This is a genomic window from Sanguibacter sp. Z1732, assembly GCF_051020515.1.
In the GTDB taxonomy this organism is placed as follows: Bacteria; Actinomycetota; Actinomycetes; order Actinomycetales; family Beutenbergiaceae; genus CALKWS01.
Map to the genome: position 1 here is coordinate 1,410,124 of NZ_CP194857.1, position 445,687 is coordinate 1,855,810.

424 protein-coding genes, 5 tRNA genes, 53 pseudogenes, 1 CRISPR repeat array and 1 riboswitch are annotated in these 445,687 nt (G+C 69.1%); of the genes and pseudogenes, 276 read left to right on the forward strand and 206 right to left on the reverse strand.

The genetic code is table 11. The features are described 5' to 3' along the window. Window positions 1–200: 200 nt before the first annotated feature. From rpmH to ACRRRO_RS07555, 9 genes and pseudogenes are all read left to right on the forward strand, one after another. The gene (rpmH, locus tag ACRRRO_RS07515; RefSeq protein ID WP_424787266.1) at window positions 201–338 is read left to right on the forward strand and encodes a 50S ribosomal protein L34; all 138 of its coding nucleotides are present in this window, start codon (window positions 201–203) and stop codon (window positions 336–338) included. A 27-nt stretch (window positions 339–365) separates the two neighbouring features. Continuing rightward, the gene (gene rnpA / locus ACRRRO_RS07520) at window positions 366–713 is read left to right on the forward strand and encodes a ribonuclease P protein component (protein ID WP_434081325.1); all 348 of its coding nucleotides are present in this window, start codon (window positions 366–368) and stop codon (window positions 711–713) included. Further along, window positions 710–1,033: a membrane protein insertion efficiency factor YidD gene (gene yidD, locus ACRRRO_RS07525; protein WP_424795587.1), complete on the forward strand. Its 324-nt coding sequence runs from the start codon at window positions 710–712 to the stop codon at window positions 1,031–1,033. The genes rnpA and yidD overlap by 4 nt, the downstream gene beginning before the upstream one ends. 17 nt (window positions 1,034–1,050) lie before the next feature. Beyond that, a complete protein-coding gene (gene yidC / locus ACRRRO_RS07530) occupies window positions 1,051–1,728 on the forward strand; it encodes a membrane protein insertase YidC (RefSeq protein WP_434081326.1) in 678 nt (225 codons plus the stop codon). Further along, on the forward strand, window positions 1,704–2,330 hold the full coding sequence (locus ACRRRO_RS07535) for a YidC/Oxa1 family membrane protein insertase (RefSeq protein WP_434081327.1): 627 nt from the start codon (window positions 1,704–1,706) through the stop codon (window positions 2,328–2,330). Before yidC ends, ACRRRO_RS07535 begins: the two co-directional genes overlap by 25 nt. A gap of 20 nt (window positions 2,331–2,350) precedes the next feature. Beyond that, on the forward strand, window positions 2,351–2,896 hold the full coding sequence (locus tag ACRRRO_RS07540; RefSeq protein WP_424795585.1) for a protein jag: 546 nt from the start codon (window positions 2,351–2,353) through the stop codon (window positions 2,894–2,896). Window positions 2,897–2,942: 46 nt separating this feature from the next. Next, window positions 2,943–3,578, forward strand: coding sequence for a 16S rRNA (guanine(527)-N(7))-methyltransferase RsmG (rsmG, locus tag ACRRRO_RS07545; RefSeq protein ID WP_424795584.1), 636 nt, complete (start codon window positions 2,943–2,945; stop codon window positions 3,576–3,578). A 1,789-nt stretch (window positions 3,579–5,367) separates the two neighbouring features. Continuing rightward, a complete protein-coding gene (locus ACRRRO_RS07550) occupies window positions 5,368–6,333 on the forward strand; it encodes a ParA family protein (RefSeq protein ID WP_424795788.1) in 966 nt (321 codons plus the stop codon). Continuing rightward, window positions 6,330–7,573: pseudogene (locus ACRRRO_RS07555) on the forward strand (ParB/RepB/Spo0J family partition protein). Before ACRRRO_RS07550 ends, ACRRRO_RS07555 begins: the two are co-directional and overlap by 4 nt. A gap of 70 nt (window positions 7,574–7,643) precedes the next feature. Here the strand turns inward: ACRRRO_RS07555 and ACRRRO_RS07560 are convergent. From ACRRRO_RS07560 to ACRRRO_RS07600, 9 genes and pseudogenes are all read right to left on the reverse strand, one after another. Continuing rightward, complete coding sequence (locus ACRRRO_RS07560) at window positions 7,644–8,612, reverse strand: D-alanine--D-alanine ligase family protein (RefSeq protein WP_424795582.1); 969 nt, start codon at window positions 8,610–8,612, stop codon at window positions 7,644–7,646. Between the two features lie 26 nt (window positions 8,613–8,638). Continuing rightward, a pseudogene (locus tag ACRRRO_RS07565) lies at window positions 8,639–9,996 on the reverse strand (PLP-dependent aminotransferase family protein). Between the two features lie 23 nt (window positions 9,997–10,019). After that, the gene (gene trxA / locus ACRRRO_RS07570; protein WP_424795580.1) at window positions 10,020–10,346 is read right to left on the reverse strand and encodes a thioredoxin; all 327 of its coding nucleotides are present in this window, start codon (window positions 10,344–10,346) and stop codon (window positions 10,020–10,022) included. A 162-nt stretch (window positions 10,347–10,508) separates the two neighbouring features. Continuing rightward, the gene (gene trxB, locus ACRRRO_RS07575; RefSeq protein ID WP_424795579.1) at window positions 10,509–11,510 is read right to left on the reverse strand and encodes a thioredoxin-disulfide reductase; all 1,002 of its coding nucleotides are present in this window, start codon (window positions 11,508–11,510) and stop codon (window positions 10,509–10,511) included. A 68-nt stretch (window positions 11,511–11,578) separates the two neighbouring features. Further along, window positions 11,579–12,136: a hypothetical protein gene (locus ACRRRO_RS07580; protein ID WP_434081328.1), complete on the reverse strand. Its 558-nt coding sequence runs from the start codon at window positions 12,134–12,136 to the stop codon at window positions 11,579–11,581. A 405-nt stretch (window positions 12,137–12,541) separates the two neighbouring features. Then, window positions 12,542–15,169: a lipid II flippase MurJ gene (locus tag ACRRRO_RS07585; protein WP_434081329.1), complete on the reverse strand. Its 2,628-nt coding sequence runs from the start codon at window positions 15,167–15,169 to the stop codon at window positions 12,542–12,544. Continuing rightward, window positions 15,166–15,831: a murein biosynthesis integral membrane protein MurJ gene (gene murJ / locus ACRRRO_RS07590; protein ID WP_434081330.1), complete on the reverse strand. Its 666-nt coding sequence runs from the start codon at window positions 15,829–15,831 to the stop codon at window positions 15,166–15,168. Before murJ ends, ACRRRO_RS07585 begins: the two co-directional genes overlap by 4 nt. Further along, window positions 15,828–18,224 (reverse strand): DUF6049 family protein, encoded by a 2,397-nt coding sequence (locus tag ACRRRO_RS07595; protein ID WP_434081563.1) that lies wholly within the window; start codon window positions 18,222–18,224, stop codon window positions 15,828–15,830. The genes murJ and ACRRRO_RS07595 overlap by 4 nt, the downstream gene beginning before the upstream one ends. 116 nt (window positions 18,225–18,340) lie before the next feature. After that, a complete protein-coding gene (locus tag ACRRRO_RS07600; protein ID WP_424787280.1) occupies window positions 18,341–18,865 on the reverse strand; it encodes an NUDIX hydrolase in 525 nt (174 codons plus the stop codon). Window positions 18,866–19,070: 205 nt separating this feature from the next. Between ACRRRO_RS07600 and ACRRRO_RS07605 the strand changes: the two are divergent. After that, window positions 19,071–20,533: pseudogene (locus tag ACRRRO_RS07605) on the forward strand (CCA tRNA nucleotidyltransferase). A 120-nt stretch (window positions 20,534–20,653) separates the two neighbouring features. Here the strand turns inward: ACRRRO_RS07605 and ACRRRO_RS07610 are convergent. Both ACRRRO_RS07610 and ACRRRO_RS07615 read right to left on the reverse strand, forming a co-directional pair. After that, window positions 20,654–21,148 (reverse strand): hypothetical protein, encoded by a 495-nt coding sequence (locus ACRRRO_RS07610; RefSeq protein WP_434081331.1) that lies wholly within the window; start codon window positions 21,146–21,148, stop codon window positions 20,654–20,656. Continuing rightward, a complete protein-coding gene (locus ACRRRO_RS07615) occupies window positions 21,145–22,110 on the reverse strand; it encodes an MFS transporter (RefSeq protein WP_434081564.1) in 966 nt (321 codons plus the stop codon). The genes ACRRRO_RS07610 and ACRRRO_RS07615 overlap by 4 nt, the downstream gene beginning before the upstream one ends. A 226-nt stretch (window positions 22,111–22,336) precedes the next feature. On the opposite strand from ACRRRO_RS07615, the gene ACRRRO_RS07620 reads away from it, so the two are divergent. Further along, window positions 22,337–22,909, forward strand: a complete 573-nt coding sequence (locus tag ACRRRO_RS07620; protein WP_424795574.1) for a TetR/AcrR family transcriptional regulator — start codon at window positions 22,337–22,339, stop codon at window positions 22,907–22,909. Here ACRRRO_RS07620 and ACRRRO_RS07625 read toward each other — a convergent pair. Continuing rightward, a complete protein-coding gene (locus ACRRRO_RS07625) occupies window positions 22,906–24,219 on the reverse strand; it encodes an MFS transporter (RefSeq protein ID WP_424795573.1) in 1,314 nt (437 codons plus the stop codon). The genes ACRRRO_RS07620 and ACRRRO_RS07625 overlap by 4 nt on opposite strands. Window positions 24,220–24,304: 85 nt before the next feature. Here ACRRRO_RS07625 and ACRRRO_RS07630 point away from each other — a divergent pair. Beyond that, window positions 24,305–25,168, forward strand: a pseudogene (locus ACRRRO_RS07630) (DUF885 family protein); the annotation flags it as partial. A gap of 40 nt (window positions 25,169–25,208) precedes the next feature. Then, window positions 25,209–25,973 (forward strand): DUF885 domain-containing protein, encoded by a 765-nt coding sequence (locus ACRRRO_RS07635; RefSeq protein ID WP_434081565.1) that lies wholly within the window; start codon window positions 25,209–25,211, stop codon window positions 25,971–25,973. Between the two features lie 48 nt (window positions 25,974–26,021). Here ACRRRO_RS07635 and ACRRRO_RS07640 read toward each other — a convergent pair whose 3' ends face one another. Further along, window positions 26,022–26,717, reverse strand: a complete 696-nt coding sequence (locus tag ACRRRO_RS07640) for a winged helix-turn-helix transcriptional regulator (RefSeq protein WP_424795571.1) — start codon at window positions 26,715–26,717, stop codon at window positions 26,022–26,024. 92 nt (window positions 26,718–26,809) lie between these two features. Here ACRRRO_RS07640 and ACRRRO_RS07645 point away from each other — a divergent pair, with 92 nt between their 5' ends. Further along, window positions 26,810–27,613, forward strand: coding sequence for an alpha/beta fold hydrolase (locus ACRRRO_RS07645; protein ID WP_424795570.1), 804 nt, complete (start codon window positions 26,810–26,812; stop codon window positions 27,611–27,613). A 102-nt stretch (window positions 27,614–27,715) separates the two neighbouring features. On the opposite strand, the gene ACRRRO_RS07650 is transcribed toward ACRRRO_RS07645, so the two are convergent. Both ACRRRO_RS07650 and ACRRRO_RS07655 read right to left on the reverse strand, forming a co-directional pair. Further along, window positions 27,716–28,267: an rRNA adenine N-6-methyltransferase family protein gene (locus ACRRRO_RS07650; RefSeq protein WP_424795569.1), complete on the reverse strand. Its 552-nt coding sequence runs from the start codon at window positions 28,265–28,267 to the stop codon at window positions 27,716–27,718. A 106-nt stretch (window positions 28,268–28,373) separates the two neighbouring features. Next, window positions 28,374–29,454: pseudogene (locus ACRRRO_RS07655) on the reverse strand (inositol-3-phosphate synthase). Window positions 29,455–29,685: 231 nt separating this feature from the next. Between ACRRRO_RS07655 and ACRRRO_RS07660 the strand changes: the two are divergent. The 7 genes from ACRRRO_RS07660 (at window position 29,686) to ACRRRO_RS07690 (ending at window position 34,763) form a co-directional block, all read left to right on the forward strand. Further along, a complete protein-coding gene (locus ACRRRO_RS07660; RefSeq protein WP_434081332.1) occupies window positions 29,686–30,207 on the forward strand; it encodes a hypothetical protein in 522 nt (173 codons plus the stop codon). 17 nt (window positions 30,208–30,224) lie between these two features. Further along, a complete protein-coding gene (locus ACRRRO_RS07665; protein ID WP_434081333.1) occupies window positions 30,225–32,348 on the forward strand; it encodes a transglycosylase domain-containing protein in 2,124 nt (707 codons plus the stop codon). Between the two features lie 251 nt (window positions 32,349–32,599). Beyond that, on the forward strand, window positions 32,600–32,908 hold the full coding sequence (gene rpsF / locus ACRRRO_RS07670) for a 30S ribosomal protein S6 (RefSeq protein WP_424795566.1): 309 nt from the start codon (window positions 32,600–32,602) through the stop codon (window positions 32,906–32,908). A gap of 10 nt (window positions 32,909–32,918) precedes the next feature. Continuing rightward, window positions 32,919–33,431, forward strand: coding sequence for a single-stranded DNA-binding protein (locus ACRRRO_RS07675; protein ID WP_424787292.1), 513 nt, complete (start codon window positions 32,919–32,921; stop codon window positions 33,429–33,431). Window positions 33,432–33,491: 60 nt separating this feature from the next. Continuing rightward, the gene (rpsR, locus tag ACRRRO_RS07680; protein WP_424787293.1) at window positions 33,492–33,740 is read left to right on the forward strand and encodes a 30S ribosomal protein S18; all 249 of its coding nucleotides are present in this window, start codon (window positions 33,492–33,494) and stop codon (window positions 33,738–33,740) included. Window positions 33,741–33,759: 19 nt separating this feature from the next. Then, window positions 33,760–34,215, forward strand: a complete 456-nt coding sequence (gene rplI / locus ACRRRO_RS07685; RefSeq protein WP_424795565.1) for a 50S ribosomal protein L9 — start codon at window positions 33,760–33,762, stop codon at window positions 34,213–34,215. Between the two features lie 248 nt (window positions 34,216–34,463). After that, entirely contained in the window at window positions 34,464–34,763 is a 300-nt protein-coding gene (locus ACRRRO_RS07690) for a DUF4333 domain-containing protein (protein ID WP_424795564.1), read from the forward strand. 54 nt (window positions 34,764–34,817) lie between these two features. On the opposite strand, the gene ACRRRO_RS07695 is transcribed toward ACRRRO_RS07690, so the two are convergent. The 4 genes and pseudogenes from ACRRRO_RS07695 to ACRRRO_RS07710 all read right to left on the reverse strand — a co-directional run bounded on the left by ACRRRO_RS07695 (window position 34,818) and on the right by ACRRRO_RS07710 (window position 39,472). Continuing rightward, on the reverse strand, window positions 34,818–35,843 hold the full coding sequence (locus ACRRRO_RS07695; protein ID WP_424795563.1) for a LacI family DNA-binding transcriptional regulator: 1,026 nt from the start codon (window positions 35,841–35,843) through the stop codon (window positions 34,818–34,820). Between the two features lie 4 nt (window positions 35,844–35,847). Further along, window positions 35,848–36,687 carry an aldo/keto reductase gene (locus ACRRRO_RS07700; RefSeq protein ID WP_434081566.1) on the reverse strand — a complete coding sequence of 280 codons (840 nt, stop codon included), beginning with the start codon at window positions 36,685–36,687 and terminating at the stop codon, window positions 35,848–35,850. 521 nt (window positions 36,688–37,208) lie between these two features. Next, window positions 37,209–37,925, reverse strand: a pseudogene (locus ACRRRO_RS07705) (Gfo/Idh/MocA family protein); the annotation flags it as partial. Window positions 37,926–38,122: 197 nt separating this feature from the next. Then, window positions 38,123–39,472 carry an MATE family efflux transporter gene (locus ACRRRO_RS07710; RefSeq protein ID WP_424795561.1) on the reverse strand — a complete coding sequence of 450 codons (1,350 nt, stop codon included), beginning with the start codon at window positions 39,470–39,472 and terminating at the stop codon, window positions 38,123–38,125. 426 nt (window positions 39,473–39,898) lie between these two features. Between ACRRRO_RS07710 and dnaB the strand changes: the two genes are divergently transcribed. The 6 genes and pseudogenes from dnaB (at window position 39,899) to ACRRRO_RS07740 (ending at window position 47,047) form a co-directional block, all read left to right on the forward strand. Next, window positions 39,899–41,251: a replicative DNA helicase gene (gene dnaB, locus ACRRRO_RS07715; protein WP_424795560.1), complete on the forward strand. Its 1,353-nt coding sequence runs from the start codon at window positions 39,899–39,901 to the stop codon at window positions 41,249–41,251. 280 nt (window positions 41,252–41,531) lie between these two features. After that, window positions 41,532–43,172: a LuxR C-terminal-related transcriptional regulator gene (locus ACRRRO_RS07720; protein WP_434081334.1), complete on the forward strand. Its 1,641-nt coding sequence runs from the start codon at window positions 41,532–41,534 to the stop codon at window positions 43,170–43,172. 302 nt (window positions 43,173–43,474) lie between these two features. After that, window positions 43,475–43,744 (forward strand): annotated as a pseudogene (locus ACRRRO_RS07725) (FAD-binding oxidoreductase); the annotation flags it as partial. Window positions 43,745–43,778: 34 nt separating this feature from the next. Beyond that, window positions 43,779–44,693 (forward strand): FAD-binding oxidoreductase, encoded by a 915-nt coding sequence (locus tag ACRRRO_RS07730; RefSeq protein WP_424795558.1) that lies wholly within the window; start codon window positions 43,779–43,781, stop codon window positions 44,691–44,693. A 5-nt stretch (window positions 44,694–44,698) separates the two neighbouring features. Further along, window positions 44,699–45,751, forward strand: coding sequence for a methyltransferase domain-containing protein (locus tag ACRRRO_RS07735; protein WP_434081335.1), 1,053 nt, complete (start codon window positions 44,699–44,701; stop codon window positions 45,749–45,751). Window positions 45,752–45,847: 96 nt separating this feature from the next. Beyond that, the gene (locus ACRRRO_RS07740) at window positions 45,848–47,047 is read left to right on the forward strand and encodes an MFS transporter (protein ID WP_424795556.1); all 1,200 of its coding nucleotides are present in this window, start codon (window positions 45,848–45,850) and stop codon (window positions 47,045–47,047) included. A 161-nt stretch (window positions 47,048–47,208) separates the two neighbouring features. On the opposite strand, the pseudogene ACRRRO_RS07745 reads toward ACRRRO_RS07740, so the two are convergent. Both ACRRRO_RS07745 and ACRRRO_RS07750 read right to left on the reverse strand, forming a co-directional pair. Then, window positions 47,209–47,682 (reverse strand): annotated as a pseudogene (locus ACRRRO_RS07745) (SRPBCC family protein); the annotation flags it as partial. Between the two features lie 116 nt (window positions 47,683–47,798). Then, entirely contained in the window at window positions 47,799–48,188 is a 390-nt protein-coding gene (locus ACRRRO_RS07750) for a VOC family protein (RefSeq protein WP_424795554.1), read from the reverse strand. Window positions 48,189–48,856: 668 nt separating this feature from the next. On the opposite strand from ACRRRO_RS07750, the gene ACRRRO_RS07755 reads away from it, so the two are divergent. Together ACRRRO_RS07755 and ACRRRO_RS07760 are read left to right on the forward strand one after the other, a co-directional pair. After that, window positions 48,857–49,300, forward strand: a complete 444-nt coding sequence (locus ACRRRO_RS07755) for an AAA family ATPase (protein WP_434081336.1) — start codon at window positions 48,857–48,859, stop codon at window positions 49,298–49,300. 152 nt (window positions 49,301–49,452) lie between these two features. Then, window positions 49,453–50,060: pseudogene (locus ACRRRO_RS07760) on the forward strand (DUF4143 domain-containing protein). Window positions 50,061–50,333: 273 nt separating this feature from the next. On the opposite strand, the gene ACRRRO_RS07765 reads toward ACRRRO_RS07760, so the two are convergent. Continuing rightward, a complete protein-coding gene (locus ACRRRO_RS07765; protein ID WP_424795552.1) occupies window positions 50,334–50,906 on the reverse strand; it encodes a flavodoxin/nitric oxide synthase in 573 nt (190 codons plus the stop codon). A gap of 304 nt (window positions 50,907–51,210) precedes the next feature. Between ACRRRO_RS07765 and ACRRRO_RS07770 the strand changes: the two are divergent. From ACRRRO_RS07770 to ACRRRO_RS07780, 3 genes and pseudogenes are all read left to right on the forward strand, one after another. Next, a pseudogene (locus ACRRRO_RS07770) lies at window positions 51,211–51,324 on the forward strand (zinc-dependent alcohol dehydrogenase); the annotation flags it as partial. 32 nt (window positions 51,325–51,356) lie between these two features. Beyond that, window positions 51,357–52,373, forward strand: a complete 1,017-nt coding sequence (locus ACRRRO_RS07775) for a magnesium and cobalt transport protein CorA (RefSeq protein WP_424795551.1) — start codon at window positions 51,357–51,359, stop codon at window positions 52,371–52,373. Window positions 52,374–52,529: 156 nt separating this feature from the next. Beyond that, window positions 52,530–53,144: a recombinase family protein gene (locus ACRRRO_RS07780; RefSeq protein ID WP_424795550.1), complete on the forward strand. Its 615-nt coding sequence runs from the start codon at window positions 52,530–52,532 to the stop codon at window positions 53,142–53,144. 167 nt (window positions 53,145–53,311) lie between these two features. Here the strand turns inward: ACRRRO_RS07780 and ACRRRO_RS07785 are convergent, their stop codons facing one another. Together ACRRRO_RS07785 and ACRRRO_RS07790 are read right to left on the reverse strand one after the other, a co-directional pair. Beyond that, window positions 53,312–53,902 (reverse strand): dihydrofolate reductase family protein, encoded by a 591-nt coding sequence (locus tag ACRRRO_RS07785; protein WP_424795549.1) that lies wholly within the window; start codon window positions 53,900–53,902, stop codon window positions 53,312–53,314. Window positions 53,903–53,972: 70 nt separating this feature from the next. Then, window positions 53,973–54,812: a helix-turn-helix domain-containing protein gene (locus ACRRRO_RS07790; RefSeq protein ID WP_424795548.1), complete on the reverse strand. Its 840-nt coding sequence runs from the start codon at window positions 54,810–54,812 to the stop codon at window positions 53,973–53,975. A 222-nt stretch (window positions 54,813–55,034) separates the two neighbouring features. On the opposite strand from ACRRRO_RS07790, the pseudogene ACRRRO_RS07795 reads away from it, so the two are divergent. From ACRRRO_RS07795 to ACRRRO_RS07840, 10 genes and pseudogenes are all read left to right on the forward strand, one after another. After that, window positions 55,035–55,944: pseudogene (locus tag ACRRRO_RS07795) on the forward strand (IS5 family transposase). Window positions 55,945–56,015: 71 nt separating this feature from the next. Continuing rightward, on the forward strand, window positions 56,016–56,588 hold the full coding sequence (locus ACRRRO_RS07800; RefSeq protein ID WP_424795547.1) for a hypothetical protein: 573 nt from the start codon (window positions 56,016–56,018) through the stop codon (window positions 56,586–56,588). Further along, window positions 56,581–56,907, forward strand: coding sequence for a transcriptional regulator (locus ACRRRO_RS07805; RefSeq protein WP_424795546.1), 327 nt, complete (start codon window positions 56,581–56,583; stop codon window positions 56,905–56,907). The genes ACRRRO_RS07800 and ACRRRO_RS07805 overlap by 8 nt, the downstream gene beginning before the upstream one ends. Before the next feature lie 234 nt (window positions 56,908–57,141). Beyond that, a complete protein-coding gene (locus tag ACRRRO_RS07810) occupies window positions 57,142–57,363 on the forward strand; it encodes a hypothetical protein (RefSeq protein WP_424795545.1) in 222 nt (73 codons plus the stop codon). Beyond that, a complete protein-coding gene (locus tag ACRRRO_RS07815; RefSeq protein WP_424789355.1) occupies window positions 57,360–57,761 on the forward strand; it encodes a type II toxin-antitoxin system VapC family toxin in 402 nt (133 codons plus the stop codon). Before ACRRRO_RS07810 ends, ACRRRO_RS07815 begins: the two co-directional genes overlap by 4 nt. A gap of 317 nt (window positions 57,762–58,078) precedes the next feature. Next, on the forward strand, window positions 58,079–58,552 hold the full coding sequence (locus ACRRRO_RS07820; RefSeq protein ID WP_424795544.1) for a prevent-host-death protein: 474 nt from the start codon (window positions 58,079–58,081) through the stop codon (window positions 58,550–58,552). Between the two features lie 2 nt (window positions 58,553–58,554). Further along, the gene (locus ACRRRO_RS07825) at window positions 58,555–58,896 is read left to right on the forward strand and encodes a hypothetical protein (RefSeq protein WP_424795543.1); all 342 of its coding nucleotides are present in this window, start codon (window positions 58,555–58,557) and stop codon (window positions 58,894–58,896) included. A gap of 27 nt (window positions 58,897–58,923) precedes the next feature. Continuing rightward, window positions 58,924–59,265 (forward strand): hypothetical protein, encoded by a 342-nt coding sequence (locus tag ACRRRO_RS07830; protein ID WP_434081337.1) that lies wholly within the window; start codon window positions 58,924–58,926, stop codon window positions 59,263–59,265. Continuing rightward, on the forward strand, window positions 59,262–59,633 hold the full coding sequence (locus ACRRRO_RS07835; RefSeq protein WP_424795541.1) for an abortive infection family protein: 372 nt from the start codon (window positions 59,262–59,264) through the stop codon (window positions 59,631–59,633). The genes ACRRRO_RS07830 and ACRRRO_RS07835 overlap by 4 nt, the downstream gene beginning before the upstream one ends. A gap of 1,092 nt (window positions 59,634–60,725) precedes the next feature. Then, complete coding sequence (locus ACRRRO_RS07840; protein WP_424790760.1) at window positions 60,726–61,085, forward strand: hypothetical protein; 360 nt, start codon at window positions 60,726–60,728, stop codon at window positions 61,083–61,085. Window positions 61,086–61,375: 290 nt separating this feature from the next. Here ACRRRO_RS07840 and ACRRRO_RS07845 read toward each other — a convergent pair whose 3' ends face one another. Genes ACRRRO_RS07845 through ACRRRO_RS07855 form a run of 3 tightly spaced genes read right to left on the reverse strand, consistent with a single transcriptional unit; the run spans window position 61,376 to window position 62,074 of the window. Beyond that, a complete protein-coding gene (locus tag ACRRRO_RS07845; RefSeq protein WP_424790761.1) occupies window positions 61,376–61,594 on the reverse strand; it encodes a helix-turn-helix domain-containing protein in 219 nt (72 codons plus the stop codon). Beyond that, window positions 61,594–61,689 (reverse strand): hypothetical protein, encoded by a 96-nt coding sequence (locus tag ACRRRO_RS07850; RefSeq protein ID WP_434081567.1) that lies wholly within the window; start codon window positions 61,687–61,689, stop codon window positions 61,594–61,596. Before ACRRRO_RS07850 ends, ACRRRO_RS07845 begins: the two co-directional genes overlap by 1 nt. Window positions 61,690–61,699: 10 nt before the next feature. After that, window positions 61,700–62,074, reverse strand: coding sequence for a DUF2975 domain-containing protein (locus ACRRRO_RS07855; RefSeq protein WP_434081338.1), 375 nt, complete (start codon window positions 62,072–62,074; stop codon window positions 61,700–61,702). A gap of 188 nt (window positions 62,075–62,262) precedes the next feature. Between ACRRRO_RS07855 and ACRRRO_RS07860 the strand changes: the two genes are divergently transcribed. The 6 genes from ACRRRO_RS07860 to ACRRRO_RS07885 all read left to right on the forward strand — a co-directional run bounded on the left by ACRRRO_RS07860 (window position 62,263) and on the right by ACRRRO_RS07885 (window position 68,383). Beyond that, the gene (locus ACRRRO_RS07860) at window positions 62,263–62,790 is read left to right on the forward strand and encodes an RNA polymerase sigma factor (protein ID WP_424790763.1); all 528 of its coding nucleotides are present in this window, start codon (window positions 62,263–62,265) and stop codon (window positions 62,788–62,790) included. Next, window positions 62,774–63,328 (forward strand): hypothetical protein, encoded by a 555-nt coding sequence (locus ACRRRO_RS07865; RefSeq protein WP_434081339.1) that lies wholly within the window; start codon window positions 62,774–62,776, stop codon window positions 63,326–63,328. The genes ACRRRO_RS07860 and ACRRRO_RS07865 overlap by 17 nt, the downstream gene beginning before the upstream one ends. 449 nt (window positions 63,329–63,777) lie before the next feature. Continuing rightward, window positions 63,778–65,697: a hypothetical protein gene (locus ACRRRO_RS07870; protein ID WP_434081340.1), complete on the forward strand. Its 1,920-nt coding sequence runs from the start codon at window positions 63,778–63,780 to the stop codon at window positions 65,695–65,697. Further along, window positions 65,661–66,788 carry a hypothetical protein gene (locus tag ACRRRO_RS07875; protein ID WP_434081341.1) on the forward strand — a complete coding sequence of 376 codons (1,128 nt, stop codon included), beginning with the start codon at window positions 65,661–65,663 and terminating at the stop codon, window positions 66,786–66,788. The genes ACRRRO_RS07870 and ACRRRO_RS07875 overlap by 37 nt, the downstream gene beginning before the upstream one ends. Beyond that, window positions 66,772–67,602, forward strand: a complete 831-nt coding sequence (locus ACRRRO_RS07880) for a hypothetical protein (protein WP_434081342.1) — start codon at window positions 66,772–66,774, stop codon at window positions 67,600–67,602. Before ACRRRO_RS07875 ends, ACRRRO_RS07880 begins: the two co-directional genes overlap by 17 nt. Before the next feature lie 304 nt (window positions 67,603–67,906). After that, window positions 67,907–68,383, forward strand: coding sequence for a hypothetical protein (locus ACRRRO_RS07885; protein ID WP_424792914.1), 477 nt, complete (start codon window positions 67,907–67,909; stop codon window positions 68,381–68,383). A gap of 134 nt (window positions 68,384–68,517) precedes the next feature. Here the strand turns inward: ACRRRO_RS07885 and ACRRRO_RS07890 are convergent, their stop codons facing one another. From ACRRRO_RS07890 to ACRRRO_RS07900, 3 genes are all read right to left on the reverse strand, one after another. After that, the gene (locus tag ACRRRO_RS07890; RefSeq protein ID WP_424792915.1) at window positions 68,518–69,066 is read right to left on the reverse strand and encodes a GrpB family protein; all 549 of its coding nucleotides are present in this window, start codon (window positions 69,064–69,066) and stop codon (window positions 68,518–68,520) included. A 464-nt stretch (window positions 69,067–69,530) separates the two neighbouring features. Beyond that, entirely contained in the window at window positions 69,531–70,199 is a 669-nt protein-coding gene (locus tag ACRRRO_RS07895) for a sodium:calcium antiporter (protein ID WP_434081343.1), read from the reverse strand. Then, a complete protein-coding gene (locus ACRRRO_RS07900) occupies window positions 70,186–70,674 on the reverse strand; it encodes a sodium:calcium antiporter (RefSeq protein WP_434081344.1) in 489 nt (162 codons plus the stop codon). Before ACRRRO_RS07900 ends, ACRRRO_RS07895 begins: the two co-directional genes overlap by 14 nt. Before the next feature lie 34 nt (window positions 70,675–70,708). Here ACRRRO_RS07900 and ACRRRO_RS07905 point away from each other — a divergent pair, with 34 nt between their 5' ends. Then, on the forward strand, window positions 70,709–70,957 hold the full coding sequence (locus tag ACRRRO_RS07905; protein ID WP_434081345.1) for a hypothetical protein: 249 nt from the start codon (window positions 70,709–70,711) through the stop codon (window positions 70,955–70,957). Here ACRRRO_RS07905 and ACRRRO_RS07910 read toward each other — a convergent pair. Next, window positions 70,943–72,835 (reverse strand): DUF4209 domain-containing protein, encoded by a 1,893-nt coding sequence (locus tag ACRRRO_RS07910; RefSeq protein WP_424795536.1) that lies wholly within the window; start codon window positions 72,833–72,835, stop codon window positions 70,943–70,945. The genes ACRRRO_RS07905 and ACRRRO_RS07910 overlap by 15 nt on opposite strands. Before the next feature lie 413 nt (window positions 72,836–73,248). Further along, entirely contained in the window at window positions 73,249–73,815 is a 567-nt protein-coding gene (locus ACRRRO_RS07915; RefSeq protein WP_424795535.1) for a hypothetical protein, read from the reverse strand. Window positions 73,816–74,328: 513 nt separating this feature from the next. Between ACRRRO_RS07915 and ACRRRO_RS07920 the strand changes: the two genes are divergently transcribed. The 4 genes and pseudogenes from ACRRRO_RS07920 (at window position 74,329) to ACRRRO_RS07935 (ending at window position 78,313) form a co-directional block, all read left to right on the forward strand. After that, window positions 74,329–75,762, forward strand: a complete 1,434-nt coding sequence (locus ACRRRO_RS07920) for an ABC transporter ATP-binding protein (RefSeq protein WP_434081346.1) — start codon at window positions 74,329–74,331, stop codon at window positions 75,760–75,762. Next, window positions 75,717–76,196 carry a hypothetical protein gene (locus ACRRRO_RS07925; RefSeq protein ID WP_434081347.1) on the forward strand — a complete coding sequence of 160 codons (480 nt, stop codon included), beginning with the start codon at window positions 75,717–75,719 and terminating at the stop codon, window positions 76,194–76,196. Before ACRRRO_RS07920 ends, ACRRRO_RS07925 begins: the two co-directional genes overlap by 46 nt. Before the next feature lie 45 nt (window positions 76,197–76,241). After that, on the forward strand, window positions 76,242–77,663 hold the full coding sequence (locus ACRRRO_RS07930; RefSeq protein ID WP_424795532.1) for a sensor histidine kinase: 1,422 nt from the start codon (window positions 76,242–76,244) through the stop codon (window positions 77,661–77,663). Next, window positions 77,638–78,313: pseudogene (locus tag ACRRRO_RS07935) on the forward strand (response regulator). Before ACRRRO_RS07930 ends, ACRRRO_RS07935 begins: the two are co-directional and overlap by 26 nt. Before the next feature lie 35 nt (window positions 78,314–78,348). Here ACRRRO_RS07935 and ACRRRO_RS07940 read toward each other — a convergent pair. From ACRRRO_RS07940 to ACRRRO_RS07950, 3 genes are read right to left on the reverse strand one after another with little or no spacing between them, the layout of a single operon-like run. After that, window positions 78,349–78,669, reverse strand: coding sequence for a DUF456 domain-containing protein (locus tag ACRRRO_RS07940; protein ID WP_434081348.1), 321 nt, complete (start codon window positions 78,667–78,669; stop codon window positions 78,349–78,351). Further along, on the reverse strand, window positions 78,648–78,848 hold the full coding sequence (locus ACRRRO_RS07945) for a hypothetical protein (protein WP_434081349.1): 201 nt from the start codon (window positions 78,846–78,848) through the stop codon (window positions 78,648–78,650). The genes ACRRRO_RS07940 and ACRRRO_RS07945 overlap by 22 nt, the downstream gene beginning before the upstream one ends. A 3-nt stretch (window positions 78,849–78,851) precedes the next feature. Next, complete coding sequence (locus ACRRRO_RS07950) at window positions 78,852–79,208, reverse strand: winged helix-turn-helix transcriptional regulator (protein WP_424795529.1); 357 nt, start codon at window positions 79,206–79,208, stop codon at window positions 78,852–78,854. Window positions 79,209–79,293: 85 nt separating this feature from the next. Between ACRRRO_RS07950 and ACRRRO_RS07955 the strand changes: the two genes are divergently transcribed. Next, a complete protein-coding gene (locus ACRRRO_RS07955) occupies window positions 79,294–80,142 on the forward strand; it encodes an NAD(P)H-dependent oxidoreductase (protein WP_424795528.1) in 849 nt (282 codons plus the stop codon). On the opposite strand, the gene ACRRRO_RS07960 is transcribed toward ACRRRO_RS07955, so the two are convergent. The 3 genes from ACRRRO_RS07960 to ACRRRO_RS07970 form a co-directional block, all read right to left on the reverse strand. After that, window positions 80,121–80,459: a hypothetical protein gene (locus ACRRRO_RS07960; RefSeq protein ID WP_434081350.1), complete on the reverse strand. Its 339-nt coding sequence runs from the start codon at window positions 80,457–80,459 to the stop codon at window positions 80,121–80,123. The two genes, ACRRRO_RS07955 and ACRRRO_RS07960, sit on opposite strands and share 22 nt — an antisense overlap. A gap of 35 nt (window positions 80,460–80,494) precedes the next feature. Then, the gene (locus ACRRRO_RS07965) at window positions 80,495–81,034 is read right to left on the reverse strand and encodes a hypothetical protein (protein WP_434081351.1); all 540 of its coding nucleotides are present in this window, start codon (window positions 81,032–81,034) and stop codon (window positions 80,495–80,497) included. A 120-nt stretch (window positions 81,035–81,154) separates the two neighbouring features. Next, window positions 81,155–81,601, reverse strand: a complete 447-nt coding sequence (locus ACRRRO_RS07970) for a DUF6653 family protein (protein WP_434081352.1) — start codon at window positions 81,599–81,601, stop codon at window positions 81,155–81,157. Window positions 81,602–82,124: 523 nt separating this feature from the next. Here ACRRRO_RS07970 and ACRRRO_RS07975 point away from each other — a divergent pair. The 9 genes and pseudogenes from ACRRRO_RS07975 to ACRRRO_RS08015 form a co-directional block, all read left to right on the forward strand. Next, window positions 82,125–82,652 (forward strand): annotated as a pseudogene (locus ACRRRO_RS07975) (ABC transporter substrate-binding protein); the annotation flags it as partial. Between the two features lie 149 nt (window positions 82,653–82,801). Further along, complete coding sequence (locus ACRRRO_RS07980) at window positions 82,802–83,605, forward strand: ABC transporter substrate-binding protein (protein WP_434081353.1); 804 nt, start codon at window positions 82,802–82,804, stop codon at window positions 83,603–83,605. Between the two features lie 151 nt (window positions 83,606–83,756). After that, window positions 83,757–84,317, forward strand: coding sequence for a hypothetical protein (locus tag ACRRRO_RS07985; RefSeq protein WP_434081354.1), 561 nt, complete (start codon window positions 83,757–83,759; stop codon window positions 84,315–84,317). Continuing rightward, a pseudogene (locus ACRRRO_RS07990) lies at window positions 84,230–84,646 on the forward strand (ABC transporter permease subunit); the annotation flags it as partial. The gene ACRRRO_RS07985 and the pseudogene ACRRRO_RS07990, both read left to right, overlap by 88 nt. 100 nt (window positions 84,647–84,746) lie before the next feature. Further along, complete coding sequence (locus tag ACRRRO_RS07995) at window positions 84,747–85,229, forward strand: hypothetical protein (protein ID WP_434081634.1); 483 nt, start codon at window positions 84,747–84,749, stop codon at window positions 85,227–85,229. Next, on the forward strand, window positions 85,205–86,671 hold the full coding sequence (locus ACRRRO_RS08000) for a dipeptide/oligopeptide/nickel ABC transporter permease/ATP-binding protein (protein ID WP_434081568.1): 1,467 nt from the start codon (window positions 85,205–85,207) through the stop codon (window positions 86,669–86,671). The genes ACRRRO_RS07995 and ACRRRO_RS08000 overlap by 25 nt, the downstream gene beginning before the upstream one ends. 8 nt (window positions 86,672–86,679) lie before the next feature. Then, window positions 86,680–87,654 carry an ABC transporter ATP-binding protein gene (locus tag ACRRRO_RS08005; protein WP_424795523.1) on the forward strand — a complete coding sequence of 325 codons (975 nt, stop codon included), beginning with the start codon at window positions 86,680–86,682 and terminating at the stop codon, window positions 87,652–87,654. Then, window positions 87,651–89,066, forward strand: coding sequence for a GH1 family beta-glucosidase (locus tag ACRRRO_RS08010; protein ID WP_424795522.1), 1,416 nt, complete (start codon window positions 87,651–87,653; stop codon window positions 89,064–89,066). Before ACRRRO_RS08005 ends, ACRRRO_RS08010 begins: the two co-directional genes overlap by 4 nt. A gap of 114 nt (window positions 89,067–89,180) precedes the next feature. Further along, window positions 89,181–91,757: a glycosyl hydrolase 2 galactose-binding domain-containing protein gene (locus ACRRRO_RS08015; protein WP_434081355.1), complete on the forward strand. Its 2,577-nt coding sequence runs from the start codon at window positions 89,181–89,183 to the stop codon at window positions 91,755–91,757. Between the two features lie 65 nt (window positions 91,758–91,822). Here the strand turns inward: ACRRRO_RS08015 and ACRRRO_RS08020 are convergent, their stop codons facing one another. From ACRRRO_RS08020 to ACRRRO_RS08040, 5 genes are all read right to left on the reverse strand, one after another. Further along, a complete protein-coding gene (locus ACRRRO_RS08020; protein WP_434081356.1) occupies window positions 91,823–92,191 on the reverse strand; it encodes a substrate-binding domain-containing protein in 369 nt (122 codons plus the stop codon). A 7-nt stretch (window positions 92,192–92,198) separates the two neighbouring features. Beyond that, window positions 92,199–92,876, reverse strand: coding sequence for a LacI family DNA-binding transcriptional regulator (locus ACRRRO_RS08025; protein WP_434081357.1), 678 nt, complete (start codon window positions 92,874–92,876; stop codon window positions 92,199–92,201). A gap of 865 nt (window positions 92,877–93,741) precedes the next feature. Next, complete coding sequence (locus ACRRRO_RS08030) at window positions 93,742–94,227, reverse strand: SufE family protein (protein ID WP_424788781.1); 486 nt, start codon at window positions 94,225–94,227, stop codon at window positions 93,742–93,744. Between the two features lie 51 nt (window positions 94,228–94,278). Next, entirely contained in the window at window positions 94,279–95,178 is a 900-nt protein-coding gene (locus tag ACRRRO_RS08035) for a sulfurtransferase (protein WP_424795518.1), read from the reverse strand. Window positions 95,179–95,258: 80 nt separating this feature from the next. Beyond that, window positions 95,259–95,831, reverse strand: a complete 573-nt coding sequence (locus ACRRRO_RS08040; RefSeq protein WP_424795517.1) for a GNAT family N-acetyltransferase — start codon at window positions 95,829–95,831, stop codon at window positions 95,259–95,261. An 86-nt stretch (window positions 95,832–95,917) separates the two neighbouring features. Between ACRRRO_RS08040 and ACRRRO_RS08045 the strand changes: the two genes are divergently transcribed. Both ACRRRO_RS08045 and ACRRRO_RS08050 read left to right on the forward strand, forming a co-directional pair. Next, window positions 95,918–96,223, forward strand: a complete 306-nt coding sequence (locus tag ACRRRO_RS08045) for an NADPH-dependent FMN reductase (protein WP_434081358.1) — start codon at window positions 95,918–95,920, stop codon at window positions 96,221–96,223. Further along, window positions 96,187–96,474, forward strand: coding sequence for an NADPH-dependent FMN reductase (locus ACRRRO_RS08050; protein WP_434081359.1), 288 nt, complete (start codon window positions 96,187–96,189; stop codon window positions 96,472–96,474). Before ACRRRO_RS08045 ends, ACRRRO_RS08050 begins: the two co-directional genes overlap by 37 nt. A gap of 28 nt (window positions 96,475–96,502) precedes the next feature. On the opposite strand, the gene ACRRRO_RS08055 is transcribed toward ACRRRO_RS08050, so the two are convergent. The 6 genes and pseudogenes from ACRRRO_RS08055 to lpdA all read right to left on the reverse strand — a co-directional run bounded on the left by ACRRRO_RS08055 (window position 96,503) and on the right by lpdA (window position 100,163). Next, entirely contained in the window at window positions 96,503–96,655 is a 153-nt protein-coding gene (locus ACRRRO_RS08055; protein ID WP_434081360.1) for a methylated-DNA--[protein]-cysteine S-methyltransferase, read from the reverse strand. Window positions 96,656–96,825: 170 nt separating this feature from the next. Continuing rightward, window positions 96,826–97,173, reverse strand: a pseudogene (locus ACRRRO_RS08060) (hypothetical protein); the annotation flags it as partial. Beyond that, window positions 97,088–97,651, reverse strand: a complete 564-nt coding sequence (locus tag ACRRRO_RS08065; RefSeq protein WP_434081361.1) for an RNA polymerase sigma factor — start codon at window positions 97,649–97,651, stop codon at window positions 97,088–97,090. The pseudogene ACRRRO_RS08060 and the gene ACRRRO_RS08065, both read right to left, overlap by 86 nt. A 54-nt stretch (window positions 97,652–97,705) precedes the next feature. Next, a complete protein-coding gene (locus ACRRRO_RS08070) occupies window positions 97,706–98,170 on the reverse strand; it encodes a hypothetical protein (protein WP_424795513.1) in 465 nt (154 codons plus the stop codon). Window positions 98,171–98,220: 50 nt separating this feature from the next. After that, window positions 98,221–98,721 carry a YqeB family protein gene (locus tag ACRRRO_RS08075; protein WP_424795512.1) on the reverse strand — a complete coding sequence of 167 codons (501 nt, stop codon included), beginning with the start codon at window positions 98,719–98,721 and terminating at the stop codon, window positions 98,221–98,223. Between the two features lie 44 nt (window positions 98,722–98,765). After that, complete coding sequence (gene lpdA / locus ACRRRO_RS08080; protein WP_424795511.1) at window positions 98,766–100,163, reverse strand: dihydrolipoyl dehydrogenase; 1,398 nt, start codon at window positions 100,161–100,163, stop codon at window positions 98,766–98,768. Window positions 100,164–100,219: 56 nt separating this feature from the next. Between lpdA and ACRRRO_RS08085 the strand changes: the two genes are divergently transcribed. The 4 genes from ACRRRO_RS08085 to ACRRRO_RS08100 all read left to right on the forward strand — a co-directional run bounded on the left by ACRRRO_RS08085 (window position 100,220) and on the right by ACRRRO_RS08100 (window position 104,459). After that, window positions 100,220–101,767 (forward strand): gluconokinase, encoded by a 1,548-nt coding sequence (locus tag ACRRRO_RS08085; protein WP_424795510.1) that lies wholly within the window; start codon window positions 100,220–100,222, stop codon window positions 101,765–101,767. Between the two features lie 67 nt (window positions 101,768–101,834). Then, window positions 101,835–102,986, forward strand: coding sequence for a Gfo/Idh/MocA family protein (locus ACRRRO_RS08090; RefSeq protein WP_424795509.1), 1,152 nt, complete (start codon window positions 101,835–101,837; stop codon window positions 102,984–102,986). Continuing rightward, window positions 102,986–103,720 carry a ThuA domain-containing protein gene (locus ACRRRO_RS08095; RefSeq protein WP_424795508.1) on the forward strand — a complete coding sequence of 245 codons (735 nt, stop codon included), beginning with the start codon at window positions 102,986–102,988 and terminating at the stop codon, window positions 103,718–103,720. Before ACRRRO_RS08090 ends, ACRRRO_RS08095 begins: the two co-directional genes overlap by 1 nt. A 130-nt stretch (window positions 103,721–103,850) precedes the next feature. Next, window positions 103,851–104,459: a hypothetical protein gene (locus tag ACRRRO_RS08100; protein WP_424788768.1), complete on the forward strand. Its 609-nt coding sequence runs from the start codon at window positions 103,851–103,853 to the stop codon at window positions 104,457–104,459. A gap of 46 nt (window positions 104,460–104,505) precedes the next feature. On the opposite strand, the gene ACRRRO_RS08105 is transcribed toward ACRRRO_RS08100, so the two are convergent. Beyond that, window positions 104,506–104,829: a hypothetical protein gene (locus tag ACRRRO_RS08105; protein ID WP_424795507.1), complete on the reverse strand. Its 324-nt coding sequence runs from the start codon at window positions 104,827–104,829 to the stop codon at window positions 104,506–104,508. Between the two features lie 42 nt (window positions 104,830–104,871). Continuing rightward, on the reverse strand, window positions 104,872–105,480 hold the full coding sequence (locus ACRRRO_RS08110; RefSeq protein WP_424795506.1) for a GNAT family N-acetyltransferase: 609 nt from the start codon (window positions 105,478–105,480) through the stop codon (window positions 104,872–104,874). Window positions 105,481–105,845: 365 nt separating this feature from the next. On the opposite strand from ACRRRO_RS08110, the gene ACRRRO_RS08115 reads away from it, so the two are divergent. From ACRRRO_RS08115 to ACRRRO_RS08125, 3 genes are read left to right on the forward strand one after another with little or no spacing between them, the layout of a single operon-like run. Continuing rightward, on the forward strand, window positions 105,846–106,259 hold the full coding sequence (locus ACRRRO_RS08115; protein ID WP_434081362.1) for an LssY C-terminal domain-containing protein: 414 nt from the start codon (window positions 105,846–105,848) through the stop codon (window positions 106,257–106,259). After that, complete coding sequence (locus tag ACRRRO_RS08120) at window positions 106,214–106,795, forward strand: LssY C-terminal domain-containing protein (RefSeq protein WP_434081363.1); 582 nt, start codon at window positions 106,214–106,216, stop codon at window positions 106,793–106,795. Before ACRRRO_RS08115 ends, ACRRRO_RS08120 begins: the two co-directional genes overlap by 46 nt. Continuing rightward, entirely contained in the window at window positions 106,795–106,980 is a 186-nt protein-coding gene (locus tag ACRRRO_RS08125) for a hypothetical protein (RefSeq protein WP_434081364.1), read from the forward strand. The genes ACRRRO_RS08120 and ACRRRO_RS08125 overlap by 1 nt, the downstream gene beginning before the upstream one ends. A gap of 9 nt (window positions 106,981–106,989) precedes the next feature. Here the strand turns inward: ACRRRO_RS08125 and ACRRRO_RS08130 are convergent, their stop codons facing one another. Continuing rightward, complete coding sequence (locus tag ACRRRO_RS08130) at window positions 106,990–107,559, reverse strand: dihydrofolate reductase family protein (protein ID WP_424795504.1); 570 nt, start codon at window positions 107,557–107,559, stop codon at window positions 106,990–106,992. Window positions 107,560–107,626: 67 nt separating this feature from the next. Between ACRRRO_RS08130 and ACRRRO_RS08135 the strand changes: the two genes are divergently transcribed. Further along, on the forward strand, window positions 107,627–108,178 hold the full coding sequence (locus ACRRRO_RS08135) for a winged helix-turn-helix transcriptional regulator (RefSeq protein ID WP_424795503.1): 552 nt from the start codon (window positions 107,627–107,629) through the stop codon (window positions 108,176–108,178). 52 nt (window positions 108,179–108,230) lie between these two features. On the opposite strand, the gene ACRRRO_RS08140 is transcribed toward ACRRRO_RS08135, so the two are convergent. From ACRRRO_RS08140 to ACRRRO_RS08155, 4 genes and pseudogenes are all read right to left on the reverse strand, one after another. Continuing rightward, window positions 108,231–109,526: a protein phosphatase 2C domain-containing protein gene (locus tag ACRRRO_RS08140; RefSeq protein WP_424795502.1), complete on the reverse strand. Its 1,296-nt coding sequence runs from the start codon at window positions 109,524–109,526 to the stop codon at window positions 108,231–108,233. Next, window positions 109,523–110,629 (reverse strand): lysylphosphatidylglycerol synthase transmembrane domain-containing protein, encoded by a 1,107-nt coding sequence (locus ACRRRO_RS08145; RefSeq protein WP_434081365.1) that lies wholly within the window; start codon window positions 110,627–110,629, stop codon window positions 109,523–109,525. Before ACRRRO_RS08145 ends, ACRRRO_RS08140 begins: the two co-directional genes overlap by 4 nt. Beyond that, complete coding sequence (locus ACRRRO_RS08150; RefSeq protein WP_434081366.1) at window positions 110,560–112,542, reverse strand: hypothetical protein; 1,983 nt, start codon at window positions 112,540–112,542, stop codon at window positions 110,560–110,562. Before ACRRRO_RS08150 ends, ACRRRO_RS08145 begins: the two co-directional genes overlap by 70 nt. Window positions 112,543–112,583: 41 nt before the next feature. Further along, window positions 112,584–113,349, reverse strand: a pseudogene (locus ACRRRO_RS08155) (CPBP family intramembrane glutamic endopeptidase). A gap of 169 nt (window positions 113,350–113,518) precedes the next feature. Here ACRRRO_RS08155 and glsA (ACRRRO_RS08160) point away from each other — a divergent pair. Then, complete coding sequence (gene glsA / locus ACRRRO_RS08160; protein ID WP_434081367.1) at window positions 113,519–114,787, forward strand: glutaminase A; 1,269 nt, start codon at window positions 113,519–113,521, stop codon at window positions 114,785–114,787. Between the two features lie 30 nt (window positions 114,788–114,817). Here the strand turns inward: glsA (ACRRRO_RS08160) and ACRRRO_RS08165 are convergent, their stop codons facing one another. Further along, a complete protein-coding gene (locus ACRRRO_RS08165) occupies window positions 114,818–115,153 on the reverse strand; it encodes a metal-sensitive transcriptional regulator (RefSeq protein WP_424788758.1) in 336 nt (111 codons plus the stop codon). A 200-nt stretch (window positions 115,154–115,353) separates the two neighbouring features. On the opposite strand from ACRRRO_RS08165, the gene ACRRRO_RS08170 reads away from it, so the two are divergent. Then, window positions 115,354–116,436 (forward strand): DUF2330 domain-containing protein, encoded by a 1,083-nt coding sequence (locus ACRRRO_RS08170; protein WP_424795499.1) that lies wholly within the window; start codon window positions 115,354–115,356, stop codon window positions 116,434–116,436. Between the two features lie 96 nt (window positions 116,437–116,532). On the opposite strand, the gene purB is transcribed toward ACRRRO_RS08170, so the two are convergent. The 3 genes from purB to ACRRRO_RS08185 form a co-directional block, all read right to left on the reverse strand. Beyond that, window positions 116,533–117,975, reverse strand: coding sequence for an adenylosuccinate lyase (gene purB, locus ACRRRO_RS08175; protein ID WP_424795498.1), 1,443 nt, complete (start codon window positions 117,973–117,975; stop codon window positions 116,533–116,535). A 160-nt stretch (window positions 117,976–118,135) separates the two neighbouring features. Beyond that, complete coding sequence (locus ACRRRO_RS08180; protein ID WP_434081368.1) at window positions 118,136–118,912, reverse strand: fructosamine kinase family protein; 777 nt, start codon at window positions 118,910–118,912, stop codon at window positions 118,136–118,138. Continuing rightward, on the reverse strand, window positions 118,909–119,403 hold the full coding sequence (locus ACRRRO_RS08185; protein WP_424788754.1) for a low molecular weight protein-tyrosine-phosphatase: 495 nt from the start codon (window positions 119,401–119,403) through the stop codon (window positions 118,909–118,911). Before ACRRRO_RS08185 ends, ACRRRO_RS08180 begins: the two co-directional genes overlap by 4 nt. 185 nt (window positions 119,404–119,588) lie before the next feature. Here ACRRRO_RS08185 and ACRRRO_RS08190 point away from each other — a divergent pair, with 185 nt between their 5' ends. After that, window positions 119,589–119,855, forward strand: a complete 267-nt coding sequence (locus ACRRRO_RS08190) for a hypothetical protein (RefSeq protein ID WP_434081369.1) — start codon at window positions 119,589–119,591, stop codon at window positions 119,853–119,855. A gap of 31 nt (window positions 119,856–119,886) precedes the next feature. Then, entirely contained in the window at window positions 119,887–121,356 is a 1,470-nt protein-coding gene (locus ACRRRO_RS08195) for a WXG100 family type VII secretion target (protein WP_424795495.1), read from the forward strand. Window positions 121,357–121,410: 54 nt separating this feature from the next. On the opposite strand, the gene ACRRRO_RS08200 is transcribed toward ACRRRO_RS08195, so the two are convergent. Beyond that, window positions 121,411–121,806, reverse strand: a complete 396-nt coding sequence (locus tag ACRRRO_RS08200; protein WP_424795494.1) for a phage holin family protein — start codon at window positions 121,804–121,806, stop codon at window positions 121,411–121,413. A gap of 122 nt (window positions 121,807–121,928) precedes the next feature. On the opposite strand from ACRRRO_RS08200, the gene hisC reads away from it, so the two are divergent. From hisC to ACRRRO_RS08220, 4 genes and pseudogenes are all read left to right on the forward strand, one after another. Beyond that, a complete protein-coding gene (gene hisC, locus ACRRRO_RS08205) occupies window positions 121,929–123,017 on the forward strand; it encodes a histidinol-phosphate transaminase (protein ID WP_424788750.1) in 1,089 nt (362 codons plus the stop codon). A 335-nt stretch (window positions 123,018–123,352) separates the two neighbouring features. Next, a pseudogene (gene pdhA, locus ACRRRO_RS08210) lies at window positions 123,353–124,437 on the forward strand (pyruvate dehydrogenase (acetyl-transferring) E1 component subunit alpha). Beyond that, window positions 124,434–125,576, forward strand: coding sequence for an alpha-ketoacid dehydrogenase subunit beta (locus ACRRRO_RS08215; RefSeq protein WP_424795492.1), 1,143 nt, complete (start codon window positions 124,434–124,436; stop codon window positions 125,574–125,576). The pseudogene pdhA and the gene ACRRRO_RS08215 overlap by 4 nt, the downstream one beginning before the upstream one ends. Window positions 125,577–125,615: 39 nt before the next feature. After that, window positions 125,616–127,226 carry a dihydrolipoamide acetyltransferase family protein gene (locus ACRRRO_RS08220; protein ID WP_424795491.1) on the forward strand — a complete coding sequence of 537 codons (1,611 nt, stop codon included), beginning with the start codon at window positions 125,616–125,618 and terminating at the stop codon, window positions 127,224–127,226. Between the two features lie 42 nt (window positions 127,227–127,268). On the opposite strand, the gene ACRRRO_RS08225 is transcribed toward ACRRRO_RS08220, so the two are convergent. From ACRRRO_RS08225 to ACRRRO_RS08235, 3 genes are read right to left on the reverse strand one after another with little or no spacing between them, the layout of a single operon-like run. Further along, entirely contained in the window at window positions 127,269–127,685 is a 417-nt protein-coding gene (locus ACRRRO_RS08225) for a LuxR C-terminal-related transcriptional regulator (RefSeq protein ID WP_434081370.1), read from the reverse strand. A gap of 11 nt (window positions 127,686–127,696) precedes the next feature. After that, complete coding sequence (locus ACRRRO_RS08230) at window positions 127,697–127,924, reverse strand: response regulator (protein ID WP_434081371.1); 228 nt, start codon at window positions 127,922–127,924, stop codon at window positions 127,697–127,699. Next, entirely contained in the window at window positions 127,921–129,132 is a 1,212-nt protein-coding gene (locus ACRRRO_RS08235; protein WP_434081372.1) for a histidine kinase, read from the reverse strand. The genes ACRRRO_RS08230 and ACRRRO_RS08235 overlap by 4 nt, the downstream gene beginning before the upstream one ends. Before the next feature lie 134 nt (window positions 129,133–129,266). Here ACRRRO_RS08235 and ACRRRO_RS08240 point away from each other — a divergent pair, with 134 nt between their 5' ends. Both ACRRRO_RS08240 and ACRRRO_RS08245 read left to right on the forward strand, forming a co-directional pair. Next, window positions 129,267–129,719, forward strand: coding sequence for a hypothetical protein (locus ACRRRO_RS08240; RefSeq protein ID WP_424795488.1), 453 nt, complete (start codon window positions 129,267–129,269; stop codon window positions 129,717–129,719). Next, window positions 129,716–130,222: a hypothetical protein gene (locus ACRRRO_RS08245; protein ID WP_434081373.1), complete on the forward strand. Its 507-nt coding sequence runs from the start codon at window positions 129,716–129,718 to the stop codon at window positions 130,220–130,222. The genes ACRRRO_RS08240 and ACRRRO_RS08245 overlap by 4 nt, the downstream gene beginning before the upstream one ends. A gap of 15 nt (window positions 130,223–130,237) precedes the next feature. Here the strand turns inward: ACRRRO_RS08245 and ACRRRO_RS08250 are convergent, their stop codons facing one another. From ACRRRO_RS08250 to ACRRRO_RS08275, 6 genes are read right to left on the reverse strand one after another with little or no spacing between them, the layout of a single operon-like run. Continuing rightward, window positions 130,238–131,134, reverse strand: a complete 897-nt coding sequence (locus ACRRRO_RS08250) for a hypothetical protein (RefSeq protein ID WP_424795486.1) — start codon at window positions 131,132–131,134, stop codon at window positions 130,238–130,240. After that, window positions 131,131–132,255 carry a vWA domain-containing protein gene (locus ACRRRO_RS08255; protein WP_424795485.1) on the reverse strand — a complete coding sequence of 375 codons (1,125 nt, stop codon included), beginning with the start codon at window positions 132,253–132,255 and terminating at the stop codon, window positions 131,131–131,133. Before ACRRRO_RS08255 ends, ACRRRO_RS08250 begins: the two co-directional genes overlap by 4 nt. Further along, on the reverse strand, window positions 132,252–133,280 hold the full coding sequence (locus ACRRRO_RS08260; RefSeq protein ID WP_434081374.1) for a vWA domain-containing protein: 1,029 nt from the start codon (window positions 133,278–133,280) through the stop codon (window positions 132,252–132,254). Before ACRRRO_RS08260 ends, ACRRRO_RS08255 begins: the two co-directional genes overlap by 4 nt. Beyond that, window positions 133,274–133,717: a hypothetical protein gene (locus tag ACRRRO_RS08265; protein WP_434081375.1), complete on the reverse strand. Its 444-nt coding sequence runs from the start codon at window positions 133,715–133,717 to the stop codon at window positions 133,274–133,276. The genes ACRRRO_RS08260 and ACRRRO_RS08265 overlap by 7 nt, the downstream gene beginning before the upstream one ends. A 42-nt stretch (window positions 133,718–133,759) precedes the next feature. After that, window positions 133,760–134,662, reverse strand: a complete 903-nt coding sequence (locus ACRRRO_RS08270; RefSeq protein WP_424788738.1) for a DUF58 domain-containing protein — start codon at window positions 134,660–134,662, stop codon at window positions 133,760–133,762. Continuing rightward, a complete protein-coding gene (locus tag ACRRRO_RS08275) occupies window positions 134,659–135,681 on the reverse strand; it encodes an AAA family ATPase (RefSeq protein ID WP_424788737.1) in 1,023 nt (340 codons plus the stop codon). Before ACRRRO_RS08275 ends, ACRRRO_RS08270 begins: the two co-directional genes overlap by 4 nt. A 332-nt stretch (window positions 135,682–136,013) precedes the next feature. Here ACRRRO_RS08275 and ACRRRO_RS08280 point away from each other — a divergent pair, with 332 nt between their 5' ends. The 4 genes and pseudogenes from ACRRRO_RS08280 to ACRRRO_RS08295 all read left to right on the forward strand — a co-directional run bounded on the left by ACRRRO_RS08280 (window position 136,014) and on the right by ACRRRO_RS08295 (window position 138,074). Beyond that, the gene (locus ACRRRO_RS08280; RefSeq protein WP_434081376.1) at window positions 136,014–136,280 is read left to right on the forward strand and encodes a hypothetical protein; all 267 of its coding nucleotides are present in this window, start codon (window positions 136,014–136,016) and stop codon (window positions 136,278–136,280) included. Further along, window positions 136,277–136,780 carry a hypothetical protein gene (locus ACRRRO_RS08285; RefSeq protein WP_434081377.1) on the forward strand — a complete coding sequence of 168 codons (504 nt, stop codon included), beginning with the start codon at window positions 136,277–136,279 and terminating at the stop codon, window positions 136,778–136,780. The genes ACRRRO_RS08280 and ACRRRO_RS08285 overlap by 4 nt, the downstream gene beginning before the upstream one ends. After that, window positions 136,741–137,703 (forward strand): annotated as a pseudogene (locus ACRRRO_RS08290) (cytochrome c oxidase assembly protein); the annotation flags it as partial. The gene ACRRRO_RS08285 and the pseudogene ACRRRO_RS08290, both read left to right, overlap by 40 nt. Before the next feature lie 38 nt (window positions 137,704–137,741). Further along, complete coding sequence (locus ACRRRO_RS08295; RefSeq protein WP_434081569.1) at window positions 137,742–138,074, forward strand: cytochrome c oxidase assembly protein; 333 nt, start codon at window positions 137,742–137,744, stop codon at window positions 138,072–138,074. Between the two features lie 47 nt (window positions 138,075–138,121). Here the strand turns inward: ACRRRO_RS08295 and ACRRRO_RS08300 are convergent, their stop codons facing one another. The 3 genes from ACRRRO_RS08300 to ACRRRO_RS08310 all read right to left on the reverse strand — a co-directional run bounded on the left by ACRRRO_RS08300 (window position 138,122) and on the right by ACRRRO_RS08310 (window position 140,650). After that, window positions 138,122–139,105 (reverse strand): acetylxylan esterase, encoded by a 984-nt coding sequence (locus ACRRRO_RS08300; protein WP_424795483.1) that lies wholly within the window; start codon window positions 139,103–139,105, stop codon window positions 138,122–138,124. Then, window positions 139,102–139,779, reverse strand: a complete 678-nt coding sequence (locus tag ACRRRO_RS08305; protein WP_434081378.1) for an LmeA family phospholipid-binding protein — start codon at window positions 139,777–139,779, stop codon at window positions 139,102–139,104. Before ACRRRO_RS08305 ends, ACRRRO_RS08300 begins: the two co-directional genes overlap by 4 nt. Before the next feature lie 160 nt (window positions 139,780–139,939). Then, entirely contained in the window at window positions 139,940–140,650 is a 711-nt protein-coding gene (locus ACRRRO_RS08310) for a dienelactone hydrolase family protein (RefSeq protein ID WP_424795481.1), read from the reverse strand. Window positions 140,651–140,783: 133 nt separating this feature from the next. On the opposite strand from ACRRRO_RS08310, the pseudogene ACRRRO_RS08315 reads away from it, so the two are divergent. From ACRRRO_RS08315 to map, 5 genes and pseudogenes are all read left to right on the forward strand, one after another. Beyond that, a pseudogene (locus ACRRRO_RS08315) lies at window positions 140,784–141,089 on the forward strand (glycosyl hydrolase); the annotation flags it as partial. Window positions 141,090–141,282: 193 nt separating this feature from the next. Beyond that, window positions 141,283–143,571, forward strand: a complete 2,289-nt coding sequence (locus tag ACRRRO_RS08320) for a glycosyl hydrolase (RefSeq protein ID WP_434081379.1) — start codon at window positions 141,283–141,285, stop codon at window positions 143,569–143,571. Between the two features lie 136 nt (window positions 143,572–143,707). After that, window positions 143,708–144,175: a (deoxy)nucleoside triphosphate pyrophosphohydrolase gene (locus ACRRRO_RS08325; RefSeq protein ID WP_434081380.1), complete on the forward strand. Its 468-nt coding sequence runs from the start codon at window positions 143,708–143,710 to the stop codon at window positions 144,173–144,175. A 32-nt stretch (window positions 144,176–144,207) separates the two neighbouring features. Next, window positions 144,208–144,834: a TetR/AcrR family transcriptional regulator gene (locus ACRRRO_RS08330; protein ID WP_424795479.1), complete on the forward strand. Its 627-nt coding sequence runs from the start codon at window positions 144,208–144,210 to the stop codon at window positions 144,832–144,834. 719 nt (window positions 144,835–145,553) lie between these two features. Then, entirely contained in the window at window positions 145,554–146,321 is a 768-nt protein-coding gene (gene map / locus ACRRRO_RS08335; RefSeq protein ID WP_424795478.1) for a type I methionyl aminopeptidase, read from the forward strand. A gap of 25 nt (window positions 146,322–146,346) precedes the next feature. Here map and ACRRRO_RS08340 read toward each other — a convergent pair. Continuing rightward, window positions 146,347–148,343, reverse strand: a pseudogene (locus ACRRRO_RS08340) (heavy metal translocating P-type ATPase). A gap of 30 nt (window positions 148,344–148,373) precedes the next feature. On the opposite strand from ACRRRO_RS08340, the gene ACRRRO_RS08345 reads away from it, so the two are divergent. The 5 genes and pseudogenes from ACRRRO_RS08345 to ACRRRO_RS08365 all read left to right on the forward strand — a co-directional run bounded on the left by ACRRRO_RS08345 (window position 148,374) and on the right by ACRRRO_RS08365 (window position 152,994). Beyond that, window positions 148,374–148,568 carry a hypothetical protein gene (locus ACRRRO_RS08345; protein WP_434081381.1) on the forward strand — a complete coding sequence of 65 codons (195 nt, stop codon included), beginning with the start codon at window positions 148,374–148,376 and terminating at the stop codon, window positions 148,566–148,568. 175 nt (window positions 148,569–148,743) lie between these two features. Then, on the forward strand, window positions 148,744–148,953 hold the full coding sequence (locus tag ACRRRO_RS08350) for a heavy-metal-associated domain-containing protein (RefSeq protein WP_424795476.1): 210 nt from the start codon (window positions 148,744–148,746) through the stop codon (window positions 148,951–148,953). Further along, entirely contained in the window at window positions 148,953–149,174 is a 222-nt protein-coding gene (locus ACRRRO_RS08355; protein WP_424795475.1) for a hypothetical protein, read from the forward strand. Before ACRRRO_RS08350 ends, ACRRRO_RS08355 begins: the two co-directional genes overlap by 1 nt. Window positions 149,175–149,276: 102 nt before the next feature. Next, window positions 149,277–151,509 (forward strand): annotated as a pseudogene (locus ACRRRO_RS08360) (heavy metal translocating P-type ATPase). 57 nt (window positions 151,510–151,566) lie between these two features. Continuing rightward, entirely contained in the window at window positions 151,567–152,994 is a 1,428-nt protein-coding gene (locus tag ACRRRO_RS08365) for a glucose-6-phosphate dehydrogenase (RefSeq protein WP_424795473.1), read from the forward strand. A gap of 12 nt (window positions 152,995–153,006) precedes the next feature. Here ACRRRO_RS08365 and ACRRRO_RS08370 read toward each other — a convergent pair whose 3' ends face one another. Continuing rightward, window positions 153,007–156,600, reverse strand: a complete 3,594-nt coding sequence (locus ACRRRO_RS08370; RefSeq protein WP_434081382.1) for a circularly permuted type 2 ATP-grasp protein — start codon at window positions 156,598–156,600, stop codon at window positions 153,007–153,009. 241 nt (window positions 156,601–156,841) lie between these two features. Between ACRRRO_RS08370 and ACRRRO_RS08375 the strand changes: the two genes are divergently transcribed. Further along, a complete protein-coding gene (locus ACRRRO_RS08375; RefSeq protein ID WP_424788721.1) occupies window positions 156,842–157,561 on the forward strand; it encodes a M50 family metallopeptidase in 720 nt (239 codons plus the stop codon). Here ACRRRO_RS08375 and ACRRRO_RS08380 read toward each other — a convergent pair. Continuing rightward, window positions 157,550–158,050: a phosphoribosyl-ATP diphosphatase gene (locus ACRRRO_RS08380; protein WP_424795470.1), complete on the reverse strand. Its 501-nt coding sequence runs from the start codon at window positions 158,048–158,050 to the stop codon at window positions 157,550–157,552. The two genes, ACRRRO_RS08375 and ACRRRO_RS08380, sit on opposite strands and share 12 nt — an antisense overlap. A gap of 147 nt (window positions 158,051–158,197) precedes the next feature. Between ACRRRO_RS08380 and pgi the strand changes: the two genes are divergently transcribed. Next, entirely contained in the window at window positions 158,198–159,877 is a 1,680-nt protein-coding gene (pgi, locus tag ACRRRO_RS08385) for a glucose-6-phosphate isomerase (RefSeq protein WP_424795469.1), read from the forward strand. 30 nt (window positions 159,878–159,907) lie between these two features. On the opposite strand, the gene ACRRRO_RS08390 is transcribed toward pgi, so the two are convergent. Further along, entirely contained in the window at window positions 159,908–161,590 is a 1,683-nt protein-coding gene (locus ACRRRO_RS08390) for an NAD-binding protein (protein ID WP_424795468.1), read from the reverse strand. A 206-nt stretch (window positions 161,591–161,796) separates the two neighbouring features. Between ACRRRO_RS08390 and ACRRRO_RS08395 the strand changes: the two genes are divergently transcribed. The 11 genes and pseudogenes from ACRRRO_RS08395 to mnhG all read left to right on the forward strand — a co-directional run bounded on the left by ACRRRO_RS08395 (window position 161,797) and on the right by mnhG (window position 170,260). Beyond that, window positions 161,797–161,870: transfer RNA gene (locus tag ACRRRO_RS08395), tRNA-Gly, on the forward strand. A gap of 71 nt (window positions 161,871–161,941) precedes the next feature. Beyond that, complete coding sequence (gene dcd / locus ACRRRO_RS08400; protein WP_424788717.1) at window positions 161,942–162,523, forward strand: dCTP deaminase; 582 nt, start codon at window positions 161,942–161,944, stop codon at window positions 162,521–162,523. 2 nt (window positions 162,524–162,525) lie between these two features. After that, on the forward strand, window positions 162,526–163,572 hold the full coding sequence (locus tag ACRRRO_RS08405; protein WP_424795467.1) for a hypothetical protein: 1,047 nt from the start codon (window positions 162,526–162,528) through the stop codon (window positions 163,570–163,572). 464 nt (window positions 163,573–164,036) lie between these two features. Then, a pseudogene (locus ACRRRO_RS08410) lies at window positions 164,037–164,993 on the forward strand (proton-conducting transporter transmembrane domain-containing protein); the annotation flags it as partial. 535 nt (window positions 164,994–165,528) lie between these two features. Beyond that, window positions 165,529–165,732: pseudogene (locus tag ACRRRO_RS08415) on the forward strand (hydrogenase subunit MbhD domain-containing protein); the annotation flags it as partial. A gap of 141 nt (window positions 165,733–165,873) precedes the next feature. Further along, on the forward strand, window positions 165,874–166,785 hold the full coding sequence (gene mbhE / locus ACRRRO_RS08420; RefSeq protein ID WP_434081570.1) for a hydrogen gas-evolving membrane-bound hydrogenase subunit E: 912 nt from the start codon (window positions 165,874–165,876) through the stop codon (window positions 166,783–166,785). Beyond that, window positions 166,782–167,351 (forward strand): Na(+)/H(+) antiporter subunit C, encoded by a 570-nt coding sequence (locus ACRRRO_RS08425; protein WP_424795466.1) that lies wholly within the window; start codon window positions 166,782–166,784, stop codon window positions 167,349–167,351. The genes mbhE and ACRRRO_RS08425 overlap by 4 nt, the downstream gene beginning before the upstream one ends. Next, complete coding sequence (locus ACRRRO_RS08430; protein WP_424788713.1) at window positions 167,348–168,880, forward strand: Na+/H+ antiporter subunit D; 1,533 nt, start codon at window positions 167,348–167,350, stop codon at window positions 168,878–168,880. Before ACRRRO_RS08425 ends, ACRRRO_RS08430 begins: the two co-directional genes overlap by 4 nt. Further along, a complete protein-coding gene (locus tag ACRRRO_RS08435) occupies window positions 168,877–169,542 on the forward strand; it encodes a Na+/H+ antiporter subunit E (RefSeq protein ID WP_424795465.1) in 666 nt (221 codons plus the stop codon). Before ACRRRO_RS08430 ends, ACRRRO_RS08435 begins: the two co-directional genes overlap by 4 nt. Continuing rightward, window positions 169,539–169,889, forward strand: coding sequence for a monovalent cation/H+ antiporter complex subunit F (locus tag ACRRRO_RS08440; protein ID WP_424788711.1), 351 nt, complete (start codon window positions 169,539–169,541; stop codon window positions 169,887–169,889). Before ACRRRO_RS08435 ends, ACRRRO_RS08440 begins: the two co-directional genes overlap by 4 nt. Next, entirely contained in the window at window positions 169,886–170,260 is a 375-nt protein-coding gene (gene mnhG, locus ACRRRO_RS08445) for a monovalent cation/H(+) antiporter subunit G (RefSeq protein WP_424788710.1), read from the forward strand. Before ACRRRO_RS08440 ends, mnhG begins: the two co-directional genes overlap by 4 nt. Before the next feature lie 26 nt (window positions 170,261–170,286). On the opposite strand, the gene ACRRRO_RS08450 is transcribed toward mnhG, so the two are convergent. Continuing rightward, window positions 170,287–170,529 (reverse strand): DUF4235 domain-containing protein, encoded by a 243-nt coding sequence (locus ACRRRO_RS08450; protein WP_424788709.1) that lies wholly within the window; start codon window positions 170,527–170,529, stop codon window positions 170,287–170,289. Window positions 170,530–170,621: 92 nt separating this feature from the next. Next, window positions 170,622–170,737, forward strand: a riboswitch (TPP riboswitch). A gap of 47 nt (window positions 170,738–170,784) precedes the next feature. Here ACRRRO_RS08450 and ACRRRO_RS08455 point away from each other — a divergent pair. The 5 genes and pseudogenes from ACRRRO_RS08455 to ACRRRO_RS08475 all read left to right on the forward strand — a co-directional run bounded on the left by ACRRRO_RS08455 (window position 170,785) and on the right by ACRRRO_RS08475 (window position 176,399). Beyond that, complete coding sequence (locus ACRRRO_RS08455; RefSeq protein WP_424788708.1) at window positions 170,785–171,939, forward strand: thiamine ABC transporter substrate-binding protein; 1,155 nt, start codon at window positions 170,785–170,787, stop codon at window positions 171,937–171,939. 178 nt (window positions 171,940–172,117) lie between these two features. Then, window positions 172,118–173,900: pseudogene (locus ACRRRO_RS08460) on the forward strand (ABC transporter permease). Next, window positions 173,901–174,946: pseudogene (locus ACRRRO_RS08465) on the forward strand (ABC transporter ATP-binding protein). A 189-nt stretch (window positions 174,947–175,135) separates the two neighbouring features. Beyond that, window positions 175,136–176,308: an ABC transporter substrate-binding protein gene (locus ACRRRO_RS08470; RefSeq protein ID WP_434081383.1), complete on the forward strand. Its 1,173-nt coding sequence runs from the start codon at window positions 175,136–175,138 to the stop codon at window positions 176,306–176,308. Further along, entirely contained in the window at window positions 176,226–176,399 is a 174-nt protein-coding gene (locus ACRRRO_RS08475) for a hypothetical protein (RefSeq protein ID WP_434081384.1), read from the forward strand. The genes ACRRRO_RS08470 and ACRRRO_RS08475 overlap by 83 nt, the downstream gene beginning before the upstream one ends. Before the next feature lie 125 nt (window positions 176,400–176,524). On the opposite strand, the gene ACRRRO_RS08480 is transcribed toward ACRRRO_RS08475, so the two are convergent. From ACRRRO_RS08480 to ACRRRO_RS08500, 5 genes are all read right to left on the reverse strand, one after another. Next, a complete protein-coding gene (locus ACRRRO_RS08480) occupies window positions 176,525–177,337 on the reverse strand; it encodes an ABC transporter ATP-binding protein (RefSeq protein ID WP_424795462.1) in 813 nt (270 codons plus the stop codon). Continuing rightward, complete coding sequence (locus ACRRRO_RS08485; RefSeq protein ID WP_434081385.1) at window positions 177,334–178,335, reverse strand: ABC transporter ATP-binding protein; 1,002 nt, start codon at window positions 178,333–178,335, stop codon at window positions 177,334–177,336. Before ACRRRO_RS08485 ends, ACRRRO_RS08480 begins: the two co-directional genes overlap by 4 nt. After that, window positions 178,325–179,203 carry a branched-chain amino acid ABC transporter permease gene (locus ACRRRO_RS08490; protein ID WP_434081386.1) on the reverse strand — a complete coding sequence of 293 codons (879 nt, stop codon included), beginning with the start codon at window positions 179,201–179,203 and terminating at the stop codon, window positions 178,325–178,327. The genes ACRRRO_RS08485 and ACRRRO_RS08490 overlap by 11 nt, the downstream gene beginning before the upstream one ends. 126 nt (window positions 179,204–179,329) lie before the next feature. Continuing rightward, window positions 179,330–180,760: a branched-chain amino acid ABC transporter permease gene (locus ACRRRO_RS08495; RefSeq protein ID WP_424795459.1), complete on the reverse strand. Its 1,431-nt coding sequence runs from the start codon at window positions 180,758–180,760 to the stop codon at window positions 179,330–179,332. A gap of 115 nt (window positions 180,761–180,875) precedes the next feature. After that, window positions 180,876–182,039: an N-acetyltransferase family protein gene (locus tag ACRRRO_RS08500; protein WP_424795458.1), complete on the reverse strand. Its 1,164-nt coding sequence runs from the start codon at window positions 182,037–182,039 to the stop codon at window positions 180,876–180,878. A gap of 166 nt (window positions 182,040–182,205) precedes the next feature. On the opposite strand from ACRRRO_RS08500, the gene ACRRRO_RS08505 reads away from it, so the two are divergent. Beyond that, complete coding sequence (locus tag ACRRRO_RS08505; RefSeq protein ID WP_434081387.1) at window positions 182,206–182,889, forward strand: hypothetical protein; 684 nt, start codon at window positions 182,206–182,208, stop codon at window positions 182,887–182,889. Window positions 182,890–182,898: 9 nt separating this feature from the next. On the opposite strand, the gene ACRRRO_RS08510 is transcribed toward ACRRRO_RS08505, so the two are convergent. Further along, window positions 182,899–184,761, reverse strand: a complete 1,863-nt coding sequence (locus tag ACRRRO_RS08510) for a glycoside hydrolase family 2 protein (RefSeq protein WP_434081388.1) — start codon at window positions 184,759–184,761, stop codon at window positions 182,899–182,901. A 117-nt stretch (window positions 184,762–184,878) separates the two neighbouring features. Beyond that, window positions 184,879–185,979: a LacI family DNA-binding transcriptional regulator gene (locus ACRRRO_RS08515; protein WP_424795455.1), complete on the reverse strand. Its 1,101-nt coding sequence runs from the start codon at window positions 185,977–185,979 to the stop codon at window positions 184,879–184,881. 610 nt (window positions 185,980–186,589) lie between these two features. On the opposite strand from ACRRRO_RS08515, the gene ACRRRO_RS08520 reads away from it, so the two are divergent. The 6 genes from ACRRRO_RS08520 to ACRRRO_RS08545 all read left to right on the forward strand — a co-directional run bounded on the left by ACRRRO_RS08520 (window position 186,590) and on the right by ACRRRO_RS08545 (window position 191,993). Beyond that, the gene (locus ACRRRO_RS08520; RefSeq protein ID WP_434081389.1) at window positions 186,590–187,492 is read left to right on the forward strand and encodes an extracellular solute-binding protein; all 903 of its coding nucleotides are present in this window, start codon (window positions 186,590–186,592) and stop codon (window positions 187,490–187,492) included. 40 nt (window positions 187,493–187,532) lie between these two features. After that, a complete protein-coding gene (locus ACRRRO_RS08525; protein WP_424788695.1) occupies window positions 187,533–188,450 on the forward strand; it encodes a carbohydrate ABC transporter permease in 918 nt (305 codons plus the stop codon). A 1-nt stretch (window position 188,451) separates the two neighbouring features. Next, entirely contained in the window at window positions 188,452–189,369 is a 918-nt protein-coding gene (locus ACRRRO_RS08530; protein WP_424788694.1) for a carbohydrate ABC transporter permease, read from the forward strand. A gap of 128 nt (window positions 189,370–189,497) precedes the next feature. Continuing rightward, a complete protein-coding gene (locus tag ACRRRO_RS08535; RefSeq protein ID WP_424795454.1) occupies window positions 189,498–190,046 on the forward strand; it encodes a type 1 glutamine amidotransferase domain-containing protein in 549 nt (182 codons plus the stop codon). A 222-nt stretch (window positions 190,047–190,268) separates the two neighbouring features. Then, window positions 190,269–191,273, forward strand: a complete 1,005-nt coding sequence (locus ACRRRO_RS08540) for an aldo/keto reductase family protein (RefSeq protein ID WP_424795453.1) — start codon at window positions 190,269–190,271, stop codon at window positions 191,271–191,273. Beyond that, window positions 191,274–191,993 carry an HAD-IA family hydrolase gene (locus ACRRRO_RS08545; protein WP_424795452.1) on the forward strand — a complete coding sequence of 240 codons (720 nt, stop codon included), beginning with the start codon at window positions 191,274–191,276 and terminating at the stop codon, window positions 191,991–191,993. It begins immediately after the preceding gene. Between the two features lie 94 nt (window positions 191,994–192,087). On the opposite strand, the gene ACRRRO_RS08550 is transcribed toward ACRRRO_RS08545, so the two are convergent. The 5 genes from ACRRRO_RS08550 to ACRRRO_RS08570 form a co-directional block, all read right to left on the reverse strand. Further along, window positions 192,088–192,549 carry an Hsp20/alpha crystallin family protein gene (locus tag ACRRRO_RS08550; RefSeq protein ID WP_424795451.1) on the reverse strand — a complete coding sequence of 154 codons (462 nt, stop codon included), beginning with the start codon at window positions 192,547–192,549 and terminating at the stop codon, window positions 192,088–192,090. Window positions 192,550–192,672: 123 nt separating this feature from the next. Beyond that, window positions 192,673–193,665: a DUF4349 domain-containing protein gene (locus tag ACRRRO_RS08555; protein ID WP_424795450.1), complete on the reverse strand. Its 993-nt coding sequence runs from the start codon at window positions 193,663–193,665 to the stop codon at window positions 192,673–192,675. A gap of 112 nt (window positions 193,666–193,777) precedes the next feature. After that, on the reverse strand, window positions 193,778–194,953 hold the full coding sequence (locus tag ACRRRO_RS08560; RefSeq protein WP_424795449.1) for a Gfo/Idh/MocA family protein: 1,176 nt from the start codon (window positions 194,951–194,953) through the stop codon (window positions 193,778–193,780). A gap of 25 nt (window positions 194,954–194,978) precedes the next feature. Further along, window positions 194,979–196,076, reverse strand: a complete 1,098-nt coding sequence (locus ACRRRO_RS08565; protein WP_424795448.1) for a Gfo/Idh/MocA family protein — start codon at window positions 196,074–196,076, stop codon at window positions 194,979–194,981. After that, entirely contained in the window at window positions 196,061–196,738 is a 678-nt protein-coding gene (locus ACRRRO_RS08570) for a ThuA domain-containing protein (RefSeq protein ID WP_434081571.1), read from the reverse strand. Before ACRRRO_RS08570 ends, ACRRRO_RS08565 begins: the two co-directional genes overlap by 16 nt. A 222-nt stretch (window positions 196,739–196,960) precedes the next feature. On the opposite strand from ACRRRO_RS08570, the gene ACRRRO_RS08575 reads away from it, so the two are divergent. Beyond that, entirely contained in the window at window positions 196,961–197,767 is an 807-nt protein-coding gene (locus tag ACRRRO_RS08575) for an aminoglycoside N(3)-acetyltransferase (protein ID WP_434081390.1), read from the forward strand. Window positions 197,768–197,790: 23 nt separating this feature from the next. On the opposite strand, the gene ACRRRO_RS08580 is transcribed toward ACRRRO_RS08575, so the two are convergent. Beyond that, window positions 197,791–199,566: a tachylectin-related carbohydrate-binding protein gene (locus tag ACRRRO_RS08580; protein ID WP_434081391.1), complete on the reverse strand. Its 1,776-nt coding sequence runs from the start codon at window positions 199,564–199,566 to the stop codon at window positions 197,791–197,793. Further along, window positions 199,567–200,274, reverse strand: a complete 708-nt coding sequence (locus ACRRRO_RS08585) for an NAD(P)-dependent oxidoreductase (protein WP_424795444.1) — start codon at window positions 200,272–200,274, stop codon at window positions 199,567–199,569. Between the two features lie 105 nt (window positions 200,275–200,379). Here ACRRRO_RS08585 and ACRRRO_RS08590 point away from each other — a divergent pair, with 105 nt between their 5' ends. After that, window positions 200,380–201,516: a LuxR C-terminal-related transcriptional regulator gene (locus tag ACRRRO_RS08590; protein ID WP_424795443.1), complete on the forward strand. Its 1,137-nt coding sequence runs from the start codon at window positions 200,380–200,382 to the stop codon at window positions 201,514–201,516. On the opposite strand, the gene ACRRRO_RS08595 is transcribed toward ACRRRO_RS08590, so the two are convergent. After that, window positions 201,517–201,744 carry an alpha/beta fold hydrolase gene (locus tag ACRRRO_RS08595; RefSeq protein WP_434081392.1) on the reverse strand — a complete coding sequence of 76 codons (228 nt, stop codon included), beginning with the start codon at window positions 201,742–201,744 and terminating at the stop codon, window positions 201,517–201,519. Continuing rightward, on the reverse strand, window positions 201,725–202,222 hold the full coding sequence (locus ACRRRO_RS08600) for an alpha/beta fold hydrolase (RefSeq protein ID WP_434081393.1): 498 nt from the start codon (window positions 202,220–202,222) through the stop codon (window positions 201,725–201,727). Before ACRRRO_RS08600 ends, ACRRRO_RS08595 begins: the two co-directional genes overlap by 20 nt. Window positions 202,223–202,499: 277 nt before the next feature. Between ACRRRO_RS08600 and dnaK the strand changes: the two genes are divergently transcribed. The 7 genes and pseudogenes from dnaK to ACRRRO_RS08635 all read left to right on the forward strand — a co-directional run bounded on the left by dnaK (window position 202,500) and on the right by ACRRRO_RS08635 (window position 207,966). Beyond that, the gene (dnaK, locus tag ACRRRO_RS08605) at window positions 202,500–204,389 is read left to right on the forward strand and encodes a molecular chaperone DnaK (protein ID WP_424795441.1); all 1,890 of its coding nucleotides are present in this window, start codon (window positions 202,500–202,502) and stop codon (window positions 204,387–204,389) included. Next, the gene (locus ACRRRO_RS08610; RefSeq protein WP_424795440.1) at window positions 204,386–205,021 is read left to right on the forward strand and encodes a nucleotide exchange factor GrpE; all 636 of its coding nucleotides are present in this window, start codon (window positions 204,386–204,388) and stop codon (window positions 205,019–205,021) included. The genes dnaK and ACRRRO_RS08610 overlap by 4 nt, the downstream gene beginning before the upstream one ends. 72 nt (window positions 205,022–205,093) lie before the next feature. Continuing rightward, on the forward strand, window positions 205,094–206,122 hold the full coding sequence (locus tag ACRRRO_RS08615) for a DnaJ C-terminal domain-containing protein (RefSeq protein ID WP_424795439.1): 1,029 nt from the start codon (window positions 205,094–205,096) through the stop codon (window positions 206,120–206,122). Between the two features lies 1 nt (window position 206,123). After that, a complete protein-coding gene (locus ACRRRO_RS08620) occupies window positions 206,124–206,546 on the forward strand; it encodes a heat shock protein transcriptional repressor HspR (RefSeq protein ID WP_424788680.1) in 423 nt (140 codons plus the stop codon). Between the two features lie 234 nt (window positions 206,547–206,780). Then, on the forward strand, window positions 206,781–207,323 hold the full coding sequence (locus tag ACRRRO_RS08625; protein WP_424788679.1) for a DUF4282 domain-containing protein: 543 nt from the start codon (window positions 206,781–206,783) through the stop codon (window positions 207,321–207,323). Beyond that, a pseudogene (locus ACRRRO_RS08630) lies at window positions 207,323–207,607 on the forward strand (pyridoxamine 5'-phosphate oxidase family protein); the annotation flags it as partial. The gene ACRRRO_RS08625 and the pseudogene ACRRRO_RS08630, both read left to right, overlap by 1 nt. 122 nt (window positions 207,608–207,729) lie before the next feature. Further along, on the forward strand, window positions 207,730–207,966 hold the full coding sequence (locus ACRRRO_RS08635; RefSeq protein ID WP_434081394.1) for a pyridoxine 5'-phosphate oxidase C-terminal domain-containing protein: 237 nt from the start codon (window positions 207,730–207,732) through the stop codon (window positions 207,964–207,966). A 4-nt stretch (window positions 207,967–207,970) separates the two neighbouring features. On the opposite strand, the gene ACRRRO_RS08640 is transcribed toward ACRRRO_RS08635, so the two are convergent. The 3 genes from ACRRRO_RS08640 to ACRRRO_RS08650 are packed head-to-tail and all read right to left on the reverse strand — an operon-like array spanning window position 207,971 to window position 210,898. Further along, entirely contained in the window at window positions 207,971–209,656 is a 1,686-nt protein-coding gene (locus ACRRRO_RS08640; protein ID WP_424795437.1) for a PH domain-containing protein, read from the reverse strand. Then, window positions 209,653–210,237 (reverse strand): PH domain-containing protein, encoded by a 585-nt coding sequence (locus ACRRRO_RS08645; RefSeq protein ID WP_424795436.1) that lies wholly within the window; start codon window positions 210,235–210,237, stop codon window positions 209,653–209,655. The genes ACRRRO_RS08640 and ACRRRO_RS08645 overlap by 4 nt, the downstream gene beginning before the upstream one ends. Window position 210,238: 1 nt before the next feature. Continuing rightward, window positions 210,239–210,898 carry a TetR/AcrR family transcriptional regulator gene (locus ACRRRO_RS08650; RefSeq protein WP_424795435.1) on the reverse strand — a complete coding sequence of 220 codons (660 nt, stop codon included), beginning with the start codon at window positions 210,896–210,898 and terminating at the stop codon, window positions 210,239–210,241. 44 nt (window positions 210,899–210,942) lie between these two features. Between ACRRRO_RS08650 and ACRRRO_RS08655 the strand changes: the two genes are divergently transcribed. Then, window positions 210,943–211,812: an LLM class F420-dependent oxidoreductase gene (locus tag ACRRRO_RS08655; RefSeq protein ID WP_424795434.1), complete on the forward strand. Its 870-nt coding sequence runs from the start codon at window positions 210,943–210,945 to the stop codon at window positions 211,810–211,812. A 138-nt stretch (window positions 211,813–211,950) separates the two neighbouring features. Here ACRRRO_RS08655 and ACRRRO_RS08660 read toward each other — a convergent pair whose 3' ends face one another. Then, a complete protein-coding gene (locus ACRRRO_RS08660; RefSeq protein ID WP_434081395.1) occupies window positions 211,951–213,990 on the reverse strand; it encodes a prolyl oligopeptidase family serine peptidase in 2,040 nt (679 codons plus the stop codon). A 381-nt stretch (window positions 213,991–214,371) separates the two neighbouring features. Between ACRRRO_RS08660 and ACRRRO_RS08665 the strand changes: the two are divergent. After that, window positions 214,372–214,533 (forward strand): annotated as a pseudogene (locus ACRRRO_RS08665) (BCCT family transporter); the annotation flags it as partial. 202 nt (window positions 214,534–214,735) lie between these two features. Next, window positions 214,736–215,773 (forward strand): BCCT family transporter, encoded by a 1,038-nt coding sequence (locus ACRRRO_RS08670; protein ID WP_434081396.1) that lies wholly within the window; start codon window positions 214,736–214,738, stop codon window positions 215,771–215,773. A gap of 13 nt (window positions 215,774–215,786) precedes the next feature. Here the strand turns inward: ACRRRO_RS08670 and ACRRRO_RS08675 are convergent, their stop codons facing one another. From ACRRRO_RS08675 to tdh, 3 genes and pseudogenes are all read right to left on the reverse strand, one after another. Next, window positions 215,787–216,527: a TSUP family transporter gene (locus ACRRRO_RS08675; RefSeq protein ID WP_424795431.1), complete on the reverse strand. Its 741-nt coding sequence runs from the start codon at window positions 216,525–216,527 to the stop codon at window positions 215,787–215,789. A 39-nt stretch (window positions 216,528–216,566) separates the two neighbouring features. Continuing rightward, window positions 216,567–217,765: pseudogene (locus tag ACRRRO_RS08680) on the reverse strand (glycine C-acetyltransferase). 192 nt (window positions 217,766–217,957) lie between these two features. Beyond that, window positions 217,958–219,019, reverse strand: a complete 1,062-nt coding sequence (gene tdh, locus ACRRRO_RS08685; RefSeq protein ID WP_424795429.1) for an L-threonine 3-dehydrogenase — start codon at window positions 219,017–219,019, stop codon at window positions 217,958–217,960. A 225-nt stretch (window positions 219,020–219,244) separates the two neighbouring features. Here tdh and ACRRRO_RS08690 point away from each other — a divergent pair, with 225 nt between their 5' ends. After that, window positions 219,245–220,684: an amidase gene (locus tag ACRRRO_RS08690; RefSeq protein WP_424795428.1), complete on the forward strand. Its 1,440-nt coding sequence runs from the start codon at window positions 219,245–219,247 to the stop codon at window positions 220,682–220,684. Between the two features lie 250 nt (window positions 220,685–220,934). Here the strand turns inward: ACRRRO_RS08690 and ACRRRO_RS08695 are convergent, their stop codons facing one another. The 5 genes and pseudogenes from ACRRRO_RS08695 to ACRRRO_RS08715 all read right to left on the reverse strand — a co-directional run bounded on the left by ACRRRO_RS08695 (window position 220,935) and on the right by ACRRRO_RS08715 (window position 227,648). Further along, window positions 220,935–222,275, reverse strand: coding sequence for a DUF222 domain-containing protein (locus ACRRRO_RS08695; RefSeq protein WP_424795427.1), 1,341 nt, complete (start codon window positions 222,273–222,275; stop codon window positions 220,935–220,937). Window positions 222,276–222,601: 326 nt separating this feature from the next. Continuing rightward, window positions 222,602–223,288, reverse strand: coding sequence for an LppM family (lipo)protein (locus tag ACRRRO_RS08700; RefSeq protein ID WP_434081397.1), 687 nt, complete (start codon window positions 223,286–223,288; stop codon window positions 222,602–222,604). Between the two features lie 30 nt (window positions 223,289–223,318). Further along, window positions 223,319–225,818 (reverse strand): annotated as a pseudogene (locus tag ACRRRO_RS08705) (phosphoketolase family protein). A 130-nt stretch (window positions 225,819–225,948) separates the two neighbouring features. Further along, window positions 225,949–226,326, reverse strand: coding sequence for a sensory rhodopsin transducer (locus ACRRRO_RS08710; RefSeq protein ID WP_424795424.1), 378 nt, complete (start codon window positions 226,324–226,326; stop codon window positions 225,949–225,951). After that, complete coding sequence (locus ACRRRO_RS08715; protein ID WP_424795423.1) at window positions 226,323–227,648, reverse strand: D-arabinono-1,4-lactone oxidase; 1,326 nt, start codon at window positions 227,646–227,648, stop codon at window positions 226,323–226,325. The genes ACRRRO_RS08710 and ACRRRO_RS08715 overlap by 4 nt, the downstream gene beginning before the upstream one ends. 149 nt (window positions 227,649–227,797) lie before the next feature. Between ACRRRO_RS08715 and clpB the strand changes: the two are divergent. Further along, window positions 227,798–230,394, forward strand: a pseudogene (gene clpB / locus ACRRRO_RS08720) (ATP-dependent chaperone ClpB). A gap of 24 nt (window positions 230,395–230,418) precedes the next feature. Here clpB and ACRRRO_RS08725 read toward each other — a convergent pair. Next, complete coding sequence (locus tag ACRRRO_RS08725; RefSeq protein WP_424795421.1) at window positions 230,419–230,970, reverse strand: septum formation family protein; 552 nt, start codon at window positions 230,968–230,970, stop codon at window positions 230,419–230,421. Window positions 230,971–231,103: 133 nt separating this feature from the next. On the opposite strand from ACRRRO_RS08725, the gene ACRRRO_RS08730 reads away from it, so the two are divergent. Beyond that, on the forward strand, window positions 231,104–232,066 hold the full coding sequence (locus ACRRRO_RS08730; RefSeq protein WP_424795420.1) for a J domain-containing protein: 963 nt from the start codon (window positions 231,104–231,106) through the stop codon (window positions 232,064–232,066). Window positions 232,067–232,076: 10 nt separating this feature from the next. Here ACRRRO_RS08730 and ACRRRO_RS08735 read toward each other — a convergent pair whose 3' ends face one another. Together ACRRRO_RS08735 and ACRRRO_RS08740 are read right to left on the reverse strand one after the other, a co-directional pair. Next, window positions 232,077–232,913 carry a hypothetical protein gene (locus ACRRRO_RS08735; RefSeq protein WP_424795419.1) on the reverse strand — a complete coding sequence of 279 codons (837 nt, stop codon included), beginning with the start codon at window positions 232,911–232,913 and terminating at the stop codon, window positions 232,077–232,079. 130 nt (window positions 232,914–233,043) lie between these two features. Continuing rightward, window positions 233,044–233,829 (reverse strand): exodeoxyribonuclease III, encoded by a 786-nt coding sequence (locus tag ACRRRO_RS08740; protein ID WP_424795418.1) that lies wholly within the window; start codon window positions 233,827–233,829, stop codon window positions 233,044–233,046. Window positions 233,830–233,868: 39 nt separating this feature from the next. On the opposite strand from ACRRRO_RS08740, the gene pyrE reads away from it, so the two are divergent. Continuing rightward, window positions 233,869–234,438: an orotate phosphoribosyltransferase gene (pyrE, locus tag ACRRRO_RS08745; protein WP_424795417.1), complete on the forward strand. Its 570-nt coding sequence runs from the start codon at window positions 233,869–233,871 to the stop codon at window positions 234,436–234,438. Between the two features lie 89 nt (window positions 234,439–234,527). After that, window positions 234,528–235,454: a LemA family protein gene (locus ACRRRO_RS08750; protein ID WP_424795416.1), complete on the forward strand. Its 927-nt coding sequence runs from the start codon at window positions 234,528–234,530 to the stop codon at window positions 235,452–235,454. A gap of 105 nt (window positions 235,455–235,559) precedes the next feature. On the opposite strand, the gene ACRRRO_RS08755 is transcribed toward ACRRRO_RS08750, so the two are convergent. After that, window positions 235,560–236,303, reverse strand: coding sequence for an HAD-IIA family hydrolase (locus tag ACRRRO_RS08755; protein WP_424795787.1), 744 nt, complete (start codon window positions 236,301–236,303; stop codon window positions 235,560–235,562). Window positions 236,304–236,984: 681 nt separating this feature from the next. Between ACRRRO_RS08755 and ACRRRO_RS08760 the strand changes: the two are divergent. Together ACRRRO_RS08760 and fbaA are read left to right on the forward strand one after the other, a co-directional pair. Then, window positions 236,985–237,619 (forward strand): annotated as a pseudogene (locus ACRRRO_RS08760) (TrmH family RNA methyltransferase). A gap of 315 nt (window positions 237,620–237,934) precedes the next feature. After that, window positions 237,935–238,957 (forward strand): annotated as a pseudogene (fbaA, locus tag ACRRRO_RS08765) (class II fructose-bisphosphate aldolase). A gap of 220 nt (window positions 238,958–239,177) precedes the next feature. Here the strand turns inward: fbaA and ACRRRO_RS08770 are convergent. Next, window positions 239,178–239,591 (reverse strand): STAS domain-containing protein, encoded by a 414-nt coding sequence (locus ACRRRO_RS08770; RefSeq protein WP_424795414.1) that lies wholly within the window; start codon window positions 239,589–239,591, stop codon window positions 239,178–239,180. Between the two features lie 108 nt (window positions 239,592–239,699). Here ACRRRO_RS08770 and ACRRRO_RS08775 point away from each other — a divergent pair, with 108 nt between their 5' ends. The 3 genes from ACRRRO_RS08775 to ACRRRO_RS08785 all read left to right on the forward strand — a co-directional run bounded on the left by ACRRRO_RS08775 (window position 239,700) and on the right by ACRRRO_RS08785 (window position 241,790). Beyond that, window positions 239,700–240,413 carry a PAS domain-containing protein gene (locus ACRRRO_RS08775; RefSeq protein WP_434081398.1) on the forward strand — a complete coding sequence of 238 codons (714 nt, stop codon included), beginning with the start codon at window positions 239,700–239,702 and terminating at the stop codon, window positions 240,411–240,413. A gap of 389 nt (window positions 240,414–240,802) precedes the next feature. Further along, entirely contained in the window at window positions 240,803–241,351 is a 549-nt protein-coding gene (locus tag ACRRRO_RS08780; RefSeq protein ID WP_434081572.1) for a PP2C family protein-serine/threonine phosphatase, read from the forward strand. Further along, window positions 241,302–241,790 (forward strand): ATP-binding protein, encoded by a 489-nt coding sequence (locus ACRRRO_RS08785; RefSeq protein ID WP_434081399.1) that lies wholly within the window; start codon window positions 241,302–241,304, stop codon window positions 241,788–241,790. The genes ACRRRO_RS08780 and ACRRRO_RS08785 overlap by 50 nt, the downstream gene beginning before the upstream one ends. Window positions 241,791–241,911: 121 nt before the next feature. Here the strand turns inward: ACRRRO_RS08785 and ACRRRO_RS08790 are convergent, their stop codons facing one another. Further along, complete coding sequence (locus tag ACRRRO_RS08790) at window positions 241,912–242,241, reverse strand: STAS domain-containing protein (RefSeq protein ID WP_424795412.1); 330 nt, start codon at window positions 242,239–242,241, stop codon at window positions 241,912–241,914. Window positions 242,242–242,308: 67 nt separating this feature from the next. Between ACRRRO_RS08790 and ACRRRO_RS08795 the strand changes: the two genes are divergently transcribed. Together ACRRRO_RS08795 and ACRRRO_RS08800 are read left to right on the forward strand one after the other, a co-directional pair. Further along, window positions 242,309–242,719, forward strand: a complete 411-nt coding sequence (locus ACRRRO_RS08795; RefSeq protein ID WP_424795411.1) for a DUF3151 domain-containing protein — start codon at window positions 242,309–242,311, stop codon at window positions 242,717–242,719. A gap of 85 nt (window positions 242,720–242,804) precedes the next feature. Beyond that, window positions 242,805–244,091 carry an adenylosuccinate synthase gene (locus ACRRRO_RS08800; protein ID WP_424795410.1) on the forward strand — a complete coding sequence of 429 codons (1,287 nt, stop codon included), beginning with the start codon at window positions 242,805–242,807 and terminating at the stop codon, window positions 244,089–244,091. 47 nt (window positions 244,092–244,138) lie between these two features. Here ACRRRO_RS08800 and ACRRRO_RS08805 read toward each other — a convergent pair whose 3' ends face one another. After that, on the reverse strand, window positions 244,139–244,885 hold the full coding sequence (locus ACRRRO_RS08805; protein WP_434081400.1) for a BCCT family transporter: 747 nt from the start codon (window positions 244,883–244,885) through the stop codon (window positions 244,139–244,141). Beyond that, window positions 244,810–245,946, reverse strand: a pseudogene (locus ACRRRO_RS08810) (BCCT family transporter); the annotation flags it as partial. The gene ACRRRO_RS08805 and the pseudogene ACRRRO_RS08810, both read right to left, overlap by 76 nt. 101 nt (window positions 245,947–246,047) lie before the next feature. On the opposite strand from ACRRRO_RS08810, the pseudogene purD reads away from it, so the two are divergent. Next, window positions 246,048–247,318 (forward strand): annotated as a pseudogene (gene purD, locus ACRRRO_RS08815) (phosphoribosylamine--glycine ligase). A 6-nt stretch (window positions 247,319–247,324) separates the two neighbouring features. Here purD and ACRRRO_RS08820 read toward each other — a convergent pair. Continuing rightward, a complete protein-coding gene (locus ACRRRO_RS08820; RefSeq protein ID WP_424795407.1) occupies window positions 247,325–248,494 on the reverse strand; it encodes a TNT domain-containing protein in 1,170 nt (389 codons plus the stop codon). A gap of 60 nt (window positions 248,495–248,554) precedes the next feature. On the opposite strand from ACRRRO_RS08820, the gene ACRRRO_RS08825 reads away from it, so the two are divergent. The 4 genes and pseudogenes from ACRRRO_RS08825 (at window position 248,555) to rnhA (ending at window position 250,931) form a co-directional block, all read left to right on the forward strand. Continuing rightward, window positions 248,555–249,448, forward strand: a complete 894-nt coding sequence (locus tag ACRRRO_RS08825) for a phosphoribosylaminoimidazolesuccinocarboxamide synthase (RefSeq protein ID WP_424795406.1) — start codon at window positions 248,555–248,557, stop codon at window positions 249,446–249,448. 37 nt (window positions 249,449–249,485) lie between these two features. After that, window positions 249,486–249,740: a phosphoribosylformylglycinamidine synthase subunit PurS gene (gene purS, locus ACRRRO_RS08830; RefSeq protein WP_424789409.1), complete on the forward strand. Its 255-nt coding sequence runs from the start codon at window positions 249,486–249,488 to the stop codon at window positions 249,738–249,740. After that, window positions 249,740–250,415, forward strand: a pseudogene (purQ, locus tag ACRRRO_RS08835) (phosphoribosylformylglycinamidine synthase subunit PurQ). The gene purS and the pseudogene purQ overlap by 1 nt, the downstream one beginning before the upstream one ends. A gap of 81 nt (window positions 250,416–250,496) precedes the next feature. Further along, the gene (rnhA, locus tag ACRRRO_RS08840) at window positions 250,497–250,931 is read left to right on the forward strand and encodes a ribonuclease HI (RefSeq protein ID WP_424795785.1); all 435 of its coding nucleotides are present in this window, start codon (window positions 250,497–250,499) and stop codon (window positions 250,929–250,931) included. 40 nt (window positions 250,932–250,971) lie between these two features. Here rnhA and ACRRRO_RS08845 read toward each other — a convergent pair whose 3' ends face one another. The 6 genes from ACRRRO_RS08845 to ACRRRO_RS08870 form a co-directional block, all read right to left on the reverse strand. Next, window positions 250,972–251,697: a metal-dependent transcriptional regulator gene (locus tag ACRRRO_RS08845; RefSeq protein WP_424795404.1), complete on the reverse strand. Its 726-nt coding sequence runs from the start codon at window positions 251,695–251,697 to the stop codon at window positions 250,972–250,974. A gap of 24 nt (window positions 251,698–251,721) precedes the next feature. Continuing rightward, complete coding sequence (glyS, locus tag ACRRRO_RS08850; RefSeq protein WP_434081401.1) at window positions 251,722–253,719, reverse strand: glycine--tRNA ligase subunit beta; 1,998 nt, start codon at window positions 253,717–253,719, stop codon at window positions 251,722–251,724. Between the two features lie 25 nt (window positions 253,720–253,744). Then, entirely contained in the window at window positions 253,745–254,722 is a 978-nt protein-coding gene (locus ACRRRO_RS08855; RefSeq protein WP_434081573.1) for a glycine--tRNA ligase subunit alpha, read from the reverse strand. Between the two features lie 46 nt (window positions 254,723–254,768). After that, a complete protein-coding gene (locus tag ACRRRO_RS08860; RefSeq protein WP_424795403.1) occupies window positions 254,769–255,467 on the reverse strand; it encodes a GAF and ANTAR domain-containing protein in 699 nt (232 codons plus the stop codon). A 139-nt stretch (window positions 255,468–255,606) separates the two neighbouring features. Then, window positions 255,607–255,918 (reverse strand): hypothetical protein, encoded by a 312-nt coding sequence (locus ACRRRO_RS08865; protein ID WP_424795402.1) that lies wholly within the window; start codon window positions 255,916–255,918, stop codon window positions 255,607–255,609. Further along, window positions 255,915–256,415, reverse strand: coding sequence for a hypothetical protein (locus ACRRRO_RS08870; protein WP_434081402.1), 501 nt, complete (start codon window positions 256,413–256,415; stop codon window positions 255,915–255,917). The genes ACRRRO_RS08865 and ACRRRO_RS08870 overlap by 4 nt, the downstream gene beginning before the upstream one ends. 134 nt (window positions 256,416–256,549) lie before the next feature. Between ACRRRO_RS08870 and ACRRRO_RS08875 the strand changes: the two are divergent. The 3 genes and pseudogenes from ACRRRO_RS08875 (at window position 256,550) to ACRRRO_RS08885 (ending at window position 260,723) form a co-directional block, all read left to right on the forward strand. Beyond that, window positions 256,550–258,423: pseudogene (locus ACRRRO_RS08875) on the forward strand (glycoside hydrolase family 15 protein). Continuing rightward, window positions 258,420–259,385, forward strand: a complete 966-nt coding sequence (locus ACRRRO_RS08880) for a TIGR03885 family FMN-dependent LLM class oxidoreductase (protein WP_424795399.1) — start codon at window positions 258,420–258,422, stop codon at window positions 259,383–259,385. The pseudogene ACRRRO_RS08875 and the gene ACRRRO_RS08880 overlap by 4 nt, the downstream one beginning before the upstream one ends. Before the next feature lie 72 nt (window positions 259,386–259,457). After that, a complete protein-coding gene (locus tag ACRRRO_RS08885; RefSeq protein WP_424795398.1) occupies window positions 259,458–260,723 on the forward strand; it encodes an MFS transporter in 1,266 nt (421 codons plus the stop codon). Between the two features lie 27 nt (window positions 260,724–260,750). On the opposite strand, the gene ACRRRO_RS08890 is transcribed toward ACRRRO_RS08885, so the two are convergent. The 5 genes and pseudogenes from ACRRRO_RS08890 to ACRRRO_RS08910 form a co-directional block, all read right to left on the reverse strand. Continuing rightward, complete coding sequence (locus ACRRRO_RS08890; RefSeq protein WP_424795397.1) at window positions 260,751–261,917, reverse strand: mandelate racemase/muconate lactonizing enzyme family protein; 1,167 nt, start codon at window positions 261,915–261,917, stop codon at window positions 260,751–260,753. A 187-nt stretch (window positions 261,918–262,104) separates the two neighbouring features. Further along, window positions 262,105–262,551, reverse strand: a complete 447-nt coding sequence (locus tag ACRRRO_RS08895; protein WP_424795396.1) for an META domain-containing protein — start codon at window positions 262,549–262,551, stop codon at window positions 262,105–262,107. 227 nt (window positions 262,552–262,778) lie between these two features. Next, the gene (locus tag ACRRRO_RS08900; RefSeq protein WP_434081403.1) at window positions 262,779–263,816 is read right to left on the reverse strand and encodes a MaoC/PaaZ C-terminal domain-containing protein; all 1,038 of its coding nucleotides are present in this window, start codon (window positions 263,814–263,816) and stop codon (window positions 262,779–262,781) included. Next, window positions 263,789–265,137: pseudogene (locus tag ACRRRO_RS08905) on the reverse strand (3-oxoacyl-ACP reductase). Before ACRRRO_RS08905 ends, ACRRRO_RS08900 begins: the two are co-directional and overlap by 28 nt. Then, window positions 265,134–266,524: pseudogene (locus ACRRRO_RS08910) on the reverse strand (acetyl-CoA C-acetyltransferase). Before ACRRRO_RS08910 ends, ACRRRO_RS08905 begins: the two co-directional pseudogenes overlap by 4 nt. Before the next feature lie 75 nt (window positions 266,525–266,599). On the opposite strand from ACRRRO_RS08910, the gene ACRRRO_RS08915 reads away from it, so the two are divergent. The 4 genes and pseudogenes from ACRRRO_RS08915 (at window position 266,600) to ACRRRO_RS08930 (ending at window position 271,191) form a co-directional block, all read left to right on the forward strand. Next, a complete protein-coding gene (locus ACRRRO_RS08915) occupies window positions 266,600–267,334 on the forward strand; it encodes a TetR/AcrR family transcriptional regulator (protein ID WP_434081404.1) in 735 nt (244 codons plus the stop codon). Window positions 267,335–267,402: 68 nt separating this feature from the next. Further along, window positions 267,403–269,505, forward strand: a pseudogene (locus ACRRRO_RS08920) (acyl-CoA dehydrogenase family protein). Between the two features lie 133 nt (window positions 269,506–269,638). After that, window positions 269,639–270,208, forward strand: coding sequence for a DUF4870 domain-containing protein (locus ACRRRO_RS08925; protein ID WP_424795390.1), 570 nt, complete (start codon window positions 269,639–269,641; stop codon window positions 270,206–270,208). 128 nt (window positions 270,209–270,336) lie between these two features. After that, entirely contained in the window at window positions 270,337–271,191 is an 855-nt protein-coding gene (locus ACRRRO_RS08930) for a siderophore-interacting protein (protein ID WP_434081405.1), read from the forward strand. Between the two features lie 29 nt (window positions 271,192–271,220). Here the strand turns inward: ACRRRO_RS08930 and ACRRRO_RS08935 are convergent, their stop codons facing one another. The 3 genes from ACRRRO_RS08935 to ACRRRO_RS08945 all read right to left on the reverse strand — a co-directional run bounded on the left by ACRRRO_RS08935 (window position 271,221) and on the right by ACRRRO_RS08945 (window position 273,162). After that, entirely contained in the window at window positions 271,221–272,225 is a 1,005-nt protein-coding gene (locus ACRRRO_RS08935; RefSeq protein WP_424795388.1) for a DUF2804 domain-containing protein, read from the reverse strand. A 191-nt stretch (window positions 272,226–272,416) separates the two neighbouring features. Further along, complete coding sequence (locus ACRRRO_RS08940; RefSeq protein WP_434081406.1) at window positions 272,417–272,740, reverse strand: hypothetical protein; 324 nt, start codon at window positions 272,738–272,740, stop codon at window positions 272,417–272,419. Then, the gene (locus ACRRRO_RS08945; protein WP_434081407.1) at window positions 272,737–273,162 is read right to left on the reverse strand and encodes a class I SAM-dependent methyltransferase; all 426 of its coding nucleotides are present in this window, start codon (window positions 273,160–273,162) and stop codon (window positions 272,737–272,739) included. The genes ACRRRO_RS08940 and ACRRRO_RS08945 overlap by 4 nt, the downstream gene beginning before the upstream one ends. Window positions 273,163–273,294: 132 nt before the next feature. On the opposite strand from ACRRRO_RS08945, the gene ACRRRO_RS08950 reads away from it, so the two are divergent. The 4 genes and pseudogenes from ACRRRO_RS08950 (at window position 273,295) to ACRRRO_RS08965 (ending at window position 277,723) form a co-directional block, all read left to right on the forward strand. Beyond that, window positions 273,295–274,026 (forward strand): CDP-alcohol phosphatidyltransferase family protein, encoded by a 732-nt coding sequence (locus tag ACRRRO_RS08950; protein WP_424795386.1) that lies wholly within the window; start codon window positions 273,295–273,297, stop codon window positions 274,024–274,026. Between the two features lie 89 nt (window positions 274,027–274,115). Continuing rightward, a complete protein-coding gene (locus ACRRRO_RS08955; RefSeq protein WP_424795385.1) occupies window positions 274,116–274,976 on the forward strand; it encodes a helix-turn-helix domain-containing protein in 861 nt (286 codons plus the stop codon). A 5-nt stretch (window positions 274,977–274,981) separates the two neighbouring features. Beyond that, window positions 274,982–275,443, forward strand: a complete 462-nt coding sequence (locus ACRRRO_RS08960; protein ID WP_424795384.1) for a VOC family protein — start codon at window positions 274,982–274,984, stop codon at window positions 275,441–275,443. A gap of 173 nt (window positions 275,444–275,616) precedes the next feature. Next, window positions 275,617–277,723 (forward strand): annotated as a pseudogene (locus tag ACRRRO_RS08965) (RecQ family ATP-dependent DNA helicase). A 123-nt stretch (window positions 277,724–277,846) separates the two neighbouring features. Here the strand turns inward: ACRRRO_RS08965 and ACRRRO_RS08970 are convergent. The 3 genes and pseudogenes from ACRRRO_RS08970 to ACRRRO_RS08980 all read right to left on the reverse strand — a co-directional run. Further along, window positions 277,847–278,428 carry an N-acetyltransferase family protein gene (locus ACRRRO_RS08970; protein WP_424795382.1) on the reverse strand — a complete coding sequence of 194 codons (582 nt, stop codon included), beginning with the start codon at window positions 278,426–278,428 and terminating at the stop codon, window positions 277,847–277,849. Next, a complete protein-coding gene (locus ACRRRO_RS08975) occupies window positions 278,425–279,204 on the reverse strand; it encodes an HAD family hydrolase (protein WP_434081408.1) in 780 nt (259 codons plus the stop codon). The genes ACRRRO_RS08970 and ACRRRO_RS08975 overlap by 4 nt, the downstream gene beginning before the upstream one ends. Window positions 279,205–279,307: 103 nt before the next feature. Beyond that, window positions 279,308–279,394 (reverse strand): annotated as a pseudogene (locus ACRRRO_RS08980) (HAD hydrolase family protein); the annotation flags it as partial. On the opposite strand from ACRRRO_RS08980, the gene ACRRRO_RS08985 reads away from it, so the two are divergent. Further along, window positions 279,387–279,632 (forward strand): WYL domain-containing protein, encoded by a 246-nt coding sequence (locus tag ACRRRO_RS08985; protein WP_424795380.1) that lies wholly within the window; start codon window positions 279,387–279,389, stop codon window positions 279,630–279,632. The pseudogene ACRRRO_RS08980 and the gene ACRRRO_RS08985 sit on opposite strands and share 8 nt — an antisense overlap. A gap of 52 nt (window positions 279,633–279,684) precedes the next feature. Here ACRRRO_RS08985 and ACRRRO_RS08990 read toward each other — a convergent pair whose 3' ends face one another. Further along, entirely contained in the window at window positions 279,685–280,077 is a 393-nt protein-coding gene (locus tag ACRRRO_RS08990; RefSeq protein WP_424795379.1) for a PPOX class F420-dependent oxidoreductase, read from the reverse strand. Next, window positions 280,074–280,475, reverse strand: a complete 402-nt coding sequence (locus ACRRRO_RS08995) for a hypothetical protein (protein ID WP_424795378.1) — start codon at window positions 280,473–280,475, stop codon at window positions 280,074–280,076. The genes ACRRRO_RS08990 and ACRRRO_RS08995 overlap by 4 nt, the downstream gene beginning before the upstream one ends. 125 nt (window positions 280,476–280,600) lie before the next feature. Here ACRRRO_RS08995 and ACRRRO_RS09000 point away from each other — a divergent pair, with 125 nt between their 5' ends. From ACRRRO_RS09000 to ACRRRO_RS09025, 6 genes are all read left to right on the forward strand, one after another. Further along, window positions 280,601–281,023 (forward strand): winged helix-turn-helix transcriptional regulator, encoded by a 423-nt coding sequence (locus tag ACRRRO_RS09000; RefSeq protein ID WP_424795377.1) that lies wholly within the window; start codon window positions 280,601–280,603, stop codon window positions 281,021–281,023. 44 nt (window positions 281,024–281,067) lie between these two features. Next, window positions 281,068–281,772 carry an LLM class flavin-dependent oxidoreductase gene (locus ACRRRO_RS09005; RefSeq protein ID WP_434081409.1) on the forward strand — a complete coding sequence of 235 codons (705 nt, stop codon included), beginning with the start codon at window positions 281,068–281,070 and terminating at the stop codon, window positions 281,770–281,772. Beyond that, a complete protein-coding gene (locus ACRRRO_RS09010; protein WP_434081410.1) occupies window positions 281,763–283,856 on the forward strand; it encodes an FAD-binding oxidoreductase in 2,094 nt (697 codons plus the stop codon). Before ACRRRO_RS09005 ends, ACRRRO_RS09010 begins: the two co-directional genes overlap by 10 nt. Further along, complete coding sequence (locus ACRRRO_RS09015) at window positions 283,849–284,742, forward strand: LLM class flavin-dependent oxidoreductase (RefSeq protein ID WP_424795375.1); 894 nt, start codon at window positions 283,849–283,851, stop codon at window positions 284,740–284,742. The genes ACRRRO_RS09010 and ACRRRO_RS09015 overlap by 8 nt, the downstream gene beginning before the upstream one ends. Window positions 284,743–284,962: 220 nt before the next feature. Then, window positions 284,963–285,322: a YciI family protein gene (locus ACRRRO_RS09020; RefSeq protein ID WP_434081411.1), complete on the forward strand. Its 360-nt coding sequence runs from the start codon at window positions 284,963–284,965 to the stop codon at window positions 285,320–285,322. 3 nt (window positions 285,323–285,325) lie between these two features. Continuing rightward, window positions 285,326–286,585: an RNA polymerase sigma factor gene (locus ACRRRO_RS09025; RefSeq protein WP_424795373.1), complete on the forward strand. Its 1,260-nt coding sequence runs from the start codon at window positions 285,326–285,328 to the stop codon at window positions 286,583–286,585. Between the two features lie 22 nt (window positions 286,586–286,607). On the opposite strand, the gene ACRRRO_RS09030 is transcribed toward ACRRRO_RS09025, so the two are convergent. Next, window positions 286,608–288,017, reverse strand: coding sequence for a DUF222 domain-containing protein (locus ACRRRO_RS09030; protein WP_434081412.1), 1,410 nt, complete (start codon window positions 288,015–288,017; stop codon window positions 286,608–286,610). A 360-nt stretch (window positions 288,018–288,377) separates the two neighbouring features. On the opposite strand from ACRRRO_RS09030, the gene ACRRRO_RS09035 reads away from it, so the two are divergent. Then, window positions 288,378–289,244, forward strand: coding sequence for an LLM class flavin-dependent oxidoreductase (locus ACRRRO_RS09035; protein WP_424795371.1), 867 nt, complete (start codon window positions 288,378–288,380; stop codon window positions 289,242–289,244). Window positions 289,245–289,331: 87 nt separating this feature from the next. Here the strand turns inward: ACRRRO_RS09035 and ACRRRO_RS09040 are convergent, their stop codons facing one another. Beyond that, window positions 289,332–290,555 (reverse strand): PQQ-dependent sugar dehydrogenase, encoded by a 1,224-nt coding sequence (locus ACRRRO_RS09040; RefSeq protein ID WP_424795370.1) that lies wholly within the window; start codon window positions 290,553–290,555, stop codon window positions 289,332–289,334. 237 nt (window positions 290,556–290,792) lie between these two features. On the opposite strand from ACRRRO_RS09040, the pseudogene ACRRRO_RS09045 reads away from it, so the two are divergent. After that, window positions 290,793–291,837: pseudogene (locus ACRRRO_RS09045) on the forward strand (winged helix DNA-binding domain-containing protein). 34 nt (window positions 291,838–291,871) lie between these two features. Here ACRRRO_RS09045 and ACRRRO_RS09050 read toward each other — a convergent pair. From ACRRRO_RS09050 to ACRRRO_RS09060, 3 genes and pseudogenes are all read right to left on the reverse strand, one after another. Further along, a complete protein-coding gene (locus tag ACRRRO_RS09050) occupies window positions 291,872–292,315 on the reverse strand; it encodes an SRPBCC family protein (RefSeq protein ID WP_424795783.1) in 444 nt (147 codons plus the stop codon). A gap of 79 nt (window positions 292,316–292,394) precedes the next feature. Then, window positions 292,395–294,427: pseudogene (locus ACRRRO_RS09055) on the reverse strand (M13 family metallopeptidase). Window positions 294,428–294,468: 41 nt separating this feature from the next. Further along, window positions 294,469–294,963: a MarR family winged helix-turn-helix transcriptional regulator gene (locus ACRRRO_RS09060; RefSeq protein WP_424795367.1), complete on the reverse strand. Its 495-nt coding sequence runs from the start codon at window positions 294,961–294,963 to the stop codon at window positions 294,469–294,471. Window positions 294,964–295,120: 157 nt separating this feature from the next. Between ACRRRO_RS09060 and ACRRRO_RS09065 the strand changes: the two genes are divergently transcribed. The 13 genes and pseudogenes from ACRRRO_RS09065 to ACRRRO_RS09125 all read left to right on the forward strand — a co-directional run bounded on the left by ACRRRO_RS09065 (window position 295,121) and on the right by ACRRRO_RS09125 (window position 305,510). After that, window positions 295,121–297,364: an MMPL family transporter gene (locus ACRRRO_RS09065; protein ID WP_434081413.1), complete on the forward strand. Its 2,244-nt coding sequence runs from the start codon at window positions 295,121–295,123 to the stop codon at window positions 297,362–297,364. Beyond that, window positions 297,361–297,615, forward strand: a complete 255-nt coding sequence (locus ACRRRO_RS09070) for a hypothetical protein (protein ID WP_424795365.1) — start codon at window positions 297,361–297,363, stop codon at window positions 297,613–297,615. The genes ACRRRO_RS09065 and ACRRRO_RS09070 overlap by 4 nt, the downstream gene beginning before the upstream one ends. Then, the gene (locus ACRRRO_RS09075; RefSeq protein WP_424795364.1) at window positions 297,563–298,147 is read left to right on the forward strand and encodes a tryptophan-rich sensory protein; all 585 of its coding nucleotides are present in this window, start codon (window positions 297,563–297,565) and stop codon (window positions 298,145–298,147) included. The genes ACRRRO_RS09070 and ACRRRO_RS09075 overlap by 53 nt, the downstream gene beginning before the upstream one ends. Further along, entirely contained in the window at window positions 298,144–298,281 is a 138-nt protein-coding gene (locus ACRRRO_RS09080) for a hypothetical protein (RefSeq protein ID WP_434081414.1), read from the forward strand. Before ACRRRO_RS09075 ends, ACRRRO_RS09080 begins: the two co-directional genes overlap by 4 nt. Further along, window positions 298,259–299,341 carry a polyprenyl synthetase family protein gene (locus tag ACRRRO_RS09085; RefSeq protein ID WP_434081415.1) on the forward strand — a complete coding sequence of 361 codons (1,083 nt, stop codon included), beginning with the start codon at window positions 298,259–298,261 and terminating at the stop codon, window positions 299,339–299,341. The genes ACRRRO_RS09080 and ACRRRO_RS09085 overlap by 23 nt, the downstream gene beginning before the upstream one ends. Then, the gene (locus ACRRRO_RS09090; RefSeq protein WP_424795362.1) at window positions 299,341–300,210 is read left to right on the forward strand and encodes a phytoene/squalene synthase family protein; all 870 of its coding nucleotides are present in this window, start codon (window positions 299,341–299,343) and stop codon (window positions 300,208–300,210) included. Before ACRRRO_RS09085 ends, ACRRRO_RS09090 begins: the two co-directional genes overlap by 1 nt. Next, window positions 300,207–301,814: a phytoene desaturase family protein gene (gene crtI / locus ACRRRO_RS09095; protein WP_434081416.1), complete on the forward strand. Its 1,608-nt coding sequence runs from the start codon at window positions 300,207–300,209 to the stop codon at window positions 301,812–301,814. Before ACRRRO_RS09090 ends, crtI begins: the two co-directional genes overlap by 4 nt. After that, window positions 301,811–302,137 carry a lycopene cyclase domain-containing protein gene (locus tag ACRRRO_RS09100; protein ID WP_424786914.1) on the forward strand — a complete coding sequence of 109 codons (327 nt, stop codon included), beginning with the start codon at window positions 301,811–301,813 and terminating at the stop codon, window positions 302,135–302,137. The genes crtI and ACRRRO_RS09100 overlap by 4 nt, the downstream gene beginning before the upstream one ends. Then, a complete protein-coding gene (locus ACRRRO_RS09105) occupies window positions 302,134–302,475 on the forward strand; it encodes a lycopene cyclase domain-containing protein (protein ID WP_424795360.1) in 342 nt (113 codons plus the stop codon). Before ACRRRO_RS09100 ends, ACRRRO_RS09105 begins: the two co-directional genes overlap by 4 nt. Further along, window positions 302,472–303,353, forward strand: coding sequence for a prenyltransferase (locus tag ACRRRO_RS09110; RefSeq protein WP_434081417.1), 882 nt, complete (start codon window positions 302,472–302,474; stop codon window positions 303,351–303,353). The genes ACRRRO_RS09105 and ACRRRO_RS09110 overlap by 4 nt, the downstream gene beginning before the upstream one ends. Window positions 303,354–303,432: 79 nt before the next feature. Then, complete coding sequence (locus tag ACRRRO_RS09115) at window positions 303,433–303,999, forward strand: hypothetical protein (protein ID WP_434081418.1); 567 nt, start codon at window positions 303,433–303,435, stop codon at window positions 303,997–303,999. After that, window positions 303,996–304,796, forward strand: coding sequence for a glycosyltransferase family 2 protein (locus ACRRRO_RS09120; RefSeq protein WP_424795357.1), 801 nt, complete (start codon window positions 303,996–303,998; stop codon window positions 304,794–304,796). Before ACRRRO_RS09115 ends, ACRRRO_RS09120 begins: the two co-directional genes overlap by 4 nt. Window positions 304,797–304,890: 94 nt before the next feature. Continuing rightward, window positions 304,891–305,510: pseudogene (locus tag ACRRRO_RS09125) on the forward strand (DNA alkylation repair protein). 38 nt (window positions 305,511–305,548) lie between these two features. Here the strand turns inward: ACRRRO_RS09125 and ACRRRO_RS09130 are convergent. Further along, window positions 305,549–306,172 carry a TetR/AcrR family transcriptional regulator gene (locus ACRRRO_RS09130; protein ID WP_424795355.1) on the reverse strand — a complete coding sequence of 208 codons (624 nt, stop codon included), beginning with the start codon at window positions 306,170–306,172 and terminating at the stop codon, window positions 305,549–305,551. A gap of 180 nt (window positions 306,173–306,352) precedes the next feature. On the opposite strand from ACRRRO_RS09130, the gene ACRRRO_RS09135 reads away from it, so the two are divergent. The 3 genes from ACRRRO_RS09135 (at window position 306,353) to ACRRRO_RS09145 (ending at window position 309,014) form a co-directional block, all read left to right on the forward strand. After that, complete coding sequence (locus ACRRRO_RS09135) at window positions 306,353–307,228, forward strand: zinc-binding dehydrogenase (protein ID WP_434081419.1); 876 nt, start codon at window positions 306,353–306,355, stop codon at window positions 307,226–307,228. Continuing rightward, window positions 307,225–308,475, forward strand: coding sequence for an NAD(P)H-binding protein (locus ACRRRO_RS09140; protein WP_434081420.1), 1,251 nt, complete (start codon window positions 307,225–307,227; stop codon window positions 308,473–308,475). The genes ACRRRO_RS09135 and ACRRRO_RS09140 overlap by 4 nt, the downstream gene beginning before the upstream one ends. A 116-nt stretch (window positions 308,476–308,591) precedes the next feature. Beyond that, window positions 308,592–309,014: a hypothetical protein gene (locus tag ACRRRO_RS09145; protein WP_424795352.1), complete on the forward strand. Its 423-nt coding sequence runs from the start codon at window positions 308,592–308,594 to the stop codon at window positions 309,012–309,014. 342 nt (window positions 309,015–309,356) lie between these two features. On the opposite strand, the pseudogene ACRRRO_RS09150 reads toward ACRRRO_RS09145, so the two are convergent. Next, window positions 309,357–310,378: pseudogene (locus tag ACRRRO_RS09150) on the reverse strand (LLM class flavin-dependent oxidoreductase). Between the two features lie 70 nt (window positions 310,379–310,448). After that, window positions 310,449–310,682: a hypothetical protein gene (locus ACRRRO_RS09155; protein WP_434081421.1), complete on the reverse strand. Its 234-nt coding sequence runs from the start codon at window positions 310,680–310,682 to the stop codon at window positions 310,449–310,451. Window positions 310,683–311,288: 606 nt separating this feature from the next. On the opposite strand from ACRRRO_RS09155, the gene ACRRRO_RS09160 reads away from it, so the two are divergent. Next, window positions 311,289–312,134, forward strand: a complete 846-nt coding sequence (locus ACRRRO_RS09160) for an aldo/keto reductase (RefSeq protein WP_424795349.1) — start codon at window positions 311,289–311,291, stop codon at window positions 312,132–312,134. A 55-nt stretch (window positions 312,135–312,189) separates the two neighbouring features. Continuing rightward, a complete protein-coding gene (locus ACRRRO_RS09165) occupies window positions 312,190–312,648 on the forward strand; it encodes a hypothetical protein (protein ID WP_424795348.1) in 459 nt (152 codons plus the stop codon). Here the strand turns inward: ACRRRO_RS09165 and ACRRRO_RS09170 are convergent. Next, window positions 312,599–313,531 (reverse strand): hypothetical protein, encoded by a 933-nt coding sequence (locus ACRRRO_RS09170; RefSeq protein ID WP_434081422.1) that lies wholly within the window; start codon window positions 313,529–313,531, stop codon window positions 312,599–312,601. The genes ACRRRO_RS09165 and ACRRRO_RS09170 overlap by 50 nt on opposite strands. 279 nt (window positions 313,532–313,810) lie before the next feature. On the opposite strand from ACRRRO_RS09170, the gene ACRRRO_RS09175 reads away from it, so the two are divergent. From ACRRRO_RS09175 to ACRRRO_RS09185, 3 genes are all read left to right on the forward strand, one after another. After that, window positions 313,811–314,863, forward strand: a complete 1,053-nt coding sequence (locus ACRRRO_RS09175; protein ID WP_434081423.1) for a pyridoxal phosphate-dependent aminotransferase — start codon at window positions 313,811–313,813, stop codon at window positions 314,861–314,863. A 78-nt stretch (window positions 314,864–314,941) separates the two neighbouring features. Continuing rightward, window positions 314,942–315,370, forward strand: a complete 429-nt coding sequence (locus ACRRRO_RS09180; RefSeq protein WP_424786902.1) for a VOC family protein — start codon at window positions 314,942–314,944, stop codon at window positions 315,368–315,370. Between the two features lie 63 nt (window positions 315,371–315,433). Then, entirely contained in the window at window positions 315,434–316,444 is a 1,011-nt protein-coding gene (locus ACRRRO_RS09185) for a GDSL-type esterase/lipase family protein (RefSeq protein WP_424795345.1), read from the forward strand. Between the two features lie 123 nt (window positions 316,445–316,567). Here the strand turns inward: ACRRRO_RS09185 and ACRRRO_RS09190 are convergent, their stop codons facing one another. Together ACRRRO_RS09190 and ACRRRO_RS09195 are read right to left on the reverse strand one after the other, a co-directional pair. Next, the gene (locus ACRRRO_RS09190) at window positions 316,568–317,020 is read right to left on the reverse strand and encodes a spore germination protein GerW family protein (protein ID WP_424795344.1); all 453 of its coding nucleotides are present in this window, start codon (window positions 317,018–317,020) and stop codon (window positions 316,568–316,570) included. Beyond that, window positions 317,017–317,415, reverse strand: coding sequence for a DUF3054 domain-containing protein (locus ACRRRO_RS09195; RefSeq protein ID WP_424795343.1), 399 nt, complete (start codon window positions 317,413–317,415; stop codon window positions 317,017–317,019). Before ACRRRO_RS09195 ends, ACRRRO_RS09190 begins: the two co-directional genes overlap by 4 nt. 194 nt (window positions 317,416–317,609) lie before the next feature. On the opposite strand from ACRRRO_RS09195, the pseudogene purL reads away from it, so the two are divergent. Next, window positions 317,610–319,909 (forward strand): annotated as a pseudogene (gene purL / locus ACRRRO_RS09200) (phosphoribosylformylglycinamidine synthase subunit PurL). A gap of 124 nt (window positions 319,910–320,033) precedes the next feature. Here the strand turns inward: purL and ACRRRO_RS09205 are convergent. Continuing rightward, the gene (locus ACRRRO_RS09205; RefSeq protein WP_424795341.1) at window positions 320,034–321,017 is read right to left on the reverse strand and encodes a hypothetical protein; all 984 of its coding nucleotides are present in this window, start codon (window positions 321,015–321,017) and stop codon (window positions 320,034–320,036) included. Window positions 321,018–321,355: 338 nt separating this feature from the next. Beyond that, window positions 321,356–322,129, reverse strand: a complete 774-nt coding sequence (locus ACRRRO_RS09210; protein WP_424795340.1) for a hypothetical protein — start codon at window positions 322,127–322,129, stop codon at window positions 321,356–321,358. Between the two features lie 168 nt (window positions 322,130–322,297). On the opposite strand from ACRRRO_RS09210, the gene ACRRRO_RS09215 reads away from it, so the two are divergent. Further along, complete coding sequence (locus tag ACRRRO_RS09215; protein ID WP_424795339.1) at window positions 322,298–322,714, forward strand: hypothetical protein; 417 nt, start codon at window positions 322,298–322,300, stop codon at window positions 322,712–322,714. Between the two features lie 78 nt (window positions 322,715–322,792). Here the strand turns inward: ACRRRO_RS09215 and ACRRRO_RS09220 are convergent, their stop codons facing one another. The 3 genes from ACRRRO_RS09220 to ACRRRO_RS09230 all read right to left on the reverse strand — a co-directional run bounded on the left by ACRRRO_RS09220 (window position 322,793) and on the right by ACRRRO_RS09230 (window position 325,497). Continuing rightward, entirely contained in the window at window positions 322,793–324,241 is a 1,449-nt protein-coding gene (locus ACRRRO_RS09220; RefSeq protein WP_424795338.1) for an NAD-dependent malic enzyme, read from the reverse strand. 223 nt (window positions 324,242–324,464) lie between these two features. After that, complete coding sequence (locus tag ACRRRO_RS09225) at window positions 324,465–324,779, reverse strand: LacI family DNA-binding transcriptional regulator (protein WP_434081424.1); 315 nt, start codon at window positions 324,777–324,779, stop codon at window positions 324,465–324,467. Between the two features lies 1 nt (window position 324,780). Further along, on the reverse strand, window positions 324,781–325,497 hold the full coding sequence (locus tag ACRRRO_RS09230) for a LacI family DNA-binding transcriptional regulator (protein WP_434081425.1): 717 nt from the start codon (window positions 325,495–325,497) through the stop codon (window positions 324,781–324,783). Window positions 325,498–325,676: 179 nt separating this feature from the next. Between ACRRRO_RS09230 and ACRRRO_RS09235 the strand changes: the two genes are divergently transcribed. The 7 genes from ACRRRO_RS09235 to ACRRRO_RS09265 all read left to right on the forward strand — a co-directional run bounded on the left by ACRRRO_RS09235 (window position 325,677) and on the right by ACRRRO_RS09265 (window position 332,602). Further along, window positions 325,677–328,043 (forward strand): glycoside hydrolase family 3 N-terminal domain-containing protein, encoded by a 2,367-nt coding sequence (locus ACRRRO_RS09235; protein ID WP_424795336.1) that lies wholly within the window; start codon window positions 325,677–325,679, stop codon window positions 328,041–328,043. A 14-nt stretch (window positions 328,044–328,057) separates the two neighbouring features. Further along, window positions 328,058–329,092 carry an ABC transporter permease gene (locus ACRRRO_RS09240; protein WP_424795782.1) on the forward strand — a complete coding sequence of 345 codons (1,035 nt, stop codon included), beginning with the start codon at window positions 328,058–328,060 and terminating at the stop codon, window positions 329,090–329,092. Beyond that, complete coding sequence (locus tag ACRRRO_RS09245) at window positions 329,089–329,217, forward strand: hypothetical protein (RefSeq protein ID WP_434081426.1); 129 nt, start codon at window positions 329,089–329,091, stop codon at window positions 329,215–329,217. The genes ACRRRO_RS09240 and ACRRRO_RS09245 overlap by 4 nt, the downstream gene beginning before the upstream one ends. Next, complete coding sequence (locus ACRRRO_RS09250) at window positions 329,196–330,029, forward strand: carbohydrate ABC transporter permease (RefSeq protein ID WP_434081427.1); 834 nt, start codon at window positions 329,196–329,198, stop codon at window positions 330,027–330,029. Before ACRRRO_RS09245 ends, ACRRRO_RS09250 begins: the two co-directional genes overlap by 22 nt. Window positions 330,030–330,096: 67 nt before the next feature. Further along, window positions 330,097–330,339 (forward strand): hypothetical protein, encoded by a 243-nt coding sequence (locus ACRRRO_RS09255; RefSeq protein WP_434081428.1) that lies wholly within the window; start codon window positions 330,097–330,099, stop codon window positions 330,337–330,339. Next, a complete protein-coding gene (locus ACRRRO_RS09260) occupies window positions 330,305–331,771 on the forward strand; it encodes an ABC transporter substrate-binding protein (RefSeq protein ID WP_434081574.1) in 1,467 nt (488 codons plus the stop codon). The genes ACRRRO_RS09255 and ACRRRO_RS09260 overlap by 35 nt, the downstream gene beginning before the upstream one ends. A 132-nt stretch (window positions 331,772–331,903) precedes the next feature. Beyond that, a complete protein-coding gene (locus ACRRRO_RS09265; RefSeq protein ID WP_424795334.1) occupies window positions 331,904–332,602 on the forward strand; it encodes a glycosyltransferase in 699 nt (232 codons plus the stop codon). Window positions 332,603–332,971: 369 nt separating this feature from the next. Here the strand turns inward: ACRRRO_RS09265 and ACRRRO_RS09270 are convergent, their stop codons facing one another. Beyond that, window positions 332,972–334,780 (reverse strand): endo-1,4-beta-xylanase, encoded by a 1,809-nt coding sequence (locus tag ACRRRO_RS09270; RefSeq protein ID WP_434081429.1) that lies wholly within the window; start codon window positions 334,778–334,780, stop codon window positions 332,972–332,974. Window positions 334,781–335,456: 676 nt separating this feature from the next. Here ACRRRO_RS09270 and rsgA point away from each other — a divergent pair. The 14 genes and pseudogenes from rsgA (at window position 335,457) to ACRRRO_RS09340 (ending at window position 351,138) form a co-directional block, all read left to right on the forward strand. Further along, window positions 335,457–336,551 (forward strand): ribosome small subunit-dependent GTPase A, encoded by a 1,095-nt coding sequence (gene rsgA / locus ACRRRO_RS09275; RefSeq protein ID WP_424795332.1) that lies wholly within the window; start codon window positions 335,457–335,459, stop codon window positions 336,549–336,551. 153 nt (window positions 336,552–336,704) lie between these two features. After that, a pseudogene (locus ACRRRO_RS09280) lies at window positions 336,705–337,617 on the forward strand (cation diffusion facilitator family transporter). 326 nt (window positions 337,618–337,943) lie between these two features. Next, window positions 337,944–340,451 (forward strand): CRISPR-associated helicase Cas3', encoded by a 2,508-nt coding sequence (cas3, locus tag ACRRRO_RS09285; RefSeq protein ID WP_434081430.1) that lies wholly within the window; start codon window positions 337,944–337,946, stop codon window positions 340,449–340,451. Further along, complete coding sequence (locus ACRRRO_RS09290; RefSeq protein ID WP_434081431.1) at window positions 340,432–340,851, forward strand: hypothetical protein; 420 nt, start codon at window positions 340,432–340,434, stop codon at window positions 340,849–340,851. Before cas3 ends, ACRRRO_RS09290 begins: the two co-directional genes overlap by 20 nt. Further along, on the forward strand, window positions 340,838–342,529 hold the full coding sequence (casA, locus tag ACRRRO_RS09295; RefSeq protein WP_424795329.1) for a type I-E CRISPR-associated protein Cse1/CasA: 1,692 nt from the start codon (window positions 340,838–340,840) through the stop codon (window positions 342,527–342,529). Before ACRRRO_RS09290 ends, casA begins: the two co-directional genes overlap by 14 nt. A gap of 177 nt (window positions 342,530–342,706) precedes the next feature. Continuing rightward, complete coding sequence (gene casB, locus ACRRRO_RS09300) at window positions 342,707–343,228, forward strand: type I-E CRISPR-associated protein Cse2/CasB (RefSeq protein WP_434081432.1); 522 nt, start codon at window positions 342,707–342,709, stop codon at window positions 343,226–343,228. Continuing rightward, a complete protein-coding gene (gene cas7e / locus ACRRRO_RS09305) occupies window positions 343,176–344,348 on the forward strand; it encodes a type I-E CRISPR-associated protein Cas7/Cse4/CasC (protein WP_434081433.1) in 1,173 nt (390 codons plus the stop codon). Before casB ends, cas7e begins: the two co-directional genes overlap by 53 nt. A gap of 34 nt (window positions 344,349–344,382) precedes the next feature. Next, window positions 344,383–345,114 (forward strand): type I-E CRISPR-associated protein Cas5/CasD, encoded by a 732-nt coding sequence (gene cas5e / locus ACRRRO_RS09310; protein WP_424795326.1) that lies wholly within the window; start codon window positions 344,383–344,385, stop codon window positions 345,112–345,114. Then, window positions 345,114–345,812, forward strand: a complete 699-nt coding sequence (gene cas6e, locus ACRRRO_RS09315) for a type I-E CRISPR-associated protein Cas6/Cse3/CasE (RefSeq protein WP_434081434.1) — start codon at window positions 345,114–345,116, stop codon at window positions 345,810–345,812. Before cas5e ends, cas6e begins: the two co-directional genes overlap by 1 nt. Next, on the forward strand, window positions 345,809–346,753 hold the full coding sequence (gene cas1e, locus ACRRRO_RS09320; protein ID WP_424795324.1) for a type I-E CRISPR-associated endonuclease Cas1e: 945 nt from the start codon (window positions 345,809–345,811) through the stop codon (window positions 346,751–346,753). The genes cas6e and cas1e overlap by 4 nt, the downstream gene beginning before the upstream one ends. After that, window positions 346,750–347,094, forward strand: coding sequence for a type I-E CRISPR-associated endoribonuclease Cas2e (gene cas2e / locus ACRRRO_RS09325; protein WP_424795323.1), 345 nt, complete (start codon window positions 346,750–346,752; stop codon window positions 347,092–347,094). The genes cas1e and cas2e overlap by 4 nt, the downstream gene beginning before the upstream one ends. A gap of 85 nt (window positions 347,095–347,179) precedes the next feature. After that, a CRISPR array of direct repeats spans window positions 347,180–349,320; the repeat unit is 29 nt; unit sequence GTGCTCCCCGCGCATGCGGGGGTGGTCCC. A 306-nt stretch (window positions 349,321–349,626) separates the two neighbouring features. After that, window positions 349,627–349,746, forward strand: a pseudogene (locus tag ACRRRO_RS09330) (hypothetical protein); the annotation flags it as partial. A 62-nt stretch (window positions 349,747–349,808) separates the two neighbouring features. Further along, on the forward strand, window positions 349,809–350,831 hold the full coding sequence (locus tag ACRRRO_RS09335; RefSeq protein ID WP_434081435.1) for an alpha-L-fucosidase: 1,023 nt from the start codon (window positions 349,809–349,811) through the stop codon (window positions 350,829–350,831). Window positions 350,832–350,907: 76 nt separating this feature from the next. After that, entirely contained in the window at window positions 350,908–351,138 is a 231-nt protein-coding gene (locus tag ACRRRO_RS09340; protein WP_424795780.1) for an FIMAH domain-containing protein, read from the forward strand. 110 nt (window positions 351,139–351,248) lie between these two features. On the opposite strand, the gene ACRRRO_RS09345 is transcribed toward ACRRRO_RS09340, so the two are convergent. The 4 genes from ACRRRO_RS09345 to ACRRRO_RS09360 are packed head-to-tail and all read right to left on the reverse strand — an operon-like array spanning window position 351,249 to window position 353,524. Further along, window positions 351,249–352,010 carry an ABC transporter permease gene (locus ACRRRO_RS09345; RefSeq protein WP_424795321.1) on the reverse strand — a complete coding sequence of 254 codons (762 nt, stop codon included), beginning with the start codon at window positions 352,008–352,010 and terminating at the stop codon, window positions 351,249–351,251. After that, on the reverse strand, window positions 352,007–352,846 hold the full coding sequence (locus ACRRRO_RS09350; protein WP_434081436.1) for an ABC transporter ATP-binding protein: 840 nt from the start codon (window positions 352,844–352,846) through the stop codon (window positions 352,007–352,009). Before ACRRRO_RS09350 ends, ACRRRO_RS09345 begins: the two co-directional genes overlap by 4 nt. Beyond that, on the reverse strand, window positions 352,806–353,192 hold the full coding sequence (locus ACRRRO_RS09355; protein ID WP_424795319.1) for a DUF1048 domain-containing protein: 387 nt from the start codon (window positions 353,190–353,192) through the stop codon (window positions 352,806–352,808). Before ACRRRO_RS09355 ends, ACRRRO_RS09350 begins: the two co-directional genes overlap by 41 nt. A 2-nt stretch (window positions 353,193–353,194) precedes the next feature. Further along, window positions 353,195–353,524 (reverse strand): PadR family transcriptional regulator, encoded by a 330-nt coding sequence (locus ACRRRO_RS09360; RefSeq protein ID WP_424786882.1) that lies wholly within the window; start codon window positions 353,522–353,524, stop codon window positions 353,195–353,197. A 162-nt stretch (window positions 353,525–353,686) separates the two neighbouring features. Between ACRRRO_RS09360 and ACRRRO_RS09365 the strand changes: the two genes are divergently transcribed. The 4 genes and pseudogenes from ACRRRO_RS09365 to purM all read left to right on the forward strand — a co-directional run bounded on the left by ACRRRO_RS09365 (window position 353,687) and on the right by purM (window position 357,191). After that, window positions 353,687–354,040 (forward strand): sterol carrier family protein, encoded by a 354-nt coding sequence (locus ACRRRO_RS09365; RefSeq protein ID WP_424795318.1) that lies wholly within the window; start codon window positions 353,687–353,689, stop codon window positions 354,038–354,040. 23 nt (window positions 354,041–354,063) lie between these two features. Continuing rightward, entirely contained in the window at window positions 354,064–354,405 is a 342-nt protein-coding gene (locus tag ACRRRO_RS09370) for a hypothetical protein (RefSeq protein WP_424795317.1), read from the forward strand. A gap of 41 nt (window positions 354,406–354,446) precedes the next feature. Continuing rightward, window positions 354,447–356,003 (forward strand): amidophosphoribosyltransferase, encoded by a 1,557-nt coding sequence (gene purF / locus ACRRRO_RS09375; protein ID WP_434081437.1) that lies wholly within the window; start codon window positions 354,447–354,449, stop codon window positions 356,001–356,003. A gap of 89 nt (window positions 356,004–356,092) precedes the next feature. After that, a pseudogene (gene purM, locus ACRRRO_RS09380) lies at window positions 356,093–357,191 on the forward strand (phosphoribosylformylglycinamidine cyclo-ligase). A gap of 89 nt (window positions 357,192–357,280) precedes the next feature. On the opposite strand, the gene ACRRRO_RS09385 reads toward purM, so the two are convergent. From ACRRRO_RS09385 to ACRRRO_RS09415, 7 genes and pseudogenes are all read right to left on the reverse strand, one after another. Next, entirely contained in the window at window positions 357,281–357,469 is a 189-nt protein-coding gene (locus ACRRRO_RS09385; RefSeq protein WP_424795778.1) for a DUF3073 domain-containing protein, read from the reverse strand. Between the two features lie 169 nt (window positions 357,470–357,638). Continuing rightward, on the reverse strand, window positions 357,639–357,914 hold the full coding sequence (locus ACRRRO_RS09390; protein ID WP_424786878.1) for a DUF3618 domain-containing protein: 276 nt from the start codon (window positions 357,912–357,914) through the stop codon (window positions 357,639–357,641). Further along, a complete protein-coding gene (locus tag ACRRRO_RS09395; RefSeq protein ID WP_424795315.1) occupies window positions 357,911–358,324 on the reverse strand; it encodes a phage holin family protein in 414 nt (137 codons plus the stop codon). Before ACRRRO_RS09395 ends, ACRRRO_RS09390 begins: the two co-directional genes overlap by 4 nt. A gap of 172 nt (window positions 358,325–358,496) precedes the next feature. Next, the gene (locus ACRRRO_RS09400) at window positions 358,497–358,937 is read right to left on the reverse strand and encodes an RpiB/LacA/LacB family sugar-phosphate isomerase (protein WP_434081438.1); all 441 of its coding nucleotides are present in this window, start codon (window positions 358,935–358,937) and stop codon (window positions 358,497–358,499) included. Window positions 358,938–359,019: 82 nt separating this feature from the next. Further along, the gene (locus tag ACRRRO_RS09405; protein ID WP_434081439.1) at window positions 359,020–360,009 is read right to left on the reverse strand and encodes a phosphotriesterase family protein; all 990 of its coding nucleotides are present in this window, start codon (window positions 360,007–360,009) and stop codon (window positions 359,020–359,022) included. A gap of 50 nt (window positions 360,010–360,059) precedes the next feature. Then, the gene (locus tag ACRRRO_RS09410; RefSeq protein ID WP_434081575.1) at window positions 360,060–360,365 is read right to left on the reverse strand and encodes an FAD-dependent oxidoreductase; all 306 of its coding nucleotides are present in this window, start codon (window positions 360,363–360,365) and stop codon (window positions 360,060–360,062) included. After that, window positions 360,317–361,429: pseudogene (locus ACRRRO_RS09415) on the reverse strand (FAD-dependent oxidoreductase); the annotation flags it as partial. The pseudogene ACRRRO_RS09415 and the gene ACRRRO_RS09410, both read right to left, overlap by 49 nt. A 75-nt stretch (window positions 361,430–361,504) precedes the next feature. Here ACRRRO_RS09415 and ACRRRO_RS09420 point away from each other — a divergent pair. Next, entirely contained in the window at window positions 361,505–362,266 is a 762-nt protein-coding gene (locus ACRRRO_RS09420; protein WP_424795311.1) for an SDR family NAD(P)-dependent oxidoreductase, read from the forward strand. On the opposite strand, the gene ACRRRO_RS09425 is transcribed toward ACRRRO_RS09420, so the two are convergent. Further along, entirely contained in the window at window positions 362,261–363,046 is a 786-nt protein-coding gene (locus ACRRRO_RS09425) for a GntR family transcriptional regulator (RefSeq protein WP_424795310.1), read from the reverse strand. The genes ACRRRO_RS09420 and ACRRRO_RS09425 overlap by 6 nt on opposite strands. Window positions 363,047–363,114: 68 nt before the next feature. Here ACRRRO_RS09425 and ACRRRO_RS09430 point away from each other — a divergent pair. The 9 genes and pseudogenes from ACRRRO_RS09430 to ACRRRO_RS09470 all read left to right on the forward strand — a co-directional run bounded on the left by ACRRRO_RS09430 (window position 363,115) and on the right by ACRRRO_RS09470 (window position 372,005). Further along, window positions 363,115–364,016, forward strand: a pseudogene (locus ACRRRO_RS09430) (sugar isomerase domain-containing protein). Between the two features lie 9 nt (window positions 364,017–364,025). After that, window positions 364,026–364,919 carry an ROK family protein gene (locus ACRRRO_RS09435; RefSeq protein WP_424795308.1) on the forward strand — a complete coding sequence of 298 codons (894 nt, stop codon included), beginning with the start codon at window positions 364,026–364,028 and terminating at the stop codon, window positions 364,917–364,919. Window positions 364,920–365,181: 262 nt separating this feature from the next. Beyond that, window positions 365,182–366,300: a substrate-binding domain-containing protein gene (locus ACRRRO_RS09440; RefSeq protein WP_424795307.1), complete on the forward strand. Its 1,119-nt coding sequence runs from the start codon at window positions 365,182–365,184 to the stop codon at window positions 366,298–366,300. Between the two features lie 101 nt (window positions 366,301–366,401). Continuing rightward, window positions 366,402–367,892 (forward strand): sugar ABC transporter ATP-binding protein, encoded by a 1,491-nt coding sequence (locus ACRRRO_RS09445; protein WP_424795306.1) that lies wholly within the window; start codon window positions 366,402–366,404, stop codon window positions 367,890–367,892. Then, entirely contained in the window at window positions 367,889–368,395 is a 507-nt protein-coding gene (locus ACRRRO_RS09450) for a hypothetical protein (protein ID WP_434081440.1), read from the forward strand. The genes ACRRRO_RS09445 and ACRRRO_RS09450 overlap by 4 nt, the downstream gene beginning before the upstream one ends. After that, on the forward strand, window positions 368,329–368,892 hold the full coding sequence (locus tag ACRRRO_RS09455; RefSeq protein WP_434081441.1) for an ABC transporter permease: 564 nt from the start codon (window positions 368,329–368,331) through the stop codon (window positions 368,890–368,892). The genes ACRRRO_RS09450 and ACRRRO_RS09455 overlap by 67 nt, the downstream gene beginning before the upstream one ends. Then, window positions 368,889–369,905, forward strand: coding sequence for an ABC transporter permease (locus ACRRRO_RS09460; RefSeq protein ID WP_424795305.1), 1,017 nt, complete (start codon window positions 368,889–368,891; stop codon window positions 369,903–369,905). The genes ACRRRO_RS09455 and ACRRRO_RS09460 overlap by 4 nt, the downstream gene beginning before the upstream one ends. A 19-nt stretch (window positions 369,906–369,924) precedes the next feature. Continuing rightward, entirely contained in the window at window positions 369,925–371,082 is a 1,158-nt protein-coding gene (locus tag ACRRRO_RS09465) for a Gfo/Idh/MocA family protein (RefSeq protein ID WP_424795304.1), read from the forward strand. Then, complete coding sequence (locus ACRRRO_RS09470; RefSeq protein ID WP_424795303.1) at window positions 371,082–372,005, forward strand: sugar phosphate isomerase/epimerase family protein; 924 nt, start codon at window positions 371,082–371,084, stop codon at window positions 372,003–372,005. Before ACRRRO_RS09465 ends, ACRRRO_RS09470 begins: the two co-directional genes overlap by 1 nt. 72 nt (window positions 372,006–372,077) lie before the next feature. On the opposite strand, the gene ACRRRO_RS09475 is transcribed toward ACRRRO_RS09470, so the two are convergent. Then, window positions 372,078–373,274 (reverse strand): Gfo/Idh/MocA family protein, encoded by a 1,197-nt coding sequence (locus ACRRRO_RS09475; RefSeq protein WP_424795302.1) that lies wholly within the window; start codon window positions 373,272–373,274, stop codon window positions 372,078–372,080. Window positions 373,275–373,367: 93 nt separating this feature from the next. Here ACRRRO_RS09475 and ACRRRO_RS09480 point away from each other — a divergent pair, with 93 nt between their 5' ends. Both ACRRRO_RS09480 and deoC read left to right on the forward strand, forming a co-directional pair. Continuing rightward, the gene (locus ACRRRO_RS09480; protein WP_434081442.1) at window positions 373,368–374,366 is read left to right on the forward strand and encodes an SIS domain-containing protein; all 999 of its coding nucleotides are present in this window, start codon (window positions 373,368–373,370) and stop codon (window positions 374,364–374,366) included. 264 nt (window positions 374,367–374,630) lie between these two features. Continuing rightward, window positions 374,631–375,215 (forward strand): annotated as a pseudogene (gene deoC / locus ACRRRO_RS09485) (deoxyribose-phosphate aldolase); the annotation flags it as partial. Window positions 375,216–375,430: 215 nt separating this feature from the next. Here deoC and ACRRRO_RS09490 read toward each other — a convergent pair. From ACRRRO_RS09490 to ACRRRO_RS09500, 3 genes are all read right to left on the reverse strand, one after another. Next, a tRNA-Phe gene (locus tag ACRRRO_RS09490) sits at window positions 375,431–375,503 on the reverse strand. Window positions 375,504–375,556: 53 nt separating this feature from the next. Further along, window positions 375,557–375,630, reverse strand: a tRNA-Asp gene (locus ACRRRO_RS09495). Window positions 375,631–375,673: 43 nt separating this feature from the next. Beyond that, a tRNA-Glu gene (locus tag ACRRRO_RS09500) sits at window positions 375,674–375,746 on the reverse strand. 247 nt (window positions 375,747–375,993) lie between these two features. Between ACRRRO_RS09500 and ACRRRO_RS09505 the strand changes: the two genes are divergently transcribed. Both ACRRRO_RS09505 and ACRRRO_RS09510 read left to right on the forward strand, forming a co-directional pair. After that, window positions 375,994–377,736, forward strand: coding sequence for an AAA family ATPase (locus ACRRRO_RS09505; protein ID WP_424795299.1), 1,743 nt, complete (start codon window positions 375,994–375,996; stop codon window positions 377,734–377,736). Window positions 377,737–377,821: 85 nt separating this feature from the next. Next, on the forward strand, window positions 377,822–378,172 hold the full coding sequence (locus tag ACRRRO_RS09510; protein WP_424786998.1) for a metallopeptidase family protein: 351 nt from the start codon (window positions 377,822–377,824) through the stop codon (window positions 378,170–378,172). 13 nt (window positions 378,173–378,185) lie between these two features. On the opposite strand, the gene galE is transcribed toward ACRRRO_RS09510, so the two are convergent. The 5 genes and pseudogenes from galE to ACRRRO_RS09535 all read right to left on the reverse strand — a co-directional run bounded on the left by galE (window position 378,186) and on the right by ACRRRO_RS09535 (window position 381,213). After that, entirely contained in the window at window positions 378,186–379,148 is a 963-nt protein-coding gene (galE, locus tag ACRRRO_RS09515; RefSeq protein ID WP_424786859.1) for a UDP-glucose 4-epimerase GalE, read from the reverse strand. Continuing rightward, complete coding sequence (gene surE / locus ACRRRO_RS09520) at window positions 379,145–379,786, reverse strand: 5'/3'-nucleotidase SurE (protein WP_434081443.1); 642 nt, start codon at window positions 379,784–379,786, stop codon at window positions 379,145–379,147. Before surE ends, galE begins: the two co-directional genes overlap by 4 nt. A gap of 113 nt (window positions 379,787–379,899) precedes the next feature. Continuing rightward, a pseudogene (locus tag ACRRRO_RS09525) lies at window positions 379,900–380,148 on the reverse strand (hypothetical protein); the annotation flags it as partial. After that, complete coding sequence (locus tag ACRRRO_RS09530; RefSeq protein WP_424786857.1) at window positions 380,078–380,509, reverse strand: pyrimidine dimer DNA glycosylase/endonuclease V; 432 nt, start codon at window positions 380,507–380,509, stop codon at window positions 380,078–380,080. The gene ACRRRO_RS09530 and the pseudogene ACRRRO_RS09525, both read right to left, overlap by 71 nt. A gap of 23 nt (window positions 380,510–380,532) precedes the next feature. Continuing rightward, window positions 380,533–381,213, reverse strand: coding sequence for an ArsR/SmtB family transcription factor (locus tag ACRRRO_RS09535; RefSeq protein WP_424786856.1), 681 nt, complete (start codon window positions 381,211–381,213; stop codon window positions 380,533–380,535). 98 nt (window positions 381,214–381,311) lie between these two features. On the opposite strand from ACRRRO_RS09535, the gene ACRRRO_RS09540 reads away from it, so the two are divergent. From ACRRRO_RS09540 to ACRRRO_RS09550, 3 genes are read left to right on the forward strand one after another with little or no spacing between them, the layout of a single operon-like run. Then, window positions 381,312–381,644, forward strand: coding sequence for an NIPSNAP family protein (locus tag ACRRRO_RS09540; protein ID WP_424795298.1), 333 nt, complete (start codon window positions 381,312–381,314; stop codon window positions 381,642–381,644). Further along, the gene (locus ACRRRO_RS09545) at window positions 381,641–382,036 is read left to right on the forward strand and encodes an antibiotic biosynthesis monooxygenase family protein (RefSeq protein ID WP_424786854.1); all 396 of its coding nucleotides are present in this window, start codon (window positions 381,641–381,643) and stop codon (window positions 382,034–382,036) included. Before ACRRRO_RS09540 ends, ACRRRO_RS09545 begins: the two co-directional genes overlap by 4 nt. A gap of 30 nt (window positions 382,037–382,066) precedes the next feature. Beyond that, a complete protein-coding gene (locus tag ACRRRO_RS09550) occupies window positions 382,067–382,225 on the forward strand; it encodes a hypothetical protein (RefSeq protein ID WP_424786853.1) in 159 nt (52 codons plus the stop codon). Between the two features lie 78 nt (window positions 382,226–382,303). On the opposite strand, the gene ACRRRO_RS09555 is transcribed toward ACRRRO_RS09550, so the two are convergent. The 3 genes from ACRRRO_RS09555 to ACRRRO_RS09565 form a co-directional block, all read right to left on the reverse strand. After that, complete coding sequence (locus ACRRRO_RS09555; protein WP_424786852.1) at window positions 382,304–383,131, reverse strand: ABC transporter permease; 828 nt, start codon at window positions 383,129–383,131, stop codon at window positions 382,304–382,306. 93 nt (window positions 383,132–383,224) lie between these two features. Further along, window positions 383,225–383,893 (reverse strand): ABC transporter permease, encoded by a 669-nt coding sequence (locus ACRRRO_RS09560; RefSeq protein ID WP_434081444.1) that lies wholly within the window; start codon window positions 383,891–383,893, stop codon window positions 383,225–383,227. Beyond that, the gene (locus ACRRRO_RS09565; protein WP_424795296.1) at window positions 383,890–384,897 is read right to left on the reverse strand and encodes an ABC transporter ATP-binding protein; all 1,008 of its coding nucleotides are present in this window, start codon (window positions 384,895–384,897) and stop codon (window positions 383,890–383,892) included. Before ACRRRO_RS09565 ends, ACRRRO_RS09560 begins: the two co-directional genes overlap by 4 nt. A gap of 52 nt (window positions 384,898–384,949) precedes the next feature. Here ACRRRO_RS09565 and ACRRRO_RS09570 point away from each other — a divergent pair, with 52 nt between their 5' ends. From ACRRRO_RS09570 to ACRRRO_RS09635, 14 genes are all read left to right on the forward strand, one after another. Then, window positions 384,950–386,488: a LuxR C-terminal-related transcriptional regulator gene (locus ACRRRO_RS09570; protein WP_424795295.1), complete on the forward strand. Its 1,539-nt coding sequence runs from the start codon at window positions 384,950–384,952 to the stop codon at window positions 386,486–386,488. A gap of 87 nt (window positions 386,489–386,575) precedes the next feature. Next, the gene (gene msrB, locus ACRRRO_RS09575) at window positions 386,576–386,998 is read left to right on the forward strand and encodes a peptide-methionine (R)-S-oxide reductase MsrB (RefSeq protein ID WP_424786848.1); all 423 of its coding nucleotides are present in this window, start codon (window positions 386,576–386,578) and stop codon (window positions 386,996–386,998) included. Window positions 386,999–387,011: 13 nt separating this feature from the next. Next, complete coding sequence (locus ACRRRO_RS09580) at window positions 387,012–387,776, forward strand: endonuclease/exonuclease/phosphatase family protein (protein ID WP_424786847.1); 765 nt, start codon at window positions 387,012–387,014, stop codon at window positions 387,774–387,776. After that, the gene (locus ACRRRO_RS09585) at window positions 387,773–388,750 is read left to right on the forward strand and encodes an EamA family transporter (protein ID WP_424795294.1); all 978 of its coding nucleotides are present in this window, start codon (window positions 387,773–387,775) and stop codon (window positions 388,748–388,750) included. The genes ACRRRO_RS09580 and ACRRRO_RS09585 overlap by 4 nt, the downstream gene beginning before the upstream one ends. Window positions 388,751–388,838: 88 nt before the next feature. After that, window positions 388,839–389,111 carry a hypothetical protein gene (locus tag ACRRRO_RS09590; RefSeq protein ID WP_424795293.1) on the forward strand — a complete coding sequence of 91 codons (273 nt, stop codon included), beginning with the start codon at window positions 388,839–388,841 and terminating at the stop codon, window positions 389,109–389,111. Then, the gene (locus tag ACRRRO_RS09595) at window positions 389,108–389,497 is read left to right on the forward strand and encodes a monovalent cation/H(+) antiporter subunit G (RefSeq protein WP_424795292.1); all 390 of its coding nucleotides are present in this window, start codon (window positions 389,108–389,110) and stop codon (window positions 389,495–389,497) included. The genes ACRRRO_RS09590 and ACRRRO_RS09595 overlap by 4 nt, the downstream gene beginning before the upstream one ends. Next, the gene (locus ACRRRO_RS09600; protein WP_434081445.1) at window positions 389,497–389,916 is read left to right on the forward strand and encodes a Na(+)/H(+) antiporter subunit B; all 420 of its coding nucleotides are present in this window, start codon (window positions 389,497–389,499) and stop codon (window positions 389,914–389,916) included. The genes ACRRRO_RS09595 and ACRRRO_RS09600 overlap by 1 nt, the downstream gene beginning before the upstream one ends. Continuing rightward, window positions 389,817–390,440: an MnhB domain-containing protein gene (locus ACRRRO_RS09605; protein ID WP_434081446.1), complete on the forward strand. Its 624-nt coding sequence runs from the start codon at window positions 389,817–389,819 to the stop codon at window positions 390,438–390,440. The genes ACRRRO_RS09600 and ACRRRO_RS09605 overlap by 100 nt, the downstream gene beginning before the upstream one ends. Continuing rightward, window positions 390,440–390,817, forward strand: coding sequence for an NADH-quinone oxidoreductase subunit K (locus ACRRRO_RS09610; protein ID WP_424795777.1), 378 nt, complete (start codon window positions 390,440–390,442; stop codon window positions 390,815–390,817). Before ACRRRO_RS09605 ends, ACRRRO_RS09610 begins: the two co-directional genes overlap by 1 nt. Continuing rightward, window positions 390,817–391,392 carry a hypothetical protein gene (locus ACRRRO_RS09615; protein ID WP_434081447.1) on the forward strand — a complete coding sequence of 192 codons (576 nt, stop codon included), beginning with the start codon at window positions 390,817–390,819 and terminating at the stop codon, window positions 391,390–391,392. Before ACRRRO_RS09610 ends, ACRRRO_RS09615 begins: the two co-directional genes overlap by 1 nt. Further along, window positions 391,332–392,300 (forward strand): proton-conducting transporter transmembrane domain-containing protein, encoded by a 969-nt coding sequence (locus ACRRRO_RS09620; RefSeq protein ID WP_434081448.1) that lies wholly within the window; start codon window positions 391,332–391,334, stop codon window positions 392,298–392,300. The genes ACRRRO_RS09615 and ACRRRO_RS09620 overlap by 61 nt, the downstream gene beginning before the upstream one ends. Next, the gene (locus ACRRRO_RS09625) at window positions 392,297–393,820 is read left to right on the forward strand and encodes a complex I subunit 5 family protein (RefSeq protein ID WP_424795289.1); all 1,524 of its coding nucleotides are present in this window, start codon (window positions 392,297–392,299) and stop codon (window positions 393,818–393,820) included. Before ACRRRO_RS09620 ends, ACRRRO_RS09625 begins: the two co-directional genes overlap by 4 nt. Then, on the forward strand, window positions 393,817–395,580 hold the full coding sequence (locus ACRRRO_RS09630) for a complex I subunit 5 family protein (protein ID WP_424795288.1): 1,764 nt from the start codon (window positions 393,817–393,819) through the stop codon (window positions 395,578–395,580). Before ACRRRO_RS09625 ends, ACRRRO_RS09630 begins: the two co-directional genes overlap by 4 nt. Continuing rightward, window positions 395,577–396,122: a Na+/H+ antiporter subunit E gene (locus tag ACRRRO_RS09635; protein WP_424795776.1), complete on the forward strand. Its 546-nt coding sequence runs from the start codon at window positions 395,577–395,579 to the stop codon at window positions 396,120–396,122. Before ACRRRO_RS09630 ends, ACRRRO_RS09635 begins: the two co-directional genes overlap by 4 nt. Here ACRRRO_RS09635 and ACRRRO_RS09640 read toward each other — a convergent pair. Genes ACRRRO_RS09640 through ACRRRO_RS09650 form a run of 3 tightly spaced genes read right to left on the reverse strand, consistent with a single transcriptional unit; the run spans window position 396,119 to window position 399,254 of the window. Continuing rightward, the gene (locus ACRRRO_RS09640; RefSeq protein ID WP_424795287.1) at window positions 396,119–397,411 is read right to left on the reverse strand and encodes a M20 family metallo-hydrolase; all 1,293 of its coding nucleotides are present in this window, start codon (window positions 397,409–397,411) and stop codon (window positions 396,119–396,121) included. The two genes, ACRRRO_RS09635 and ACRRRO_RS09640, sit on opposite strands and share 4 nt — an antisense overlap. Next, window positions 397,408–398,994, reverse strand: a complete 1,587-nt coding sequence (locus tag ACRRRO_RS09645) for a sodium:solute symporter family protein (protein WP_424786837.1) — start codon at window positions 398,992–398,994, stop codon at window positions 397,408–397,410. Before ACRRRO_RS09645 ends, ACRRRO_RS09640 begins: the two co-directional genes overlap by 4 nt. Further along, on the reverse strand, window positions 398,991–399,254 hold the full coding sequence (locus ACRRRO_RS09650) for a hypothetical protein (RefSeq protein WP_424786836.1): 264 nt from the start codon (window positions 399,252–399,254) through the stop codon (window positions 398,991–398,993). Before ACRRRO_RS09650 ends, ACRRRO_RS09645 begins: the two co-directional genes overlap by 4 nt. 246 nt (window positions 399,255–399,500) lie before the next feature. On the opposite strand from ACRRRO_RS09650, the gene nagB reads away from it, so the two are divergent. Then, window positions 399,501–400,283 (forward strand): glucosamine-6-phosphate deaminase, encoded by a 783-nt coding sequence (gene nagB, locus ACRRRO_RS09655; protein WP_424795286.1) that lies wholly within the window; start codon window positions 399,501–399,503, stop codon window positions 400,281–400,283. A gap of 99 nt (window positions 400,284–400,382) precedes the next feature. Here the strand turns inward: nagB and ACRRRO_RS09660 are convergent, their stop codons facing one another. Further along, window positions 400,383–401,597, reverse strand: a complete 1,215-nt coding sequence (locus ACRRRO_RS09660; RefSeq protein WP_434081449.1) for a CPBP family glutamic-type intramembrane protease — start codon at window positions 401,595–401,597, stop codon at window positions 400,383–400,385. A gap of 498 nt (window positions 401,598–402,095) precedes the next feature. On the opposite strand from ACRRRO_RS09660, the gene ACRRRO_RS09665 reads away from it, so the two are divergent. From ACRRRO_RS09665 to ACRRRO_RS09715, 11 genes are all read left to right on the forward strand, one after another. After that, a complete protein-coding gene (locus tag ACRRRO_RS09665) occupies window positions 402,096–402,224 on the forward strand; it encodes a hypothetical protein (protein WP_424786833.1) in 129 nt (42 codons plus the stop codon). 87 nt (window positions 402,225–402,311) lie between these two features. Next, window positions 402,312–403,361 (forward strand): hypothetical protein, encoded by a 1,050-nt coding sequence (locus ACRRRO_RS09670; protein ID WP_434081450.1) that lies wholly within the window; start codon window positions 402,312–402,314, stop codon window positions 403,359–403,361. A 5-nt stretch (window positions 403,362–403,366) separates the two neighbouring features. Continuing rightward, window positions 403,367–403,501: a hypothetical protein gene (locus tag ACRRRO_RS09675; protein ID WP_434081451.1), complete on the forward strand. Its 135-nt coding sequence runs from the start codon at window positions 403,367–403,369 to the stop codon at window positions 403,499–403,501. A gap of 261 nt (window positions 403,502–403,762) precedes the next feature. Beyond that, window positions 403,763–404,329 carry an ABC transporter substrate-binding protein gene (locus ACRRRO_RS09680; protein ID WP_434081452.1) on the forward strand — a complete coding sequence of 189 codons (567 nt, stop codon included), beginning with the start codon at window positions 403,763–403,765 and terminating at the stop codon, window positions 404,327–404,329. Between the two features lie 41 nt (window positions 404,330–404,370). Beyond that, complete coding sequence (locus ACRRRO_RS09685; protein WP_434081576.1) at window positions 404,371–405,315, forward strand: ABC transporter substrate-binding protein; 945 nt, start codon at window positions 404,371–404,373, stop codon at window positions 405,313–405,315. Then, window positions 405,308–406,267, forward strand: coding sequence for an ABC transporter permease (locus ACRRRO_RS09690; protein ID WP_424795282.1), 960 nt, complete (start codon window positions 405,308–405,310; stop codon window positions 406,265–406,267). Before ACRRRO_RS09685 ends, ACRRRO_RS09690 begins: the two co-directional genes overlap by 8 nt. Before the next feature lie 154 nt (window positions 406,268–406,421). Next, the gene (locus tag ACRRRO_RS09695) at window positions 406,422–407,177 is read left to right on the forward strand and encodes an ABC transporter permease (protein WP_434081453.1); all 756 of its coding nucleotides are present in this window, start codon (window positions 406,422–406,424) and stop codon (window positions 407,175–407,177) included. Next, window positions 407,174–408,805, forward strand: a complete 1,632-nt coding sequence (locus ACRRRO_RS09700; protein ID WP_424795280.1) for a dipeptide ABC transporter ATP-binding protein — start codon at window positions 407,174–407,176, stop codon at window positions 408,803–408,805. Before ACRRRO_RS09695 ends, ACRRRO_RS09700 begins: the two co-directional genes overlap by 4 nt. Then, window positions 408,802–410,181 carry an alkylhydroperoxidase domain protein gene (locus tag ACRRRO_RS09705; protein ID WP_434081454.1) on the forward strand — a complete coding sequence of 460 codons (1,380 nt, stop codon included), beginning with the start codon at window positions 408,802–408,804 and terminating at the stop codon, window positions 410,179–410,181. Before ACRRRO_RS09700 ends, ACRRRO_RS09705 begins: the two co-directional genes overlap by 4 nt. A gap of 77 nt (window positions 410,182–410,258) precedes the next feature. After that, window positions 410,259–410,344 (forward strand) — tRNA-Ser (locus ACRRRO_RS09710). A gap of 263 nt (window positions 410,345–410,607) precedes the next feature. Beyond that, on the forward strand, window positions 410,608–411,270 hold the full coding sequence (locus ACRRRO_RS09715) for a helix-turn-helix transcriptional regulator (RefSeq protein WP_424795278.1): 663 nt from the start codon (window positions 410,608–410,610) through the stop codon (window positions 411,268–411,270). A 94-nt stretch (window positions 411,271–411,364) separates the two neighbouring features. On the opposite strand, the gene ACRRRO_RS09720 is transcribed toward ACRRRO_RS09715, so the two are convergent. Further along, a complete protein-coding gene (locus ACRRRO_RS09720; protein WP_424795277.1) occupies window positions 411,365–412,102 on the reverse strand; it encodes a TetR/AcrR family transcriptional regulator in 738 nt (245 codons plus the stop codon). 375 nt (window positions 412,103–412,477) lie between these two features. On the opposite strand from ACRRRO_RS09720, the gene ACRRRO_RS09725 reads away from it, so the two are divergent. The 9 genes from ACRRRO_RS09725 (at window position 412,478) to ACRRRO_RS09765 (ending at window position 420,097) form a co-directional block, all read left to right on the forward strand. Next, the gene (locus ACRRRO_RS09725) at window positions 412,478–412,693 is read left to right on the forward strand and encodes a Flp family type IVb pilin (RefSeq protein WP_424795276.1); all 216 of its coding nucleotides are present in this window, start codon (window positions 412,478–412,480) and stop codon (window positions 412,691–412,693) included. Window positions 412,694–412,813: 120 nt separating this feature from the next. Further along, the gene (locus ACRRRO_RS09730) at window positions 412,814–413,212 is read left to right on the forward strand and encodes a TadE family protein (protein WP_424795275.1); all 399 of its coding nucleotides are present in this window, start codon (window positions 412,814–412,816) and stop codon (window positions 413,210–413,212) included. Further along, window positions 413,200–414,171, forward strand: a complete 972-nt coding sequence (locus ACRRRO_RS09735) for a TadE/TadG family type IV pilus assembly protein (RefSeq protein ID WP_424795274.1) — start codon at window positions 413,200–413,202, stop codon at window positions 414,169–414,171. The genes ACRRRO_RS09730 and ACRRRO_RS09735 overlap by 13 nt, the downstream gene beginning before the upstream one ends. A 9-nt stretch (window positions 414,172–414,180) precedes the next feature. Further along, a complete protein-coding gene (cpaB, locus tag ACRRRO_RS09740; protein ID WP_424795273.1) occupies window positions 414,181–414,885 on the forward strand; it encodes a Flp pilus assembly protein CpaB in 705 nt (234 codons plus the stop codon). Next, window positions 414,882–416,087: an AAA family ATPase gene (locus tag ACRRRO_RS09745; protein WP_424795272.1), complete on the forward strand. Its 1,206-nt coding sequence runs from the start codon at window positions 414,882–414,884 to the stop codon at window positions 416,085–416,087. The genes cpaB and ACRRRO_RS09745 overlap by 4 nt, the downstream gene beginning before the upstream one ends. Continuing rightward, complete coding sequence (locus ACRRRO_RS09750) at window positions 416,084–417,607, forward strand: ATPase, T2SS/T4P/T4SS family (RefSeq protein WP_424795271.1); 1,524 nt, start codon at window positions 416,084–416,086, stop codon at window positions 417,605–417,607. Before ACRRRO_RS09745 ends, ACRRRO_RS09750 begins: the two co-directional genes overlap by 4 nt. Further along, on the forward strand, window positions 417,604–418,560 hold the full coding sequence (locus tag ACRRRO_RS09755) for a type II secretion system F family protein (protein ID WP_424795270.1): 957 nt from the start codon (window positions 417,604–417,606) through the stop codon (window positions 418,558–418,560). The genes ACRRRO_RS09750 and ACRRRO_RS09755 overlap by 4 nt, the downstream gene beginning before the upstream one ends. A 13-nt stretch (window positions 418,561–418,573) precedes the next feature. Further along, on the forward strand, window positions 418,574–419,461 hold the full coding sequence (locus ACRRRO_RS09760) for a type II secretion system F family protein (RefSeq protein ID WP_434081455.1): 888 nt from the start codon (window positions 418,574–418,576) through the stop codon (window positions 419,459–419,461). A gap of 3 nt (window positions 419,462–419,464) precedes the next feature. Next, window positions 419,465–420,097: a prepilin peptidase gene (locus ACRRRO_RS09765; RefSeq protein ID WP_424795268.1), complete on the forward strand. Its 633-nt coding sequence runs from the start codon at window positions 419,465–419,467 to the stop codon at window positions 420,095–420,097. 52 nt (window positions 420,098–420,149) lie between these two features. On the opposite strand, the gene ACRRRO_RS09770 is transcribed toward ACRRRO_RS09765, so the two are convergent. From ACRRRO_RS09770 to ACRRRO_RS09785, 4 genes are all read right to left on the reverse strand, one after another. Further along, entirely contained in the window at window positions 420,150–420,458 is a 309-nt protein-coding gene (locus ACRRRO_RS09770; protein WP_424795267.1) for a hypothetical protein, read from the reverse strand. Between the two features lie 219 nt (window positions 420,459–420,677). Then, window positions 420,678–420,893, reverse strand: a complete 216-nt coding sequence (locus tag ACRRRO_RS09775; protein WP_424795266.1) for a hypothetical protein — start codon at window positions 420,891–420,893, stop codon at window positions 420,678–420,680. Between the two features lie 40 nt (window positions 420,894–420,933). After that, on the reverse strand, window positions 420,934–421,290 hold the full coding sequence (locus ACRRRO_RS09780) for a WhiB family transcriptional regulator (RefSeq protein WP_424795265.1): 357 nt from the start codon (window positions 421,288–421,290) through the stop codon (window positions 420,934–420,936). Between the two features lie 119 nt (window positions 421,291–421,409). Beyond that, complete coding sequence (locus tag ACRRRO_RS09785) at window positions 421,410–421,577, reverse strand: hypothetical protein (protein WP_424795264.1); 168 nt, start codon at window positions 421,575–421,577, stop codon at window positions 421,410–421,412. Window positions 421,578–421,935: 358 nt separating this feature from the next. Between ACRRRO_RS09785 and thpD the strand changes: the two genes are divergently transcribed. Beyond that, a complete protein-coding gene (gene thpD, locus ACRRRO_RS09790) occupies window positions 421,936–422,835 on the forward strand; it encodes an ectoine hydroxylase (RefSeq protein ID WP_424795263.1) in 900 nt (299 codons plus the stop codon). A 52-nt stretch (window positions 422,836–422,887) separates the two neighbouring features. Here the strand turns inward: thpD and ACRRRO_RS09795 are convergent, their stop codons facing one another. Both ACRRRO_RS09795 and ACRRRO_RS09800 read right to left on the reverse strand, forming a co-directional pair. Further along, window positions 422,888–423,349, reverse strand: a complete 462-nt coding sequence (locus ACRRRO_RS09795; RefSeq protein ID WP_424786807.1) for a VOC family protein — start codon at window positions 423,347–423,349, stop codon at window positions 422,888–422,890. Next, entirely contained in the window at window positions 423,346–423,924 is a 579-nt protein-coding gene (locus tag ACRRRO_RS09800; protein ID WP_424795262.1) for a DUF488 family protein, read from the reverse strand. Before ACRRRO_RS09800 ends, ACRRRO_RS09795 begins: the two co-directional genes overlap by 4 nt. A 163-nt stretch (window positions 423,925–424,087) precedes the next feature. Here ACRRRO_RS09800 and ACRRRO_RS09805 point away from each other — a divergent pair, with 163 nt between their 5' ends. Beyond that, window positions 424,088–425,608, forward strand: a complete 1,521-nt coding sequence (locus ACRRRO_RS09805) for an asparagine synthase-related protein (RefSeq protein WP_424795261.1) — start codon at window positions 424,088–424,090, stop codon at window positions 425,606–425,608. A gap of 92 nt (window positions 425,609–425,700) precedes the next feature. On the opposite strand, the gene ACRRRO_RS09810 is transcribed toward ACRRRO_RS09805, so the two are convergent. From ACRRRO_RS09810 to ACRRRO_RS09870, 13 genes are all read right to left on the reverse strand, one after another. Next, window positions 425,701–426,630, reverse strand: coding sequence for a glycine betaine ABC transporter substrate-binding protein (locus tag ACRRRO_RS09810; protein ID WP_424795260.1), 930 nt, complete (start codon window positions 426,628–426,630; stop codon window positions 425,701–425,703). A gap of 60 nt (window positions 426,631–426,690) precedes the next feature. Further along, on the reverse strand, window positions 426,691–427,242 hold the full coding sequence (locus ACRRRO_RS09815) for an ABC transporter permease (protein WP_434081456.1): 552 nt from the start codon (window positions 427,240–427,242) through the stop codon (window positions 426,691–426,693). A 59-nt stretch (window positions 427,243–427,301) separates the two neighbouring features. Further along, window positions 427,302–427,469, reverse strand: coding sequence for a hypothetical protein (locus ACRRRO_RS09820; RefSeq protein WP_434081457.1), 168 nt, complete (start codon window positions 427,467–427,469; stop codon window positions 427,302–427,304). Then, complete coding sequence (locus ACRRRO_RS09825) at window positions 427,466–428,662, reverse strand: ABC transporter ATP-binding protein (protein ID WP_424795259.1); 1,197 nt, start codon at window positions 428,660–428,662, stop codon at window positions 427,466–427,468. Before ACRRRO_RS09825 ends, ACRRRO_RS09820 begins: the two co-directional genes overlap by 4 nt. Next, complete coding sequence (locus ACRRRO_RS09830; protein ID WP_424795258.1) at window positions 428,659–429,303, reverse strand: ABC transporter permease; 645 nt, start codon at window positions 429,301–429,303, stop codon at window positions 428,659–428,661. Before ACRRRO_RS09830 ends, ACRRRO_RS09825 begins: the two co-directional genes overlap by 4 nt. A 126-nt stretch (window positions 429,304–429,429) precedes the next feature. Beyond that, window positions 429,430–431,253 (reverse strand): glutaminase A, encoded by a 1,824-nt coding sequence (gene glsA / locus ACRRRO_RS09835; protein ID WP_424795257.1) that lies wholly within the window; start codon window positions 431,251–431,253, stop codon window positions 429,430–429,432. Window positions 431,254–431,390: 137 nt separating this feature from the next. After that, window positions 431,391–432,710, reverse strand: coding sequence for an amidohydrolase family protein (locus ACRRRO_RS09840; RefSeq protein ID WP_434081458.1), 1,320 nt, complete (start codon window positions 432,708–432,710; stop codon window positions 431,391–431,393). A gap of 280 nt (window positions 432,711–432,990) precedes the next feature. Continuing rightward, window positions 432,991–433,278 (reverse strand): ArsA-related P-loop ATPase, encoded by a 288-nt coding sequence (locus ACRRRO_RS09845; RefSeq protein ID WP_434081459.1) that lies wholly within the window; start codon window positions 433,276–433,278, stop codon window positions 432,991–432,993. A 26-nt stretch (window positions 433,279–433,304) separates the two neighbouring features. Beyond that, window positions 433,305–433,994 (reverse strand): ArsA family ATPase, encoded by a 690-nt coding sequence (locus ACRRRO_RS09850; RefSeq protein ID WP_434081460.1) that lies wholly within the window; start codon window positions 433,992–433,994, stop codon window positions 433,305–433,307. Beyond that, the gene (locus tag ACRRRO_RS09855) at window positions 433,985–434,260 is read right to left on the reverse strand and encodes a cory-CC-star protein (protein WP_424795254.1); all 276 of its coding nucleotides are present in this window, start codon (window positions 434,258–434,260) and stop codon (window positions 433,985–433,987) included. The genes ACRRRO_RS09850 and ACRRRO_RS09855 overlap by 10 nt, the downstream gene beginning before the upstream one ends. Continuing rightward, window positions 434,257–435,972 (reverse strand): carbon starvation CstA family protein, encoded by a 1,716-nt coding sequence (locus ACRRRO_RS09860; protein WP_424786796.1) that lies wholly within the window; start codon window positions 435,970–435,972, stop codon window positions 434,257–434,259. The genes ACRRRO_RS09855 and ACRRRO_RS09860 overlap by 4 nt, the downstream gene beginning before the upstream one ends. Before the next feature lie 319 nt (window positions 435,973–436,291). After that, window positions 436,292–437,488, reverse strand: coding sequence for a fatty acid desaturase family protein (locus ACRRRO_RS09865; RefSeq protein ID WP_434081461.1), 1,197 nt, complete (start codon window positions 437,486–437,488; stop codon window positions 436,292–436,294). A 212-nt stretch (window positions 437,489–437,700) separates the two neighbouring features. Further along, window positions 437,701–437,862 (reverse strand): hypothetical protein, encoded by a 162-nt coding sequence (locus tag ACRRRO_RS09870; RefSeq protein ID WP_434081462.1) that lies wholly within the window; start codon window positions 437,860–437,862, stop codon window positions 437,701–437,703. Window positions 437,863–438,112: 250 nt separating this feature from the next. On the opposite strand from ACRRRO_RS09870, the gene ACRRRO_RS09875 reads away from it, so the two are divergent. From ACRRRO_RS09875 to ACRRRO_RS09885, 3 genes are all read left to right on the forward strand, one after another. Then, window positions 438,113–439,498, forward strand: coding sequence for a S10 family peptidase (locus ACRRRO_RS09875; RefSeq protein ID WP_434081463.1), 1,386 nt, complete (start codon window positions 438,113–438,115; stop codon window positions 439,496–439,498). Window positions 439,499–439,688: 190 nt separating this feature from the next. Continuing rightward, window positions 439,689–440,450, forward strand: a complete 762-nt coding sequence (locus ACRRRO_RS09880; protein WP_424795251.1) for an ABC transporter ATP-binding protein — start codon at window positions 439,689–439,691, stop codon at window positions 440,448–440,450. Beyond that, complete coding sequence (locus ACRRRO_RS09885) at window positions 440,447–441,229, forward strand: ABC transporter permease (RefSeq protein ID WP_424795250.1); 783 nt, start codon at window positions 440,447–440,449, stop codon at window positions 441,227–441,229. The genes ACRRRO_RS09880 and ACRRRO_RS09885 overlap by 4 nt, the downstream gene beginning before the upstream one ends. A gap of 1 nt (window position 441,230) precedes the next feature. On the opposite strand, the gene ACRRRO_RS09890 is transcribed toward ACRRRO_RS09885, so the two are convergent. The 7 genes from ACRRRO_RS09890 to ACRRRO_RS09920 all read right to left on the reverse strand — a co-directional run bounded on the left by ACRRRO_RS09890 (window position 441,231) and on the right by ACRRRO_RS09920 (window position 445,656). Continuing rightward, complete coding sequence (locus ACRRRO_RS09890; RefSeq protein ID WP_424795249.1) at window positions 441,231–442,319, reverse strand: phosphotransferase; 1,089 nt, start codon at window positions 442,317–442,319, stop codon at window positions 441,231–441,233. 43 nt (window positions 442,320–442,362) lie between these two features. After that, window positions 442,363–442,827 carry a VOC family protein gene (locus ACRRRO_RS09895; RefSeq protein ID WP_424795248.1) on the reverse strand — a complete coding sequence of 155 codons (465 nt, stop codon included), beginning with the start codon at window positions 442,825–442,827 and terminating at the stop codon, window positions 442,363–442,365. Window positions 442,828–442,837: 10 nt separating this feature from the next. After that, a complete protein-coding gene (locus ACRRRO_RS09900; RefSeq protein WP_424795247.1) occupies window positions 442,838–443,344 on the reverse strand; it encodes a helix-turn-helix domain-containing protein in 507 nt (168 codons plus the stop codon). Between the two features lie 91 nt (window positions 443,345–443,435). Continuing rightward, on the reverse strand, window positions 443,436–444,164 hold the full coding sequence (locus ACRRRO_RS09905; protein WP_424795246.1) for a glutamine amidotransferase: 729 nt from the start codon (window positions 444,162–444,164) through the stop codon (window positions 443,436–443,438). Further along, entirely contained in the window at window positions 444,161–444,631 is a 471-nt protein-coding gene (locus ACRRRO_RS09910; RefSeq protein WP_424795245.1) for a DUF4190 domain-containing protein, read from the reverse strand. The genes ACRRRO_RS09905 and ACRRRO_RS09910 overlap by 4 nt, the downstream gene beginning before the upstream one ends. Further along, a complete protein-coding gene (locus ACRRRO_RS09915) occupies window positions 444,624–445,286 on the reverse strand; it encodes a LytR C-terminal domain-containing protein (protein WP_424795244.1) in 663 nt (220 codons plus the stop codon). Before ACRRRO_RS09915 ends, ACRRRO_RS09910 begins: the two co-directional genes overlap by 8 nt. A 76-nt stretch (window positions 445,287–445,362) precedes the next feature. Then, window positions 445,363–445,656 (reverse strand): type II toxin-antitoxin system VapB family antitoxin, encoded by a 294-nt coding sequence (locus tag ACRRRO_RS09920; RefSeq protein WP_424795243.1) that lies wholly within the window; start codon window positions 445,654–445,656, stop codon window positions 445,363–445,365. Between the last annotated feature and the right edge of the window lie 31 nt (window positions 445,657–445,687).

Sequence of the window (445,687 nt, forward strand, 5' to 3'; positions counted from 1 at the left end):
TGATGCTGGTCACGAGGTTTGACCGCTGGTTCGGCACTCACGTATCGTGGGCCAGTCTGTGCGGCCCAGTGCCGTGTCCTTCAGGGGGTTCGCGTCCACAACGTCGATGCCACCGAGGACGCCGCCGAGTGCCGTGAGAATCTTGACGCACTCCCACTTCCCCCGGCGGTGCGAATCGTCGAACGTCTTGGAGTACACCCGTGAGCAAGCGCACCTTCCAGCCGAACAACCGGCGCCGAGCCCGCAAGCACGGCTTCCGGCACCGTATGCGCACCCGTGCCGGCCGCGCGATCCTGGCCTCCCGCCGTCGTAAGGGACGCCAGGAGATCTCCGCCTGAGTCGCGGTGTTGCCGGCATCGCACCGGATGCGGCGCAGCGCTGAGTTCGCCGACACCATCGGTGGTGGCGGCCGCAGCGCCGGTCGCTATCTGGTGGTGCACGCCCTGCTCGACGACGACCCCACCCCGGCCGGACCGGCCCGGGTGGGTTTCGTGGTTTCCAAGGCGGTAGGTGGGGCGGTGCAACGCAACAGGGTGCGCCGTCGGCTGCGAGCGATCATGGCTGAGATCCTGCGGGACGTGCCCGCGGGCGCCGGCCTGGTGATGCGCGCCCGGCCGCCGGCAGCGTCGGCCACGTTCGGGCAGTTGCGGGCCGATGCCAACGCCCAGGTGAGCCGGGGCGTGCGGCGAGGTTCCAGGACGGTGGCGGCATGACCGCCGGTAGGCCCGGTCTGGCCCCGCGAGTGCTGATCGGACTGGTGCGGGCCTACCAGGCGGTTGTCTCTCCCTGGTTCGCACCGCGGTGCCGGTACTACCCCTCGTGTTCCAACTATGCCGTCGACGCGTTGCGCAAGCAGGGCCTGATCCGGGGGTTCGGGCTGGCGGTGTGGCGGGTGCTGCGGTGCAACCCTTGGTCGCTGGGCGGGGTGGACCACGTACCGGAGCACCCTCGATCAGCACGTACCCTCATAGACAGCCTTCCGGGCCATTCGAAGCGGACGCACCATGACGGCGCGGACCGCGACCTGACGTAGCGAAAGAGCGCTTCTCCATGAGTTTCTTCGACAACCTGCTGTGGCCGATCAAATGGGTCGTGGCCTGGATCATGGTCGGCGCGCACGACTTCCTGACCTGGCTCGGGCTCGATTCAGCCGGCGGGTTGACGTGGGCGCTGTCGATCGTGGCGCTGGTGATCGCGATCCGGATCCTGCTGATCCCGCTCTTCGTGAAGCAGATCAAGGCCTCGCGAGGAATGCAGATCCTGCAGCCGGACATGCAGAAGATCCAGAAGAAGTACAAGGGTAAGACCGACCCGGCCTCACGCCAGGCGATGCAGCAGGAAATGATGGCGCTGTACCGCGAGCACGGCACCACCCCGTTCGCGTCGTGCCTGCCGATCCTGGCGCAGATGCCGATCTTCTTCGCCCTGTTCCGGGTGCTGTGGTCGATGCCGGTGCTGGCCGAGGGCAACTACCCCCGCGGCGATGGCACCAGCATCGGGGGACTCACCCAGGAACTGGCGGTCGAGTTCGAGGCGGCGGACTTCTTCGGCGCCACGCTTTCCTCGACCTTCCTGCACTCCGAAGGCCTCGAGCCGAAGATCGTCTCGGTCATCCTCATCATCATGATGTCGTTGACGATGCTGTTCACGCAGCGTCAGTTGACCATGAAGAACATGCGGCGTCGTCGGCACAGGACAATCCGATGGCGCGTCAGCAGCGGATGCTGATGTACATCCTGCCGGTGGTGTTCGCCGTGACCGGGGTCAATTTCCCGATCGGTGTGCTGATCTACTGGACCACCACCAACGTGTGGTCCCTGGGCCAGCAGTGGTACGTGATCCGGAACAACCCGACGCCGGGCTCGGAGGCCTACCGCAAGTGGGAGGAGCGCAAGGCCCGCAAGGCGGAGAAGAAGGGCCAGCCCCTGGAGGACAGCGAGGAGGAGCCGGAGCCCGAGAAGCCGCGCGGCCAACGACAGCAGCCAGTGGGTAAGGCTCGGGCGAAGAAGCTCGGGGTGCGCCCCGGGGAGGTGCTCGCGGGTGAGGAGGATCCCGACGACGCGGTCTCCCCTGCCGGGAAGGACGCTGCCGGGAAGGACGTGGCCGGGAAGGACGCTGCCGGGAAGGACGCCCAAGCCCCGGAGGCCGATGCCAAGGGTTCCGCGCCGTCCAATCAGGATGGTTCGTCAACCGGCCAGGATTCGGACCAGCCCGGCAGTGCCCACCATGCCTCTGCCGCCGCCGCGAGCGGCCGGAAGAATCACCCGGGTGGCAAGCCCGGAAATAGCAAGAAGCGCAAGAAGCGCAAGCAGAAGAAGTCCCGTCGCTGAGCCAAAGGACCCGTCACTCCATGACTGAACAGACCGCTGCGCGCCCTGAACCGGCTGACGCCGTCGGCGCCGACACCGCCGATCGCACCACCTCCCGCCTGGAGGAGGAGGGTGAGATCGCCGCGGACTATCTGGAGGAGTTCCTCGACATCGTCGACCTCGACGGTGACATCGAGTTGGATATCGACCACGGCCGAGCCGCCGTCGAGATCGTGGCGGAGTCCGACTCCCAGGCGCGGCTGTCCCGACTGGTGGGCTCCGATGGTGAGGTGCTGGACGCTCTGCAGGAACTGACGCGCCTGGCGGTGCAGACCCGCACCGGTGAGCGCAGCCGGCTGATGCTCGACATCGCCGGGCACCGGGCAGGTCGGCGCCGGGAGTTGACGGAGTTGGCCGAACAGGCGATCGCGCAGGTCAGGAGCACCGGTGAGGAGGTCTCGTTGCCGTCGATGAATCCGTTCGAGCGCAAGGTGGTCCACGACGCGGTCGCGGCGGCCGAGTTGGTGAGCGACTCCGAAGGTGTGGAACCCCACCGGCGAGTGGTGATCAGGGCCGAGTCCTCGTGAAGCCGCTGCGTCGTCCGGTCCGGCGACCGCTGGACCGGAGTTGGTGATGTCCTGGGAGGCCACCAACCCGGAGCGCAGCCGCGAGATCCTGGGACTGGGCTACGCCGGTGCGGTCCGGTTCGGTGAACTGCTCGCCGAGCACGGGGAGGAACGCGGCCTGATCGGACCCCGGGAACTCGAGCGACTGTGGCCTCGTCACGTTCTGAACAGCGCCGCCGTAGCCCCGTTCCTACCGCAGTCGGGCAGCGTGGCCGATGTTGGTTCCGGCGCGGGCCTGCCGGGGATGGTTCTCGCGTTGATCCGCCCGGATCTGGAGTTCCATCTGATCGAGCCGATGGAGCGGCGGGTCGCGTGGCTGACGGAAGTGGTCGACGAGTTGGACCTGGACAACGTGACGCTGCACCAGGTGCGCGCTGAAGAACTGCACGGCCGGGTCTCGTTCGAGGCTGTCACCGCGCGGGCGGTGGCGGTAATGAAGAAGTTGGTGCCGATCACGATGCCACTGGTGGCCCCCGGTGGGTCCCTGATCGCCCAGAAGGGCGGGCGTGCCGCGGCCGAGGTCGCCGATGCGCGCAAGGTCTTGCGGTCACACGGCGGCGGGCAGACGCAGGTGCACGAGGTGGACTTGCTCGGCGATGGTGAGGTCACCCGAATCGTGCAGGTGCGTGCGGAGAAGGCCTGAGGCTCACGGGCCCGATGTGCTCTGTGCGTGGAGCATCGCCACGAAGCGTCGGTTCATCAGCGTAGTACGTACGTATGAATCGCTTCCGGATGGCGCAGGTTGCGTGGGGAACCTGGCGTGGACTCGGCACCGCAGAGGAGCTTGCTCGTGATCTGGTACGCGCCGCACCCGCCGCAAACGGCCGAACTGGTTGGAACAGACGCAACGCAGAGCCGAAGCTCCTCCTGCTAGGTATGCCCGAAGTGCCTGCTGCGGCCGCGGTCGCGGCTCAAGAATCGGCTTGACCCGAGGAAAGTTCAGCCGTCCTTTGGCCGGACTGGCAGGAATCGACGGTGATGCCTGATCTGCACACGTGGATCGGGGCCCGGCATAGGAACTCGGAGCGAGAGGATCCGGTGTTACCGAAGTAGGCGGGAACGCCGTCAGCGATCACAGGAGGGCCACGTCGTCCGGGGGCAGAAGGATGCCCGGAACTCGATCAGGCTGTGCGCATGAACTGTCCCGGAGGGATCGTTGGACGAAGCACCTCCGCCGACCGCGCGAGTTCGGCCTCGTGGACATGGGCTGCTTCAGGATTGATCGCGCCGCGGCCAGTAGGTGTGCACTCAGCGGCTTTCGTAGGTAGCTTCCGGGTTCTTTGCCGCGCGCTGCTGACGGCGTGGTGCGTTCGAGTATCGGTGGCGTCCATGCGCCGGGAGACGCAGGAGGTCCGTGGACCGGTGTGTCGGAACGTGCGCGGTGGGCGAGCGACGAAGGGCCGCTCGCCGTCGATCCGGGGAGCCTCCATCCTGCGATGGAGCGTGGACACGTCGCGACGTTTGGCGTGTCGTTGGTGCCCGACTGGGCGCGCTTCGCTGCCGGGTGCCGGAGCCATGGGGACGCGGGTGTCACGGATGTTTCACGTGGAACCGGTTAGACCTGGGTGGGGCGTGATGTGCAACCGGAACCAGGTGTGCCTGACCTGACTCTGCTCGATCAGAGGATGCGGAGCGCCTCGCGGTGACGTTGACGTTTCACGTGGAACAGCAGCGCCGGATCGCCCCGCGCAGCGCTTCACGTGGGAACAGGCGCATCTGGAGTGCCGCGGTGCGGCGCGGTGCTTCACGCGGATCTGAGCGGGTCCGGCTGGGGCATGGTGGGGTCACGGAGAACCGCGTGGGTCCGGCCGTGACGCGATGTTTGACGTGGAACCCGGGTGGGTCCGCCTGTGATGCGACGTTTCCGGTGGAACCCGGGTGGGTCCGCCTGTGACGCAAGGTTTCACGTGAAACCTGCACACGGCGCCGCACACTGCGGTTACGCTGCAGCAGCCGCGATGCAGGCCTCTGCACCCGGGTTGCCGACCAGTTCGACGATCCACGTGAAACATCGGTGTTCCACACATGAAACAAGGTCGGTTCGAGGATGGCCGGTCATTATCTACGGGACGGACCGAAGGCTGGAAGGAATCTCGGAGCGTACCCAGACGAATCCAGACGCCTGGAGGGTTACGGACGCCGACCCGCGGGGCTGAGTGGAAACTCTGCAAGGCCGTCGCGTTGCCGGAGGCGGTTCCAGCGTGCGCTGTTTCACGTGAAACCAGTGCGCCGATGGCCAGGATCGTCGGTTGCTCCGTCTACCCTGGGAGAACCGCCCCGACCACGTGAGGAAGGCGATGTCGCAGGACCATGGCCACGCTCTTGACCGGCAGACCGAGACGCCGCAGCCCGCAGTTGCGCGCAACGGTGACAATGAGGTGATCGGCCGCGACGAGGCGCATCGCCGAGCGATCTTGGACGCAATCCCCCTGATGGACGAGTCGACACCGCTGGCCGCTGAACTCGCGAACAACGCTCGGCGGCGCGCGGCGTTGGCGGGGCAGACGTTCCCTGTTCCACGTGAAACCAGGATCTTCACCGTCGCCAACCAGAAGGGTGGGGTGGGCAAGACCACGACGACGGTCAACCTCGCCGCAGCGCTGGCCAAGGGGGGCCTGGAGGTCCTCGTGATCGACAACGACCCCCAGGGCAACGCCTCGACCGCCCTCGGCGTCGAGCATCACAGCGGCACCCCCTCGACGTATGACGTCTTGATCAACGATGTGCCGATGATCGACGTGGTCCAGGTCTCCCCTGATATTCCGGGCCTTCTCTGCGTCCCGGCCACGATCGACCTCTCCGGTGCCGAGATCGAACTGGTCTCGCTCGTGGCTCGAGAGAACCGGCTGCGTAACGCGCTCGACGCCTACCTCGCCGAGCGGCAGCGTCGCGGTGAGCGACGCCTCGACTACGTCCTCGTTGATTGCCCCCCTAGCCTCGGACTGCTCACGGTGAACGCCTTCGTCACCGCACGCGAAGTACTCATTCCGATTCAATGTGAGTACTACGCGTTGGAGGGCCTGAGCCAACTGCTCAACAATATCAACCTGATTCGGGGTCACCTCAACCCCGATCTGCACGTCTCGACCATCCTGCTCACCATGTTCGACGGGCGCACGAATCTGGCTCACCAGGTTGCCGAGGAGGTTCGGGAGCACTTCCCCGAGCAGACCCTGCGTACAGCGATTCCGCGGTCTGTGCGGATCTCGGAGGCGCCGAGTTACGGACAAACCGTCATCACCTACGATCAGAACTCCTCCGGCGCGCTGGCCTATCGAGAGGCCGCCCGTGAGCTAGCGCGACGGGGTGCCGCCGGAGCGGCGATCAGTAGTGCACCATCCCAGACTGCCGCGGCCGGCGAGGTCGCGCCCGTCTCGTCCGAAGGAGTCAAGTCATGAGTGAGCGTCGGCGAGCGCTGGGCCGCGGGCTCGGCGCCCTGATCCCGTCCGCCCCTTCCGCCGGGGGAGCCCAGCGGCCCGTGGATGTGTTCTTCCCGGAACAGCCCGGAACCGACCGGGACGCCGAGGGCCCCGAGCCGGCATCGACAGCGCTGCCAGATCGCGATGGCCGCAATGATGTACCGCACCAGGGTTCCGACGAGGCATCGCCGGCAGCCGGCAACGGGGGCCTGGGCCGGCCGGTTGCCACTGCTCTCAAAGCACCGAGCGCACAGGATGACGCGTCTGATCCCGCTGTGACCAGCAACGACACAAACGGTACAGATTATGGCAGTGCAAATGTACAAGATGAATCAGGGCTGCTCGAGGTTCCCGGTGCGCGGTTCGCCGAAGTCCCCGTGGAGTCCGTCGAGCCCAATGCACGGCAACCTCGCCAGGTTTTCGACGAGGACGATCTGGACGAGCTCGCTGCCTCGATCCGCGAGGTCGGTGTGCTCCAGCCGGTCGTGGTGCGCCCGAACGGAACAGGCGCGGACGGACAGGCTCGATATGAACTGATCATGGGTGAGCGGCGGTGGCGGGCCAGCCGGTTGGCCGGTGCGGCGACCGTGCCGGCGATCATCCGGGACACCGACTCCGAGGACATGCTTCGGGATGCGTTGCTGGAGAACCTGCACCGCGCCCAACTCAACCCGCTGGAGGAAGCTGCCGCTTACCAGCAACTCCTGGACGACTTCGACTGCACCCACGAGGAGTTGGCGAGCCGTATTGCCCGGTCCCGGCCGCAGATCTCCAACACCCTGAGGTTGCTCAAGCTCCCACCGCTGGTCCAGCGGCGGGTGGCGGCTGGGTGCTCTCGGCGGGACACGCCCGTGCGCTCCTTGGCCTCAGCGATGGTGCGGCCATGGAGCGGATGGCCCAGCGAATCGTGGCCGAGGGCTTGAGCGTGCGGGCCACCGAGGAACTCGTCACCCTTGGTGAGGAGCCGATGCGACCGGAGATGCGTCGTCGGCCACGGGCGGGCGCGCACAGCGCAGCCCTGGACGACCTCAGCACCCGTCTGTCCGATCAGTTCGACACCAAGGTCAAGGTCGCACTCGGACAACGTAAAGGTCGAATCAATATTGAGTTCGCGTCCGTCCAAGACTTGAACCGGATCCTGGAAATGCTGTCTCCGGCCGATCCGGGTCTGTTCCGGGTGGAGGAGCCGCAAACCGAGGGAACCGGCACCCAGGGCTGACCCGGGCCCCGCCTGGGCCGAGACCGTGCGGATGGCGGCGCAGCGACGGCGCCGCTCGCCCGGAACCGAATCAGGAACGCTGGGAGCGCGCGGCCTCGGTTGCGATCGAGGCATACAACTCCGCCGGGGGGTGGGCCGAGGCGTCGGCAGCCTGGGGAAGCAGGGAGGTCTCGGTCATCCCCGGAGCCACATTGACCTCCAGAAACCAGGGGGTGCCGGCCGAATCGACGATCATGTCGGTGCGGGAGATGTGGGCCAGGCCCAGTTGCTCGTGCGCCAGCAAGGCGAGACCGCCCGCCGCGCGCGTCGTCTCCGGGCCGAGCCGCGCCGGAACGAAGTACTCCGTGCGACCTGCGTTGTACCGGGCGTCATAGTCGTAGGCACCGTCGGTAGCGATCTCCACCACCGGCAGGACCTGCGGCCCCGCACCGAGATCCACCACCGAGACCGCCACCTCGGTGCCGCTGATCGCACGCTCGATCAGTGCAACATCCCCGTAGGAGAAGCAGGAGACCATAGCCTGCGGCAACTGATCGGCCTCGGTGACCAGGCTGACCCCGAGTGCAGACCCGCCCTGGGCCGGCTTGACCACCAACGGAAGGCCGAGGCGGTCCAGCACGGCGCCGAGCACCGTGTGCGCCCCGGCCTCGCGGAACAGGCTCTGGGGCAGGGTCGCGAACTCCGGGGTCGCCGCACCGGCCCGGGCCATCAGGGTCTTGGCCACCGGCTTGTTCCAGGCGATCCGGGATCCGGCCGGATCCGTCCCGACGTAACGCACCCCGACCAGTTCCAGCAGGTCCCGGATCGACCCGTCCTCTCCGGTGGAACCGTGCAGCAATGGCCAGACCACATCCGGTCGGGTGCTGCGCAGGGAGGCCAGCAGGCCCGGATCCACATCCGAGACGTTGGCCGTCAGGCCGGCGCTGCGCAGCGCCTCGGCCACCCGCCGCCCGGACCGGATGGAGATGTCACGCTCATGGGACAGCCCGCCGGCCAGGATGAGTACGTCCAGTGGTGTGGTCGTCGTTGACTGGGTCATAGTGCCTCTCTCTGCGGGGGTGCCGCTCAGGCCTGGTCCGGGGCCGGGAAGTGCTGGCCGGGGACATCACGGTGCTGCGGAACGCCGGTGCCGAACATGTCGACCAGTTCGGCCTCGGAACTGATCACACCGGCGAGCCGGCGAACGCCCTCGGTGATGCGTTCCGGCGTCGGGTAGCAGTAGGAAAGGCGCAGGTGTGCCCCGCCCTGCCCGTCGGCGTAGAAGGCGGTACCGGGCACGTAGGCCACCCGTGCGGTCACCGCGCGCGGGAGCATCGCCTGGGCGTCGAGCCCCGTGGGGAGGGTGACCCAGGTGTAGAAGCCCCCAGCGGGAACCGTCCACCGCGCCCCGGGCAGGTACTCGGCCAGGGCGGCCAGGGTGGCGTCGCGCCGTTCCCGGTAGATCTGCTGATAGGCCTTGATCTGGCCGCGCCAGTCGGACGTGGCAAGGTAGTTGGCGATGGACAACTGGCTCATCATCGACGGGCACAGGATCGCCGACTCGCTGGCCAGCACCAGCCGCTCCCGCACCGCGTGCGGCGCGAGTGCCCAGCCCACGCGGTACCCGGGGGCGAAGGTCTTGGAGAACGAACCCAGGTAGATCACACTCTCGGGGTCCAGGGTCTGCAGGGCGGGCTCGGGCTCGGCGTCGAACCCGAGCAGACCGTAGGGATTGTCCTCCAGCACCAGGACGTCGTAGCGGCGAGCGATCTGCAGGATCTGGGGGCGTCGGGCAGCCGACAGACTCACCCCAGCCGGATTGTGGAAGTTCGGGACGGTGTAGAGCATCTTGACCCGCCGGCCCGCCCGCCGCAGTCCGGCCAGGGTCTCCTCCAGAGCCTCGGGAATCAGCCCGTCGTCGTCCATCGGCACGTGTACCACGTCAGCCTGATAGGCCCGGAACACCCCCAGGGCACCGACGTAACTGGGAGCCTCGGCGACCACCACGTCACCAGGATCGATGAACACCCGCGTGACCAGATCGAGGGCGTGCTGGGAGCCGGTGGTGACCACCACGTCGTCCGGGTGGGCGCTGATGCCCTCAAGGGCCATCACGTCCAGAATCTGCCCCGCAGGCCCTCCTCGCCCTGACCCGAACCGTACTGCAGCGCCACCGCACCCCGTTCGGCGAGCAGCCGCTCGGTGCCGCGTGCGATCTCCTCCAAGGGAAGTGAGGCCAGGTTCGGCATCCCCCCGGCCAGCGAGACCACCTCGGGACGGTTGGCGACGGCGAACAGAGCCCGGATCTCCGAGGCACGCATACCGTGCGTACGCTGCGCGTAACTGGACAGCCACGGGTCGAGCCGGGTCCCCCCACCCGCGCCACCGGCCGGTCCGGCCGCCGGGGTGACGCCTGGAGGGTCGGCCTGTCCCGACTCGCTCATCTGCTCTCCGATCGGTGCGGACGTCAGTGCAGGAACTCCTGCAACTCCGAGAGGAAGGCCTGTTTGGGGCGCGAGCCCACGATCGACTTCTTCAACTCGCCATTCTCGTACACGTTGATGGTCGGGATCGACACTACGCCGTAGGCGGCAGCAACGGCCTGGTTCTCCTCGACATCCACCTTGGTCACCTTGAGCCGGCCCTCCAACTCCGTGGCAACCTCCTGCAGGATCGGTGCGAACTGGACGCACGGTCCGCACCACGCGGCCCAGAAGTCGACGACCACCGGCCCCTGGGCCTGCAGGACCTCGTCCTTGAACGTCTCGTCGGTGACGTGGGTGATAGTGCTCATCGATACTCCTGGTGAGGCGTGTGCGGTTGGCACCGGCGCTGGGCGCCAGTGGGGCGGGGTGGTGGACGCCTGGGGCGTTGCCGGGTAGGCGATCGCCGGCTTCCGGCGGGCAGCCCCTGGTTCGTTGCGGCGGACTGGGTGGCGCGTTCGCGGCGCCGAGGCTCAGGTCGCGGCGACGGCGACCGGGTCGGCCTCGGGAGTCTGCGTGGCGGTCCGGTCCGGGGTGCCGGCCGCCTCGAGGTCGGCCAGGTAGCGTTCGGCGTCCAGCGCGGCGGCGCATCCGGTTCCGGCTGCGGTGATGGCCTGGCGGTAGTGGTGGTCCACCACGTCGCCGCAGGCGAAGACTCCGGGCAGGTTGGTCCGGGTGGAGGGGTGCTCCACGTCGATATAGCCCTCGGAGTTCAGGTCCACCTGTCCACTGACCAGTTCGGTGCGAGGCAGATGTCCGATCGCCACGAAGATGCCGGTGGCTCCCACCTCACGGGTCTCACCGGTGACGGTGTCGCGCAGGGTTGCGCCGGTGACCTTGTCGGCGCCGTGGATGGCGGCGACCTCGCTGTTCCACGCGAAGGTGATCTTGTCCGAGGCCATTGCCCGGTCGGCCATGATCTTGGAGGCACGCAACTCGTCCCGGCGGTGCACAACGGTCACGGTCTTGCCGAACCGGGTCAGGAACAGCGCCTCCTCCATCGCCGAGTCCCCGCCGCCGATCACGAGGATGTCCTGGTCCCTGAAGAAGAAGCCGTCGCAGGTGGCGCACCAGGACACACCGCGGCCGGACAGTTCCTTCTCCGCCGGAAGGCCCAGCTCCTTGTAGGCCGAGCCGGTCGCCAGGATCACGGCGTGGGCCGAGATGGTCTCATCGTCGGTAGTGACGGTCTTGACGGGACCGGTCAGGTCCACGTCCGTGACGTCCTCCCAGCGGATGTCGGCGCCGAACCGCTCGGCCTGGGCCTGCATCTTCTCCATCAGCTCGGGACCGAGCACGCCGTCGGGGAATCCGGGGTAGTTCTCCACGTCGGTGGTGTTCATCAGCGCGCCACCGGCGGTCAGGGCCCCGGCGAACACGATGGGCGCCAGTCCCGCCCGCGCGGCATAGACCGCCGCGGTGTAGCCGGCGGGGCCGGATCCGATGATGACGACCTGGTGGATGTTCTGTGACATGTTCTTCCTTCACTGGCGATCTGGGTCTGCCTGCTGCAACGCCCGATATGCGCCGGATTGTTCCCGCCTCAGCGCACGCTGACTTCGGCCAACTCGATCCGGTTGCGCCCGTCGGAGTCCGCTACGGGCAGTTCGGGGAACCACAGCACCACAACGTCGGTCTCGGTGGGTTCGGATAGTTCATAGGTGACCTCGGGACCCATCGCGCCCTCCGCGAGCACCGGGCCCTCGTCAGGGTTGTCGGCGTCGCCGGCCCGGATCTGCACGATTCCACCCTCACCCTGGACGTCCAGGGTGACCCTGCTGACGACGGCGGTCTCCTCCAACTCGATGACGAATCCGAGCCCGGGCTTCATCCCGTAGTTGGGATCGTTGTAGCGCAACGACCGCCAGATCGTGTCGGGATTACCGTCCGCGGCCAGGTAGGCCAGGTCCGGGTTGTCATCCAGGGACCGGACGTCCGCCACCGCGGGGTCGGGGCCCTCGGGGGTCTCCTCCTCCGGTTCGGTTTCCTCCTCGGTTTCCTCCTCGACGGGCTCGGTGGTCTCCTCTTCCTCGGTGGGCGTGGCGACCGGCGCAGGGCGGGCGGCATCATCGGGATCGAAGGAGGTCCTGGCCTCACGCAAGGTGCCCAGCGCGAGGGTGCCCGCGACGACGACGGCGGCGATCTGGTCAGGATCACCACCGGGGTGGGGTTGAACCGCTCCGTCTCGTCCTGCGACTCCCAGAGATAGTCGTCGTCGAAGTCCGCGGGTGGTTCCATCCCGGTGGGGGCGGTGGGGTGCGCCACGGGGTAGATGGCGGCCTGATCCTGCGTCTGCACTCCACTGCTGCCCTGCCCGCTCAGTCGCGCGGTGGCACCAGCGGCGCCGGCGGAGTCGCCCCAGGATTCTTCGGAACGTGCGGCCCAGGGTCCTTCCCGGTCCGTCTCGGCGTCGGAACCGGAGGTCCAGGTGCCGGTGAGTTCCCGGGCCGAGTCGGCGAACCGACGGGACATCTCCGCGGTCTTGTCGGCGAAGGACCGTAGGGCCTTACCGGTGGCCGCCGAGGCCGCGCCGATCGCCGAACCCGCCGATGCCGCGCCGGCGCCGATTCCGGCCGCTGCTGCCGAGAGCGCCCCCTTGGCGCCGGAAGCGCCCGTGCCGGCACCACCGGCCGCGGCGCCGGCAAGCGCTCACACCGGTTCCGCCGGCGCTCGCCGCTGCGCCCCTGGTGACGGCCGCCGCTCCCGGTGTTCCGGCTGCCGGCGAGCCCGGTGGGTACACACCCGGGGGCAGATCAGCGGTGGGAGGAAGGTCGGTCAAGGGCTCATCGGGCCGTGGCAGCGCCGTTGCGCCGGTCCAGGTGCTCGTCGACGCTTCCCCAGAAGAGTCGAGGGCCTCGGGGTCGGCGGTGTCTCCCGCCGGTGAGCCGCCGGGGTGCGCGGCCTGCAGGTGCGGTTCGAACGCGGCCCGTTCGTGGCGCGCCACGTAGGTGTCGAGCACATGGGCCGGTGGCGCCTCCTCCGGGGCGATCAGGGCCTCGAACTCGGGCAGGTCGCCGACCGGGGGCGGCGGCTGCGGCGCCCATCGGGACGTGTCGAACGTCCTGGGTTCGGCAGGCCCGCCATCGCCCGCGGCCGAGGTGGGGTCGGGCCGATCGGCGCCGGGACCCGTGCCGCCGTCGTCGTCGTGCTGTCCCGCACCGGCGGCTGCGGCCGCCGATCCGGCCACGCCGGCCACACCGACGCCCGCGAGGACGGTCCCACCAGCCTCGTCAGCGGCACCTGCTGCCCCGGTGTCGTGCGGACCGGCCGCAGGGCCGGGTAGATGCACACGGCCCTCACCCGGCTCCGTCCAGGGCGCCAAGTCGCGCACGAGCTCCCCAGGTGTGAAGGGACCGTCCCGGTGCGGTCCGAAGGTCACCGCGCACAAGGTGTCCAGATCGTCCGGGATGCCCTGCAGCAATTCGGCCGGGGGCACGGGTTGGTCGTTGTACCGCTGGGCCAGCGGTACCGTGCCCGCCAGGTCCGCCGCGCCGGGCCAGTGTCCGGTCAGGGCGGTGTAGAGCAACGCCACCAGGTCCACGGTGTCGGTTCGGGCAGCCTCACGCGCGGACTCGGCCGAGACCCCCGCTGCGGCCGCATCGATCGCCAGGCCGGTGACGAGCACCTGCCCCGAGGGTGTCCGATACAGCGACTCTGGCCCGAGCCGCAGGTGTCGCACGCCGCGTCGGCGGGCCACCTCCAGGGCGGCGGCCGCCTCCCCGATCAGGGTGCGCGCCTGGTCCGGGTCCACCCGGCCGGCGCCGACCAGTTCGGCCAGGCTACGTCCCTGGAGTATCTCGGTGACGATGAAGCCGGTGCCCTCATGGGTCCCCACACGCAGGATCCGCAACAGCCGGTCGTCAGCAACCAGCGCCGCCCGGCGCGCTCCATCCAGGGCTGCCTCACGGTGCGTGCCCGCAACGGTGGAGATGTACACCTGCTTGTCCAGGATCGTGTCGGCGCCCAGCCAGCCCTCGGCGCCCTCCTGCGGTGAGATCAACCGGTACCGCCCGGCCAGGACATCACCAGCCTTCAGGGAGGCAGCCGCGGGCACAGTCATCTGCGTTGCCCTCCCGTTGTCGACTCCGGTGATCCTGCCCCATATCGTACGCATCCCCGAGGACCCCGGGATGCGCGCCATCAGCGGCGCCACCCGGGTGGTCAACGGCGCGGCCAGGGTCCCGATCCGGACCATGAGGTCATCCAGTTCGCTGACCCGCAACCGGCGCAGCGCGATGAAGTACAGCAGCGCCATCAGGGTCCCGAGGACGAGGACCCGTAGCAGCGCCCCGGCGAAGTTGGTCTGCACCCCCCACAGGTGCACCAGCCCCCAGCCCACCCCGGTGGGAATGATCAGCGCCAGGGTCAGCCGTACGTAGGTGCGCAGGATCCGCGCCCCGTCCAGGGTGCGCAGCTTGCGGCGCAACGCCAGGTAGGAGACCAGCGCACCGAACATCAGCGAGACGGAGTTGGCCACGGCCGATCCCACCACCCACCAGTGAACGGGCAGCAGCAGATAGGCGAGGACGCAGCCCACGATCTGGATCAGGGCCATCGGGATCTGGAAGAAGAACAGTGCCTTGGTGTCCTCGTAGGCGAAGTAGACCCGCTGGGTCATGGTCCAGATTGCGATCGCCGGCAACCCGATCACCATGGCCACCAGGACCGCCCCGACAGCCTGGTAGGCCTCGAAGGTTGCCACGTCGAACTGGACCACCTGGATCACCGGGATCGCCAGGACCGCCAGCGCGCCGGCGGCGAACACGGTGAACACTCCGAGCGTGCGCAGCCCCATCGACAGGTCCTCGCGCACCTGTGTGGCGTCCCCAGCGGCGGCGTTGGCGGACAGGCGCGTGAAGATCGCGGTGACCAGGGAAACCGTGATCAACGACTGCGGCAGCATGAAGACCAGGAACGCGGCGTCGTGGGCGGCGTTACCGGCGGCGTAGGTACCGGCTTGCTCCGCGGCGGTGGAGGCTGCGGCGGCCAGGTTGGAGATGGCCAGGAATCCGACCTGTCCGGCCAGCAGCGCCAGGAATGCCCACCAGGCCACCCGTCCGGCGCTGCCGAGACCGGAACCGCGGATGCCCCAGCGGAACCGGAACTTGAAGCCCGAACGCGTCAGTGGGATCACCAGGATCGCCCCTGGGCCACCACGCCCAGGGTGGCCGAACCGGCCAACAGGGCGATCCTTCCGGCGGTGAAGGCCGCCGCCGGGTCGGGGTCGGCCGGGTCGAAGGAGCCGAAGACCACCAGGTAGATGATCAGCCCGATGATGGCGAACAAGTTGTTCACCGCCGGTGCCCACATGTACGGGCCGAACACCGACCGGGCGTTCAGCACCTGCCCCAGCAGGGTGTACATGCCGTAGAAGAACAGTTGCGGTAGGCACCACATCGCGAACGCGACCGCTACCGAGGCCCACGGACCGGAGCGGAACTCCGCGGCGTACAGGGTCACCAGAACGGGTGCGGCCAGGGTGAGGAGCACCGTCACCACGGCCAGCACGGTGCCGGCCAGGGTGAGCAAGCGGTTGACGTAGTCCTGCCCACCATCGTGCTGGCGCATCGCCCGCACGATCTGAGGCACCAGGACTGCGTTCAGCACACCGCCTGCGATGAGCATGTAGATGATGTTCGGGATCTTGTTCGCCACCGCGAAGGAGTCCGCGGCGCCACCGAGGGTGTAGATCGCGGCGATCAGCAGCGCCGAACGCACCAGCCCCAGCACCCGGGAGGTCAGGGTGCCGGCGAACATCACCGCGGCTGATCCGGCCAGCCCGCCTCGTCTGCTCATCGCCTCTTCTCTTCGCTACTGGCCCCTCCGGGCACGGATGATGATGTGCTCCCGGCGCCGGAAACCCCGTGGGCACCGGGGTTCTCAGCACCCGAGTCCATCTTCCTGGGAGCAGATGCTGCCGGGCCGGCCGGAGATGTCCCGGACGCCGCAGACGCCCCGGCCGGTCCAGCCGGGTCGAACCGGCGCTTACCGGAGCGGATGGTGCGCACCAACCCGATCAGGAACGCCACGGCGAGCAGCACCGCCACCACGGCGGTGCCGATGTCCTCCCAGTCCGCGCGCACCCGGACCACGAAGGAGGCGCCCTGCCCCACGACCTCGCCCTCGGGTTCGGTGAGCAACTGCACATCCAGTTCCACGTTGCCGTTGGCCACCGCCTGGATCGGTACCCTGACGGTGGTGATCGTCTCCGGGTCCAGCACCGCCGTAATGGGTTCGGAGGCCCGCAGCCTAGGATCCTGGGGTTGCAGCGCCACCGTGACCTGTGCGGGCACCGGTAGGTCGTTGGCCACCGCGACCGGCAGTTCTCCGCTGTGGTTGATCAGCAGCACCGAACTGCCCGGTTCCACCCGGACCGCCCCGGTCAGTTCGGCACCGAGGTCCGCGACCCGTTCCAGCAACTCATCCCGCGCCCCGGCCTCGTTCGCCCATGACGCGCTCAGGGAGGTCAGCAGCCCCGGTTGCACCTGGTCGAGCAACCCCTGCCGATCGGGCAGGGTGGCGGCGAGGTTCGCCATGTCGTCGTGCATCTGCTCCAGGTCCAGCACCTCCTCCGGTGCCAGCCGGTGCGGGTCGGGCAAGGTGGCCGTGGCGGCCGTGCGCGGCTCGCTCCCGCTCCCGGGAGTGCGTCCGAGCAACTCGCGCAGGTTGGCCAGGTCCATCCAGGGCGCGTCGGCCAGTTCCCGGAGGTGACCGTCAAGGTCCGCTTCGGACACGTCCCGGGGGAGGGTGGCGAGGAAACCGGGCCCGTCCTCGCCGGACTCGCGCATCGCCGCAGCGGTGTCGGCCAGGAGCAGCTGGCGGGCGGTGAGGGAGTCCAGTTCGGCGCCGGAGGCGTCGTGGCCGGTCAGCAGGGCCGAGATGCGTTCATCAGGAACGACGGCGCGCACCTCCCCGGCGGTGGTGCTCACCTGCGTGGGACTGCCGGGCAGGCCTGCCGGGGCGTCGGGGGCCAGGGTGTCCTCGGGGGTCACCACGACCTGGGCGTCCTCCCCGGCCAGGGCGGCCAGGGTGGTGCCATCGATCCGGCCGCCCGGCCAGTGCACGTCCGTCAGTGGCGCGATCCGGGCTTGGTTCAGCAACGCTGCACCGCGCTGCTGCCCCAGGCGCCACAGGGTGAGGTCGCCGGCGTGGGCCAGTGCCGGCAGGTCGGTGTCGGCGTAGTCCAGCCCCACCACGTCGCGCCTGGCGGTGTGTTCGACCAAGTGGGTGGCCAACTCGTTCGGGTCGGCGCCGGGACCACCCGCGCCGGCGCCGGGGGTCACGTCGGTGGTGTCCTCGCCGGCGGCGCCGTCGTCGTTCTGGTCGCCACCGGCCGCATCGTCCTGACCTTCGCCGTCGGTGCCGCCCCCGCCCGGGGCGTCGTCGTCGGTGCCCTCGGAAGCCTCCGGCGCATCCTGGTCGGTGGGGTTCGATGGTGGGTCGTTGTCATCGGATCCGGGGCCGGTGTCGCTCTCGTCGGCCGGCGTGGCCTGGTCCGGATCGGGGACGCCGGCCTCCTCCGCGCCCAGTTCCAAGGGGGTGGCCGGCACCGGGGGTGCCGATTCCAGCAGTGCTGGATCCAGTGCCCAGGACATCTCCGCCCCCGAGGTCGCGCGGAGCACCGGCAGCAGCCGTGTCGCTGCCACGTCGTCGCCGACCGGGCGGCCCTCGCTGGCTGCCTGGTGCCACTCTGCGCCGGTGGGCGTCAGCGGGGTGAGCACGCTCAGTTCCGCCGGGGACCGCAACGGTGACTCACTCGGGAACCACAGCAGCAGGCTGCGGGCCGATCCGGTGGTGGGCGCCGCCTCCTGGATGCCGGTCACGTCCACCTCGATCCCGCGCGGGCCCCAGGCCGAGGTTTCTGCGAAGGTCGGTGACGAGGGCATCGTGATCGTGAACGCGGTGGTCGAGTGTGGCTCGAGGTCCTCCTCCAGTTCCGCGGTGAACGGGGTCGCCGTGGCGATCAGGGCGGAGGTGGTGCCGTCCTGCCAGGCGTCGACGGCTGCCCGGGTGGTGAGGACATGGCGCTGCATGATCAGTTTCACCGAGGGATCGGTCACCGTGTCGGAGGAGTCGTTGTGCACCGTGGCCCGGATCGTCAGTTCACCCTCTGGTCGCAGCACAGCGGGGGACATCGAGGTCAGTTTCCACCCGCAGGGGTTCGGTTCCCTCCTGCGGGTTCGCGGCAGCGGGTGGTGCGGTGAGTGCCAGGCCGAGCCACAACACCGTCACCAGCACACACCCGGCCATGGATCGGGCGCGGGACGGGACGTTCATCCGGCTCCGGCCGGTGCGCCGTGGGTGTTCACGACCGCCCGGCCAGCACGTCCCGGGCGGTGGCCACGATCCTGCGCTCGTTGGGGTAGGCAAGGCGTGAGCCTACTTCGTCCAGGAGCACCCAGGCGACGTCCTCGGCCTCCTGGTCCGGGTCGTTCTCGATCGTGAGTTCCCCGCTCACGGCGCACAGCAGGTAGTGGTGGACCACCTTGTGCACGCGCCGGTCGGTTCCGGCGAACCAGTAGTCGATGGTGTCCAGGTGCCGCAGGACCTGACCGTAGATCCCGGTCTCCTCAGCGATCTCCCGGACTGCGGCCTCGGCGGCGGTCTCCCGGCCTTCCAGGTGGCCCTTGGGCAGGCACCACTCCAGCCGTCCGGCCCGATTGCGGCGCGCGATGATCGCGGTGACCGCCAGCCCGTCGATCACGTCGACCACCACCCCACCGGCCGAGGTCTCGTCGACCACCGGCAACCGGTGCCGGACCGGCGCACGGCGCCGCACCGGGCCCGGTTTCGGGACCCGTCGCCCGGGAGTGGGAACGGCGGCTGACATATCAATACTCTAACGAGAGTGCCCGCGCCCGGGGCGCTGCCGGGGTCTGCGGCCACGTCGCGCTGCCTGGCGTGGCCCCGCTCTGCACCGTTCCCAGTGTCCGGAACGGCGCGGTGGTGAGCCAGAACATACCCCGGACCGAGCGCGAACGGGCCGCGGCGTGGCACCCTTGGTGCTCGTGTCACCGAACCCGCAGGATTCCTCCATGGCAACCCCCCAGGCTCCGGCACAGTTGTTGCACACGGCGTTGAGCACGATCACCGAGATGGCTCCGGAGGCGATCGAACTGGGCCGCGCCTTCGCCGACGCCGGGCACGAACTTGCTCTGGTCGGTGGGCCGGTCCGGGACGCCTTCCTGGGCAAGGCCTCCTCGGACCTGGACTTCGCCACCTCCGCCCGCCCGGAACAGACCGAGGAGATCCTGCGCGCCTGGGGCACCGGGCTGTGGGACATGGGACGGGACTTCGGTACCCTCGGCGCGCGTCGGGGGGACACCGTGGTGGAGGTGACCACCTATCGAACTGAGAGTTATGACCCCGGGTCGCGCAAGCCCGCGGTGGCCTACGGCGACTCCCTCGACGGGGATCTGTCCCGGCGTGACTTCACCGTCAACGCGATGGCGCTGCGGTTGCCGGATCTGGTGTTCGTCGACCCCTTCGACGGCCTGAGTGCCATGGCCGACCGCGAACTGCGCACCCCGGTGGGCCCGGAGCAGTCCTTCGACGACGACCCGCTGCGGATGATGCGCGCGGCCCGGTTCGCCGCCCAGCTCTCCTTCGACGTCGAGCCGGACGTGCTGGCAGCGATCTCGGCGATGGCGGACCGCCTCAGCATCGTCTCGATCGAGCGGATCCAGGCCGAACTCGTGAAGTTGCTGATGGCCCCGGCGCCCCGGCGCGGGCTGGAACTGATGGCCTACACCGGCATCGCCGACGTGGTGCTCCCGGAGCTGCCGGCCCTGCAGATGACCATCGATGAGCATCACCGGCACAAGGACGTCTACGAGCACTCCCTGACGGTGCTGGACCAGGCGATCGATCTGGAGACCGGGCCGGATGGGCCCGTACCCGGTCCGGACCTGGTGCTACGCCTGGCCGCGTTGCTGCACGACATCGGCAAACCCGCGACCCGCCGGATGGAACCGGGCGGCGGGGTGAGCTTCCACCATCACGAGATCGTCGGCGCGAAGATGACCACCAAGCGCCTGCGTTCGCTGCGCTTCGACAAGGCCACGATCTCGGCGGTGGCGAAGCTGGTAGCGCTGCACCTGCGTTTCCACGGGTACGGGGAGGCGAAGTGGTCCAACTCGGCGGTGCGGCGCGCTACGTCACGGACGCCGGCGACCAGCTCGAACGGTTGCACCGCCTGACCCGGGCCGACTGCACCACCCGGAACAAGCGCAAGGCCGCACGGCTGGCCGCGGCGTATGACGATCTGGAGGAACGGATCGCACAGTTGGCCGAGGAGGAGGAACTCAAGGCGATCCGCCCGGACCTGGACGGCCGGGAGATCATGGCACTCCTCGGGATCGCACCGGGCCCCGCGGTGGGCAGGGCCTACCAGTACCTGCTGGGGCTGCGGATGGAGCACGGTCCCCTCGGACCGGAGCGCGCCGAGTCCGAACTGCGTGCCTGGTGGGCCGAGCAGGGCGAGGCCGAGGGCGGCTAGCACCCGCGGCCTGTCCCGCTGGGAGCGCACCGGCGACCGTGTGCTCCATCGACGAGGTGGCCGCGCGCCGCCGCCCAGGGGCCCGCGAGAAACTTCGCGGGCTGTACCGGTCTACCCGGGTCAGTCAGCCTTGCCGGGGGCGCCGACCGGTGCCGACGGAGATGGGACGCCGCGCAGCCCCAGCCCGATGGCCAGGGCCGCCAGCGTGAGCACACCGGCGCTGATCGCAGCGATCGTCGTCAGGCCGGCCCCGAAAGCGTCGAAGGCCACCCGGACGAGGTGGTCGGCCTCGGCAGCCGGCAGGCGCTCGGCGACCGCGGCCGCCTCGCTGACCGTGTCCGCCGGGTGGGCCTGCCCGACGGCGGAGTCCCCCAGCCGGGAGCGGAAGATGACGGTGGCGATGGTTCCGAAGATCGCGATCCCGAATGCCTCACCCAGCACCATGCCGGTCTCGGAGACGCTCGCCGCGCCACCGGCCCGCTCGAGCGGCGCAGTCGCCAGGATCAGGCTGTTGGCTATCGTGCCCACGATCCCCACCCCGAAGGTGAGCACCGTGTAGCCGCTGATGAAGGCCACCACCGAATCGGTGTGGTCGATCGCGGCGATGGCACTCATCCCGGCGGCGGCGATCGACAGGCCACCCGGGACGAGCCAGGACAGGGGCGTAGATGCCGGGCCATCCCGTTGGCGAACGCGGCCCCGGCGAAGGAGCCGGCCAGCGTCGGCAGCACCGCGAGTGCGGCGCGGAAAGGGCTCAACCCCAGCACCGTCTGCAGGTAGGTGAAGGCCAGCAGTCCCAGGCCCACCATCACCAGGGCGGCCAGCGCGTTTGCCAGCACGGATGAGGTGAAGGCCGCGTTCCGGAACAGGGTGACATCCAGGAGCGGATCCTCGGAGCGCCGTTGCCGCCGCACGAAGAGCGTCAGCAGCACGAACCCCAGGACCAGCGTCACGCCGGTGGTGACGTCGGGACGCTCATCGGCGAAGCGTTTCGCAGCCAGGACCACCGCGACGATGCCGACCAGGGACAGGCCGGCGCCCGGAAGGTCGAACCCGGCAGCCTCCGGATTGCGTGACTCCGGCACCAGCAACGGTGCGAGCACCAGCAGCAGGGCCATGACGGGCAGGTTGACCAGGAAGACCGAGCCCCACCAGAAATGCTCCAACAGGAAGCCCCCCAGCACGGGCCCGGCAACCGCGCCACCCGTGAAGGCGACCGTCCAGACCGCTACCGCAGTGCTGCGCTGGGTGGGGTCGGTGAACATCGCTCGCACGAGAGCCAGCGTGGAGGGCGCCAGTGTCGCCGCACCTACACCCAGCAGGGCCCGTGCGGTGATGAACGTCTCCGGTGTGGGGGCGTAGGCGAGCCCGAGTGATGCGAGCCCGAAGGCGGCCGCACCGATCAGGAGCAGCCGGCGCCGTCCGATCCGGTCGGCCAGGCCGCCCATCGTCACCAGCAAGCCGGCCAGCACGAAACTGTAGATGTCCATCATCCACAGCCATTGCCCGGCCGTGGGCTCGAGGTGGGCTGTCACCGCTGGGCTTGCGACGAACAGGATCGAGATGTCCATCGACACCAGAAGCGCCGGAACGAGGAGGACGGCCAAGCCGAGCCAGGTGCGCCTCGTGGCGGGACCAGGGGAGACCGTGCGGGGGGGAGTAGCGTGTACGTACGTTCATATAGCCGAGTGTACGGACGTACAGATGCGTGTCAAGACGTACGTACAAGAACATTCGCGGTAGCCTCGTACCTGCCGGCCGGCCGATCCGACCAGCCCGAAGCGACGTGAAGACCGGAGGACGATGAGTCAACGCGAAGCGCTCCTTCAGGGCGCGAAGAAGTGTCTGGTGGACAAGGGCTACAGCCGAACCACTGCCCGGGACATCACGGCTGCTTCGGGCGCTCACCTGGCCTCGATCGGGTACCACTTCGGCTCCAAGGACCGGTTGATGAACCTGGCCGCGATGGAGATGTCCAGCGAGTGGGGCGACCGGATCGAGCGCGCGGTCCGTTCGATCGGCGGCGAGAGCGCCGGGGAGCGGCTGGCAATGCTGGTCTCCGAACTGGTCAGGGCCCTCCCGGGCTCCCGGGACCTGCACTCGGCCGCCCTGGCCGCGATTGCTCAGGCCCCCTTCGACCAGGAACTGCGGGATGAACTCACCTCAACCTATGGCCACACCCGCCGGACGCTCGCCTCGGTGGTACTGGGCACGCCACAGGTCGAGGAGGGATCGGCCGCCGAGCAGGGCTTGGGCACGCTGGTGTACGCGCTCGTGATCGGCCTGGGCGTGCAGGCCCTGACCGACCCCGACTCCCTGCCGGCTCCGGAGGTTGCCGCCGACGCGGTGCGGGCCCTGGCCGCCGCGGGTCGCTAACCCTCTCCCGCGGGCTGCGGCGCGGTAGGCACGCGCCGGTAGGCCAGCACCAGCAACAGATAGACCGCGCCCAGTGCGGCGAAGGTTGCCCGGGAGTACCCGGTGTCCGGCAGCACAGCGGCAGCGAGGGCCGCGGCCCCCACGAACGCGGCGTTGTAGAGGACGTCGTAGAGGGCGAACGCCCGCCCGCGCACATTGTCGTGGGTATCGCGGTGCACGATCGTATCGACCGCGATCTTGGCCCCCTGCACGCTGAATCCCAGGAGCAGCGCCGCTGCGGCGATCACCCACTGCACCGGGGCGGTGGCCAGCACCCCCTGACTGAGCGCCCCGATACCCAGGCACACCAGCACCCACCGGGCGGGACTGACCAATCTGCGCGCCGCCGGAGTGAGAATGATCGCCAGACCATTACCGGCGAAGGAGATCCCGACCAGCAGCCCGAACATCGCCAGCCCTGCCGAGGCGTTCGCCGGATCCACCAGCAGGTTCCGGGAGATCAGGATCAGGGCGATGAAGTTCAGCCCGTACAGGAAACGGTGCCCGGCCATCACGCCCAGCCCCGCACCCGTGGTGCCCCGGGCGATCAGGTACCGCGCGCCGTCGACCATCTCGGTGAGGGTGGCGCCCACATCCCGCCCGACCTGCGCCCACGTGGTGGACCTCATCCGGGACCGTTCCGGCCCCAACCGGTCCCGGCCCAGCCGAAGCGCGAGCAGGGCGGCGGCGACGAAGAACAGCGCCGCACCGGTCAGGGCAGCGGCGTCCAACGCTGGGCCCTGCCGCATCACCAGACCGAGAGCGAAGCCCACGGCGGCGCCGACGACGGCGGAGACCGCGCCCAGGGTGGGGGTCAGGGAGTTGGCGATCAGGAGTTGTTCCCGGGGAACCACCCGCGGCAGCCCGGCCGAGAGTGCAGCGAGCAGGAACCTGTTCACCCCCAGGGTCACCAGCGCGAGCACATAGACAGCCGGCCCCACCCCGAGGGTGGCCATCAGGATCGCGAGCGCTCCCGCGAGCAGCACCCGAACCGCGTTTCCCACCAACAGCACCTGACGGCGACGCCACCGGTCCAGCAACGGGCCCACGAACGGCCCGACCACCGTGAACGGCAGCAGCAGCACCGTGAACGCTGCCGCAACCGCTCCCGCCGTGGCCAGGTTCTCGGGGTTGAAGAAGAACAAGGTGGCGAGCCCGGCCTGGAACAACCCGTCGCCGCACTGGGAGACCAGCCGGACGGTGAAGAGTCTGCGGAAGTCGGCGTATCGCAGCAGCGTGCGCAGATCCTGCACCACCTGGAGGCCAGCCACGGGGCCCCACGATAGTGCCCACCCACGGCCCCGGCCGCCGACCCCGCAGCACGCGGAGGCGGCCCGGATACGCCACCATGGGCAGATGGACTCACTCACCCCGCGGCAACTGGCAGACCGCTACGTGCACCGCCTCGCTGAATTGAACCCGATCGTCAACACCGGCCTGGGCCTGTTCCCGCACGACGACGCTCTCCCGGACTTCTCCCCGGCCGGCCACGACGAGCGCACGACCCTGGCCAGTGAGACCCTCGCTGAACTGGACCGGATGGATTCCACCGGCTGGGACGACCTGGAACGGCGCTGCACCACGCTCCTGCGGGAGCGTCTGGGTGTGATCATCGAGTCCCACGACGCCGGGGAGCACCTGCGGGAGATCCGGAACATCTTCGGTCCGCCGCAAGCGGTACGGCAGGTATTCTCCCTGATGCCCACCGGCACCGATGAGGACTGGGCGGTGATCGCCCGCCGGATGGCCAGGGTTCCCCGGGCCTACACCTCCTGGCAGGCGAGCCTGGATGAGGGCCGATCCCGCGGTCTGCTGGCCGCACCCCGCCAGGCGCTGGCCCTGGCGGACCTGATCGACCAGTGGGTGCAGACCGGGTGGTTCGCGGACTTCGTCTCCGCCGGTCCCGAGCACCTGCGTGCGGATCTGGATGATGCCGCCCGGGCCGCCGGCGAGGCCGCCGCCCACCTGGCTCGGTACCTGCGCACCACGTACGCGCCGGAAGCCGAGGGCACGCCCGACGCCGTCGGCGAGGAGCGCTACCGGCTGAACGCGCGCCGTGTGATGGGCGCCGACGTCGACCCGGCCGAGGCCTACGCCTGGGGCTGGGCGGAGTACCAGCAGATCGACGCCCAGATGCGCGAGCTGGCCGAGAGGATCCTGCCCGGCTCCACCCCGGTGGAGTGCATGCGGCACCTCGATGAACACGGCACGGTGATCCACGGCGAGGACGAGGTCCGCCGGCGCTTGCTTGCAGCAGATGATGGACGAGGCGATCACCGAACTCGACGGCACGCACTTCGACATCGCCGAGCCGATCAGACGCGTGGAGGCGATGATCGCTCCGGCCGGTTCGGCCGCGGCTCCCTACTACACCCGCCCGTCCCAGGACTTCGCCCGCCCGGGCCGCACCTGGCTACCGACGCTCGGCCGGGAGTCCTTCCCGATGTATGACCTGGTCAGCACCTGGTACCACGAGGGCGTACCGGGCCACCATCTGCAGTTGGCGCAGTGGGCCTATATGGCGCCGCAGTTGTCCACATTCCAGACCTCGGTGGGCTCCTCATCCGGCGTCACCGAGGGATGGGCGTTGTACTCCGAACGGTTGATGGACGAGTTGGGCTATCTCGATGACGAGGCGCGGATGGGGTATCTGGATGGCCAGATGATGCGAGCGATCCGGGTGGTCATCGACCTGGGGATGCACCTGGAACTGACGATCCCGGCCGACTCCCCGATCGCCCCCGGACAGACCTGGACGCCCGAACTCGCCGAGCGATTCTTCGCCGCGCACTCCGGACGCTCTAGGGACTTCATCTCCTCGGAGGTCGTGCGGTACCTGGGCTGGCCCGGTCAGGCGATCAGTTACAAACTTGGCGAACGGGCCTGGCTGGCCGGGCGGGAGGCCGCTCGGACCGCCCACGCCGAGCGCGGCGAGGAGTTCGATCTGAAGTCCTGGCACATGAAGGCGCTGTCCCTGGGCGCCCTCGGCCTGGACGATCTGGAGGCCGAGCTCGCCCGGCTATGAGCCTCAGGCGGGGCGGACGCAGGACCCTGCCTCCAGCCGGAGTGCGGGTCAGGACGCTGCCACCGGAGCGGTGGCGGCGTCCAGGACACCCTCGAAGGCCGCCACCAGCCGCTCGACGGCCGCGGTGTCACCGGCGACCGCCACGGATTCGAGAGCGACGCTCTGATAGAGCACACCGGTCCAGGTTGAGGAATCCCCGGTCACAGTGGCCTGCGGGTTCGGGGCCGGGCCGCGTTCGATGGACAGTTCCTGCGCCCATCGGAGTCGATAGGCGTACGGCTCGGCGTTGCCGTCGACGCGGGTGTCGTTGAGGTGCAGGGCCAGGTCCAGGGGCGGATCCATGCGCATCCGGGGCGCCATCGTCAGCATCGACTGGACGGTGGCATCGGGTGTCAGCCCGCACCCGGCGACATCCCGTACCGGTGATTTCAGCGCCCACCACGCCAGGGACTCGAAGACGGGGCGTAGTTCGGCCGCCCAGTCGGTGATGGCGTAGGCGGTGACGCCCGCGGGGGCCGGAAGGGTGACCCGCTGCACCAGGCCGGAGCGTTCGAGTTCACGCAGCCTGGCGGTCAGGACTGCGGGTGTAATGCCCCGAAGGGTGGCTTGTAGTTCGGAGAAGCGCTTGGGGCCGAGCATGAGTTCGCGCAGTGCCGGGTAAGTCCACCGGTCGCCGATCAACTCCATGGCATGGGAGGTGGCACAGGCGTCGCCGTGGGCGGCATAGGTGCGCTTGATCGGCATGTCGTTCCTTCCGGGCTATCGACAACGACGTGTGACCTATGTTAAACATAGCGCGACGTACGGACGAACAGCCCCGCAGCAGGGAGACTTCCATGACCAGTGCCATCGAGCAGTCCGGTCCAAGCAGCCACGGCGTGGTGGACTCCGCCGACGGAACTCCGATCGCATGGAGCCGTACCGGCGCCGGTCCCGATCTGGTCATGGTCCACTGCGTGGGCGTGTCACGGATGACGACGCCGCAACCGACCTTGCCGGACGCCCTGGCCGCACACTTCACCGTGTGGACCTATGACCGGCGCGGCACGGGTGAGAGCGGCAACAGCCTGCGGTACGACGTCCAGCGCGAGGTGGAGGACCTGACCGCCGTGATCGACCTGGCCGGCGGTCCGGCCACCGTCTACGGATTCTCCTCCGGCGCCACGCTCGCCCTCATTGCCGCCGAAGCCGGTGCGCCGATCGAGCGGCTCGCCCTGCTGGAGCCACCGCTGCTCGACGAACCTGATCCCGACCATGACTTCAGGTCCGAGGGCGAGCGCCGTCTCGCTCAGGGACCCGAGGTGCTGCACCAGTGGTTCCAGACCGAGGTCGTCGGCGTTCCCGAGGAGGTCCTGGCCGAACTGGGGCCGCCGTCGGAGGCGAACCTGAAGGACGCGCCGTCGCTGCTGCACGAGCTGACCTTCCTCCCCGGGACGCCGGCACGGCGGTTCGCGTCCGTGGCCCAGCCCACGTTGATCGTGGCCTCGAGCGCCACCGCACCCGAGATGTATGAGTACGCCAACGGGTTGGAGGAGGCGATGCCGCACGCGCAGGTGGAGATACTGCCGGGTGAGTGGCATGGCGTGGACGACACGACCCTGACCCGCTCGATCAGCCGGTTCGCCGGCGCTGCGAGGTAGATTCGCGCCCGCCCCCCGGCGCCGCAAAGAGCACCCGGCGGTACCGCAGGGCACGCGACGGCACCACACCCCAGCGGACCGCACGCTCGACGACGGCCGCTGTCAACGGCGGATCTGCAACACTGCTGCGTCCACCGACGCCGGCACCACGAACGCCGCCCCGGGAAGATGTCGACCCACCCCGACCTTCCACTGCCGACCGCGTCCTTGCCTGGCGTGACACCTCGAGCGCGCCGGCACCGGCGGTCGCCGGCTCAGCCCGCGGGCCGCACCGCGCTGCAGGACCAGGTCCGCCGAACGCAGACCGCGAGCGGCGAGCAGGGTGCGCACAAGGTGGGTTGTCAGGGCGAACGGGGGATTCGCCACGACCCGGAAGGGACGGCCGGGCACGTAGAACTCGCGCAGGTCGGCTTGGACCACCCGAGCTCGGCCCGCGACCCGGGCACGCAGGTCCTCCACCCGCTCCGGGTGCAGTTCGATCGCGACAACCTCGGCGCCGGAGGCGATCAGCGGTAGCGTCAGCGCACCGTTGCCGGCGCCCAGGTCGAACACCAGGTCCCCGGCGCCGACCCCGGACTCGGCCACGATCCGCCGGGCCCAGTCAGGACGTAGCGGATGCCATCCCCACGCGCCGCGGCGCCCGTTCCCGGACACGACGCACCATCAAGAACATATTCATGGGCATCACGGTAGGAACGAAGCGTGCCGCAGCGCCACGTATTTTTCCGCCCGGGGCCGTGTGCGCCGCGTCGACCGCGGCTCAGCGCTCGGCGTCGCCGGCGATGAACGCCTCCACCATCGCCCGGCCGGTCTCGTCGTCGTACTGCTGCGGCGGGGACTTCATGAAGTACGCCGACGCCGAGGTGATCGGCCCCCCGATACCCCGGTCCAGGGCGATCTTGGCCGCCCGGATCGCATCGATGATGATGCCCGCCGAGTTCGGGGAGTCCCACACCTCGAGTTTGTATTCCAAGTTCACCGGCACCTCACCGAAGGCGCGACCCTCCAGGCGCACATAGGCCCACTTGCGGTCATCGAGCCACTGCACGTAGTCCGATGGGCCGATGTGCACGTTCCGCTCACCCAGATCGTGACCCACGTTGGAGGTCACTGCCTGCGTCTTGGAGGTCTTCTTCGACTCCAGCCGGTCCCGCTCCAGCATGTTCTTGAAGTCCATGTTGCCGCCGATGTTGAGCTGGTAGGTGCGGTCCAGCACCACCCCGCGGTCCTCGAGCAGTTTGGCCAGCACCCGGTGCGTGATCGTGGCGCCGACCTGGGACTTGATGTCATCACCGACGATCGGCAGGCCGGCGTCGGCGAACTTGCTCGCCCAGTGCGGGTCGGAGGCGATGAACACCGGCAACGCGTTCACGAACGCCACTCCGGCCGCCAGCGCCGCCCGGGCGTAGTAGCGGGCCGCGTCCTCCGACCCAACCGGCAGGTAGCACACCAGCACATCGGCGCGTGCCTGCCGTAAGGCGGCCACCACGTCCACCGGTTCGGCGTCGGACTCCACGATCGTCTCGCGGTAGTACCGGCCAAGCCCGTCCAGGGTATCCCCGCGTTGCACCGGCACGTCTCAGCGGCGGCACATCGCAGAGCGAGATGGTGTTGTTCTCACTGGTGCCGATCGCCTCGGCCAGATCCATCCCGACCTTCTTGGCGTCGACGTCGAAGGCGGCCACGAACTCCACGTCCCGCACGTGGTAGTCGCCGAACTGGACGTGCATCAGGCCCGGCACCGTCTGGTCCGGATCGGCATCGGCGTAGAAGTGCACGCCCTGGACCAGTGAGGCGGCACAGTTGCCCACACCGGCGATCGCTACCCGAACTGAACTCACTGTTGCTCCCTATGGTCGTGCCGGGCCCGAGGGCCGGCGGTCGGCTCGCCTTGCAGGTTAATGCCAGATGTGGGCCCGGTCACGATGGGCGGGCAGATCGTGTGAACTGGCGGTGAAGACCGTCACGCTCCGCTGTCCAGCCACGCCCGATCAGCGCATACTGGGTGAAGGCCCTCGGCAGCGAGGGCTCGCCCGTGCGCGGGCGCAGGAGTTGAGGACGAGGAGTCGCCGGTGCCGCAGGAGCACGGCAGGGACGCAGGGCCCGCACGCCGCAGCGTGCACGAACGAGGCGCACGCCCGGCGACGTACCCGCAGAGCGCCCCGCCGGTGAACCAGCGACTGGCTGGTCAGCGCCCTGAAGGTCAGCAGCCGGCCGGAAAGCCCGCGTGGCGATCCACCGCAGGCTCTGCGGGCGCAGGGACGACGGCGATCGTCGGCGCGGCCGGGGGCGGTACCGCGCGGCGTGGTAGTTCCGTCAAGAGTGGCGCGAGCACCACCACCAAGGCACGGACCAGGGCGGCGACGACGAGCAAGAGTTCGGCTGGCTCCGGGGGCCGGGGCAGCGGCGGATCCGGTGGCGGCCCGGGCGGTGGTCGCGGCGGCGGCGGTTCCGGCAGCGGCAAGTCCGGCAACGGTCGGGGCAGCAGCGGTGGTGACGGAAAGGGCGGGTTCTGGAACTATCCCCGCCGCGGAAAAGGGCCGGTGCTGCGCTGGTTGCCGGGCTGGCGGTTCCTGGTGGGTGTGCCTTCCTGACCCTGGTCGCCCTGGGCGTGGGCGTCTTCGTGGCCGCTTACCTGACCATCGACATCCCCGAACCCGAAGAGTTCGCGATGTCGGAGACCTCCACCGTCTTCTACGCCGACGGAGAGACCCCGATGGGCTCCTTCGCCGAGGTGGACCGCCAGATCATCGATCCTGCCACGCTGCCCGAGCACGTCGGTCAGGCGGTGGTGGCCTCGGAGGATCGACGGTTCTACTCCAACGTGGGCGTGGACCCCATGGGGATCCTGCGCGCGCTGTGGAACAATGTGCGCGGTAACCCCACCCAGGGTGGCTCCACCATTACCCAGCAGTACGTGGAGCGGTACTACGTGGGCCAGACCACCAGTTATGCGGGCAAGTTCCAGGAGGCGATCCTGGCCCTGAAGATCGACCGGGAGCAGTCCAAGGACGAGATTCTGGGCAACTACCTCAACACGATCTATTTCGGCCGGGGTGCCTATGGGATCGAGCGGGCCGCCCAGGAGTACTTCGACAAGCCCGCCGAGGAATTGACCGTGGAGGAGTCCGCCGTGCTGGCCGGCATCATCCCGGCACCCTCGCGCTGGGACCCGGACATCAATCCCGATCAGGCCCAGGAACGGTTCGGCCGCACCCTGCGGTACATGGTGGAGACGGGCTTCATCACCCAGGACGAGGCGGATGCGGCCGAGTTCCCCGAGGTGGCCGAAGCCGTACGCACCAACGTCTACGCCGGCCCGAACGGACACCTGCTGGCCATGGTGCGCGACGAACTGGTCGCGGCCGAGTTCACCGAGGCGGAGATCGACGGCGGCGGGATGCAGATCACCACCACCATCGATCAGACCATGCAGGACGCTGCGGTCGAGTCGGCCCAGGACCTGCCCGAGGACGCCCCGGAGGAGTTGCGGGTGGCCCTGAGTTCGGTGGACAACGAAACCGGTGCGATCCTGGCGTTGTACGGGGGCCGGGACTATCTGGAGGTCCAGCGCAACGCCGCCACCCAGGACACCGCCCAGGGCGGGTCCACGTTCAAGGTCTTCACCCTGTTGGCTGCCCTGGAGAACGACATCACGCTGGAACAGCGCTACCCCAGTTACTCCCCCATGGAGATCGACGGGTATGACGCCCCGGTGCGGAACTTCGACTCACCACGCAACCGCGGCAACATCGACCTGGTCCACGCCACCTACGACTCGGTGAACACCTATTACGTGCAGCTCAACCAGGAGGTGGGACCGGAACAGACGGTGGATATGGCCCACCGCCTCGGGCTTCCCGAAGACACCGCGGGCCTGGAGCCGGTGATCTCGAACGTGCTCGGGAGCGCCTCCCCGCGCAATATCGACATGGCCAGGGCCTTCGCCACCATCGCCTCAGGCGGTGAGCGTCACCAGAACTACATCGTGGCCGAAGCCACCGGCCCGCAGGGCAATGTGATCTACACCGGTGAAGGTTCCGCTGAACAGGTCGTCGACACCCAGGTCACCGCAGATGCCACCTACGCGATGAGCCAGGTGGTCGAGCGCGGTACCGGTTCCACCGCCAACCAGTTGGGCCGTCCCGCCGCAGGCAAGACCGGATCGTCCAACGACTACCGGTCCGCGTGGTTCGTGGGCTTCGTCCCGCAGATCACCACCGCGGTCTCGATGTACCAGGTGGGCGAGGACGGCTCGGAGGAGGCGATGGGCGGCTGGGGCGGCCAGAACGTGATCTCCGGCGGCAGTTTCCCCACCCAGATCTGGACCGACTTCATGACCGTGGCGGTGGCGGACCTGGACGTGGAGCAATTCCCCGAGCGCTCCCAGCCGGTCGCCCCGCCCGCTCCGCAGCCCACCCGGCAGCCCACCCAGGAGGAGACGCAGGAGCCCGAGGAGGAGGAGACCGAGGAGCCCGAGGAGGAGGAGCCTGAGGAGCCCGAGGAGGAGGAGACGGAGGAGCCCACGGACGAGCCCACCGAGGAGCCCACCGAGGAGCCCACCGAGGAACCCACGGAGGAGCCGACCGAGGAGCCCACCGACGACCCCGGCAACGGCAACGGCGGCAACGGCGGCAGTGGCGGCGGCAACGGCGGGGGCGACGGCGACGGCGATGGCGACACCGACGCGGAGGGCCTCTCGGTGCCCCCGTTGTTCGGCCGGGACAACGACTGACGCCGTGGCGAAAGCCCTCTGACGTCGCGGCACCTGCCCTGACCTCGGCGGATACCGCTCGCGAACTCGAGACACTTGCCGCGTAGTCGGCGTTCAACACTTAGGTGAGGAATGCCACGCCCGCAGGGCCGCCGTCGTCGGCTATCCTCGGGGGTGGCCTCCGTGCGCCCTGCGCACGCCCGGGCCTTCGCATCACCCTCCTGTCACGGAGAGACCGTGACCGCCAAGTCCAGAGGAGGTGGGTTGAAAGCATGCGCAATTACGAAATGATGGTGATCCTCGACCCCGAGGTCGATGAACGCACCGTGGCTCCGTCGTTGGAGAAGTTCCTCAACGTCATCACCAGCGGTGGTGGCACCATCGAGAAGGTGGATGTCTGGGGCCGGCGTCGCCTGGCCTTCGAGATCGACCGTCGTTCCGAGGGCATCTACGCCGTCATCGACATGATCGCCACCCCCGAGCTCGCTCAGGAGCTCGACCGCCAGCTCGGCCTGAACGAGTCCGTGCTGCGCACCAAGCTCATCCGCCCGGAGACGCGCAGCAAGCGCGCCGAGGACTAAGGAGCGCCGCATGGCTGGAGAAACCGTCATCACCGTGGTCGGCAACCTGACCGCGGACCCTGAACTCCGGTTCACCCCCTCGGGTGCAGCCGTTGCCAACTTCACGGTCGCCTCGACCCCGCGGCAGTTCGACCGCCAGTCGAACGAGTGGAAGGACGGCGAGACGCTGTTCCTGCGCTGCTCGATCTGGCGCGAAGCCGCCGAGAACGTGGCCGAGTCCCTGACCAAGGGGATGCGCGTCATCGCCCAGGGCCGCCTCGTGCAGCGCTCCTTCGAGACCCGTGAGGGCGAGAAGCGCACCGTGGTGGAACTACAGGTCGACGAGGTCGGCCCGTCCATGCGGTACGCCACCGCGAAGGTCACCCGCGCCCAGCGTGGCGGCGGAGGTGGCGGTTACGGCGGCGGAGGCGGCGGTGGCTACGGCGGCGGCGGCGGAGGCCAGCAGAGTTCCGGCGGTGGCAACCAGCCCGACGATCCCTGGGCATCCGGCGGCTCCACCTTCGGTGACGAGCCCCCGTTCTGATACGAACCATTCATTCTTGCCGGGCCCGTGCCCGGCACCCGCACATCAAGGAGTACCCCCATGGCTAAGCAGCCGCCCCGCACCAAACCGGTGGTGAAGAAGAAGGCCAACCCGCTCAAGGCAGCCAAGCTCGAGAACGGGATCGACTACAAGGACACTGCGCTGCTGCGCAAGTTCATCTCCGACCGCGGCAAGATCCGGGCCCGCCGGGTCACCGGTGTCACCACCCAGGAGCAGCGCCAGATCGCTCGGGCCGTCAAGAACGCGCGCGAGATGGCCCTGCTGCCGTACTCGAGCTCGGCTCGCTGAGGCTGAGGAGAAGAAGACTATGGCGACCAAACTGATCCTCACCCATGAGGTGACCGGCCTGGGCGCACCAGGCGACGTGATCGAGGTCAAGGACGGGTACGCACGCAACTACCTGCTGCCCCGTGGACTGGCCACCGGCTGGACCAAGGGCGCCGAGCGCCAGATCGAACAGATCCGCCGGGCCCGCACCAAGCGAGAGATCGCGACCGTGGAGGACGCCCGCGCGGTGCGAGACGCACTGCAGGCCAAGACCGTGGTGGTCCCCGTCAACGCCGGCGCCGGCGGGCGCCTGTACGGCGCGGTGACCACCTCCGAGATCGCCGAGGCCATCTCGGCCGCCGGTGGTCCGAGCGTGGACAAGCGCAAGGTGGAGGTCGATCAGCCGATCAAGTCCTTGGGCGAGCACACCGTCCAGGTTCGCCTGCACACCGATGTGTCCGCGACCGTTGAGGTCCACGTCGTTCCGGCGTCCTGACCCACGCTTGATCGCGCGTGCAGCGCGCAACCACGCGGCCCGGTGCCCCTTGCGGGTGCCGGGCCGCGTGCTGTGCGGGCTGCGTTGGCGCACCGCCAATCCTGCAGGCTGCCTCCCGGACGCCCAGCACCTCCTCCGCACCGATGCGGTGCGCCCGGGCCCGCCTCCTCGGGGCAGTTCTGCCCATGGTCCGGGCGGGGCGCGCCCGCCAGAGTGGGTCCGACACGAACTCCCGACGAAAGGTCATCATGCTCAAGAAGTTCAGCGCCGTCCTCCTGGCCGGCCTCCTCCTCCTGGCCGCGTGCAGCAATGCCGTGGGGCAGTCCGAGGTCGAGGAGACCACGGGCAACAGCCTGGAGGGGCTGATCGGAGAGCGCCCCCATGTGGAGTGCCCAGGTGACCTGGATGCCGAGATCGGTACCGAGATGACGTGCGTGGCCTCGATGGAGGGGGAGCCTGATGAGTACGAGGTCTACCTGGTGGTCAGCGAGGTGGACGACGGCACCGCCTACTTCGACATCGAGGTGGCCGAACAGCCGATCGGCTGAGTTCCCCACCGGCTGAGCGCGACCCATCGGCCTGAGCCCGGCGCCGCCGCCGGCTCAGGCCGATTCGCGTACCAGGAGGCGGTGCGACACCTTCCGCGCGGTGCCTTCGGTTTCACCGGGGACGGTCCTGCCGTCGAAGATCTCGATCGCCAGGTCCACCGCGTGCTCGGCCACCTCGTCGAGGTCCAGTGCCAGGGTGGTCAGTTCCGGCGAGACCACCGTGCCCAGGCTCAGCCCGTCGATTCCGGCGACCCGCACCTGGTCAGGCACCGCGATCCCGGCCCGGCGGAAGCCCTTGAGCAACCCGCACGCGGTGAGGTCGTTGAAACCCAGCACCGCATCGGCCGCGGCGGCGCCGGACTGGATCTCGGGCACCAGTGCGGCTGCCACGCTGATCCCTCCGGCCAGGTCATCACCGCCGGAGCGGGTGGGGTCCCCACCGGCCCCGGGCTCCGGGTAGGTCAGCACCCGCACCGGCACCTGGTGCCGGGCCATCGCGGCGGTGAACTCCCGGGCCCGCGCGTTCCCGGACCCGGGCACCGCCATCACCGGGTGGCGCACCCCTGCCCCAGCCAGGTGGTCGGCCAGATCTGCCATCGCCGCGGCGGCATCGAAACGCACCACCGCATGGCCGGACCCCGCATCGCCGTCGATCACCACCAGTGGAAGCAGGTCACCCCGGTGGTCGTGCGGGATGGCACCCAGATAGCCGACGACGGCGTCCGCCTGCTCACCGAGATCGGCGAGCAGTTGCTTCGGGCTGCTGGCGTGCCGGGAGTCGGCCAGCACCACGTTCCAGCCGCGCCGGGCCGCCGCCCCCACCACGGCCGAGGCCAGTTCTGGGTAATAGGGGTTGATCAGGCTGTGCACCACCAGGGCGATGGTGCGGCGCTGCCCGCTGACCAGGTCCCGGCCGAACCGCGAGGGCCGGTACCGCAACTCCCGGGCCACCTGCAGCACCCGCTCCCGGGTGGCCGGGGCGATCTCGGCCATGTCGTTCATCGCCCGGGTCACCGTCTGGCGGGACACCCCGGCCGCAGCCGCCACATCGACGATCGTGACCCTGCCGCGCGCGGCCATCGGCTCAGGCACCCGCGCGCGGAGCGCTTCCGCGCGACTCCCCGGCCCCCGCTCCCGGTCCCGGTGTGGGGCCGGAGCCTGCCTCCTCCTGGTCACGCAGGTCCAGCCAGGCCACGTCCTCGGCGCTCAGTTCCACCTGCAGCGCCAGCATCGAGGAGCGGAGTTCGGCCAGCGAGCGTGGGCCGATCAGGGCGAAGGTGGGGAAGGACTGGGCGAGCACGTAGGCCAGGGCGATCGCCGTCGTCGGGACGTCCCGTTCGGCGGCCATCTGCGACGCGCGGTGCAGCCGCTTGAAGTTGTCCTCGGAGTAGTAGCAGCGCACCAGCTCGGCATCGGAACGATCCTGGGGATGCGCCCGGCCGGTGAAGAAGCCGCGCGCCTGCGCCGACCACGGCAACAGCGGGAACCGTTGTTCCTCGAGCCAGCGCCGGCTCTGCGGGTCGGACACGTGCTCGCATCCGGTCCAGGGCACATCGAGGGCACGGGCCAGGGAGAAGTGGTTGCTCAGGGCGGCGAAGCCCTGCATCTGGTGCTCCTGCGCCCAGGTGTTGGCCCCCTGCAGGCGCGCCAGTGACCAGTTCGAACCACCGAAGGAGCGGATCCGCCCGGCGCTGATCTGTTCGTCCAGGGCCTGGACGAACTCACCGACCGGTACCTGGGGGTTGTCCCGGTGCATCAGGTACAGGTCGGCGTGGTCGGTGCCCAGACGCTCCAGGGACTCGGTGAGCTGGCGCCCGATCGACTCCGGGTCGCAATGCGGGGTGTGGGCGCCCTTGACGATGAGGCGGACCTGATCGCGCAGTCCCCGGTTGCGCAGCCACTGCCCGACCAGGCGTTCCTGCAGCCCGCCACCATATAGATGTAGGCGGTGTCAAAGGTGGTGCCGCCGCTGGCGAAGAACGCATCGAACAGGGCCGAGGCGTGCGCAAGGTCGGGCTGGTTGTCACAACCCAGCACCAGGCGGGAGAACTCGCCGGCACCCTCGATCGGTGCGCTCGGGATGCCCCCGGTGGTGGGGGCGCTGACCTCCCGTAGAGGCGGGATGTCGGCGGTGTCGGTCTCGAAGGGGTAGCGCAGCCCGAGTGCGGCCCGCCAGCGGTCCAGGCCCTGGGATAGTTCCAGGGAGTGGTCAAGGGGGAGTTCGGGCACCTCGCCGGCACCGGCCGCGGCGGCCCGGGCCAGCGCGTCGGCCTCCAGGGCGTAGGTGTGTGCCTCACCGGCGGTCACCACCTCCGGTTCGCTCCCGAGCAGGGCGATGGTGGCCGCGGCGTCACCGGGCTGCAGCAACCATGGGTCGGTGATGGTCACGGTGCCGGCGGTGCCGTGCACCGCGATGGTGGAGGGGGTGTGCATCCGGATGCCGGTGCGGATGGTGGCGGTCAGGCCGCCGGTGAAGCCGAGCGTGGCCAGTGCCCACTCATCGACGCCACCGCTCACCTGCCCGCGGGCGTCCAAACGTTCGGGGGCACCGCAGACCCCGCTCGCGCGGGCGACCGCCTGGGCGAAGGAGAAGGGGTACCCGCCCACGTCCAGGATGCCGCCACCGGCGACGGCCGGATCGAACAGCCGCCCGGTACCGCCGGCCCGGAAGGAGAAGGCTGCGTCCACGTGGTGGACCTCCCCCAGCGTGCCGTGGCGCACCAGGTCCAGCACGTGGGTGATCAGCGGGTGGAAGCGGTACATGTACGCCTCCAGCAGCACCTTTCCGCTACTGCGTGCCGCTTCAACCACCGCCATCGCGGTGCCGTGGTTGGGTGCCAGCGGCTTCTCGCACAGCACGTGCTTGCCCGCCGCCAACGCCATCAGGGTCAGTTCCGCGTGTGTGGTGTGCACGGTGGAGACATAGACGGCGTCCACCTCCGGGTCGGTGAGGACCTGCTCGTAGGTTCCAGCGCTGCTTGCCCCGAACTCCTCGGCGAAGGTCTGCGCCCGGCCGGCGTCGGTACTGCCGACGGCGGTCAGCCGCCCGTGCCGGCTGTGCGGGAGTTGGGAGGCGAACCGCCTCGCGATCCGGCCCGGTCCCAGGACCGCCCAACGGACTGTGGTGGGCATCTGTGCTCCGTTTCCTACTGCGTCGTGCATTTCCGTGAACGTTCACGGACCAGCGTAGACCCGCCCGTCGCCACTCCGGAAGAGGCCAGGGTTGCCCTCGCAACGGCGCGCGGGCCGAGCGGCGCCTGCAGGCGCTCGCAGCACTCACGGTCGGTGCCGGGCCGGCACTCGACGACTACGGGGCGGGCCGGTGCGGGACCTACCCGCGTGCCGCCGTCGTCGGGTTGTTACGTCGCGCCCAGCACCATCCAGGCGGTGCCGCGTGCGCGGATCCCGGTGGTGATCGCCCTGGCCAGCATGAACGCGCCGGCGAAGGCGCTCCACAGCCAGATCAGGCCGGGCACGCCCGGGGGTGCGAAGTACCACACCAGCCCGAGCAACGGCAGGTAGGCCACCAGCGTGATCACACCGGCCCAGGCCAGGAAGCGTCCGTCGCCGGCGCCGATGAGCACGCCGTCGAGCACGAACACCCATCCGGCGATCGGCATCAGCACCCCGATCACCACCAGTCCCCAGGCGCCGGCCTGCTGCACCTGGGGGTCGGCGTTGAAGAGGGGCGTGATCAACCAGCCGGTCCCGGCGAAGACCAGGCCGAGCACCGCCCCGGCGGCAGTGCCCCACTGCAGCGACCTGCGCATGATGCGCCGGACCGACTCCACGTCGCGCCGGCCCAGGCCGTGCCCGATCAGCGCCTGCGCGGCGATCGCGAGGGCGTCCAGGCCGAACGCGGCCAGGCCCCACATGGCGTTGACGATCTGGTGGGCGGCCATCGTGACCGCCCCGAGGTGAGTGGCCGCGGCGACGGTCAGCAGCACCGCGATGCGCAGCGTCAGGGTACGGACCAGCAGCGGCATCCCTGCGCGGGCGTTGGCCCGTATCCCGCCGAAAGCGGGTTTGACCGAGACCCCGTGCGCGCGGGCTCCGCGCACCACCACCACGGCCAGCACCACGCCCATCCCGATCTGGGTCAGGGCGGTGGCCAGGCCCGATCCCGCGATGCCAAGCCCCGCCCCGTGTACCAGGCCGATGGAGCCGATGGTGTTCACGATGGCCCCGGCGACGGCGACGACGAAGGGGGTGCGGGTGTCCTGCAACCCTCGCAGGGCGCCGGTGGCGGCCAGCACCACGAGCATGCCGGGGACGCCGGGCAGGGAGTAGCGCAGGTAGTCGATGGCGTGCGGGGCCACCGGGGCCGGGGCACCCATCAGGGTCACCACCCAGGGTGCGGTGACGAACCCGATGGTCATGGTGATCAGGCCGAGTGCGAGCGCCAGCCACATCCCGTCCATCCCCATGGCCAGTGCCTTGGGGGTGTTCCCGGCGCCCAGTTGGCGGGCCACCGCACCCGTGGTGGCGTAGGCGAGGAAGACGAAGATCGCCACCGCGGTGACCAGCAGCGTCGAGGCCAGGGTGAGGCCGGCGAGTTCGTTCACGCCCAGGCGGCCGACCACGGCGGAGTCGATCAGGACGAAGAGTGGCTCGGCGACCAGTGCGCCCAGCGCCGGCCAAGCCAGGGACAGGATGCGACGATCCAGTGCCCGGCCCCGGTCGGCGTGTTGGGCGGGCGTGTCGTCCACGGATCCTCCGACTTCTTTCCATACACAGCATCCACAGGGACTTTTCGTTGTGACGGCACGCTTCTGAGGTGTTATCCACACCTGTGTCCCCGCCCTGTGCACAACGAGGGGCCGCACTGTCCACACGGTGTCCACAGCCTAGATGGTCTTCGTGCACAGGGCGGGAACACCGGGGTTTGGCGTTCGGCCGGTGGGGCCCTAGCCTCGCGCTGGGTGGGTATCCGGCGTCGCAGGGAAGACGGCGCCGGGGTGGTCGCCCGGGAAGACCGGGAGTGCACCCGGAAAGGCCGACGACGCCAGGCCGGGTCACATGGGCACCGCACCGGTGCGGCCCGACCCGTGTCAGTGGTCGGCTGTAGAACATGAGTACGGAATTTCAGCGAGGACGGCGAGGGGCACAGTGAGACGGAACCAGGGGGTGGGCCGATGAGCCTGGCAGAGATGGCTCCCCCGGGGGAGTCCTTCGACAAGACCCCACCGCAGGACGTGGCGGCCGAACAGAGCGTGCTGGGCGGCATGCTGATGTCCAAGGACGCCATCGCGGACGTGCTGGAGGTGGTGCGGGGCACCGACTTCTACCGCCCGGCGCACGAGGCGATCTACGAGGCGATCCTGGACCTGTACGGCCGGGGTGAGCCGGCGGATGCGGTGACGGTCTCGGCGGAGTTGACCAAACGCGGTGAACTCGGCCGGATCGGCGGGGCGCCCTATCTGCACACGTTGCTGTCGTCGGTGCCCACCGCAGCGAATGCCGGGTACTACGCCCGGATCGTGCGGGAGCGCGCGGTGCTGCGCCGACTGGTGGACGCGGGCACCCGGATCGTGCAGTTGGGCTATGCCACCGATGGCGGGGACGTCGACGATCTGGTGAACACCGCCCAGGCCGAGGTCTACGCGGTCACCGAGCGTCGCACCAGCGAGGACTACGTCCCGCTGAAGGACATCATCAACGCCACCATGGAGGAGATCGACGCCGCCTCCCACCACGGGGACGGCATGGTGGGGGTGCCCACCGGCTTCGTCGACTTCGACGCCCTGACCAACGGCCTGCACGCCGGGCAGATGGTCGTGGTCGCGGCCAGGCCGGCTGTGGGAAAATCAACCCTGGGACTGGACTTCGCGCGCGCGGCCTCGATCAAGCACGGGATGACGTCGGTGATCTTCTCTCTGGAGATGAGCCGCAACGAGATCTCCATGCGGATGCTCTCGGCGGAGTCGCAGGTGCCGCTGAACAACATGCGCAAGGGCACGATGCGCGACGAGGACTGGACTCGACTGGCCCGCACGATGAGCCGGGTCTCCGATGCCCCGCTGTTCATCGACGACTCTCCGAACATGTCACTGATGGAGATCCGCGCGAAGTGTCGCCGGCTCAAGCAGCGACACGACCTCAAGCTCGTGGTGATCGACTACCTGCAGTTGATGAGTTCGGGTAAGCGGGTGGAGTCGCGCCAGCAGGAGGTCTCGGAGTTCTCGCGGGCGCTGAAGTTGCTGGCCAAGGAACTGGAGGTGCCGGTGATCGCGATCTCCCAGCTCAACCGTGGCTCGGAGCAGCGCACCGACAAGCGTCCCCAGATGAGCGACCTTCGCGAATCGGGCAGTATCGAACAGGACGCCGACGTCGTGATTCTGCTGCACCGCGATGACATGTACGAGAAGGAGTCGCCCCGCGCCGGTGAGGCGGACATGATCGTGGCCAAGCACCGTAACGGCCCCACCGACACCATCGTGGTGGCCTTCCAGGGCCACTACACGCGCTTCGTCGACATGGCGCAGTGACCGTGCCGTCGCGATTGTCGAGAGATGCCGCGACGCCGGCACATCTACCCCGACCCGCACAGGGAGATGCCGCAGTTCTGGTCTCGAAGCCCTTGGGGCCCTCCTCGATCTGAGGCATGTGGTGGTAGGCGGCGACGAGTGCGTAGGGCCCAAGTAGGGCGTCTGAGTGCAGTTGGACCACACCGATCACCGACGAGGTCTGCTTGACCACCCTGCAGGATCCACTGAGGTCCGCCGGCGGCACGTACTACCATCGAGGGTGAGAGGCTCGGTGGAGGACTTGAGCGCAACTCTGGTGACGGCAGCGCGGACGGCGTACCAGCGCCGTGACTGGCATGCTGCCCGCGAAGGCTTCACCAAGGCAGAGGCTCAGGAGGACCTGGCCGCCGAAGACACGTTCCTACTCGCGGACGCAGCCTGGTGGCTCGGTGAGGTCGAGGAGTCCTTGGCGGCCGCAGAACGCGCCTATCGCCGCTACCTCGAGGGCGACCTACCCGCGCGGGCTGCGATGGCCGCGATTCACATCGCGGTCGACCTGTTGCTCCGCGGCGACACGGTGCTGGGCTCCGGATGGCTGAGTCGCGCCCAGCGGCTGCTCGACGATCACCCCGACTGCGCCGAGCGTGGCTACCTGATGTACATCCTCGAGGTGGAGGCAGGTCTGGGCGGGCCGGTCGGCGATGACGTGGTGGCGAGCGCGGCCGGCGTAGCGGATCTCGGCCGGCGACACAACGACGCCAACCTGGTGGCCCTGAGCATCGTTGGGCACGGACGAGCGCTGGTCAAGCAGGGCCGCACCACCGAGGGGCTCTCGCTTCTGGACGAGGCAATGGTCGCGGTGCTCACCGAGGATCTCCATCCGACGTGGGCGGGAAACATCTATTGCCACCTGATGGCTGCCTGCCACGAACTGGGAGACGTGCGCCGGCTGGTTTCCTGGACCGCGCCCACCACGCAGTGGCTCGACAGCCTGCCCGCGGCCGTGCTGTTCACCGGGATCTGCCGGGTGCACCGCTCCCAAGTCCTGCAGGCCAGTGGCGGATGGTCTGAGGCCGAAACGGAGGCCGCCAAGGTGTGCGCGGATCTGGAGCACCTGCACGTCGCGAGCGCCGCCGAAGCGCACTACCAGGTCGCCGAACTGCGGCGGCTGCGCGGGGAGTACGACGACGCAGACGTTGCCTATGAGCAGGCCCGTGCCCGGGGTCGCGATCCCCAGCCCGGCCTGGCTCTGCTCCAGTGCGCGCGCGGCCAGCACGATGCAGCCCTGGCCGGCCTCACCATCGCCGTCGGGTCCGCCGTGGACGCGCTGCGGCGTCTGCCGCTGCGGGTCGCCCAGGTCGAGGTCGCGCTGGCCGCCGGTGAGGTGCAGGTCGCGGAGCAGGCAGCCACGGATGTGGCCGGCATCGCGGCTCGTTACGCCACCTCGGGGTTCACTGCCACCGCACACGCCACCCGTGGCGCGGTGTACCTGGCCCAGGACCGCCTGGAGGAGGCGGTGGGCGAGTTGCGCGAAGCGCACCGGCTGTGGAGCGAACTCGGTGTGCCGTATGAGTTGGCCCGGGTGCAGGCCCTGCTCGGGCGTGCCTGTCAGGCCCTGGGAGACCTCGACGGCGCCCGCCGGGAACGTGCGGCGGCGCAGCGGGTGTTCGCCGAACTCGGCGCAGTCGGTGACCTCGAGCAGGTGACGGCCCTCGATGGGACGAGCCGAGGCGCCGGCAAACTCACGCCGCGCGAGGTGGAGGTACTGGCCGTGGTCGCCCTGGGGGGCACCAACCGGGAGGTCGCGGCGGAGCTGTTCATCAGCAGGAAGACCGTGGCCCGGCACCTGTCCAGCATCTTCGCCAAACTTGGCTGCTCCTCCCGCACAGCGGCCACCGCCTACGCCTTCGAGCAGGGCCTCGTGCCGCGCTCACCGCGCTGACCGCCCGACCGTGTCCTGACGGCACTGACTGCTGCGCGCGCCTACCCGGCGCCGTCCGTGCGCTGACCGGGTGACCTCGCCGGTGCTGTGGGTCAGATGACCCATGACAGGTGCGAGGTTGGGCAATCGGCCCGATGCGCGTCGTCGACGTCGACTCCTAGCGTGAGGCAATCGGTCACGAGAAGGGACTCCTCATGTTGGATCTGCGGCAACGACTCCGGGGCGAGGTCATCGACGCCGATGACGCTCGCTATGACATCACCCGCGCCCTCTACAACGGCATGATTGACAAGAAACCCCGGATGATCATCCGCTGCACCAGTGCCGCGGACGTGATCAACGCCGTTGCCTACGGGCGCGAGACCGGGCTGCCGATCGCCATCCGTGGCGGCGGGCACAACGGTGCCGGCTTCGCCAGTTGCGACGACGGCCTGATGATCGACCTCTCGCCGATGAAAGGGGTGCGGGTCGACTCGGCGACCCGCACCGTGACGGCCGGACCCGGGTGCACGCAGGGCGACGTCGACCAGGCCACCCACCCGTCCGGGCTGGCCGTGCCCGCCGGCATCGTCTCCTCGACCGGGGTCGGGGGTCTGACCCTCGGCGGTGGGCACGGGTACCTCACCCGCCAGCAACGTCGTCCTCGCCGACGGCCGATTGGTGACCGCCAAGCCCGAGGAGCACCCGGATCTGTTCTGGGCGGTTCGCGGTGGTGGCGGGAACTTCGGGGTGGTGACCAGGTTCCTCTTCCGCGCACACCCGGTGGACACCGTGTTCGCAGGGCCGATCTTCTTCGACGTCGCCCACGCCCGGGAGGTGATGGCCTGGTACCGCGACTTCCTGCCCAGGGCCGCACCCCGGTTCTCCCCCTTCCTGGGACTCAAGCGGGTGCCGTCGGTGCCGCCGTTCCCGACGGAGATCCGGGGAAGGCAGTCATGCGTCCTGGTGTGCTGCTACGACGGGCCGGAGGACGAGGCTCGTGAGGCGATGCGCCCGATCCGTGACGAACTGCCCACGCCGTTGCTGGACGGCTGCACCCAGATGCCCTACCCGGCGCTGCAGTCCATGTTCGACCCGCTGCTCCCGCCCGGACTTCAGTGGTACTGGAAGGGCGATGTGGTCAAGGAATTGCCCGACGCCGCGATCGATGCCCACTTGGAGCACTCCGCCCGGGCACCGGGTGAGAAGTCCCTGATGCACCTGTACCCCATCGACGGGGCGGTGCACGACGTCGATCCCGCCGACACCGCGTGGCAATTCCGGGACGCCACCTGGTCCATGGTCATCGCTGCCATCGACCCGGATCCCCGGCTCGCGGAGCCACTGACCCGCTGGGCCCGCGCGTACTGGGAGGCGATCCACCCGTTCACCGTCGGCGGGGCGTACGTGAACTTCATGATGGATGAGGGTCCGGATCGGGTGCGCGCCACCTACGGCGACAACTACGGCCGGCTCCTGCAGGTCAAGTCCGCCTACGACCCGAGCAACCTGTTCCATGTCAACCAGAACATCCAGGGGTGAGGGTCATGCCGAGCAGAATCGACTCGATCGAAGCCACTCCAGAAGGCCCGGCCTCCGCGCGTGCCGCACCGTCGGGAGTTGCAACGGCGTCGACCCCGGACTCCGACCGGCTGCAAGCGTTCATCGAACGCTACGGCGCCGACCAGGCCGCCACGATGCACGCCGCCACCGTGGTGCTGGGCGACCGGCTCGGGCTCTATGCCGCACTCGCTGCCCATGGTCCCTGCCCACCCGAAGACCTTGCGGAGGTGACCGGCTGCCACCCGCGGCTGCTGCGGGAGTGGCTCAACGCCCAGGTGGCCAGCGGGTACACCGAGCATGACCCCGCCGGCGGTACCTACTGGCTGACCCCTGAACAGGCGGCGTGCCTGGCGGATCCGGCCAGCCCGACCTACCTGATCGGTGGAATGCTCGCGGCCAGTTCCAACCACAAGGACGTCGACACCCTCGCCCGCGCCTTCACCTCCGGCGGCGGCCTCGGGTGGGGCGGGCACCACCCCGACCTGTACGTGGGCACACAGCGTCTCTTCGGGCCGGTCTATCGCGCCAACCTGGTGCCCCATTGGATCCCCGCACTGGAGGGCATGCAGGCCCGGCTCGAGTCCGGGGCGCGAGTGGTCGACGTCGGATGCGGTCATGGCGAGGCCCTGATCCGGCTGGCCGAGGCCTACCCGGCCTCTCGGTTCGCCGGATTCGACAATCACGTCGCCTCGATCGAGGCGGCACGCACCGCGGCAGCCGAGGCCGGGGTCAGCGACCGCGTCACCTTCGAGGTGGCCACCGCGGAGGACTTCCCCGGCCGCGACTACGACCTGGTCTGCGTCTTCAATGCCTTGCACGAGTGGGGCGATCCAGTCGGTGCGGCGCGGCACATCCGTCGCGCCCTCGCACCGTCTGGGACGTGGATGTTCACCGAACCGCGAGCCGACGACGACCCGGCCGAGAGCGTGCGGGCGCGCACCTTCTACTCCGTCTCCACCATGGTGTGCACTCCGAGCGCGCTCGCCAGGGCGCGCCGAGGCGGCCCTGGGCGCCCAAGCGGGGCAGGCGAAACTTGAGCAGGTGGCCGGTCAAGCCGGGTTCACCCGGTTCCGGCGGGCGGCCCAGACCCCGATGTTCATGGTCCTGGAAGCCCGGCCCTGAAGGTGGTGGCCGTGACCCGGGACGTGGACACCGCCCCTCGCACTGCTGAGCGGGATGTGGCGCGATTGGTTCCGCTCGTGGCCGCCGCGATGACCTCGCAGTCATTGTTAGCGGTGCTGACTCCCTCGCTCGTGGCTGTCGCGACCGACCTCGGTGTCGAGGTCGCGGCGGCCGGACAGGCCAGGTCCCTCACCGGCGCAGTCGCTCTTGCAGGAGCCCTAGCCCTGCTGGTCTCGGTCTCGGTCTCGTCCTTCGGGGTGCGACGTCTAGCCGTGGCCGGTGCGTTTCTCGTTCTTGCCGCCAGCGCGTCGGTGGCCACGGCGACCGGCCCGATCCACTACCTGGTCGCCCACGTGCCGGTGGGACTGGCGATCGCCACCCTGCTTACCGCGGGATTCGCCGGACTCGGCGGCTTCACCGGAGGCAGTCGGGCGTGGGCCGCCGGTTGGGTGACCGCAGCCCACGGGTTTGCCTGGGTGATCGGGAGCCCGATCAGCGGTGCCTTGACCGAGCACATCTCCTGGCGGTCCACCCACGTGTTTCCCGCGATCCTGGCCCTCGGTGTCCTCACGCTCGCCGGGCGCTTCGCCGGCCCGGCGGGCACCGTGAGTCGCGGTGGGTTGGCCAACATGCCACGGCCCGCCTACCGCTGGGCCGTGGCGGAGACCTTGGCGTACATGGGATGGGCGGGTGTCCTGACGTACGTGGGGGCGCTGTTCGTGGTGGGACTGGGGACCACCGAAGGGCTGACCGGATGGGTGCTGTCCGCCGGGGCAGTGAGCTTCGTCATCGCCTCGGTCCTGGGTGGCCGACTCGCCGCGGCCGGAGACCTGCGGGTCACGGTGTACGTCCTGTCCGGACTGCTGGCCGTTGCCGTCGCCGGGGTTTTCGGCAGCGCTCTCCTCGATGGCGACGCGCGCCCGCGGTGGCTGGTCGGTGCGGTGGCCTACGCGGTGGCCAACGCCATCGCGGGCGCCCGGATCGCCACGACGAACGTGCTGGGTATGGCTCAGCACCCGGAGCGGCCGGAACTGATGATGACAGCTCTCGCCGGTGCCATTCAGGCGGGCTACCTGCTGGGTGCTGCGCTGTCCGGCCTCGCCCTTGCCGTCGGAGACTGGGCCGTGTCGGGCCTGGTGCTCGCACTGGTGATCGCGGCCTCGGCGGTGCTGACCGCTCTGAGGCCGAGCCCTAATCGGAACGAACCATAGTCGCGTGAGGGCTCGCCGCCGGCGCCATGATCCAGGCAGTGGCGGGCACGGTGCAGTGACCCATCGACTCGGCTTGCGCTGGGGCTAGGCAACGGCCTGCCACTTCACTGGTAGGACCACCAGCGCACCCCGGTCACACAAGACGTGCGCGCGTTGTGTGGTCAGCGAGGCGCAGCGGGTGGATCGGTGGTGTGTCGTTCCGCCTCGGCGATGTGCTTGATCGCCGCGAGGGTGCGCGGGATGCCTTGGTGTGCGGCGCGGGTGCGTTCCTCGATCTGGGACGGCGCCTCCGCGCCATACCGCCTGGCGAACATCTCCAGCCCGGCTGGCAGGAATTCCCAGTGCTCGGTGACCTCGGTCCCGCCGTCGACGGGTCGCAGCGCGTAGCCCCACCGAACGTAGCCGTCGCCTACCTCCCAGGCGAACGCCCGGCCTGGCTCCGCCGCGACCACCGTTGACCGTGTCTGCCAGGAGCGCTGCGGTGTCTCATTGAAACCGGTGAACTGCGCGCCGACGCCGGTGTTGTCGGGGTCTTCCCACTCACAGCGACGGCAGATCGGGCTCCATTCACCCGTGCGGGTGACGTCGCTGACCAGGGCATAGATGGACTCCGGTGAAGCGGCGACGGTGATCGACTCGGCGTAGCTTCGCTGCCATCCTCATCATCTCGTATGCGCATCGCCGCTGGGGGACGGGTGAGGCCCTACGCACTCAGGGCTCGGGTTGACTCCCCTGGCCGAGCGGGTCTGAGTCAGCTCTCGCCCGGTTGGTTCAGGAACCAGCGATGACCGAACGGGTCGATGAAGACCGCTACCCGCCCGGCGGGCGGACTGTCCTCGGGGCCGCGCGTCATCGATGTCCCGGTCGCGACGACGCGGGCGGCGGCCGCGTCGACGTCGGTGACCGTGAGATGCAGCGACACCGCCGACCCGCGGGTCGGGTCGGGGGCGGCTACCCCAGCGGAGTCGAACTGGTCGGAGATCATCCAGCGCGCCTTGCCGATCGCGAGTTCGCAGTGGCCGACCCGGCCGTCCTCCATGACGATCGGCTCGTAGGTGACCTCTGCGCCCAGCGCGGCGACGTACCACTCGATGGCGGCTCGGGCGTCGGCGACGCAGAGATATGGAGTCAGCTCGGTCATAAGGTTTCCTTTGGGTCGCCGGCGTGGACCGCCCCGTGCACCACCCGGACGCCGTCGTCGATACCCCGCCGTCGGGGCTCGGTGTTGGTCACGCTCACCACGTTAGGACATCACGTCACCTCAGGCGCAACTTTCCCGTTGACAAATCGGCAAGGAGCCTGACTACGCGCGCTTGGAGCGTCCCCTACCCGGTCGCAGGCGACCGCGACCACCTGCTCCGCTGGAGCCAGCACGACGCCCGGAAGGCCGCCCGTCACTACCAGTACTCGACAAGAACGAGTCTGGACGGAACTCTTGAAGTTCGTTCCGCAAGCCGATCCTGGGGAGCATCAAGGATGTTGGACAGGTTCTCTCCTGAGGAGAGGATCAGTACATGTCCCCGAAACGACGGAAGGTCAGCCCGCAGTTCAAGGCCGAGGCCGTGCAGATAGTGCTGCCCTGACGTCGTTACTGGCCGAGCAGGTCCAGTTGACGCGCGCCGGTTCATGGGCAGGACCGGAGTGTGCTGGGACAATACCGGTTCGCCACCCGGGCTCGGGCCCGGTTTGCCATCGCGGGATACATCGAGGTCGACCAACTTCCGCAAAGTGTCGAACCCGTCGTCTGCAATCTGTCGTCTGCGCCATCTGCATAATGTCGACTAGAGGCTCTGCGAACTTGCCCACCGTATGAACGGCATCGGCGCAGTTCTGATCGAGGGGCCGAAGGCGTGCGGTAAGACGGCCACGGCGTTGCGCATCGCCAAGTCCACAGTGCGATTAGATGAGGATGAGTCAGCCCGGATGGCCCTGACGCTGGCACCCGACCAACTGTTCGACCAGCCCACCCCAATCCTCTTCGATGAGTGGCAAGTTGAGCCGGCAATCTGGAACCGTGTCCGCCGGAACATCGACGACCGCGGCCAGCGAGGGCTCTACATCCTCACTGGATCGGCCACTCCGAAGGACGACGCCAAGCGCCACTCCGGCGCCGGCCGCATAGGCACACTCCGAATGCGCCCGATGAGAGCCTGTTCGAGTCGGGGCACTCCAGCGGCGATGTCTCCATGCGCGACTTGCTCAACGGCCACACCCAGACGGGGTCGGGCGCGGCCCTCAACTTCGAGGATCTGATTCGGCGAATCGTGATAGGCGGCTGGCCGAGCCTGATGGATGCCGATGAGCACGAGGCCCGCTCGTGGCTGCGCAACTACCTCACCCAGATCGCAGAGGTCGACATCCACGCGCTCGGTGCCCGCCGTGACCCCCGCAACATCAACCGCCTCATGGCCGCACTTGCTCGTTCCGCCGGGCAGGCCGTCAAAGTCACCGAGTTGGCGAAGGACGTTGGAGGCCCTGAGGGGCCAATCGCACGAGACAGTCTGTATGCATATCTGGATGCCTTGGAGCGGCTCCATTTGACCGAGAATGCTGAGAGTTGGCGCCCGCATATGCGCTCTCGGACCCGGCTTCGCGCAGCGCCTATTCGATATTTCGACGACCCTTCGGTAGGGCTGGCTGCATTGGGGATCGGAGTGCTGAACTTCTCGCAGATCTCAGGGCCACTGGTTTCCACTTCGAGTCCCTCGTTATGAGGGATCTGCGCATCTACACCCAGCCACTGGCTGGCACGATCGGTGCATGGCGGGACTCTGACGGCAACGAGGTCGACGCGGTCGTCAGTCTCCCTGATGACAGGTGGGCGGCGTTCGAGGTCAAGATGAGCCCTACTGCTGTCGACGAAGCAGCCGCGAGCCTGCTCCACTTCGCGTCGAAGATTGACGTCAGCAAACACGGCGCACCAGGAGCACTGGGTGTCATCACTAGCACCGGGTACGCCGGAAGGCGCCCTGACGGAGTCCATGTCATTCCGATATCGGCGCTGGGCCCCTGAGCCGACACTTCGCGCAAGTCCCGTGTGTCTCGAACCTGGTGTCACAACTGCAGCCAGCCCCAGCCCATGGCCTTTGGTATGTCGTCGGTTCCTTTGGCCCTAGTCCGTCGTCATAGGTCTGTACCTGTCATCGAAGTTGCGGTGTTGAGTGCGGCGCCGCCGAGCGGCATGTCACCCACGACCACGGCCACGTGCCCAGGCCATCGTGGCCCACCTGCTCCAACTGAACCGGCGGGTAGTTCAATGCTGGATGTATGGGCGTGGGCGGCTGCGTCAGTGCACCTGGGACGCCCCCTCCGCTAGCCGGTCGGCGAGGTCGGTGCCCCAGGACCGGGCCCGGTCGATCTCATCGGCAAGGAGCGGCCCCTCGTACCCGTGGACGTAGAAGCTCTCGGGTTCGACGAGGAGCGTGGCGCCGTGCCGACGGAGCAGCTTGGCGGCCTTCTTGCTCGCGGCGCCCGGCAGGTTGGGGTGGCGGACGTGGGTGTCGAAGGCCGCCACAGGAGGCCGGATCTGGCCGGCCGCCTCGATCCATTCCCGCAGCCCGGCGTCACCTGGGTGGCCTCCGCGTCGGGCGGCGTCCTCGCGGGTCTGCGGGCGGCTCAGGCCGAAAGCGTGTGTAGGGGCGCCGACGACGAGAAGGTGGGTGTCCAGGGTGTCGGCGGGCGGTGCCGCACCGACGTCGAGCACTGTGACGTTGACGCCGGCTTGAGTAGTCACGCCGACGGCAACCGCCTCAGCGACTGCCTTGGTGTTCCCCCAGGCAGATTCGTAGACGATGGTGACATCCATGGTCGGTGTGCTCCTCTCGTACAGAAGGCCGACCTGCACGAGCACCACAGCCACCCCGGTCCTCCTTGAGGTCGAGCGTTGTGTGGTGCCGGTAGGCCGTTGGCTCGGTCAGAGTGTTCACTGGACTCCTCGGTCACTCCCACTCTCCTCCGCGGCCGCGCGGACGCAACCGACTAAAGTCCTTGGCATGCAGACGTCGCCGGTAATCCCGGCGCGCGGGCGCGCCGCCATCGGCGTAGAGCGCAGGTATGGGCCACGGTCCCGCTCGCAGGGCCGTCGACCGTGGTTCACTGGCGTCGTGCCGACATCGGTGCTCCGGGACCCGATCGGGCCCCGGGACCCGAGAGGAGCGACGATGACCGGCAACAAGGGCTTAAAGGTGACAAACACCAAGCCCGGAGGATGGCTGCTGATCTCCGGCATCGGAGGGCTCGGCCACATCGCCGAGCAGTACGCGGTCGCCATGGGGCTGAACAGCCGACGCCACCTGGGACGAGGGCACTCATGAGCGTGATCGCCAGCGCCATCTACGTCGACGGCCTACCGGTCGCCACACCGGACAGCCTGGAGCAGACCCTCGAACTGCTTCATCAACATGGTGGCATGGCCTGGGTGGAGCTCTACCGGCCCACCTCCCAGGAGGTCAGCGTCATCGCGGACGAGTTCGGCCTGCATGGGTTGGTCGCGGAGGACACCGACAAGGCGCACCAACGGCCCAAACTGGAAAGATACGGCCACACCCTGTTCACGGTGCTGCACCCTGCTCGATACCTCGAGGATGTCGAACAGGTCGAGTTCAGTGAACTGCACGTATTCACCCGTCCTGGTCTCGTCGTCACCGTCAGGCAACAGGCGGCACCTGACCTCGGACGGGTCAGGCACCGGCTCGAGACCGACCCGGACATTCTCCGTCTCGGTCCCGGGGCGGTGCTCTACGCGATCCTGGACGAGGTCGTGGACCAGTACGGCCCGGTGGTGGTCGGCCTGGAGAACGACATCGACGAGATCGAGGACGAGCTCTTCGACAGCGACCCGGCGGTCTCACGCCGAATCTACGAACTCTCCCGTGAGGTCATGGCTTTCCAGCGCGCCACCCACCCCTTGGTGGGCATGCTCGAAGGGCTCGAGCAGAGTTTCGTCAATGACGACGTGGACGTGGAGTTGCGTCACCGGCTTCGTGACGTCCATGACCACACGTTGCATGTGGTTGAACGTGCCGACGCGTTTCGGAGCCTGCTGCAGAACGCCCTGGCAGTCAACGCCACCCTGGTGGCCCAGCAGCAGAGCGAAGAGACGCGTCGAGTCACCGAGGCCACCTACCAACAAAGCGAGCAGGTCAAACGGATCTCCTCATGGGGGGCGATCCTCCTCGCCCCCACCCTGGTCGGCACCATCTACGGCATGAACTTCCACCACATGCCAGAGCTCGATTGGGCCTACGGCTACCCCCTCGCCCTGCTCGGGATGGTCGCTCTCGGTGCGGTCCTGTACGCCGTGTTCAAGAGGCACCACTGGCTATGAGTCCCCTTGGTGCGGGCCGTGTCGGACGCACCCGACTAACGAGGCACTTGCACACCGAGTAGGAAAGGTAGTCGCTGGTGGTGTCGGGCTCTTCCCGACGCCCGAGCCGACCACATTCGGTGGCGCGGCCGGGCCGATCCCTTGGGGAGGTGCGCCATGAGCGCACTACTTGTCGGGTACGCCCGATGCTCCACCGATCAGCAAGACCTCACCGCGCAACGCGATGCCCTGCTCAGCCTAGGCGTCGAGATCGAACGCATCTACGTCGATCACGGCCTGACCGGCACCAACCGAGAACGCCCTGGCCTGCGCGAGGCCCTTGCCGCGTGCCGGGCTGGGGACACCCTGGTGGTCACGAAACTCGACCGCCTGGCCCGGTCCCTGCCCGATGCGCGGGCGATCGCGGACGAGTTGACCGCCCGACAGATCAGCCTCTCGCTCGGCGGCTCGGTCTACGACCCGACCGACGCAGTCGGTCGTCTCCTGTTCAACGTGCTCGCCATGGTCGCGGAGTTCGAGTCCGACCTGATCCGGCTGCGCACGGTCGAGGGCATGAAGGTCGCCAAGGCCAAGGGTCGGCTGAAGGGCAAGCAGCCCAAACTCAGCCGAAAGCAGGAAGCGCATCTGGTGTCGCTGGTGCACAGCGGCGAGTACAGCACTCTCGAGGTCGCCGAACTTTTCGGTGTCGGCCGCTCTACCGTCTATCGCGCCATCCAACGCCAACGGCTGGCAGCCAAGGCCGAGCTCGCGGACGCGTCGGCACGAGGCTGAACGTCCACCTTGGCGGCGTCCCGCTCCGGACACCCTCGCGGGACGCCGTCAAGCGAGTTTCCCTCGAAGCCAGCCACGAGAGCGGCATCCTGATGAAGGATCCGGCCGCGGGACATCCGGACATGGCAGGCTGGGGTTCTCGGCCTCTACGAATGCACGTGACGTACTCAGTTCGGCAGCCGGCGTACGCCATAGCGCAGGTGGAGCACTCGGTTGCCCTGAATGATCAGGTCGGGATCGTCCAACAGGTGCTGAACATCGACCGACCCGAAGAAGCGCTTGCCCGAGCCGAGCACGACGGGGACCACGTCCATGCGCACCTCGTCAACAAAGCCCGCGGCGAGGAACTGGCCGCCGACGTCTCCGGCCGCGACCTCGACGGTGCGGTCACCCGCGAGGTCCCGCGCCTTGGCCACCGCTGCCTCGATACCGTCGACGAAGTGGAACGGCGGCCTTGGGTCCCAACCCTCGGGGGGCGGGCGGTGGCTGACGACGACGACGTGGTCAACCCCAGCCGGCGGCGCCCCGTCCCAGCCGTCGGTGATGTCGAAGACGTGGCGCCCGGCGATCGTCACCGCAAGCTCGTCCCAGTAGGGGCGAACGTAGTCGTAAGACGCCTGCGACACCTTCAACACGCCGCTCTCATCCAGCGCCACCTCACCGCTGACCAGCCACTCGAACAACGGCCCGGGGTCGTCGTTCTCGGCTGCGATGAAGCCGTCGACCGACACCGACGCGTACATGACTACCTTGCTCATGGGGACTCCTTCGATGGGGGGATCTGTCCCTGCAGTCTGCGCGCGTCGAGTTGCTCGCTCTTGTAAGAATTCAATCGGCCGGCAACGGCCAGCCGTCGAGCACGTGGCCGGGATGCTCGCGCAGGAAACGCCTCCGGACCTCGACGTACCGGGTCGGCGTGAAGCCGGTGAACTCTCGGAACTCGTGAGCGAAGTGCGCCTGGTCGAAATAGCCGGCGCGAGCGGCGAAGTCTGCCCAGTCGATCGGGTCGGCGGGATCGAGGGCGAGCACGGTGGTGGAGAAGCGGTGGGCTCGGGCCAGCCGCTTCGGCGTGACGCCGATGACCTGCTGGAAACGTCGTGCCAGAAGGGTGCTGCTGACACCTCTCGCCACGATGAGATCGCCGATCGGCACCGTCCCACCGGTCGCCGCGATGGCGGCGCTCGCATGGCGAACCAGATCCAGCCCGGGGATATCCCGCAACTGACGCGTCAGCGCCGCCTCGAGCAGGGTCAGCATCTGGTCGGGTTCGGCCACTGCAGCCAGCTGGTCTCGCAACTCGGTGATGGTGGGCCGGCCCCACACCTGCTCGATGGTCGCCGGCCGGTCGCGCAACTCGTCTGCGGCCATCGGCAGGAACGGTGCCAGCCCCCACGCCTTGAAGTGCACGCCGACCGACCGGCTGGAAATCGGGTAGCTGAAGTCCCACGCACGGGTGGGCGTGCTGACCACACAGCCGTCGGCGTACTCTGCCGCCTCGACGGCGTTGCCCGCACGGATGTGAAACGGCGCCCCGAGATTCACGATGAGCAGCGGCGCCGGCGCCGCCGGCAGCGTCAACCGGCGGTACGGCGGCTCGCCCGCCAGGTAGTAGATGTCGTGGACCAGGCCGTCGAGCGGCGGCCGCGGCGCCCTGGACACGTACTCCATGCGTACAGCATTGCCGACCACGCAGCTGAGGCGCGAATAGCAGGAACTACCCAGGACTCGCCGGTCCCATTGCTCTTCCCCGCACGTCGATCCCCCTACGGGGCCGGCCGGCCACCGAGAGGCGAAAGTGCAGCCGGAGAGTCAAAACTCATCCGAGGTGTTGCGCGATGTCTAGGGCGTGTCTGCTAAAGATTTCGAGGCTGGTCAGCGATCGTGGAGCTCATGGTTCGTGATGGAGTGATTAGTGATGAGTTGTGGGCGGCCCTGACGCCGGCGTTGCCACAGGATTCGGGCCGGCGTGGTCGTCCGTGGAACGACCACCGGGTGATGCTGGAGGGGATCATCTGGCGGTTTCGCACCGGTTCGCCCTGGCGGGATCTGCCGGTGAAGTTCGGGCCGTTCCAGAGCGTGTGGGAACGGCACAAGCGGTGGTCACAAGACGGCACCTACACCCAGATGCTGGCCGCTGTGCAGCAGGAAGTGGGCCTGGACCCCAAGGAGGCGGAGGCGATTTTGTCGATCGACTCCACCAGTGTGCGTGCCCATCAGCACGCGGCCGGTGCCCGCCGGGACTCGGTTGTCACGGACCCAGAGCAGGACACAGGGGGCAGAATCGAATGACAAGAATTCTCGCCTCGTGCCCGGTGAGCCGCCGGATCATGCCCTGGGTCGCTCCCGCGGCGGGCTGACCGCCAAGGTCCACGTATTGGCCGATGCCTCCTGCACTCCGGTGCTGGCCCTGGCCGGTGCGGGCCAAGGTGGAGACAACCCGATGCTCGCCCCGCTGGTGCAGGCCCTGCTGACCACCGGGGCCAGGGGCGACTTTCGTCTGCTGGCAGACAAGGCCTACTCCCACCCCAGTACCCGGATATATCTGCGCGCCAAGGGCATCAAGCACACCATTCCCGAACGATCCGACCAGATCGCTCGCCGCAAGGCCAAGGGCTCCAAAGGTGGACGTCCACCGGGCTTCGACGCCGAGGTCTACAAGTTACGCAATACCGTCGAGCGAGCCATGAACCGGCTCAAACAGTGGCGGGGCCTTGCTACTCGATACGACAAGTACGCCATCACCTACCTTGGCGGCATCACTCTGGCGATGATCATCGGGACCTACCGGGCCAAGAAATAGCAGACATGCCCTAGACCCCAACGCGACGAGTGTTGCCGAAGTCCGGAGAGTTGCACCTGAGGTGCATCCCAATGCAGCGGCTCGCGGCATCCTCAGGAGAAGCCACTGTCTTGCCTCAAGGGAAACTCGAGGCTAGGCTTTCCTTGAGGGAAAGAGAGAGTGGGGAGAAGGCCGTGGGACTGCCGGAAGGGGCGCCGAAACGCAGTGAGGCACAAGCCACGCTCGACGAGGTAGAGAGGGTTCGCTCGGTCAACGACGAGCGGCTGCGTCGTCCCGGCCGGTACTGGACGATGCTCGGCGGCTTTCTCGCGGTGTTCGCGATCGCACCCCTCATCATCGACCGGGTGCCGGACCCGTACGGCTACCTCCTGCCGCCGGCGCTGATCCCGCTCATCGCGGCAGTGAGCATGTGGGGGGCACCATCGGCGAAGCCCCGCTATCGGCTCAAGGACGCCAAGGTCTCCCAGCTCGTCGTGCTCGTCGTTGCGTGTGGAGTGTTCGTTAGCATCAACTCAGGGCTGTACCGGGCGTTCGAGTTGTGGTGGGTACCGGTGTGCGCTGCGGTCCTGGCATTCGCCGTCGGGGCAGTGGGAGGCCGTCGGCTGGATCGCTCGTGGGCGCGGGCGGCGAGCCGCGGTGAGTAGACCCGAACAGGATGGCGCCGCAGCCCCAGGCGGCTTCGCCGGCCTCGACCCTCTGATCCACCCCCTGCAACGAATCAAGATCTGCGCGTTTCTCGATCCAGTCGAGGAAGAAGAGTTCGGCGAGCTACGCGATCTACTTGAAACCAGCGACTCCGCACTGAGCAAGCAACTGTCCGTGCTAACGGAGGCTGGCTACGTCGAGCAACGACGCACGTCGCGCGGCGGCCGCAGTCGAGTACGGGTGCGCCTGACTCCAGCGGGGCGTCGTGCATTCCGAGGCCACCTCGACGCGCTGGCAGTGCTCGCTCAAGAAACCTGACGTGACGAAAGCCTCGCACGGGGGTGTTGTCCATTTGCGACACATCCGTTGCGCACGGTCTGCCCCAACGCGACGCTCGACGGGTACTGAGGGCGAATGTCGTACTCCGCCCCGGTGAAGGATACGTGCCGAGGGCTGCCCGAGATCGTGCTAGCCGGCGTTTCCGTAAGACGAACCGCCCACGGGGGATCGACAACTGGCACCGTTTGGTGCCAAACTGGCACCATGAGACGAATGAACTTGCGAGACGTGCCTGAGGATGTGTATGCGGCGCTAGCTCAGGCGGCCGAGGCCAACCGACAGTCGCTGTCGGCGTTCGTCGTCGAGCGGCTTACCGAGGTCGCGAGGGTGACGCGCCTCGACGACTACGTCGCGTCGTACCAGCCCCCTGAGGGTAGCGGTGTGACCATCGAGGACGCGGCCGCCGCGGTGCGGGAGGTGCGCGAGGCGTCATGACCCTTGCCGTTGTCGACGCTTCCGCCCTGGTCGCCTTCTATGCGGCCGACGATCCGCGACGGGAGGCAGTTGCGGCTCGGCTGGCGGCTGGTGACGCGCTGTTCGCACCGGCTCACTTAGACGCCGAGATCGTGTCAGCACTGCGCGGCCTGAGCCGGCCGAATACCACGCTGCGGGCGTCCGTCCCGGCGGCGTTGCGGCACCTGGCGGGTTTCCCCATCCGGCGGATGCCGCTCGCACCGCTGCTACAGCGGATCTGGGAGTTGCGCGAAAACCTCACCGCTTACGACGCGGCGTACGTTGCCCTAGCCGAGCGGCTGGACGGCAATCTCATTACCTGTGACAGGAAGTTTGCCGGGGCAAGCGGACCGCGCTGCTCGTTTCAGCTGATCACCTGACTGCTCGTCTCGATGGTCGATCCTCGATTGGCGAGTGACGCACTTGGCCACGTAGTCAAGTCAGACCGCGCGTTGAACTTCGGAGGGTGAGAGCGCGAGCCAGTACCGGTGCCGGTGGGTGGTTCGTCCCCGCGTAGGCCGGGGAGCGAGAGGACGCAGGGCGTGCTGCATAATCATGTCTGGTCCGCCCTGGCCGCGATTCCGGCATGGGACAACAGCATCGAGTTGACTTCTCTGTATGCGCACCCAGACCTGTACGGGGCGACGAGCCCACCCCAAACTAGACTTCCGAATACGTTCCGAATACGATGGGTGGCATGACTCTCGCAGCCGACCACCCCGCGTACACCCGGCGCTCCTCGGACCTGAGCAAGCACTCGGCCGAGGTCTTCGCGGAAGCCGAGGACCACCCTGTCACGGTGACCCGCCGCGACGGCGAGTCCCTGGTGCTCATGTCCCAGCGCGAAGCCAACGCCCGAGCCGAGCTCCTGCACATTGCCGCCACTCTAATCACGGTGACGCTCGAGGAAGGGCCGCTGAGCGAGCGCATGGCGAGCCGGTACCCGTGGATGTACGCGCTGAGCTCCCAGGACCGGGAGCAGTGCGCCCGGGACCTTATCGACGCCGCGAGGGCGTCCTTCTCGACGCAGCAGCCGCACCTGGCAATCGCCCAGCTCGCCAGCTGGCGTGAGACGGCCACGGCGATCGCCGCAGGCCTGGGCTCGCAGCCGGTCGAATGGCTCGACGAGAACGACGACGCCGTCGTCGTCACGGTCGTCGAGCGCCCCTGAGCATGCCCAAGGAGACAGTCGTCCCGCGACCGCCGAAGAAGTCGGAGTACGTGCTGAAGTACGCCACAAAGCAGTCCGAGAAGGGCTGGCGCGACCTTGTGGCGACGATCAGGAACCCCATGAGTGAGACCTGGGACTTCCTGACCCGTACACCCCTGATGACGACCCCGACCAACTACGAGCTCAAGGGACCCCTGGCCCTGATCACCCGGGGCGGCCAGACCTTCCAGCGCTGGCAGCACAAGCCCACCCTGAAGGGGACTGCGCGGGTGTGGTTCTACGTCGACGGCAGCACCGTCTACCTGGAACAGGTCCACACCGCACATCCCAACGAGACCAAGTAGCAGGGCATGGGAAGCTTCACCCCGCGGGTGATGCGCCTGCTCTCGGACAGGCTGACCGGTACGCCGGTGCGCGAGATCGACGCGCTGTTCGAGGACCGGGGAGTCGCCCTCGGATCGCCGCAGCCGCGCGAGAACGACGAGAGCGTCCGGCGCGAGCGGATGCGCCGATACCTCACGAGCCTCGACCTGGACGATGCCGTCGGAGTTCAGCGCCTGACCGAGGTGTTCGGCGACGTGCTGCAGAAGATCATCGAGGACAACCCGACAGGCTGGGCCAGCAACGACGGGCTACGGGACAAATGGATCCGGATTCTGCGCGAGGACGCAGGCTCGGCGACAGCGTCGACACGGATCCACGGCTCGCCGTGAGCACCGCCAAGGCCCTGATCGAGTCGACCGCCAAGTGCGTTCTCACCGCACGCGGGCAGAGCTACACCCGAGCAGCGAAAGTGCCTGCCCTGGTTAACGCCGCCCAGGAATCGCTCGGCCTCGCCCCCAAGTCAGTCAGCGACGAGGACCGCGCGCTTCGCCAAGCCCTGCAGTCGCTGGTCACCCTCACCCAGAGCGTGGCCGAACTCAGGAACAGCGTCGGCATCGATCACGGAGCCGAGGATGTGCCGAGATGGGTGCGTCCACGACACGCCCGCCTGGTCGTCGGCGCGGCTCAAGTCTGGTGCCAGTTCATGCTCGAGACGCTCGCCGATCCCGATGCGCCCTGGCGTCGCTCGAAGTCCTGACCACAGCCAGCTTCGGATGCAATCGACCTCGCTGCCGCGGTTCGTCTCCTGCCCGCCGAATGTCTCGGCGGGTTTGGTGACACCAGCGGACGAACGCCTGAAACCAAGTGCTCCGGCCGCTCGCGGCGTCAACCACCAGACCGTCTTGTGTTCGAGCCGATCCGCGCAACTACCGGCAAGTTGGCGAAGCACGCACTGGCAGATGCTGTCCGACCGCGTCCTGCTCGCGGAGCGCTGATCGCCGGCCAACGGACGCCACGAACCTGCGGCTCACCCACGGGATCGTCGACTCCCGAGCGGCCGCCCTGTCCCGTGGCTGGACGACATACGACGACACCGGCGGCTCATCGTTGATGGGGTTAACCATCGTGCTGCAGGGGTGTGCCGAGCGGACGTCCGCAAGCGTAACCGCGTCGCCTTATACCGATCCTTCACCGGTAGGGAGCGCGGCAGCAGGTTGAGGAGCCGGCCTCGCGTTGGGGTACACCCTGCGCCACAGACCTGTGGCGGGCGGTCGGAGTTAAAACGCCCCAGGGCCAAGCGAACTGTACGCATTGGGGTGAGTCTGGGATCGTTGCTTCAGTGATCCGACGGACGACCCTTGAGGACCTGGCCCAGGCCCACGTACCGTGGCTGAAGCCGGACGGCTGGCGGCCGAACGGTCACTCGTTCGTGGAGTTGGCGGGCGATCAGATCGTGGGTGCGGCAATGCGATGTCCGAACCGCGTGCACCCGACACGAGAAATCGCGTGGCTTCAGCTACCCAGGACAGGGCCGAGCGGCCTTCTCGATGCGCTCGTGGACGTTGGTGGCCTACCGATGTCCATCAAAACGCGGCCGTGCAGTCGAGAGCAGGCCGCGGTGCTCTCGGTGGGAGGAATCCGGTACCAGCACTGCCCAGCCGAACTCGTGTCCACTGGATCGGAATCACTCCAGGCCTGGTGTGAGGCCAACCATAATGCACCGGTTGAATCTGCCTCTGGGTGGACGAACGAGAACCTCAACGACGCGTGGACGCGCCTCTATGAGGTCGTGCATGCCTCATGGTCTCCAACCGCCGAACGATCGGCGCTTCTCGCCGAGTTTGGACCCATGATCGCCGAGGAACTCAATACCGAGCGCTCGACCCTGAGCCTCATCGAAGGGGGCCTGGTCGCCGCGTGCTTCGTCTTCGGCACGTCAAACGACACCGAACTCGAGGCCATCACCGAGGCCCTGGTACCGAAGCACCCAGGTGCTCGACGGGCTGTCGCTGCGTGCATGGCCAAAGTCCTCGAGGAGGCAGCCGGAGTTCCGGTGATGTTCGATGGCCATCTCAGCGATCCACACTTCTATCCGCTCCTGCAGACCCTTCCGGAGGTCCAGGCGAACGAACTCGCCCCACTCGACCTCCTGGAGATCTCATCACGCTCGCCGTTGTCCACCGGCTCAGAACGAGGCCCGTCCCATTAGGGTGCACCCCGCTGCATCCTCCATTCGAACGGACGAAATGTTGCTTGGCGGTTATGTGGCGAGGTCCTGTCGCCGCTGCAGGTCGGCGTCCGTCCGTTCCGACTTCGCACCGATCGCGGACTTCACAAACTGACATCCCGGTTGACGTTCCGCTTACGAGACGAATTCGATGAGACCTACGAGGGGCATCCTTTGCCGCTCGCGAACACAGCGAGCAGTCCCCGGGGCGCATCTGCCACTGGGCCCTACGACACAACTCCGCTCGCGTGCATTGTTTGGCGCGAGGGTTGTCACTCAGGGTCGCCGTCGGCTACCCATTCCAGGAGGTCACCCGGTTGGCAGTCGAGTACTTCGCACATCGCCGCTAGGGTGCTGAACCGGATCGCCTTCGCCCGACCGTTTTTCAGGACTGCGACGTTCGCCGGGGTGATCCCTACTCGTTCGGCGAACTCAGCCACCGGCATCTTCTTCTTGGCCAGTTCAACATCGATGCGAACGACGATGGCCATCAGATGACTACATCCATTTCGCTTCTGAGCGTGGTGGCACGGACTAAAAGTGTGCGCATAACTGTCATCAGCAGAGCAAGCCCCAAGCCTGTCAGGGCACCACCATCAACACATCAGGCCCCACAGCGGCGGGCCCGCTACAGTCGCTGACTGGTAGGCGATCGTCGCCATGCAGACGAGGCTGCTGCCGAGGAAGGCTCCAATGATTCCGTCGACCCAGCCGAAGGCGCGGGTTGAGAATACCTCACCGCTTCGGACAAACCCCAGTAGCCGCAAGGTGCAGATGATGCCGACCTGGACACAGATCAGACCCAAGATCGCCAGCGTCAGGATGGGCCAGCGCATATGGGCCTCATCTGGCAGATCGCGCGCCACCACCCCAGACAGCCAAGGCAGGCCAACTAGTTGGACCGCAGCGATGACGACCAGGGCAGCCACCAGCATGGCTTGCAGGGCAACGACGACGAAGCGATTACTCATGCCCTCGAGCGTAACTAGCGTTCGATCGAAAGTCGATAGATATCTATCTTGCTTGCAGCGGTTGGTAACCGGGCTCCCGCACGAACACTGAACAACGGAGGGAGCCACCGTGCCGTTGGGCGATGGTGGGTAACACTTACGGTCCTGGGGACATGTACAGGGTAAGTCCGTCCGAGGGAGGAGTTGACGTGCCCGATGGCTCGCGCGAGCAACGCTTTCAAGCCTTGTTCGATGCCAGTTTTGACGACCTCACGCGGTTCGTCCGGCGGCGAATCCGTGAGGGTGATGACGTTGTTGCCGAGACCTACCTGGTTGCCTGGCGGTCGCTGGAGCAGGTCCCGCTCGGTGAGGGTGAAGGCAGGGCCTGGCTGTTCACCGTGGCGCATAACCTCATGGCCAACCAACGCCGCAAGGATGCCCGCTTGGTGGCGTGGGAGCCCTCAGATGTTCCGTCCGAGGACGAGTTCGAAGCAGCAGACACCCGCATCGACCTCTCCCGCGCATTCTCCCGACTGAGCCCAGAGGACCAGGAGGTCCTGGCACTGGTCGTGTGGGAAGGCTTGACCTCGGCCCAAGCCGCCTCGGTCCTGTCCATCACGGCACGTGCCTTCCGTGTCCGACTGCATCGGGCCCGTCGCCGACTACGAGTTGGGATGCATCGACCCCACTCAGCCCCCACACCCATTCTGAGGAGCAGTTATGACGTACCTCGATGAACTCAGGCGCATTGATCCGGCCGGACCTGCCGATTCGGCTGCGCACAAGCGACCCGAAGCGCAACGACTTGCCGAGCAGATCATGGCGCACCCGGTTGAGCCTGCCACCATCCGGCGCCAAGGCTCCAGGCGCATCCTGCTGCTGGCAGGTGCAGCCGCCGCGGCGGTAGTTGGCGCGCTGGTCTTCGTCCCCGGGCTGACCGGTGACGATGCCTATGCCACGTGGACCGCAGTGCCCACGCCAGCTAGCGCTGATGTTAGTTCCGCCGCCGCCGAAGCCTGCAGTATGTTGATGGGCGAGGTCAATGCAGCGGCTGAAAGTGCCTCTGGCAGTCCCACTGCGGTGCCCGGCAGCAGCGATGCGGAAATCGTCGAACAACGCGGGGTGTTCACCTACGTGGTGCTGCACCTGCCTCTGCTCGCGCGGGCTGCCTATTTGAGGGTGACCTTGAGGACCCAACCGCGTACTCCGGCTCGCTCATGCACGTCGGCAACTACGACGAGCCGGAGCCAGATGGGATCAGTGCAGCAGTCCTGACGAACAGCGAACACGACGGGGAGCACTTGGTCTTCATCAGTGCCCGATCCGGCCATCTGGTCCAAGGTGCTGAGTTGCACGTGCCCGGCACACCTGAACCCGTGCATGCCAGCATCGACGATGGAATTCTGGCAGCCTGGGTGCCTTCATGGATATCTGACGCGCGGGACATCACCCTACGGCTGCACCTGGCTGACGGCTCCTCCGTCGACCTCGATCAGGAGCAGATTCATACTGCGGGACACGCAGACTGATATGCGCGCCCAGCCGAGATCTTGTTCCGGCGCAGTGACGCGCGTCCAGTTTCAACGAGCCTGCTGATAGGTCAACGTTCCGCAGGCGGATGGACAAATGGAACCTTGTCAATCTTCCCCGGCAGCCCGGCGTTGCTGCTATGTCGGGGGTATGCGGCATAGTGCAGGGCAACAGCGAGAGACGGAACCCAGCGCGTGACCGACCCCCAGAACCCCGACCAGGATGCCCCAGCCTCAACGGTGTTAGAAAGTGGTGCTTCATTGACTGCTGAGAGTCTTACCCCGGACGGGTTTCGGCACGAACTTCGATCTCTTGCGTCGTTGTTTCAGGTCGAGCGCCACGGCACCTACGTGGAGCACCTCGAGAGGGTTGTCGAGGACGTCAAGAATAGGAACGTGGCATTGACGGGCCGGTACGGCACCGGCAAGTCCAGCGTCCTGGACGAGTTCGAGGATAGGCACCAAAGCAGGGTGCTACGGGTTACCATCACAACACTTGGACCGGACCGCGATGGCGAGGGACTGACCAACCGGATCCAAAAAGAACTGGTCAAGCAGTTGATCTACCGGACCGAACCCGGCGAACTGCGCTCTTCACGCTTTGCCCGCACCGATCCCGATCCCATCGCTTCCAAGTACGCTTGGCTACAGACCGCCGTTGCCACAGCCGTGCTCGGGCTCTTCCTCGGCCTCGGCGGATGGTTGCCCGATGTCGCCGCCTTCCCTGACGACCTGTCGTGGACCTGGAGGTCGGTCGGCGCCATCCTGCTGTTCGTCCTAGCCTGGCTGCTGTTCTACGGCGCGGCGACCACTATCGCTTGGTGGCTTCGGATGGCAGCGGACAGCCGCATCATCACCAGCCTGTCGACGGCCGGGGCCTCGATCACGCTCGGGGAGCGCGACGACACCTACTTCGACACTTACCTCGACGAACTCGTCACGTATTTCGACCGGGGCAACGAGGACTACGTCATCCTCGAAGACCTCGACCGGTTTGACGACCCGGCTATCTTCGATTCGCTGCGCGAGCTGAACACTATCCTCAACGCCTCGCCGGGCCGAGGTGCGGCCGCGCCCGATCGGCAACTGTGCTTCATCTACGCCATCAAGGACAGCCTGTTCGAGCGGCTCGTCGAGCCTGAGCCCGAGGAGAAGGACGACCGCGGGAAGGCAGAAGCAGAGAGCCGAGCAGACGACGAGAAGACAGCCAGGCCTTGCGAGAACGCCGAGGACCGGACCAAGGTGCAGCGTGAAGTCCTAGCCGAGAGAGCGAACAGAACCAAGTTCTTCGACGTCGTCATCCCGATGGTTCCGTTCCTGTCGCACCGCAACGCCCGCGACGTCCTAGAAGGGGAGCTGGCCAAGCGCAGCATCCCCACCGGCACCGTGTCGCGGGCTCTGCTATCGCTGGTGGCTCGATACGTCACCGACATGCGTTTGCTGCTGAACATCCTCAACGAGTTCACCGTGTACGCCCAGCGGCTGTTGTGGGTCAATCATCCGGCCCCCGAACTGACTGGGGACCGGCTCTTCGCCCTGGTGGTGTACAAAAACTTTCGCCTGGCCGACTTCGAGGCCGTCCCTACACGCAAGAGCGCGCTCGACGACCTGGACCGTGCCCATCGACGCTGGTCCGTCACGCCGTCTCTACCCGTCAGGTTGAGCGCCTGCAGGCCCGCGAGTCGGTCACCGAGGCCGGGCAGAGCGCGCTCGCCGATCGCTTGGGCCGCGAACTGGTGCTCGTGTCCCGAGGTGTCCTGCTTGCAAACCAATCTAATCTCAGAGAGCCAGTTCGCTACCGAGTCGGCACCGAGCACTTCGATGTGTCTAAGGTGGGCACCATCGCGTTCTGGGAAGCGGTGGCGCAGAATCATAGCATCACCGTCGAACCGTTCAACGGGAGGCGGCCCCACCCGGGCGGCGCCAAGGAAATCAACGAGACAGCACTGCAGAGTTGGTTCCCCGACGCCTTCACAGAGGGGGTCTGGCCGACCGAACGGAACACCGCCGCCCATCGCCGAATCGAGCTCCTCACCCAAGAGATCGACTTCCTTCGCGGGGCCGGGTACACCGACCTGTTGGAACGCCCCGAGTTCACTGACAAGCAAGGCTTGACGTTTTCCGTTCTCCTGGAGGAGACGCTCCTGACTTCCGACATCGCCAGGGAACTCGTGCGCAAGGGATACATCAACCGGAACTTCGCGACCTACTCGGCCGCCTTCTACGGCACCTTCGCAGGCATCGACGCCGAGACCTTCTACTACCGCGGCGTCCAACCCAACGAGATGCTGCTCGACCACCGTTTCGCGAGCGAGCACTCCCTGCGCAACCTGCTCGAGCAGCTCGACGACACCGAACCCGACTTCTACCGCACCGTCAGCGCCCTCAACCCGCAGATCGTCACGTACCTCCTCGAGCACCGCTCAGATAGGGCCTGCAAGATCGCCGGCTTCCTGGCGTCGCACTTCGACGACAACGCCCGCGAGTTTCTGGCCACGTACCTCGCCGAAGACCGCGCCCCCCACGCCACGCTCGTCGGTCTGCTCGCCGCGCATCCCTGGCCTAGCCTCTTCGACTATCTGGCCTCCGACGCCGTCCCCGACACGCTTCGGCTGGGGCTGGTCAGCACCGCCCTGACGACCGCCACCGGCGTGGTCGACTTTGCTCTGGGCGACGGTATCCGCGGCTACATCGCGAACCACTACGCCGAGATCGGGGCTTTCACCGAGAAGCAGAGCCAGCAGCGCGCGGAGGTCGTCAAGGACTTCGCCCGCGAGTGCGACGTGCAGGTCGAGGACCTGACCGGTGTCGCGCAGCCGCTACGAGGCCTTCTGGTCGCCGCGCAGATGTACGTCCTGACAGCCAAGAACCTCCGGGCCGCCCTTGGAGTTACAGGACCAGTGTCGCTCGACGTAGTCGGAAAGAACGAGGGCGTCAACATACGCTGCCTCACCGACGTCAGCGCCTACCTGCAAGCCGTCGACGAGGACCCCGCCACCCCGTTCGCCGTCGAGGAACCCGAGACCTTGCTGGCGTTGCTCACCGGAGACCATGAATGGTCCACCAGCCTGCTGAACTCTACCCTGGACCGCAGCAGCCCCGGCAGCGCCCTCAAGGACCTCTCGAGTCCCGCAGGCCACCTGGAAACCGCTGGCTGCGCGCCACCGGTTCGCCCTCACTGTCCCCAACTTGACCGAGTATATTGAGCACTTCGCCGTCGACGCGGAACTGGCAGGCCACCTGACCGCCCAGGGAGCCGCAATCCAGACCCATGGTGGGCCCTCCGACGACGTCGACGAGGCGTCTGGGCCGCTGCGGGCATCGCTGGCGCTGAGACTGCTCAATGCCCACGAAGAGCTCGAGGCGGCACATCGGGCCGACTTGGCCATTCAGTTGGGCGTCGGGCCGTCCGACCTACCGCTCGGTGAACTCGAGCCAGCCCCAGACGACCTGTTCGCCGAGATGCTCGACCGCGGCCTATTGAATATCGGCGAGGAGGCATTCGACCGGTTCGCCACCGCGGGGTGGATGTCCCTTTCCCAGGCGCTTGCCCGCCACATCGAGCTCCGACAGTTCGTGAGCGCATCGCGGATGAGTGAGGCACTTACTCAAGGGTTGCTCGAGGACGACAAGGCGGCTTCGGGGCTCCACGACCGGGTCTTTGCCGACTTCGACAACTTCATCGCCCCGTCCTCGCAGGAGGTCGGGCTCCACCGCGCTGCAGCACGTAGAGCCGTGAAGCGTGGGGAGAAGTTGAGCATTGCCCGCATCAGCCGGATCGCCAATGTTGCCCCTGATCAGGACACCGTCATTCCCCTGCTTACTGCCCATCAGGGACTCGACGGGGCCCGACTGGTCGAGATCTTGACCAAGTTGGGAGCGCCATACGACAAACTCCAGACAGCGGACGAGGAGGGCGACGTGCCGGCGGGGGACGCCGCCGCGACGTTGTTCAACCGGCTCGCCGCGACAGACAGGGTCAAGCTTATGAAGAAGAGGACGCGGTTCAAGGTCCTCTAACAGGACCACCCGCGCGTGCTGGTGGTCCTGCCGGAATTTCCCGCGCGGCGAGTAGAGAAACTCAGCTACTGCTATCCGTGCTGAGAGGGCGGCTACGGAGGCATGCCTCGCCCCGACATGGTGGGCAGGAGGCAGTTGGTGGGCAGGAGGCAACTAGTGGTCGATCGCCCGCAAGGGTACGTTGCGCCGCGGCGGACAGCGTGCGGCCTGGTGCCGGGCTGAGCGCGACCTGGGGCCCATCCCGCTAGTGGATCCTCCATCGAGACAGCGCGATCGGTGGGCGCCTTCGTGGAAGATGGGACGTATGGCTGCCGTGACTCGTCTCTTGACCGTCGTAGACATCGACGACAGAGCCGTTCCCCCTGTCTCGCTCGCCGACGGGCCGATATTGGATGGCTCCGAGCCGGGGTGGGCACCGGTTAGGCAAGAAGTTCATCCTGAAGATCCGCGAGTGATGTCACTCTCGGCCTTGTTCATGGCCGTCCTCGACGACGGTCGCCGCCTCACCGTGCTCGATGATCGGGGTTGGACCGAAAGCGGACCACCCAACATTTGGCGCCATACGTCCGTCGAATCGATCACGGCGCAGGCTCGTACGGTAGTCGGTCCGGACGAGCCGCCCGAGGGCCACTCCGAGGAGGCCTCGGCGACCGACCATTGGGAGTACCTCGCGGGCATTCTTGACCAGCAGGGCGTCCAGATTGCTGCCGGAGAGCTCGAGCATCTGCCCCATGACGTCGAGCTCACCGAGCGGCTACGCATCCGTCTGAGCAACGCCTGACGTTCTGCCGGGGAGCAACGTGCCGACGGATCTCGATCAACGCGTCACGAGGGCCGGACACGCCGCCCCGCAGCACGAGCAGATCGGCAAGCATGATGGTGGCGTCCCGCTGGAGATCGGCTACGGGACGGCTCTCACCTCTGGTCTGGGCTCGACTGCTCATCGAGGACACTACGGACGAATTTCGCCTTCCCCGCCGTGTACGCCTCACGGTCCGTGGTGTGTTCCGTGGCCAATGTCCGTTTCAGCTCCGCGTAGCGATGCATGAGCACCGGATCAGCGCGCAGCGCATCGCGGAACGCCAGCTGCTCGGCCCAGCGCGGGCTGTTGGCCGGCAGAAGGTGTAGGTGCGCTGCACGGTGGTCGTCGATCACCTGGACCAGGAAGCGACGCCACGGCCTGGCGTCGAGTTCGGCGGGGACGAGGTGCCAACCATCAGGGGACAGGGCTTGTGCTACAGCGTCCGCACAACCGAGGTCGACTACCGCTGCCTGCACGTCGATCACCGGCTTGGCTGCCAGGCCGGGCACGGCCGTCGAGCCGACGTGTTGCGTCGGGGCAACCAGCCAGCAGGCCAGCACGATCTCCAGCTCCCGACACAGTTGCGCTCCGCGTCGCTGCCACTGCTCATCGGGTGGGTGTACATGTATCTGCTTCGTCGCCCACGTTGGCCACTGGCTCATGAGCACATCGTCCCATTCACCGATCGTCTTTCGGGACGCTCAGGGCGACCTGACGGATCGGCCGGCACATCGGGCCCATGGCTCAGCAGCCTTGCTCGCGTGGAGGAAAGCCACCTGCGTGCTGTAGCCGAGGACCTCGAACGAGCGAGGACGGGCATTCGAGGACGAGCTCACCGATGGCTCGGTTGCGGGCGCTGAGGGGTTGACGCCCAGGTCGCGCAGCCGCTCTATGACGGTGTTGGGGTGCAGGTGATGGCCGGCCAGTGTGCTGGGGAGGCTTGCAGAGTTGATTCCTCTGATCCAATACTCAGGCCACCTCGTGACGTCATCTGGATTACAGGCCGGGTGTCCATGCAGGTGGCCACTAGACACTGGGTCTGGCGCTGATCGGGGGGGCGACTATCTGGTGCCTGGGGGCCGCGCGGTATTGACAGGCCCGGGTTGATCTAGTCAGCGGCTCGTGGTCAGGACGGACGGGGGGTTGTGCCGCTGCCTTGTCGGCCCTTACGCAGCCCGATTTCGTATGCGGTGAAGGCGATCAGCGTCACCGTGATCAATGGGAGGACAAACCATGCCATCACGGCGGTAAGTCCTTCCAGTGCGTCGTGTGCGGTGGCAGCCAGGATGAGATACCCGAGGTAAACCAGATACAGGGCTACGAACAGGGCGCCTTCCCATCGCGCCACCGTGAAGCCGGTGAAGGCTACGGGCAGCAAGGCGATCGCGGCCGCCAACATTACCGGGATATCGAAGGCCAGGGCGGCGCTGGATACGGGAATGCCCTCGAGGGAGATCATGGCTGGCAACCCGAGCACGACTCCGATGTTGAAGAGGTTGCTGCCGACCACGTTGCCAATCGCCAAGTCACGTTCGCCACGGCGCACGGCGATGAGGGAAGTCGCCAGCTCAGGCAGAGATGTGCCGATGGCCACGACGGTTAAACCGACCACTAGGCTGCTCACCCCGAGCGTGGTGGCGGTGTTCACCGCGCCCTCGACGAGGAGCGTGGCCCCGGTTACCAGGAGAGCAACTCCGAACACCACGAGCAGAATCGACTTTCCGCTCGAGGCCACAGGCAGTTTCTGGGCCTGGGCGGAGGTGCCGATACCCGGGGAACCCTCAGCCAGCTGCATAAACAGGGGCCTTGGACTGTGTCCTTCTGCGGCCGATGGTGACGGTCAGCACGGTGTGAGCGACCACGGCACCGAACAGGATTAGCCCGTCTACCGCGCTGATCACCCCGTCGAGGCAGACCAGCACCAGCGCCGCGGACAGAGAAAGCATCAGGGGGAGATCAAAGCGCACCAACCGTTGTGTCGCGGCCAGCGGTAGAACTAGAGCGGAGAGGCCGAGAATGAGCAAGACGTTAGCAATGTTGCTGCCGACCACATTGCCCACCGCCAGTCCGGGTTCGTCGCGCAGGACCGCACCGATACTCACCGAAAGCTCGGGCGCCGACGTGGCCGCCGAGACCACGGTGAGCCCGACCACCAGGGAGGAAACCCCCGCTCGACGAGCCAAGGCGGAGGCCCCTCGCACCAGTACCTCCCCGCCCAGCACCAGCAGCACCAACCCGACAATGATCCGCCCCAGGTCTAGAAGGTCCATAAGTAGGAGTGTAAGGATCACAACCCGAGTCGCGATGAGCACTCCATCGACCCGGTTGAGCACCCGCATGAGGATCGGGATCTGGGACTTCAGCAGTGTCCCGGGCGTGGTGTGCGAGCGGCCCCCCGGGAGCATCCTGGCCCGCTCGGGCGCCAACCGCCGGTCGATCGTGGCCGCGCTCATCCGGGAGAGCAACTCAGCCTTGGCGACACCTCGGGGCTGTTCCCGAACACGGTGGTTCGGGGAGCACAAGGGCATCCCCGCACGGTCACGCTCCGCGTGAAGATCGGTCGCCGGACTCCTCTCCGATGTCCTTGAGCTCGTACGGCGCGAGCACCATGTGGAGGCACAACCACCAGGTGTAGACGCTGGCTGCTCCCCACAGGGCTGCATCGGTCACGAGTCCGTGGGCGATCTCGTTGCGCAAGTTCGGCCCGACCTGTTCGAGCAGCACCGACTGCAACTCGAAGGCGAGGTTTTCACCCAAGAACACCTTCGACTCAGGCATCTCGAGAAGCGAGCCGAGCGCCTTTTCGGTCTCAACTCCGTTGTCGCCGATGTTGAGCGTATGGAGACCTTGAGCCTTGAGCCGCAGTCGCACCATCTGCTCGATCTGCGGCACCAGGAGCGACAGCGCCGAGGGCATATCGCCGTTGAGTCCGTGCCAGATGCCTCGCGCCCACAGGCCGGCATGGCGAATGGGAACCGTCGGGGACTCCCGGCACACTGATTCCACGAACGCCAGGTCAAATCGGTGCTCGGTGCTGATGACCTCGAGCGCCGGTGCAATGAGAGTTTGGACGACGAGCCCGATCCGATGATGGTTGCGGCTCACCAACTCGTCGATGATTTCCTGTTCAGACGGCTCAGATGCGGGGTCACCCGCCCCAACGCTGACCTTGCGTCCGTCCCCGCTCATCGTGGACCTAGTCAGCAGCCGGAGGATGCCGTTCGCAAGGTGTTTGCGTGCAGACTCCGTCTGCTCATCGAGGTCGAACAGCGTCGCAATTCGGGAAAGGGCGAGCAGGGCCGCGGGACGCTCCAAGCCCGATACTCGGTTCTGAGCCTTCTTCACGAACTCATAGATCTCGATCGGTTCTCGCTCGAGCGGGCTCATCTCCTCGAGCGAGAGTTCGCGCAGTTCCCGCAGCCATTGTTGTCGCTGGCTGATCACCTCTTCAAGCCCATGGGCAGTGCGGTACTTGCGCGGCAACAACCGCAGCGCTTCGAGTGACTTCTCCAGCGGCCCGCTTGCACCGAGCGCGGAGCGCTCCCTCGCCATCCGCATCTCGGCTTCCGTCGCGTACGAGTCGGCAACCAGGGCCTGGCACCGGCAGGCGCCCTCATCACGCTGGCCGCGGTTCCACCATGCGGACGCTTCGCGCAGGAGCGCACGCTCGGCCCGGCTTCCTCGTGTTGTGTGTGTCGCGAACTCCTCCAACCGCTCTCCCAGGGCACGCGCCTGTTCGGGGGTGGTCTTGCCAGCACCCCGAAGGACCTCGGACACTTGTGCCTGGAGGTAACCGTTGCCCCCGTCGCCAGCGAGGAAGGCCACCAACGTGGACGTGAGTTTCTCCAACACGGCCGCGCCTGGCTTGCCTTGCCGTCGTGCCAGTTCCACGACCCGGCGGTAGCTGTCATGTCCAGAGCGTACCCACGCATCCCAGGTCAGCGGCACCGCCAGGTATGCATCGGCGGCCATGAGCGCCACCGTCGGATCGCGAGGGAACCGGTAGGTCCACACAACGTCGGCGATCCTGGCGCGCAGCACCACCGGCTCGATGATAGGGAGTGCCTGTGCGAGGAGCGTCAGTTCGGCTGCGTCGAGGTCGCTGGGAACAACCGTGCGCGATCCGCCTGACTCCATGGCCGGAGAGAACGGCTCGTCCCAAGAATCCGGGTTGAGCATCGCCGAGGTGGCACGCGCCATGGCAGTCAGCGTGCGTGATCGTACCGAGGAGCTGCCCTCGCTCTCGTGGGCGCGTTGCGCCAGATCTGCGAGCAGACAGTGCAGCACCTCCGCAGCCTCGAAGACGGCGACATCCTCGCTCTGGCTCACAGCCTCCCACCAGGAAGCATCGGGCACCTCATCTGCCGCCTCCTCGGCCTGGCAGGAAGTGCTGGATGCTGGCGGGGTCGTCGAGTCATCGTCGTTGGCCATGCCTCAACCCTAGGCAAGGCGCGGCACGAATACGGCGCGGCCGGCGGGCCATGCGCGAGGTGCCGAACAACCTCGGCGCGAGCAGCATGATCGGCCTACGGGACGTCAGTCAGCGCCAGCGCCTAGCGACGGCCAGGGTCGGGACGGACTGCTGCACGCGTCCTCAGGGTCGGCGGGCTCATAGCCGGTCACTGCCAGGTCCTCTTGCCAGGCCCTCATCGATGTCGGCTTGAGATCGTCGCTCTCGGACGAGTTCCGGGTGAACCAGAGAGCCCCCGCGATGCTGTCTGCAATCAGACGAACGCTTCCAACCCGCGAATGACCCAAGACATTATCGCGACCCCCTGCGCGCTGCTGCGACACTTACTCAGGGAGACTAATCGCGAGGACTGACTCTGACCATCGAAGCGGCGTCATTCCTCGATCGACTGCCAGCGGCCCTCCTTCTCCATGTCCGGAGGCGGAGGAAGGTCGGACGCCGTGTCGTTGTAGTGGGTGCTCACGGTGCTCACGTAGTCGCGCAGCATGCGATCCAACTCGGGTAGTTGCTCGTTTACAGTTGTCATGTGCTCGGACTTGATGCCCTTTTGCATAACGAACCCGAGTTCGGACAACTTGTTGATTTCCACGTCCAGGCGCTCCGCTTTCTCGACAGCCCACGAGGGACCGAGCACGCGGAGCGCGAGCACGGCACCACGAAACCTGTCCTTCGTGCGGTTGAACTCGTCCATCATCTCTGAAAGGCCCTCGGGGGCTCGTCGGTACTGCGCCTTCACGTAGATGCCGTGAAGCAGCGATCGAATAAGCCCGGCGGTGTCGCGCGCAAGTCCTACCGCTTGGAGCACCCGTTGCCGCTCTGCGGTTTCTTCTGCTTCTCGCGCCTGGCGTTCCGCGTCGCCGCGAAGCGTGCGCTGATTCAGCCACCATCCGAGGACGATGCCTGCCGGACCGAGCAGCCACGGGATCACGTCTTGCACCATGCCGAAATTGTGCCGCACAGCACCGACACTCGACCGGAACCAGGACCGCACGGGCGGCATAGTGGCGGAAGGCACCGGGTCTCGGGTTTGCGGCTTCGGACTGTCTCGCAAGCCGAACGTTCAACGCAGAAGCGCTCCGCTGACCTGCGCCAACGTCCGTGCTCATTCCGGGCCGTCCCGTTAGACCAGTCCGGTGATGTGACCGGTGAGGGGGCGTTATCTGAACGCGCTCTCGGTGACCCCGCAACAAGCGGGCGTGGCAGGCGCTGTCCAGCATCGGCTGGGGCGGGCCAGCGTGGTTCCAGGGCCACGAGGGCGTGTCATGCCGCATCCGCGTAGTGCCGCGACGAGGGACTCCACCCCAGGTATCGGTCCAGGGGTGCGCCTCCTCCCCCCGGGGAGGAGGTGGGGCACGCCCGATCTCGTCGCCAGGGACGTTCTACTCCCTCTCGGCCGCTCGTAGCGTCGTCAGTGTCGCCGGCAGCAGTGCCGGTGGGAACTGGAGCAGAGCACATGATCGAGGTGACGCACCTGACCAAGCGCTACGGCGCCGCGACGGCGGTGGACGACCTGTCCTTCACCGTGCGGCCCGGCACGGTCACCGGCTTCCTGGGACCGAACGGGGCCGGGAAGTCGACGACGATCCGGGCGGTCGTCGGGCTGGAGAGGCCGACGTCCGGTTCCGCCACCGTGGGTGGGCAGCGGTACGCCGACCTGCCCGCCCCGCTGCAGGAGGTCGGCACGATGCTCGACGGCCGGAACGCTCATCCCGGACGCACGGCGCTCGGCCACCTGATGGGACTGGCGCGCACGCACGGCATCGGTCGGGCGCGCGTCGAGCAGGTGATCGGTCTCGCCGGCCTGGAGTCCGTCGCCCGTCACCGGGTCCGGACCTTCTCACTGGGCATGGGCCAGCGACTGGGCGTCGCCGCGGCCCTGCTGGGAGACCCCGCCACCCTCATCCTCGACGAGCCGGTCAACGGCTTGGACCCCGACGGCGTGCGGTGGATCCGTCATCTGCTGCGGGCCCTGGCCGCCGAAGGGCGGACCGTGTTCCTGTCCTCCCACCTCATGAGTGAACTGACCGAGACCGCCGGCCGAGTCATCGTCATCGGACAGGGGCGGCTGCTGGCCGACGAGGACCTGCAGACGCTCGTGGCCGCGACGGCCGGCGCCGGTGTGGTGCGGGTCCGGGGGGTGGACCCCGGCCCTTTGGCCCGCGCGCTGGAGGACCGCGGGGCCACCGTCGTCATGTCGCAGGCGGGCGTGCTGGAGGTCACCGGCGCCGACGCCGGGGCGGTCGGCGCCCTCGCAGCGGACCTCGGGGTCACCCTGCTCGAGTTGTCCACCGTGTCGGGCACCCTCGAAGACGCATACCTGGTCCTGACGGCCCGACGCCGTGCAGTACCGGACCACGGCACCGGCCCGGACGGAAGAGACCCGATGAGCACCGTCGCCGACCTGCCCGCTCCCGTCGGCCTGCCAACGCGACCACGCGCTACCTTCGGCCGCGTCCTGGCCTCCGAGTGGTCCAAGGCCTGGGGCCTGCGTTCCACGCGGTGGGCGGCCGCGGTCATGGTGCTGCTCACCACCGGACTCGTCTACCTCAGCGGCATCGGCTCCCAGGTCGGCCCCGAGGGGTACGGCAGCCTCGCCTACTTCGTCACGAGCACACTCGTGATCACGCAGTTCCCGATCTTGCTCCTCGGGGTACTGCTGGGCAGCGGGGAGTTCTCCAGCCGGAGCGCCGGGCCGACGTTCGTCGCCGTCCCGTCCCGGACGCCAGTGCTGCTCGCCAAGGCGCTCGTGACGGTTCTGGCTCTCGGTGTCCTCATCGGCGCCACGGAGTACCCCGCCGGCGCGTCCCGTTCGACATTCCTCGCAGTCCCCCGCCGGTGCCCGTGCTCGCTGCTCAAGGGCTCACCGTCGCCGCAGCCGCGGCACTGACGGCGGTTGCGGCGCTGGGGGTCACCTTCCTCGCCATCCTGCCGCTCCGTGGCGAACTCGTACTCGCACTGGACCCCTCCGACCCGGAGGCCACCCGCATGCTGGGCGGCTTCGTCCTCTACCTCGTGGGCTCGGCGCTGCTGGGCACCGCCCTCGGCACCCTCGCGAGAGGGCCTGCTGCGGGTCTGGTCGCCGGGGTGGTGCTGGTGTTCCTCCTCGAACAGATCGTCGTGCTCCTTGGTGCTTCGTGGCTGGTGGCAGCCCTGCCGGGGTGGGCGGGACGGCTTGCGGTGGCCTCCGACGCCGGCGCCGCACAGAACGCCGCCCAGGCGGGAGTGGGCATCACCCCGTGGCTCGGCCTGGGCGTCATGGCGGTGTGGGTCGTCGTGCTCTTCCTGGTCGCCGCGGTGCGGCTACGGCGCAGCAGTATCTGAGGCCCGCACGTGAGTCGCGAGACGGTGGCCTGGCACACTCCAGGTGTGCCCCTCGATCTGTCCAGGACGTCCGCCGCGGCGACGGGCGCTCCCGGGTGGGTCCGGACCTGGATCGAGCGGGCCCGGCAGACCCTCGCCGAGCGGCCGGACCTCGCGGACAGGCTCGTCTGGCAGGGCTACCTCGTGGCGGCGCTGCTGGCGACCGCGACCTATCTGGTCCCCGGCGTCATCTGGTTCGCCCACCCCCCGGGGTCGCAGGGGGCTCTCACCATCGCGGGGGTCACGGCCGTCACTGGGCTCCTCGGTGCCTTCGCCCTACGGCAGCGCCGCAGTCGACCGGTCCGGACCGTCGTGCTCACGACGGCGCTGGCGGTGCTCAACGTCGCGGTCACCGGGGCGCCGGGCGCGACGGTGCTCGGCACGGCGCTGGCCATCCACGCGCTCGCCGCGGCATGGCCACCCGTACGGACCTGGCCGGCCGTCCTCGGCGCGCTCGTCGCGGTGAGCTTCGCGATGTTTGCCGGGCTCAGCCTCGATCTGGGGGGTGTGATCATCGGGCTCAGCAACCTGACCGCCGGCGCGCCGGACCACCCGCCCGGCCCCCTGACCCCGTCCGAGTGGAGCGGTTCTGGCAGGGCGATCGTCGCGAGCGACGCATCCCGTTTCCTCGAGGCGACCCTCGGCGCCTTGCTCCAGTTGACCGCCGTTGTGGCCGGACTCAGCGCCCGAAGCAGGCGTGAGCGGACGATCGCGATGCGGGCACAGGCGCAGGCGCTCGCGCGGGAGCACCGGCAGCACCTCCTCATGGCCCGTACCGCCGAGCGCACCACCATCGCCCGCGAGGTCCACGACGTCGTCGCGCACAGCATCTCGGTCATGGTCGCCCTCGCCGACGGCGCCACCGCCGTCGTCCCCCGGTCACCGGAGCAGGCGCGGGAGGCGATGCAGGAGGTCTCGGCGACCGGCAGGAGCGCGCTCGCGGACATGAAGCGTGTGCTCACGGCGTTGCACGAGACCGCCCCCGACCCCGCCGACGAGGTGGCGGACCTCACGGTCCTGGTCGACCGCTTCCGGGCAGCCGGCCTGCCCGTGACCGCCAGCGGGCTCAATGTCCAGGTCCCCGGTGCGGTCGCACTCGCGATGCGCCGGATCGTCGGTGAGGCGCTGACCAACGTCCTGCGGCACGCCCGCAGCGCCGAGCGGGTCACGCTCCGGATCGTCCGTACCCTCGACGCCGTGGCGATCGAGGTGCTCGACGACGGACGGCCCGCCGGGGCGTCCGACGCGCCGACGCAGGGGAGCGGACGCGGCCTCGTGGGGATCGGGGAACGCGCCGCGATCCTCGGCGGGAGCTGCGAGGCCGGGCCGCGGCCGGGAGGCGGGTGGCGCGTCGCGGTCACCCTGCCGATCGGGGCAGGACCCCACGACGACGGGAGGCGCGATGACGACGATCCTGCTGGCCGATGACCAGGCCCTGCTCCGCAAGGGCTTTCGCATGGTGCTGGAGTCCGAGCCGGACCTTCGCGTGGTCGGAGAAGCCGCCGACGGTCGGGTCGCTGTCGACCAGGTGGCGTCCCTCGGCCCTGACGTCGTCGTCATGGACGTCCGGATGCCCGGCGGCGACGGGATCGAGGCGACCAAGCGGATCGTCGCCGCGCACCCCGCGACGCGGGTGCTGGTGCTGACGACCTTCGACCTCGACGAGTACGCCTTCGGGGCGCTGCGCGCGGGCGCGAGCGGGTTCCTGCTTAAGAATGCCGAACCGGCCGAGCTGGTCGCCGCCGTCCGGGCCGTGGCAGCCGGGGAGGCCGTGGTGGCCCCGCGGGTCACCGAACTGCTGCTGGCGATGTTCTCCGCCCGGCTCCCCACTACCCCGGCTGAGCGCGACGTCGACAGGCGAGACCCACGCCTGTCCGGCCTCACGCCGCGTGAGGCCGACGTCCTGCGGTTGGTGGCTTCGGGGCTGTCGAACACCGAGGTCGCCGAACGTCTGCACCTGTCCACCACGACCCAAGACCCACACCGGCCACCTACTGTCCAAGCTGGGCCTGCGGGACCGGGTACAACTGGCGATCTTCGCCTACGAGAGCGGCCTGGTCCGGGTAGGCGGCAGTTGACTTCCGGCGGTCCGCTCGGACGGCGAGAACCCAACTCAGAAGTGCACCAACGCACCGATCGCGAACACCGAAGCCGCCAACGACGCGCAGACGAACTCGATGATCATCCCCAGCCCCATCGACTTCATCGCCTCCACGGACGAACGCAGCGCTGCCCGGAGGTCGCGCCGGCGGTACCATTCCGCGGCCAGGAGCCCGATGGCGAAGCCGAGGAACAGCCCGACGACCGGAATGACGAACATGCCCACGATGGCGCCGGCCACACCGACCAGGACCGGCGTGTTCGGGATGCGTTCTCGACGCATCTTCCGGCCGGTCAGGATCAATGAAGCGCTCATTCCCGCCAGGGCGAGCACCGCGCCGATGATGCCGGCCGTCCACGAGGCACCCGACCCAGGATCCAGGCCCAGCCGACGACGGTGATGAGAGTCAACGCTGATCCGGGCAGGATCGGGAAGATCGTGCCCAGCACCGCCACCGCGAGCAGCAGCGCAGCCACGACGGTGACGATCACGTCCAGTGTGGTGGGATCCATCGTTCAGGTCGTCCGCGCGGCGGCCGGCGCCTGGGTGGTGCCATAGGTGGCGCCCCAATGGTCCATTTGCTGCACCACCGCACGCAGCGTGGTGCCCAGTTCGGTGAGTGCGTACTCCACCTTCGGGGGCACCTGCGGGTGGACCGTGCGTTGAATGATGCCGTCCTCTTCCAGTTCCCGCAGTTGACGCGTCAGCGTGCGTTCGCTGGCGGTGGGCAGGCGTCGGTGCAACTCGTGGGTGCGGTGCACGCCGTGCTCCAGCAGGTGTTTGACGATGGTGAGTTTCCAGGCTCCCCCGAGGACGGCGACCGCGATCTCCACCGGACACACCTGCGCGGCTCGCTCAACCGATGCTCGCACGCTTCCTCCTCTCGGCCACGAATGGCCGTACCGGCACAGAATTTCGGTACTTCCGCCGTCGACGTCGGGCTGTGACAGTAGCAGCATGACGACGACGCCTCCCCACACGTTTCTCTGGGTCAGCGCCCACCCGGAGCCGGCTTCGCTGAACGGGCACCTGAGGCGCGATGCCGCGACGCACCTGCAGGGACGCGGCCACCAGGTGCTGCAGTCCGACCTGTACGCCATGGGCTGGAACCCTGTCCTCGGACCGGATGCCGTGCTCCCACGCCCAAGCCGGTTCAACCCCTCCGACGACGTACGGCGGGCCTACCTCACCGGGGGCCTCGCCCCGGACATCGTGGCCGAGCAGGAGAAACTGCTCGCGGCGGACGCCGTCGTGCTTCAGTTCCCCCTGTGGTGGTACGGGATGCCCGCCATCCTCAAGGGATGGTTCGACAAGGTGTTCCACTCCGGCTTCGCGTTCGGGAAGGACCCGGCCACGGGCCGCCGGCTGCGTTTCGAACAGGGGCCCTTCGCCGGCAAACGCGCCTTCGTCGTCGTCACGCTGGGCGATCGGCCCCGATCGATCGGGCCACGGGGCAAGAGCGGGGAACTGCAGGAGATGCTCTTCGGCCTGCTGCACGGGACCCTCGCCTACACCGGGATGCAGGTACTGGAGCCGCTGGCCGTCCCGAGTGCCGACGTCCTCGACAGCCACGGGTACAGCCAGGTCAGGGCGCACCTGCGCACCCGGTTGGACGCTTTCTTCACCGACGAGCCCATCGCCTACCGGCCGCAGTTCACCGGTCACTACACCCCCGAGTGGGAGTTGAGCGACCACATCCGGCCGGGTGAGACCGGGTTGTCGGTGCACGTGCTGGACCCTGGCGAGGCGGCTGAGGCGCGGCGCCGGGACGCTGCCGATTGGTGCTATGCAGGGTCGTCGATGTAGACGAAGTCGCCGACCTCCCCGAGCCCGACCTGCCACACATCCAGGGTGTAGGGCGCCCAGGCGCAGTCCACGTCGGCCTCCCACTCGATCTCGATCCACACCCTGGTGGGGTCGGCGTCCAGGTCAGCCTGGACGATGCTGCGCTCGGTACAGCTGTGGTAGCCGGTGACCAGCAGAAAGGCCGTGCTCGGATCCGCGTCCTGGACCGCCAGGAGTCCGGGGCCGGACTCGTCGAAGTCGGCCAGCGCCGCAGCCAGGCCGTCAAAGGAGTTCTGGTGCCGCACCGGCCCGGAGAAGTGCGACACCACCGCCTCCATCGCGTCACGGTCGACGGTGTTCTCATCCCAGGTAGCTAGGAGGTCACCGACCGCCGTCGGTCGCGCCGGTTCCGGGGCCGTCGTGCTGGAACCGGTGCCGGAGGTGATCGGAACCGAGCCGGGGACTTCGCCGCCGGTGAGGCTGAGGGGCACGGCCCACACATCGAGGGTGTAGGGCGACCAGTCACACACAGTGTCGGGATCAGGCGAGGCGACCTCGAAAACGACGCGGACGTCGTCGTCCTCGTGATCACGATGATCGCACTGGTCTCGGTGCACTGGTGGTAGCCGCCGATGACGAGGAAGTGCTCGGTCAGGTCAACCTGATCCAGTTCCACGAACTCGGCCGGATCGGCACCGGGCAACGTGCTCACCCAGTTGTCGACATCGACGGCGGAACCCAGCACCACCGCCTCGGCCAGGTTCACCTGCCCGACCCACTCCCGGCCATGGCCACCCTCGGAGTAGGTCGCGATCAGTTCACCGGCCTCCTGGTGGTCCGCCCCCGCCGCGCCACAGCCGGTGGCCACGCCCAGCACGACAGCAAGCGCTGCCGCGGATCTGATTCGATGCATTGCTCCACCCTCCCTGCATCCCCTATGTGCCGGGGGTGGCGATTGTGACAGCAGGATTCGAAACGCGCTCTGCGCTCATGCCGCAAGGGGTGTGCGTGCCGGTAATGCGAGGCCGTCCTCCTAGGGAGGGCTGAAGTCAGGCTGCCGTCCGGCTTGTTCGCGTGAATCGCCCGCCCACAACTTCCACTGCCACAACGTGAGTGCCATCGACATCCCGGTGCCAGCGATCGCGCCGACCTTGTTGCGTCGGTAGGCGGCCGTCATTGCGCCGACGAGCGAACCGCTGACCACGGCTGTCAGGGCCAGGATCATCGGCTCCGATTGAGGGTCCCGGGTCCAGGACTCTTCACCCAGGATGGCCCGCGTCGCGAACGAGGACGTTTCGTGAGCCGGCGGGGTTATCACCGGGTTGACCGCCATCCACGCGCCGATGGGCAGGTACAACCACCAGCGCCTCGTCCACAGGGGAACCAACAGCAGTGGGGTGCTCAGGAGCCTTGACCAGGCGCTGATCGGATGAGCGTGCCGCTGGAACAACCAGGCGTAGAAGGTCTCCTCGTGCGGCACGGGTCCAGCCTGATCGTCACGTGGCTTTGCCGCAAGCACCTCACCCCACGAGTTTCTGACGTATCCAGCCGAAACGTCCGGAACGTTACCACTTCGTGATGCCCGTCCCTTGACTTATGAACTTAAGCGGTTAAGCATAGGTTGTGACGGGTCACCCCCGTCGGCGGTAGCGATGTGGCCGTGACTTACGAGGAAGTGAGGATCCAGAACGATGAGAAGACGTGGACACGGGGCAATTGCCCTGGTTGCTGCCTCGGCCTTGGTGCTGGCAGCCTGCGCGGGGGAGGCCGACGACGTCGATCCGACCCCCGAAGGGGATGGCGGCGCGGGCGCCGAGGTCGATGAGGACACCGACGAGGAAACCGAAGGCCTGGCCGAGGTTGAGGAACTGGTCAGCGAATACCCGCGGGATGAGACCGTGTTCACCAGTGGGCAGCAATGGGGGCCGCCGTCCAGCTGGAACCCGATTACCCAGTCCGGTGAGGCCACCGGAGTGCGCGGCTTGCTGTACGAGCCGCTGTTCATGTTCCACCCCAATTCCCTGGAACTCGAGCCATGGTTGGCCGAAAGTGGGGAGTGGGTCTCCGACGACGTCTTCGAGATCAACCTGCGCGAGGGCCTGACCTGGTCCGACGGCGAGGCGCTCACCGCTGACGACGTGGTCTTCACCATCGAGCTCGGCGAGTACCCCCAGGTTCCCTGGTCGAACCTGTGGAACTGGCTCGATGAGGCCGAGGCCGTGGACGACACCACGGTGCGGTATACCTTCTCCGACCCCCGGTATGAGGAGTGGGACAACTTCCTCTACACCAACAACATCGTGCCCGAGCACATCTTCGGGGACTGGAGCGAGGACGACTACATCTCCAGCCAGAACGAGGACCCGGTGGGTTCTGGTGCCTACCTGTACTCCACCCACGGCCCGGACCGCATGGTGTGGGAACGCAACGACGACTGGTGGGGCATCGACGCGCTGGGGATGGAGATGCCGGCCCAGTACATCGTCGACATCGTCAACCCCTCCAACGAGGTCGCCCTCGGTCTGCTGCTGCAGGGCAACCTGGACCTGAGCAACAACTTCCTGCCCGGGATCAACACCCTGCCGACGACAGCGGCCAGGTGGAAACCTACTTCCCCGAAGCGCCCTACATGCTCTCGGAGAACACGGCAGCCCTGTTCCCGAACACCCTGCGTGAGCCGATGGACGACGCCGCGTTCCGGCAGGCGCTGGCGCACGCTATCAACGTGGACCAGATCGTCACCGGTGCCTACGGCAACATCGTCGAAGCCGCACACCCCTCCGGGATGTTGCCGGCATACGAGGAGTTCTACGCCGAGGACGTCACCTCCGAGCACGGTTTCAGTTACGACCCCGACACCGCCCGGAGCATCTTGTCCGACGCCGGCTATGAGGACAGTGACGGTGACGGGTACGTCGAAACACCTGATGGTGAGCCGATCGAGCTGTCCCTGATCGTGCCGGCCGGGTGGACCGACTGGATGGAGGCGGCCCGGGTCATTGCTGAAGGTGCCCAGGAAGCCGGCATCAACGTCGTCGCGGACTTCCCGGACGCCGGAGCGCTGGACGATGCCCGTGCCACGGGTGAGTTCGACCTCCTGCTGAACAACTTCTCGGGTGTGTCCAACACCCCCTGGACCTGGTTCAACTACGTGTTCCACCAGCCCATCCAGGAGCAGATGTTCCCCGGTAACTTCGGCCGGTACGAGAACGACGAGGCCTGGGATCTGGTACAGGAACTGGCCCGTACCGCGCAGGATGACCCCGCCTACATGGACATCATGGCCGATCTGCAGGAGATCACCATGACCGAGTTGCCGATGATCCCGCTCTGGTACAACGGGATGTGGGCGCAGTACAACACGGAGGTGTGGACCAACTGGCCCAACTCCGAGTCCGGTCCGGACTACTTCCCCAACACCTGGGGCGGCGGCTTCCACCAGGGCGGACTGCACACCCTGGCTGAGATCGAGCCGGCAGGCTGATCCGTCGGCGGTGCCCCACCACGAGCGGTGGGGCACCGCCATGGCTGTGGCGCGCTGAAGCGTAGGCGGCGCCGGCACCAGTTGGTGCCGGCGCATCTACCGGCGCTGCCGCCGGAACGTCGCCAGTCCAATCCACCTGAGACGAGGGAACGTGGGACGCTATCTCGTACGGAAGCTCGCGATCTACCTCGCCACGTTCGTCGTGGCGGTCAGCGTCAACTGGGCCATTCCACGACTGATGCCCGGTAACCCGGTGGATCGCATGATCGCGCGGGCCTCGGTGGCCCACCCGGAGGCCATCGGGCCGATGCGGGCGTACTACGAGGGGATCTTCGGGCTCGACCTGCCCGCCTGGCGCCAGTACATCAACTACTGGGCCGAACTACTGCAGGGAAACCTGGGCGTCAGCGTCTGGCTCTTTCCCGCCCAGGTCAGCGACGTGCTGTGGCAGGCAGTCCCATACACGTTGAGCTTGATGATCCCGGCGATCCTGCTCAGTTGGCTGATCGGCAACAAGGTGGGTGCGCTGACCGCACGCCGCAAGATCCTGGACAACACCATCCTGCCGCTGGGCTACCTGCTCAGCGCCACCCCGTACAGTGGGTCGCGATCCTGCTGGTGTGGGTGCTGGGCATCAATCTGGACTGGTTCCCGGTGGCCGGCGGTTATGACTTCTCCCTCCGGCCGACCTGGTCGGTCGGATTCGTGCTGAACCTGCTCACGCACTGGTTCCTGCCATTCCTGTCCCTGTTCCTCGTCGCCCTGGGCGGCTGGGCGATCGGGATGCGCAACGTCATCATCTACGAACTCGAAGCGGACTACGCCAACTACCTCGAAGCCCTCGGCGCCCCGCACCGCCTGGTGCGCCGCTACGCCTACCGCAACGCCCTGCTGCCGCAGATCACCGGGTTGGCGTTGCAACTGGGCACGGTCCTGGGTGGCGCGCTGGTCACCGAAGTGGTCTTCGCCTATCCCGGGTTGGGCTACCTGATCCTGCAGGCGATCCAGAACCAGGACTTCTTCCTGCTTCAAGGTGCCCTGTTGTTCGTGGTGGTCGGCGTGCTCGTCGCGAACTTCATCATCGACCTGGCCTACGTGTGGTCGACCCACGAACCCGAACCGGAATGCAGGAGGCGAACGCATGAGCACCACACCTCCACCCGTTGCCGGCGCCGCACGGGAACCCACCAAGGAACTTCCCGGCGATGCCCTCGAGGCAACCGACACCGCTGCGGCCACCCCCGGGACGGGGCGAGCGCGCAAGGGCAAGCGCAACGAGACGCTGTACTTCGCTCTGCGCAACCCCAAGGTGGTCGGCGCCCTCGTCGTCGTGCTCGGGCTCTTCGGCCTGGGCATGATCGCCCCGCTCACCTTCGATCACGGCCCGATGGACTACGTCGGCGCAGCCATCGAACCCCCCTCGGCCGAACACTGGTTCGGCACCACGATGTTCGGCCAGGACGTGTTCACCCAGTTCGTGGCCGGTCTGCGGTCCACCTACATGGTGGGTGTCCTGGCGGCCAGCCTGGCCGCAGTGGTGGGGATGACGATCGGGTTCGTAGCCGGTTACCGCGGGGGCTGGATCGACGAAATCCTCACATGCTCACCAACGTGGTGCTGGTGATCCCCGGCTTCGTGGTGCTCATCGTCATCAACGCCTACCTGGGCGTGCGCAGCGTGCCGCTGCAGGCGCTGTACATCGGATTGTTCTCCTGGCCTTGGGTGGCCCGGGCGGTACGCGCCCAGACGTTCTCGCTACGCGCCCGGGAGTTCGTGGACCTGGCCAAGCTCTCCGGCCTGTCCACCGGTGCGATCATCCGCCGCGAGATCGCCCCGAACATGTACTCCTACCTGTTCATGACCTTCGTGCTGCTGTTCGGCGGATCGATCCTGACCGCCGCGTCGCTGGACTTCATCGGGCTGGGCCCCACGAATGCGATGTCACTGGGCCTGATGATGAACCAGGCCGTGCAGTGGAGTGCGCTGCACCTGGGCATGTGGTGGTGGTTCGTGCCGCCGGGGATCGGTATCACCGCGATCGTCGGATCGCTGTACATCATGAATGTGGGCCTGGATGAGGTCTTCAACCCCAAGTTGAGGGGGAGACCTGAGATGAGTCTGGACGTCGAAGACCTGAGGGTCTACTACCGCACCCTGTCCGGGGACGTCAAAGCCCTCGACGGAGTCACGTTCTCCATCGCCGACGGCGAGATCATGGGGATCGCCGGGGAATCCGGCTGCGGCAAGTCCACCCTCGGCAAATCCCTGATCCGGTTCGACACCCGGATGCGCCACATCGGCGGCAGCGTGCAACTGGACGGGGAGAAGCTGCCGGTCGGCGACGACAAGGCGATGCGCCCCTACCGGTTCCACGAGATCTCGCTCATCCCGCAGTACGCGATGAGCGCGATGAATCCCACCCGCAAGATCGGCCGGATGATCCGGGAACTGGTCCGCTCCCGCGGGATCTCCTACGAGCAGCTCCTACCCGAACTGCACCGCCGGCTCGAACTGGTGGGGCTGGACACCGAGGTGCTGGCGCGCTACCCGATCGAACTGTCCGGCGGGATGAAGCAGCGCATGGTGCTGGTGCTGTCCACCCTGCTGGACCCGTCCCTGCTGATCGGTGACGAGGTGACCTCCGCGCTGGATGTGTCCAGCCAGAAGGCGGTGGCCCGGGCACTGGTGGAGTTCCGCGACCGCGGCTTCGTGCGCTCGATGATCGTCATCACCCACGACATCTCGGTGCTCTACCAGATCGCCGACACCATCATGGTGATGTACGCCGGGCAACTGGCGGAGAAGGCCTCGGCCGAGACGATCATCCACAACCCCAAGCACCCCTACACCAAGTTGCTCATCGGGGCGCTGCCGGAGGTGGGCGAGCGGTACGACGGCACCCAGCTCGAGGGCATTCCCGGACGCCCGCCGGCGCTGCTGGACCCACCGGCCGGTTGCCGGTTCCGGGACAGGTGCCCACTCGCGCACGACCGATGCGTGGAGACCCCTCCCTTCGTGGAGATCGAACCGGGCCACCAGGTGGCCTGCTGGGCGGTGACGCACTGATGTTGAGCATGCGCGATGTGAACAAGGTCTACAGCGTCGGCACCTTCGGCACCGGCAGTCTGCACGCGGTGAAGAACGTCAGTTTCGACGTCGGTCAGGGTGAAGTGGTCTCGCTGATCGGGGAGTCCGGGTCCGGCAAGTCCACCCTGGGCAAGATGGCGCTACGCCTGACCTCGACCACCTCCGGTCAGATCACCTTCGCCGGAACCGACGTGCTGGGCCTGAACCGCCGCGACCTCCGCGGCTACTACCGCCGCGCACAGGGGGTGTTCCAGGACCCCTTCAGTTCCTACAACCCGATCTTCCCCATCGATCGCACCTTCGATGCCCTGCGGCGAACCAACTTCGCCTCCATGTCCAACAAGGAGTGGCAGGGCAAGGTCGACGACGCGATCAACGCCGTCGGCCTCGAACCCGGGACCGTGCGCGGCAAGTACCCTCATCAACTCTCCGGCGGCCAGTTGCAGCGGCTGCTGATCGCCCGCGCGCTGTTGCTGGACATCGAGTTCCTGGTAGCCGATGAGATCATCTCGATGCTGGACGCCTCCACCCGGATCGACGTGCTGAATCTGCTCGGAGACCTGAAGCAACGCGGACTGAGCATCCTGTTCATCACCCACGACCTATCCCTGGGCAACTACGTCAGCGACCGGGTGGTGATCCTGCACCGCGGCCGGATCGTGGAGCAGGGCGTGACGAGCGCGGTCTTCAGCGAACCCTTGCACCCCTACACCCGCAACCTGCTCGCCTCGGTGCCGCAACTGAACCGGCGCTGGGACGAGGTGGAGGCCGAGGAGGCCGAGCGCTCCGCGGTCCTGGCCGGCCGCTGCCTGTTCCACGAGCACGACGACGCCGCCTCCGCACCCCGCTACGGCACCGTCGAGGTGGCCCCCGGTCACCAGGTGGGCTGCTTCAGCCTCGACGCCGACGAGGTGTGCCCGATGACCGAAGCGAGACGTTCAATGACCGGAGCCGACCGATGACCACCACCCAGTCCGAGCCGACCACCACGGCGCTGGCCGCACGATTCCCCAGGGACTTCGCCTTCGGCGCCGCCACCGCGTCCTACCAGATCGAGGGCGCCGCCCGCGAGGACGGCCGCGGCGTCAGCATCTGGGACACCTTCGCCCAGGTGCCCGGGAAGGTGCTCGGCCAGCAGAACGGTGACGTGGCGGTGGACCACTATCACCGGTTCGCCGAGGACGTAGCGATCATGGCGGACCTGGGATTGACCTCCTACCGCTTCTCCATCGCCTGGCCCCGCATCATCCCCGAGGGCACCGGCGCGGTGGAACAACGCGGGCTGGACTTCTACCGCCGGCTGCTGCAGACCGTCCGGGAGGCCGGTATCGAACCGGTGGCCACCCTGTACCACTGGGACCTTCCACAACCGCTGCAGGACCGCGGCGGCTGGGCGAACCGGGACACCGTGGCCGCCTTCACCCGCTACGCCGAGGTGGCCCATGGCGAGTTGGGTGACCTGGTGGACACCTGGATGACCATCAACGAACCGTGGTGCGCCGCCTTCCTCGGCTACGGCTACGGCGTACACGCGCCCGGCCTGACCGACCCGCGGGCCGCCCTGCGTGCCGCGCACCATCTGCTGCTGGCCCACGGCCGGGCGGTGCAGACCATGCGTGCCCAGGACCAGGCCCACCGGTACGGGATCGTGCCGAACCTGTACGGGGTGGTCACCGGTGACTCCGGGGATCCCGAGGCGGACCGGCGCGCGGCGGACACCGCCGATGTGCTGCAGAACCGGCTCTGGCTCGATGCCACCCTGCTCGGGACCTACCCCGAGGAGGTGGCGGCCCTGCAGGAGCGCTTCGGTGCCGCGGACGCGGTGCACCACGGCGACCTGGAGGTGATCGCACAGCCACTGGACGTCCTCGGGGTGAACTACTACAGCCAACACCACGTGATCGGCACCGAACCGGTGCCGGCCACCGAGCCGGAACAGGCGGGCCAGGAGCACGTGGAGCAGTTGCCGCCACCGCACCCGCGTACCGCGATGGGCTGGAGTATCGAGCCCCACGGTCTGCGGGACCTCCTGATCCGGCTGAAGCGGGAGTGGCCGGTGCCCCCGATCATGATCACCGAGAACGGGGCCGCCTTCGATGACGAACTCATCGACGGTGCCGTGCACGATCACGACCGGCGCGACTACCTGTCCTCGCACATCGAGGCGGTGGCCGAGGCGGTCGAAGCGGGGGTGGACGTGCGCGGTTACTTCGCCTGGTCGCTGCTGGACAACTACGAGTGGGCCTTCGGCTACGACAAACGGTTCGGCATCGTGCACGTGGACTACGCCACCCAGGCCCGCACCATCAAGGACAGCGGCCACTGGTACCGCGATCTGACCACCGCCCACCGCGCCCACCACGCCGACACCTGATCACCGAGCCACCACCCACTGCCCACCATCCCCCGCACGGACCGACGTGGACGCCGCCGGCGCGTCCCGGCCTGCACGTCGGTGCGGTCGCCGGAGCACATCGGAGGAATACCCGTGACCCATCCAGACCCCGCCCGCCGTCGTACCCCGTTGCACTGCGGCTGGCAGTTGCACCTGCTCCACGGCGCCCCGGGCGCCCCGGCGGACCTGCAGCACCAGGCGATCGATGCCGTCGTGCCGGGGACCGTGCACACCGACCTCATCGCCGCCGGCCACCTGGCGGACCCGAACGTGGGCACCCGAGAGGACGAGCAGCACTGGATCGGGGCCTCGACCTGGTCCTACGCGACCACCGTCGCGGCCCCGGCCGAGCCGGGTGAGCGCACCGAGCTGGTGTTCGAGGGCCTGGACACCCACGCCGAGGTGTTCCTGGACGGGGTGCGCCTGGGGGAGACCAAGAACATGCACCGCCGGTTCCGGTTCGATGTGACCGGGCTGCTCATCCACGCCGAACACCGCCTGGAGGTGGTCTTCCACCCGATCATGGCCGAGGTGGACCGGGTCCGCGAGGACGTCGGGATCATGCCGGCGGTGGAGGCCACCCACTACCCGTACGTGCGCAAGATGGCCTGCAACTTCGGCTGGGACTGGGGCCCGGTGTTCATCACCGCCGGGATCTGGCGACCGGTGCTGCTGGACACCTGGTCGGTGGCCGCACTGGACGATCCGGTGCCGCTGGCCACCCTCGACGGCGACGACGGGGTGCTCCGGGTGGCCGCCACCGTGCGGAGCACCGGAGCCGAGGAAGATCTGCAGGTGCGGGTCCGGGTCGATGCCCACCCGCACAGCGGGGGCGGGGACCTTCCGGGGGACGGGGCCGGGGGGCACGACGGCGGTGACCACCCGGGTGCACATCGCACCACCGCGGAGGTCCGGGGGGACCGCGTGGAGACCGAGGTGCGGGTGCCCCAGGTGCGTCCCTGGTGGCCGGTGGGGATGGGGGAGGCGACCCGCTACCCGGTCACCATCGAGGTGTGCACGGCCGACGGTCAGGTCCTGGACCGGGTCGAACGCCGGGTGGGCTTCCGCACCGTGGAACTGGTGCAGGAGCCGGACGCCCACGGCGTGGGTTTCCAGACCGTGATCAACGGCCGGCCCGTCAACGCGCGCGGCTTCAACTGGATCCCGGACCTGCCCTTCCCGTCGGCCATCGGCGCCGAGCGGTACCGCCGGCGGCTGGACCAGGCGCTCGCAGCCAACGCGAACACACTGCGGGTGTGGGGTGGGGGGATCTTCGAGCCGGCGGAGTTCTACGACGCGTGCGACGAGCGCGGTCTGATGGTGTGGCAGGACTTCCTGTTCAGTTGCGCCGCCTACCCCGAGACCCCGTGGTTCCGCGAGGAGATCGAGGCCGAGGCCCGCCAGGCCATCACCGACCTGTCCCACCACCCCTCGCTGATCCTGTGGAACGCCAACAACGAGTGCCTGATGGGGTACGACGAGTGGGGCTGGAAGGAGATCCTGGACGGGCGGCCCTGGGGCGCGCACTACTACGGCGAACTGCTGCCGTCGCTGGTGGCCGAACTGGACCCCTCCCGGCCCTACATCCCCGGCAGTCCGAACTCGGGGGACCTGACCACCTCCCCGAACGCCGACGAACGCGGCCCCTCGCACCTGTGGGACGTGTGGAACGAGTTGGACATGGTGGCCTACCGGGACCGCACACCGCCCTTCGCCGCGGAGTTCGGGTTCTGCGGACCGCCCACCCACGCCACCCTGCGCGCAGCCGTCCCCGAGGGGGAGCTGACACTGGACAACCCGGTGGTGCGCCACCACCTGCGCGCGGAGAACGGGGTGCACAAGCTGAACAGCCGCATCGGTGAGCACTTCCCTGCCGTGGCTACCGACGACGACTGGTTGTGGATCGCCCAGCTGCACCAGGCCCGCGCGCTGATCCTGGGCGTGGACCACCTACGTTCGTTGCCGCGGTGCACCGGGGCGTTGGTGTGGCAGCTCAACGACTGCTGGCCGGTGATCTCCTGGGCCGCGGTGGACTCGGAGGAGCGGCTCAAGCCGCTGTGGTACGCCCTCCGTTCGGCCTTCGCGCCGCAACGCCTGAGCGTGCAGCCACGCGATGGGGCTCTGGTCCTGGCTGCTGTGAACGATTCCGGGCAGGCCTGGAGCGTCACTGCGACGGTGCGCCGGGTGGCCTTCGACGGCACCGAACACGCCAGCACCGAGGTTTCCCTCGAGGTTCCCGTCGCCGGTACGGCGCAGGTGGCCCTGCCGGCCCAGGTCGCCCACACCGGGGACGAGCGCGCCGAACTGCTGGTGATCGAGGCCCCGGGTGCGGAGCGCACCACGTGGTTCTGGGCCCGTGACACCGAACTGGCCTACCCGCGCGCCGGCTGGGACACCCAGGTGCACCAGGCGGAGGACGGGGTCGACCTGGTGGTGACCGCCGAAACGCTGGTGCGGGACCTGACCGTCTTTCCCGACCGGCTGCTCGATGCCGACGGCGACCCGCTGCCGGCGTCGGCGGTGGCCTCCCGCGCGCTCATCACGCTGCTACCCGGAGAGGCCACCCGAATCCGCATCCTCGGCGCCGGCCCCGAGCACGCCGAGGCACTGATGACCCGCCCGGTGCTGCGCGCGGCAAACGACATCGAGGAACTGGCCCCGGCTCGCTGATCGGCCGGGCCGGCAGGGAAGCCGGAGAGGGCGTCGGGGCGGGGCGCAGCAGGACCGTCCCGGCGCTAACCGCCCAGGTTGTGTGCCGGCACCCAACCCGGTGCCGGCCCGGTGGTCCCGCGCAACACCATCTGGCTGGGTGTGAGTTCCTCGGTGGTGTCGGTACCACCGCGAATCAGGTGCAGCAGGGCCTGCGCCGTGCGGATCCCGTACTCCACCGGGTGCCGGTCCACCGCGGTAATCGCCGGACGCGAGACCGAGCACAGCAGCGAGTCGTCCCAACTGATCAGGGACAGGTCCCCGGGCACGCTGACCCGCGCCTCCTCGGCCGCCTGGAGCGTGCCGACGGACATCAGATCGTTGGAGCAGGTGATCGCGCTCGGCACCGGCCCGGTGCGCAACTGTTCCGAGATCAGGGAATGCGCCCCGGCCATCGTGTAGTCACCACCCGATCACCTTGATGCTCATCCCCCGCCGCTCCGCCTGCGCACCAACCTGGGCCAGACGGTGCCGCTCGTGCATCATGCGCAACGGTCCGGTGAGGTAGGTCAGGTATCGGTGTCCCAGAGCGGCGAACGCGTCCACGATGAGTTCCGCGACCGCCCGGTCATCGGTCTCGATGCTGCGGATTGTCGAACTGGTCGCCGGACCACCCTGCAGCACCGCCGGCAGGCCGAGGCGGGTCAGCAGCGGCAACCTGGGATCGTCCACGTGCTCATCGAAGAGGATCACCCCGTCCACCCGGCGTTCGGCCGCCCAACGCGAGTAGATGGCCAGGTCCGCACCGGACTGCGGGCTGACCATCCGCAGTGTCAGGGACATGTCCGCCTCGATCAGCACATGCTCGACCCCGGCGATGATCTGCATGTAGTAGGGCTCGGTGCCGATCATCTCCGGGTCACGGGAGAGCACCATCCCGATCGAACCGGTGCGCGCCTTGGACAGCGCTCGCGCCGATGAGCTCGGGTACCACCCGAGGTCCCGGGCCAGGGCCTGCACCCGGTCACGCGTCTCCTGGCTCACTCCCGGCCGGTTGTTCAAGGCGTAGGAGACCGCTGCCGGCGACAGGCCCAGACGGCGGGCCAGATCGGCGATCGTCAGGCGGTTGCCGTTGCTCACTCGGTTACTGTCCCACGGCCGGGCGCGAGGATGCTCGGAATCGGCTGGATGACAGTAGTCATGGCGCAGGCTGGGGCCCGCTCGTTACGCTGGGGGAGTGAATGTCTGGGAGTTCATCGGCTCGTACTGGTGGCTGGTCTTCCCGCTCGGCGGGATCCTCACCGGGGTGGCGGGGGGCTGGGCCCGGGCCGTGCGCCGTTGGGATGAACGCCGGCGCAAGCACAAGCTGGAGCTCGCCAGGATCAAGTACGGGAACCGGCCGCCCGTCGCCGACGGGGCACAGGGCCGCGGACGTGGCCCGGACCGCGCGGCCAGGGCGGAGCAAACCGCCGCCCGGCGCAGCGAGGCCCAGCGGCTGATCGCCGAGCATCAGGAGATCGACCAGCGCTGGCTGTCCTACGAGCTCGACCTGGCCAAGCTGATCGACTTCCCGGTGATGAGTGACATGCGCGAACCGGTGACCGTGGAGTTCCACCGGGCCAAACGCACCGCCGACGGCCTGCGGCCCGAGGATCCGGCCCGATTGGGCGAGGAGCAAGCCCTGGCCGACTACCGGGAGGCCGTGCGGGAGTACGCCATCAGTTTCGAGATCGCAGAGCGGGAGGCCAAACGGCGCCGGTCCACCGACTTCTCCCCCGAGGAACGGCGCACCCTGGAACGGGCGAAGCAGTTCCTGGCCCTGGCCGAGGACTCCGCGGCCACCAGTGCCGAACGGCAGCAGGCCTACCGGCGCACCCAGCACGAGCTGCTGGGTCTGATCGCGATCCCCGATGCCACCGACGACGCGGTCCGCCAGCGCATCGCCGGTGCGCTCGATGCGCCCTCCGGGGGCCCGCCCGGGACGCCCAGCAAGCCTGAGGTGGGGTCAGAGCGCGGCCTTGGCCTGCACCTGCCGCTTGATCCGCCACAACATACCGGCCATGCCGCGCAGGCGCAGCGGACTGACCGCCTCTCCCAGGCCCAACTGGTCCGAGACGTCGGCCGGCACGTCCAGGACCTCGGCCACAGTCAGCCCGTCCAGACCTTCCTGCAAGATCCCGGCGAAGCCGCGCGTGGTGGGTGCTTCGGGAGGCGCGGAGAAGAACAACCGGACCACGCCGTCGTCCCCGGTTCCGTCCACCTCGGCGACCAGGAACAGCGGCGACTGACACTCCGGAACCGGTTCGAGCAGTTCCGGATGGTCGCTGTAGCGCTCGGGCAGCGGCGGCAAACCGCCGGAGAACTCCAGCAGCAGTTGCAGCCGGTCCGGGACGGTGAGCGCGTTGAAGTCGTCCACGATCTGGGCCATGGCGGGAGGCAATGACACGGGCGTTCCTTCGATCAGACGGGAAAGGTGGCCACGTCCGATCATCTCACCTGTGCGCCCCGGGGCGCTCGCGGGCTGGTGCGCTCGCGGGCCGGCTCAGCGCCCGGGGACCTGCCCCGGTTCGGACCCGACCGCGATCGGCACCCGCACGGCATTGCCCCACTCGGTCCAGGACCCGTCGTAGTTGCGCACGTCGGGGAACCCGAGCAGGTACTGCAGCACGAACCAGGTGTGCGCCGAACGCTCCCCGATGCGGCAGTAGGCGATCACCGGCTGCTGTGGGTTCAGGCCCTTCTCGCCCCGGTAGATCTCCTCGAGTTCGGAGCGGGTGCGGAAGGTGCCGTCCTCATTGGCCGCGCGTGCCCACGGGACCGACTCCGCCCCCGGGATGTGCCCACCGCGCAGGCTGCCCTCCTGCGGGTAGTCGGGCATGTGGGTCTTCTCCCCGGTGTACTCCGGCAGCGAGCGCACATCGACCAGTTGCCCACCGAGGAAGTCCAGCACGTCGTCCTTGTAGGCCCGGATCGCCGAGTCGTCGCGCTCGATCACCGGGTAGTCCACGGGTTCGGGACTGGGCACCTCGGTGGTGAACTCCCGCTCCTGCGCCACCCATGCGGCCCGTCCGCCGTCGAGCAGGCGCACGTCCTGATGACCGAACAGGGTGAACACCCACAGGGCGTAGGCCGCCCACCAGTTGTTCTTGTCGCCGTAGATCACCACGGTGTCCTCGCGGCTGATCCCGTTGCGGCCGAGCAGGTCGGCGAAGCCCCGCCCGTCCACGTAGTCACGGGTCACCGGGTCGTTCAGGTCGGTGTGCCAGTCGATCTTGACCGCGCCGGGAATGTGACCGGTGTCGTAGAGGAGCACGTCCTCGTCGCTCTCCACCACCGCCAGGCCGGGCCGGCCCAGATTGTCGGCGAGCCACTGGGTCGACACCAGCTTCTCGGGGCGGGCGTAGGCGGCGAACTTGGGGTTGTCGTCAAAGGGCAGAGTCATGGGTGCCTCCTGGAATGGACGGGGTCTGCACCGATCCTCTCATCCACGCCGCTGCCCCGGGAACGTGGGGGCGGCGGTGCTCACGTGCTGGACGACAGCGCCTTGCGGTACAGGAGCAGCCGGCAGGGCATCGCGAGCAGTTCGCCCAGCCCGGGATAGCGGGCGGTCACCTCGACCTCGCCGGAACGGGCATAGCCCAGGCGCTCGTACCAGCGGCCCAGTTCGGCCTTGCCGGCGTGCGGCCGGTCGGTGGGGGTGAGCACCTCGATCTGCATCGAGGTGGCGCCCGACTCCCGCGCCAGGTCCTCCACCGTCTGCACGAGCCGGCGGCCCAGCCCCACGCCGCGGGCCGTCGGTGCCACCGCGAGCATGCCGAATGAGGCGACCTCACCCTGGCTGCTGGAGTGCACGGCGGCGACGATGCGCCCGCCGTCGACCGGCTGGGCCACGACGAGCGAGCCGGCGGCTATCGCGGCGGTGACCTGCCCCGCGTCGGTGCGGGTGGCACCCTCCCGCCAGAACCCTGCCTCGGCCTCGGTGTAGACCTGGTTGGTCAGGGTGGTGACGGCCTGCACGAGACCGCGATCGCCGGCCTCGGCCGGCACGAGCGGGCGGATCAGCGCGTCCGGGCGCGGGGCTGAACTGGTGGCCACACCCGAACGGTACGCCACCGTCACGGGCCCGGTGCCCGAGCGCCGGAAGATGCGCTCCGGCGGCACCCGTGCACACAATGGCGACCATGTATGACGTTGGATTCATCGTGGGAAGCCTGTCCGAGGAATCGATCAACCGGAGGCTGGCCGCCGCCATCGGGCACCTCGCCGGTGATCGGATGAGATTGACCGAGATCGAGATCGGTGACCTGCCCGTGTACAACCGCGACCTCGATGACGACCTGCCCGGCCCCGCGAAGCGGCTGAAGGATCAGATCGAGGGCGCCGACGCGGTGCTGTTCATCACCCCGGAGTACAACCGGTCGGTGCCCGCGGCGCTGACCAACGCGATCGAGTGGGCGTCCCGTCCCTTCGGGGAGAGAACTCCCTGACCGGCAAGCCCACCGCCGTCTGTGGTGCCTCCCCGGGCGCCGTCGGCACCGCGGTGGCACAGCAGGACCTGCGCTCGATGCTCACCTACTCCGACTCCCCGCAACTGCAAGCCCCGGAGATGTACTTCCAGTACACCGAGGGAACGATCGACGAGGACGGCACCATCCATGACGATGATGTGCGGCACGTGATCAGCGAGTTCGTCGACGCGTTCGCGCAGTTCCTGGACGAGCAGCGCTCGATCTCCTGACCTGAGTCGGCTGAGCACCTCCTTCCGCTCAGGCCGCCACCGACTCCAGCGCCAGCAGCCTCTCCTTCGCCGGCAATCCACCGCGGTAGCCACCCAGGGAGCCGTCGGAGCGCACCACCCGGTGGCAGGGCACCACCACCGGCAACGGGTTGGTCGCGCAGGCGCTCGCGGTTGCACGCACCGCCCGTGCCCGTCCGGACCGCGCAGCCAGGGTGGTGTAGGTGACGCGCTCCCGAACTCCACCGCCCGCAGTTCATCGAGCACCTCCCGGCGGAATCCCTTGGTCAGGGACAGGTCCACCTCGACGCTGAACTGCCGCCGCCGGCCCTCGAAGTACTCGGCGACCTGTGCCCGCACCGGTGCCAGCCGCCCGGGTGCGCGCAGGATCCGGGGGCTGATCCGTTCGGCCAGGTTCGTCAGCACCGCGTCGTACCCCTCGGTCTCGAACGCCACGCGCACCAGACCCCGTGGTGTGGCAGCCAGCAGCAGGCCCCCGATCGGGGTGTCCACCACGTCGTAGCCCACGTCCAGCGATCCGTCGTGATCGGCGCGCTCGGCCAGGTCGTCGAGCAGCCGTGCCAGTGTGGCCGGTTCCACGGTTCCGCGGATCGCCTCATCCAGAGCGCGAACGCCGGTGCGCTCCGGAGGGCTGTCGGGACCGGCGGGCCGGGCACCACTGTTGATGTGGTGGGTGGTCATCGTGCCTCCTCGAGGTAGTGCCTGCGCAGCGCGCGGCGACTCCGTCGGCGCAGGCGCGTCGCGCCGCGGCCGGGCTGCCGCCGAGGATCGCGGCGACCTCGGCATGGGGCAGCCCGGCGATGTGGTGATAGACGACGGCGTGGCGCTGCTTGTCCGGGAGGTCCCCCAGCGCCTCCCACAGGTCGCGCTCCCACCCGCCGGGCCGGTAGTGGGCACCGGGGCGTTCGGGGATGACGGCGGTGGGACGGGCCTGGCGGGACGTGCGCCGGATGTGGTCGATCGCCTTGCGGCGAGCGATCGTGACCAGCCACGCCTCGAGGTTGGCCCCCTCGTCCAGGTCGGGGTAGGCACCCAACGCGGCCAGGAACGTCTCGGACCAGGCGTCCTGGGCGTGATCGGGGCCGAGCAGCGCGGTGCACACGCGCAGCACGGTGGCCCCGTGGCGAGTCACCACCTGCTCGAACGGAACAGTCGTCATACCCGGTAGACGCACCCGGAGGCGTGGATGTGAGGTTGCCGGTCGTGCGGTGCCTCAGCCATGCCGAGGCTCGAGGAGGTCGGCGAGGTCGGCGAGGACGGGCACCTCGGCATCGGGCCTGGATGAGTCGGCCACGACGCGCTCACCCAGGGGCGCGTCCAGGCGCACGGTGTAGAACATGGCGGTGATCACATCGGGGCAGTTCAGCCCGCCCCACCGGGTGGCGTTCGGGGTGGTGGTGCGGGCGGTCAGGGTCACGGTGTTGCGGGACTCACGTACCTCGATCCCGGTCAGTTCGTCGCATTCGGTCACCTCGGCGCGCACCATCAGGTCCCGACCGTTCTCCTGTGTGGGCGCCACCGAGACGATCGTGCCCGTGCCGGGCACGGCGAAGCCGACCACCAGGGCGTAGGTGATGATCGCGACCACGAACAGGATCACCACGCCGATCGTCGAGAGCGTGAAAGCTCGAACGCGGCGTCGCTGCTCGTCCTGCAGCCGGGGAACGGCGGTGGCCATGCCCCCATGATCTCACCCGACCTCAAGGACAGGCGGGCAGCGGGTGCGGGTCAGGCCGATTCCCAGGGGTAGTCGTGGCGCAGGAACGCCTCGCGCAGTGCGTCCTTGGAGCCCTCGACCTCGCCGTGGAAGAGTTCACGGCCGGTGGCGCTGAGGATCACGATGTTGCTCCCCTTGCGGCGCACGCCGTCCACCTTCTCCCGCTCGATCACGGTCACCTCGTCACCGGAGCGGATCTCGATGCGCTCATCGGTGAGGGTGAGCACCGGTGACACCCGGAGCACGAACAGCGCCACCAGAAGGCCCAGCATGGCTCCGATAGCGGGCCGGCCCCAGGTGAGCCAGTCGTGGTCGAAGGAGCCGATCAACTGCAGCGGACCCTGGAACGGCATCCACGGCACCTCGGCTGCCCAGTTCGCCAGCAACGGAACCAGCAGGCCCACGCTTAACCCGAGGGCACCGAGGAGCAGCACGGTGAGCCAGCGGTCAGCCGGCCCCAGCCCGCCCACCCGGGTCGCGCCGTCGGGCACGGAGGAATCCTCGGAACTCACCCCCGCATGCTAGTGGTACGCGCGGACGGGCTCGCAGCGGATACCTACAGGTGGATCATGTTCCCCTCGGAGATGCCGTGCATCACCTCGTGGATCGCCTCACTCAGGGTCGGGTGGGCGAACACGTTGCGCGCCACCTCGTCGGCAGTCAGGTCCCACCGCTGCGCCAGGGTCAGGGCCGGGAGCAACTCGGTCACGTCCGGTCCGATCATGTGCGCGCCGATGATCTCGTTGTACTTGGCATCGGCGACCACCTTGATGAACCCGGAGGTGTCACCCAGGCCGGCGGCCTTGCCGTTGGCGGAGAACGGGAACTTGGAGGTCTTGACCTCGTACCCCTTCTCCTTGGCCTGCTCCTCGGAGTAACCGAAGGAGGCGATCTGGGGCTGGGAGTAGGTGGCCCGGGGGATGAAGTCGAAGTCGACCTCCATCGTCTCGGCATCCGCGATCGTCTCCGCGGCCACGATTCCCATCGCCGAGGCGGTGTGGGCCAGCATCAGCTTGCCGGTCACGTCGCCCACGGCGTAGACGTTCTCCACGTTCGTGCGGCCGCGGGAGTCCACCACGATCGCGCCACGCTCGGTGGCCACGTCGATGTTCTCCAGGCCGTAACCCTCCAGGCGGGGGGCGAACCCGGTCGCCGAGAGCAATCGGTCGGCCTCCAGTACCTGGGCGTCTCCGCCGTCGGCGGGGGAGACGGTGACCTGCACGCCGTCGCCGGTGTCGGTGACCGACTCCACCTTGGTGGACAGCATCACCTTCACGCCGAGTCGCTTGTAGTGCTTGAGCAGTTCCTTGGAGACCTCGGCGTCCTCGGTGGGCACCATCCGGTCCAGGAACTCCACGATGGTCACGTCCACCCCGAAGTTGGTCATGATGTAGGCGAACTCCACGCCGATCGCGCCGGAACCGGCGATCACGATCGACTCGGGCAACTCGGCGTCGAGGATCTGCTCCTCGTAGGTGACCACGTTCTCGCTGAGCTCGATGCCGGGGACCAGCTTGCTGGTCGCGCCGGTGGCGATGATGAGGTTGTCGAAGGTCAGGTCGGTCTTGCCGTCCTCACCCTCCACGGTCATCGAGGTCGCCGACGTCAGGGTGCCCCAGCCGTCCACCTCGGTGATCTTGTTCTTCTTCATCAGGAAGTGCACGCCCTTGACGATCCCGTCGGAGACCTGCCGGGAGCGCTTGTGCGTGGGTTCGTAGGACATCGTGGCGTCGCCTTCGATGCCGAACTTCTTCTTCTCCTTGGTCAGCACGTGGGAGAGTTCGGCATTGCGCAACAGTGCCTTGGAGGGGATGCAGCCCACGTTCAGGCACACACCGCCCCAGTACTGCTTCTCGACCACGGCAACCTTCTTGCCCAGTTGCGCCGCGCGGATCGCCGCGACGTACCCACCGGGACCGGCTCCCAGAACAACGACGTCATAGTGTGAACTCACAGCATCAGACTCTATCGTTGCTTGCGCCGAGGTACATCACCGGATAAGGAGTGATCGTGGATACGAGTGTGGCGGAGGACACCGTCGAGGTGGTTGCGCCTCTGGTCCTGGCGTTCGACGTCGGCTCTTCCGGCACCCGCGGGGGTGTGTTCGATGCCACCGGCACCGAAGTTGCCGGCCTGCGTGGCAAGTCCGGCCACGCCTTCATCACCGACGCCTCCGGGACCGCGGTGATCGATGCCGATGAGGTGGTGGCCGAGATCGCCGGGATCACCGATGACATCCTCGCCGAACTGCCCGCGGGCCAGAGCGTCGCCGGGGTCGCGATCGACACCTTCTCCTCCTCCCTGGTGGGAGTGGATGCTGCCGGCGCGGCGGTCACCCCGTGCTTCACCTACGCCGACACCCGTTGCCATGAGCAGGTGCTGGACCTGCGCCGGGAGTTGGACGAGGAACAGGTTCACCAGCGCACCGGCACCCGGTTGCACACCTCCTACACGCCGGCGCGGCTGCGGTGGCTGGCACAGGACCACCCGCAGATGTTCACCGCCGCCACCCGGTGGCTGACGCTGGGGGAGTACGTCTACCTGCACCTGCTGGGGACCACGGCGGTGGGCAGTGCGGCGGCGTCGTGGTCCGGGATGCTGGACCGCGTAGCCGGCACCTGGGACGAGGAGATCCTGGCGGCGGCCCGGATCACCGCCGATCAACTCAGCCCGGTGCACGAGCCGGACGAGCCGATCCGGCCGCTGCCGGGAAGCGCCGCCGCGACCGCTCTGGCCCGGCGCTGGCCGGCGCTGGCGGAGGCGGACTGGTACCCGGTGATCGGGGACGGGCTGGCCGCCAACCTCGGAGCCGATGCGGCCACACCCGGTGTGGTGGGGGTATCGGCGGCGACCTCGGGGGCGATGCGCACCATCGTGCCCACCGCGGCCGGGCGGTTACCGAGCGGACTGTGGTCCTACCGCATCAGCACCGAGCACACCCTGCTCGGCGGTGCGGTGAGCGACGTGGGCCGGGTGTCCAGCTGGGCCGAGAGCATCCTGCGGGTCGGAGGTCCGACGGCGAATGCCGGTGGACGCGCTGACGGTGCCGTCCTGGATGCGGTGCTGTCCGCCGAACCCGGTGAGGGCACACCACTGATGCTGCCGTTCCTCAGCGGGGAGCGCTCCACCGGGTGGGCCACCGGGGCCCGGGCGCACATCCTGGACCTGGGCGCGGCCACCACCGCCGATCAGATCTACCGCGGCGCGATGGAGGCCACCGCGCTATCGCTGGGCCGGATCGCCGAGCAGTTGCGCACGGTCACCGGCCCGCCGGACCGGATCGCTGTGGGCGGTGGGATGGCCAAGGGGCTGCCCGGTTGGCTGCAGATCCTGGCCGACGTACTGGGCACCGAAGTGGTGCACGTGCGGCACAAGCGGTCCACCCTGCGCGGCACCGCGCTCCTCGCGCTGGAGCACCTGGCCCCGGGGGTGGAGCGCAGCCGCGCCCAGACCGGTTCCCACTACCGGCCCGACCCGGCCCGGGCGGACTACTACGCCCGGCGCAAGGCCCGGTTCGAGGTGGCCTACGAGGCGCTCATCGCCGGTCCGGTGGGGTGAACCGGTGGCGCCGTGAGCCGGCGTCTCCCGGCGCGGTACGATCGCTGATCGATGGCAGGATCGGATCATGACGACTGACGACGACGCCCGGGTACCACCGCTGCGGGCAGGTGTGATCGGCCTGGGCTGGGCGGGGCAGCAGCACGTGGCCGCCTACGCCGAGACCCCCGGTGTGAATCTGGTGGCCCTGGCCGCGCAGGAGGAGCACCTGCTCGCCGAGTACGGTGAAGCGCACCAGGTGCCGATCCGCACCACCGACTGGCGGGAACTCCTCGACGCCGACCTGGACGTGCTCAGCATCGCCACGCCCACCTTCCTGCACGCCCCGATGACCATCAGCGCGTTGCAGTCCGGGATCCACGTGCTGTGCGAGAAGCCGATGGCCGAGCACGCCGAGGCGGCCGAGCGGATGGTGCGGGCCGCCGAGCAGGCCGGGCGGGTGCTGGACGTAGCGTTCAACCACCGCCAGCGCGGTGAGGTGCAGGCGCTGAAACAGGTGATCGACTCCGGGGTGCTCGGGCGCATCTACTACGCCAAGACGGGGTGGTTGCGGCGCGCCGGGATCCCGGGACTGGGCACCTGGTTCACCAAGAACGAACGGGCCGGTGGTGGGGCGTTGATGGACATCGGCGTACACATGCTGGACATGACGTTGCACCTGATGGGTGAACCGGAGGTGATCACGGCCTCGGCGGCCACGCACGCCGAGTTCGGGCCGCTGGGGCGGGGCGGTTCCGGCTTCGGGGTGAGCGAACTGGAGGAGGGCAGCCCGTTCGAGGTGGAGGACTTGGCCACGGCGTTCCTGCGCCTGGACGGAGGGGCCACGTTACTGCTGGAATCCAGCTGGGCGCAGTGGATCCCGTATGACCAGTGCTACGTGATGCTCTACGGCTCCGAAGGCGGGGCCAGCATCGAGTGGGGTGGCACTGGGCGCGATCCCTACGAGCGGTTGAACGTGTGGACCGAGGTGTCCGGGGTGCCGGCCGAACTCGCCCCGCACGTGGGCCCGCATGGGCGCCACGCGGCGGCGGTGACCGGCTTCCTGGCCAAGGTCCGTTCCGGGGCGCACCGGCAGTACACCGGCCGGGACGCACTACACCGGGCCCGGGTGCTCGATGCCTGCTACGCCTCGGCCGGTACCGGCACCGAAGTGGGGCTGGGTAGCGCCGTGCCGGCAACCGCCGCGGCCTCGAGGACATCGCCTATCCAGGAGACCTGATGAGCACACCCACCCGACCCCTTCGCGTCACCGTCTGGGGGGAGAACCGGCACGAACGCACCGACGCCTCGGTGGCGAAGATCTACCCCGACGGCATGCACACCGTCGTGGCCCAAGCCGTCACCGAGCACGTGGGTGCGGGCGCACAGGTGCGCACCGCCACCCTGGATGAACCCGAGCACGGCTTGAGCGAGGAGGTACTGGCCGCCACCGACGTGCTCACCTGGTGGGGCCACGCCGCCCACGAGGAGGTCGCCGATGACGTGGTCGAGCGGGTGTACCAGCACGTGCTCTCCGGGATGGGCCTGGTGGCGCTGCACTCGGCCCACCACGCCAAGATCTTCCGCAAGCTCATGGGCACCACCGCCAACCTGCGCTGGCGCAGTGCCGACGACCAGGAACTGATCTGGACCGTCGACCCCACCCACCCGATCGCCGCGGGCCTGCCCCAGCCGGTGCGGGTACCCGCCGATGAGATGTACGGGGAGTACTTCGATGTGCCCACCCCGGATGAGTTGGTGTTCATCTCCAACTTCTCCGGCGGCGAGGTGTTCCGGTCCGGATGCTGCTGGCGTCGCGGGCACGGCCGGGTGTTCTACTTCCGCTCCGGCGATCAGGAGTACCCGGTGTACTACCAGGACGAGATCCGCCGGATCATCGCCAACGGGGTGGTCTGGGCGCGCCCGCGGGTGACCCGGGAACTACCGGCGGTGTTCCAGGCCGATCGTGCCTGACCGGCACCGCTCACCGGACCCGTACCGACTGCCCGACACGGGGCGCCCGCCGGACGCGTACAGCCTGCCCGGCCCTGACCGTCCACCGGCTCCGGTACCGGGGATCCCCGCCTACACCGGCCCTGGCCACGTGGACCCGGCGCGGCCGGCTCCGTTCGGTGGTGTGCTGCGCCCGCACCGGGGGCACCTGCTGACCGGCCTGCTCTCCTGGGTCGGTGCGGTGGCGATGATCGTGTTCTTTCACGTGACTGGCTGGGGCATCGTGACGACCGGAGGGCTCGGGGTCCTCGCGGCTGTGGCGCTGGTCCTGTTGGTGCTGTCCTGGCGGCGGGCCCGGTTCGAGGTCCACGGCCAGGAGGTGCACTACCACCCAGCACTGGGCCGGATGCGACGGTTCGGCCCCGCGAACGTCGCCGAGGTGGTCCAACTCAACCTTCGCCTACCCGGGAGCAAAGCCACCGAGTGGAGGACCGTGCTGGCCGGCCGGGACGGTCGGCGGCTGCTCACCATGGCCACCCCGATGTGGCCACCGGCCCACCTGGAATCGGTGCTGGCCCCGTTGGTGGGGGCCGGCGTTGCCCGCACGGTGATCGAGGAGCCGACGCGGGTCGCGGATCTGCGTCCCCGTTACGCCGCCATGCTGCCCTGGTCCCGGCGCCACACCGTGGCGTTCAGCCTGCTCCTCGTTCTCGCCGTGATCATCCTCCTGGCCATCTCGACCGCGGTGGGCTCCGGGTGAGATCCGCCAGGGGTACCCGGTGCGAACCAATTCACCGCGAATCAACTCATCGTGTCGGATCGGAGGCGCGCACCTTGGAGTTGTGCCGCACGTTGATGATCCCCAACGGCAGGAACATCACCAGGACCAGTACCACGGTCCACCCGATACCGGGCGCCACCAGGACCACTCCGAGGATCGCCAGCCCCGCCCCGGCGCCACGCATGACCATCGCCCCGATCGGCGACACCGGCGGCCTGCCCCACCCGGAGGGCAACTCATCGTTCGGGTTGGCCCTGGTGAGCCACAAGGTGGAGCCCGCGAGCAACGCAGTGGCCAGGACCATCACGAAGACGCCGAAAGTTGTGGCATCGATCCCGAGGACAGTCATGCCGAGGAGGTTCACCGCTCCAGCCTGGCACAGCGAGCGCCGTCAGGTCCCGGTGGCGGTAGGCCAGGTGCGGCGCCGCTGCTCCCACTCCTCGCGCAGGAGTCCCATGACCACCGAATCGTGCACGCCACCGGCCCACCGGCGGGCCTGGCGCAACCGTGCCTCCTCGACGAAACCCAGGGTGAGGCCGATGGCGATCATGCCGGGGTTGCCCGAGTAGGTGGCGAAGTCCAACCGGAGCGCGTCGGTGCTGTCGAACAGGTAGGAGGTCCACAGCGCCATCGCCTCGGTGCCCAGACCCCGGCCCCAGAACTCCTCGTCCTGGATGACGATGCCCATCCGGCGCCAGTCGGTCTCCTGTGACTCCCAGTACCAGGTCACCGCTCCGATGAGCACCCCGCCGGCCTCGATGGCCAACATGGTGCGTGGGGTGGGCAGGCCGGTGCGCGGGGTTGCGGCCAGGGCGGAGAACCGGCGTAACTCCTCCTGGGTCTGTGCCCTCGTCGGTGTGCCGAAGTAGGGGCCGTTCGTGGCGTGCCAGGGCCGGGCGGGATCGAGCAGATCCGCCAGCCGGGGCAGATCTGCGGGCCGCCAATCCCGCAACTGCAGGCGTGGGCCCTGGATCGGGGGTGTGGGTGAGGCTGCGGGCACAGCGTTGAGGCTAGATCAGCCGGGTGGCACCCATCCAGGGGATCGCGGTGGAGTGCCGCACCGGTGCTCCGCCGCCGGTGGTGACCGGACCGGCGGCCCGTCGCCGCGTCCGGGCGGGTGGCCCCACGCCCGGCCGGGTAGCGTGACCACATGCCCAGGACCCTGACCGAAGCGGCCCACGATGTGGTCGCCGAGGTCCAGCGGAATCCGGTCCGCGCCCTGGACGGGTTCTCTTCTTCCTGGCGGCCGTCGCGGCGGCGTGGCTGGCGTTCCTGCTCCTGCACCAGTTCATCACCGACGGGTGGCGCCACCTGTGGACGTTCATCCCGTTCTGGCTGCTCATCACCTACTTCCTGTTGCCCCGGGTGCACCGGCTGCTGACCCGGTTGTACGTGCCGGACTATTTCATCGGCCGCTCCCGCACCCGGGAGGGCCTGCTGGGGGACCCGATCAACGTCGGTCTGCGCGGCACCGAGGAGCAGATCCACCAGGCGATGATCAACGCCGGCTGGCACCGCGCGGATGAGTTGAACCTGCGCAGCGGCCTGGGCATCGTCACCGCGACGCTGCTGCGCCGCTCCTACCCCGACGCACCGGTGAGCCCGCTGTACCTGTTCGGGCGCCGGATGGCCTTCACCTACCAGCAGGAGGTGGAGGGCAACCCGAAGAAGCGTCACCACGTTCGGTTCTGGCCCTGCCCGCCGGGATGGCGCCTGCCCGGCGGACGCACAAGGTGGACTGGCTGGCCGCCGGCACCTATGACACCGCGGTCGGCCTGAATTGGTTCACCCTGCAGGTCACCCACCGCATCGACGCCGAGGTGGACGCCGAACGCGACCACATCCTGGCCACCCTGACCGCCCCGGAGGCGGGGAACGCCGGGGTCGGCGTGCGCTGGCTGCGCAACTTCTCCTCCGGGTACCACCACCGCAACGGGGGTGGGGACCGGATCCGCACCGACGGGGACCTGCCGATCGTGGACCTGCGCGACAGCGCGGACCCGAGCCCGCAGATGCGGGCTCGTATCGCCGCCGAGCAGAAGGAGGCGATGTCTCCGCGCGCGGTGCCGCTGACGGTCGCGTTCGTCCTGGCCACGATCGCGGCGCGGGTGGCGGTCGGGGTGTGGTCACTGGTGCAGGCGATGCGGACCGGCGAGGCCGAGGTGATCTACCAGGACGTCCTCGCCCCGCTGCTGCCGTGGGACTGGACGACCCGTAACGTGCTCTGGTGGTGGGAGCCTTCCTGCTGGCCTACCTGGTGCTGGGAGTCCTCGTGGCGCTGCGGCACAACTGGGCGCGCATCGTGGTGCTGGTGATGAGCGCGGCCAGCGTGATCGGGTGGGCCACGCTGTGGCTGACCGGTGCGCCCGAGCAGGCGCTCGCGCTGAACCTGTTCGGTAATGCCGTGGAGATCCTGGTGCTGATCACTCTGTCCGGCAGCACCGCCCGGGTCTACACCCTGGGTTCGCGGCGCAAGCAAGGTGAACCCGCGCTCACCTGAGCGCCCGCGTCAGCGCGAACCGTTGCCGACGGCGTAGCGCAACCGGACCACCCCGTTGCCGAACCGGCGCTGCTCCAGGAGCCGCAGATCCAGTCGCTGGCGGGGCAGGAAGGCCAGGCCACCGCCGAGGCTGACCGGGCAGATGTACATGCTGATCTCATCAACCAGGCCGTGCTCCAGCCCGGCCGAAGCCAGGGTGGGGCCGTCGATGGTCAGATCCGCCGAACTGGACTCCTTCAGTGTCCGGACCTGCTCCGGGTCGAAGACGCCGTGCACCCGGGTTCGTTCAGTGACCGGCTGGGTCAGCGAGGTGGAGTAGACGACCTTGTCCGCCTGCTGCCAGAGGCGGGCGAAGTCCTCCGACGCCGGCGAGTCTGCGGTGAGGGAGGGGTCATTCTCCCAGACCGCCATCAACTCGTACATGCGCCGTCCGTACAGGTACGTGCCGACCCGGGCGATGTCGTCGTTGAGGGCGGCCAGCACCTCCTCATCGGGCTGGGCCCACGAACCGAAGTCACCGTCGGCGTCGGCGACGTAGCCGTCCAGGGAGGTGATCATCGAGTAGATCAGTTGTGCCATCGGAGGTCCTCCCTGTGCGCTCTGATTGCGATATGCAACCGGTGAGAATCTATCGTAATCTGACTGCGTGACGCAATCGGAAATCGGGACCGGAACCGGCGACGTGCTTCCCGTGCCCGCCGGCCGCTCCGGCTGCCCGATCAACATGACCACAGAACTGCTGGGCGACAAGTGGTCGATGGTGGTGCTTCGCGACATCATCTTCAGCGGCAACCGCCGGTTCCGGGAGTTGCTGACCAACTCGGTGGAGGGCATCGCCTCGAACATCCTGGCCGCGCGCCTGAGCAAACTCACCGAGGCCGGCCTGCTCACCCGGCACGACGACCCGAGCCATCGGCAGAAGGTGGACTACCGCCTCACCGAGGCCGCGATCCAATTGGTCCCGCTGATCGCCCACATGGGGGCCTGGAGCGCGCGCTGGCTGCCCACCACCCCGGAGTTGTCCATCCGCGCGCAGTTGCTCGCCGAGGGCGGTCCCCCGATGTGGGGGCGCTTCATGGACGAACTACGCGGTTCCCATCTGCACGGAACAGCGATGCCCGACGACGGCGTGCTGGGGGAGTTGACCCGTGCCTATGCCCGGGTGCGGGCTGCTTCGGCCGGTCCGAGCGGCAACTGAGCTCCGGGATGTCGAGAGGTGCCTGAGGGGGCTGAGGCGCACCCGAGCCGGCTCAACCGAACAGGAAGTAGGCCAGCAGCACCAGAACCGCCAGGCTGAATATCCCGGACAGAACCCCGGGCAGCACCGACGGCTTCGCCGGCGCAGCGTCCTGCGGGGAATCAGCCTCTCGGGGGGCGGTGTCGCCGGCGGTGGTGTCGTCGTCGCTCGCGGTCTCACTGCTGCCCCGCCCCGCAGCGCTGTTGGAGGCAGCGATGCCGGGTTGCTCGGCACTGGATTCGCTGTCCCCGGTAGCGCCGACAGCGGCCGGCGCGCTCCCGGCCGGGTCGGGAGCGTCATCGTCGGGTGTACCGACGGCACCGGGGCTGTCGGCGCTACCCACGGCCGGACCGTCGGTGCCGCGAGCAGTTCCCACCGGAGCGGATTCGCGCAGCAGAGCCGATCCGCGCCACGGCTCGTGGGGGTCCAGTTCGAAGCCGGGTAGTGCCGCGGCGAGGGCGTCGGCAGCCTCCTGGGACAGGCGGATCCCGTCCACCACCGCACCGAAGTGGCCGGGCTCGGTCAGCGGCACCGCGACCACGCCGGCGTTGGCGTCCTCGTCCCCGCGATCGCCGGTGCGGCCGGGTTCCGCCCCGGAGTCCACGTCGGCCACCACCACGGTGACATTGTCCCGGGTGGAGGCGCGCAGCGCGGCGTCGATGAGCGCCTCCACCGCCTCGCTGCGCGCCTCGGTGGCCAGGGCCCGGCCGATCTGTTCGGCGGAGAGATAGTCCGAGAGCCCGTCGCTGCACAGCAGCAGCCGGTCCCCGGGTTCCAGGCTCACCTCGATCAGGTCCAGGTCCGGACCGGGGGAGTGGTCGTCGAGCGACTTCAACAGCATCGCCCGGTAGGGGTGGGTGCGGGCCTTGTCCGGGCTCAGCTGACCCTGCTCGACCAGTCGCTGCACGTGGGTGTGATCGGTGGTGATCTGGTACATCGAGCCATCGCGGAGCACGTACACCCGCGAGTCGCCGATGTGGCCGATCAGCACCCTGGATCCATCGGTGACCACCGCGATCAGGGTGGTCCCCAGCGACTCCAGCATCGGGTCTGCGTCGGACATCGCCACCAGTGCCCGGCGAGCCCGGCGGCCGGCCTCGAGCACCGCGGTGTCCAGGTCCGCTCGCGGGCCGTGGTCCACCTCACTGAACACGCGCACCGCCAGCACCGAGGCGATCTCCCCGGCGGCGTGCCCGCCCATGCCGTCGGCGAGGATCAGCAACTGGTCGGAGACGACGGCGGAGTCCTCGTTGTTCATCCGCACGGTGCCCAGGTGAGTGCCGGCCGCAGCACGGAACCTCACCGTCATGTGCACCGCCTCGCCGGTCGTGTCGGTCCGCCTTCGCCGGCGGGTCGCCATTCTGTGACCACCCTATCGTTGCCGCGGGCCCGGTAGGTGCAGCGCAGGTCACTCACGCTTACAGATCCTCCTTGCGCTGCAGGTACCGCCAGGCCGCCCAGCCCAGCGGAACCCGCAGCCAGAAGGTGAGAGACCCGGAACAGCACCGCGGCCGAAGCGGCCGCCGCCGTGGCCAGGCCCACCGTGCGCAGACCGGCGGACAGGGCCAACTCCACCGTTCCCATCCCGCCCGGGGTGGGGGCGGCCGAACCGATCGTGTTCCCGGTCAGGTACACGATCGTCAAGGTGGTGATCGGAACCGACTGGCCCAGCGCGATCAGGGTGGCCACGAACGCAGCCAGGAAGCCTGCGGTGACCAGGAGTCCGCCCGCCAAGCCCAGCACCAGCCGCTGCGGCTGCCCGATCACCCACACCAGCCGGGGCCAGATCTGCCGCCAGGTGGGGAGCACCCGGCGTGCCAACCATGCCCTGACCCGCGGCACCAGCAGCACGGTCCCGGCCACTGCGGCCACCACGGCCAGGGTGATCACCACCACCAGGGAGGGCAGTTGCCGCAGCGGCCCAGCGGTGCCCAGGGCCAGAGCCAGGACCACCAGCAGCAGCACTGTGGTGACGAACTGGGCCAGCTGCACCAGCCCCACCGTGGCCAGGGCCAACGAGGTACGAACCCCGCGGCGCTGCATGAACCTCACGCTCAGCGCAGCCGGACCCAGACCGGCCGGCGTGACCAAGGTCAGCACCGAGGCGGCCACCTGGACCAAAATGGTGCGCCACAGGCCCAGGCGCTCCGGGCAGAACGCCACCAGCGCCAGCGCGCCACCCAGGTAACTGACCAGGCCCAGGCCGAACGCGATGAGCATCCACGCCGGGTTGGCCCCGGCCACCACCTCGCGGACCTGGTCGAAGTTCAGGGTGGTCACCAGGATCCACAGCGCCACCACCAGGACGGTGAGCGTCACCACGGTGCGGGCCGAGAAGCGGTTCAGCCGGATCGGTTCGGCCCCCGCCCCCTCGGGCAGGTAGGACAGCAGCGCAGCGCGTAGGGCGTCCATGGTGGGCTTGTCCGAACGCGCAGCGGTGCGGGTGATCGGCGGGAAGGCCACCGGCTGCAGCAACGGGGCCAGTTCGGCCGTTCCTCGGCGCTCAGCACCTGTCGCGCACCCTCGATGGCGGTGGTGACGTCGGTGTGCAGGGCGAACGCGGTGAGCAACTGGGCCCGGTCCACTCGCTGGGCCAGTGCAGAGGCAGCGATCTCGCCCTGCTCCCACTCGGTCAGCCACACCTGACCCGCATCATCCTCGCTGGTCCCGATCAGCACGGTCTCCACCGAGAGGTTGCGGTGGGCGATCCCGGCATGGTGGGCGGTGGCCAGCTGCTCCCAGGCGCGCGCCATCTCCTCCCGGGTGAGGGAGCCGGGGGACAGGTCGTGGGCGCTGCGGGCACCACTGATGTGCTCACCCACCAGCAGCGTGGACTCCGCGGCCTTGGCGATACCGCGCAGTTTCGGACTCCGCACGCCGGCGGCGGTCGCGGCGTAGTGCATCAACGCGGCGCGCTCGGTGGCCTGGCGCAGCGAGACCGCGGTACGCCGCGCCAGCCCGCGCAGGCGCAGGGCGGTCCAGACCGAGGCGAGCATGCCGATCACCTGGCGGTCGTCGTCGAGCACCACCACGTCCCATCGGGTGCCGTCCACCGCGATGACGGCGTAAACCCGGTTGCGCCCATCCCGTTCGGTGGCCACCGTCGCCGCCGCCGGAACCGGCTGTCCGGCACGGAACCGGGACAGCATGCGGGCGCGCTGACTGCGGCCCGGTGGCACCTCCCCGGGCGTGGCGGGGTCCGCGCGGACGGAAGCCTGCGCGCGCACCGGGCTGGCGACCGACCGGCCCCTGTCGTCGATCATGACCGTCTGAGGCTGCAGGTCGGGATGCTGCGCGTTGTCCCCGAGCCGTACCAGCGCCAGCGGCTCGATCCCGGTGCGCCGGACTCCCTGCACCAGGTCGGCGCCGTGGGCGCGGTCGCTGCGTACCCCGGATCCGTACCGCATGGCCATGCCGGCGATCCGGCCCAGCAGAACCGTGACGATCGCCCCGACCAGGGTGGTGTCACCGGTGATCACCGAGATACCCAGGGCGATCCACAGCAGGTTCCACGAGAGGCCGACCACGGGCAACCGCCCGCGGCGCCCGACGGCGGTGAGCAGCCCGGCCAGGGCGGTCACCGTGGGCGTGATGGTGATGATCCACTCCCCGCCACGCCAGCGCAGTAGCGCCCGGGCAGCATCGGTGCCGGCGGCGAACTCGTTGACCGCCCACATCGCCGCGATCGCCAGCAGGTAGGCGGCCGCCGAGGCCACGACGGCCTCACCGACGCCCCGCAGGTTGCGGCGCAGCACCTGGGTGACGATCACCATCACTGGCAGCACCAGGATCAGGAAACCCTCGATCACCGTGACCGGGACCAGTAACAGGCTACGGACCGTCTGGGCCAGGGCGGACTGGACGTCCTGGGTGACTCCGGCGGTGGTGGAGTGGGCGTAGACCGACAGGATGAGGACCACGGCGATGCCGATCGCGGAGGCGATCAGGTGCAGCAGGTCGGCCGGTCGGCGCACCCGCTCGCTGGGCAGGTCCAGTACCTGCACGGTACGCGGGCCCTGGCCGGGTGGCTGCTCGCCGGGCTCACCGGCGACCTCGCGGTGCTCGGTCTGTTCATCCGGTTCCGTCGAGGCACCCTCCGCCGTCAGGCTCGCCGCCACACCGGCCGAGGCGGCTGAGTCCGCCGCACCGGATCCGTGGTCCGCGGCGTCTGCGGCCCCGAGGCCGGCGGAGGGCCCTGCCGACCGGTGCCACTCGTCGTCATCCTCCGGGCCACCGGGCGCGTCGGTGCCATCGGCCTGCGCCGCCCTCGCGGGGCGAAAGCCCTCCCGGGCTTCGACAGGCCCGGGCCGGCGGGGTGAACTCATGGTGTCGATAGTAGGAGGTGGGTCTATCGCATTGTGGCTGCTCAGCCCACACCCAGGGTGTCCAGCCATTGTGCGGGTAGGTAGGCATACCCCACGAAGGCCACCACATCCAGCAGCGTGTGGGCGATCACCAGCGGCATCACCCGCCGCCTGCGCAGGTAGAACGGTGAAGATCAGGCCCATGATCGCGTTGCCCACGAACGGGCCCCAGCCCTGATACAGGTGGTATCCGGCCCGGATCAACGCCGAGGTGACCAGCACCGCCCAGACCCGCCAGCCCAGTTCCTCCAGCCGTTCCACGAGGTAACCCACCACCAGCACCTCCTCCAGCAGTCCGTTCTTGAGCGCGGCGAGGATGAGCACCGGGATGGTCCACCAGTACTCCGCCAGGGCCGAGGCCTGTACGGCCACTGTGACACCCAGCGCACGCCCGGCAACGTACAGGCCCAGGCCGGGGATGCCGATGAGTGCGCCCAGGCCCAGGCCCCAGGCCACGTCCTTACCCGGTTCACGCAGGTCGAGTCCGATGCGGCGCACCGCGCTACGCCCGTGGGCGCTGAGGAGGTACAGCGCCAGCGCGACGGGTACCAGGGCGAAGGTCAGGGAGAGCATCTGGTAGGTCAGGTCCAGATAAGGCCGCACCGACTGGGAGGGGTTCAGCGTGGCGGTCTGCTCCCCCAGCGGCCCACGGCTCACCCGGTCGATGATGTTGACCACCGCGTACACCGCCGAGCGTCCCAGCGACAGTCCCATCACGATCCACACCTCGAGGCCGAGCCGGCGCCGCTGGGTGACTGGTGTGCTCATGGGGTCGTTATAGCGCATCGATGAGAGGGGCCCGTGCGCGAGCGGCGGCTCCGCCGTGATCGCAGAGCGGGGGTGCCCGGGCTTCGGGTGCGGGTGCTCGATGCCCGGACCTGCCGGTGGTGCCGGTGCGTGCGACGATGGCGGGATGAAATCGCCGGTATCAGATTACTTGGACGAGGTACTGAACGAGTGTGCCGATATCGCCGTCGGGCACGTGGCCGACTACATCCCGCAACTGTCGGAAGTGGATCCGTCGCTGTATGCGTTGGCGGTGTGCACGGTGGACGGGCATCTCTACCACGTGGGCGATGCCGGGACGGAGTTCACGATGCAGTCGATCGCCAAGCCGTTCACCTATGCGTTGGCGTTGCACGACCAGGGCTTGGAGGGGGTCCTGGAGAAGGTGGACGTGGAGCCGAGCGGGGAGGCCTACAACGAGATCTCCCTGGAGCCGGACTCCGGCCGCCCCCGCAACCCGATGATCAATGCCGGAGCGCTGGCCACCTACGCGCTGGTGCACGGCTCCGATGCTGCGCACCGCCGGCAGCGGGTCCTGGACTTCTACAGCGCCGTGGCCGGGCGGGACCTGGAACTGAACGGGGACGTGCTGGACTCCGAACTGAAGACCGCCTTCCGCAACCGGGCCATCGCCTACCTGCTGCGCAATGCCGAGATCATCGGTGGCGACCCCGGTGAGGTGGTCGACGGCTACAGCGCCCAGTGCTCGGTCTCGGTGACCGTGGACGATCTGGCGGTGATGGCCGCGACCCTGGCCAACGGAGGGGTGAACCCCGTGACGCACGCACACGTGGTCGAGCCCGGGGCGGCGCGCCAGACGCTGAGCGTGATGCTCACCTGCGGCATGTACGACTCCGCCGGCGACTGGGTCACCTCGGTGGGCATCCCGGCCAAGAGCGGGGTCTCGGGGGCGATCCTGGGCGTGCTACCGGGCCAGGTGGGCATCGCGGTGTACTCCCCGCCGCTGGACAAGCACGGGAACAGCGTGCGCGGCGTGGTCACCTTCGAACGACTCTCCGCGGACATGGGACTGCACATCATGTCCGGACCCAAGGCCACCTCGGGGGTGATGTCGGAGGCCTACGTGGCCGACCTCGCCGATGGGGCGGGCCAGGTGAGCGTGTATGAGATCCAGGGCGACATCCGCTTTGCCGGGGCGGAACTGATCGCGCGGGAGTTCATCGACAATCCGCCGCAGACGTCCCGGGTGATGATCGACGTGTCCCGGGCCGGGGGGTTCGACGACGTCGCACGCCGGATCGTCCGGGAGGTGCTCCGGCGCCTGATGAGCCAGCAGGACAGGGACGTGTACCTGGTGGACCCGGATGAGTACCTGGGCGCCTACTCCGAGGAGGAACCGGGTGATGGTGCCGACGTGCCGGAGATGCTGGCGGAGGCCGGCGATCTGATCAACGAGTGAACCTCCGGCGATACCGTACGGACGGGTCCCTCAGGACCGCACCATGCGGGCGATCGCGGCGGTGGCCTCAGCCACCTTCTCCTTGCCCTCTTCGGGGGATGAGCGCGCGGCGTCGACCACGCAGTGCTCCATGTGGTCCTCCAGCAGGCCAAGACCCACCGCCTGCAGCGCCCTGGTCACCGCGGAGATCTGGGTCAGCACGTCGATGCAGTACGTGTCGGACTCCACCATCCGGGCGATCCCGCGGACCTGGCCCTCGACCCGGCGCAACCGCCTGAGGTAGGCGTCCTTCTCCGCGTCATACCCGTGCGGGGCCGTGGGTTCGGCTGCGGCGCCTGCGTTCGAGGTCTCGACAGTGTGAGTCATAACGCACATCCCTCCAGGTCAGCGCAATGCGTATACCCCCACAGGGTACCACGCGTGATCCTCGCCACGCCTCCGGCTACGGAAAGGTCACGATCGGTCCACCGGCGGTCTCAATCCGGTATCAGGCCGCTCCGTCCTCGCGGAATGCGCTTAACGTACCGTGCATGTGCCCACCGCTGACGCCGCTACGACGAGTGGTCGTGACGACCCTCGTCACGATGCTGCTGGCGGCGCTGCTGGTCCTGGTGCCGGGTGCGGCGCGGGCATGTGCGTGCGGGGCGTTCGTGAGCGCCGAGGACGCCGAGGTGCAGGTGCAGCGCGAGGTCGCCGCGATCAGTTGGGACGGCCAGACCGAACGGATCGTGATGTCGCTGTCGGCGCTGTCGAACTCGGGTGAGGCCGCGCTGCTGGTGCCAACCCCGGCCCCCGCGCAGGTGGCACTGGCCGAGGAAGGGCTCTTCGAGGCGCTGGAGGAGGTCATCGCCCCGGAGGTGGAGGTGAGTTACTACTGGTGGCCGCGCTCGGATGAGGGCGATGGCAGTCCGACGTCCGGCTCCGACGTGGCGGTGCTGGAGCAGGTGGATCTGGGCCCGGTGGAGGCCAGCGTGCTCAGTGCCTCCGATCCCGACGAACTGGCCCGGTGGCTGGCCGAGCACGAGTACGTCATGGACGACGCTCTCGCCGCCGCGGTGGCACCGTACGTGAGTGAGGGCTGGTACTACGTGGCGGTGCGGATGACGGCGGATCAGAGCCTCTCCGGGCAACTGCCTCCGCTGGACATCACCTTCGACTCCTCCTCGGTGGTCTATCCGATGCGGATGTCCGCCGCAGCAACCACCCCCCAGCACGTGCGCACCTACGTCTTCGCCGACCAGCGCATGACACGCGCCGACGCCAGCGCCCAGAGCACCACCGTGAACCTGCGCTTCGCCGGCTCCCCGGACCCGGCCGCCGTGACCAACGGCACCCTGTCCGAACTGCTCGAGGCCGGACCGTACCTGACCGTGGTGGACCAGTCGTTCTACTCCCCGGGCGCGCAGGTGGTCTCCGACTTCGTGTTCGAGCGCTCCAGCAACGGGGGCGACCACCGGGAGGTGGTGGTCGAGGAGCGGCTGCTGCTCATCGCCGGGCTGCCCGCCGGGCCACTCGCCCTCGGTGCCGGGCTGTTCGTGCTGGTTGTGGGGGGCTTGGGCCTGGTGTGGTGGCGACGACGCTCCGCCAGCCCCGTCCCGCAGCGGGCATCGACCTGCCCTACCGAGACCCCCGCCCCCGTCGAGACCTGACCGGCGGCCCCGTCCGGTCCTGCTGGGTCCGCCTGGCCCTGCTGGGCCCGTGCGGAGCAACTGAGCGCCCGCTCCAGGTGTGCGACAACTGCGCACTCATTCCAGGTGCGCGACCAGTTGCGCGGCCAGACCGGTGTAGGTGGCGGGGGTGAGGTCCAGCAACCGGGACCGGACCTCCTCGGGCAGACCGAGGTCGGCGATGAAGGCCCGCATCGCCCCACCGTCCACCCGCCGACCCCGCGTCAGTTCCTTCAGGCGCTCGTACGGGTCGGCCATGCCCTGGGCACCGGCCACCGAGGCGGCCCGCATCGCCGACTGCACCGCCTCGCCAAGCACCTCCCAGTTGCCGTCCAGGTCCTGCGCCATGGCCTCGGCCGATACGTCCAACCCGGCCAGGCCGCGGCGCACGTTGTCCAGCGCGAGCACCGAGTGCCCCAGCCCCACCCCGATGTTGCGCTGGGTAGTGGAATCGGTCAGGTCCCGCTGCAGCCGGGAGGTGACCAGGGTCGCAGACAGGGTGTCCAACAGCGCGCAAGAGACTTCCAGGTTCGCTTCGGCGTTCTCGAACCGGATCGGGTTCACCTTGTGCGGCATCGTGGAGGATCCGGTGGAGCCCTGGGCGGAGAGGCGCTGGGTGAAGTAGCCCAGCGAGATGTACGTCCAGACGTCGGTGGCCAGGTTGTGCAGGACCCGGTTGAACCGGGCGATGTCGCCATAGAGTTCGGCCTGCCAGTCGTGGCTTTCGATCTGTGTCGTCAGCGGGTTCCAGGTCAGGCCCAGGTGCTCCACGAACGTCTTAGCCACCTGCTCCCAGTCGGTCTGAGGCACCGAGATGACGTGGGCGCCGTAGGTGCCGGTGGCGCCGTTGATCTTGCCCAGGTACTGCGCGGAGTCCACGCGGCGCAGTTGGCGGCGCAACCGGTGGGCCAGCACGGCCAGCTCCTTCCCGAGGGTCACCGGGGTGGCGGCCTGTCCATGGGTGCGGGCCAGCATCGGCACCTCGGCGTGCTCACGGGCCATCTGCGCAAGGTCGTCGGTCACCTGGCGCGCGGCGGGCAGCCACACCGCCCTGATCGCGCTGCGCACGGTGAGGGCATAGGCGAGGTTGTTGATGTCCTCGCTGGTGCAGAAGATGTGCACGATCTCGCTGGTGTCCGGGAGAACCGTCTCCGGTCCCAGGTGCTCCGGGGAGGCGGCCAGGCGCCGCTTGAGGAAGTACTCCACCGCCTTGACATCGTGACGGGTCTCGGCCTCGATGCCGGCCAGCTCGGCGATCTCCGCAGCGCCGAAGCCGGCCGGGATGGCACGCAGGTAGTCCACTTCGGCCGTGCTCAGGCGCGGTGCCCCCGGTAGGGCCCCGACGCTGCTCAGGTGGATCAACCACTCCACCTCCACGTGCACCCTGGCCCGGTTCAGTGCGGCTTCGGACAGGTGGTCCACCAACGGGGCGGCGGCGGCACGGTAGCGTCCGTCCAGGGGTCCGAGGGCGATCGAGGGTTCCAGGTCGGCCAGTCGCACGGAGAAGTCCATGGGACACATCTTCCCAGAGGCGGTGCACGGCGGTGGACCGGCGTGGCGAGGCCGACCACATGGTCGGCCGGCCGGGAGCATGTCCGGGGGCGCGGGCGGCTGGCGCCGGTGGTCGGGGCGTGCCGTCGAGGGTGCACGCCCCGGGTGGAGGAACGGTGCTCGGTGCGCCTCAGGCGTAGGGCTGCGCCGCGGAGACCGCGGCTTCGGCGTACCCACCACCGAACAGCACCGTGTGCACCCGCAGCGGGTTCAACTGGTGCAGCGACACGCGCTCCTGCCACCCCGGGGCCAGGGCCGAGACCTCCTGGTAGCCGGTGAGGACCCGCTCCAGGTGAGCGAGCCCGAACAGGTCCAGCATCGCCAGGTCGGTCTCGGCGTGCCCACCGTGGGCGGTGGGATCGATCAGCACCGCCGACCCGTCGCGGGCATCCCAGAGCACGTTGCCGTTCCACAGGTCCCCGTGCAGGCGGGCGGCACCCTGTACGAGGTCGGGCTGGTCATGGTCGAGGTCACCGGCGACCAGCCGCTCGACGACCCGCTCGATCACCGCCGCACCGTCCGAACCGATCCTGCCCTGCTCCACGGCTCTGCGCAGGAAGGGCAGCACCCGGTGGTGGGCGTAGAACTCACCCCACCCGGTGGCCTCGGCCGGCCCGGGCGCCGGCGGTAGCGGGGCCTGACCCATGTAACCGGGGGTGTCGCCGGGGATGAACCCGAAGTACGGCGCACCCGCGGCATGGGTGCGAGCCAGGTTCGCGCCGAAGTCGGCCGCGGCCTCCGGCGCGGCCGGCCCGGAGTCGATCCGTTCCAACTCCAGCCGGCCCGGGCCCACCGAGACCACCTGCGCCACCCGTACCCCGTCCTCGGCCCGGCCCAGCCACCGGAGCCCGTCGGCCTCGAAACAGGCCGCGTGCGGGGCGGGGAAGCGGGTCTTGGTCCAGGTCACGGTAGCTGGCCGCGCACGTACTCCACCACACCGGGCACAGCGGCGGTGACCGCCTGGTAGGTCAGGGTGAAGTCCCGCTCGTCGCCGTAGTAGGGGTCGGCCAGGTTCAGGTCCGCATCGACGCGGGCCTGCTCATCGAAGCTACGGAACAGGTGCACCCGCTCCGCGGCCTGCTCATCGGGGGCCATCGCGACCAGGTCCCGGTAGTGGCCCACGTCCGCGGCCAGGATCAGATCGGAGTCGGTGAACGCCTCGGCCAGGAACTGGCGGGCGGAGTGCACCGGGAAGGAGTGCCCGGCACCCTCCAGGACTGCGCGGGCACGGTGATCCATGTCATGCCCCAGGTGCCAGTCGCCGGTCCCGGCGGAGCCCACCTGGACGCGATCATCCAACCCGGCTTCGGAGAAGGCTTCGCGCAGGAGGACCTCCGCGATCGGGGAGCGGCAGATGTTTCCCGTGCAGACGACGGTCACGGTGTAGGGCTTGGACATACCCCCATTGTGCTCCTCGGGGCGCCGATGTCGACGCCCCGGGTGGCTCTGCGTGTCCTGCGCCCGGCATCCGCAGGCCCGCATGGGGCGAGCCGGTATCCACAGGGCACGGCGGGCAAGCACGTTCAGATGGTCCGGCGTTCTAGCCTGCCGGCACCGGAGCAGCGAACACCGAGGGGGCAGCCGTGGGAGGTCTGCAGCCGTTACCGTCGGCGACATGGTTGCTGGGCGCGGCCGGGCACCATGCCGAGCAGGCGAGGCTGTTGCTGACGCTCGCCGGCACCGGTGACTGGCGCGGCCATGCCGCCGCCACCGCCTACGCCTACCGGTTGTCCTCGCTGGCGCGAGCGGTGACGGCCCTGGCTGATGAACTCGCCACTGCGGGGTGGTCGGCCGGCGCGCACGAGAATGAGTTGCGCGTCGTCCAGGCGCAGTACGGGCAGGCACGATGACCATCGTGTCTGTCGGCACCGGTGGTGCCGCGTGAGGATCGAGCCGGTGGCCGATGTGCCGTTGTGGGATTCCACGGCCGCGCATGCCAGCGAGCAACTGACGGTGCACGGGGTTCGGGTGCAGGTGGATCCGGGCGAACTGCGCGCCCTGGCACACCAGATCAGCCGCGCGCAGGCCGAACTCGACCAGGCCCTGAACCACGCACGGAGGGCGGGGGCGACCCTGGAGTCCACGATCCCGTACGCGCCGGTGAGTGGGAAGCGCGCGGCGGAGGCGGTGTGGACGGCGCTGGCCCGGCGCCCCGCGCTCAGTTCGGCGCTGACCAGCCTGGCCGGGGATCTGCGTACCGCTGCCCGGGAGTACCTGGACCGTGAGCAGCGGGTGCGCCACTACATCAGCACCTACCAGGTGCCGCACCGGGGTCCGATGTGCCGGTCACCGCGTCCCCTCAGCGTCCGGGGCGCCTTCGGGGACCTGTTCGCCTACCCGGGTCGGGTGCTGGGGGCGATCCAGGGCACCGTGGTGGAGTCGGCGGTGAACCGACGTTGGTCGCCGTCGGGCGCCCAGACCGGGTACCTGTTGCGCGAACTGACCTCCATCTACGACGTCGGCGGTGCACTGCAGGGGGGAAGTTCGATCCAGGTCTTCGCCTCGGTGGTGAACCACGTCACCACCGCCGGGGTGAGCACTCGGGTGGCGAGTCGCAAGGTTGCGCCTCCGCCGATCCGGGCCGGGGCGTCCCCGAACCAGGGTTCGGCACCACGGGCCGGGGAGCATCCACCGCCGACCACTACCGTCACCGGCTTGGTCCGCAACATCGGTGCCCTCTACCCCGAGCGCGGCGCTGAGCCGGGCACCGTGCGCGTGGACCGGCTGGTTGCCCCCGATGGCACCGTGAGCTGGCAGGTGCTCGTTCCGGGCACCCAGTCCCGGCACAGTTTCTGGAACGGGCCCTTTCCCAACGACTGGGCCTCCAACGTGCAGGTCTTCGCGCGGCAGGACTCTGCGGCGAGCGCGGCGGTGATCGCCGCGATGCGCGCCGCCGGGGTCGGGGCAGGTGAGGAGGTGCTGATCGCCGGTCACTCCCAGGGTGGTCTGGTGGCGGCGGACCTGGCGGCCCGCGAGGAGGTGCGCGGAGAGTTCGCGATCTCCTCGGTCCTGACCATCGGCGCCCCGGTGAACCACATCGAGATCCCCGAGGGTGTCGCCGTCCTGCAACTGGAACACACCGACGATCTCGTCACGGGGCCGGACGGTAGGCCCGCTCCCATCACGCCCGAGCGAACCACCGTGACCCGGGACGTCACCGCCGCATCGCCGTGGTACCGGGTAGGGGGTGTCACGCAGAGCCACGACATCCCGGCCTATGCCGAGACGGCGCACCTGGTCGATGCGAGCACCGACCCGGCGGTGCGGAACTGGCGGGCCGCCAGTTCCGGCATGCTCGATCCCCGCACCGAGGTCACCTCGACCTACGTCCAGTCCGTGCGGGTGCCCTGAGTCAACCCGGCTGCCTGCCTGTCTGCGCGGGTGCGCCCACGAACCGCACCGGCCTCAGCGACGCCCGTTGGAGTTTCTCGACCCCGGGATCACCAGGCTCAGGATCAGGGTGATCACCGCGATCAGGAGCGCGCCCAACACGGCCGTACCGAACCCGTCCACGTCCAGGCCCACCCCGACCAGTCCGCTGAGCCAGCTGGTCAGCATCAGCATCAGCGCGTTGACCACCAGGAAGAACAACCCCAGCGTGAGGATGTACAGCGGCAGCGAGATGATCTTCACCAAGGGCTTGACCAGGGTGTTCACCACCGTGAAGATCAGCGCGACCACGGCGACCACGAACAGGGTGTGCTGCCAGGAGCCGTCGCTTTCCACCTCGATCCCGTTGATCCACAGGGAGGCCACCCAGATGGCGAAACCGGAGATGATCAGTCGCAGGATGAAACGCATGGGCCCATTGTGGCACTGCGTGTTGCCGTGAGCACAGCACCTGGGCGAATACACGGCGAGCCGTCCCGCAGCTCGTGCCGGCCTGGCATGCTGGGCCCATGCCGGAGAAACCACCCAGTCCCGTGACTTCGGAGATCGGCGGGGTGCGGCTGCGTGCCGCGCTGGAGGATCTGCCGCACTACGTGCCCGGGGCCGGCGGATCCAACGCCTCGGTCTTCAAGCTCTCCTCCAACGAACTCCCGGGGCACATGCTGCCGGCGGTGACCGCAGCGGTGATCGATGCCGCCGAGGACGCGAACCGGTACCCGCAGATGTACGCCGACCGGCTCACCGAGGCGATCGCGGACCGACACGACCTGATGGTCGATCAGGTGCTGGTGGGGAACGGCTCGGTGGCGCTGATCGAACTCCTGCTGCGATCAATGTGCGCCGACGGCGATCAGGTGGTCTATCCCTGGCGATCCTTCGAGGCCTACCCGATCCTGGTGCAGGTCACCGGGGCCGACGGGGTGCAGGTGCCGCTGCGGGCCGACGGCGGTCATGACCTGGCCGCGATGGCGGAGGCCATCACCGGGCGTACCCGGGTGGTGCTGCTGTGCAGCCCGAACAACCCCACCTCCGCGGCGATGTCACACGCCGACCTGGTCGCCTTCCTGGACCGGGTCCCCAGGAACATCATGGTGATCCTGGATGAGGCCTACGTCGACTTCGTACGCAGTCCCGACCCGATCGACTCCGTCCCGCTGCTGCAGAGGTACAAGAACCTCGTCGTGCTCCGTACGTTCTCGAAAGCCTACGGGCTCGCCGGCTTGCGCGTCGGGTACGCCCTGGCCCGGCGCCGGCTCGTGCGCGCCCTGCGCACCGCGTCCACCCCGTTCGGGGTGAACAGTCTGGCTCAGGTCGCCGCGGTGGCCGCGCTGAACCAGCGCGAGGCCGTCTCGGCCGCGGTGGACGAGATCGTCTCCGAGCGGGACCGGGTCGTCTCGGCGCTGCGGGAGCAGGGCTGGCAGATCCCTGAACCCCAGGGGAACTTCTACTGGTTGCCGGTGGGGGACCGGGCGCTGGCACTGGCTGAGGACGCCGCCGCGTCGGGCGTGATGGTGCGCCCCTTCGCCGGCCACGGGGTCCGGGTCACCGTGGCAGAGGCCGAGGCCAACGACATCGCGCTGTCCGTGGCATCGCGCTGGGTCTCTGCGGCAGTCCGGCGCTGACGCCACACAGACACTCCGGCTGCTGGAGGAAACCTACAAAACGCTGCTACTTGATTGGGGAGGATCGCACAGCAGCAACCTACGGTTGCGTAGCCTACGCTTGCGTAGGTTGCTGAGGCCGGATGCCTGGTGTGACCCACCAACCCCCGGCTGATGTACACCACTCACACCCCGGATGCGCCACACCCAGGCGCCCCGGGGTGTGTGTACAACAGTTAGTCCTCGATCAAGGAGAACCTGTGGTCGCCAGCAGTGAGACCTCTCCGGCACCGGTACCCCATCACACCGAGGACGCCTTCGGCGGCGCCGGCAACCTCGATGCCTCCGCGCACACCGTGCAACTGCTCACCCCAACCGGGGAGCGCGTGTCCGACCACCGCTACGACCCCCTGGTGGAGCACCTCGACACCGACGCGCTCGCCGGCCTGTACCGGGACATGGTGCTGGCGCGGCGCTTCGATGCCGAGGCCACCTCGCTGCAGCGACAGGGCGAACTCGGCCTGTGGCCGCCCTCGCTCGGCCAGGAGGCCGCGCAGATCGGGTCCGGTCGGGCGATGAACCCACGCGATTACGCCTTCCCCTCCTACCGCGAGCACGGGGTGGCCTACACCCGCGGACTGGATCTGACCGAGCTGCTGCACCTGTTCCGGGGCCAGGACCACGGCGGCTGGGATCCGGCCCGGCACAACTTCCACCTCTACACACGCTGGTGATCGGCTCGCACACCCTGCACGCCACCGGCTATGCGATGGCGATGCAGCGCGACGGGGACGTGGGCACCGGGGATCCGGACCGCGACCGGGCCGCGGTCGCCTACTTCGGCGACGGCGCGACCTCCCAGGGCGATGTGTACGAGGCGATGGTCTTCGCCGCCGTCAACGATGCCCCGGTGGTGTTCTTCTGCCAGAACAACCAGTGGGCGATCTCCGAGCCGGCCACCCGCCAGTCCACGGTGCCACTGGCCCAGCGGGCCACCGGCGTGGGCATCCCCTCGGTGCGCGTGGACGGTAACGATGTGCTGGCATGCCACGCCGTCACCCTCGAGGCGCTGCGCCGGGCCAGAGCAGGTGGCGGGCCCACGATGATTGAGGCGGTCACCTACCGGATGGGCGCCCACACCACCTCCGACGATCCCACGCGCTACCGCAGCCGCGCCGAGGAGGACCTGTGGCGCAGCCGCGACCCGATCGACCGGCTCCGCCTCCTGCTGGAGGCTGAGGGCATCGGTTCGGACTTCTTCACCGAACTGGACCGGGAGGCCGAGGAACTGGGAGAGCGGTTGCGGGACTACTGCCGATCCCTCGCTCCACCGCCGCCCAGCGCGATGTTCGAGCACGTCTACGCGACCGAGCACCACCTGGTCACCGCCGACCGGGAGTGGTTCGACACCTACCAGGCCGGATTCGAGGAGGGTCAATGAGTACCGGACCCACGTCCCCGCCGGCTGCGGGCACCGAGCAGCTCCCGCTGGCCAGGGCGATCAACCTCGGCCTGCGTCATGCCTTGGAGCGCGACCCGAAGGTGCTGCTGATGGGGGAGGACATCGGCGCCCTGGGCGGGGTGTTCCGGGTGACCGACGGGTTGTTGAAGGACTTCGGCGCCAGCCGGGTGGTCGATACCCCGTTGGCCGAGTCCGGCATCGTGGGGACCGCGATCGGGATGGCGATGGCCGGCTACCGACCGGTGGTCGAGATCCAGTTCGACGGGTTCGTCTTCCCCGCCTTCGACCAGATCACCACCCAGTTGGCCAAGATGTCCTACCGCTCCCGTGGCGCCGTGCAGGTGCCGGTGGTGATCCGGATCCCCTATGGCGGCGGGATCGGGGCGGTGGAACACCACAGCGAATCGCCGGAGGCACTGTTCGCCCACACTCCCGGGCTGCGGGTGATCAGCCCGGCAACGGCCGGGGACGCCTACGCCATGATCCAGGACGCGATCGCCTGCCCCGACCCGGTGATCTTCTTCGAACCCAAGGCACGGTACTGGGAGAAGGGCCCGGTGCGCGTGCGTCCACCGGGCCGGACCGGCCCGGGCGGCCAGGACGTCGGCACCGAGCAGTCCGGCCCGGGCGGCCAGGACCTCGGCACCGAGCAGTCCGGCCCGGGTGCGCACTCCGCGCAGGACGAGCAGCCGCCGTCGGTCTTCGACCCGGGCGCCATCCAGAACGCCACCGTGGTACGCGAGGGCACCGACATCACCCTGGCCGGGTACGGGCCGACGATGCGCACCATCGTGGCCGCCGCCCAGGCGGCGCAGGAGGAGGGCACCAGCGCCGAGGTGATCGATCTGCGCTCGGTCTCCCCACTGGACATCGACACCGTGGCCACAAGTGTGCGCAAGACCGGGCGCCTGGTGGTGGTCCACGAGGCCCCGACCTACTTCGGGGCAGGGGCCGAACTGGCCGCGAGCATCTCGGCCGAGTGCTTCTACCACCTGCAGGCGCCGGTGCTGCGGGTCGGTGGTTTCCACACCCCCTACCCGGTGGCCAACCTCGAGGAGGACTACCTGCCCGACCTCGACCGCGTCATGCACGCCATCGACGACTCCCTGAGCCACTGAACCTGAACGCTGAACCTGCACACCGAACCAGGAGCCCCGATGCCCCAGTACGTGACATTCGCCCTCCCCGACGTCGGTGAAGGCCTGACCGAGGCCGACATCGTGGAGTGGAAGGTCGCCGCCGGTGACCGTGTTCAGGTCAACCAGGACATCGTGGAGATCGAGACCGCCAAGTCGCTGGTCGATCTGCCCTGCCCCTACACCGGCGTGGTCAGCGAGTTGCTGGTGGAGGTGGGGCAGACCGTGGAGGTCGGCGCCGCGATCATCGTGATCGACACCGACCCGGACGGGGAGGCGGCTTCCGACGACGGCGGTGCCCAGCAAGAAGGCGCCGCGTCTGGTGACGACGCTCGCTCGAGCCGGGGGGTCGGCGAGGCTACCGACGCAGCCGCTGCGCCCGGCGAGGACACCGGCACGAACGCTGGGGCCGGCGAGGACGCGGCCTCCGGCCAGGGGGCCGGCCAGGACACGGACTCCGGCGGACCGGACGCCAGCGGCACCGAGGAGCCCAGCGGCGACGTCCTGGTGGGTTACGGCACCAAAGGCGTGCGCACCCGCCGTCGCCGCCGCGCGACCCCCACCTCCACTCCCACCACTCCCCCCGCCTCCACTCCCACTCCCGCGAGACCGGTCAAGCGCGACCAGGCCAGCCGCGCGCCGGACCGGTCTCAGGGGCGTTCGTCCGGCTTCACGGGGGCCGGCGCCGGTCTCCCGGGACCGAGCGCCGCGGGCGGTGAGCAGACCGGCCACGTGCTGGCGAAACCGCCGGTGCGCAAACTCGCCAAGGACTTGGGGATCGACCTGGCCCGGGTCCCGGGCACCGGCCCGGGCGGAATCATCACGCGCGAGGACGTCGTGGCCGCCCAGGCTCAGGAGGAGGCACGGAGCCTGGCCACCTATCCCGGCGATGACCAGCCCTGGCTGGATGGGAGCACTGTCTCCGAGGACGGCCGCCAGTCCCGCGTGCCGGTACGCAGCGTGCGCCGGCGCACCGCCGAGGCGATGGTGACCTCAGCGTTCACCGCCCCGCACGTGACGGTGTTCACCACCGTGGACGTGACCAAGACGATGAAACTCGTGGAACGGCTGCGCGCCGACGCAGAGTTCGACGGCGTCCGGGTAACACCGCTGCTCATCGCTGCCAAGGCACTGATCCTGGCGATCCAGCGCAACCCCGCGATCAGCGCCGCCTGGGACGAGCAGGCCCAGGAGATCGTCTACAAGCACTACATCAACCTCGGCATCGCCGCGGCCACACCGCGCGGGCTGGTGGTGCCCAACATCAAGGACGCCCACCGGATGAACCTGCACGAGCTGGCGGTGGCGATCGGTGACCTCACCGGCACCGCCCGGGCCGGGAAGACCACCCCGCAGGCGATGAGCGACGGCACGGTGACCATCACCAACGTGGGTGTCTTCGGCATCGACACCGGAACCCCGATCCTGAACCCGGGGGAGTCGGCGATCCTGGCCTTCGGCGCGATCGGTCAGCGCCCCTGGGTGCACAAGGGCAAGCTCAAGGCCCGCTGGGTGACGCAGTTGGCGTTGTCGTTCGACCACCGCCTGGTGGACGGTGAACTGGGTTCGCGCGTCCTGGCCGATGTTGCCCGGGTGATGGCGGACCCGACGCAGGGTCTCGTCTGGGGCTGAGCGGACCGACGAGGAGCGGCTGCGTGCTCATCGGTGCCGATCTCAGTCGTCGTAGAGCCCGGCTCGGTGAGCGAGGATCGCCAGTTCGGTACGGTCGCGGGCATCCAACTTGGTCAGGATCCGGCTGACGTAGGTCCGGGCGGTGGCGTGACTGAGGTAGAGGTCAGCGGCGATCTCGCGGTTGGTCCGGCCGTGGGCGATCTTGGTGAGTACCTCGACCTCCCGCTCGGTCAGGCTGGACAGGTCCACCTGGTCGGCGGCGGGGCCCGGCGTGGCCGCGATGTGCGCCATCACCTTGCGGGTGACCTGCGGGGAGAGCAGGTTCTCCCCCTGGGCGACCGCGTGCACCGCGCGGCGCAGGTCTGCGGAGGATGTGTCCTTGAGCAGGTACCCGGCGGCCCCGACGCGGACGGCGGCGAGAATGTCCTCGTCGTCATCGAAAGTGGTCAGGATGAGCACCCGGGTGCTGCTCAGTTCCGGGTCGGCGCAGATGGTGTGCGGGTGGCCTCGATGCCGTTCATCGCCGGCATCTGCAGGTCCATCAGGACCACGTCGGGTCGGTGGCGATGGACCGCCCGGATCGCGCTGTGCCCGTCGCCGGTCTCGGCCACCACCTCGATCCGCGGGTCGAGGCTCAGGAGGGTGCGCAGACCCGTGCGGACCAGTTCCTGGTCATCAGCCAGCAGTACAGAGATCATCGGGTCCCTCCGACCCGGCCGTCCGGGTCCGGCCGGGTGGGAGGGTAGTCGAGCGGCAGGTGAGCCCGGACCACGAACCCGTTGTCCTCCTGCTGTGCCGTGAGGTGCCCGCCGACGTTCACGGCCCGTTCCCGCATACCCCGGATTCCGTAGCCGGGCCCGCCCGCGCCGGTGTCGGCCCGACGCGACGGCCCGGAGTCGCAGATGACGATCCGTACCTGCCCGTCTCCGGTGGTGACCGCTATCCGGGCGGCATCGGCCTCCGAGTGCTTGACCACGTTCGTCAGGGATTCCTGGATGATCCGGTAGGCGGTGGCCTCCAGGTGCCGCGGGAGCTCGCCGGGCAGGGTGATCTCAGTGTCGACGTCGATCGGCAGGTGAGCCAGCAGCGAGCGCTGCAGATCGACGAGTGTCGCCGGCGCGGGGCTCGGTTCCCGCCGCTGCAAGGTGCGCACCGTACGGCGCAGTTCGCTCATCATCGCCCCGTTGGTCTTCTGCACCACCTCCAGAGCGTCGCGGGCGGTCTCCGGGTGCGTGACCATGGACTCCCGCGCGATGTTGGTGTGCATCGAGATCACCGTGCCCTGGTGACCCAGGGAGTCGTGCAGTTCCCGTGCGATATCCGCGCGCTCGGTGGTGATGGCGGCCTGCGCCAGGGCGCGCTCACGCTCCTCGGTGGCCCACAGCAGCCGGGCGGAGTTCTCCCGCAACTGGTTGCGCAGCCGTAGACCGGTGCCCAGTGCGATCGCTGCGGCCATCAGCAGCACATCGTTGGCGAGTTCATAGCCGACCAGCAGCAACGCCACGTCCTGCCCTTCGGCCAGCCGCACACCGTAGCCGACCACGAGCAGCAGGCCGGCCGCGCCGATGGCCCACCACCCCCTGCCGAACTCGGCGGCCGAGAACAGCGCTGCGACCGCCGGAACACTGAGGCCGACGACCGGGTAGCCGGCGGCGTAGTAGATGAACAGGCTGAGGACCGTGATGCCCAGGACCACCAGCGGCCGGCGCCGGCGCACTAGCATCAACGAGCCGAGCATCAGCGCCCACAGGTAGGGCACCACCTGGGGACCGCGGTCGCTGCCCAGGTTCGCGCTGATCATGGCGGCCAGGGTGGCGAACAAGGAGATGGCCAGCACCGTATCGAGCAGCCAGCCCTGCACCGCCGAATAGCGGGCGTCCACCTGCGCAGCGCGCGTCGGGAACATCGCTTTAGTGTAGGCAGGCAGGACGTCGGCGGTGAAGTCGCCGCCGGGCGACGCCGGCAGTCGCCGCCCTGCGACATCGAACCGCGACGCTGGGCGGATGCGGCCCCGGGAAGGAGGTTCCTAGCGTTGCGGATATGAGACACATCGACTCGCCTTCGCCCCCCGAGAACCAAGCCACGGCATCACCGTCCCGGGCGCAGCGGCTGCACTGGCCCCTGATCCTGCTCCTGGGCGCGGTCGCCCTGACCCGGCCGCTGCTGCACATCACCGGTGTGATCGGTGGTCCTGTTCCGTCCGGGCCGCTACCGGTGCTGGCCGTCACGGCCGCGATTACGGCGGTGTGGGTCGCCGCGGTACTCCTCGCCGGTGTCGAGCGTCCCTTCGTGACGGTGATTCTCGCGGCCCTCAGTTACGCACTGATGAGCATGATCCTGTCCGCCATCCTCTCCCCGATCCTGCTCGGTGAGTTCCAGGGCCCGCTGGCCAATCCGCTGGCGATCGGACCGATGCTGATCACCAATGCCCTCTGGGGGGCGATCGCCGGGGGCATCGCGCTGGGTCTGCGTCGGATGGGGGTGCGGCGATGAAAAACGCCGAGTGTGTCTCCTTCGTCGCAGTCCTGACCTATACCTGGCTGCAGATCATGCTCTTCGGTGGCCTGGTGGCCGAGACTCTCCTTGTCTACCCGAACGTGTTCGCCGACATCCCGCGTTCGTTCGAGGCCACGATGGAGTTCATGCAGGTCACCGATCCCGGGCTGCTCTTCCCCCCGTTCGGGGCGGCGACCATCCTCGTCGGCCTCATTGCCCTGGTCCTGGTCTGGCGCACCAGGGCGGTGCGGTACTTGCTCGCTTCCAGCCTGGCCGCCTTCGGCCTGGGCAACGCCCTGTTCTCGGTACTGTTCGCCTGGCCGCGCAACGTCATCATGTTCGAGGAAGGTGCGCAGGTGCACTCGGTGTCCTACCTGGAGCAGATCGCCCAGGAGTTCGTGCTCGGGCACTGGGTGCGGCTGGTGGCGTCACTGATCACCGCGATCCTGGCGGGGGCCGGTTTCCTCACGCTGTCTCGCCGCCGGCTCACCGCCGGGTAGGCGAATCCGGTTCCCTCACCAGTTCTGGCCGGAGCCGTCGCCGCCGCTTTCCTGCTGCTCCTGCTCCTCACGGTCCCGCTGCGCCTGGCGGTTGCGCTCCTCCAGTTCCTCCTCGCGCGGGTCGCCCGGCTCCTCCGCCTCGGTCTCGGTCGGGTCCCCGTTGTCTCCGTTGTCGGTCTCGGTTTCCGTCGGGTCCCCGTTCTCACCCTCGTCGGTCTCGGTGGGATCCTCGTCCTCACCGCCCTCGGGGGTTTCCTGTTCCTGCTCCCCCTGACCGCTGTCCTGCTGGTCCTGCTGCTGTTGCTCCTGCTGCTCCTCGGCCTGGTCCTGGCTCTCCTGTTGACGCTCGTCGGCCTCCTCGGCCTCCTCACCCCCGCCGCCGCCGTCGACGCAATCGGCCAGCATCTCCTGCGCCTGCTCGTAGTAGTCCAGCGCGGTGCCGGGGTCCTCAGCCAGCAGGGCCTCATCGCCCAGGCCCTCCAAGGACAGCGAGTAGTTGGTGCGCACCGCGCACTCCAGTTCCCCGCGTGATTCCTCCTCGGGCGCCTTGGGCACCAGATCCAGGGCCATGCCCAGCGGCACGGTGGCGCCGAAGAAGTCCCCGGCGGAGTACACCGCGGTGCCGGCGTTGAAGTAGGGCTTCCACGGCTCCACCACGTTGAAGAACTCCAGATGGCCGAACCGGGTGGCTGCGGTGTTGTGGTTCTCGTTGTCGTAAGCGCTGATCCCGGCGGTGTTGATGACCACCGCGGAGAGGAACTTCAACGCCACCAGGAACGCCAGCATCACCACCGGTGCGGACCACCAGAGCAGCAGGCGCCGCCGGCGACGCAACGTCTCGGCGAAGCGCGCGTCCCGGATCTCCTCGGTGGTCTTGAACTCACCGGGGGGTGGCAGGATCTGCGTACTCATAGTGCGCCCACCTTCCTGGCGCCGTCGCCGGCACTCGAACCAGTATCCGCACCGGAACCCGAGCCGGATCCCGGACCCGAGCCCGAGCCGGAGCGACGCCGGTCCCGCTCCGCCCCGTCGTGACCGCGCCGGTTCCTGGGCATCTCCCGGGTCAGCTCCCACGCCTCCCAGGCCAGCAGCAGGGCCAGCACCGCGGCCGCGGGCCAGTAGACGTCGGCGTAGTGGCGTACGTCGCGCCGCCCGTCCTCGGCGATCTCGTCCACATCGATGCCCGAGACCAGGTGGTCCACACCGTCCGGGCTGATCCGGTGGTCGTAGGCCAATCCCAGGTCCGCAGCCACGGTGCGCAACTGGCCCTCATCGATCACCGAGACCGCGGGCTCCCCGGTGGCCGGGTCCATGATGTAGGGCGCATCGGTGCCCGGCCCGGAGTTGGCGGTACCGTCGTAGGAGCGCATGTTTCCGCCCTGCGGAGTGCCGTATCCCAGCACCGCACCGCCGTCGACCAACTCCGCCAGTGGGGCGTAGGAGTCGACCTCACCGCCCTCGGCCTCGTTGGTGTTCTCGCCGTCGGAGAAGAAGAACACCAGCCGCACGTTCGCCGGGTTGCGTTCTGCCGCGGCACTCAGGGACTCCCCGAGCGCCTCCAGCGGCCGGTCGATCGCCGAGCCTGCCGAGTATGTCGTGATCTCCTGATTCACTGTGTCCGCCCAGGACCGCACCGCCCGGGAGTCGGTGGTCAGCGGCAACTGCCGGGTGGCCTGGGAGTCGAACCCGATGATCGTGTAACGCGCACCGGGCATCGCCTCGGTCAGGGCCACCAGGTCGTGGCGCACACCCTCCAGGCGGGGCTGGGTGCCGTTGTAGTCCTCCGCAGCCATAGAGCCGGTGCGGTCCACGACGAAGAACAACTCGGCGTTCGAACTCACCTGGGTGCTCTGGCTGCTGGGTACCGCAGGGGTCAGTGCGATCGCGATCAGGGCCAGGACCATCCCGCACCGGCGCAGCCAGTGCAACCGGCGCTGCCCGCGGCCACGCACCGACTGCCAGATCGTCAGCGCCAGCAGCGGGGCGAATACGATCGCGGTGACCCACAGCGGCCACATCATCCGCAGCGTCATGAGCGCAACCTCCACACGCCCAGTTGGTAGAGCACCAACAGGACCACCAGGATGCTGAAGTAGCGCTCCGGGGTGTCGGTGACGATCACCTCGGGGGTCGCGTCCAGGTCCACCGCCTGCTGGGCGGAGATCTCATCGATGATCTGCGGCACCGCATCCGGGTCGTCGACGTGGTGGAACAACCCGCCGTGGCGTTCGACCGCATCGCGGTACTCGGCCTCCTCCTCGGCCTGCCGTGGATTGTTGGTGGGGGCGTAGATCCCGTGCAGGCTGATGTCGCGTTCGTTCACCATGTCCACGGCCTCGTCCAGGCTGAACACGCCCTCACCGAACACCTCGTTGTCCCCGGCGAGGATGATGGTGCGGGAACGCTCGGTGTCGGCCTCATCGAAGTTCAGGGCGCAACTGGCCAGGCCGTCACCGATCAGGGAGGAGGCATCTCCGCTGCCGCCCTCGGTGCCGGTGATGAACCGGATCAGCCGGTCCACCTTGGCGGAGTTCAGGTTGTCCACGGGGGAGTAGATGTCGAAGTCCAGCGCCTCGGCGGCCTCGGTCAGTTCGGCCTCGACCAGGTCGTAGTCATCGGTGAGGGGGAACACGGTGCGGGAGGTGGAGTTCCAGATCGACAGCGCGATCCGCTCCCCATCGAACTCCGGCAGCATGGTCAGGAACTTCTCGGCGATCTCGGTGTCGTACTCGATCATCGAACCGGACACGTCCAGGCACAGCACGATGTCGCGGTAGGCCATCTCCTCCGCGCGCAGGTCCCGTTCGACCGGGCGCGCGGCCAGGACCCCGGTCAGCACCGTGGCGCCCAGCAGCAGCACCCCCATGAACCCCAGCGCGGTGCGGTAGCGGCTGAGCCGGGACCGGTAGGAGCGCAACGTGGTCAGGTAACCGGCGTTGGCCACCCAGCGCACGTCCTGGTGCTCGGTGGGGCGACGCCGGGCGAACCAGCCCAGGATCCCCAGGATCACCACGGCGAGCACAACGGCTGCGATCGCCCACGGGTGCATCGTCACCACTCGGAGATCACCGCCCGCGCGTCGTTCGTGGCGGACAGCGCCTCGGCGTCGGAGTCGATCGCGAAGGCCGGCTCCTCGTAGTCACTGAGCAGGTCGGTGAGCCGGTCGGTGCCCTCCAGCCGGGCCAGTTCGCTCACGGTCAGGGAACTGGTGTCCATCCGCAGCCGGCCGTTGGCGAAAGTGCGCAGGATGTGGTTCAGGTCCAGGTGCAGGCTGCGCAGGTCCGTCTCACCCTCGCGGTAGCGTTCCTCGGCGGCGTCGACCTCCTCCAGCGTGGTGCTGCGCAGCGAGGCCCACTGATCGCGGCGGCCACGGCGTTCCGTGGTGGCCGGACGCTCGCGGGTGTACCGGAACACGAACACGTACCAGGCCGCGATCAGCACCAGTAGCGCGATTCCGATGATCAGCACCCAGGGTGCGAACGCGAACGGGTCCACCGGTCGTGGATGGACACCGCGGTGATCTCGGCGGCGATCACGTCAGCGGCGGACACGCTTCTGCCTCCGCAACAACTCGATCATCCGGTCCACCAACTCGTCCTCGCTGTTCGCGGTCACCCCTTCCACGCCCTGCCGGCGCAGCATCGCCTCCACGTCCAGGCGCCGCTGCGCCGCGGCCTGGGCCGCCTCGGCCGCCAGGTCGCTCCGCGAGCGCAGGAACTCCGGGATCTCCAGCGGCACGTCCACGTCCTGCACGGGTTGATCCACCTCGTCGGTGGGCAGCGCGTCCCCCACCCGGAAGACCATCACCTCGTGCCGGGTGCGCAGTCGTTTGATCGACAGTTCATGGTCCGGTTCGGGCCGGGCCTCATCGGTGATCACCACCACCAGCGACCGGCGCGGGAACCAGGTGAGCACCCGGTCCAGCACCCGCTGCAGGTCCGAGGGCGGGGAGGCCAGGTCCAGCATCGCCTCGTAGCGACGCAGCAGCATCTCCATGTGCAGGTTGCCGCCGCGGGCCGGGATCTGCTGGATGCGTTCGGAGTCCCCGGCCACCATCGCCACGGTGTCGCCGCGGGCACGGGCCAGGAAACAGACCACCTCGGCCGCGAACATCGCCACGTCCGACTTCGGCCCGCCCGATGGCGCGGTGGCTGCCATGTTCCGGCCGGTGTCCAGGGCCAGCACCATCGCCAGGTTCGAGTCGCGCACGAACCGGCGGATCACCGGGATCGCGTTGGATGCCGAGGCCTTCCAGTCGATGTCCCCGACGTCGTCACCGAACTGGTACAACGCCATCTCGTCGAAGTCCTGGCCGTGCCCGGAGTAGATCGACCGGTGCCGCCCCTCCAGCAGCCCCGAGGCCCGCCGGACGGTGGGCAGGTCGAGGCGTGCCCGGATCTTGGCCAGCCGGGACGTGGTCCGGGACGCCGGGGTGGTCACGGGCTGGGCACCGCCGCGAACACCGCGTCGATCAGCGACTCCGGGGCCACGTTGTTCGCCAGCGCGTCGTAGGTGCGCACGATCCGGTGCCGCAGGATGGAGTGCCGCAGTGCCTTGACGTCATCGGGTACCACGTAGGCGCGGCCGGCTTGGATGGCCAGGGCCTGGGCGATGCGCATGAGTGCGATCCCCCCGCGAGGGCTGGCCCCCACCCGCACGTGCTGGTTCAGGTTCGGCAGTGGCCGCGGGCCGCCGCCGCGAGTGGTGTTGATCAGCGCCACGATGTACTGCTTGATCGAGGTGTCCACGTACACCTTCGCGGCCAGGGCCTGCATGAACTCCACGTCGGCCAACGACACCGGCTCGGCGGTGATCGGCGCCGCCATCGAGCCGTCGTTGATGCGCACCAGGATGTCCACCTCCTCATCCGGGCCCGGGTAGGTCAGCACCTCCTTCATCAGGAACCGGTCCATCTGCGCCTCGGGCAGGACGTACGTGCCCTCCTCCTCGATCGGGTTCTGCGTGGCCAGCACCATGAAGGGCTTGGGCAGCGGGAAGATCTCACCGCCGATGGAGGTCTGCTTCTCCTGCATGGCCTCCAGCATCGCCGACTGTGTCTTGGCGCTGGAACGGTTGATCTCATCGAGCAGCACCAGGTTGGCGTGCACCGGACCGAGCTGGGTGGAGAACTCGCCCGTGGCGTAGTTGTAGATCTGGGTCCCGACGATGTCGTTGGGCATCAGGTCCGGGGTGCACTGGATCCGGTGGAAGGACCCCCCGACAGCCTGCGCCAGTGTGTGCGCCGCGGTGGTCTTGGCCAGGCCCGGCACCGACTCCAGCAGCACGTGCCCCCCGGCCAGCAAGGACGAGACCAGCGCGGTCCGCAGCGCCTGCTGACCCACGATCCGCTGATCGAACACGCGGGTGATCCGGCCGAGCAGTTCGGTGGCCCTCGCCGTCTCGTCGTAGGAGATCGGGGAGGTTCTCGGCGCCAGGTGCGACGCAGCGGTGCTGGACATGGTCTCCACTCACGTATCGGGGCTGCTCATCGGCGGGGCGAGACAGGATCTCGGTTCGGAAAATCGGTCGGGTAACGATCGGTGCCGCCACGGCGATTATGCCAGCCGAATCCTGTAGTGACGCGGGACCGTGATGGGCAGCACTGCCCATCGACCCCGGCCCGGGCACGACGCAACAATGAGGTCAGGGGACGGGAATGGCCCGCCTCGGGCCGGTTGCCATGGCACCAGCGGTGGTGCGCCATGCGGGTCACCCACGTGCGCATCACCGCGGCCACGGCAGCCACGACCGGGCCGCTCCTGCGTCCGTGCCCGCCGATTAGGCTCGGTGTGTGAGCACTCCCCTGGCGTCCGGGGCCCGCCTCGTGCTGGCGGTGGTCCCGGTCGCGGCCCTGGCCGCCCTGGCGGCGCTATCGCTGTCCGGGTCGGCGCAGGCGGAACTTCTCGGGGACCCCGGGGCCTGGGTGCGTTGGGGTGGGCCGGTCCTGGGAGCGGCTCATCACCTCGCTGCGGCGGTGGTGCTGGGCACGCTGGTGCGCTGCTGTTGGGGGTGCTGCCCTACCGGGGTGGCGAGGCCCCTGCGTGGCGCCGGGCGATGACGATGCTTGCGTGGGCTGCCCCGGTGTGGGCGGTGCTGAACCTGGCCGATGTGCTGCTGCGGTACGCCCGCGCTGCCGGGCGCCCGGTAGGCGGAGCGGAGTTCGGGCAGGAACTGGCCTATTACCTCACTGAACTGTCTGCCGGCCGCGCCTCGCTGGTGGCCACCGTGCTGATTGCCTTGGCGGCGGTGGTCTCGGTGGGCATCACCTCCTACCGCGGGGTGGCGGTAGCCGCCGTCCCGGCCTTCGCGGTGCTGGTGCCGTGGTCGGTGCGTGGGCACGCCGGTTCGGCCGCCGACCACGAGACGGCGATCTCGGCGATGTGGTTGCACCTGGTGTCGGTGTCGGTGTGGGTGGGCGGCCTGGTGGTGCTGTGCCTGCTCGCCCGGACTCTCGGGGAGCACACCGCCGACGTGGTGCGCCGATACTCCACGGTGGCGCTGTGTGGTGCTTCGTACTGGTGGGTGTCTCCGGGTTGGCCAGCGGGTGGTTGCGGCTGAACGATCCCGGCGACCTGACCGGCCGCTACGGGGGTTTGCTGGTGGCCAAGGCCGTGATGTTCACCGGCCTGGGGGCGCTGGGCTGGTGGCACCGGCGCCGCACCGTCACTGCACTGTCCAACGGTGCTTCCCGGGTCGGGGCGTTCTGGCGCCTGGCCGGCGGTGAGGTCTTGCTGATGGGGACGGTGATCGGGGTGTCCGCGGCACTGGCGGTCACCCCCACCCCGGTGCCCGACATCCTGCCCTACGTCCCCGTTCCGGCGGAGGAACTCTCCGGGCGGCCCGTGCCCCCGCCACCGCAGATCGGAACGTGGCTGACGCAGGCGGACCCCGACGTGCTACTCGCCACCGGCGTCGTCGCGCTCGCGGTGGTGTACCTGGCCGGGGCGCGCCGGGTGGCCCGGCAAGCACCGGATCAGCCGTGGCCGCGCCGACGCACCGGCGCCTTCCTGACCGGGGTGGCAGTGCTGGGTTGGGTGATCATGGGAGGTCCGGCCGTGTATGGCCAGGTGATGTTCTCGGCGCATCTGGTGGTACTGGTGACGATCACTTTCGTGGTCCCGGCCTTGTGGGCGATGGGTGCGCCGGTGAGCCTGGCGTTGCAGGCACTGCCGCCACGACCGGATGACTCCCGCGGCCCGCGCGAGTACCTGCTGGCGCTGACCGGCTCACGTGCGGGCCGATTCTGGGCGCGTCCGGTGGTGACCACCGCCACCGTGGCGCTGTCGTGGGTGGTCCTGCACGCCACCGGGCTGTTCCACCTCGCGCTGACCACCCGGATCGGGCTGGTGCTCATGCTGGTCCACTTCAGCGTGCTGGGCTACCTCTTCGTGACCATCTTCCTCCCCACCGACCCGGCGTTGCGGCAGGCCGTCGGCGGGCGGCCCACCCCGGTGCACGTGGTGGCACTGGGACTGGTGGCGGCAGCACTGCTCGCGGTCGGGTGGTGGTGCTGGCGCGGATGGACCGGTTGCTGGCCGCCGACTACTTCGGCGCGCTCGGTCTGCCCTGGGGTGTGGACGCGCTGGCCGACCAACGCGCTGGGGCGCTGGTGCTGGGGGTTCTGGGCGGGATCCCGATGCTGGCACTCATCGCCGTGGCGGCCCGGGCCCAGCGGGCCGGCTCCCAGGAGCTGCCGCCCCTCGTCGCGCGCGACGACGGAGGTGCCGGCCCGCGGGCAGTTCCGCCGGCTGCGGTCCGCCCGGAGGTGCCGGCACCCGATGACGAACTCGACGATGCCGAGGCCCGCGCCTACGCCCGGATGCTCGCCCGACGTGACCGCGGCCGGCGGTGAAGTGTCTCCGCTCGGGCACGGTGCCGGGTGCGGTCCGAGCTGGTGGCTCAGGGCGCAGCGATCCGGTCGACCTCGTCGATGAACCCGTGCACGCGCCGCTGCCAGGCTGCCAACTGCTCGGCTTCCCCGGGGTACTCGGTGTGCCCGGCGTCGAAGACGAACTCCTCAGCGCCGTCGATCGCGTTGCGCACGCCGAACTGCCCGGGGGGCGGCACCGCCGGGTCCCACAGCGCGCAGCCGAGCAACATCGGCACGTCCAGGAACGTTGCCGCGGTGGAGGCGTCGAAGAACGCCAGCACCGCACGCGCCCCGGGATGTGCGGCCACATGGGAGCGCACCGCCTCCCCACTGCCAGTACACGGCATCTGCAGGCGCAGGTCGTACTGACCGAAACTGGGTACCCGGAGCACCCCGGAGACGAACCGGTCATCCCAGGGCAGCGCCAACGCCCCGATCCCACCACCGAAACTCTCCCCGACGAAGTGCAACGGCACCTGCCCGACGGCGTCGCGCAGCGCCGTGGCGGCGCACCAGATGTCCTCGGCGCACCCTCCCAGGATGTAGGAGTCGACCGAGTCGATGCCGACCAGCACATGCTCGGCAGCCAGGGCCGGCAGGTCCGGCATCAGGCTCGCCGTCGGCAGCCCCCGGGCCACCGGCCACAACACCGCTGTGCCCGGGCTCAGAATGCCCGGCTCGGGTCCGCTCCGGCCACCGTACCCGTGCGATTGCACCACACCGCGGTGCACCCGCCCGTCGCGCGGCAGGGCGAGCCAGCCACCCAGCCGCCGGTCATCGGCGCCGGGAAAGTCGATGCGGTACAACTCATGGGCGCCGACAGGGCCGAGCGCGGCCCTTCGCATCGTGCCGTGCACCGCACGGGCCCGCTGGTACCGTGCGCGCCAGTGCTCGGCGAACCCCGGCGGAGTCGGACAGGGGCGCACACCGCGAAGCGCGGCGAGATCATAGCCATAGGTGGCATCGAAGGCGTCCGGGCCGAACCACGCTGCGAAGTCCGCGGCCCCGGTCACAGATCCTCGATGGCCACATCGGTGCCGGTCACCCGCAGGGCCACCCCGCCGGGGCGAACCTCGAGGTGGTCCAGCAGCAGCGGTTCGGGTAGGTCGCTCAGTTCCACCTCCAGGTCGCTGAGCCATCCCGTCATGGCGTCGGGCAGGTCGGCGGCCTCGATGCGGGTACCACCCAGTTCGATCGTGCCCACCGTGATGGCGATGGACCGACCGCGGGCCTCCGGAACGAGGACCGCGGCGAGCGGTACCCCGAGCAACTGCGACCGGGCGGTCAGATCGGTGCCCTCCAGGTCGATGCGGACCCCGTCGGGCACTCCCGCCGCCGCGAGCAGCGCCTGCAGCGTCTGGGCCGGGGCGAGGGCATCAACCTGCAGGTGCTCCACCCGGTAGGGCTCACGCAGGTGTATCCCACGCAGGTACACGTGGGTGTCGTGGGCCGAGAACGCGTCGATCTGGATTTCGGAGGCGCTCACCTGCGCCGACCCGACCCTCCCGGTGATCAGCTGCGGTAAGAAGAGCGCACCGTCGATCTGCACCTGCAGATCGTCGGAGACTTCCGGCAGCGCCTGGCGAAGTTCTGATGCCAGGTGCGACTCCGCCCTTGCCCGTAGTAGGTGATCGGCGCCGTACAGCACTGCGGCGACCAGTGCCAGGGCCAGCAGCAGCGCAACCACGCTGCGCGGGCCACGTGGCCGATGGGGGTTCTTCCTCGCGCTCACGAGTGTGGCTTTCGAGGGGGCGGCGTGGGCCCGCAACGCGGGGTGGCAGGGCCTGGTGCACCGGGCGCGCAGGCGGCGTCGGATCGTGAATAGGTGTCCTTCACGGCGAACCCGGTCAGGTGGCGTGCAGGTGCCCGGAGAGGAACTCCAGGGTGCGCGGCCACGCCAGCGCACTGGCCTCAGGGTGGTGGAACGCCGGTGCGGGGTTGTCGAAGGCGTGCCCGGCGCCGTCATAGGTCTCGAACTGCGCCGGCACCGGGGCGGCGGTAACGACCCGGCGGATCAGGGCCACCTGCTCCATCGGGATGTAGGCGTCAGCGGTGCCGAAGTGGTGCAGGCTGGGGCAGGTGATGGACTCGGCCAGATCGAGCAACCCGGGCAACGCCGAGCCGTAGTAACTGACCAGCGCGTCCGGTGAGTCCTCGGCCGCCACCTGGAAGGCCACCCCGCCGCCGTAGCAGAAGCCCAGCAGTCCGACCCTGCCGTTCACCGCCGGATCGGCACGCAGCGCCGACAGCGCCGCACGCGTGTCAGAAGTAGCGTCGGCCCACTCCAGCTGTCCGGCCAGCGACATCGCCTGCTCCAGGACCGCCGGGTCGGACTCATCCAGATCGTTCCGCGGCAGCCGCCAGTACAACTGCGGCACCAGCACCACGAAACCGGCCTCGGCCAGGTCCGCGGCACGGCGCCGGATGTAGGTGCTCACACCGAAGATCTCCTGCACCACCACCACACCCGGGCCCTGCCCCTGCGCGGGCAACCATCGGTAGGCCGGCATCGCGCCGGCGGAGGTGGGGACCTCGAACAGCTCGACATCAGTGCTCATGTGCCCAAGTCTGCCCTGTCCGCGCGATGCGCGCCGTCGCGTCGGCTCCGGCTCCGGCGCGGCTGGGCGAGCCGAGAGCGGCAGCACTGGCAGGGTGAAGGGCATGGCAAGTCTGAGATCCGTGCTGGACGGTATGGCCGAACCCTGCGATGACGCCCGCCCGATGGTGCGTTGGTGGTGGTTCGGCCCGCAGGTGGACCGGTCCGGGATCGCCCGCCAACTGCACGCCATGCGTGCGGCCGGACTGGGCGGTGCCGAACTCTCCTTCGTCTACCCCCTCACCGAGGAGTCGGAGGAGTTCGGATCCCAGGCGTTCCTGGACCACCTGGACTACGCCGCCGCCACGGCCGCCGAACTGGGGCTGCGCCTGGACCTCACGCTGGGCAGCGGGTGGTCATACGGAGGCGGGCACATCGGCTCCGAACACGCCGCCCGTGGCTTGCGCTGGGAGGTACGCGAGATCGGCCCGGCGACCCAACAGGTCGCCCGCAGCGCCTCGTGGCCCGGAGATGAACTGCTCGCCGTCTTCCTCGCCCCCGGCGCCCCCGGGGAGGCGGCACCGGGGGGTTACGAAACCGGTACCGATCGGGCCTGCCGCGGCAACCATCCCACCCGGAGCCGGGCCCAGGACGGTGCTGCTGGTCTGGTCGGTCTTGACCGGCCAGCAGGTCAAGCGCGCAGCCAACGGCGCCGAGGGCCCGGTGCTGGACCACTACAGCGCCGCAGCCACCCGCGCACACCTGAGCGCCGTAGCCGACCCACTCCTGGCGGCGGCACGCCCGGACCGGATCGGCGCGGTGTTCTGCGATTCACTGGAGGTCTACGGCTCCGACTTCACCGTGCACCTGCCCGAGGAGTTCACCCGACGCCGTGGGTACGATCCGTTGCCGCACCTGTACTTGCTCCGGGTCGAGGGCCCGGGCCACGCGACCTTCCGCGCCGACTACTACCGCACCCTGTCGGAACTGTACGAGGAGAACTTCGTCGCGGTGCTGGGACGCTGGTCCCAGGACGCCGGAGTCGACCTGCGGATCCAGAACTACGGGGAACCGCCGGCCACCATCAGTTCCTACCGCCACGCCCGGGCCTTCGAAGGGGAGGGCTGGGGCTGGCTGGGCCTGCCCGAGACCCGGTGGGCCGCGGCCGCCGCGCACCGGTACGCGCGCCCGGTGGTCTCGGCCGAGGCGTTCACCTGGATCCACTCCCCGTCGCTGCGCGCCACCCCACTGGATCTGAAGGGAGAGGCACATGAGCACTTCCTGTCCGGGGTGAACCAGTTCTTCATGCACGGATGGCCCTACTCCGCCGAGGATGCGCCCGGTGTGGGGAATCTGTTCTACGCCGCCGGGGCGCTCGATGATCGCAACCCTTGGTGGCCGGTCATGCCGGAACTGAGCCGGTACCTGACCCGACTGGGTTGGCTGCTGCGCCAGGGCCGCGCGGTGGCGGACGTCGCGGTCCTGGTCCCATCCGCGGCGATCTACGCCGAGATGGGCACCGGCGGGCCGTACGGGTGCAACCTGTGGCGCGGCACCGCGCGTGCGCTGGGTGACATCCCGGCCCGGATCCGCACCGCGGGGCTGGACTTCGACCTGCTCGACGACGACGCCCTGGCGGGACTGGACCCGCACACCTTCCGCGCCGTCGTCGTCCCCTGGCTCGGCCCCCTGGGATCGCGGGCACGGGCGTTCCTGCGGGCTGCCCGGGACGCCGGGGTGGCCGTGCTGACGATCGACGACGATCCCGGGCAGGTGCAGCCGGCACCTGAACGCTGGGTCAGCCCGCGCGGTGTGGACCTGCGCGGAGATTCCGTGACCGGGGACGCGGTGCCGAACCATGCCGTGCCCGACGGCGCCGAACTCGGCGAGGTGGTCCCGGCCGACCGGTTGGCGGAGGTGCTCGTCGGGCGGATCGGGGCGGACTGTGCGGTGCGCACCGGTGCCGACGTGGTCGGCGTGGTGCACCGCGACCTCGGCCCGGTACAGGTCTACCTGGTCGTCAACACCGGCGCCGACCAGTTTCGCACCGGACTGCGGCCGCGCGTCGGCTACTCCCGTTGGGCCCTGGCCGATCCGGCCCACGGCACCGTGCTGGACGCACGGACGCTCGAGCGAACCGATGCGGCCCCGCCCTGGATCGAGGTGGAACTGGCGCCCTATGGCGCCCAGGTGCTCATCACCGGCGTCGCCGACGAACCGTGGCCGGCGCCCGGTGAGCAGGGCGTGCGTCCCCGGGAGGAGGAGCTGGAGATCAGCGGCTGGTCAGCCGGACCCGCGGAGGGCCCGCTGCGGCCGGTGCGGCTGCCGCACGTGTGGGAGAGCGACGACGAGGTACCGGCCCACCTGGACAGCCTGCGTTATGAGGCGGTGGTCACCATCCCCGAGAATGTCCGGACCGGCGAGCCGGCTTCGACGGCGCAGGTGTTACTGGACCTGGGACCCACGCAGCCCATCGACCCCGACGCGCTGGCCGAGCGGGGGTTGCCGCCGCAGTCCTTCCGCGCCGAGGTCGACACCCCGGTAGGTGAGGTCGCCGAGGTGATCATCGACGGCTCGTCGGTCGGGCACCTGTGGGGCACCGCCCTACCGGATCGACATCACCGAGGCACTGCGTGCGGCGTCCGGGCCGGCCGGGCCCGACGGGGGTGGGGCAGGGGCGACCGAACACCGCATCGAGTTGGTCGTGCACTCGGTGGGCTCGCGCGCCGTGGCCGCCGATACCGGACTGCCCGACCGCATCGAGGCGACCAGGCGTCGCCACGGGGTGCGGTTTCGGATGCAGGACCTGCAGCACGCCACCACAACGGTGGTGAGCGGACTCCGGGCGGTGCCCCGACTCGTCGTCCGACACGGGTAGACCGCTGGCCGCGCGGTAGCGACGGTCTCGCAACGCGGTGGCGGGCGTCGCCTCGGCGTAGGTGACCTACGGCCCCGCGCCCGCCATGGTCAGGAGCGATGGCCTCCCGGGCCGCCGTCCACAGCCATGACGTGCCAACTCACATCCTGTGCACACAGCTGTGGATCAGGGCTGTGGATAAAGTCTTATCGATACTATCGCTTGGATGACCGCTCCCGAGCCCTGGTCGCCGCAGCGGCGATTCTGGACGATCTGCGCCACCCCACCCGATTGCTGGCGGCGCGGCGCAGCGCGCCCAAGACCCTCGCCGGGCGCTGGGAGTTCCCTGGGGGGAAGGTCGAGCCCGGGGAGGCCGACCACGACGCCGTGCATCGGGAACTGCACGAGGAACTCGGCATCCGGATCCACCTGGGTGAGCAGATCGCCGGCCCGGCGGGGACCGACTGGCCGATCCTGCACGGTCACCGGATGCGGGTGTGGTTCGCCCAGATCGCCACCGGCGATCCGGCGCCGCTGGCCGATCACGACGATCTGCGCTGGCTCCCCCTGGGGGAGCTGCACACGGTGGCATGGCTCGAACCCGATCTGCCGATCGTGCGGGCCATCCAGTCGCGGCTCGGCATCGCCGGCGAGGGTGGGTCGACTCTGCACCGTTTTGCGACAGAATAGGCCACGCCGTCAGCATGTGACATGATGCCGGGGTGCCCAAGATCATCGGAGCCTCCCTGGCGGAGCATCGCGAGAAGGTGCGCGGCAAGTTGTTCGCCGCGCTGTCGGACCTGATGGAACGGTCCGGCTTCGACGCTGTCAGCCTGGCGGAGATCGCCCAGCAGGCCGGGGTGGGACGGACCTCGGTGTACAACCACTTCCCGGACAAGGAATCGTTGCTGATCGGATTCATCGAGCACGAGACCGAGACGTTCCTCGACGATCTGCGCCAGGCTCTGGTGCAGGTGCAGGACCCGCAGGAACAGTTGCGGGTCTATGTCCGGGAGCAGATCAGCCTGCGCCGCTCCTACCACCTGGCCCCCGCGGCGCTGCGTGCCGTGGTCTCCCGGCACACGCTCACCCGGCTGCGCGACCACGTGGTGCTGGTGGAGGGCATGCTGCACGAGATCCTCGCGGCCGGCATCGACTCCGGGCGGCTGCCCGCGCAGGACCTGGACTCGGTGGTGCCGCTGATCAACTCCTGCCTCTCCGCTCGCGCGGTGCCCGAGTCCGGGCCGGAGCGGGAGCGGGCCATCATCGCCACCGAGGCGTTCGTGATGCGGGCGGTCGGTGTGCCCGAGCAGGCGGTAGCCGCCGATAAGGTTCCGGTCGAGGTCTGAGGGCCCGCCGGCCGGCGTCATCCACAAATTCTGTGCACAGGGCTGTGCATGAACAGCGTTCTCCCAGGTCGTGCTGTGGACGCACCTGTGCACGAGTTGGGGATAGAAAAGTCGTGGACGAAACCCCTTGTTAATCCCTTGTTCGGGTACTAGACATTGCTTATCGACAACAGCATAGAGATTCCCCGAAGGAAGGAGATCCTAACGGATCGCCCAACGGAGGGGAAAGCGTCAACCAAGGGTTTGGTATACCGAACCTGCGGGGCCATCGGCCGGGGAGACCCGGACGATGGTCAGCCAGACCGGTCCGGTTCTCCGGATCGATCAGGTCTGTGACCCAACCGCCGGGGTTACCCGGTGAAGGTGCACAGGACGACGTTGTTGACGACGCCATGTGGAAAACGGCAGTGGCCGAGCCAGAGCCCCCGGGTTCGCGGCTCGGATGGTCTTCGATGGGACCGCACCGCTGAACGGACCGCATGGGATCGTCGACGAGGTGACTCGGTCGCTCCGGCGGCCGGAGTCGGCGGATGGTCATCGCATCGGCAACCCTCGACGACGAAGCAAGGCCCCTCGAATCCCTAGTTCGAGGGGCCTTTGCTTTGTGCCCGTAATCCTTGCCGGGCACACCGGCCCATCCTGGCAGCGACACGCCCGCACCGCCGAATCGGCCGAGCGGCGGCCGCAGCGGCCGCAGCGGCCGCGGGTAGGCTGGACGCGTGATCGAACTGAAGACGCCCGCTGAGATTGACCAGATGCGGCCCGCCGGCCGGCTCGTGGCCAAGGTGCTCGCTGCGATACGCGAGCACGCCGCCGTGGGGGTGAACCTGCTGGACCTGGACGCCATGGCGCACCAGATGATCCGCGACGCCGGAGCGGAGTCCTGTTACATCGACTACCACCCCTCATTCGGGGCGAGCCCGTTCGGCAAGGTGTTGTGCACCTCGGTCAACGACGCGGTGCTGCACGGCCTGCCGCACGACTACGCACTGGCCGACGGCGACCTGCTCTCGGTGGACTTCGCGGTGTCCGTGGACGGCTGGGTCGGGGACGCCGCCACCAGCATGATCGTCGGCACCCCCGATCCGGCGGACCAGCGGCTGATCGAGGCCACCGAGACCGCGCTGCAGGCCGCGATCGAGGTCGCCGTGGTGGGCAACCGGATCGGGGACATCTCAGCCGCTATCGGCGCCGTGGCGTCCGACCACGGCTACCAGGTGAACACCCAGTTCGGTGGGCACGGGGTGGGCCGCAGCATGCATGGAGAGCCCCACGTGCCCAACGACGGCCGGGCCCGTCGCGGGATGCCGCTGCGCCCCGGCCTGGTGATCGCCATCGAGCCGTGGTTCATGGCCGGTACCGATGAGATCTACACCGACCCCGACGGGTGGACCATCCGCTCCGCGGACGGTTCCCGGGGCGCGCACAGCGAGCACACCGTGGCGATCACCCCCGATGGCCCGGTGGTGCTGACCGCACGCGACTGAGGCCCGGCGGGCCGCCCGCCCGTGGTTAATGGTGGCTGGGCACCGGGTCTTCCTGACTCAGTCGCTCCGCGCGTACCGGTGCGGCGCCCCGGGTGGCCCGCACGCTGGCCTCGGGACGCAGGTCCAGGCGTCGCAGGAACTGGGCGTTCATGGCCACCACCACGGTGGACAGCGACATCAGCAGCGCACCGACCGCCATCGGCATCACGAATCCGATCGGGGCGAGCGCACCAGCGGCCAACGGCACCGCTGCGAGGTTGTAGCCGGCGGCCCACCACAGGTTCTGCTTCATCTTGCGGTACGCCGCACGGGAGAGCTGGATCACCGACAGCACCGACCTGGGATCGTCGGAGGCCAGGATCACCCCGGCCGAGGCGATCGCGACGTCGTGCCGGCGGCGCCGATCGCGATGCCGACGTCTGCCTGGGCCAGGGCCGGGGCGTCGTTGACGCCGTCGCCGACCATCGCCACCACCCGCCCCTGCTCCTGCAACTCGGCGACCTTGCTGCTCTTGTCCTCGGGCCGCACCTCGGCGAAGAGTTGATCGATTCCGAGTTCCTCGGCCACCGCGGTGGCGACCGGCTCGGCGTCGCCGGTGATCATCACCACGTGGATGCCGAGGTCGTGCAGGGCGCGGACCGCCTCGCGCGACTCGGGGCGGATCTCATCGGCCAGGGCGAGTGCACCCGCGACCTCGCCGTCGAGGAGCACGTGCAGCACGGTGGCACCGCGGCCGGACCACGCCTCGGTGGCGGACAGCGCAGAGCGGTCCGACGTCGCCAGGAGGGCAGGACCCCCGACGGCGACGGTGCGGCCCTGCACGGTGGCCCGGACACCGACGCCGGTGGCCGAGGAGAAGTCGCTGGCCACCGGGACGGTCAGCCCCTTCTGCGCGGCCGCCTCGCGAATGGCCCGGGCGAGCGGGTGCTCACTGTCACCCTCGGCACTGGCAGCCAGGGACAGCAGGTCCTCCTCGGTCGTGTCGCCGGCGGTGGTGAGGTCGGTGACCACCGGTTCGCCGGCGGTCAGGGTGCCGGTCTTGTCGAACAGCACCGCGTCCACGGTGCGCATCTGCTCCAGCGCCATCCGGTCCTTGACCAGCACCCCGCCCTTGGCGGCACGTTCGGTGGCGATGGAGACCACCAGCGGGATCGCCAGACCCAGGGCGTGCGGGCAGGCGATCACGAGCACGGTGATGACTCGCATCAAGGCCTGGTCGGGGGTGCCGAGCAGCATCCAGGCCACCAGGGTGACCGCTGCGGCGCCGAGCGCGAACCAGAACAGCCAGCCGGCTGCCTTGTCCGCCAGCCGCTGAGCCCGGGTGGCCGAGGACTGCGCCTGGGCGACCAGGCGCTGGATGCCGGCCAGTGCGGTGTCCTCGCCGACGGCGGCTATCCGCACCCGCAGCGCATTGTCGGTGGCCACGGTGCCGGCCACGACCCGGTCCCCTGCGGAACGGGGCACCGGTCTGGACTCCCCGGTGATCATCGACTCGTTCACATCGGCACTGCCCTCGACCACGTCACCGTCGGCTGGGACGCGCCCACCCGGGCGCACGATGACGACATCGCCCACGACCAGGTCCGAGGGCGCGACCGTGGTGACCTGGTCGCCGTCGACCCGCTCGGCCTCGTCGGGGAGCAAGGCGGCCAGGGAGTCCAGTGCCGAGGAGGTCTGTTCCAGGGAGCGCATCTCGATCCAGTGCCCCAGCAGCATGATCACCACCAGCAGCGCCAGTTCCCACCAGAACTCCAACTCGTGGGACAGCAGGCCCAGGCTGGCGCCCCACGAGGAGATGAAGGCGACGGTGATGGCCATCGCGATCAGCAGCATCATCCCGGGCTTGCGCGCCTTGAGTTCACTGACGGCGCCGGTGAGGAAGGGCCGGCCACCCCAGAGGTAGATGATCGTGCCCAGCACCGGCGCGACCCAGGTGAGCCAGCCGGCCTCGGGCAGGTCGTAGCCGATGATGTGCGCGAACATCGGGCTCAGCAGCACCGTCGGCAGGCCGAGGAGGAGCATGATCCAGAACAACCGGCGGAACTGGCCCACGTGGTCGCCGTGGTCGTGGCCGCCGTGGCCATGATGACCATGGCCACCGTGACCGTGATGAGCGTGCTCGCTGTGCTCGTTGTGCTGGGCGTGCTCGCTGTGCTCGTCGTGCTGGGCGTGCTCGCTGTCAGGGTCGTGCCCGCGAGGGTCCTGAGCCTGCTGGATGCCCGGGTCGCTGTGGTGGTGAGGTCCTGAGATGCTCATAACGACGATCTCCCATTCGCGATATACCCCCGTAGGGTATCAGGATGACCCACGATATACGAGGCCTCGGCCCAATCGCATCGATTGACACCGATACCCGCCCTGGGTATACGATCGGACGAATCCTATACCCCCTACGGGTACCGCATCCATTAAAGGAGGACGCATGGACCGGCACGAGTACCAAGTGACTGGCATGACCTGCTCGCACTGCGAGAACGCCGTACGCGAGGAGGTCGGGCAGATCTCCGGCGTGGAAGCGGTCGAGGTCAGTGCGCAGACGGGCACCCTCGTGCTCAGCGTGAACGGGCCGGTCGATGACGCCACCGTCGTGGCAGCGGTGGACGAGGCCGGATACGAGGCGGTGCGCGCCTGATGAAGGTCCCCCTCCGGCTCGGCCTCTACGGGGCCGGTCTCGTGGTGGTCTTCGTGGTGGCGGCCGCGATGGGCAACGTCGTGGTGCCGGAGGAGACCGTGCAGGACTGGGTCCGAACCGTGGAGGAGATCCGTCACGAGGAACCCGGCCAGCCGGGCACCGGTTCCGGCGACGACGAGAGCACGGAGGCGGACCCCGCCGAGGAGCCCGCCGACCACTGAGCCGGTGACGCACCAGCCAGCAGTACGAAGGAGAGGCACCGATGTCCACACCCCGCCCAGCAGCAGGGCGCCGGCAGCGCCGTGGAACTGGCGATCGGCGGGATGACCTGTGCCTCGTGTGCCATGCGGGTGGAGAAGAAACTCAACAAACTCGACGGCGTCGAGGCCTCGGTGAACTACGCCACCGAGAAGGCCCGCGTGACCCTCGCCGACGGCGTCCGGATCGACACCCTGATCGACGTCGTGGCCCGCACCGGCTACACCGCCACGCTCCCCGAACCGCCACGGACCGCGGCGGACGAGTCCGAGACCGACGATGAGGTCGATCCCGAGCTGGTCACCCTGCGCCAGCGTCTGATCGGATCGGTGCTGCTGTCGGTGCCGGTGATCGCCATGTCGATGATCCCCGCGCTGCAGTTCACGTACTGGCAGTGGGCCTCCCTGGCCCTGACCGCACCGGTGATCGTGTGGGGCGGCTGGCCCTTCCACAAGGCGGCGTGGACGAACCTGCGTCACGGTGCCGCCACGATGGACACCCTGGTATCCCTGGGCACCAGCGCGGCGTTCGTGTGGTCGCTGTACGCGCTGTTCCTCGGCACCGCCGGCGTACCGGGGATGACTCACGCCTTCGAACTGAGCATCGCCCCCACCGACGGCGCCGCGAACATCTACCTCGAGGTGGCCGCCGGGGTGACGATGTTCATCCTGCTGGGCCGCTACTTCGAGAAGCGCTCCAAGCGCCGGGCCGGTGCCGCGCTGCGCGCACTGATGGAGATGGGCGCCAAGGACGTGGCAGTCCTGCGCGGCGGGGTGGAGACCAGGATCCCCAGCGCCGAACTCGCGGTGGGCGATGAGTTCATCGTGCGCCCGGGGGAGAAGATCGCCACCGACGGCGTCATCGTCTCCGGCACCTCGGCGGTGGACGCCTCGATGCTCACCGGCGAATCGGTGCCGGTGGAGGTGTCAGATGGCGATGCCGTCACCGGGGCCACCGTGAACGCCGGCGGGCGACTGGTGGTGCGCGCCACGCGCGTGGGCGGCGACACCCAAACTGGCGCAGATGGCCAAGATGGTCGAGGACGCCCAGTCCGGCAAGGCCGAGATCCAGCGCCTGGCGGACAGGGTCTCGGGGATCTTCGTCCCGACCGCCATCGCGATCGCAGTGGCGGCCCTGGGCGCCTGGATCGGTGCCGGCTTCCCGCTCAGCGCCGCCTTCACCGCCGCGGTCGCGGTGCTGATCATCGCCTGCCCGTGCGCGCTCGGACTGGCCACCCCCACCGCGTTGCTGGTGGGCACCGGTCGCGGCGCCCAGATGGGCATCCTGATCAAGGGCCCGGAGGTGCTGGAGTCCACCCGCAAGTCCGACACCGTGGTGCTGGACAAGACCGGCACGGTCACCACCGGGACCATGACCCTGACCGGGGTCCACCCCGCTGAGGGTGTGGACCGCTCCGAACTGCTCCGCCTGGCCGGAGCGCTGGAGAACTCCTCCGAGCACCCCGTCGCCCGGGCCATCGCCACCGGTGCCGCCGATGAGGTGGCCGAATTGCCGCAGGCCCACGACTTCACCAATCTCGAGGGAAGGGGCGTGCGCGGCGTGGTGGAGGGCCGCACCGTCATCGTCGGCCGCGAGAGCCTGCTGGAAGAGATCTCCCAGGACCTGCCCGCGGGTCTGGCCACGGCCAAGGCCGCCGCCGAATCGCAGGGCACGACCGCCGTCGTCGTTGCGTGGGACGGCGCTGCCCGGGGCGTGCTGACGGTGGCCGACACGGTCAAGCCCACCAGTGCCGAGGCGATCCGGCAGTTGCGGGGTCTCGGTCTGACGCCGGTGCTGCTCACCGGTGACAACAAGGCCGTCGCGGAGCAGATCGCCGCCGAGGTGGGTACCGAGACGGTCATCGCCGAGGTGCTGCCGAAGGAGAAGGTGGACGTGGTGGCCCGCTTGCAGAGCGAGGGCAAGGTGGTCGCGATGGTCGGCGATGGCGTGAACGACGCCGCAGCGCTGGCCCAGGCCGATCTCGGCCTGGCCATGGGCACCGGCACCGACGCGGCCATCCAGGCCGCCGACATCACCCTGGTCCGTGGGGACCTGCGCAGCGCGGCCGATGCGATCCGGCTGTCCCGCAGGACGCTGGGCACCATCAAGGGGAACCTGTTCTGGGCCTTCGCCTACAACACCGCCGCGATCCCCCTGGCCGCCTTCGGCCTGCTCAACCCGATGCTCGCCGGCGCCGCGATGGCCTTCTCCAGCGTGTTCGTGGTGGGCAACAGCCTGCGGCTGCGGTCCTTCGAGTCCCGTGCGTACACCCCCGCGCCGAAGGTGACCGCCTCGTAGGATCGCTCCTACGTGCTCCACCATGAATCAGGTGCGGGCGGTGATGGAGGTGGCGCAATGACCGACGTCGAGGCCGGCGCGGCGGCACACGTGCGCACCCTGCTGGTGCTCGGTGCCAGCGGTGACCTGGCCGGCCGGCTCCTGCTGCCGGGCGTGGGGCGCCTCCTCGCCGGCGGCGGGGCCCCGTACCTGAACCTGGTGGGGGCGGGGGCGGAGGACTGGGATGACACCCGGTGGCGGAACCGGCTGCGCGAGGCGTTCGCGGCCACGCCCAGCATCGAGGTCGCGCCCTGGGAGGAGATGGCCGCGCCCACCCTGTCCGATCCCGGTGCGGGAGCCCTGCGCCGGTTGGAGCGCGAGTCGGTCTACGTGCGCACCGACGCCGCCAGCCCCGATGACCTGCGCCGCGCCCTGCAGGTGTGCGCCGGCCCGGTGGCCATCTACTTCGCACTCCCACCGGCGGCGACCGAGCAGGCCTGCCGGGCGCTGGGTGAGATCGGCGTGCCCGAGGGCACCCGGTTGATCATGGAGAAGCCGTTCGGGTCCGACGCGGCGTCGGCCCGGTCGCTGAACCGGACCGTGCGCGCCCTGGTGCCGGAGGAGCAGATCCACCGGGTCGATCACTTCCTGGGCAAGTCCACCGTGCTGAACATCCTGGGATTCCGGTTCGCCAACCGGATCTTCGAACCGCTCTGGAGCGCGGCGCACATCGACTCGGTGGACATCGTCTACGACGAGGACCTGGCCCTGGAGGACCGGGCCCGCTACTACGACTCCGCCGGTGCGCTGCGGGACATGATCCAGAGCCACCTGCTCCAGGTGCTGGCCCTGATCGCGATGGCCCCGCCCGCCACGATGGGCGAACGCGACGTGCGCGACCGCATCGCCGAGGTGCTGCGTGCCACCCGGGCCGGGGACCCCACCAGGCACAGCGTGCGAGCACGCTACGGCGCCGGACGGATCGGGGAGCGGGACGTGATCGCCTACGCCGATGAACCCGGCGTGGATCCCGGGGCCGGCACCGAGACCCTGGCCGAGGTCACCTGTTTCATCGACAACTGGCGCTGGAAGGGAGTCCCGTTCCGGCTCCGGTCCGGCAAGGCGCTGGGTGCCACCCGCAAGGAGGCACTGATCACCTTCAAACCGGTCCCGCACCTGCCCACCGGTTTGCTCGGCACCTCCCAGCCGGCGCGGTTGCGGCTCGGCCTCGGCCCGGAGTGCCTCGACCTGGAACTGGACGTCAACGGCTCCGGTGACCCGTGGGAACTGGACCGGGTGGTGATGTCCACCGCCTTTGCCACGGGGGAGCTGCCCGCCTACGGGGAAGTGCTCTCCGGAGTACTGGAGGGGGACCCGCTGTTGTCGGTACGCGGTGACGTGGTGGAGCAGTGCTGGCGGGTGGTGGAGCCGGTACTGGCCGCCTGGGCCGCCGGCACGGTTCCGCTGCAGACCTACCCCGCCGGGAGCGCGGGCCCCGTCCGATGACCACCGGCTGAATCAACCATCCTCGCCCAGCTCCTGGCGGACCTGGGCCACGGTCGCCTCCACCTGATCGGCCTCGATCGGCCACAGGTCCACCGCCACCTCCAGGGTGGAGCCGGACCCCTCGGTGAACACGATCCCCCGCAGCGGGGAGACGTCTCCGTAGTCGCGGCCCCAGCCGAGTTGGACGTAGCGGCTGTCGATGAACTGGTCGTTGGTCGGGTCGATGTGCAACCACCCGCCGCCGGGAAGCCACAGCGCGGCCCAGGCGTGGGAGGCGTCCACGCCCCGCAACTTCGGCCGGCCCGGGGGCGGTTGGGTCTCGATGTACCCCGAGACGTACCGGGCCGCCAGCCCCATCGCGCGCGCGCACCCGATGAGCAGGTGGGCGAAGTGCTGGCAGACCCCGACGCGCCGCTTGAGTACCTCCGAGAGCCGGGTGTCCACCCGGGTGGCCCCGGAGACGAAGTCGAAGTCGGTGAAGATCCGGTTGCTCAGGTCCGCCACCACATCCACCATGGGGCGCCCCGGGACGAAGGAGGGCGCGGCGTAGGCCCGCACCTCCTCGATCACGTCGATCATCGGGGACGCGGCGCGCGCCTCGGCGATGGCCAGCGCGGTGGTGGCGCCGCCCACGCTCGGGTGTTCACCGGTGCGGCACACCGCGTCGACGGCGCGGCTGACCTCCTCCCACGCCACCGCGGGCAGGGAGTCGGGTTCGACCCGGCGCCGTTTGGTGGTGACCACCGAGCGGGCGGTGACCTCCAGGCGCCGGTGCGGCCGGGTGACGTGGAAGTAGGTGGAGCCGTTCCCGGCGAAGTCGCTGTGCTGTCCGCTGTGGTCGGCGCCGGGATCCACGCTCAGCCCGGCGATGTGCACCTGCTGGCCGGATCCGGTCCGGGGCAGCAGGATCGCCCGCCCGTAGGAGGAGGTGACGTCGGCCGGGTAGGTGTAGGTGGTGGCGTGGGTGAGCCGGTAGTGGCGCACGGACGACTCGGATGTGTTCATCGCACGCCACCCCCGTTCCCCCAGGCCCAGACCGGGGGCTCGGTGGCCTCGTCCGCACCGGGTACCCGGATGCCCACCGCGTCCAGCCACTGGCTCGGCACCGGGTGGATGAAGTGCACCCGGGCGATCTCGTTGGCCAGTTCGGCCAACCGCCAGTGCAGGGACTCCAGAAAGCCCGCCAGGTGGGCGCGGTGACCGTCGTCGTCGGCGTCGGACAGCACCGTCCTCCCCCTCGGCGAGCAGGTCCCGCAGATCCGCCAGTAACTGGTCCCTGGAACCGGCGTCCCGTACCGGGGTGGGCACCTGCACGAGCAGCGTGGCGATCGCCTCCACCTGGTAGGCCAGTGCCCGCGGGTTCCGCCGGTCCAACAGCAGCAGGTCCAGGAAGGTCTCCACCCGGGCGTGCCGCTGGAAGCGGCGCCGGTAGGTGATGGCGGACTCGTGGGCGATCAGCAGCGCCTCCAGCACTCCGGCTTCCACCGCGGGGGGCTGCTGGTTCGGCAGGCATGCCCGCAGCGTCATCACCAGGTGCTGGGCGCGTTCGATCCGGCGCCCGATCTCCATCAGCGACCACCCCACGTCACGCATCATCGACTCGGCGCTGATCCCGGCCAGCGCGAGCATCCCCTCGGTGACTCGGGAGACGGCCCGGGACAGGTCCACCACGCCGCCTCCTCGGTGCTGGGCGCGGGCCCGATCCAGCGCGCGGTTCACCGTGGCCAGCGCCTGCCAGGTGTCGGAGGAGAGTTGGTCGCGCACCGCCGTGGCGGCGCGCAGGATGCGGTCCACGGCGAAGGCCACCGTGCCCGGTTCCTCCCCGATCAGGACCTGCTGCGGGGTGCCGCCGGCGGTGGTACCGGCCAGGACGCGTTCCAGCACGTCCAGGCTGCGTCCGCCCGGGGAGGTCGGGCTGGTGTGGTGGTCGGCCCAGAGGTCGGCGACCACCTGCAGCAGGCGGACCGTGGCCTCGGCGCGTTCGGCGTAGCGGCCGAACCAGAACAGGTTCTCGGCGGCACCAGCGGAGATGGTGTCGGTCCCACCCTGGCCGGCCCCCTCCGCTGCGGCACCTGTTGCACCCGCCGGTGCGTCGTCGTCGGCCCTGCCCGGCTCCCAGGGCTCCAGGACCGGCTGCGGTTCGGTGGACAGCACCCACAGGTCCTTGGCGGTGGCACCGGCGGCGGCACCGCCCGCGGCGGTGTCGTTGGCGAAGACGCTGGGAACCTCGGCGTCCCCGATCTGCGGGCCGCTCACCTGCGCGAGCCCGCCGGACATCACCTGGTAGCCACCGGGCCGGGCCAGCGCGAAGGTGCGCAGCGTGGTGGGGCGGGCCACCAGCGCACCGGGCCCGGCGGTGGGGGTGGTGGAGGCTCCAACCGGCTCCTGGCCAACCCACTGGCGCGGCTGGGCGGCGATCACCGCGGACAGGCTCGCGCGCGCGTCGGCCCCCAGCTCCCAGCCGTGGATCGGTGGGGCACCCGGGGCGGTGTGCCGGATCACCAGGTGGCCCAGGTTGGCGATCACGTGGGAGCACATGGCCCGGTCCCCGCACCAGTAGGTCACGGTGGAGGGCAGCGCCAGGTCCTCATCGCGCAGCACCCGGCACAGTTGCGGCAGGTAGGCCAGCAGCGCCGGATTCTCCAGCACTCCGCTGCCCAGGGTGTTCACCACGGTCAGGTTGCCCTCCCGTGCGGTCTGGACCAGGCCGGCAGCGCCGAGACGGGAATCGCCGCGCAGGTCCAACGGGTCGCAGTACTCCGCGTCCACCCGGCGCAGCAGGACGTCCACCGGCTCGGCGCCGTGGAGGGAACGCATCCACAACCGGCCCCCGTGTACCTCCAGGTCCTCCCCCTGCACCAACGCCAGCCCCAGCATCGAGGCCAGGTACCCCTGGTCGAACGCGGTCTCGGAGTAGGGCCCGGGCGTGAGCATCGCGATCCGTGGGGCATCACCGGCAGACGGCGGAGCCACCTCCCGTAGCGCGGTGGCCAGGGCGTGGAAGAACGGGCCGATCCGCCGGATCCGGGCCTGGCGGTACAACCCGGCCATCACCTGGGCCACCGCCCGCCGGTCGGCCATCGCGAAACCCAGCCCGGAGGGGGCCTGGGTGCGGTCGGCCAGCACCCGCCAGCCGCCGTCGTCCTCCCGGGCCACATCGGCGGCGTGCAGGAACAACTGGCGGGGGCCCGGGATGGCGATCCCGTCCACGGCGCGCAGGAATCCGGGGTGGGGCAGGACCAGGTCGGCCGGGATCAGGCCCTCGGTGATCAGCCGGCGGGGCCCGTAGAGGTCGGTGAGGATCTCATCGAGCAGTTCGGCGCGCTGGCCCAGGGCGGTCTCCACCCCGGCCCACTCCACCTCATCGAGGATCACCGGGAGCGGATCGAGTTCCCAGGGCGCCTCCTCGGTGTCGCTGCCGTGGCGGACCCACTGGTCGGACAGCATCGTGGAGATCTCCGCCCGGGCGTCCTCGATCTGGTGCCAGGTGTGCAATTCAGCAAGATCGGCCATCTGGTCCCAGGCGGCCCGGGCGGTGCCGGTGGCGTGCACCATCTCATCCCGGCCCGGTCCGGGCGCGCGATAGGAATCGAGCAGGTCACTCACTCGCTCGCGCCTCTCCTCCGGTGGGTGCACGAACGCCCCTGGGACGCACGCGCGATGCAGCGCACATCGTATGTCAATCGGTGCTTGGGCGCTTGGGTGGGTCCAGGGCACGCGGGCAGGTGCCGGCGTGGCGGGTGTGCCGGCATGGCGTGGGCGCACCCGGCCGGGGATGTGCGGTCGGCCGGGTGCCGGTGCGGTAGGTCTGCGCGGCTCCGCCCCCGGGCGCGGTTAGGGTGACTGCGTGGATGTCCCGTCCTGGTCCCAGATCTCCGAGCGCATCGTCCCGGTTCCGGCGAGCCAGGCCGGTCAGGTCGAACCCGAGCACCTGCTGATCAGCGCGGGTATCGCGCTGGCGTTGGTGGCCGTGGGTCCGCTGTGGCGGATCGTCCGGTTGGCGGTGACGCTGGTGCACGAACTCGGGCATGCTCTGGTGGGCCTGGCGACCGGGCGCACGTTCACCGGCTTCGTCCTCCGGGCGGACATGTCCGGGCACGCCGTCACCCGGGGTAAACCGCGCGGGGCCGCCCTGGTGGCGACCACCTGGGCCGGCTATCCGGCTCCGGCGATCCTGGGCGCGCTGCTGGTGTGGACCGCCACGCGGGGGCTGGGGCCACCGGTGCTGACGGCGGTGCTGGTGATCCTGCTGATCTCCTGGGTGCGGGTGCGATCGGTGCTGACCGCCCTGGTGATGCTGGCCGTCAGCGCCGGCGCGCTGTGGCTGTGGTGGGCGGGGTCGGTGGTGCTGCAGATGCAGGTGCTGGTGGCCACCGGCCTGCTGCTGCTGATCGGGGCTTGGCGGCACCTGGGTTCGGTCTGGCGGGGCCGGGATCGCGGCTCGGATCCGGCGGTGCTGGCGCGCCTGACGCCGCTGCCCCGGGTGGTGTGGTTGCTGACGTTCGCGCTGGTGCTGGCCGCGGCCACCGCCCTGGTGGTGACCGAGGCCCAGCGGCTACTGCTGTGAACCCAGCCCGAGCGCACCCGCCACGTCCGGCCGGAAGTAGTCCGGGCCCTTGAGCACCTTGCCGTCGGGGCGGTAGATCGGCCGGCCGTCGGAGCCCAGTTTCGACATGTTCGAGGCCTGCACCTCGGTCAGGACCCGGGCCAGCGGGAGTCCGCACTCCAGCGCCATCCCGTAGATCACGTAGACCAGGTCAGCCAGCGCATCGGCGGCACCGACCGTGTCCCGGGTGCCGTCGTCGGCGTCGACCGCGCGGGTGAACGCCTCGGTCACGAAGGTCTCCGCCCGCGGACCGTACACCGCGCCGACCAGCTCGGCGAATTCCTCCGCGATCAGCGCCATGCGCATGTGCACACGCTCACGATCCACCGACGGTCCGTCCTGGGCGATCGGTAGCCCGCAGGTGCGGTGGAACTGTCGCACCAGCGCCTCGGGTTCATCACCCGAGTGCAGGGGCGTGGGTCGGTCGGGGTGGCCGGTGTCGGAGCGCATCGCCCCGCAGTAGAAGGCCGGGCGGTTCTGCCGCCCAGGCCGCGCCGGGCCCGGTCCGGTGCCGAACATGCGAGGCCAGGGCGGGGAGCGCCGCAGCGGCCCGGGCAATACGGTGAGGGTAGGTACCAGTTTCGAAGGAGCTCACCCGTGAATACCCCGATCGATGTCACCACCACCGACGCCTGGCGTTCCCTGCGGGCCGACGCCGAGTCGTTCGAGCCGGACCTGCGCGGCTGGTTCGCCCGGGACCCCGGCCGCGCCGAACGGTACAGCCACACCGTGGGGGACCTCTACGTGGACCTGTCCAAGAACCTCATCACCGACGAGACCCTCAGGCTGCTGACCAAGGTCGCCGAAGAGGTCGACCTGCCCGGGCGGATCGCCGCGATGTTCGCCGGGGAGCGCATCAACGCCACCGAGGACCGGGCAGTGCTGCACACCGCGCTGCGCCGGCCCAAGGATCGGAGTCCGGCGCTGGTCGTGGACGGCCAGGACGTCGACGCCGACGTGCACGAGGTGCTGGAGCGGATGTATACCTTCGCCGACCAGGTGCGCTCGGGGGCGTGGACCGGGCTGAGCGGCAAGCGCGTGCGCACCGTGGTCAACATCGGCATCGGCGGTTCCGACCTGGGCCCGGTGATGGCCTACGAGGCGTTGCGGTCCTACGTGGCCGAGGACATCGAGGTGCGATTCATCTCCAACATCGACCCCGCAGACATCGCCGCCACCCTGGCCGGCGTAGACCCCGAGACCACCCTGTTCATCGTGGCCTCCAAGACCTTCGGCACGATCGAGACCCTCACCAACGCCCGGATGGCCCGCACCTGGTTGTGGGAGCAACTTGCCCGGCGGGGGGTGATCGGGACCGAGCAGGCCGAGCGCACCAACGCCGTCGCCCGCCACTTCGTGGCGGTCTCCACCGCACTGGACAGGGTGGCCGACTTCGGCATCGACACCGACAACACGTTCGGCTTCTGGGACTGGGTGGGCGGGCGCTACTCGGTGCCCTCGGCCGTCGGGCTGTCGTTGGTGATCGCGATCGGACCGCAGCGGTTCACCGAGTTCCTCGGCGGCTTCCACGCCGTGGACGAGCACTTCCGCACCAGCGAGATTGCGCACAACGTGCCGGCCCTGATGGGGCTGCTGAACATCTGGTACGTCAACTTCCTGGGCGCGCACACCCACGCGGTGCTGCCCTATGCCCAGGACCTGCACCGCTTCCCGGCCTACCTGCAGCAACTGACGATGGAGTCCAACGGCAAGGGGGTGCGCTGGGACGGCTCACCCGTGCCCACCGACACCGGTGAGGTGTTCTGGGGTGAGCCGGGCACCAACGGCCAGCACGCCTTCTACCAACTCCTCCACCAGGGCACCCGGCTGATCCCCGCCGACTTCATCGCCGTGGCCAACCCCGCCGACCCCCGCAAGGACGGGCACGTGGACGTGCACAGCCTGTTCCTGGCCAACTTCTTCGCCCAGACCCGCGCGCTGGCGTTCGGCAAGACCGCCGATGAGGTGCGGGCCGAAGGCACCGACGAGGCGGTGGTGCCCGCCCGCACCTTCCCCGGCAACCGGCCCACCACCTCGATCATGGCTCCGGCGCTGAGCCCGTCGGTGCTGGGTCAGTTGATCGCACTGTACGAGCACATCACCTTCACTCAGGGCATCGTCTGGGGCATCGACTCCTTCGACCAGTGGGGGGTGGAGCTGGGCAAGGAACTGGCCAGCCAGATCGCCCCGGCGGTCACCGGGGATGAGGAGGCGCTCGCGGCCCAGGACGCCTCCACCCAGGCGCTGATCCGGTACTACCGGGACGCCAGGCACTGAGCGGGGCGCAGCACCCTACGCCGGCGGGGGCTAGCCGGGGTACTTGGCGCGGAACCGCTCCTCGGCGTGCCGGTCGCCCAGGAGCAGCAACTGCTGCCCATCGCCGGTCGGGATCCGTTCGGAGTCACGCAGCAGCGTCCCGTCCGCGTCGGTCACGGCGACGATCTGGCAGCCGGTCTGCTGAAACACCTCCGGGTTGCGCACCGGCAGCCGGGCCAGTGCCGCCGGGCGGGGAACGAGGAACAACTCGTTGCCCTCGGCGATGACCATCCGGTGCGGCAGCGTCGCGCGGTTCCACAGTTCAGTGGCACCGATCGTGGCGTAGGAGAGCACCCCGTCGGCCCCGGCCCGGTAGAGCGTGGCCACGTTGCGTTCGTGGGTAGCCCTCGAGACCACCTGGACCTCATCGCGCAGCCGCCGGCAGTACAGGCTCAGGTAGACGTTCAGGTCGTCGTCGTGCGTTGTGACCAGAACCGCCGGTGCGGTGTCGAATCCGGCTGAGCGCAGCACCTCCAGGTCCGCGGCGTCACCCTCGACGACGCGGGTGACCGACCCGGCTCGATCGGGAACCTGCTCCACGATCGTGGACGGAACGCCGGTCTCGGTCAGGGCCTTGGCAGCCGCGCGGCCCACCCGCCCGCCGCCGATGATCAGCACCGGGTCATCGTGGTTCTGCGGGACCTGGAACCGCGCGTCGTACTCCTTCACCTCGTCGGCCGTGCCCGCCAGCACCAGCACGGTGTCCGCGTCGATGCCAGGGTCCGGCTTCGTCGGCCGCAGCCTGCCCTTACGCATGACCGCAAGGATCCGGCAACTCACTTCCGCGCGGGCCTGTTCCAGCGTCATGCCCACCAACTCGGTGTGCCGGGCCGCCGCCTCAGCGATGACGGTCCGGCCGAAGGCCCCGATGTGGTGCGCACGCCCGGTCGTGCCGAGCACGCGGCCCGCCATCGCCCGGCCCAGTTGTGTGGCGAGCTCCAGGACGTGGTCGGCGCCGGCGAGTTCCAGGACGTCGACCGAGGCGGCCTTGTCCGCCGTCACCGCCACGATCACGTCCTTGGCGATCTGGCGCACGGTGAACACCACGTTCGTGGTGGTGGTGTCCGGCAGCATCGAGACCACCATCTTCGCCCGCTCCACACCCGCCTTGCGGTAGGTGTCGACCGAGTCCAACGGCCCCAGCACCACGATGTAGCCGCGGTCGTGCAGCAGCCCGGCCTGTTTGGGGTGATCCACCACCAGGACGCAGGGGACACGGGAGCGCTTGGCGCGCGCGACCAGCGTCTCGACGACGGTGTCCGCGCCCACGAGGATGAGATGGTTGCGGATCTGCGGCGGGGCGCGGCGCGGAGCCCGTGCCGCGTCACGCCGGTCCAGCCACGGGGTCAGGACGTGCTGGATCACGAAGTACGGCAGCAGTGCCAGGATGAACACCGCTCCGCTGAGCAGCACCACCATCGAGAAGATCCGGCCGAGGTCGGACGTGAAGGTCACGTCCCCGTAGCCGAGCGTGGACATCGTGGTAAGGGTCCAGTAGATCGCGGTGGTCCAGGAGTGGGATTGGCCCTCGGTGGCCATCAGGACCTGGAACAGCACGCTGGACCCGCCCACCAGTGCCAGTCCGGTGAGTAGCAGGGCGGCGGCGAACTTGCGGCGTCGGCGGCGGGCGATCGCCCGAGCACGCTTGATGTCGGACCTGCCGTTGCCGTCCATTCCGGTCCCTTCAGGACGTCGGGATATCGTCGCCGACCAGACTTCCCGGCACACCGGTGATCGAGCGTAGAGCAGCCGGTCCCTGGTGACAACCGGATGCCCCGGCGAGGGGCACGGCGCCGGGTCGACGGCGGTCGGCCGTGCTGTGACGGCCGCGGCAGGATTGCAGGTATATTGGATCCGGTCGCAGTCTCATCGCTGCGCTCGCGGGTGTAGTTCAATGGTAGAACTTCAGCTTCCCAAGCTGATAGCGCGGGTTCGATTCCCGTCACCCGCTCCAGGTGGTCGCCAGGTCCTGGCTCGGCCGGTTCCCGGCCGCGCGCGGGCCGTCCGGAGCGGTACCGTGGCCCCGTGCTCCTCTCCGACCGTGATATCCGCGCCGAGCTCGACGCCGGCCGCCTCGGCCTGGACCCGTTCGAGGCCTCGATGGTCCAACCCTCCAGCGTCGACGTGCGCCTGGACCGGTTCTTCCGGTTGTTCGACAACCACAAGTACCGGGTGATCGACCCCGCCGCCGATCAGCCCGACCTGACCCGGCTCCTGGAGGCCGAGCCGGATGAGCCGTTCGTGCTGCACCCGGGGGAGTTCGTGCTCGGTTCCACGTACGAACTGATCACCGTGCCCGATGACATCGCCGCCCGGTTGGAGGGCAAGTCAAGTCTGGGCCGGCTGGGCCTGCTCACCCACTCCACCGCCGGCTTCATCGACCCGGGTTTCTCCGGCCACGTCACCCTGGAACTGTCCAACACCGCCACCCTGCCGATCCTGCTGTGGCCCGGGATGAAGATCGGCCAGCTCTGCTACTTCCGCCTCTCCAGCCCGGCCGAGCATCCCTACGGCTCCGGCGCCCAGGGCTCGCGCTACCAGGACCAGCGGGGCCCGACGGCCTCGCGCTCCTACCTGAACTTCCACCGCACCCGGATCCAGCCGTGAGCATGTCCGCCCCCCAGCAGCACGGCGCCACCGGCCACGGCACCGACCGGGCCGCGCAGGATCCCGCCCGGGCTCACCTCGACCCCGATCTGGCCTGGGGCCATCACCTGCTCCTGGTCGGCCCCGGGATCGACCCGGGTGACGTGGAGGCTCTGGCGCTGAGCCGCTTCCCGGGCGCCTCCCGCCGCGACGAGCACACCATCGACCTGATCCCCGGCGCCTGGCTGACCGGCCCGTGGCTGCTGGACGACGACTCTCGCGCCGCGCTGGACGTGCCGGAGGAAGCCCAGGAGGCCTACCTGGCCCGCGCCCCGGTGCTCCGCGCCGGACCGGTGCCGCAGGAGTTGCGCGGCCTGGGCGGTCTCCTGGACGCCTTCGCCGAGGGCACCCCGGAGGGGGACGAGGCCGATGTGGTCGAGTTTCTCTTCGCCGTCGCCCGCCGACTGGGTGGTGCGCTGCGCACCGGGGGCTCCGGCATGGTGCTGGTGCCCGATCCCGCCCCGTTCGTGGACCTGATCGTGCACAGCGCCGTCTGGCTGGAACCCGAGGCACTGCAGGTGGTGCTCGGTGAGGTGCTTCCGGGACTGGAGATCCTCACCAGCACCGGTTGGGCTCCTCTGCCGATGCCCCCCACCGCGCCGGAGGAGTTGAGCGAGGCCGAACGCGCCGAGCGGTCCGAACTGCACGCCCGCGCCGATGCCTTCGACGCCGCGGCCCTTGCCGCCGAGCAGGTGCACGAGAGTTACGGCGCCCTGTGGCACTTCGGGGACGACGGCGTGATCTCGGTGCAGGTCGAAGCCACCGACGTGGCGCCCCCGGTGCTGTCGGGGGTGGAGTGGGCCGGGCAGGGTCTGCTCAGTTACTACCTGCGTTGGTACCCGGTAGCGGTAGAGGCCGGCGAGGAGGAGCCGGCCGTCCCGGAGCAGGTACGCGCCCTGATCGAGGACAGCGCGGCGGCGTTGCTGGCCGCCGTGGGTGGGGTGGTGGCCGACGATGACGGTTTCCTGGTGGACCTGGGACTGGATGTGGACCCGAGCGAGAGCGACTGAGGGCGAACAGGGTGTGAGGCTGCCCACCGCGAGGGTGGGTCAGCGCCGGGAACCGGTCCCGGATCCTGGGCCCGGGTCGGGGTACCGGCGCGCGTTGATAACATGACCGACGGATCGCACCGCCCACATGCCCACATCTCCCCGGGGCGAAGACACGGCCATGCCCGGGGTTGATCGGTGCATGATGGGCACAACTTGACCACGCCCACCACCCCCGAGGAGCGGACGTGCTGCAGCTGCTGGCGCTACACCTGGTAGCGGCTCTGGCTGCCCCCACGCTGATGCGTGTGTTCGGCCGGCGCGGCTTCATCGTGCTGGCACTGGTTCCCCTCTCGGTGGCGGTGTGGGCGCTGGCGCATACCCGCCAGATCATGGACGGCAGCCCTGTCCATGTCCAGGTCAATTGGATCCCCACGCTCGATGCCACGCTGGACTTCCGCGTCGACGGTCTCACCTGGCTGATGATGCTGCTGGTCGGCGGAATCGGGTCGATGGTGCTGTTCTACTGCGCGTGGTACTTCGCCAGCGGCGCCAAGTACCTGAACCGGTTCGCCGCCACCTTCGTCGCCTTCGCCGGGTCCATGCTCGGTCTGGTCGCCACGGACAACACGCTGGTGCTGTTCGTGTTCTGGGAACTGACCTCGATCACCTCCTACCTGCTGATCGGACACTACTTCGAGCGGAAGGGCTCGCGCCGTTCGGCGATGGAAGCCCTGGTGGTGACCGTGAGCGGCGGCCTGGCGATGCTCGGTGGTGCCGTCATCCTGGGAGAGATGCCCGGCGGGTCCTATCGGTTCTCCGAACTGGTGGCCGCGCCCCCGGAGCACTCTGCGCTGCTGGCCGCCGCCCTGGTACTGGTGCTGTTGGGTGCGCTGAGCAAGTCCGCCCTGGTGCCGTTCCACTTCTGGCTGCCCGGTGCGATGGCCGCGCCCACGCCGGTCAGTGCCTACTTGCACGCCGCCGCCATGGTCAAGGCCGGTGTGTACCTGGTCGCTCGTCTCGCGCCCGGCTTCGCCGAGAACCCGGTGTGGTACTGGATGGTGCTGATCAGCGGCTCGGCCACGATGCTGCTGGGCGGATACCGGGCGATGCGCCAGCACGACCTGAAACTCCTGCTCGCCTTCGGCACCGTCTCCCAACTCGGCTTCCTCATCCTGCTCGTGGGCCAGCCCGACCGCGGTATCGCGCTGGCCGGTCTGGCCCTGCTCGGGGCGCACGCGATGTTCAAGGCGGCGCTCTTCCTCACCGTCGGCGTCATCGACGCCGCCGCCGGCACCCGGGACCTACGCGAACTGTCCGGTCTGGCCCGCAATCTCAAGGGCGCGTTCGTTCCCGGGCTGCTCGCGGTGATCTCCATGGTCGGGCTGCCGCCGGCGGCCGGTTACGTGGGCAAGGAAGCAGTCCTGGAGGCGCTCAACGACGGCGGAGAAGCGCGCCACTGGGTGCTGATGGTCGTGGTGGTGGTCGGTTCCGTTCTCACCTTCGCCTACGGTGTGCGGTTCCTCTGGGGCGCCTACGCCCGCAAGGCGGGAGTGCCCGAGACCCCGCTCGATCGCGAGCACGTCGGGCTGTTCATCTCCCCGAACCTGCTGGCCGCCGGCGGACTGATCGCCGGATTGCTGCCCGCGCTGGGGGAGTACCTGCTCGCCCCCGTACGCCCTGAGTTACCCGGTGGGGCAGCCCGGGCACCTGACCCTGTGGGCCGGATTCGGTATCCCACTGGGACTGACGGGGCTCATCATCGTGTTCGGGTCGCTGCTCGCCCTGGGCCGCCCGATGGTGGAGCGGTTCCAGGAGGCGATCAGCCCGCCGGTCGATGCCGACCGTACCTACCGCGACTCGATGCGCTTGCTGGACCGGTTCTCGGCCTCGCTGACCTCCTACACCCAGAGCGGTGCACTGCCGGTCTACCTGGGCGTGATCCTGCTGGTCGGGATGGCGTTGGTGACCACGGCGATGTTCACCGGCGGGGTCACCCCGGGGGAGGTCAGGTTGTGGGACTCCCCGGTCTCCGGCGCGATCGCTGCGGTGATCGTGATCTCGGCGCTGCTGGTCACCCGCGCCCGGCGCCGGATCAAGGCCGTGGTGCTGATGGGGGTGGCCGGTTACGGTGTGGTGCTGCTCTTCGCCCTGCACGGCTCCCCGGACCTGGCGCTGACCCAGGCGCTGGTGGAGACCGTCACGATCGTGGTGTTCCTGCTCGTGCTGCGCCGTCTGCCGGCCTACTTCTCCAACCGGCCCCTCGTGGCCAGCCGATGGTGGCGAGCCGTTATCGCCATCGGTGCCGGTGTGCTGATGTCCATGCTCGCGCTGACCATCCCCGGCACCCGGATCCACGAGCAGATCTCCCAGGACCTCCTCACCGAGGGTTACCAGTTCGGTTGGGGCAGCAACATCGTCAACGTGACCCTGGTGGACATGCGCGCTTGGGACACCATGGGTGAGGTCGCGGTGCTGCTGGTCGCCGCCACCGGGGTGGCCTCCCTGGTGTTCCTGCGGCACCGGCAGCGCAGTGTGGAGCGCGTCAGCGACTACGACCCCGAGCGTCCCCGCACCTGGAGCAGGGGCCTGACCCCGGACCCGGCGATGCAACGACTGGGAGAACCCGGCACACCGATCGCCGGCCGGCGGGGTCAGCCGTGGCTGCCCGGTGGTGTCACCCTGGCACCGTATCGACGCTCGGTGATGTTCGAAGTGATCACTCGGATGCTGTTCCACACCATGTTGGTGCTGTCGGTGTGGCTGCTGTTCGCGGGACACAACGCCCCGGGCGGCGGGTTCATCGCCGGGATGATCGCCGGGGTGGCGCTGATCGTGCGGTACCTGGCCGGGGGCCGCTACGAACTGGGTGAGGCGCTGCCGCTGCAGCCGGGTGGGCTGCTCGGCGGCGGGCTATTGGTGGCCACCGGCACCGGCATCGCCCCGCTGTTCTTCGGCGGTCAGGCGCTGCAGTCCTTCCGGCTGGACCTCGACCTCGGCATCCTCGGCGAGATCCACCTGCTCACCACCCTGGCGTTCGATATCGGGGTCTACCTGATCGTCATCGGACTCGTCCTGGACATCCTGCGGACCCTGGGTGCCGAAGTGGACCGTCAGGGTGAGGCCGAAGGGCGGGCCGCCCCCGACGTCGCGCACGACTCCCCCCGGTCTGCGGTCGGTGACGCCGACGTGCTGGACGACCTGAGAGCCGGCGTAGGGGGTGCGGGCGGATGATCGAAGCGAGTCCGAGCCTGGCCCTGGTGATCGCGGTCGGCGTGCAGTTCGGTGCCGGGGTGTACCTGCTGCTCGAGCGGAGCCTGACCAGGGTGCTGGTCGGCATCTACCTCATCGGCAACGGAGTGAACCTGATGTTCTTGCTCGCCGGCGGTGCCGCCGCGAGCCCTCCGCTGCTCGGGTCCGGGCCACAGGAGGAGATGGCCGATCCGCTGCCGCAGGCGATGGTGCTGACCGCGATCGTGATCAACCTGGGGCTGACCGCGTTCGTGCTGGCCATGGCCTATCGCACGTGGCAGTTGCACGGCCACGACGAGGTGCAGGACGACCTGGAGGACCGCCGACTGGCTCAGCGCCTGGAACGCGGTGAACTGGACACCCGCGACGACGACCTCGGGGTGAGCCTGGCTGTCGAGGCCGCCGAGGCCCGTGACGAGACCGAGGAACCGGGGATCGAGGAACAGCCGTCCCCGTCCACCCCGAACGTGAGCGCCGACGACTCGTCAGCCGAGGGCCCGGGTGGAGCAGTCCCCGGCGCCCCCGACTCGAAGGGGGGCGCCACATGAACTGGCTATTACCGATGCCGGTGATCCTGCCCCTGTTCGCTGCCGGCTTCGCCCTGGCCATGGCACGCCGTCCCAAAGCACAGTTGGCGGCCTCGGTCACCACCTTGACCGTGGTCCTGGGGATCGCGATCGCGTTGGTGGCGATCACCCACGCCCAGGGACCCCAGGTGGTCAACCTCGGCAACTGGAGCGCCCCGGTGGGCATCGTGCTGGTGGCCGACCGGCTCTCCGCGCTGATGCTGGTGGTCTCCGCAGTAGTGCTGCTAGGGGTGTTGCTGTACTCCGTGGCCCAGGGTCTCGCCGACGGCGATGAGGGCGCCCCGGTGGCGATCTATCACCCCACCTACCTGGTGCTGGCCGCCGGTGTGTCCAACGCCTTCCTCACCGGGGACCTGTTCAACCTGTTCGTCGGGTTCGAGATGTTGCTCGCGGCGAGTTACGTGCTGCTCACCCTGGGTGGCACGGGCTCGCGGATGCGGGCCGGGTCGATCTACGTGATCGTGTCGCTGCTGTCCTCGATGCTGTTCCTCATCGCCATCGCGATGATCTACGCGGCCACCGGCACGTTGAACCTGGCGCAGTTGAACGTGCGCCTGGCGGAGATCGATCCGAATGTCTCCCTGGTGCTGCAGATCCTGTTGTTACTGGCCTTCGGCATCAAGGCGGCGGTCTTCCCGCTGTCGATGTGGCTACCCGACTCCTATCCCACAGCCCCGGCACCGGTCACCGCGGTCTTCGCCGGGCTGCTCACCAAGGTCGGCGTGTATGCCATCATCCGTACCCAGACGCTGCTGTTCACCGACGGGCGGATGGACACGATCCTGATCGTGGCCGCGATCGTCACCATGGTGGTGGCCATCCTCGGCGCCGTGGCCCAGGACGACATCAAGCGACTGCTGTCCTTCACCCTGGTCAGCCACATCGGCTACATGGTGTTCGGAATCGCCCTCGCGAATCAACTCGGCCTGTCCGCATCGATCTTCTACGTGACCCACCACATCACCGTGCAGACGGCATTGTTCCTCGTGGCAGGGCTGATCGAGCGCAGGGGTGGCAGCACCTCGTTGGAGCGCCTCGGCAGCCTGACCAAGGCCGCACCGGCGCTGGCGATCTTGTTCTTCATCCCAGCGATGAACCTCGGTGGAATCCCGCCCATGTCAGGGTTCCTGGGCAAAGTGGGTCTGGTGCAGGCCGGCATCCAGCACGATTCGTCCCTGGCGTATGTCGCGGTGGGCGCGAGCCTCGTGACGTCACTGCTCACCCTGTACGCGGTGGTGAAGGCGTGGAACAAGGCGTTCTGGCAGACGGCCCCCCAGCCTCTGCCAGAGACCGACGTACCTCGCAGCATGTTCGCCCCCGCAGCGGTCATCGCCTCGATCGGAGTGCTGCTCGCCGTCGTCGCCGGTCCGTTGTACGCCTACACCGACGCGGCCGCGCGGGACCTGCGTGCCCAGTCGCCCTACGTCTCGGCGGTGCTGCCCGACGGCGAACGTGGCGAGGGCATCTCCCACCAGGTGGAGCCCGAATGAGAACCCAGCCTGCCCACCCGTCCGCTCCGACCGGCCTGAGCGCTTGGCTGAACCGATGGCCGATGCTGCTGTGGATGACCGCGCTGTGGGTGCTGTTGTGGGGTGACCCGACCCTGGCCAACGTGCTGGCCGGGTTCGGCGTCGCGGTGCTGCTGGTGCTGTTGACACCGATGCCCGCGGTCGGATACGCCGGCCGGGTGAGTATTCCCGGGGCGGTGTGGCTGATCGCCCGCTTCATCGTCGATGTGCTGCTCGCCTCGGTGGAGGTGTCGAAGATGGCGCTGCACCCGCGCCGGGGCCCCGAGGGCGGCGTCATCCGCATCCGGCTGCGTTCGGAGTCCGACCTGATCCTCACCCTGACCGGGGTCTTCACCTCACTGGTTCCCGGTTCGATCATCGTGGAGGCGCATCGGCTCACCGGCACCCTCTACGTGCACGTGCTCGATCTGCCCACCAGCGGGGGTGTCGAGACCTTCCGCCGGCAGGTACTCCTCCAGGAGCGGCGCCTGTTGTACGCCCTGGCCAACCAGGAAGACCTGGCCCGTGCCGGATTGCCGCGCCGGCGCTGGTGGGGTGGGCCGGACCGGGCAGCGCTGGATCCCGGCCCTGCCGGGCGCGCTGCGGGGGCCTCCGATGGCAACGCTGGGGAGGTGGACCGATGAGTGCGCCGGTGTTGTGGATCTGCGGGATCCTGGTCGTCGGAGCGGTCCTGGTGGCGCTCTTCCGCGTGGAGCGCGGCCCGAGCATGCTGGACCGGATCGTGGGCCTTGATGTGGTGATCGCGGCCCTGATCGGCACCGTGGCCCTGTGGTCGGCCACGACCGGACGGGTGGACCTGGTGCCGTTGCTGACGGTGATGGCAATCGTCGGGTTCGTGGCGGCGGTGACCCTGGCGCGGTTCGCGGCCGCAGAGCCGGAGGATGAGGGCCGGATCCTCAGCGAAGAGGAACTCCAACGGCTCGAGGCAAGGCATGCGCTGGATGACGATGCCGAGGAGGACGAGCGATGAACTCGGAACTGCTGCGCGAGATCGTCGCCTCTGCCTTCTTCATCACCGGCAGCGCGCTCGTGATGGTCGCAGCGATCGGGATGGTCCGGTTCCCGGACCTGCTGTCACGGTTGCACGCAGCCACCAAACCTCAGGTGCTCGGCATCATCCTGATGATGAACGGGCTGGCCCTGACGCTGGGATCCTGGCAAGTGGGTTGGAAGGTGCTCCCGGTGATCATCTTCCAACTGGTGACCGCTCCGATCGCCGCGCACATGGTGGGCCGCGCAGGGTACCGCACCGACAAGGTGCGTTCAGACCTGCTCGGAGTCGATGAACTCACCGAGGACCTGGAGGCCGCGCGCGCCGAGATCGAGGACACCCAGGCCTGAACGTGCCGGTGCCGGCCTCGCGCTGGTCAACGAGCGACGTCGCCGCTGGACAGCCACTTGTGGGCGCCGCGGCTGGCGTAGGCGCGGACCAACGCCACCAGCGCGCTGGAGATCGCCGCGAAGAGCACGATCTCAGCGATGGGCATGCTTCCGTCCTTGTCGTCGGTTGGTGGCTCATGACCGGTGACGCTCTTCCAGGCGGTCCCGAGGACCTTGTTCGCGACGAGGCCGGCGACGATGGTGGCAACGGCGGTGACGACTCGCTCCATGGCAGATCTCCTTTACGACGACTGCACCCAGCGTAGCCGTCCACGATCCTCGCGCGCCCGTCGGCCGCACCGGCCGACGGGGTGTAGCCTCGTGGGTGCGACAGGGGAGCGTCGGCCGAGTCAGGTGCGGCGCTGAGAGTGCGGCCACCCGCAGACCCTCGAACCTGCTCCGGTTAGCACCGGCGAAGGGAGTCGAGCATCTCTCCCGTGGCGTCGCGCCGCGGACCCCTTCTCACATCACGCTGAGGAGGAAGAATGAATCACCACACCATGTCTCGCCGCCGGCCCGGGCGGGTCGGCCCGGACCCCGGGCGGATCGGACACCTTGCCGCGTTCACCGCCCTGGCACTGGCCGTGGCCGGCTGCACGGTGGGCGCCGGGAACGACAACCCCGACACCCCCACTGACGACGACGCGGACTCCACCGCAGTAGGGGAGGGCGAGACCACCGGCGGCGAAGGCACGGTCCAGGTGGTCACGCACGACTCGTTCCACGTCTCGGAGGATCTGATCAGCCAGTTCGAGTCCGACTCCGGCTACACGCTGTCCTTCAGCGCACCCGGTGACGGGGGAGCCCTGGTGAACCAGCTGATCCTGACCAAGGACGCGCCCCTGGGCGACGTCGCCTACGGCATCGACAACTCCTTCGCCTCCCGCGGCATCGCCGAGGACGTCTTCAGCCCCTACACCTCCGCTGCGCTGCCCCCGGCCGCCGAGGACTACCTGATCGACGGCGGAGACGAACTCACACCGATCGACGTGGGCGATGTGTGTCTGAACATCGACACCGCCTGGTACTCCGAGGCCGGAGTCGCCGAGCCGTCCGACCTGGCCGACCTGACCGGGCCCGACTACGCCGACCACGTGGTGGTGACCAACCCGGCCACGTCCTCACCCGGCCTGGCGTTCCTGTTGGCAACGGTCGCCGAGTTCGGGGACGGCTGGACGCAGTACTGGCAGGACCTGGCCGACAACGGCCTGCTCGTCGTCGACTCCTGGTCCACCGCCTACTCCGAGGAGTTCTCCGGCTCGGTCGGGCAGGGCCCGCGCCCGGTGGCGTTGTCCTACTCCACGTCGCCGGCCTTCGAGGTCGGACCGGACGGGGAGGACCCGACGACGACGGCGATGCTCACCTCATGCTTCCGTCAGGTGGAGTACGCCGGGGTGCTGGCCGGGGCGGACAACCCCGAGGGCGCCGAGGCGTTCATCGACTTCCTGCTCAGCGACGCCGTCCAGGCCGACATTCCCGGCCAGATGTACATGTACCCGGTCAACCACGACCTGGAACTCCCGCAGGAGTGGACCCGATGGGCCCCCCTCGCCGAGGAACCGTTGACGGTGGACCCGGCCGAGATCGATGAGAACCGTCAGGACTGGATCCAGGCTTGGACCGACATCGTGATCGGCTGAGGATGGGAGCCAGCACCGCCCGGCCCAGCCCGGGACGGCCCAGCCTGACCCGGCCCAGCCCGGCACGGCCCGGTCCTGTCCGGGTCTGCGTGGCCGGGCGTTGCGCTGCCGCCCGGGCGGGTCTGCGCACCACGTCAACCTGTCGGTCGCGGGCCGCCGGGCAGGACGGGTCCTGAGCATGGCACGGTGGCTGCGAGGTTGGGTCTGGGTGCTCGCGGCCGCCGTGCCGCTGGTGTTCCTGGCCATCTTCTTCGCCTGGCCGGTGACCACCTTGGTGTTGCGCGGTTTCGTGCCGGACGGGGCGTGGGACCTCAGCGGCTTCACCGAGGTGTTCGCCCGCCCGCGCACCTGGCGGATCCTCTTCCTCACGATCGCGCTGGGGGTGCTCGGCACCGTCTTCTCGGTGCTGCTGGGCGTTCCCGGTGCCTATGTGCTGTACCGGCGCACGTTCCGCGGCCAGCGGATCCTGCGGGCATTGATCACGATCCCGTTCGTGCTACCCACCGTGGTGGTGGGGGTGGCGTTCCGGGCCTTGCTGGCCGCTGACGGGCCGCTGGGATTCCTGGGCCTGGATCGCACCTTCACCGCGATCGTGCTGGCGCTGGTGTTCTTCAACTACGCGATCGTGGTGCGGACCGTGGGCGGGTTCTGGGAGCGTCTGGACCCGCGCACCGAGCAGAGCGCCCGGGCGCTGGGCGCCTCCCCTGCGCGCGCCTTCTGGTCTGTGACAATGTCGGCGCTGACCCCGGCAATCACCTCCGCCGCCTCGGTGGTGTTCCTGTTCTGTTCCACTGCGTTCGGTGTGGTGCTGGTGCTGGGCGGGATCCGGTTCGGCACCATCGAGACCGAGATCTGGATCCAGACCACCCAGTTCCTCGACCTGCGCACCGCCGCGGTGCTCTCGGTGCTGCAACTCTCGGTGGTGACCGCCGCGCTCATCACCTTCTCCCGTGCCCGGGCCCGGCGGGAGGCGGCCCTGAAACTACACGGCGCCCAGCACCAGGCACGCCGGCTGCGGTTGTGGCAGCCCGTGCCGCGGCGTCGAGAGCGAGGGTTACGGGCGAAGTCGAGTGTCCGCACCGTCGGTCTCGGCCAAACGGCTCGAAGTCGAGGCCGGTTCGCCGCCCGCTGGGGCCGCCCGGGGCCGGATCTGCCGGTGGCCGCGGTGACCGCCGTGGTGATCGTGGGCCTGCTCGCGCTGCCCCTGGCTGCGCTGGTGGTGCGCTCGCTGCGCACGCCGTCGGGTACGTGGGGGCTGGACAACTACGTGGCCCTGGGCAGCACCGGCGGACCGAACGCGCTCACCGTGACGGTGTGGGACGCGGCCGCGAACTCCCTGCGGGTGGCTGTGGATGCCACCGTGATCGCGGTGGTGGTGGGCGCACTGGTGGCGCTGGTGGTCTCGCGCCGGCCGCGCAACGTGCACGCTCGCCGTGCGGTCTGGGGACTGGACACCCTCTTCATGCTCCCCCTGGGGGGGTGTCGGCGGTGACGGTCGGGTTCGGGTTCCTGATTACCTTGAACCGGCCGCCGCTGGACCTGCGCACGTCGATGATCCTGATTCCGATCGCCCAGGCGGTGGTAGCGATTCCGCTGGTGGTGCGCACGGTGCTGCCGGTGCTGCGGGCGATCGACCCGCGACAGCGCGAGAGCGCCGCGGTGCTGGGCGCCTCTCCGGGCCGGGTGCTCGCCCACGTCGACGGGCCCTTCCTGGTGCGGTCGCTCGGGCTGGCGATCGGATTCGCGTTCGCCGTCTCCCTCGGGGAGTTCGGCGCCACCGCCTTCTTCTGGCCCGCCCCGACGCACCCACCCTGCCGGTGGTCATCTTCCGGCTGATCGGGCGCCCCGGTGCGGAGAACTACGGGATGGCCCTGGCCGCGTCGGTCCTGCTGGCGTTGCTGACCGCCACCATCATGGGAGTGGCCGAACGGTTGCGGTCGGAACGGACGGGTGAGTTCTAGATGTCCCTGACCATCGATGACGCCGTGGTCCGCTACGGCGTCCGGGAACCGCGGACGACGGCGGTGGACCGGGTGAGCCTGCAGGTGGCGCCGGCGGAGGTGGTCGCCCTGCTGGGGCCCTCCGGCTGTGGCAAGTCCTCGCTGTTGCGTGCGGTGGCCGGCCTGGAGCCACTCGATCGCGGCCGGGTGTGCTGGGAGGGGGCGGACCTGAGCGACGTGCCGGTGCATCGGCGCGGGTTCGGGTTGATGTTCCAGGACGGACAGCTCTTCGCCCACCGGGACGTGGCCGGCAACATCGCCTTCGGTCTGCAGATGGAGCGGATGCCCGGACGCAACGGGCGCAGCGGGTACGCGACCTGCTCGACCTGGTCGGCCTACCGGGTTACCAGGACCGGGCGGTGGCGAGCCTGTCCGGCGGGCAGGCCCAGCGGGTCTCGTTGGCCCGCTCCCTGGCCCCGAAGCCCCGGTTGCTGCTGCTCGATGAACCGCTCTCGGCGCTGGACCGGGCGCTGCGGGAACGGCTCGCCGCGGACCTGCACCACATCCTCCGCCGGGCCGGTACGACCGCCCTGTACGTCACCCACGACCACGACGAGGCGTTCACCGTGGCCGACCGGGTGGCGGTGATGATGGAGGGGCGGATCGTGCAGGTCGGTACCCCCGAGGAGTTGTGGGCGGCTCCGGCCGGTGCGCAGGTCGCGGAGTTCCTGGGGTACCGGCTCGTCACCGCCGCCGACGGCGCCAGGTTCGGCCTCTCGCCCCAGGCGCTGCGCCTGGAGTCGGGCGAGGACGGGGAGACTGCGGAGGAGACCGGCGGCACCGGTACCAGGTCCGGGCCCGGACCCGGGACGAGCCTGCGCGATGCCGACGATGTCCGCCTCCGCGGCGAGGTGGTCAGCGTGGGCTTCGCCCGCGGTCGCACCACCGCTGTGGTGCAGATACCTGACTGGGGCCCGCAGCGGGCCGTCGCCGAGGGCATCGTGCCCCTCGAACCGGGGGTGCCGGTCACCGTGTGGGTGGACCCCGGCGGCATCATCCGGTTCTGAGTACGCGGCCGAGACCACGCCCGCCCCGCCACCGATCGACCCGGCCGGGACCGCAAAGCGATCAGAATCGTCTCAATCACGTCACAGGTTGGTCTCATCGCACGGATTAGCCCCATGTGCTCCACGTCACTGTGTCACCATGATGCACTCGGGTGCGAGGGTCGCGCCCTGACATGTTCGGGAGAAACTATGAAGCGCTCCACGAAGAGGGCACTCGCACCGGTCGCGGCCGTGCTGCTGCTGGCCGCGGCCTGTAACGGGAATGGGAACGGAAACGGGGACGCCGGTAACGGCGATGGGGCCGATGGCGAACCGCTGCAGTTCGGCTACGTGCTGCCCGAGACCGGGCCGTTGGCGTTCCTCGGACCACCGCAGATCGCCGCGACCGGGTTCGCGATCCAGGAGATCAACGACGCCGGCGGCGTCCTCGGCACGGAACTGCCCGACGCGATCGCCGGTGACGAGGGCGGGGACCAGGCCATCGCCAGCCAGTCCGCGGACCGCGTCCTCGCCGACGGTGCGCACGCGGTCATCGGTGCCGCGGCCTCGGGTATGTCCTTGGCGATCATCGACCGGATCACCAGCGACGAGGTGGTGCAGTGCTCCGGGTCGAACACCGCACCGACGTTCACCGACTACGACCACGGCGGCTTCTACATCCGGACCGCGCCCTCCGACGCCCTGCAGGGCCCGGTGCTGGCCGAGACGGTCATCAATGACGGCCACACCGACGTGGTGATCGTGCACCTGGAGGATGACTACGGCGTCGGCCTGGCCAACGCTACCCAGGAAGCCCTGGAGGCCGGCGGCGCCAACGTCATCTCCAGCGAGGGCTTCGACGGCAACGCCACCGAGTTCACCGGTGTGGTGCAGTCGGTGGTCTCGGCCGAGCCGGACGCCGTGGTGATCATCGCCTTCGAGCAGGGCGCCCAGATCGCCCAGGGCATCATCGAGGGCGGGCTGACCCCGCAGGACATCGGGTTCTACGGTGCCGACGGGATGCGCAGCAACGAGTTGCCGAACCTGGTGGACTCCAACGACCCGGGCATCCTGGACGGGATGAAGGGTACCGCTCCGGCTTCGTCGGAGGACGCCGACTTCCTGAACAACCTGCAGGAATTCGCCGACCTGGACGAGACCCAGTTCGCACCGCAGGTCTTCGACTGCGTCACCGTGATCGCGCTGGCCGCCGAGGCCGCCGGTTCGACCAACCCGGCTGACTTCCAGCCCCACCTGATCGACGTCACCCGCGACGGTACGGACTGCTCGTCCTTCGCCGATGTGCCGCGACCTGCTCGCAGACGGGGAGGAGATCAACTACAACGGTGTCTCCGGTCCGCTGGACTTCACCGAATCCGGTGAGCCCGGCATCGCCTCGATCGAGGTCTACGGTTACGACTCCGAGGGCACCCTGTCCACCATCGAGGTGGTCGAGTCCGCTCCGACGGAGTAACAGGCGCCGGTACCGGTGGCCCGGACCCGCCCACGGCGGTGGGTCCGGGCCACCGGTGTGCCGGGCCGGGCACGCCGAGGGCCGCCGGACGGCTGCAGGGACCTCGTGGGTGGGTCCGGGCCGTCTCAGTCGCCGGTGCGGCCCAGGGTTCCCAGATACAGCTCGATCACCTTGGGGTCGTGCATCAGTTGCTGTCCGGTGCCGGTGTAGGCGTCCCTGCCCTGATCCAGCACGTAGGCCCGGTCGCTCAACTGCAGGCACCGCTGAGCATTCTGCTCCACCATCAGGATGGAGACACCGGCGGCGTTGATCCGCTGCACAGCCTCGAAGACAGTGTCCTGCATGATCGGGGACAACCCGGCCGAGGGCTCGTCCAGGAGGAGTACCTGCGGGTCGGTCATCAGGGCCCGTCCCATGGCGACCACCTGCCGCTCACCCCCGGACAGCGAGCCACCACGCTGGCGGCGACGCTCGTGCAGCACCGGGAACAGGTCCGTCACCACCTGGTACCGCTCCTCGTACTCCCGGGGCCGCAGGTACAGCCCCATCTGGAGGTTCTCCTCGATGGTCAGGGAGGGGAACACGTTGTTGTTCTGGGGCACGTACCCCACGCCCCGATCGACGAGCCGGTAAGTGGGGACCCCCACGATGTTCCCGCCGCGCAGCAGGACCTCGCCGCTGCGCACCGGCACGATCCCGAACATCGCCTTGATCAGGGTGGACTTGCCGGCCCCGTTCGGGCCGATGATGCCCACCAGCTCGCCCTCGCGCACGTGGACATTGCAGCCGTTGAGGATGTCCACCTCCGGGATGTAACCCGCCACGAGGCTGCGGCTCTCCAGCAGGATGGCGCCGTCCGGCGGGCTGTTCCGCTCGGTCGAGGTGGCCCCGTGGTCCGTGCCCGCCGGGTCGGCGTCGCCGTCTCGCTCCTGACTCATCGCTCCTCCTGCCCGCCGGACTCGGCCGGCTCGGCGCGGGTGCCCAGGTAGGCCTCGATCACCGCAGGGTTGGTGCTGATGTCGGCCGGGCGTCCCTCGGCGATCACCGCGCCCTGGGCGAAACAGATGATCCAGTCGCTGATGCTCATGATGACGTCCATGTCGTGCTCGACCAGCACGATCGTCTTGCCCTCATCGCGCAGATTCTGGATGTGCCCCAGCAGGGACTGGGTCAGTGCCGGGTTCACCCCGGCCATCGGCTCATCGAGCATGATCAGGTCCGGATCCACCATCAGAGCCCGGGCCATCTCCAGCAGTTTGCGCTGCCCGCCGGACATGGTGCCGGCGAACTCATCGCGCATGTGGCTGAGCCGGAAGCGCTCCAGCAGCTCGTCGTCGGCGCGGGCCTCGATCTGCCGCTCCTGACTGCGCCACAGGAACGGTAACTGCGCGGCCAGGATGTTCTCGCCACGCTGGCCGGTGGCGCCCAGCATCACGTTCTCCAGCGTGGTCAGGCGCATCAGGGCCTTGGTGAGCTGGAAGGTGCGCACCATGCCGCGGCGGGCGATCTTGTAGGCGGGCAGCCCACGCAGCGACTGTCCGTTGAAGGTCCAGCTTCCGGCGGAGGGTCTGTCGAAGCCGGAGACCAGGTTGAAGAAGGTGGACTTACCGGCACCGTTCGGTCCGATCAGGGCGGTGATGGTGCCGCGCTGCACCTCGAGGTGGTCCACGTCGACGGCTCTGAGGCCGCCGAAGTGACGTGTCATCCCGGTGGCGACCAGGATCGGGTCGGGCTTGGCCACCCCGGGCTCGGGCGCGACGTCGGCCAGGGCCTTTGCCGCGATTACGGCCCCGGAGGAGGGCCCGGCCTTCTCCCGTGCCTCCTCGTGCTCGACCAGATCCTCCCGCTCGTCCAGGATCTGATCGCGCGCCGCGGTGACGTCCTCCTCGGTCCGGTCCGGGACCGGGGAGGACTCGGGGCGTGGCTTATCGGACACTGAGACGGATCTCCTCTGCGTTGCCGAGTATCCCGGCCGGCCGGAAGGCCATCAACAGCACCAGCAGCAGCCCGACGAACACGAATCTCATCGCGCTGACGTCACTGGAGGCCAAGATCGAGGACGGGATGATGCCCTGGGTGGTTGCCTGGCGCAGCAGCGCGTCGAGGAAGGTCAGCAGGAACCAGAAGATGACGCTGCCCACGACCGGTCCCATGATGCGGCTGGCACCGCCCAGGATCACGATGGCCCACAGGTAGAAGGTCACCGCCGGCATGTAGATGTCGGGGTTCACGGTCTGGCCGTGCATCGCCATCATCGCCCCGGCCAGAGCGCCGAGCACACCGCCGAGGACCAGGCTCTGCATCTTGTAGGCGTAGACGTTCTTGCCCAGGCTGCGGGCGGCGAGCTCGTCCTCACGGACCGACTTCAGCACCCGGCCCCACGGGCTGCGCATCAGCAGGAACACCAGGAGGGAGAAGAAGGCGACCAGACCCCAGGTCACCGTCATCACCCACAGATTGCGCGCGGAGAAGGAGAACGGGCCCAGCACCAGCGACTGGGTGTAGGGGTTCAGCGCGAAGAAGTCTCCCGCGAATTGACTCAGCCCGTACACCCCGCCGGTCAGCGGTTCGGCCCAGGATGAGCGGTACAGATAGCGCAGCACCTCCGCGGCCGCGATCGTGGTGATGGCCAGATAGTCCCCGCGTAATCGCAGGGTGGGGATGCCCAGGATCAGGGCCAGGACCACCGCGCACCCGATGCCGATCAGGATGCCGACCCACAGCGGCAGGTCCCAAGTAGCCACGCTGACCGCCACGCCGTAGGCGCCCACCAGCATGAACCCGACCTGGCCGAAGTTCAGCAACCCGGTGTAGCCGAAGTGCAGGTTCAGCCCACCGCGGCGAGCGCGTAGATCGCCGCCTCCGGCCCGATCGCCCCGCGCAGTGCGTTGGCAAGAATGTCCATGAACTCCATATGCGACCTCCCGCGCCTAGCCGGCGCGCTCCGCTCTGCCGAAGATCCCCTGCGGGCGCAGTAACAGCACCAGGATCAGCACGAGCAGCGCCCAGAAGTTCTGCAGCGCCGGCGGGAACCAGAGCGTGGACCACTGCGAGACCAGCCCGATGATCAGGCTTCCGACCATCGCCCCGTAGGCGCTGCCGATGCCACCGAGGATCACCCCGGCGAACATCAGCAGCAACAGATAGAAGCCCATGTCCCAGTACACCGCCGAGGTCAGGCCGTAGAAGACCCCGCCCAAGGCGGCCAGGCCACCGCCGAGCACCCACACCATCAGGATCACCCGGCTGACGTTGATCCCGGAGGCCTCGGCCAGGTCCTTGTTGTCCGAGACCGCACGCATAGCCTTGCCGATCCGGGTCTTGGACAGCATGATCCCGATCCCGACCATGATCGCGAACGCCAGCAACGTCACGATCAGGTCCCGTGGGGTGATGCGCACCATCCCGATTTCGAGGGCGGTCTGCACGGTGTAGGTGTCGTACTGCCCGCGCCTGGAGCCGAACACCACCAGCAACAGGTAGCGCAGCAGTAGGGACAGGCCGATGGAGATGATGAAGAGTTGGATCAGTCCGGTGCCGCGTCGTCGCATCGGCAGCCACACGGTCTTCTCCAGGGCCCCGGCCAGGAGCGCACCGACCACCATCGCCAGCGCCGCAGCCAGGATCAGTGGCACGTTCCCCGGGGAGGTGGACAGGAAGAAGGCGGTGACCGCACCGAGCGTGACGAACTCGCCGTGGGCGAAGTTGATCAGGCGCGTGGTGCCGAAGACCAGGGACAGACCCACAGCGGTGATGGCGATGATCGCGCCGAGTTTGATCCCTTCCACGGTCAGTTGCGCGAACCGGGCGGAGAAGGAGGCGCCGCGGGGCTGCTCGGTGGCGATCGCGCCCTCGTCCTCCTCCGGGGTGGCGGCGTCATCGACGGCAGCGTCGTCGTCGGTTTCGGTCTCGGTGGGTTCGGTGCCCGGCGCCGGCTGCTGGGTCTCATCGGCGCCGATCAGCGGGAACGGCACCCTGGTCTGCAGCCGGCCCGGGCGCACCAGGATGTCCTCGCGGCGCTCACCGGCCTCCTGCTGGGGCTGCAGGTCCGCGGGCAGCGTGTCCACGTCCAGGACGACGTCGAAGGTGCCCGGGCCGGGCACCTCCAGTTCCCAGGCGCCCTCGCCGTCGGTGACCGACTCGCCCAGTTCCTCGCCGGCCTGTTCCAGGGTCAGGCCCGCACCCTCGACCGGGTCGCCGTCGGGGTCGTTGATGGTGCCGAAGAGCACCTGGGCATCGCCGTCATCGGTGCTCATCGGGGCCGGACCGCCGCCGGGAAGGGCGACGGCGGTCGCGGCCGCGGGAGTCATGACCAGGAACAGGAACAGGGTCGCCAGCAAGGGGGCGATGCGTCGCTGCACGGCACACTCCTTCCTTGGCATCGCGCAAAGTCAACCACAACCGGACGAGCATCAGATGACAATTGATCAGATTGATATCTGCGCCGCGCCCCGCCCCGCTCAAGCAGGCGCGGGCTCAGTTGGTTCCCAGTTGCCACGCACCCCAGATCGAGGTGACGCGGTAGCCGAGGGCGACGTTGATGGCGAGCATGTGCTCGTTCTCCTGGGCGTTCCAGGTGTGCACCCGGCGCACCCGCGGGGCTTCGCGGGCGAGCAGGTCCAGGTTCGCCGTCTTCAACAGCATGCCGAGCCTGTGTCCGCGGTGCGGCGTGAGCACCACGGTGTTCTCCTGGTAGGCCACCTGGGGCTTGCGCGCATCGAGATGGATCTCGGTGTAGCCGGCCAACTCCCCGGTGCGCGCATGCATTGCGGCGGTGGTGATCGAGCGCATCCCGGAGGCGGACAGCACCTGCTCGGCGTGCCGGATCCGGTCGCCGTCCCAGGTCTCCTCCTGGTAGTCCAACTCACCGGTGGGTGCGTCCGTGCTCATCGCCCGCAGCAGGACCGCCATCCCCGCCAGCCAGCGCTGTGGCACCGGGCCGGTCCAGGAGACGAGTTCGTAGTCCTCCCCCGCGCCGGCCCTCGCGGCGGTGTTCAACCCGGCGAGCAGGCCATCGGGCAACGGCAGGTGCTGCACGGAGTGCCGGTCCACCTGCGCCAGGGTGAAGCCCCGTTCCCGGGCGAATCGCACCCCGCCTTCCCGGGCGTCCACCCGGCCGCTCCCGGTCGGCGCCACCAGCGCATCGGGGGAGTCGGCTTCAGGTTCGGTGCCCTGGCAGGTCTCGGCGGTGACCACGGCGCGACCGGACCCCCGGATGCGGTGCAGCGCCCGGGCCCACAGTGCCGAGCCGATGCCGCGGCGCCGGTGGGTCGTGCGCACGATGACCGAGACACGGGCCAGGTGGGTGTTGTCCGTCATCGGATAGTCGAGCCAGGCGGTTCCGAGCACCGCGGCCGGATCCTGCCCGAGGTCGGGGTCCAGGGCTAGCAGCACCTCCTTGCGGGTGTCGCGCTGGTTACCCAGGCGCACCGCCACCTGTTCGCCATCCTCGGCGAGATCGTCATTGCCCAGCACCGCCACGAGATAGTCCCGGTCCAGTTCGGCGATCCCGCGGATCTGCCAGGGCGGCTCGGCCCGGACACCGGCCGCGCCGGCGCCTGATTCGGCACCGGTGGCCCCCTCGGGGGAAGCGCCGTCGTCGGCCGGCAGCGGTGCAGGAGTGATCACGAACCTGCGCATGCACCGCAGCATCCTCCTGAGCCGGTGCGGGTGCCAAGCGAATTCGTAGAACCGGGTCCAGGTGCCGGGCCTTGCTATTGTGCGGCACGAGAACGGGATGATCGATGCTCTACCGGCGTGCTGGCGGCGCGGCCGCTCGGTCCTTGGAGCGAAGGGTGTGGGGACAGTGGAGGTTGCTCCGATTCTGTTCGTCGTCGTCGTGGTCGCGGTCGGCGCCGCGATCGTCACCCATGTCCTCAACCGTAAGCGCCAGGAGCGGATCCGGGCCTACGCCCGGCACCGCGGCTGGACATACCAGCCGCATTCGCGGGAGGTGGCGAACCGTTGGACCAGCCCTCCGTTCGACGCCGGCCGCGCCCGGCAGGCGAACGAGGTGCTCACCGGGACGTTCCACGGTGAGCAGGCCGTCTCCTTCAGTTACCGATACGTCACCGGCAATGGCAAGAACAGGAGCACCCACCACTTCCACGTGGTGGCCCTGCACCTTCCTGCGGCCCTGCCCTGGTTGCGACTCAACCCGGAGGGGTTCGGCTCGGCCATCAGCAAGCTCTTCGGCGGGCAGGACATCCGGTTCGAGTCCAAGGCCTTCAACGACACCTGGCGGGTGCAGGGCCCGGAGGGGCAGTTCCCGTTCGACTTCATCCACCCGCGGATGATGGACCGCCTCATGCAACCCGACGCGGTCGGGCACAACATCACGGTGGAGGGCCAGGACATCCTGTTGTACGTCCGTGGCCGCCAGGAGGTGGAACGGATCGACTTCTACCTCAATCTGCTCCTGGGCATCATCCAACTGATCCCCAGGCATCTGTGGCTGCGCGTGGGCCACGACCCGCTGGCCCGGCGGTAGGGCGCCCTCCTACGCGCCGGCGGAGTCGTCGTCGACTCGTTCGGCAGCGGCCACCCGCTGCTGGACTCGACGAACCCGATCCACGTCTAGTTTGACGCTGCGGTCGAATCGGTAGATCCCGTTCTGCTCCTGGAACACGTCGGTGAGCTGGGTGTAGCAGTACCCGAACATGTTCGGGTCATCCAGCAGCACATCGGTGAGGCCGGCGAACCGGACGTGGAACTCCTCCTCATCGGCGACCCGCTGTCCGTACCCCCAGGACTCGGTGCGGTCGGTGCCGTCGGCCTCGGCCGCTTCGTCGGGGTTCCACCAGATGCCGCCGTACTCGCTGACGAAGTAGGGCTGGCCGGCGTAGGGCAGGGAGATGGTTTGTCCGTCATGGGTGTTGACGAACGGATCGCCGGTTGCCAGGCCGGCCTGCTGTTCGGCGAACGCCGCCGGATCCTGCTCGTAGGAGTGGGAGTCGTAGACGTCGGTCTCGGCCACCCGGTGGGAGTAGCCGGAAGCGTCGATGACCGGGCGGGTCGGATCGGTTGCCTTGGTGGCCAGGAACATCCCGCGAGTGACGTCATCGAGCACGGTGATCTCGTCGTGCAGCACCTGCCAGGTCTCGTTCAGCGGGCACCACCCGATGATCGCCGGGTGGTTGTAGTCGCGCTTGAGCACCTCGGTCCACTGGGTGATGTAGGAGGCGTCGGGGCGCTGATGGTCGCTGCGGTGACCCTGGGCGGAGCAGCCCCAGTCGGCGAACTCGCCCCAGAGCAGGTAGCCGCGCCGGTCGGCGTGGTACAGGAACCGCTCCTCGAAGACCTTCTGGTGCAGGCGGGCCCCGTTGAAGCCGGCCAGGGACAACTCGATGTCCTCGACCAGGGCGGCATCGCTGGGTGCGGTCATCAGCCCGTCGGGGTAGTAGCCCTGGTCCAGTACGAGCCGCTGGAAGACGACCTCACCATTGAGCCGAACCTGGTTGCCGTCGATGCTGACCGAACGCAGGCCCGCGTAGGAGTCGATGGCATCGAGCACCGTGCCGGCTTCGTCCAGTAGTTCCAGGCGCACGTCGTAACAGAAGCCCTCCCCCACCTGCCACAACCGGACGCGGTCGGGCGGGACGGGCAGGTGCAGGGCGGGGGCCAGGTCCAGGTCGGCGCGTACCTGAGTGGCGACGACCTCGCCGTCGGCGTCGGAGACGACGGCGCGCACGGTCATTCCGCGCCGGTTGGCGCTGAGCGGTGCCACGACGCGGAAGGCCGATGCGGCCACATCCGGGGTGATCCGCGGACGGCGCAGGTGCACCTGGGGGACCGGCTCGAGCCAGACGGTCTGCCAGATCCCGGTGGTGTGCGGGGTGTAGTGGCACTCGGAGTTGGCGTACTTGGTGGCCTGCTTGCCGCGCGCCTGGGGGATATGGCGCCGGTCCCGGGCGCGCACCACGATGGTGGCCTCCTGCCCGGGCTCGGCGACCCCGTGCAGGTCGGCGGTGAAGGAGGAGAACCCGCCGCGGTGGCGGGCTACCTGGGTGCCGTTCACCCAGACGGTGGCGTCGTGGTCCACCGCCCCGAAGTGCAGCAACACCCGCTGCCCGCTCCAGCCCGCCGGGATGGTCACGGTGCGCCGGTACCAGACGGCTTCCATGAAGTCGGTGTTGGCGACGCCGGAAAGTTCGGATTCCGGCGCGAACGGGACGGTGATCGCGCCGGAGAGTTCGGCATCGACGAGCCCGCGCTCCAGGCCGGAATCGCCGGGATCGACCTCGAACTGCCAGGTGCCGTTCAGGTTCAGCCAGTCCGAGCGCACCATCTGCGGGCGGGGGTACTCGGGGCGGGGGACGGCGGACGTGTGGTCGTGGGTCTGGTCGGGCGTGTGCTCGGGCATCGCATGCACCTTTCGGTACGACTTCAGTACAACGACTGCAGTACAACGTTGTAGGGCTGCACGGAAAGCATACTCGTGCCCACGGGAACGCGCAGCCATGGCCGCCGGGGTGCGCGGTCAGCGTGCCGGCGCGGTGCTGTCCCGGACGTGGATCTGATGCGGCAGCACGTGGACTTTGCCGGGACCGGCACTGCCCTCGATGCGGTCGAGCAGGAGGTCCACGGCGAGTTCGGACAGTGCCTGGAGATCGGGAGTGACGCTGGTCAGGCTCGGGTTGGCGAACCGGCCCTCCTCCGACCCGTCCCAACCCAGCACGGCCACATCCTCGGGCACGCGCAGCCCGGCCTCGCGCAGTGCTGCCATCACACCGATCGCCAGTTGGTCGTTGGCGCAGAAGATCGCGTCCAGGTGGTCGGTCCCGGACTTCGCCAAGAACGTCGAGATGCCGTCGTAGCCGGTGGCGCGTGAGTAGACCGTCGTCGGGAGGATCGTGGGCGTCATGGCGTTCCCGATCGCCTCCAGGTAGCCATCGCGCCGCAGGCTGCCCGCGCCGCTGGCGCTGCCCCGCCGCTGGTCATGGGGTGGATCCGGATCGGGGTGGGGGTCAGCGCCCAGGAACACGATCGCTCGCCGACCGGTATCCAGGAGGTGCTGGGTCGCCTCCCGCGCCGCAGCGACGTTGTCGATCAGGACGCGGTCCAGGGCCAGGTCCCTGGTCAGTTCGGCCAGGCCGTGTTCGCCGAGGACCACAGTGGGCAGCGTGGTGCCCGCACGGCGGATCTCCTCGGGGTCCAGTGACTGGGGGGAGTAGATCAGGCCGTCCAACAGGTGCACCCCGAAGCCGTCGGCAGCGTGGCGTTCCTGTTCGACCTCGGCGAGGGTCTCCTCGATCAGGACGGTGTAATCACGCTTCCCGGCGGCTTCGATCACGGCGTGGGCGAGGTCGGAGAAGTAGGGCAGGCGCAGGTCCGCCACGGCCAGCCCGAGGATCCGGCTGCGTCCCTGGCGCAGGTACCGCCCGGAGAGCGTGGGGCGGTAGCCCAGTTCGGCGATCGCGGCCTCCACCCGCGCCCGGGTCTGCGGACGCACTGGTGCGCTTTCGTTGACCACGTTGGAGACCGTCTTCCATGAGACGTTCGCCAGTGCCGCCACATCCTTGATCCCGGGACGGGAGCGGGAGCGCCCCTGCCCGGGCGTGGCGGAATCGGCACGAGACATCACCACAGTGTGCCGCACCCGGCCGTGGGTGCACCGGGCGCCCCGGGGTCTTGACACGGCGGGGGAACCTCGCCACCCTACTTGCAACGTTGTAGTGACCCGTGATGATGCGGGCCTCAAGGAGGTCGTCGATGACCAGATCCATGCCGCACAACGGCGCACCGTTGCCACCGCGCCCGTCCGCGGCGGGTCGCGGACTCACGGGACTCTCGCGGCGCGGGGTCCTCCAGGGTGCGCTCGGTTTCGGTGCCCTGGCCGCCGCGGGAACCTTGGCCGGCTGCTCGGGGAATGTGCGCACCGCCACGGCCGGAGGCCCGCTGGTGCGGGTGTGGGACCTGCTCGGCGGCTCCGACGGGGAACTGATGGACCACATCCTCGATGACGTGCGCGGCGAGGTCACCGACGCGGTGATCGACCGCACCACGCTTGCCTGGGGACCTCCCTACTACACCAAACTCGCCATGGCTGCCGCCGGAGGCCGGGCGCCGGAAGCGGCCATCGTGCACTTGTCCCGGCTCATCGGCTACGCCCCCGGCGGGCTGCTGGAACCGTTCGACCTGGACATGCTCGCCGAGGTGGGCATCACCGAAGCCGACTTCCCGCCGGCCCTGTGGGAGCGGGCCCTGTACGAGGGGGAGTTGTACGCCCTGCCCCTGGACACCCACCCGGTGATCCTGTTCTACGACCCGGCGGTTGCCGAGCAGGCCGGACTGATCGGCGACGACGGGCTGCTGACCGAGATCACCAGCCCCAGGAGTTCCTCGACGCCGGCCGCGCACTCGCCGAGGTCACCGGGGACACCGGCATCGCCTATGGCTACCTCAACGATGGGGCGCAAGCCTGGCGGCTGTTCTGGGGACTGTACGGGCAGAAGGGCGCCGAGTACGACCTCACGCCCGGGCGCCCGGCCGAACTGGATGTCGACGCAGCCACGGAGATCCTGGAGTTCATGCAGTCGATGTTGGACGGCACCGTGACCGCCCCGAACAGCGACTACGGAAGCGCGATCGCCAACTTCAACACCGGGCGGGCCGGCGCCATCATCTCCGGCGACTGGGAGTTGAACAGCCTGCGCGGTGCGGTTCCCGATGTCTCCGCGGTGCCGCTGCCCATCATCTACGACCAGCCTGCGGCCTTCGGCGACTCCCACGCGTACGTGCTGCCGCGCCAGATCAGCCCGGACCCTGAGCGTCGGCGGGCTACGTATGAGGTCCTGGCCGCGATCCTGCGCGAGGGCAAGGCCTGGGCCGGCGCCGGGCACATCCCCACGCTCACCGAGGTGGTGGAGTCCCAGGAGTACCAGGAGATGACCCCGCAGGCCAACTACGCCGAGGCCGGCGAGTGGATTTTCCTGGACCCCCCGGTCTGGTTCACCGGATCGGGTTCGGACTTCCAGAACCGAATGTGTCAGGAGATGCAACGCGCGCTGCTCGGCCTGATCTCGGCGGAGGAGGGCGTGCAGAGCATGCTCGATGAGATGAACGTCCTGCTGTCCTCACCGGCACCGGCCTGACCCGGAGGGATCGATGGTTTCCACAACGACTTCAGCCCCGATGTCCGTCCCCCGCGACGTACGCCGGGCCCGACGTGAGGCCGAGCGCCGCGCCCAACGCCTGCACTCGGGGGGAAGCGGTTACTGGTTCCTGGCCCCCTTTGCCCTGGCGTTCCTCCTCTTCCTGGTCTGGCCGATCATCTACGGCATGTGGATGAGTCTGACCGACCGATCCCTGATCGGCCTGGAACCCTCGGTGATCGGCTTGTCCAACTACGCCGAGGCGTTCTCCGATCCGCAGGTCTGGCAGACGCTGTGGCAGACCGTCTTCTTCACGATCATCACCACGATTCCGCTGGTGATCGTGGCACTGGTGATGGCTTTGCTGGTGTACACCGGGCTGCCAGGGCAGTGGTTGTGGCGGTTCGCGTTCTTCGCCTCCTTCCTGTTGCCGGTCGTCGTGGTCACCGATGTGTGGTCATGGTTGTTCAACCCCGAGCTGGGTCTGCTCAACACCTGGCTGACCGCCGTCGGACTCGACCCGGTGGGTTGGCTCACCGACGAACGCGTGGCCATGTGGTCCATCGCGCTGGTGACCGTGTGGTGGACGGTGGGTTTCAACTTCCTGCTCTACCTCTCGGCGTTGCAGGCCATCCCCGAGCATCATTACGAGGCCGCGGCGATCGACGGGGCGGGGGCCTGGCGGCGGCTGTGGTCGATCACGCTGCCGCAGGTACGTCGGATCACCGGGGTGGTGCTGGTGTTGCAGATCCTGGCCTCGCTCAAGGTGTTCGACCAGATCTACCTCCTCACCGGTGGTGGCCCCGCCGGCTCGACCCGTTCGGTGCTGGTCTACATCTATGACACCGGCTTCGTGAACTACCGGCTGGGCTACTCGGCAGCGATCTCCTTCATCTTCTTCGCCCTGATCGTCGCGGTGTCACTGACCCGGTTGCTCGCAGCCCGAAGGGAGCCCTGAGATGGCGACGCAGTCCCTCGTCCTACCCGAGGTGGCCCGCCGGCGGGCGATCGTGCGCCGCGCGGAGAGCCGGCGCGCGACCAACCTGCTGCTCGGCTCCAGCACCGGCGGCAGAGTCCTCTCCGTGGCGGCGCTCATCCTGATGACCGTGATCTGGCTGCTGCCGTTCGCCTGGGCCGTGATCACCTCGTTCAAGTCCGAAGTCGACGCGGCCAACCCCGGGGAGCTCGTGCCCGAGGGCGGGTGGACCCTCGGCGCCTACATCGGCGTCATCACGCGCGGCGCCCTTCCCCTGTGGATGTTCAACTCCTTGCTGGTGGCCGTGCTGGTCACCGCTATCACCCTGATCATCTCGGCAATGGCGGCCTATGCCTTCTCCCAGTTGGTGTTCCGAGGCCGTGGCTGGATGTTCGCGGTCACGATCGCCTCGATCATGGTGCCCGCCCAGATCCTGATCGTGCCGCTGTTCCAGCAGATGCTGGTCTTCCGCATGGTGGACACCTTCGCCGGAATCATCCTTCCCCAGGTCGTGGCACCGATCATGGTGTTCATCCTGAAGAAGTTCTTCGACGGCATTCCGCGCGAACTCATCGACGCCGCCCGTGTGGACGGCGCCGGCACCTGGCGCACCTTCTGGACCGTAGTACTGCCGTTGTCCCGCGCGATCCTCGGGGCGGTGGGGATCTTCGTGTTCATCAGTGCGTGGAACAACTTCCTCTGGCCCTTCATCGTCACCACGGACTCGGCGCTGATGACCATCCCGGTGGGCCTGGCCACGGTGACCGAGACCTACGGCCTGCAGTACGCCCGCACCATGGCCGCGGCGCTGCTGGCGGCCCTGCCGCTGCTGGTGGTGTTCATGTTGTTCCAGCGCCAGATCGTGCGCGGGGTGGCCACCACCGGCATGGGCGGTCAGTAGGACCGCTTCGGCGTTAGGCAACGCCCGGAAGCCGGTTCGGGCGGCCGTACCCCGCCCGGCGGGCACATCACGGCCGCCCCGGTTAGCGTGGTGAGCGGACCTGATGACAGCGACGAAGGGAGAGCATGATGGCTGACCTGAGTGGAAAGAAGATCGCGTTCCTGCTCACGGACAACTTCGAGGACAGCGAGTTGACCAGCCCCTGGCAGGCGGTCACCGACGCCGGCGCCCAGGCGGTGCTCGTGTCGCCCGAGCGGGAGCGCGTCGAGGGCAAGAAGGGCCACACCCAGGACGTGGACATGCACGTGAGCCAGGCCAAGGCCGCCGACTTCGACGGCCTGGTGCTGCCCGGCGGCACCTCCAACGCCGATCACCTCCGGATGGACACCGACGCGGTCGACTTCACCCGGGACTTCTTCAACCAGCACAAGCCGGTCGGGGTGATCTGCCACGGCCCCTGGATCCTGGCCGATGCCGATGTGCTGAAGGGTCGCACGATCACCTCTTTCCCCAGCCTCAAGACCGACCTGCGCAACGCCGGGGCGACCTGGGTGGATGAGGAGGTCGTGGTGGACCAGGGTCTGGTGTCCAGCCGTACCCCGGATGATCTGCCCGCCTTCAACGACAAGATCGTGGAGGAGATCGGCGAAGGTAAGCACGCCGGTCAGACCGCCTGACCCCGCGGGCTCTGCCCGCCGCACAGCACCGCGCAGGACCGCATGTGCCGACCGGCGCAATCGGGGGTCCGGACACCCCGGGGGTCCGGACCCCCGCGGCTTCTTCGCGCGCACTCCTCGCACACTTCTGCCCACCCCCTGCCCCGACCCCGGGGCGGCGGTGGAACGATAGGGAGGGTGCCACCCGTAGCACGCTCACCGGAAGCCCTCTAGGGTGGCGGTATGGAATTCCGATACCTCGGCAACAGTGGTCTCAAAGTCTCCGAGATCACCTACGGCAACTGGCTCACCCACGGCTCCCAGGTGGAGAACGAGGTCGCCACGCGATGTGTCCAGGCGGCCCTGGATGAGGGCATCAGCACCTTCGACACCGCCGACACCTACGCCAACACGGTGGCCGAGGAGGTGCTAGGGAAGGCCCTGAAGGGTGAGCGGCGCGAGTCGCTGGAGATCTTCACCAAGGTCTACTTCCCCACCGGTCCGATGGGCCACAACGACACCGGGCTGTCCCGCAAGCACATCCGGGAGTCCATCGACGCCTCCCTCAAGCGCCTGGGCACCGACTACGTGGACCTGTACCAGGCGCACCGGTTCGATTACGAGACACCCCTGGAAGAGACCATGCAGGCCTTCGCCGACGTGGTCCGGGCCGGCAAGGCCCTGTACATCGGGGTGAGCGAGTGGACCGCCGACCAGCTCAAGGAGGGCCACGCGCTCGCCGACGCCCTCGGCGTGCAACTGATCTCCAACCAACCGCAGTACTCGATGCTGTGGCGGGTCATCGAGAGCGAGGTGGTCCCGGCCTCGGAGAAGGTGGGCATCTCCCAGGTGGTGTTCTCCCCGATCGCCCAGGGTGTGCTGACCGGCAAGTACAGCCCCGGCAAGGACTTCCCGGAGGGCTCGCGCGCCACCGACACCAAGGGCGGGGCTGACATGATCGCCAAGTTCCTCAACAACAAGACCCTGAAGGCGGTCGCCAAACTCAAGCCGATCGCCGATGAACTGGACCTGACCATGGCCCAACTCGCGGTGGCCTGGGTGCTGCAGAACCCCAACGTGGCCTCGGCGATCATCGGAGCCTCCCGGCCGGAGCAGGTGCGCGACAACGTCGGCGCGGCCGGGGTGAAACTGGACAAGTCGGTGCTGAAGAGGATCGACAAGGCCCTCGGCAAAGTCGTGGAGACCGACGCCTCGCTGACCCAGTCCCCGCCCGCCCGCCTGTCCTGAGTGCACGGCCGCACCCCGGAGGCCGGAGGCGTCGGCCTGCCGACGCCGGGCCGCGCGTTCGCCGACCGCACCTTCGACGCCGTGCTGTTCGACATGGACGGCACCCTGATCGACTCGGCTGCCTCGGCGCAGCGTTGCTGGCGCCGGTGGGCCCGTGAGTTCGGCCTGCCCGACGCCGAGACGTTCGAGGTGCAGCATGGGATCCCGGCCTCCCAGGTGGTCCCGACTCTGCTGCCCGCCGCGCAGGTGCAGGCCGGCGTCGCCCGGATCCTGGAACTGGAGATCGCCGATGCGACCGGAATCCCCGTGCTGCCCGGCGCCGAGTTCGCACTGGGCTCACTGGGCCCGGATCAGGCAGCGATCGTCACCTCCTGCACCCATGCGCAAGCGTGGGCGCGTATCAACGGTTCCGGGCTGGAACCACCCGAGGTGGTGATCACGGCCGACGACGTCGAGCGCGGCAAGCCATATCCTGATCCGTTCCGCCTGGGTGCTCAGGCGCTCGGTGTGGATCCGGGTCGGTGCCTGGTGATCGAGGACGCCCCGGCCGGGGTCACCGCGGGCCTGGCCGCCGGGTGTGCGGTGCTGGGGGTGGGTGGCAGCCACGGCTTGTCCCTGCTCGGGCAAGCCCACGCCGGGGCCAGCGGACTGGACCGGGCGAGTTTCGCCGTCGGCCCGGCCGGGATCGCCGTCGGCGACCGCACCCCGCCGGCTGGGTAGCCGGGGGCGGACGTACGCCGGCCGGGCGCGACCCGTGCGGGCCGGCCCGGCCGGTTGGTGTGTCCGGGGGTCCTCAAGTGCGGGTGATCACGGCTTACTCGGCCTGCTCGCCCCCGGCCCGCGCCGGGGCACCCGTGTTGATGGCGATCTGGCGCGGTGTGGCGCCGGCGTAGGCACCGGCCACGCGCACGGTGAGGATCCCGGCGTCGTAGTCGGCGCTGATCTGGTCGGCACCGACCGAACCCGGCAGCCGGAAGGTGCGCTCGAAGGAGCCATAGCGGATCTCCCGAACGGTGGCGTTCTCGGCCGACTCCTTCGTCGCGTGGCGCTCACCGCGGATCACGAGCCGTCCGTCGGTCACCTCCACGGTCACGTCGGAGTCGATGTTCACGCCGGGCAGTTCCAACCGCACCAGGGCGTCCTCACCCTCGCGCACCACCTCGGCGGCCGGGGTGTACCCGGTCGTGGCCAGGGCGTGGGTGCCGAAGGCGTTGCGAACCAGGGCGTCGAACTCGGCGGCGGGGTTGCGGCGGGACCACAGGGAAAGAGTGCTCATCGTATTCCTCCAGAAGATTGACAGTTCACGCACGAACACGTGCCACCCAGTTCAACTTGAGCGGGGTCGGCTCAATTCCACGATTCGCTGACAGCGGATCCCCGCACCCGGCGCCGTCACCGGCTACTTCTGAGGGGTCTGCGACGTCCCGTCCGGAGCGGCCGAAGCCGCTACCGTCGCCTCGGTTCCCGGGGTGGACCCCGACGTCGCTCCGGCCACCCGGGACCGGCGGCGCCGGCGCAGCACCAGGATGAGCGCCAGCAGGGGCACCCCGACGATCGCCAGCCACGGCGCCAGCACGCCGGCGAGGACCAGCAGGGCCGAGACGAAGGAGATCATGGCGTGCCATCCGGTCTGTAGCCCACCGGTGAAGCCGTCGGACTCGATCGCCGGCGCCCGCTCTGCCGTGAGGTCCACGTGCACGGTGGACATGGCGACCTGGTCGGACAGGTACGCCCGCTGTGAGCGCAGCGACTCCAGTTCGCCCTGCCGCCGGCTCAGGGCCTCCTCGGCCGCGATCAGGTCCGCGCTGTCCTCGGCCTCGGCCATGATGTCCAGCAACCGGTCGGTCGATGTCTCCAGCGCCTCGATCCGGGCGTCGAGGTCCTGGGCGACCTGGGTGACGTCGTCGGAACTCTGGCTGATCTGGCGGATCTCGCCCACTTCGTCCAGGTCGTCGAGGAAGTCATCCAGATCGGCGGCGGGAATACGCACCGTCAACCACCCGCTGGCCGGGTAGTCGTCGTCACCGTCGTTGTCCGCCGCGTGCACCGAACGCTGGTCCACCCGGCCGCCGGCGGTCTCGGCCAGGCGTACCACCTCGTTGGCGCTCGCAGCGGGGTCGGACACCACGATGCTCACCTCGGCGGTGGTGATGACCTCCCGGACGGAGATGTCACCGGAGGGCTGGCTGGGGACGTGGCCGTCATCGGCGGCGTCGGCGTAGCCCCCGGCCTCGTCGTAGCCGGCGTCGGCGTCCATCGCGGGCTCGCGGTACTCCCGGGTGGCTTCCACCGTCTCCGGTGCGCCCCCCGAGTCCGTACCGGTGCTCCCGCACCCGGCGAGGCCCAGTCCCGCGACCATGGTTGCGGCGGCGATCAGTCCCGCGTGTCTCATCGGCTATCCCCTTGTACGTGGTCGGTGTGTGATGACTGCTCTGTGTCACCATCGCGACCACTGTTGCGGCGGCGGGGGACCGTTACCGATTTGAGAGCAGGGCCGCGGTGCTTCAGATGCCCACGTCGGTCCAGCGGGCGTGGTCCGCGGCGCTGGCCAGCACCGCCTCCAGCAGGTGCTGCACCCCGGTGCCCTCGGCGAATGAGGGTTCCGGGTCGGTTCCGGTGGCGATCGCCTCCAGGAAGTCCCGGGCCTGGTGGATGAACGCGTGCTCATAGCCCAGCCCGTGCCCGGGCGGCCACCAAGCCTCCACGTAGGGGTGGGTCGGTTCGGTCACCGGAATGGTGGTGAAACCGGACAGATCCCCTCGGGAAGCGTCGTAGTACTCCAGGGCGTTCATGTTCTCGAAGTTGAACGCCAGGGTGCCGTCAGAGCCGTTGATCTCCAGCATGATCCGGTTCTTGCGCCCGGTGGCGAACCGGGTGGCCTCGAAGGTGCCGAGCGCCCCACCGTCGGTGCGGGCGAGCAGCACCGCGGCGTCGTCGACGGTCACCTCTCCCATCGGTGCGTCCGCCTGTGCCGTCGCGGCGCCCAGGGCGCCGCCCCCGTGCGCGAGCGGCCGACGACGAACGAAGGTCTCGGTCTGCGCGGCCACCCCGGTGATGCGCTGGCCGGAGACGAACTGGGCGAGGTCCAGGATGTGCGCCCCGATGTCACCGAGCGCACCGGAGCCGGCCCGCTCCTGCTGCAGACGCCACACGAGCGGGAAGTCGGGGTCCACGATCCAGTCCTGCAGGTACTGGCCGCGGATGTGGCGGATGGTGCCGATCGCGCCGTCGGCGACCATCCTGCGCATCAGCGCCACCGCGGGCACCCGCCGGTAGGTGAACCCAACCATCGAGCGCACCCCGTTGCCTGCCGCCGAGCGGGCGGCGGTGGTCATCCGGGTGGCCTCGGCCAGGGTGTTGGCCAGCGGTTTCTCGCACAGCACGTGCTTGCCCGCCTCGAGGGCGGCCAGGGCGATCTCGGCGTGGGTATCACCGGGGGTGCAGATGTCCACCAGGTCCACATCGTCACGGCGCACCACCTCGCGCCAGTCGGTGGCCGACTCCTGCCATCCCAGGGTGGCGGCCGCCTCCGCGGCTCGCGCCGGGTCCCGGCCCACCAGCACCGCCATCTGGGGATGCACGTCGAGATCGAAGAAGCGGTGCACCGCCCGCCAGGCCTGGGAGTGGGCGGCACCCATGAAGGCGTGCCCGATCATTGCCACCCGCACCGTCGCGGTCATCGCCGGTTTCCTTTCGTCGGGGTTCTCAGTTCAGGGCTGGGTCATCGCTGAGCGGGACCGGTGCCGGGCGCTCGCAGGTGCTGTGCACCGTCAACACCGCCTGCTGCTCGGCTGCTTGGGCGATCCGGTCCATCACCTCGTGGACGTGGAAGCCGAGTTCGGCGCTCTGCCGGTGCGGTCCGCCGTCGTCGACCGCCCGGGCCATGTCAGCGAGGCCGTAACCCCGCCCGGCGTCCCGGTAACCGGCCAGGGGAGCCACCGGGGTGAACTCCGAGCCGACCCGGCCCAGCCGCACGTCGCCGTCGAACTGGTTCGGGTCGGGCACGGCGATGCTGCCCTCGGCCCCGTAGACCTCGATCCGGGGTACCTCGGTGGCGACCACGTCGAAACTGACCACCAGGGTGGAGATGGCGCCACCGGCGTGCTGCAACAGCGCCGAGGTGAAGGTGTCCACGCTCACCGGAAGTACCTCACCGGCGCGCGGTGCGCCCTCGGGAACGATCCGCTCGGTACGGGCGCGACCGGCCATCGCCGCGACGGTGCGCACCGGGCCGAGCATGGTGACCAGGGCGGTCAGGTAGTACACGCCCATGTCCAGCAGCGGGCCACCGCCCGCGGCGTAGTAGTAGGCGGGGTTGGGGTGCCAGAACTCGTGCCCGGGGGCCAGCATGAACGCCGTGGCGCCGACCGGCGCTCCGATCCGGCCCTCATCGACCAGTGCCCGGGCGGTCTGGATGCCGGTGCCCAGCACGGTGTCCGGAGCGCTGCCCAGGCGCAGGCCGGTGTCGGTGGTCGCGCTCATGAGTTCCTCCGCCTCGGTGGGTGTGGTGGCGAAGGGCTTCTCCAGGTAGACGTGCTTACCCGCCTCGAAGGCGGCCAGCGCGAGCGGGGCGTGCGCGGTGGGCGTGGTCAGGTTCAGCACCACATCGACGGTGTCCGCCTGCAGCAGGTCGGTCACCTGCAGCGCGGGAACTCCTTCGGCGTCGGCCACCGCGCGGGCGGCGGGCTCGTGGACGTCGCTGACGGCGGTCAGGTTCAGGTTGCCCAGCCGGCGCAGGTTGTCCAGGTACTGGCGGGAGATGTTGCCGCAGCCGATGATCCCGACGTTCAGCGGCTGGCCCACAACAGCCCTCTGCGCACGATGGTGCCCACGTTGTCGTCCCGCAGGATGTCCACGCGGTGACCGGGGGTGCACACGAAGATGCGCCCGGCACCCCACAGCCTGGTCCACACCGCGGGTGAGGTGACCTCCCGGTGCCAGGGGTCCCAGGGGCGTACCTTCTGGGTGGTGGTGGCCAGCACGTCGTTGTAGTCATCGGCCAGGACCCAGTACTGCTCGGTGACCAGGTCGAAGTCGGAGATGCCGGCGGTGATGGGGTGGTTTCGGCCGGCGCCGGTGATCTCGATGGTGTGCGGGACGTAGTTGTCGTCCATGTGACCGCGGCGTTCCTCCGGGGCCTTGCCCGGGTGGGTAGCGAACTGCCCGCCCACCAGGTGCAGGTAGTCGGAGTTGTTCCGGTAGGAGTCGGCGATGCCGCCGTGCCAGCCGCCGAAGCCGGTGCCGGCCTCGATCGCGGCGCGCAGGCCGGTGAACTGCCCATCGGTGATGGTGTTCATCGTGTTGCACTGCATGATCAGATCGATGCCGGCCATCAGGTCGGCGTCGGCATAAGGCTCGGGCGACTCGTGAACCTGCACCTCGAAGCCGTGCTCGCGCAGGAACGGGATGAATTCCTCGGTGGCCTCGATGGGCTGGTGTCCGTCCCAACCGCCGCGGACCACCAGGGGGCGTGGCGGGCGCGGCTGCTGTCGAAGTCCGGCAGAGTTCGGGGGTCAGTCATGGGGTCGCTCTTCACCGTCGGGAGCAGGGCACGAGAGTAATCCTAGCGGATTTGTTCTGGACGCCAACGAAATAGGCCGACAGTGCGCCGACGCGAGCGATCTCGGCCCGCCCGACACGTCGATTTTCCCTGGGCGTCCCTCGCCCGATCCGGCAGGATGAGGCCGGTGAACGACGTCAGGAACCTGATCGACCCGAATGGTCGGCCGGTGACCAGAGCAGACCTGGCCGCGGATCTGCGCGGTCTGGGACTTCGCCCCGGTGATGTCGTGCTGGTGCACAGCAGTCTGCGCTCGATCGGCTGGGTGGCCGGTGGCACGTTCGCCGTGCTGCAGGCGCTGCAGGACGTGCTCACCGATGCCGGCACGCTGGTGGTGCCCACGCATACCTCCGGCCTGACCGACCCCGCAGGCTGGGCAGCACCCGCGGTACCGGAGCATTGGTGGCCGGTGATCCGCGGCGAGATGCCGGCATTCGACCGGCGCCGTACGCCCAGTGAGCACATGGGCCTCATCGCCGAGACGTTACGAACCTGGCCCGGGGTGCACCGCAGCAACCACCCGCACGTCTCCTTCGCCGCGTGGGGCGCGCAGGCCGAGAGGGTGACCGCGGGGCATCAACTTGCCTGGTCCCTCGGCGAGAACTCACCGCTGGCGCGGGTCTACGAACTGGGTGGCCGGACGCTGCTGCTCGGCACCACCAACTGCACCAGTCTTCATCTGGCCGAGGCCCGCGCCGGCACCTCGCCGGTGACTCGCCAGGGCGCGCCGGTCAACCGCGACGGCAGGCGCGAGTGGGTCACCTTCGAGGACTGGGACTACGACGACGAGGCGTTCGAGGCCATCCTGGCCGACTTCTGCCGCGCCTACGATGTTCAGCCCGGCAGCGTTGGGTCCGCACGGACCCTGTTGATCGACCAGGTATCGCTGGTCGACTTCGACTTCGCCGAGGAGGCATTGCGCCGCGCCGGGTGAGTGTCATGCACTCGACGCACTGCTCACTGCACCGCCGGCGGCGCGTCGCCGGCCATCGGCACCATCGTCTTGAAACCACGCCAGTGGGTGCCCGGAACAGTGATGGGGCCGTTCCAGAGCGGGCGACTTCCGCGGGGACCGTGCTGCCACTGCCGGAAGTGGTAGAGCAACATCTCACCGGACGGATAGAGGCCCGCGATGAAGCCGTGGCCGAAGGCGAAGACGCGCGTGAACACGTTCCAGCCATGCCCGATCTTGACCGGGCCCTCCCATTGCCTGCCCTGCTGCGCCCCGGTCTGGTGGCGGTGCCAGTAGAGGTCGCCGTCGTCGTCGATGCCGTACAGCACCCCACTGCCTCCACCGAAGGTGGTGGGGTAGCGGCGCCAGTTGCGGACGATCCGGTCGGTGCGCAGGCCTTTCGTGCCGTTGGCCGGGTCGGTGTGGACGAGCAGTTCCAGCGAGCGCTTGATCCGCACGTCATCGACGTAGGTGGTGGTGATGAAGAACCGCCCCCCGCCGGCGTTGGCGGTTGAATGGTGCTGGAAGAGGGTGCTCCCGCAGGGCTCCAGTAGCCGGCGCGGCCCGGTCCAGCCCGCTGGCCCGCGGTCGAGGTCGTCGTGCCGGTACCAGTCGATCGCCCCGTCGCCGGAGAAGGCGTAGACCACGTTGGTGTGCGTGCCGAGTACATCCGTGAAGTGCTGCCACCCGGTGCCGACCACCTCTCCCACCGGCGTCACGACCGGTGCCTCGTCCAGCGCTGTGGTGGTGTCGAACTGGTAGCGGCGCAGAACCCCGCTGGGCTCGATTCCGTAGAGCACGAGCCGGTGTGCCGTCCAGTCCGGGAACCGTCCGACGTAGGGATCTGCGAGCGTGCCGCGGTCCCGGAGGCGGGTCGCTGCCTCCTCGATCACGCGCTGGGTCTTCAGTTGTGCGAAGCCGTCCTCCAGTAGCGCCTCGTCCTGGTCGGCGATCCGCGGGTCCACCGTGCACATCGTGTTCGTGGCGGGCCCGACGTAAAGACGCACGTTGCGGATGCCCCTTCGGGTTCGATCGATTCGATTGACGGCGACGAAGGCGTACTCGCAGTGGCCCGAGGCGGTGACGTACTTCGTGCTGACCACCACCTCGACGTTGATCGCGGTGCGGAACCGTTCGGCGAGTGACCGGGCAGGGGTCTGGTGGGGGATCCAATCCCGGCGGGTGGCGACCCACCCGAGGACCTCATCGGCGCCCGCTCGTGCCGAAGCCGCCGGTTCTCCCGCGGCGAGGCGGACATGGGTCGACAGAGCCCAAAGCATCGCGCCGACGGCGAACGTCGGGAGCGGGACGCCCTTGAACTCCGGCTCCGCCGGTCGCCAGGTGTCGGGGGCGTCCTCCGGTTTCCGTTGGATGTCGCTCCAGAGCCAGAGATCCTCGTCGCCATACATCGCCCGGAGCCGGTCGAGGGATTTGCCGGCAATGCTCCCCCGTTTCTCGGGATGGCCGCGGAGGTCGCGTGCCCACCCGGCGAAGGACAGGTGGTGCTCCCGGATCGTCCTGATCCGGGCCCGGTTCTCGCCCTGAGCGACCCGGACCTCCAGATCGCTGAGCCTGTCGTCGAGAGCGGCGACGTCCCGCTCGAGCAGTCCGACCCGTTCGTCGAGCAGGCGGATCGCCTCGTCCGTGTCGCTCTCCCGGCCGAAGTTGTAGATCCCCTCGACGATCTTGTAGGCCGTGACCACATAGTTCACGTAGGGGATGGCACTGGCGATCGTGACATAGACGTCGTCACCTTCGGGCATGGTCTCGTTCCTGTTCACTCAGGCGGTCGGCACCTCGCCGGTCGCATCGGCATGTGGTCCGCGCGCCGAGCGGGTCGGTGACTGCGGACGGAAGCGACGGGTCGTGATGAGCATGGGGGCGGCGTGCACATGCGCCGAGTTGTCCGTGAGTTCGAGGAGGGTGGCCGCAACGTCTCCGAGTCGCACCGAACTGGTGGGCCCCAGGGCGAACCGGCCGGTCTGCCCCCGGCCCGAGGCGGGTCCCTTGACGATGCGCGGCACCCGGACCAGTGTCCATGCGAGATCGTCGGTTCCCCGGAGCAGGTCACCCAGCGCCGCGCTGTGGCCCAGGAGCGGACGACACCGCAGGGCGAGCAGTGCCCGCATGACGCTGCGGCCCGCGTTGTTTGGGTCGCCGGGAAAGTCGATGTGGAAACCCTGGAGGACCACCAGGCGGGCCGGTCCGTCCCGCTGCATCGCGGCCACGATGTTGGCGGTTCCGACCGCCATGCTGGCCGGTCCCCGGAAGCCGCCCAAGGTCGACACGACGACATCCGCCCCGGCGATCGCGCATGCCACGGCGTCCGGGTCGAGCGCATCACCACGAACGACCTCGCACCGTGCAAGGGCCGGTGGTGCCGCGGTCGAGGGCCGAACGAAACTTCGCACGGTGTGTCCTTCACGGACGGCCAACTCCACCAGTGCGCTGCCGGCCAAACCACTAGCCCCGAATACCGTCATCCTCATGGCCTGCTCCTTTCCGGTGGGGCCACGGTAGGGAGGGGGCGGCGCCGAGGGTATGCCAGAAATCTGCCATTCTCCTGAAGTGCACCTCGGGCCTAGACTGGGGCGGTGAGCGTCGACCGGACGGAGCGGGCGATCGAGAAGGTCGCCGCTCTCGCCGCGACACCGATGGACCTGGTCTCGTTCTGGAGATCCTGCACCGAGGTCCTCGCACCTGTGATCCCGCACTACTGGACCCCGTGCTACTTCACCCTCGACCCCGCATCGCTGCTAGTCACCAGCCACTTCCACGAAGGGCTGGACGCCTTCCCCGCCGAGGCGCTCGCGCAGGAGTACTACGGCGACGACGTCAACAGGCTCATCGACATCGCCCTGTCGCCCAGCGGCGTCTCCACCCTCCACGAGGCGACGGGGGGTGACCCGAGCGCAAGTGCGCGGTGGCGGTTCAACATGACGATGGGCGGGGACCAGGAGATGCTCGCCCGGCTCCGCACGAGGGAGGGCGAGACCTGGGGTGCGCTCGGCCTGTACCGGAAGCCGGGTGCGCCGATGTTCGACGAGCAGGACAAGAGGTTCCTCCAGGTAATAGGACCACACCTGGCGGCCGGAGTGCGACGAGCCATGACGATCGGAGAAGCGAAGGACCCCGAGGCTGCCGACGGTCCCGGGCTGGTGGTGATCGACGACACCTGGAGCGTGCGATCGGCCACTCCGGGCGCCGCCCACTGGCTGGACCGTCTCCGCGACGCGCAGACCACCGCCGAGGGGCTCCCACCCTCGGTCGTCGCGGTGGCTGCGCAGGGTCTGCAGAGCCTCAGCCGGCACGAGCCCGCCACGGTCGCCTTCTCCCGGGTGCTGGCACCGGATGGCACCTGGATCCTGCTCCATGGCGCCCCGCTCAGCGGTGAGGGCGGACGCAGGGTCGCGGTGATCATCGAACCGGCCCACCCTGCACGGATATACCCGCTGCTGATGTCGGCCTACGGCCTGACGGCCCGGGAGCGTGAGGTCGTGGAACTCGTGCTCACCGGATCCTCCACCAGCGAGATCGCCACGGCGTTGTTCATCTCCCGGCTGACGGTCCAGAACCATCTGGGGAACATCTTCGCCAAGACCGGCGTGCGCAGCAGGCGGGACCTGGTGGGCAAGGTCTTCTTCTCCCACTATGAGCCACGCCTGCGCGACAACGAGCGGCGTGTGCTGCGCGGTGCACCTATGCGCGGCGGCCCCGCAAATCCCGACTGATCACGCGTCCAGGTGGTCGGCGAGGAACGCGTCGACGGCCTCGTGGTAACGGCCGGGCTGGTCCCGTCGGACGCAGTGACCGGACTCGGGGATCACGACCGTGCGGACCGAGTCGTTGCGCACCGGACGCGGAGCCATCGGCGCCTCCGGCGGGAGGATGAGCAGGGTGGGGACGCTCAGCGCCTCGAAACGCTCCTCCCAGAGCGCTTCACCCAGGAACAGGCCCACGAGCGATGTACCGGCGATCCACGAGCGGTTTGCAGGCGGCCCAGGCTTCCACCTCGGTCCGCGTCCAGGGGGTCTCGCGCAGCATCCGTTCGATCTGGGTCCCCGGATCGACCATGCTGTCCAGCAGCGCCTCGTTCGCTGCCACGAACTGCGGATCGGGAGTTGAGCCGCTCGGCCTGGCCGGGTCCTCCAGGACGAGGGCGGCGATGTACCGGGGGCGTGCCAGCGCGGCACGCAGTGCGAGAAACCCCCCGAGCGAGTGCCCGATGAGTGCCACCGGTTCACCGATGTGCTCGAGCACAGCCAGCACGTCGTCGAGCATGACGTCCGGGGCGGCGTCGAGCTGATCCTCGGCAAACCGAGGGGAGCGGCCGTGGCCGCGTAGGTCCGGAGAGTGGATGTCCCACCGCTCCTGCCAGTGTGAGACCAGGTCCGGCCACGCGGTGCCGGCGTCGGTGACTCCATGTAGGAGCACCACGGGCCTGGCCCCGCTGGCCGTATCGGTGAGTGTGTAGTGGCTGCACAGGGCAAGGCTAGGGCCGTGGTGGCGCGGTACCGCGAAACCTGGGAATAGACCGTCCGCGCGCATAGTTGAGCCTAATAGACTCAAGTTCTTCGATCTGGGTTTGACAACGGAATCCGGGCAGGTGAATCTTGAGTGCGCACGACTCAACCGTGAACCTTTCGAGGCTCACCAGCGCCACGAACATCCCCGAATCAATCGCCGGCCCACAGGCCGGGAAGGAGCAATCACCATGGCACGAGCGGTCGGTATCGACCTGGGCACCACGAACTCGGTGGTGTCGGTTCTCGAGGGTGGCGAACCCACCGTCATCGCCAACGCAGAGGGCGCCCGGACCACCCCCTCGGTGGTCGCGTTCTCCAAGACCGGTGAGGTGCTGGTCGGCGAGATCGCCAAGCGCCAAGCCGTCACCAACGTCGACCGCACGGTCACCTCGGTCAAGCGCAGCATGGGCACCGACTGGTCGATCGACATCGACGACAAGACCTACACCGCGCAGGAGATCTCCGCGCGGGTGCTGGGCAAGTTGAAGAAGGACGCCGAGTCCTACCTGGGTGAGCCGGTCACCGACGCGGTCATCACCGTGCCCGCCTACTTCAACGACGCCGAGCGGCAGGCGACCAAGGACGCCGGACAGGTCGCAGGCCTGAACGTGCTGCGGATCGTCAACGAGCCCACCGCCGCCGCCCTGGCCTACGGGCTGGAGAAGGGCAAGGAGGACGAGCTCATCCTCGTCTTCGACCTCGGTGGCGGAACCTTCGACGTCTCCCTGCTGGAAGTCGGCAAGGACGAGGACGACTTCTCCACCATCCAGGTGCGCGCCACCAACGGCGACAACCGACTCGGCGGTGACGACTGGGACCAGCGGATCGTCGACTGGTTGGTGAACCAGGTCAAGAGTTCCTCCGGGGTGGACCTGTCCAAGGACAAGATCGCCCTGCAGCGTCTGCGTGAGGCCGCCGAACAGGCCAAGAAGGAACTGTCCAGCGCCACCTCGACGAACATCTCGCTGCAGTACCTGTCGATGAGCGAGAACGGCCCGATCCACCTGGACGAGCGCCTGACCCGCGCGCAGTTCGAGGACATGACCTCCGACCTGCTCGACCGGACCAAGACCCCCTTCCACAACGTCATCAAGGATGCCGGGATCGACCTCTCCGAGATCGACCACGTGGTGCTCGTGGGTGGTTCCACCCGGATGCCGGCCGTGACCGAGGTGGTCAAGCAACTCACCGGTGGCCGCGAGCCCAACAAGGGCGTGAACCCCGATGAGGTCGTGGCTGTGGGCGCCGCCCTGCAGGCCGGCGTCATCAAGGGGGACCGTACCGACGTGCTGCTGATCGACGTCACCCCACTGTCCCTGGGCATCGAGACCAAGGGCGGGGTGATGACCAAGTTGATCGAGCGCAACACCGCGATCCCGACCAAGCGCAGCGAGGTGTTCTCCACCGCCGAGGACAACCAGCCCTCGGTGGCGATCCAGGTGTTCCAGGGTGAGCGTGAGTTCACCAGCGACAACAAGCCGCTGGGCACCTTTGAACTGACCGGTATCGCCCCGGCTCCCCGGGGTATGCCGCAGATCGAGGTCACCTTCGACATCGACGCCAACGGCATCGTGCATGTCTCGGCCAAGGACCGGGGTACCGGCACCGAGCAGTCGATGACCATCACCGGTGGCTCGGCGCTGCCGGAGGAGGAGATCGACCGGATGGTCAAGGAGGCCGAGGCCCACGCGGCCGAGGACGCCAAGCGCCGTGAGGAGGCCGACACCCGCAACAGTGCCGAGCAACTGGCCTACTCCACCGAGCGGCTGCTCACCGACAACGCCGAGAAGCTCCCCGAGGACGTTTCCAGCGAGGTCAAGGGCAAGGTCGAGGAACTGAAGAAGGCCCTGGAGGGCGAGGACATCGAGGCGATCAAGACCGCCCAGACCGAACTGTCCACCGCCAGCCAGAAGATCGGTGAGGCCCTCTACGCCCAGCAGCAGTCGGAGTCGGGTGCGGCCGGCGGGGCCGGTGGCGACACGGGCCCCACGGAGGGCCAGGCTCCGGACGCGGGCGCCGGCGAGGATGAGGACATCGTCGACGCCGAGATCGTGGACGAGGACGAGGAATCCAAGTGAGCGAGTCCGAGTTCGAGGGTAAGCCGGTGATTCGCGACAAGCGGCGCATCGACCCCGAGACCGGTCAGCGCCGCGAGGAGATGCCGGAAGCCACCGAGCCGGGCGCCGTCTCCCCAGACGGCGCCCCGGCCGGGGGCACCCCGGAAGCGTCCGACGACGAGTCCCCAGCCGAGCCCGACCCGGTGGCCGAAGCCAAGGCGGAGGCGGCGGATCTGTTCGACCAGCTGCAACGCGCGAAGGCGGACCTGTACAACCTGGACCAGCGGTTCAACAACTACGTGCGTCGCTCCCGTGCGGAGGTGGAATCGGCACAGAGCCTGGGCGTGGCCGATGTGGTCGAGACCCTGATCCCGGTGCTGGACGACATCGCCGCGGCACGTGAGCACGAGGAACTGTCCGGCCCGTTCGGTGCGATCGCCGAGAAGCTGGAGTCCAGTCTCGCCGGCAAGTACGGAGTGGCACGCTTCGGTGCCGTCGGTGAGCCGTTCGATCCGGAGGTGCACGAGGCCTTGATGCACGAGCACAGCGAGGAGGCGACCGAGAATACGATCGCCACCGTGTTGCAGCCCGGGTACCGCGTGGGCGATCGGGTGGTCCGGCCGGCGCGGGTGGCGGTGTCCGGGCCGCAGTGAACTCGACCGCTCGCACGAGACCAAACGGCGCATGAGATTGCACGCGACAATGAACCAGGGAGGTGAGGTGCCATGAGCGGACAGGACTGGCTGGAGAAGGACTTCTACCGCACCCTCGGAGTGTCCAAGGATGCCGATGCGGCTGCGGTCAAGAAGGCCTACCGCAAACTGGCCCGCAAGTGGCACCCCGACCAGAACCCGGGTGACGCGGCCGCGGAGCGGAAGTTCAAGGAGATCGGCGAGGCCTACGCGGTGCTCTCCGATACCGAGCAGCGCAAGCAGTACGACGCGCTACGCGCCATGGCCGGGGGCGGCCCGCGGTTCGCCTCCGGCCCCGGCGGCGCCGGTGCCACTGGTTTCGAGGACCTGTTCAACGGCATGTTCGCCGGTGGCGGGGGCGCAGGGCCACGGGTGCGCTACTCCAGCGGTGGACCCGGGGGCGCCGGCGGTGCCGGTGGTCCGGACCTGGACGACCTGCTCGGGGGACTGTTCGGTGGTGGTGCGGGGCCGCAGGCCGGCGGCGGGCGATCCGGTTTCGGGTTCGGTGGCCAGAAAGGTGGCGACATCACCACGTCCGCGCACCTACCCTTCCGGACCGCGGTGGAGGGCTCCACGGTCACTCTGACCATGGAGGGCGGACGCTCGATGAACGTCCGCATCCCCGCCGGGGTGCGGGACGGGCAGAAGATCCGCCTGGCCGGAAGGGGCCAGCCCGGTATCGGCGGGGGCGCACCCGGCGACCTCGTGGTCACCGTGCACGTGGACCCGCACCCGGTGTTCGGGATCAGTGGGAACAATCTCACCATCACCGTGCCGATCACCTTCCCGGAGGCGGTGGAGGGTGCCACGATCTCGGTGCCGACCCTGTCCGGGGACAGCGTGCGGCTGAAGGTCCCGGCCGGCACCCAGTCCGGGGCCCGGTTGCGGGTCAAGGGCAAGGGTGTGAAGACGGCGAGGGGCACCGGTGACCTGATCGTCACGGTGCAGGTCGCCGTCCCGAGGAACCTGTCCAAGCAGGCCAAGTCGGCGTTGGACACGTTCGTCGCCGCAAGCGATGACACCGACCCGCGCGCCGGCCTGGCGGATGCGGCAAGGGCATGAGATGCCAGGCGCTCACTACACCACTCCACGGCTGGCGATCTCCGCAGCCGCGGAACTGGCGGGCATGCACCCGCAGACGCTGCGCCAGTATGACCGCCTGGGGATCGTGGTCCCCCGCCGCACCCCAGGTCGGGGGCGGCGCTACTCCGAACGTGACGTCGACATGCTCCGGGAGGTCCAGCGACTCTCCCAGGACGAGGGCGTCAACCTGGCCGGGATCAAACGCATCCTGGAACTGACCGAGCGGAACGAGCGCCTGGTCGCCGAGGTCCAGCGCCTGCTCGGGGTCAGCACCGGTCATCGCCGGGTGTTCACCGCGAGCGCCACCGGGGACGTCGTCGCCCTTCCGCTGGGACAGCGTGCCCGCCAACGCGCCGGTGAGGATTCCCGGCGCGCGTTGGTGCTGTGGCGACCACTGCGCTGAGATGGCCGGCGGCGTCCTTCCGGTGCCATCCCGGCCCCGGGGTACCGGTCCTGCTTCGGCGACTCCACCTTGGCGGGCATCCTCGCCGTGGGTCGCGGACCGGTCGATGGGCACCCCTGCCCATCGCGATCCGCAGTCAGGCGGCCGGTCGCTCTACTACGCTTCGGAACGACAAGGCGTGTGCGACCTGCGTTTGGGCACGCGCCGCCGACCACCAAGAAACTAGGAGTCCTTGTGACTGACAACTACGGCAACGCCAGCCAGCCGCAGAACCCGAACATGCCGCCGCCCCCGCCCGGCGGTCACCAGTCAGTCCCGCCGCAGCCGGGGGCACAGCAGCCCCAGGGTGGTGGCTACCAGGGCCCGCCTCCGGGGCAGAGCTACCAGCCCCCGGCCGCCGGATACGGCGCCGGCCCGGGAGGTCCTGCAGGTCCCGGCGCACCTGGCGGCCCGGGCGCCCCTGGGTGGGTCCAGGGCTATGAGCAGCAGCAGAGCGGGAACTTCTTCGCCAATCTCTTCGACTTCACCTTCAAGCGCTACATCGCCGAATCCGTGGTGAAGGTGCTGTTCATCCTGCTCCTGGTCGCCTTCGGGATCGGATACCTGTTCGCGGTCATCGCGAGTTTCTCGGCCAGCGTCGGCGCCGGATTCGCCACAATGATCCTGGGTGGGCTGCTGGCGCTGCTCTATCTGATCCTGATCCGGGTCTCGCTGGAGGCGATCGTGGCGGCGGTGCAGGCCGCCAAGAACACTGAGCAACTGCTGCAACGTCTCTGATGCGCCAATGGTTGCGGGCGCTGCCGACGTTTCCCGGCCCGCTGCCGGAGTTCGACCCCGGCAGCGCCCCAACCGACCCGGTCACCCTGTTCACCACGTGGCTGCGCGAGGCCGCCGGGGCCGGGGTGGCGATCCCGCACGCGGCGGTGCTGTCCACTGCCGATGAGCACGGCCGGGTGAGCGGACGCACCCTGATCCTCAAGGACCTGCACGCGAGCGGCTGGGTCTTCGCCACCCAGTGCACCAGCCCCAAGGGTCAGGACATGGCGGCCAACCCCTACGCCGCACTGACCTTCTTCTGGCCCGCCGTGGGCCGTCAGGTGCGGGTACAGGGTGGGGTGGGGCGACTGTTCGCCGAGGCCGGTGCCGCGGACTTCCTGGCGCGGCCACCCGGTTCGCGGGCCGCATGCCGCACGGTGCGCAGAGCCAGCCTCTGGGTTCGCGGCAGGAGTACTGGGACGCCTATGCGCAATCACTGGCCGAGGTCGAGGCCGACCCGGACCTGGTGGCCCCGCACTGGGCCGCCTACGCTATTCGTCCGGAGTGGGTGGAGTTCTGGCAGGCCACCACTGACCGCGGCCAGGTCCGGCTGCGCTACACCGCGGCGGACGGAGCCTGGACCAGCGGTCTTCGCTGGCCCTGACCCGTCAGTCCGCAGGCCGGCCCGGGTGCACCAGGAACGGTTCGAGCAGACCGTCGGAGGCGAGGTTCGCCAACTCCGCAGCCGAGTCCGCCGGCACGTCCGGTGCGTCGTAGGCACCATCGCCCGCAGCGGTCATCGCGGATACGGAGCGCAGCCCGAGGCGGCGCTGCAACAACGATTCGCTCACTGCGACGGTGCTCACCGCATCGCGCTGCAGCGCGGTGGTGTACCGGCTGAGCAGCCCCGAACGCATCACCACATACGCGCCCGCGATCGTGTGTCCGAGGGCGCGGTAGGCGACCAGCGCCGCGCCGACGGCGAAGGGCAGCAGCACCGCTCCTGTCCAGATCCATCCGAATCCGATGACGTCGGTCCGCGCCAGCCACCACAGCACACCGGTCACGATCGCCGCGGTCGCCAGCGCCCACCACAACCGGCGCCGCAACGCCGCACCCGGGTGCGGCTGCAACGGGGCGGTGATCGGATTGACGTCGGTCTGCAGCACCTCGCCGCCGACCCGGCAGGCCACCGCGCGCGGACCCCGCGGCAGAATCGTGGTCGGATCGGAGGAGGACCATGCGTCCAACCCGGTGGTGATCACGGTGGTATCGGTGACACCGAGCCAGCGCCACAGCAACGGTTCGGCGATCGCCACGCCCCGGATCCGGCCCTCGTCCCGGTTCACCTCCTTGGTGTGGAACAGGCCTTGGCGGGTGCGCAGCATGGTGGTCTCGGCACCGAACACCCGGGAGAGTTCGAACCTCCAGTGCGAGGTGAAGAACGTGATCGCCATGCCCAGCACACCGACCATCGCCACCACGCCCACCGCGATCGCGGTCCGGCCGGCCCAATCCAGATCGTCCCATGCCACCAGGTTCCGGCCGTAACTGAGTACGTCGAGGTTGAACGTCGCCGCGAGCCAGAAACCGCCCCAGAGCACTCCGGCGGCCAGCACCAGGGCCCAGATGTTGAACAGGTTGTAGAGCACCCATCGCGGCTGCAGCCGGCTGAGGATCTGCGGTGCCCGCTCTGGCATGGGATCGTCGCTGCCCTGGCTGCCGGCGTCTGTGGACTCGGCCTCCACCTGGTGGTCGCCGTCGTCTGGTGACTGCGGGGTCCGCCCCGCCGCGACGGTGCCGCTCGAGGGCCGACGGCGGTCCCGCAGCAGGATGCGCTGTAGTTGCTCGGCGTCTGCTGCCAGCACGGCGTCCAGGTCGAAGGCGGCCTCCCCGGCGGCGCTCTGCTGCCCGGCGCCGATCCGCACGATGCGCAGCCCGGACAGCCGGTGTCGCAGCCGGGCCTCGACGTCGACCGATCGGATCCGGTCCCGGCGTACCGAACGGTACCGGCGCACCAGCACACCGGTGCGCCGTTCGACGTAGTCCTCGCTGACCCGGTAGCGGGTGAAGACCCAGCGCAGCGCGTCGCTGATGGCCCCGAGGACGCCGAAGACCGCGATCGCCACGAACGGCCACATGCTGCTCATGTCGGCCTCGACGTCGAACACCGTGATCGCCACGATGCCCGGCGCCAGGGAGATGACCGTTTGCAGCGCGTCCACCCAGATCATCCGGGAGTGCAGACGCTGCCAGGGTGCGTCGGTCTGCACCAGTGGCGCGGTGCTGGTGGCCACGTCGCCGGAGATGTCGGCCCGCGTCGTGTCGTCCGCGCGGATCTCCTCGCCGCTCACGTGGCATCCCCCGGGGTACGCTCGGTGATCAGGGTCAGGCGCTCGGCGACGTCGGCCGCCACGTCGGCGTCCAGGCCGTTGATCTCGATGGCCCCCGAGGATGATGCGGTGGTGACACGCACCGTGGCCAGCCCCAGCAGCTGCTCGAAGGGTCCACGGACGGAGTCCACGGTCTGGATGCGGGAGATCGGCGCGACCCGCCACTCCTTCACGACCCACCCGCTGCGGGCGTAGACGGCTTCGTCGGTGACCTCCCAGCGGTGCACCGCGAAGCGCCACCAGGGCTCCACGGCGACGCTCACCAACGTCCCCAGTGCGGAGATGATGATCGCGGCGATCAGCCACGGCCGGGCCGCTTCCCACAGCACGTAAGCCACGATCGAACCGGCCAGCAGCAGGCCGGGGAAGACCAGCGCCTGCAGGATCCACAACGTGGTGACCGAGCGTTCAAGCCGGTGCTGCGGTGGGCGCAACTGGCGCGGGACCGGGCGTTCGTCGGGGTCGTCGCCGGTGGTGCCAGGAGTACTGGCGGCGGCGTTGGTATTGGCGTCCGGCTCGTTCGGGTCCGGTGTACCGGTCATGTCAGGCCCCCTGGGTGGCGTGGTGAGGTGGTGGGTTCGGCGGTGGCTGGTTCCGGATGGCGTGGTCGATGAAGTCGATCAGGGCTGCGGTCTGGGCATCGAGGTCGGTGTGCTCGTCGGCCATCCAGGCCCCGAGCACACCCTCGGTGGCGCGGATGATGATGACGGCGACGTCGGTGACGACGAAGTCGCGGAACTCCCCGGCCCGCTGACCGTCGGTGAGGATGCGGCTGATCGCCTCGACCTCCCCGGCGATCACCTCCAGGAACGGCCGCGCGCCCGCGGCGTCGCGATGGTTCATCACGATCTCGGTCATGGCCAGGAACTGAGCGCGATGCCGGGCGAAGTAGTCGATCTGAGCGCTGACCCAGGTGCGGATCAGGTCGGTGGCAGTCCTCGCCGCCGCGAGCTCGGCGCGCATGTGAGCCTCGGTGTCAGCGAAGAAGTCGGTCACCACCTGGGTGAGCAGGTCGTCCTTGCCGGCGAAGTGATAGGAGATCACGCTCTTGCTGATGCCGGCGCGCCGCGCGATCCGGGACAGCGAGGCCCCGGAGTACCCGGTCTCGGCCACGGTTTCGATCGCGGCCCTGACGATCTGGGCCCGGCGTGCCTGCTCGATGAAGGACCGTTGTCGCCCGTTCGCCCTGGTTTTCGACCGCATGGATGCAGAATAGGCCGGTCGGCCTGACTGCCACAATGCTTTTCATGACCGAACAGAGCCCTGGCACCGCCCAGAACCCGACGCCCGCACAGAGCCCGACGACGGCACAGCAGCGTCCGGTGCGCATCGCCGTGCAGATCCAGCCCCAGCACGCCGACTACGCCGCGATCCGCGACGCGGTACGCCGCGCCGAGGACATTGGAGTCGACGTCGCGTTCAACTGGGACCACTTCTTCCCCCTCAACGGTGACCCCGATGGCAAGCACTTCGAGTGCTGGACCATGCTCGGTGCGTGGGCGGAGCAGACCTCCAGCATCCAGCTGGGTGCCCTGGTCGCGTGCAACTCCTACCGGAACCCGGACCTGCTTGCGGACATGGCCCGCACGGTCGACCACATCAGCGGTGGTCGGTTGATCCTGGGTCTGGGTGCCGGTTGGTTCGCGAAGGACTACGAGGCCTACGGGTACGAGTTCGGCACCCCCGGCACCCGCTTGGATGCACTGGGCGAGGCGCTACCCCGGATCCGGCACCGGCTGGACGTGCTCAATCCCGCCCCTGCCGGGCCGATGCCGCTGCTGATCGGTGGCGCCGGGGAGAAGAAGACGCTGCGCATGGTGGCCGAGCACGCCGACATCTGGCACTCCTTCGCCACGGGTGCGGAACTGGACCACAAGCTCTCGGTGCTGCGGGCGCACTGCGACGCCGTGGGCCGGGACGTGGGTGAGATCGAGGTCTCTGCGGGCGCCGGCCCCCGCGGCCGGGACGGGAACACGCTGCCCGAACCGGCTGAGTCAGGGGAAGCGCTGCGCGCCCAGGGCGTGCGCCTGTTCACCCTGGGCACCTCCGGCCCGGACTACGACATGACCGGCTTCGACCGGTGGATCGCGTGGCGCGACGAGGTCAACGGCGCGTAGTGGTCCGCCGAGCGGGCCGGCCGCCGGCACCGGGCGGCGCTGAGCCGCCCGGACCGTCCGGACCGTCCGGACCGCTCGGACCGCTCGGACCGGCGACCGGACTCGACCCGCTCGCAGACCCTCGGCCGGCGGCCGGACTCAGTTCCGGTCGAGGCGCTCGGCCAGGAATCGGTAGACCAGCGCTTGCATGTGGGCGGCCTGGGCGTTCGTGGCCGCCCCGCCGTGACCACCTTCGATGTTCTCGTAGTAGGTCACGTCCTTGCCCGCCTCGATCATCAGGTCCGCCATCTTGCGGGCGTGCCCGGGGTGCACCCGGTCATCGCGGGTGGAGGTGGTGAACAGCACCGGCGGGTACTCCGCATCGGGCTCGAACAGGTGGTACGGGGAGAACGTGCGCAGGAACTCCCGGTCGCCGGGGACGTCCGGGTCGTCGCCGAACTCCGCGATCCAGGACGCACCGGCAAGCAGCAGGTGGTAGCGCTCCATGTCCAGCAGCGGCACCTGGATGACGATCGCACCGAAGAGCTCGGGGTAGTGCACCAGCATGTTCCCGGTGAGCAGACCACCGTTGGATCCGCCCTGCACGCCGATCCGGTCGTGCGAGGTGACACCGCGCTCGACCACGTCCCGGGCGATAGCGGCCATGTCCTGGTAGGCCAGGTGTCGGTTCTCCCGCATCGCCGCCTGGTGCCAGGCCGGGCCGTACTCTCCGCCGCCGCGAATGTTGGTCAGGACATACACCCCGCCCTCCTCCAACCAGGCGGCGCCCAGGGCGGCGTTGTAGTTCGGCAGCATCGGGATCTCGTAGCCGCCGTAGCCGTACATCAGGGTCGGCGCGGTGCCGTCGAAGGTGAGGTCCTCGCGGCGCACCAGGAAGTACGGCACCCGGGTTCCGTCGTCGGAGGTGGTGAAGTACTGCTCGGCGACCAGGCCGGCGGCGTCGAAGAACGCCGGCATCGACTTGAGCTTCTCCGGCTCTCCGTCCGCCCGGGCGAGCCAGAGCGTGGTCGGGCTGAGAAAGTCGGTGGTGACCAGCCACAGGTCGTCGCTGCGTTTGGGATCGACCGCGCCGACGCGGACCGTGCCGACAGCGCCGTCCTCGGCACCGGTGAAGGGTTCGGAGGTGAAGGTGCCATCCGGTCCCGGGGTGTGCACCTCGAGCCGGTGCTTGACGTCATCCAGGATGTTCAGTACCAGGTGGTGTCGGGTCCAGGTGGCACCGATCAACGAGGTGGACGGAGTGGGGGAGTAGAGCACCTGGAACTCACGAGAGCCGGCCATGAAGTCATCGAAGTCGGTTACCAGCAGGGAGCCGCCGGAGTAGGTGGTCCCGGCCGGGGTCCAGTCCTTCCGCAACTCGATCGCCAGCCACTCGCGGTGCACCATGATCTCTGCGGAGCTGGGCACCTCGATCCGGCGTAGTTCCGTTCCGTCCAGCAGGTGGATCTCGGCGTTGTAGAAGGCCAGCGCCCGCACCACGAAGTCGCGCTCGAAACCCGGAGTGGAATCGTGCATCGCGGCGACCGACATGTCGTCGTGCTCACCCTCGAAGACGGCCTCAGCCTGTTCGAGCGGGGTGCCGCGGCGCCAACGGCGGGTGATCCGCGGGTAGCCGGAGGAGGTCATGCTGCCCGCACCGGTGTCGGTGTGGACGAACAGGGTGTCCTCATCGATCCAGGAGGTGCCGCCCTTGGCCTCGGGGCGATAGAAGCCGCCCTCGACGAACCGGCGGGTGTGCAGGTCGAACTCCCGGGAGACGTCGGCGTCGGCGCCACCACGGGACAGGTGGATCATCGCGAGCCGGTACTCCTGGTCGGCGCCCGGCAGCACGCTGACCCCGTGCCAGACCCAGTTCTCTTGCTCGGCCTCGTTGAGGGCGTCCACATCCAGGACCGTCTCCCAGTCCGGGTTCTCGGTGCGGTAGGACTCCAGAGTGGTACGTCGCCAGATGCCGCGCTCGTGCTGGGCGTCCTTCCAGAAGTTGTAGTAGTGCGCACCGATCTTGGAGACCTCGGGGATCTTGTCGTCGGAGTCCAGGATCGCGGTGATGCGGTCCTTGGCGCGGGCGAATTCCGGGGTGGCGGCCAGGTCCGCGGCCTTCTCCGCGTTGCGGGCGCGAACCCAGTCCAGGGCCTCACTGCCTGCGACGTCCTCGAGCCAGATGCGAGTGTCGGTCACGACGGTCCTCTCCGTATGAACTTCGATGTCCGGGACAGCCTAACCGCTGCGGCATATGACATGGCACAGCAATGGCTGCCGGGACAGCAGACCAACGGGGGGCCGGCGGACCGGGGGCCGGCGCTCCGGAGGCCGGGCGGCGCACCGGAGGCCTGGTCGTGGTTCAGGCTGGTCTGGCGGCAGCGGAGTCCGACGCGGGAGGTGAATGGACGAGCCCTGCCGGCGTCTGTTCGTGTCTGGACGCGCTTTGGGCACCTATTCGCTAGGTTGAGGGCGAAATTCCTCAGGCGTCCGGGTAGTCCGGACGTTCGCCCTCGAACGGCAGGAGCGACCCTCCCCGGACTCTACGAGCCCGCCACCGCAGAGGCCGTCCGGGGTGCGATGGCTCAAGCCGCATTGCACTGGGGAATCAACGCATGGGCGATCTACGCGATCGTGGGACTCTGCGTCGCCTACGTCTCCTACCGCCGCGGTCGGGTGCCGTTGATGAGCTCGGTGCTGACGCCCTTGTGGAACGGTAGAGCAAGCGGTGCCGGCGCTCGGATCATCGACGGCCTGGCCATCTTCGCCACTCTGTTCGGAACGGCTGCGAGCCTGGGATCGGTGCGCTGCAGATCGCTCGGGGAGTGGAGATCGTCAGTGGTATCGGCACAACCGGGAACACCATCGCGATCGTCATCATCGTGACCCTGACCGCCGGGACGATCGTCTCGGCGGTCTCTGGCATCTAGCGGGGCATTCGCCGGTGTCCAACGTCAACCTGGTCCTGTCGGTCGGGCTCGCGGTGTTCTTCTTCGTGGTCGGCCCGACGGCGTTCCTCCTCAACGTCATCCCGGGCGTCGTCGTGGAGTACTTCGGCTCGATGCCCGAGATGCTCGGAGCCACCATGTCCGACGGGGAGCCGACCCAGGAGTTCCTCACCGCGTGGACCACCTTCTACTGGGCCTGGTGGGTGAGCTGGGCCCCGTTCGTGGGGGTTTTCGTCGCCAAGATCAGCCGCGGACGAACGATCCGCCAATTCGTCCTCGGGGTCCTGCTCATTCCCTCGTCCATCATCGTCGGGGCGTTCACCCTCCTGGGCGGCACCTCGATCTGGCTGCAACGCGAGCACGGGGAGGTCGCACCCGACGGTACAGCGCAGTCACTGCCGGCACCGGAGGAGATCTTCTACGTCGTCATCGACCAACTGCCGGGCGGCGCGGTCCTGGCCCCGCTGGTGATCGTGATCCTGGCGGTCTTCTTCATCACCACCGCCGACTCCGCCTCGCTGGTCAACTCGCAGATGTCGCAGAAAGGAAACCCCGAACCCAAGCGGCCCATCACGGTCTTCTGGGCGATGTGCATGGCCGGTATCGCCGTGGTCATCCTGCTGGTCGGTGACGAGGACGCCCTCACCGGACTGCAGAACCTGGTCACCGTGACGGCCTTACCGTTCTCCCTCATCATCATCGCTATGGCAGTGGCCTTGGTGCGGGAGTTGCGCAACGACCCGCAGGTGATCCGCTACACGTATGAGAACTGGGCGCTCGAGAAGGCCGTCGAGCGCGGAGTGGAGGAGTACGGGGACCACTGGGTCCTCAGTGTCGAACCGGTGACCCCGCCCGATGAGTACGCCACCGGCGAGGCCATGGACACCTCGGATGAGGAGTTCACCGCGTGGTACCAGCGCACCGATGATGAGGGTAACCCCGTCGAGTACGACTATGAGACGGGTGAGTACGCCGACGGAACGGACCCGGCCCGAACATCCGAGGACGGCACCGAGGGCGAGCAAGGCCGTTGATCGCCGCGCGTCATCATCCGGCAGCCAGCGCGCCATCGATGACGGCCACGACCCCGCCGCCGTAGGCGAGCAGGATGACGGCGATGCGCGCCGCCCTGGCGCTGATCCGGGTGCTGACCCACTCCCCGGCTGCAAGCCCGGTCAAGATCGCCCCGACGATCATCAGCCACAACCACCAGGCATAGGCCGGTAGACCTTCAGGGGCGGCGGCGACCTTGGCGATGAAGGCGACCATGCCGCTGACGACGAAGTAGGGCTGGATGGTGGCGGCGAATGCCCGATGGTCCCACCGGGTCAGCACCGCATGCACGCTCAGCGCCGGTCCGCCCACTCCGGCGGTGGTGTTGGTGAATCCGGAGACCGCTCCACTCAGGAGCGCACTCGGCGTGATCGCCACGGGACGGAAACTGCGCCGCACGATGAGCGAGGCGGTGAGCGCCACGATGAGGATCACCCCCACGATGATCTGCAGGCCCGGGCCGGTGAACAGCACCGAGATGATCGTGCCGGGCACCACCGCGACGAGGGCCGGGACGGTGAGCAACCAGAACTGCCGCCAGTCGATCAGGTGCCACACCCGGGTGATGATGAGCAGCGCTGCGACCGCGCCGCACAGGTTCACCAGCAGTACGCCGTCGAACGCGCCGAGTAGCAACACCAGCACCGGCGCAGAGATCATCGCGAAGCCCAGACCGGTGGCCCGTTGGGCCAGGGCGCCGATGAACACAGCGAGGATCACCAGCACGTACAGCACCCGGCCATCCTTCCACCAGGCGCCCGGTGGGCCCGAACCCTAGCCCTCGGCCGCGGCGGCCTCCCGGGAGGCGACGAACGCCGCGACGCATTCCTCGATGTGCTCGGCGGTGTGCGCGGCGGAGAGCTGCACCCGGATCCGCGCCGCTCCCCGGGGCACCACCGGGAAGGAGAACGCGGTCACGAACACCCCGCGGGCCAGCATCTGCTCGGCGACCTTGGAGGCCAGCACCGCATCGCCGAACATCACCGGGATGATCGGATGCTCCCCCTCCAGCAGGTCGAAGCCTTCCTCGGACATCCGGCGGCGGAAGTGGGCGGCGTTGGCGAACAGTTGCTCGCGCAACTCCCCGGCGTCCGCCACCAGGTCCAGGGCGGTGAAGGTGGCTGCCACGATCGAGGGGGCCAGGGAGTTGGAGAACAGATAGGGCCGGGCCCGCTGGCGCAGGATCGCGACGATCTCCGCCCGCCCGGAGACGTACCCGCCCGAGGCGCCACCAAGGGCCTTGCCGAAGGTACCGGTGTAGATGTCCACCCGGTCGCTCACGCCCGCGTGCTCGGGAGTCCCGGCGCCGGTTGCTCCCATGAAACCGGTGGCGTGGGAGTCGTCAACCATCACCAGTGCGCCGAACTCCTCGGCCAGATCGCAGATCTGGCGTAGCGGTGCCAGGTAGCCATCCATCGAGAACACGCCGTCGGTGACGACCAGGATCCGGCGAGCCCCGCCGTCGGCCGCTGCTTGAAGCTGCGCGCGCAGGTCGCCCATGTCGCGGTTGGCGTAGCGGAACCGGGAGGCCTTGCACAGCCGGATGCCGTCGATGATCGAGGCGTGGTTCAACTGGTCGGAGATGACGGCGTCGCGGGCGTCGAGGAGGATCTCGAACAGTCCGGTGTTGGCGTCGAAACAGGACGAGAACAGGATCGTGTCCTCGGTGCCCAGGAACTGGCTGACCCGCTGCTCCAGTTCCAGGTGCCGGTCCTGGGTGCCGCAGATGAACCGCACCGAGGCCATCCCGAAGCCGCGTTGGTCCAGGGCGCTCTTGGCCGCGGCGATGATGCGCGGGTCGTCGGCCAGGCCGAGGTAGTTGTTGGCGCAGAAGTTCAGCACCGAAGCCGGCTCCGCGCCCAGGGCTCCGGCCCGGATCTGCGCCGACTGGGGGGTGGTGATGGCCCGTTCGGCCTTGTACAGCCCGGACTCGCGCAACTCCTCTCCAACTCATGCTGTAGTTCGGTGCGCATCGTGGTGACCATCGGGGGCGTCCTTTCGGGCTGCGGGGCGTGGAATCGCTGAGACCGGTCGAACGGGCGTCAGACCGGTCGTTGCCGAGGCCGGTCTCGCCGCACTCGACCGGTCTCGGCGCCCAGCCTACGGAACCTGCTCAGGAGAGGGTGGACCAGTCCAGGTTCAGGAGAGGACGGACCAGTCCAGGCTCAGGAGAGGGTGGACCAGTCCAGGACGACCTTGCCGCTGGTGCCGTTGGCGGCGATCTCGAAGCCGCGCTCCCACTGGGTGGCGGGCAGCACGTCGGTGATCACCGAGGAGATGGTGTGGTGCAGCCAGGTGGACGAACTCAGCATCGCGGCCATGGCGTTCCAGGTCTCGAACATCTCCCGTCCGTAGATCCCCTGCAACGTGAGCATGTGGGTCACCACCACCGACCAGTCGATGTCGATGGACTCGGTAGGCAGCCCCAGCAGCGCGATACGGCCCCCGTGGTTCATATCCCGGATCATCTCCGGCAGCGCATCGGGGTGACCGGACATCTCCAGGCCCACATCGAACCCCTCCTTCAGACCCAGCTCCCCGAAAGCCCACTCGATGCTGGTCCTGGACACATCCACCGTCAGGTCCACCCCCATCCGCTCGGCCAGAGCCAACCGGGGCGCGGACACATCGGTGATCGCGATATACCGGGCACCCACATGGCGCACCACGGCCGCGGCCATCAACCCGATCGGCCCGGCGCCGGTGATCAACACGTCCTCACCCACCACCGAGAACTTCAACGCGGTGTGCACCGCATTGCCGAAGGGGTCGAAGATCGCACCCAGTTCGGCAGTGATGGGCTGTTGCCCCTCCCGGAAGTTGTGCACCCACACGTTCTCCTCCGGGATCACCACGAACTCCGCGAAAGCACCATCGCGCTGCACCCCCACCGAGATGGTGCGGATGCACAGCTGGCGTTGCCCGGCGCGGCAGTTACGGCAGGTCCCGCACACGATATGACCCTCACCGGAGACCTTGTCACCGACCTTGACGTCCTGCACCAAGTCCCCCACGGCCACCACCTCGCCATAGAACTCATGCCCGGGAATATAGGGAGCCCTCACCATCGAGGCCGCCCAGGAGTCCCAGTTACGAATATGCAGATCGGTACCGCAGATCCCGGTAGTCAACACCCGGATCTTCACCTCGGCCCGACCAGGCTCAGGCTCGGGACGTTCGACAAGTTCTAGACCAGCACGCGGGCCGGGCTTATAGAGGGCGCGCAACGGGGAGGGCCTTTCGGTTTCGGGCGACGGTGCTTCACGAGTGGATGGTGCGGGCTTGCGGCCATTGAGGGGTGGCGCCGTACAGGGTACCTGGAGGCCCGGCTCCGGGATCGTGGTGGGGTCTGACGGACTGGCAGCGCAGGAGCAGGCATCGGTCAACAGGGACGTCCGCGCTGGTTGACTCGGTGAGCCGGGTGCAGACCTCCCCGAGAGTAGGCTCGCGGTATGTCTGACCTGGATGATCTCACTGCCGTTGAACTGGCCGCCACCATCGCCAAGGGCGAACTCGGTGCGGTCGAGGTAACCCAGCACGCGCTGGACCGTGCAGCAGAACTCAATGACCGGATCGGCGCGTTCATCACCGTCACCCCCGAACTGGCCCTGGAACAAGCCAGGGCGGTCCAGCGCGCCATCGACGCGGCCGACGACGAGGCTGACCTGCCGCCGCTGGCCGGCGTGCCGCTGCCGATCAAGGACCTGAACCAGGTCGCCGGGGTCCCGATGACCGCCGGTAGCGCGGCGCTGCAGGGCTACGTGCCCGAGGTCGACGACGGCGTGGTGACCCTGCTGCGCCGGGCCGGGACCACCATGATCGGCAAGACCAATACCCCCGAGTTCGGGTTCCCCTGTTACACCGAGCCCGACGTCGCCCCGCCGGCCCGCAATCCATGGGACCTCTCCCGGACCGCAGGCGGCTCATCCGGTGGCGCGGCGGCCGCAGTGGCAGCAGGCATCACCCCGATCGCCCACGGCTCAGACGGAGGCGGTTCGATCCGCATCCCCGCCGGGGCTTGTGGCTTGGTGGGCTTGAAGCCCGCACGCGGGCGCATCAGCCCCGGCCCGCACGGCCTGGATGGCCCCGGCCTGTCCACCAACGGCGTCCTCACCCGCACCGTTGCCGACACCGCGATCGCGCTGGACGTCCTGGCCCACGCCTGGCCCGGCGATACCTACAGCGCCCCGCCCGTCGCGACCAGTTTCGCCGAGGCCGCCGCCCGCTCCGCCGCGCCGCTCCGGATCGGGGTGCTCACCGAACCGATCATCGCCGATGCGGGGATCCATCCCCAGGCCCTGGCCGCCGTGGACCAGGCGGCGCGCCTGCTCACCGGCATGGGCCACCACCTCGATACCGCCCCGGTTCCCTTCAATGCCGAGGAGTGGGCCCCGTTCCGTCCGATGTGGGCCGTCCTGGCCACCTCCATCCCGCTGCCGCCCGGGGGTGAGAGCGCCCTGCGCCCGCTCACCCGGTGGCTGCGCGAGGCCGGCAAGGATGTCACCGGGCCGACTTACGCCGAAGCCGTGTTCGGCGGGCAGCGCCTCACCCGCCAGGCCGCACGCCGGTGGGCCGACTTCGACGTGATCCTCACCCCGTCGCTGGCTACCCCACCACCGGCGATCGGCGCGATCCGCAACGATGAGGACCCGGCCGCGGACTTCCAGGCCCAGATGGAGTTCACTCCGTGGACCTCCAGCCTGAACATCATAGGCAAGGCCGCGATCTCCCTCCCGCTGCACCACGCCGAACCCGACGACGGCGAGCCGGCATTGCCCTTCGGCGTCACGCTGGCCTCGGTGGCACCCGGGGGTGAGGACGTGCTGCTGTCCCTGGCCGCGGACCTGGAGCGCGCCGCCCCCTGGGCGCACCGCCGAGCCGTACTCCAGTGACGCTGCCCGGTTTGCGCCGCTCTTGGGGCGCCCTGTCGTTGCGGTGTGGAGGGTCATTGATGTCTGGCGCAAGGGTGCGTCGTGATTCGCTCCGTGTGGGCGCCGGAGTGTGAGCATCGCTCCTGCTCCTGCTCCTGCTCTGCTGTTGCTCTGCTGCTGTTCTGCTCCTGCCCTGTTCCACCCGGCCCGCGTTCCGGTCTCTGCGCATGCCATGGGCCCGGCGGTGGTGGCCGGGTGTGGGGCGGGGTGTTCAGGTGTGCCAGGTGACTCCGGTGGGTGTGACGGTGGCGGTTAGGTCATTGCTGTGGACGTGGGTGTGGTGGCGTTGGCATAGCAGGGCTGCGTTGTCCAGGTTGGTGTGTCCGCCGTGGGCCCAGAACTGGACGTGGTGGGCTTGGCACCACTGAGCAGGGATGGTGCAGCCTGGGAATGAGCATCCCTTGTCGCGATGCCAGAGGGCTCGTTGTTGGGCGCGGGTGAACAGGCGCTCATCACGGCCCTGGTCGAGGATTTCGCCCTCGGTGCCCAGCACTGCGGGGATGATCGAGGCATCGCAGGCCATGCGCCGCACGGTTTCCGGGGAGAGCACCTGCCCGGTCATCGTGATTCCGGCGCCGTTGGTCTTGGACTGTAGGTCACTGAGGGGGATGGTGATGAATACTTGGGCCTTGGTGGTCTGGGGGGTTCCCTCGGGGGCGGCTACGCCCCGTTGGATGATGGTGACCAGGGCGTCGGCCCGGCGGCGTGGTGCGCTGCGCGGATCGGGGGTGCCGTCCTCGGCCGGCTGCGGTTTGGACAGCGCTGACAAGGTGGCGTCGATGATGGCCGCCCCTTCGGGGTCGAGGAGGACCCGGTACTCGGTCATCCCGCCGGCTGCGGGCAGGGTGTAGAGGGCTCGGCGAGTTCGTTGCCCGTTCTCTTCGGCTTCCAAGTCCTTGGGTGGTTTGATGGTTCGCCGTGCCCGGCGCAGCAGGAGCGCCAGCTGCCGGTCGGTCCACCCGCATCGGCGCACCGGTGCCCCGCCTTCGGCGGCATCCCCGTCGTCGCCCCCGGCGTGGTTTTCGTCGTTCTTGTCGTTCTTCGGGTCCGAATGTTCGACCTGGTCGGTCGCGCCTTCGTTGATCGTCTTCATCGTGGTGGCAAGCGCCTCGGCCTCGGAGATCGGTTCCACCTCGTGGTGGAACTGAATGATCGCTGAGGCCTTGGAGGTGCTGATCAGCCCGGCATCGAACCCGGTCAGGGTGTTCTCCACACCGGGGGAGGGGTTGTTGATCGTTTCGGCGATGCGCGCGGTGTGGATCGCTTGCCCCCGCGGTGGCGCCGGGGCGTACTGGCTGGCCACCTTGACCAGGTAGTCCACCGCCGTCATTCCCTGGCCTGCGGGCAACCCGCGAGAGATCGCTTCGGCCGCGGCGTGTGCCTCCAGCCGGGCCACCTCGTGACGAATCCGACCCGCCTGCGCCAGCGCCTCGCCCAGGTCTGACTCACCCACCCGCCACCACCCACCGGCAGCAATCTCGCCAACGACCGAGGCGACCTGAGCCAACGCGGCCGGTGCCTGGATCATCGGTGGGACCTGGGTGATGGACATGAGTCGAACCTACAACCCACCTCCGACAAACGTTCGAATCGTTTTGGCGCTGTGGATAGCTACGCGGGTACGCCCGGCCTGGGGATAACTGTGCAGTTGACCGCTCGGGTGAGAGACCGGGAGGTCGCCGACCCCCGCCTCAGGGCTCTCGTCATCGGGCTCGGCCACCGACGCCGGACAGGACGCGTGCACCCAGTCGAGGAGGGTTGAGGTAGCCACTCGGGCCACAAGGCCCCGGTCCCCCGAGAGGCCGGGCCTTCCTCCATCCTCACAGCACACCGAGTACCGTTCGCTGCACGGGTCGGCTGCCCGCCCGGGTCGGTCACCTACGGCAAGTCAGTGCTGCTCGCCCGCTGCCTGCCGCCGTCGTCGGCTGATGACGAGCCAGAGGCCGGTCCCCACCAGCAGCAGCCCGAACAGCAGCACCGGAACCGGAACCGGTAGGGAGAAGCCGCTGCCTGCGTGGTGGCGAAGAGGGTGTCATCACCGGGCTCCAGGTCCCAGGAGACGGTGCGGCCCACCAGGGTGCCGTCGTGGTCGGTGACAGCCTCCGGGAAGGTCACCGACAAGTCGATCATCCACGGCGTGGCGACCTGATCGTCCTCCTCGGCGCCGTCCGGTGCGGTGAGGTCGAGGTCACCGAACCGGCCGGCCACGATGTGTCCGTCCTCCTCGGCGGCGACGATCAGTGCGCCGGAGGTGGACTCCTCGATCCGCTCGATCGGCACGTCCGTCAGCGTTAACGTGGCCCCGATGTACTCGCCGTCCTCGAACGGCTCCGCGGCGATGCCGGCATCCGGGGCCGCGGCGATCTCCTCGTCCAGGATGCGCTGCAGCGCGTAGGGATCCTGACCATTGGCCTCGGCCCAGGCCTGGCTGACGGCGACCACAACGTCACCGGAGAGGGTGTCATCGGTGCTGATGGTCACCCCGCCGTCCAGCCGCACGCAGCCGGTGAGCACCACGAGCGCGAGCAGGACTGCGCCTACCGGGCGCCAGATCCACGAAGTCATTCCTCGAGTGTGCCATCGTGCGGCGACGGCTCAGCCGTGGTCCGCGCCGGTATCGGTCGCAGCCGCTTGGGCGTTCGAGCCGGAGACGGTGCCCGAGTCGGCCGCGTCCGGCCACACCCAGTCGGCTACCTCGGGGATGTCCACACCGTGGTCGCGGGTGTACTGCCGGGCCTTCAGGCGGGCATCGCCCATCTCCTGGCGCAATCCGGCGTACCGGCTGCCCAACTGCGGCACCCGGTCGATCACGTCCATCACCAGGTGGTAGCGGTCCAAGTCGTTCAGCATCACCATGTCGAACGGTGTGGTGGTGGTGCCCTCCTCCTTGTATCCGCGCACGTGCAGGTTCGGGTGGTTCGTGCGCCGGTAGGTCAGTCGATGGATCAGCCACGGGTAGCCGTGGTAGGCGAAGAGGATCGGCTTGTCCTTGGTGAACACCGTGTCGAAGTCGCGATCGGACATCCCGTGCGAGTGCTCCCGGTCATCCTGCAGGCGCATCAGGTCCACCACGTTCACCACCCGCACCTTCAGGTCCGGCAGGTACTCGCGCAGCAGGCCGGCCGCAGCCAGGGTCTCGATGGTGGGAATGTCCCCGGCGCAGGCCAGCACCACGTCCGGGTCCTGCCCTTCCACCTCGGAGCCGGCCCAGTCCCACACCCCCACGCCGCGGGCGCAGTGGGCGATCGCGGCCTCCATGTCCAGCCACTGCGGACCGGGTTGCTTGCCGGCCACCACCACGTTGACGAAGTCCCGGGTGCCCAGGATCTGGTCGTAGACGCTCAGCAACGTGTTCGCGTCCGGTGGCAGGTACACCCGTACCACCTCCGCCTTCTTGTTCATCACATGGTCGATGAAGCCGGGGTCCTGGTGGGAGAAGCCGTTGTGGTCCTGGCGCCACACGTGCGAGGACAGCAGGTAGTTCAGCGACGGTATCGGTGCCCGCCAGGGGATCTCCTGGGTGACCTTGAGCCACTTGGCGTGTTGGTTGAACATCGAGTCGACGATGTGGATGAACGCCTCGTAGGAGTTCAGCATCCCGTGCCGGCCGCTCAGCAGGTAGCCCTCCAGCCATCCCTGGCACATGTGCTCCGACAGCATCTCCACCACCCGGCCGCTGGGTGCCAGATCATCGTCCTCATCGATGTCGCGGTACTCGGCGTTCCACTGCTTCGCGGTGACGTCGTAGACCCCCGATAGCCGGTTCGAGGCCGTCTCGTCCGGGCCGAAGATGCGGAAGTTGTCCGGGTTGGCCCGGATCACCTCGGTCAGCCACCGTCCCAGCACCTTGGTGGGCTCGTCGATGCGCGCGCCGGGGGCGGGAACGTCGACGGCGAAATCGCGGTGATCGGGCAGGCGCAGGTCGCGCAGCAGGAGCCCGCCGTTGGCATGGGGGTTGCCGCTCATCCGTTGTCGCCCCTGCGGGCAGAGGCCGGTGATGTCCGACGACGGAGCACCGTCGTCGTCGAACAGGTCGCCCGGGTGGTACGAACGCAACCATTCTTCGAGCAGGCGCAGGTGCTCGTCGTCGTCGCGGGCCTTCGCCAGGGGCACCTGGTGGGAACGCCAGGATCCCTCGACCACGTTGCCGTCGACCGTGACCGGTCCGGTCCATCCCTTGGGCGTGCGCAGGATGATCATCGGCCACGCGGGGCGGGCCTCATCGCCCTCGGCGGCGCGGGCCTTGATGTCGGCGATCTCATCCAGCACGCCGTCGAGTAGTTCGGCGTAGCGGCGGTGCGTGTCGGCGACCGGTTCGTCATCGAACCCGGCGGTGAACAGGTGCGGGTTGTGTCCGTATCCGCGCATCAGTTCCAACAACTCGGTCTCCCCGATGCGGTCCAGCACGGTCGGGTTGGCGATCTTGAAACCGTTGAGATGCAGGATCGGCAGCACCACCCCGTCGGTGCGCGGGTTGAGGAACTTGTTGCCGTGCCAACTGGTGGCCAGTGGTCCGGGTCTCGGCCTCACCGTCGCCGACGACGGTGACCACCAGCAGATCGGGATTGTCGAATGCGGCGCCGTAGGCATGGGAGAGCGAATAGCCCAACTCGCCGCCCTCGTTGATCGACCCGGGAACATCGGCAGCGACGTGACTGGGCACCCCGCCGGGGAAGGAGAACTGCTTGAACAACCGGCGCATGCCCTCGGTGTCCTGGGTGACGTCGGAGTAGGCCTCGGTCCAGGTGCCCTCCAGGTAGGAGGCGGAGACCAGGGCAGGCCCGCCGTGACCGGGACCGGTGACGTAGATGGCGTCCAGGGCCCGGTCGATGATGGCGCGGTTCATGTGCGCGTAGGTGAACGTCAGGCCCGGGGTGGTGCCCCAGTGGCCGAGCAGCCGCGGCTTGATGTGCTCGGGTTGCAACGGCTCGTCCAGGAGCGGGTTGGCCATCAGGTAGATCTGTCCGACCGACAGGTAGTTCGCGGCCCGCCACCACCGGTGCAGGGTGTTCAGACTGTCCTCGTTCACCTCCGTGGTGCTGCGGGGCCAGGCCGGAGCGGCAGGAGGTCGCGAGGTCTCAGCAGTGGTACCCATCTGCCCAGCGTGCACCGTGGCGCGCGGACGCGCCAGGGGGCGGCAGTACCCGGGGCCCTTGCAGCGCCTTGCGACGCCAGGGGGCGGAGGAACACCGGACCGTGGGGATGCCGGGAGCGACCACTTGGCCCTAGCCGGTTCCGTACCCCTGCATCGCCGACACCGTCAGGCCGTCGCGACGGGTGTCGGTGCGCACCACCTGGGCTACCACCGGGTGCTCGGTGCGCACGATCAACCCGTAGGGGACCCCCAGCGGAACCGGCACCGGGTCGAACAGGTCGTTGATCCGCACATGCCGCACCCGCCGCGCACCGACCGCCAGGGTGAACGGCCCCAATGGGTCCTCATCGGCCCGCAGCACCTCGATCTCGGCGGTGGCGTCCTGCGGCCCGGGGTTGAGCAGGCACAACTCCTCACGGCTGGTGAACTCCGGCTCCGCCCCGGTGCCGGTGGCCGGGATGCACCCGGCCGGGAAGACCCAGATGCGATGCCCCAACTGCTCGGTCATGACTGGCCCCCGTTCGCGCCGTCCTGGTCCTGCTCCAGCAACGAACGCAGGTAGTCGTTCATCAGCACCCCGTCCGGGTCGTGCCGGCGCCGGATCTGCTGGAAGTGTTGCCACTGCGGGTACATCGGTGCCAGGTGGGTGGCCGTGCGGGAGTGCTTCTTGCCCCAGTGCGGGCGACCGCCGTAATCCAGCAGCAACGGTTCCATGTCCGCGAAGTAGGGGTCCTCGGGCAGGTCGGCGTTGTGCAGCAGGGCGATGCTCATCGAATCGTGCCCGGTGGCATTGGACAGCATCAGGTCATCGGCCGCGATGGTGCGTACCAGAACCCGCCAGGCCACGTGGTGACGGTGGCGGGACTTGATGCGTTCCCGCACCGCCTGGAACACGTCCATGCCGACCTCCAACGGGAACAGGTACTCCATCTCATCGAAGCGCAACGGGGGCACGGTCGGGATGATCTCGTGGCTGGGGCCGGTCTGCTCGGTCACCACGTGGGCGTCTGCCGGCATCACGGAGGCGGTGTGCTCGGGCAGGTTCAGCGTGCGCACCTTGACCTCGTCCCTGCGGGGGTACCAGTAGATGTCGGCGTTGCGGTTGGTCAGGGACAACTCCAGGAAGTGGTCGATGGCCCACTCCGCGCCCGCGCTCCACTCCAGGCGGCGCAGGTCGTACTCGGGGGTGGCGCGGATGGTCACCGCCGTCATTACCCCGATCGTGCCCAGCGACACCCCGATCGCCCGCAGCAGCGCATCCTCGGTGCGACCCGCGCCGGCCCCTGCCCTGGCGATGCCGTCGTCACCGCCGACCGGGCGGCTGCCCGGCGGCGGCGCGGTGGCCGGGGACGCGTCGTCGTCGAACCCGAAGTCGAGCACCTCCCCGGTCCCGGTGACCATCCGCCCGCCGGCCAACAGGGTGGACAGGTTGCCGAACTGGAGCCCGGTGCCGTGGGTGCCGGTGCCGATCGCCCCGGCCAGGGTCTGGTAGGACACGTCGCCGAAGTTCTCCATCGCCAGGCCCACCTGCGCCAACTCCGCACCCGCCTGGTCCAGGGTGGTGCCCGCGCCGAGTCGGGCCAGGCCGGCCTCGGTGTCGTGATCGATGAGTCCGGATAGGCCGTCCAGGGACACCAGGACGTCCTCGGAGGCGATCAGCGGTGTGGAGGAGTGCCCGCTCCCGCGGGGCCGGACGGTGTGACCGTGTTCGCGGGCCCGGCCGATGATGCGGGCGAGTTCACCCTCGTCCGCGGGTTCGAGGTGCCGGCCGGGGGTGAACCGGACAGAGCCGGACCAGGTGCGGTACTCCCGCGCGGCGGCCTCATCCATGACTTTCACGTTAGGTGCCCGCACCTGCCGGCGCCACTTGCGCAGGCGGCTTCAGGAGGATGCCTGCCGGCCACCCTGAGCGGAATAGACTCAACTTCGCTGGAGTTGTCCCTTATGGACCCTGATACTGCTCGCGGAGGAAGCGAACTTTGGACACTCAACTCACCACCAAGTCCCAGGAGGCGCTGTCGGCAGCCGTCCGCAACGCCTCGGCCGCCGGTCACGCCCAGGTCGAGCCCGCCCACGTGCTGGCCGCCCTGCTCGCCCAGGAGGACGGGATCGCCGTCGCGCTGTTGAACGCCCTGGGGGTCGCTCCGGCCATGGTCGCCGGGCGCACCGAAGGTGTGCTCACGGGCATGCCCGCGGCCTCGGGATCTTCGGTCAACCAGCCCCAGGTGTCTCGCGGCCTGGCCACGGTGATGAAGACCGCCGGCGAGGAGGCCAAGGCGCTGGGGGATGAGTTCGTCTCCACCGAGCACCTGCTCATGGCCCTGGCGACCGACTCCGGCAACGCCGGTGAGGTGCTGCGTTCCATGGGTGCCAACCGCGACGCGCTGGCGGCCACGCTGCCGAACGTGCGGGGTTCGGCAGGGTCACCACAGCGGACCCCGAGGGCACCTTCCAAGCCCTGGAGAAGTACGGCACCGACCTGACCGCCGCCGCTCAGGAGGGGCGGATTGACCCGATCATCGGGCGCGACACCGAGATCCGCCGGGTGGTGCAGGTGCTCAGCCGGCGCACGAAGAACAACCCCGTCCTCATCGGGGAGGCCGGCGTCGGGAAGACCGCCGTGGTGGAGGGCCTGGCCCAGCGGATGGTCGACGGCGACGTGCCCGCCTCCCTGCAGGGCAAGCGACTGATCTCCCTGGACCTGGGAGCGATGGTGGCCGGGGCGAAGTACCGCGGGGAGTTCGAGGAGCGCCTCAAGGCGGTGCTCGATGAGATCAAGGACTCCGACGGCGAGATCATCACGTTCATCGACGAACTGCACACCGTGGTCGGTGCCGGCGCCACGGGTGGAGACTCCACCCTGGACGCGGGCAACATGCTCAAGCCGATGCTCGCCCGCGGAGAGTTGCGCATGGTCGGGGCCACCACGCTGGATGAGTACCGCGAGTCCATCGAGAAGGACGCCGCCCTGGAGCGCCGGTTCCAGCAGGTGTTCGTCGATGAGCCCTCGGTGCCGGACACGGTGGCGATCCTGCGCGGCATCGCGCCCAAGTACGAAGCCCACCACAAGGTGGAGATCGCCGATGGTGCCCTGGTGGCTGCGGCGTCGCTCTCGCACCGGTACATCACCGGACGGCAGCTGCCGGACAAGGCCATCGACCTGGTCGATGAGGCCGCCTCCCAACTCCGGATGGAACTGGACTCCTCCCCGATGGAGATCGATGAACTCCAGCGGGCCGTGACCCGCCTGGAGATGGAGGAGTCCTACCTCTCCGACGCCGACAACGACGAGGCCTCCGCCGAGCGACTCGCGCAGTTGCGCGCCGATCTGGCCGACCGGCGGGAGGAACTGGTGGCCCTGACCACCCGGTGGGAGGCGGAGAAGGCCGGCCGTAACCGGGCCGGTGATCTGCGCGAGCGGCTGGACACGCTGCGCACCGAGGCGGCCCGCGCCGAGCGCGAGGGAGACCTGGAGACCGCCTCCCGGCTGCGTTACGGGGAGATCCCGGGCGTGGAACGCGAGATCGCCGAGGCCGAGGCCGAAGAGGCCGGCACCACCGAGCAGGCCCCGATGATCGCCGAGCGGGTGGGTCCCCAGGAGATCGCCGAGGTGGTCGCGGCCTGGACCGGGATCCCCACCGGCAAGCTGCTGGAGGGGGAGACCGAGAAGCTGCTGCACATGGAGGAGGTCATCGGCCAGCGTCTGGTGGGCCAGCGCGACGCCGTCGGAGCCGTCTCCGATGCGGTGCGCCGTTCCCGCGCCGGGGTGGCCGACCCCGACCGGCCCACCGGTTCGTTCCTGTTTCTCGGACCCACAGGTGTGGGTAAGACCGAAATGGCCAAGTCCCTGGCGGACTTCCTCTTCGACGACGAGCGCGCCATCGTGCGCATCGACATGAGCGAGTACTCCGAGAAGCACTCCGTGGCCCGCCTGGTCGGTGCCCCGCCCGGGTACGTGGGCTATGAGGAGGGTGGTCAGCTCACCGAGGCGGTGCGGCGCCGGCCCTACTCGGTGGTGCTGCTCGATGAGGTGGAGAAGGCCCACCCGGAGGTCTTCGACATCCTGCTGCAGGTGCTCGACGACGGGCGCCTGACCGACGGTCAGGGCCGCACGGTGGACTTCCGCAACACCATCCTGGTGCTCACCTCCAACCTGGGATCGCAGTTCCTGGTGGACCCGTCCCTGGACCCGGCGGCGAAGAAGGAATCGGTGATGACCGCCGTGCGGGCCTCGTTCAAGCCCGAGTTCCTCAACCGTCTCGATGAGATCGTCGTCTTCGACGCCCTGACCATCGATGAACTCGGCACCATCGTGGACCTGCAGGTGCGTCACCTGGCGGACCGTTTGGCCGACCGCCGGCTGCAGTTGGAGGTGACCCCCGCGGCGCGGGAGTGGCTGGCCCTGGAGGGCTACGATCCCGCCTACGGGGCCCGGCCGCTGCGCCGGCTCATCCAGCGTGAGATCGGGGACCCCCTGGCGAAGTTGCTGCTGGCCGGGGAGACGGTGGACGGGGATCGCGTCACGGTCGATCGCGCGCAGGAGACGAGCGCTGGCCTGGTGCTCACCAGCGACTGACCACGGCGGACGATCGGTCGGACCTCACAGCGCTTCCGTGTGTAACTCCACGTCCCCGGCCGTGAAACTGCCGGTCAGGTGATGGTCCGGCTCAACCGTGAGCAGGCACCGCATCATGCGATCCCCCTCCTCCCAGGAATCGGAGGTGGGGGAGACGGTGTGGGTGCGCAGCGCCGCGGTGTCGACCTCCTCCGGAACCACCTGGTAGGAGACCGGCAGGCAGTGCTCCTCGGCCTGCCGGGCGTAGGCGTAGCGACTGTCGAACTCCGCGTCGGTGATCTCCTCGGTGGCCACCACCTCGGCCTGGTGCGGCGCCGCGCACGGGACCTGGCGCAACAGATCGTCGTGCACGTACTCCAACGACTCCAGGCACGCCCCCAGGGCCAACCGCGTCTCGGGCACATCGACCGCGGTATCGGTGTCACCGGGTGCGAGTTCGTCCTGCCCGCTACGGGAGATCATGATGCCGGCGACCGCCGCCAGGGCGAGCACCGCCACGACCGCCACGACCGCCGCGGCGATCCGCGCTCGACGTCGTCCCTCGGTGCGCCCGGGTGCGTGCGGCGACGTGCTCATGGTCACGCACCCTATCGGCCGGTGCTGCCACGGCGGCAGCGCGGCGTCATCCCGGCGGCCGCGGGGACGGGGCGATGGAATGGGTGCCCACGCGGGTTAAGGTGTGCTGGTCCGTCTCCCGGAGGTTGCTGGCATGTCCGATCGACTCATGGGCAGAAGCGCCTATGAGGTGCTCGGGGTGTCCGCGCAGGCCTCCGATGCCGAACTCAAGCGCGCCTACCGCCGCATGATGCGCCAGTCCCATCCCGATCTGGGCGGGGACCCTGAGGTTTTCGCGGCCGTGCAGGCGGCCTGGGCGCAGGTGAGCAGCCCGCGGTTGCGCGCCGTGCATGACCAACGACGGCGGAGTTCACCCGCTGCCGGGCCGGAACCGGAGCAGCGGGTCTGGGCCGCCGGTACTGCGGGGCGATCCTCGGCCTCGCGTTCGGCACCGGCGCGGGCCCGATCCCACGGGCACCCCGGGGGGTGGTCCCGCCAGCAGTACCTGACGCTGGTCCGCGAATGGGTCGGGCGCGGCGTGGACCTGACCGACCCCTACGAGCCCGCCCTGGTGCGGCGCGCACCCCGGGAGATCCGCCACCTGCTGGCCGATGCGGTCGCCGAGGAGGCCACCGCCAAAGCGCTGGCCGACCTGGGCTCGGCGTTCACCGTCTGGCATGACGTGGCCACGACCAGAAGCCCCCGTTCGGCCGCCGCCGCCGGGCACACTAAGATCGATCACATCGCGCTGGGGCCCACCGGGTTGTTCGCGATCCAGTCCGAGGACTGGGGCGCTCCGGTGCGGCCGGGCACCCGCGACCTGCACAGCGAAGGGCTGGCCGAGCGGGAGCGGCCGATGAAGGACCTGGCCGGCCGGCTCCGGGCAGCGCGCTCCTGGGGGCTGCACTTCACCGCGCTGGTGGTGGTGCTGCCCGATGGGCACCTGGAGGCCGACACCGCGGTGGTGGGGCGCTCGCGGCGGCTGCGGCGGATGGTGGTGCGCAGCAGCGCGATCGCCGCACTGCTGCGCACCGGCGTCCCGGGGGTGCCCGGGCTGGAGGCGGACGTGCTCTTCGACTGGCGCACGCGGCTGCACCGGTCGATCCACTTCGTCTGAGCCAGGACGGTCAGTTCAGCAGGTCGCCCTCGAACGGCCCGGTGGCACCACGGGCAAGACACATCAGCTGGGTGTTGCCCTCTTGCCAACCCTCGCCGCTGGGAATCAGGTACCACGGCATCACCTGGACCTCGTCGGTGGGCAACGCCTCGACCTGGTCGGTGCAGACCTGGTCGGCCTGGGTCTCCAACTCCTCCTGCCCGGGAAAGTCACCGTCCAGGGTGTGGACCGAGATCACCTGGGCGATGTGGGTCTGCGCGCAGGGCACCACCCGCACATCACCCACCGGGCGGGCCGGGGGCAGCGTGAGTATGCAGTTGCCTTCGGCCAGGGTGGCCGAGGCGATCGTGCGCGGGGTGTCGGTGTCACCGGCCTGGGGGGTCTCGGTGAGGCGGTCGAACGTGCCGGTGAGTGCCAAGGTGATCACGGTCAGGATCCATCCGACCGTGAACAGCGCCCCCAGCACGATGGCGCTCATTGCCAGCGCCGGGCTGCGTCGTCGTCCGCCCTTGACGCGGGGGCGGGCCAGCAGGCCCAGCACCAGTCCGGGCAGGCCCAGCACCGAGGTGATCAGGCCGAGCACGGCGCGCGGCTCCAACTTCGCCTTGGGCATCTGCGGGAAGGTGAAGTGGCCGTAGTTGCCACTGGACTCCTGCATCGGCGGAGGTGCGGATCGCTGACCGTAGGGGCTCTGGCCGGGCGAGGCGGCGGGTTCGGCGGTGGGTGAGCCGGCCGGACCCGTGGGCACCGTGGGCACCGGCGGTGCTCCCGGGGGTGCTTCCCAGCGCTTCTGCCGCCGCTGGGCGCGGGACGGCTTGCCCGGTGGCGGCTGGGGCGGCTCGGTCATGGAGACACCCTAAACGCCGGTCGCGCCCGCTGGCTCACGCGGTGTGCCTGTCCGGGGGAGGTCGGTCAGGCGCGCCGGTCATGCGCGCCCGCCCCGGTCAGGCGTGCCGGTTCATGCGCGCCCGCCCCGGTCAGGCATCCACCTCGATGATCACCGGCACATGGTCCGAGGCGCCCTTGCCCTTGCGTTCATCGCGGTCGATGGCGGCGCCCAGCACCCTCTCGGCCAGGGCGGGAGAGGCCAGGGCGAAGTCGATGCGCATGCCCTCGTTGCGGGGAAAGCGCAGGCGCTGGTAGTCCCAGTAGGTGTAGGCGCCGGGGGTGTGGGCGCGGGTGACCTCGACGAACCCGGCCTCCTGCAGTGATGCGAAGGCGTCCCGCTCCGGTGGGGAGACGTGGGTGGCGCCCTCGAAGACGGCGGTGTCCCAGACGTCCTCGTCCAGCGGTGCGACGTTGAAGTCCCCCAGGAGTGCGATCCGCGCGTCGCCATCCTGTTCCAGCCAGGTGGCGGCCTGGTGCCGAAGTGCCGCGAGCCAGTCCAGTTTGTACAGGTAGTGCGGGTCCACCAGGGTGCGCCCGTTGGGCACGTACAGGCTCCAGACGCGCACGCCGCCGCAGGTGGCGCCGAGCGCCCGGGCCTCGGCGGCCGGGGGGTCGCCCCAGGTGGGCTGCTCGGCGAAGTGGGTCTGCACGTCCGCCAGGCCCACGCGAGAGGCGATCGCGACGCCGTTCCACTGGTTCAGGCCGTGGAAGGCCACCTCGTAGCCGATCGCCTCGAAGTCCATCACCGGGAACTTCGCGTCGGCGACCTTGGTCTCCTGCATCGCCAGCACGTCGGCGCCGGTGCGTTGCAGCCAGGCGGTGACCCGGTCGAGCCGGGACCGGATGGAGTTGACGTTCCAGGTGGCGATTCTCATGCCGATCACCGTATCGCCAGGGCCGATACCCTGGATCGCGTGAACACCTCTCCCCTGGACCGGCTGATCGAACTCGTGGCGGACCTGGCAGTGGTGCACGGTGAGGTCACGCTCAGCAGCGGCAAGAAGGCCGACTACTACGTGGACATGCGCCGGGCCACCCTGCATCACGAAGCCGCCCCGCTGATCGGGCACCTGCTGCTGGACCGGTTGGAGGAGGCCGGGATGGGTGTGGCTGAGGTGGACGCCGTGGGCGGGCCCACGATGGGCGCTGACCCGGTGGTTTCGGCCGTGCAGCACGCCGCGGCCAGCCGGGGCCTGTCCCTGGATGCGTTCCTGGTGCGTAAGGAAGCCAAGGGGCATGGAATGCGCAGGCAGGTGGAGGGGCCCGATGTCGGCGGCCGGCGGGTTGTGATCCTGGAGGACACCTCCACCACCGGGAACTCGCCGTTGTTCGCCGCTCGGGTAGCCCGTGAGCACGGCGCGCAGGTGGTCGGCGTGGCGACCGTGGTGGACCGGGACACCGGGGCTCGGGAGGCGATGGAGCGGGCCGGGCTACCGTACGTCTGGCTGCTCTCGGCCGAGGATCTCGGATTGACCACCCGTTAGACTCGATCCCGGTTCGCGCCCTCGGGTGATGGACCGGAAGGGGTGGGGGAACCGTTTCTCCACTCGGGACACCCAGGAGGTGGGCCACGGTGGAATTCGTACTCGTGCTACTGCTCGTGATCGTCGTCATCCTGGTGATCTGGGCGATCACGATGTACAACCGGCTGGTGCGCCTGCGGAACCTGGTGCAGGAGGCGTGGCGCCAGATCGACGTCGAACTGCACCGGCGTTATGACCTCATCCCCAACCTGGTGGAGACGGTCAAGGGCTACGCCGTGCACGAGCGATCGGTGTTCGAGGAAGTCACCCAGGCTCGCGCGCAGGCCGCCACACCGGGAGCCTCCCCGGGCCAGCAGGCCGCGCAGGAGGACATCCTGTCCAACGCCCTGGGCCGCCTGTTCGCGGTGGCGGAGAACTACCCGCAACTGCGTGCCGCAGAGAACTTCCTGCAGTTGCAGAACGAACTGACCAACACCGAGGACCGGATCGCCGCCGGGCGCCGCTTCTACAACGCCAACGTGCGCACGCTGAACACCAAGGTGGAGGTGTTCCCCTCCAACATCATCGCCGGCATGTTCAACTTCGTGCGCGCTGAGTACTTCGAGGCCAACAACCCCGCGGTGCGGGCGGTACCGAACGTCTCGTTCTCTGATTCCCAGGGCAACCTGGGTGGCTACGGGCAGGGCCAGGCGCCCCAGCAGCAGGGTGGCCTGGCACAGCCCTCTCACGGCGGTCAGCCCGGAGCATTCCAGCCCGGTCAGGGCGGTGGCCGGCCCGGCTACTTCCAGCAAGGTCAGCAAGCGCCGCCCCCACACGCGGGTCAGCCGGGTCAGCACGGTGGGCACGGTGGGCACGGTCAGGCGCCCGGCCAACCGTCGCAGCCGGGCGGGCAGCCCCCGCAGCCGGGTCAACCCCCGCAGCCGGGTCAACCGCCGCAGCCCGGCGGGCAGCACCCGGACCAGGGCCAGCCCGGTTCGGGCGGCTACCCGAACTCACCGCCCCCAACCCAGGGCTGACCTGACCTGCACTGCGGGTCGACCTGCACCGCGGGCTGAAGGCGGACCGCGCCGGCTGACGACGGTGCCCCGCGAGCCGGGTGACCGGGGGTATGCGAGGCTGGGTTACCCGAGCCGTTCCAGTAGCGCCGCGATGTCGTCGTGCACCTCGCTGGGCCGGTAGGGGAAGCGTTCGATCTCCTCGGGCCGAGTGGAGCCGGACAGCACCAGGAAGGTACGCAAACCGGCCTCCATCCCCGCCACGATGTCGGTATCCATCCGGTCCCCGATCATCGCGGTGTGCTCGGAGTGGGCATCGATCCGGTTCAGCGCGGTCCGGATCATCACCGGGTTCGGCTTGCCCACGAAGTAGGGCTCGCGCCCGGTGGCCGCGGTGATCATCGCCGCCACCGATCCGGTGGCCGGGATCGGTCCCTGCCCGGAGGGTCCGGTCACGTCGGGGTTCGTGGCGATGAACCGTGACCCGGAGCTGACCAGCCGGATCGCCCGCGTGATCGCCTCGAAGGAGTAGGTGCGCGTCTCCCCGAGCACCACGAAGTCCGGGTCGGTGTCGGTGAGGGTGTAGCCCTTCTCGTACAGCGCCGTGGTCAGCCCGGCCTCGCCGATGGCGTACGCGCTGCCCTCGGGGATCTGGTCGGCCAGGAAGGTGGCGGTGGCCAGCGCCGAGGTCCAGATGTGGGTCTCCTCCACCTCGATCCCGGTGGCGCGCAGCCGCGCGGCCAGATCCCGCGGGGTGAAGATCGAGTTGTTGGTGAGGATCTGGAACGGGATGTCCTTGTCCCGCAGCGCGGCGATGAACTCCGCAGCACCCGGCAGAGCGTGCTCCTCATGGACCAGCACGCCGTCCATGTCGGTCAGCCAGTTCGAAATCCGTTCACCCACCGCGCTCGCCTCTCAGATCGGGCCGGCCAGGTCCTCGCTGCGCGCTGAGTGACCGCTTCCGGCTTCTTGCCCCAGCCTAGCGAGCCCGCCACGGCGCGCGATGCGCACGCACACACGCCCGCCTCCGCCCACCCCCGCTCCCGCTCATGCCCGCCCGGTTGCCCTCGGCCCCGCAGGCATGCCCGCCCGGTTGCCCTCGGCCCCCCCGCCACGCTTCCGCCCGGCCCCGCGCCACCGCCCGCCCCGCCCCCGCCACGCTTCCGCCCGGCCCCGCGCCACCGCCCGCCCCGCCCCCGCGCCACAACCATCCAATCGGTCGGTTGTAGCGGCTGAACGAGCCCACCGGTCACCCTAACTGACCAATTGGATGGTTCCGGCGCGTTGGATGCCGGGGCGGGGGAGGTGAGCGGGGCGGGGGAGGCGACCCGGGGCGGGGAGGTGACCGGGGCGGGGCGCGAATGGAGGCCGGGGAGCGGGGATACTGGGGTGGTGGAGCACGACCAGGACCAGGGGTATGGGCCGACCGATGCAGGCGGCCCCGGAGGCGTGCCCGTGACCGGTGCAGAGCCGGGACGCGAAACCGAGGTGCAGCCGGAGCACCGGCCCGAGGGGCAGCGCCGAGCGCAGCCGGAGCACCCCGACGCCGAGTTGGGGCCGCCGGTCGAACAGGGCGTCGGGCCGTGGCCGGGAGGACCTGATGCCTGGCCGGAGGGGGACCACTACGACCCCGACCTGCTCGCCCGCGGGGACCGGCGCAACGTCGTCGATGCCTACCGGTACTGGCGCCTGGAGGCGATCGTGGCGGACCTGGACACCACCCGCCACGGCTTCCACGTGGCCATCGAGAACTGGGGCCGGGACTTCAACATCGGCTCGGTGGTGCGCAGTGCGAACGCCTTCGGGCCGCCGCCGTCCATATCGTGGGTCGACGACGGTGGAACCGTCGCGGCGCCATGGTGACCGACCGGTACCAGCACGTCCACCATCACCCCGACATCGAGCACCTGGTGGCCTGGGCCGCCGAACGGACTCTGCCCGTCATCGGCATCGACAACCTGCCCGGCTCGGTGCCGCTGGAGCACCGGAGGCTCCCGCGGGAGTGCGTGCTGCTGTTCGGTGAGGAACAGGCCGGCCTGAGTCCGGCCGCGCAACGGGCCAGCACCGAGATCGTGCACATCACCCAGTATGGCTCCACCCGCTCCATCAACGCCGGCGCCGCAGCCGCGGTGGCGATGTACCACTGGGCCCTGCAGCACGCCCGGGTGCCCGAGCCCCAGCAGTAGACGTCGCCGGAGCGCTCCGACGCCTACTACCGCGCCTCCGTCCGGCACACCCCCGCCGCGCTGCCGACGTCGCGTTACTCCCGGCGCCGCACCGCCGCCCTGTCCCGTCCAGCACCCAGCGTCGGAGGTCGCATCGCGCCCGGCGGTTGCGTCGTCGTCGGCCCTCAGCCCGGCCACGGCCGGCCCTCGTCTTCATCCCGAATCCGGCATCGGGGCCGATCCGTGGAAGACTGGAGCGGCTGGTGCTTCGCCCGGCGCAGACGCGCGTCCCCCCGGGGCGCCCAGATGAGAATCGCAGACGAACAGGAGATAGCAATGGGTATTGCCACCCCTGAGGTGTACGCGGAGATGATCGACCGCGCCAAGGCGGGCTCGTTCGCCTACCCCGCGGTGAACGTGACCTCCTCCCAGACCCTGACCGCGGCCCTGCGTGGGTTCGCCGAGGCAGAGAGCGACGGCATCATCCAGGTGTCGGTGGGCGGTGCCGAGTACGCCTCCGGATCCACCATCAAGGACAGGGTGGCCGGTTCGCTGGCGATGGCCGCCTACGCCCACGAGGTCGCCAAGAACTACCCGGTCACCATCGCCCTGCACACCGACCACTGCGCCAAGGAGAACCTGGACTCCTGGGTTCGCCCGCTGATGGAGATCGAGGCCAAGCAGGTTGCCGATGGTGGCCTGCCCTCCTTCCAGTCGCACATGTGGGACGGCTCGGCGGTGCCGCTGGATGAGAACCTGCAGATCGCCTCCGAGCTCCTGGAGAAGGCGCAGGCGGCGAACATCATCCTGGAGATCGAGGTCGGCGTGGTCGGCGGCGAGGAGGACGGCGTCGCCCACGAGATCAACGAGAAGCTCTACACCACCGTGGAGGACGGCCTGGCCACCGTGCGGGCGCTGGGGATCGGGGAGAAGGGTCGCTACATGACCGCCCTGACCTTCGGCAACGTGCACGGGGTGTACAAGCCCGGCCACGTCAAACTACGTCCGGAACTCCTCGGTGAGATCCAGCAGGCGGTTGGTGCCGAGGTCGGTCGGGACAAGCCGTTCGACCTGGTGTTCCACGGCGGCTCGGGCTCGACCGCCGAGGAGATCGCCACCGCGGTGGACCACGGGGTGATCAAATGAAACATCGACACCGACACCCAGTACGCCTTCACCCGTCCGGTGGTGACGCACATGTTCCACAACTACGACGGTGTGCTGAAGGTCGACGGCGACGTGGGTAACAAGAAGGCCTACGACCCGCGCGCCTGGGGCAAGCTCGCCGAGGCCGGTATGGCCGATCGGATCGTGCAGGCCTGCCAGGAGTTGCGTTCGGCGGGCCAGAAGCTCAACTGAGCCGGCGCGTCATGACGGCGCGGTGTGCCGGGGACACACCCGGGGCGCCGCGCCGTTGCGCTGTGCCCAAGACCTGTGAGACCGGTGAACTGCCCGTGCGAACGGGGGGATGCGGCGCCGGTTTGCCGCACCCGACTGGTCTCGGCGATGAGGTGGGGCGACGCTGTGGCGGGATGGGACATCGGCGACGGCGGAGGGACGGGACGCCTGCGGGCGGCGGTCAGGCGATGGCATCCGGTGGGTCGTCGTCGGGCCGGCGGGGCAACGGGATGGCGCCGCCGTGATCGTCCCCACTGGTGTCGACCACCTCGACCAACTCCCCGATCCGGGTGACCTCCAGCAGGAACGTCAGCACTTCCGGGGGGTTGAGGATCTGCACCCGGCCCGGAGTACGGCTGGCCAGGCGGGCCAGCAGCGCGACCCCGGAGGAGTCGATGAAGGTCACGTGCCTGGCATCCACCTGGGTGGGCACTCCGGCCGCCTCGGCCTCGGCGACGGCGTCGGTCAGTTCGGCGCTGACGGAGACATCGACCTCACCGCTGAGCACGATGCGGGTACGGTCGGACTCGAGCAGCGTGTGCACACTGCCGCGCTCACCGCGCGGGTGCTCCTCGCCACTGTTAACGTCGGCCAAGGTCAGCCTCCAGGTGCGGTTCGGTCGAACGGGTGCGGAACGGACGCGATCGGTGCGTACCACGGATCAGACCATGTCGTGACATGCGAGACAAGGAGCCCTCCCACGATGGGACCCGATGCAACCTCCGAGGCTACCGAATCTGTCGAGATGGTGCAGGCCACGGCTCGGGAGGACGCCGTCCGGGCCCTGCTGGAGGGCGATTTCGCTATCGGTGTCTGGGACCGGCACGGAGGCGCGTTCCGAGCGGTCTGGGTGAACGAGGCATTCACCGAGGTGACCGGGTACACCCTGCAGCGAGCGCAGGCACTCGGGGAGGGCATCCTGCGCCCGGGGTACCGTGCCGTGATCGCCGAGCAGGTTGACGAAGTGGGCCCGCAGTCGGACCCCTTGCACACGTCCCTACCGATCCGCACCACGGACGGGGAGGACCTGGACGTCCCCGTCACGCTCACGGTCCGGCACGACCCGGAGACCGGGGAGGCACGGCGGCTGATCTTCGTTCAGCGCCAGGCCGCCACCACTGCTGAGCAGTTGCTGCCCGAGCACCACTCCCGCCGGGCGCTGGAGGTGGTGGCCAAGATCTCGGAGATCCTGGTCGACTTCGACGAACCGATGGCCCTGAGTGCCATTGCCAGGATGGTCGGGGCCGGATGCACATCTGGTGCGGTTTCGTCGTCGACGACGGCCTGTTGCGGATGTCGGAGGACATCACCGAGCACGTGCGGGTACGCCACGTGGGGGTGGCCCGCGGGCGCACCAGCGCCGACCTGGCCGACCCGGTGGCACGCCTGCTGTCGCGGGAGCGGATCGAGTCGCTGAACCTCCCGCTGGACGGGCGGCACCCGTCTGGTTCGGCGGCCGCCCAACTGATCGATCTGGTCCGCCGGCAGTTGCCCGAGGACGCACGCGATGGCCGGGTGCACGTCTTTCCGCTGCTGGGTCGGGGCCGCACGCTGGGTTTGATGACGGCGGTGCCGCACGGTGAGGTCGAGCACAGCGAGGAACTGCAGACGGTGCTCTACCTGTGCGCCCGGCGGGTGGGGATGGCCCTGGACAACGCCGAGCTGCACCAGGGCGAGCACCAACTGGTCGAGACCCTGCAGCGGGCGATGCTGCCCGAGTCCGACCCGATCAGTGCGCTGGACGTGTGGACCTACTACGCCCCCAGTTCGGAGCACGCCCAGGTAGGCGGTGACTGGTATGACGTGATGAGCCTGCCCGATGACGCGGTGGTGCTGGTGATCGGAGACGTGGCCGGGCACGATATCGAGGCCGCCGCGGCGATGGGACAGTTGCGTTCGGTGGTGCGGGCTTTCGCCGCGGACCTGCATGACCCCGGTGAGGTCCTTTCCCGGGTGGACCGGATCGTGGACTCAATGCGGATCGGCCGGGTGGCCTCGCTGACCTACTCCATCCTCACCCCGATTGACGGCGGCGGTGACTGGGAGTTGCGGTACAGCCGTGCCGGGCACCTACCGGGCTTGCTGATCAGCGATGGTGAGGTGCGGCAACTCGATGGGGCCGGCGGCAGGCTGGTCGGCTTCGGGGCCACCACGCGCCAGAGCGCGACCGAGCGCCTGCGGCCCGGGGACGTGCTGGTGCTCTATACCGACGGTCTTGTCGAGCGTCGCGACCGTCCCGCTGCTGCCCCAGGGCCTGGGTGTACTGACCGAGGTGCTCGATCGGGCCGAGGCCCGCGATGCGGCGATGGTCGGGGAACTCCTCGTTCGCGAACTCGCCGAATCCCCCGAGGATGATGTGGCCGTGGTGGTGATGCGCGTTCCGGAACCGGTGGAGGAGAGCCCCGCTCCGGTCCGGGTGCGGCATTGGCGGTTCCCCGGGGTGAAGGAGTCGGTCCGACTGGCCCGCAAGGCCGCTCAGAAGACCTGCCAGGCGTGGGACCTGGCGGTGGCCGAGTCGGTGGAACTGGTGGTCTCCGAACTCGTCGCCAACGCGGTGCTGCACGGCAGTGGGCCGGTGATGGTGAATCTGGTGGACACCGGTGAGGGCGTACGGGTGGAGGTCGCCGATGAGAACCCGATGCCGCCGGTCCCGCTGGAGGTGCACCCGGCCCGGGTGGGCGGATACGGGATGCACATCGTGGCCCGGCTCGCCGACTGGGGCTGGCGGCCCTCCGGTGCCGGCAAGGTGGTGTGGGCCCGGATCGACCCGGCCCCGGAGCAGCGGGGGCTGTAGCCGGCCTGACCAGCTACGCCGGCCACGCCACGCCGGCTCGGCGTCGCTGCTCGTGCCTGAGCCGTCAACCGGTCGGCGAGCCGCACCGCGAGGCCCCTGACCGGTGCTGCGCGGGGTCGTCTCAGCGTCGCTTCTTGGCCAGGTCGAACAGGCCCAATCCGCCACGCACATCAAGCAGGAACATGTCCCGGGAGGAAGCGTTGCGCAACCGGATCCGCCCGGCCCGTCGGCGCACCGCGTGCGCCAACTTCAACAGGGTGCTCACCCCGGTGGAGTCCATGAACTCCAGATCGGCCAGGTCCACGATCACATCGTCGGCTCCGTCGACCTGAAGGCGATCGAGGACGGCTTCGGCCTCGGCGCGGCAGCGCAGATCCAGGTCCCCACTCACGGTGAGGACCGTGGTGCCGTGATCGGCACGTACCGTCAGGTGCTCAGCGGGTGGTGCCATGAGGTTTCAGAGTAGGTCCGAGCGCGACGACCCGCATCCGGAGCCGGGGTGATGGGAGACTGATCCCATGCGTGAGAATCTGCTCGGTGGGCCCGAGCCCACTTACCTGCCCCAGGACCACCCCGATGTGCCCGCCCGCGCGGCCGTGGCTGCCGGCACCCCGCCGGTGCAGGTCGCCGCGGAGTACCCGGCGGCCTCCTACCCCTGGGCGCTGCTGGCTCGCGAGGCCCTGGCAGCCGGTGAGACGGTCGCCGCCTACGCCTTCGCCCGCACCGGCTACCACCGCGGCCTGGATGCGCTGCGCCGGGCCGGATGGCGCGGGCACGGGCCGATCCCGGCCACCCACGAACCCAACCAGGGCTTCCTGATGGCGCTGGTGGCGCTGGCCACCGCCGCTGAGCGGATCGGGGAGGACGAGGAGGCCCAGCGGTGCCGCACCTTCGCCACCGACTCCGACCCGGCTGCACTGGAACTGTGAACCACTAACCTGCTACCGGTCGCACCCATCGGAACCGGTCCAGCGACCGGCTCGGCGGCCGGAACATGAACGAAAGGGACAATCGATGCCCGCAGTGGTGGTGCTCGGCGCTCAATGGGGCGACGAGGGTAAGGGGAAGGCGACCGACCAACTCGGTTCGCGCGTGGACTACGTGGTGAAGTTCAATGGCGGCAACAACGCCGGGCACACCGTGGTGGTCGGTGCGGAGAAGTACGCGCTGCACCTGCTGCCCTCGGGCATCCTGTCACCGGGCTGCACCCCGGTGATCGGGAACGGCGTCGTGGTGGACCTGGAGGTCCTGTTCGATGAACTCGAGGGACTGAACGCCCGCGGTGTGGACACCTCCAAACTGCTGGTCTCCTCCTCGGCACACGTCATCCCCTCCTACAACCGCACCATGGACAAGGTCACCGAACGGTTCCTGGGCAAACGCCAGATCGGCACCACCGGACGCGGCATCGGGCCGACCTACGCCGACAAGATGAACCGCGTGGGCATCCGTGTCTCCGACCTGTTCGACGCCAAGATCCTGCGCGAGAAGGTCGAGGGCGCCCTGGACCAGAAGAACCAGATCCTGGTGAAGATCTACAACCGCCGAGCCGCGGAGATCGACGAGGTGGTCGATGAACTCCTCGCCCACGCCGAGCGGGTGCGCCCGATGGTGGCCGACACCTCACTGGTACTGAACCAGGCCCTGGACGCCGGCCGGACGGTGGTGTTCGAGGCTGGGCAGGCCACCATGCTGGACGTGGACCACGGCACCTATCCGTTCGTGACCTCCTCCTCGGCCACCGCCGGCGGGGTGTGCACCGGCGCCGGTATCGGCCCCACCCGCATCGACCGGATCGTCGGGGTCATCAAGGCCTACACCACCCGGGTGGGCGAGGGCCCCTTCCCCACCGAACTGCACGACGACGACGGGGAGTACCTGCGCAAGACCGGTGGTGAGTTCGGGGTCACCACGGGCCGCCCGCGACGCACCGGCTGGTACGACGCGGTCATCGCCCGGTACTCCTCCCGCGTCAACGGGCTGACCGACCTGGTGCTGACCAAACTCGACGTGCTGACCGGCCTGGAGAAGGTGCCGGTCTGCGTGGCCTATGACGTCGACGGGGTGCGGCACACCGAGATGCCGGTGAACCAGTCCGACTTCCACCACGCCACTCCGGTGTATGAGGAGTTGGACGGCTGGATCGAGGACATCAGCACCGCCCGCACCTTCGCGGAACTACCGGAGAACGCCCAGCGCTACGTGCTGGCCCTGGAGGAGATGTCGGGCACCCGCATCTCCGCCGTGGGGGTGGGACCGGACCGGGAGGCCACCATCGTGCGTCACGACCTCCTGGGCTGAGCCCGGCCCTGCACGCCGTGACCGCCCGCTCCCACGGCCCGTTGCGTTCAGAACTCGGGCCGGTCGGCGCCGCGCCGTCGCCCGAACCGGCGGCTACGAGGCGCGTTCACCAGACCTTCCTCGAGCAGCGTCTCGGAGACCTCCTGGGTGAGTTCGCGGCGCACCATGCGGCGCTGGATGCGCAGTGTCTGCTCTCGCTGGGCCCGGAACTCCCGCACGATCGAGAACACCATCAGGATCATCACCACCGAGAAGGGCAGCGCGATGATGATCGCCACGTCCTGCAACGCCCCGAGTGCCGACTCCTCGAGTTCGGGATCACCTGCGGCCGCCGCCAGCCCCGCCAGCAGCAGCGCCATGGCCACGAGCCCCTCGATCACCGACCACAGCACCCGGCTCCAGCTGGGCGGCTCCACCATCCCTCCGGAGGCGAGCATGTCCACCACGAGGGAGCCGGAGTCGGAGGAGGTGATGAAGAACAGCGTGATCAGCAGGATGACCAGGCCCGCGACCACCGTGCCACCGGGGAAGCCCTGCAGGAAGGTGAAGAGCACCCCTTCGGTGTCCACCGCCCCGTCGGTGACCAGACCGCCCTCGAGCCGTTCCCGCAGCACCGCCCCGCCGCCGAGCACGGTGAACCAGAGGATGGAGAACAGCGCGCGGGGACAAGCAGCACCCCGAGCACGAACTCGCGCACGGTTCGGCCGCGGGAGATGCGGGCGATGAAGACCCCCACGAAGGGCGCCCAGGAGATCCACCAGCCCCAGTAGAAGGCGGTCCACCAGCCTTGCCACTCCAGGGCCGCGGGTCCGATGGACGCGGCGGTGTTGAAACTCAGATCGATGAACGAGGCGACGTAGGCGCCGATGCCCTCGATGTACTGGCGCAGGAAGAACAGCGTGGGCCCGAACACGAACACGAAGGTCAGCAGGCCCAGGGCCATCCCCATGTTGATGCGGGAGAGCCACTTGATGCCCTTCTTCACCCCGGTGACCACGGAGACGATCGCAGCGGCGGTGATGATCCCGATCAGCACCACGTAGACCAGTGCGAGTGAGGAATCGGCGTCGAGTACGTCCAGGAACGTCAGGCCCGCGGCGATCTGCATCACGCCCAGGCCCAGGGACGTTGCCACCCCGAAGATGGTGCCGACGACGGCGATCACGTCGATCGCATCACCCGTCCAGCCCCGGACCCGGTCACCCAGCAAGGGCTGCAAGGTCCACCGCAACGAGATCGGGCGGCGCTTGACGTGCACTGCGTAGGCCACCGCGAGACCGACGACGACGTAGATCGCCCAGGGGTGCAGGCCCCAGTGCAGGAACGTGACCGCCAGGGAGGCCTCGGCCGCCTCGGCGGGATTGTCCTCGGGCGCACCGAAGATCGGATAGCTGGCGGTGTCGGCGAAGTGGTTGAGGGGTTCGGCCACGCCCCAGAACACCAGCCCGATGCCCATACCGGCGGCGAACAGCATCGCCAGCCAGGTGGGCAGGGTGAATTCGGCCTTCTCGTCGTCGCGCCCGAGTTTGATGTCCCCGTAGTGGCTCAATCCCACCCACAGCGAGAACACCACGAACGCCGTCACGACCAGGGCGTAGTACCAACCCACTCCCTGGATGACCACTTCCCGGACGTTGCCGAGCGTCTCCCCGCGCTCAGCGGGGCCAGGACGGCCCAGAGCACGAACGCCAGGATGATGCCCATCGCGGGGAGGAACACCCGGGGTTGCACGGAGGTGTACCACGGTCGGTCCGGGTCGTGAACCGGCGCCTGGATCTCCGGTTCGCCGCCGACCGTGGCTGGGGGCGAGGTTGACATCGTTGTGCCCTTCTTGTCGCCTGCATCGGTCCGTCACCGACCGTATCGGGTTCGTCCAGGACTGCGATCCCAGGGAGCGCGGGCCCGGGCCGGACCGGTGCGGGACGACCCGGGCCAGGGCGGGTAGTCTTGACGACCGTGAAGATTCTGCTCATCGGCGCCGGTGCCCGCGAACATGCTCTCGGCCGGGCGTTGCGCAACGACCCGTCGGTGTCCGAGGTGTTCGCCGCGCCGGGCAATCCGGGGATCGCGCAGGTGGCCACCACGTTCGAGGTGGATATGCTCGACGGCTCTGCGGTGGCGCGACTGGCCACGGAACTCGGTGTGGACCTGGTGGTGATCGGGCCGGAGGCCCCGCTGGTGGCCGGCGTCGCCGATGCGGTGCGCGAGGCCGGGATCGCCGTGTTCGGCCCCGGCAAGGAGGCGGCACGGCTGGAGGGGTCGAAGGCGTTCGCCAAACAGGTCATGGCTGACGCCGGGGTGCCCACCGCGATGGCACACGTGTGCATGACCGCCGCCGAGGTGGAGGCCGCGATGGCGGACTTCGGCGCCCCGCACGTGATCAAGGACGACGGACTGGCCGCCGGCAAGGGGGTGGTGGTCACCGGTGACCGTCTCGCGGCGCTCGCCCACGCGCAGGGTTGCCTGGGCAAGCCGGGCGGGGCGATCGTGGTGGAGGAGTTCCTGGACGGTCCGGAGATCTCCCTGTTCTGTCTGTCCGACGGCAGGACCGTGGTGCCGCTTGCGCCCGCGCAGGACTTCAAACGGCTGGGCGACGGCGACGCCGGGCCGAACACCGGCGGCATGGGGGCCTACTCCCCGCTGCCTTGGGCGCCCGCGCGGACCTGGTGGAGCAGGTGGTGGAGCGGGTCGCCCAGCCCGCGGTCGATGAACTGGCGCGCCGCGGCACCCCCTTCGTCGGCTTGCTCTACTGCGGCCTGGCGATGACCTCGCGCGGGATCCGCGTGATCGAGTTCAACGCCCGCTTCGGTGACCCCGAGACCCAGGTGGTCCTGGCCCGGCTGGACTCCCCGCTGGCCACGGTGCTGCACGCCACCGCGACCGGCACCCTGGACCGGATCCCGCCGCTGCGCTGGTCCGAGGAGGCCGCTGTCACGGTGGTGCTGGCCTGCCCGGGTTACCCGGAGGGGCCCACCCTCGGTTCGGCGATCAACGGCGTGGCCGAGGCCGAACAGGTTCCGGGCGTGCACGTGCTGCACGCCGGTACCGTGACCGACGACGCCGGCGCGCTGGTCTCCGCGGGGGGCCGGGTGCTGTCCGTGGTGGGGACCGGTGCGGACCTGGCCGTGGCGCGCCAGCGGGCCTATGAGGCCATGACCCGGATCGATCTGGAGGGGTGTCTGTTTCGCACCGACATCGCCGCCCCGGAGCGACTGCCGGTGGGCTGAGCCCACTCAGTCGACCGGCTGGACCTGCAGTAGCACCCCGGTGCGGACCAGGTCCCGCAACCCCTGGTGCCGGGCGCCCTCGACGCGGAACCGGATCCCGCCGCCGGGCTGATCGAACCAGGGCGGCACGATCTCGGCCTGGACCTCTACCGGCGCCGCGGCCATCAGGACCACCTGGCCGGCGCCGGGCCCGCCCGCGCCCTCCGGCAGGGACCGGTGCGGCCAGGGCGTCTGCCAGGGGAAGAAGTACAGCCCGTCCAGCACCCCGATCCGGTCGAACGGCACCCCGGCGGCCAGGTTGGTGATGATCCCACCCGGTCCGGCGCGCTCCAGCCGACCGCGCAGCTCGGCGTAGGCGGACTGGGCGGCCCGGGCGCGCTCGGCGAGTTCGGCCCGGGACACCGGCGTGGGCGCCGGCAGCGGCTGGTGCACGTAGTCCCACACCGCCCGGCAGCCCAGTTCTTCGGTGGAGTACTCGGCGATGAACTCGTGCTGTCCGTAGTCGATGATCTGCAACGAGTAGTGCGCGCTGGAGTGACGCACCAGCGTCACGGTGCCCTCGAAGGGTGCCACGTCGCTGCCGGGCAGGGCCACCCCGCCGGCGGGGAAACCCGCCCGATCCAGGGCCTGGCGCAACCGGGCGGTCTCATCGCCGGCGACCACCTGCACGGCCAGCCATGGCAGCAGGTGGTTGCGATCGCGGGGGTAGCGGCGCAGGTCCGCGGCCCAGCGCGCCTCATCCGGTACCGGCGTGCCGCCGGGACGCCCCAGCATGGAGCCACCGGGGGAGTTCCAGTACGGGCGCTGGGTGTAGTTGAAGTGCAGCGACGGCTGTCCGCCGGTGAGGCGCACCACCGCCGACAGCCATGTCCCGGTGCCGGGCCGGGCCATCAGCGCCCGCAACTGTGCCATCTGCACCGTGACCGGCTCGGGGACCGGCACCCGGGCCGCGCTCTGCTCGGTGCCCACCAGGAGTCGGCCGCTGTGGTGGGTGCCTGCCTGGGACCACTCCAGGTGCACTACCGTACGGGGGGAGGCCCCGTCGTCGTCGGCCTGTCCGCCCTCGGTATGCGCAGCCGCGCCCACGCCCCCCGCGTGCTCGGCGGCGACCCGCAGGTGCCCGATGACCGACTCCGCGAGTTCGCGTTCGCCGTCGGGCAGGTCTGCAGGGGTCATGACCGCATTATCATCGGCCGTGACCTGTCGATGCACACCTGGGGGTGATTGACTAAAGGGGTGCACACCAACGCCCCTGACCTGCCCGGCTGGCGCCACGTCTACTCCGGCAAGGTCCGAGACCTGTATGAACCCATCTCCGGGCCCCCCGACCGGGTGCTGGTGGTGGCCAGTGACCGGATCAGCGCCTATGACCACGTGCTGACCTCGACGATCCCGGACAAGGGGGCGGTGCTGACGGCGCTGAGCCTGTGGTGGTTCGAGCGGCTGGCCACGCTGGTGCCGAACCACGTGATCTCGGTGGAGGTGCCGGCCGCGGTGGCGGGCCGGGCGATGATCTGCCGGCGCCTGCAGATGTTCCCGGTGGAGTGCGTGGCCCGGGGCTACCTGACCGGTTCGGGCCTGGCCGAGTACACCCGCGACGGCACCGTGTGCGGTATCGAACTGCCCGAGGCGTTGGTGGACGGTTCGAAACTCCCCGAGCCGATCTTCACCCCGGCTACCAAGGCCCAGGTCGGGGAACACGATGAGAACGTCACCTTCGGCCAGGTCGCCCGCCTCATCGGCGACGACGACGCCGCACGGCTGCGCGACGTCACCCTGGCGGTGTACACCCACGCCGAGGGGATCGCCGCCGGGCGCGGGGTGATCCTGGCCGACACCAAACTGGAGTTCGGGCGGGACCCCGGCAGCGGTGCCCTGGTGCTCGGCGATGAGGTGCTCACCCCCGACTCCTCCCGGTACTGGCCCGCCGAGCACCACGAGCCTGGGCGCCCCCAGCCCAGTTTCGACAAGCAGTACGTCCGCGACTGGCTCACCTCCCCCGAATCCGGGTGGGACCGGGCCGGCACCGAGGCCCCGCCGCCGCTGCCCGAGGACGTCGTCGAACGCACCCGCCGGCGGTACCTGCACGCCTACGAGCGCGTCACCGGGCGGGCCTTCACCGCGGGATAGGATCGACCCCGGAGCCCACACGCAAGGAGTTGCATTCATGGCACGTGTCGTCGTCGAGGTCATGCCCAAACCGGAGATCCTGGACCCGCAGGGCAAGGCCGTGGCCGGGGCGTTGTCCCGGGTCGGCATCGACGGCTTCAGCGGTGTGCGCCAGGGCAAGCGGTTCGAACTCGAGGTGGACGGTGAGGTCACCGAGGACATCCTGGCCCGGGCCCGCACCGCCGCCACGGACATGCTGTCCAACCCGGTGATCGAGGACGTGGTCTCGGTGCATGTGCTGGAGCAGGACTGATGGGCCGCATCGGCGTCGTCACGTTCCCGGGAAGTCTCGATGATCGCGACGCCGCCCGGGCGGTCCGCCTGGCCGGCGGGGAGCCGGTGCGGTTGTGGCACGGCGACGACGACCTGGCCGGGGTGGACGCGGTGGTGCTGCCCGGGGGGTTCTCCTACGGGGACTACCTACGCGCCGGGGCGATCTCCCGGTTCGCGCCCTTGATGGGTTCGGTGATCGACGGGGCCCGGGCCGGGCTGCCGGTGCTGGGCATCTGCAACGGCTTCCAGATCCTGTGCGAGGCGCACCTGTTGGCCGGGGCGATGGTGAAGAACACCGACCTGACGTTCCTGTGCCGGGATCAGCGGCTGCGGGGGTGGAGAACACCAACACCGCGTGGACCTCCACGTTCAGCCCGGGCGCGGAGATCACCGTGCCGCTGAAGAACCAGGACGGACAGTTCATCGCCGACGAGGCCACCCTGGATGAGCTCGAGGGCGAGGGCCGGGTGGTGTTCCGCTACCTCGCAACCCGAACGGGTCCCGGCGCGACATCGCCGGCATCACCAACGCCCGCGGGAACGTGGTGGGCCTGATGCCCCACCCCGAGCACGCGGTGGAGGATGGGTTCGGGCCGGGCACCGACGGGCTGGGGTTGTTCACCTCCGCGCTGTCGGGGCTGCTGGAGACTGCCTGAGTGGGGCACGCACAGACCACCGGTGCGCCCGGCGACGGCTTCGGCGATGACTCCGGCGGTGCCGACCTGCCCGAGGTGCACATGTGGACCGACGGGGCGTGCAAGGGCAACCCCGGCATCGGCGGGTGGGGCGTGCTGATGCGCTCCGGACCGCACTCGAGGGAACTCCGGGGCAGCGAGCCGGTGACCACCAACAACCAGATGGAACTGACCGCGGTGATCGAGGGACTCTCGGCGCTGAAGACCACGTGCCGGGTGCACCTGCACGTCGACTCGGTCTACGTGATGAAGGGCATGCAGGAGTGGATCGCCGGTTGGAAGCGCAACGGCTGGCGGACCGCGGCGAAGAAGCCGGTGAAGAACTCCGAGTTGTGGCGCGCCCTGGATGAGCAGGTGGCCCGCCACCAGGTGCGCTGGATCTGGGTGAAGGGCCACTCCGGCGACCCGGGCAACGAACGTGCCGACGAGTTGGCGAACCTGGCGATCGAGGACCTGCGCGCACAGTCCGGCGCCTGACCGCCGGCAGCCGACAGCCACGTCCGGACGCGCGCCGGACTCAGGGTCTGATGCTCGCTCGATGGCTGTCGGCCGCGAGCCAGATCGTCCGGGCGGCGACCATGCCCAGGTCGGTCCGCTCCGCCGGCTTGTCGTCCCCGCCCGCCGCGCGGAGCGGCTCAGCCACGATCCGCATCACCCCGGCGCCCTCCTGCCGGTCGTGCACCCGCAGGTGGGTGCCGACCTCGATGCCGTGCCCGGTCAGGTAGCGCAGTACCGCCGGGTCGTCGTCGCTGATGCGCGCGATCGTTCCGCATGCGCCGGACTCCACCTCCGAGAGCATCCGGGCGCTGGTGGCCACCATCACCCCGTCCCGGTCCGGGATCGCGTCCCCGTGCGGATCGTGGGTGGGAAAGCCCAGGTCCGCCTCGATGCGTTCGATGAAGGTGTCCGAGGCGGCGTGCTCCAGGTGTTCGGCCTCGTCGTGCACCTCGTCCCAGGAGTAGCCCAGCCGCTCCACCAGGAACGTCTCCAGCAGCCGGTGCCGGCGGGCCATCTGCACCGCGGCGCGGCGCCCCGCCGGGGTCAGTTCCACCCCGCCGTAGGGTTTGTGCGCCACCAGTCCGTCGGCTACGAGTTTGCGCACGTTCCCCGAGGCGGTGGAGGCGGCCACCCCCATCCGCTCGGCGAGTTCGTTCACCGCCACCGGCCCGGGATGCCATTCCTGCACCTTGAAGATGGTGCGCAGGTAGTCCTGCGCCATCCTGGTCAGGGAGTCGATATGCACGGCGGCTCGCTGTCCCAGCGTTCCTCAGCGCACCGACAGTGCCGTGTCCAGGCCCGCCCAGTCCACGTCCCCGGGCACCCGTTCGGCCACCGCGGCCAGCAACCCCAAGCGAGCCTGGCGCAGCTCCTCCTGCGGTGCCATCACCAGGATCGCGTCGAAGAAGGTGTTCACCGAAGCGACCAGGTCGGCCGAGTCGTCGGTGAACCCGGTCAGGGATGACGAGGGCGGGAGCGCGGCCAGCGTGTCCCGCAGCGCGAGCTCGGCCTTCTCGGTGAGCAGGTCCGAGGCCGGTCGGGCCGCTGTGCCCGGCGGCACGATCCGGTTGATGCGCTGCACCACCGCCACCAGGGCGGCGAAGTCGGCCCGGTCCAGCAGGGCGTCCAACTCCGCCAGCGTCTGATCCACCCGGGCCGGGCGGTCCATCGCCGGCCCGACGGCGGTGACCAGCTCGGCGCGGATGCCTTCGTCGCGCAGCAGCTGGGCGAAGCGGGACTCGGCGAACTCCGCGGCGGTCTGCACCTGCTCGGGGCCGGCGGCGACGTCCTGCGCGCGCAACCGGTCGGCCGCAGCCTGCAGCACGGTGCGCAAGGTCAGGGCCTCGACGAAGGGCGCCTGGTGCAGGGAGCGCAGGATCCGCACGATGCCCAGTGCGGCCCGGCGCAACCCGAACGGGTCGGAGGATCCGGTGGCCTTGGCGCCGGTGGCCAGCAGACCCACCAACAGATCCGCTCGGTCGGCGAGCGCCAGTAGCACCCCGGGCACGGTTTCCGGGGTGGCATCGGCGCTGGTGCGCGGCTGCTCGGTCTCGACCAGTGCGGTGGCCACCGCCTCGGACTCCCCGGTGCGCCGGGCGTACTCCCCGGCCACGAACCCGGCCAGGGAACTCATCTCGATCACCATCTGGGTGGCCAGGTCGAACTTGATGAGTTCACCGGCTCGGTTCAGCGTGGTCCGGTCCGCATCGGTCACGTGCACGAGCTGGCCCAGCACCGTGGCCACGTCGGCGATCCGGCGGGCGCGCAGGCCCACCGAGCCGAGACCGTCGGCGAAGGTGAGTTTGTCGAGCCCGGGGACGAAGGCGTCCAGGTCGCCCGACTCCAGATCGGTGTTCCAGAAGAACAGGGCGTCCTCGTAGCGGGCGCGCAGCACCGACTCGTTCCCGCGGGCCACTGCGGCCTCATCGCAGGCGCCGTTGGCCATGGTGATGAAGTGTGGCAGCAGCGCTCCGTCGGCGTCGCGCACCGGTAGGTACCGCTGGTGGGTCGCCATCACGGTGGTGAGTACCTGCTCGGGCAACTCCAGGTAGCGGGCCGCGAAGTCCCCTCGGATCCCCACCGGGGTCTCCACCAGGTTCGCGATCTCGGCTACCAGTCCCGCCGTCGCCTCGGCATCGATGTGCCCACCGACCTCGGCAGCCAATTCCTGGGCCCGGGCGAGCACCTGCTCGCGCCGCCGGGTCACCGAGAGCTCGATGCCACGCTCGGCCAGCGCTGGGCGCAACTCCTCGGCGCTCGCGATATCGACGGCGGGCTGGACATCGAGCCGGTGCACGTGCGTGGTGCGCCCGGCCACCAGGCGCGAGGCCGCGGCCGGCACCACCACGGGCCCCCACAGCGCCACCAGCCAGCGGATCGCGCGGGAGTAACTCAGCTCCGGGTCGGACCAGCGCATGTTCTTGTCCGCCCGCAGCCCGGTGACCACCTGGGTGACCAGAGGCCCGAGCACGTCCAGCACCCCGCGTCCGGGCACGTTCACCCGCACCGCGGCGTGGGTGTTCCCCCCGATCTCGGCCTCCTGCACGTCGGCCGGCTCCACCCCCTGGCCGCGCATGAATCCTCGCAGCGCCTTGGACGGGGCGCCGGAGTCATCGAAGGCGGCGGCCCACTTGGGCCCCTTACGCCACTGCACGGCGTCGGCCTCACGGGCAGCGACGTCGTCGACCGTCACCACGATCCGGCGCGGGGTGGCATCCACGTGCACGTCCCCGTGCTCCAGGCGGGAGGCGCCCAGCGCCTCCCGCACCGCGGCTCCGACCGCCTCGACCGACTCATCCCACCACGTTCGGGGGCAGCTCCTCCACCCCGATCTCGAGGGCGAACACCTGCGCCTGCGCGGGCAGTGCCTCCTGGTCGACGGCAGGCAGCTGAACCGGATCAGGCGCGGTGTCCTTCAGCAGCGGGAAGCCCAACTCCTCACGCCGGTCCACCCACAGTGCCGAGATCTCCCGGGCCAGGCGGCGCATGGTGCCGAAGGCCTTGGCGCGCTCGGTGGTGGAGATCGCTCCGCGCGCGTCCAACACGTTGAAGGCGTGGGAGGACTTCAGCAGGTAGGTGTGCCCGGGCACCGGCAGGCGCGCCTCGATCATCCGCTTGGCCTCGGACACGTAGTGCTCGTACAGCGACTGGTTCGTGGCCACGTCGGCCTCGTCGAGGTAGTACCGGGACATCTCGTACTCGGTCTGCCCGAACGCCTCGCCGTAGCTGATGCCGGGGGCGTAGGCGAGGTCGGCGAAGTGGTCCACGCCCTGCACCGCCATCAGGATCCGCTCCAGCCCGTAGGTAAGTTCCACCGGTACCGGGTCCAGGTTCTGCCCGCCGACCTGCTGGAAGTAGGTGAACTGGGTGATCTCCAGTCCGTCCAACCACACCTCCCAGCCCAGTCCCCAGGCGCCGATCGCGGGCTGTTGCCAGTTGTCCTCCACGAACCGCACGTCGTGGGCGCGCAGGTCGATGCCAAGCGCCTCCAGGGAGCCGAGGTAGAGCTCCTGGGGGTTGGCCGGCTCCGGCTTGAGGATCACCTGGAACTGGGTGTGGGTCTGCAACCGGTTCGGGTTCTGCCCGTACCGGGAATCATCCGGGCGAACCGACGGCTCGACGTACGCCACGTTCCACGGCTCGGGACCCAGCACCCGCAGCACGGTGGCCGGGTTCATCGTCCCGGCCCCGACCTCGGTGTTGTACGGCTGCGTGATCAGGCAGCCGTGGGAGGTCCAGTACTCGGTGAGCGCGCGGATCGCGTCTTGCATGGTCAGCACCGCTCTAGGCTACCGAGTCCGCAGCCGCGAGCGGCGCTCACAACCGGAGTCGGCGGTGGACGACCTGCTCAGCCACCTCCCGGAGACTGGATCGGGTGCCCCGGGCGTGACGGCGGATGAGCTCGAATGCCTCGTCCACGCCTGCCCCGTGGGTCTCGGCGATTATGCCTTTGGCCTGCTCGATGACGATCCGCGAGGAGAGGGCCTCCTGAAGTTGGGTGTTTATGGTGCGTTGGCGGTCATAGGCGACGGAGTTGACCAGGTACACCGAAGCGGCATCGGCGAAGATCGTGGCCACGCTCAGGTCCTGATCGCTCCAGCGCCGGTCGACGGCGTAGGCGTTCAGAGCGCCGATCGTGCGGTCCCCGACCTTCATCGGGATGCCGGCAACGGACGTGATGCCCATCTCAACGGCTATCGAGCAGTAGCGGGGCCAGCGATCAGCATGCTCACGCAGGTCGTCGATGGCTACTGTGCTGCGGCAGCGGAATGCCTCCACACACGGTCCGGCCTGCTCATCCTCCTGGTACGTCTCCAGCTCCACCAGGGCGCTGGGATTGGCCGTGGCGAACCGCAGTTCTGCGCCGCGGGCGCTGGAGACGTCGCGGGCGATGGAGACTCCGGCGCCGACCAGGTCCAACTCCTCCTGAACCGTCATGGTCAGGTCATCCAGTGCGTCGGAGATGTCATAGGGCGTCAGCAGAGAACGCAGGAAGCTCGAGAGCGTCGCTAGCACGCCGCGTCCCAATCCTCGGGGGGCACGGTGCAGTACCGTCCGGGCTTGATGCGCGAAGGTTCGGGCTGCGATGACCCATCGATAACTCAGGTACCACATTAGCACCCACCGCTGCACGTGCCCCGATGAGGCGGCTGGCTCACCGTGGCATCGGTTCGAACAAGTCCCACCGCTGCGCCACGTCCAGCAGGAATCGAAGGGTCGCAGGAGGGTCGGTCAAGCGCGGCCGGGACCGGGACGTCTCCACGAGGCGGAGCACCGCGGTCAGGCCGCACGCGTCGATGAACCGCATGTCGCTGGCATCGACCTCAACCAGTAGTCGACAGGCATTCGCCATGAGGACCTCGTGACCCTGGTCGGCCACCAGACAATCCAGGTCACCTCGCAGCCGGATGGTTGCGTGCCCGGACCCGGTCACCGTCAGTTCGATCGCCCCGTGCTCCTGGCTCACCGGATCACCTGCACGACGTCCAGGGTGCCGAGCGCCCGGTGAATCAGTGCCTCGGGTTGCTCGCCGGGAGCGGCGATAGCCAGGGTGACCTGGACGGTAAAGGGGGCCGAACCCTCCATGTGGCGGATCCGGCTCAAGCAACGATGCGTTCGCTCGGTGTAGCGGATCAGGTCCGTCGTCGAGCCCCGCACCAGCAGCCGGACGCGTTCGTCGTGCACGTCGATCCATCCGCACTCAGGGATGTCCGCGCGCAGCCGCTGCGCGATGTCGCGTACGGTCACGGCGACGACCTGCCGCGGAACGCGTTCGGCGCTGAAGTCGGCGGAGGCGTAGATGAGTCCGACGTGCTCGGCGCCGTAGGCGTCGAACTCCCGATGGATCCGGTCGGTGAACGTGGAACTGCCGATCCTGCTGGTCGCTACTCCCATGCCACGCCTCCGGTAGTCCGCTGCCTGATAGGTCAGTAGGTCCACCGGGGTCTGGGGTGGGGATCGCACGTCCTCGAGCGATGCCGTGGTGGCAGGGTAAGCACACCGACGGTGGTTCGCAAGCGCTGGGCGTGCGCCTGCCCGTCCGGGCGGGTGGTCGGTTGCACATGCGCGACCGCCCCGACTGCGGTAGGAACGAAGCGATGAGCACGCCCCTTGAGCACTACGCCCTCCTGTCCGATCTGCGCACCGGACCGCTGGTGTCCCGGGACGGCAGCATCGACTGGCTGTGCCTGCCCAGGTTCGACTCCCCGGCGGTGTTCTCGGCCATCCTGGGCGATGCCGAGGACGGTCGTTGGAAGCTCTCGGTGCCGGACGGGGAGGTGGTCGAGCGGCGATACCTGCCGCAGACGTTCGTCCTGGAGACCGTGTGGCGCAGCCGGACCGGGCGTGTCCGGGTCACCGACTTCCTCCCGCCCAGCACCTCCCAGGGTGACCTGGTGCGCCGGGTGGAGTGTCTGGAGGGGCAGGTCCGGGTGGAGCACGACCTGCGCCTGCGGTTCGACTACGCCCGCGCCACGCCCTGGACCAGGGAGATCGAGCGGGACGGCCAGGAGCGTTGCCTGCTGGCCCTGGCAGGGCCGGACGCGATCCTGATCACCGGCCCGATGCTGCACTGGCCCGGCAACGGCGACGGCGGCGGGGAGGACGACGACGGCAGTGCCGCGTCGGTAGCGGAGCACCCCGGCACGCAGCCGGCGGAGGGCCGGCGCGCCCCACGACTGGTCGGATCGTTCAACCTGGACGCCGGGGACGTACTGGACTGGGACCTGACCTGGTTCAGTTCCTATCGGGACGTGCCGGAGCCACCCGATGCCGACCGGGCCCTGGCCAGCACCGTGCGGTTCTGGACGGACTGGGCCAGCCACTTGCAGGTGGACTCAGACCACCAGGACCTGGTGCTGCGTTCGCTGCTGGTGCTGCGGGCGCTGACCCACCTGGACACCGGCGGGATCGTCGCGGCCCCCACCGCCTCGTTGCCGGAGTACTTCGGTGGCGGGCGCAACTGGGACTACCGCTACACCTGGTTGCGCGACGCCGCCCTGACCATCGAGGTCGCGATCGCGCACGGCTTGACCCGAGGTGCCACGTTGTGGCGGGACTGGTTGCTGCGCGCGGTCGCCGGGGACGCCGATGAGGTCAAGATCATGTATGGGCTGGGCGGGGAACGCGAACTGACCGAGACCGAGTTGGAGCACCTGGACGGATACGAGAACTCCCGCCCGGTGCGCGTGGGTAACGGGGCAGCGGACCAGTACCAGGCGGACGTGGTGGGCGAGGTGATGATCGCACTGCACGAACTGCGCGAAGCCGGCGTGGCCGAGAATGAGTACACCTGGGGCCTGCAGAAGAGCCTGCTGGCCTATTGCGAGGCCAACTTCGACCGGCAGGACCACGGCATCTGGGAGATGCGCGGGGACACCCACTACTTCACTCACGGGCGCGCGATGATGTGGGCGGCGTTCGACCGTGGCCTGCGCGCGGTGGAGGAGCACGGGTACGACGGGCCCGCCGAGCGGTGGCGCGACCTGCGTGATCGGTTGGCGGATGAGATCGAGGAGCACGGCTTCGACGCCGAGTTGAACGCCTACACCCAGACCTATGACAACACCGAGGTGGACGCCTCCCTACTGCAACTGCCCCACACCGGGTACCTCGCCTACGACGACCCACGCATGCTCGGCACGGTCGAGCGGATCGAACAGGATCTGGTCACCTCCGAGGGCCTGGTGTACCGGTACCGGACCGAGGCGGGGATGGACGGGCTCGAGGGCGAGGAGTACCCGTTCGTGATGTGCACCTTCTGGCTGGTGGAGCAGTACGCCAACTCCGGGCGGCTGACCGCGCTCGGGAGGTGATGGACCACATGGTGGCCCAGGCCAGCGATCTGGGTCTGCTCGCTGAGCAGTACGACCCCGAAACCGGGCGCCAGGCCGGCAACTTCCCCCAGGCATTCAGCCATATGGGCCTGATCCGGGCCGCCGACGCGATCCAGGCCGCCGCGGAGGACCGATGACGACCGCGTACGGATTCCACGCCTCGCACGAGCAGATCTCCCCGGCCCAGTTGCTCCGGGACGTGCAGCGGGCCGAGCGGGCCGGATTCGAGATGGCGATGTGTTCGGACCACTTCGCGCCCTGGTCGGTGCGCCAGCATCACTCCGGATTCGCCTGGGCGTGGCTGGGAGCGGCGCTGGCGACCACCGACTTCGACTTCGGCACCGTCTGTGCACCCGGACAGCGTTACCACCCCGCGATCATCGCCCAGGCCAGCGCCACCCTGGCCCAGATGTTCCCCGGCAGGTTCTGGGTGGCGCTCGGCACCGGACAGAACATGAACGAGCACATCACCGGCGAGGCCTGGCCCGGGAAGGACCACCGCCAGCAGCGGCTGGAAGAGTGCGTCGGCATCATCCGGGCCCTGCACGAAGGTGAGGAGGTCACCCACAGCGGGCACGTCGTCGTCGACCGTGCGCGAATCTACTCCCTGCCCGACACCCCGCCGGACCTGATCGCCCCGGCGCTCAGCCCCGGCACCGCCGCCCGCGGGGCCGGCTGGGCCGATGGGCTCATCACGATCAATGATGACGCCGACTCGGTGCGGCAGATCATCGACGCCTACCGCGGTGCCGGTGGCCTGGGGCCGTTGTCGGTGCAGGTGCACGTGTGCATCGCTGAGTCCATGGTGCAAGCCCGCCGGATCGCCCGGGACCAGTGGCGAAATCATGCCCTGCCGGTGCCGTTGCAGCATGACCTGCCCATCCCGGAATACCTCGACATGGCGGGGGAGCACGTTCCGGATGAGGAGATCGCCGGTGGCGTGATCATCACCGACTCGGTACCGGACCTGGTGGAGCGTCTGCGTGCCTACGAGGACCTGGGCTTCGACCGGATCTATCTGCACCACGTGGCCCAGGACCAGCAACCCTTCCTGGAACTGGCCGAGCAGGAGTTGCTGCCGGCACTGCGGAGCCGCTGAGGCGCTGTGCCCGCGACCTGGTCTTGGGGGCGGTGACGCCGCGGCCGGGAAGTGGGTGATACTGGCGGAGGTATGTCAGAGGCGTCCTTGCACCGCCCCCGGCTGCCCAGGGAGATCTGGGTCCTGGCCGGCGCGGCGTTGCTCATTGCGTTGGGCTACGGCCTGGTGGCCCCGGTGCTGCCACAATTCGCCCGGTCCTTCGATGTGTCCGTGGCTGCGGCGTCCTTCGTGGTCAGCGTGTTCTCCCTGGCCCGGTTGCTGTTCGCCCCTGCCGGAGGCGCGCTCATCACGAAGCTGGGGGAACGGCGTATCTACATGGCCGGGCTGGTCATCGTGGCGATCTCCAGCCTGCTGACCGCCTTCGCGCAGAACTACACCCAGTTGCTCATCTTCCGTGGCCTGGGTGGCATCGGTTCCACGATGTTCACCGTCTCGGCGATGGGGTTGATCGTGCGGCTGGCCCCGCCCACCGCACGCGGACGTGCCTCCTCCACCTACGCCACGGCCTTCCTGCTCGGCAATATCGGGGGCCCGGTGATCGGCGGCTTCCTCGCCGAGTTCGGGCTGCGCGTGCCGTTCGTGGTGTACGCGGTGATGCTGATGTTCGCGGTGGTCGTGGTGTGGCGGCTGCTCCCGGCCACCGGGACCGGCTCGGCCCGCTCCCGCGATGCCAGCCCGCCGATGCAGTTCGGCGAGGCGATCCGGGACAGCGCCTACCGGGCCGCGCTCGCATCCGGATTCGCCAACGGCTGGGCGAACTTCGGGGTGCGGGTGGCGCTGCTGCCGCTGTTCGCCGCCGCCGCCCTGGAGGCCGGGCCCTGGGCAGCCGGGCTGGCGCTGGCGGTGTTCGCGGCCGGGAACGCGGTGGCGCTGAACATCGCAGGCAGGCAGGCCGACGTTCGGGGCCGCAAACCCCTGATCCTCACCGGTATCGCCGTGAGCGGGGCATTCACCGCGGTGCTGGGGCTCTCGGACAACCTTCTGGTGGTGCTCGCCGTCTCGGCACTGGCCGGAGTGGGCGCCGGCCTGCTCAATCCGGCCCAGCAGGCCGCGATCGCCGACATCATCGGGAACCAGCGGTCCGGAGGCAAGGTGCTGGCGGGCTTCCAGATGGCCATGGACACCGGCGCGATCATCGGGCCGGTGCTGGCCGGGGCGCTCGCGGACCAGTTCGGCTTCGGTGCGGCGTTCGGTGTCTCCGGGATGATCATGCTGCTGGCCGGCCTGGGCTGGTTGTTCGCCCGCGAGACCCTGGAACACCCGGAAGGAGGCGAGCCCTCCGACGGCCCGGACCACGGGGGCCCGGGCCACGACGGCCCGGACCCGGGGCCGCGGTAGGAGACCCGGACACTCGGACTCGGACGCTCAGCGCGCCAGGTCCGCCATCACCGTGGCCAGGTCCGACTTGCCCTCGAAACCGATGCCGGGCAGTTCCGGCAAGGTGACATGACCGTCGGTGACCTCGATCCCGTCGGGGAACCCGCCGAAGGGTTGAAAGAGGTCGGGGTAGGCCTCGTTCCCGCCCAGCCCGAGCCCGGCCGCGATGTTCAGGGACATCTGGTGCCCCCCGTGGGGGATGCACCGGGACGGCGACCAGCCGTGCTCGCCCAGCATGTCCAGGATGCGCAGGTACTCCACCAGTCCGTAGGACAGCGCGCAGTCGAACTGCAGCCAGTCGAGGTCGGGTCGCATCCCGCCGTATCGGATCAGGTTCCGGGCATCCTGCACGGAAAAGAGGTTCTCGCCGGTGGCCAGTGGGCCGGAGTAGTCCTTCGCCAACTCCGACTGCAGGGCGTAGTCCAACGGGTCGCCGGCTTCCTCGAACCAGAACAGGTCGAAGTCGGCCATTGCCCGTGCGTAGGCCAAGGCGGTGCGAGTGTCGAAGCGTCCGTTGGCATCGACGGCCAGTCGCTGCCCAGGGCCCAGCACCTCGCTCGCAGCCTCGATGCGGCGTAGGTCCTCATCCAGGCTCGCCCCACCGATCTTCATCTTCACCACGGTGTAGCCACGGTCGAGGTAGGAGCGCATCTCCTCGGCCAGGGCGGTGGTGTCCTTGTCCGGGTAGTAGTAGCCGCCCGCGGCGTAGACGAATACCTCCCGGTCGGCGGTGCCGTTGCCGTAGCGCTGGGCGAGCAGGTCGTACAGCGGCCGTTCGGCGATCTTGGCCACGGCGTCCCAGACGGCCATGTCCAGGGTGCCCACCGCAACGGAGCGTTCGCCGTGCCCGCCGGGCTTCTCGTTGGCCATCAGGATCTTCCAGATCTTGTGCGGATCGAGGTTCGTCCCTGCCTCGTCCACCAGGTCGACTGGGTCGGCGGCCTGCAACCGGGGGATGAATCGCTCGCCCAGAAGGGCGCCCTGGCCGTAGCGGCCGTTGGAGTTGAAGCCGAAGCCCACCACCGGCTTGCCCTCGCGCATCACGTCGGTGATGACCGCGACCAGACTCAACGTCATCGTGGAGAAGTCGATAAAGGCGTTGCGGATCGGTGAGGAGATCGGAAAGGTCCGCTCGCGGACGTCGACGATTCGCACGGGGTTCCCTTGTCGTTGGCTGGCTCAGGTCCACCTATTCTCGCCCGCGGTCCGGCCGGCCGTGGCCGGATTTGCCGTCGTTTGCTCCCCGGGTGCCGGTCCCCGGGCATCCGCTACTCCGCGCTCGCGGGCATCGGCTACTCCGCAACCCCGGAAGTCCGCGCGGTGGTCCGCGCCGAGAAGAGGGTCAGACGCGCTCGAACCGGAGTTCGGTGTCCGGCCCGGTCAGAACCAGTTCATCGCCGTCGGCCTGCACGTCCTGGATCTGCCGCATGGCGGTCAGGAGCTGTGACTCCTGGTCCATCACCTCGGGCGGATCGCACGCCATCATGGTGCTGACGAACTCGGTGGGCCACTGATCGGGCTGCTGGTCCTCCTCGCCCTCGGCGGTGGCTGTTCCGAAGTGGTTGCAGCCGCCGTGGCCGGAGACCTCGAAGCCGTCGACGGTCAGCGTGGGTTCGTGGCCGGAGACCACCTCGATCTCACCGTCGGGGCCGTGACCGGAGACCAAGATCCAGTCGCCGTCGGCCGCGGGGTCGGGGCCCGCCGCCCCACCTGCGGTGTCGCAGGCGGTCAGGGTGAGCGCGACGAGCGCGAACAGTGCCGCGACGGCGCGGCCGGGAAAGCGGTGCATCGGTGGCCCTTCCGTTCAGGAACAGTGGTCGATGCCTTGCCTGTGTCACGTCCCGCCCGGGTGTTGCAGCGGGGCCGTGGCGCATGCGCGGGCACTCCCGCACCGGGTCACGTCCCGCCCGGGTGTTGCAGCGGGGCCCGGATGCGGCAACCGGGCCCCGGTGTTTCAGCTGGGCCCGGGTGGCAGCGGGAGCGGGAGGACCTGCCCGATCCGCTGCCGGGGCCCCCTCAGGGAAGCGGCCGGACCGATCCGGTGAAGTGGACCCGGTCGCTGCCGGCCTTCCAGCCGGCGTAGGTGTAGGTACCGGAATCGGTTCGGGCCTGCCCGAAGGAGACCGTCGAGGGCAGCAGCACCGGCTTGGCGAAGTCGATCTGCCAGGTGAACGCCGGCCCGCGGGCCGGGCCGACCGCCGCCAGTGCCCGCGCCGCGGTGTACATCCCGTGCGCGATGGCCCGCGGGAAACCGAAGGCCCTGGCGCTCAGGGCGGACATGTGGATCGGGTTGCGGTCCCCGGAGACCGCGGCATAGCGCCGTCCGGTCCTGGGCGTCAGGCGCCATACCGCGGTGGCCTCGGGCAGCACGCCCCGGCCGCCGGCGTCGTTCCCACCGGCACCACCACGGGAGTGTCCGCTGCCGGCGGCGCCGGAGTCGCCGTCGTCGACCGCCTCGCCAGAGCCGGTGGAGCCATCCTGGCCGGCCTTCACCGGTTCGGCCAGCGCCAGACCGGGCAACGTGGTGCCCTTGGCCAGGTAGGTCGAGACCCCGCGCCAGGCCACTTCCGGGCCCTCCTGGGCAGCCACCTCCACTACTAGGTCCACCTGGGTGCCGGAGCGGTGCGCGCGCAACCCCTGCGCGCGGGCCTGCACCCGCAGCGTGTCGGTGGTGCTCAGCGGGTGGAACTGCTCCACCCTGTTGGCCACGTGCACCATGCCCAGTACCGGCAGCGGGAAGTCCGCGCGCACCATCAGGTTCATCGCGAGCGGGAAGCCGAGCACGTGCACGTATCCGGCCGGCAGTTCGTCGGTGCCTGCCTCCCCGAGCAGGTGCTGGTACTCGGCCAGGTGTGCGTGGTCCACCGGCACCCGCGGCACCGTGTAGCAGACCTGGGGCAGCGTGGTGGGCGAGGGGCCGCCGGAGAGCATTCCCGGCGCCGCGGCCCGGGCGGTACGCCCCAGGGCACGGGCGTACAACGACCCCAGCGAGGGCGAGGGCACCTGGTCCAGCACCTGCTCGCGCATCAGGCCCCCATCAGGTGCTGTCCGCACACCCGCAGCGTCTGGCCGTTGATGCCGGCGGACTGGGGCGAGGCCAGGAAGGACACGGCCTCGGCCACGTCGACCGGCTTTCCGCCCTGTTGCAGGGAGTTCAACCGTCTGGCGACCTGGCGCTGCAGCGCGGGAATGCGCGCGGTCATCTCGGTCTCGATGAAGCCCGGGGCCACCGCGTTGGCGGTGCCGGAGTGCTCGGCCAGCAGCGGCGCCAGGGACCGGGTCATCCCGATCACCCCGGCCTTGGTGAAGGCGTAGTTGCTCTGCCCGCGGTTCCCGGCGATCCCGGAGGTGGAGGCCAGGGAGATGATCCGCAGGCCATCGGGTGACAGGTCCGGGGTGGCAAGCAGGGCCTCGTTCATCTGCGCCTGCGCGCGCAGGTTCACCGCCACCACCGACCGCCAGCGGTCCGGGGTCATGTTCGCCAGCAGTTGTCCCGGGTGATGCCGGCGTTGTGCACCAGCACGTCCAGGCGTCCGTAGCGCTCACGTACCCGCTCGATCAGCCGGGCCGGGGTCGTCTCGTCGGTGATGTCGGCCTGGATGGCGGTGCCCCCGACCTCGTTCATCACCGAGGCCAGGCTCTCCCCGGCGGCGGGGACGTCCACCCCGACCACCTGGGCGCCCTCACGGTGCAGTACCCGGGCGATCTGCGCCCCGATCCCGCGTGCCGCGCCGGTGACCACCGCGACCTTGCCGGCCAGCGGCTTCGTCCAGTCGGCCGGGAGCGTCCCGGCGTCGCTGCTCACCTGGAGGCCCTGGCCGGAGACGAACGCCGAGCGCGCCGAGAGCAGGAACCGCACCGCTCCGAGCGCGGCGGGTGCGTCCACACCCACCCCATCGCGCAGCACGACGGCGTTGGCGGTGGCTCCGTAGCGCACTTCCTTGGCCACCGAGCGCCACAGACCCTCGACCCCGGCCAGGGCGGCCGCGCGGGCGGGGGAGTCCTGCTCGGTGGCTGCCCGAGTGAGCACCACCACCCGGCCCGAGGGCCCCAGGGCTTTCATCAGCGGACCTGCCTGGTCCACCACCTCGGCGGCGTCTTCGGGTGCGGTCAGTTCGGTGAGCATCAGCACCAGGGCTCCGACGCGGCCGCCGCGCATGGTCCGGCGCACATCCAGTTCCCAGTCCAGCAGGGTGGTGGCCAGGGTGTCGGCGTCGGCTCCGGTGCCCAGCACCACCACCGGTCCGGTGACCAGCGGGGCGTCGATCGACTTCGGGTCGGTGCGACGCAACCTGGCCGGGCGGGGCAGGCCGAACTGCTTGGCGATCTTCTTGGTGAGTCCGGAGTTCACCAGGTTCAGGTAGGTGTCGCTCACGCTGCCTCCAGGATCATCGCCATGGCCTGCCCGCCGGCGGCGCAGACCGAGATCAGGCCGCGAGCCGGCGGGCCCTCGGGGTTGGCCTCGCGGTGCTGGGCGAGCAGGGCGGCAGGTTGCCCACGATCCGGGCGCCGGTGGCGGCGAACGGGTGTCCGGCGGCGAGGGAGGAGCCGGTCACGTTCAACGTGGCCGGATCCACCTGGCCGGGGCTGGGCACCCCGACCTTGGAGGTGCAGAAGTCCTCATCGGCCCAAGCGGCGCTGGTGGTGGCCACCACGGAGGCGAAGGCCTCATGGATCTCCACGAAGGCGAAGTCCGCCAAGCTCAGTCCGTTGCGGTGCAGCAGGCGCGGTACCGCGTAGGCACCGCCCATCAGCAGCCCGTCCTCGCCGTGGGCGAAGTCCACACTGGCCGTCTCGGCGTCGATCACGTGCGCCAGCACCGGCAGCCCGCGCTCGGCGGCCCACTCCGGTGTGCCGAGCAGCACCGCGGCGGCGCCGTCGGACAGCGGGGTGGAGTTGCCGGCGGTCATCGAGGCCTCGGCGGCGTGCTCACCCTTGGTGCCGAACACGGGCTTGAGGGCGGCGAGCTTGTCCGCGGAGGTGTCCGCGCGCAGCGACTGGTCGCGTACCAGGCCGCGGTAGGGGGTGATCAGGTCGTCGAAGAAGCCCTCCTCGTACGCCTTGGCCAGGTTCTGGTGGGAGGCCAGCGCGATCGCGTCCTGGGCCTCCCGGGTGATCTTCCACTGGCGGGTGGTGATCGCCTGGTGCTCGCCCATGGACAGCCCGGTGCGCGGTTCGTTCACGTTCGGCGCCACCGGGGCCAGGTCGCTGGGGCGGAGCTGTCCCACGAGTTTGAGCCGCTGCGGCACCGTTTTGGCCCGGGACAGCCGCAGCAGCGTCTTGCGCAGGCGGTCGCTGACCACGATCGGGGCGTCGGAGGTGGAGTCCACGCCCGCGGCGATGCCGGAGGTGATCTGGCCCAGGGTGATCTTGTTCGCGATCGCCGCGACCGCCTCCACGGACGTGGCGCAGGCGCGCTGCAGGTCGAAGGCCGGGGTCTGGGGGGACAGCGTGGTGCCGAGCACCGCTTCCCGGGTGAGGTTGAAGTCGCGGGAGTGCTTGAGCACCGCCCCCCCGGCCACGTCGCCCAGGCGTTCGCCCTGCAAGCGGTACCGGGCCACCAGCCCGTCCAGGGCTGCGGTGAGCATGTCCAGGTTGCCGGCGCTGGCGTAGGCGCCGCCGGCCTTGCCGAACGGGATGCGGTTGGCGCCGATGATCGCTGCGCGGTGACGGCCGGCGCCTGGGGCTGCCTCGGCGCCGGAGCCGGCGCCCGGGGAGGTCTGCTTCTGGCCGCGGTTGCTGGTTCGGGGCTTGTCTGCCATGAGTTCCTCTGCGTGGTGGAGTGGACAGAGTCCGGAATGTGTCCGGTACCCACGGTACCTGATACTCTCGGTTGCGTGAGTGACGTCACTGTAACCACCTCTGCGGCCGCCCCGCCAGCGGGCGACGGTCGTTCCACGCGCTGGAACAGCCATCGGGCCCGGCGCCATGATGATCTGTGCCGGTCGGCCCGCCGCGCGGTGCACCATCAGGGTCCGGATCTGTCGATGGATGAGATGGCCGGGGCCATGGGGACCTCCAAGTCCATCGTGTACCGCTACTTCAAGGACAAGGCGGGCCTGCAGGCCGCGGTCGGCGAGATGGTGCTGGCCGAGATGGCCCAGGCGTTCGGTGCGGCGGCAGAGGGTGGGGGGTCGCCCCGGGAACGGCTGCGGGCGATGATCGAGGTGTATGTGTCGATGCTCGCCAGGTCGCCGAACGTGTACCGGTTCGTCACCCAGATCGAGCAGGCCGGCACGATCTCCACCTTCATGGCTCAGGTGCAGCGTTATATCGCACGCCTGCTGCGCCAGGTTCTCGCCGAGTCCGGCTCCGACCTGCGGTTCGCCGTGCCGTGGGCGGCCGGGGTGGTGGGCTTCGTGCGCGGCACCGGGGAGCAGTGGCTCGCAGCGGATGCGGAGCAGCGGTTGGAGCCGCAGGTGCTCATCGATCTCGTCGCCGACTGGATCTGGCTCGGGACCGCCACCGTGCCCGGCGACCCGGCCGACCCAGCGCCCCTAGGCCCAACTAGCCCGCCTACCGTGCACTCGCCTACAGCCCCGCACCCGTTGACCGCCCGTTCAAGCCCCTGACACCCCGCCCGTTCAAGCCCTGACATACCTCTCGCACCGACCCAGACGCCCGGACCGGCGTTGACCCTATGGAGAATTCGATGCCACGCACTTCACGCACCAATGGAACCGGCCCCGAGGTGACCATCGATACCGCGGTGCTGGCGGATCTGCTGGATGGACGCTGGAAGACCCAGCGCCGCGCCATCCGGGATCTGTACACCGACGAACGGTTCGCCCGCGTGCCCGGTCTCAGCATGGCCGAGCACCGCGAGCGCATTCTGGAGCAGTGCCGAGCGCTGGTGGACATCGGCATGCCCCGGCGCGGTTTCCCGGGGGCGGACGGAAGTCGGCCACTGCCCGGGGGCAATGTGGCCGGCTTCGAGGAACTGGCCGTGCACGACCCGTCGTTGCAGATCAAGGCCGGGGTGCAGTGTGGGTCTGTTCGGTTCCGCGGTGCTGCACCTGGGCACCGAGTACCACCACGACACGTTCCTGCCGGGCATCGTGGAGCTGGAGGTGCCGGGTTGCTTCGCGATGACCGAGACCGGGCACGGCTCCGACGTCGCCGCGATCAGCACCACGGCCACCTACGACGAGCAGGCGGAGGAGTTCATCATCCACACCCCGTTCGAGGCGGCGTGGAAGAACTACATCGGCAACGCCGCCCTGCACGGGGTGGCCGGCGTGGTGTTCGCACAGTTGATCACCCAGGGCGTCAATCACGGTGTGCACGCCTTCTACGTCCCGTTGCGCACCCGGAACGAGGACGGATCCGCCGGTGAGTTCCTGCCCGGGGTGCGCGGCCGGGACAACGGGCACAAGGGCGGTCTGCTGGGGGTGGACAACGGCATGCTGGCCTTTGACCAGGTGCGCGTTCCGCGCCGGAACCTGTTGAATCGGTACGGCGACGTCGCCGCCGACGGAACCTACACCTCCTCGGTCAGCAGCCCCGGCCGGCGGTTCTTCACCATGCTCGGCACCTTGGTGCAGGGGCGGGTCTCGCTGGGCGGTTCGGCGCTGACGGCGGCGAAGATTTCCTTGGCCACCGCGGTGCGGTACGGCAACCAGCGCCGCCAGTTCACCGGCCCGGATGAGCACGACGAAGTGGTGCTCATGGACTACCAGCGCCACCAGCGCAGGCTACTGCCACGACTGGCGAAGGTCTACGCCGCCCAGTTCATGCACCACCAGCTCTCCGACCGTTACCACGGGGTCTTCTCCGGGGAACACGACACCGACGCCGACCGGCAGGATCTGGAGACCCTGGCTGCGGCCTCCAAGCCCTTGGCCACCTGGCTGGCGCTGGACGTGATCCAGACCAGCAGGGAGGCCTGTGGCGGCGCCGGGTACATGGCGGAGAACCGGTTCACCGGCCTGCACGCGGATTTCGATGTCTACGTGACATTCGAGGGCGACAACAACGTGCTGCTGCAACTGGTGGGTAAGCGCCTGCTCACCGACTTCGGCCGGGAGATGGCCAAGATGGATGTGGCCGGTGCAGTGCGGTACGTGGCCGATCAGGCTGCGGACATGACCTTGCACCGCACGCCGCTGCGCCGGGTGCAGCAGTCCATCCGGGACTGGGGTTCCAAGGCGCGTTCGGCCACCGAACTGCGCGACCCCGATATGCAGCGGGAACTGCTGGAGGATCGCGTGGAGTCACTCGTGGAGCGGGTGGCGATGGAGTTGAAGGATACCCGTGAGGCCGATGCGGCCACCGCGTTCGAACTGTTCAACGCCCACCAGGACGAACTGATCCAGGCCGCCCGTGCCCACGGTGAACTTCTGCAGTGGGAGGCCTTCACTGAGGCGTTGGCCGGGATCGCCGACCCCGGCACGAAGAAGGTGCTGACCTGGTTGCGTGATCTGTTCGGCCTGACGCTGATCGAGGAGAACCTGGACTGGTACCTGCTCAACGGCCGCATCTCCACCCAACGGGGGCCCGCACCGTGACCTCCTACATCAACCGCCTCCTGCCGCGGTTGCGCGCCTATGCCGGCGACCTGGTGGAGTCGTTCGGGTACAGCCCGGAGATGATCGGCGCCCCGATCGGAACCGATGCCGAGGGCAGGCGTCAGGAGGAGGCACGTGACTACTACCGCGCCCAGCGGGCCAGTGGCTCCGAGCCCACACTGGAGAAGCACGTGCCCCGTGGATCGGTCACCGACAAGGAACTGACCACCGCTTGATGGACGCGCTTGAAACCTGACCCACAGATCGTCCACAGCCGGTTCCGCAAGGCTGTCTGGCCTGCACGCAAGTGCCGTGGTCGTCGGGGGTCTGCCCTGCTGCCACTCAGTCTGACAGCCAGAGGAGATATCGATGACGACGTCCGATTACCGGTCTGCGGCGAACCAGCCCGAGCAGGGTGTATCCCAGCACGGTGTCCCGCCCCAGGGAATACCCCAGCACGAGCACCCGGAACAGGGCGGGCCCCAGGACGGTGCACCCGGGCAGGGCCAGCCGCAGTACGGGGCGCCTCAGGGTGGGCCGCAGTACGGGGCGCCCCCGGGTGGGCCGCAGGCGGGCGGGCAGGCGGGCGCTGGCGTCGAGAGCCTCGACCCGAAGATCGGCGGTCTGCTCGCCTACTTCACCTGGATCGGGGGGCTGATCATGTACCTGACTCAGCGTCACCGCGAGGTCAGGTTCCACGCTGCTCAGTCGATCCTGTTCAACATCGTGGTCTTCGCGGCCTGGGCGGTGCTGTGGATCGTGGAACTCGCGCTGACGATGATCTTCAGCCCCTTCGGGCTGGTGACTCTCGTGCTCTTCCCGCTCCTGGGCCTGGCCGTGCTGGCGGTATGGATCCTGCTGGCGATCCGGGGCTACAACCTGGTGCACTTCACACTGCCGATCATCGGTTCCATGGCCGAGAAGTGGGCGGACAAGTAGGCCGATCCGCGGCGGTGGCCGCCTCCGCGCCCTGACCGGCCGGCGGCCACCGGGCCCCCATCGCCCAGTCCCCGGCGAATTAGGTTAGGGTTGCCTTATCTAATTCCCCGGATGATTGGACGTGTTCTGTGGCGCGCGTGCGACGCCTGACCTATGCCGAGGTTGTTCGCAAGGAGCAACTGACCCCCTCGATGGTGCGGGTGGTCCTCAGCGCTCCGGGTGGTGGGGCCCTGCCGGTCGAGTACCCGGGCTACACCGATACCTACATCAAACTCGTGTTGCCTCGCCCGGAATCCGGCCTGGTCTCCCCGTTCCACCCCGATGAGGTCAAGGAGGGCCTGGAGCCCGCGCTGTGGCCCGTGATGCGCACCTACACCGTCCGCCATTGGGATGCCGGGCGCGGCCTCATGACCGTTGATGTGGTGGTGCACGGCGACAAGGGGATCGCCGGCCCCTGGTCCGTGCAGGTCCAACCCGGGGACCAGGTGCAGTTCTTCGGACCCGGCGGCGACTACCGGCCCGACCCCCACGCCGACTGGCACCTGCTCGTCGGCGATGAGAGCGCGCTGCCGGCAATCGCCGCTGCGAGTGAAGCGCTACCGACCGACGCCCGTGGCTACGCAGTCATCGAGGTGGCCAACGCCGCCGAGGAACAGCGCCTCACGATCCCCGCCGGCGTGCAGGTGCGCTGGATCCACCGGGAGACCTCTGCCCGGGCACCGGGGATCGAGTTGTGCGAGGTGGTGCGGTCCCTGGACTTCCCCGCCGGCCGGGTGCACGCGTTCGTGCACGGCGACGCCACGTTCGTGCGGGAGATCCGCTCCTACCTACGCTTCGAGAAGCATGTGCCCAAGGAGGACCTGTCCGCCTCGGGATACTGGCGCCGCGGGCTGGACGACGAGGCCTGGCGGGCCGCCAAGGCGGAGTGGAAGGCCGCTGTCGAGGCCGATGAGGCGGCCCACGCAGGCGTCGGCGTCGCGTGACCCGGTATCGGCTGACCCGGTGAAGGGCACTACCAGCGGTTGCTGGTGAACTCCGCCCACCCGACCAGGCCGTCGAGGCGATGGCGGCCCCCGTCGTCGTCGGCCGCCCACCCGCGCCAGGTGCCGCACACCCCGGTGGTGGTGGTCGCCACGATGCCCAGGTTGGTCGAGGTGGAGCCGTGCTGAAAGGGTTCCAGTGTCGCCTCGACCCGGTCGCCCTCGATCGACCACGTGCCGGTGGGGGAGTCGGCATCGAAGGCCCAGACCGTCTCCTCGGGCAGGTAGTGCACGCGGGAGTCGATGATCAAGGCGTTCTCGGTGGAGCCGGTGCCCTCGGTCCACAACCCGCCAAGGTGCAGCCCGGTGCGGACCCCCGCGACCGAGCCGGACGCGACCGCGCTGGTGTAATTGGTGGCGTAGGGCCAGCGGCCGCGTCCGTGATCGATATTGGCCCAGGCCTCAGGGCCGACGGTGGTATCGGCGTCATCGATCTCGAGTCGGCCGCTGACCGGCAGCGCCGAGGACTTCAGCGTGTACTGGAACTGCCGATCGCTCCACGGGATCACCACACCCAGGGACTCCGGTGGCATGGGCACGTGCAGGTCCAGCCGCACCCGGGGAGTCTTCGCCCGTAGCCGGGTGCTGCCGTCCTCGGTGTCCACCGCGATCGCCAGGTCACGGGTGAGCGCGCGCACCGGTCCGCCGAAGGCGGTTTCGGGCAGTTCCACGTGGCGGGCCAGCGGTACGATCGCCGACTCCTCGATCACCGTGCCGTCGCTGCGGTCCAGGATCCACACCTGGTGGGCGGCGGCGTAGTTCAGGGAGTTCACTGTCAGGGCGATGAGGTGGTCGGGGGTGTTGATGCCCCAGTGCTCGCGCCGCTTTGTGCGGCTCCAGGTGGCTGCCCGTGAACTCAGTGGCACCGTGCGCAGGTTCGCCCGGTGCAGTGCGCGTCGGCTCCACCCCAGGGCGGCAGGGTTGAGCGCACCTGAGGGAAGACACAGGTCCACCGGGCGGACGATCTCGGGCAGCACGGGCCCATCATGGCGCCCTTTGTGCCTGGGCCGCACCCGGCGCGCCTGATTCGTCCCTTGCGCGCATGCCCGGCCCGCACGCCTGCACGTGGCACGCACGCTGCGCGCACACCTGGGCCCGCTCGCCTGGCCCGCTCGCCTGCGCGTACACGCTCGCCTGGCCCGCAGGCCTGCGCGACCCTGTTCCCGCACTACGGGGTGGGGCGGCGCCAGACCGAGACGTGCGAGGTGGACTCGGCGGTGAACGGCGCGCGTTGGAAGTCGGCCACGCGCTCGACCAGTTCCATGCCGGCCAGACGGGCCATCAGATCCAACTCGGCGGGCCAGGCGTAGCGATGCTCGCTGGGACCGTAGCGATACCTGCCGTCGTCACCTTGGGTGAAGTGATGAGAGGTCATCCGTTGGGAGAGCGGGTCGATGGTGTCCAGCCCTACGTGCCGCTCGGTCACCTCGAACGGCACCGCAGCCGCGCCCGGCGGCAGCCACCGCAGCGGTGGGACGCCCAGTTCGATCACGAAGTGACCGCCGGGAGTAGATGCGCCGCGGCATTGCGGAAACAGTCCACCTGCGCCTCCTGGGTGAGCAGGTTGGAGATGGTGTTGTAGACCAGGTACACCAGGTCGAACACCCCGGACACCCGGGTGGTGGACATGTCCCCGACGGTCACCGGAATGTCCTGATCGGAGGCCTTGGTGCGCAACCGGGCGATCATCGGCTCGGAGGTGTCGATGCCGTGCACCTCGAGTCCCCGCCGCCACAGCGGGACCGCCACCCGCCCGGTGCCGATGGCGAACTCCAGGGCCCTCCCGCCGCCGGTCCGACCGGCCAAGTCGGCCAGGAAGCCCACGGTGGGATCGAGCACCTCGGCGGAGAACATCGGAGAGTCCGGGTGGTCGTACCCGGCGGCTGCCGCTTCGGTCCAGTACTGGCTGCGCATCGTCACGAGCATGCCAGGGCGACCGGTCGTCGTCGACGACTTTTCACCCGACAGTCCTGCCGAGGACAGGCTGAGGCGGGTGCGTGCGTCGAAGTGGCGCTGCGGCTGGGTCGCCCCGGGTACCGTGGCCCGGTGAACACCACCGCCACCACCCCCCTCGAGAGGGCCTCGGCATCGCAGCGCCTGGCCGGCGTGGCGGTGCACCTGTTCACCGCCATCGGCGCGCTGCTCGGCTTCGCCATGGTGCACTTCGCCTATGCCGGGCAGGTCCAGCTGGTGCTGTGGCTGTTCCTGGCCGCGATGGTGATCGACGGTACCGACGGGTTCATGGCCAGGCGCCTCCGGGTGGCCCAGGTGCTGCCCAGGTTCGACGGTGCGCTGTTGGACAACATCGTGGACTTCCTCACCTACGCCTTCGCCCCGATGGTGCTGCTCTGGTCGGCCGGCTACCTACCTGGTGGAGCCGCCGGGTGGGCGGTGGTGGCCGTGGTCCTGCTCGCCTCCTGCTACCAGTTCTGCCGCACCGACGCCAAGACGCCCGACCACTACTTCCGCGGCTTCCCCAGTTACTGGAACGTGGTGGCCTTCTACGTCGTGGTGCTCGACCTGAGCGCAGCCGCCACGGCAGCGATCCTGATCACGCTCAGCGTTGCGGCGTTCATCCCGATCTGCTATCTCTACCCCTCCCGCACCCAGGTGTTGTGGCGGGTGACGATGGTGGCCACCGCGATCTGGCTGGGCCTGTACGCGCTGATCGTGGCGACCTACCCCGATCCGTCCGGTTGGGCGGTGGTGGCCTCGGTGGTCTACCTGGGCTACTACGCCGGGTTGAGCGTGGTGCTCACCGTGCTGCGTCGTCGATAACTGATCTCGGGACTGCCCTGCGGAGCGCCCCGCGGGCCGGGCTGCAGCAGGGCTGGTCGACGCCCTTGACGGCGCAGGATAATCGGCACGTGGGCACATCGGCCTCGCTGCACTACGAACCGGTCGCCGCCCTGGCGCCGGGGGTACTCAGTGCCGTGGGCTACCACCATGCCGGGGTCGAACCCGGGCTCCACCTGGGGATCCCGGCGCCGTCGTTGACGTTCATCTTCTCCACCCGGGGCCCCATCGAGGTCGGCGCGAGTGCGGGGCAGGCCACCGGGCCGGGCGCCGAGCGTGCGCAGGTGCTGATCAGCCGGCTGCACACCAACCCCGCCTACGTCGTCGAACCCGGTGAGCAGGCCGGCATCCAGATGGCCGTGCATCCACTGGCGGCCCGCTCGCTGCTGGGGGTACCGGCCCGGGAACTGGACCGGCTCGCACTCGAAGGCAGCGACGTGCTCGGCCCGGGCGCCGCCCGGACGCTCCGACGGCTCCAGGACATGCCGCTGGGACCGCAGGCCTTCGCCGTCGTGGGCGATTACCTGCGTGAGCAGTTGCAGGAGCGCCGGGCCGAAGAGGTGCGCCCGGAGGTGGGCGAAGCCTGGCGGTGGATGTCCCGCACCCGGGGCGCCGGTTCGATGCGCAACCTGGCCGCGCACGTGGCGCTCAGCCAGCGCCAACTGACCACACTCTTCCAGCGGGAGGTGGGCATGGCGCCCAAGGCGATCGCCCGGCTGATCCGGTTCACCCGGGCACGGCGGATGGTGGTGCAACACGTGGCGGTGAGCCCGTCGATGACACTCGCGCAGGTGGCGCACGCCTGCGGCTACGCCGATCAATCCCACCTGGTGCGTGACTTCCAGCAGTACACCGGGACCAGTCCCACCCAGTGGCTGCGTCAGGAGCACCAATATGTCCAAGCCGGGGCACACGTGCGTGCGGAAGGCTGACCGCTATGAAGACCACCGAAATTTCTGCCGAGTCCACTACCTCGCCGGCCGAGTCCACTACCTCGCCGGCATCCCCGCCCGCCCCGAACGTGTGGCCGACCCTGAAGTGCCACGACGCCCTCGGCCTCATCGACTTCCTGGTCACCACCTTCGGGTTCGAACGCACCGCGGTCTACGCCGACGGGCCCACCGTGCACCACGCCCAGTTGACCTGGCCCGAGGGCGGCGGCGTGATGCTCGGCAGCGTGATCGCCGGCACCCCCTGGCAGCGCGAACCGGGCACCGCCGGGATCTACCTGGTCACCGACCGCGTCGGGGAGATCCACCAGCGCTGCCAGGAAGCCGGTGCTTCGATCATCGAGCCCCTCACCGACACCGACTACGGTTCACACACCTTCGCCGTCGCCGACCCGGAGGGCAACTACTGGTCCATCGGCACCTACCGCGGCGAACCCAGCGGGGCCTGAGCCGGCACCGGACTCCTCACCGCCCCCGCGGCCGATCCGCCAGGGGCGTCGAGTTCGAGTCCGATGGCCGAGGTCGATTGTCCGAACACTCGACTTGAGCCGCGAGGCTCGAACTCGGGCGGGACAAGGATGCCCGTGGGCGCGGTGTCCGTACCGGGACCTACCGTGGGGGCATGAGGGAACAAGCCACAGCCGCGCTGCGCCAACTCGTCGGTCACCCCGAGGCCGACTTCCGAGAGGGCCAGTACGAGGCCATCGAGGCACTCGTCGATCGGCGCGAGCGGGTGCTGGTGGTCCAGCGCACCGGGTGGGGCAAGTCCGCGGTCTACTTCGTCGCCACCGCGCTGCGGCGGGCCGACGGTGCCGGGCCCACGGTGATCGTCTCCCCGCTGCTGGCGCTGATGCGCGACCAGATCGCCGCTGCGTCGCGCGCCGGCATCAACGCGGTGACCATCAACTCCGCCAACGCCACCGAGTGGGGCCAGGTCCGCGAGCAACTGGATGCCGATGCCGTGGATGTGCTGTTGGTCAGCCCGGAACGGTTGAACAACCCGCGGTTCCGCACCGAGCAACTGCCCGAACTGACAAGGCGCTGCGGGCTGCTGGTGGTCGATGAGGCGCACTGCATCAGCGACTGGGGCCACGACTTCCGCCCCGACTACCGCCGCATCCGCACCATGCTCGCCGGGCTCCCGGCCGACACGCCGGTGCTGGCCACCACCGCCACCGCCAATGAGCGCGTGGTGACCGATGTGGTCGAGCAACTGGGCACCGGCGCCGATGGCACGCCCCGGCAGGTCAGCACCATCCGCGGTCCGCTGGCGCGGTCCTCCCTGCGGCTGGGCGTACTCCGCCTGGAGGGCCCGGCGCAGCGAGTGGCGTGGTTGGCCGCACACCTGGACGACCTGCCCGGCAGCGGCATCATCTACACCCTGACCGTCTCGGCCGCGCAGGATCTGACCGAGACCCTGCGCGCGGCCGGGCACCAGGTGCGCCCCTACACCGGCCGCACCGACCCGGCGGAGCGGGAGGAGTTGGAGCAGGCGTTGCGGGACAACCAGGTCAAGGCCCTGGTCGCCACCAGTGCTCTGGGCATGGGGTTCGACAAACCGGATCTGGGGTTCGTGGTGCACCTGGGCGCACCCAGTTCACCAGTGGCCTACTACCAGCAGGTGGGCCGGGCCGGGCGGGCCACCGAACGTGCCGACGTGCTGTTGCTCCCCGGTGCCGAGGACCGCGACATCTGGGCCTACTTCGCCTCCGCCGCGATGCCCCGCCAGGCCCAGGCCGATGCGGTGCTGGCCGAAACTGGGTCGCGCCTCGGGCCCGATGACCACCGTGGCGCTGGAGACCTTGGTGGATGTGCGCCGGACCCGGCTGGAACTGTTGCTGAAGGTCCTCGATGTGGAGGGTGCCGTGGAGCGGGTCCCCGGGGGCTGGGCCGCCACCGGGCAGCCCTGGACCTACGACGCGCAGCGCTATGAGCGGGTGGCCCAGGCCCGTGAGCGCGAGCAGGGCCTGATGGTGGAGTATCTGGCCGGGAACTCCTGCCGGATGGAGTTCCTGCAGCGATCACTCGATGACGCGACTGCGGCCCCGTGCGGCAGGTGTGACGTGTGCGCCGGCCCCTGGTACCCCGTCGAGGTGCCGGCCGAAGCCGTGCAGGCTGCCACCGGGCAGTTGGCCCGGGCGGGGGTGCCGATCGAACCGCGGGCGCAGTGGCCCTCCGGGATGGGCCGGCTCGGGGTGGATGTCAAGGGCAAGATCGACCCGGGCGAGACGATGCAGCGCGGGCGCGTCGTGGCGCGGTTGTCGGACCTGGGCTGGGGGCAGCGGCTGCGGGAGGTCCTGAAGGCCGACGACGGCGCAGCCCCCGACGGCGTCCTGGCGGCAGTGGTGCAGGTGCTCGCCGAGTGGGACTGGGACCGCCGACCGGCCGGTGTGGTGGTGATGCCTTCGCGCACCCGTCCGGTGCTGATCGACTCGGTGGCCCGGCACATCGGCGACCGGGGGCGGTTGCCGGTCCTGGGCACCCTGGAGTTGGTCGACGGCGGGCCTACCGGTGGACCCGGCGGCAACAGCGCCTTCCGGCTCGCGGGGGTCTGGGACCGGTTCGGTGTCGGGGCTGATCTGCGCGCGCACCTGGCAGACCTGCACGGACCGGTGCTGCTGGTGGACGACCTGGTCGACTCCCGCTGGACCGTGACGGTGGCGTCCCGCGAACTGCGCCTGGCCGGGGCGGAGGCGGTGCTGCCGCTGGCGCTCGCCGCCGAAGGCTGACGCCGTCGGGCCGGCCCCGCCCCGCATGCGTCCGCGCCCCGCCGGCCCCACCGCACCGCCCGGTCTGCACCCCGCCGGCCCCACCGGCCTACCGCACCGCCCGGTCTGCACCGGGGACGAGCCCTACGGCCGAGGGAGAGTCTGGTGAGGCTCGCCCTCCGCCGCAGTGCTCGCCCTCGGCCCGCTGGCGTGCAGTGGCAGCTTCATTCCGAGGTGCGAGGCGACGAAACCGAGGCGCTCGTAGAACCGCACAGCATCGGTGCGGCTGCGGTCGGAGGTGAGTTGCATCAACGCCGCACCCCGGTCGGCGGCGTAGGTGGCTATCCACCGGAAGAGGGCCTCACCGAGTCCCGCACCGCGGTATCGCGTAGCCACCCGTACCGCCTCCACCTGGGCGCGGAGCGCACCCCCACGGGAGAGCCCCGGAATGAACGTCAACTGGGCGGTCGCGGCCATCTCGGTTCCCGCCCGGGCGACCAGCAGGACCTGGTTCGGGTCGGCGTCGATCGCCTCGAACGCCTCGGCATAGCGGGGGTCGTTACCGGCATGCTCGCGGCCCTGGCCGAGCACATCGTCGGCCAGCAGCGCCACGATCGCCGGCACGTCCGAAGTAGCCGCGCGAGTGAGGATGACCTCCTCATCGCCAATGTTGAGGGAGCCAAGGCGGGGCTGCGGTTCTTCGGGCGAGATCTGGTCACTGGTCATCGAAGGGGTGCTCCTGGTCGTTGTCCGCCACCGGGGTGGTCGGGTTGCGTGGTGCGGCCGGGGTGGTCGGGTTGCGTGGTGCGGCCGGGGTGCTCGGGTTGCGTGGTGCGGGCGGCCTGGTCGGGTTGCATAGCGCGATCGGGGTGCGTCGCGGGGGCCTGCGTGAGCGCCTCGATCACGTCGGCCACTCCGTCGTCGATGTTGGTGCCGGTGACCTGATCGGCCACGGCTAGGGTTTCCGGTGCAGCGTCGGCCATCGCCACCCCGTGGCCGGCCCAAGCGAGCATTTCGGCGTCATTGGGGGCATCGCCGAAAGCGAGGACCTCATCCGGCGCGATACCCAAGTGGGTGCACAGCCGGGCCAAGCCCCAGGCCTTCGTGACGCCCTCGGCGAGCACCTCCACGAACGGCGCGCCGGAGTGGGTGACTTCGAAACCGGACAGACCCAGGCCGCGGATGGTGGCGACCAGTTCGTCATTGTCGGTGCCCGGATGGCGCACGATGAACTTCAGGCTGGGCTGGTCCAGCACCTGGTCCACCGTGTGCGCGACCATCGAGTCCGGGTCGCGCTTGTGGTCGTTGAAATCAGCCAGATCCGCGTACCCCTCCTGGGCGACGAACGTCTCACCGCCCTCACGCACACTGACGAACACCGCCTCGGGCAGCCGCTGCAGGAGCGCTTCGGCGAGTTGCCGCTGGGCGGGGACGGAGAGTTGGGCTTCGAACAGGTGCTCCCCGGTACCCAGATGCACCCCGAGCGCCCCGTTCCCGCACAACGCCCACCCGTCGAACCCTGCCTGCTCGGCGATCAGGCGAAGGCCGACGGGGCTGGCGAGCCGTCACCGGGACCACCTCGATCCCGGCGGCCCGGGCAGCGTCCAGGGCGCTGCGGGTGCGGGCAGTGACCTGCTGCTGGGGATCGAGCAGGGTGCCGTCCAGATCGGTGGCGATCAGGCGGATGGTCACCCGGACACCTTATCCGGGCGCCCGGGCTGCAGAGCGAGAGTGGTGGCCCGGGATGGGCACGGTCGATCCGGATGGTCCGGACCGCTGCGTACTCCACGTGGGGGCTCCGTCGGGGCGGGACTTGGCGTGGATGATCACGACCATCGACGTCGACTTCGAGCTTCTCGAGGCCCCCGCCGAACTGGTCACCGCGCTCGCAGGGTTGGCGCAGCGATGTGCCCGGGCGCTGGCGCGGTGAGGGCCGACCCGGTCACGCAACGGGTGCCGCAACGGGCTGAGGGCCCGGTGGGTCAGAACGAGGCGGACCAGGCGACCTCGGGCTCGATCAGGAACACGATCCTGTTACTGCGCTCCGGATAATCCTCCCCGGTGTACTTGCGGGCGATCCGGTCGATGATCGGCCACGCCCGCTCGTCGTCGATCCGCTCCACCACCCGGCCCCGGATGCTGGCCATCTGAAACGGGTTCTCCTGCGGGGTCAGCGACAACGCCACGCGGGGATCGCGCCGGATGTTGCGATCCTTGATCGAGTCGGGGATGGTCAGGACCGCGAGCCGCTCGTCCTCCAGGCCCACCCACAGCGGGACGCTGGTGGGCCGGCCATCGGGCATCACCGTGGCGAAATGAGCGAGGTTCGGCGCCTCCAGGAGTGTGCGAACCTGCTGCGGCAGGGTGTGCTTCACGAACCGGCTCCCGGGGCCAGTTCGGCGAGGACCTCGAGACGACCGCCGTAGCGGAGTTCGGGCCAGTCCCGGAGCAGATCGGCGGCGGCGTCGAGGGAGTCCACCTGCAGCACCGAGATCCCGAACAGATCGCCGTCGTACTCGGCGCCGCCGTGCTCGGGGCCGCCTTCATGGTCGGGGGTGCCTTCGCGGTGAGGGCCGCCTTCATGGACGGGGGTGCCTTCGTGGTCGGGGGTGTCGTCGTCCCCGCCGAAGGTGCGCCCACCGCCGAGCGCGATCGTCTGCTCGTGTTCGGGGCGGGCCCGGAGACGGCCCACCCACACCCACAGCGCGTGCTCGTTGGCCTCGGCCTCCTGCTCGGGGACCTGTCCTGCTCGGTACTGGACGACGACTCGCATGGCACCTCCGATTCGTGGGCTGCATTACTTGTGCATTGCAAGTGGAACTGAAAGTAGTAGCATCACTTGCATTACGCAAGTGAGGCGCCGGCGAGGTGTGACGCGGGTGCTGTGGAGGTGTCGCAATGGCTGAGAAACGATCCGGTTGCCCGATCAATATGACCGTGGAACTGCTCGGGGATCGGTGGAGCCTGTTGGTGATCCGCGACGTGATGTTCGCCGACCGGCACACATTCGCCGAGTTGCACGCCGGGTCCCAGGAGGGCATCGCCACCAACATCCTCAGCGACCGGCTCAAGCGCCTCGTGGCCGCGGGTGTGTTGCGGCGGACGTCGGTGCCCGGCAGCCGGAACAGGGTGCGGTACGACCTGACCGAGCGCGGCGTCGATCTGGTCCCGGTCCTCACCGCGATTGGGGGGTGGGGGGCGCGGCACCTGGACGTCGACGACGCCCTGTGCCAGGTGGTGCAGGACCTGCAAGCCGGCGGACCCGATGCCCAGGAGCGCACGCAGCAGCACCTGCGTGAACGCGACCTGACACCCGCCTGACGCGCGCACACCTGCGCCAAGGAACAACTGCGAGGAGATCGACCATGCCCAACTACGGCCATGCGGTGCAGTTCGGCGTACTTATCGACGCCGAGTCCACCGCGCAGGAAGCGGCTGACCTGGCCGTGCGCGCAGAACAGGCCGGACTAGACCTGGCGGCCTTCGCCGCACGCGAGATGAGTGGCGGCGCGGCGGGCGCGGGTAGCGATGACGTGGCCGCTGCGAGTTGGATGGACGACGACGACGACGCGTCAGCAGTGGCAGCACCCGGCGAGGGAACCGCGGCGAGAATGATGATAGACGACGACGGAGCCTCGGCAGCAGCAGGCCCGGACCCATGGACGCTGGCCACGTGGGCAGCCGCGCGTACCGAGCGCATCGCCTTGGCCGTCACCGGCTTATCGCCCGGGTACCGGCCGCCGTCAGTGCTGGCCCGCGCGGCAGGCAGCCTGAGCCTGCTCTCCGGCGACCGCGCCGCCATGGCGCTCGCAGGTGCTGTGGCGTCTGCCGGAACTTCCGCCGATGCGGCGCGGGTCCAGGTCGTGCCCACCGACGCAGAACCCGCAGGTGTCACGCCCACCGAGGCTGCGACCACGGAGGCGGGCGACACCCCGCTGACCGAGGCGATGGGGGTGCTGCGCGCCATGGCCGACACTAGCACCGATGCCGCCACTTACCCCGGCCGTCACCACAGCGTCACCGGCGCCCAGCCCGGCCCCTCCCTGGACCGGGAGTCCCGGTGTGGTTGACCGGCTCGGATGAGCGCGCGGCAAGACTGGCCGGTGCACTCGCCGATGGCTTGGTGCTGGACCTGGAGGCAGCCGGCGGACCAGCCGCTCTGGCGCGACTGAACGCCATCATCGACGAGGCCGCCGCCAGCCATGACCGGGATCCTCGCGAGATCCGGCGGCTGGTGGTACTGCCCGCCGTGACTGACCAGCCCGCGTTCGTCGACCAGTCCGCGTTCGTCGACCAGTCCGCGTTCGTCGACCAGGCCGCGTTCGTCGACCAGGCCGCGTTCGTCGACCAGGCCGCGTTCGTCGACCAGCCCGCGTTCGTCGACCAGTCCGCGTCCCTCGGCCAGTCCGCGTCTGTCGACCGGTCCGCGCTCGGCGATGAGTCCGTTCCTGCGGACCGCAGTGACCAGGCCGAACCAGTGGTTCCGGTTCGCCGGACCGTCCACCGCACCAGGATGAGCACCGAGGACCTCGTGCGCCTCGTCGTCGACGAAGGCGTGAGCGGGCTGCTGGCTCGGGCGGGCGGTGCGTCGTCCTCCGCTGATCTCGAGCACTTCTCCACCCACACCGCACCGGCGGTTCGCGCAACCGTCGCCGAGGCCCTGCCGGGCCTGGGCTCCCAGCGGATCCGGCGCGCAGGCGTGCGCGCCAAGCGACACCCGGGCATCGACTACGAGGGCGTGCCAGAGTCACTGGTGCACACCGCCGTCGAACCGGGGGACGCCGCCTACGGCCGGCTGAAGTCGAACTACCTGCGCGGCGGCAGTCCGGGCCTGATCCTGCGCCCGGAGACCATCGAGCAGGTGAGCGACGCCGTGGCCTACGCCCGGCGCAACCCGCACCTGGAACTGGGTATCCGCAGCGGCGGGCACGGCATCTCGGGGCGGTCGACGAACATCGGCGGCCTGGTGCTCGACGTGGGACTGATGAACGCGGTCGAGGTGGTCGATGAGGCCAGCAGGCTGGTGCGCCTGGGACCTGGCGCCCGGTGGCGGGATGTGGCCAGCGCGCTGCAACCCTATGGCTGGTCGATCGGTTCGGGTGACTACGGCGGCGTGGGCGTGGGCGGGCTGGTCACCGCCGGCGGCCTGGGTTTCCTCTCCCGCCACCACGGCCTGACGATCGACAACCTACGCGCGGCGGATCTGATCGTGGCCGACGGCACCCGGCTCCGGGCGAGCGAGGAGGAGAACCCCGAGGTGTTCTGGGCCGTGCGCGGCGCCGGGGCCAACCTCGGCATCGTCACCTCGGTGGAGATCACCGCCTCGCCGGTCGATCAGGTCGGCTGGGCCCAGCTGGGCTTTGCCGCGGGTGACGTGGCGCAGTTCCTGCAGGCTTTCGCCGACGCGGCCACCAGCGCCCCACGGCAGACCACCGCGTTCCTCCTCATGGGCCCGCCCCGGGGCGGCAGCGCCACCGCGCAGGTGATGGCGATGGTCGACTCCGACGATCCCGATGTGGTGATCGAACACCTGCAACCCTTCGCCCAGATTCCCACCATGATCCAGCAGCAGGTCGTCATCGCCCCCTATGCCGCGGTGATGAACATGTTCCCCGAGGCGCCCCACCAGGGCCGCGGCGACCCAGTGTCCAGGTCCGGGCTGCTGAACCAGGTCACTCCTGAGTTCACCAAGGCTGCCGCGCGGTTGCTGGACTCCGGCACGATCGGCTGGTTCCAGTTGCGCACCATGGGTGGTGCGATCGGGGACATGCCCGCCGAGGCCACGGCGTTCGTACACCGGGACGCCGTGATGCATCTGACCGTGATGGGTAGCAACGCCCAACGGGTGGATAGGCACTGGGAGGACCTGCGCGAGCACCTGTCGGGGGTGTACCTCAGTTTCGAAACCGACCGGAGTTCGCAGCGACTGGTGGACGCGTTCGGGGAGCAGGGGCTGGCCAGGCTGCGTAGGTTGAAGGCGGAACTGGATCCCCACCAAGTGTTCCGCGACAACTTCGCGATCCCACCCGCTGACGGGACCCCACCTGCTGCTGCGGTCCCACCTGCTGAGGCGGTCCCATCTGCTGATACGACCCCATCCGCTCACGCGATCCCAACCAATCACGCCGACCGACCAGGAGGCACTCATGACTGACTACGGCCACGACCTACTCTTCGGCACCTTCGTGACTCCCACGAACTCACCGCCCCAGCATCCGGTGGAGCAGGCGATCGTGGCCGACCGCGCGGGATTGGACCTGGTGAGTTTCCAGGACCACCCCTACCAGGGCCGATTCCACGACACCTCCACCCTGCTCGCCTACGCGGCGGCCAAGACCGAACGGGTGCACCTGACGGCGAACGTGACGAACCTGCCGCTGCGTCCGCCGGCGGTCCTGGCCCGGGCGATCGCGACCCTGGACCAACTCTCCGGTGGCCGGATCGAACTGGGTCTGGGTGCGGGCGGGTTCTGGGACGCGATCGAGGCCATGGGCGGCCCGCGACGAAGCCCGGGGGAGTCGATCGAGGCCCTGGAGGAGGCCATCGAGATCATCCGTGGCATCTGGAACGCCTCCGAACGCGGGCGTTTCGTGGTCGAGGGCAAGCACTACCAGGTCGATGGCGCCAAGCGTGGCCCGGCCCCCGCCCATGACGTGGGTATTTGGATCGGGGCGTACGGCCCACGAATCCTGCGGATGACCGGCCGGGTGGCCGACGGGTGGATCCCCTCGTGGCAGTACCTGAAGAACGGCGCCGAGGACCTGGTCCGGATGAACATGAACATCGACGACGGCGCTGCGGCAGCCGGGCGCGAACCGGCAGCGGTCCGGAGGTTCTTGAACATCGGGGGCAGGTTCGCCGCCCAGTCGGGAGGTTTCCTGCAGGGTCCGCCGGATCAGTGGGCCAAGGAACTGACCGAGATGACCCTGAGGCACGGCATCACCGGGTACTTCCTGGCTTCCGATGATTCGGCCACCACCGAGGCGTTCGCTCACGAGGTGGCCCCGGCGGTGCGGGAATTGGTGGCTGCCGAGCGCTGAGCCGCCCGCCTCCGCCGGGTCCCACCCGGCCCGCACGCGACCTCGTCTGCGCCGGTTCACGACGCACGTGCTATAGCCCCGGCAACAGGGGCGTCGGAGCGGCCCCGCGGGGCGACCAGATCGGTGACCTCGGCCGCGAATCTTTGCCGGACTGTCGATTTCTGCTGTCCTCGCGCGACATGATGGTGACGGCACCATCGCCGTCACCATCGAAAGGACGATGATGAAGTACCTAGTGATGCTGATCGGCGACGGTGACGTGCCCGCGTGGGACACCTTGAGCCCGGAGGAGCAGGGCGCGTTGATGGGCAGGTTCGGCGAGTTCGACGAGGCGTGCGGCGCTCGCGTGGGCGTGGAAATCCTCGCCGGGGAGGCTCTCTCGGACGGCCAAGCCGACGCCACCGTGATGCGCACCCGAGCCGGCGCCGTCACGCTCACCGAGGGCCCCTATGCCGAGGCCCTGGAGGGCTTGGGCGGGTTCTTCCTGATCGAGGCACCGGACCTGGACGTCCTGGTGGAACTGCTCGGCCACCTCCCGCCGTATGACATCCAGATCTCACCGGTCGTGGACCCGTACTGACCCGTGCCGCAGCGCGTCCTCGACGACCTCTGGCACAGCCATTGGGGCCTGCTGCTGGGCCACCTGATGGCGCGATTCAATCGCGCCGACCTCGTCGAGGACGCGCTCGCAGAGGCCTTCGCGCAGGCCGCTTCCCAGTGGCCCGCAGCCGGCGTGCCGCACAACCCGCCCGGGTGGCTGCGTACCACCGCCCATCGCCGGGTGCTCGATGCGCTGCGGCATGAGCGCACCATCCGGAGCAAAGCCCACCTGATAGCCGACGACGACGTGCAGCCCGGCCCGGAGGATGCGGCCGCTCCGGGAGGGGTAACGTCGTCTGCCACGGTCGCTTCGGCCGTCGATGAGCGCCTGCCGCTGCTGTTCATGGCTACCCACCCGGCCCTGGCCGAGGAGGTCCGCCCGGCGCTCGCGCTTCGGTTCGTGCTCGGTGTGCCCACTGCCGAGATCGCACGGTTGTTCCTGGTGCCGTCAGCCACGATGGCGGCACGGCTGACCCGCGCGAAGAAGCGTCTGGCCGGCAGCGGGATCGCGTTCGCGATCCCCGACCGAAACGTCTGGCCGGATCGGCTCGATGACGTGGCCCGGGCGATCTACCTGGCATTCACCGCCGGATATGCGCCCGGAGGCGGCCACGACGTTGTCCGTGCGCAGCAGGCAGGGGAGGTGGTACGGCTCGCCGATCTGGCTACTGACCTGCTGCCCGGCCGTCCGGTGCTGGAGGCCCTGGTCGCGCTGGTGCGGTTGCAGCACGCCCGCCGCGATGCGCGGGTCAGTCCGGAGGGTGCCCTAGTGCGCCTGGCTGATCAGGACCGGTCCCGGTGGCACGGCGCCGAGATCGCGGCGGGCTTGGACCGGCTCACCGCCCTGTCCCCGACCGATGGCCTGGCGGAGGAGTTGCGCCTGCAGGCCCTGATCGCGGCCTTCCACGCGACGGCCACCCGCGCTGCTGACACCGACTGGGCGGGAATCGTGCGCGCCTACACCCGACTGGAGGCACTCACCGGATCACCGATCGTGCGGCTCAACCGTGCTGTCGCGGTGGGCGAGGCATCGGGGGCGATGGCCGGCCTGGCGATTCTGCGTGCCGCCGCCGACGAACTGCCCGGCCATCATCGTGTGGCGCTCGTGCGCGCCGAGTTGCTGCACCGCGGTGGACAGGCCGAGGCCGCTCGTCAGGCATACCTCGAGGCGATCGAGGCCTGTCCCGACGGCGCCGAGCGAGACCACATCCGGGCCCGGCTAGTCCTGGTGAGCAGAGCATGACGTGCCACTACGCATGGTGCGCCTAGTGGCGCATGGTGAATGCGTACTCGCCGGCGGGAGTTCGGGTGTGGTGGTAGTCGTCGTCGTGTGCCATTCGGTGGTGGCGGTGGCACAGGGGGACGGCATTGTCGAGGTTGGTGGGTCCGTGCTCGGACCAGGGGATGGCGTGGTGGAGTTCGCACCAGGCGTAGGGCCGTTGGCATCCGTGCGCGGCACACGCGGTGTGCTGGGTGGCTAGGGCGGTGCGTTGGCTTTCGGTGAAGAGTCGGTTGCCGCGCCCGAGGTCCAGTGGCTGGGATTGACCGCCCAGCACGAGGGGCACCAGGCCGGAGTTGCAGGCCAGTTGCCGCGCTCGGGCGGCGGAGATCTTCTCTCCGGTGTCCAGTCCGGCCGCAGCGATGCGTCCGCGGAGCACCTGCTCGTCGAGGGTGACGACGATCGTGGCGGCGGTCTTCGGGCTGAGGTGGTCGGTGGGTAGGTGTTCGATCAGTTCTGCCAGGGCCAGGCCGTGGGCGTTGGCCCAGTCGGTGCGCCGGCCCTGGGCCACCCGGCCCGGATCGGGAAGCCCGGACAGATCCTCCACGACGCTGCCGGCCCCGCCGCTGCCCTGGGAACCACTCGCGTCTGCGCCGTTTCTCCCCCCAAAGTGTCCTCCAGCACCGCCAGCACCGCCAGCGCCAGCAGCGCCAGCGCCAGCAGCGCCACCTGCGCCGTTGCTGTCGCTGCGGCTCGTGCGGCGTGGTGCGGTCATCGTGTGGATGATCTTGCGCAGCAGGTGGCCGTGGAAGACAGGCAGGGTGAAGTGGCCGGTGACGGTGCCGTCGTGGTTGTCCCGGATGGTCAACCGGGTGTGAGCGCGGGCCTGTTGCTCTTCATCGGCGATCTGGCCATCTTCGTGGGCGTCGATGCTCTCCCGGTCCTTCTTCAGCGCTTCCAACTGTCGCCGTGCTCGCTGGCGCAACACCGAAGGCGGCATGTGCTTGGCTTTGTCGACCAGGTCTTCTTCGACCCGGGCCCGCTCGGTGGTGGTCAGCCCGTCGGGGAGTTTTTCGCCTGCTCCCACGATGATCTCGGCGTGGTCGGGGGAGATGTCCCCGTCGTCGAGTGCGCGTTGGGTGGGGCCGCGGTCGCTGAGGCGGGTGGCGAGTTTGGTCTGGCGGCTGGTGTCCCGACCGTCGTCGTCGTTGGTGTGCTTGGCCGCCCAGGAGGCGGTATCGGCATGACCGGACTTGCGCGCGGTGTTGGCCTTCTCCGCCGCGTTGAGCACCTTGAGCTTGTAGGCCCGAACCCGCGACTCGATCCGCCTCAGGTCTACCAGCAACTGGCTCTGCCCGGCAGCGCTGAGCCCGCCCGGATCCAGCCGCGACAACCCATCCAGCGCGGCGTGCACCTCCTGGGTCGGGGAGATGCTCGGGAGCGGGTGTACGGCCATGAACCTACACTACCTAGAACGCCCGTTCGAGTCAACGGTTTACTCCGATTCGTGTCACATGGCACTGGTGCCTGATGGTAGGTAACGGTTGGTGCCTGCGGGTCATGGCGGCGGTGGCCGGGGGGGCGGGCGCCTACAGGGCGTGGCAGTGGGGTCTTCTGGGTGAGTGCGTGGGTGAGTACAGGTCCGACGGCCGGGCGTCTGCGGCCCGCGACATGAGCGACTGCAGGGCGTGGCAGTGAGCGCCCGCTACCCGGCGCGCCCGTGGGAGACTCGAACCATGGCCAATTCGACGAATCCCCCGCCCTTCGGCGCCGAGATCGACCAGCGCGCACCGGCGCGCCCGCAGGGGGGTGTGCGATGACTCGGGTCGGCGCGATATTCAACCCGCACCACAATCCACCCGAGGCGCTGCGAGGGGCGGTCGAGGCCGCCGAAGCCGCCGGCGTTCCCGAGCTCTGGCTCTGGGAGGACTGCTTCCGTGAGTCGGCCTACGCCTCGGTCGCCGCCGCCCTGGCGTGGACCGAGCGCCTGCGGATCGGCCTGGGGATCGCACCGATCCCGCTGCGCAACGTGGCGGTGACCGCGATGGAGATCGCGACGATCGAGCGGACCTTTCCCGGCCGGTTCTACCCCGGCCTGGGCCACGGCGTGCTCCCGTGGATGAAACAGGCCGGCGCGCACGCTGCCTCCCCGCTGACGCTCATGCGCGAGTACATCACGGTGCTGCGGTCGTTGCTGGCCGGGGAGGAGGTGACCGTGGCCGGCCGCTACGTCACCCTCGGCAAGGTGCGGCTCGAGTGGCCGTTGGAGGCCGCACCACCCGTCTACGCCGCAGGCGTGGGACCCAAGACGTTGGCACTGACCGGGGAGGTCGCCGACGGTGCGGTCCTCGTCTCCGGACTCTCCGTCGCCGAGGTGGGTGAGCGGGCCCGCCTGATTGCCGACGGGCGCACCGCCGCCGGACGTGACGGCGATGCGGTGGTGGTGGCCTACGTCGACACCGCCTTCGGCGACGGCGCCCGGGAGCGGGTTGCCGCCGCGCTGGGCGAGGCCGGCACCGACGACAACCGGGGCGTGTGGGGCGAGCCCGACGACGTGGCGGCCGCGGTGCGACGCTTCGCCGAAGCCGGTGCCGACGCGGTCATCCTCTCGCCCGTGGACGGTGAGCCCGACCTGCACGCGTTCCTCCGTGCCACCGGGGAGGTCGCCCGCCTCATCGACTGAGCGGGGCCAGTCAACTGAGCGGCGCCAGTCGACTCACCGAGGCCACAGCCGGAGAACCGGCGGTGCGCTCGTGCCTGCTGAGCGGCTCTAGTCCGGGCGCAACTCCATCAGCTCGCCACCGTCGGTGGCGAGCCAGATCGCGCCATCGGGAGCCTCGGCCAGGGCGCGGATCCGATCACCCATCTCCCACTCATCCACCTGCTCGGCGTTCTCGCCGTCCAACTCCACACGCACCAGGTTCTCCCCCGAGAGGCCGCCCAGCAGCGCGCTGTCGGCCCATCCGGTGAACAGGTCGCCGGCATAGATCATCAGGTTCCCGGGCGAGATCGCCGGCACCCAGTAGGCCTTCGGTGCCTCGAAGCCATCGCCCTCGGCGTGATCGGGGATCGCGGTGCCGTCGTAGTGCTCACCCATCGACACCTCCGGCCAGCCATAGTTGGCGCCCTTGACGATCAGGTTCAGTTCATCGCCGCCGGCCGGCCCCATCTCCGAGGACCAGAGGTTGCCCTGAGAGTCCAGGTCGATGCCCAGCGGGTTGCGGTGCCCGGTGGTCCAGAACTGCGCCGCGACGCCGCCGTCATCGGCGAAGGGGTTGCCGGGGGCAGGATCACCCTCCAGCGTCAGGCGCACGATGGTGCCGAGGTTGGTGCCCATGTCCTGAGCGGGTTGCAGCTCCTGCCGGTCCCCGGAGGTGATGTACAGGGAGTCGTCGAGGACCACCATCCGGAGCGCGAAGTGGCCGTTGCCGGACGCCGGGTCCTGTTCCCAGATCACCTCGAGATCCTCCAGGGCGGCGCGGTCAGCGTCGAGGTGTGCCCGTCCGACCACCCCCTGGCTACCGCCGTCGGCGACGCGCACCCAGCTGAGGTAGATGATCTGGTCCCGCTCGAAGTCCGGGCCGACGATGACGTCGTGCATACCGCCTTGCCCCGCGGGGACGACCTCGGGCACGCCGCTGACCGGCCTGACCTCACCGGACTCCTGATCTCGTATCTGCACGGCGCCGGTGCGCTCGGTCACGAGCAGCAGGTCGGTGCCCGGCAGGAACTCCAGCGCCCACGGGTTCTCGAACTGATCGTGCTCCACGGCCTCGAACTCCGCCACCGCTGCGTCGTCGTCGTCGCGGGTATCCTCCGCCCCCGGTGACTCCTCGCCGTCGGCCGACTCCTCGCCGTCGGCCGGCTCCTCGACGTGGGCCGTGTCCTCTTGCTCCTCAGTGGTCTGCGGCTCCGCAGTGGTGGCCGGATCCTCAGGCGTGTCCGGATCGTCCGCAGCGCACCCGGCGAGCAGCAGTGCAACTCCCGTGACCATGAGTGCGCAGCGCATACTTCTCGACGCTAACAGTGCCTGTTCGCACCGCAACAGAAGCCACGAGGCTCGGGCGAGCGCAGTCGTGCGGGTCGCCACCGTTGCTCAGCCCGGGTGTGGGTGGTCGGCGCTACCGTACCCGTATGGACCACGCGCGCCCGGACAAGCACCTGACCGCCCGGGCGCTGAACCGGGCGACCCTGGCCCCCCCAGTTGCTGCTGCGCCGGGCACCCCTGGACGTGGCCGAGGGAGTCCGCGCCATCACCGCGGTCCAGTCCCAATCGGCCCCCTCGCCCTACCTCGCCCTGTGGAACCGGTTGGCTGACTTCGACCCCGCGGATCTCGACACCGCCTTCACCTCGCACCGCATCGTCAAGGCCACGCTGATGCGCATCACGCTGCACGCGGTGCACGCCGAGGACTACCCGTTGCTGCACCGCGCGATGCAACCGACCTTGCGCGGGGCGCGGCTGGGCGATGCGCGGTTCACCGGCGAGGGGCTCACCCCGCAGATGGCCGACGACGTCGCCGGTCACCTGGGCGAGTTGCTCGCCGAGCCGCGCACCGGGGAGCAGGTGGCCGCCGACCTCGCCCACCCGCAACTGTGGTGGGCGCTACGCCATTACGCCCCGATCGTGCACACCCCTACCGGAGGGCCGTGGTCGTTCGGCGCCAGGCCGGCCTACGTGGCCAGCCCGCAGCCCGCATCCGTCGTCGTCGGCCGATCCGGATGAGGCCGCCCAGCATCTGGTGCGCCGCTACCTGCAGTCCTTCGGTCCGGCGCGGGTGCATGACGTAGCGCAGTACGCGCTGATCCAGGTGACACGGGCGCGGCGGGTGGTCGAGACGATGACGGATGAACTCATCGGGCGCCAGGGCCCGGACGGGGTGGAGTTGCTGGACGTGGAGGGCGCGCCACTGCCCGAGGAGGACACGCCCGCCCCGCCACGACTGCTGCCGATGTGGGACTCGGTGCTACTGGCCTACTCCGACCGCTCACGCATCATCCCGCCCGAGTACCGCGGGCATGTGATCCGCCGCAACGGCGACACGCTGCCGGCTGTGCTGGTGGACGGACAGGTGGCGGGGGTCTGGCGCGCGGTGGACGGCGCCGTGGAGGTCACGACGTTCCACCCCCTGTCCGAGGCCGACTGGGCCGGCATCGAACAGGAGGCGGTTGCGCTCGCGGACTTCGTCGCCGACCGCGATCCGGTGGTCTACGGCCGCTACCGGAACTGGTGGGCGAAACTGCCCGCGGAGCAGGTGCGGGTCTTCGGCGAGTGAATCCCCGGGCGGGGTGCTCGCTCGCCGCGCCCGGTCAGTCCACGTCGCCGCGCCAGCTACCGGTGGCGGTGCCGCGCTTCTCGATGAACTCCTTGAACCGCTTCGCGTCGGCCTTGACCTGACGGTCGTCGGCCCCGACAGCAGCGCCAGCCTTCTCCTTGGCGTCCTGCGGCTTCCACTCGAGCTGGATCATCACCCGGGTGGTGGTCTCGCTCAACTTGTGGAACGTGACGACACCGGCGTGGTAGGGCTCGCTGTCCACCGTGCGCCAGGCGATCCGCTCGTCCGGGTGCTGCTCGGTGATCTCGGTGTCGAACTCCCGCGTGGTCCCACCAACGGTGACGACCCAGTGGTTCTTGGTGTCGGTGACCTGGGTGATCGAGTCGACCCCATCCATGAAGTGGGGGAAGTCCTCGAACTGGGTCCACTGGTTGTACGCGACAGAAACCGGTACGTCGACCTCGATGGACTCTTCGATCTCGTCCTCCTAGTTGTGTGCGGTGCTTCCTTTCATAACAACGCGGGAGAGGCCCCGCCACTTGGCGGACCGCTGGTGGTCACCAGATCCGCACCCGCTCCTCGGGTGGCAGGTAGAGCGCGTCCCCGGGTTGGACGTCGAAGGCCCGGGCGAAGGTGTCCAGGTTGCGTACCACGCCGTTGCAGCGGAACTCGTTGGGGGAGTGCGGGTCGATCGACAGCAGCCGGATGACCTCGGCATCGCGGGCCTTCTGCTGCCAGATCCGGCCCCAGGAGTAGAACACGCGCTGCAGACCGGTCAGCCCGTCGATCACCGGTGCATCGTCGAGACCGGAGCGGCCCGCCTTGCGCAGCGCGATCTCGTAGGCCTTGATCGCGATCGACAATCCGCCCAGGTCACCGATGTTCTCCCCGACCGTCAGAGCCCCGTTCACGTGGTGGGTGCCGTCCAGCTGCGCCGGGGAGAACTCGTCGTACTGGGAGATGAGTGCCCGGGTGCGCTTGTCGAACTCGGTGCGGTCCTGCTCCGTCCACCAGTTCCGCAGCCGGCCGGTGCCGTCGTACTTGCTGCCCTGGTCGTCGAAACCGTGCCCGATCTCATGGCCGATCACCGCGCCGATGCCGCCGTAGTTCCAGGCGATATCGGCCTCGGGATCGAAGAACGGTGGCTGCAGGATCGCGGCCGGGAAGACGATCTCGTTCCTGGTCGGGTGGTAGTAGGCGTTGACCATCTGCGGCGGCATGAACCACTCGTCGCGGTCGACCGGCTTGCCGAGCTTCGCCGTGTTGCGATCGGTTTCGAAGCGCTGCGCGCGCCGCACGTTGCCGAGCAGGTCGGTCGGGTCGATCTCCAGCCGGGCGTAGTCGCGCCAGGAGTCCGGGTAGCCGATCTTCGGGGTGAAGCCGTCCAACTTCTCCAGGGCCCGCGCCTTGGTCTCCTCGCTCATCCAGTCCAACTCGGCGATGGACTGTCGGTAGGCCTCGATCAGGTTCGCCACGAGCTCCTGCATCGCAGCCTTGTGCGCGGGCGGGAAGTGACGCTCGACGTACACCTTGCCCACGGCCTCACCCATCGCGCCCTCGACCAGCGCCACGCCCCGCTTCCAGCGTTCGCGGAGCTCCTCGGCGCCGGTGAGGGTACGACCGTAGAAGTCGAAGTTCTCCTCCACGAAGGCGGCAGGCAGGTAGGGAGCCCGGCTGGAGACGACGTGCCACAGCAGCCACAGCCGCAGGGAACTGACGTCGGTCTCCTCCCACACCGTGCCCAGGTGGGTGAGGTAGGACGGCATCCCGACGATGGTCTCGGCAAGGGCATCCTCGGGAAAGCCCAGGGCGGTTCGCCACGTCTCCCACGGGAAGCCGGGGGCGGACTCGACGATCTGGTTCCAGGTGCGCGGGTTGTTCAGCAGGTGAGCCTCCCGCGTCTTGACCCGGTCCCAGTGCCCGGCGGCCAGCCGGGTCTCCACGTCCATCACGCGCTGCGCGGCACCGGCGGCCTCCTCGGCGGTGACCAGCCCGGACAACTCCAGCATGGTGGCCACGTGGGCCACGTAGGCGCTGCGCACCGGTGCGTGGGTCTCCTCGCGGTAGTAGGACTCATCGGGCAGTCCCAGGCCGGCCTGCGACAGCATGACGATGTAGCGGTCGGGGTTGTTGAGGTCGGTGTCGATGCCCAGCCGGATCGCCCCGGTGATGCCGGTGGCCTTGAGTGCACCCATCGCTCGCGCCAGTGCCTCGGAATCGGTGGCGGCGGTGAACAGTTCCAGGTCTGCCCGCAGCGGGGCGGTTCCGAGCGCCTCGATCCGTTCGGTGCTCATGAACGAGGAGTACAGCCCGCCGAACTGGGCGGCCTCACCGGAGGCGGTGTCCTCGTCGGTGTCCTCGCCGGCCTGCGTGTCGGCCGCCGCGGTGATGATCTCCCGCACGCGCGCCTCGGACAGGTCGCGCAGCACATGAAGGCGCCGTCGCGGGCGCGGTCGGCGGGGATCTCGTGCTCGCGGACATAGGTGCCGTTGATGAAGCCGTACAGGTCGTCCTGCGGTCGCACCGAGGTATCCATCGCGCGCTCGAACGGCGTGGTGGTGGCGGTGGTGTCGAACTGGTTTGTCGTCATGCCTGGACGATACGTGGATTTGAGGGTTCGGTGACGCCGGATCAGACCCGGTCACGCTGCTCGGGCAGGGGCAGATCGGTCAGCATCTTCATCAGCAGTTCACGCAGTTGCGCGATCTCGGCCGGGTCCAGGCTCTTCCCGATCAGGCTCTCCACCGCCTGAGTGTCCTGCAGTGCTTCCAGCGCCTCCCGGCCCTTCTGGGTCAAGGTCGCCAAGCGCCGGCGCCGATCCATCCGGTGTGGTTCCCGGGTGAGATAGCCGTGGCGCTCCAACCCCGGCAGCACGCGGCCCAGCGTTTGTTCGGTGACGTGCATCTGGGCGGCGATCTCACGCTGGGACAGCGCTCCGCGCACCAGCACGGCCAGCACCGGGACCGAGGCGTGCGTGAGGTGCCAGTGCGCGAGGTACTCATCCCACCGGCGCTCGACCCTGCGGGCCGCAGCGGACAGCAACCGCCCGGTGGGCCACGACTCGGGGGAGGAGTAGGCCGCGGTGTGCTCCGAGGCGCCTGTCGGTACCGACTCCTGACCGCTCACGTTCCGATCACCTCTGTGCCGCTCACTCGCCTCACGTCTCGATCCTGGCTGGTCCCGGCCCGCCGGCGTCCTGGCGGGCTGGTGATGTGGGCGACGTCACGAAAGGACTTGTCGCCATGACTTGCACGGTACCTGTCCAGGAACGATATTACTAAGCATGCTTAGTAATCGAACGGGGAGTGCCCGGCATCGGGGCAAAAGTACCCGCTCAGCGGTGCTGCGCGCACTCACTCTCGTCGTCGTCCTCGGCGCCTGGCTCGCCATCGGCGCCTTTGGCGGCATAGCCCAGGGCAACCTGTCCCAGGTCCAGGAGAACGACCAGGCCTCCTTCCTGCCGGAGTCCGCGGAGTCCACCCGCGCCGGCGAACTCGCTACCGAGTTCATCGACAACGAGACCCTCCCGGCGCTGCTCGTAGCGATCCCGGACGACGGCGGCGGCGAGATCACCGAGGAGCAGATGGCCGCCGCCCAGGAACTGGCGGAGGCGATCCCGGAGCGGGAACTGCCCGGCGGGGCGGCCCTGGGTGACTACGTGGATGGACAGGTCGTCGTGGTGCCCGCCGAGGACGGCGAGGCGCTGCTGTTGCCGGTCCCGATCGCCGAGGACGAGGCCGACGAACTGTTCTCCGGCTCCGGGGACCGGGTCAGTGAGGTCGTGGTGCAGGAATTGCGCACCATGGCAGCCGAGACCCTGCCGGACGAAGGCCTGCAGGCCTGGGTGACCGGCCCAGCGGGTTTCGTGGTCGACCTTGTGGGTGCCTTCGCCGGGATCGACGGCGTGTTGCTGGTGGTGGCCCTCGTGGTGGTATTCATCATCCTGGTGCTGGTCTACCGCTCTCCGATCCTTCCCTTCGCCGTGCTGATCACCTCGGTGTTCGCGCTGGCCGGGTCGGCGCTGGTGGTCAAGCCACTGGCCGAGTCCGGCCTGCTGGTGCTGAACGGGCAGAGTCAGGGCATTCTGGCGATCCTGGTGATCGGGGCGGCCACCGACTACGCACTGCTGGTGGTGGCCCGGTACCGGGAGGAACTGACCCGCAATGCCGAGCCGGCAGCGGCGATGCGCATCGCGTGGAAGGCTTCGGTACCCCCGATCGTGGCCAGCGCCGGCACCGTGATCGCCGGGTTGTTGTGTCTGCTGCTGTCCGACCTGAGTTCCAACGCCAGCCTCGGCCCGGTGGGCGCGATCGGGATCGCCGCGGCCATGCTCGGCGCGCTGACCCTGCTGCCGGCCATCCTGCTGATCGGTGGGCGTCGCTCCCGTGGCATCTTCTGGCCGAAGACCCCCGCGTTCACCCCCGACGCCCTGGCCGCCGTGGACAGAGGTGCAGGGCTGTGGGGCCGGGTGGCGGCACTGGTGTCCCGCCGCCCGCGCGTGATCTGGGCCGGCACCGCCGTGGTGCTGCTCGGTCTCGCCGCGTTCCTGCCCACGTTGCAGGCCGAGGGCACCGGGGAGGCGGACGTGTTCCTCGAGGACGTCGAGTCCGTCACCGGCGAGCAGGTGCTGGCCGAGCACTTCGACGCCGGTCAGGTCGATCCCGTTCTCGTCCTCGTCGAACAGGACAACGCCGAGGACGTGCTGGAGCAGGTGCGCTCGGTGGAAGGCATCGGTGAAGCCGACGTCCTCACCGACGACGACGGCGACGCGGTGGTGGTGGACGGCCTGGTCCGGATCGAGGCGTCCACGACCGCTACCGCGGAGAGCCAGGAAGCCACCAAGGTGGCGGGCCAGGTGCGCAGCGAGGTGCAGCAGGTCGACGAAAGCGCACTCGTGGGAGGGGCGGCCGCGGAACGGCTGGACACCCAGGAGACCGCGTCGCAGGACATCCGCACCATCGTGCCGCTGGTACTGGCTGTGATCTTCGTGATGCTGGTGATGCTGCTGCGTTCGATCGTGGCACCGCTGCTGATCCTGGCCGCGAACGTGCTCTCCTTTGCCGCCACGATGGGTCTCGCCGCGATCTTCTTCAACCACGTCTTCGACTTCCCCGGAGCGGATGCGTCGGTGCCCCTGTACGGGTTCATCTTCCTGGTCGCCCTGAGCATCGACTACTCGATCTTCCTGATGACCCGGGTGCGGGAGGAGTCCCTGACCCACGGCACCAGGGCCGGGGTCCGCCGCGGGCTGACGATGACCGGCGGGGTGATCACCTCCGCCGGCGTGGTGCTCGCGGCCACCTTCAGCGCCCTGGTGGTGATCCCGTTGTTGTTCCTGGTCCAGTTGGCCTTCATCGTCGCGGTGGGTGTCCTGATCGATACGTTCATCGTGCGCAGCCTGTTGGTTTCAGGCATTGTGTATGACGTCGGTCGCGCCACCTGGTGGCCGTGGGGATCCCGGATTCCCCGCGATGAGGCACGGGAGCGCTCGGAGAGGAAGCCGGCCCTGCAGGGGAGTAGCGGATGAGTCGTACCGCCCACGGATCTTCGGCCCATCTGGTGCGCCGGATCGGCGTCACCGTCAGTTACGTGATCTGCCTGGTGGGGTCGATGATCGGGGTCGGAGTCTTCGGTGGCACACCGATCTCCGAGGCTGCCGGCGGGCTGCTGTCCGACCGACGCCACCCATCTGGCACCGGCCTCACCGGCCTTCTCGGTGTGGACGTTGATCTACATCGCGCTGGGCGCCTACACGCTGTGGCAGTGGTGGGACAGTAGCGATCCGCGTGGGATCGGCTGGTGGGTTGCGCTCTCGTTGCTGCTGAACGCGGCCTGGATCCTGTCCGTCCAGGCAGACCTGATCTGGGTCAGCGTTGTGGTGATCGCGGTCCTGTTGGTGGTGCTGGCCCGGACCTACGCCAAACTGCTCAGCGCCCGCCCGAGGAGCACGGTGGAGGCCGTGGTGGCCGACGGAACCGTGGGTCTCTACCTGGGCTGGGTGAGCGTGGCCACCTGCGCCAACATCGCGGCCGCGCTCGCGGGTGCCGGATTCACCGGGGGCGGCTACCCCGAGGTGTGGGCGGTGGCGGTCCTGGTGGTGGTGGCCGCCATCGGGGTGGTTCTCGCCGTGGTCGGCCGGGGCCGGCTCGCGGTGGCGGCGACGTTGACCTGGGGACTGGCCTGGATCGCTGTTGCTCGCACGGACGAGCCCTACTCCATGGGCGTTGCGGTGGTAGCCGGTGTGGCCGCCGCCGTGGTGGCCCTGAGCACTCTCGGACTGAGGCTGCGGGCGGAACGGGCACCGACATGACCGCCTCGGTGCCGGCCACCGACGTGGACGCCCAGACCGGAGCCGGGTCCGGCCCTGCGGGTGAGCCCGGCGCCGGTCTCCGTCCGGCCGGCGCGCAGAACGACTGCGCCGATGACCAAGGGCACCGGCGCTGATGCCCACACCGCCTGCACCGCGGACGACGGCGATGTCGCCGCGGCCGCGGCGGCCGCGGGATCGGCGACCAAGACCGCTTTGGCCCGGTTCTTCGATGCCGGGGCGCGACACGCCGCCGGGCCGGATCACCAGCAGTTGTGGTCCGCGCTGGCCGACGTGGCCTCCGGTGGGAAGGGGTTACGACCAGCCCTGTTCCACAGTGTCTATCTGGCCCTGGGCGGCGACGATGAACGCGCCGCCGCCGAGGTCGGCGCTGCCCTGGAGTTGCTGCATAGCGCCCTGGTGATCCACGACGACGTCATCGACGGGGACACCGTGCGGCGCGGTCGGCCGAACGTGACGGGGATCTTCGCCGACGACTCCAGGGCGCGTGGGTATGACCATGACCGGGCTACCCATTATGGCGAGACCGCCGCCATCCTCGCCGGCGATCTCGCACTCACCGGGGCGGTCCGGGTGCTGGCGCTCTGCGGAGCATCCCAGCCGACCGTGGCGCGGATGCTGGACCTGCTCGACCGCGCCCTGCACCTGAGTGCTGCCGGTGAACTGACCGACGTGCGGTTGAGTATGGACGCCGATGCCGAGATCGCCGACGCGGTCGACATGGAGTATCAGAAGACGGCGGTGTACTCCTTCGAACTGCCCCTGCAGTTGGCATCCGTCCTCGCCGGGGTCGAAGAGTATGAGCCGCCCTTGGTGGAGTTCGGGCGTCTGCTCGGGGTGACGTACCAGTTGCACGATGACCTCGATGGCATGTTCGGGGACGAGGCCACCATCGGCAAGAGCGTCCTGACGGATCTGCGCGGGGGCAAGTGCACTCCCCTGATCGCCCATGCCCGGACCACCACCTTCTGGCCGAGGATCCGGCCATACCTGGGGTCAGCGTCCCCCGACGCCGCCGCCCAGGTGCGCGCCCTGCTGGAGCAGTCCGGGTCGCGGGCCTACGTGGAGGAGCTGGCGCAGAACCTGGCGGCCGAAGCCCGTGCGCGAGTGGCCGATCTGCCGATCGGCCCGTTGCTGCAGGGCTGGGTGCGCCTGATCACCGAGCGAGCCGCGTAATGGCTCGGACCCGTTCGCACGCCGCCGCTACCGGCACCTACGACGTGGTGGCCAGTCGCAGCGCTGCGGTGCTGATCCAGTCCTATTCCACCTCGTTCGGGTGGGCCTGCCGGATGCTGCCTCAGCCTGACCGTGAGCATGTGCGCAACATCTACGCCCTGGTGCGGCTCGCCGACGAGATCGTCGATGACCCCGACCCCGACTGGCCCGGTCCTGATCGCCGCGTACTCCTGGACGCACTGGAGGCCGAGACCCGGCGGGCGTGCGGCGGTCCCCGGAGCGCTAACCTGGTCGTGCACGCGTTCGCCCGCACGGCACGGCGGTACGGCATCGGGCCCGAACTGATCACCCCGTTCTTCGCCTCCATGCGCACTGATCTGACCACCAGCGAGCACGATGAGACCAGTTTCGCCGAGTATGTGCACGGATCGGCCGAGGTGGTGGGGTTGATGTGCCTGCGGGTGTTCACCGCCGGGGATGAGGAAGCCTACGCGCGGCTGTCCCCCGGGGCCATCCGCCTCGGCGCGGCATTCCAGAAGGTGAACTTCCTGCGGGACCTGGCCCAGGACCACAGCGACCTGGGCCGCACCTACTTCCCCGGACTGGACCCGGCCGCCTTCGACGACAGCCACCGGGATGAGTTGCTCGACGAGATCGATGCCGACCTGCGCGCGGCCGATGCGGCCCTGCGTCAGTTGCCTGCCGGCAGCAGGCGCGCGGTCCGGGCCGCCCACTCCCTGTTCGCCGAGTTGTCCGGGCGTCTGCGCAGCACCCCGGCCGCGCGGTTGCGCAGCGTCCGGGTGCGCGTCCCCGATCCGGTCAAGGCGCGCCTCGTAGCCCGCGCGGTGCTCAGTGGAGGGCGGCGATGACCGATGCGCTGCCGGCCCCCACCCCACCCACGCCGGATGTGCGGGGCCGCAGCGCCGTCGTCGTCGGTGGTGGTATCGCAGGCCTGGCCACCGCGGCCCTGCTGGCGCGGGACGGGTTCCGGGTGGACCTGCTGGAACAACAGGATCAGGTGGGTGGCCGGGCAGGCAGTTGGCAGGCCGACGGGTTCCGGTTCGACACCGGACCGTCCTGGCTCCTGATGCCGGAGGTGTTCGAGCGCTTCTTCTCCCGGATGGGCACCTCGATGGGTTCGCGGCTGGATGTGGTGCCCCTGGACCCGGCCTACCGGGTGTTCTTCGAGGGACATGAGCAGCAGGTCGACATCGTCGCCGACGTGGACCGGAATGTGGCGACCTTCGAGGCGATCGAGGCCGGTTCCGGCACCCGGTTGCGCGACTATCTGCGCTCGGCTCAACACACCTATCAGATGGCGTTGGCGCACTTCCTCTACACCAGCTTCACGTCCCGGACCGACCTGCTCAGGGGTGCGGTGCTGAAGCAGGCACACCGGCTCGCGCCGCTGCTGCTGCGGTCCCTGCAGAGCCACATCGCCAGCAGGTTCCAGGACCGGCGGCTGCGCCAGATCCTGGGTTACCCGGCGGTGTTCCTGGGTTCCTCCCCGGACCGGACGCCGAGTATGTACCACCTGATGAGCGCCCTGGACCTGACCGGAGGGGTGCGGTATCCCCAGGGTGGGTTCACCGAACTCATCCGGGTGATCGAGGACCTGGCGCACGAGCAGGGCGCCCGGGTGCACACCGGAGCCACCGTCACCGCCATCAGCACCGAGGCACTGCCCGGTCGCCGGCGCCGCGCACGTGCGACCGGGGTGACCTACCGGAACCGCGAGGGCCGCACCCGGCACCATCGTGCGGACGTGGTGGTGGCCGCCACCGACCTGCACCACGTCGAGCACGCACTGCTCCCGGCGCACCTGCGCGACCACTCGCAGCGGTGGTGGCGTCGTCATGATCCCGGGCCCGGTGGCGTGCTGGTCTACCTCGGGGTGCGCGGCCGGCTGCCGCAACTGACCCACCACACGCTGCTGCTGTTCACCGCGGACTGGGCGCGGAACTTCCGCGACATCCGTACCGGCCGGGTGCCCAGCCCGGCGTCGGCCTACGTGTGCACCCCCTCCCGTACCGACCCCTCGGTGGCACCGCCCGATGGCGAGAACATCTTCATCCTGGTCCCGGTGCCGGCCGACCCGGGCATCGGCCGCGGCGGCCTGGACGGGCAGGGCGACCCGCCGGTGGAGCGGATCGCCGACGAGGCCATCGCCATGCTCGCCGACCACACTGGCATCGCGGACCTGGCCGCGCGCATCGTGGTGCGGCGCACCGCGGGGCCGGGGGACTTCGCCGAGGATCTGAACGCGTGGCGAGGGAGCATGCTCGGTCCGGCCCATACTCTGGGCCAGAGCGCGTTCTTCCGGGCCTCGAACGCCTCGACCCGGGTGCGCGGGCTCTACCTGGCGGGCGCGGGTACCGTTCCCGGGATCGGGCTGCCGATGTGTCTGATCAGCGCCGAGACCGTGGCCGAGCGGATCGCCGGCGAGATGCCGGCTCGCGGGATGGTGCGATGATCGCACTGGCCTACCTGGCCGCCCTGCTCGGGGTGATCGGCTGCATGGCGCTCCTGGACCACCGCTTCCGGCTGGTTTTCTGGGCCGATGCTCGCCGCGGACTGCTCACCCTGGGCATCGGCGCTGGTGTCTTCCTGATCTGGGATGTGGTGGCCATTGCCGCCGGGTTCTACCACAAGGGTGACAGCCCGGCGATGACCGGCATCCTGCTGGCCCCCGAACTGCCTCTGGAGGAACTCTTCTTCATCGTGTTCCTGTGCTACCTCACGCTCGTGGTGCACGCCTTGATCACCCTGGTGCTCCGGCGGCAGGAGCAGCCGTGACCTATCCCGTTCTGGCGATCGCGGTCATGCTGTTGTCCGCGCTCACGGCACTCGTGGCCGGGCGCCGTCGTGGTGGTCGGTGGTGGGCGGCGACGGCGCTGACCGCGGTGGTCCTGATCGCGTTGACCATCGTGTTCGACTCGCTGATGATCTATGCGGACCTGTTCCGCTACGACGAGGCCCACCTGATCGGTGTCTATGTGCTGCTCGCGCCGGTGGAGGACCTGGCGTGGCCGGTCGTCGCCGCACTGCTGCTGCCGGCGGTGTGGTCCCTGCTCGGACCTCGCCGCCGGACCGCACGACCGTCGAACGCGGCGCAGCAGGAGGAGGAGTCGTGACCGTGGCCGGCAGACCCGGCGCCCTGGCCCAGCTCCTCGGTTCCTCCCGCCCGTTGAGTTGGATCAATACCGCCTACCCCTTCGGAGCCGCGTACCTGCTGGCCGGCGGTGGAGTCGATGTGGCGTTCGTGGTGGGCGCGCTGTACTTCCTGATCCCGTACAACCTGGCCATGTACGGCATCAACGACGTGTTCGACTACGAGTCGGATCTGCGCAACCCCCGCAAGGGCGGCGTCGAGGGGGTGGTGCTGGACCGCCGGTGGCACCGCCTGACCATCGGGGCCGCACTGGTGACGAACGTGCCGTTCCTGATCGCGCTGCTGCTGATGGGCACCCTCGCCTCCGCCGCGGTGCTGGCGGTGAGCGTGTTCGCGGTGGTGGCCTACTCGGCGCCACCGATGCGCTCCAAGGAACGCCCGGTGCTGGACTCGATGACCTCCAGCACCCACTTCGTGTCCCCGGCGGTCTTCGGCCTGGTGCTCGCCGGGGGTGACCCGACCAGGACCGCGCTGATAGCGCTGGCGGCGTTCTTCGTCTGGGGCGTGGCCTCCCAGGCCTTCGGGGCGGTGCAGGACGTCACCGCCGACCGGCAGGCGGGGATCGCCTCGATCGCCACCTGGCTGGGTGCCGCGCGCACGGTACGGCTGGCGATGGCGTTGTACGCCGTCAGCGGGTTGTTGCTGCTGGGCGCCGGCTGGCCGGCGATGCTGGCCGGTCTGCTCGCGCTGCCCTACCTGGCGAGCATCGCGCCGTTCCGGTCGCTGCCCGACCAACAGTGCGAGACCGCCAATGCCGGCTGGCGACGATTCCTGGGCCTGAACCTGGTGACCGGGTTCCTGCTCACCCAGTTGCTGATCTGGATCGGGTGGGGTGGCTGAGGTGCCCATCGGACGATCTGCGTCACGTGCCGCGTCGCGGGCCCCGGCCGGGGACCCCGCGACCCGCAAGCCGACGGGAGTGCGGCTGTTGACGGTCCCGGGCAGTCCCACCGGCCGGATAGCCGTTCACCTGGTCGCGGTGCTCGGTGTGGCCGGCCTGCTCGTCGCCACCCGCTACGACTGGGTCGGTGTGGCGGTGTTCGCACTGGTGCTGGGCGGCATGACGGCGATGCGGGTGCTGCAGTTGCCCGCGCCGCTGCAGGTAGCCGCGGCGCTGGCGGCGCAGGGGGCCGCGTGGGCGAGCGTGCTGCACCTGTACGAGCGGATCTGGTGGTTGGACATCCTCGTGCACCTGGTCCTCAACGGGCTGCTCGCCGGCGCCGCGGGGCTGGCGCTGCACCGTGCCCGGATGACGTCCTCGAAGCAGCACCGGCGGGGTCGGTGGGGGCTGGTGATCACCACCACCGGAGTGGGTGCGGTCATGGCGGTGGTGTGGGAGATCGCGGAATGGTTCGGGCACGTCTACGTCGACCAGCGGGTGCAGATCGAGCCGGGAGACACCGTGGGTGATCTGGCCGCGGCGCTCCTGGGCTCGGCTATCGCCGGGATCGCCCTGGCCGGGCGCCGAACGGAGAACGAGGGATGAACCGGCTCCGAACCGTCAGCGTGGTGATCCCCGCGCGTAACGACGCACCCGCCCTGGCCCGGTGCCTGCGGGCGCTGGACCGGCAGAGCATGCCACCGCTGGAGGTCGTGGTGGTCGACAACGCATCCGAGGACCGAACCGCCGAGGTCGCCAGGCAGTACGGGGCCCGGGTGGTGACCGAGCGGCGCGTCGGCATTCCGCAGGCTGCCAGTGCCGGGTACGACGCGGCCCGCGGGGAGATCCTGGCCCGGCTGGACGCCGATTCGATCCCCGGGCCGAGGTGGGTGGAGCAGGTGAGCGCACTGATGTCCGGTACGCGCTGGGACGCGGTCACCGGAGTGGGCCGGTTCTACGAACTGCCCCGGAGCGGTCGGGTGGTGGCCGGGCTCTACCTGGGCGCCTACTACCTGTTGTGCCACGCCGCTCTGGGGCACCGCCCGCTATGGGGCTCGAACATGGCCCTGCACAGCAGTACCTGGCGGCAGGTGCGGGACCGCGTCCATGACGACGACGCCGAGGTGCACGATGATCTCGACCTCGCCTTCGCCCTGGGTCCGGAGCGGACGATCCGCTTGGACCGGTCCCTGGTGATAGGGGTGTCGGCCCGGGCGTTGCGCGGCCGGGCACAGATGCGGCGCCGCTTCGCCCGCGCCTTCCGGACCCTCTCGGTGAACTGGGCCATCGCGCCCCCCTGGCAGCGCTGGGCACGCAGGATCACCCATGTTCTCGGGCCGGGGCGCGGCCGGCCGCTGGCCCCGCACCCCACGGCGCAGCGCGGGCAGGGATTCCATGACTGAGCAGGGGCCGGCCCGCACCGACCTGGTTGTGGCAGTGCGGGCGCAGTTGGCCCGCGCCGCCGACCCCGCGCGGGCCGTCGCTCAGCAGCGGTACATGAAGTCGGCGCTGCCGTTCCACGGGGTGGCGATGGCTCAGGTACGCCGGATCGTGCGCGACCTCGCCGGCGCGCACCCGATCACCACCGACGCACAGTGGGAGGCCACCGTGCGGGCGCTGTGGGACGGGGCCACCCACCGGGAAGAGCGCTACGCGGCCACCGCCCTGGCCCGCCAGCCCCGCTACCGGGCCTTCCGCACCACGGCGACGCTGCCGCTGCTGCGGCACATGATCGGCACCGGAGCCTGGTGGGATCACGTCGACGAGATCGCCTCCCACCTGCTCGGGGAGGTGCTGCAACGCGAACCGCATGTGGTGGCCCCGGTACTGCGGGACTGGGCGGATGACGACGACATGTGGGTGCGTAGGTCGGCAACCTGGCGCAGTTGCGCGCCAAGGCCGCCACCGACACCGACCTGCTTTCACACTGCCTGGAGGCGAACCTGACCGGGTCCCGGCACGGCGGGGAGTTCTTCGTCCGTAAAGCGGTGGGCTGGGCCCTGCGTGAGTACGCCAAGACCGACGCCGCCTGGGTGCAGGCGTTCCTTGCCGAGCATCGCGACCGGCTCAGTCCACTGAGCGTGCGGGAGGCGAGTAAGCACCTGGCCCGTACCTGAAAGCACACGGGCGCGCCGTGGCCCCCTGGCGAGTCGACTCAGGACTGTTCGTGCCAGGGTGCCTCGAGTTCGGCAGCATCCGGGGCCGGGCCGGTCAACGCAGGTGCCTCGGTGAGCGCCAGGGCCTGCAGCGCGAGGTCGACGTAGCGTTGCCGCAGGGTCGTGGTGCGCTCGGCATCGGCGGCGCCGAGCGCCGCGATCTGCGTCGCGATCAGGGTGAGGTCGGCACCGGTGACGTCAGATCTGACCCGGCCCGTTGCGATAGCGCGGTCGACGAGCTCCTGCATCGCCAGGTTCCCCCGGTGCGCGAGTTCGTAGAGGTCCTCGGGCGGGGTGAAGGTGCCCAGCAGGCTCCCCATTCGCAGGGTGCCGGAGTTCGCGTACCAGGTCAGGAAGGCAGCCAGCCCGCTCCAGGGGTCCGGATCTGCCAGGGCCGAGCGCACCTGATCGGTGATGGACTGCAGTCCTTGCCGGGCCACCGCCACGAGTAACGCCTCTTTGGCGGGGTAGCGCCGATAAAGCGTCGCCTGACCGACGCCGGCCCTTTGCGCGACGGCCGACATCGGGGCAGCGGGGTCACGGCTGAACACGTCCAGTGCGGCCTCGAGCACGAGGATGTCGTTGCGACGCGCTTCGGCCTGGCGTCCGCGGCGGGGAACCATGGGGCAACACTAACGGACAATTCTAGTCCGGTGTGTGTTACCTTAAAGCGGACAAAGTCAGTCCGATACAAGTCCCAGGAGTGATAGCCCTATGCGCCGTGCGTGCACGTGACCGCTTTCGGAGGTCCGGAAGTCCTAGAAGTCCGTGAGTCCCCGCGACCGACACCGGGACCCGGCGAGGTGGTCATCGAGGTCGAAGCAGCGGAGATCCTCTTCCTCGACACCCAATTGCGAAGTGGCTGGGGACGAGACTTCTTCACGGTTGAACCGCCGTTCATCCCGGGCGTGGGGATCGCGGGCACCGTCACCGAGACCGGGGACGGGGTGAAGGACAACTGGAGAGGCGCCCGGGTGGTGACCAGTACCTCGGCCGTGGGCTCGTACCGGGGCGGCGGCTACGCCGAGTTCGCTGCAGCGAGTATCGACCGCGCCCTGCGGATCCCCGCCGGAATCGATTCCGCTGAAGCCTTGGCCGTCCTGAACGACGGTGCCATGGGCGTCAGCAGGGTTGACCGCTCCGGAATGTCGCCGGGTGATAGGGCGTTGATCACGGCCGCCAGTGGGGGAATTGGCATCTGGCTGGTGCCGTTGCTGACCGCCGCCGGCGTCGACGTCACCGCGGCCGCCCGCGGCCGGCAGAAGGTCGACCTCGCCCGCGAGCGAGGGGCGACCGCAGCCGTCGACTACGGCCAGCCGGGTTGGGCCGATGGGATCGGTCAGGTCGATGTCGTCTTCGACGGCGCCGGCGGGCCCCTGGGCGAGCAGGCGGCGAGCCTGCTGCGACGGGGCGGGCGATTCTTCTCCTACGGTGCAGCGTCCGGCGACATGGCCGATATCGAGGCACTCGCTGCCGAGCGCGACCTCCGGGTGATCGGCCTGGACGAGGAGTTCACGGACGAGGACGCACACCGCTATGCCGGAGAAGCGCTGCATCATCTGGCCGCAGGATCGGTCCGCCCGGTCCTCGGGCAGAAGCGGCCCCTCGAGCGGGCCGCCGAAGCCCATGCGGCGATCGAGGCACGTCGCGTCGTCGGGAAGTCGGTGCTGATCCCATGAGCCGGCGCGACAGCATTCCTCCGCAAACCGTTCTCGTCGTCGGTGCCACCGGCCGCACGGGACGGCACGTCGTCGACGGGCTGCTCGCAGCCGACGTGGCCGTACGAGCATTGGTCCGGCACCCCCTGACCGCGGGGCTCCCCGCCGAGGTGGCCATGATCGAGGGGACGTTGCAGGACGCCGGCGCTGTCCGGGAGGCGGCACGTGGAGCCCACGCCGCCTTCCTCATCTGGACCGGCGACGACTCGACTGTGATACCACCTGTGATCGACGCGCTGACCGAGAGTGTGCGGCACGTCGTCTACCTGTCGGCCGCGAACCTGCACCACGATGGCGGTGTGGGAAGTGCGGTCCAGCCCGGGGTCTACGCCGAGGTCGAACGTGCACTCGAGCGCTCGCCGAGCACGTGGACCTTCTTGCGTGCCGGCGGGTTCGCCGCCAACACCCTGGAGTGGGCCGAGCAGATCCGGACTGGCGACACCGTGCGCGTGGTCCACCCCGACGCAGGGCGGTCCATCGTGGACCAGCGTGATCTGGCTGAGGCCGCAGTCAAGGCAAGGCTGCTGCTGGATCCGTCACTGGCCGGTCGAGCCTTCTCCCTCACCGGCCCGCAGACCATGACCCAGCGCGAGCAGATCGCCGTGATCGGCGACGTCATCGGGCGCGATCTGAGTGTGGAGCACCGCGACCCGGACGAAGCACGTGAGGAGTACGCGGCGGTGCTGGGCGCCGATTTCGCCGACCAGGCACTCGGGTACTGGAGGACACTGGTGGATCGTCCCGAACCGGTCACCACCGGCATCGAGGAGATCCTGGGACGGGCGGCTCGGCCCTTCCAGGATTGGGTGCGCCTGCACCGCGTCGACTTCGAACGACTCACCACGCACGAGGTGGGACACCGGTACGCCGAGGCGTTCCGTACCGGCAGACTCGAGGATGCCGGCAGGCTGCTGGCCGAGGACGTCGTCCGTGTCGCGCCCTTGGAGGACGGTGGCGTCGAACGTGAGGTACGGGGCCTGCCGGCGATCGCGGAGAACGCCCAACGCCAGGTCGTCGAGGGTGCGGACATGGAATCGGTTCAGGTGGACGACCCCCTGGTGGGGGGCGACCGTTTCGCGATTCGCTTCACGTTTGGCATGAGAGATCGCCAGACGGGTGAACGGTTCCGCATCGTCAAGATGTCCGTTTGCGCCGTAGCCAGCAGCAGGATCGTGCGCGAGGAGGTCTTCTACTACCTGAATCCTTAGCACGGACGGCGCCGCGACTGCTGTCCCCGAGGACGTCAGTCACATGGAAAGGTCAGAGCGTGGATCTATGGAACTCGGCCGAACGAGTGGCAAGCAATTACGCGCACAACCCGAAGGTGAGCGCCACCGTCGTGGCCGGCAGTGTGGGACGCGGACGCCACGACGAGTTCTCCGACATCGAGATCGATGTGTACTGGGCCGACCCACCCCAGGACCAGGACCGGCTCGCCGCCATCCGCGGGTCCGGCGGGACCCTGCCCACCGTGTGGGACTACGACCCCGAGGACGCGGAGTGGTCCGAAGACTTCACCGTCGACGGCATACCGACTACGGTCAGCAACTTCGCCTGCACCGAGATCGACGCCGTCCTGGGTCGTGGTGGCAAGTACATCCAGCGTGACCAGATGCGGTTGTCGGCCATCCATGAGGGTCGTGCCGTCACTGGCCAGGAGCTCGTGCGGACCTGGCGCGCGCGCAGCCCCTACACCGACGAGGTCCGTTTGCCCACTCTGCGAGATTCAAGTGGGCACACCGGGTGATGACACGGTTCGAGTACCTGCCGGTCGCTTCCCTCGATCGGCTTCGACAGGTCTGCAGCGAAGAGCCCGTCGCGGCATGTGAAGCCGTCATCGCGCTACTCCAGGAGACACTGGACCTTGTTGAGCTCCACGTACCTGCCGTCCCCACGAGAGACCTGCGGCAGGGGCTGGCCACTGCTCGCCTCCCGCGCTGACACGTCCGTGGCCCGCAGACGACGTTGCTGCCACCGTTCAACATGTGCGCTCACGTGGCGCGACGACGTCTGACGTGAGGCGAGAACCGCGGGCACCTGATGCCTCCGTCTCTCGGCTCGCCGAGGGACGCCGTTCGCTCGGTCGCGGTCAGCGCCAGCCCAGGCCCGGGGCGACGTGGGTGAGCAGGTTCTCGATGATGCGGGTGTTGTACTCCACGCCCAGTTGGTTGGGGACCGTGATGAGCAGGGTGTCGGCGGCAGCGACGGCCTCGTCCTGGCGAAGTTGCTCGACCAGGGCGTCGGGCTCATCGGCGTAGGACCGACCGAAGATCGCCTGGGTGCTGGCGTCGATCATGCCGACCTGGTCCTTGCTGGAACGCTCACCGCCGAAGTAGTGGGCGTCGGTACCGTCCACGATCGGGATGATGCTCCGGCTGACCGAGACCCGTGGTTCGAACTCGTGCCCGGCGTGGGCCCAGGAGGCGCGGAAGGCCTCGATCTGCGCGGCCTGCTGGACGTGGAAGGGACGGCCGTCCTCATCGTCCTTCAGGGTGGAACTCATCAGGTTCATCCGAGTTCGGCGGCCCATTCGGCTGTGGCGTTGGATCCGGCGCCCCACCAGATCCGCTGCCGCAGCCCGGGTGAGTGCGGCTCGATACGCAACAGTCCGGGCGGGTTGGGAAACATCGGCCTGGGGTTCGGTTCGGCAAAGCCCTCACCGGTCAGCACCTGCAGCAGCACCTCGGTGTGCATCCTGGCCATGTCCGCATCGGTCTTACCCTCCGGGGGTTGATATCCGAAGTAGCGCCACCCCTCGATCACCTGCTCCGGGGATCCGCGGCTGATGCCCAGTTGCAGCCGACCGCCGGCGATGAGGTCCGCCGCCCCGGCGTCCTCGGCCATGTACATCGGGTTCTCGTACCGCATGTCGATCACGCCGGTGCCGATCTCGATGCGGCTGGTCCGTGCCCCGATGGCGGCCAGCAGCGGAAACGGGGAGGCCAGCTGGCGGGCGTAGTGGTGCACCCGGAAGTAGGCGCCGTCGGCCCCGGCCTCCTCCGCGGCGACGGCCAGGTCGATCGACTGCAGCAGGGCGTCGGACGCCGACTGGGTCTTCGATTGCGGGTGCGGGGTCCAGTGGCCGAACGAGAGGAATCCGATGTTCTTCACGTTGGCGGCAACGCCTGGCGGGCGCAGGTATTCCGCGCTCGGTGCGCGTGGGGCCGGGAGCAGGCGGGGCTCACGGGTCGGTCAGCCAGGGAAAGCCGTTGGGATCCTTGGTGGCGCGTTCCTGGAGGACCCGGTCGTCGTGACCGCGGATCTGGTGGAGGAACGGGAAGTCCTCCGGGTTCACGGTGACCTTGGCCAGTGGTCGTACCGGCACTGCGCTGGCCGCCTGTGCCGGCTGGACGGTGCCGAGGGCTCCCGCCATCGGGGGCTGGACGGTGAAGGTCTCACCGGGAAGCACGTACACCGTGCCGGTCCGCCAGGGCCGGCGGACCAGGGCGGCGTCGGTGATGGAGAAGTAGTAGTAGGGATCGCTCCACTCCCCGGAAGGGCCCTGGATGCGATGCAGGCATTCGTCAGGGACATCGGGTTCCGTGCCCGATCGAGGATCGCGTAGTACATCGGCCAGATCCCGTCGGTGGCGGCATAGACGGCCTCGCGGTCACCGAACTCGATGACGTCGTCGGCCTTGCGTGGTTCGAACAGTTCGATCGCCGGATCCTGTGAGCCATGCAGGACGACGTCGGCGTGGTCAGCGATGTGGCAGAGGAACTGCCACTTCGGTTCCGCCAGCCGATAGGGCACCGGATCGGCCGGTCCCCGGCTGAGTGCGTGCTCCCACAGCGCCTCGAACCGCTCCCGGCTGCTGGCAGTGGCCCCCTCCGGCCGGGGCAACCAGAAGTCGGGCAGGCTCTCCATCTCCTAGATCGTGCCATTGCCGGCGCGATCGCTCCAGGAGTTTCTCAGCGCCTGCGCCGCGTGCGCCACGTGCGCCGGGGGCGGCGGAGGGTCGCAGGGGACCGCGGTGGGGCAGGAAGCGCGATGCGGCGGCGGGCCCGCTACCGTAGCCGACATGGACTCACCAGGACTGGCGGACTTCCCGCTCAATGACGGCAACCGACTGCCCGCCGTCGGGTTCGGCACCAGCGGGCTTCGCGGCGAGGACGGCCTGAACGCCTTTCGCAGCGCCTTGGAGGCCGGGTACCGGTACGTGGACACCGCGGTGAACTACGGCAACGAGGCCGAGGTGGGCAAGGCCGTGCGTAGCAGCGACCTGGACCGCGCCGATGTGCTCGTGGCCACCAAGGTGCCCGGACGTGATCATGCCAAGGACAAGGCCGTGCGGAGCGTGGAGGACTCACTGCGCACCCTGGGCCTGGACTACCTGGACGTGGTGCTGATCCACTGGCCCAACCCGAGCCAGGGTTTGTACGTCCAGGCGTGGGAGGCGCTGGTCGAGGTGCGTGAGCGTGAACTCGTGCGCTCCATCGGCGTCTCCAACTTCACCACCGGGCACCTGGACCGGATCATCGACGCCACCGGAGTGACCCCGGCACTGAACCAGATCGAGATGCACCCCTACTTCACCCAGGAGCAGATGCGCACCGATCACGTCGGACGCGGGGTGCTGACCCAGTCCTGGAGCCCGCTGGGCAAGGGCACGGTGCCCTTCGACGCGCCCGCGATCGCCGCAGCCGCTGAGCGTCACGACGTCAGCCCGGGGCAGGTGATCCTGCGATGGCACCTTCACCTGGGCGCACAGCCGCTGCCGAAGTCCGGTGACCCCGGCCGCCAGGCCCAGAACCTGGACCTGGCCGGATTCGCCCTCACCGAGGAGGAGGTCACCGCGATCAGCGCGCTCACCCGTGCCGACGGGCGCCGGTTCGGGGGCGACCCGAACACCCACGAGGAGATGTGACCGGGCAGGATCGGGACGCTGACGCCAGTGCCGGTCTATACGCGTCACACCAGGCATGCTCTTCATCTACTTGATCGTCTGGACGGCCTGGGGGATCGGTGCGCGATGGGCGTTGGGGCCGACGTACGTGCCCTGGTTGCTCAGGATGGTGCGAACGCCCAAGCGTGCCCTCCTGGTGTACGGCACGGTGTTCGCGTTCGCCGTGATCGTTGCGGTGGTACTGGTGCAGATGACCGATCGCGGGGTGGGGGCGCACGTGCGGTTGATGGTGCTCGGAGTGGGAGCGATGTCCCTGGCCCCGCTGGTGCTGGACGCGATACCGGGCAAGGGAAGCCGGCTGGGGGAGTTGCACCACGACTTCGAGCTCTACCGGCGGGACGGGCGGCTGCACGAAGTCGGCGCCCAGGATCTGAGCGTCGGGCGCCAGCGCGCGATCGGTCTCATTACCGCGATCCTGTCGCTGCTCACGCTGGGGCCGCTGATGGGTGGGATGTTCCTGGTGCTGGACCCGTGAGGATCAGCCCGGCACCAGGGAGTCTGCGCGGCGGGTCGGGGCGTGCCAGCGCTCGACGGTCTGGGTCACCCAGAAGGCCATGAACTGCAGGATCAAGGCGGCCTCGAGCACGAACACCCACTGCGGCAGCACCACCCACCCGCACCGGGCCGAGCACCACTCCCACGGTCACGATCATCAGCACGAAGCCGAAGGAGTACCAGTTCGCCCACCGGCGGCGGCGCCCGATCCCGTTGGCCGCGCGCGCACGGGACAACGCCGTGGCGTTGATCCCCACCAGGGCCACCACGCAGATGAACAGGATGATCGCGGCGGCACCGTGACCGTAGGCCAGGAAGGTGTCGCGGGCGAACATGAACACCCCCGCCAGGCCCAGGTACGCCAGCAGGCCGGCGATCAGCACGATGCGGCCGCCCCGGCTGTGCAGGTGCCGCTCCCGCTGCGGCACCACCACGAGCTCCAGGATGAAGGCCACCAGGACCACCGCCAGCACGGCCCAGGTGTTCTGCGTCAGGGCCTGGGTGAGGTCATCGGGCAGGCGGGAGCCGCCCTCGCCCACGGCGTGGGCCGGGCTGGTCGGCACGAACGCGACGATGAAGCTGAGGTAACCGGCGAAGTTCAACAGCACGTCCTCGGTGTCGCTACGACCGCGGTGGATGATCAGGCAGGTGCCGATCGCGCACAGGCTGGCCACGAAGACGTCCCGGGCGGGGGTGTAGTAGTAGGCACTGACCGAGGCGAGGACCTCGCCGTCGTCCGCCCCGATCTGCAGGGCCACACTCAGCAGCAGCAGCGCGGTGAGCAGGATGATGGCCAGGCGCAGGTACCGGTAGGTCGCCTGCATCTCGTGGCGATGGGACGGCGCGGACCGGACGGAGGCCACCTCCCCCTCCTTCCTCCCTGATGCGGCCCAGCCTGGCACAGCCGGCCCCCGTCGTCACGGGTACGCGGCGACAGCCCTCGAGCGCGGGCCTCGCGCCCCCTGGAGCGGGGGCCCCACGGCCGATGCGTGGGTACCGTGTGAGCATGCGAGCCTCCACCCGATCAGCCGTACCCTCCTTCCAGGTCATGATGCTGCTGGACCAGGTGGCCAGGTTGCGCGCTCAGGGCCGGGACGTGATCAACCTGTGCGCGGGAACCCTCCGGAGGCGCCCTGCAGGCGGTGCGCGAGCACGCCGCCGTCAGCCCCCAGGACTTCGGTTACACCTCCCCGATGGGATTGCAGGAGCTGCGCCGGGCCATCGCCGGGCACTACCGGCGCTGGTACGGCATGGAGGTCGATGCCGAGCAGGTGGTGGTCACCACCGGCTCCTCCGGTGCGTTCATGCTGACGTTCCTGGCCGCGTTCGACCCAGGGGACGTCGTCGTGCTGGTGCGGCCCGGCTACCCCGCCTACGGGAACATCCTGAGGGTGCTGGGCTGCGACGTGGTGGACCTGGACTGTGGGCCGGAGGTTGGCTTCCAGCCCACCACACAGATGCTCGACGACGTGCTGGCCGCCCACGGCAGGATCGACGGGCTGATGCTTGCCTCCCCGGCCAACCCCACCGGCACCATGATCGACCGGGCGCGGCTGACCGCGCTGGATGCCTGGTGCAGCGCCAACGACGTGCGCCTGATCAGCGATGAGATCTACCACGGCATCACCTACTCCGGGGCCGGGGGTCCCGACGCTCACGGCGTGTGCGCCTGGGACGTGAGCCCGCAGCCCACGTCGGTGGTGATCTCCTCCTTCTCCAAGTACTGGGGGATGACCGGGTGGCGACTGGGCTGGGCGCTGGTGCCGCCGGACCTGCTCGACGCCGTCGCGGGCCTGGCCGGCAACGTCGCCCTCTGCCCGCCCGCACCGGCGCAGGCTGCCGCGTTCGGAGCGTTCAGTGATGCGGCCTACGCCGAGGCCGAGGCCCGGGTGGCCAAGATGAGCCGCAGCCGGGAGGCCCTGCTGTCCGAACTGCCCAGGCTCGGGTGGGGACCGGTGGCCTCGGCGGACGGGGCCTTCTACCTCTGGGCCGGGCTGGCCGAGGGGATGGGGCGCTACACCTCGTCGGTGGACTGGTGCGCGCAGTTGCTGGAGACCGATGGTGTGGCGATCACCCCGGGTGTGGACTTCGACCGTGAGAACGGCGACCAGTTCGTCGTGCGGCTGTCCTTCGCGGGCGAACCGGAGGAGCTGACCGAGGCGGTCCGCAGGATCGAGCGCTTCCAGAACCGGTGAGCCCGGGGGCGCGGCGGTTGCGCTCGGCGCGCCGCCGCTCCCGGGGTGTTGTCGGTGGTCCGTGGCATCGTGTGCGTCATGGACCAACGGATCAGCTTCATCACCCTGGCGGTGCGTGACCTCGATGCCACCCGAGCCTTCTACCTGGACGGGCTCGGCTGGCGGGCGGAAGTGGACGTGCCCGGAGAGGTCCTGATGATCCGGACCGGCCGGCACCTGGTGCTGAGCCTGTGGGATGCCGGTGCGTTCGAGGCCGAGGTCGGTCCGATCGCCCGGGGTGCGGGTGCCCCGCCGATCACGCTGGCGCACAACGTGGCCACCCCCGAGGAGGTCGACGCCATCCTCGCGCGCGCTCGTGGACTGGGCGCCGACCCGATCCAGGACGCGGTGCGACGGGAATGGGGCGGATACTCCGGCTACTTCGCCGATCCCGACGGATACCGCTGGGAGATCGCGGTGAACCCCGGACCGATCGGCCAGTTGGTGCTGCCCGGCACCGGGTCCTAGCCCCGACCGCACGGGACGGATCTGGTCTCACCCGCGCGCCCGGCCTGGCTAGGATGGCCGGTCGTGAGCACCGAAGCCGGCATCCTGCGTCCCTCCGTCGACAGTCCGTTCTGGCCCGGGGCGGTGGGCTGGGTGCCGGAAGCGCAGTGGTGGCAACCCTGGCGGGTGCTGCCGGAGCGGACCGCGCGGGCCCATGCGCCCACCCTGCTGGAGGTCGCCCGGATGCCCACCGGGGTGCGGGCGGAGTTCCGCACCGACGCCCGCGCGTTGCGGCTGCCGATCGAGTATTCCTCCACCGAGCGCGCGGCGCTGCTGGATGTGGTGGTCGACGGCGAACTGCACGCCCGGATGGACCTTCCGGTGGGTGTGAGCGACGTCCGGGTCTCACTGCCCCCCGGCGCACATGAGGTGCAGGTGTGGCTCCCGCAGGCCGGACCGACCCGCATCGGGGAGTTGGAACTCCATGATGCGGAGGTGGTGGAGCGGATCGAACCCGGGCGGCGCCTGACCACCTACGGCAGTTCGATCACGCTGTGCTCGGCCGCCTACGGACCCAGCCGCACCTGGCCGGCGCTGGTGGCGCAGTCCCACGGCTGGGATCTGACCTGCCTGGGATATTCGGGCCAGTGCCACCTGGACCCGATCGCCGCCCGCACCATCGCCGCGGTCCCGGCCGACCTGATCGCGCTGTGCCTGGGCATCAACATCTACGGCGGTTCGACGTTCAACGAACGCTCCTTCGCCCCGCACGTCTCCGGTTTCATCGAACAGGTCCGCGACGCCCACCCGAACGCACCGATCGCGGTGATCACCCCGATCGCCAGCCCGGAGCGGGAGGCCACGCCCAACCACGCCGGGATGACGCTGGAGCAGATGCGCGCCGACATCACCGAGGTGGTGCAGGTGCTGCAGACCGACGATGACGATGTCCACCTGGTCGACGGCTTGGAGGTCCTGGGCTTGCACGAGGCACACCTGTTGCCCGACGGTCTGCACCCCGACGGTGAGGGTTATGAGTTGATGGCCCAGCGTCTGGCGCCGGTTCTCGGTTCGCTCACCGCCGCGGCACCTTAGGGCGGCGCCCGAACCGGTGCGCCGGCAGGCTAGGGCGCCCGAACCGGTGTTCCGGCCACCGACCTCAGCCGGTGGTCTGCGAGCCGTGCACCGGCGAACTGACCCGCGGAGACTGAGTGGTGCTCAGCCGCGGGCGGCCGCGCGTGCCGAGAGGTAGTCCCAGCGGCGGGCCTTGTGCCGCGCGCGCCGCACGCACGCCCACGCCACGATCAGCACCGTGACCAGGGCCTGTCCGCCGATGATCGCGCGGTTGACGTCGATGGCCGGCTCCCACTTGACCTGCCCGTCCCGGACCGAATAGACCCCCAACGGCTTGACGCGGGTGCCGAAGCCGCCGCCGCCTCCGGAGCCCTCGGCGTGCTGGGCGTGGGTGGTGTCGCCGCCCCCGGAGCCGAAGCCCATGCCACCGCCACCCATCACCTTGGCCACCGGGATGATCGTGGCACCATCGGCCTGGTACGCCTCACCGAAGGCGCGGCGCACATTCTGGGTGTCGCGGGCGGCCTCGACGGGAAGGTTCGCATCCCCGAGGGATTGACCCTGCTCAACGTGATCGCGTGATTCCTGCTCGCTCATGTGATTCCTCCAGTGGAGTCCGATTCCGATACGTGACGCGCCCCCGGTGCCCGCGGGACCAGGAGTGCCGCAACGACGCGCCACCCGAGCAGGCCCAGTCCCAGCACACCGGTGGCGACCAGGACGAACGCCAGTGCCGTACCCTCGCCACTCAACAACCGTAGCCCCATGCCGAGGGCCAACGTGATCGGCCAGATCAGCAGGCCCGAGCGCAGGCTGCGCAGCGCCCACCGGGTGCGCCCGGCGATCACCCAGGCAACCAGCACCCCGACGGCGAAGGGCCAGGCTGTCTGCAGCACACCGGTGGGTGTGACCGTGTCGTAGTGGCTGGCCCGCCCGGCCACCGCGAATGCGAGCACCACCAACAGATCCAGGGCGATGCTGACGAGGCGCATACCTCCATCCTCACCCGCGAGGTGCCCGGTGTACACCGATCCAGCCGATTGGGCGGCCGCGGGCCCGCCCGCTTGCCCGGGCTCCGCCGTCGTCCGCCGCCGTTCGGCGAGCCGGGCTCCGCCGTCGTGCGATCCCGCAGGCGGACGAGGGTAGATTACGTTACGTTGCCCCGAGCCACGTAGAGGACCCTTCGTTGACGCACACCGCCGACACCGTCGCCCATGCCGAGGCCACCCCTGAGGCAACCCAGCCCTATGCCGAACTCGGCTTGAACACCGAGGAGTACGCCGAGATCCGCGAACTCCTCGGCCGGCGGCCCACCGCCGCGGAACTGGCGATGTACTCGGTGATGTGGTCCGAGCACTGCTCCTACAAGTCCTCCAAGAAGCACCTGTCGCAGTTCGGTGCCAAAACCAGCGAGGAGATGCGAGCGCGGCTGCTCGTCGGGATCGGGCAGAACGCCGGCGTGGTCGACATCGGCGAGGGCTGGGCGGTGACGTTCAAGGTGGAGTCGCACAACAGCCCCAGTTACGTCGAGCCATACCAGGGCGCGGCCACCGGTGTGGGCGGCATCGTGCGCGACATCATCTCCATGGGCGCACGGCCGGTCGCGGTGATGGACCAACTCCGCTTCGGTGCGCCCGACCACCCCGACACCCAGCGGATGGTGCACGGCGTGGTCTCCGGCATCGGCGGTTACGGCAACTCCCTGGGACTGCCCAACATCGGCGGCGAGACGGTGTTCGACGCCGCCTACCAGCGCAACCCGCTCGTCAACGCACTGGCCGTGGGGGTGCTGCGGCACGAGGACATCCACCTGGCCAACGCCGAGGGCGTGGGCAACAAGGTGGTGCTGTTCGGGGCCCCACCGGCGGCGACGGGATCGGGGGCGCTTCGATCCTGTCCAGCGCCACCTTCGATGCGGACAAGCGCGCCAAGCGCCCGAGCGTGCAGGTGGGTGACCCCTTCATGGAGAAGGTCCTGATCGAGTGCTGCCTGGAACTCTTCGCCGCCCGGGTGGTCGAGGGTATCCAGGACCTGGGAGCCGCCGGGATCTCCTGTGCCACCTCCGAACTGGCCTCCAACGGGGACGGCGGCATGCACGTGGACCTGGAGAACGTGCTGCTGCGTGACCCGACCCTGACGGCCGGTGAGATCCTGATGAGCGAGTCCCAGGAGCGGATGATGGCGGTGGTGGCTCCGGAGAAACTGGAGCAGTTCCTGGCCATCACCGAGCGCTGGGACGTCGAGGCCGCCGTGATCGGGGAGGTCACCGGCACCGGACGCCTCATCATCGACCACGACGGTGAGCGGATCGTGGACGTGGACCCGCGCACCGTGGCCCATGACGGCCCGGTGTACGACCGGCCCTATGCCGAACCGACGTGGCAGGCGGGGCTGAACGCCGACGTCGCCGAGGCGCTGGTCCGGCCGGCCGCCGTGGACGAACTGCGCGAGCAGGTGCTGGCGGTGCTCTCCAGCGCGAACCTGGCGAGCAAGTCCTGGGTCACCGACCAGTACGACCGGTACGTGCAGGGCAACACCGCCCTGGCCCAGCCCGACGACGCGGGTGTGGTGCGCGTGGACGAGTCCAGTGGGCTCGGGGTGGCCCTGGCCACCGACGCCAACGGGCGGTTCAGCAAACTCGATCCCTACGTGGGCGCCCAACATGCCCTGGCCGAGGCCTACCGGAACGTGGCCACCGTGGGCGCGCAGCCGCTGGCGGTGACCGACTGCCTGAACTTCGGCTCGCCGGAGGACTCCGACGCGATGTGGCAACTGGTGCGCTCCATCACCGGGCTTGCCGATGCGTGCCTGGCCCTGGGCATCCCGGTGACCGGAGGCAACGTCTCGCTGTACAACTCCACCAAGTCCGCGGATCTGCCACCGGGGCACATCGACGCTTCGATCCATCCCACGCCGGTGGTCGGGGTGCTCGGGCTCCTGGACGACGTGGGCGCGGTGGTCCCCTCGGGCTGGTCCGAGGCCGGGCAGGAGATCCTGCTGCTGGGCACCACCGCGACCGAGTTGTCCGGGTCGGTGTGGGCCGATGTGGTGCACTCCCACCTGGGCGGGCTGCCGCCGGCGGTGAACCTGGACGCCGAGCAGGCGCTGGCCCGGGTGTTGATCGCCGGTGTGGGCCGGGGTCTGGTCAGCGCCAGCCACGACCTGTCCCAGGGCGGGCTGATCCAGTCGCTGACCGAGTCGGTGCTTCGCTTCGGGGTCGGGGCACGGCTCGACCTGGCGCCGCTGCTGGAGCGCGACGGCGTGGATGCGGCCACGGCACTGTTCTCCGAGTCCACCGCCCGGGCGCTGGTGGCCACCACCGAGGCCGATGCGGTGATCGACCTGGCCGCCCAGCACGGCGTGCCGGTGCTGCGCCTGGGTGTGAGCGACGACGGCGTGGGGCTGGATCTGGCCGGACAGTTCAGTCTGTCCATTGCCGAGTTGGAGCAGGCCCACCACGCCACTCTGCCGGCCATCTTCGGTTGACCCGCCCGATCCCCCTCCGGCCGGTGCGCAGCCCCGGGGCGCTGAGGGCGATAGTTGCCGCCCAGGGCGATACCTGTAGGGCTCGCTCTCGGGGCCGAGGCTCGTCCTCGGTGATCGGCCGGGCTTAGGCCGCTTCGCGTAGGCCGCGGCGTTCGGGCGGCAGGCTCGTGCAGGCGCGCACGTGGCGGCGCAGATCGGTGATCAGGCGACGGGAATCACTCAGGTCGGCGCGAGTGGCGCGCACGATGAGGCATCCGACCGACCGCAGGGCGTCCTCGCGGCGCTTCTCGTCGTAGACGTCGCTGCCTTGGGTGTACTTGGCGACCCCGTCGTACTCCAGTCCGACCATCTGCCACTCGCTATGAACGTGGGCACCGGACCACAACAGGTCCGGATAGAACGTGCCCAACTCCGTGGCGACCGCTACCTGAAGGTCGGGTGCGGTGAACCCTGCGGACAGCACGATCCAGCGAACCAGCGACTCGGCCGCCGATTCGGATCGGCCGTCGGCATGGCTGAGCACCGCGCGAGCCCGTACCACTCCCCGGACCGGCCCCGAGTCCGCCACCCTGTTCAGCCAAGCGGCTCGGATCTGCGCTTCACGGGCGGACGATGCCGGCCAGTCGAACCGGGTGGTCCCCGCGATACGGCGAAGGATCGCATCCGCTGTGGTGAGCGCTAGGCCGGGTCGCTGGGTACGCGCGCAGTCCACGCAGGTGCGGTCCAGCCCGGTCACCGGTAGGCCCCGGGTCCGTACGAGGTCCGCCTCGGGCATCTCCACAACCCGGTGGCGGATGACGTCGCGGGCACGGTTCCCGGCGGCGTGAGACGTCTGCAGGATGTGCACCGTGTCCGTACGCTCCAACCACGTCGGAATCCCGTGCAGTGCGGCGGCCGTCTCGTGGCTGAAGGCGAAGGTGGTCCGGAGTGACCGGTGGACTGCACTGCACCGTGCCAGCAGCTCGCTCACGCGACCCTGCTCGTACGCGTCGGCCTCGGCGTACGCGCCTCGTCGGACCCTGACCAGTACGCCTTGCCGGCGGAGCCGGTCGACCGCGCCGGGCGGGTAATCGGAGGTAAACCGGATCCGGGGGGTGTTGGCGACCATCGCGACATGGTGTCCGGAGACCCCGCTGTGCGGTGAGCGCCCGGTGCGACTGTGTGGATAGCCAGGAGCGGCTGTGGAGAAACCTCTCCGAGCCCCGCGACGGCGAGGCCAGGCGGCTGCCCAAGGTTGCACCGCCTGCCAGGGGCGCCGGGGCCGCCGAGGCCGCCCAGGCCGCCGAGGCCGCCCAGGCCGCCCAGGGCGATCGTGGCCGCCCACGGCGATACCTGTTGGGCTCGCTCTCGGCGCCGGGGCTCGCCGTCGGGGTGCTTGGTGGGGGCGCGGTTGCCGTCGGGGTGCTGGGAGGGGTGCGGTCGGCTTCGGGGTGCTGGGGGCCGGTACTAACGTCGCTCCGGGCGCGCAGGCGGGCGGCGGGTGGTGCGGCGAGTCACGAAGCCGCGCAGCGCCCCGGCGGCGCCCTGCCGCCCGACCTGGAGGCGGATCATCTCCTCCCGGCGAGGGCCGCCCCAGATGTCCTTGGGCAGCGACGTCGCCGAGACCAGCCAGGTGGGCAGCCCCAGGAGCCGAGCCATGGCGGTGAGCCGTTCGGACTCGCTCTCGTCCTCGCTGAGCTCGTCCTCCAGCAACTCGGTGAGTTCCTCAGAGACCTCCGGCACGTCCAGCGCCTGTGCGAGGGGGGCGTAAGTCAACCCGTCCGAGTCGTCTTCGAACATCGCCATCCCGACAGGTTCACCGAACTCGTCCAGCATCGGCTCACCGAACTCATCCAGCGTCACGGCCCCGCCGAACTCGTCCTGCCCGGGCCCCGCACCGTAGTCGGGCTCGGGCGGGTTGGTGTCGACCGTCGCTACGCGCTGGTCGCCGTCGTAGAGCCACAGCCGAAGGGCCTCGTCCCGCCGGATCTGAGCAACGAGCGCAAGGGTGCCGGTGGTCGCGGCCAGGTCCCGCCCCACCTCGTCGATCGTCCGTTTGCCAGCGGCGACCTTGCCCAACGGGTTCTCCGCGACCACCAGCACCCACCGGCCCTGAGCCGGACCGATCCAGCCGCTGAAGCCCAGCGACGCCAGGACCTCCACGACGCGCTCGCGATCGGCCGCGGTGTACACGCCGGCGCAACTGACTCCCTCGCGGCGGTCCGAGTCGGGGTTGATCATCCCTGCTGGGTACATGGCGTCCAGTCTGGCACCGGCACGTCGGGGCCGGCACGGCGGGAACGGAGGACGGAGGTCGGCGCAGCCCACCCGCTGTGGCCGTTGCGCGCTTATCCACCTGGCAGAACCGCGACATCCCTGGGAGAATGGATACTGAGGGTGAGGCGCTCGATGAAGTGGCTGTTGGATTCGCTGAGCGGGGCCCCGATGATGATCCGGCCCCGGCGTCCCCGGGCTGCCGTCGAGTACGCCACCGACCGACGCGATCTGCGGGAGTGGATCGAGAACTGGTGGCCGTGGGCTCGTCGGCGAGCAGAGGAGGCCGAAGCGCGCGAGGTGTTCCGGGTGCTGGAGATGCAGATGCGGCTGACCACACTGACGGCGATCCTGCGGCGAATCGACTCCGACCCGGACATGTTCGCGCGGCAGCACCACTGGCGAACGACGCTCTGGGCCTACGACTCCATGCTCGCCGATGCCTGCGCACTCGCCGGTCTGTCGGTCCGGTCGGTTCCCGCTGGTCCGAAGGCCGATGCCGAACGGGCCCGGCGCGAACTCGAACTGTGTGGTCGTGGGTGGACGTGGTGACACCGCCCGTCCTGGCCTGACCCCGCAGGTCTGACGCTCCGCCCTGCCTACCGACCGACCGGCTGGGGCGGGATGGACTCAGTCCTTCTTGAACTCCAGCTCGATGGGGTTGGGGTGCTCATCCTGTGAGGACAGGCTCGCGGCGTCGCGCTCGGCGACCGCCTGAACCGCCTTTGCCACCGTGGTGTGCAGATCGCTGTGAAACACACTGGGCACGATGTAGGTGGCGTTGAGTTCGTCGGCGGTGACCACATCGGCCACCGCGTGGGCGGCGGCGATGAGCATCTCGTCGGTGATCCGCGTGGAACGGGCGTCGATCAGTCCGCGGAAGACCCCCGGGAATGCCAGGACGTTGTTGATCTGGTTGGCGAAATCGCTGCGGCCGGTCGCCACCACGGCGGCGTGCCTGGTGGCGATCACCGGGTCGATCTCCGGCATCGGGTTGGCCATCGCGAACACGATCGCCCCCTCCGCCATCGATTTCACGTCATCCTCGGAGACCAGGTCCGGTGCCGAGACCCCGATGAACACATCGGCATCGACCAGTGCTTCGGACAGCGTGCCCTTCAGATCCCGCTTGTTGGTCGCCTCGGCGACCCACTCCAGCGAGGGATCGAGGTTGTCCCGGTCTGCGTGCACGATGCCGGCCACGTCGGCGACCACCACATCGGTGGCGCCGGCGGCAAGCAGCAGCCGCAGGATCGCCGATCCGGCGGCGCCGGCGCCGGCCTGGACGATCCGGACGTCCTCGAGCTTCTTCCCGACCACCTTCAACGCATTGGTCAGGGCGCCCAGAGCAACGATCGCGGTGCCGTGCTGGTCATCATGGAAGACGGGGATGTCCAGTTCCTTGCGCAACCGGTCCTCGATCTCGAAGCACCGGGGCGCGGAGATGTCCTCCAGATTGATCCCGGCGAAGACCGGGGCGACCGCCTTGACGGTCCGGACGATCTCGTCGACGTCCTGGGTGTCCAGGCACAGCGGGAAGGCGTCAATGCCCCCGAACTGCTTGAACAGGGCGGCCTTGCCCTCCATCACCGGCAACGCGGCCAGCGGCCCGAGGTTGCCCAACCCCAGGATCGCCGAGCCGTCGGAGACCACGGCGACGGTGTTGCGCTTGATCGTCAGGCGGGAGGCGTCCTCGGGATGCGCAGCGATCTGCTGGCTCACCCGCCCCACGCCGGGGGTGTACACGAGGGAGAGGTCGTCGCGGTGCCGAATCTGCATCTTCGGTTCGATCTGGATCTTCCCACCCAGGTGGGCGAGGAACGTACGGTCCGAGACCCGGCCGATCCGCACACCCTCGACCTCGCCGAGGGTGTCCACGACCTTGCGGGCGTCGCTCTCGCCGCCGGTCGCACAGGTCAGGTCGACCTGCAGGCGATCGGGTCCGGAGGCCGACACGTCCACCGCGGTCACCACACCGCCGGCCTTCTCCACCGCGGTGGTCAACAGGCTCACCGCCGTGGGTATGGCGGGCAGGTCCAGCCGCACCGTTATGGAGTAACTGACACTGGGAGCACTCATCGACATCCACCTTCACCGGAACTCGCCACCTCGCGGTCTCGCACCACCACCCGCAGGGGCACCATCGCCCCGCAGTGGCGGGGCACGGTCCATTCTGCCGTAGTGCTAGCAGCCGTACACGTTCATCCGGCGGGGTGTTCCGACTTGTACAGATCGGCAATGAATGATCGTACGGGCAGGCCTCGGTGCGGTGTCGCCAGGTCAGGGCGGCGGCGTCGCCGGTTCAGGAGGGCGGGGGAGCGGTCGAGCGGCGCACGACGAGTTCAGTGGCAAGTTCGATGCGCTGGTGGGCCAGGGTCTGCCCGTCGGCCAGCTGCAGCAGCATCCGGGTGGCGGTTGCCGCCATCTCCCGGAGTGGCTGGTGCACCGTGGTCAGCGCCGGCTCGATCCACTGGCTCACCGTGACATCGTCGTATCCCACGATCGACAGGTCCTGGGGCACCCGCAGGCCCAGTTCGTGAGCCGCGCGTAGCACGCCGAGGGCTTGCATGTCGGAGCCGGCGAAGATGGCTGTGGGCCGGTCCGGCCGGTCCAGCAAGTCACGCCCCCGTGTCGTAGCCGGCGCGGACGTGGAACGGCCCGTACCGGATGAACTCCGGGTTCACGCTCACGCCGGCCTCGTCGTGAGCACTGCGGAATCCGTCCACCCGGGCCCTGCTGCACAAGACGTCCTTGGGTCCGGAGATCACCGCCAGGCTGCGGTGCCCCAGGCCGAGCAGGTGCCGGGAGGCGGACAGTCCACCGCTCCAGTTGTTCGACCCGACCGTGGGGATGCCGACCGGTGGCTCGCCATCGGTATCCAGCACCAGGAACGGGATCGATCGCGACTCCAACTGATATCGCTGCGCGGCCTCCACGCCGGAGAGCACGAAGAGCACCCCGGCCGGGCGGCGTGCCAGGACGGCATCGAGCCATTCCTGCTTGGGCCGGTGCTCACCACCCAGTTCAGAAAGCACCACCCCGATCTGGCGCGCGGCGGCCACGGCCTCCACCCCGCGAATGATCTCCACCGACCAGGCCGAGTCGAGCTCGTGGAACACCAGGTCCAGTAGGGCCGGGCTGGTTCGGTGGCCGGAGCGGCGTCGCCGGTACTGGTGGCGCTCAAGCGCTTCCTCGACCTTCGCGCGGGTCTGGCTGGCGACGTCGGGACGGCCGTTCAGCACCTTGGACACGGTCGGCACCGAGACACCGATCTCCGCCGCGATCGAGGCGATCGTTGCCCTGGGCTTCTGGGCCGCCATGGCCTCGTTGCTCATCGTTCCCCTATTGCTCCGATGCGAAAGTTTCGGCTTCAGGGTATCACCATGACCATGCCGTTACCGAAACGTTGTTTGACGAGCTCGGGCACATCCGCTTAAGGTCGCACCAAGCAACTTTCGATGCTTCCACGAAAGTTTCGATCAGAGTGTAAGCACAACGAAGTGGACCGGAGCCGATGACGACGGACATAAGCGCCGAACGCACCGCTGAGTCGCAGGTGCCGCCTTGGCGTGACCGCACCCGCACACCGGCGGAGCGCGCCGATGGTCTTCTCGCCGAGATGACCCAGTCGGAGAAGCTCGGTCAGATCGTGGGGCTGTGGGTCGGTGCGGACGCCTCGGGAGCCGGGGTGGCTCCGAACCAGTCGGACATGCCCCAGGGCCTGGAGTGGGAGGCCGTGATCGCCGACGGTCTGGGCCAACTCAGCCGGCCCTACGGAACCGCACCGGTGGAGCCGGCGCTGGGCGCTCGCTCGCTTGCCCACTCCCAGCGTGAGGTGATGGCCGCCAACCGGTTCGGCATTCCGGCCCAGGTGCACGAGGAGTGCCTGGCCGGCTTCGCCGCCTGGCAGGCCACCGCCTTCCCGATCCCGCTGTCCTGGGGCGCCTCGTTCAACCTCGAGCGGGTGGAACAGATGGCCACCCTGATCGGGCAGACCATGCGGGCCGCCGGCGTGCACCAAGGTCTCTCGCCCGTGCTCGACGTGACCCGGGACTACCGGTGGGGCCGCACCGAGGAGACGATCAGCGAGGACCCCTTCCTGGTGGGGATGGTGGGCGCCTCCTACGTCCGCGGCCTGGAGTCGACCGGGATCGTGGCCACCCTGAAGCACTTCGTGGGCTATTCGGCGTCGCGGGCCGGGCGGAACCTGGCCCCCGTCTCGATCGGCACCCGCGAGTTCGCCGACGTCCTTCTTCCCCCGTTCGAGACGGCGTTGCGCCTGGGCGGGGCCCGTTCGGTCATGCACTCCTACACGGACATCGACGGCGTGCCCTCGGCGGCGGACACCTGGTTGCTGACCGACCTGCTCCGCGACACCCTCGGCTTCGAGGGCACCGTGGTGGCCGACTACTTCGGCGTCCGCTTCCTCGAGCGGTTGCACCGGGTGGCGGCCGACGGATCGCACGCTGCCGCTCTTGCCCTGACCGCGGGCGTGGACGTGGAACTGCCCACCATCGACGCCTACGGCGATCCGCTCGCCCATGCCCTCGCAGAGGGCCGGGTCGCCGAGACCATCCTGGATCGGGCGGTACGGCGGGTCCTGATCCAGAAGATCGAACTCGGTCTGCTCGACGCCGACTACGCCCCGGAGCAGGCCGATCCCGAATCGCTGGCCCTCGACCCGGAGCCGGCCCGCGAGGTGGCCCTGGAGATGGCGCGGGAGTCGGTGGTGCTGGTGGCCAACGACGACGCCCTGCCGCTGGCACCAGGCGCCTCGATCGCGGTGGTCGGCCCCTTGGCCGATGACCCCTACAGCATGCTCGGGTGCTACTCCTTCCCGGCGCACGTGGGGGCCCAGCATCCCGACCACGAGATCGGCATCGACATCACCACGGTGCGGGCCGGTCTCGAGGCCGAACTCGGCAGCGTCCGGTACGCCCGAGGCTGCGACGTCACCGACACCGACCGCTCCGGGCTGGCCGAGGCCGCCGAGGCAGCCCGCGCGGCGGATGCATGCGTCGTGGTCGTCGGCGACCGGGCCGGGCTCTTCGGGCGGGGCACCTCCGGCGAGGGGTGCGACGCCGCTGACCTGGCCCTGCCGGGCATCCAGGGCGAACTGATCGAGGAGATGCTGGCCACCGGCATCCCGGTGGTGCTGGTGCTACTGACCGGCCGCCCTTACGCGCTGGGACACTATGCCGACCGGGTCGCGGCCATCGTGCAGGGCTTCTTCCCCGGCCAGCACGGCGGTCGGGCCATCGCCGAGGTGCTCACCGGCACGATCAACCCCTCCGGCCGGCTGCCGGTGGGCATTCCCCGGGACCCCGGTGGCCAGCCCGGCACCTACCTCGCCGCCCCGCTCGGCCAGGCCTCCACGGTCTCCAACCTCGACCCCAGTGCACTCTTCCCCTTCGGCCACGGACTGACCTACACCTCCTTCGAGTGGAGTGAGGCGACAGTGGCCGGCGGTGGAACCGAGTGGGACACGGCCGGGCAGGTCACGGTGGAGTTGACCGTCGCCAACACCGGGGACCGGCCCGGCACCGAGGTCGTCCAGGTCTATCTGGAGGACCATGTGGCGCAGGTGACGCAGCCGGTGCGCCGCCTGATCGCCTTCGCCCGGGTGCCGCTCGATGCCGGAGCCTCCGCTGGGGTGCGCTTCACGCTGTCGGCCGACCTCACCTCCTTCACCGGACTCGCCGGTGAGCGGATCGTCGAACCCGGGCAGGTCAGCCTGCATATCGGGCGCTCGGTCACCCAGACCCTCGCCAAGGTGGACCTGGGCCTGACCGGCGCCCTACGCACGGTGGGCCACGACCGCGAACTGGCTCCCGTCGTCGTCGTCGATCCCGGCGAAGCTACTGCGGGGGTGTCGTCGTGACCGCGCCTCAGCCCATGCCCGGAGCAGGCATCCCCCCGGGCCGCGAGATCCCGGGGCCCGGCGTCGCCGTGGGGGTCGGAGTCGGCGACGACGGCCCCAGCGGCGGGCCGCGCAAGGAAGGGCCGCGGTCGTGGCTGGGCCGGCACGGGCACGAGTGGCGGATCGCGCTGAAGAAGGACTGGCGGCTGTACTCCCTGCTGGTGCTTCCGGTGATCTGGTTCCTGATCTTCCGGTACATCCCGATGGCGGGAAACGTGATCGCGGTGCGCCGGTACCGTCCCGGCGGGAGCATCTTCGGTGACGAGTTCGTGGGCCTGCGGTACTTCCGGATGATCCTGGGCGATGCCAGCTTCTGGAACGCCTTCGAGAACACCCTCATCCTGGGGGGGTTGAGCCTGGCCATCGTCTTCCCGCTGCCGATCATCCTGGCGCTGATGCTGAACGAGTTGCGTTCGCGGGTGTTCAAGCGCACCGTGCAGACCATTTCCTACCTGCCGCACTTCATGTCCATCGTGGTGGTCGCGGCGATGGTGCTCCAGATCGTCTCGATACGCGGCACGATCAACCAGATCCTCGACGTGTTCGGGGCCGGTCCGATCTCCTTCATGCAGCAGTCCGAGTGGTTCCGGACCATCTTCATCACCTCGGAGATCTGGCAGACCGTCGGCTGGGGCACCATCCTGTACCTCGCCGCACTGACCACGATTGATCCACAGCTCTACGAGGCCTCCCGGGTTGATGGGGCCAGTAAGTGGCGACAGACGTGGCACGTAACCCTGCCGGGGATCCGGCCCACCATGGTGGTGTTGCTGATCCTAAATATGGGCAACTTCCTCTCGGTCAGTTTCGAGAAGGTGCTGCTGCTCTACAACCCGTTGCTGTATCCGACCGCTGATGTCATCGCCACGTATCTGTACCGCGTGGGGCTGCAGGGAGCGAACTTCTCCTACGCCGCGGCCATCGGCTTCTTCGAAGCCATCATCGGCGCCATCTTGATCGTGGGCGCGAACCTGATATCGCGCCGTCTGGTGGGGGAGAGTCTCTGGTGAGCACGTCAGTCGATGTCAAGGCCAAGGGCCGGGCAAATGAGATCCTGGGCGTCAACGAACAGGCGACCAAGATCAAGGACAGTCGCGGCTACACCGTGTTCCGGTGGTTCAACGCGTTCTTCTGATCCTGATCCTGGTGTGCCTCCTCACGCTGTACCCGTTCGTCAACGTGATCGCGCAGGCGTTCTCCGCCGAGATCTACATCACCCGCGGGCAGGTGAACCTGTTCCCTCGCGGATTCAACGTCACCACCTTCGAGGCGGTGATGGGCGACAGCCGGTTCTGGACCAACTACCGCAATACCGTGGTCTACACCGTCACCGCCACCGCGATCTCGATGGTGCTGACCACCACGTTCGCCTACGCGATCAGCAAGAAGCACCTCAAAGGCCGCAACATCTTCATCGCGATCGCGCTGTTCACGATGGTCTTCAACGGCGGCCTGATCCCGAACTACGTGCTCGTGGACAACTTGGGGATGCGTAACACGATGTGGGCGATCGTGATCCCGAACGCGATCAGCGCGTTCAACCTGCTGATCATGAAGTCCTTCTTCGAGAACTTCCCAGCCGATCTCGAGGAGGCGGCCCGGATCGACGGCCTGCACACCTACGGGGTGCTGTGGCGCATCGTGTTACCGCTGTCCAAGGCGGTGATCGCGACCATGATCCTGTTCTACGCGGTCGCGTTCTGGAACCAGTGGTTCTTCGCGTTCATCTATCTCGATGACGCGAATCTGTACCCGGTCACCATGTACCTGCGCAACCTGATGGCCGGCGCACTGTCCACCGAGGGTCTGGGCACCGAGAGCGCGCAGATCAACTCCAACATCCAGGCGGTGGCGATGTTGCTGACGATGCTGCCGATCCTGTGCCTGTACCCGTTCATCCAGAAGTACTTCGTCTCCGGCGTGATGCTCGGAGCCGTCAAGCAGTGAGCGCCGCCGCCCACTGTCCGTCCGCATTCGATCGTCGCGAACGACGACGTTCACCATTGGAGGAAAGATGAGGAATACACGAAGAAGGGTGCTCGCGGGTATCTCGACCGCGACTGCCACAGCCCTGGTGCTGGCCGCCTGCGGCGATGGTGGCGGCGACGACGTCGACGCCGAGGAACTCCTCGAGGACGAGTCGCAGAACGTGGGCGCGATGGAGGACTTCTCCGTCGGTGACACGTTCGTGGCCACCACCGATGAGGCTGGAGATCTCGGTGATGTACCGCGATCATCCGAACTACCCGCTCGATGAGGACTGGATGTTCTTCGACGTGATGGAGGAACGCCACAACGTCGTCTTCAACAACCAGGTGGTGCCGCTGTCGGACTGGGCCGAGGGCCGCTCGCTGGCGATCGCGGGCGGTAACGCCCCGGACGTCATCCCGGTGACCTACGCCGGGGACGAGGCCCAGTTCGTGGGCTCGGGCACCATCCTGCCGATCTCGGACTACCTGGACCTGATGCCGCACTTCACCCAGAAGGCCGACGAGTGGGACCTGTGGGAGGAGATCGAGCAACAGCGTCAGGTGGACGGGCGTTACTACATGATCCCGGGCCTGCACGAGAACCCCTTCCCGCAGTACTCGCTGGTGGTCCGTAAGGATCTGTTCGAGGAGTCCGGGTTCACCGAGGACCCCGAGACCTTCGACGAACTCGCCGACCAGCTCGAGACGGTCATGAACGACCATGATCTCGACTACGGCTGGACGGAGCGGTGGAGCGGTGGCGGCCCGATGGAGGCTACCGTGAGTTTCATGGCCGACTCCTTCGGCACCTCCGCCGGCTGGGGCTTCGGTGATGGTCTGAACTACGACCACGACGCCGGCCAGTACGTCTACGCCGGTGCCCAGGACGGTTACCGGGACCTGCTGACGTACCTCAACGACCTGGTCGAGCGCGGGGTCCTGGACCCCGAGTCGGTCAGCCAGGACGATGACACCGCCATCGCGAAGTTCACCAATGGCCAGGCTGCGGCTATCGCAGGCAACAACCAGGAAATCCTCAACTACCGGGACGGCTTCGATGACCCGGATGTGGAACTGCGGATGATCCCGGTGCCGGCCGGCCCGGCGGGCAATGTCACCACCGAAGGCCGGACGGAATCCGGCCTGATGTTCTCCGCCGATCTGGCGGACAAGGAGACGCTCGTCGCGACCCTGCAACTGGTCGACTGGCTGTACTTCTCCGACGAAGGCCAGGAGTTCGCCAAGTGGGGTGTGGAGGGTGAGACCTTCGAGCGTGACGGCGACACCCGCATCCTCAACGAGAACATCGACATCCATGGCATCAACCCCGATGCCGATGAGTCACTGAATGTGGACTACGGCTTCCACAACGGTGTCTGGATGCCCGCACAGGGTTCGACCGAGGACCTGGTCCAGTCGATGCTCGGTGATGAGATGGTCGAGTTCCTGTCCATCATGGGAGAGAAGGAAGTGATCCCGCCCGGGCCTCCCTACCCCTACGACGAGGCCGAGCAGGAGACGCAGTCCCTGACCTCCAACACCCTCGGTGACGCCGTGCAGCAGAACACCGCTGCCTTCATCATCGGCCAGCGCTCACTCGACGAGTGGGACAGTTACGTGGCCGAACTCGAGGGCCTCGGGATGGAGAACTACGTCCAGGTTGCCAATGAGGCCGTCGAGCGCGACGTGGACGAGGACGCCTTCGAGGACGACGAGTAAGACTACTCGGCCGTACTTGCGAAGGTTCCGTGACCCGGTGACGACGGGGCCGGTGGCAGCACATCGCCACCGGCCCCGTTCGCATCGGGGCAGAATGCGTCCAAGACGAACCCCGACCTGGCAGGGATGACCATGACCTCTGACCGTTCAGCGGCCCGCGACCCCGGCGACGGCGTCCTCGGCCGCGGCACCGGCGCGATCTACTGGTTCCTCGTCGTGGGCTTGTTACTCGTCCTGACCACCCTTCCGGGCACATTGCCGCTGATGCTGCTGGATCGCTCGACGAGCAACATCCCGCTGGTTGCGCTCTGCCTGGTTCCGGCTGGTCCGGCACTGTCGGCCGGGCTCTTCGCGATGCGGGACCGGTACCGGGCCGAGTCGCTGACGCCGATGGCCTCATTCCTGCGCGGCTACCGGCTCAACGTGGTCGAGGTCCTCAAACTATGGGTCCCCGGGCTCGCCGTGCTCACCATCATCGGCATCACCCTGGCCAACCTGGAGTACGCGGGAGTACCGGGAGGCTACGGGGTGGTGCTGGTGGTGCTCGCGGTGCTGTTCTCGGTGTGGGCCCTGAACGCGCTGGTGATCACGTCCTTCTTTGCGTTGCGCACCCGCGACGTGGCCCGGCTGGCCGTGTACTACATGGCCAGGACCCCGCTGGTGGCCCTGGGCCTGCTGGCCATGCTGGTGGTGGCCGCGGGCATCGTCTACTTCACCTTCGATGTGGTGTTGTTGCTGGTCAGCCCGATCCTGGTGTGGCTGCTCCTGCGCACCTGCGATGCGATGGTGAGCCACGTGGAGGCGAACTTCATCGCCCGCGGCGGCTCCTGACACTCCACTTGCTCAAGCACGTTGCCAGTGCTCAAGCAAACTGCCAGCCGGCCCGGACAGTGCCGACCAATCGGCCCCGATGCCGAGTAGGCGACTGCACACGATGCAGGGTCAGCGGGACCACCAGGGGTTGTCGGCACGTGAGCGACCCCGTGCGCCGCGGGCTGCGCCCGACTGATGCCGGCTTTTGGCAGGCCCGCCGCCCGCCGACCCGGCCCACAGCGGTCGAGGGCGAGCCCGAGCGCCGAGGACGAGTGCTGGACCGCTCGTCCTCGGCCACAACCCTCGCCTTCGGCTGGGTGCGGGGTGCGGGGCGGGGTGCGGGGTGCCGGGTGCGGGGTGCGGGTGTGCCGTCAGGAGCCAGGGTCCTCAGAGCATCGCGAGGATCCGCTCGGCCTGCTCACGCAGGTCGGTGCGGGCCTCGTCGGTGAGAGTGTCCGGCCGCTGCGGACTGTCCAGGTTCCGGATGAACCTGTCCATGGCCTGCGCGTCCGGGTCGGTGCGCCCGCCCTCCAGGTGCCGCTGCGCCTGCTCCAGTGCGTTCGTCAACCTGTGCGAGATCGGGCCATCGACCGCGCCGGCATGCGTGTGCTCCTCCAGCGCACCCGCGAGCGTGATCACCGCATCGACCGGGTCCTCCGCTGCTGCAGCGGGCCAGTCCACGAGGAATTCGTCCTCCTCACCGTCGCCCCCGATGCGTTCCACGGTGAGCCAGTTGATGGTGTAGGCACTGCCGCCTCCGCCACCCCGAACGGCGATGTTGCCGATCAAGCCCTCCTCGGGCTGGTCGCCGTCCAGCATGATCTCGGTGACCAAGGTGTAGGTGCCCATGTTGATCAGTCCGGTGAAGTAGGCCGGGATGTGCTCCGCCACCTCTCCGCCTCCGTACTGGTGGTCATTGACCACCACGCCGTCCGCCTCGGTGTACCCGCCGTTGCTGTTGTCCTTGACCCAGCGAATCCGGACGGAGTTGGTTCCCAGGATCGTGGTGTTCACGCTCAGGCGGTACCTCGCGCCGGGCTCGGGTGTGAAGGCAACGAGGCCGTCCTCACCGGCCGTCGACCACGGCCATTGCGAGGAGTCGTTGCCCAGGATGATGTTGGCGCCGGTGTAGGCGTCGCCCCGTCCGACGTCGTAGACGTGCACTCCGTCAACCGGCTCGAAGCCGTCTTCGAAGTCCGGTTCCATCCACTCGTGGGCGGCGAGGAACTCCTCCGGCCACAGGATGCCGAGCAGCGCCTGCTTTGCCAGGCCGTCGTAGTCGTAGGGCATCGCGAACTCGCCGCCCCGCCAGCCGGTCTCGACGTCCCGGACCCCGGCGAGTTTCACCGCGGTGATCACGCGAGGGTTGCCGGTCGTGTTGGCAGGGCCGGCGGCGAACTTACGGTATGTCTGGAACAGTTGGGCGTACTGCATGCCCTGGTTGTTCTCCTTCCACGCGTCGAGTTCCCCCGGGGGCACGCCGACGTCCATCTCGGTGATGTTGATCTCGATGCCGGGGAGCGTCGCGAAGAGCTCGATGTTCGCCTCGACGTTGCTGATGTCGGTGTTCAGGCCGTAGTGCCCCTGCATGCCGATCACCTCGATCAATTGTCGCCCGTCCGGCCGGACGCCTACGTTGCGCTCGTTGATCTCCTTGACCATCTCGTAGACCACCTGGGCCTTGGCCGGGTCGTTGAGCCCGAAGTCGTTGTAGACGAGCTTGATGTCCCACCCGTTCTCGTCGACGACCTCCGCGGCCTTCTGGAAGGCCAACTCGACCCAGTCCGAGCCGAGCGCCATGTACCAGCCCTCGCCCTTCGCCAGGGAGGCGCGCCAGTCATCGGTGTCGGCGGTCCCGACGGCCTCGTTGACCACGTCGATGGCCTGCAGGTCCGCGCCGTAGTATCCGAGGACGTTCTCGATGTGGCTGTTCATGTTCTCGAGCGCGACGTCGGCGTCGAACTCTCCCGGCTGGTCGTACCTGGCGGGAGGGGCGTCCCACATCCAGGTGGGTGTTTGCGAGTGCCAGGTCAGGGTGTGACCGTAGAAGAGCATGTCGGGATTGTGCGCCGCGTGCTCGGCCATCGCGGCGTCGGCCGCATCGAAGGTGAAGACACCCTTCTCCGGCTGGGTGCTCTCGGGCTTCATCTCGTTGCCGGGTGTGTAGGAGGCGTAGTTGTAGACCAACGCGTCCATGTCGTTGCCACCGGCCGAAGATGCCGACGTGGAAGTGGTCCTCGTAGACATCCTTCATCGCCGGGTAGTGCTCGAAGGTCTGCCCGGCGGGTGGCAACCCGTCCTCCGGCGCCGCGTTGGCCAGCCCCACCAGGGAGGTGCCGGTCAACAGCGCCGCTAAAGCCGCAGCAAGACCAGCACGGGTCGAGCGGCTCGTGCGGTCACTCGACCGTGTGGTCGCGGTTATCTTGCCACTTCGTCGTTGAGCAGACACAGATGACTCCCTCTGCAGCGATCGGCCCTTCGGGCACGCACGGTGCGGTGTGATCAGCCGAGGCCGCCTCACTCCACTGCGAGGAGGGCCTCGGTGTGCCATCGAAGGTATGGCGGAGAGTGTGCCTCGTCAATGACTTTCGGGAACTTTCGTTAAAGTTCTGACCGACCGCACGCCACCTGGACCAACTCGACCCCTTAGTTCTGGCGAATTGAGCGACTCCCTGCCCCAGGAACAAGGCCGCATACGGTGTGGCATCGGCTGGCGCACCGGAATGTCGACGAAATGTTTCGAAGCGCCGCTGCTCTCGTTCCCGTAGGTCTCGCCGCGGTGCGCAGTACGGACGATGTCCTGGTGATTCGGGCGGCTGATCGCCGGAGATGGCCGCAAATTGCGTTGCGGGCGTTCGTACTGTGAACGGTGATGAACCAGCAGCAAGCCGCCTCCGGTGGTCCGGGCACGCTGTCGCCCTCGCGATGGCGCGTGACCCGGGTGGACAAGGGCGCCATCCGCGCGATCCCCGACGACGGTGCCCAGGTTGCCTTCGACGGCGTAATCGCGCACGACACGCCCGACGACGACGCCGCGCAGCCAGCAGCCGGTCGTATCTGGCGTACCGGTCCCGAGGGCACGCTCCCGGCGGTGGTCGGTGAGCCCCTGGCGCCGGCAGTGGGGGACTGGCTGCACGTTGCCGAGGGGGTGGCCCGGATCGCACCGCGCATCAGCGAGTTGGTCCGGGACAGCGCGGATACCACCTCCCGCGAGCAGGTCATCGCCGCGAATGTGGACACCGTGCTGATCGCGGAGCCGTTGGAGCCGCTGCCCGCGCTGGGGCGGATCGAACGGCTGCTCACCATCGCTCACCGCTGCGGTGCGCGGCCGGTGGTGGTGCTGACCAAGGCTGATGTGGTCGCCGACGCCGACTACTGGGTGGAGCAGGTGCGCGCGGTTGCGCCCACAGCCAGGGTGCTCGCCCTCAGTGCCACCACGGGTGCGGGCATCGACCACCTGCGAACCGTTCTGGACGACGCCTCCACGCTGGTCCTGGTGGGGCCCTCGGGAGCGGGTAAGTCCACCCTCGTGAACACTCTCGCGGGTACGGAGGTGATGGGCACCGGCCGGGTGCGCGGGGACCAGCGCGGAATGCACACCACCACCCACCGTGAACTCGTGCCGCTGGGACCTGGACAGGCGCTGATCGACACCCCGGGGCTGCGCTCGATCGGGCTGGTGGCCACCGAGGACGCGGTGGCCTCCACGTTCGAGGATGTGGAGTCGATCGCCGCCGGATGCCGGTTCGCCGACTGCGCCCATGACCGTGAACCGGGCTGCGCGGTGCAGGCCGCGGTGGAGTCCGGGGAGTTGGCCGAACGCCGGCTGGACTCCTGGCGCTCGCTCCGCCGGGAGGCGCAGCGCCAGGCGATGCGTGCCGAAGCGCGGCTGGGCGCGGAACAGAACCGACAGTGGCGCCGGGGGAGCAAGGCGGCCCGGCAGGCACGCTCGCGTGCGCGGCGGTAGCCAGGACGGGTTCGCAGGCCGGGTCATCGTCTGCGATTGATAGCATCGGCCTATGGCGATGCGCGCCTGCGGCTTGGTGGGTGCCCGTGGCCGGGGCCGGGCCAACGACCACTCGCAGACCACACCGGCGCTGCTGCCGGCCGGAGCCTGGCCATGACCGAGCAGTACGTGCCGGTGACCGCCGGTCAGAAGTACCGGTCCCGGATCGCGTTGGCGCTGGTGATCACCGTGACCGTGATGGTGGCCGAGGTGATCGGTGCCGTGCTGACCGGTTCCCTCGCCCTCCTCGCCGACGCCGGCCACATGCTCACCGACTCCGCCGGGCTGGCTATCGCCCTGGTCGCCACCTGGCTGGCGGCGCGCCCCGCGAGCGGACGGTGGACCTTCGGGTTCCAACGAGCCGAGGTGTTCGCCGCCCTGATCAACGGGGTGCTGCTTGCGGTGATCGCCGTGGTGGTGATCATCGAAGGGATCCGGCGTTTGCTCGAGCCTCCCGAGGTGCAGGGCCCGCTGATGCTGGTCTTCGGTGTGATCGGGTTGGTGGCCAACCTCATCGCGCTCCGCCTGCTGTCCGCCGGCAGGTCCGAGAGCCTGAACGTGCGCGGGGCCTACCTGGAGGTGCTGGGCGACCTGCTCGGTTCGGTTGCGGTGATCGCCGCGGCGGTGGTGATCGCGTTGACCGGGTGGAGCGCCGCCGACGCGGTGGCCTCGTTGGCGATCGGACTCATGATCGCCCGCGCGCGCGGCCCTGCTGCTGCGTGACGTGGGGCGGGTGCTGCTGGAAGGCACCCCGGAGGATCTGGAGCTGACCCGGGTGCGTGAGCACATGAGGAGCGTGGACGGCGTGCTGGACGTGCACGACCTGCACGCCTGGACCATCACCTCCGGAGTCCCGGTACTGAGCGCGCACGTGGTGGTGACCGATGAGGTGCTGGATCCGACGCAGTTCTGCCGGGTGCTCGACGCGGTGCAGGACTGCATGCGCGGACACTTCGATGTGCAGCACTCCACCATCCAGATCGAACCGGCCAGCCACAGTCACACCGAGACCGGCACGCACCCCTGAGGGCTGTCCTCACGGGAGGTGGTTCCAGCCAGAGCCATCTTCCGTCAGGAAGTGCATTTCGCACGCAAGCAGGACTCCTAGTGCTGTCCCGGGATTCCTTCCCGCCGCAATCGATGGCCCCATAACGAGGACGAAGGGCAGGTTGATCGATTAGCGTGATTGAAATCGGAGGCAAGGAGGCCGTCGTTGGTTTCACAGATCTGGTCCGGTCGGACGCAAGATGTCCGCTGCATGCGGGAGGTCGAATTCATCCGAACATCGTCACGAGTTCTCGACAAATCCGTGCGGACTGAGCGTTCCGTCCGAGCGCACGCCAACTAGTCGAAATGTGGCGACAGGCTTGGGCGAAGGCGCCCAAGGTCGAACTTGGTGAGCAGCAGCAGTGGTTACCGCTCCTCACTCACCTCACGGACACTGGGCGCACCATTGGTCTGCTGTGGGACGAGTGGGCCGGGCCGGGTCCTCGCGCCGTCGTTGAGCGCGACGTGGGGGACCAAACCTTGGCGCGCCAGATTGCTGTACTCGCCGCCGCCCTGCACGACATCGGAAAACTATCGCGCGCTTTCGCGGGACAGGTCCCGCGCATGCGCGAGCACATGGAGGCCCACGGCTTCAGGTGGCACGACGCGGCGGATGTGACAGATTCCAGACGCCTACCGCATTCCGTAGTAGGCCACGTCCTGGTCCGAGATCTGCTCCGCGGGTATGGCGCGAGCAGACGAAGTGCTGATGCGTTCGCGGTCATCATCGGGGGGCACCACGGCGTTCCACCGACACAGCAACTACTTAATGACGTGATGGACTCGCGCTGGCTAGTCGGCGTTGGGCATTGGGAGGAAGCCAGAACTTCCCTGATCCAGCACGTCTTAACTGATCTCGACCTCCATGAGGCAACTTCAGCGGTAGGGCAGATCGTGCTCAGTGATGCCAGCCAGATGCTCCTCACCGGACTTGTCATCACGGCGGACTGGATTGCTTCCAACGATCGCCAGTTCCCGCTGGTTCCGATGCCGGAACAAGTCGCAGAATCTTCGCAATCGCGTGCTGACCGGGCCTGGCAGCGACTGTCCCTCCTACCCCTATGGCAGCCAACGGATGAAGCCCTCCGAGAAGAGCCAACACGCTTGCTCCGCTCCCGGTTCGTCAATGCCGAGCACTACCAGGCCAACGCCATGCAGCGTCGCGCAGTCACGGCCGCACGAGAGATGCCAGGCCCAGGACTCCTCATCATCGAGGCATTGATGGGCACCGGAAAGACGGAAGCCTCGTTACTCGTCGCAGAGGTCTTCGCGCGCAGGTTCGGCCGCTCTGGCGTCTTCTACGGCTTGCCGACCAGGGCCACCACCGACGCCATGTTCGATAGGGTGCTGCCTTGGTGGCGCGGTGTTCCAGATGAGAAGCACACTACCGTCCGATCCGTCCAATTGCGCCACTCCGGGGCGCCGCTGAACGAGCGGTTCAGTTCCTTGCCCCGCGGAGGAACCAACAAGACCGGACCATTTTCGGGCGTTCCCGCAGAGGTCGGCCGAGACGAGCGTGACGTGCCGCTATGGGCAGGACGTCGACACGTGACTGCCGAGGCGGTCGCTCACCATTGGACCTCCGGCCGGAAGAAGGCAGCGCTCGCCGATACTGTGGTCGCTACGATCGACCACGAGTTGCTCTCGGCGCTCGCCTCCCGGCACGTGGTACTGAGGCATCTAGGTCTAGCGCGACAGGTCGTGGTCCTTGACGAGGTACATGCAGCCGACGCCTGGATGATGGTCTATCTCGAACGAGCACTGGAATGGCTTGGCCGGTACGGCGCCCCGGTGGTCGCGCTCTCGGCGACGCTTCCACCAGGCCAGCGGACCGCCATGATTCAGGCCTACGAGCGCGGCCGGCGAGCGGGCCTCCCCCCGAATCCCGAGGCACTGGACCCAGATCTTGACCTTCCGGTGCGATCAGGCCACACGAAAGTGCCACTGCCGGTAGCCCCCGCGACTACCGATTACCCGGTCATGACCTGTCTATCCGAAGGTTTCGTCACTCAACAGGCAGCGCCCGCCGGGGTTCAACGTCGGGTCTCGCTTGCATGGCTGCGGCACGGCACCGAACACCTTGCCGACCTCCTGGGGGCCGAACTGTCCGAAGGAGGCTGCGCCGTCGTCGTCTGTAACACCGTCAACCGAGCGCGTGCCCGCTACGAGGCGTTGCGGGAGCGGTTCGGTAGTCGGGTCCACCTTGCTCATTCGAGGTTCATCGCCGCCGATCGCGCGCGCAACGACGAGTGGTTACGCACTGCGTTCGGACCGACCGACGGCAATCCCGAGGCGAATTCCCGTGACGGTCGCATCGTGGTGGCCACCCAGGTAGTCGAGCAGTCACTTGACATTGACTTCGACCTCATGGTCACCGACCTCGCACCGGTCGACCTCGTTCTGCAAAGGATCGGGCGTCTGCATCGTCACGAACGCGGCGATGCCCGCCCACCACGGCTCCGTCACCCGCGGTGCTTCGTGACCGGCTTCGACCCGGAGGCGGGCCCCGAGTCCCTCGATGGCGGGAGCGCAAGGGTCTATGGCACTCACTTGCTTTTGAGATCGGCAGCGCTGATTGATCACGTCATGCACACCCGCGGCGCTATCACCCTTCCCCAAGACGTGCCGGAGCTGGTCCGGCGTTGTTATGGGGAGGAAGGGTCTCGGTCCCCAGGAGTGGGCACAAGCCATGGAGGCCGCTGCAGAGGAGCACCACAACACGACCGGAATCCGGTGGCGCAACGCAAGCGCATACCGGCTTCGGTCACCAGGAGAGAGAAGGACCCTGATCGACATGCTGGCGGCGAACGCTAGTGAAGCCGACACGGACACCGTCGGCAGTCCGCAGGTGCGCGAACCAGACGGCGGCTTCGAGGTCCTGTTACTTGAACAGGCCGATGACGGGCTGCGGTTGCCGGCGCATCTAAATGACGACCGGAGAATCTCGACCGATCAGCAGCCCGACCCCGCGACCACCAGGGCACTTGCCAAGTGCATGGTGCGAATTCCCGGCTGGACTACCAACAACCCCCGGGATACCGACCAAGTGCTCGACGACCTCAACGTGAACTACTACGCCGCATGGCAGAAAGACCCCATCCTCGGCGGACAACTGATCCTCCTGCTGAGACCGGATGGAACGGGCCGGATGGGGCCGTTCCTCGCTTCCTACGACCCCATCACCGGACTGGAGATCACCTATGACCGCGATTAGTGAGTCAGGCTTCAATCTCTTGGATGAGCCATGGGTTCCTGTTCTGGACAGAGCGGGAATCGTCCGTGAATTGTCCCTCACCGAGACCATTGGCCAAGCGAGGTCCGTCCGAACGATCGGCGGTGACGTTTCCACCCAGTCGTTCGTTCTGTTGCGCCTTTGTCTGGCGGTCCTCCATCGGGCGCTTGCGAAGTTCACACCAACGAGCGCCGACGACGTTCCGCGTGCCGTGGAGGCTCTAGTCGCGAACTGGGACAACCGCGTACTCCCTGAGGTGCAGGCGTACCTGGATCGCCATCGGGAGCGGTTCGACCTTTTTCATCCTACCGAGCCGTTCTTCCAGACTCCTGGGCTACGGACGGCGAAGGGAGACTACAGCGATCTGAGCAAGATCGTCGTTGACGTTCCGAACGGGGCGCCCTACCTAACAATGCGTTCTGCGCGCAGCCTGCGGTCGATCAGCGCCGCTGAGGCAGCCCGCTGGCTGGTACACGCCCAGGCGTACGACACCTCCGGGATCAAGACAGGAGTTGTGGGCCACCCCCGCGCCAAGGGCGGGAAGGTATATCCCGAGGGTGTGGCCTGGACGGGACAACTTGGCGGGATCCATCTGCGCGGCGAGAATCTGATGCATACCCTAATGCTTCACCTTTGGGCAGCACTGCCTGAAGACGACGAGGCACTCGCCAGCGACCTACCACCTTGGGAGCGACCGGTTCCCCGCGTCGAAGGCCTGCCAGCGAGGGTGGACGCTCTCGGCCCGTCCCGGCCAGCCGGACCCGTTGATCTCTTCACTTGGCAACCGCGACAGATCCTGCTCCGAGAGGACCGTGGCGGTGTCACCGGCGTTCTTATCACCTACGCCGACCGATTCCTGCTGCAGCAGCGCCAGGATCTCATCCGCCGTGAGCCGTTGACGCTCTGGCGGTACTCCAAACCGCAGACCGCGAAGTACAAACAGCGGATCCAGATGACACGTAAGCATCAACCGGGATCGGCACTGTGGCGCGGCTTGGCCAACATCATCCACGATCATGCGCCAAACGATGAGGAACGCCCGGCAAGGTCCCAGATCCTTGCGCACGTCGCGGAACTGCGGAACTCGTCCCTGCTGGAGCATGGGCTCGTGCACCTGCGAGCGATCAGCGTCGAGTATGGCTCCCAGGAGTCGGTGATTGACGAGATCGTCGAGGACAGCCTCGATCTCCCTGCCGCAGTACTGGATCCTGATCAGCTGGAATTACGCAAGGTTGCCCTTGACGCAGTAGAGGCTGCGAGTAGCGGCGTTGATGCACTCCGCTTCCTCGCTGCCAATGTCGCGGCTGCCGCAGGGGCGTCTGGTTCATCCCTCGAAGGGCCGAGGAACATGGCGCGCGAAACCGGGTACGCGGCACTTGATCCTAAGTATCGGACGTGGCTGCGAACTTCGCTGCTCCAGTACGAGGACGACCCGAGTCGCGCCGTCGGCGCATGGCACCAGGTCGCCTGGCGAACGCTCCGCGGTCTGGGGGAGGAGATCGTTGCCAACGCCCCGGACAGAGCATGGAAGGGCTATGGCGCTTCCGGTGCACGGATCGATGTGGGGCGCGCAGATGCGATGTTCGGTAACGCTTTGTTGAAGGCCTTGCCACTGGCCTTCGGAACTGACAGTAAGACGACTAAGGAGGTCAGTCGATGACCGCGCCAGTGAACGCTATGGAAGGGCCTGACGAGGCCCCTGAAGATGCTGCGCGGGCCTCCAGGCCAGTGCGGCACACGCCGCTGGCAACTGCCGTAGCAGCGCGTGTTCAGCATCTGCAAGCCGCGAGCCTCAAGGGCTCGCCTCGCGCCGTAGCCCGCATCGCGCAATTGCGCCGTGCTGTCAATACGGCGCCCGGGCAGTTGCCTGACGTGTGGGAGGACACGATCGGGGTCGTCCCCGAGAATCTCATTGGCCGAGAGAGACGATCCGAGCCCGGCCGAACGAGCCGCGCACCACGCACTGACCTTGTTCGCACTGCATCGGCAGGGAAAGGCGGACATCGCCCACTCCACCCAAGTTTCCTTTGGCGGTGCTATCCGAGAACTAGCGCGACGGCGCGGCGGTGGCACAGGTGATGAATCCCCCGGGGTGCGCCGACGGTTCGACGCATTGGTCACTGCCTCAACGCCCGATGAGGGTGCCTATCACCTACGGGGCCTTGTCATGATGCTCCGGGACGCCGGGCTGAGCATGGACTACGGCCGATTGGCCCAAGATCTAGCCGATTTGTGGACGCCGGCACGCCGTGATGGCGTTCGGCTCCGCTGGGCACGCCAGTATCGGAGCCGCTCGCCACGTGCCAATGACGACACGCAAGACATCCCAACCACCGCAACGACTGAGGAGCGATCATGACCTACATCGATGTCCACATCCTGCAATCCGTTCCGCCAAGTTGTGTGAATCGGGACGATACCGGGTCCCGAAGACGGCACGTTACGGCGGTGTGCGGCGCGCACGGGTGTCGAGTCAGGCATGGAAGCGGGCAACACGGACGCAATTTGTGCAGGATCTCGACGAACGCGACCTTGGTGTTCGCACCAAACGAGTGGTGGAGATGGTGGCCAGGCGGATCGAATCCGCTCGTGCAGACCTTGACATCGAAGCGAGCACTGCGCTGGCGACGGCTGCCGTCGAGGCGGCCGGGCTGAAGCTGGAGAAGTCCAGGCGGGCGGACCGAGAGGAGACTGAGTTCCTCGTTCTGGTGTCGTGGCAGCAAGCGGCAACGCTGGCTCAACTCGCTTTGGATGCGCTCGGAGAGACCGACGACGACGTTGAACAAGCGATCAAAGCCGTCACTAAGGGTAAGAGGGCGGCGAAGCAGGCTCTGGGTCAGGGGAGTTCGATCGACCTGGCGCTATTCGGACGCATGGTGGCGAACGACACCGATCTGAACGTCGATGCATCCTGCCAGGTCGCCCACGCCATCTCGGTGCATGCCGCTGACACCGAGTACGACTATTTCACCGCGGTTGATGATCTCAAGGAACGCGAGGGGGAGCAGGAGGAGGCTGCAGACGCCGGCGCGGGAATGATTGGCACAGTCGAGTTCACCTCGGCCACCTTGTACCGCTACGCGTCGATCAACCTGCGAGACCTAAGTGAAAACTTGGGCGATCAGTTAATGGCTCGACGGGCCGTGGAGGCGTTCATCTCGGCCTTCGTGCGCTCCATGCCCACCGGAAAGGTAAATACCTTCGCCAACCACACTCTGCCGGAGGCGGTGGTCGTCTCCGTGCGTGACGATCAACCGGTCTCCTACGTCGGGGCATTCGAGACCCCGGTGACACCTGGACAGCACGGCGGGTACGTCCACGAGGCGGCTGAAGCCCTGCGCAACTGGGCCCGTTCGATCACAGATAGTTACGGCATGGGTCCCGCCCGTTCGTGGGCAGTCGGCGTGGGCCCGGTTGCGGAGTATCTCTCGACGGCCTGGGGGAACCGACAAACTTCGCCGACCTTCCCCAGGCAGTAGGGGCGGTCGTGGACGAGCGCCTCACGGTGGCCTCATGAGCACCCTCTTGCTGCGATTGGCTGGCCCGATGCAGTCGTGGGGGACCAGGTCCAGATTCAGTTACCGGTTCACCGACTCCCAGCCCTCGAAGAGCGCGATTCTCGGTTTGCTTGCGGCCGCACAAGGGCGGCGGCGCAGTGAACCGATCGAGGACCTACTACACCTGCGCTTCGGCGTGCGCCTTGATCAGCCGGGCCGGGTGATTCGAGACTTTCAGACAGCACGAAGTCTCGATGGCAGTCGAGCCATGCCGTTGACGCAACGCTATTACCTCAGCGACGCGGTCTATGTAGCTGGTGTTGAAGGACCACAGGAGTTGATCGACTCATTGTCGCTGGCCGTGCGGCGGCCAGAGTACCCCCTCTATCTCGGCCGCCGTTCCTGCCCACCAGCACGGAGCGTGCACATCGGTGTGCGGGAGATGGGGGTCGCTGATGCGCTCGCCTCGACCGAGGAGGAGGTTGGCGCACCTTGGGAAGCTGCGCTTTGGTGGCGCCGCCGGCAGCCGGTTGAAGTCGATCTCGAAATAGTCCGTGATGTTCTCCCAGGCGAAGCGACCACGGAACTGGTACCGGATGCTCCGCTGAGTTTCGATCCACACCACCGGCGATATGCCATGAGACCAGTGCTCCACGCGGTGTGCTCGGTGCGTAATCATGAGGGACGGCCACGCATGAAAGGCCGGTACCTCACGACGCATGATCCCTTTGAGATGACAGGATCCTGATGTTCCTGACGCGTATAGAGATCAACCAACGCAGACGCGCAACGAGGCAAGTCCTCGCCAACCCTCATCGGATGCACGGGGCGGTGACTGCCTGCTTTCCCAGATCAGTCGACCCCGGACGAGTGATGTGGAGGCTGGACGAGCGTGAAGATGGCGTGTTTCTCTTTGTCCTCTCGTCGCTACCACCACCGGACGCCACCAGTCTGGTGGAGGACTACGGATGGCCCCAATTCGAGTCACCATGGCAGAGCAAGGAATACCAACCTGTCCTTGATGCCGTTCAAAACGGAAGGCAATTCCAGTTCCGCTTGCGCGCAAACCCTGTTCGCAACGTCTTAGAACCTGCGAACGACCAGGTACAGGCTGGTAATAGCGGCTCTGGAGAGGTCAGACGGATCCGAGGGAAGCGGGTTGGCCACGTGACAGTCGCGCAGCAGCGCCACTGGCTCCTCACGCGAGCCTCGCGATGGGGATTTACAATGGGCGACGAGAATGCTCCCTCCGCCGACGTCGTTGAGCGGAAGGTTTGGACTTTCGCGAAGAAGTCTCGGACGGTCACGCTCAGTACCGCGGTCTTTGAAGGGATCCTGACCGTGACCGATCAGGGGGAGTTGCGCCGTCGGCTCCTTGATGGGTTCGGGCCCGCCAAGGCTTATGGCTGCGGCCTCATGACTTTGGCGCCTTTCAGTTCGCCGTGAGTCTGACGGGCGCGAGGCCGCCGACGCCAGTTGAACTTGTCCGGGCTGGTGAGCGGATCTCCTTTCTCTATGTTGAGCACGCGTTGATTAGCCGGGCGGACAACGCGATCACCCTCAAGAGTTCCCGCGGTGTCGTACATGTTCCAGCCGCTCAGTTGTCCTGTGTGTTGATCGGGCCGGGATGCCGGGTGACGCACCATGCGGTCATGCTGCTGGCAGATTCCGGATCCTCAGTTGTGTGGGTCGGTGAGAACGGCGTGCGATTCTACGCGGGAGGGCGGGGCCTGACTCGATCAAGCCGGCTCTTGGAGGCGCAGGCCGCACTGGTGTCCAATACACGAAGCCGGCTCCGGGTGGCGCGCGCAATGTACGAGATGCGATTTCCGGACGAAGACGTGTCGACGTTGACAATGCAACAACTCCGCGGACGCGAGGGTGCTCGCGTACGCGCCCTTTACCGCGAAGAGAGTCAACGTACCGGAGTGACATGGAACAGGCGCGATTACCGCCCTGATGATTTCGATGCGTCGGACCCGGTCAATAAGGCGCTCTCATCGGCGAACAGCGCACTCTACGGCATCGTTCACTCAGTGATTGTGGCGATGGGCTGCGCCGCCGGCCTCGGGTTTGTGCACAGTGGCGGAGATCGAGCGTTCGTCCATGACGTGGCCGATCTGTACAAGGCGTCGACCTCGATTCCCGTAGCGTTTGACGTGGCCTCCGCTGGCGTTACCGATGTAGGTGCCCATGCTCGTCGCTGTATGCGTGATGCGATTTACCAAGAGCACATCCTCGAGCGTTGCGTGCGAGATGTTCGTCAACTCTTGATCGGAGACCAGGGCGACCTCAATGATGAGTGGGCTGACGTTATCGTCCTTTGGGACGCCGCCGATGGTTCAGTTGCTTCCGGGACGAATTACGCGGACGAGGTTGACTGGTGACGGTGGTCGTGCTCACGGCGGTACCGGCCGGACTACGTGGCGTGTTGACACGGTGGCTGCTGGAGATTGCTCCGGGAGTGTTCGTGGGACACGTATCGCGCCGCGTGCGGGAGCACTTATGGGACCGCATCGTCGACGGCGTCGGACGAGGCCGAGCGCTGATGGTGTTCCAACAACGCTCGGAGCAGCGCCTCGGCTTCTGGGTTCACGGGCACGATTGGGAGCCCATCGATTTCGAAGGTCTTTCATTGATGTTGCGCCCAGAAGGTGATGGCTCGACAGACTCGGGGCAGTTCGCCGCCCAAGAACTGGAGTTTCGCCGAACGTCGGCTGCGCGGTAGTCGGTAGCGCGGCGATGGGCCTTGCGGTTAGCGCAAACTAATACGGACGCGACGGTTTGGTTGGTAACGTTGCAGGTCAGCAACTGTGCTCCCCGCGCATGCGGGGGTGGTCCCCGATACCTCCAAGCCGCGACCGTCCTCGGCCTGGTGCTCCCCGCGCATGCGGGGGTGGTCCCGTCCAGCCGTTAGCGTCCACGTAAGTCATGGCGTGCTCCCCGCGCATGCGGGGGTGGTCCCGAGGCGAACCGGCGCCTGCTTCAAGCATACAAGTGCTCCCCGCGCATGCGGGGGTGGTCCCCTATTAGGTCCTAGTAGGCTCGCATCACTGAGGTGCTCCCCGCGCATGCGGGGGTGGTCCGTGGAATACCGACCCCAACCTAGGCACTGGCACGTGCTCCCCGCGCATGCGGGGGTGGTCCCACGAATCAGATGTCCAACGCGATGGCCGAGCGGTGCTCCCCGCGCATGCGGGGGTGGTCCGAATTGAGCATCCATCCACTGCTGGATCAGCGCGTGCTCCCCGCGCATGCGGGGGTGGTCCCTTCCACTGCAGGCCCGGGCGGGAGGCGAACCCGTGCTCCCCGCGCATGCGGGGGTGGTCCCCAGCGTCGCATCAGAAGCACCAGGCGCCCTAGGTGCTCCCCGCGCATGCGGGGGTGGTCCCGGTGACTGTTCGATGGATCGCGGTACAGATGAGTGCTCCCCGCGCATGCGGGGGTGGTCCCTCGGGATCGGTCAACTGCTCCACCTTCTCCACGTGCTCCCCGCGCATGCGGGGGTGGTCCCACGGTCCCGTCAGCCGCCGCGAACACCGGGCCGTGCTCCCCGCGCATGCGGGGGTGGTCCCTGCGAACCGGTGCCGGACTGGTCGGATGATCCGGTGCTCCCCGCGCATGCGGGGGTGGTCCCCGGTGCACGTCGATGCCGTAGCCAACCTCGGGGGTGCTCCCCGCGCATGCGGGGGTGGTCCCTTGCCGGCCGTTGAGGACGGCAACGAGTTGGGGTGCTCCCCGCGCATGCGGGGGTGGTCCCAGTCGCGCCGGCGTCCTGGTGGCCAAGTCCATGTGCTCCCCGCGCATGCGGGGGTGGTCCCTGCCCGCACCGCACGCCGTCGCGGAGAACAACGTGCTCCCCGCGCATGCGGGGGTGGTCCCGGCGCGGGGCTTGCCGCCGGCGCCAGCGATGAGTGCTCCCCGCGCATGCGGGGGTGGTCCCTGGGAGCGCTCACGCCACACCACATCGACCAGGTGCTCCCCGCGCATGCGGGGGTGGTCCCCCCTCGAACGACCACTCGCATGGCTCAACCGGGTGCTCCCCGCGCATGCGGGGGTGGTCCCGTGGCGCCGTCGAGGATCTGCCGTAGCGCCTCGTGCTCCCCGCGCATGCGGGGGTGGTCCCGCTGAGACCGGGGCATGGGAGCGCACCACCACGTGCTCCCCGCGCATGCGGGGGTGGTCCCCTGCGCCCCCGCGGCTCGTCCATGCAACTGGGGTGCTCCCCGCGCATGCGGGGGTGGTCCCGCCACCACGACCGCCGGCTAGCAGAAGCACAAGTGCTCCCCGCGCATGCGGGGGTGGTCCGCCCTGGATGAGTTCCACACCGGCGCTCCACAGGTGCTCCCCGCGCATGCGGGGGTGGTCCCCGGTGCCGCAGCGTGTGGGCGGAGCGGTCCGCGTGCTCCCCGCGCATGCGGGGGTGGTCCCTGCCACGATGGGCGGCCCGTAGCGCGCAGCCCGTGCTCCCCGCGCATGCGGGGGTGGTCCCCGGTCTTCCATCTGTTGCCAGCCGTCGCCGATGTGCTCCCCGCGCATGCGGGGGTGGTCCCTGTCCGCCGTCACGTCCACGTACCAGATCGCCGTGCTCCCCGCGCATGCGGGGGTGGTCCCCCTTGGCGGTCGTCGGTGCCGTTGATGACCTGGTGCTCCCCGCGCATGCGGGGGTGGTCCCTTCCGCGCCACATCTTGCCCTGGGCGACATGCGTGCTCCCCGCGCATGCGGGGGTGGTCCCCACCGGCAGCAACTCATCCGGGCACGACTCGTGTGCTCCCCGCGCATGCGGGGGTGGTCCCGTTCGACGTGCCCCACCCCGACTCAGCGGACCGTGCTCCCCTGGGGTCAACCCCAGGAGGCTAAGGCGTGCTCCCCGCGCATGCGGGGGTGGTCCCGCGCGCCGATACCGGGCAGGGCCAATGTCTACGCGCTCCCCGCGCATGCGGGGGTGGTCCCGAATTGGAGCCTCTGACACGGTCAATGTCGAAGTGCTGGTGCAGAACCGGCCAGCCACAGTCACACCGAGACCGGCACGCACCCCTGAGGGCTGTCCTCACGCGTTCTACGCAGAGACGCTGGCACCCGGGCGCGCCACGTGGTGGTGATCGCGGAGAGGACGGCCGGCCGGTAGCCTCGCCGACCATGCCGCCTCTGCCGAACTCCCCGACCATGCGACCCATCCCGCCCAGCCCGGGTCAACGGGCCTGGCAAGACCTGGAACTGGGCTTCTTCTGCCACTTCGGCGTGAACACCTTTCACGGCATGGAGTGGAGTGACGGCACCTTGCCGGCGGCGAGTTTCAATCCGCGCGACCTCGACGCGGCTCAGTGGGTACGGACGGCGCAGGACGCCGGCGCGGGCTACTTCATCCTCACCGCCAAACACCACGACGGGTTCTGCCTGTGGCCCACGGCCACCACCGACTACTCCGTGGCGTCCTCGCCGTGGCGCGACGGGCGGGGGGGGACGTGGTGGCCGAGGTGGCGCGCGCCTGCCGGGAGGCCGGCATGCCGTTCGGGTTGTACCTGTCGCCATGGGACCGCAATGCCGCCTGCTATGACGACCCGGACGCCTATGACCGCTTCTACCAGGCGCAACTACGGGAGTTGTGCACCGGTTACGGACGGCTGGTGGAACTGTGGTTCGACGGCGCCGGCAGCCACGGACGAGCCTATGACTGGGACGGCGTCATGGCCGTCATCGACCAGTTCCAGCCGCAGGCGATGGTCTTCAACATGGGACGGCCCACGATCCGCTGGATCGGCAACGAGGACGGCCTGGCTGCCGATCCGGTGCACTACGTGGTCGAGAGCACCGAGGTGTCCAACTACGTCTCCGACACCGCAGCCCTCGACGCACCGCGCTACCTGCCCCCGGAGTGCGACGTCTCGTTGCGCCGCGGTTGGTTCTGGGCTCGTGACGATGAGCCCAAGTCCGCCGAGCACCTGCTGGGGATCTATTACCGCTCCGTCGGGATGGGAACGAACCTGCTCCTCAACGTCCCGCCCGATGACCGCGGGCTGATCGGGGATGACGACGCGGCCAGGCTGCGCCAGTGGCGCACCGAACTCGACCGGCGGTTCGCGTGGCCCATCCGCGCACACCTGAGCGGTTCCGGCGACGTCTGGACCGCCACATTCGAGGACCCGGTCACGATCGACCACGTTGAACTCGCCGAGGACTATGACGACGGCCAGCGCATCGGCGCCCATCGGGTGCTGATCGATGACGACGCCGCCCCGGCCGGCACGGATCCCGCCGGGGCCGAGGTGCTCGCCGCCGGGCTGAGCGTGGGTCACAAGCGTCTCCACGCCGTCAGCCCGGTCACCGTCCGGCGGCTGCGCATCGAACTCCGGGGCCCATCTCCGCGGCTGCGCTCCGTGCGGGCCTACCGGGCCGGGACCAGCGGCTCGGGCCGGGTCGAGTACCGGGCCACACCGACGAGCCGGAGGCGAACCCCGCGGTAGCCGCGCGGCCACCGGCGGAGGAACAGTTGGTGAACGGGCTTGGCCGCGCGCGCGATCATCACTAACGTGACGTGCGCTGGAGGACTACCGGACCTCCGGTGACGTCGACGGCCCGATCGGGCACCGGTTGACGAACGCGCTCGCGCAGGCGCAGCGGCATCTGGAGGGCGGAAGCGCCAATCCCGCCGAGCAGGCGCTGACCCGGTTCGTCCGGCACCTGGATAACCCGAAGGGCCCGGACACCCTCGCCTCAGACGCTGCTGCCGATCTGCGCGAACGGGCTGTGGCGATCCTCGAGGTGCTCTGAGGGAGCGGGCGGCCGGGCGCCGGCGGGCTCGGTCGAGAGTGCCGCGGAAGTGCCGGGCCAGGCGGCCGGATCTGCCCCGTGCCGGGCGGGCGCGCGGTGAGGCGAGTCGTCTACGAGATCTTGCGGCGGTAGATCCTCACCGCGATGAGGACGGCCACCAGCAGTACTCCGACGCACCAGGCCAAGGCGACCCAGATCTCCTCGCCGAGCGCCTGACCAGTGAGCAGGTTGCGCAGTGCCTCCACGATCGGGGTGACCGGCTGGTTCTCAGCGAAGGCTCGCACCGCAGAGGGCATCGAGTCGGTGGGTACGAACGCCGAGCTGAGGAACGGCAGGAAGATCAGCGGGTACGAGAATGCGCTGGCTCCTTCGACGCTGTTGGCGGAGAGGCCGGCGATGACGGCTAGCCAGGTCAGCGCCATGGTGAACAGGATCAGAATTCCTGCGACCGCCAGCCATTCCAGCACACCGGCACCGGAGCGAAATCCCATCAGGAGAGCCACGCCGATGACGATGGTCAGTGAGATCAGATTGGCGACCAGCGAGGTCAGCACGTGTGCCCACAAGGTGGCGGATCGGGAGATCGGCAACGAACTGAACCGTTCGAAGATGCCTCTCTGCAGGTCCAGGAACAGCCGGTACGCGGTGTAGGCGATCCCGGACGCCACGGTGATCAGGAGAATCCCGGGCAGCAGGTAGTTCACATAGTCGTCGGTACCGGCGTCGATGGCGCCGCCGAAGACGTAGACGAACAGCAGCAGGAACGCGATCGGCATGATCGCGGTGGTGATGATGGTGTCCGGGCTGCGGGCGATGTGGCGCAGGGACCGTCCGAGCAGAGTTCTGGTCTCACTGAAGGCGTGCGTACTCATGATTGGTCCTTCTCCGGGGAGCGTGCGCCCGGGTCAGTGCTGGTAATAGCCAGGAAGATGTCCTCCAGGCTGGGCCTCTTCTCCACGTACTCGACCTCGGCCGGGGGTAGCAGTTCCTTGAGTTCGGACAAGGTCCCGTTGGCGATGATGCGCCCTTCATGCAGGATCGCGATCCGGTCGGCGAGTTGCTCGGCCTCATCGAGATACTGGGTGTTGAGCAAGATCGTGGTGCCCCCGCGCGCCAGTGTTCTGATGGAGTCCCACACTTCCAGCCGGGATTTGGGGTCCAGGCCGGTGGTGGGCTCATCGAGGAAGATGACCTCCGGGTCACCGATCAGGCTCATGGCGAGGTCGAGACGTCGCCGCATGCCGCCGGAGTAGGTGGAGGCCCTCTGTGCGCCGGCATCGATGAGCGAGAACTTCTCCAGCAACTCCTCTGCGATGACGCGGGGGTTCTCAAGATGGCGCAATTGCGCGACCAGCATCAGGTTCTCCCGGCCGGTGAGCATCTCGTCCACGGCGGTGAACTGTCCGGTCAGGCTGATCGACTCGCGCACCTTGCCGGGGTCGCGGGCAACGTCGATACCGTTGACGAGGGCGGTCCCGGAGTCGGCCTTCAGCAGTGTGGAGAGGATCCGAACGGTCGTGGTCTTGCCGGCGCCGTTGGAGCCCAGCAGCGCGAGGATGCTTCCCGCTGCAACTGCGAACTCCACGCCGGTGAGGACCTCGTTGTCCTTGTACCTCTTGGTCAGGTTACGGACGTCAATGGCGGGTTTGGTGAGCGTCGTCGGGGGGTCATGGTGTGTCCGCGGCGTCCTGCCTCCGGGTCGCGTCATCGACGGACCTCCTCAGCCGGGCCTTCTCCTTGTTGATCCACTGGCTGTCGGTGTAGTTGGCAAGGAACTCGTCGGCGAAGTCCACTGGATCCTCGCCGATGATGTCGTTGATGGCGGTGCCGTCGGCCGCGGCACGTTCCATGAGTTCGGTGAGGTCGTCGAGCATCTGCAGCAACTCCTCACCGTCGCTGATCCCACCTCGGTGCATGAGATAGCGCTCGATGGCTTCCTGCGCCTGTTGGTAGCCGGCCGGCAGTTGCTTCACGCGTTCCTGCTGCTGCTTGTACCGCTTCTTCTGCTCGAGCGAGCCGGTCAGCCACTCGAACCACTTCCTTTTCTCTGCCATCTCTACTTCCCCTCCTGACGGAGTTGGTCGACTCGCTCGGTGAGGAACGTCCAGTTCCTCCAGAACTCATCGAGGTATTGCTGTCCCTGGGCGTTGAGTGTGTAGACCTTGCGCGGCGGACCCTTCTCCGAGGGGACCTTCTCCACATCCACCAGTTGCCGCTTCTCGATGCGGACCAGCAGGGCGTACACGGTGCCCTCCGCGATATCGGTGAAGCCCTGATCGCGAAGCCACGCGGTGATCTCGTAGCCGTAGGCGGGCCGGGAGGCCAAGATGGCCAGCACCAGACCCTCCAGCGTGCCCTTGAGCATCTCGGTGACCTGTTTACTCATCGCACCTCACTACTCAGTGTCACTCACTACTGGTACATAGTAGCGCTAGGTACCGGCGTTGCAACCCCTTATCGGACCCCGCCGCGCGCAGCCTGGTCCGATGAAGGGCCGGTCGTGCTCCCTCGGGAGTGCCACGGCTGCGGCGACCGGTAACCTCCAGGCGTGGCTCGAGCGATAGCGCCCCAGGAGGGCGTCCAGGCACTGCAGGCGTGGCGCACCGGCGCGGCCGACGGCACGCAGGTGCGTACCGCCGTCCGGTTCGCCCTGCAGGTGCTCACCCGGCACCACCCCGGCAACGCGGTGGAGGTGCGGGTCCCCCCGGCGGGGGTCACCCAGGCCATCGCCGGGCCCAGGCACACCCGCGGTACGCCACCGAACGTGATCGAGACGGACGCGCACACCTGGCTGGCCCTGGCCACCGGCACGCTCGGCTGGGATGAGGCGCTGGCCAGTGGTCGCGTGCAGGCCTCCGGGCTGCGCGCCGACCTCGGTGAGGTGCTGCCGTTGCCGCTGTGATCGGTGGTGCTAGCGTCGGAGGAGTGGATGACGCTCAGGATGCCCGCGCCGGAACCGGCGCCGATACCGCCCGGGAGGCTGCGCCGTCGACCGCTGACGTGGTCAGCGGCGACGAGGCGATGGCGATGGCGGACCCGACCACGGTGCGCAAGGTGCCTCGCTTCCGCCGGATCGGGATGCTCGGCGCGCTGGTGGGCCTGATCGTCTGCGCGGTGGTCACGGCCGTGTTCGCCCGGCCCACCGAGTTCCTGTCCCTGCCCGGCGTCTTCCTGTTCCTCTCGGTCTTCCTGGTTCCGGTGTTCGCCCTGGTCGCCTGCGCGGTGGCGCTGCTCATGGACGCCCGGGCCCGTCGTCGTCGATCCTGACCCGGCGAGCCCGCCCTGGCGGCATACGCGGCCCTGGCGTTATGTGGGACGATGGTGCCGTGGCGCGCGGAGATGGTCGACTCTCACATGAACTGCTCCCCGGGGAGAAGGGCCCCCAGGACGCTTGCGGCGTCTTCGGGCTCTGGGCACCGGGGGAGGAAGTGGCCAAGCTGGCCTACTTCGGCCTGTACGCCCTGCAGCATCGCGGCCAGGAGTCGGCCGGGATCGCCACCTCCAACGGTAAGCAGATCCTGGTGTACAAGGACATGGGTCTGGTCTCCCAGGTGTTCAACGACACCGCGCTGCGTCCGCTCACCGGGCACATCGCCCTGGGTCACGTGCGCTATGCCACCACCGGGGCCTCGGTCTGGGAGAACGCCCAACCCACCCTCGGGCCGACCTCCTCGGGCACGATCGCGCTGGGGCACAACGGGAACCTGACGAACACCTCCGAGCTCATCGGCCTGGTCGAGGAGCGCTACGGCAGCGCCGTGCGGCACCGGTTGGACTCCTGCGCCACCGACACCACCGTGCTCACCGCCCTGCTCAGCGGCGACCCCGGCCATGACCTGGAGACCACCGCGATGGAGGTGCTGCCGCGGGTGCGCGGCGCCTTCTCGCTGGCCTTCATCGACGAACGAGGCCTGTACGCCGCGCGCGACCCCCAGGGGATCCGCCCACTGGTGCTGGGGCGCCTGTCCCGGGGCTGGGTGGTCGCCTCCGAGACCGCCGCCCTGGACATCATCGGCGCCTCGGTGGTGCGCGAGGTCGAACCCGGGGAACTGATCGTGATCGACGACGACGGGCTGCGCTCACGCAGGTTCGCCGAGGCCGCCCCGAAGGGCTGCGTGTTCGAGTACGTCTACCTGGCCCGCCCGGACACCACCATCGCCGGCAGGTCCGTCAACGCCGCGCGGGTGCAGATGGGCCGCTCGCTGGCCAGGGAATGGCCCGCCGAGGCCGACCTGGTGATCCCGGTGCCCGAGTCCGGCACTCCGGCCGCGATCGGCTACGCCACCGAGTCCGGCATCCCCTTCGCCCAGGGGCTGACCAAGAACGCCTACGTGGGCCGCACCTTCATCGAGCCCTCCCAGACCATCCGACAACTCGGCATCCGTCTCAAACTCAACCCGCTGCGGGAGGTGATCCGGGGCAAGCGGCTGGTGGTGGTGGACGACTCGATCGTGCGCGGCAACACCCAGCGCGCCCTGATCCGGATGCTGCGCGAGGCCGGTGCCGCCGAGGTGCACGTGCGGATCAGCGCTCCTCCGGTGAAATGGCCCTGTTTCTACGGCATCGACTTCCCCACCCGGGCCGAGTTGATCGCCAACGGGCTCAACGCCGAGGAGGTGGGGGCCAGCCTGGGTGCGGACTCGCTGGGCTACATCTCCGTGGAGGCCATGATCGCGGCCACCGAACAGGACGCCGCCCGGCTCTGCACGGCCTGCTTCACCGGGAACTATCCGCTGCCGGTCTCCGAACCGGCTGATGAGGCGATGATGCTGGACCAGGAGGAGTTGCCGCTGGGCGATCCGCAGAACGGGTTGAACGCCCTCTCGACCGCCCCCGGTGGTGAAGGAGCGCTGCTGCGGCCGTGACCAGCCACGATGAGGACGGCCCCGACGTACCAGGGGCGCCGGGCGCAGCGGACCCGGACGGGGGACCGGGTGGCCCGGGTGGGAGCCCGATCACCTACGCCTCCGCGGGAGTGGATACCGAGGCCGGTGACAAGGCCGTGGAGATGATGAAGGACGCGGTGCGCGCCACGCACACACCCGCCGTGATCGGTGGCGTGGGTGGGTTCGCCGGAATGGTGGACGCCTCGGCCCTGAAGGACTACCGACGCCCGCTGCTGGCCACCTCCACCGATGGGGTGGGCACCAAGGTCGCCATCCCAGGAAATGGATGTGCACGACACCATCGGTTTCGACCTGGTGGGCATGGTGGTCGACGACATCGTCGTGGTCGGCGCCACGCCACTGTTCATGACCGACTACATCGCGACCGGCTCGGTGGTGCCCGAGCGCATCGCCGACATCGTGCGCGGGATCGCGCAGGCGTGCCAGGTGGCCGGCACGGCCCTGGTGGGCGGGGAGACCGCAGAGCATCCCGGGCTGCTCGCCCCGGACGAGTACGACGTCGCCGGCGCGGCCACCGGGGTCGTGGAGGCCGACGACGTGCTGGGCCCGGACCGAGTCGGTGCCGGTGACGTGGTGGTCGCGATGGCCTCCTCCGGTCTGCACGCCAACGGGTACTCGCTGGTGCGCGCCGTGATCGCCCGCTCCGGATGGGAACTGGACCGGCAGGTCCCGGAGTTCGCCCGTACCCTGGGCGCCGAACTACTGGAACCAACCCGGGTGTACGCCCGTGACGCCCTGGCCCTGGCCGCCCACGCTCCGGCACGTGTGCGCGCCTTCAGCCACATCACCGGCGGTGGGCTGGCGGCGAACCTGGCCCGGGTCCTGCCGGCCGATCTGGTGGCCACCGTGGACCGCTCGTCCTGGCAGGTGCCCGCGGTGTTCGACGTGGTGCGCGGCCTGGGCAGGGTGCCCTGGACGGATCTGGAGGCGACGTTGAACCTGGGCGTCGGGATGGTCGCCATCGTGCCGGCAGACGGGGTGGATGAGACGCTGCGGCTGCTCGGCGAGCGCGGCGTGCCCGCCTGGGTGCTGGGTCAGGTGCACCGGGCCGGCAGCATCGACGAGTCCGTGGCGCCGGTGGTGCGGGGCACCAAGGGTGTGCACGGCGGAGGTGTGCAGCTGCATGGCGCGTACCGCACCGCGTGACGGCGCCACCGTCGTCCCGTTCCGGGCACGGCTGAGCAACCCAGGTGGTTCAGGGGTCACGGACCCCTGTGGCACACCCGGTCACGGCCTCAGTTCGAGGGCCTGTCCCAGTCGTCGTCCTCGTCGGTCGCGGGCGGGATGTCGTACCGATCGGCAAGATCGGTCTGCGTCCCACCGGCGAGTTCGCGTTCGAGCGCCTCGTAGTCCGTCTCGGGGCTGTAGTACTTCAGCTTCCGAGCGACTTTGGTCTGCTTTGCCTTCTGACGGCCGCGCCCCATGAGCGAGACCCCCTCCACCGGATACTGCCGGGGCCACACCGTCCGAGGACGTAGTGACCACCGGGATTTGGTCAATGTGTTCGTGCTACCACCGTACATGTAGGCGGTGGCGATGGGCCAACTGGTTACCTGCGGCAGGCTGCCCAGGGCCCGTGGAAAAACGCCGGGATCAGCGGCTACGGCGCAGGATCGTCACACCGATCACACCAATGATCGCGGCGGCAACGCCCCCGACGATGGAGACCGCGCGGGGCTCGCCCGACTTGACGTCGTTGACGAAACCGGAGACCTGGGTGCGCGGGTCGACGCGGTCGACCAAGGCGTCCACGCTGCGGGTCAGTTCGAGCCGCTTGGCTGCCAGGTCCGCCTCGATCTCGTCGGCGGTGCGCTTACGGGTCTCCTTGGGGTCGGCTGCCCCAGGCCCCTTGCCGGTCTCGGTGCTCATGACTTGACTCCCTGCTTGACGGCTTCGACGTCCTTCTTGATGTTCTCACCGGTCTGGGGCGACGGCGCCTTGGACAGCGCCGACTTGCCGAGCAGGGCCAGGATCACGACGACCACGAGCAGCACCCCGGCCACGATGAGCGAGGCCGCCCAGTAGGGCATCACGGTGGCGAGACCGAACATCCCGGCGGTGAGCAGCCAACCGAGCATGAACAGCCCGGAAACTCCCGCACCGACGAACAGGCCGATACCCAGGCCCATCGCCTTGCCCTTCTCGGCGAGTTGGGTCTGAACGAGTTCGATCTCATCGCGCACCAGCGCGGAGATGTTCTCGGTGACCTTGGCCAGCAGTGCGCCGACCGAGGGCGTCTCGCCGGAGGGAACCCTCGTAGTGTGACTGTCCTGGACCATGTTTTGTCTCCGTCCTGCGTTATCCCTCACCCTAGTCTGCTGACTCAGCCAACCGCTCCCGTGGCTTCGGGGCAACTCAGGACGCGGATTGCGCCCGTAGCGGCGCGCCCCGGTGGGCCGGCGCCGCCCGACTGACCGGCGCGGCCGCTCGACCGGCCGCCGCTACGGGGCGTCAGCGTGCTTCGTAGTCCTCGATCTCGGTGAGCCGGGGCCCGTAACTGCTCGCCGGATCGTGGCGCAGGTCCAGCCACACATCGACCAGCGCCTTCGCCGCCACCGGGGCGATCACGTTCTGACCCATGCACAGGATCTGTGCGTCGTAGTTCTCCACCGACCCGCGCACGGTGAGGAGGTCGTGCGCCGTGGCCGCCCGGGCGCCCTTGACCTTGCTCGCCGCGATCGCGGTGCCGATCCCGGTTCCGCAGACCAGGATCGCGCGCTCGGCCGTGCCGTCGAGCACGGCACGGGCCGCCTGGAAGGACACCTGCGGATAGGTGATCTCCGCCGTGGAAAGGTCGATGACGTCGCTCACGCGCGGGTCCGCCTCCAGGTGGGCCTTCAGTTCGTCCTTCAGCACCGCCCCGTTGCCCGGTGCTCCGATCGCGACTCGCATCTTGAGGTCCCTTTCCATGGGGGTGTTCGTCGGCTCGATGCTGCTACGGACCGATCGGGGAGGCAACGGGCACCACGCCGCTTCAGGGATCGCCCGAACCCGGGCCATGGCCGGGGCCGGGGCCGGCACGCCACGCCAGAGCCCGGGCCGGGTTGCTGACGAACAGGGAATCGATCTGTTCCGGGTCGAGCCCGATCGCGCGCAGGCGGGCCGGGAACTGGCCGGCGAGCCAGTCCAGACCGGGTTCGCCGCCGTAGCCGCGCCACAGGTCCCTCCGAGCGCCGTCGGTGCCCAGCAGCACCTGGTCCAGGTAGCCGGACTCGGTCGCACGGCTGATCAGCCCGGCGGTCGCCGGCAGTTCGTCACGGTGCTGGCGCAGTCCCTGGTCGTACACCAGCCAGGCGCCGGTTCTCGCCAACTCGGCGTGGTAGCCCGGGTCGGTCACCTTGTCGACATGGGAGAGCATCAGCGCGCCCGCCGGCACCCCGACCTCGGCGAACGCCTCGATCTGCTCCAGCCCGCCGGTGCCGCCCTCACAGTGCGTCAGCACCGGAGCACCTGTGCGCTGGTGGGCGTAGGCGGCCGCGGCGATCAGGGTGCGATCGCGGATGCTGAGTTCCGGCCCGCCGGTGGCCACCTTGATCGCGCCGGCCCGATGCAAAGTTCTGCGGACGATTGGCCCGGTGTAATCGAACGCGTCGATCCCGAGGAGCAGGTCGGCAGCGAACAGCTCACCGATTTCGGCCGGATCCAACTGCGCGGTCCAATGCTCCGCGCCGTAGTAGCGCTCATGGTGGGCCCCGGTGACGGCGATCACGCGTACGCCGCTGCGGCGCGCGATTTCGGCCAGTCGCACCACGTCCCGGCCTGATGCGCAGGGCATTGCGTCGACCATGGTGGCGATGCCGGCCGCCACACAGGCACGGACCTCATCGACGGCTAGATCCACGTCGTCGAGCAGGATGTGCGGGAAGCCCGCGGCGATGAGCGCGCTGTGCAGGACGAGGTGCTCGTGGGCGTAGGTGCGCCCCAGGTCCGTCGCGGGGACGTCGCCGGTGACGGTGCGCACCATTCCCGCGCCGGGCGGGCTGGACTGCGGGCTGGTGGGCCCCGGTCCGGCGCTCATGGCATGACCTCCCGGGCCTCGTCGAGTTCCAGAACGGCTCCTGCCCGGCGCAGCACCGCGCGGACCTGCTGCGGCGCAACCTCTCGCACATCCCCGCTGAGTCCGGGTGTTGTCGCCGCGAGCGCGGCGGCGGTGCCCGCAGCCTGTCCCATCGCCATGCACTGGGCCATGGAACGAATGCTCGCGTGGGCATCGTGGGTCGCCGAGAAGCAGCGTCCGGCCACGAGCACGTTCGGCGGTCCCGGACGATGAGGCTGCGCAGCGGCACTCCCACCGCGGTGCCGTCGGGGAGGTACGCCCATGCCGTGCCATCGCCGGAGTGATGGTCCTCGATCGGGGCACCGCACAGGGCCACTTGGTCGTCGAACTGCCGGGCGCCCAGGACGTCCTCGCGAGTGACCCGGTAGTCGCCGTAGACGCGCCGGCTCTCGCGGATACCCACCTGTGTGCTCAGAGCGCCCAGGGCGGCATCGGCGTAGCCGGGGACGCGGTCGACGAGGAATCGCACGTACTCCAGGGCCTGACGGCGCCCGGCCAGTTCCGCTGCACTCAGCCGCTCGGGCTCCAGCACGGAGCGCAGTTGGCCATCGGCATCGCGCTGCACCGAGTCGAGCCGGGTCATCACCGTGGCGGTCATGCCCGCAACCGGGGTGATGTGGTCACTGCCGTCCCGGCGCGGGAGTTCGTATCCGTCCTCGGCTGCCTCGAGCATGAGCGCTCGCAGGCCCTCCTTGTCGATCGAGCGGCGTTGCTCGTGATCAACGTTGATCATCCGGAACGTCGTCGTGAGGGTCTGCGCGGGTGAGTCCGCTCCGGCCGTCTCGTAGCCGAAACCGGCGAAGTGGCACAGATCGGCGTCACCGGAGGCATCCACGAAGGTGTGGGCGCTGACGCGTCGCAGCCCGGCCTTCGTGGCCAGCAGGAGTTCGGTGAGGCGTCCGTCGATGACCTTCGCGTCCTGGACCATCGTGTGCAGGAGGACGCGCACGCCGGCCTCGGTCGCCATGGTCTCCCAGGTGACCTTGAGATGCTCGGCGTGATACGTCACCCCGGTACCGGCGCCGTAGGTGTTGGGTCTTTCCACCACCGGACCCAGGGTGCGTAGATGGTCGACCACCTCGCCGGGAATGGAGCCGACCAGCCGCCGCGGACTGGAACCAGGGGAATAGAAGCCGTAGAAGGTATCCAGCACCGCGGTGCTGGACCCGCCCAGGAACGGCAATTTATCCAGAAGCAGTACCGAAGCGCCTTGGCGGGCTGCCGCGATGGCTGCGGTCGAACCGGCCGAGCCGGCCCCGGCGACGACCACATCGACCCGCTCGAGTTGGGGCACCTGGGCCCAAAGGTCTGCTGCCACTGCGATCACATTTCCTTAGCCTCAGGACTCGTGGTTGTCTAGACTATAGGGAGCAAGGTGCCTAGATGAAAGAGGGTGGTGACGATGCCCGTTCTCCCAGGGGTGGTGATCACCGGGTCCTCGGGGATCGCGGCCGCAGTGGCAGCACGACTGACAGGTCAGGGGCGGCCGGTCTTCATCATCGGACGCGATGAGGACTCCTGCGCGCACCTTGCCACCAGCCTCGGGTCCGCCGGCGTCGGATACGCCGTGGCGGACCTGCAGAGCGAGGACCAGGCCGAGGACGCCTTCACCGCGGCGCAGCGGGGTCTGGGCACCATCGGCAGGGTGGTCGCGGTGGCCGGCGGTAGCGCCCGCAGCCAGGGAGACGGCTGGTTGCACGCGATGTCGCTGGCGTCCTGGGAGGCGGCGCTGCAGTTGAACCTGACGACGACGTTCCTCACCGTCCGTGAGGCGGTCCGGCGGATGCGTGGGGAGGGCGGGTCGATCGTTCTCACCTCGAGCGTGTTGGCCAGTTCGCCCCAGCCCGAGGACTTCACCACGCACGGTTATGCCGCTGCGAAGGCTGCGATCAGTGGTTGGGTCGTTCCGCTTGCGGCTGCCTACGCCAACGACGGGATCCGGATCAACGCGGTCGCCCCGGGGTTGGTGCACACCCCGATGTCCCGACGCGCGGCGAAGTCACCGCAGATCAGTGCTTTCGCACGGCGCAAGCAGCCGCTCGCCGGCGGCATGCTCACCCCCGACGATGTCGCAGCGGTGATGTGCTCGGTTCTGGAGGCCGCCGCAGTCACGGGCCAGGTCATCGCCGTCGATGGCGGCTGGTCGGTGACGTCGACGTCATGACCCCGAGGTCCCTGACGGACCAACCGCCGGCTCAGCGGCGCCGGGTAGCACGCCACCCACCGAGAAGGTGACATCGATGACGTACCGATCGGCGACGTAGGCGCTCTCGGTATGCTCCAGGGGAACGTCATCAGCATCGACGATGATGCGCCGTTCCACCAACAGCGCCGAGCGCGGCGGAATGTCGAGCAGGCGGGCTTGGGCACCCGTGGCGGTGCGTGCGCTGATCCAGCATTGCGCGGTGGTCGGAACCCGGCCCAGGGCGACCAGCGCCTCGTGCAGCGACCCGTTCTCGAGATCCTCGGCCAGGACGGGTGCGCAACTCGACGGCAGCACGACGTTCTCGATCGCCATCGGGACCCCGTCGGCGAGCCGGAGCCGGGACAGGCTCACCACCCGGCTGCCCTTCTCCAGGCGCAGTGCCTCGACGTCGGCCGCGGTCGGCGCCCGGAGCTTTGCCTCCAGGAGCCGCGAGGATGCCCGCTTCCCACGACGGCGCATGTCGCTGGAGAAGTTCATCAGCGCACCGCTGTGGCGGTGCATCGGCTGGGGAGCGATGAAAGTACCGGAGCCGCGCTGGCGTCGCACCAGCCCATCGATTGCGAGATTCTGCACCGCTTGCCGCGCCGTCATCCTGCTGACCTTGAATTGCGTGGCGAGTTCGGTCTCCGAGGGCAGGGGGTCTCCCGGAGCCCCGTTGAGAACCCGCTCGCGCAGCCACTTCTCGATCTCGGTATAGCGGGCCGCAGGACGCTGACGTCGCACCGCTTGACCACTCATGTCCCACATCATAGGCTTCTCGGCGCCCGTATAGTTGGCTATACAACTATGAAGGAAGGTCTGGACGTATGGTGACACAAAGTGGTGTGGCCGGGCGCTGGAGTGAGCGTGCGATCGACCTCATTCGCCGGGTCCAGCGGACGCAGGCGGACGCGATCTCGAATGCGGCCCGATGGAGTTGCGAGGCGATCGCGGCCGGCGGGCTTGTGCACATGTACGGCAGCGGCCACTCCCGGATCGCCGTCGAAGAGATGTCCCGCGTTACGGCTCCTATCCCGGCTTCCATCCCATCGTGGAGCTGTCGACGACGTTCCATACCCAGGTCGTCGGCGCCAACGGCCAGCGGCAAGCGATGTACATCGAGCGGACCCCGGGTCTCGCCGAGGTGATCCTGTCCAACTTTGCCTTCGGTGAGCGGGATGTGATGGTGGTGTTCAGCGTTTCCGGCACGTCGGCTGTGGCGATGGAGATGGCCCAGGGTGCGCGCAGACGAGGCTTGCGGACGATTGCGGTCACCTCCAGGGCTGCGGCACCGGCCGATCCGAGCGCCGACCACCTGGCACGATTCGCCGACCTCGTCATCGACATCGGAACACCTCCCGGAGATGCACTGGTGTCCGTACCCGGGCTTGAGGAACCGGTCGGGCCGGGCTCGACTGCCGCCACGATCACGGTCGTCAACGAACTCAAGGCGCAGACGGCCGAACTGCTCGTCCAGCGTGGCATCCGCCCTCCGGTGCTGACTGCGGCCTCGGTGGGGTGGGCGCGGAGCGCTCGGCTCAGTTGTTCGACGAAGCCTACGATCAGCATGCCGAGCGTGTTGCGCGCGCCATTGGTGGAGCCGGTGCCGCGCGACGCAACGCCGACCCGACGCACCTGGACGGCAGGGTTGTGCCGGATCTGGGCGTCCCGGGCGGTACCGGTGGGCAGCCGGCTTCCCCGACGAGTTCCGACGGTTCCTGAACGATAGGGGCCGTTGATGGCGCGTTGGCTGGGGGTGGACGTGGGCGCCACCATGACCAAGGTCGCCATGGTCGACGACGCCCAGTGGACGGTGACCGAGCAAGCCACTGTGCCGACCGACCGAACCGACCCGGACCGGACGGTCGCCGCATGTGCGCGGTTGATCGGCGGCTGGGTCGCGCGGAACCCAGAGGTGCGCGGGGTGGGAGTCACCCTTCCCGGCCACATCGACCCCGAGTCCGGGCTCGGGCTCGTCGTCCCCAACATCCCTGGGGATTGGCGCGGGGTGTCGGTGACCAGGCCGTTGCAGGTGGCTGCGGGACGCCCGATCGAGATGATCAACGATGCTCGCGCGTTCGTGCTGGCGGAGAGCCGGCTCGGTGCGGCTCGGGGGGTCGACGACGTGCTGGGCATCGTGCTGGGCACCGGCATCGGCGGTGGGCTGGTCCTTGGCGGGAGGCTGTTCACCGGTAGTTCGGGCAATGCCGGGGAAGTGGGTCATCAGGTCCTGATGCACGACGGGCCGCCATGCGGTTGTGGCAACCGTGGGTGCCTGGAGGCGCTGGCGCGGGCGGAGATCATCGCCGTGGCAGCAGGGCACGCCACCGTTGCCGACGCTGCCGCTGCCGCCGCGAGCGGTGATCCGCGGGCCCGGTCGGCACTATGGGAGGCCGGGACCTGGATCGGCCTCGGTCTGGCGAACCAGGTCACCGTGCTCACCCCCGAGGTGGTGGTGATCGGTGGCGGCGTGGCGCTCGCCGGGGACTCTTTGATGAAGCCCTTGGTCGAGCAACTGCGAGCGCGTGCACCGCTGGTGCCGCCGGACACCTACCGCGTGCTGCCGGCAGAACTGGGACCCCTCGCTGGAGCGGTAGGGGCGGCGGTCGCGGCCTCGGACGCGGCACCCTGAACCGGTCACGTACCGACTATCGTGATGCCGGCCGCGGCTCGCTCCACCGTCCGGAGGCGCCGTCGGCGCTGCCCTCCGTCACGAATCGGTCTCGTCGCTTGACCGGTACCTGGCACATGGTTAAAGTCATAATGTCTATACAGGTTCGGCAGTGCGTGAGAGCATTCTCGACAGGTACGCCAGACATCAAGGTGGTCGGTGCTGCGATCCGGAGCCAACCACCCCGAATACCCGGAAAGGTCCGGGAAAGGGAGCATCCGCAATGAAGCGTTCCGCAAGATTCAAGGTCGCGGCGGTTGCCGCGACGTTCGCGTTAACCGTAGCTGCCTGCGGCAACGGCGATGGTGACGGCAGCAACGGTGACGGCGATGGCCACACCGACCCCGCCACTGACAGTGCCGAAACGGAGGAAGGCGACGAGGGAGGTGAAGAGGCCGGTGGCGGTGACTACGTGATCGGAGTCAGCAACACACTGGCCGGGAACGGCTGGCGGGAGCAGATGATCTGCTCGATCCAGGCCGAGTCCCTGGCCAGCGGGCAGGTCTCGGAGGTCGTGGTGTTCTCCGAGAACGCCGGGCCGACCGAGCAGGTGCAACACCTGCAGACGCTGATCTCCGAGGGCGTCGACGCCATCGTCGTCAATCCCTCCGATCCCGAGCAGCTCAACGGCATCATCGAAGAGGCTGTCAGCCAGGACATCGTCGTGGTCGCAGTGGACGCGTCCGTCAGCACCCCGGAGGCCTACATCGTGACCAACGACCAGGTCGAGTGGGGTCGGATCGGGATGGAGTGGCTCGCCGAGGAGATCGGCGGATCGGGCGACGTCCTGTACATGCGGGGGATCGAGGGCGTCCAGTCCGATACCGACCGCCACGAAGGCGTCGAGGCCGCCCTGGCCGACTACCCGGACATCAACCTCAATACCGTGTGGACCAGTTGGGACTACACCCTGGGCGGGGAGATTGCGGTCCAGGAATTCAGCGCCCGCGATTACGACGGCGTGTGGACCACCGGCGCGGACTACACCGTGGTCAACGGCATCGAGTCGGTCGGCAAGGACCTGGTCCCCGTGACCGGCCAGGACTCCAGCGCATTCGTCGGCCAGCTCATCGACGGCGCCCCGGGCGCCGTGGTGACCAACCCCGCCGTCATCGGTGCGGTCGGTACGAACGTTGCGTTACGCATCCTCAACGGCGAAGACGTCGATCAGACCACGATGCTCACCCCGGCGCTCTGGACGATGGAGAACGCCGCCGAGGAGATGGAAGCCGCTTTCGACCCGGACCGCGGACCGGACACCAGCGCCGCCATCGACATCGACTACCCCTTGGAGATGACGCGCGAGCAGCTGTATGCCTGCGACGGCCCCAGCGATGGCTGATCGAGCCACCGATTCGCACGGTGTGCCGGGAACGAGTTCACCCTCGTTCCCGGCACATCTGCGAGGTCCGGTACGCCCACGTGGGAGGATGATCGCACGCGATGGACGCTGAACCACTTCTGCATGCCGAAGCCGTGGCCAAGTCCTACGGTGCGGTGCGTGCACTCCGGTCTGCGGACCTGACGGTTCGGCACGGTGAAGCCCATGCTCTGCTCGGAGCCAATGGCGCCGGAAAGTCCACGTTCGTCAAGATTCTCACCGGTGTCATCACCAAGGATGCCGGGAGCATCACCATGGAGGGGAAGCCGGTCGCGCTGCGCTCTCCGGCGCAGGGCTACGAACGGGGGATCGCCTCGGTCTTCCAGGACCCCGCCATGATCCCGGACCTGACGGTCCGGGCGAACCTCAGACTCACCGGTACCGACCCGGCCGCGGTGACCGCTGAACTCGAGCGGCTCGGCATCCATGGGCTGGACCTGGCCGAACGGGTCAGCGAGGTGCCGTTGCCGTTCCTGCGGATGCTCGACCTGGCCCGGGCCCTCTCGCATCAGCCTCGATTACTCATCCTCGATGAGATCACCGCGGCACTGCCCTCCGACCTCAGCGACAAGGTCACCGAGGTGATGGCCCGCCAAACGGCCGCCGGCGGCTCGGTGTTGTTCATCTCGCACAGACTGGAAGAGGTGATCGAGCACTGCGACATGTGCACCGTCTTCCGGGACGGCGGCGACGTGGCGTCCTTCGCCCCGAAGGACGGACGCGAGGAGCGCATCGTCAACTCGATGCTTGGCGAGGGTGCCGCCGGCGAACAGGAGCAGGGACGGCGATCGCGAGCCGAACGGCCCGAGATCCACGAGCCGTCCCTGGTGGTCCGCGGGCTGAGCGCCGGCGACATCCTGGACGATGTGAACCTCTCGGTCACCCCCGGTGAGGTGGTGGGCATCACCGCACTGGAGGGTCAGGGGCAAGAGGCGCTCTTCGACGTGCTTGCCGGTGCCCAGCGCCCACGCGCCGGCGAGATCGTGGTGGATGGGGAACGGCTGAACGCGCGTCACCCCGCCGCGGCCATCAGCCAAGGGGTCGCCCTCGTCCCGGCTGACCGCACGCTGGCGATCCTGCCGAAGCGCTCAATCCGGGAGAACATCGCGCTGCCCTCCCGGGCGCGCTTCTGGCGGTGGGGGCCCATCTCCCGCCGCAAGGAGAACCGCGCTGTCAACGGAGCCATCGATCGGCTCTCCATCGATACCCGGGCGGCATCTCAGGCCCGGCGCCTCTCGGGCGGAAACCAACAGAAGCTCACCATCGGTCGGTGGCTCGCCGAGGGATTCCGAACGCTGCTGCTCTTCGACCCGACCCGGGGTATCGACATCGGAACCAAGCGGCAGATATATGACCTCATTCGTGACCTTGCCGAGGAAGGGGCGGCGATCGTGATGTACACCAGCGAACTGCGCGAGATCGAACTCGTCTGTGATCGCGCCCTGGTGCTCTACCGCGGGCGCGTCGTCGCCGAACTGCCGGCCGACGCCGGTGAAGAGGCACTCCTGCGCGCTGCCCACGGCTTCGTCGAGGCATCGGAGGCGGGAACGTGACCGAGGTCGCGCCACAGACCACAGTGCCCAAACCCTCCAGTGCAGCCGCGCGCTTCCGGCAACGCAACGGCTGGGTCGTCGGGTTGGCGCTCCTGTTGGTCGGCATGATCGTCCTGCGCTCCACCCAGGTGGCGAACTTCGGGGGATTCGAGGTGCGCGCGCTGGCCGCGGGCGGCCTGATGCTCGCCTTCCTGGCGATGGCGCAGGGCGTGGTGGTCCTCTCCGGAGGCATCAACCTGGCGGTCGGTGCGCTGATGGTGCTGGCGAACTGCGTCTCAGCGCTGCTCATGGAGGACTCCTCCTTCGCGATGAGCATCGTCGTGGCGATCCTCACCATCATCGGCACAGCATTGCTGTCGGGACTGATGGGCTGGATCATCACGGTCTCGGGCATGCCCGACATCGTCGTCACCCTCTCGCGCTGCACTTCACGTTCGTGGGGCTGGCCCTGTTCATCCTCGGCGGGCCCGGAGGGCGAGCCAACCCGGATTTCGCGAACATGATCGTCGGCGGATTCTCCAACCCCTGGCCCTCGTTGCTGTGGCTTTCGGCGGTCTTCTGCTTGATCTGGCTGCCGTTCCGGTACAGCAGGTCGGGGATCGCAACCTATGCGATCGGCAGCGACCGGCAAGCGGCGTTCCTGGCCGGTGTCATCGTCAAGCGAGCCAGGGTGAAGGCATACCTGATCTCCGGGGTATTCGCCGGCTTCGCCGGACTGGTGACCACCGCCCTGCTCGGTAGCGGAAGCCCCCAGGGCACGGTCGCCCTCGGGGCGCTGCTGAGTTCGGTGGCCGCCGTCGTGCTGGGTGGTGTGGCGCTCGCCGGTGGCCGCGGCCAACTCCTGGGACCGGTGCTCGCGGCGTTCGTCCTCACCCTCATCCCCTCGATCCTGCTGAGCATGGGCGTCAACTCGAACATCGCGACGCTGCTCCAGGGCCTGATCATCATCGTGGTGGTCATGCTCGGGGGCTTCCTTGAGATGAAGCGGAGGAAGTTATGACCAGCGCCGCCACCACCCCGCAGGCAGCCGCCGCGAGCGAGGGCCCAACGGGCACCGAACGCGCTCGCAACTACCTCACCGACCATCCGATCATCGTGCTCAGCGTGGTCTTCGTGCTGTTCTACCTCGTGACCGCAGCCTTGGATCCCAGCCTGTTCACCGTCCGGGGTCTGCGCTCGATCCTGCTGCTGGCCTGCCCGCTGGCCTTGTTCGCCGCCGGGCAGACCCTCGCCTTCCTCACCGGGGGAATCGACCTGTCGGTGGCGATGATCGCGAACTTCGCCGCGTATGTGGTGGCGACCCAGAGCGGTGCCGGGACTGCGACCGCCTTGGCCCTGGGCCTCGCCGTGGGAGTCGGGGCCGGGTTGCTCAACGGCATCGGGGTCGGTGTGTTCAGGGTGCACCCGCTGATCATGACGATCGGAATGTCCAGCGTCCTGCTCGGGGTGGTCTCCGTGGGCCAGGCGAGCGGCGGCTTCCTCTCCGGTTCCGCCGTAGTCCCGCGGCTCCTGCAGCAACTCGGCGGGGGCACGCTGATCGGCCCGATACCGCTCAACGCCGTGGTGTGGGCGGGGATCTCGGTGTTCTTGATCTGGATGCTGGCCAGGTCCGGCCTGGGCCGCAACATCTATGCCGTGGGCGACAACGCCATCGCCTGCCGCCTGTCCGGTATCAAGGTGTGGCAGGTCCTGATCGTCACCTACGCCCTCGTCGGAGTTCTGGCCGCGATCGCGGGCATGATCATCTCGGGCACCTCCGGGTCGGTCGGTCCCAGCCAGTCGAACTCACTCCTGCTGCCGAGCATCGCGGCCGCCGTCATCGGCGGCACCTCGATCCTGGGCGGGTCCGGCGGCTACGGGGGCACCGTCGTCGGGGCGCTGGTGCTGACCGTGCTGAACCGGCTGATGCTCACGCTGGGCGCCGGTCAGGCGGTGCAGCAGATGGTCTACGGGATCATCGTGCTCGCGTTGGCGTGGGCGTACGTGGCGGTGTCCCGCCAGCGCTCGGACTAGCAGAACAAGGAGAGGGTCGATGGCGGACGACGGCGGGCCGGTCAAGGCAGCGGTCATTGGCACGGGATTCATCGGGCTGGTTCATGCTGAGGCAGTGCGCCGAGCCGGTGGCCACCTGGCCGGGGTGCTGGGCTCGGCACCGGAGCGCGCCGCGGCGCCGGCGGACCGGCTGGGGGTGCCGGCCTACCGGGACATGACCGAATTGCTTGATTCCGATGTCGACGTCGTGCACGTCGCCACCCCGAACCACCTGCACGCCGAGCAGGCGGCCGCCGTCATCGAGGCCGGTAAGCACGTCGTCTGTGAGAAGCCCCTGACCACGAACATCTCCGACGCCCGCCGGCTGCGGGGCTTGGCCGAGGAGCGTGGGCTCGTCAATGCGCTGTGTTTCAACCTGCGCTTCTATCCGCTCATCCACCACGCCCGCAGCATGGTCGCCGCCGACGCGATCGGAGCGCCCCGGCTTGTCACCGGAAACTACCTGCAGGACTGGTTGCTGTACGAAACCGACTGGAACTGGCGGGTGGAGACGGCGCTGGCGGGGCAGACCCGGGCGGTGGCGGACATCGGAAGCCACTGGCTCGATGCGACCTCATGGGTGATCGGGGAACCCATCGAGGCCGTCTACGCCCAACTGCACACGTTCGTGCCCACCCGGATCAAGCCGTCGGGCTCAAGGGAGACATTCTCTGCCGGTGCCGGGCACACCGGTACGCCGGTGCCGATCGACACCGACGACGCCGCCCAGGTGCTGTTGCGGTATGCGGGGGGAGCGCGCGGGGCGATGACCGTGTCGCAGGTCTCGGCCGGACGGAAGAACTCGATGTCCTTCGAGGTCGATGGATCGACGGCGGCGCTCTCCTGGGCTTCCCAGAACCCCGATGAGTTGTGGATCGGCCACCGCGACCGGCCCAATGAGGTGCAGCACCGAGATCCGGTCACGTTGAGCGAAACCGCCGCGGAGATTACCTTCTACCCCGGAGGGCACGTCGAGGGGTTCGGGGAGACCTTCCGCGGCCTGTTCGAGCGGGTCTACCAGGATGTCGCAGCCGGAAGCCCCGGCGCGGAGCCCGCCTACCCCACCTTCACCGACGGCCTGCGGGCCTTGGCGGTGGAGGAAGCGATTCGGATCAGTGCGGCCCAGGACCGATGGGTCGATGTGGAGAGGATCACGTGATGAAACTCGGACTGTTGACCGCCCCCTTCGAGAACACGCCGTTGACCGAGGTCGCCGCCTGGGCCGCCTCGGTCGGCTACGAACAGCTCGAGGTCGCCTGCTGGCCCCAATCGGGGATGGAGGCGCGCCGGTACGCCGGTACCGCGCACCTGCCCATCGAGGACATGACGGCCGAACGCGGAACGGAGATCGTCGGCGAACTCGCCGACCTCGGGATCAGCATCTCGGCGCTGGGCTACTACCCGAACAACCTGCACCCGGATGAGAGTGCGCGGACCGCGGCCAATGAGCACACCAAGGCGGTGATCCGCGCCGCGAGCCTGATGGGAGTGCCGATGATCAGCACCTTCATCGGTGCCGATCACACCCGGTCGCTGGAGGAGAACTACGCCCGCGCCCTCCAGGTGTTTCCCGAGATCGTCGCCTATGCCGCCGAGCACGACGTACGCATCGCGATCGAGAACTGCCCGATGATCTTCTCCGCTGATGAATGGCCATCAGGGAAGAATCTGGCCTACAACCCCGTCATCTGGCGCCGGATGTTCGAGGACTTCGAGGGCGAGACCCTCGGCCTGAATCTCGACCCCTCGCACCTGCACTGGCTCATGATCGACCCGCAACGGGTGGTGCGCGAGTTCGCCGATCGGATCTACCACGTCCACATCAAGGACCTGGAGATCGACCGCGAAGGGTTGTATGAGAACGGCAGCATGTCCGCCGGCGTCGGTTGGCAGGTGCCGCGGCTGCCCGGGCTGGGTGAGGTCGATTGGGCAAGGTTCGTCGCGGCGTTGTACCGGGCGGGTTACGACGGCGTGCTCTGCGTGGAGCACGAGGACCGTGACTTCGAAGGTAGCGACGACCTGGTGAAGAAGGGCTTCATCATGGCTCGGGACGTGATCCGTCCGCTGGTGCCGCTGCTGTAGCGACGCCCGGGTGATCGCGGAGCGGCAGCACGGTGGTGCGGGGGCGGACCGACCCGCCCCCGCACCGGCGCATCAGGAGGTGACCTGCTCCATGACCTCGCCGCTCTCGCTGTGCTGGTAGAGCACCTTGGAGCGCCCGTCGGGCAGGGTCTCCCGCTTGATCACCGGATGCCCCTCGAACGACTCGGCCTGTCGGGAGATGCGTGGCGTCGACCCCCCGCGCCAATCGACCAACTCGACCGGTTCCCACCGACCACTGTCGGAGGAGGTGAAGCAGGCGTCCATGATCGCGTTGACCACATACCCGTCGTAGAAGGTCTCCTGCGGGGTGGTGCCGTTGTCGATGGAGTCGAACATGTCGACGAACATGTCGACGTAGCCCAGCTCGTTGATCTCATCGCCCACCGGGAAGAGCCAGCCGCTGTCACTCTCGGCCTTCTCCGCGACGTAGCCCTCGCCCACGCCGGTGGTGAACATGTCGAACCCGGTGCGCAGGAAGTGGTTGAGCCAGATGGTGCCCTCGGTTCCGGACACCTCATCGCGCAGGTCCATGCCGCCCCGGAACGCCCAGGAGACCTCGAACTGGCCGATCGCTCCGGACTCGAACTTGATCAGGGCCACCGCGTGGTCCTCTGCGGTGATCGGATGGACCAGGGTGTCCTTCCAGCAGAACACCTCCACCGGCCGGTTGTCCTTGCCGATGAAGTTGCGGCAGATCTCGATGCAATGACAGCCCAGGTCCACGATCGCGCCACCGCCGGCCCGGTTCTCGTCCCAGAACCAGGCGCTGTGGGGGCCGGGGTGGGTCTCGCGGGAGCGGACCCAGAGAATGTCCCCGAGCGCGCCCTCCTGGACCGACTTCACGGCCGCGAGGGTCTTCGGGGTGTAGACCAGGTCCTCCAGGTAGCCGGCGAAGACGCCGTGGTGCTCGACGATGTCGAGCATCTCCTTGGCCTCGGCCGCGGTGCGCCCCAGAGGCTTGGTGCACAGGACATGTTTGCCGTTCTCGGCGGCCAGCCGCACCGCCTCGACGTGCATGTCGTTCGGCAGCCCGATGATGACCGTGTCGATCTCCGGATCGGAGCAGGCGGCCTCCAGCGACGTCGTCGATCGGGGCACGTCCCAGCGTTCCGTGAAGGCGGCACCCCGTTCCTCGGTGCGGGAGTAGACAAGCTCGACCCGATCGCGGTTTCGACCACGATGCAGGGTAGCGGTGTAGAAGTCACCGATCAGGCCGGTGCCGAGCATGGCAATGCGATGTGCAGTCACGGGGAGAACCTCTCGTCGTCGAGTCAACCACCAAAAGTATAGACAAGACTGTAGCGTCAGACCAGACTTCACACGTTCAGAAGGAGGGAGTCGATGGATTCTCGCACCGGGGTACGAATGCGCGCGGATATGGCCGATCAGCCCGGATGGTTGCGCGGGTTGGACGATCGACGCGTCGAGGTAGCCCAGGCGCTGGCGGGGCAGGTCCTCGGGATCCCGGGGCCCGGCCTGTGGACCCTCGCGCGCGGCTCGTCGGCTCACGCGGCGAGCATGGTGGCACCATGGCTGGCCCGCGCGGTGGGCGCTCCGGTGCCGGCGCTACGCGTTGACGCCGTGTTGTCCGAGCCCGCCGCGCTGCCGGCGCCGGGGGCAACGGTGATCGTGATCAGTCAATCGGGTCGGACACCGGATGTGGTCGATGCGGCGCGCCGGCTGCGCTCCGCCGGGTGCCGTGTGGTCGCCCTGGTCAACGAGCGCGGCGCGCTGGCGTCGGAGGCTTCGTATGTGTTGGAACTTGGAGTCGGTGCCGAACGCGCGATCCCGGCGACCAAGACGGTGCTCGCCCAGGTGGCGCTGCTGTGGCTGCTAGGGATCGAGGCCGCCTCGCAGCGCGGGGGTCCCAACGGCGCCAAGAGGCAGGTGGTGGTCGAGCCGTTGGTCGATGCGGTCGCCGATGCGCTCGCCGATACCGTGCCGGTCGACCGGGCGGTTGAACGGCTTGCTTCGGCGCCGCCGGTCGCCGGGACCGGGAGAGGCGTCACGGGCGGGCTGGCGGCGGAATGGGCACACAAGGTGATGGAGACCTCGGGGTTACCCATCTATGCGGCCAGCGCCCCAGAACTGGCACACGGGCCCGTTGCCATCGCGACCTCAGGACGAAGCGTGGTCGGCTTCGCCGTCGGCACCGCCGCTCGACGCACCGTGGCCGACGTGCTGAGCCGGGCCGAGGCGCGTGGTGCCGAGACCGCGCTCGTCGCCCCCGGAGGCACGATCCAGTTGCCGCAGGATGAACTCCCCGGCCTGCTCGCGCGGCCTGGTCCGGGCCCAGATGCTGGCCGAACGGATGGCCGTGGCGTTCGGGCAGGATCCTGACACCGCCTTCGGGCTGGCCAAGGTCACCGCGACACCGTGATGTCCCCCAGAGGCTGGCTCCGGCGTCGGTGTCGATGACAGGACCCGGCGGGCTCCGTCCGGGCAGGCGAAGTGGAAGGTCGCCGTCTCACTTGACCAGACTGAGGATACTAGGAAGTATAGACAACCACCCGTTGCTCCGTGCATCCGGGGCAGGCCAGCGCAGCGTTGGCGTCAATCTGAGACCCAGGAGACCCGATGAGTCCCGATAAATCCGCTGAGCAGATGTCCGTCGCTGAGTTGGCGGCCTACATCGACCACTCGGTCCTCAAGCCCGAGTTCACGGTGGAGGACGTGGGTCGTGAGGTAGGCAACGGCGTCCGCTACGGCTGCCGGACGGTGTGTATCAACCCCACCGCCATCGAGATCGCCGCGCCCCTGTGCGAGGGGACGAGCACCGGACTGTGCGTCGTCGTCGACTTTCCGTTCGGTCTGTCCAGCACGCCGTCACGGCTCGCGCAGACCAGGGACGTCCTCACTGCGGGGGTGGCGGAAGTCGACATCGTCGCGAACTACGGCTGGCTACGCAGCGGCCGTGCTGATCGGGTGGAGCAGGATCTGCGAACCGTCGCCGAGGTGTGTCATGAGGCCGGTGCGGAGGTGAAGGTCATCCTGGAGACCGACGCGCTCACCGTGGACGAGGTGCGCGCGGGCGCCGAGGCGGCGATCGCCGCCGGTGCCGACTTCATCAAGACCTCCACCGGATTCTTCACCGGCACGACACAGCACGAGCAGACCGGAGCCTCCGAGGACATGATCGCGATCATGCTCGACGCAGCCGCGGGGCGCTGCAAGGTGAAGGGCTCGGGCTCGATCCGGGATCGCGCACACTTCCTGCGGCTGATCGACGCCGGCATCGACCGGATGGGCATTGGCTATCGTTCCACGCCGGTGGTCCTGGGCGTCGATCACGACACGACACAGCACCGGCCGGGGCGGGCTACTGAAGGCCGCGACCTGGCGAGTCGGGCCCGGAACGCGACTGCGGCTCCACCCCGGAGGGTGAAGCCGCAGTTCTCGCGAGGTGGCTCCGACCGGCGTCGATCCGGTGACCTTTCGATTTTCAGTCGAACGCTCTACCAACTGAGCTACAGAGCCCCGAGACGAACGCCCGGCCACCATGGTGCGGGTGAGCCGGGCCTGTTGTCTCGCGACCCCGACCGGACTTGAACCGGCGGCCTCCGCCGTGACAGGGCGGCGCTCTAACCAACTGAGCTACGGGGCCTTGCAGATACTGATGGTACTGGACATTCTCCTGTTGCGATTCGCACCCCCAACGGGATTCGAACCCGTGCTACCGCCGTGAAAGGGCGGGGTCCTAGGCCGCTAGACGATGGGGGCCCGGTCTGTTCCTACTGGACGCCCGTGACGCACTTCGGCGCCCCAAGACCTCCGAAAGCATACGGTACCCAACTGCCGCAGGGCAAAACGGCCCGGTGTGGTCTTGCGCACCCTGGTGACGGTGCCGGAACCGGGCGGTTGCGAACTGTCACGGGTCGTTCGGCCGGCTTCGAAGCGCGTGCGGCTGCTGGTTGTCGATAGAGTGCTGGGGAATCCGCACGTGACCCGATCTACTGAGGAGTAAGCGATGGGGATCGGAGAGCACAGCGTGCTTCCCGAGGTCTTGGCGCAGGTGCGTTCCGAGCGCACCGCGGTGGTGGTGTTCAACGGCGGCACCTACGAACTGAGCGGCCGGGACCTCACCGATACCCGGGCGGAGGCCCTGCACTACATCACCGGCCTGGCGGCACAGATCGTCGGTGGGCCGGTACAGGTCACCCTGACGGACCCGGACGGTACGGGGTGGCGGCTGGTGGTCACCCCGGATGGGGAGGTGATCGATGAGGCGCCGGCGGCAGGGGGAACGATGAGCACCGTAGCCGAGGACCACAGCACGGCCCCGACGGCAGGCTCTGCCGAGGAGGCCTCGCCGGCCACCGCCTCCGCCGTCGGATCCGGCACCCTGGATCCCGAGACGGCGGACCCGGCGATTCTGGCCGCGCCCACTGCGGCGGACCCGGCTGCCCGGCCCGACCTGGGCCTCGGCGTCGAGCCGGGACCGGAGGCGTTCGCGCCCCCAGCCGCCCCCGAACGTCGTTCCGTGCGTCCCGCGTTCTCGCCCGGCTCGGTATCGCACGCCTTCCGGGACCAGCCCGGAGCACCCGCGGCGCCGGCGGCGCCGGAACAGGTGGGCGGGTTGCGCGATGTGTTGGGCAGCACCGCTCGGGCACAGGAGACCGAGGTACTGCCGGAGGTCCCGGCCGTCCCCGCCCCCGCCGGTGGAGCCTACGCTCCGCCGGCGCAGGTGCCCGGGAGCGCCGGGGGCTCGACGGTGCAGGACCGTGAGTCCCCCATGCGCCACACCGGCAGCGCACAATCCGGCGACGACGCCCAGTCCTCCCCCCGGCGCCGGGAACTGCGGGAGTCGTTCCTGCGCACCGAGCAGGCCGAGGCCCCGGCGACGCAGGGGGTGCGCGGTGCCCTGACCAAGGTCGGTATCCGGACCAGTCCCAGCGCTGCCGAGCGGGCCGAGCGGGCCGACGTCAACGCCGTCTCCCAGCACTGGCCCGGGGTGCGCACGATCGCGGTGGTCAACGGTAAGGGTGGGGCGAACAAGACCCCGACGACGGCGCTGCTGGCGGCGGTCTTCGCGCGCAACTCCGGTGCGGCGACCCTGGCGTGGGACAACAACGAGACGCGTGGGACGCTGGGCTGGCGCACCGAGCAGGGCAAGCACGAGGCCACCGTGCAGGAGTTGTTGCCCCGGGGTCACGCGCTGCTGGATCCGGCGGCCAAGGCCGGGGACATCTCCCACTTCGTGCATCACCAGGCCGCGGACAAGTACGACGTACTGCGGTCCAACCCGAATGTGCTCTCCGCCGAGCAGCGCATCACCGGGGAGGACGTGGATCTGGTGCATGACGTGGCCGGGCGCTACTACCGGCTCATCTTCATCGACTCCGGCAACGATGAGTCCGCCGATCACTGGTTGCGGATGATCGACAAGGCCGACCAGTTGGTCGTGGCCACGATCGCCAAGCCCGAGCACGCCGAGGCAGGTGCGCTGTTGCTGGAGGCCCTGGGCCAGCGTGATGAGCACAGCGCCCGGTTGGCCCACGGCGCCGTGGTGGTGGTCTCCCAGGCCCGGGAGAAGGACGTGAATCCCTCGGTGCAGCAGATCGCCGACGGGTTCGCCGGCTGGGTGCGCGAGGTGGTCACCATTCCCTATGACCGGGCGATGGTGGAATCGGTGCTGCGGTTCGAATCGCTGGGGGCGGAGACCCAGCGCGCCTGGCTGCGCGCCGGTGCCGCGGTGGCCGGGGGCCTGTGACCGGGGTGCCGAACGGTCCCAGCCGCGGACCTGCTGCGACGGAGGCTGCCACCGGCGCGAGCGGGTGCACAGCGCCGTGATCGAGATGTCGTTGGAGCAGTTCGAGGATGCGGTGGCCGACGGGCTGGATCTGATCCCGGACGAGTTGGCCGACCTGATGGACAACGTGGTGGTGCTGGTCGAGGACGAACCCCCGGCCGATGCCGGCGAACCCGATCTGCTCGGGCTGTACGAGGGCGTCCCGCTGACCGAGCGCGGCGAGTGGTGGGCGGCCGGTTCGCTACCGGACCGGATCACGATCTTTCGTAACCCCACGCTGCGCCTGTGCGACAACGAGGCGGAGGTGGTCGAGGAGGTTGCGATCACGGTGGTGCACGAGATCGCACATCACTTCGGCATCGACGATGAGCGCCTGCACGACCTCGGCTGGGGCTGATAGCGGGGTAGGGTCACGGCTGGTGCTGGCGGGCCCGCCAGGCGCTGGTGACCATCTGCTCCAGGCTGTGGCGCATCGTCCAGCCCAGGTCGCGGGCAGCCAGTTCACCATCGGCCACGATCCGGGCCGGGTCGCCCGGGCGGCGCTCCGCTTCGATGGGGTCGAAGTCGATCCCGGTGCCGGCGGCCATCGCGTCCATGATCTCCCGGACCGACACGCCGGTGCCGCTGCCCAGGTTGTACACCGGCTCCAGGGCGGTCCCCTGCGCCAACGCCTTTGCCGCCTCCACGTGGGCCGCGGCCAGGTCCGCGACGTGGATGTAGTCCCGCACGCAGGTGCCATCCGGAGTCGGGTAGTCGGTGCCGTTGATCTGCGGGGTGCGGCCGGCGGCCAGGGCGTCCAGGACCAGCGGGAACAGGTTGTGCGGGGAGGTGTCGGGAAGGTCGGGATATCCGGAGCCCACCACATTGAAGTACCGCAGCGACGTGTGCCTCAGCCCCACGGCCCTGGCCTGGTCGGCAAGTAGCCACTCGCCGATCAGTTTGGACTCCCCATAGGGCGACTCCGGCGCTGTGGGCGTGGACTCGGTGACCTGCTCGGCCTCCGGGGTCCCGTAGACCGCGGCGGAGGAGGAGAACACGATCGAGTTGACCTGAGCCTGCGCCATCGCCTCCAGCACCGAGATCGTGCCGGTCACGTTCTGGGCATAGGTGTGCAGCGGCCGTTGCACCGAGACGCCGGCGTACTTGAACGCGGCCACGTGCACCACCCCGGAGATCCGGTGCTCCACCAGGGCACTGCGGACCGCCTCGGTGTCCAGGATCGAGGCGCGGACGAACGGGACTCCCTCCGGCACGAACGCGGCGTGCCCGCTGGAGAGGTCATCGATCACGACGGTGCCGATGCCCTGCCCGGCGAAAGCTCGCACGACGTGCGCACCGATATACCCGGCGCCCCCGGTGACCAACCACGTCATCGCGCCACCCCCGCGCGGCCCCGAGCGAACGAGAGATCGTCGAAGGCGGGCAGTGCGGCATCGTGCACGTCGTGACGGGGCGCCCGGATCAGTGACAAGGTGGCCCAGCCCTGCATCAGTTCGTGCACGTCGGTGCCCTCGGGGAAGGTCGCGGGCGCCTCGCCGCTATCGTCCATGTGCGCGAACAGGATCTGCCGCACCGATCGGTCCACGGTGTCCGGCAGCGTCCCGAAGGTCGCGAGTTCGGCCGGGCGCAGGCCGCGGAGCCGCTCCAGGGGAACGTCGGGAATGTTGATGTTGAGCACCCGGCCGTCCTGGGGGTGGGTCTTCAACCAGTGCAGGGCCTCGGCGATCACCGGGTAGGCGGTGTCCCAGTGCTCGGGGTCGAACGAGGCGCTGGAGGCAGCCAGGGCCGGGATGCCTTGGGCCGCCGCGGACAGGGCGGCACCGACCGTGCCGGAGTGCACCACCGCGGGACCGACGTTGGGTCCCAGGTTGATCCCGGACAGCACCAGGTCCGGACGCGGCCCGAACGCGCCCATCCCGGCGGCGTAGGCGATCGCGGCCGGGCTGGCGTGCACGGCGATGGACTCGACGTCATCGGAGATTCCCGGGGGGCGCGCGGTCGAGATCCGCAAGCCGTGCTGGGGCCTGCTGGGCCGGACGGGTAGCCGGCGGTGTTGTCGCCGTTCTCCGCGCTGAGTGCGGCGCTGTATCCGGAGTACTGGCGGTTCGGCGCGGCGATGATCACCTCGTGCCCCGCTTCATGGGCCACGTTGGCCAGGACGGTCAGTCCGGGGGAGGAGACCCCGTCGTCGTTGGTGATCAGGACGCGCATCGCACAAGTTCTCCTTCGTGGCAGGGGGCTGGCCCGCCTGGTTGGTCCGCGCACCATTGTGCCCGGTGCCCGAGCGGAGCGGCGAACCGGTTCAGCCCCGCTCCCAGGGCTCCACGGGACCGGGGACCACCATGAACAGCGGATGCGGGTCCGGTGGGTCATCGGCGTCCAGGGTCGCTACCGTCGCCGGGCTGCGGTGCACGAGTTTGGCCCGCAGGTGGGCTCGTTCGAACTCCACCTGCCCCGAGGTGACTGCGACGGGGGCTTCCGCGGGAGGTGCGTTGTCGATGCGCGTGCGGTCGAACCGGTAGCCTCGGGCGTCGGCCTCGTCGGCGACGTGCCGCAGGTAGCACCGGACCGAGCCGGCAGGGTCCGGGGTGGTCCGGAACCGGTCCAACTGAGGATGGCCGCGGTAGCCGACGGTACGTCCGGTCAGCACGGCTTGGGCCAGCAGGGCCTCCCGCCAGCACGCCAGCAGTCCCTGCCGATCCAGGTATCGCGGGTGCAGTGACCACAGGCGCATGGGCTCATGCTGGCACGCGGACGTCAGGGCCTGCCATTGAAGACGCCGGGAAAGTGGCTCGGCAGATGGTGCTGGCCGGCCCTGGTCAACCGGATCGTGCGGGGTCTGTCGCCGCGGACCACCCAGCCGTGGGCCAACAGCCACGCGAGCAGGCCGGCACCCAGAAGTCCGCCCAGATGGGGACGCCGTTCGGTCCAGTCCAGGCACCGCCGGGCCAGCGGCCGGTCCGTACGGGCAACGGCAGCCGTTACGCCCAGATCGTCGAAGAACGTGCGCCCGATGGTGGTCAGCCGGAGCGCCGACCCTTCTTCCTGCGTCAGATAGCCGGCGCGGACGCAGTCCTCGTACACGGCCACGGCGACCGCTCCGGCGAGGTGGTCGTAGCAACTGCGGGCCAGGTCCAGGCCGGCGGGATGCGGTCGGGGTGGTGCCGCGGCGGGGTCGGCACCGAGCGACTCCAGCATCTCGGCGACCTCGGGTCCGGCGAGCCGGTAGTAACGGTGCCGCCCGGAGGGCTCCACGGTCACCAGGGCGGCATCGCGCAGCCTGGCCAGATGTTCACTGGCGGTGGCGGTGGCCACGCCCACGTGCCGGGCGAGCTCGGTCACCGTGTACGCGCGGCCGTCGAACAGGGCGGTGAGCAGGGCGACCCGGCTGCGGTCGGCCAGCATCGCGCCGACGAGGACCAGCCGTTCGGACGTCACGGTTCTTACGGTACCGATGACCACTTCGGCGCAGCCCGAAACATCGCAGGGTTGACTCGGCAGGGACCGATACCCATCGAGCCACCCAGGAGAGGCACATGGCCATCACGTGCATCATTCGCTACGAGATCGATCCCTACCGGCAGGGGGACTTCGAGCACTATGCCCGGACCTGGGGGGAGGCGATCCCCCGCTCGGGCGCCGACCTGCTGGGCTATTTCGCTCCCCATGAAGGTTCACTGACCACTGCCTACGGGATCTACACCCTCCCCGACCTGGCCTCCTATGAGACGTACCGGCAACGACTGGCGCAGGATCCGCTGGGACGGCGCAACTACGAGTTCGCCAGGCAACGACAGTTCATCCGGTCGGAGGAGCGCCTCTTCACCCGGCCGGTCTCCGGTCCGCACGCCCCGGGAGCTCTGGGATGATCGCGGTCATCTTCGAAGTATGGCCCGAACCGGCTCAGCGAGAGCGGTACTTCGACCTGGCGGGGCAGTTGCGCGCCGAGCTGGAGGACGTGGACGGGTTCATCTCCATCGAACGATTCGAGAGCCTGACCGACCCGGGCAAAGTGCTGTCGCTGTCGTTCTGGCGCGATGAGGACGCGGTGCGCACGTGGCGCACGAACGCCGCACACCGGGACGCGCAACGGGCCGGGATCACCGAGGTGTTCGCCCACTATCGGCTGCGCGTCGCCGGGGTCAGCCGTGACTACGGGATGTCCGACCGGGCGCAGGTGCCCACCGACAGTGCTGCGGTCTGGCCCGGTAGGGACTCTCCGGGCCCGAGTCGCGGCGGCGGGTCGGGCCACCTAGCCTGAGATGGCGCCACCCGAATGAGGAGGACTGTGATGACATCGGAGGGGACCTCCCGCCCGAAGCCAGAGGCGGACCAGGACAACGTGCCCGGCTCCCAGCATGGGGACACACCCCAGGACGAGCAGCAACCGACCCATAGTGGGGGCCCGGGAGCCGACCCGGAGTTGCCCGACGAGGAACGCGAGCGCTGACCGCCAGGATCACCGGGTCCGCGTTCCGCGGTCCGGGCCACCGCACCGCGTCGGTCGCGGCTGGTGACGCCGGCCTGATCACTCCTGCAGATCGATGCTGCCGTCGCGCCGGCCGGACCCGGCGAAGGCGGTGAACGCCACGGCCGCGAGCGCGAACCACACCAGGCCAGCGCCCAGTGCGGCGCCGGCGGCCACCGCGAGCGAACCGGCGTCGGCGGTGCCGGCCTGCAGATCACGGATCGCGCCCAGCCCGTGGGTGATCGGCAGGCCCTGCCCGGCGACCTGAAGCCACGCCGGCCAGATGAGCGTCGGCACGGTCACGCCGGTGATCAGCATGACCAGGGTGTGGCTGACGTTGCTGGCCACGTTGCGCCACCGGGGCCCGCGCAGCACCAGCGCAGCCACGAACAGCGCCACCGCGTACATCGTGGTCGCGGTGAGCACCAGCATCGCGAAGGCTCCCAGGGCACCGGCCAGGCTCCAGCCCACCCCGAACAGTGGCCCGAGGGCGAAAAGCGCAATACCGGCGGTGGCGATCCCGCTGGGCAGCCACTGCACCGAACGGCCCACGAACACCGGCCACAGCGGCCCTGGTGCGGCCACCAGCAACCCCATGGTCCCGGCGAACCGTTCCCAGGTGGTGGAGGGCACCGACATGAACACCTCCACCACACACGCCATCACTGCCTGGCCGATGAACAGGTAGAGCACCGCCCCGGGGTCATCGAGCAGCAGCCCGATCAGGGCGAAGAACGTCACCTGCATCAGGATCCGGCCGAGCCAGCCGACGCTCCAGGTCAGCGGCGTGTAGGTGGCGCGCATGTCGGCGAATGCGGTGCGGGTGGCGGCCCGGACGATCGCCCACGGCCCGGGGACCCGGTGGCCGGGTAGCACGCGCTCAGGCATGAGCCAGCCTCCCCGTCATCCGCACCCGGCGCAGCGTCCGGTCGAGCAGCACGTGGCTGAGCACGAACCCGACCGCTCCGAGCAGGGCCACGATCAGCAGCCGCAGGGCCGCGGCGTCGACCGGACCGGTGGCGAGGGAATCGCGCAGCAGGTCCGCTGACCAGGACAGGAACACCGCCGGGCCGGCCACGTCAGCCAGTCCGGGAGCAGCGCCACCGGCACGATCACCCCACCGAGCACGAAGAACGGGTAACTCAGCGAGTTCTGGAACGTGCGCGCCGAGCGGGCCAGCACGAACACGCACGCCATCACCCCGGCCCACCCGGTCATCGCCACCACGGTCAGCGCGACGGTGATCACGAACAGGCCCGGATGGATGATCCTCACCGGGTCCCCGGTCAGTGCCCAGCCCACCAGCCAGGACTCGGCGAAGGCCACCATGGAGATGCTCGTGACCGCGCTGATCCGGCCGAACAGCACCGCGGCGAACGGGGCCGGTGCGGCAAGCAACGCCTCCAGGGAGCCGTTCTCCCGTTCCCGGGAGATCAACTCCCCGGCGGTCTGCAACGACATCGCCCACAACGCCATCAGCGCCGGAGCCAGCACGCCGTAACTGCTCAGGTCACCTCGCCCGGCGTGGGTGAAGATCGAGACGAAGACCGCGGTGAGCAGCGGTGCGGTGAACAGCGCCAGGAACCAGTCCGGGGTGCCCCGCATCATGCGCACCTGGTGGGCGAAACCCGCCCGGGCCGGGCCGATCACACGTCCATCCCGCGGCGCTGCCCGGCGGCATCGGTCCCGAGCAGATCCAGGTAGACATCCTCCAGCGACGGCGGAGCGGAGGTGATCTGGGTGTGTCCGGCGGCCAGCACGGTACGCAGGGCGGTCGAGACGGCCTCGGCGCCGCCGCTGACGGTGATCTGCAGCACGCCCGAGCGCGCGTCGTGCACGGCGTGGATCCGCTCGGCCGCGTCGGGCAGGGTACCCAGTGCGCCGGTGAGCGCTTCCGCAGAAGCGGGGTCGACGTCGTCCACCGTGATCTGCTGGGAGCCGGCCACCATGGCCCGGACCTGCGCCGGTGGGCCGGTGCCCAGGACCCGGCCCTGATCGATGAACGTGACCGAGTCGCACAGAGCCTGGGCCTCGGCCATGTCGTGGGTGGTGAGCAGCACCGTGCGGCCCTCGCCCCGCAGTTCGGTGACCAGGGTTCGGAAGTCGCGGGCGGAGACCGGGTCCATGCCGACGGTCGGCTCGTCCAGCAACAGCACCCTCGGTTCGGCGACCAGGCCGCGGGCCAGGTGCAGGCGCTGCTTCATTCCCCGGCTGAAGGTCTCCACCTTCTCCGTCGCCCGTTCGCCGAGGCCGAGCCGCTCCAGCAGTTCGGTCGAGCGCCGCCGCCCGGCCCGGGCACCCAGGCCGTGCATGGCGCACCAGAACTGCAGGTTCTCCATCGCGCTGAGCCGGTCGTACAGGCCCCGCTCACCTCCGAAGACGATCCCGATCAGGCGACGCACGGCGGCAGCCTCGGTGACCACATCGTGACCGAGCACGCGGGCGCGGCCGGAGGTCGGCAGCAGCACCGTGGCGACGATCTTGCAGATCGTGGTCTTGCCCGCTCCGTTGGGACCCAGCAGCCCGTGCACCAGCCCGCTCGAGGCGCGGGCGGGCAGGCGTAGGTCCACGTTGTCCAGGGCGATGCGTTCTACCTGGCCGCGGCGACGGAAGGTGCGTCGTAGCGACTGCAGGTCCAGTGCCCACTCGTTCACGCCATCCAGGATGGTCCGACGCTGTGATGTGAACCTAGTCAATAATGCGTAGATGACGTCGGTCGATTCCCGGTGCGCACGGTTGCTCCAGGACGCCCGGGCCAGGTGGCTCCTGGGTGATGCTGCCGGGACCTGGGCGGCACTGGCGCAGGCCGAGGAACTGGCCGGAGCCGACCGCCGCCTCCAGATCCTGGTGCTGGCCGAGCGGTCGGTGGCGTGCGTGCGCGCCGAACGCGCTACCGAGGCACTCGCTGCCGCATCGCAGTGCCTGGCGCTGGCGGCCGAGTCGGCCGGGCAGCCCGGAGCGGCCGGGCAGCCGAGCCCGGCGGAACGGGACCGCCCGCTCGGCGAGGCAGGACCGACCGCGCGGGACGACGCGGTACGTGCAGCGGTGGCCGATGCGCGGGTCAGCCACGCCCTTGCCCGCGGCGGGGCGATCTCCGCCGGGCGCCGGAACGAGGAGGCCATCGCCGAGGCCGTGGCCGACCTCGACGCCGTGGCCACCAGCGGTGATCCGGCGCTGGTGGGAGCGCGCATCCGCGCCATCACCGGAGCACTGGTGCTGCGGCTGGCCGGTATCGAGGCGGCCCTGGGCAGTGGGCACGGGGAGGCGCAGGCCTGGATCTGGGTGTCCCGCGCCCGCGTGCTCAGCGAGCAGTTGCGCGACCCCGGAACGGTCGTGCGCCAGGCAGTGGATCTGGGCTTCCACACCGGGCAGTGGGCGCGCGCCTGGGACCACGCCCTCAGCGACATCGACCGGGACAAACACCGCAACGAACAGGTGGCGCTGCTGACCAAGGCGGCCCAACTGGCCTGGGAGCGTGGTTGGGAGGACCACGCTCGGCACTACGGCCAGCAGGCCCTCACGGCCAGCGTGGGGGTGGACCTGCCATGGGTGCGCGTGTACGCCTACCTGGGTGGGGTGATCGCCGCGGCCGCGGGGGCGGGCTCAGTGGAGGCCGCCCTGCGCGCCTACACCCGGTGCACTACCCGCGCCGGGCACGCCACCCGGCCGAACCGCGCGTGGCTGGCCGCCCAGGTGGCCCTGGAGGACGGTCTTCCGGCAGCGAAGGTGCGGACGTTCCTGGACCGGACCCTGCCCGGTGGGCTGGAGCATCCGGCGCTACATGCGGCAGCCGAGGTGCAACTTCGCCACCGGGAGGGCAGGCCGGTCGACCCCGACCTGTTCGAGGCCGCGGACATCACCCGGCAACGGGCCCCGGAACGGGCGCGGATCCTGTTGGTGCGTGCTGCCGAACGCGGCCGGACCGGGCTGCACACCGCTGCCGCCCAGGATCTCGCACAGGCCCGCACCATCGTGCGGCACTGGCCCGGACGAGTACTGCAGCGAGTCGAAGCAGCGGTGGAGCAGGTGACTCCCTCGGTGCCGGGCACCCCCGCCCAACGCCGGGTGCTCGACCTCCTCGTCGAGGGCTGGAGCAACCGGGACATCGCTGGGCGACTGGGCTGCTCCCAGCGCACGGTCGCGGTGCACGTCTCGGCGCTGCTGGCGGCCTCGGGCACCACCTCGCGCACCGAACTCGCCGGGCGGGAGTTGCGTCGTCGTCTGCTTGGCAGCGGCTACGAATAGCGGGCGCCCGGCCCGGCGATGCCGATGTGCTGGGACGCCGTGACAGTCCGCTGGGACACCTGCGCCATCATGGGCGAGGATAGAGGCATGCGTGAGGTGAAGAACGACTACGAGGTGTCCAAGACCGAGGAGCAGTGGCGGGCCGAACTCGACCCCGCCGAGTACCAGGTGCTCCGGCAGGCCGGCACCGAACGGCCCGGCACCGGGGAACTGCTGTATGAGGACCGGGTGGGGATCTACTCCTGCCGGGCCTGCGGGGCGGAGCTGTTCCGCTCCGAGACCAAGTTCGACGCCCACTGCGGCTGGCCCAGTTTCTACCAACCGAGCGCCGGTGACGCGGTGGAACTGCTCGAGGACCGGTCCCTGGGCATGGTCCGCACCGAGGTGCGCTGCGCCTCGTGCGGCTCCCACCTTGGGCACCTGTTCGACGACGCCCCCCAGACTCCGACCGGTGACCGGTATTGCATGAACTCGGTCGCAATGAGATTCGCCCCGGAGGCCACCGACTGATGAAGGCCACCTGATGACCCCCCTGCGCGTGCTGTCTGCGAACATTCAGTCGGGCCTATCGGCCGGTGGTGTGCCCACCACCGGCCCCGAACTGGCGGCCGCCTTCACCGGGATCCAGACGGACGTGGTGGTGCTGCAGGAGGTGGACAGGTACCAGAACCGCAGCAACCGAATCGACCAGGTGGCGGTCATCGCCGAGGCCCTCGGTCTGCCGCACCACCGGTATGCAGCCGCGCTGGCCGGAAACGTGCGCGGGCTGCGCTGGATGGCCGATCCGATCGGAGAGTATCCCGGCCCGGCATACGGGGTGGCGTTGGCCAGCCGGTTCCCGATCACCGCCTGGTTCGCCACGCGGCTGCCCCAGGGGGTGCAGCGCCTGCCCACCCTGAAGGGACTGCGGCCGGGCTGGTGGGTGCACGAACCCCGGGTGGGGCTGGCCGCGGTGCTGCAGGGCCCAGACGGCCCTTTCGCGGTGGCATGTACCCACCTGTCCCTGTTGCCGCCGGTGGCCTGGCGACAGTTGCAGACCCTGCTCACCGGCGTGGACGGGCTGGCCCGGCGCGCGATCGTGGCCGGAGACTTCAACCTGCCCACCCGCACGGTGCGCAAGATCGCCCCGGACTGGCACCTGCCCGAGGCGCTGACCTTCCCCGCCGGCACCCCGCTCCGACAGATCGATCACATCCTGGTCCGGGGCGGGACCACCGCGAACACCGCATCGCACCGGCTGGCCGTCTCCGATCACCGGGTCCTGGCTACCGAGGTGGAATGGGCATGAGGAACCCTCTGGACCGGGTCCCGGCGCCGCTGCTGTTCCTGATCGCCGGTGCCTCCCAGTACCTGGGCGCGGCGATCGCCGTCGGACTGTACCCGCTGATGCCCGCGCACACGGTGGCGTGGCTTCGTTCGGTGGTGTGCGCACTGATCCTGCTGGTGCTGGTGCAACCCTGGCGGCGCCAGCACTGGACCCGCCGCACGTTCGCCCAGAGCGCGGTCTTCGGCGTGGTGCTGATGGCGATGAACATGCTGTTCTACATCTCCATCGAGTACCTGCCGCTCGGTGCGGCCGTGGCGATCGAGTTCGCCGGGCCGGTCGCCGTGGCCGCCTGGGGCGGGCGCACGCTGCGGCAGCGGGTGGCGATCGTGCTGGCCGCGTTCGGCGTGGTAGCGATCTCGGTGCTCGGGCTGGACTGGGCCGGTGCCGAATCGGGCTGGTACCTCCTGCTCGGGATCGTCTGTGCGCTGGCGGCAGGCTCCGCGTGGGCGGTGTACATGCTGCTGGGTGGCCGGATCGTGACCGAACGGGACGGCATCTCCTCCCTGGCGGTGGGCACCGCCGTGGCCTCGGTACTGTTCGCCCCGATCGCTGCGCCGTGGGCGGGGCCGGCGCTGTCGATGGACGTGTTCGTGGTGGTGGTCGCCGTTGGGGTGCTCACCTCGGTGATCCCCTACATGCTGGACCAGGTCACCCTGAAACGGCTGCGGATGGCGACCTTCGCGCTGCTGAACGCCCTGTTGCCCGCTTCGGCGACCGTGATCGCGCTGCTGGTGCTGGGTCAACGGCCCACCTCGTGGGAGTTGGTCGGGCTGGGGGCGATCAGTGTCGCGTTGGCCCTTGCCGGTCGTCGCACCCGTTCCGGGGCCGGCCGGTTGCGTCCACGCGATTCCGGCGACCGTGACCGATCATCCGTCCGACCCGGCGTGGCTGCCGCAGGAGAGGCCGACGGCGGACCGCCCGGTCCGCCGGGCTGAGTCCCCACCGGTGGCACGCCGAGCGGTGGCGCATAGGGTGGTAGGGCTCGGCCGGATGGTCGCCCTACGTCGTCTTCCACTCCCCACCATGGAGACCCCTGTGATCGATGCCGTCCTGTACGGGGCTGTCGTCTTCCTGGTGATCAACGTGCTCGTCTCACTGGTCCGGGTGGTGCGCGGGCCGGCCGACCACGACCGGCTGCTGGCCCTGCTGTTGATGGGCACCACCGCCACCGCCGTGCTGGCGGTGCTTGCCCACGTGATGGTGGTGGCGGCACTGCGCGATGCTGCGCTGGCCCTGGTGGCACTGGCCGCCCTGGTGGTGTTGGCCCGGGTCCGAACCCTGCGGGCGCGCCGATGATCCTGGACGTGGTCTCGGTGGTGCTGGCTGTGGCCGGGTGCGCCTTCTTCGGGGCCGGCACGGTGGGTCTGCTGCGCTTCCCGGACCTGAACAACCGGCTGCACGCCCTGGTCAAGGCCGACAACCTGGGCCTCGGGCTGGTGCTGGCGGCCCTGGCGCTGCAGTCGAGTGTGGCGGTCGCGGTGAAGCTCGTGCTGATCTGGCTGCTCGCCCTCCTTGCCGCGGCCACCAGTTCCTACCTGCTCGCCGACCGGTCCGAGGTCGCCGCGGTATCGGCGATGACCGAGGCATCCGAGGCCGACGACGACGGCGCTGCGCCGGATGATGACCTGGTCGGTCGTGATGAGGAGGCCGGCAGCAGCGGCCGCGGGCCGCGGACGCGCTGATGGAAGCGGTGGGAGCCTTCGACGTCGTGCTGGCCGTGGGCCTGTTCGCGGTTGCCGGCTACGCGCTGTTCGGCCGTTCGCGGGTGCATGCCGCGGCGATGTTCCTGGTGTTCGGTGTGCTCCTGGCGGTCTCGTGGGCCTGGCTGCACGCACCGGACGTGGCGATCGCCGAGGCGGTGCTCGGTGCCGGGGTGACGGGCGTGCTGGTCATGAACGCGGTGACCGCCACCCCCGAACCGCCGCGAGCCCTGGCCGGTGCCGGCCACCGCCCGGGCCCCTGGTACGGCCTGCTCGGCGGGGCACTTGCGCGGTGCTGGCGATGGCCCTGCTCGGTGCGGTGTGGCAGTGGCAGACCGTCACCGGCCCGGGCGCGGTGGCCCGGGGGGAGATGGCGGCAACCGGGGTGTCGCATCCGGTGACGGCGGTGCTGTTGAACTTCCGCAGTTACGACACCCTGCTGGAGATCGGGGTGCTGGCCGCGGCCGCGCTGGGTGCCCTGGCCCTGGCGCCGGGTGGGCGGCTGTTGCCCGAGCCCGTGCCGGACACCGGACCGATGGGGGCGATGGTGCGGGTCGTGGTGCCGGTCCTGGTCCTGCTCCTCGGTTGGCTGCTGGTGGCGGGGTCCACCCGTCCCGGAGGAGCCTTCCAGGCCGGCGCACTGCTCACCGGCGCGGTGCTGATGATCTACCTGGCCGGCCTCGGCCCGCGGCGCTCGATGGAGCGGTGGGTGCGCCCGGTGCTCCTGGCCGGCCTGGCGGCGTTTCTGCTGCTGGCGGCCGTGAGCGTGGCGCTGGCCGGGGGCTGGCTGGTGCTGGGGGAGCGCTGGGCCGGCGGGGTGATCCTCGGCCTGGAGGCGATCTTGATGCTCAGTATCGGGGCCACCCTGGCGGTGCTGCTGGTGCTGATGGACCGGATCAACGCCGCGGCTGGTGATCGGGTGTGATGCGCTCCGATGTGTTCGTGATCCTGGCGGTCGCCCTGGCTGTGCTGGGCATCGTGCGACTGCTCACCACCACCGACCTGGTTCGCCGGGTGATCGCCCTGAACATCGCCAGTGGTGGTGTGCTGATGGTGTTGGTGGCGCTCGCCGCACGCACCGACCCGCCCGACACGGTTCCGCACGCGCTGGTACTGACCGGCATCGTCATCACCGTCTCGGTGACCGGGCTGGCGCTGGTGCTCATCCGCCGGATCGAGGCGCCGGGGGGCGCATCCAGCCGGGGGCCGGACGGCGCGGCCGAGCCGGACGAGGCGCCGGGGGCATCTCGGGAACTGCCCTCCGGGTCCGGTCGCTCCGAGGCGCCCGGGGGTGAGTGCTGATGGGCGGCCTGCTGCCCGCTCTGGTGCTGGCCCCGCTCGCCGGTGCGGTGGTCCTGGCGCTGGTGCGGCCCCGGTGGCGGCCCTGGCTCACCGTGACCCTCGGGCTGGGCCTCACCGCGATGGTGGTGGCGGTGGTCCTCGACGTCGCTTCCGGGGCGGAGGTGCAGTACCGGATGGCCGGGTGGCGTGCGCCGTTGGGGATCGAGCTGCGGGTGGACGCGCTCAGCGCCCTGATGCTGGCGATGACGGCCGTGGTGAGCGTGTTGGTGCTGCTGTACGCCACCGGGACATCGCGGGTGCGCGGCAGCGAGGCGTTCTGGCCCCTGGTGGCGATGCTGTGGTCCGGGCTGAACGCCGTGTACGTCACCGCGCACCTGTTCAACGCCTACGTGGCGCTGGAACTGATGGGCCTGTCCGCGGTGGCACTGGTGGTACTCGGTGGGCGTTCGGCGTGGCGCCCCGGCCTTCGGTACCTGTTCGTGGCGGTGCTGGGTCGCTGGCCTACCTGTTCGGTGTGGCGCTGGTCTATGCACAGACCGGCACGCTGGACATGGCCGGGGCCGGGCAGGTGCTGACCGCCGGCGCCACCGCGTCGGTGGCCCTGGTGCTGATCACCGCGGGGATGGCGCTGAAGACCGCGCTGTTCCCGGCGCACACCTGGTTACCCTCAGCCCACGCAGCAGCCCCGTCAGCGGTGAGTCCGCTGTTGTCTGCGTTGGTCATCAAGGCCTCGCTGTACCTGCTCATCCGGGTCTGGTACGTGGTGTTCGACGCCGCCGCCCCGCCGTTGGCGGGCTTGCCGACCGTGCTCGGCGTGCTGGGCTGCGTCGCGGTGGTGTGGGGCAACGTGGTGGCCTTGCGGCAGGACCGGCTGAAGTCGGTGGTGGCCTACTCCACCGTGGCCCAGGTCGGGTACTTCTTCCTGTTGTTCGCCTACCTCGCCCCGTCCCTGGGCGCGCCGGCGGGCAGCCCGGCAGCACTTGCCGCTCAGGCGGCCTGGGTGGGGGTGCTGCTGATGGTGCTGTCCCACGCACTGGCCAAGGCGGCGATGTTCATGGCCGCCGGGGTGCTCGCCCTGGCCCACCGCGGGGATGACCTGGACGGTCTGGTCGGTGCGGTCAACCGGATGCCCGGGACGGTGCTGGCCTTCGCTGTCTCCGGGGTGGTCCTGGCCGGGATGCCCCCCACGCTGGGGTTCGCCGGCAAGTGGCAACTGCTCCAGGCCTCACTCCAGGGAGGGCAGTGGTGGTGGCTGGCGGCGCTGCTCGGGGGCGGGCTGCTCACCTTCGCCTACACCGCCCGGGTGGTGCGAGCCACCTTCGATGAACCCGGGTCGGCCGGCCGCCAGCAGCCGGTGGCGGTGCCGGCCCGGATGCCGGCGATCGCGCTGCTCCTCGCGGTCGTGGCGGTGGGGACCGGGCTGCTGGCGGTGCCGCTGGCGGAGTTTCTCGCCCCGGCGCTGCCCATCGGGGGGATCCCGTGAACGAGACCGTCACCCAGGCCAGCTGGATTCCGCTGGCGATCCTGCTCACCTCGCTGCTGCCGGGGTTGGTGATCTTCGGGCTGCGCGAGCACCAGGTGCGCTGGCGCACCACACTGAACCTGGCCGGTGCGATCATCAAGGTCGGGTTGGTGATCGCGCTGGTGCCCCCGGTGACCTCCGGGCTGCGCCTGGAGTACCGCCAGCAACTGCTGCCCGGGGTGGACCTGGTGCTGATTACCGATCCGCTGGCGCTGCTGTTCGTGGGCCTGTCCACCCTCCTGTGGCTGCTCACCACGATCTATGCGATCGGGTATCTGGAGACTTCCGCGAACCGGTCCCGGTTCTTCGGTTTCTTCAGCCTGTGCGTGACCGCCACGGTGGGGATCGCGCTCTCGGGGAACCTGGTCACCTTCCTGCTCTTCTTCGAGGTCCTCACCCTGGTCACCTACCCCCTGGTGGCCCATCGGGGCACCAAGGCGGCCCTGCGCGGAGCGCGCACCTACCTGGCCTACACCGTCACCGGCGGGATCGTGCTGCTGGGCGGGGTGGCCTGGCTGACGGCGGTGGCCGGGCCGGTGGAGTTCCGCTCCCGGGGTGCCGAGGAGGTCATCGAACTCGCAGCCGCCGATCCCGGCACGGCGGTGGGGATCTTCGCGGTGCTGATCGCCGGGCTGGCGGTCAAGGCGGCGCTGGTGCCGGTGCACGGCTGGCTACCGATCGCGATGGTCGCCCCGGCGCCGGTCAGTGCGCTGCTGCACGCGGTGGCCGTGGTCAAGGCGGGCGTGTTCGGGATCATCCGGGTGGTCCACGACGTGTTCGGGGTGCACCTGGCCTCCGACCTGGGCGTGCTGACGCCGCTGGCGGTACTGGCCGGGGTCACCATCGTGTACGGCTCGGTGCGTGCGCTCGCCCAGGACGAGTTGAAGGCCCGGCTGGCCTATTCCACCGTCAGCCAGGTCTCCTACATCACCCTGGGCGCCACCCTGCTCGCGGTCACCGCCACCACCGGGGGCATCGCGCACCTGGTGCACCAGGGACTGATGAAGGTCAGCCTGTTCTTCTGCGCCGGCCTGTTCGCCGAGGTGCTGGGGCTGACGAGAGTGAGCCAACTGGCCGGGGTGGGCCGCCGGATGCCGGTGTCCTCGGCGTCCTTCACCGTGGCCGCGCTGGGCATGATCGGTATCCCGCCGATGGCCGGGTTCGTGTCCAAGTGGTACCTCGGAGTGGGCGCCCTGGAGGCCGGGCAGCCGTGGGTGCTGGGCGTGCTGGCCGCCTCCACCCTGCTCAACGCCGCCTACTTCCTGCCCATCATCTACGTCCTGTGGTTCAAGGACCCGGACGAGGGCGCCGCCTGGCAGGGTGCGGATACCCACCAGCGCCACGGGGTGGAGGCCCCGCTGCCGCTCCTGGTTCCGGCGCTGCTGACGGCCGTCTTCGCCCTTGCCGTGGGGGTGCTGGCCGGTCTCGGCTACTCGCCACTGTCGCTGGCGGAACTCGTCGCGGTCAGGAGCTACTCATGACCGCGCTCTGGATCGGCACCGCAGCGCTGCCGCTACTGGTGGCGCTGGGACTCGCGATGGCCGGGCTGCTCCCGGACCACCTGGCCGAGAAGTCTCGCCTGTTGCTGACCTCCCTGGCGCCGGTCACCGTGCTCCCGGCAGCATGGCTGGGGTCGACCGCCCCGGACGGGGTCGAGGTGGCGATGGACTGGCTCCTGGTGGGCACCACGTTCCGGATCGACGACGTGGGCCGGCCCCTCCTGGTGCTGGCGGCGGTGTTGTACGGGCTGGCCCTGGTCATGGTGGCCCGTTCCGATCTGCCCAGGCCATCGGCGCTGAGTGGCTTGCTGCTGCTGTGCTTCGTGGCCAACGCCGGGGTGTTCGTCGCCGCGGACGTGGTCACCCTGTATCTGTGTTTCACCGTGATGAGCCTGGTGGGATATGCCCTGGTGATCCACGACCGCACCGCCGATGCGCGGCGCTCCGGCCGGATCTACCTGTTCCTGGCCGTCCTCGGGGAGGCGGCGGTGCTGGTGGCCGCGATGCTGGTGGTGCGCGCCGGTGGTCTGGAACTGGCGGTGACGGCCGAACGGGTGGCCGCATCGGGGCACACCGGTCTGATCGTGGCGCTGCTCTGGCTCGGGTTCGGCATCAAGGTCGGTGTGGTGCCCCTGCACGTGTGGCTGCCGCTGGCGCACCCGGCGGCACCCACACCGGCCAGCGCGGTGCTGTCCGGGGCGATGATCACCGGCGGGCTCGCCGGGTGGTTGCGGATGCTGCCCCTGGGCGAGGTTGCGATGCCCACCTGGGGCCTGGTGTTCGTGGTGGGCGGCCTGGCCGGGGCCTACCTGGCGGTGCTGCTGGGCGTGATGCAGGCCAAGACCAAGGCGGTGCTGGCCTACTCCTCGATCAGTCAGATGGGGATGCTCTCGGCGCTGGTGGGGGCCGCCCTGATCGACCCGGACGGCGCACCGGTGCTCGTGGCCGCGGCCGTGCTCTACGCCCTGCACCACGGGATCATCAAGGCCGCCCTCTTCTTCGGGGTGGGCCTGTGGGGAGCCCACGGCGCCGGTTCGGGCCGGGTGGTGGTGATCGCCGGATTCGCGGTGGCCGGACTCTCCCTGGCCGGGTTGCCCTGGACCAGCGGCTACCTGGCCAAGTACTCGGCCAAGGAAGCCGCCGACGGCGTGCTGGTGGCCGGCCTCGACGTCGCCTCGGCACTGGTGCTGGTGGGCATGGGGTCCACGGTGCTGCTGGCCCGGGCGGTGTGGCTGCTGGGGCACAGCCGGGCCGGCTCGCGTGGGGTGGACATCATGCTGCTGGGCTGGGTGGGACTCATCGGCGCCTCGATCCCGTTGGTGCTGTGGACCGCAGCGGGCGGGGGCGAGGTGTCGGTGCCGGGATGGTGGGACCTGGGCACCTGGTGGGCCCAGGGCTGGCCGGTGCTGGCCGGTGTGGGTGCTGCGGCGCTGGCACTGCGCCTGTCCGGGACGCGGGCGCTGCCGGACTGGCTCGCCCACCCCGACGGCCGGGCGGTGCCACCGGGGGACCTGGTGGTCGCCGAGGAGTGGCTGGCGAGCATGATCCGTCAGGGTGTGCAGGCCCTCAGCCGGTCGATCGCTCGGGGTCGCGACGTCATCGCCGTGGGCACCCGGCGGGTGCCCGCACCGGCTCGCTGGTTCAACCTGGGGGAACAGCACCTGGCCACGTGGCGGGCCTCGGGACTGACGTTCCTGGGCATGGCCGGGGTCTTCGTCATCCTGGCCTGGTGGGGGGCATGATGGGCAACCGGGTACCCCCGTTCCGTTGGTGGCATCGTGCCGCCTCACTGGTGCGCAGGATGGCGGTCTTCGCCCTGTTGTGGTGGGTCCTGACCGAAGGCGACATGACCACCTGGGCCTACGGCGCCGTCGTCGTCCCGATCGCGGTCGCGACCAGCCTGGCGCTGGCGCCCTACCGGGGTCCCCGGCCCGGCGCCGGCCGGCTGCGGCGCACCTGGGCGCTGGTGCGGCTGACCGGGTGGTTCCTGCGCCGCTCCCTGCACGGTGGGCTGGACGTGGCCCGCAGGTCGCTGACGCCGCGGCCGGACCTGGACCCGGGCTATGTCCGATGCCCGATGCGACTGCCGCCGGGGGCGGGCCGCGTGGCGGTGGCGAGCCTGATGAACCTGATGCCCGGGTCGTTGTCGGTGCATATCGGCGCCGACGAGTTGGTGCTGCACGTACTGGATGCGGACCTGCCGGTGCCGGCCACGGTGGCCGAACTGGAGGAGCAGATCGCCGTGGTCGCGGCGCTGTCATTGGCGCCGGCGGGCCGCGGTTAGGGTCCGGACGCCGGGGCCACCTCGGCCATCTCCCGGTTCACCAGGCGCTGCACGACCTGGGTGAGCACCCTCAACCCGACCACCAGGTCCGCATCGGAGGTGAATTCCCGCTCACAGTGGGACACCCCGTCCACCGAGGGCACGAACAGCATGACCGAGGGGGTGATCCTGTTCATCGCGACCGAATCGTGTCCGGCCATGGTGGCCAGCAGCATCGACTCCACACCCTCGTCGCTCGCGGACTTGGCGCCCAGGTCCACGCCTTCGGCCGGGAAGCGCTGCACCGGGCGGATGTCGAAGTCCTCGGCGCTGATCTCCACATTCCGGCGCCGGGCCAGGTCAGCCATCCGCTCGAGCAACAACGCCCGGGCTCGCGCCACGTGCGCGGGGTCGTCGGCGCGGATGTCCAGCACCAGGTCCACCTGGCGGGGCACCACGATCGGGGAGTTGGGTCGCACGTCGAACTTGCCCACCGACGTCACGATGGATCCCGAGGGAAACTCGCCGGTGACCTGCTCCGCCTCCAGCACCACGTGCGCGGCCGCCACCAGGGCGTCGCGCCGGTCGGACATCGCGGTGGCGCCGGTGTGGGACTGCTCGCCGAGCACCCGGACCAGGAGCTTCTGGGTGTACCAGCTCTCCTGCACCACACCGATGGGGATGCCGGACTGTTCCAGGCGCCGTCCCTGCTCGATGTGTATCTCGGCGTAGGCGCCCGCCGGGATCGTCACCGCTTCACCTCGGTAGCCGATTGCGCCGATCGCCTCGGCGACGGTGACGCCCTGGGGGTCGGTGGTGGCCAGCGCCCGATCCAGATCCAACAGACCGGCGAAGACCGAACTGCCCATGATGGAGGGTGCGAACCGGGCCCCCTCCTCGTTGAACCAGTCCACCACGGCGAGGTTCAGGCCGGGGCTGATCCCGTCGCGTGTGGCCGCCCGGGCCACCGCGTGAGCGGCGTGCAACGCCGCGATCACTCCATAGGTGCCGTCGAAGCGCCCACCCAGGGGCTGGCTGTCCAGGTGGGACCCGACCAGCAGGTACGGCGCGCCCGGGTCCCAGGACCACAACGCGAAGACGTTGCCGATCTGGTCGACCCGGATCTCGAACCCCAGGTCTGTGGCCCGGGAGCAGAACCAGTCCCGGACCGCACCGTGCTCCCTCGTGCCCGCCTGCCGGTCGATCCCGCCGGCCACGGTCGCGCCGAAGGTGGTGCTGTGACGGAAATCGGCGAGGAAGGCGGGCACGTCGAGCTGGTGCGTGGCGTTCTGTACCTGGTCGATGGTCATCGTCCGCTTCCGGGCCGGCCGGCCGATCCGCCGCCCGGCTCGGTGAAGGGCCACCGACGGGAGTCATCCGGGAGGGTGTCGGCGAACTCCTCCGGGTCCGGCTCGTTGAACCGCTCCCGGTCGAAGTCATCCCTGCGCCGGCTCAGTTTGAGCAGGAGGCGCGAATCGCGGGGCTTGGTGAACAAGCTCACCCCGACGAAGACGACGATGTTCAGCAGCAACGACAGCAGTCCGCCACCACCGACGGAGAAGGGTCCGGGGATCGTGGCCGGGAGCGCGGTGAAGACGACCAGGCTGATCACGCCCACCAGCAGGCCCGCGGTGGCGCCGGCCACGCTCGCCCGCCGCCAGAACAACGCCCCGACGGTGGGGACCACAACCTGAGCCAGGCCGGCGAAGGCGACCAGCCCGATCGTGACCAGGAGGCCGGGGACGTACAGGGCCATGATGTAGGCCATCGCGGAGAAGCCCAGGATCGCCCAACGCCCTACCCACACACGCTTGTGTTCGGGCAGGTTCTTCTGGAAGTACCTCTCGTGGAAGTCGATGGTGTAACTGGCGCCGAGGGCATGTACCTGGGAGTTCGCAGTGGACATCGCCGCCCCTGCCCCGGCGGCGATCACCACGACGGCGAGCACCAGGGGCGCGTAGTCGAGCAGCATCACCGCCAACACCTGGTCGGGTTCGTCGACGTCGGGCTGGACCACGGCCGCGGTGTTGCCGATCAGCATCGAACCGATGTAGGCGATCGCCATCAACCCCACCAGGAACGGCATCAGGTCGAACAGCCGGGAACTCCTCGTGGCATACATCCGAGTCCACATCTGCGGGCCCATCAGCGCACCCAGTGGGGTGATGAGGAACATCGCGACCCACGTCATCCACTGTCCGTCGGCAAGGATCAGGTGCTCGGGCTGGACCTGCTGGATCTCATCGAACATGGTGCCCATTCCGCCGACCTCGCCGACCACGAAGATGCCGGCGGCGATCAGCCCCACGAAGATGGTCACCCCGTAGAAGATGTCCGTCCAGGCGATGGCCCGCACGCCCCCGGCCCACACGTAGATGATGATGACCAGGTAGAACAGCAACGCGCCGAGCCAGAAGGGCAGCGCGCCACCGGAGGCGACCTCCATCAGGTAGGCGCCCCCGGTGAGTTGGATCTGCAGGTGCGGCAGGGTGAAGATCACCAGGATCACCGCGACCAGGGTGGCCAGACGGGAGGAGCCGAACAGGTCGGCGAAGAAGTCCCGGGCGGTGACGTAGTTGCCGCGCTTGCCGTGGAACCAGACCCGCTTGCCGATCCAGTAGTACATCACCCCGAAGAAGATGTTCCAGACCAGGGCGGTCCAGTACAGCGGGCCGTCCAGATAGAAGCTGGCGTTGGAACCCAGGAACGCGAACGCGCTCCACCAGGTGGCGGTGACGGTGAAGAAGACCGCGATCGACCCCATGGACCGGCCCTGGACGAAGTAGTCACTGGCGGTGCCCGCGGACTTGGTCGCCGAGTACGCCCCGATGATCAGCGGCACCATGAGGAAGGCGGCGATCGCGCCGAGTCCGAGAATCTCTGCGTTGCTCACTGGTCCACCTCCGCCTCGAACCGCTCATCCGACGTGTGCGGGCGGGGGCGGCCCCAGTGCACCTTGTAGGCCCAGAACAGCACCACGCACAGGATCGCCCAGACAACCAGGTTGAAGCCATAGATGAATGGCATCCCCAGGATCCGCGGCTCGGCCACGTCGTGATACAGGAGAATCCCGGGGAACTGCAGCACGGCCAGCCCGGCAATGACCAACGACCAGATGGCGATCGTGGTCGGGGAGGATCTACGTTTCGACATCGAGCATCCTTTGCGTTGTCACGGAACGGATTCTGAGTGTGTCGGGGAACCTCAGGCGATACGGAGAGCGCAAGGACGTTCTGGAGCGTCTTCGATCGCGTCGGCCGAGGATAGCGCCCTGGGAAGCGGAGCGCTCGCGCAGGCGCGGCCCGCTGCAAGGTGCCGCGACCGCGATGCCGCTGCTCTCGGGGGAGCCCGGCGGCGACGAGTTAGGTGGGGCCGCGTGGGACCTGCCAGAATTCCGGCATGGAAGTTGTGATCAAGCCGGCCCAGGAGACGGCCCGTCTGGCGGCCGATGCCATCGTGGCCCTCATCGACGCCAAACCCGACGCCGTGCTCGGGTTGGCCACCGGATCCTCCCCGTTGGGGGTCTACGACGAGCTGGCGAAGCGACACCGCGCCGGGGAGGTCAGTTTCGCCGGGGTCAGTGCGTTCCTGCTCGATGAGTACGTGGGCCTGGCGCAGGATCACCCGCAGCGCTACCGCAACGTGATCCTGGCCGAACTGGTGGACAGGATCGATCTGGACCCGGCACGGGTCCATGGGCCGGATGGCCTGGCCCGGGACATCCCGTCGGCCTGCGCGCGCTACGAGCAGGCGATCGTCGACGCAGGCGGGGTGGACCTGCAACTGCTGGGCATCGGCACCGACGGCCACATCGGGTTCAACGAACCGGGATCCTCCCTGGCCTCGCGTACCAGGATCAAGACCCTGACCGGGCAGACCCGCGTCGACAACGCCCGGTTCTTCGACGACGACGTGGACCGGGTTCCGCACCACTGTCTCACCCAGGGCCTGGCGACCATCAGCGCGGCCCGGCACATCGTGTTGCTCGCCCAGGGTGGCGGCAAGGCCGAGGCTGTGCACCAGATGGTCGAGGGGCCGGTCAGTGCGATGTGGCCGGCCAGCATCCTGCAGCACCATCCACACGTGAGTGTGCTCCTGGATGAGGGCGCCGCCGCCCGGCTGCAACTGGGTGACTACTACCGCCGGGCGTTCCAGGCCAAACCGGAGTGGCAGGGCCTGTAGCCGGTCCCGGGCGCCCCGGACCACTCGGCGGGGCCATCCCGGCAGGTCGAGGCGTGCGGCGCAGCGCGGTGGACCGGGCCGTGGCACCATCGGGCCAGGCTATGAACCCGGGTTCCTACCCTCCCAGGGATTGGGCGTGACGGGCTCGGGCAACCGCATCGCCTCGCGTGCCTTGGGGGTGCGGGTGCGCCACCACACCAGCGCGGTGGCCAGGACGCACATGGCCATCCCGACGAGCATGAACGGACCGCCCACGCCCGCCTCGCGATCGAACATCCCGTCGAAGTCCATCCCGAGCGCGGAGTTGAGGATCATGATGAAGGTGTTGTTGGCGGCGTGCACGATGATGGCCGCCTCCAACCCCTGGGTTCGCCAGGTCATGACGGTCAGCGCCACCGCGAAGACGACGTAGTAGACGTTCAGCCACATGTCCCCGGCGCCGTGGGCGATCGCGAACAGCACCGCCGAGATCAACGTGCCGATCACCAGCGCCACCCGCGGTGAGACGAACCAGCCCCCGACGGCGCGTTGCACCAGGCCGCGGAAACCCACCTCCTCACCGGCGGACTGCAGCGGTGTGGTGAGGATGGCAATGACGATGAAGGCAGCGTGGGTGGCGGTGAAGACCCCGGTCTCGGTGGGGAAGACCAACGGGTTCAGCGCCGTGTAGAGCAGGTAGGCCGGCAGCAGGACGGCGGCCAGCATGAGGAACAGCCGCCACCGGATCTTCCCGGCCACCGAGTGCAGGGACCCGGGGCGCACCCCGTACAACAGGCGCTGGATCCCCAGCGACAACGGCCACAGCGCGGCCAGGGACAGGTTGGTCACGAGCATGCCCAGCGGCGTGATCCGCAGCCCTGACATCAGGTCCTCACCGAGCAGGTTGACGTCGCTCTGGAGCAGGATCACCACGGTGGCGGGGATCTGCAGCAGCACGAACCCGACGCCGAACATGACGAGCGCGAGGATGCCGCGCCAGACGTTGCCGCCCTGGTCCCGGCGCAGCGCGTGGTGGTAGGCGCGCGGTGGCTGCGGCGCCTGTTGGTACCCCGGGTGGCCGGGTGCGGGTTGGTAGCCGGGGTAACCGGGCGCCTGTTGGTACCCCGGGTGGCCGGGTGCGGGTTGGTAGCCGGGGTAACCGGGCGCCTGTTGGTACCCCGGGTGGCCGGGTGCGGGTTGGTAGCCGGGGTAACCGGGCGCCTGTTGGTACCCCGGGTGGCCGGGTGCGGGTTGGTAGCCGGGGTGGCCGGGGGGCGTTTGTTGCTGGGTCGGCGTCGGGGCGTGCCCCGGTGCGGCACCGTAGGGCTCAGCCACGGGCGCGGCGTACGGATCGGTGCCGGTCCGCTGCGGGCCGGGAGGCGTCGTCGTCGGTGGTGCGTACGGATCGGCACCGGGGGCAGGGCTGCGCCCCGCTCCCTGCGGTTCGACCTGCGCTCCCCCCGTCGGGCCGGGTGGTGCAACAGAGCGCGGGGCGCCGTCCGGGCGTGCCCACGGTTGCCCGTGTTCCGGGTTCTCCTCGGTCGGGTGTCGCTGGCGTTGTTCATGACTCCACTTTGTCCTATCGCGGGCCCGGCGGGCCATGTGGGCTGCCATCGGCTCATGTGCGTCCGGGCCCGGTCCGGTCGTGACATCCGTCAGATTCGGTACGGTCCAGGCCTCAGGGTACGGTTCCGGCGCGAACTCGGCTCCGGCACGAGTTCGGCCTCGGCCCGCTCGCGCCGCGCGAGCCAGGATAAGGTGGGATCCAGCACCACCGGACCCGGTCGCATCGGATCGCGCCGGTGTGCGGCAGCGAGTGCAGAGGGTGGATTGATGGTTCAGGACGAGGACGCCGCGGCCCGCGAAGCCGTGCGCCGCCGGGTGCTGATCCGCTCGGTGATCGCGTGGTTCGTCCCGATGCTGGTGCTGGCGCTTGCGTTCTTGTTCTTCATGCTGCGTTGACGCGGGACCACCGCCGTCCTGGTGCGCCGCCATCGGCCGGCCGTGACGGATCCCGGGTGGGCGCCGGATCTTTTAGGCTGCCCCATCATGTCTGTGCCGCCGGATCCGTTTCCACCCTCGCCCCCGCCCGACGACGGACGCGGGCACGGCGTTGACCCGCACCTGGCACCGGACGAGCCACGGCGTCGACGGCCCCGGTGGGTCCCGATCGTGGCGGCGGTGGCCATCATCGCCCTGGTCCTGGGCGGGATCGCGGCGACCTTGAGTTACCTCGCCGCGGAGCGGGAGCGGCGCGACGCCGAGGAGCTGGAGCGCGAGCAGACCGAGGAGGCCGATCAGGCCGCCCGGGACTTCTTCGCCGCGGTCGAGGGACACGAGCAACACTGGAGCGCCGAGGCGGTGCAGGCCACCTACGGGGTGGAGGTGGCCGATGCGTTCTTCCGCCTCAACCTCGACGCGGCCGAACTGGCCGAGCCGGCCGCGGATCTGGCCCGGGCCTGCACCGACCAGGAGGAGGCATTCGCTGCCTTCTCCGGACTGGACGGATCCACCCGGCCCACCCTGGCGCAGGTGCCCGGATCGAGCCCCTCCTACCGCAGCGCGATATCGGCGGCGCGCAGTTCCGCGCGACTGGCCGAGGCGGAGCAGGAGTATCTGACCACAGGGCGGGACCTGTCCGAACAGCTGCTCCTCTACTGCATGGCGTGGTCGGAGGCGGTGACCGCCATGACCGCGGAGCAGTCCGATTACCACCGGCGCATGGAGGCGGTCCTGGTGCCCCAGGGGCAGACCCAGCGCGAGGCCGGCTGGACCGTGGAGTGCTCCGACCCGGACGGATGCCTGCCGGTGGTGCGCGCGGACCGGGAGGAGTACGCCGATGCCACGGTGGACTTCTACACCCGGATGCATCAGGTCCGCACGGCCCTGGCCACCGATCACTGCTTCGATGACTACGAAGCCGCGTGCGAGGCCGACCGGGCCCTGACGGGCGCGCAACTGGAGGGCGCCGAGACCGCGATGGACCTGCTGCGCGGATCCCTCGGCACCGGATCGGAGGCGCTGCCCGGCTACAACGACGCTTGCAGGCCTGGAACGATGAGGTGGAGGACCGGCGCGGGGAGTTGGCCCGGATCCTGACGGACATGGACACCGACGTGGCCCCGGAGGTCGCTCAGCATTTCGCCGCCCACCAGCATGTGGTGCTGGGTGGATGGCAGCGCACCATCGCCGAGTTGGCCGAGGCCACCCTGGAGCGCGACACCATCGACCGGGCCTGAGCGTCCGGGTCACCGGGCGCCTGCGCACGCCGGGGGGCCGGCGTCGAACGCCGACCGCCTCCGGCGCGGTGTCCACATGCTGATACCAGGCGGGGTGCTGTGGATACCCCTGCCCTCGCTGGCGCACGCTCGTCACCACGGCGGACCACCCGGTCCGCGCAGAGAGGTAGATGATGTCACTGATCCGTTCCCGCGCCGCCGGCGCAGCCCTGGTCCTCACGTCCGCCCTGGTGCTGTCCGCATGCGGGACCACGGCGAGTGGTGCGGGCGAGGACGGGGAACGCGACGGCGGCACCCTGGTGTTACCTGGAGCACCAGCCGCATGACACCCTGTACCCGCCGTCGGCCGGCTTCTATCCCAACGGTGGCATCGTCAACAACATCACCGACCGGCTGGTCTACCAGAACCCCGAGACGCTGGAGTTCGAGCCGTGGATCGCCACCGACTGGGAGATCAACGACGACGCCACCGAGTACACCTTCACCATCCGTGACGACGTCACCTTCTCCGACGGCACCCCGCTGACCGCCGAGGTGGTGGCGGCCAACTTCGACCTGTACGGCCACGGTGACCCCGAACGGGCGCTGATCGTCTCGGAGGCGGTGAACAACTACGAGCGCAGCGAGGTGATCGACGAGACCACCGTGCGGTTCCACTTCGACGCCCCGGCACCGGGTTTCCTCCAGGCCACCTCCACGATCAACTCCGGGCTGGTCTCGGCCGAGACACTCGAAGGGGCCTTCGAGGACTTCGCCCCCGGCAACTCCGCCGACGTGATCGGCACCGGGCCGTTCGTCATCACGATGAGTCGCTGGGCACCTCGCTGACACTGAGTGCCCGGGAGGACTACGACTGGGCGCCACCCTCGCTGCCCCATCAGGGCCGGGCACTGCTGGACGCGGTGCAGATCGAGGTCACCCCCGAGGACAGCGTGCGGGTGGGGTCGCTGCTGTCCGGGCAGGCCGATGTGGTGCGCTACGTCCAGGCCCAGGACGAGGCACAGGTGGAGGCCGCCGGCGTGGAGCTCCACGCCCCGCAGACCAACGGGGTGAACAACTCCCTCTCCATCCGCTTCACCCAGGAGACCCTGTCCGATATCCGGGTGCGCCAGGCCCTCATCGCCGGCACGAACCGGGCCGAGGTGGTCGAGACGATCTACACCGACCACTACCCCCTGGCCACCTCCACCCTCAGTTCCGGGGCCTCGGGATACCTGGACACCTCCGAGCACCTGGCCTACGACCCCCAGCGGGCCGTCGAACTCCTCGAGGAGGCCGGCTGGAGCGAGGGCCCGGACGGCATCCGCGTCAAGGATGGTGAGCCGCTGCGTCTGGTGGTCAACGAGGCCGCCCCGCAGCCGCGCTCCTTCGAGGCGCTGACCCTGATCAGCCAGCAGTGGCAGCAGATCGGGGTTGATCTGCAGATCCTGCGGGCCGACGCCGGCACCTACGCCGAGGCGATCCTGGACCCCGACCAGGTGCACCTGTTCCACTCCATGGTGGGCCGGGCGGACCTGGACGTGATCAAGTCCCAGTACCACAGCGAGAACCGGAACACGCTGCTGAACCGGGTCGGTGACGAGCCGGTGGCGGACGCCGAACTCGAGGACCTGCTCGAGGCCGTCGCCTCGGAGGCGGACCCGGACCAGCGCATCGCCAACACCGAGGCGGTCCAGACCTACCTGGCCGAGAACGCCTACGTGATCCCGCTGTTCGAGGAGCCCCAGGTCTACGGCGCCGGCACCCACGTGCGTGACTTCGGTTGGGAGTCGGTGGCACGGCCCAGCTGGTACCAGACCTGGCTGGATGAGTAGAGGGACCCAGGTGCCGTACTTCGCCGTCCGTCTCGGCCAGGCAGCCACCGTGCTGCTGGTGGCCTTCACCGCCGCGTTCCTGCTGCTGCAGGCTATGCCTGGGGACGCGTTGATGATCCGGTTCGAGAACCCCGAACTCGGGTTGTCCCCGGCCCAGATCGCCGACCTGCGCACCGCCTACGGCGCCGACACCCCGTTGCACCTGCAGTTCTGGCACTCCCTGTCCGGGGTTTTCCGGGGGGACCTGGGCTACTCCATCGAGTCGGGCACCGCCGTCAGCGCCATCCTGGCCGACGTGGTGCCCCGCACCCTGATGCTGGCCGGGTGGGGATTCGTGGTCGCCGCGAGCCTGGCCTTCTCCATCGCCTTCGCCGCCGGCCTGAGCAGGTTCGCCTGGCTGCGCTCCCTGCTGCGGGCCGCGCCGAGCCTGTTCGTGTCGGTGCCGGTGTTCTGGCTGGGCATCCTGCTCATCCAGATCTTCTCCTTCCGGCTCGGCTGGGTGCCGATCATCAACCCGGGCCCGGTGGCGGGCCTGGTGCTGCCGGTGCTGACCCTGGCGGTGCCGATCTCGGCGCCGCTGGCCCAGATCCTGATCCGCTCCATGGACGCCGTCAGCCTGCAACCGTTCGTGACCGTCACCCGCGCCAAGGGCGCCACCGAACTGTGGACCCAGTGGCACGCCGTGCTGCGCAACGCGGTGCTGCCCACGATGACCATGGCCGGGGTGCTCTTCGGTGAGTTGATCGCCGGCGCGGTGGTCACCGAGACGGTCTTCGCCCGGGCCGGTCTGGGCCGGGTCACCGAACAGGCGGTGCGTAACCAGGACATCCCGGTGCTGCAGGGCGTGGTGCTGCTGGCCGCGGCGGTGTTCGTGGTGATCAACCTGGGCGTGGACCTGCTCTACCCACGCGTCGATCCACGTCTGCGAGGAAAGGTGGCCGCGGCACGATGAGCAATCTGCAGGTCCTCGACTCACCCGCGCCGGCCGAACCCCCCGGGGCGCGCAGCCCGAGCCACTCACCACCACCGGCCCGCGCGGGCCGAAACGGCCCGGCAGGGACCGACGCCGACGAGGCAGCAAGCGCGCGTACATCCTGCCCGGGGCGGTGATCGTGCTGGTGGTGGCCTGGGCGGCGTTCCCCGGTCTGTTCGCCCCGGCGGACCCGATCGCCGGAAACGCGGCGGTGGCGTTGTCCCCGCCCAGCGCCGGGCACCTCTTCGGCACCGACGCCACCGGACGGGACGTGTTCAGCCGCGTGGTGCACGGGGCGATCCACTCCCTGTCCGGAGCGCTGCTGGCGGTGACCGTGGGGCTGATCGTCGGGTCGACGCTGGGCATCGTGGCCGGGTCGGCCCCACGGGTGCTCGACGACGTGATCATGCGCGTGGTGGATGTGCTGCTGGCCATCCCCTCCCTGCTGCTGTCCCTGAGCGTGATCATCCTGCTCGGCTTCGGCACCCTGCAGGCCGCCCTTGCGGTCGGGGTGGCCTCCATCGCCGCGTTCGCCCGGCTGGCCCGCTCCGAGGTGGTGCGGGTGCGCCGCAGCGACTACGTCGAGGCGGCCTTCGGCTCGGGCGCCACGTTCTTCTCGGTGCTGTTGCGGCACGTGCTCCCCAACTCCACCACCGCGGTGCTGGCCCTGGCCGCGCTGCAGTTCGGCACCGCGATCCTGGCCATCTCCACTCTGGGCTTCCTCGGCTACGGTGCCCCGCCCCCCACCCCGGAGTGGGGCCTGATGGTGGCTGAGGGCCGTGACTACCTGGCCACCGCCTGGTGGCTGACCACGCTGCCGGGTCTGGTGGTGGTGGCGGTGGTGCTGTCGGCCAACCGCATCTCGGCCCTGATCGGACGGCACCAGTGAGTAGCCCGCTGCTGAGCGTGCGTGACCTGTCCGTGGTCTACCACGGCAGCGCCGGGCAGGTACCGGCCGTGCGGGAGGTCGCCTTCGACGTCGCCCCGGGCACCGCAGTGGCGCTGGTGGGCGAATCCGGCTCCGGCAAGACCACCACGATCCAGACCCTGCTGGGCCTGCTGCCCCCGGCCGGTGAACGCACCGGCGGGCGGGTGGACTTCGCCGGGGCCGACATCACCGGCTGGTCACCCAAGCAGCTGCGGGCGGCGCTGGGCACCCGGATCGGGTACGTGCCCCAGGACCCGAACAACTCCCTGAACCCGGTCCGCCGGGTGGGCGACAACCTGGCCGAGGTGCTGCGCATTCACAAGTGGGGCGACCGCAGGGCGATCCGGGCCCGGGTGGTGGAACTGCTGGACCGGGTGGGTATCCCCGAGCCGGATCTGCGGGCCCGCCAGTACCCGCACGAACTCTCCGGAGGGATGAAGCAACGCGTGCTGATCGCCAGCGCGATCGCGCTGGACCCGGAACTGATCGTGGCCGATGAGGCCACCAGCGCCCTGGACGTGACGGTGCAACACCGGGTGCTGGACCTGCTCGATGACCTGCGCGCGGAGTCCGGCACGGCGATCCTGCTGGTGACCCATGACCTGGCGGTCGCGGCGGACCGGGCCGACGACGTCGTCGTGCTCTCCGAGGGTGCGGTCCAGGAGTCCGGGCCCACCGCCTCGGTGCTGAGCCACCCCGAGCACCCCTACACCCGGCAACTGCTGCGTGATGCCCCGGCCTTCGCCGTCGAGGACGCCCCCGAGCCACCCGGTGGGCAGGAGGTGGTGCAGGTGCAGGACCTGGTCAAGGAGTTCACGCTCGGCCGGCGCCGCCCACCCTTTCGCGCGGTCGACCAGATCTCCTTCACCGTCACCAAAGGCAGCACCCATGCGCTGGTGGGGGAGTCCGGGTCCGGCAAGACCACCACGGCGCGACTGCTGTCGGGCTTCGCACAGCCCACGTCCGGCTCCATCAGCGTGGCCGGGCAGCGGGTCGACGGGCTGCGCGGGAAGGCGTGGCGGCAGATGCGCGCCACCACCCAGATGGTGTACCAGAACCCGTTCTCCTCCCTGGACCCACGCCAGGACGTCGAGACGATCCTGACCGAGCCCCTGCGCAACTTCGGGATCGGCGATCCCCAGCAGCGCCGGGCACGGGTGCGCGCGCAACTGGACCAGGTGGCGCTGGCCGGGTCCATGCTGGCCCGCCGTCCCGGGGAGCTCTCCGGAGGGCAGCGCCAGCGGGTGGCGATCGCCCGAGCCCTGGTGCTCGACCCCGAGGTGGTGGTGCTGGACGAGCCGGTCTCGGCGCTGGACGTGACGGTGCAGGCCCAGATCCTCCGGCTGCTGGCCGACCTCCAACGCGAACTCGGCGTGACGTATGTGTTCATTTCCCACGACCTGGCGGTGGTGCGCCGGCTGGCCCACACAGTCAGCGTGCTCCAGCACGGAAAGGTGGTGGAGTCCGGGCCGGTGCGCGAGGTGTTCACCAGTCCGCGCCAGGCCTACACCCAAGAGTTGATCGCGGCGATCCCCGGGCATAGACCGGTCGCGCCGCACCATGACGAGACGGTTAGGACGACACCATGACCGGGACGCACGCAGCGGAGCAGGCCGAGCCCGCGGGACCACCGGCCGGCAGCGGGGCAGCGGACCTGGTGGATCGCGTACTCGGGATCACACCCGGCGATGAGCTGGACCGCCTGCGGGCCGCCCGGGCGCAGGCTCGCGAGCACACGCAGCGCAGTTACCAGGTGCTCTTCGAGCCGGTCGATGTCACGGCCGTCAGTGTTATCGAGCGGTTCGCGGTGGCGGCCTTCACGGTCACGTTGCACCTGCGGACCGGTGCGCCCGGGGCGGTGCGGGCGCTCGCGGCTCACTACACCGGATCGTTGCAGCACCTCGAGCCCGGCCTGGCCGGGGCGGTGATCACCCGCGCGGAAGCCGCCCGCGCCCGCGGGCCCTACGGCGCCTACGCCGAGCCGGGCCTGGCGCAGGAGTCCACCACGGGGCCGGTGTACCGGATCGAGGCCGATCCGGCCGCGGACACCTCCGCCCGGGTCCGGGCGGGACTGGAACACGCCCACCTCACCTTCCGTCCGCGTGAGGCCGGTCCGGCTGATCTGCAGCGGCTGCTCGATGCCGGATGGTCCACCGACGGGATCGTCACCCTGTCCCAACTGATCTCGTTCCTGGCCTACCAGGTTCGGTTGGTTCATGGCTTGTCCTACCTCGGTGGCGCCGGCGGGTCCGGTGCGCCCGACCACGGTGGCGGGTTGGACGGCGTCACGGCCCCGCAGGGCGCTTCCGGTGCGACGAAGGGGGCGAAGGTGGACGCTGCGGACACAGCCGGGCACAGCGGCGGCGATCGTGTTCGCACCCATCCCGGCGGCACCGGACCGACCGCGTTCACCCGGGACCAACTCGGCTGGCTGCCCTGGTTGGCGCCGCTGACTGCCGACGACCTCACCGAGCGGCACCACCACGGCCTGGTCGACGCCGCACGTGCCAGGTCGGAGTACTTCATGCTGCTGGCCCGCGACCCCGAGGCCCTGGGCGCACGAACCCGCACGGACAAGGACATCTTCCACAACACCGACGGCGGCGGACTGCCCCGCGCCGAGCGGGAACTGGCCGCCACCGTCGCCTCCCGGGTGAACGGGTGCGTCTTCTGCGCGTCCGTGCACGCCCGGTTCGCCGCCCACTACGGCAAGGACGTCGACGCGGTGCAGCGGCTCCTGGACGAGGGGACCGACGCCGACCTGGGGCCACGCTGGAATGTGCTCACCGCGGCAGCCGCCGCCCTGACCCGAACCCCGGCCGACTTCGGCGGCGTGCACCTGGAGTCGCTGCGCGCCGCAGGGCTGATCGATGCCGAGATCGTCGATCTGGTCTCCGCCACGGCGTTCTTCAACTGGGCGAACCGGTTGATGCTGTCGCTGGGCCAGCCGGCACTGCCGGCCTGAGCCGGAACGAGCGGGCCGTGATACTGAGCACGCGGGTTTGAGGCACACCCGCCGATCCGGGTACGCTGAACCGCCGAGGTAGCGTGTCCGAGCGGCCGAAGGTGCGGCACTCGAAATGCCGTGTGGTTCATAGCCACCGTGGGTTCAAATCCCACCGCTACCGCCGACGGAGCGCCGGCTCCCGGACCTGCGGAAACGCAAGTCTGGGAGCCGGGACTCGCCCGGTTACTCGATGGCCTCGAGCACCGCCGGCCCACCACCGAGGACGACGACGGACCTCGGCTCGTTCGCTGCGACCCCTATCGCAGGTGTCCGGTCGCCGGTCGCCGGTCGGGGAGGCCAACCTGGCCAGGGCGAGTGCGCCGAGCAGGAGCCCGAGGTCCCGCAGTGCGATGAAGCCTGCGCGGAGTAGGAGGAGGGCCTGGTGTGCGCCGGCCGTGGTACCTGCGGGTGGGTGCGCTCGCCGAGCCCACGCGGCGAGCGCTGTACCTGTATGTGGCGGCCCAGCCCGATGCCGTCGGGCGGGAGCAGGCCGCCGCCAGCGTCGGGGTTCCGGCGCACATCGCGAAGTTCCACCTCGACCGGCTGGTGCACGAGGGCTTGCTCGACGTCGAGTACCGCCGCCTGACCGGGCGGAGCGGGCCGGGTGCGGGACGGCCGGCCAAGCTCTACCGGCGCTCGGACCGGGAGTTCTCGGTCTCGCTGCCCGCACGGCGGTATGACCTCGCCGGTGAGATCCTCGCCGCCGCGGTGCACCGGTCGATGCGCGACGGGACGCCGGTGGCGGAGGCGGTGCGTGAGGTGGCCCGGGAGACCGGGCGGCAGATGGCCGGTGAGGTCGCCACGGGCGGTGACGACCTCGAGCGGACATCGCGCGTCCTCGCCCGGCACGGCTACGAGCCGCGCGCGTCCACGCGTGAGATCTGCCTGGCCAACTGCCCCTTCGACCGCCTCGCCACCCAGCACGCCGAACTGGTCTGCGGGATGAACCTCGACCTGATCGGCGGAGTGGTCGACGGGCTCGGTGCCCACCTCACCCCCGAACTCGCACCCCGACCCGGATTCTGTTGCGTCCGGGTGCGCGGCTGAGCCGAACAGCCACCGCCGCGGGCGTCGACATCGATCGAGATGCCGGCACAGGGTGACGGGAGTGCGGACGCCGGCGGTCGGTCGTGCTGCCGGCCTAGTGCGCAGGACTGCCGACCGTGGTCGGTGTGCCGTTCTCGATCGGTGTGGAGTCCTCGATGCCCGTGCTGTGGTCGGTCGGCCCGCCGGAGGCGGACGTGGCGCCATCTGCCGCTGCGTGCGGTTCGGCGACCGCGACGGCCGGGTAGCCGGTGGTGACGATCGCGAACGCCTCATCGAGGAGGCGTGGGAGCTCTCCGTCGGGGAACCCTCGGCGCGACCAGATCGCCAGGGAGGCCGAGAGGGCGGCGCCGGCAGCGGATGAGACCAGCCACGGATAGAGGTCCGTGGTCGGGTCGGTCCCGGTGCGGGCGGCGATCCTTGACCGAAGCACGTCCTCCAACTCGGCCTGCTCGGCCACCCGGAAGGGCCGGAGCGAGGGGTTGTCCCGCTCGAGATCCGCCGTCTGGGCTGCCTTCTGCAGGTTCTCCGGGTGCTGTCGGGCGTAGGCGCTGACGATGTCCCACAACGCCGCCAGCGGAGGGGTCTGGGAGTCCTCGCTGTCGAGCTCCTCGATCAGTTCGCTCAGGCCGTGGTTGCCGGCGGCCAGGACCGCCTCCTCCTTGGAGGAGAAGTAGTTGGAGACCGTCCGGGGCGAGACGAAGGCCTCCCGGGCGATCTCGTCGAGGGTCACGTTGGCGAGCCCCTTCTCCACCGTCAACTTCAGCGCGGCCGCAGCGATCGCCTCGCGCGTCATGCGCTTCTTGATCTCGCGCAGACTCAACTCTTCTTCCATCGTGCCCCTCCCATGAACGCCCCCGGTGTGAACGTCATGGTAACCCAGATCGCCCGGCACTCAAACGCCTGCCCGGATGTATGCGCACCACGTCGTTATGCGTGGAGCGCAATCTTACCTGACGACGCCGCTGCGCAGGATAGGACCTAAGTCCTAGGCATTGTGTCTCGGCTCACAAACTGCCGAATTGGGCGCGAGAACGTGGCAAGCATAGCGGACAGAAGGATGTGCGCCATCTCACGAAAATTACTGGACACGTAGACGTGCGTAGTCAGCAACTATCTGTGAGAGTGACTATCGGCACCCGCTTCCAGCAGGTACCGGGGGCTTGACCAAGGCCAGAGCGGCCAAAGATGCTAGAAAAGGGAAAGTTTCATGAGCCAACTCGCTGCATACGTTGCAACCATGGTCGCCGTCGTGGGCGACCGCTTCACCGACCGTAAGGACCGGGGCGCCACCGCCGTGGAGTACGGCCTGCTCGTCGGCCTCATCGCCGTCGTCATCATCGGAGCTGTCCTACTTCTTGGTGGGGAACTAGACCGTCTCTTCAGCGCAATCGCCGACCGGTTGACAACTGTCGGGGTCGAGTGAACCCGACGTCTCTAAGGTGCTGGGGCTGCCGGTGAGCGCTGACACGCGCCGCCGGCAGCACCGCCACATCTGAGCCGGCCTGATCCGACGGCCGGCCATAACCTCGGGGGAGGAGGCGACGTGCCACGAGCACAGTCGCGTGATCGCGGTGCGTCCGCGATCGAGTTCGCGCTCGTCGTCCCGCTGCTGTTCGCCCTCGTGCTGGGGATCATGGCCTTCGGGCAGGCCTACCACGTGCAGTCGGCGCTGTCCGGCGCCGCCCGGGACGCGGTCCGCATCGTGGCGCTCGATCAGGGCGACGCCCCGGCGAACGCCCGGGCGGCCGCGATCGCCTCGGCGTCACCCTCTGTCGCCCTGGATCCCAGCCACATCACGATCGATCCATCCTGCGAGGGCGCCGGGAGCTCGGGCCGCACCGCCACGGTGACCATTCGGTACCAGATGAACCTTCTGCTGTTCGGCGACATCGGCGGACCCATCACCCTCACCGGAAAGGGGACCATGCGATGCAACGGCTGAGGAACGACGACCGCGGGGCCACCACGGTCGTCGTGGCGCTGCTGATGGTCCCCCTGCTCGTTTTCGCCGCCCTCACCATCGACGTGGCGGCCATGCACACCGACCGCCAGCAACTGCAGACCGGCGCCGACGCTGCCGCCCTCGCGATCGCCCAGGACTGCGCCGGCGGCGACTGCGAACCCTCGGGCGCCACCGCCCAGACCATGGCCGCGGCGAACAAGAACGACGGCGAAGCCACCGGCGACGTGGCCGAGCTGGACCCGGCCGCCGGAAGGGTGACGGTCCGCACCGACGCCGTCCGCGAGCACTGGTTCGCCCCCATCATCGGCATCGACCAGACTTCGCTGCAGGCGCGGGCCAGCGCCCGCTGGGGCTATCCCACCGGCGGCTCGACGATCCTGCCGCTGGCGATCTACGTGTGCGAACTCACCGTGCAGACCGGCAGCACCGAGATCCGCGAGGACGGTGAGCTGGTCGGGATCGACCTGCCCGAGGCCACCCAGGAGCAGACGATCCAGTTCACCAAGGCCTCCAACACCGACTGCACCCCCAACTCCGGGAACGTGGTGCCCGGCGGCTTCGGGTGGCTGCGTCCCGGTACCAGCGGGTGCGGCAGCATCTCCACCGCGACCGGCGACTGGGTCAGAACCGACACGGGCAACAACTCGCCCTGTGAACAGGCGACCTTCCAGGACTGGCTCGGCGAACCCGTGCTGGTGCCCCTGTTCGACGACGCCAGGGACAACGGCAGCGGTGCCCAGTACCGCATCATCGGCTACGCCGCCTTCACCCTCACCGGGTACCGCTTCCCCGGCATGTCTCACAACGCGTCACAGTGCACCGGGGGCGACAACTGTATCCGCGGCACCTTCGGCCGCTTCGTCGACCTGAGCGACGACTTCGACTACAGCCCCGACGGCCCCCGGTTCGGTGTCGCCGTCGTGGCCCTGACCGAGTAAGGCACCATCATGTCCCGTCGACCCATCGCCGCCGTCGTGGCCCTCGTGCTCGCCGCCGGCGCCGCCGCCGTCGTGATCAACTACGTCTCCGGTGCCGATGAACGGGCCATGGCCGGTATGTCACCGACGTCAGTGTTCGTCGTGAGTGAGCCGGTGCCGGAAGGCACCCCGTCGGAGGACCTGGCCGAGTACCTGACCGTGGCCGAGGTGCCCACCGCCGCCGTCGTTCCCGGCGGGGTGCAGGACCTGGATGAGGTCGCCGGGCAGGTCACCACCGCGGCACTGCAAGCCGGGGAACAACTCCTGGCCGCCCGGTTCGCCCCGCCGGAGGAGGAGCCGGAGGCGTTCCAGGTTCCCGAGGGGTTCCACCAGGTCAGCGTGCAACTGCCCGCCAACCGGGTCATCGGCGGGCACCTGGTGGCCGGCGACACCGTGGGCATCTTCATCAGCGACGAGGACGAGACGCACCTCAGGTTGCACAAGGTGCTCGTCACCCGCGTCCACGGCGGGGCCACGATCAACGAGAGCGACGACGGCGAGGAGCAGACCCAGGAAGCGTCCAGTTCGCTCATGGTCACCTTCGCGGTCTCCGCACCGGATGCCGAGATCCTGGTCAACGCCGCCGAGTTCCGAGGCATCTGGCTCTCCCTGGAGCCGGGGGATGCACCCGAGAGCGACACCCGAGTGGTGGACAGAGAGGACCTGCTGCCATGACCTACGTCGCACTCGCAGGTGCCGGCCCCGACTTCGAGCACACCTTCGCCGAGGCCACCGGCGGCGCCTACCTGTCCATGCCCGGACCATTCACCACCGATCCCGCTTCGTTACTCACCCACGTCAATGGCGCCGGGTACCCGGAGGTGCTCGTGCTGGACTCCACGGCCGATCCGGACGCCGCGCTCACCCTCGCGGACCGGTTCACCGTGCAGCGCCCAGGGACCGTGGTACTGCTGGCCAGTGACCGGTCAGACGAGGTCGGGCTGCGCGCGATGCGTGCCGGGGTGCGCGACATCATCCCGACCACGGCCGACGCCACCGAGATCCGGCACGCCCTGGACGCCGCGGTGACCACCGCGAACCGGCTCTCGACCAGCGCGGTGAGCGCCCAGCCGGGGGAGGGCGCGGCCGGCCGCAAGGCCCGCCTCGTCACAGTCGTCTCCTCCAAGGGCGGGGTGGGCAAGACCACGGTCGCGACCAACCTCGCTGTCGCGCTGGCGCGCACGATGCCGCACTCGACGGTGCTGGTGGACCTGGACCTGCAGTTCGGGGACGTGGCCACCGCGTTGAGCCTGACCCCGGACTACGCCCTTCCCGATGCGCTGCCCAGCGTCGCCAACGGCGACACCATCGCACTGAAGACGTACCTGACCCTGCACGCCGACACCGGACTGTACGTGCTCCCGGCACCGGAACACCCGGCCGCCGCCGACGCCGTCACCAGCGCCCAGATCAGCCAGTTGCTGCAGATGCTGGCCACCGAGTTCGCCCACGTGGTGGTGGACACCTCCCCGGGCCTGTCCGACTACACCCTCGCAGCGCTGGAGCAGACCACCGACCCGCTGTTGCTCACCGCCCTGAGCGTGCCCTCGGCCCGCGGGATGCGGAAGGTGATCGACACGCTGTTCCAGTTGCGGATGCTCTCCCAGGGCCATCGCGTCCTGGTCAATTTCGCCGACGCCGGGCACGGGATGTCCGCCGCTGACGTCGAGGCCACCCTCGGGGTGCCGGTGGGCACGTCGTTACCCACCTCGAAGGCAGCCCCGGCCTCTCTCAACCTCGGTGTACCGCTGATGCAGTCCCGGATCCGTGACCCCCTGGTCAAGGCGCTGACGCCGGTGGTGGACAGCCTCCTGCCCGACGGCATCACGCTGGACGGGCGGGGCAAGCACCGGGGCGCACGCAGAGGTGTCCGATGAGACTGTCCGAACGACTGCGCGCCGCCCAGGGCCACCCCGCGACCGGGCCGGACGTCGCACCGGCGGAGCCGGCCACTGCCGTGAACGACACACCGGCACCGGCCGGGGAGAGCGCACCCGTATCGGCAACGGTCGCGGCTCCCCCGGCGCCGGGGGGGACCAGCGGTGCCGCCACGTCACGGTCGAACCCGAAGCGGACGGCGGCCATCGCGCCGGCCGGGACCGGACCCGCCGACGACGCGGTCCGACGCCTCAAGGACCGGGCGGCGGACACCCTGTTCAAGCGGATCGGTGCCCGGCTGAACGACCCCTCCCTCGACGAGAGCCAGCTGCACGCCCTGGTGCGCGCTGAACTGCATGAGGTCATCGAGGAATCCGCCATCCCGCTGTCCGGCACGGAACGCGCGCGGCTGACCACCGAGGTCCAGGACGACGTGCTCGGCTACGGCCCGCTGCAGCGTCTTCTCGATGATCCCGAGGTCACCGAGGTGATGGTCAACGGCCCGGACATGATCTACACCGAGAAGAGCGGGCGGCTGCAGCGAGCGAACGGTCGGTTCGCGTCCGAGCAGCACCTGCGGCGCGTGATCGAACGGATCGTCTCGAGGGTGGGACGACGGATCGACGAGTCCGCACCGATGGTCGACGCCCGCCTTCCCGACGGTTCGCGCGTCAACGCCGTCATCCCGCCGCTGGCCTTCAACGGCTCGTCGCTGACGATCCGCAAGTTCAGCAAGGATCCGTTCAAGGTCCAGGACCTGATCCGGTTCGGCACGCTCACCCCGGAGATGGCCGAACTGCTGCAAGCCTGCGTGCAGGCCCGGCTGAACGTGATCATCTCCGGGGGTACCGGCACCGGCAAGACCACCCTGCTGAACGTGCTGTCCTCCTTCATCCCCGACGGCGAACGCATCGTCACCATCGAGGACGCCGTCGAACTGCAACTGCAACAGGAGCACCTGGTCCGCCTGGAGGCCCGCCCACCCAACATCGAGGGCAAGGGCGAGGTCACGATCCGCGACCTGGTCCGCAACTCACTGCGGATGCGGCCCGACCGCATCGTGGTCGGTGAGGTCCGCGGCGGGGAGAGCCTCGACATGCTCCAGGCGATGAACACCGGGCACGACGGGTCCTTGTCCACCGTGCACGCCAACTCCCCTCGCGATGCGATCTCCCGGCTCGAGACCCTGGTGCTGATGGCCGGGATGGACCTGCCGCTGCGCGCGATCCGGGAACAGGTCTCCTCCGCGGTGGACCTGTTCATCCAGCTGACCCGCCTGCGCGATGGCACCCGGCGGATCACGGGCGTCACCGAGGTGCACGGGATGGAGGGCCAGACCGTGACGCTCCAGGACGTCTTCACGTTCGACTACTCCGCGGGGGTGGATGCCAACGGCCGCTTCCTCGGTAAACCGATCCCGACCGGGATCCGGCCGCGGTTCACCGACAAGCTCGCCGAACAGGGCATCTCGCTGTCACCGCGAGTCTTCGCCAAGCCCGAGGGTGGGTTCGCCCGATGATGGCGGTCCTCGCTGCCGACCCGGCGCTGAGCGCAGCCGTGATCGCTACCGCAGCCGCCGCCGGTATCGCCGGCTACCTGCTCCTCGGCCCCCGGCCCGTGCGCATCCCGGTGGAGCGGCGCCGACCCGACCGGGGACCCGAACCGAGCGCGTTACAGCGCGCCGCGGCGGTGGCCACGGCGACGGTGGATCGGGTGATGCGCCGCCGGGGCACCCCCGCGGGAGCCTCCCCGCTCGAACTGGCCGCGATCAAGATGCGCCCACAGGACTTCTTCTTCCTCGTCCTGGTCGGATCCTTGGTCGGCATCGCGGCAGGAGCCGTGCTGGGAGCACACCCCCTCGTCGTCGTCCTCCTCGCCGGTGCGGCGCCCATCGGCGCCAAACTCGGTGTGAGCAGGCGGATCGCCAAGCGGCAGAAGATGTTCGCCGCCCAACTCGATGACTCGCTGCAGCTGATGGCCTCGAACCTGCGGGCCGGGCACAGCCTGCCGCAGGCGCTGGCCTCGGTGGCCGGGGAGGCGGACAGCCCCACCTCGGAGGAGTTCGCCCGGGTGGTCAACGAGACCCGGGTCGGCCGGGACCTGGGCGATGCGCTGGGGTTGACCGCCGCCCGGATGGCCAGCGATGACTTCACCTGGATCACCCAGGCCATCGCCATCAACCGGGAGGTGGGAGGCAACCTTGCCGAGGTCCTCGACGGGGTGGCCGACACCATCCGCCAGCGCAATGAGATCCGTCGTCAGGTGGCCACCCTGAGCGCTGAGGGCCGGTTGTCCGCGCTGGTGCTGATGGTGCTGCCGTTCGGGGTGGGGGGCTTTCTGCTCCTGACCAACCCCGCGTATCTGGCGCCGTTCATCGAGAGCCTGCTCGGCTACGGGTTGCTGGCGGTCGGGGCGATCATGCTGACGGTCGGCGGGTTGTGGCTGAAGAAGGTCGTGGAGATCGAGTTCTGATATGGCCCCGATCATGATCGCAGCCGTCCTCGCCGCCCTTGCCGTGGCCATCGGCGCCTGGACCGCCTGGAGCGCACTGGACCCCGACCGCCGCCGGGTGCAGGCCAACCTGAACCGGCCCGGTGCCGCACTCGTGCAGCCCGCGGAGGACCCGGAGGCAGACGAGCGCAGCGACGGCGTGCTCCCTAGACTCGCGCGCCGGCTCACCCCGGGGCTGATCGCCGATGTGCTGGAGCGACAGCACGCCCTGGGTGGCCGCCCCCCGGCCTGGCCGATGGACAGGCTGCTCACGTTGAAGTTGCTCTGGGTGCCGCTGGGCACGGCACTCAGTGTCCTGATCCTCTTGGCCGATGCACCCCCGTTCTTCGGGCTGATGTGGGTGTTCGCGACCGTGGTGGTCTACTTCCTGCCCGAGTTGCTGCTGAACAGCCAGGGCCAGAAACGCAACGAGAAGATCCAACTGGAACTGGCCGATACCCTCGACCAGATGACGATCGCGGTGGAAGCCGGTCTCGGGTTCGACTCGGCGATGGCCCGTGCCGCCCAGAACGGTAACGGACCACTTGCCGCCGAACTCGCCCGGACGCTGCAGGACATCCAGGTGGGCCGTTCGCGGCGGCAGGCCTTCGAGGCGCTGACCACCCGCACCACCGTGGTGGACCTGCGCCGGTTCGTCCGTGCCGTCGTCCAGGCCGACGCCTATGGAATCTCGATCGCCGACGTGTTGCGCACCCAAGCCGACGAGATGCGGCTGAAGCGACGCCAGCGGGCCGAGGAGAAGGCCCAGAAGCTCCCGGTGAAGGTGCTCGCTCCGCTGATGCTGTGCATCCTGCCGGTGCTGTTCATCGTGGTGATGGGGCCGGCGGTGATGAGCATGGTCGCGGCTTTCAGCGGTATGTGAGGCATGACAGGACCGATGCTGGCGGGCCTGACCGCCGTCGTGGCTGCAGCGGTGGCGTGGCTGCTCACCAGCCAGGTCGCGGCGGTGACACCCAGGGAGTCCGGGTGGTTGCGCTCCCGGGCACACGTCCCGTTGGCCGCCGCCGGGGGAGCGGGGGCCGCACTGCTTGCCGATGGGTGGGCCGAACTGGTGGGGTTCGCAGCGGCGGCGGTGGGCTGTGCGCTGCTGTCCGTCATCGACCTGGCGGTGCGCCGGCTGCCGGACCGGGTTGTGGGGGCGACCCTGCTCGGCCTGGTGCTGCCCCTGGTCCTGGAAGCGGGGATCAGCGGTGCGTGGGCCGATCTGGGGCGAGCCGGCCTGGGCGCCCTGGCCCTGGTGGCCGGGTACTTCGTGCTGGCCTTCATCGCGCCCTCGGGGCTGGGGTTGGGGGATGTGAAGTTCGCTGCGGTGATCGGTGCCTTCCTGGGCTGGTTCGGGTGGTGGCAGGTCGGCGCGGGCACGCTGCTGGCGTTCCTCATCAACGCTCTCGTGGCGACCGTGGTGCTGGTCAGCCGGCGGGGGTCGCGACGTTCGCAGATCCCGTTCGGGCCGGCCATGATGGCCGGGGCGGTCGCCGCGGTGCTCCTGGCCGGTTGAGACGGCCGACCGAACTGCGACTGGGGTCCGAGTCCTTTCCTGGTGCGACCGATCAAGGTGCGGCCGCGGTGATGACGTAGGTGATGAAGATGAGGAGGCCGGCCGACAAACCCAGGATCGCGCCGGCGATCGCCTGGATGGGGTTGGTCCCCGCCCCCTTCTCGACGCGCAGATATCCCACGGTCCCCAACACCAGCGAGGTGAGGGCGGCCGGCGCGGCGATGAAATCCCCCGCGACCGGGATCAAGGCGGTGACGACGGCAACCACACCCAGCTGCAGGGCGAACCGGCCGATGCCATTGCGTGGCCCGGGAGCTACCGCCGAATCGTTCGGCATGGTCCAGACCTCCACCACCTTCACGCAGGGTGACCGTCATTCGACCAACGTGCCACCGCTCCCGCTGCTCCACACGAAACCTATACCGATCGGGTCAACTCCGCGCCGTAGGTCGCGACGGGGTCCTGGATCCGTCGCGACCTACGGCGCGCCTGGAAACGACTTCGGGCCCCCGATCAGCATGATTGCTTGACCAGGGGCCCGAGGCGTTGTGCGGGGCGCTGTCCCGTCCGGGGTCGTCCCTCAGAGCCGCAGCCACGCGAAGGAATTCACGTTCAGGGCCCGCTGCTGCTCCAGTTCGACGTCGCGCCGGGCGCGGTGCCGCCGGTGCGCGGCCTCCCGCGCGATGGTCCTGGCGCGGTCGGTCTCAGCGGCCGGACCGCTCGCCCAGTGAATGAGCGAATGCCCTGCCGAGTACGCGACCCGACGGGGGATCAGGTGCAACTGGCTGATAGCCATGGGTACTCCTCATTGCTAGTGCTTGGTTCCGCTGCACACCTCACGCGGCGGAGGTGGTGCGGTGATTGGAGGTGGCGCTCGGATCGTCCTTGCGGGGTCGGCCGCGGCCACGCTTGCGGGCCACGATGGCCCCGTCCACGAGGACCTCACCGCCCCAGACGCCCCAGGGCTCCCGACGTGCCAGCGCGCCATCGAGGCACTCGGCCTTGAGGGGGCACGCCTGGCACAAAGCCTTGGCTTGCTCGATCTGCTGGGTGTGTTCGGCGAACCACAGGTCGCTGGTGGTCACGTCCTGACAGGGCAGGTCTACCTGGACCACGGCAACCAGCGGGCCCGCGTCCAGCGGCCAGGTGGTCGACGACCCCGACGGCTGGTCGAGAATCGATGTGTACTGCACGAGATGCTCCTGAGCGGTGGTGATGTCTACCGAGCCCGGAGGGTTCCTCCTGCCATCAAGCAGGAAGGCCGCGGACCCTGAAGGGAGGGCTCCGCGGCGGATGAGTGCAGTGCTGGTGGCTAGCTGCCGGCCGCGAAGCCGCTGGTGGTGACGCCGGTGCCGAATGCGCCATAGGCGGCACCCGGGGCGCGGTCGCCACGAGGACGCAGATCTGCGCCGGTACGGGCAATGCATGCGCCGGTGTCGAGACCGGTCATGATCTTCATGATGTTCATCAGGGTGCTCACCTCCTTCAGCGTCGTGGAACCGCGTCGTGCTGGCTAGGCAACGGTCCAGGGGATCAGGAACAGATCGAGACTAGAGCGCCGGCCCAGGCGAGCCAAGTCTTTTTCGAAGAAGTTCTTCTCGTCCTTCCGTGGCCCGGTTTCGCCTGGTGTATCGCCCGGAAACCTCTTTCCTGCACCCGGGCTATGGCACGGCCACTGCGCGCCGGTCACGGCTGTCTGCGCGCACCACCCGCCGATGTGGCGTACGGTCGAATACGGGTCCTAGTTCCCTCAGGTATCGACCGGTTCGGTGCCACCGGACCGGACGCTTCTTGCAGGGGCAGGGCTCGATCCCTGAACCCGATGAGAGGAGAGATCCGTGACAGCCGTGGCCCAACGCGCCCACGACCTGTACCCAACCCGCTTGACCGAGGCCGGAGCGCCGGTCCAGCGGAATCACCCCACAGTCTGGGGGTCGGCCGAGGGCGGCCCGTTCGATGACACTGCCCTGCAAGCCCACGAGGAGCGTGGCTTCTCGATCTTGCAGGATTTCATCACCGCCGAGGAGGTCAAGGGCTACCGCGCCGAGCTGGACCGCCTGGTGAGCGATCAGTCGATCACCGGCGATGAGCGCGTGGTGACCGAGAAGGCCTCCGGTGAGGTGCGTTCGATCTTCGAGGTGACCAGCCTCAGCCCGATGATCGACGCGTTGTCCCGCGACCCGCGGCTACTTGACCGCGCCCGGCAACTCCTGGGATCGGAGGTCTACCTGCACCAGAGCCGGGTCAACTACATGCCCGGATTCAAGGGCGCCGGCTTCTACTGGCACTCCGACTTCGAGACGTGGCACGCCGAGGACGGGATGCCGGCACCGCGGGCGGTGAGTTGCTCGATCGCACTCACCCCCAACTTCCCCTACAACGGCGGCCTGATGGTCATGCCCGGCTCCCACAGGGAGTTCGTCCCCAGCGTGGGTGCCACGCCGGAGAACAACCACGCGTCCTCCCTGAAGGAGCAGAAGATCGGCGTGCCCAGCACCGGGGCCATCACCGACATGGCCCACCGCTACGGCATCGAGCAGTTCACCGGACCGGCCGGTTCGGCCCTGTGGTTCGATTCGAACATCATGCACGGATCGGGCAACAACATCACGCCCTTCCCGCGCTCGAACATCTTCCTGGTGTTCAACAGCGTGGAGAACGCGCTGGTCGAGCCATTCGGCGCGAGCCGGCCACGGCCCGAGCACATCGCCAGCCGGGACTTCACACCGTTGGCGTGAGCATCCACCCCGGCCCGGCGGGACGGTCTCGCCGCGCTGGGCCGGGGGCCCTTCAGTCGAGGCAGAACTCGTTGCCCTCGGGGTCGGCCATCACGATGAAGCCGATACTGGTCGGTTCCTCCGGCTCGTGCCGCTCCAATCGAGTGCCGCCGAGGGCCACCAGGCGCCGGCACTCTGACTCCAGTGCCTCCATGCGTGCCTCGCCCCGAAGGTCCGAGGCGGTCCGCACATCGAGATGCACACGGTTCTTGGCGACCTTGTCCTCGGGCACCCGCTGGAAGAAGATCCGCGGACCCGAGCCATCGGGGTCCTCCAGGGCCGAGGCACTGTTGTGCAGTTCCTTCGGTAATCCCGAATCCTCCAGGAACTGATCCCAGGCCGCCAGTGGATCGCCTCCCGGCGGCAGGTCCACCCCCGGTGGCGCGGGGTGGGTGTACCCCAGGACGTCGCGCCAGAAGATCGAGAGGGCTCGTGGATCACGGGCATCGAAGGTGACCTGAATCGTGGCGCTCATCGCTGTGCTCCATCCTCGTCGTCGTGACTGGGGGCGCCCACGCTACCGGGCACGTCCCACACGAGGCCATCCTCCCCCGCACGTGCACCCTCGGAAGGCGGGTGCGCTCGCACGGCCCCGTCGTGCATCAGGTGGAGGACCGGGACGCCCGTCGTCATCGCCGTCACGTCCGCGATGATCCGGCGGTGGCAGCGCCACCACACCGACTCCGAGCACATCACCGCCACCCGTGCGGCGCGTGCCTCCTGAACGACCCGCGTCAGCGCGGCACGGAACTCTTCGGTGCGGGTGTAACCGGCATAGGCGCGGAAGGCCGCCACCTGCCACCACGTGTCGGGTGAGCGTGCCTGCGCGGCCCTGGTCAGGTGCCGGCGGCCGCCCAGATGCTCCTCCCACCGGTAGCCGATGCCGGCCTCGGGCAACCAGGACGCCAACGCGTCCCGGCCCACATCGGGGTTACGCCGACTACCGGGAAAGCGCCGCACATCCACCACGGATTCCACCTCCGCGCCGATCAGCAGGTCCCGAAGTTCCGCGCGAGACAGCGCGCCGTGACCAACGGTGAGCAGGGGCATCGCACCATTGTGTGCCGCTCCTCGCCGGCGTGCAGCGTGGACGTGGCCCACGAGGCTCCTGCGCCGGACTGCCGTGCGCCGAGTTGCCCATCGCCGACAGCATCCGATGATGGAAGTGCTGCCGGGACATACCATCGGCACCGCCGAGAGGAACGAGGAGCAGATGTCAGCGATCGTTGCCGCCCACGGGCCCTTCGAGGACGACCTGGGCAGGCGCATGCTGGAACGAATGGCACACCGCGGGCCCGACGGCGTGGGCTTCCGCCGGGCGGGCGAGGGATGGGTGGGCTCGCGCTACTTGTCGATCACCGACCCCGACACCGGCGCGCAGCCGCTGGCCGGAACCCGGCAGGCGATCTGGCTGGTGGGGGACGGGAAGATCTACAACGACCGGCGCCTGCGTGACCAGCTGGGCAGCGACCGGTTCCGCACCCAGTCCGATCTGGAGGTGGCACTGCACCTGTACGAGGACCAGGGCCGGCGCGCCTTCGAGCAGTTGTGGGGCACGTTCGCCCTGGTCATCACGGCAGCGGACGGCCGCTTCACGGTGGCCCGGGACGTGCTCGGTATCGCACCGTTGTACTGGGCACGTCGCGGGGACACGGTGCTGTTCGCCTCCGAACTGACCGCGTTCGATCCCGACTGGCGAGCCGACGTCGAACCATTTCCGCCCGGGCACTCCTGGACCCCGGAGGAGGGGCTGATCGCCGGGCCGACCTTCCCCGGTGCCTCCCCGGTGCTGCTGAACAGCAGGGCGCCGCACGAGGAGCCCCCGCCCTGGGTGTTCGACGCGCTCCGAGACACGATCGTCCGGTCGGTGCAGCAGGGCCTGGACGCGCACGTGCCGGTGGGGGTGCTGCTCTCCGGCGGCGTCGACTCCTCCATCGTGGTGGCTGTGGCCGCCCACCTAGCCGGCCGGCAGGGGCGGACCCTGCCGACGTTCGCCGTCGGACTCGAGGGCAGTCCCGACCTGCTCGCCGCGCGACTGGTGGCGCAACACTGCGGAACCGAGCACCACGAACTCACCTACACCGCGGTGGACGCCATCGAACTGGTGCCGCGGATCATCGCCGAACTGGAGTCCTTCGACCCCACCCTGGTGCACTCCGCGGTGCCCCACTTCCTGGTCTGTGGTCTGGCCGGGCAGCATGTGAAGGTGGTGCTGGCCGGCGAGGGTGCCGATGAGTTGTTCGCCGGGTATGCCCACTACGGGCGGCACACCTCCGGTGCGGAACTGCACGAGGAGTTGATAGAGACCCTCGAGGGGATGCACATCGGGGGGCTGCAGCGGGTGGACCGGATGGCCGGCGCCCATGGGATCGAGCCGAGGCTGCCCTTCCTGGACCTGGATGTGGTCGAGCTGGCTCTCGCGCTGCCCCCGGAGTGGAAGCTGATCGGGCCGGACCGGCCGGCCAAGTGGATGCTGCGGCGGGCGTTCGACGGGTGGCTGCCCGATGAGGTGCTGTGGCGCCGCAAGGAGCAGTTCGGTGAGGGCACCGGGATGAACGACGTGCTGCGCGAGCACTATGAGGCCACCGTCACCGAGGAGGATCTGCGCGCGAACGCCGGCGTGCTCACCCCCCCGTTGCGCACCCGGGAGGAACTGGCCTACTACCGGATGTTCACCGAGGCACTGCCCGGATTCGACGTGGGCCGCACGATCGGACGGTTCGTCGAGGCGTAGCATCGCCGGGCCGGCCACACGAGAACGGGGCGCCCGTTGCCCCGGACGCCCCGTCGTCGTCGTGCTTGGGCGGTGGCCTGAGTCGGCCGGTGTCAGTCGAGGAAGCCGTTCTCCGTCAGCCAGTCCTCGGCGACGTTCCGCTCGCCCTCTCCGTCGACGTCGATGCGTGCGTTGAGTTCGAGCATGGTCTCGTTGGTCAGTTCGGCGCTGACCGCTTCCATGACCTCGCCGATGTAGGGGTACTCATCCAGGGTCTCCTGGCGCAGGGTCACGGCCCCGGCGTACTCGACGAAGAAGCTCTGGTCATCCTCCAGCACCATCAGATCGTTGGCGACGATGCGCCCGTCGGTGGAGAACACCTCACCGAACTCACAACCCTCGCCCACCTGGGTGTAGATGAGGTCCAGGGCCATCTCGACCACCTCGGAGTACTCGAACCCGTAGGTCTCCTCCAGACCGGGGAGCCCGTCGTCACGGGCGATGAACTCCGCGGCGGCGCAGATCCGGCCCTGGTCGGGGTTGGCCTGGACGAACTCGGCCATGTCGGTGCTGGTGGCCAGCCCGTTCTCCGCGGCGAACTCCTCCGTGGCGGCGATCCGATAGGTGTTCTCGAACGGCGCCGCCTCCAGCCACGCGATCCCGTTCTCCGTGTCGGCCTCGGACACAGCGGTCCACAGGTCCTCGGGCACGTCGTCGGGACTGTTGCCGAGGATGTTCACCCAGCCGGTTCCGGTGTACTCCCAGTAGATGTCGATCTCACCGTTCTCCAGGGCCGAGCGGACGGTGGCGGTGCCCTCCAGGCCGGTCTGGTCGGTGACCGAGGCACCGGCGTCCTCCAGCAGCGCCGCGGTCATCTGCCCGAGCAGGCGCTGCTCGGTGAACTCCTTGGAGCCGACGATGATGGTGGCCCCCTCCAACTCGCCGTCACCGGCGCCGCCGTTGCCGTCACCGTTGCATGCGGCGAGCATGAGCAGCGCGGTGGCCCCGCCCGCGATCGTTGCGGTGGTTCGCTTCCGAATCATGGTTTCGTCTCCTTGTGTGGGTGGTTCTGCCGGGCGTCACCGCCGCGGTCCGGGGCGGGCTTACAGCCCTCGTGGCCGGAGCACCTCCTCGACGACCCCGGCCAGGTAGTCGATCAACAGGGCCAGCACCGAGGTCAGGACCGCACCGACCAGTTGGATGGTGAACCGGTTCGTGGCCAGGCCCGCGGAGATGATGTCGCCGAGACCGCCGGCATTGATGTAGGTGGCCAGCGTGGCGGTGCCGACGTTGATCACCAGTGCGGTGCGGATCCCGGCCAGCATCACCGGGATGGACAGGGGGAGTTCGATCTTGCGCAGCACGGTGGCTTTGGACATCCCCATGCCGCGGCCGGCTTCCAGGACGTTGTCGTCGACCTGTTCGATCCCGACCATGGTGTTCAGCAGCACCGGGACGATGGCGTACAGCACCAGCCCGATGATCGCTATCCAGAACCCCAGGATCAGGAACACCACGGCCAGCAGCACCAGGACCGCGATCGTGGGAACCGCCTGCAGCACAGTGAGTACGCCGATCACGTACGCCCTGATCCGGCGGGCGAAGGGGCGGGTGAGCATGATCCCCAGCGGGATGGCGATCAGCAACGTGATCACGGTGGAGGCCGCGGTGAGCAGGACGTGGTCGCGGGCGGCATCGAGGATTCTCGGGAAGGTCAGGGTGCGGCCTCGATCGAATCCAGTTCCTGGTTCGACACGTACAGGTACAGCGCCAGGAGCACCCCCGCCAGCAGCAGCGGCATGAGCAGGTAGCTGCCGAGGCTGCGCCCACCCGCCGCCGTCCCGGTGCTGGATCTGGCCTGTGCCGCAGGTGCCACGCTCATGTCTGCTCCTGCAGCCCGGCCCGTGATTGGTCGACCGCCGAGGCACGCATCGTGCGGATCGCCTCGTTGATCTGATCGATGTCCACCACGCCCTGGTAGGCGCCGGTGTCGTCGACGACCAGCGTGATGGCGTAACGAGCGGTGATGAGTTCGTTGAGGGCGTCGCTGAGGGTGGCGCGGGGCTCCACGACCGCCCGCGGAGCCAGCCCGACCTGGTCCAGCCGGCGCCCGTCGGCGCGACTGAGGTCCTCGGCATTGACCCAGCGCCGGGGCCGGCCGGCCTCGTCCAGCACGAGCAGTGAGGCTTCCGCTACGCCTCGCAGGGTCTGCAACGCCTCGGCCGGCGGGGTGTCGAGGCTCACCGTGGGCCATGGCCGCAACTCGATGTCGGCGACCCTGGACAGATTCAGCCGCTTCAGCGAGGCGCCGCGGCCGATGAACTCCGAGACGAAGTCGTCGGCCGGGGCGGTGAGGATCTGCTCGGGGGTGTCGTACTGGGCCACGTGCGAGCCCTCCCGCAGGATCGCGATCCGGTCGCCCATCTTGATCGCCTCGTCGATGTCGTGGGTGACGAAGACGATGGTCTTGCGCACCTCGGCCTGCAGGCGCAGGAACTCGTTCTGCAGCCGGTCCCGGGTGATCGGGTCGATCGCGCCGAACGGTTCATCCATGAGCAGCACCGCGGGGTCACCGCCGAGTGCGCGGGCCACCCCCACCCGTTGCTGCTGGCCGCCGGAGAGTTCCTTGGGGTACCGGTCGCGGTAGGTCTCGGCCGGCATGTTGACCAGGTTCAGCAGTTCGTCCACCCGCTCGGCCGTGCGGGGGTTGTCCCAGCCCAGCAGGTGCGGGACGGTGGCGATGTTCTCCCCGATGGTCATGTGCGGGAACAACCCGACCTGCTGGATCACGTAGCCGATCTTGCGCCGCAACTCATCCGGGTTGCCCTTGGTGACGTCCTCCCCGGCCATGATGATGCGCCCGTCGGTGGGCTCGATGATGCGGTTGATCATCTTCATCGTGGTGGTCTTGCCGCACCCGGACGGTCCGACCAGCACGACGATCTCACCCCGGTAGATCTCCAGGTCCAGCGCATCCACGGCGTTCTGGGACTGGCCCGGGTAGCGCTTGGTCAGACCCTCCAGGCGGATCATCACCTCGCGGTCGGCACTGGCGGTCGGTTCGGAAGTCGTCATCGGATCCCCTTGGAGGTGGTCAGGCGGCGAGCGGAGTAGAACACCAGGTCGAACAACACGGCAAGGACCATCACGCCGACGATGCCGGCCAGGACCAGGTTCACCGCCACCGGGGTCCCGACCCTGCGCAGACCCTCGAAGATGAAGTCGCCATAGCCGGGGCCGTTGACGATGGCGCCGATGGCGGCGATCCCGAGCAGCACCAGGGTGGTGACCCGGATGCCGGTGATGATGACCGGCCAGGCGAGCGGCAACTCGATCTTGAGCAACTGCTGGCGCCGGTTCATGCCCATGCCCTTGGCCGACTCGATGACGGCGGGGTCGACGCCGCGCAACCCGGTGATCGTGTTCCTCAGGATCGGCAGCAGGCCGTATCCCGTGAGCGCCACCAGCACCGGCTGCCAACCCAGCCCGAGCGGACCGAGCAACAGCACGAACAGGGCGAAGGAGGGAATGGTCAGGATGACCCCGGCGGTGGCCAGCACCAGTTCACGGGAGCGTTCGCTCTTGTAGGTGAGGATGCCGACGCTGATGCCGATGATGGTCGCCATCACGACGGACGCGCCGACGACGGCGGCGTGTTCGATCCCGAGTTCGATGAAGTCGCTGCTGCGGTTGGCGAGGAACTCGAAGAAGTTCACCGTTGTGCTCCTTCCCTCGCAGGGTCCCGGTGCGGGCTATGGCTCCTTGATGGTTTCGTGCTGACGGCGTCGTCGGTTCGTGTCATGGATCCCCGGTCCGGGCTTCCCAGTCTACTGAGGATCGCCTCAGTCGCGAACGAGGGCGGTGACCTCGCGCATGTACTGGTCCACCCGGGTGTAGGCCTCCCGGGTCAGGGACCGCCAGAGTTCGACCGCCAGTCGGGGGTCGCTGTGTTCGAGATCAGCGATCGCTTCGTCGGTGAGGACCATGACCTCCACGGGCCCGACGGCACGCTGGGTGGTCCGCTGGCGGTCCTGGCGGCCCAGGGAGAGTTCGCCGAAGGTCATGCCCGCACTGAGGGTGGTCAGGCGCACCTGGTTACCCTCCGGGTCGCGTGCGGTGGTGGTGACCGTCCCGGAGACGATGAAGTACACCCCGCCGAATCGCTGGCCGATGCGACGCAGCACCGCACCGTCGTCGTAGGTTCGCGACTCCATCCGCGTCACCAGGGCCTCAGCGTCCTGCGGGCTCATCTGGGCCATCGCCGGGGAGTCGCGCACCGGTACGCGCGCGGGCACCGCGAGGTCGGGGAAGTGGCGCCGCAGCAGTTGCTCCTCGCAGTGGGCGACGGCGGTGCTGCGGGTGCTGAAGACCGGCACCTGGCCGCCGGGTAGGTGATCAACGGGCAGTACGGAGGTGAGGTTGGCGTCGGGGTCGATCAGCACCAGTCGCCGTCCGGCCGCCTCGAAGAGGTCGATCACCTCTCCCAGCAGGTTCACGGACATGCGACTGACCTCATCGACCCGGCGCGCATCGAGCACGACGAACTCCACGTCCCCGGGCAGGTCGGCGATCTCCCGGATCATCGACTCGGTGCCGGCGAACAGCAGGTCCCCGGCCAGTTCGATGATCATCGCCCGCTCGCCCGTCTCGCGCAGCCCCACCTCGGCGTCCTCGGTGCGGCGCACGTCGGAGGGAACCTCGGTGATCGGGTAGGTCGCCCGGATCGCGGACCGGCCCGCCCGGGCGGAGCGCACGAAGTGCATGTCGGTGTCTCTGGACAGCCGCTGACAGGTGGCCACGCCGCGGATGCTGTTGCCGTGCTCGTCCAGCGGCGGGGAGAAGACCGCGAGCCCGGCCTGGCCCGGCAGGACGGCGAGCGTGCCTCCCCCCACCCCCGACTTGGCCGGCATACCGACGTTGACCACCCAGTCGCCGGCACTGTCATACATCCCGGAGGTCATCATCACCGACAGCACCCGCTCCACGGCGCCGATGTCCAGCACCTCCTCCTCGGTGCGGGGGTTGGTACCGCCGTTGGCGAGGGTGGCCGCCATCATGGCCAGGTCGCGGCAGGTGATCTGGACCGCGCACTGGCGCAGATAGGTCTCCAGCGCGGCGGTCGGGGAGCCCTCGATGATGTCGACGGAACTGAGCAGGTAGGCCAGGGCGTGGTTGCGGTCGCTGTTGCGACGCTCGGCGCCGTAGATCCGGGCGTTGCTGCGCAGTTCACGGCCGGCGAAGGCGGAGTAGTGCTCCTCGATCCGGGTGATCGCCGACTTGCCGCCGGCCCCCTTGAGCAACGAACTCACCGCGAGGGCGCCGGCGTTGATCATGGCGTTGGCGGGACGCCCGGACCCCGGGGCGAGGGAGATCTCGGTGAAGGATTCCCCGGAGGGTTCCACATCCACCTTCTCGTCCACGACCTCCGGGCCCAGGTCGCTCAGCGCCAGCCCGTAACTGAACGGTTTGGACAGCGACTGCATCGAGAACGCCTTGGATGTCACCCCCACCTCGTAGATGTACCCGTCCACCGTCGCCAGGCAGATGCCGAAGTCGTCGGGGTTGATCGTGGTGCCCCGTGGGCCCACCGTGTAGGGCGTGCCCTCGCGCACCTCGGAGATCTCCGCGTGCACCCTGCGCAGGTAGACATCGATCGGGGACTCCATGGGAACGGAGCCTAACGGCGATCACCAGCCCCCCGCCCTGGGGCACGGCGCCGAAAGCGACGCATGTGGTCGACCACGACGGGCGGGACACTCGACTACGGCCCTAGCGTCGTCCTCGAGGGCGTGCCCGGAACCACTCAGGCGGCCGCGATCTCCCCGGAGACCACGCGTCCCTCGCGTAGCACCACCATCACGTGCTGCAAGGCCCCGAGGTCAGCGAGCGGATCGCCGTCGAGGACCACCAGGTCCGCGACCCGACCGGGTTCCAGGACCCCGATCTGATCAGAGCGCAGCGCGGCGGCGGCCCGGGACGTGGCCGCGCGCAGCGCCGCACGGTTGTCCAGCCCGGCTGCACCGAGGGCCCGCACCTCCCGGACCAGGCCGCTGCCGAAACCGATCCCATTCACGGCTGCGTCGCTGCCGGCGATGATGGCGACGCCGGCACGATGGGCTTCGAGGAGCCGGGAGTACACCCGCTCTGCCAGGTGGGCGCGCTCCGGGGGCTGGTCGGCCGGGTCGCCGAGTTCGACCAGCAACGTCGGGTCCAATGCCACGCCGCCGGCGGCCATCTGGTCCAACAAGCCCTCCGGCCAGCCCATCGCTGCGGTCCGGAGGACCTCATCCCAGGGGGCCGTGGGGTCGCGCAGGGACAGGTGCTCGATGCCGTCGAAGCCGGCCCCAACCGCCTGGGCCAGGTCCGTGACGGTGCCGCAGTGGGCTGTGACCGGCACGCCCAGGTCATGGGCGGCGGCGGCGATCGCGGCCAGCACCTCGGGTTCGTGCGGGGTGAGCGGGCGGTCGGCGGTTCTGCTCTCCTGGATGACCTTGATCACATCGACCCGGTCATCGCCCTCGCACAACTCCGCCACGATCGCCTGAGCCTGCGCCGGGTTGCCCGGAAGCCGGATCCCTTCGGAATCGGCAGGAACGTCGAACGTGCTGATCGGGTGGCCACCGGGGGTGGTCAGCGTCGGGCCGGCGAAGAACACCCTTGGACCCTCCAGGGTGCCGTTCTCGACCTGCTGACGCAGTTCATGGACCCACGTGAGTTCGTCGCCGAGGCTGCGCACCGCGGTCACCCCGTGGGCGAGGAGGTCGCGCCGACCCCCGGGCAGATAGCGAGCCATGTCCCAGTAGTAACCGGGCAGGTCGGACAGCCCGAGTCCGCCGTCGGGGTCGATCGGGGGGAAGCCCAGGTGGGTGTGCATGTCGATCAGGCCGGGCAGCACCGTGGCGCCGGGGGCGTCGAGGATCGCGGCGCCGTCGGGGATCTCCAGCCGGGATCCGGCGTCGACGATCCGGCCGTCCCGGACCAGCACGATCGCATCCGCCACCGGCTCCAGGTCCGGTCCGGTCAACGCTGTGAGCCCGCGAAGGGCGAGCCAACCCGAGTGCGCCTCCCCGCCCGGGAAGCGGGTGAGGTTGTACGCCGTCGCACCACCAGCGGCCACTGCCACCGCGCCACCGGCAAGGATCCCCCCGGCCCACAGGAGCCGGCGGCGGGTCACTCCGCGCGACGTCCGAGGCTTTTCAGGGTTCGCCGGCTGACCGGGACCGTCGGCCTCGGTGTTGCTGCTCGCTCGGGCTGGGTGGGTGCTGCACACGGATGCTCTTCCTCTGTCTCGCCGCTCGTCGTCCCGCGGTCCGGGGACTCTCAGACCCTGGCAAGGCAGGTGCCGGCCAAGAAGTGCCAGATGTCACCGGTGGGGCACCGGATCGTGCGGGGGTGCGGCGGGCTCAGGAGGCGGCGGCGATGAGATCGGCGAAGCGTCGCACCGCTGCCTCACCGACGATGTCACCTGCCAGCAGTGGCAGTTCGATCATCGGCACGTGCCCCAGCGCCTCGCGCACGGTGTCCAGATGGACCTCCTCCTGGGCGCGGCGGTCGGCGAGCAGGCCTCCGGTGTCGGCGGGGGAGCGCTTGTTCACCACCAGGGCGCCCACGTGCACCCCCGAGCGCAGCAGCTGGCCGTAGAGTTCGATCGTCTCCAGGACGGGGAGCCGTTCGGCGGCGAGCACGATCACGAACGCGGTGCGCTCGGCGTCGGTGATCAGATCAGGTCCCGCATCCGTTCGAACCGGGTGCGCCGGCGCAGCAGGATCCGCCGGATCTCGTGATCACGCTGGGCCCGTTGGTCCACTCGCCGCCCAGTCCCCACGATCCCGGCGGCTCCTGCGTCCGGATCGAGCCCGCGCAGCGCGGCCCCGAACCTGGCCGAGCGGTCCTGCCGACGCAGCAGACCCTCGGTCCAGGCGAACATCGTCTCGGGCAGGCTCATCAGTCGCGAGGTGTGCCCCGAGGGCGCGGTATCGAAGATCACCAGATCGTGCGAGGCGTCCTCCAGCACCTGCGCCACCCGCTCCAGCACGGCCGCCTCATGGGTGCCGGGGGCGTCGCGAGCCAGTGCCAGGTGCTTGTCCACCTCACCGGAGAGGTGCTCGGGCATCAGCCGCCGCACCTGGTGGCCCACCGCGGCCAGGTGCTCGTCGGTGGTGCGGGCCGGATCGATCTCCAGACCCTCCAGGTTCTCCACGTCCCCGGCCAGGGGCACGACCTCATCACCCACCTCCCGGCGCCACAGGTGACCCAGGTTGTGGGCGGGGTCGGTGGAGACCACCAGCACCCGTCGTCCGGCCCTGGCCTGGTGGTATCCGACCGCGGAGGCGACCACGGTCTTGCCCACTCCGCCCTTGCCGCCGACGAACAACACTCGGCGGGACCCGGCGAGTCCTAGCAGCACGAGAAGTGATCCAGGGGCGAGTGGTCCATCCCCATCCGGCGGTGCCAGTCGTGGAAGCGGTCGTACATCACCGGCAGCAGTTCCACCGTGTAGTAGTTGGCCGGGTTGGGCACGCCCAGCATCTCGGCGAGCACGATCATCATGAACAGGTCGTCCTCGTCACGCTGGGCGCGGGCGAAGGTGCGCCGGTAGGGGGCGACGTAGAACTCCCGCAGCCCGGCCGCGAAGCGGCGTGGGGCCGAGAGGTTCTCGCCCCCGTTCGTCAACGCTCCCGCCCCTCCTCAACCGTCCTACCCTCGGCGACCACCGGCTCGTCGTCGACCTCGAGTGGTTCCTTGCGGGCCTTGAGCATGGCGTTCACCGCCTCCACGATCACCCACAGGGCGGCGACGATGATGATGACATCGAGGATGAAGAGCAACCAGTTGGCATCGGAGAAGAACTGGCCCACCTGCACCAGCGCCGCATACAGCGACATCACGAACACGAACACCAGCGGGATCAGCGCCGGGAGGGGGTTGCGGCCCTTGCGCAGCAGCATCACCGTGATGATCGACAGGGTCAGCCCGGCCAGCAGCTGGTTCGTGGTCCCGAACAGGGGCCAGATGATCATGCCCCCGGCGCCCTCGGCGCTGATGGAGAACGCCAGACCCATGCCGAAGATCAGCACGATGACGGTCGCCAGGATCGTGCCGATCTTCTTGTTGACGATGCTGAATGCCTCCTGGACCACGTAGCGTTGCAGACGCACACCGGTGTCCATGGTGGTGGCCGCGAACAGCACCGCCGTCGTCGCCAGGATGGTGGTGCTGAGCGAGACGGGCAGGCCCAGCCCGGAGTTGACGATGTTGGCGCCGCCCTGGACGAAAGCGGGGGCCCCGCCTTCGCTGAAGGCCGTGTACACGCTCTCCCAGTCGGCCAGGGTGGCAAAGCCCGCGGTGACCGCGATGATCGACCCCAGCGCCAGCAGACCTTCCCCCACGGCACCGAAATACCCGACGAACCGGGCATCGGACTCCTTGTCGAGCTGTTTGGAACTGGTGCCCGAGGACACGATTCCGTGGAAGCCCGATATCGCCCCGCAGGCGATGGTGACGAACAGCAGTGGCACCAGGCTCGGGGTGCCCGCCGGTACGGCGTCGTTGAACGCCGGGGCCACGATCGTCGGTGAGGCGATGGCCACCGACACGTACAGGATGCCCAGGGCGAGGAACAGTTGCAGCCCGTTGATGTAGTCGCGTGGCTGCAGCAGCACCCACACCGGCAACATCGAGGCCAGGCCGGCATAGAGGAACAGCACCAGCACCCAGAACGCTTCGGCGGACAAGCCCAGGACGGTCTCGGGCAGCACTATCGGGAAGTTGTCGCCCAGGATGATCAGGGCGTACAGCGCAACCAGCCCGATGATGGAGACCCAGATCAGGTTGAGATTCCACCGGTAGATCGCCTGCCCGATGAGCACGGCCACGACCAGCGCTCCCCAGGCGGGGATCACCGCGCTGGGGTTGGCGACCAGTAGCCCACCGATGACCACGGCGAAGGCGGTGTTGACCATCAGCAGTAACAGGAAGATGACGACGAGGAACAGGTTCCGCCCCCGGGGGCCGATGTACCGGCCGGACAGGGTGCCGATCGACTGACCCTTGTTGCGAACCGAGGCCCACAGCGCGCCCAGGTCGTGCATACCGGCGAAGAAGACGGTGCCCAGGGTGACCCACAGGAAGGCCGGCAGCCAGCCCCAGATGACGGCGACTGCGGGGCCGACGATCGGTGCGGCGCCGGCGACGGAGGTGAAGTGGTGTCCCCAGAGCACGTACTTGTTGGTCGGGACGTAGTCCACCCCGTCGCGGAGTTCATGGGAGGGGGTCCGGAACGAGGCACTGAGCCGGTAGATACGCCGGCCGAGGAACTTGGAGTAGAGCAGGTAACCCAGGATCATCATGCTGACGCCGACGAGGGCGAGGATGAGGGAGTTCACACCGTCTCCGATCTTCGTCGATGACGACCGGTCGATTCCCCGGAGGAACCACCCGGCCCGGACTGGTTCGGTGAAGTGCGCCACACTCTAGCGCTCCTACCCAGGCCACATCCAGGTTTCGGGGCAGCGTCCACATTCCGGTCCGGAACGGGGCGGGGCGGAGTTCGGTGCGGTGGAGATCGACCGCGCCACCTCCGGACGTTTCAGGTGCGTCCAGTGCGATACCGGGCGCCACACCCTTGGAGACACTTCACTGTGTGGGAGGGTCGTGGCGCCGGGTGCCGCTGCGCTGCTGTTAGCCGCTGCCGGCGGCCGGCGTTCAGAAGGGGCGGTTGTTCATCACCATCGGGCACTCGAACGGGTCGGCGTGCCCCAGCCCGACGCGGTTGAGGTACTCCACCACGATCCGGTAGGACTCCAGCAGACCTGTCTCGGTGTAGGGGATATCCCGGGCTTCACACAGTTCGCGCACCATCGGGCGCACCTGGCGCAGGTTCACACTGGGCATCCTCGGGAACAGGTGGTGCTCGATCTGGAGGTTGAGCCCGCCCATCGCCCAGGTCATCGCCGCCCCGCCGCGAATGTTCCGGGAGGTCATCACCTGACGGTGCAGGAAGTTGACCGTGTCGTTCTTGCCGATCAGCGGCATGCCCTTGTGGTTGGGTGCGAAACTCGCGCCCATGTAGAAGCCGAAGACCATCAGTTCCACCACCAGGAACGCCAGGCCCAGCCACGGTCCGAGCGCGAACACGAGTAGGACCGGGAAGCCGATCAGCCGCACTGCTACGAGCACCGACTCCAACGCGCGGTAGCGCAGGTCCTTGCTGGTGACGATCGTCTGGATCGCCCGGAAGTGCAGGTTGAACCCTTCCAGGGTGATCATCGCGAAGAACAGCCATCCCTGCCGGCGGGTGACCCAGCCGAGCACGCCGCTGCGGCCGGGGGCGTCCTCGGGGTTGAAGACCAGCGCCCCGGTCTTGATGTCCCCGTCCTTGCCGATGGTGTTCGGGTCGGCGTGATGCTTGCCGTGCTTGCGAGCCCACCAGCCATTGCTCAACCCCACCACCAGGTTGGCAACCAGGATGGAGAGCCATTCGTTGCGCTTGCCGGAGGAGAACACCTGCTGGTGTGCGGCGTCGTGGCCCAGGAACGCGGCCTGGGTGAACAGAACCCCGAACAGCACGGCCACCGCCAACTGCCACGGCGTGCGACCCAAGGTGAACAGCAGGGTGAACGCTCCGCCGAAGGCGACCAGCAACACCACACCACGGGCGATGTACCAGCCCGGACGGCGACCCAGCAGCCCGGCGGCCTTCACCTTGCGCTTCAGTTCCAGGAAGTCGCTGCGCTGCGCAGCCTGCACGGCACTCCCGCGCCCAGGAGTTCGGGGCGCGGCACCGGCCCGAGCAGAAGGCGTGGCACCGGCCTGCGCAGGACCGGCGGGTGAGGATGCGCCACCGATCAGTGCGTCGTCCCCGGGCTGGACGGACTGGGGTGCCGGAGCAGTAGTGGTCATACCTGGAATCTAGGTTGCCGATCGGCACCGGCACATCACCCGCCAGAGCGAACCTCCACCCCCTACTGCGGTAGGGGCTCGGGGCACTCGGGGCGCGCTGGGCCCGAGAAGTGCGCCCGTGACACCTGTGTCGCCCGGGCCCGCACATGCGTACACCGGGCCGCCCCACGTGGGGCGGCCCGGTGCACGGAGATCATGGGCAGTATGTAGGGCTACACGCGACCCCGGCCCCTCGTGACCAAGGACATGATGATCGAGGCGACCAGGATGATGATCCCTATCCAAATCAGGATCTGGGCCGCTTCGACCGCGACTCCGATCACCAGCATGATCACGATCACGCCAACGATAATGAGGATCAACCACAGGGCCATACTCTGCTCCTTCGTTCGATGCGCCTTCCGACGCTCAGTTGTGCATCTGAGCATGGCGGCAATCGTGTGGTTCGGCATCTTGAACGGTGTGGTCGTGGCCGGAAGGGGTGGTGGCAACCGCTGCGTCACGCCACGAGATCCGCGCCGTTCCAGGCTCTATCGTTCACGGTGACCCGGTCGATGCGCAGGGCGGCGCCTGCGCCTGTCCCGGGTTCAGTGCGGTGCGCCGGACTCGGTAGGCTCGCCGGTGATGTCTGAGAAAACCGAAACCAGCGAACCCACTCCGGAGCCCGGTGTCGAGGACGAACTGGTCACCACCAGCCACACCCTGACCACCTCTGCCGGACCCCTGCACTACACCGCCAAGGCCGGCCGGGTGGTGCTGTATGAGGACAAGGTCGACGACGGCGTGTGGCAGGGTCGTAAGGCCCGCGCCCAGGTGGGTGTCACGGCCTACACCCTGGACGACGCCGACCCGGCCGAGCGGCCGGTCACCTTCGCCTTCAACGGCGGTCCCGGCTCGGCCAGCGTCTGGCTGCACCTGGGAGTGCTCGGTCCGCGGCGGGTGGTGATGGGTGACGTCGGCGACCTCCTCCCACCGCCCTATGCCCTGGCCGACAACCCCGAGAGCCTGCTCACCGTCTCCGACCTGGTGTTCATCGATCCGGTCTCCACCGGGCACTCCCGTGTGGTGGAGGGGCAGAAGGCCGCTGACTTCCACGGGTTCACCGGCGACATCGAGTCGGTGGGCGAGGTGATCCGGCAGTGGGTCACCGCAGAGGGACGTTGGATGTCCCCGAAACTGCTGGCGGGGGAGTCCTACGGCACCACCCGTGCCGCCGCGCTGGCCCAGCACCTGCAGTCCAGCGGGATGTACCTCAACGGGCTGATGCTGATCTCGGCGGTACTGAACTTCGCCACCAACCGGTTCCAGCCGGGCAACGACGCCGCGTATGCGATGTTCCTGCCCTTCTATGCCGCGACGGCGCACTATCACGGCAAGCACCCGGGCCGGGAGCTGGATGAGGTGATCGCCGAGGCCGAGGCCTACGCGGCGCGTGACTATCCGTACGTGCTCAGCCGGGGCAGCCGGCTCACCGCTGAGGAGCGTGCCGAGGCCGTGACCAGCATCGCCCGCCTGGCCGGGGTGAGCGAGGAGTACGTGGACCGGGCGAACCTGCGCCTGGAGCATCTGCGCTACTTCACCGAGTTGCGCCGCGATGAGGGCCTCACGGTGGGCCGGCTGGACTCCCGGTTCACCGGGCCGGCCGCCTCCGGTATCGCCGCGCGGATGGACGCCGACCCGTCGATGGATGTGATCCTGGGCCCCTACGCCACCGCCTACCAGCACTACATGCGGGCCGAGTTGGAGGTGAAGGACCCCAGCCCCTTCCATGTGTTCGGACCGAACGTGATCGGGGAGTGGAGTTACAAGGAGTTCGAGAACGCCCCGGTGTGTTGGACCGGCTCTCCCGTGCGATGCGGCAGAACCCGCACCTGCAGGTACACGCGGCTTTCGGCTACTTCGACGGCGCCACCCCGTTCACCAGTGCGGAGGAGGATCTGGCCCACCTGGACATCCCGGAGTCCTTGCAGGCCAATATCGAGCGCAGGTACTACAAGGCCGGCCACATGATGTACGTGCACGAGCCGAGTCGGGTGGCCCAGTGCGCCGACCTGGCTGACTTCGTCCGGCGGGCCACCGGCCGGGGCTGATCTCCACAGTCTGCGCCCTGGGTGATGCGGCAGGCCCATCGACCTGTGTTAGTGACTGACATCTACATCGCGCTCGACGTCGCCCTCGACCTCCTGGGAGGGTCATAGCCATGCTCGTCCTGGAGGACGTGTGTCGCACCTATCGCAACGGACCCGGGGTGCACCACCTCGACCTACGTGTCAGAGCCGGTCAGATCGTGGCGCTCGTCGGCCTCAACGGGGCAGGCAAGACGACGTTGATGCGCCTGGCGTTGGGCATGCTCCGCCCCGATCGCGGCACCGCGCACCTCTTCGGCAGGCCGTTGCGCGGGTTGCCCGCCTCCCAACTGGCTCGCCTCGGCGCGCTGGTAGAGGCGCCGTTGGCCTATCCGGAGTTGACCGTGCTCCAGAACCTGAATCTGGTGGCGCTGCTGCGGGGCACCGGATCCCACCGGATCGCGCAGACGCTGGAGCACTGGGAACTGACCGAGCTGGCCGCTCGCCGTTACCGCCGGTTGTCCGCGGGGAACCGACAGCGGGTGGGTCTGGCCGCGGCCCTGGGCCATGATCCGGAACTGATCGTGCTCGACGAACCCAGCGCCGCCTTGGATCCTGCGGGCGTGATCGTGCTGCGAGAGACGCTGCGGCGCCGTGCCGGGGCCGGCGCGGGTGTGCTGGTCAGCAGCCATCACCTCGATGAGGTGGCCAGGATCGCCGACCGCATCGTGGTGATGAACGCCGGTCGCCTCATCACCGACCTGGATCCGGCCGCCACGGACTTGGAGCGGGTCTTCTTCGAAAGCGTCCGCCGCGACGACGAACAACGCCGGGGGTCCCAGGCCCCCGCCAGCAATCGACCTGATGACGGCGCTTCGGGCGAGGAGCCGCGATGACGGCGGCGATCAGAACCGAAGCGCTCAAACTCTTCCGGTCCGCGGTGGGAGTGCTGGGCACGATCGCACTCGTCGGGGGTGTGCTCGTCCTGGTTGCCGGGCTCACCACGGCGGTGCGCGCCGGGAACGCTCAGGTGATCGCCCAAGCCGGCCCCGGCGCGCAACTGGACTGGGCGGGCATGTTGGCCATGTCGATGCAGATCACTGCGGCCGGCGCGTTGCTGGGGTGCGGGGTGGTGCTCACCTGGCTGGTGGGCCGAGAGTTCAGTGACGGCACGATCAGTGCCCTCTTTGCCCTCCCGGTGTCGGTTGGCCGCATCGTGCTGGGGAAGATCGCCGTCTATGGCCTGTGGGTGGTGGCGGTGCACCTGGCGCTCGCCGCCGGGCTGCTCGCGCTGGGTCTGTTGCTCGGGTACGGCGTCCCGGACGCCGGAGGGTGGGCGGGGCTCCTGAGGCTGTTCGTGCTGGGACTGCTCACCGGCGCGATCGCGATGCCGGTGGCCTGGGTCGCGACCCTGACGCGCTCGGTCCTGGCCGGAGTAGGGGCCACCATCGGCCTCGTCGCGCTCGCGCAGGTGGGGGTCCTGGCCGGGGCCGGGGGCTGGTTCCCGCTCGCCGCGCCGGCGCTGTGGGCGATGTCCGGCTCCGGGACGCCGGCCGTGGGTATCGCCCCTGGGACGTCGGTCACGGGCGTGCACTTGCTGATCGTCGTCATGACCTCCGTGTTCTTCGCCCTGCTGCTCTGGCGGTCCTGGTCCAGGCTCCAGATGGATCACTGAGTCACAGGCCGGCGCTCAGGTGTTGAACTGCCTGTCGCCACCCGTCCGGATTCCGCCCGTCGGGGACCTGGGCGATGGTCAGCCCCAGCACGAGCGCTCCCAGCCAGCGCTCCTCCAGATCGCTCAACGGCCGCACCGATCGGTATCCGTCCATCAGGGACTCCCGGGCCGCCGGGGGTGCCGGGTCCCAGGTGGTGTAACGGGTAGCGAGCAGGGTGCAAGCGAGGGCCAGGTCCAGCACCGCGTGATCGAGGGTCATCTCGTCGAAGTCGAGTACCGCGCTGACCTCGGGGCCGTTCATGAGCACGTTCGGGCCCCGGAAATCGCGGTGCACCAGTTGGGCCGGGGTGCCCAGGGCGGGTAGGTCAGCAAGGAGGGCATCCAGGCGGTCCGCAGCGTGTGGCACGCAGGGACGGGCGGGGCCCGCGACGGCGCCGTGCAGACGGCGGTGCAGGTCGGGCTCGCCCACCCGGTGCCCGGCTTGGGGCAGGTCGACGACGGCGCTGTGCAGCCGGGCGAGTACGGCACCGGCCGCGCGGACCCCGGCCAGGTCCCCGGCATCCAGCAGAGTGCCTGGTACCAGCGGCTGCACGATGACCGACAACCGCCGACCGCGCGGGCCGGGCGCCGCGGGTGCCGCGCCCGCCTGCGCCGCCGGGTCGTCGCCGTCGTGCTGCGTGAGGCAACGACCTCCGCTGTGCAGCCCATCGCGGCGTTCGACTCCGGCTGCTGGTCCTTGCAGCACCACCCGGGTGGAGCCGTCGTTCGCCGGCGTGGGAGCCGCGACCGGAAGGCCCACCTCCCCCAGGTGGGCCACGACGTCGGCGATCAGGGCCAACCGGTCGAACCTGGTGGCATCGGCGCACGCTTTGACCACGACGATGCCCTGGTCGGTGTGCGTCCAGGCGATCGCGTTGTGGTCGCTGAGCACGATGCGCTCCACCTGTCGCACGCGCAGCGACCAGTGCCACCGCAGCACGGCGGTGAGCCAACGGGACATCGCGGACAGGTCCGCGAATCCGAATCGTTCGGTGAGCGCCCGGGCAGCGTCGACGCGCTCCCACAGCATCGACAGGCCGGGGGCGAACACACCCGCCCGACGTTAGCAGCCCCGCCGGGAACCCCGGCGCTGCTCAGGCCTGCGGGTCTGCCTGCCAGCGCGCCAGGTCGTCGTCGGTGATCTGCGACATCTCGGTGGGCTGGGTGATGCGAATGTGGTTCCCGAACGGGTCCCGCAACGCGCAGTCGATTCCGTAGGGCTGGTGCACCGGCTCCTGGGTGAACTCCACCCCCTTGTCCCGGAGGGCGGCGTAGGTGGCGTGGCAGTCGTCGGTGTTGAACATCGCCACCGCCCCCATGGCGCCCTTGGTGACCAGATCGCGGATCCGCGCGGCGTCGTCGTCGGAGATCGCCGGTGGCCCGGGCACCTCCAGCAGGATCTGTCGGGCCGGGTCCGAGGGTGGTGCGACGGTGAGCCAGCGCATGAAGCCCATGTCCACGTCGCTGGTGATCTCCAGGCCGAGTTTGCCGACGTAGAAGTCCAGCGCCTCCTCCTGGTCGAGTACGTAGATTCCGTGTATTCCGATGGTGGTGAGCATGGTCCCCACGCTAGGAGGTGGGCAGGACCGGGTGCTTATCCGAAACTGCTCGGTCCGCGCTGCCTGCTCGATCCGGTACGCCTGCTTTGTCCGCGCTGCCTGCTCGATCCGGTACGCCTGCTTTGTCCGCGCTGCTCGGCCTGGTCCACCCCTTCACGAAGCACACCGGTGCCGTCAGTGGTGTCGCCTGTGCCCGGTAGGCGCTCGGCGAGCGCCCGATGATCGCGGTGAACGTACGGCTGAAGGTGCCCAGGCTCTCGAACCCGACCGCGAAGGAGATGTCGGTGACGTTCAGCCCGGTGTCACGCAGCAGCGCACAGGCACGTTCGATGCGGCGGCGTTGTAGGTACCGGTGCGGCGTCTCCCCGAAGGTGGCGCGGAACTGCCGGGAGAAGTGGGCCGGAGACATCACCGCCACCCGGGCCAGGCCGGGCACGTCCAACGGCTCGGCGAAGTCGCGGTCCATCGCGTCCCGGGCGCGCAGCAACCGGCGGTTCTGGTCCTCGTTCGGGTGCATAGCGCTCCTGTGGCCGGACATCTCCGGTGCCGCGGGCATGTGCCCGCCGAGCATGGGCGTGCGACGACTCCCGCAGTGGGTGGTTTCAGTACTAAGCGTAGCGGGCGGTGAAGTTGCGCAGAATGGCCGGGGGGTGCTGCACGGCGGTCTGCTCCAGCGCGGCGAACAACGCGGCCTGTTCCTCCGGTGGGTAGTACCCGTGCCGGTCGTAGGTGGCCAGGCGCCCCAGCAGCCCGGGCAGATCAAGTTCGGGGTGGAACTGCGTGGCGTACAGGTTCTGCTTGACCCGGAACATCTGCACCGGGCAGCCGGCGGAGGTGGCCAGCAGCACCGCGCCGGGTGGCAACTGGGAGCACGCCTCCTTGTGGCCCACGTAGGCATCGAAGGTGTCGGGCAGTCCCTCCAGCAGCGGGTCGGCCCGCCCGTCGGGCGTGAGTGTGATCGGCACCGCTCCGACTGCCTCGCCGTAGGTGGTGTCCACCACCGCACCCTGGTGCACGCCCAGGGTGGCGACGCCGTAGCAGGCACCCAGGAACGGGAAGTCCCGGGCCACGACCTCATCGAGCAGTGTCGACAGGTCGGCCTCCACCCGGCGCTGCACCGCCGACTTCGCCTCCGGCTGGTCGGAGGAGTTGAACGGGCTACCGCCCACCAGCACGCCGGAGTAGGCGTCCAGTTCGATCCGCGGCAGCGGACCGGCCTCGGCCCGCACCCGGTGCAACTCCTCCGGGCGCAGTTGCCCGTAGTTCAGGAACGCCGCGTACTCGCTGTCCGCTGCGTCGTCCTCGGCCCGGGTGGCGATGAGCAGGAACGGCTTCACAGGTTCGTGAGCCAGGTGGTGCCGATCAGCACGCTCCAGAACAGGGTCACCGCGTAGCCCAGGACCATCCCGCCCAGGGCCATTCCCCGTCCGGTGCGCTGGTAGTTCCGGGTCCGGTACACCCCGAGGTGCCCGAACACGATCGCCAGCAGCGCGGGTACGGCGACCACCACCCCGGCCAGGGCCAGCACGAGGGAGGCCGCGGCGAACCCGCAGGCCGGGGTGCGCGGGGAGAAGTAGCCCGGCCCGGCGAAGACAGTCGCCGGGTCCGGCAGCGGCCGGGTGAACTCGTTGACGAACGCTGACGAGTCCGGCAGCAGCCGGGCGGTGCCGGCCGGGCTCCGGGCGTAGGGACCCGAGGTGACTTGCACCGGTGCGGCCGGCATCGGGGTGGCGGGAGTGCGCAACGGAGCGAAGCCGGCTGAGCGTGTGGTGCCGGCGCGGGTAGCCGTGCCGGTGTCACTCATCGGCGTCGCCGTCGTCCCCCTCGCCGCCCTCGCCGCCCTCGCCGTCGTCCTCCTCGGCCTCGTCGAGCACCACGGGTTCGCAGCCGGGCAGCGGGTCCAGGGGGACCTCGTCCTCCAGGGTCACCGACTCCAGCGGCAGTAGCCCGTCGAATTCGCCACCGACGGTGATGGTCAAGGTGTCCTCGGTGCGCCCGTCGAGTTCGATGAGGGCCTCGGGGAAGTGGGCGGCCACGGTGTAGGCGTTGGCCACCGCACTGGGGCCGGAGACGATCCGCACGATTCCGTCGAAGCGGACGGGGGCGTTGCCCTCATCGCCGATGACGACTCCGCGCTCGGCGAGCGACGCGGCGGTTCCGGCGGCCAGGCCGGCGCGATTGGTGCCGTTGAGTACGTCGGCGGCGATCTCATCCATCGGCACCGGCAGCGCATCGGGAGGAGGGCACGGGGCGGCGGGTGCGGCTTCCTCGGGTTCGGGGGTCTGGATCGGAATGTTCACCGGCGCCGGCAGGATGCCCACCCAGATCGCCCCGGCGGCCAGGCCGATCACCAGCAGACCCGCGATCAGCGAACCGAAGATGACGGTTTGGCGCTGTTGCAGGTGCCGGCGGCGGGACTCGCGCGCCTCGTGTGCGCGCTTGGCGTCGATCGAACTCACGGCAGAACCGTATCCGACAACGGGCTGATGACGCTGGCCAGCACGGCCCGTGGTCCGAACTGTGAACGTAAGGGCATCAGAGTTCGAGCACCCGGGCGTGCAGCACATTGCGCTGCTGCAGCGCCGCCCGCAACGCCCGGTGCAGCCCGTCCTCGAGGTACAACTGTCCGCGCCAGGCCACCACGTGGGCGAAGAGGTCACCGTAGAACGTGGAGTCCTCCGACAGCAGGCTGCGCAGGTCCAGGGTGGCCTTGGTGGTGATCAACTCATCGAGGCGGACTTGCCGCGGCGGGATCTCCGCCCAGTCCTTGGGGGTGTCGTGACCGTGCTCGGGGTAGGGGCGGTCGTCGCCCACGGCCTTGAAGATCACCCCTCGATGGTACCTGCGACCCGGAGGTGCT

What these genes read in the sequence shown, in the direction of transcription:
- yidD (WP_424795587.1), top strand. Translation starts at nt 710, where the DNA reads ATGACCGCCGGTAGGCCCGGTCTGGCCCCGCGAGTGCTGATCGGACTG.
- ACRRRO_RS08480 (WP_424795462.1), bottom strand. Translation starts at nt 177,337, where the DNA reads ATGAGTCAGGAGCGAGACGGCGACGCCGACCCGGCGGGCACGGACCAC.
- ACRRRO_RS08885 (WP_424795398.1), top strand. Translation starts at nt 259,458, where the DNA reads ATGTCAGAGGCGTCCTTGCACCGCCCCCGGCTGCCCAGGGAGATCTGG.
- ACRRRO_RS08230 (WP_434081371.1), bottom strand. Translation starts at nt 127,924, where the DNA reads ATGATCTCTGTACTGCTGGCTGATGACCAGGAACTGGTCCGCACGGGT.
- ACRRRO_RS07620 (WP_424795574.1), top strand. Translation starts at nt 22,337, where the DNA reads ATGAGTCAACGCGAAGCGCTCCTTCAGGGCGCGAAGAAGTGTCTGGTG.
- ACRRRO_RS09820 (WP_434081457.1), bottom strand. Translation starts at nt 427,469, where the DNA reads ATGAGCGTGGCACCTGCGGCACAGGCCAGATCCAGCACCGGGACGGCG.
- ACRRRO_RS09910 (WP_424795245.1), bottom strand. Translation starts at nt 444,631, where the DNA reads ATGAGTGACACCGGCACGGCTACCCGCGCCGGCACCACACGCTCAGCC.
- ACRRRO_RS08200 (WP_424795494.1), bottom strand. Translation starts at nt 121,806, where the DNA reads ATGCGTTTCATCCTGCGACTGATCATCTCCGGTTTCGCCATCTGGGTG.
- ACRRRO_RS09345 (WP_424795321.1), bottom strand. Translation starts at nt 352,010, where the DNA reads ATGAGTACGCACGCCTTCAGTGAGACCAGAACTCTGCTCGGACGGTCC.
- ACRRRO_RS09895 (WP_424795248.1), bottom strand. Translation starts at nt 442,827, where the DNA reads ATGCTCACCACCATCGGAATACACGGAATCTACGTACTCGACCAGGAG.
- ACRRRO_RS09705 (WP_434081454.1), top strand. Translation starts at nt 408,802, where the DNA reads ATGACCGGGACGCACGCAGCGGAGCAGGCCGAGCCCGCGGGACCACCG.
- ACRRRO_RS08105 (WP_424795507.1), bottom strand. Translation starts at nt 104,829, where the DNA reads ATGACTGTCCTCGGGATCGATGCCACAACTTTCGGCGTCTTCGTGATG.
- ACRRRO_RS09610 (WP_424795777.1), top strand. Translation starts at nt 390,440, where the DNA reads ATGCGCTCCGATGTGTTCGTGATCCTGGCGGTCGCCCTGGCTGTGCTG.
- ACRRRO_RS08550 (WP_424795451.1), bottom strand. Translation starts at nt 192,549, where the DNA reads ATGAGCACTCTTTCCCTGTGGTCCCGCCGCAACCCCGCCGCCGAGTTC.
- ACRRRO_RS08925 (WP_424795390.1), top strand. Translation starts at nt 269,639, where the DNA reads ATGACGACGTCCGATTACCGGTCTGCGGCGAACCAGCCCGAGCAGGGT.
- ACRRRO_RS07755 (WP_434081336.1), top strand. Translation starts at nt 48,857, where the DNA reads ATGAACGGCATCGGCGCAGTTCTGATCGAGGGGCCGAAGGCGTGCGGT.
- ACRRRO_RS07540 (WP_424795585.1), top strand. Translation starts at nt 2,351, where the DNA reads ATGACTGAACAGACCGCTGCGCGCCCTGAACCGGCTGACGCCGTCGGC.
- ACRRRO_RS08785 (WP_434081399.1), top strand. Translation starts at nt 241,302, where the DNA reads ATGGTCGGGGAACTCCTCGTTCGCGAACTCGCCGAATCCCCCGAGGAT.
- ACRRRO_RS09755 (WP_424795270.1), top strand. Translation starts at nt 417,604, where the DNA reads ATGATGGCGGTCCTCGCTGCCGACCCGGCGCTGAGCGCAGCCGTGATC.
- ACRRRO_RS08435 (WP_424795465.1), top strand. Translation starts at nt 168,877, where the DNA reads ATGAGAACCCAGCCTGCCCACCCGTCCGCTCCGACCGGCCTGAGCGCT.
- ACRRRO_RS09635 (WP_424795776.1), top strand. Translation starts at nt 395,577, where the DNA reads ATGATGGGCAACCGGGTACCCCCGTTCCGTTGGTGGCATCGTGCCGCC.
- ACRRRO_RS09605 (WP_434081446.1), top strand. Translation starts at nt 389,817, where the DNA reads ATGGCCCTGCTCGGTGCGGTGTGGCAGTGGCAGACCGTCACCGGCCCG.
- ACRRRO_RS09665 (WP_424786833.1), top strand. Translation starts at nt 402,096, where the DNA reads ATGGTTCAGGACGAGGACGCCGCGGCCCGCGAAGCCGTGCGCCGCCGG.
- ACRRRO_RS08635 (WP_434081394.1), top strand. Translation starts at nt 207,730, where the DNA reads ATGCCGCACGGTGCGCAGAGCCAGCCTCTGGGTTCGCGGCAGGAGTAC.
- ACRRRO_RS08715 (WP_424795423.1), bottom strand. Translation starts at nt 227,648, where the DNA reads ATGGATGAGGCCGCCGCGCGGGAGTACCGCACCTGGTCCGGCTCTGTC.
- galE (WP_424786859.1), bottom strand. Translation starts at nt 379,148, where the DNA reads ATGACGTGGTTGGTCACCGGGGGCGCCGGGTATATCGGTGCGCACGTC.
- ACRRRO_RS07815 (WP_424789355.1), top strand. Translation starts at nt 57,360, where the DNA reads ATGACCCTTGCCGTTGTCGACGCTTCCGCCCTGGTCGCCTTCTATGCG.
- ACRRRO_RS08535 (WP_424795454.1), top strand. Translation starts at nt 189,498, where the DNA reads ATGGCTGACCTGAGTGGAAAGAAGATCGCGTTCCTGCTCACGGACAAC.
- ACRRRO_RS09510 (WP_424786998.1), top strand. Translation starts at nt 377,822, where the DNA reads ATGTCGTTGGAGCAGTTCGAGGATGCGGTGGCCGACGGGCTGGATCTG.
- ACRRRO_RS09215 (WP_424795339.1), top strand. Translation starts at nt 322,298, where the DNA reads ATGAAGTGGCTGTTGGATTCGCTGAGCGGGGCCCCGATGATGATCCGG.
- ACRRRO_RS08380 (WP_424795470.1), bottom strand. Translation starts at nt 158,050, where the DNA reads ATGCGCTCCGACACCGGCCACCCCGACCGACCCACGCCCCTGCACTCG.
- ACRRRO_RS07980 (WP_434081353.1), top strand. Translation starts at nt 82,802, where the DNA reads ATGGACGACGCCGCGTTCCGGCAGGCGCTGGCGCACGCTATCAACGTG.
- rpsF (WP_424795566.1), top strand. Translation starts at nt 32,600, where the DNA reads ATGCGCAATTACGAAATGATGGTGATCCTCGACCCCGAGGTCGATGAA.
- ACRRRO_RS09735 (WP_424795274.1), top strand. Translation starts at nt 413,200, where the DNA reads ATGCAACGGCTGAGGAACGACGACCGCGGGGCCACCACGGTCGTCGTG.
- ACRRRO_RS08650 (WP_424795435.1), bottom strand. Translation starts at nt 210,898, where the DNA reads ATGCGGTCGAAAACCAGGGCGAACGGGCGACAACGGTCCTTCATCGAG.
- ACRRRO_RS09080 (WP_434081414.1), top strand. Translation starts at nt 298,144, where the DNA reads ATGACCGCCTCGGTGCCGGCCACCGACGTGGACGCCCAGACCGGAGCC.
- ACRRRO_RS09160 (WP_424795349.1), top strand. Translation starts at nt 311,289, where the DNA reads ATGGACTCACCAGGACTGGCGGACTTCCCGCTCAATGACGGCAACCGA.
- ACRRRO_RS07840 (WP_424790760.1), top strand. Translation starts at nt 60,726, where the DNA reads ATGATCGCCGAGGAACTCAATACCGAGCGCTCGACCCTGAGCCTCATC.
- ACRRRO_RS09020 (WP_434081411.1), top strand. Translation starts at nt 284,963, where the DNA reads ATGATGAAGTACCTAGTGATGCTGATCGGCGACGGTGACGTGCCCGCG.
- ACRRRO_RS09880 (WP_424795251.1), top strand. Translation starts at nt 439,689, where the DNA reads ATGCTCGTCCTGGAGGACGTGTGTCGCACCTATCGCAACGGACCCGGG.
- ACRRRO_RS09390 (WP_424786878.1), bottom strand. Translation starts at nt 357,914, where the DNA reads ATGAGCACCGAGACCGGCAAGGGGCCTGGGGCAGCCGACCCCAAGGAG.
- ACRRRO_RS09870 (WP_434081462.1), bottom strand. Translation starts at nt 437,862, where the DNA reads ATGGCCCTGTGGTTGATCCTCATTATCGTTGGCGTGATCGTGATCATG.
- ACRRRO_RS09040 (WP_424795370.1), bottom strand. Translation starts at nt 290,555, where the DNA reads ATGGTCACGGGAGTTGCACTGCTGCTCGCCGGGTGCGCTGCGGACGAT.
- ACRRRO_RS09290 (WP_434081431.1), top strand. Translation starts at nt 340,432, where the DNA reads ATGCTGGCGGCGAACGCTAGTGAAGCCGACACGGACACCGTCGGCAGT.
- ACRRRO_RS09235 (WP_424795336.1), top strand. Translation starts at nt 325,677, where the DNA reads ATGACGACGGACATAAGCGCCGAACGCACCGCTGAGTCGCAGGTGCCG.
- ACRRRO_RS09470 (WP_424795303.1), top strand. Translation starts at nt 371,082, where the DNA reads ATGAAACTCGGACTGTTGACCGCCCCCTTCGAGAACACGCCGTTGACC.
- ACRRRO_RS08405 (WP_424795467.1), top strand. Translation starts at nt 162,526, where the DNA reads ATGTCCGCCCCCCAGCAGCACGGCGCCACCGGCCACGGCACCGACCGG.
- ACRRRO_RS09395 (WP_424795315.1), bottom strand. Translation starts at nt 358,324, where the DNA reads ATGGTCCAGGACAGTCACACTACGAGGGTTCCCTCCGGCGAGACGCCC.
- ACRRRO_RS08150 (WP_434081366.1), bottom strand. Translation starts at nt 112,542, where the DNA reads ATGAGTTCACCCCGCCGGCCCGGGCCTGTCGAAGCCCGGGAGGGCTTT.
- ACRRRO_RS09900 (WP_424795247.1), bottom strand. Translation starts at nt 443,344, where the DNA reads ATGCACCCGAACGAGGACCAGAACCGCCGGTTGCTGCGCGCCCGGGAC.
- ACRRRO_RS08250 (WP_424795486.1), bottom strand. Translation starts at nt 131,134, where the DNA reads ATGAGTACGCAGATCCTGCCACCCCCCGGTGAGTTCAAGACCACCGAG.
- ACRRRO_RS08355 (WP_424795475.1), top strand. Translation starts at nt 148,953, where the DNA reads ATGAAGGTCCCCCTCCGGCTCGGCCTCTACGGGGCCGGTCTCGTGGTG.
- ACRRRO_RS09795 (WP_424786807.1), bottom strand. Translation starts at nt 423,349, where the DNA reads ATGAGCGCCACGATTCAGGTCACCTTCGATGCCCGTGATCCACGAGCC.
- ACRRRO_RS08735 (WP_424795419.1), bottom strand. Translation starts at nt 232,913, where the DNA reads ATGACCGAGCCGCCCCAGCCGCCACCGGGCAAGCCGTCCCGCGCCCAG.
- ACRRRO_RS08710 (WP_424795424.1), bottom strand. Translation starts at nt 226,326, where the DNA reads ATGACCGAGCAGTTGGGGCATCGCATCTGGGTCTTCCCGGCCGGGTGC.
- ACRRRO_RS07865 (WP_434081339.1), top strand. Translation starts at nt 62,774, where the DNA reads ATGACGTACCTCGATGAACTCAGGCGCATTGATCCGGCCGGACCTGCC.
- ACRRRO_RS09775 (WP_424795266.1), bottom strand. Translation starts at nt 420,893, where the DNA reads ATGGCTATCAGCCAGTTGCACCTGATCCCCCGTCGGGTCGCGTACTCG.
- ACRRRO_RS07610 (WP_434081331.1), bottom strand. Translation starts at nt 21,148, where the DNA reads ATGAGTGCCATCGCCGCGATCGACCACACCGATTCGGTGGTGGCCTTC.
- ACRRRO_RS08880 (WP_424795399.1), top strand. Translation starts at nt 258,420, where the DNA reads ATGACGACCGCGTACGGATTCCACGCCTCGCACGAGCAGATCTCCCCG.
- ACRRRO_RS08365 (WP_424795473.1), top strand. Translation starts at nt 151,567, where the DNA reads ATGACCGACGTCGAGGCCGGCGCGGCGGCACACGTGCGCACCCTGCTG.
- ACRRRO_RS09400 (WP_434081438.1), bottom strand. Translation starts at nt 358,937, where the DNA reads ATGCGAGTCGCGATCGGAGCACCGGGCAACGGGGCGGTGCTGAAGGAC.
- ACRRRO_RS08235 (WP_434081372.1), bottom strand. Translation starts at nt 129,132, where the DNA reads ATGTTCCCGACGCGCGCTGCGCAGGTGGACGCCCGCTATTCGGCGGTG.
- ACRRRO_RS08215 (WP_424795492.1), top strand. Translation starts at nt 124,434, where the DNA reads ATGAGTACCGGACCCACGTCCCCGCCGGCTGCGGGCACCGAGCAGCTC.
- cas7e (WP_434081433.1), top strand. Translation starts at nt 343,176, where the DNA reads ATGACGACACGCAAGACATCCCAACCACCGCAACGACTGAGGAGCGAT.
- ACRRRO_RS08995 (WP_424795378.1), bottom strand. Translation starts at nt 280,475, where the DNA reads ATGCGAGTCGTCGTCCAGTACCGAGCAGGACAGGTCCCCGAGCAGGAG.
- ACRRRO_RS08510 (WP_434081388.1), bottom strand. Translation starts at nt 184,761, where the DNA reads ATGCCCGAGCACACGCCCGACCAGACCCACGACCACACGTCCGCCGTC.
- ACRRRO_RS09445 (WP_424795306.1), top strand. Translation starts at nt 366,402, where the DNA reads ATGGACGCTGAACCACTTCTGCATGCCGAAGCCGTGGCCAAGTCCTAC.
- ACRRRO_RS08350 (WP_424795476.1), top strand. Translation starts at nt 148,744, where the DNA reads ATGGACCGGCACGAGTACCAAGTGACTGGCATGACCTGCTCGCACTGC.
- ACRRRO_RS08035 (WP_424795518.1), bottom strand. Translation starts at nt 95,178, where the DNA reads ATGACTCTGCCCTTTGACGACAACCCCAAGTTCGCCGCCTACGCCCGC.
- ACRRRO_RS07905 (WP_434081345.1), top strand. Translation starts at nt 70,709, where the DNA reads ATGAGCACTCCATCGACCCGGTTGAGCACCCGCATGAGGATCGGGATC.
- ACRRRO_RS07775 (WP_424795551.1), top strand. Translation starts at nt 51,357, where the DNA reads ATGAGCGTGATCGCCAGCGCCATCTACGTCGACGGCCTACCGGTCGCC.
- ACRRRO_RS09265 (WP_424795334.1), top strand. Translation starts at nt 331,904, where the DNA reads ATGACCTCTGACCGTTCAGCGGCCCGCGACCCCGGCGACGGCGTCCTC.
- ACRRRO_RS08470 (WP_434081383.1), top strand. Translation starts at nt 175,136, where the DNA reads ATGAAGCGCTCCACGAAGAGGGCACTCGCACCGGTCGCGGCCGTGCTG.
- ACRRRO_RS09140 (WP_434081420.1), top strand. Translation starts at nt 307,225, where the DNA reads ATGAGCCGGCGCGACAGCATTCCTCCGCAAACCGTTCTCGTCGTCGGT.
- ACRRRO_RS09130 (WP_424795355.1), bottom strand. Translation starts at nt 306,172, where the DNA reads ATGGTTCCCCGCCGCGGACGCCAGGCCGAAGCGCGTCGCAACGACATC.
- ACRRRO_RS07750 (WP_424795554.1), bottom strand. Translation starts at nt 48,188, where the DNA reads ATGACCGAGCTGACTCCATATCTCTGCGTCGCCGACGCCCGAGCCGCC.
- ACRRRO_RS08945 (WP_434081407.1), bottom strand. Translation starts at nt 273,162, where the DNA reads ATGCGCAGCCAGTACTGGACCGAAGCGGCAGCCGCCGGGTACGACCAC.
- ACRRRO_RS08985 (WP_424795380.1), top strand. Translation starts at nt 279,387, where the DNA reads ATGGTCACCCGGACACCTTATCCGGGCGCCCGGGCTGCAGAGCGAGAG.
- ACRRRO_RS08960 (WP_424795384.1), top strand. Translation starts at nt 274,982, where the DNA reads ATGAAGACCACCGAAATTTCTGCCGAGTCCACTACCTCGCCGGCCGAG.
- ACRRRO_RS07800 (WP_424795547.1), top strand. Translation starts at nt 56,016, where the DNA reads ATGCAGCGGCTCGCGGCATCCTCAGGAGAAGCCACTGTCTTGCCTCAA.
- ACRRRO_RS09530 (WP_424786857.1), bottom strand. Translation starts at nt 380,509, where the DNA reads ATGCGCCTGTGGTCACTGCACCCGCGATACCTGGATCGGCAGGGACTG.
- ACRRRO_RS09190 (WP_424795344.1), bottom strand. Translation starts at nt 317,020, where the DNA reads ATGAGCGAGCAGGAATCACGCGATCACGTTGAGCAGGGTCAATCCCTC.
- ACRRRO_RS08645 (WP_424795436.1), bottom strand. Translation starts at nt 210,237, where the DNA reads ATGACCGGTACACCGGACCCGAACGAGCCGGACGCCAATACCAACGCC.
- ACRRRO_RS07560 (WP_424795582.1), bottom strand. Translation starts at nt 8,612, where the DNA reads ATGACCCAGTCAACGACGACCACACCACTGGACGTACTCATCCTGGCC.
- casA (WP_424795329.1), top strand. Translation starts at nt 340,838, where the DNA reads ATGACCGCGATTAGTGAGTCAGGCTTCAATCTCTTGGATGAGCCATGG.
- ACRRRO_RS08255 (WP_424795485.1), bottom strand. Translation starts at nt 132,255, where the DNA reads ATGACGCTGCGGATGATGTGGCCGCTGTGGGTCACCGCGATCGTATTC.
- mnhG (WP_424788710.1), top strand. Translation starts at nt 169,886, where the DNA reads ATGAACTCGGAACTGCTGCGCGAGATCGTCGCCTCTGCCTTCTTCATC.
- ACRRRO_RS09085 (WP_434081415.1), top strand. Translation starts at nt 298,259, where the DNA reads ATGACCAAGGGCACCGGCGCTGATGCCCACACCGCCTGCACCGCGGAC.
- ACRRRO_RS09260 (WP_434081574.1), top strand. Translation starts at nt 330,305, where the DNA reads ATGTACCGCGATCATCCGAACTACCCGCTCGATGAGGACTGGATGTTC.
- ACRRRO_RS08020 (WP_434081356.1), bottom strand. Translation starts at nt 92,191, where the DNA reads ATGGCCGGGGCGCATTCCCTGATCTCGGAACAGTTGCGCACCGGGCCG.
- ACRRRO_RS08475 (WP_434081384.1), top strand. Translation starts at nt 176,226, where the DNA reads ATGTGCCGCGACCTGCTCGCAGACGGGGAGGAGATCAACTACAACGGT.
- ACRRRO_RS08130 (WP_424795504.1), bottom strand. Translation starts at nt 107,559, where the DNA reads ATGGCACAACTGATCTACTCGATGATCACCTCCCTGGACGGCTACGTC.
- ACRRRO_RS07645 (WP_424795570.1), top strand. Translation starts at nt 26,810, where the DNA reads ATGACCAGTGCCATCGAGCAGTCCGGTCCAAGCAGCCACGGCGTGGTG.
- cas6e (WP_434081434.1), top strand. Translation starts at nt 345,114, where the DNA reads ATGTTCCTGACGCGTATAGAGATCAACCAACGCAGACGCGCAACGAGG.
- ACRRRO_RS08620 (WP_424788680.1), top strand. Translation starts at nt 206,124, where the DNA reads ATGCCAGGCGCTCACTACACCACTCCACGGCTGGCGATCTCCGCAGCC.
- ACRRRO_RS07635 (WP_434081565.1), top strand. Translation starts at nt 25,209, where the DNA reads ATGGACGAGGCGATCACCGAACTCGACGGCACGCACTTCGACATCGCC.
- ACRRRO_RS09570 (WP_424795295.1), top strand. Translation starts at nt 384,950, where the DNA reads ATGACGTCGGTCGATTCCCGGTGCGCACGGTTGCTCCAGGACGCCCGG.
- ACRRRO_RS08240 (WP_424795488.1), top strand. Translation starts at nt 129,267, where the DNA reads ATGAGACACATCGACTCGCCTTCGCCCCCCGAGAACCAAGCCACGGCA.
- ACRRRO_RS09885 (WP_424795250.1), top strand. Translation starts at nt 440,447, where the DNA reads ATGACGGCGGCGATCAGAACCGAAGCGCTCAAACTCTTCCGGTCCGCG.
- ACRRRO_RS07910 (WP_424795536.1), bottom strand. Translation starts at nt 72,835, where the DNA reads ATGGCCAACGACGATGACTCGACGACCCCGCCAGCATCCAGCACTTCC.
- ACRRRO_RS09600 (WP_434081445.1), top strand. Translation starts at nt 389,497, where the DNA reads ATGGAAGCGGTGGGAGCCTTCGACGTCGTGCTGGCCGTGGGCCTGTTC.
- ACRRRO_RS09240 (WP_424795782.1), top strand. Translation starts at nt 328,058, where the DNA reads ATGCCCGGAGCAGGCATCCCCCCGGGCCGCGAGATCCCGGGGCCCGGC.
- ACRRRO_RS09165 (WP_424795348.1), top strand. Translation starts at nt 312,190, where the DNA reads ATGCTCTTCATCTACTTGATCGTCTGGACGGCCTGGGGGATCGGTGCG.
- ACRRRO_RS07965 (WP_434081351.1), bottom strand. Translation starts at nt 81,034, where the DNA reads ATGCATCGAATCAGATCCGCGGCAGCGCTTGCTGTCGTGCTGGGCGTG.
- purB (WP_424795498.1), bottom strand. Translation starts at nt 117,975, where the DNA reads ATGTGTCCCATGGACTTCTCCGTGCGACTGGCCGACCTGGAACCCTCG.
- ACRRRO_RS09805 (WP_424795261.1), top strand. Translation starts at nt 424,088, where the DNA reads ATGTCAGCGATCGTTGCCGCCCACGGGCCCTTCGAGGACGACCTGGGC.
- ACRRRO_RS08000 (WP_434081568.1), top strand. Translation starts at nt 85,205, where the DNA reads ATGCTCACCAACGTGGTGCTGGTGATCCCCGGCTTCGTGGTGCTCATC.
- ACRRRO_RS09255 (WP_434081428.1), top strand. Translation starts at nt 330,097, where the DNA reads ATGAGGAATACACGAAGAAGGGTGCTCGCGGGTATCTCGACCGCGACT.
- ACRRRO_RS07785 (WP_424795549.1), bottom strand. Translation starts at nt 53,902, where the DNA reads ATGAGCAAGGTAGTCATGTACGCGTCGGTGTCGGTCGACGGCTTCATC.
- mbhE (WP_434081570.1), top strand. Translation starts at nt 165,874, where the DNA reads ATGCTCGCGCTGACCATCCCCGGCACCCGGATCCACGAGCAGATCTCC.
- ACRRRO_RS09550 (WP_424786853.1), top strand. Translation starts at nt 382,067, where the DNA reads ATGACATCGGAGGGGACCTCCCGCCCGAAGCCAGAGGCGGACCAGGAC.
- ACRRRO_RS08145 (WP_434081365.1), bottom strand. Translation starts at nt 110,629, where the DNA reads ATGGACGCCCTACGCGCTGCGCTGCTGTCCTACCTGCCCGAGGGGGCG.
- ACRRRO_RS09555 (WP_424786852.1), bottom strand. Translation starts at nt 383,131, where the DNA reads ATGCCTGAGCGCGTGCTACCCGGCCACCGGGTCCCCGGGCCGTGGGCG.
- ACRRRO_RS09065 (WP_434081413.1), top strand. Translation starts at nt 295,121, where the DNA reads ATGCTTAGTAATCGAACGGGGAGTGCCCGGCATCGGGGCAAAAGTACC.
- ACRRRO_RS07810 (WP_424795545.1), top strand. Translation starts at nt 57,142, where the DNA reads ATGAACTTGCGAGACGTGCCTGAGGATGTGTATGCGGCGCTAGCTCAG.
- ACRRRO_RS08090 (WP_424795509.1), top strand. Translation starts at nt 101,835, where the DNA reads ATGACGACTGACGACGACGCCCGGGTACCACCGCTGCGGGCAGGTGTG.
- ACRRRO_RS07945 (WP_434081349.1), bottom strand. Translation starts at nt 78,848, where the DNA reads ATGGATCCCACCACACTGGACGTGATCGTCACCGTCGTGGCTGCGCTG.
- ACRRRO_RS07885 (WP_424792914.1), top strand. Translation starts at nt 67,907, where the DNA reads ATGGCTGCCGTGACTCGTCTCTTGACCGTCGTAGACATCGACGACAGA.
- ACRRRO_RS08070 (WP_424795513.1), bottom strand. Translation starts at nt 98,170, where the DNA reads ATGGCCACCGCCGTTCCCCGGCTGCAGGACGAGCAGCGACGCCGCGTT.
- ACRRRO_RS09405 (WP_434081439.1), bottom strand. Translation starts at nt 360,009, where the DNA reads ATGGTGCGCACCGTCACCGGCGACGTCCCCGCGACGGACCTGGGGCGC.
- ACRRRO_RS08095 (WP_424795508.1), top strand. Translation starts at nt 102,986, where the DNA reads ATGAGCACACCCACCCGACCCCTTCGCGTCACCGTCTGGGGGGAGAAC.
- ACRRRO_RS09480 (WP_434081442.1), top strand. Translation starts at nt 373,368, where the DNA reads ATGGATTCTCGCACCGGGGTACGAATGCGCGCGGATATGGCCGATCAG.
- ACRRRO_RS08515 (WP_424795455.1), bottom strand. Translation starts at nt 185,979, where the DNA reads ATGTCTCGTGCCGATTCCGCCACGCCCGGGCAGGGGCGCTCCCGCTCC.
- ACRRRO_RS09725 (WP_424795276.1), top strand. Translation starts at nt 412,478, where the DNA reads ATGAGCCAACTCGCTGCATACGTTGCAACCATGGTCGCCGTCGTGGGC.
- ACRRRO_RS09545 (WP_424786854.1), top strand. Translation starts at nt 381,641, where the DNA reads ATGATCGCGGTCATCTTCGAAGTATGGCCCGAACCGGCTCAGCGAGAG.
- ACRRRO_RS08065 (WP_434081361.1), bottom strand. Translation starts at nt 97,651, where the DNA reads ATGACGACTGTTCCGTTCGAGCAGGTGGTGACTCGCCACGGGGCCACC.
- ACRRRO_RS08165 (WP_424788758.1), bottom strand. Translation starts at nt 115,153, where the DNA reads ATGACTCACACTGTCGAGACCTCGAACGCAGGCGCCGCAGCCGAACCC.
- ACRRRO_RS09120 (WP_424795357.1), top strand. Translation starts at nt 303,996, where the DNA reads ATGAACCGGCTCCGAACCGTCAGCGTGGTGATCCCCGCGCGTAACGAC.
- ACRRRO_RS08795 (WP_424795411.1), top strand. Translation starts at nt 242,309, where the DNA reads ATGCGTGAGAATCTGCTCGGTGGGCCCGAGCCCACTTACCTGCCCCAG.
- ACRRRO_RS08695 (WP_424795427.1), bottom strand. Translation starts at nt 222,275, where the DNA reads ATGTCCATCACCCAGGTCCCACCGATGATCCAGGCACCGGCCGCGTTG.
- rpsR (WP_424787293.1), top strand. Translation starts at nt 33,492, where the DNA reads ATGGCTAAGCAGCCGCCCCGCACCAAACCGGTGGTGAAGAAGAAGGCC.
- ACRRRO_RS09360 (WP_424786882.1), bottom strand. Translation starts at nt 353,524, where the DNA reads ATGAGTAAACAGGTCACCGAGATGCTCAAGGGCACGCTGGAGGGTCTG.
- ACRRRO_RS07735 (WP_434081335.1), top strand. Translation starts at nt 44,699, where the DNA reads ATGCCGAGCAGAATCGACTCGATCGAAGCCACTCCAGAAGGCCCGGCC.
- ACRRRO_RS07535 (WP_434081327.1), top strand. Translation starts at nt 1,704, where the DNA reads ATGGCGCGTCAGCAGCGGATGCTGATGTACATCCTGCCGGTGGTGTTC.
- ACRRRO_RS08455 (WP_424788708.1), top strand. Translation starts at nt 170,785, where the DNA reads ATGAATCACCACACCATGTCTCGCCGCCGGCCCGGGCGGGTCGGCCCG.
- dnaB (WP_424795560.1), top strand. Translation starts at nt 39,899, where the DNA reads ATGAGCCTGGCAGAGATGGCTCCCCCGGGGGAGTCCTTCGACAAGACC.
- ACRRRO_RS09420 (WP_424795311.1), top strand. Translation starts at nt 361,505, where the DNA reads ATGCCCGTTCTCCCAGGGGTGGTGATCACCGGGTCCTCGGGGATCGCG.
- cas3 (WP_434081430.1), top strand. Translation starts at nt 337,944, where the DNA reads ATGTGGCGACAGGCTTGGGCGAAGGCGCCCAAGGTCGAACTTGGTGAG.
- ACRRRO_RS09675 (WP_434081451.1), top strand. Translation starts at nt 403,367, where the DNA reads ATGGACACCGACGTGGCCCCGGAGGTCGCTCAGCATTTCGCCGCCCAC.
- trxA (WP_424795580.1), bottom strand. Translation starts at nt 10,346, where the DNA reads ATGAGCACTATCACCCACGTCACCGACGAGACGTTCAAGGACGAGGTC.
- nagB (WP_424795286.1), top strand. Translation starts at nt 399,501, where the DNA reads ATGGAAGTTGTGATCAAGCCGGCCCAGGAGACGGCCCGTCTGGCGGCC.
- ACRRRO_RS08430 (WP_424788713.1), top strand. Translation starts at nt 167,348, where the DNA reads ATGAACTGGCTATTACCGATGCCGGTGATCCTGCCCCTGTTCGCTGCC.
- rsmG (WP_424795584.1), top strand. Translation starts at nt 2,943, where the DNA reads ATGTCCTGGGAGGCCACCAACCCGGAGCGCAGCCGCGAGATCCTGGGA.
- ACRRRO_RS08525 (WP_424788695.1), top strand. Translation starts at nt 187,533, where the DNA reads ATGTCCGTCCCCCGCGACGTACGCCGGGCCCGACGTGAGGCCGAGCGC.
- ACRRRO_RS09760 (WP_434081455.1), top strand. Translation starts at nt 418,574, where the DNA reads ATGATCGCAGCCGTCCTCGCCGCCCTTGCCGTGGCCATCGGCGCCTGG.
- ACRRRO_RS08615 (WP_424795439.1), top strand. Translation starts at nt 205,094, where the DNA reads ATGAGCGGACAGGACTGGCTGGAGAAGGACTTCTACCGCACCCTCGGA.
- ACRRRO_RS09195 (WP_424795343.1), bottom strand. Translation starts at nt 317,415, where the DNA reads ATGCGCCTCGTCAGCATCGCCCTGGATCTGTTGGTGGTGCTCGCATTC.
- ACRRRO_RS07790 (WP_424795548.1), bottom strand. Translation starts at nt 54,812, where the DNA reads ATGGAGTACGTGTCCAGGGCGCCGCGGCCGCCGCTCGACGGCCTGGTC.
- ACRRRO_RS09875 (WP_434081463.1), top strand. Translation starts at nt 438,113, where the DNA reads ATGTCTGAGAAAACCGAAACCAGCGAACCCACTCCGGAGCCCGGTGTC.
- ACRRRO_RS07820 (WP_424795544.1), top strand. Translation starts at nt 58,079, where the DNA reads ATGACTCTCGCAGCCGACCACCCCGCGTACACCCGGCGCTCCTCGGAC.
- ACRRRO_RS09090 (WP_424795362.1), top strand. Translation starts at nt 299,341, where the DNA reads ATGGCTCGGACCCGTTCGCACGCCGCCGCTACCGGCACCTACGACGTG.
- crtI (WP_434081416.1), top strand. Translation starts at nt 300,207, where the DNA reads ATGACCGATGCGCTGCCGGCCCCCACCCCACCCACGCCGGATGTGCGG.
- ACRRRO_RS07675 (WP_424787292.1), top strand. Translation starts at nt 32,919, where the DNA reads ATGGCTGGAGAAACCGTCATCACCGTGGTCGGCAACCTGACCGCGGAC.
- ACRRRO_RS07845 (WP_424790761.1), bottom strand. Translation starts at nt 61,594, where the DNA reads ATGGCCATCGTCGTTCGCATCGATGTTGAACTGGCCAAGAAGAAGATG.
- ACRRRO_RS09865 (WP_434081461.1), bottom strand. Translation starts at nt 437,488, where the DNA reads ATGACCACTACTGCTCCGGCACCCCAGTCCGTCCAGCCCGGGGACGAC.
- ACRRRO_RS08500 (WP_424795458.1), bottom strand. Translation starts at nt 182,039, where the DNA reads ATGCGCAGGTTCGTGATCACTCCTGCACCGCTGCCGGCCGACGACGGC.
- ACRRRO_RS07995 (WP_434081634.1), top strand. Translation starts at nt 84,747, where the DNA reads ATGAGCACCACACCTCCACCCGTTGCCGGCGCCGCACGGGAACCCACC.
- ACRRRO_RS08390 (WP_424795468.1), bottom strand. Translation starts at nt 161,590, where the DNA reads ATGGACGGCAACGGCAGGTCCGACATCAAGCGTGCTCGGGCGATCGCC.
- ACRRRO_RS09720 (WP_424795277.1), bottom strand. Translation starts at nt 412,102, where the DNA reads ATGGAAGAAGAGTTGAGTCTGCGCGAGATCAAGAAGCGCATGACGCGC.
- trxB (WP_424795579.1), bottom strand. Translation starts at nt 11,510, where the DNA reads ATGTCACAGAACATCCACCAGGTCGTCATCATCGGATCCGGCCCCGCC.
- ACRRRO_RS09035 (WP_424795371.1), top strand. Translation starts at nt 288,378, where the DNA reads ATGACTCGGGTCGGCGCGATATTCAACCCGCACCACAATCCACCCGAG.
- ACRRRO_RS08740 (WP_424795418.1), bottom strand. Translation starts at nt 233,829, where the DNA reads ATGAGAATCGCCACCTGGAACGTCAACTCCATCCGGTCCCGGCTCGAC.
- ACRRRO_RS09595 (WP_424795292.1), top strand. Translation starts at nt 389,108, where the DNA reads ATGATCCTGGACGTGGTCTCGGTGGTGCTGGCTGTGGCCGGGTGCGCC.
- ACRRRO_RS08450 (WP_424788709.1), bottom strand. Translation starts at nt 170,529, where the DNA reads ATGGAGCGAGTCGTCACCGCCGTTGCCACCATCGTCGCCGGCCTCGTC.
- ACRRRO_RS07825 (WP_424795543.1), top strand. Translation starts at nt 58,555, where the DNA reads ATGCCCAAGGAGACAGTCGTCCCGCGACCGCCGAAGAAGTCGGAGTAC.
- ACRRRO_RS09540 (WP_424795298.1), top strand. Translation starts at nt 381,312, where the DNA reads ATGGCCATCACGTGCATCATTCGCTACGAGATCGATCCCTACCGGCAG.
- rsgA (WP_424795332.1), top strand. Translation starts at nt 335,457, where the DNA reads ATGAACCAGCAGCAAGCCGCCTCCGGTGGTCCGGGCACGCTGTCGCCC.
- ACRRRO_RS09690 (WP_424795282.1), top strand. Translation starts at nt 405,308, where the DNA reads ATGAGTAGAGGGACCCAGGTGCCGTACTTCGCCGTCCGTCTCGGCCAG.
- ACRRRO_RS09650 (WP_424786836.1), bottom strand. Translation starts at nt 399,254, where the DNA reads ATGTCGAAACGTAGATCCTCCCCGACCACGATCGCCATCTGGTCGTTG.
- ACRRRO_RS09385 (WP_424795778.1), bottom strand. Translation starts at nt 357,469, where the DNA reads ATGGGGCGCGGCCGTCAGAAGGCAAAGCAGACCAAAGTCGCTCGGAAG.
- ACRRRO_RS09220 (WP_424795338.1), bottom strand. Translation starts at nt 324,241, where the DNA reads ATGAGTGCTCCCAGTGTCAGTTACTCCATAACGGTGCGGCTGGACCTG.
- ACRRRO_RS08285 (WP_434081377.1), top strand. Translation starts at nt 136,277, where the DNA reads ATGACGATGCTTGCGTGGGCTGCCCCGGTGTGGGCGGTGCTGAACCTG.
- ACRRRO_RS08655 (WP_424795434.1), top strand. Translation starts at nt 210,943, where the DNA reads ATGACCGAACAGAGCCCTGGCACCGCCCAGAACCCGACGCCCGCACAG.
- ACRRRO_RS09745 (WP_424795272.1), top strand. Translation starts at nt 414,882, where the DNA reads ATGACCTACGTCGCACTCGCAGGTGCCGGCCCCGACTTCGAGCACACC.
- ACRRRO_RS08245 (WP_434081373.1), top strand. Translation starts at nt 129,716, where the DNA reads ATGAAAAACGCCGAGTGTGTCTCCTTCGTCGCAGTCCTGACCTATACC.
- cas5e (WP_424795326.1), top strand. Translation starts at nt 344,383, where the DNA reads ATGAGCACCCTCTTGCTGCGATTGGCTGGCCCGATGCAGTCGTGGGGG.
- ACRRRO_RS07640 (WP_424795571.1), bottom strand. Translation starts at nt 26,717, where the DNA reads ATGCCGATCAAGCGCACCTATGCCGCCCACGGCGACGCCTGTGCCACC.
- ACRRRO_RS09030 (WP_434081412.1), bottom strand. Translation starts at nt 288,017, where the DNA reads ATGGCCGTACACCCGCTCCCGAGCATCTCCCCGACCCAGGAGGTGCAC.
- dnaK (WP_424795441.1), top strand. Translation starts at nt 202,500, where the DNA reads ATGGCACGAGCGGTCGGTATCGACCTGGGCACCACGAACTCGGTGGTG.
- ACRRRO_RS08045 (WP_434081358.1), top strand. Translation starts at nt 95,918, where the DNA reads ATGTATGACGTTGGATTCATCGTGGGAAGCCTGTCCGAGGAATCGATC.
- ACRRRO_RS09350 (WP_434081436.1), bottom strand. Translation starts at nt 352,846, where the DNA reads ATGACGCGACCCGGAGGCAGGACGCCGCGGACACACCATGACCCCCCG.
- ACRRRO_RS08275 (WP_424788737.1), bottom strand. Translation starts at nt 135,681, where the DNA reads ATGTCCAGCACCGCTGCGTCGCACCTGGCGCCGAGAACCTCCCCGATC.
- ACRRRO_RS08700 (WP_434081397.1), bottom strand. Translation starts at nt 223,288, where the DNA reads ATGACTTCGTGGATCTGGCGCCCGGTAGGCGCAGTCCTGCTCGCGCTC.
- ACRRRO_RS09465 (WP_424795304.1), top strand. Translation starts at nt 369,925, where the DNA reads ATGGCGGACGACGGCGGGCCGGTCAAGGCAGCGGTCATTGGCACGGGA.
- ACRRRO_RS09435 (WP_424795308.1), top strand. Translation starts at nt 364,026, where the DNA reads ATGGCGCGTTGGCTGGGGGTGGACGTGGGCGCCACCATGACCAAGGTC.
- murJ (WP_434081330.1), bottom strand. Translation starts at nt 15,831, where the DNA reads ATGAGCAGACGAGGCGGGCTGGCCGGATCAGCCGCGGTGATGTTCGCC.
- ACRRRO_RS07600 (WP_424787280.1), bottom strand. Translation starts at nt 18,865, where the DNA reads ATGTCAGCCGCCGTTCCCACTCCCGGGCGACGGGTCCCGAAACCGGGC.
- ACRRRO_RS09640 (WP_424795287.1), bottom strand. Translation starts at nt 397,411, where the DNA reads ATGACCATCGACCAGGTACAGAACGCCACGCACCAGCTCGACGTGCCC.
- ACRRRO_RS08540 (WP_424795453.1), top strand. Translation starts at nt 190,269, where the DNA reads ATGGAATTCCGATACCTCGGCAACAGTGGTCTCAAAGTCTCCGAGATC.
- ACRRRO_RS08220 (WP_424795491.1), top strand. Translation starts at nt 125,616, where the DNA reads ATGCCCCAGTACGTGACATTCGCCCTCCCCGACGTCGGTGAAGGCCTG.
- ACRRRO_RS09615 (WP_434081447.1), top strand. Translation starts at nt 390,817, where the DNA reads ATGGGCGGCCTGCTGCCCGCTCTGGTGCTGGCCCCGCTCGCCGGTGCG.
- rnpA (WP_434081325.1), top strand. Translation starts at nt 366, where the DNA reads ATGCGGCGCAGCGCTGAGTTCGCCGACACCATCGGTGGTGGCGGCCGC.
- ACRRRO_RS07855 (WP_434081338.1), bottom strand. Translation starts at nt 62,074, where the DNA reads ATGAGTAATCGCTTCGTCGTCGTTGCCCTGCAAGCCATGCTGGTGGCT.
- ACRRRO_RS08425 (WP_424795466.1), top strand. Translation starts at nt 166,782, where the DNA reads ATGATCGAAGCGAGTCCGAGCCTGGCCCTGGTGATCGCGGTCGGCGTG.
- ACRRRO_RS07915 (WP_424795535.1), bottom strand. Translation starts at nt 73,815, where the DNA reads ATGGTGCAAGACGTGATCCCGTGGCTGCTCGGTCCGGCAGGCATCGTC.
- ACRRRO_RS07920 (WP_434081346.1), top strand. Translation starts at nt 74,329, where the DNA reads ATGATCGAGGTGACGCACCTGACCAAGCGCTACGGCGCCGCGACGGCG.
- ACRRRO_RS09205 (WP_424795341.1), bottom strand. Translation starts at nt 321,017, where the DNA reads ATGGTCGCCAACACCCCCCGGATCCGGTTTACCTCCGATTACCCGCCC.
- ACRRRO_RS09210 (WP_424795340.1), bottom strand. Translation starts at nt 322,129, where the DNA reads ATGATCAACCCCGACTCGGACCGCCGCGAGGGAGTCAGTTGCGCCGGC.
- purF (WP_434081437.1), top strand. Translation starts at nt 354,447, where the DNA reads ATGTGGGACGATGGTGCCGTGGCGCGCGGAGATGGTCGACTCTCACAT.
- ACRRRO_RS09005 (WP_434081409.1), top strand. Translation starts at nt 281,068, where the DNA reads ATGCCCAACTACGGCCATGCGGTGCAGTTCGGCGTACTTATCGACGCC.
- ACRRRO_RS09270 (WP_434081429.1), bottom strand. Translation starts at nt 334,780, where the DNA reads ATGGACGCGTTGGTCTACAACTACGCCTCCTACACACCCGGCAACGAG.
- ACRRRO_RS09670 (WP_434081450.1), top strand. Translation starts at nt 402,312, where the DNA reads ATGTCTGTGCCGCCGGATCCGTTTCCACCCTCGCCCCCGCCCGACGAC.
- ACRRRO_RS08030 (WP_424788781.1), bottom strand. Translation starts at nt 94,227, where the DNA reads ATGATCGGACGTGGCCACCTTTCCCGTCTGATCGAAGGAACGCCCGTG.
- ACRRRO_RS09825 (WP_424795259.1), bottom strand. Translation starts at nt 428,662, where the DNA reads ATGACGACTTCCGAACCGACCGCCAGTGCCGACCGCGAGGTGATGATC.
- ACRRRO_RS08725 (WP_424795421.1), bottom strand. Translation starts at nt 230,970, where the DNA reads ATGAGCACGTCGCCGCACGCACCCGGGCGCACCGAGGGACGACGTCGA.
- purS (WP_424789409.1), top strand. Translation starts at nt 249,486, where the DNA reads ATGGCACGTGTCGTCGTCGAGGTCATGCCCAAACCGGAGATCCTGGAC.
- ACRRRO_RS09070 (WP_424795365.1), top strand. Translation starts at nt 297,361, where the DNA reads ATGAGTCGTACCGCCCACGGATCTTCGGCCCATCTGGTGCGCCGGATC.
- ACRRRO_RS08730 (WP_424795420.1), top strand. Translation starts at nt 231,104, where the DNA reads ATGTCCGATCGACTCATGGGCAGAAGCGCCTATGAGGTGCTCGGGGTG.
- ACRRRO_RS08800 (WP_424795410.1), top strand. Translation starts at nt 242,805, where the DNA reads ATGCCCGCAGTGGTGGTGCTCGGCGCTCAATGGGGCGACGAGGGTAAG.
- ACRRRO_RS07900 (WP_434081344.1), bottom strand. Translation starts at nt 70,674, where the DNA reads ATGGACCTTCTAGACCTGGGGCGGATCATTGTCGGGTTGGTGCTGCTG.
- msrB (WP_424786848.1), top strand. Translation starts at nt 386,576, where the DNA reads ATGCGTGAGGTGAAGAACGACTACGAGGTGTCCAAGACCGAGGAGCAG.
- ACRRRO_RS08295 (WP_434081569.1), top strand. Translation starts at nt 137,742, where the DNA reads ATGGACCGGTTGCTGGCCGCCGACTACTTCGGCGCGCTCGGTCTGCCC.
- ACRRRO_RS07895 (WP_434081343.1), bottom strand. Translation starts at nt 70,199, where the DNA reads ATGCAGCTGGCTGAGGGTTCCCCGGGTATCGGCACCTCCGCCCAGGCC.
- ACRRRO_RS09000 (WP_424795377.1), top strand. Translation starts at nt 280,601, where the DNA reads ATGGCTGAGAAACGATCCGGTTGCCCGATCAATATGACCGTGGAACTG.
- ACRRRO_RS08780 (WP_434081572.1), top strand. Translation starts at nt 240,803, where the DNA reads ATGAGCCTGCCCGATGACGCGGTGGTGCTGGTGATCGGAGACGTGGCC.
- ACRRRO_RS08310 (WP_424795481.1), bottom strand. Translation starts at nt 140,650, where the DNA reads ATGAGCACTGATGTCGAGCTGTTCGAGGTCCCCACCTCCGCCGGCGCG.
- ACRRRO_RS08755 (WP_424795787.1), bottom strand. Translation starts at nt 236,303, where the DNA reads ATGGACGGCGTGCTGGTCCATGAGGAGCACGCTCTGCCGGGTGCTGCG.
- ACRRRO_RS09810 (WP_424795260.1), bottom strand. Translation starts at nt 426,630, where the DNA reads ATGATTCGGAAGCGAACCACCGCAACGATCGCGGGCGGGGCCACCGCG.
- ACRRRO_RS09765 (WP_424795268.1), top strand. Translation starts at nt 419,465, where the DNA reads ATGACAGGACCGATGCTGGCGGGCCTGACCGCCGTCGTGGCTGCAGCG.
- cpaB (WP_424795273.1), top strand. Translation starts at nt 414,181, where the DNA reads ATGTCCCGTCGACCCATCGCCGCCGTCGTGGCCCTCGTGCTCGCCGCC.
- ACRRRO_RS08790 (WP_424795412.1), bottom strand. Translation starts at nt 242,241, where the DNA reads ATGGCACCACCCGCTGAGCACCTGACGGTACGTGCCGATCACGGCACC.
- ACRRRO_RS08010 (WP_424795522.1), top strand. Translation starts at nt 87,651, where the DNA reads ATGACCACCACCCAGTCCGAGCCGACCACCACGGCGCTGGCCGCACGA.
- ACRRRO_RS07780 (WP_424795550.1), top strand. Translation starts at nt 52,530, where the DNA reads ATGAGCGCACTACTTGTCGGGTACGCCCGATGCTCCACCGATCAGCAA.
- ACRRRO_RS08775 (WP_434081398.1), top strand. Translation starts at nt 239,700, where the DNA reads ATGGGACCCGATGCAACCTCCGAGGCTACCGAATCTGTCGAGATGGTG.
- ACRRRO_RS09590 (WP_424795293.1), top strand. Translation starts at nt 388,839, where the DNA reads ATGGAGACCCCTGTGATCGATGCCGTCCTGTACGGGGCTGTCGTCTTC.
- ACRRRO_RS09355 (WP_424795319.1), bottom strand. Translation starts at nt 353,192, where the DNA reads ATGGCAGAGAAAAGGAAGTGGTTCGAGTGGCTGACCGGCTCGCTCGAG.
- ACRRRO_RS08560 (WP_424795449.1), bottom strand. Translation starts at nt 194,953, where the DNA reads ATGACCGCGACGGTGCGGGTGGCAATGATCGGGCACGCCTTCATGGGT.
- ACRRRO_RS09410 (WP_434081575.1), bottom strand. Translation starts at nt 360,365, where the DNA reads ATGGGCGTACCTCCCCGACGGCACCGCGGTGGGAGTGCCGCTGCGCAG.
- ACRRRO_RS09425 (WP_424795310.1), bottom strand. Translation starts at nt 363,046, where the DNA reads ATGAGTGGTCAAGCGGTGCGACGTCAGCGTCCTGCGGCCCGCTATACC.
- ACRRRO_RS07550 (WP_424795788.1), top strand. Translation starts at nt 5,368, where the DNA reads ATGGACGAGTCGACACCGCTGGCCGCTGAACTCGCGAACAACGCTCGG.
- ACRRRO_RS09750 (WP_424795271.1), top strand. Translation starts at nt 416,084, where the DNA reads ATGAGACTGTCCGAACGACTGCGCGCCGCCCAGGGCCACCCCGCGACC.
- ACRRRO_RS07955 (WP_424795528.1), top strand. Translation starts at nt 79,294, where the DNA reads ATGACGACGACGCCTCCCCACACGTTTCTCTGGGTCAGCGCCCACCCG.
- ACRRRO_RS08005 (WP_424795523.1), top strand. Translation starts at nt 86,680, where the DNA reads ATGCGCGATGTGAACAAGGTCTACAGCGTCGGCACCTTCGGCACCGGC.
- rplI (WP_424795565.1), top strand. Translation starts at nt 33,760, where the DNA reads ATGGCGACCAAACTGATCCTCACCCATGAGGTGACCGGCCTGGGCGCA.
- ACRRRO_RS09180 (WP_424786902.1), top strand. Translation starts at nt 314,942, where the DNA reads ATGGACCAACGGATCAGCTTCATCACCCTGGCGGTGCGTGACCTCGAT.
- yidC (WP_434081326.1), top strand. Translation starts at nt 1,051, where the DNA reads ATGAGTTTCTTCGACAACCTGCTGTGGCCGATCAAATGGGTCGTGGCC.
- ACRRRO_RS09580 (WP_424786847.1), top strand. Translation starts at nt 387,012, where the DNA reads ATGACCCCCCTGCGCGTGCTGTCTGCGAACATTCAGTCGGGCCTATCG.
- ACRRRO_RS08140 (WP_424795502.1), bottom strand. Translation starts at nt 109,526, where the DNA reads ATGACGGTGAGGTTCCGTGCTGCGGCCGGCACTCACCTGGGCACCGTG.
- ACRRRO_RS07890 (WP_424792915.1), bottom strand. Translation starts at nt 69,066, where the DNA reads ATGAGCCAGTGGCCAACGTGGGCGACGAAGCAGATACATGTACACCCA.
- ACRRRO_RS09460 (WP_424795305.1), top strand. Translation starts at nt 368,889, where the DNA reads ATGACCAGCGCCGCCACCACCCCGCAGGCAGCCGCCGCGAGCGAGGGC.
- ACRRRO_RS08125 (WP_434081364.1), top strand. Translation starts at nt 106,795, where the DNA reads ATGAGCGCGGCCAGCGTGATCGGGTGGGCCACGCTGTGGCTGACCGGT.
- ACRRRO_RS09015 (WP_424795375.1), top strand. Translation starts at nt 283,849, where the DNA reads ATGACTGACTACGGCCACGACCTACTCTTCGGCACCTTCGTGACTCCC.
- ACRRRO_RS09230 (WP_434081425.1), bottom strand. Translation starts at nt 325,497, where the DNA reads ATGAGCAACGAGGCCATGGCGGCCCAGAAGCCCAGGGCAACGATCGCC.
- ACRRRO_RS09505 (WP_424795299.1), top strand. Translation starts at nt 375,994, where the DNA reads ATGGGGATCGGAGAGCACAGCGTGCTTCCCGAGGTCTTGGCGCAGGTG.
- ACRRRO_RS09585 (WP_424795294.1), top strand. Translation starts at nt 387,773, where the DNA reads ATGAGGAACCCTCTGGACCGGGTCCCGGCGCCGCTGCTGTTCCTGATC.
- ACRRRO_RS08895 (WP_424795396.1), bottom strand. Translation starts at nt 262,551, where the DNA reads ATGCACCGCTTTCCCGGCCGCGCCGTCGCGGCACTGTTCGCGCTCGTC.
- ACRRRO_RS08855 (WP_434081573.1), bottom strand. Translation starts at nt 254,722, where the DNA reads ATGCAAGACGCGATCCGCGCGCTCACCGAGTACTGGACCTCCCACGGC.
- ACRRRO_RS08185 (WP_424788754.1), bottom strand. Translation starts at nt 119,403, where the DNA reads ATGTCCAAGCCCTACACCGTGACCGTCGTCTGCACGGGAAACATCTGC.
- ACRRRO_RS08440 (WP_424788711.1), top strand. Translation starts at nt 169,539, where the DNA reads ATGAGTGCGCCGGTGTTGTGGATCTGCGGGATCCTGGTCGTCGGAGCG.
- ACRRRO_RS07690 (WP_424795564.1), top strand. Translation starts at nt 34,464, where the DNA reads ATGCTCAAGAAGTTCAGCGCCGTCCTCCTGGCCGGCCTCCTCCTCCTG.
- ACRRRO_RS08970 (WP_424795382.1), bottom strand. Translation starts at nt 278,428, where the DNA reads ATGACCAGTGACCAGATCTCGCCCGAAGAACCGCAGCCCCGCCTTGGC.
- ACRRRO_RS07695 (WP_424795563.1), bottom strand. Translation starts at nt 35,843, where the DNA reads ATGGCCGCGCGCGGCAGGGTCACGATCGTCGATGTGGCGGCTGCGGCC.
- ACRRRO_RS07960 (WP_434081350.1), bottom strand. Translation starts at nt 80,459, where the DNA reads ATGGAGGCGGTGGTGTCGCACTTCTCCGGGCCGGTGCGGCACCAGAAC.
- ACRRRO_RS08585 (WP_424795444.1), bottom strand. Translation starts at nt 200,274, where the DNA reads ATGAGGATGACGGTATTCGGGGCTAGTGGTTTGGCCGGCAGCGCACTG.
- ACRRRO_RS09630 (WP_424795288.1), top strand. Translation starts at nt 393,817, where the DNA reads ATGACCGCGCTCTGGATCGGCACCGCAGCGCTGCCGCTACTGGTGGCG.
- ACRRRO_RS08820 (WP_424795407.1), bottom strand. Translation starts at nt 248,494, where the DNA reads ATGACCCCTGCAGACCTGCCCGACGGCGAACGCGAACTCGCGGAGTCG.
- ACRRRO_RS09440 (WP_424795307.1), top strand. Translation starts at nt 365,182, where the DNA reads ATGAAGCGTTCCGCAAGATTCAAGGTCGCGGCGGTTGCCGCGACGTTC.
- ACRRRO_RS08690 (WP_424795428.1), top strand. Translation starts at nt 219,245, where the DNA reads ATGTCTGACCTGGATGATCTCACTGCCGTTGAACTGGCCGCCACCATC.
- rnhA (WP_424795785.1), top strand. Translation starts at nt 250,497, where the DNA reads ATGTGGACCGACGGGGCGTGCAAGGGCAACCCCGGCATCGGCGGGTGG.
- ACRRRO_RS08555 (WP_424795450.1), bottom strand. Translation starts at nt 193,665, where the DNA reads ATGAGACACGCGGGACTGATCGCCGCCGCAACCATGGTCGCGGGACTG.
- ACRRRO_RS08530 (WP_424788694.1), top strand. Translation starts at nt 188,452, where the DNA reads ATGGCGACGCAGTCCCTCGTCCTACCCGAGGTGGCCCGCCGGCGGGCG.
- glsA (WP_424795257.1), bottom strand. Translation starts at nt 431,253, where the DNA reads ATGGAGTCCCCGATCGATGTCTACCTGCGCAGGGTGCACGCGGAGATC.
- ACRRRO_RS09100 (WP_424786914.1), top strand. Translation starts at nt 301,811, where the DNA reads ATGATCGCACTGGCCTACCTGGCCGCCCTGCTCGGGGTGATCGGCTGC.
- ACRRRO_RS09800 (WP_424795262.1), bottom strand. Translation starts at nt 423,924, where the DNA reads ATGCCCCTGCTCACCGTTGGTCACGGCGCGCTGTCTCGCGCGGAACTT.